Annotated in this window: 438 protein-coding genes, 4 tRNA genes, 1 other RNA gene and 2 pseudogenes (1 of these 445 only partly in view); 217 read left to right on the forward strand and 228 right to left on the reverse strand. The window is 58.2% G+C overall.

All coding sequences use genetic code 11. The annotated features are described in order from the left end of the window. Positions 1 to 30: the end of a hypothetical protein gene (locus tag NCN06_RS01270; protein WP_115094143.1), read on the forward strand. The gene continues 390 nt to the left of window position 1, outside the view; the window shows 30 of its 420 coding nt (coding positions 391–420); its start codon lies off the left edge, out of view; it ends in the stop codon at positions 28 to 30. A gap of 549 nt (positions 31 to 579) precedes the next feature. Further along, positions 580 to 744 (forward strand): hypothetical protein, encoded by a 165-nt coding sequence (locus NCN06_RS01275; RefSeq protein ID WP_226398580.1) that lies wholly within the window; start codon positions 580 to 582, stop codon positions 742 to 744. A 29-nt stretch (positions 745 to 773) separates the two neighbouring features. On the opposite strand, the gene NCN06_RS01280 is transcribed toward NCN06_RS01275, so the two are convergent. After that, positions 774 to 1,613 carry a GNAT family N-acetyltransferase gene (locus NCN06_RS01280; RefSeq protein ID WP_226398579.1) on the reverse strand — a complete coding sequence of 280 codons (840 nt, stop codon included), beginning with the start codon at positions 1,611 to 1,613 and terminating at the stop codon, positions 774 to 776. 97 nt (positions 1,614 to 1,710) lie between these two features. Beyond that, entirely contained in the window at positions 1,711 to 1,884 is a 174-nt protein-coding gene (locus NCN06_RS01285; RefSeq protein ID WP_226398578.1) for a DUF8647 family protein, read from the reverse strand. 465 nt (positions 1,885 to 2,349) lie between these two features. Here NCN06_RS01285 and NCN06_RS01290 point away from each other — a divergent pair, with 465 nt between their 5' ends. Further along, positions 2,350 to 2,742: a DoxX family protein gene (locus NCN06_RS01290; RefSeq protein WP_166017052.1), complete on the forward strand. Its 393-nt coding sequence runs from the start codon at positions 2,350 to 2,352 to the stop codon at positions 2,740 to 2,742. A 16-nt stretch (positions 2,743 to 2,758) separates the two neighbouring features. On the opposite strand, the gene NCN06_RS01295 is transcribed toward NCN06_RS01290, so the two are convergent. Continuing rightward, positions 2,759 to 4,480, reverse strand: a complete 1,722-nt coding sequence (locus NCN06_RS01295) for a gamma-glutamyltransferase family protein (protein WP_250398560.1) — start codon at positions 4,478 to 4,480, stop codon at positions 2,759 to 2,761. A 353-nt stretch (positions 4,481 to 4,833) separates the two neighbouring features. On the opposite strand from NCN06_RS01295, the gene NCN06_RS01300 reads away from it, so the two are divergent. Beyond that, complete coding sequence (locus tag NCN06_RS01300) at positions 4,834 to 5,220, forward strand: hypothetical protein (protein WP_250398561.1); 387 nt, start codon at positions 4,834 to 4,836, stop codon at positions 5,218 to 5,220. Here NCN06_RS01300 and NCN06_RS01305 read toward each other — a convergent pair. Continuing rightward, the gene (locus tag NCN06_RS01305; RefSeq protein WP_502988819.1) at positions 5,180 to 5,488 is read right to left on the reverse strand and encodes a DUF1651 domain-containing protein; all 309 of its coding nucleotides are present in this window, start codon (positions 5,486 to 5,488) and stop codon (positions 5,180 to 5,182) included. The two genes, NCN06_RS01300 and NCN06_RS01305, sit on opposite strands and share 41 nt — an antisense overlap. Before the next feature lie 438 nt (positions 5,489 to 5,926). Between NCN06_RS01305 and NCN06_RS01310 the strand changes: the two genes are divergently transcribed. Next, positions 5,927 to 6,214, forward strand: a complete 288-nt coding sequence (locus NCN06_RS01310; RefSeq protein ID WP_250398562.1) for a hypothetical protein — start codon at positions 5,927 to 5,929, stop codon at positions 6,212 to 6,214. Further along, complete coding sequence (locus NCN06_RS01315) at positions 6,207 to 6,461, forward strand: hypothetical protein (protein WP_250398563.1); 255 nt, start codon at positions 6,207 to 6,209, stop codon at positions 6,459 to 6,461. The genes NCN06_RS01310 and NCN06_RS01315 overlap by 8 nt, the downstream gene beginning before the upstream one ends. 196 nt (positions 6,462 to 6,657) lie before the next feature. Here NCN06_RS01315 and frp read toward each other — a convergent pair whose 3' ends face one another. Both frp and NCN06_RS01325 read right to left on the reverse strand, forming a co-directional pair. Then, on the reverse strand, positions 6,658 to 6,978 hold the full coding sequence (frp, locus tag NCN06_RS01320) for a fluorescence recovery protein (RefSeq protein WP_250398564.1): 321 nt from the start codon (positions 6,976 to 6,978) through the stop codon (positions 6,658 to 6,660). Positions 6,979 to 7,038: 60 nt separating this feature from the next. Then, positions 7,039 to 7,626, reverse strand: coding sequence for a fatty acid desaturase (locus NCN06_RS01325; protein WP_250398669.1), 588 nt, complete (start codon positions 7,624 to 7,626; stop codon positions 7,039 to 7,041). Here NCN06_RS01325 and NCN06_RS01330 point away from each other — a divergent pair. Next, positions 7,549 to 7,710 (forward strand): hypothetical protein, encoded by a 162-nt coding sequence (locus NCN06_RS01330; RefSeq protein WP_250398678.1) that lies wholly within the window; start codon positions 7,549 to 7,551, stop codon positions 7,708 to 7,710. The two genes, NCN06_RS01325 and NCN06_RS01330, sit on opposite strands and share 78 nt — an antisense overlap. Positions 7,711 to 7,759: 49 nt before the next feature. Here NCN06_RS01330 and NCN06_RS01335 read toward each other — a convergent pair whose 3' ends face one another. The 4 genes from NCN06_RS01335 to NCN06_RS01350 form a co-directional block, all read right to left on the reverse strand. Next, positions 7,760 to 8,716, reverse strand: coding sequence for an orange carotenoid-binding protein (locus NCN06_RS01335; protein WP_250398565.1), 957 nt, complete (start codon positions 8,714 to 8,716; stop codon positions 7,760 to 7,762). Between the two features lie 267 nt (positions 8,717 to 8,983). After that, positions 8,984 to 9,139 carry a hypothetical protein gene (locus tag NCN06_RS01340; RefSeq protein ID WP_166017047.1) on the reverse strand — a complete coding sequence of 52 codons (156 nt, stop codon included), beginning with the start codon at positions 9,137 to 9,139 and terminating at the stop codon, positions 8,984 to 8,986. A 141-nt stretch (positions 9,140 to 9,280) separates the two neighbouring features. Continuing rightward, on the reverse strand, positions 9,281 to 9,457 hold the full coding sequence (locus tag NCN06_RS01345) for a hypothetical protein (protein WP_166017046.1): 177 nt from the start codon (positions 9,455 to 9,457) through the stop codon (positions 9,281 to 9,283). 40 nt (positions 9,458 to 9,497) lie between these two features. After that, a complete protein-coding gene (locus NCN06_RS01350) occupies positions 9,498 to 9,674 on the reverse strand; it encodes a hypothetical protein (protein ID WP_166017045.1) in 177 nt (58 codons plus the stop codon). A gap of 197 nt (positions 9,675 to 9,871) precedes the next feature. Between NCN06_RS01350 and NCN06_RS01355 the strand changes: the two genes are divergently transcribed. Beyond that, complete coding sequence (locus tag NCN06_RS01355) at positions 9,872 to 10,042, forward strand: hypothetical protein (RefSeq protein WP_250398566.1); 171 nt, start codon at positions 9,872 to 9,874, stop codon at positions 10,040 to 10,042. A gap of 318 nt (positions 10,043 to 10,360) precedes the next feature. Here the strand turns inward: NCN06_RS01355 and NCN06_RS01360 are convergent, their stop codons facing one another. The 3 genes from NCN06_RS01360 to NCN06_RS01370 form a co-directional block, all read right to left on the reverse strand. Further along, the gene (locus NCN06_RS01360) at positions 10,361 to 10,588 is read right to left on the reverse strand and encodes a hypothetical protein (protein WP_250398567.1); all 228 of its coding nucleotides are present in this window, start codon (positions 10,586 to 10,588) and stop codon (positions 10,361 to 10,363) included. A gap of 137 nt (positions 10,589 to 10,725) precedes the next feature. Then, entirely contained in the window at positions 10,726 to 11,094 is a 369-nt protein-coding gene (locus NCN06_RS01365) for a hypothetical protein (RefSeq protein ID WP_226398568.1), read from the reverse strand. Next, positions 11,078 to 11,560 (reverse strand): hypothetical protein, encoded by a 483-nt coding sequence (locus NCN06_RS01370; RefSeq protein WP_226398567.1) that lies wholly within the window; start codon positions 11,558 to 11,560, stop codon positions 11,078 to 11,080. The genes NCN06_RS01365 and NCN06_RS01370 overlap by 17 nt, the downstream gene beginning before the upstream one ends. Before the next feature lie 97 nt (positions 11,561 to 11,657). Between NCN06_RS01370 and NCN06_RS01375 the strand changes: the two genes are divergently transcribed. Next, positions 11,658 to 11,843 (forward strand): hypothetical protein, encoded by a 186-nt coding sequence (locus NCN06_RS01375; RefSeq protein WP_206339137.1) that lies wholly within the window; start codon positions 11,658 to 11,660, stop codon positions 11,841 to 11,843. Here the strand turns inward: NCN06_RS01375 and NCN06_RS01380 are convergent. Further along, positions 11,837 to 12,556, reverse strand: a complete 720-nt coding sequence (locus tag NCN06_RS01380) for a class I SAM-dependent methyltransferase (protein ID WP_250398568.1) — start codon at positions 12,554 to 12,556, stop codon at positions 11,837 to 11,839. The two genes, NCN06_RS01375 and NCN06_RS01380, sit on opposite strands and share 7 nt — an antisense overlap. A gap of 46 nt (positions 12,557 to 12,602) precedes the next feature. Further along, entirely contained in the window at positions 12,603 to 12,806 is a 204-nt protein-coding gene (locus NCN06_RS01385; RefSeq protein ID WP_250398569.1) for a hypothetical protein, read from the reverse strand. An 8-nt stretch (positions 12,807 to 12,814) separates the two neighbouring features. Between NCN06_RS01385 and NCN06_RS01390 the strand changes: the two genes are divergently transcribed. The 7 genes from NCN06_RS01390 to NCN06_RS01420 all read left to right on the forward strand — a co-directional run bounded on the left by NCN06_RS01390 (position 12,815) and on the right by NCN06_RS01420 (position 16,922). Further along, the gene (locus NCN06_RS01390; RefSeq protein WP_115094134.1) at positions 12,815 to 13,000 is read left to right on the forward strand and encodes a hypothetical protein; all 186 of its coding nucleotides are present in this window, start codon (positions 12,815 to 12,817) and stop codon (positions 12,998 to 13,000) included. A 25-nt stretch (positions 13,001 to 13,025) separates the two neighbouring features. Then, positions 13,026 to 13,736 (forward strand): response regulator transcription factor, encoded by a 711-nt coding sequence (locus tag NCN06_RS01395; protein ID WP_166017031.1) that lies wholly within the window; start codon positions 13,026 to 13,028, stop codon positions 13,734 to 13,736. A 106-nt stretch (positions 13,737 to 13,842) separates the two neighbouring features. Continuing rightward, positions 13,843 to 14,076, forward strand: coding sequence for a hypothetical protein (locus tag NCN06_RS01400; RefSeq protein ID WP_226398563.1), 234 nt, complete (start codon positions 13,843 to 13,845; stop codon positions 14,074 to 14,076). A 197-nt stretch (positions 14,077 to 14,273) separates the two neighbouring features. Then, the gene (locus NCN06_RS01405; RefSeq protein ID WP_226398562.1) at positions 14,274 to 15,146 is read left to right on the forward strand and encodes a phycobilisome rod-core linker polypeptide; all 873 of its coding nucleotides are present in this window, start codon (positions 14,274 to 14,276) and stop codon (positions 15,144 to 15,146) included. 610 nt (positions 15,147 to 15,756) lie between these two features. After that, on the forward strand, positions 15,757 to 16,365 hold the full coding sequence (locus tag NCN06_RS01410) for a hypothetical protein (protein ID WP_250398570.1): 609 nt from the start codon (positions 15,757 to 15,759) through the stop codon (positions 16,363 to 16,365). Between the two features lie 12 nt (positions 16,366 to 16,377). Further along, a complete protein-coding gene (locus NCN06_RS01415; protein WP_166017027.1) occupies positions 16,378 to 16,602 on the forward strand; it encodes a hypothetical protein in 225 nt (74 codons plus the stop codon). Between the two features lie 65 nt (positions 16,603 to 16,667). Continuing rightward, positions 16,668 to 16,922 carry a PM-15 family protein gene (locus NCN06_RS01420; protein WP_250398571.1) on the forward strand — a complete coding sequence of 85 codons (255 nt, stop codon included), beginning with the start codon at positions 16,668 to 16,670 and terminating at the stop codon, positions 16,920 to 16,922. Here NCN06_RS01420 and NCN06_RS01425 read toward each other — a convergent pair. Further along, positions 16,904 to 18,142 (reverse strand): cytochrome P450, encoded by a 1,239-nt coding sequence (locus NCN06_RS01425; protein ID WP_250398572.1) that lies wholly within the window; start codon positions 18,140 to 18,142, stop codon positions 16,904 to 16,906. The genes NCN06_RS01420 and NCN06_RS01425 overlap by 19 nt on opposite strands. An 82-nt stretch (positions 18,143 to 18,224) precedes the next feature. On the opposite strand from NCN06_RS01425, the gene NCN06_RS01430 reads away from it, so the two are divergent. Further along, positions 18,225 to 18,482, forward strand: coding sequence for a hypothetical protein (locus tag NCN06_RS01430; protein WP_250398573.1), 258 nt, complete (start codon positions 18,225 to 18,227; stop codon positions 18,480 to 18,482). A gap of 19 nt (positions 18,483 to 18,501) precedes the next feature. Here the strand turns inward: NCN06_RS01430 and NCN06_RS01435 are convergent, their stop codons facing one another. Next, positions 18,502 to 18,957, reverse strand: a complete 456-nt coding sequence (locus NCN06_RS01435; RefSeq protein ID WP_250398574.1) for a lipocalin-like domain-containing protein — start codon at positions 18,955 to 18,957, stop codon at positions 18,502 to 18,504. 510 nt (positions 18,958 to 19,467) lie between these two features. Here NCN06_RS01435 and NCN06_RS01440 point away from each other — a divergent pair. The 5 genes from NCN06_RS01440 to NCN06_RS01460 all read left to right on the forward strand — a co-directional run bounded on the left by NCN06_RS01440 (position 19,468) and on the right by NCN06_RS01460 (position 20,845). Next, positions 19,468 to 19,833, forward strand: coding sequence for an AbrB family transcriptional regulator (locus NCN06_RS01440; RefSeq protein WP_115021855.1), 366 nt, complete (start codon positions 19,468 to 19,470; stop codon positions 19,831 to 19,833). A gap of 76 nt (positions 19,834 to 19,909) precedes the next feature. Next, positions 19,910 to 20,101 carry a hypothetical protein gene (locus tag NCN06_RS01445; protein WP_115021857.1) on the forward strand — a complete coding sequence of 64 codons (192 nt, stop codon included), beginning with the start codon at positions 19,910 to 19,912 and terminating at the stop codon, positions 20,099 to 20,101. A 79-nt stretch (positions 20,102 to 20,180) separates the two neighbouring features. Next, positions 20,181 to 20,348, forward strand: a complete 168-nt coding sequence (locus tag NCN06_RS01450; RefSeq protein ID WP_170951187.1) for a hypothetical protein — start codon at positions 20,181 to 20,183, stop codon at positions 20,346 to 20,348. A gap of 29 nt (positions 20,349 to 20,377) precedes the next feature. Next, positions 20,378 to 20,617, forward strand: coding sequence for a hypothetical protein (locus tag NCN06_RS01455; RefSeq protein WP_166017023.1), 240 nt, complete (start codon positions 20,378 to 20,380; stop codon positions 20,615 to 20,617). A 78-nt stretch (positions 20,618 to 20,695) separates the two neighbouring features. Further along, positions 20,696 to 20,845: a hypothetical protein gene (locus NCN06_RS01460; protein ID WP_166017022.1), complete on the forward strand. Its 150-nt coding sequence runs from the start codon at positions 20,696 to 20,698 to the stop codon at positions 20,843 to 20,845. Between the two features lie 57 nt (positions 20,846 to 20,902). Here the strand turns inward: NCN06_RS01460 and NCN06_RS01465 are convergent, their stop codons facing one another. Both NCN06_RS01465 and NCN06_RS01470 read right to left on the reverse strand, forming a co-directional pair. Then, positions 20,903 to 21,346 carry a tellurite resistance TerB family protein gene (locus NCN06_RS01465; protein WP_250398575.1) on the reverse strand — a complete coding sequence of 148 codons (444 nt, stop codon included), beginning with the start codon at positions 21,344 to 21,346 and terminating at the stop codon, positions 20,903 to 20,905. Positions 21,347 to 21,456: 110 nt separating this feature from the next. Next, positions 21,457 to 21,618, reverse strand: a complete 162-nt coding sequence (locus NCN06_RS01470) for a hypothetical protein (RefSeq protein ID WP_170951186.1) — start codon at positions 21,616 to 21,618, stop codon at positions 21,457 to 21,459. A gap of 106 nt (positions 21,619 to 21,724) precedes the next feature. Here NCN06_RS01470 and NCN06_RS01475 point away from each other — a divergent pair, with 106 nt between their 5' ends. The 3 genes from NCN06_RS01475 to NCN06_RS01485 all read left to right on the forward strand — a co-directional run bounded on the left by NCN06_RS01475 (position 21,725) and on the right by NCN06_RS01485 (position 22,300). Beyond that, positions 21,725 to 21,877 (forward strand): hypothetical protein, encoded by a 153-nt coding sequence (locus NCN06_RS01475; RefSeq protein ID WP_226407441.1) that lies wholly within the window; start codon positions 21,725 to 21,727, stop codon positions 21,875 to 21,877. An 81-nt stretch (positions 21,878 to 21,958) separates the two neighbouring features. Beyond that, positions 21,959 to 22,120, forward strand: coding sequence for a hypothetical protein (locus NCN06_RS01480; protein WP_166017019.1), 162 nt, complete (start codon positions 21,959 to 21,961; stop codon positions 22,118 to 22,120). Positions 22,121 to 22,123: 3 nt separating this feature from the next. Further along, entirely contained in the window at positions 22,124 to 22,300 is a 177-nt protein-coding gene (locus NCN06_RS01485) for a hypothetical protein (protein WP_170951184.1), read from the forward strand. A gap of 27 nt (positions 22,301 to 22,327) precedes the next feature. Here NCN06_RS01485 and NCN06_RS01490 read toward each other — a convergent pair whose 3' ends face one another. After that, the gene (locus NCN06_RS01490; RefSeq protein ID WP_250398576.1) at positions 22,328 to 22,474 is read right to left on the reverse strand and encodes a hypothetical protein; all 147 of its coding nucleotides are present in this window, start codon (positions 22,472 to 22,474) and stop codon (positions 22,328 to 22,330) included. A 107-nt stretch (positions 22,475 to 22,581) separates the two neighbouring features. Here NCN06_RS01490 and NCN06_RS01495 point away from each other — a divergent pair, with 107 nt between their 5' ends. Then, entirely contained in the window at positions 22,582 to 24,255 is a 1,674-nt protein-coding gene (locus NCN06_RS01495) for a protein adenylyltransferase SelO family protein (RefSeq protein WP_250398577.1), read from the forward strand. Next, a complete protein-coding gene (locus NCN06_RS01500; protein WP_250398578.1) occupies positions 24,252 to 24,779 on the forward strand; it encodes a DUF924 family protein in 528 nt (175 codons plus the stop codon). Before NCN06_RS01495 ends, NCN06_RS01500 begins: the two co-directional genes overlap by 4 nt. Before the next feature lie 246 nt (positions 24,780 to 25,025). Here the strand turns inward: NCN06_RS01500 and NCN06_RS01505 are convergent, their stop codons facing one another. After that, positions 25,026 to 25,196 (reverse strand): hypothetical protein, encoded by a 171-nt coding sequence (locus tag NCN06_RS01505; RefSeq protein ID WP_166017014.1) that lies wholly within the window; start codon positions 25,194 to 25,196, stop codon positions 25,026 to 25,028. A gap of 141 nt (positions 25,197 to 25,337) precedes the next feature. On the opposite strand from NCN06_RS01505, the gene NCN06_RS01510 reads away from it, so the two are divergent. From NCN06_RS01510 to NCN06_RS01520, 3 genes are all read left to right on the forward strand, one after another. Then, a complete protein-coding gene (locus NCN06_RS01510) occupies positions 25,338 to 25,655 on the forward strand; it encodes a DUF3303 domain-containing protein (protein ID WP_115022096.1) in 318 nt (105 codons plus the stop codon). Between the two features lie 30 nt (positions 25,656 to 25,685). Then, complete coding sequence (locus tag NCN06_RS01515) at positions 25,686 to 26,879, forward strand: glycosyltransferase family 2 protein (RefSeq protein WP_250398579.1); 1,194 nt, start codon at positions 25,686 to 25,688, stop codon at positions 26,877 to 26,879. 441 nt (positions 26,880 to 27,320) lie between these two features. Further along, positions 27,321 to 27,566 carry an RNA recognition motif domain-containing protein gene (locus tag NCN06_RS01520; protein WP_115022097.1) on the forward strand — a complete coding sequence of 82 codons (246 nt, stop codon included), beginning with the start codon at positions 27,321 to 27,323 and terminating at the stop codon, positions 27,564 to 27,566. A 96-nt stretch (positions 27,567 to 27,662) separates the two neighbouring features. Here NCN06_RS01520 and NCN06_RS01525 read toward each other — a convergent pair whose 3' ends face one another. Then, on the reverse strand, positions 27,663 to 27,920 hold the full coding sequence (locus NCN06_RS01525; protein WP_250398580.1) for a hypothetical protein: 258 nt from the start codon (positions 27,918 to 27,920) through the stop codon (positions 27,663 to 27,665). Positions 27,921 to 28,031: 111 nt separating this feature from the next. Between NCN06_RS01525 and NCN06_RS01530 the strand changes: the two genes are divergently transcribed. After that, positions 28,032 to 28,202: a hypothetical protein gene (locus NCN06_RS01530; RefSeq protein WP_170951181.1), complete on the forward strand. Its 171-nt coding sequence runs from the start codon at positions 28,032 to 28,034 to the stop codon at positions 28,200 to 28,202. A gap of 221 nt (positions 28,203 to 28,423) precedes the next feature. On the opposite strand, the gene sodC is transcribed toward NCN06_RS01530, so the two are convergent. Then, positions 28,424 to 28,960, reverse strand: a complete 537-nt coding sequence (gene sodC / locus NCN06_RS01535) for a superoxide dismutase [Cu-Zn] SodC (RefSeq protein WP_250398581.1) — start codon at positions 28,958 to 28,960, stop codon at positions 28,424 to 28,426. An 85-nt stretch (positions 28,961 to 29,045) separates the two neighbouring features. Here sodC and NCN06_RS01540 point away from each other — a divergent pair, with 85 nt between their 5' ends. Next, positions 29,046 to 29,282, forward strand: a complete 237-nt coding sequence (locus NCN06_RS01540; protein WP_115021878.1) for a hypothetical protein — start codon at positions 29,046 to 29,048, stop codon at positions 29,280 to 29,282. 128 nt (positions 29,283 to 29,410) lie between these two features. Here NCN06_RS01540 and NCN06_RS12850 read toward each other — a convergent pair whose 3' ends face one another. Next, positions 29,411 to 29,581: a DUF8642 family protein gene (locus tag NCN06_RS12850; RefSeq protein ID WP_502988820.1), complete on the reverse strand. Its 171-nt coding sequence runs from the start codon at positions 29,579 to 29,581 to the stop codon at positions 29,411 to 29,413. A 166-nt stretch (positions 29,582 to 29,747) separates the two neighbouring features. On the opposite strand from NCN06_RS12850, the gene NCN06_RS01545 reads away from it, so the two are divergent. Beyond that, positions 29,748 to 30,101, forward strand: a complete 354-nt coding sequence (locus NCN06_RS01545; protein ID WP_115021880.1) for a hypothetical protein — start codon at positions 29,748 to 29,750, stop codon at positions 30,099 to 30,101. On the opposite strand, the gene NCN06_RS01550 is transcribed toward NCN06_RS01545, so the two are convergent. Further along, a complete protein-coding gene (locus NCN06_RS01550; protein ID WP_115021881.1) occupies positions 30,102 to 30,512 on the reverse strand; it encodes a YccF domain-containing protein in 411 nt (136 codons plus the stop codon). 65 nt (positions 30,513 to 30,577) lie between these two features. On the opposite strand from NCN06_RS01550, the gene NCN06_RS01555 reads away from it, so the two are divergent. Continuing rightward, a complete protein-coding gene (locus NCN06_RS01555) occupies positions 30,578 to 31,438 on the forward strand; it encodes an SDR family oxidoreductase (RefSeq protein WP_226398548.1) in 861 nt (286 codons plus the stop codon). 313 nt (positions 31,439 to 31,751) lie between these two features. Then, complete coding sequence (locus NCN06_RS01560) at positions 31,752 to 32,045, forward strand: hypothetical protein (RefSeq protein WP_115021885.1); 294 nt, start codon at positions 31,752 to 31,754, stop codon at positions 32,043 to 32,045. Here NCN06_RS01560 and NCN06_RS01565 read toward each other — a convergent pair. After that, on the reverse strand, positions 32,030 to 32,395 hold the full coding sequence (locus NCN06_RS01565; RefSeq protein ID WP_226422509.1) for a hypothetical protein: 366 nt from the start codon (positions 32,393 to 32,395) through the stop codon (positions 32,030 to 32,032). The genes NCN06_RS01560 and NCN06_RS01565 overlap by 16 nt on opposite strands. A 4-nt stretch (positions 32,396 to 32,399) precedes the next feature. Then, positions 32,400 to 32,786, reverse strand: a complete 387-nt coding sequence (locus tag NCN06_RS01570; protein ID WP_226422510.1) for a DCC1-like thiol-disulfide oxidoreductase family protein — start codon at positions 32,784 to 32,786, stop codon at positions 32,400 to 32,402. Between NCN06_RS01570 and NCN06_RS01575 the strand changes: the two genes are divergently transcribed. Then, the gene (locus NCN06_RS01575) at positions 32,786 to 33,154 is read left to right on the forward strand and encodes a DUF8671 domain-containing protein (RefSeq protein WP_226398545.1); all 369 of its coding nucleotides are present in this window, start codon (positions 32,786 to 32,788) and stop codon (positions 33,152 to 33,154) included. The two genes, NCN06_RS01570 and NCN06_RS01575, sit on opposite strands and share 1 nt — an antisense overlap. Positions 33,155 to 33,166: 12 nt before the next feature. Here NCN06_RS01575 and NCN06_RS12855 read toward each other — a convergent pair whose 3' ends face one another. Then, on the reverse strand, positions 33,167 to 33,511 hold the full coding sequence (locus tag NCN06_RS12855; RefSeq protein ID WP_502988821.1) for a DUF8622 domain-containing protein: 345 nt from the start codon (positions 33,509 to 33,511) through the stop codon (positions 33,167 to 33,169). A gap of 131 nt (positions 33,512 to 33,642) precedes the next feature. Next, positions 33,643 to 33,930: a hypothetical protein gene (locus NCN06_RS01580; protein WP_226422511.1), complete on the reverse strand. Its 288-nt coding sequence runs from the start codon at positions 33,928 to 33,930 to the stop codon at positions 33,643 to 33,645. Between the two features lie 98 nt (positions 33,931 to 34,028). Between NCN06_RS01580 and NCN06_RS01585 the strand changes: the two genes are divergently transcribed. Both NCN06_RS01585 and NCN06_RS01590 read left to right on the forward strand, forming a co-directional pair. Next, positions 34,029 to 34,220: a hypothetical protein gene (locus NCN06_RS01585; RefSeq protein ID WP_226398543.1), complete on the forward strand. Its 192-nt coding sequence runs from the start codon at positions 34,029 to 34,031 to the stop codon at positions 34,218 to 34,220. Next, positions 34,217 to 34,432: a hypothetical protein gene (locus NCN06_RS01590; RefSeq protein WP_136987689.1), complete on the forward strand. Its 216-nt coding sequence runs from the start codon at positions 34,217 to 34,219 to the stop codon at positions 34,430 to 34,432. Before NCN06_RS01585 ends, NCN06_RS01590 begins: the two co-directional genes overlap by 4 nt. 16 nt (positions 34,433 to 34,448) lie before the next feature. Here NCN06_RS01590 and NCN06_RS01595 read toward each other — a convergent pair whose 3' ends face one another. Next, the gene (locus NCN06_RS01595) at positions 34,449 to 35,834 is read right to left on the reverse strand and encodes a serine hydrolase domain-containing protein (RefSeq protein ID WP_226422512.1); all 1,386 of its coding nucleotides are present in this window, start codon (positions 35,832 to 35,834) and stop codon (positions 34,449 to 34,451) included. Between the two features lie 63 nt (positions 35,835 to 35,897). Then, on the reverse strand, positions 35,898 to 36,140 hold the full coding sequence (locus NCN06_RS01600; RefSeq protein WP_170951180.1) for a hypothetical protein: 243 nt from the start codon (positions 36,138 to 36,140) through the stop codon (positions 35,898 to 35,900). Between the two features lie 169 nt (positions 36,141 to 36,309). Here NCN06_RS01600 and NCN06_RS01605 point away from each other — a divergent pair, with 169 nt between their 5' ends. Continuing rightward, entirely contained in the window at positions 36,310 to 36,900 is a 591-nt protein-coding gene (locus tag NCN06_RS01605) for a nucleoside/nucleotide kinase family protein (protein ID WP_250398582.1), read from the forward strand. Positions 36,901 to 37,201: 301 nt separating this feature from the next. Here the strand turns inward: NCN06_RS01605 and NCN06_RS01610 are convergent, their stop codons facing one another. The 8 genes from NCN06_RS01610 to NCN06_RS01645 all read right to left on the reverse strand — a co-directional run bounded on the left by NCN06_RS01610 (position 37,202) and on the right by NCN06_RS01645 (position 40,562). Then, positions 37,202 to 37,429, reverse strand: a complete 228-nt coding sequence (locus NCN06_RS01610; protein ID WP_226398596.1) for a hypothetical protein — start codon at positions 37,427 to 37,429, stop codon at positions 37,202 to 37,204. Positions 37,430 to 37,918: 489 nt separating this feature from the next. Continuing rightward, positions 37,919 to 38,086 carry a DUF4278 domain-containing protein gene (locus NCN06_RS01615; protein WP_115022107.1) on the reverse strand — a complete coding sequence of 56 codons (168 nt, stop codon included), beginning with the start codon at positions 38,084 to 38,086 and terminating at the stop codon, positions 37,919 to 37,921. A 182-nt stretch (positions 38,087 to 38,268) separates the two neighbouring features. Further along, entirely contained in the window at positions 38,269 to 38,415 is a 147-nt protein-coding gene (locus NCN06_RS01620; protein ID WP_166017001.1) for a hypothetical protein, read from the reverse strand. A 54-nt stretch (positions 38,416 to 38,469) separates the two neighbouring features. Next, complete coding sequence (locus NCN06_RS01625; RefSeq protein WP_226398540.1) at positions 38,470 to 38,739, reverse strand: hypothetical protein; 270 nt, start codon at positions 38,737 to 38,739, stop codon at positions 38,470 to 38,472. 327 nt (positions 38,740 to 39,066) lie between these two features. Next, positions 39,067 to 39,315, reverse strand: coding sequence for a DUF1651 domain-containing protein (locus tag NCN06_RS01630; protein WP_250398583.1), 249 nt, complete (start codon positions 39,313 to 39,315; stop codon positions 39,067 to 39,069). 252 nt (positions 39,316 to 39,567) lie between these two features. After that, complete coding sequence (locus tag NCN06_RS01635; RefSeq protein ID WP_115021901.1) at positions 39,568 to 39,768, reverse strand: hypothetical protein; 201 nt, start codon at positions 39,766 to 39,768, stop codon at positions 39,568 to 39,570. A 222-nt stretch (positions 39,769 to 39,990) separates the two neighbouring features. Continuing rightward, positions 39,991 to 40,251: a DUF8643 family protein gene (locus NCN06_RS01640; RefSeq protein ID WP_166016998.1), complete on the reverse strand. Its 261-nt coding sequence runs from the start codon at positions 40,249 to 40,251 to the stop codon at positions 39,991 to 39,993. Positions 40,252 to 40,328: 77 nt separating this feature from the next. Next, positions 40,329 to 40,562, reverse strand: a complete 234-nt coding sequence (locus tag NCN06_RS01645) for a DUF3104 domain-containing protein (protein WP_226422515.1) — start codon at positions 40,560 to 40,562, stop codon at positions 40,329 to 40,331. A 178-nt stretch (positions 40,563 to 40,740) separates the two neighbouring features. On the opposite strand from NCN06_RS01645, the gene NCN06_RS01650 reads away from it, so the two are divergent. Continuing rightward, on the forward strand, positions 40,741 to 41,025 hold the full coding sequence (locus NCN06_RS01650; RefSeq protein WP_226422516.1) for a 2Fe-2S iron-sulfur cluster-binding protein: 285 nt from the start codon (positions 40,741 to 40,743) through the stop codon (positions 41,023 to 41,025). Here the strand turns inward: NCN06_RS01650 and nth are convergent, their stop codons facing one another. Next, the gene (nth, locus tag NCN06_RS01655) at positions 41,026 to 41,679 is read right to left on the reverse strand and encodes an endonuclease III (RefSeq protein ID WP_226422517.1); all 654 of its coding nucleotides are present in this window, start codon (positions 41,677 to 41,679) and stop codon (positions 41,026 to 41,028) included. It abuts the gene before it with no gap. Positions 41,680 to 41,878: 199 nt separating this feature from the next. On the opposite strand from nth, the gene NCN06_RS01660 reads away from it, so the two are divergent. Together NCN06_RS01660 and NCN06_RS01665 are read left to right on the forward strand one after the other, a co-directional pair. Continuing rightward, entirely contained in the window at positions 41,879 to 42,769 is an 891-nt protein-coding gene (locus tag NCN06_RS01660) for a metal ABC transporter substrate-binding protein (protein ID WP_250398670.1), read from the forward strand. Further along, on the forward strand, positions 42,769 to 43,524 hold the full coding sequence (locus NCN06_RS01665) for a metal ABC transporter ATP-binding protein (RefSeq protein WP_115021912.1): 756 nt from the start codon (positions 42,769 to 42,771) through the stop codon (positions 43,522 to 43,524). Before NCN06_RS01660 ends, NCN06_RS01665 begins: the two co-directional genes overlap by 1 nt. A gap of 45 nt (positions 43,525 to 43,569) precedes the next feature. Here the strand turns inward: NCN06_RS01665 and NCN06_RS01670 are convergent, their stop codons facing one another. Continuing rightward, complete coding sequence (locus NCN06_RS01670; protein ID WP_226422518.1) at positions 43,570 to 44,907, reverse strand: lysophospholipid acyltransferase family protein; 1,338 nt, start codon at positions 44,905 to 44,907, stop codon at positions 43,570 to 43,572. Positions 44,908 to 44,939: 32 nt separating this feature from the next. Here NCN06_RS01670 and NCN06_RS01675 point away from each other — a divergent pair, with 32 nt between their 5' ends. Then, the gene (locus NCN06_RS01675; protein ID WP_250398584.1) at positions 44,940 to 45,764 is read left to right on the forward strand and encodes a metal ABC transporter permease; all 825 of its coding nucleotides are present in this window, start codon (positions 44,940 to 44,942) and stop codon (positions 45,762 to 45,764) included. Between the two features lie 8 nt (positions 45,765 to 45,772). Here the strand turns inward: NCN06_RS01675 and NCN06_RS01680 are convergent, their stop codons facing one another. Genes NCN06_RS01680 through NCN06_RS01700 form a run of 5 tightly spaced genes read right to left on the reverse strand, consistent with a single transcriptional unit; the run spans position 45,773 to position 47,889 of the window. Then, positions 45,773 to 45,961 carry a hypothetical protein gene (locus tag NCN06_RS01680; protein ID WP_226422689.1) on the reverse strand — a complete coding sequence of 63 codons (189 nt, stop codon included), beginning with the start codon at positions 45,959 to 45,961 and terminating at the stop codon, positions 45,773 to 45,775. Next, positions 45,942 to 46,142 carry a DUF8635 family protein gene (locus NCN06_RS01685; protein WP_115021918.1) on the reverse strand — a complete coding sequence of 67 codons (201 nt, stop codon included), beginning with the start codon at positions 46,140 to 46,142 and terminating at the stop codon, positions 45,942 to 45,944. Before NCN06_RS01685 ends, NCN06_RS01680 begins: the two co-directional genes overlap by 20 nt. Positions 46,143 to 46,197: 55 nt before the next feature. Then, positions 46,198 to 46,986 (reverse strand): ABC transporter ATP-binding protein, encoded by a 789-nt coding sequence (locus NCN06_RS01690; RefSeq protein WP_226422519.1) that lies wholly within the window; start codon positions 46,984 to 46,986, stop codon positions 46,198 to 46,200. Continuing rightward, positions 46,976 to 47,407, reverse strand: coding sequence for an NUDIX hydrolase (locus tag NCN06_RS01695; RefSeq protein WP_226422520.1), 432 nt, complete (start codon positions 47,405 to 47,407; stop codon positions 46,976 to 46,978). The genes NCN06_RS01690 and NCN06_RS01695 overlap by 11 nt, the downstream gene beginning before the upstream one ends. After that, positions 47,404 to 47,889 carry a hypothetical protein gene (locus NCN06_RS01700; protein WP_226422521.1) on the reverse strand — a complete coding sequence of 162 codons (486 nt, stop codon included), beginning with the start codon at positions 47,887 to 47,889 and terminating at the stop codon, positions 47,404 to 47,406. Before NCN06_RS01700 ends, NCN06_RS01695 begins: the two co-directional genes overlap by 4 nt. Before the next feature lie 50 nt (positions 47,890 to 47,939). Between NCN06_RS01700 and NCN06_RS01705 the strand changes: the two genes are divergently transcribed. Then, positions 47,940 to 48,131 (forward strand): hypothetical protein, encoded by a 192-nt coding sequence (locus NCN06_RS01705; protein WP_226422522.1) that lies wholly within the window; start codon positions 47,940 to 47,942, stop codon positions 48,129 to 48,131. On the opposite strand, the gene NCN06_RS01710 is transcribed toward NCN06_RS01705, so the two are convergent. After that, positions 48,115 to 48,300, reverse strand: coding sequence for a DUF8647 family protein (locus NCN06_RS01710; RefSeq protein WP_114989374.1), 186 nt, complete (start codon positions 48,298 to 48,300; stop codon positions 48,115 to 48,117). The genes NCN06_RS01705 and NCN06_RS01710 overlap by 17 nt on opposite strands. 146 nt (positions 48,301 to 48,446) lie before the next feature. On the opposite strand from NCN06_RS01710, the gene NCN06_RS01715 reads away from it, so the two are divergent. The 6 genes from NCN06_RS01715 (at position 48,447) to NCN06_RS01740 (ending at position 51,108) form a co-directional block, all read left to right on the forward strand. Then, positions 48,447 to 48,860, forward strand: a complete 414-nt coding sequence (locus NCN06_RS01715) for a hypothetical protein (protein ID WP_226422523.1) — start codon at positions 48,447 to 48,449, stop codon at positions 48,858 to 48,860. Next, on the forward strand, positions 48,857 to 49,078 hold the full coding sequence (locus NCN06_RS01720) for a chlorophyll a/b-binding protein (RefSeq protein ID WP_115021942.1): 222 nt from the start codon (positions 48,857 to 48,859) through the stop codon (positions 49,076 to 49,078). The genes NCN06_RS01715 and NCN06_RS01720 overlap by 4 nt, the downstream gene beginning before the upstream one ends. 3 nt (positions 49,079 to 49,081) lie before the next feature. After that, positions 49,082 to 49,738 (forward strand): methyltransferase domain-containing protein, encoded by a 657-nt coding sequence (locus tag NCN06_RS01725; protein ID WP_226422524.1) that lies wholly within the window; start codon positions 49,082 to 49,084, stop codon positions 49,736 to 49,738. Between the two features lie 77 nt (positions 49,739 to 49,815). After that, positions 49,816 to 49,998 carry a hypothetical protein gene (locus NCN06_RS01730; RefSeq protein WP_226422525.1) on the forward strand — a complete coding sequence of 61 codons (183 nt, stop codon included), beginning with the start codon at positions 49,816 to 49,818 and terminating at the stop codon, positions 49,996 to 49,998. 16 nt (positions 49,999 to 50,014) lie between these two features. Beyond that, complete coding sequence (locus tag NCN06_RS01735) at positions 50,015 to 50,722, forward strand: esterase/lipase family protein (protein ID WP_250398585.1); 708 nt, start codon at positions 50,015 to 50,017, stop codon at positions 50,720 to 50,722. A gap of 170 nt (positions 50,723 to 50,892) precedes the next feature. After that, entirely contained in the window at positions 50,893 to 51,108 is a 216-nt protein-coding gene (locus tag NCN06_RS01740) for a hypothetical protein (protein WP_350223173.1), read from the forward strand. Between the two features lie 6 nt (positions 51,109 to 51,114). Here the strand turns inward: NCN06_RS01740 and NCN06_RS12760 are convergent, their stop codons facing one another. After that, positions 51,115 to 51,237: a hypothetical protein gene (locus NCN06_RS12760; protein WP_255613912.1), complete on the reverse strand. Its 123-nt coding sequence runs from the start codon at positions 51,235 to 51,237 to the stop codon at positions 51,115 to 51,117. A 208-nt stretch (positions 51,238 to 51,445) separates the two neighbouring features. Here NCN06_RS12760 and NCN06_RS01745 point away from each other — a divergent pair, with 208 nt between their 5' ends. Both NCN06_RS01745 and NCN06_RS01750 read left to right on the forward strand, forming a co-directional pair. Then, positions 51,446 to 51,709: a hypothetical protein gene (locus NCN06_RS01745; protein ID WP_226422526.1), complete on the forward strand. Its 264-nt coding sequence runs from the start codon at positions 51,446 to 51,448 to the stop codon at positions 51,707 to 51,709. Between the two features lie 163 nt (positions 51,710 to 51,872). Continuing rightward, positions 51,873 to 52,022 carry a hypothetical protein gene (locus NCN06_RS01750; protein ID WP_226398526.1) on the forward strand — a complete coding sequence of 50 codons (150 nt, stop codon included), beginning with the start codon at positions 51,873 to 51,875 and terminating at the stop codon, positions 52,020 to 52,022. Between the two features lies 1 nt (position 52,023). Here NCN06_RS01750 and NCN06_RS01755 read toward each other — a convergent pair whose 3' ends face one another. The 6 genes from NCN06_RS01755 to NCN06_RS01780 form a co-directional block, all read right to left on the reverse strand. Then, positions 52,024 to 52,278 (reverse strand): hypothetical protein, encoded by a 255-nt coding sequence (locus tag NCN06_RS01755; protein WP_115021947.1) that lies wholly within the window; start codon positions 52,276 to 52,278, stop codon positions 52,024 to 52,026. An 18-nt stretch (positions 52,279 to 52,296) separates the two neighbouring features. Beyond that, a complete protein-coding gene (locus tag NCN06_RS01760; protein ID WP_136987693.1) occupies positions 52,297 to 52,611 on the reverse strand; it encodes a hypothetical protein in 315 nt (104 codons plus the stop codon). A gap of 374 nt (positions 52,612 to 52,985) precedes the next feature. Beyond that, the gene (locus NCN06_RS01765) at positions 52,986 to 53,534 is read right to left on the reverse strand and encodes a DUF1543 domain-containing protein (protein ID WP_226422528.1); all 549 of its coding nucleotides are present in this window, start codon (positions 53,532 to 53,534) and stop codon (positions 52,986 to 52,988) included. Next, positions 53,534 to 53,926, reverse strand: a complete 393-nt coding sequence (locus NCN06_RS01770) for a hypothetical protein (protein ID WP_226422529.1) — start codon at positions 53,924 to 53,926, stop codon at positions 53,534 to 53,536. The genes NCN06_RS01765 and NCN06_RS01770 overlap by 1 nt, the downstream gene beginning before the upstream one ends. A gap of 40 nt (positions 53,927 to 53,966) precedes the next feature. Next, positions 53,967 to 54,167: a hypothetical protein gene (locus NCN06_RS01775; protein ID WP_226422530.1), complete on the reverse strand. Its 201-nt coding sequence runs from the start codon at positions 54,165 to 54,167 to the stop codon at positions 53,967 to 53,969. 404 nt (positions 54,168 to 54,571) lie between these two features. Then, positions 54,572 to 54,772: a hypothetical protein gene (locus NCN06_RS01780; protein ID WP_115021953.1), complete on the reverse strand. Its 201-nt coding sequence runs from the start codon at positions 54,770 to 54,772 to the stop codon at positions 54,572 to 54,574. A 596-nt stretch (positions 54,773 to 55,368) separates the two neighbouring features. On the opposite strand from NCN06_RS01780, the gene NCN06_RS01785 reads away from it, so the two are divergent. Continuing rightward, positions 55,369 to 55,551, forward strand: coding sequence for a hypothetical protein (locus NCN06_RS01785; RefSeq protein ID WP_226398522.1), 183 nt, complete (start codon positions 55,369 to 55,371; stop codon positions 55,549 to 55,551). A 409-nt stretch (positions 55,552 to 55,960) separates the two neighbouring features. On the opposite strand, the gene NCN06_RS01790 is transcribed toward NCN06_RS01785, so the two are convergent. The 3 genes from NCN06_RS01790 to NCN06_RS01800 form a co-directional block, all read right to left on the reverse strand. Beyond that, the gene (locus tag NCN06_RS01790; protein ID WP_226398521.1) at positions 55,961 to 56,173 is read right to left on the reverse strand and encodes a hypothetical protein; all 213 of its coding nucleotides are present in this window, start codon (positions 56,171 to 56,173) and stop codon (positions 55,961 to 55,963) included. A 609-nt stretch (positions 56,174 to 56,782) separates the two neighbouring features. Beyond that, the gene (locus NCN06_RS01795; RefSeq protein ID WP_250398586.1) at positions 56,783 to 59,260 is read right to left on the reverse strand and encodes a ligase-associated DNA damage response DEXH box helicase; all 2,478 of its coding nucleotides are present in this window, start codon (positions 59,258 to 59,260) and stop codon (positions 56,783 to 56,785) included. Then, positions 59,260 to 60,915: an ATP-dependent DNA ligase gene (locus NCN06_RS01800; protein WP_226398519.1), complete on the reverse strand. Its 1,656-nt coding sequence runs from the start codon at positions 60,913 to 60,915 to the stop codon at positions 59,260 to 59,262. Before NCN06_RS01800 ends, NCN06_RS01795 begins: the two co-directional genes overlap by 1 nt. A gap of 119 nt (positions 60,916 to 61,034) precedes the next feature. Here NCN06_RS01800 and NCN06_RS01805 point away from each other — a divergent pair, with 119 nt between their 5' ends. Next, positions 61,035 to 61,295 (forward strand): hypothetical protein, encoded by a 261-nt coding sequence (locus NCN06_RS01805; protein ID WP_226398518.1) that lies wholly within the window; start codon positions 61,035 to 61,037, stop codon positions 61,293 to 61,295. Here the strand turns inward: NCN06_RS01805 and NCN06_RS01810 are convergent. Next, entirely contained in the window at positions 61,292 to 62,278 is a 987-nt protein-coding gene (locus NCN06_RS01810) for a ligase-associated DNA damage response exonuclease (RefSeq protein ID WP_226398517.1), read from the reverse strand. The two genes, NCN06_RS01805 and NCN06_RS01810, sit on opposite strands and share 4 nt — an antisense overlap. A gap of 67 nt (positions 62,279 to 62,345) precedes the next feature. Between NCN06_RS01810 and NCN06_RS01815 the strand changes: the two genes are divergently transcribed. Then, positions 62,346 to 62,579 (forward strand): hypothetical protein, encoded by a 234-nt coding sequence (locus NCN06_RS01815; RefSeq protein ID WP_226398516.1) that lies wholly within the window; start codon positions 62,346 to 62,348, stop codon positions 62,577 to 62,579. On the opposite strand, the gene NCN06_RS01820 is transcribed toward NCN06_RS01815, so the two are convergent. Genes NCN06_RS01820 through nadA form a run of 3 tightly spaced genes read right to left on the reverse strand, consistent with a single transcriptional unit; the run spans position 62,580 to position 64,275 of the window. Continuing rightward, on the reverse strand, positions 62,580 to 63,002 hold the full coding sequence (locus NCN06_RS01820) for a YbbN family protein (RefSeq protein ID WP_226398515.1): 423 nt from the start codon (positions 63,000 to 63,002) through the stop codon (positions 62,580 to 62,582). It abuts the gene before it with no gap. A 38-nt stretch (positions 63,003 to 63,040) separates the two neighbouring features. Further along, positions 63,041 to 63,346 (reverse strand): hypothetical protein, encoded by a 306-nt coding sequence (locus tag NCN06_RS01825; RefSeq protein WP_226398514.1) that lies wholly within the window; start codon positions 63,344 to 63,346, stop codon positions 63,041 to 63,043. After that, positions 63,343 to 64,275 carry a quinolinate synthase NadA gene (gene nadA, locus NCN06_RS01830; RefSeq protein ID WP_250398587.1) on the reverse strand — a complete coding sequence of 311 codons (933 nt, stop codon included), beginning with the start codon at positions 64,273 to 64,275 and terminating at the stop codon, positions 63,343 to 63,345. Before nadA ends, NCN06_RS01825 begins: the two co-directional genes overlap by 4 nt. Positions 64,276 to 64,388: 113 nt before the next feature. On the opposite strand from nadA, the gene NCN06_RS01835 reads away from it, so the two are divergent. From NCN06_RS01835 to NCN06_RS01845, 3 genes are all read left to right on the forward strand, one after another. Then, positions 64,389 to 65,177: a TIGR04168 family protein gene (locus NCN06_RS01835; RefSeq protein ID WP_370629828.1), complete on the forward strand. Its 789-nt coding sequence runs from the start codon at positions 64,389 to 64,391 to the stop codon at positions 65,175 to 65,177. Then, positions 65,171 to 66,268 carry a hypothetical protein gene (locus NCN06_RS01840; RefSeq protein ID WP_250398588.1) on the forward strand — a complete coding sequence of 366 codons (1,098 nt, stop codon included), beginning with the start codon at positions 65,171 to 65,173 and terminating at the stop codon, positions 66,266 to 66,268. The genes NCN06_RS01835 and NCN06_RS01840 overlap by 7 nt, the downstream gene beginning before the upstream one ends. A gap of 194 nt (positions 66,269 to 66,462) precedes the next feature. Continuing rightward, positions 66,463 to 67,179, forward strand: a complete 717-nt coding sequence (locus NCN06_RS01845; protein WP_250398589.1) for a glycoside hydrolase family 24 protein — start codon at positions 66,463 to 66,465, stop codon at positions 67,177 to 67,179. A gap of 16 nt (positions 67,180 to 67,195) precedes the next feature. On the opposite strand, the gene NCN06_RS01850 is transcribed toward NCN06_RS01845, so the two are convergent. Next, on the reverse strand, positions 67,196 to 68,005 hold the full coding sequence (locus NCN06_RS01850) for a TPM domain-containing protein (RefSeq protein ID WP_115021980.1): 810 nt from the start codon (positions 68,003 to 68,005) through the stop codon (positions 67,196 to 67,198). Between NCN06_RS01850 and NCN06_RS01855 the strand changes: the two genes are divergently transcribed. After that, entirely contained in the window at positions 68,004 to 69,236 is a 1,233-nt protein-coding gene (locus NCN06_RS01855; protein ID WP_250398590.1) for a class I SAM-dependent methyltransferase, read from the forward strand. The two genes, NCN06_RS01850 and NCN06_RS01855, sit on opposite strands and share 2 nt — an antisense overlap. Here NCN06_RS01855 and aroB read toward each other — a convergent pair. After that, positions 69,190 to 70,305 (reverse strand): 3-dehydroquinate synthase, encoded by a 1,116-nt coding sequence (aroB, locus tag NCN06_RS01860; RefSeq protein WP_250398591.1) that lies wholly within the window; start codon positions 70,303 to 70,305, stop codon positions 69,190 to 69,192. The genes NCN06_RS01855 and aroB overlap by 47 nt on opposite strands. 61 nt (positions 70,306 to 70,366) lie before the next feature. On the opposite strand from aroB, the gene NCN06_RS01865 reads away from it, so the two are divergent. The 5 genes from NCN06_RS01865 to NCN06_RS01885 all read left to right on the forward strand — a co-directional run bounded on the left by NCN06_RS01865 (position 70,367) and on the right by NCN06_RS01885 (position 75,826). Continuing rightward, on the forward strand, positions 70,367 to 71,239 hold the full coding sequence (locus NCN06_RS01865; protein ID WP_250398671.1) for a carbohydrate ABC transporter permease: 873 nt from the start codon (positions 70,367 to 70,369) through the stop codon (positions 71,237 to 71,239). A 52-nt stretch (positions 71,240 to 71,291) separates the two neighbouring features. Continuing rightward, positions 71,292 to 72,452 carry a 5-(carboxyamino)imidazole ribonucleotide synthase gene (locus NCN06_RS01870; RefSeq protein WP_250398592.1) on the forward strand — a complete coding sequence of 387 codons (1,161 nt, stop codon included), beginning with the start codon at positions 71,292 to 71,294 and terminating at the stop codon, positions 72,450 to 72,452. 7 nt (positions 72,453 to 72,459) lie between these two features. Beyond that, a non-coding RNA gene (ssrS, locus tag NCN06_RS01875) (6S RNA) lies at positions 72,460 to 72,643 on the forward strand. A gap of 861 nt (positions 72,644 to 73,504) precedes the next feature. After that, a complete protein-coding gene (locus tag NCN06_RS01880) occupies positions 73,505 to 74,947 on the forward strand; it encodes a hypothetical protein (RefSeq protein WP_250398593.1) in 1,443 nt (480 codons plus the stop codon). 228 nt (positions 74,948 to 75,175) lie between these two features. Beyond that, positions 75,176 to 75,826 (forward strand): hypothetical protein, encoded by a 651-nt coding sequence (locus tag NCN06_RS01885; RefSeq protein WP_250398594.1) that lies wholly within the window; start codon positions 75,176 to 75,178, stop codon positions 75,824 to 75,826. 737 nt (positions 75,827 to 76,563) lie between these two features. On the opposite strand, the gene NCN06_RS01890 is transcribed toward NCN06_RS01885, so the two are convergent. Next, entirely contained in the window at positions 76,564 to 78,036 is a 1,473-nt protein-coding gene (locus NCN06_RS01890; RefSeq protein ID WP_250398595.1) for a sensor histidine kinase, read from the reverse strand. After that, entirely contained in the window at positions 78,033 to 78,929 is an 897-nt protein-coding gene (locus NCN06_RS01895) for a PhnD/SsuA/transferrin family substrate-binding protein (RefSeq protein WP_250398596.1), read from the reverse strand. Before NCN06_RS01895 ends, NCN06_RS01890 begins: the two co-directional genes overlap by 4 nt. 150 nt (positions 78,930 to 79,079) lie before the next feature. Here NCN06_RS01895 and NCN06_RS01900 point away from each other — a divergent pair, with 150 nt between their 5' ends. Further along, positions 79,080 to 79,772, forward strand: coding sequence for a response regulator transcription factor (locus NCN06_RS01900; RefSeq protein ID WP_226397582.1), 693 nt, complete (start codon positions 79,080 to 79,082; stop codon positions 79,770 to 79,772). 1,040 nt (positions 79,773 to 80,812) lie between these two features. Here NCN06_RS01900 and NCN06_RS01905 read toward each other — a convergent pair. Continuing rightward, complete coding sequence (locus NCN06_RS01905) at positions 80,813 to 81,025, reverse strand: hypothetical protein (RefSeq protein ID WP_250398597.1); 213 nt, start codon at positions 81,023 to 81,025, stop codon at positions 80,813 to 80,815. A 127-nt stretch (positions 81,026 to 81,152) separates the two neighbouring features. Between NCN06_RS01905 and NCN06_RS01910 the strand changes: the two genes are divergently transcribed. Both NCN06_RS01910 and NCN06_RS01915 read left to right on the forward strand, forming a co-directional pair. Continuing rightward, the gene (locus tag NCN06_RS01910) at positions 81,153 to 81,305 is read left to right on the forward strand and encodes a hypothetical protein (protein ID WP_250398598.1); all 153 of its coding nucleotides are present in this window, start codon (positions 81,153 to 81,155) and stop codon (positions 81,303 to 81,305) included. 93 nt (positions 81,306 to 81,398) lie between these two features. Continuing rightward, positions 81,399 to 81,659, forward strand: coding sequence for a hypothetical protein (locus NCN06_RS01915; protein ID WP_250398599.1), 261 nt, complete (start codon positions 81,399 to 81,401; stop codon positions 81,657 to 81,659). Here the strand turns inward: NCN06_RS01915 and NCN06_RS01920 are convergent. Further along, a complete protein-coding gene (locus tag NCN06_RS01920) occupies positions 81,647 to 81,922 on the reverse strand; it encodes a DUF2103 domain-containing protein (protein WP_250398600.1) in 276 nt (91 codons plus the stop codon). The genes NCN06_RS01915 and NCN06_RS01920 overlap by 13 nt on opposite strands. 74 nt (positions 81,923 to 81,996) lie before the next feature. Between NCN06_RS01920 and NCN06_RS01925 the strand changes: the two genes are divergently transcribed. Next, positions 81,997 to 82,224, forward strand: coding sequence for a hypothetical protein (locus NCN06_RS01925; protein WP_115021992.1), 228 nt, complete (start codon positions 81,997 to 81,999; stop codon positions 82,222 to 82,224). 1 nt (position 82,225) lies between these two features. Here the strand turns inward: NCN06_RS01925 and clpS are convergent, their stop codons facing one another. Then, positions 82,226 to 82,522, reverse strand: coding sequence for an ATP-dependent Clp protease adapter ClpS (gene clpS / locus NCN06_RS01930; RefSeq protein ID WP_115094018.1), 297 nt, complete (start codon positions 82,520 to 82,522; stop codon positions 82,226 to 82,228). A 72-nt stretch (positions 82,523 to 82,594) separates the two neighbouring features. Between clpS and petN the strand changes: the two genes are divergently transcribed. Together petN and NCN06_RS01940 are read left to right on the forward strand one after the other, a co-directional pair. After that, the gene (petN, locus tag NCN06_RS01935; protein WP_011364412.1) at positions 82,595 to 82,696 is read left to right on the forward strand and encodes a cytochrome b6-f complex subunit PetN; all 102 of its coding nucleotides are present in this window, start codon (positions 82,595 to 82,597) and stop codon (positions 82,694 to 82,696) included. Positions 82,697 to 82,805: 109 nt separating this feature from the next. After that, positions 82,806 to 84,161 (forward strand): hypothetical protein, encoded by a 1,356-nt coding sequence (locus tag NCN06_RS01940; protein WP_250398601.1) that lies wholly within the window; start codon positions 82,806 to 82,808, stop codon positions 84,159 to 84,161. On the opposite strand, the gene psb29 is transcribed toward NCN06_RS01940, so the two are convergent. Further along, positions 84,143 to 84,790: a photosystem II biogenesis protein Psp29 gene (psb29, locus tag NCN06_RS01945; RefSeq protein ID WP_250398672.1), complete on the reverse strand. Its 648-nt coding sequence runs from the start codon at positions 84,788 to 84,790 to the stop codon at positions 84,143 to 84,145. The genes NCN06_RS01940 and psb29 overlap by 19 nt on opposite strands. A gap of 18 nt (positions 84,791 to 84,808) precedes the next feature. On the opposite strand from psb29, the gene clpP reads away from it, so the two are divergent. Both clpP and NCN06_RS01955 read left to right on the forward strand, forming a co-directional pair. Further along, positions 84,809 to 85,465 (forward strand): ATP-dependent Clp endopeptidase proteolytic subunit ClpP, encoded by a 657-nt coding sequence (gene clpP, locus NCN06_RS01950; RefSeq protein WP_255617924.1) that lies wholly within the window; start codon positions 84,809 to 84,811, stop codon positions 85,463 to 85,465. Further along, positions 85,462 to 85,632: a DUF2256 domain-containing protein gene (locus NCN06_RS01955; RefSeq protein ID WP_284499920.1), complete on the forward strand. Its 171-nt coding sequence runs from the start codon at positions 85,462 to 85,464 to the stop codon at positions 85,630 to 85,632. Before clpP ends, NCN06_RS01955 begins: the two co-directional genes overlap by 4 nt. A 52-nt stretch (positions 85,633 to 85,684) precedes the next feature. On the opposite strand, the gene ftsH (NCN06_RS01960) is transcribed toward NCN06_RS01955, so the two are convergent. Genes ftsH (NCN06_RS01960) through pyk form a run of 3 tightly spaced genes read right to left on the reverse strand, consistent with a single transcriptional unit; the run spans position 85,685 to position 90,358 of the window. Next, entirely contained in the window at positions 85,685 to 87,604 is a 1,920-nt protein-coding gene (gene ftsH, locus NCN06_RS01960) for an ATP-dependent zinc metalloprotease FtsH (RefSeq protein ID WP_115094014.1), read from the reverse strand. A 59-nt stretch (positions 87,605 to 87,663) separates the two neighbouring features. After that, positions 87,664 to 88,893: an ABC transporter permease gene (locus NCN06_RS01965; RefSeq protein WP_115022005.1), complete on the reverse strand. Its 1,230-nt coding sequence runs from the start codon at positions 88,891 to 88,893 to the stop codon at positions 87,664 to 87,666. A 13-nt stretch (positions 88,894 to 88,906) separates the two neighbouring features. Then, a complete protein-coding gene (gene pyk, locus NCN06_RS01970) occupies positions 88,907 to 90,358 on the reverse strand; it encodes a pyruvate kinase (protein ID WP_250398602.1) in 1,452 nt (483 codons plus the stop codon). A gap of 56 nt (positions 90,359 to 90,414) precedes the next feature. Here pyk and NCN06_RS01975 point away from each other — a divergent pair, with 56 nt between their 5' ends. Then, entirely contained in the window at positions 90,415 to 90,744 is a 330-nt protein-coding gene (locus NCN06_RS01975; RefSeq protein ID WP_115022009.1) for a nucleoside triphosphate pyrophosphohydrolase family protein, read from the forward strand. An 8-nt stretch (positions 90,745 to 90,752) separates the two neighbouring features. Beyond that, complete coding sequence (locus NCN06_RS01980) at positions 90,753 to 91,238, forward strand: hypothetical protein (RefSeq protein ID WP_226397588.1); 486 nt, start codon at positions 90,753 to 90,755, stop codon at positions 91,236 to 91,238. Here NCN06_RS01980 and NCN06_RS01985 read toward each other — a convergent pair. The 3 genes from NCN06_RS01985 to ilvA are packed head-to-tail and all read right to left on the reverse strand — an operon-like array spanning position 91,227 to position 93,614. Continuing rightward, the gene (locus NCN06_RS01985; protein WP_115022017.1) at positions 91,227 to 91,523 is read right to left on the reverse strand and encodes a YggT family protein; all 297 of its coding nucleotides are present in this window, start codon (positions 91,521 to 91,523) and stop codon (positions 91,227 to 91,229) included. The genes NCN06_RS01980 and NCN06_RS01985 overlap by 12 nt on opposite strands. A gap of 24 nt (positions 91,524 to 91,547) precedes the next feature. Further along, the gene (gene scpB, locus NCN06_RS01990) at positions 91,548 to 92,045 is read right to left on the reverse strand and encodes an SMC-Scp complex subunit ScpB (protein WP_226397589.1); all 498 of its coding nucleotides are present in this window, start codon (positions 92,043 to 92,045) and stop codon (positions 91,548 to 91,550) included. A gap of 39 nt (positions 92,046 to 92,084) precedes the next feature. Continuing rightward, positions 92,085 to 93,614, reverse strand: coding sequence for a threonine ammonia-lyase, biosynthetic (ilvA, locus tag NCN06_RS01995; RefSeq protein WP_226397590.1), 1,530 nt, complete (start codon positions 93,612 to 93,614; stop codon positions 92,085 to 92,087). Positions 93,615 to 93,694: 80 nt separating this feature from the next. On the opposite strand from ilvA, the gene dxs reads away from it, so the two are divergent. Next, entirely contained in the window at positions 93,695 to 95,626 is a 1,932-nt protein-coding gene (gene dxs, locus NCN06_RS02000) for a 1-deoxy-D-xylulose-5-phosphate synthase (RefSeq protein WP_226397591.1), read from the forward strand. Positions 95,627 to 95,639: 13 nt separating this feature from the next. Continuing rightward, on the forward strand, positions 95,640 to 96,827 hold the full coding sequence (locus NCN06_RS02005; protein ID WP_250398673.1) for an NAD(P)/FAD-dependent oxidoreductase: 1,188 nt from the start codon (positions 95,640 to 95,642) through the stop codon (positions 96,825 to 96,827). 52 nt (positions 96,828 to 96,879) lie between these two features. Here the strand turns inward: NCN06_RS02005 and psaK are convergent, their stop codons facing one another. The 3 genes from psaK to NCN06_RS02020 all read right to left on the reverse strand — a co-directional run bounded on the left by psaK (position 96,880) and on the right by NCN06_RS02020 (position 97,779). Next, complete coding sequence (psaK, locus tag NCN06_RS02010) at positions 96,880 to 97,137, reverse strand: photosystem I reaction center subunit PsaK (RefSeq protein WP_115022027.1); 258 nt, start codon at positions 97,135 to 97,137, stop codon at positions 96,880 to 96,882. Positions 97,138 to 97,205: 68 nt separating this feature from the next. After that, on the reverse strand, positions 97,206 to 97,493 hold the full coding sequence (locus tag NCN06_RS02015; protein ID WP_226407259.1) for a DUF3593 domain-containing protein: 288 nt from the start codon (positions 97,491 to 97,493) through the stop codon (positions 97,206 to 97,208). Then, a complete protein-coding gene (locus tag NCN06_RS02020) occupies positions 97,483 to 97,779 on the reverse strand; it encodes a DUF2499 domain-containing protein (protein ID WP_115022031.1) in 297 nt (98 codons plus the stop codon). Before NCN06_RS02020 ends, NCN06_RS02015 begins: the two co-directional genes overlap by 11 nt. 54 nt (positions 97,780 to 97,833) lie before the next feature. Between NCN06_RS02020 and csaB the strand changes: the two genes are divergently transcribed. Beyond that, a complete protein-coding gene (gene csaB, locus NCN06_RS02025; protein ID WP_226397763.1) occupies positions 97,834 to 98,940 on the forward strand; it encodes a polysaccharide pyruvyl transferase CsaB in 1,107 nt (368 codons plus the stop codon). On the opposite strand, the gene NCN06_RS02030 is transcribed toward csaB, so the two are convergent. The 12 genes from NCN06_RS02030 to NCN06_RS02085 form a co-directional block, all read right to left on the reverse strand. Beyond that, the gene (locus tag NCN06_RS02030) at positions 98,873 to 99,850 is read right to left on the reverse strand and encodes an ABC transporter ATP-binding protein (RefSeq protein WP_250398603.1); all 978 of its coding nucleotides are present in this window, start codon (positions 99,848 to 99,850) and stop codon (positions 98,873 to 98,875) included. The genes csaB and NCN06_RS02030 overlap by 68 nt on opposite strands. Next, positions 99,847 to 100,662 (reverse strand): carbohydrate ABC transporter permease, encoded by an 816-nt coding sequence (locus tag NCN06_RS02035; RefSeq protein WP_115094001.1) that lies wholly within the window; start codon positions 100,660 to 100,662, stop codon positions 99,847 to 99,849. The genes NCN06_RS02030 and NCN06_RS02035 overlap by 4 nt, the downstream gene beginning before the upstream one ends. Beyond that, a complete protein-coding gene (locus NCN06_RS02040; RefSeq protein WP_226397595.1) occupies positions 100,659 to 101,525 on the reverse strand; it encodes a carbohydrate ABC transporter permease in 867 nt (288 codons plus the stop codon). The genes NCN06_RS02035 and NCN06_RS02040 overlap by 4 nt, the downstream gene beginning before the upstream one ends. Further along, positions 101,522 to 102,787, reverse strand: a complete 1,266-nt coding sequence (locus NCN06_RS02045; protein WP_250398604.1) for an ABC transporter substrate-binding protein — start codon at positions 102,785 to 102,787, stop codon at positions 101,522 to 101,524. Before NCN06_RS02045 ends, NCN06_RS02040 begins: the two co-directional genes overlap by 4 nt. Next, positions 102,784 to 104,274: a glucosylglycerol-phosphate synthase gene (gene ggpS / locus NCN06_RS02050; protein WP_250398605.1), complete on the reverse strand. Its 1,491-nt coding sequence runs from the start codon at positions 104,272 to 104,274 to the stop codon at positions 102,784 to 102,786. Before ggpS ends, NCN06_RS02045 begins: the two co-directional genes overlap by 4 nt. 52 nt (positions 104,275 to 104,326) lie before the next feature. Next, positions 104,327 to 104,887, reverse strand: a complete 561-nt coding sequence (locus NCN06_RS02055; protein WP_226397598.1) for a peroxiredoxin — start codon at positions 104,885 to 104,887, stop codon at positions 104,327 to 104,329. 12 nt (positions 104,888 to 104,899) lie between these two features. Continuing rightward, complete coding sequence (gene rpmB / locus NCN06_RS02060; protein ID WP_006850205.1) at positions 104,900 to 105,136, reverse strand: 50S ribosomal protein L28; 237 nt, start codon at positions 105,134 to 105,136, stop codon at positions 104,900 to 104,902. A 79-nt stretch (positions 105,137 to 105,215) separates the two neighbouring features. After that, positions 105,216 to 107,120, reverse strand: a complete 1,905-nt coding sequence (gene htpG, locus NCN06_RS02065) for a molecular chaperone HtpG (RefSeq protein ID WP_226422548.1) — start codon at positions 107,118 to 107,120, stop codon at positions 105,216 to 105,218. A 100-nt stretch (positions 107,121 to 107,220) separates the two neighbouring features. After that, entirely contained in the window at positions 107,221 to 107,445 is a 225-nt protein-coding gene (locus NCN06_RS02070) for a ferredoxin family protein (RefSeq protein ID WP_115022046.1), read from the reverse strand. Between the two features lie 25 nt (positions 107,446 to 107,470). Continuing rightward, positions 107,471 to 108,649 (reverse strand): ATP phosphoribosyltransferase regulatory subunit, encoded by a 1,179-nt coding sequence (locus NCN06_RS02075; RefSeq protein ID WP_226397601.1) that lies wholly within the window; start codon positions 108,647 to 108,649, stop codon positions 107,471 to 107,473. A 22-nt stretch (positions 108,650 to 108,671) separates the two neighbouring features. Further along, positions 108,672 to 109,559 carry an inositol monophosphatase family protein gene (locus NCN06_RS02080; protein WP_250398606.1) on the reverse strand — a complete coding sequence of 296 codons (888 nt, stop codon included), beginning with the start codon at positions 109,557 to 109,559 and terminating at the stop codon, positions 108,672 to 108,674. Between the two features lie 2 nt (positions 109,560 to 109,561). After that, entirely contained in the window at positions 109,562 to 109,930 is a 369-nt protein-coding gene (locus NCN06_RS02085; RefSeq protein WP_115022051.1) for a 2Fe-2S iron-sulfur cluster-binding protein, read from the reverse strand. A 53-nt stretch (positions 109,931 to 109,983) separates the two neighbouring features. Here NCN06_RS02085 and NCN06_RS02090 point away from each other — a divergent pair. Next, positions 109,984 to 110,070 (forward strand) — tRNA-Ser (locus NCN06_RS02090). Between the two features lie 135 nt (positions 110,071 to 110,205). Here NCN06_RS02090 and pstB read toward each other — a convergent pair. Genes pstB through pstC form a run of 3 tightly spaced genes read right to left on the reverse strand, consistent with a single transcriptional unit; the run spans position 110,206 to position 112,915 of the window. Beyond that, positions 110,206 to 111,027 (reverse strand): phosphate ABC transporter ATP-binding protein PstB, encoded by an 822-nt coding sequence (gene pstB, locus NCN06_RS02095; RefSeq protein WP_250398607.1) that lies wholly within the window; start codon positions 111,025 to 111,027, stop codon positions 110,206 to 110,208. 21 nt (positions 111,028 to 111,048) lie between these two features. Further along, entirely contained in the window at positions 111,049 to 111,966 is a 918-nt protein-coding gene (gene pstA, locus NCN06_RS02100) for a phosphate ABC transporter permease PstA (protein WP_250398608.1), read from the reverse strand. A gap of 1 nt (position 111,967) precedes the next feature. Continuing rightward, a complete protein-coding gene (pstC, locus tag NCN06_RS02105; RefSeq protein ID WP_250398609.1) occupies positions 111,968 to 112,915 on the reverse strand; it encodes a phosphate ABC transporter permease subunit PstC in 948 nt (315 codons plus the stop codon). Between the two features lie 153 nt (positions 112,916 to 113,068). On the opposite strand from pstC, the gene dnaK reads away from it, so the two are divergent. Genes dnaK through murQ form a run of 4 tightly spaced genes read left to right on the forward strand, consistent with a single transcriptional unit; the run spans position 113,069 to position 117,434 of the window. Continuing rightward, positions 113,069 to 115,060: a molecular chaperone DnaK gene (dnaK, locus tag NCN06_RS02110; protein ID WP_250398610.1), complete on the forward strand. Its 1,992-nt coding sequence runs from the start codon at positions 113,069 to 113,071 to the stop codon at positions 115,058 to 115,060. Next, positions 115,044 to 115,976 carry a DnaJ domain-containing protein gene (locus NCN06_RS02115; RefSeq protein ID WP_250398611.1) on the forward strand — a complete coding sequence of 311 codons (933 nt, stop codon included), beginning with the start codon at positions 115,044 to 115,046 and terminating at the stop codon, positions 115,974 to 115,976. Before dnaK ends, NCN06_RS02115 begins: the two co-directional genes overlap by 17 nt. A gap of 42 nt (positions 115,977 to 116,018) precedes the next feature. After that, a complete protein-coding gene (locus tag NCN06_RS02120; RefSeq protein ID WP_226397604.1) occupies positions 116,019 to 116,477 on the forward strand; it encodes a DUF3110 domain-containing protein in 459 nt (152 codons plus the stop codon). Positions 116,478 to 116,480: 3 nt separating this feature from the next. After that, a complete protein-coding gene (gene murQ / locus NCN06_RS02125; RefSeq protein WP_226397605.1) occupies positions 116,481 to 117,434 on the forward strand; it encodes an N-acetylmuramic acid 6-phosphate etherase in 954 nt (317 codons plus the stop codon). On the opposite strand, the gene mtnP is transcribed toward murQ, so the two are convergent. Next, a complete protein-coding gene (mtnP, locus tag NCN06_RS02130; RefSeq protein ID WP_250398612.1) occupies positions 117,427 to 118,335 on the reverse strand; it encodes an S-methyl-5'-thioadenosine phosphorylase in 909 nt (302 codons plus the stop codon). The two genes, murQ and mtnP, sit on opposite strands and share 8 nt — an antisense overlap. A gap of 40 nt (positions 118,336 to 118,375) precedes the next feature. Here mtnP and NCN06_RS02135 point away from each other — a divergent pair, with 40 nt between their 5' ends. Next, positions 118,376 to 118,819 (forward strand): peptidylprolyl isomerase, encoded by a 444-nt coding sequence (locus NCN06_RS02135; RefSeq protein WP_250398613.1) that lies wholly within the window; start codon positions 118,376 to 118,378, stop codon positions 118,817 to 118,819. Here the strand turns inward: NCN06_RS02135 and ribBA are convergent, their stop codons facing one another. Next, positions 118,820 to 120,415 carry a bifunctional 3,4-dihydroxy-2-butanone-4-phosphate synthase/GTP cyclohydrolase II gene (gene ribBA / locus NCN06_RS02140; protein WP_350223177.1) on the reverse strand — a complete coding sequence of 532 codons (1,596 nt, stop codon included), beginning with the start codon at positions 120,413 to 120,415 and terminating at the stop codon, positions 118,820 to 118,822. 137 nt (positions 120,416 to 120,552) lie between these two features. Between ribBA and argC the strand changes: the two genes are divergently transcribed. After that, complete coding sequence (argC, locus tag NCN06_RS02145) at positions 120,553 to 121,626, forward strand: N-acetyl-gamma-glutamyl-phosphate reductase (RefSeq protein ID WP_226397766.1); 1,074 nt, start codon at positions 120,553 to 120,555, stop codon at positions 121,624 to 121,626. Here argC and purN read toward each other — a convergent pair. After that, entirely contained in the window at positions 121,617 to 122,177 is a 561-nt protein-coding gene (gene purN / locus NCN06_RS02150) for a phosphoribosylglycinamide formyltransferase (protein ID WP_250398675.1), read from the reverse strand. The genes argC and purN overlap by 10 nt on opposite strands. A 72-nt stretch (positions 122,178 to 122,249) precedes the next feature. Between purN and NCN06_RS02155 the strand changes: the two genes are divergently transcribed. The 4 genes from NCN06_RS02155 to NCN06_RS02170 are packed head-to-tail and all read left to right on the forward strand — an operon-like array spanning position 122,250 to position 125,483. Further along, positions 122,250 to 122,600, forward strand: a complete 351-nt coding sequence (locus NCN06_RS02155; RefSeq protein WP_226407235.1) for a DUF1257 domain-containing protein — start codon at positions 122,250 to 122,252, stop codon at positions 122,598 to 122,600. A 1-nt stretch (position 122,601) separates the two neighbouring features. Next, positions 122,602 to 124,299, forward strand: coding sequence for a M61 family metallopeptidase (locus tag NCN06_RS02160; protein ID WP_226397610.1), 1,698 nt, complete (start codon positions 122,602 to 122,604; stop codon positions 124,297 to 124,299). Next, a complete protein-coding gene (locus tag NCN06_RS02165; protein WP_226397611.1) occupies positions 124,281 to 125,207 on the forward strand; it encodes an N-acetylmuramoyl-L-alanine amidase in 927 nt (308 codons plus the stop codon). Before NCN06_RS02160 ends, NCN06_RS02165 begins: the two co-directional genes overlap by 19 nt. A gap of 36 nt (positions 125,208 to 125,243) precedes the next feature. Then, positions 125,244 to 125,483 carry a TIGR03643 family protein gene (locus tag NCN06_RS02170; protein WP_226397612.1) on the forward strand — a complete coding sequence of 80 codons (240 nt, stop codon included), beginning with the start codon at positions 125,244 to 125,246 and terminating at the stop codon, positions 125,481 to 125,483. A gap of 477 nt (positions 125,484 to 125,960) precedes the next feature. Here the strand turns inward: NCN06_RS02170 and NCN06_RS02175 are convergent, their stop codons facing one another. Then, positions 125,961 to 126,731 (reverse strand): helicase DnaB, encoded by a 771-nt coding sequence (locus tag NCN06_RS02175; RefSeq protein WP_226397613.1) that lies wholly within the window; start codon positions 126,729 to 126,731, stop codon positions 125,961 to 125,963. Between the two features lie 115 nt (positions 126,732 to 126,846). On the opposite strand from NCN06_RS02175, the gene NCN06_RS02180 reads away from it, so the two are divergent. Continuing rightward, positions 126,847 to 128,445 carry a glucose-6-phosphate isomerase gene (locus NCN06_RS02180; protein WP_226397614.1) on the forward strand — a complete coding sequence of 533 codons (1,599 nt, stop codon included), beginning with the start codon at positions 126,847 to 126,849 and terminating at the stop codon, positions 128,443 to 128,445. Between the two features lie 12 nt (positions 128,446 to 128,457). On the opposite strand, the gene leuS is transcribed toward NCN06_RS02180, so the two are convergent. Continuing rightward, positions 128,458 to 131,067 carry a leucine--tRNA ligase gene (gene leuS, locus NCN06_RS02185; RefSeq protein WP_226397615.1) on the reverse strand — a complete coding sequence of 870 codons (2,610 nt, stop codon included), beginning with the start codon at positions 131,065 to 131,067 and terminating at the stop codon, positions 128,458 to 128,460. 46 nt (positions 131,068 to 131,113) lie between these two features. Next, entirely contained in the window at positions 131,114 to 131,335 is a 222-nt protein-coding gene (locus NCN06_RS02190) for an Hfq-related RNA-binding protein (RefSeq protein WP_115022083.1), read from the reverse strand. A 27-nt stretch (positions 131,336 to 131,362) separates the two neighbouring features. Here NCN06_RS02190 and dapF point away from each other — a divergent pair, with 27 nt between their 5' ends. From dapF to dacB, 5 genes are all read left to right on the forward strand, one after another. After that, a complete protein-coding gene (gene dapF / locus NCN06_RS02195) occupies positions 131,363 to 132,445 on the forward strand; it encodes a diaminopimelate epimerase (protein ID WP_226397616.1) in 1,083 nt (360 codons plus the stop codon). Next, complete coding sequence (locus tag NCN06_RS02200) at positions 132,432 to 133,604, forward strand: cysteine desulfurase family protein (protein WP_250398614.1); 1,173 nt, start codon at positions 132,432 to 132,434, stop codon at positions 133,602 to 133,604. The genes dapF and NCN06_RS02200 overlap by 14 nt, the downstream gene beginning before the upstream one ends. 12 nt (positions 133,605 to 133,616) lie before the next feature. After that, positions 133,617 to 134,333, forward strand: a complete 717-nt coding sequence (locus tag NCN06_RS02205; RefSeq protein WP_226397618.1) for a DUF1995 family protein — start codon at positions 133,617 to 133,619, stop codon at positions 134,331 to 134,333. A 62-nt stretch (positions 134,334 to 134,395) separates the two neighbouring features. Then, a complete protein-coding gene (locus NCN06_RS02210) occupies positions 134,396 to 134,902 on the forward strand; it encodes a DUF4330 domain-containing protein (protein ID WP_250398615.1) in 507 nt (168 codons plus the stop codon). Next, positions 134,902 to 136,206 (forward strand): D-alanyl-D-alanine carboxypeptidase/D-alanyl-D-alanine endopeptidase, encoded by a 1,305-nt coding sequence (gene dacB, locus NCN06_RS02215; RefSeq protein ID WP_226397619.1) that lies wholly within the window; start codon positions 134,902 to 134,904, stop codon positions 136,204 to 136,206. The genes NCN06_RS02210 and dacB overlap by 1 nt, the downstream gene beginning before the upstream one ends. Here the strand turns inward: dacB and NCN06_RS02220 are convergent. Then, positions 136,151 to 137,257 (reverse strand): coiled-coil domain-containing protein, encoded by a 1,107-nt coding sequence (locus NCN06_RS02220; RefSeq protein WP_115023051.1) that lies wholly within the window; start codon positions 137,255 to 137,257, stop codon positions 136,151 to 136,153. The genes dacB and NCN06_RS02220 overlap by 56 nt on opposite strands. A gap of 1 nt (position 137,258) precedes the next feature. Beyond that, positions 137,259 to 137,750 carry a pantetheine-phosphate adenylyltransferase gene (gene coaD, locus NCN06_RS02225; RefSeq protein ID WP_226397620.1) on the reverse strand — a complete coding sequence of 164 codons (492 nt, stop codon included), beginning with the start codon at positions 137,748 to 137,750 and terminating at the stop codon, positions 137,259 to 137,261. A 69-nt stretch (positions 137,751 to 137,819) separates the two neighbouring features. Here coaD and NCN06_RS02230 point away from each other — a divergent pair, with 69 nt between their 5' ends. The 7 genes from NCN06_RS02230 to NCN06_RS02260 are packed head-to-tail and all read left to right on the forward strand — an operon-like array spanning position 137,820 to position 143,916. Further along, positions 137,820 to 138,302 (forward strand): flavin reductase family protein, encoded by a 483-nt coding sequence (locus NCN06_RS02230; RefSeq protein WP_226397767.1) that lies wholly within the window; start codon positions 137,820 to 137,822, stop codon positions 138,300 to 138,302. 9 nt (positions 138,303 to 138,311) lie between these two features. Further along, positions 138,312 to 140,303: an excinuclease ABC subunit UvrC gene (gene uvrC, locus NCN06_RS02235; RefSeq protein WP_226397621.1), complete on the forward strand. Its 1,992-nt coding sequence runs from the start codon at positions 138,312 to 138,314 to the stop codon at positions 140,301 to 140,303. Continuing rightward, entirely contained in the window at positions 140,300 to 140,587 is a 288-nt protein-coding gene (locus NCN06_RS02240) for a hypothetical protein (RefSeq protein WP_115023056.1), read from the forward strand. The genes uvrC and NCN06_RS02240 overlap by 4 nt, the downstream gene beginning before the upstream one ends. A gap of 2 nt (positions 140,588 to 140,589) precedes the next feature. Then, on the forward strand, positions 140,590 to 142,077 hold the full coding sequence (locus tag NCN06_RS02245) for a cryptochrome/photolyase family protein (RefSeq protein ID WP_250398616.1): 1,488 nt from the start codon (positions 140,590 to 140,592) through the stop codon (positions 142,075 to 142,077). 35 nt (positions 142,078 to 142,112) lie between these two features. Then, entirely contained in the window at positions 142,113 to 142,685 is a 573-nt protein-coding gene (gene hemJ, locus NCN06_RS02250) for a protoporphyrinogen oxidase HemJ (protein WP_166016555.1), read from the forward strand. Between the two features lies 1 nt (position 142,686). Then, positions 142,687 to 143,334, forward strand: a complete 648-nt coding sequence (locus NCN06_RS02255; protein WP_166016554.1) for a PHP domain-containing protein — start codon at positions 142,687 to 142,689, stop codon at positions 143,332 to 143,334. Positions 143,335 to 143,361: 27 nt separating this feature from the next. Then, positions 143,362 to 143,916 carry a hypothetical protein gene (locus tag NCN06_RS02260; protein WP_226397623.1) on the forward strand — a complete coding sequence of 185 codons (555 nt, stop codon included), beginning with the start codon at positions 143,362 to 143,364 and terminating at the stop codon, positions 143,914 to 143,916. On the opposite strand, the gene cobN is transcribed toward NCN06_RS02260, so the two are convergent. Next, positions 143,906 to 147,634, reverse strand: coding sequence for a cobaltochelatase subunit CobN (gene cobN / locus NCN06_RS02265; RefSeq protein WP_226397624.1), 3,729 nt, complete (start codon positions 147,632 to 147,634; stop codon positions 143,906 to 143,908). The two genes, NCN06_RS02260 and cobN, sit on opposite strands and share 11 nt — an antisense overlap. Before the next feature lie 65 nt (positions 147,635 to 147,699). Here cobN and NCN06_RS02270 point away from each other — a divergent pair, with 65 nt between their 5' ends. The 3 genes from NCN06_RS02270 to NCN06_RS02280 are packed head-to-tail and all read left to right on the forward strand — an operon-like array spanning position 147,700 to position 152,612. Then, complete coding sequence (locus NCN06_RS02270) at positions 147,700 to 148,614, forward strand: branched-chain amino acid transaminase (protein WP_115023068.1); 915 nt, start codon at positions 147,700 to 147,702, stop codon at positions 148,612 to 148,614. Between the two features lie 52 nt (positions 148,615 to 148,666). Next, complete coding sequence (gene metH, locus NCN06_RS02275) at positions 148,667 to 152,293, forward strand: methionine synthase (RefSeq protein WP_250398617.1); 3,627 nt, start codon at positions 148,667 to 148,669, stop codon at positions 152,291 to 152,293. 46 nt (positions 152,294 to 152,339) lie between these two features. Continuing rightward, positions 152,340 to 152,612, forward strand: a complete 273-nt coding sequence (locus NCN06_RS02280; RefSeq protein WP_115023072.1) for a small RNA NsiR4-regulated ssr1528 family protein — start codon at positions 152,340 to 152,342, stop codon at positions 152,610 to 152,612. Between the two features lie 34 nt (positions 152,613 to 152,646). Here the strand turns inward: NCN06_RS02280 and NCN06_RS02285 are convergent, their stop codons facing one another. Continuing rightward, positions 152,647 to 152,877, reverse strand: a complete 231-nt coding sequence (locus NCN06_RS02285) for a DUF8667 family protein (RefSeq protein WP_115023074.1) — start codon at positions 152,875 to 152,877, stop codon at positions 152,647 to 152,649. Between the two features lie 111 nt (positions 152,878 to 152,988). Between NCN06_RS02285 and NCN06_RS02290 the strand changes: the two genes are divergently transcribed. Continuing rightward, positions 152,989 to 153,384: a DUF2237 family protein gene (locus NCN06_RS02290; protein WP_250398618.1), complete on the forward strand. Its 396-nt coding sequence runs from the start codon at positions 152,989 to 152,991 to the stop codon at positions 153,382 to 153,384. Here NCN06_RS02290 and NCN06_RS02295 read toward each other — a convergent pair. Then, entirely contained in the window at positions 153,366 to 154,094 is a 729-nt protein-coding gene (locus NCN06_RS02295) for an SDR family oxidoreductase (RefSeq protein ID WP_250398619.1), read from the reverse strand. The two genes, NCN06_RS02290 and NCN06_RS02295, sit on opposite strands and share 19 nt — an antisense overlap. Before the next feature lie 76 nt (positions 154,095 to 154,170). Between NCN06_RS02295 and NCN06_RS02300 the strand changes: the two genes are divergently transcribed. After that, positions 154,171 to 155,088, forward strand: coding sequence for a SpoIID/LytB domain-containing protein (locus NCN06_RS02300; protein WP_250398620.1), 918 nt, complete (start codon positions 154,171 to 154,173; stop codon positions 155,086 to 155,088). After that, positions 155,078 to 155,920 carry a DUF4922 domain-containing protein gene (locus tag NCN06_RS02305; protein ID WP_250398621.1) on the forward strand — a complete coding sequence of 281 codons (843 nt, stop codon included), beginning with the start codon at positions 155,078 to 155,080 and terminating at the stop codon, positions 155,918 to 155,920. Before NCN06_RS02300 ends, NCN06_RS02305 begins: the two co-directional genes overlap by 11 nt. Before the next feature lie 20 nt (positions 155,921 to 155,940). Here the strand turns inward: NCN06_RS02305 and NCN06_RS02310 are convergent, their stop codons facing one another. Further along, positions 155,941 to 156,414 (reverse strand): hypothetical protein, encoded by a 474-nt coding sequence (locus tag NCN06_RS02310; RefSeq protein ID WP_250398622.1) that lies wholly within the window; start codon positions 156,412 to 156,414, stop codon positions 155,941 to 155,943. A 37-nt stretch (positions 156,415 to 156,451) separates the two neighbouring features. Here NCN06_RS02310 and NCN06_RS02315 point away from each other — a divergent pair, with 37 nt between their 5' ends. Then, complete coding sequence (locus NCN06_RS02315) at positions 156,452 to 157,210, forward strand: sigma-70 family RNA polymerase sigma factor (protein ID WP_250398623.1); 759 nt, start codon at positions 156,452 to 156,454, stop codon at positions 157,208 to 157,210. On the opposite strand, the gene NCN06_RS02320 is transcribed toward NCN06_RS02315, so the two are convergent. Then, entirely contained in the window at positions 157,195 to 157,380 is a 186-nt protein-coding gene (locus NCN06_RS02320) for a hypothetical protein (protein ID WP_250398624.1), read from the reverse strand. The two genes, NCN06_RS02315 and NCN06_RS02320, sit on opposite strands and share 16 nt — an antisense overlap. 155 nt (positions 157,381 to 157,535) lie before the next feature. Here NCN06_RS02320 and NCN06_RS02325 point away from each other — a divergent pair, with 155 nt between their 5' ends. Continuing rightward, on the forward strand, positions 157,536 to 159,080 hold the full coding sequence (locus NCN06_RS02325) for a DUF3370 domain-containing protein (protein ID WP_226397631.1): 1,545 nt from the start codon (positions 157,536 to 157,538) through the stop codon (positions 159,078 to 159,080). Between the two features lie 78 nt (positions 159,081 to 159,158). Beyond that, on the forward strand, positions 159,159 to 160,106 hold the full coding sequence (locus tag NCN06_RS02330) for a molecular chaperone DnaJ (RefSeq protein ID WP_170952104.1): 948 nt from the start codon (positions 159,159 to 159,161) through the stop codon (positions 160,104 to 160,106). A 63-nt stretch (positions 160,107 to 160,169) separates the two neighbouring features. On the opposite strand, the gene NCN06_RS02335 is transcribed toward NCN06_RS02330, so the two are convergent. Both NCN06_RS02335 and NCN06_RS02340 read right to left on the reverse strand, forming a co-directional pair. Next, positions 160,170 to 160,703 carry a YqhA family protein gene (locus tag NCN06_RS02335; RefSeq protein ID WP_226397632.1) on the reverse strand — a complete coding sequence of 178 codons (534 nt, stop codon included), beginning with the start codon at positions 160,701 to 160,703 and terminating at the stop codon, positions 160,170 to 160,172. A gap of 533 nt (positions 160,704 to 161,236) precedes the next feature. Continuing rightward, on the reverse strand, positions 161,237 to 161,731 hold the full coding sequence (locus NCN06_RS02340) for an allophycocyanin subunit alpha-B (RefSeq protein WP_115023095.1): 495 nt from the start codon (positions 161,729 to 161,731) through the stop codon (positions 161,237 to 161,239). Between the two features lie 100 nt (positions 161,732 to 161,831). Between NCN06_RS02340 and rlmD the strand changes: the two genes are divergently transcribed. Next, positions 161,832 to 163,229: a 23S rRNA (uracil(1939)-C(5))-methyltransferase RlmD gene (gene rlmD / locus NCN06_RS02345; protein ID WP_226422566.1), complete on the forward strand. Its 1,398-nt coding sequence runs from the start codon at positions 161,832 to 161,834 to the stop codon at positions 163,227 to 163,229. Here rlmD and pheT read toward each other — a convergent pair. Continuing rightward, on the reverse strand, positions 163,219 to 165,642 hold the full coding sequence (pheT, locus tag NCN06_RS02350; protein WP_226397634.1) for a phenylalanine--tRNA ligase subunit beta: 2,424 nt from the start codon (positions 165,640 to 165,642) through the stop codon (positions 163,219 to 163,221). The two genes, rlmD and pheT, sit on opposite strands and share 11 nt — an antisense overlap. Before the next feature lie 126 nt (positions 165,643 to 165,768). Between pheT and rpmG the strand changes: the two genes are divergently transcribed. Genes rpmG through NCN06_RS02365 form a run of 3 tightly spaced genes read left to right on the forward strand, consistent with a single transcriptional unit; the run spans position 165,769 to position 168,264 of the window. Beyond that, positions 165,769 to 165,963 carry a 50S ribosomal protein L33 gene (gene rpmG / locus NCN06_RS02355; RefSeq protein WP_006851071.1) on the forward strand — a complete coding sequence of 65 codons (195 nt, stop codon included), beginning with the start codon at positions 165,769 to 165,771 and terminating at the stop codon, positions 165,961 to 165,963. A gap of 38 nt (positions 165,964 to 166,001) precedes the next feature. After that, the gene (rpsR, locus tag NCN06_RS02360; protein ID WP_006041316.1) at positions 166,002 to 166,223 is read left to right on the forward strand and encodes a 30S ribosomal protein S18; all 222 of its coding nucleotides are present in this window, start codon (positions 166,002 to 166,004) and stop codon (positions 166,221 to 166,223) included. A 10-nt stretch (positions 166,224 to 166,233) separates the two neighbouring features. Further along, positions 166,234 to 168,264 (forward strand): ribonuclease catalytic domain-containing protein, encoded by a 2,031-nt coding sequence (locus NCN06_RS02365; protein ID WP_226397635.1) that lies wholly within the window; start codon positions 166,234 to 166,236, stop codon positions 168,262 to 168,264. Here the strand turns inward: NCN06_RS02365 and NCN06_RS02370 are convergent. Beyond that, positions 168,261 to 170,039 (reverse strand): FAD-dependent oxidoreductase, encoded by a 1,779-nt coding sequence (locus NCN06_RS02370; protein WP_226397636.1) that lies wholly within the window; start codon positions 170,037 to 170,039, stop codon positions 168,261 to 168,263. The two genes, NCN06_RS02365 and NCN06_RS02370, sit on opposite strands and share 4 nt — an antisense overlap. An 86-nt stretch (positions 170,040 to 170,125) precedes the next feature. On the opposite strand from NCN06_RS02370, the gene metG reads away from it, so the two are divergent. Further along, the gene (gene metG / locus NCN06_RS02375; RefSeq protein WP_226397637.1) at positions 170,126 to 171,670 is read left to right on the forward strand and encodes a methionine--tRNA ligase; all 1,545 of its coding nucleotides are present in this window, start codon (positions 170,126 to 170,128) and stop codon (positions 171,668 to 171,670) included. A gap of 8 nt (positions 171,671 to 171,678) precedes the next feature. Next, positions 171,679 to 172,848 (forward strand): LPS export ABC transporter periplasmic protein LptC, encoded by a 1,170-nt coding sequence (gene lptC, locus NCN06_RS02380; protein WP_226397638.1) that lies wholly within the window; start codon positions 171,679 to 171,681, stop codon positions 172,846 to 172,848. Here the strand turns inward: lptC and NCN06_RS02385 are convergent. Beyond that, positions 172,793 to 173,443, reverse strand: a complete 651-nt coding sequence (locus NCN06_RS02385; protein ID WP_226397639.1) for a cofactor assembly of complex C subunit B — start codon at positions 173,441 to 173,443, stop codon at positions 172,793 to 172,795. The genes lptC and NCN06_RS02385 overlap by 56 nt on opposite strands. Before the next feature lie 62 nt (positions 173,444 to 173,505). Here NCN06_RS02385 and NCN06_RS02390 point away from each other — a divergent pair, with 62 nt between their 5' ends. From NCN06_RS02390 to NCN06_RS02415, 6 genes are all read left to right on the forward strand, one after another. After that, on the forward strand, positions 173,506 to 173,913 hold the full coding sequence (locus tag NCN06_RS02390; protein WP_226397640.1) for a tellurite resistance TerB family protein: 408 nt from the start codon (positions 173,506 to 173,508) through the stop codon (positions 173,911 to 173,913). A 33-nt stretch (positions 173,914 to 173,946) separates the two neighbouring features. Then, positions 173,947 to 174,618 (forward strand): photosystem II repair protein Psb32, encoded by a 672-nt coding sequence (gene psb32, locus NCN06_RS02395; protein ID WP_226397641.1) that lies wholly within the window; start codon positions 173,947 to 173,949, stop codon positions 174,616 to 174,618. A 13-nt stretch (positions 174,619 to 174,631) separates the two neighbouring features. Then, entirely contained in the window at positions 174,632 to 175,780 is a 1,149-nt protein-coding gene (gene pxcA, locus NCN06_RS02400; RefSeq protein ID WP_226422574.1) for a proton extrusion protein PcxA, read from the forward strand. A 22-nt stretch (positions 175,781 to 175,802) separates the two neighbouring features. Beyond that, positions 175,803 to 176,351, forward strand: coding sequence for a bifunctional adenosylcobinamide kinase/adenosylcobinamide-phosphate guanylyltransferase (gene cobU / locus NCN06_RS02405; RefSeq protein ID WP_226397643.1), 549 nt, complete (start codon positions 175,803 to 175,805; stop codon positions 176,349 to 176,351). Beyond that, positions 176,348 to 176,839, forward strand: coding sequence for a tRNA (cytidine(34)-2'-O)-methyltransferase (locus tag NCN06_RS02410; RefSeq protein ID WP_250398625.1), 492 nt, complete (start codon positions 176,348 to 176,350; stop codon positions 176,837 to 176,839). The genes cobU and NCN06_RS02410 overlap by 4 nt, the downstream gene beginning before the upstream one ends. Positions 176,840 to 176,911: 72 nt before the next feature. Next, the gene (locus NCN06_RS02415; protein ID WP_226397644.1) at positions 176,912 to 177,961 is read left to right on the forward strand and encodes a M23 family metallopeptidase; all 1,050 of its coding nucleotides are present in this window, start codon (positions 176,912 to 176,914) and stop codon (positions 177,959 to 177,961) included. A 62-nt stretch (positions 177,962 to 178,023) separates the two neighbouring features. On the opposite strand, the gene NCN06_RS02420 is transcribed toward NCN06_RS02415, so the two are convergent. Together NCN06_RS02420 and NCN06_RS02425 are read right to left on the reverse strand one after the other, a co-directional pair. Further along, positions 178,024 to 178,097: transfer RNA gene (locus NCN06_RS02420), tRNA-Met, on the reverse strand. 46 nt (positions 178,098 to 178,143) lie between these two features. Then, positions 178,144 to 178,446: a hypothetical protein gene (locus NCN06_RS02425; RefSeq protein WP_226397645.1), complete on the reverse strand. Its 303-nt coding sequence runs from the start codon at positions 178,444 to 178,446 to the stop codon at positions 178,144 to 178,146. A 121-nt stretch (positions 178,447 to 178,567) separates the two neighbouring features. Between NCN06_RS02425 and NCN06_RS02430 the strand changes: the two genes are divergently transcribed. After that, on the forward strand, positions 178,568 to 179,170 hold the full coding sequence (locus NCN06_RS02430) for a peroxiredoxin (RefSeq protein WP_226397646.1): 603 nt from the start codon (positions 178,568 to 178,570) through the stop codon (positions 179,168 to 179,170). A 45-nt stretch (positions 179,171 to 179,215) separates the two neighbouring features. Here NCN06_RS02430 and NCN06_RS02435 read toward each other — a convergent pair whose 3' ends face one another. Together NCN06_RS02435 and ftsH (NCN06_RS02440) are read right to left on the reverse strand one after the other, a co-directional pair. Beyond that, the gene (locus NCN06_RS02435; RefSeq protein WP_250398626.1) at positions 179,216 to 181,963 is read right to left on the reverse strand and encodes a UPF0182 family protein; all 2,748 of its coding nucleotides are present in this window, start codon (positions 181,961 to 181,963) and stop codon (positions 179,216 to 179,218) included. After that, the gene (gene ftsH, locus NCN06_RS02440; RefSeq protein WP_226397648.1) at positions 181,960 to 183,759 is read right to left on the reverse strand and encodes an ATP-dependent zinc metalloprotease FtsH; all 1,800 of its coding nucleotides are present in this window, start codon (positions 183,757 to 183,759) and stop codon (positions 181,960 to 181,962) included. Before ftsH (NCN06_RS02440) ends, NCN06_RS02435 begins: the two co-directional genes overlap by 4 nt. Before the next feature lie 87 nt (positions 183,760 to 183,846). Between ftsH (NCN06_RS02440) and rpmF the strand changes: the two genes are divergently transcribed. Continuing rightward, positions 183,847 to 184,023, forward strand: coding sequence for a 50S ribosomal protein L32 (rpmF, locus tag NCN06_RS02445; RefSeq protein ID WP_006851068.1), 177 nt, complete (start codon positions 183,847 to 183,849; stop codon positions 184,021 to 184,023). On the opposite strand, the gene NCN06_RS02450 is transcribed toward rpmF, so the two are convergent. Genes NCN06_RS02450 through NCN06_RS02460 form a run of 3 tightly spaced genes read right to left on the reverse strand, consistent with a single transcriptional unit; the run spans position 183,987 to position 186,041 of the window. Further along, positions 183,987 to 184,943, reverse strand: a complete 957-nt coding sequence (locus NCN06_RS02450) for a phosphoribulokinase (RefSeq protein ID WP_250398627.1) — start codon at positions 184,941 to 184,943, stop codon at positions 183,987 to 183,989. The two genes, rpmF and NCN06_RS02450, sit on opposite strands and share 37 nt — an antisense overlap. Before the next feature lie 10 nt (positions 184,944 to 184,953). Then, positions 184,954 to 185,265 (reverse strand): DUF565 domain-containing protein, encoded by a 312-nt coding sequence (locus NCN06_RS02455; RefSeq protein WP_226397650.1) that lies wholly within the window; start codon positions 185,263 to 185,265, stop codon positions 184,954 to 184,956. Then, positions 185,262 to 186,041, reverse strand: a complete 780-nt coding sequence (locus NCN06_RS02460; protein ID WP_250398628.1) for an HAD-IA family hydrolase — start codon at positions 186,039 to 186,041, stop codon at positions 185,262 to 185,264. Before NCN06_RS02460 ends, NCN06_RS02455 begins: the two co-directional genes overlap by 4 nt. 32 nt (positions 186,042 to 186,073) lie before the next feature. Here NCN06_RS02460 and recJ point away from each other — a divergent pair, with 32 nt between their 5' ends. Next, positions 186,074 to 187,972 carry a single-stranded-DNA-specific exonuclease RecJ gene (recJ, locus tag NCN06_RS02465; RefSeq protein ID WP_250398629.1) on the forward strand — a complete coding sequence of 633 codons (1,899 nt, stop codon included), beginning with the start codon at positions 186,074 to 186,076 and terminating at the stop codon, positions 187,970 to 187,972. A gap of 10 nt (positions 187,973 to 187,982) precedes the next feature. Here recJ and psb30 read toward each other — a convergent pair whose 3' ends face one another. Continuing rightward, positions 187,983 to 188,090, reverse strand: coding sequence for a photosystem II reaction center protein Ycf12/Psb30 (psb30, locus tag NCN06_RS02470; RefSeq protein ID WP_115023138.1), 108 nt, complete (start codon positions 188,088 to 188,090; stop codon positions 187,983 to 187,985). 108 nt (positions 188,091 to 188,198) lie between these two features. Between psb30 and NCN06_RS02475 the strand changes: the two genes are divergently transcribed. The 11 genes from NCN06_RS02475 to fmt all read left to right on the forward strand — a co-directional run bounded on the left by NCN06_RS02475 (position 188,199) and on the right by fmt (position 198,169). Next, positions 188,199 to 188,573: a YkgJ family cysteine cluster protein gene (locus NCN06_RS02475; protein ID WP_226397653.1), complete on the forward strand. Its 375-nt coding sequence runs from the start codon at positions 188,199 to 188,201 to the stop codon at positions 188,571 to 188,573. After that, positions 188,563 to 188,895 (forward strand): TMEM165/GDT1 family protein, encoded by a 333-nt coding sequence (locus NCN06_RS02480; RefSeq protein ID WP_226397654.1) that lies wholly within the window; start codon positions 188,563 to 188,565, stop codon positions 188,893 to 188,895. Before NCN06_RS02475 ends, NCN06_RS02480 begins: the two co-directional genes overlap by 11 nt. A 2-nt stretch (positions 188,896 to 188,897) precedes the next feature. Next, positions 188,898 to 189,215 (forward strand): TMEM165/GDT1 family protein, encoded by a 318-nt coding sequence (locus tag NCN06_RS02485; protein ID WP_226397655.1) that lies wholly within the window; start codon positions 188,898 to 188,900, stop codon positions 189,213 to 189,215. A 100-nt stretch (positions 189,216 to 189,315) separates the two neighbouring features. Then, a complete protein-coding gene (locus NCN06_RS02490) occupies positions 189,316 to 191,637 on the forward strand; it encodes an RNB domain-containing ribonuclease (RefSeq protein ID WP_250398630.1) in 2,322 nt (773 codons plus the stop codon). Between the two features lie 3 nt (positions 191,638 to 191,640). Next, positions 191,641 to 192,249 (forward strand): flavin prenyltransferase UbiX, encoded by a 609-nt coding sequence (locus NCN06_RS02495; RefSeq protein ID WP_226397657.1) that lies wholly within the window; start codon positions 191,641 to 191,643, stop codon positions 192,247 to 192,249. Beyond that, positions 192,246 to 192,719 (forward strand): hypothetical protein, encoded by a 474-nt coding sequence (locus NCN06_RS02500; protein ID WP_226407097.1) that lies wholly within the window; start codon positions 192,246 to 192,248, stop codon positions 192,717 to 192,719. The genes NCN06_RS02495 and NCN06_RS02500 overlap by 4 nt, the downstream gene beginning before the upstream one ends. Before the next feature lie 45 nt (positions 192,720 to 192,764). Further along, positions 192,765 to 193,202, forward strand: coding sequence for a DUF2996 domain-containing protein (locus NCN06_RS02505; protein WP_115093862.1), 438 nt, complete (start codon positions 192,765 to 192,767; stop codon positions 193,200 to 193,202). Between the two features lie 66 nt (positions 193,203 to 193,268). Continuing rightward, positions 193,269 to 194,339: a magnesium-protoporphyrin IX monomethyl ester (oxidative) cyclase gene (acsF, locus tag NCN06_RS02510; RefSeq protein ID WP_226397659.1), complete on the forward strand. Its 1,071-nt coding sequence runs from the start codon at positions 193,269 to 193,271 to the stop codon at positions 194,337 to 194,339. 31 nt (positions 194,340 to 194,370) lie between these two features. After that, positions 194,371 to 195,780: a TldD/PmbA family protein gene (locus NCN06_RS02515; protein WP_226397660.1), complete on the forward strand. Its 1,410-nt coding sequence runs from the start codon at positions 194,371 to 194,373 to the stop codon at positions 195,778 to 195,780. Positions 195,781 to 195,782: 2 nt separating this feature from the next. Further along, positions 195,783 to 197,150, forward strand: a complete 1,368-nt coding sequence (locus NCN06_RS02520; protein WP_226397661.1) for a TldD/PmbA family protein — start codon at positions 195,783 to 195,785, stop codon at positions 197,148 to 197,150. A 2-nt stretch (positions 197,151 to 197,152) separates the two neighbouring features. Continuing rightward, entirely contained in the window at positions 197,153 to 198,169 is a 1,017-nt protein-coding gene (fmt, locus tag NCN06_RS02525; RefSeq protein ID WP_226397662.1) for a methionyl-tRNA formyltransferase, read from the forward strand. A gap of 1 nt (position 198,170) precedes the next feature. Here the strand turns inward: fmt and NCN06_RS02530 are convergent, their stop codons facing one another. Genes NCN06_RS02530 through NCN06_RS02540 form a run of 3 tightly spaced genes read right to left on the reverse strand, consistent with a single transcriptional unit; the run spans position 198,171 to position 199,890 of the window. After that, the gene (locus NCN06_RS02530; protein WP_226397663.1) at positions 198,171 to 198,821 is read right to left on the reverse strand and encodes a hypothetical protein; all 651 of its coding nucleotides are present in this window, start codon (positions 198,819 to 198,821) and stop codon (positions 198,171 to 198,173) included. 3 nt (positions 198,822 to 198,824) lie between these two features. Next, the gene (locus tag NCN06_RS02535) at positions 198,825 to 199,163 is read right to left on the reverse strand and encodes a DUF6464 family protein (RefSeq protein WP_115023158.1); all 339 of its coding nucleotides are present in this window, start codon (positions 199,161 to 199,163) and stop codon (positions 198,825 to 198,827) included. Next, a complete protein-coding gene (locus NCN06_RS02540) occupies positions 199,153 to 199,890 on the reverse strand; it encodes a DUF475 domain-containing protein (RefSeq protein ID WP_226397664.1) in 738 nt (245 codons plus the stop codon). Before NCN06_RS02540 ends, NCN06_RS02535 begins: the two co-directional genes overlap by 11 nt. 38 nt (positions 199,891 to 199,928) lie before the next feature. Between NCN06_RS02540 and NCN06_RS02545 the strand changes: the two genes are divergently transcribed. Then, complete coding sequence (locus NCN06_RS02545) at positions 199,929 to 200,684, forward strand: hypothetical protein (RefSeq protein ID WP_226397665.1); 756 nt, start codon at positions 199,929 to 199,931, stop codon at positions 200,682 to 200,684. Positions 200,685 to 203,336: 2,652 nt separating this feature from the next. Here NCN06_RS02545 and NCN06_RS02550 read toward each other — a convergent pair. Beyond that, the gene (locus NCN06_RS02550; RefSeq protein ID WP_226397666.1) at positions 203,337 to 203,501 is read right to left on the reverse strand and encodes a hypothetical protein; all 165 of its coding nucleotides are present in this window, start codon (positions 203,499 to 203,501) and stop codon (positions 203,337 to 203,339) included. A 111-nt stretch (positions 203,502 to 203,612) separates the two neighbouring features. Between NCN06_RS02550 and NCN06_RS02555 the strand changes: the two genes are divergently transcribed. Then, the gene (locus NCN06_RS02555) at positions 203,613 to 203,801 is read left to right on the forward strand and encodes a hypothetical protein (protein WP_226397667.1); all 189 of its coding nucleotides are present in this window, start codon (positions 203,613 to 203,615) and stop codon (positions 203,799 to 203,801) included. Positions 203,802 to 203,881: 80 nt separating this feature from the next. On the opposite strand, the gene NCN06_RS02560 is transcribed toward NCN06_RS02555, so the two are convergent. Together NCN06_RS02560 and NCN06_RS02565 are read right to left on the reverse strand one after the other, a co-directional pair. Continuing rightward, positions 203,882 to 204,109, reverse strand: coding sequence for a hypothetical protein (locus NCN06_RS02560; protein ID WP_226397668.1), 228 nt, complete (start codon positions 204,107 to 204,109; stop codon positions 203,882 to 203,884). A 272-nt stretch (positions 204,110 to 204,381) separates the two neighbouring features. Further along, positions 204,382 to 204,681 (reverse strand): hypothetical protein, encoded by a 300-nt coding sequence (locus tag NCN06_RS02565; RefSeq protein WP_226397669.1) that lies wholly within the window; start codon positions 204,679 to 204,681, stop codon positions 204,382 to 204,384. A 231-nt stretch (positions 204,682 to 204,912) separates the two neighbouring features. On the opposite strand from NCN06_RS02565, the gene NCN06_RS02570 reads away from it, so the two are divergent. Then, positions 204,913 to 205,419: a hypothetical protein gene (locus NCN06_RS02570; protein WP_226397670.1), complete on the forward strand. Its 507-nt coding sequence runs from the start codon at positions 204,913 to 204,915 to the stop codon at positions 205,417 to 205,419. A 92-nt stretch (positions 205,420 to 205,511) separates the two neighbouring features. Here NCN06_RS02570 and NCN06_RS12765 read toward each other — a convergent pair whose 3' ends face one another. Further along, positions 205,512 to 205,646 carry a hypothetical protein gene (locus NCN06_RS12765; RefSeq protein ID WP_255613917.1) on the reverse strand — a complete coding sequence of 45 codons (135 nt, stop codon included), beginning with the start codon at positions 205,644 to 205,646 and terminating at the stop codon, positions 205,512 to 205,514. A 1,030-nt stretch (positions 205,647 to 206,676) separates the two neighbouring features. Then, the gene (locus NCN06_RS02575; RefSeq protein ID WP_226422593.1) at positions 206,677 to 206,928 is read right to left on the reverse strand and encodes a hypothetical protein; all 252 of its coding nucleotides are present in this window, start codon (positions 206,926 to 206,928) and stop codon (positions 206,677 to 206,679) included. 402 nt (positions 206,929 to 207,330) lie between these two features. On the opposite strand from NCN06_RS02575, the gene mfd reads away from it, so the two are divergent. Together mfd and NCN06_RS02585 are read left to right on the forward strand one after the other, a co-directional pair. Then, complete coding sequence (mfd, locus tag NCN06_RS02580; RefSeq protein ID WP_226397672.1) at positions 207,331 to 210,909, forward strand: transcription-repair coupling factor; 3,579 nt, start codon at positions 207,331 to 207,333, stop codon at positions 210,907 to 210,909. Between the two features lie 79 nt (positions 210,910 to 210,988). Beyond that, complete coding sequence (locus tag NCN06_RS02585; protein WP_006849887.1) at positions 210,989 to 211,156, forward strand: hypothetical protein; 168 nt, start codon at positions 210,989 to 210,991, stop codon at positions 211,154 to 211,156. Position 211,157: 1 nt separating this feature from the next. Here NCN06_RS02585 and NCN06_RS02590 read toward each other — a convergent pair whose 3' ends face one another. From NCN06_RS02590 to NCN06_RS02605, 4 genes are read right to left on the reverse strand one after another with little or no spacing between them, the layout of a single operon-like run. Continuing rightward, entirely contained in the window at positions 211,158 to 212,507 is a 1,350-nt protein-coding gene (locus NCN06_RS02590) for a S41 family peptidase (protein WP_226397673.1), read from the reverse strand. Between the two features lie 34 nt (positions 212,508 to 212,541). After that, on the reverse strand, positions 212,542 to 213,738 hold the full coding sequence (gene ispG / locus NCN06_RS02595; protein WP_166016502.1) for a (E)-4-hydroxy-3-methylbut-2-enyl-diphosphate synthase: 1,197 nt from the start codon (positions 213,736 to 213,738) through the stop codon (positions 212,542 to 212,544). Beyond that, on the reverse strand, positions 213,735 to 214,322 hold the full coding sequence (locus NCN06_RS02600) for a uracil-DNA glycosylase (RefSeq protein WP_226397674.1): 588 nt from the start codon (positions 214,320 to 214,322) through the stop codon (positions 213,735 to 213,737). The genes ispG and NCN06_RS02600 overlap by 4 nt, the downstream gene beginning before the upstream one ends. Next, positions 214,319 to 214,711 carry a VOC family protein gene (locus NCN06_RS02605; protein ID WP_250398631.1) on the reverse strand — a complete coding sequence of 131 codons (393 nt, stop codon included), beginning with the start codon at positions 214,709 to 214,711 and terminating at the stop codon, positions 214,319 to 214,321. The genes NCN06_RS02600 and NCN06_RS02605 overlap by 4 nt, the downstream gene beginning before the upstream one ends. A gap of 95 nt (positions 214,712 to 214,806) precedes the next feature. Between NCN06_RS02605 and NCN06_RS02610 the strand changes: the two genes are divergently transcribed. The 6 genes from NCN06_RS02610 to NCN06_RS02635 are packed head-to-tail and all read left to right on the forward strand — an operon-like array spanning position 214,807 to position 220,047. Then, positions 214,807 to 215,985, forward strand: coding sequence for a pyridoxal phosphate-dependent aminotransferase (locus tag NCN06_RS02610; RefSeq protein ID WP_226397676.1), 1,179 nt, complete (start codon positions 214,807 to 214,809; stop codon positions 215,983 to 215,985). Positions 215,986 to 216,012: 27 nt separating this feature from the next. Further along, positions 216,013 to 216,936: a putative selenate ABC transporter substrate-binding protein gene (locus NCN06_RS02615; protein ID WP_226422598.1), complete on the forward strand. Its 924-nt coding sequence runs from the start codon at positions 216,013 to 216,015 to the stop codon at positions 216,934 to 216,936. Next, positions 216,933 to 217,637 (forward strand): phosphonate ABC transporter ATP-binding protein, encoded by a 705-nt coding sequence (locus tag NCN06_RS02620; RefSeq protein ID WP_226397678.1) that lies wholly within the window; start codon positions 216,933 to 216,935, stop codon positions 217,635 to 217,637. The genes NCN06_RS02615 and NCN06_RS02620 overlap by 4 nt, the downstream gene beginning before the upstream one ends. Then, positions 217,616 to 219,142 carry a PhnE/PtxC family ABC transporter permease gene (locus NCN06_RS02625; RefSeq protein ID WP_226422599.1) on the forward strand — a complete coding sequence of 509 codons (1,527 nt, stop codon included), beginning with the start codon at positions 217,616 to 217,618 and terminating at the stop codon, positions 219,140 to 219,142. Before NCN06_RS02620 ends, NCN06_RS02625 begins: the two co-directional genes overlap by 22 nt. Continuing rightward, positions 219,139 to 219,825: a GDSL-type esterase/lipase family protein gene (locus NCN06_RS02630; protein ID WP_250398632.1), complete on the forward strand. Its 687-nt coding sequence runs from the start codon at positions 219,139 to 219,141 to the stop codon at positions 219,823 to 219,825. Before NCN06_RS02625 ends, NCN06_RS02630 begins: the two co-directional genes overlap by 4 nt. Before the next feature lie 54 nt (positions 219,826 to 219,879). Further along, a complete protein-coding gene (locus tag NCN06_RS02635; RefSeq protein WP_170952109.1) occupies positions 219,880 to 220,047 on the forward strand; it encodes a DUF8633 family putative protein in 168 nt (55 codons plus the stop codon). A 3-nt stretch (positions 220,048 to 220,050) separates the two neighbouring features. Here NCN06_RS02635 and NCN06_RS02640 read toward each other — a convergent pair whose 3' ends face one another. Then, positions 220,051 to 220,299 carry a PCP reductase family protein gene (locus tag NCN06_RS02640; RefSeq protein ID WP_350223174.1) on the reverse strand — a complete coding sequence of 83 codons (249 nt, stop codon included), beginning with the start codon at positions 220,297 to 220,299 and terminating at the stop codon, positions 220,051 to 220,053. Positions 220,300 to 220,328: 29 nt separating this feature from the next. On the opposite strand from NCN06_RS02640, the gene NCN06_RS02645 reads away from it, so the two are divergent. Next, on the forward strand, positions 220,329 to 221,054 hold the full coding sequence (locus NCN06_RS02645; protein WP_226397681.1) for a sigma-70 family RNA polymerase sigma factor: 726 nt from the start codon (positions 220,329 to 220,331) through the stop codon (positions 221,052 to 221,054). Here NCN06_RS02645 and NCN06_RS02650 read toward each other — a convergent pair whose 3' ends face one another. Next, on the reverse strand, positions 221,055 to 221,774 hold the full coding sequence (locus tag NCN06_RS02650; RefSeq protein ID WP_226397682.1) for a TIGR00297 family protein: 720 nt from the start codon (positions 221,772 to 221,774) through the stop codon (positions 221,055 to 221,057). A gap of 86 nt (positions 221,775 to 221,860) precedes the next feature. On the opposite strand from NCN06_RS02650, the gene NCN06_RS02655 reads away from it, so the two are divergent. Further along, positions 221,861 to 222,301, forward strand: coding sequence for a hypothetical protein (locus NCN06_RS02655; protein ID WP_226397683.1), 441 nt, complete (start codon positions 221,861 to 221,863; stop codon positions 222,299 to 222,301). On the opposite strand, the gene NCN06_RS02660 is transcribed toward NCN06_RS02655, so the two are convergent. Together NCN06_RS02660 and NCN06_RS02665 are read right to left on the reverse strand one after the other, a co-directional pair. After that, a complete protein-coding gene (locus tag NCN06_RS02660) occupies positions 222,291 to 223,022 on the reverse strand; it encodes a 16S rRNA (uracil(1498)-N(3))-methyltransferase (protein ID WP_226397684.1) in 732 nt (243 codons plus the stop codon). The two genes, NCN06_RS02655 and NCN06_RS02660, sit on opposite strands and share 11 nt — an antisense overlap. After that, complete coding sequence (locus NCN06_RS02665) at positions 223,015 to 223,464, reverse strand: DUF3531 family protein (RefSeq protein ID WP_115023212.1); 450 nt, start codon at positions 223,462 to 223,464, stop codon at positions 223,015 to 223,017. The genes NCN06_RS02660 and NCN06_RS02665 overlap by 8 nt, the downstream gene beginning before the upstream one ends. A gap of 41 nt (positions 223,465 to 223,505) precedes the next feature. On the opposite strand from NCN06_RS02665, the gene NCN06_RS02670 reads away from it, so the two are divergent. Then, on the forward strand, positions 223,506 to 224,144 hold the full coding sequence (locus tag NCN06_RS02670) for an ABC transporter ATP-binding protein (protein ID WP_250398633.1): 639 nt from the start codon (positions 223,506 to 223,508) through the stop codon (positions 224,142 to 224,144). 14 nt (positions 224,145 to 224,158) lie between these two features. After that, positions 224,159 to 225,076, forward strand: coding sequence for an Hsp33 family molecular chaperone HslO (hslO, locus tag NCN06_RS02675; RefSeq protein WP_226397686.1), 918 nt, complete (start codon positions 224,159 to 224,161; stop codon positions 225,074 to 225,076). A gap of 3 nt (positions 225,077 to 225,079) precedes the next feature. Here hslO and NCN06_RS02680 read toward each other — a convergent pair whose 3' ends face one another. The 4 genes from NCN06_RS02680 to NCN06_RS02695 all read right to left on the reverse strand — a co-directional run bounded on the left by NCN06_RS02680 (position 225,080) and on the right by NCN06_RS02695 (position 228,456). Then, positions 225,080 to 225,775 carry a CPP1-like family protein gene (locus NCN06_RS02680; RefSeq protein ID WP_226397687.1) on the reverse strand — a complete coding sequence of 232 codons (696 nt, stop codon included), beginning with the start codon at positions 225,773 to 225,775 and terminating at the stop codon, positions 225,080 to 225,082. 41 nt (positions 225,776 to 225,816) lie between these two features. Then, on the reverse strand, positions 225,817 to 226,038 hold the full coding sequence (locus tag NCN06_RS02685) for a hypothetical protein (RefSeq protein ID WP_226397688.1): 222 nt from the start codon (positions 226,036 to 226,038) through the stop codon (positions 225,817 to 225,819). An 84-nt stretch (positions 226,039 to 226,122) separates the two neighbouring features. Further along, positions 226,123 to 227,769, reverse strand: a complete 1,647-nt coding sequence (locus NCN06_RS02690; protein WP_226397689.1) for a peptide chain release factor 3 — start codon at positions 227,767 to 227,769, stop codon at positions 226,123 to 226,125. A 6-nt stretch (positions 227,770 to 227,775) separates the two neighbouring features. Then, the gene (locus tag NCN06_RS02695) at positions 227,776 to 228,456 is read right to left on the reverse strand and encodes a class I SAM-dependent methyltransferase (protein WP_226397769.1); all 681 of its coding nucleotides are present in this window, start codon (positions 228,454 to 228,456) and stop codon (positions 227,776 to 227,778) included. A gap of 118 nt (positions 228,457 to 228,574) precedes the next feature. On the opposite strand from NCN06_RS02695, the gene nrdJ reads away from it, so the two are divergent. The 4 genes from nrdJ (at position 228,575) to NCN06_RS02715 (ending at position 231,933) form a co-directional block, all read left to right on the forward strand. After that, complete coding sequence (nrdJ, locus tag NCN06_RS02700) at positions 228,575 to 230,905, forward strand: ribonucleoside-triphosphate reductase, adenosylcobalamin-dependent (protein WP_226397690.1); 2,331 nt, start codon at positions 228,575 to 228,577, stop codon at positions 230,903 to 230,905. Positions 230,906 to 230,963: 58 nt separating this feature from the next. Next, positions 230,964 to 231,050, forward strand: a tRNA-Ser gene (locus NCN06_RS02705). Between the two features lie 209 nt (positions 231,051 to 231,259). Then, positions 231,260 to 231,556, forward strand: a complete 297-nt coding sequence (locus NCN06_RS02710; protein ID WP_226397691.1) for a DUF3104 domain-containing protein — start codon at positions 231,260 to 231,262, stop codon at positions 231,554 to 231,556. Positions 231,557 to 231,693: 137 nt separating this feature from the next. After that, a complete protein-coding gene (locus NCN06_RS02715) occupies positions 231,694 to 231,933 on the forward strand; it encodes a hypothetical protein (RefSeq protein WP_226397692.1) in 240 nt (79 codons plus the stop codon). A gap of 768 nt (positions 231,934 to 232,701) precedes the next feature. Here the strand turns inward: NCN06_RS02715 and NCN06_RS02720 are convergent. Continuing rightward, positions 232,702 to 232,956, reverse strand: a complete 255-nt coding sequence (locus tag NCN06_RS02720; protein WP_250398634.1) for a hypothetical protein — start codon at positions 232,954 to 232,956, stop codon at positions 232,702 to 232,704. A gap of 884 nt (positions 232,957 to 233,840) precedes the next feature. On the opposite strand from NCN06_RS02720, the gene NCN06_RS02725 reads away from it, so the two are divergent. Both NCN06_RS02725 and NCN06_RS02730 read left to right on the forward strand, forming a co-directional pair. Beyond that, positions 233,841 to 234,077: a hypothetical protein gene (locus tag NCN06_RS02725; RefSeq protein ID WP_115023229.1), complete on the forward strand. Its 237-nt coding sequence runs from the start codon at positions 233,841 to 233,843 to the stop codon at positions 234,075 to 234,077. Between the two features lie 17 nt (positions 234,078 to 234,094). Beyond that, entirely contained in the window at positions 234,095 to 234,496 is a 402-nt protein-coding gene (locus NCN06_RS02730; RefSeq protein ID WP_250398635.1) for a hypothetical protein, read from the forward strand. Here NCN06_RS02730 and NCN06_RS02735 read toward each other — a convergent pair. The 4 genes from NCN06_RS02735 to NCN06_RS02750 all read right to left on the reverse strand — a co-directional run bounded on the left by NCN06_RS02735 (position 234,480) and on the right by NCN06_RS02750 (position 236,551). Further along, positions 234,480 to 234,947: an HIT family protein gene (locus tag NCN06_RS02735; protein WP_250398636.1), complete on the reverse strand. Its 468-nt coding sequence runs from the start codon at positions 234,945 to 234,947 to the stop codon at positions 234,480 to 234,482. The two genes, NCN06_RS02730 and NCN06_RS02735, sit on opposite strands and share 17 nt — an antisense overlap. 11 nt (positions 234,948 to 234,958) lie before the next feature. Then, positions 234,959 to 235,246 carry a hypothetical protein gene (locus NCN06_RS02740; protein WP_115023232.1) on the reverse strand — a complete coding sequence of 96 codons (288 nt, stop codon included), beginning with the start codon at positions 235,244 to 235,246 and terminating at the stop codon, positions 234,959 to 234,961. A 67-nt stretch (positions 235,247 to 235,313) separates the two neighbouring features. Then, positions 235,314 to 236,009 (reverse strand): SDR family NAD(P)-dependent oxidoreductase, encoded by a 696-nt coding sequence (locus tag NCN06_RS02745; RefSeq protein ID WP_226397695.1) that lies wholly within the window; start codon positions 236,007 to 236,009, stop codon positions 235,314 to 235,316. Further along, positions 236,009 to 236,551: an LOG family protein gene (locus NCN06_RS02750; protein WP_226397696.1), complete on the reverse strand. Its 543-nt coding sequence runs from the start codon at positions 236,549 to 236,551 to the stop codon at positions 236,009 to 236,011. Before NCN06_RS02750 ends, NCN06_RS02745 begins: the two co-directional genes overlap by 1 nt. Here NCN06_RS02750 and NCN06_RS02755 point away from each other — a divergent pair. Both NCN06_RS02755 and NCN06_RS02760 read left to right on the forward strand, forming a co-directional pair. Beyond that, positions 236,546 to 237,451: an SdiA-regulated domain-containing protein gene (locus NCN06_RS02755; RefSeq protein WP_226397697.1), complete on the forward strand. Its 906-nt coding sequence runs from the start codon at positions 236,546 to 236,548 to the stop codon at positions 237,449 to 237,451. The two genes, NCN06_RS02750 and NCN06_RS02755, sit on opposite strands and share 6 nt — an antisense overlap. Continuing rightward, positions 237,438 to 238,385, forward strand: a complete 948-nt coding sequence (locus tag NCN06_RS02760) for an SDR family NAD(P)-dependent oxidoreductase (RefSeq protein WP_226397698.1) — start codon at positions 237,438 to 237,440, stop codon at positions 238,383 to 238,385. The genes NCN06_RS02755 and NCN06_RS02760 overlap by 14 nt, the downstream gene beginning before the upstream one ends. Before the next feature lie 169 nt (positions 238,386 to 238,554). On the opposite strand, the gene NCN06_RS02765 is transcribed toward NCN06_RS02760, so the two are convergent. From NCN06_RS02765 to NCN06_RS02775, 3 genes are all read right to left on the reverse strand, one after another. After that, positions 238,555 to 239,016, reverse strand: coding sequence for a hypothetical protein (locus NCN06_RS02765; RefSeq protein ID WP_250398637.1), 462 nt, complete (start codon positions 239,014 to 239,016; stop codon positions 238,555 to 238,557). Positions 239,017 to 239,227: 211 nt separating this feature from the next. Beyond that, positions 239,228 to 239,857 carry a hypothetical protein gene (locus NCN06_RS02770; RefSeq protein ID WP_250398638.1) on the reverse strand — a complete coding sequence of 210 codons (630 nt, stop codon included), beginning with the start codon at positions 239,855 to 239,857 and terminating at the stop codon, positions 239,228 to 239,230. A 141-nt stretch (positions 239,858 to 239,998) separates the two neighbouring features. Next, positions 239,999 to 240,424 carry a DUF389 domain-containing protein gene (locus NCN06_RS02775; protein ID WP_250398639.1) on the reverse strand — a complete coding sequence of 142 codons (426 nt, stop codon included), beginning with the start codon at positions 240,422 to 240,424 and terminating at the stop codon, positions 239,999 to 240,001. Positions 240,425 to 240,568: 144 nt separating this feature from the next. On the opposite strand from NCN06_RS02775, the gene NCN06_RS02780 reads away from it, so the two are divergent. After that, positions 240,569 to 241,435 (forward strand): EamA family transporter, encoded by an 867-nt coding sequence (locus NCN06_RS02780; protein ID WP_250398640.1) that lies wholly within the window; start codon positions 240,569 to 240,571, stop codon positions 241,433 to 241,435. On the opposite strand, the gene NCN06_RS02785 is transcribed toward NCN06_RS02780, so the two are convergent. Further along, complete coding sequence (locus NCN06_RS02785; RefSeq protein WP_226397703.1) at positions 241,372 to 242,520, reverse strand: GTP-binding protein; 1,149 nt, start codon at positions 242,518 to 242,520, stop codon at positions 241,372 to 241,374. The two genes, NCN06_RS02780 and NCN06_RS02785, sit on opposite strands and share 64 nt — an antisense overlap. A gap of 6 nt (positions 242,521 to 242,526) precedes the next feature. Then, the gene (locus NCN06_RS02790; RefSeq protein WP_115023243.1) at positions 242,527 to 243,036 is read right to left on the reverse strand and encodes a pentapeptide repeat-containing protein; all 510 of its coding nucleotides are present in this window, start codon (positions 243,034 to 243,036) and stop codon (positions 242,527 to 242,529) included. A 55-nt stretch (positions 243,037 to 243,091) separates the two neighbouring features. On the opposite strand from NCN06_RS02790, the gene NCN06_RS02795 reads away from it, so the two are divergent. Genes NCN06_RS02795 through ilvD form a run of 3 tightly spaced genes read left to right on the forward strand, consistent with a single transcriptional unit; the run spans position 243,092 to position 245,730 of the window. Next, positions 243,092 to 243,697, forward strand: coding sequence for a uracil phosphoribosyltransferase (locus tag NCN06_RS02795; RefSeq protein ID WP_226397704.1), 606 nt, complete (start codon positions 243,092 to 243,094; stop codon positions 243,695 to 243,697). A gap of 36 nt (positions 243,698 to 243,733) precedes the next feature. Next, complete coding sequence (locus NCN06_RS02800) at positions 243,734 to 244,012, forward strand: hypothetical protein (protein WP_226397705.1); 279 nt, start codon at positions 243,734 to 243,736, stop codon at positions 244,010 to 244,012. A 44-nt stretch (positions 244,013 to 244,056) separates the two neighbouring features. After that, positions 244,057 to 245,730, forward strand: a complete 1,674-nt coding sequence (ilvD, locus tag NCN06_RS02805) for a dihydroxy-acid dehydratase (RefSeq protein ID WP_226397706.1) — start codon at positions 244,057 to 244,059, stop codon at positions 245,728 to 245,730. A 1-nt stretch (position 245,731) separates the two neighbouring features. Here ilvD and NCN06_RS02810 read toward each other — a convergent pair whose 3' ends face one another. The 7 genes from NCN06_RS02810 to glpX form a co-directional block, all read right to left on the reverse strand. Next, positions 245,732 to 246,100, reverse strand: a complete 369-nt coding sequence (locus NCN06_RS02810) for a DUF8659 family protein (RefSeq protein ID WP_226397707.1) — start codon at positions 246,098 to 246,100, stop codon at positions 245,732 to 245,734. A 4-nt stretch (positions 246,101 to 246,104) separates the two neighbouring features. Beyond that, positions 246,105 to 246,665 (reverse strand): CIA30 family protein, encoded by a 561-nt coding sequence (locus NCN06_RS02815; protein ID WP_226397708.1) that lies wholly within the window; start codon positions 246,663 to 246,665, stop codon positions 246,105 to 246,107. After that, positions 246,646 to 247,359, reverse strand: a complete 714-nt coding sequence (pgl, locus tag NCN06_RS02820) for a 6-phosphogluconolactonase (protein ID WP_226397709.1) — start codon at positions 247,357 to 247,359, stop codon at positions 246,646 to 246,648. The genes NCN06_RS02815 and pgl overlap by 20 nt, the downstream gene beginning before the upstream one ends. 10 nt (positions 247,360 to 247,369) lie before the next feature. Then, positions 247,370 to 248,788 (reverse strand): NADP-dependent phosphogluconate dehydrogenase, encoded by a 1,419-nt coding sequence (gnd, locus tag NCN06_RS02825; RefSeq protein WP_186572065.1) that lies wholly within the window; start codon positions 248,786 to 248,788, stop codon positions 247,370 to 247,372. A gap of 138 nt (positions 248,789 to 248,926) precedes the next feature. Beyond that, positions 248,927 to 250,222, reverse strand: coding sequence for a glucose-1-phosphate adenylyltransferase (locus tag NCN06_RS02830; RefSeq protein ID WP_226397710.1), 1,296 nt, complete (start codon positions 250,220 to 250,222; stop codon positions 248,927 to 248,929). A 121-nt stretch (positions 250,223 to 250,343) separates the two neighbouring features. After that, positions 250,344 to 251,642, reverse strand: a complete 1,299-nt coding sequence (locus tag NCN06_RS02835; RefSeq protein WP_226397711.1) for a glutamyl-tRNA reductase — start codon at positions 251,640 to 251,642, stop codon at positions 250,344 to 250,346. 31 nt (positions 251,643 to 251,673) lie between these two features. After that, positions 251,674 to 252,678, reverse strand: a complete 1,005-nt coding sequence (gene glpX / locus NCN06_RS02840) for a class II fructose-bisphosphatase (protein ID WP_115023262.1) — start codon at positions 252,676 to 252,678, stop codon at positions 251,674 to 251,676. Positions 252,679 to 252,828: 150 nt separating this feature from the next. On the opposite strand from glpX, the gene rpe reads away from it, so the two are divergent. After that, entirely contained in the window at positions 252,829 to 253,512 is a 684-nt protein-coding gene (gene rpe, locus NCN06_RS02845) for a ribulose-phosphate 3-epimerase (RefSeq protein WP_115023263.1), read from the forward strand. A gap of 2,315 nt (positions 253,513 to 255,827) precedes the next feature. Here rpe and NCN06_RS02850 read toward each other — a convergent pair. The 9 genes from NCN06_RS02850 to NCN06_RS02890 all read right to left on the reverse strand — a co-directional run bounded on the left by NCN06_RS02850 (position 255,828) and on the right by NCN06_RS02890 (position 265,652). Next, positions 255,828 to 256,073, reverse strand: a complete 246-nt coding sequence (locus NCN06_RS02850; RefSeq protein ID WP_226397712.1) for a hypothetical protein — start codon at positions 256,071 to 256,073, stop codon at positions 255,828 to 255,830. Positions 256,074 to 256,763: 690 nt separating this feature from the next. Then, positions 256,764 to 257,684: a c-type cytochrome biogenesis protein CcsB gene (gene ccsB, locus NCN06_RS02855; RefSeq protein WP_226397713.1), complete on the reverse strand. Its 921-nt coding sequence runs from the start codon at positions 257,682 to 257,684 to the stop codon at positions 256,764 to 256,766. Between the two features lie 37 nt (positions 257,685 to 257,721). After that, the gene (locus NCN06_RS02860) at positions 257,722 to 258,852 is read right to left on the reverse strand and encodes an LptF/LptG family permease (RefSeq protein ID WP_255617186.1); all 1,131 of its coding nucleotides are present in this window, start codon (positions 258,850 to 258,852) and stop codon (positions 257,722 to 257,724) included. 29 nt (positions 258,853 to 258,881) lie between these two features. Continuing rightward, positions 258,882 to 259,610 (reverse strand): LPS export ABC transporter ATP-binding protein, encoded by a 729-nt coding sequence (gene lptB, locus NCN06_RS02865; protein ID WP_226397772.1) that lies wholly within the window; start codon positions 259,608 to 259,610, stop codon positions 258,882 to 258,884. Beyond that, complete coding sequence (locus NCN06_RS02870; RefSeq protein WP_226397773.1) at positions 259,607 to 260,044, reverse strand: LptA/OstA family protein; 438 nt, start codon at positions 260,042 to 260,044, stop codon at positions 259,607 to 259,609. Before NCN06_RS02870 ends, lptB begins: the two co-directional genes overlap by 4 nt. Before the next feature lie 51 nt (positions 260,045 to 260,095). Continuing rightward, positions 260,096 to 260,452, reverse strand: a complete 357-nt coding sequence (locus NCN06_RS02875; RefSeq protein ID WP_115023270.1) for a DUF309 domain-containing protein — start codon at positions 260,450 to 260,452, stop codon at positions 260,096 to 260,098. Further along, positions 260,452 to 262,260 (reverse strand): translational GTPase TypA, encoded by a 1,809-nt coding sequence (gene typA / locus NCN06_RS02880; protein WP_115023272.1) that lies wholly within the window; start codon positions 262,258 to 262,260, stop codon positions 260,452 to 260,454. Before typA ends, NCN06_RS02875 begins: the two co-directional genes overlap by 1 nt. A gap of 57 nt (positions 262,261 to 262,317) precedes the next feature. Continuing rightward, on the reverse strand, positions 262,318 to 264,849 hold the full coding sequence (locus NCN06_RS02885; protein ID WP_226397714.1) for a peptidase U32 family protein: 2,532 nt from the start codon (positions 264,847 to 264,849) through the stop codon (positions 262,318 to 262,320). Beyond that, positions 264,846 to 265,652: a M15 family metallopeptidase gene (locus NCN06_RS02890; RefSeq protein ID WP_226397715.1), complete on the reverse strand. Its 807-nt coding sequence runs from the start codon at positions 265,650 to 265,652 to the stop codon at positions 264,846 to 264,848. The genes NCN06_RS02885 and NCN06_RS02890 overlap by 4 nt, the downstream gene beginning before the upstream one ends. 54 nt (positions 265,653 to 265,706) lie before the next feature. Between NCN06_RS02890 and chlP the strand changes: the two genes are divergently transcribed. Continuing rightward, complete coding sequence (chlP, locus tag NCN06_RS02895; RefSeq protein ID WP_115023276.1) at positions 265,707 to 267,089, forward strand: geranylgeranyl reductase; 1,383 nt, start codon at positions 265,707 to 265,709, stop codon at positions 267,087 to 267,089. A gap of 35 nt (positions 267,090 to 267,124) precedes the next feature. Here the strand turns inward: chlP and NCN06_RS02900 are convergent, their stop codons facing one another. Continuing rightward, the gene (locus NCN06_RS02900) at positions 267,125 to 267,352 is read right to left on the reverse strand and encodes a hypothetical protein (RefSeq protein WP_226397716.1); all 228 of its coding nucleotides are present in this window, start codon (positions 267,350 to 267,352) and stop codon (positions 267,125 to 267,127) included. Positions 267,353 to 267,403: 51 nt separating this feature from the next. Then, positions 267,404 to 269,569: a glycine--tRNA ligase subunit beta gene (gene glyS, locus NCN06_RS02905; protein WP_250398641.1), complete on the reverse strand. Its 2,166-nt coding sequence runs from the start codon at positions 269,567 to 269,569 to the stop codon at positions 267,404 to 267,406. A gap of 88 nt (positions 269,570 to 269,657) precedes the next feature. Here glyS and NCN06_RS02910 point away from each other — a divergent pair, with 88 nt between their 5' ends. Beyond that, complete coding sequence (locus tag NCN06_RS02910; RefSeq protein WP_226397718.1) at positions 269,658 to 271,400, forward strand: NADPH-dependent assimilatory sulfite reductase hemoprotein subunit; 1,743 nt, start codon at positions 269,658 to 269,660, stop codon at positions 271,398 to 271,400. On the opposite strand, the gene NCN06_RS02915 is transcribed toward NCN06_RS02910, so the two are convergent. The 11 genes from NCN06_RS02915 to NCN06_RS02965 all read right to left on the reverse strand — a co-directional run bounded on the left by NCN06_RS02915 (position 271,364) and on the right by NCN06_RS02965 (position 281,980). Next, complete coding sequence (locus NCN06_RS02915) at positions 271,364 to 272,065, reverse strand: M15 family metallopeptidase (RefSeq protein WP_226397719.1); 702 nt, start codon at positions 272,063 to 272,065, stop codon at positions 271,364 to 271,366. The two genes, NCN06_RS02910 and NCN06_RS02915, sit on opposite strands and share 37 nt — an antisense overlap. 22 nt (positions 272,066 to 272,087) lie before the next feature. Then, on the reverse strand, positions 272,088 to 274,541 hold the full coding sequence (gene recG, locus NCN06_RS02920; RefSeq protein ID WP_250398677.1) for an ATP-dependent DNA helicase RecG: 2,454 nt from the start codon (positions 274,539 to 274,541) through the stop codon (positions 272,088 to 272,090). Positions 274,542 to 274,573: 32 nt separating this feature from the next. Continuing rightward, complete coding sequence (locus NCN06_RS02925) at positions 274,574 to 275,695, reverse strand: hypothetical protein (protein WP_226397720.1); 1,122 nt, start codon at positions 275,693 to 275,695, stop codon at positions 274,574 to 274,576. Between the two features lie 5 nt (positions 275,696 to 275,700). Beyond that, positions 275,701 to 276,360, reverse strand: coding sequence for a translation elongation factor Ts (tsf, locus tag NCN06_RS02930; protein WP_166018271.1), 660 nt, complete (start codon positions 276,358 to 276,360; stop codon positions 275,701 to 275,703). 78 nt (positions 276,361 to 276,438) lie between these two features. Next, a complete protein-coding gene (gene rpsB, locus NCN06_RS02935; protein ID WP_115023287.1) occupies positions 276,439 to 277,155 on the reverse strand; it encodes a 30S ribosomal protein S2 in 717 nt (238 codons plus the stop codon). Positions 277,156 to 277,285: 130 nt separating this feature from the next. Further along, positions 277,286 to 278,218, reverse strand: a complete 933-nt coding sequence (locus tag NCN06_RS02940) for a glycosyltransferase family 2 protein (protein ID WP_166018269.1) — start codon at positions 278,216 to 278,218, stop codon at positions 277,286 to 277,288. Positions 278,219 to 278,305: 87 nt separating this feature from the next. Then, positions 278,306 to 278,461 carry an Asl3888 family RNA-binding protein gene (locus NCN06_RS02945; protein WP_006850288.1) on the reverse strand — a complete coding sequence of 52 codons (156 nt, stop codon included), beginning with the start codon at positions 278,459 to 278,461 and terminating at the stop codon, positions 278,306 to 278,308. 33 nt (positions 278,462 to 278,494) lie between these two features. Next, positions 278,495 to 279,175 (reverse strand): DevA family ABC transporter ATP-binding protein, encoded by a 681-nt coding sequence (locus NCN06_RS02950; protein ID WP_250398642.1) that lies wholly within the window; start codon positions 279,173 to 279,175, stop codon positions 278,495 to 278,497. Further along, the gene (gene devC / locus NCN06_RS02955; protein WP_226397722.1) at positions 279,175 to 280,344 is read right to left on the reverse strand and encodes an ABC transporter permease DevC; all 1,170 of its coding nucleotides are present in this window, start codon (positions 280,342 to 280,344) and stop codon (positions 279,175 to 279,177) included. Before devC ends, NCN06_RS02950 begins: the two co-directional genes overlap by 1 nt. Further along, positions 280,341 to 281,237 carry an HlyD family efflux transporter periplasmic adaptor subunit gene (locus tag NCN06_RS02960; protein ID WP_250398643.1) on the reverse strand — a complete coding sequence of 299 codons (897 nt, stop codon included), beginning with the start codon at positions 281,235 to 281,237 and terminating at the stop codon, positions 280,341 to 280,343. Before NCN06_RS02960 ends, devC begins: the two co-directional genes overlap by 4 nt. After that, positions 281,237 to 281,980: a phycocyanobilin:ferredoxin oxidoreductase gene (locus NCN06_RS02965; protein WP_250398644.1), complete on the reverse strand. Its 744-nt coding sequence runs from the start codon at positions 281,978 to 281,980 to the stop codon at positions 281,237 to 281,239. Before NCN06_RS02965 ends, NCN06_RS02960 begins: the two co-directional genes overlap by 1 nt. 18 nt (positions 281,981 to 281,998) lie before the next feature. Here NCN06_RS02965 and NCN06_RS02970 point away from each other — a divergent pair, with 18 nt between their 5' ends. Both NCN06_RS02970 and NCN06_RS02975 read left to right on the forward strand, forming a co-directional pair. Next, complete coding sequence (locus NCN06_RS02970) at positions 281,999 to 283,282, forward strand: M16 family metallopeptidase (protein WP_226397725.1); 1,284 nt, start codon at positions 281,999 to 282,001, stop codon at positions 283,280 to 283,282. Beyond that, positions 283,279 to 284,535: a M16 family metallopeptidase gene (locus tag NCN06_RS02975; protein ID WP_226397726.1), complete on the forward strand. Its 1,257-nt coding sequence runs from the start codon at positions 283,279 to 283,281 to the stop codon at positions 284,533 to 284,535. The genes NCN06_RS02970 and NCN06_RS02975 overlap by 4 nt, the downstream gene beginning before the upstream one ends. Here the strand turns inward: NCN06_RS02975 and NCN06_RS02980 are convergent. Further along, positions 284,532 to 284,759, reverse strand: coding sequence for an NAD(P)H dehydrogenase assembly family protein (locus NCN06_RS02980; RefSeq protein ID WP_166018254.1), 228 nt, complete (start codon positions 284,757 to 284,759; stop codon positions 284,532 to 284,534). The genes NCN06_RS02975 and NCN06_RS02980 overlap by 4 nt on opposite strands. A 56-nt stretch (positions 284,760 to 284,815) precedes the next feature. Between NCN06_RS02980 and NCN06_RS02985 the strand changes: the two genes are divergently transcribed. The 3 genes from NCN06_RS02985 to NCN06_RS02995 are packed head-to-tail and all read left to right on the forward strand — an operon-like array spanning position 284,816 to position 287,482. Further along, positions 284,816 to 285,385, forward strand: coding sequence for a biotin transporter BioY (locus tag NCN06_RS02985; RefSeq protein ID WP_115093777.1), 570 nt, complete (start codon positions 284,816 to 284,818; stop codon positions 285,383 to 285,385). Beyond that, complete coding sequence (gene lspA / locus NCN06_RS02990; RefSeq protein ID WP_226397727.1) at positions 285,382 to 285,858, forward strand: signal peptidase II; 477 nt, start codon at positions 285,382 to 285,384, stop codon at positions 285,856 to 285,858. The genes NCN06_RS02985 and lspA overlap by 4 nt, the downstream gene beginning before the upstream one ends. A 34-nt stretch (positions 285,859 to 285,892) precedes the next feature. After that, positions 285,893 to 287,482 carry a YcjF family protein gene (locus tag NCN06_RS02995; RefSeq protein ID WP_226397728.1) on the forward strand — a complete coding sequence of 530 codons (1,590 nt, stop codon included), beginning with the start codon at positions 285,893 to 285,895 and terminating at the stop codon, positions 287,480 to 287,482. Positions 287,483 to 287,610: 128 nt separating this feature from the next. Here NCN06_RS02995 and NCN06_RS03000 read toward each other — a convergent pair whose 3' ends face one another. Continuing rightward, positions 287,611 to 289,014, reverse strand: a complete 1,404-nt coding sequence (locus NCN06_RS03000; RefSeq protein WP_226397729.1) for a pyridoxal phosphate-dependent decarboxylase family protein — start codon at positions 289,012 to 289,014, stop codon at positions 287,611 to 287,613. A gap of 40 nt (positions 289,015 to 289,054) precedes the next feature. On the opposite strand from NCN06_RS03000, the gene NCN06_RS03005 reads away from it, so the two are divergent. Next, on the forward strand, positions 289,055 to 289,558 hold the full coding sequence (locus NCN06_RS03005; RefSeq protein ID WP_226397775.1) for a nucleoside deaminase: 504 nt from the start codon (positions 289,055 to 289,057) through the stop codon (positions 289,556 to 289,558). Here NCN06_RS03005 and NCN06_RS03010 read toward each other — a convergent pair. Then, the gene (locus NCN06_RS03010) at positions 289,530 to 290,726 is read right to left on the reverse strand and encodes a pyridoxal-phosphate-dependent aminotransferase family protein (protein WP_226397730.1); all 1,197 of its coding nucleotides are present in this window, start codon (positions 290,724 to 290,726) and stop codon (positions 289,530 to 289,532) included. The genes NCN06_RS03005 and NCN06_RS03010 overlap by 29 nt on opposite strands. Before the next feature lie 96 nt (positions 290,727 to 290,822). Continuing rightward, positions 290,823 to 291,347 carry an allophycocyanin subunit beta gene (locus NCN06_RS03015; protein ID WP_115023308.1) on the reverse strand — a complete coding sequence of 175 codons (525 nt, stop codon included), beginning with the start codon at positions 291,345 to 291,347 and terminating at the stop codon, positions 290,823 to 290,825. A gap of 206 nt (positions 291,348 to 291,553) precedes the next feature. On the opposite strand from NCN06_RS03015, the gene glnA reads away from it, so the two are divergent. The 3 genes from glnA (at position 291,554) to NCN06_RS03030 (ending at position 294,533) form a co-directional block, all read left to right on the forward strand. Continuing rightward, entirely contained in the window at positions 291,554 to 292,975 is a 1,422-nt protein-coding gene (glnA, locus tag NCN06_RS03020; protein ID WP_006849711.1) for a type I glutamate--ammonia ligase, read from the forward strand. A gap of 116 nt (positions 292,976 to 293,091) precedes the next feature. Then, a complete protein-coding gene (locus tag NCN06_RS03025) occupies positions 293,092 to 294,165 on the forward strand; it encodes a class I SAM-dependent methyltransferase (RefSeq protein ID WP_226397776.1) in 1,074 nt (357 codons plus the stop codon). Between the two features lie 77 nt (positions 294,166 to 294,242). Further along, entirely contained in the window at positions 294,243 to 294,533 is a 291-nt protein-coding gene (locus NCN06_RS03030; RefSeq protein WP_226397731.1) for a copper-binding protein, read from the forward strand. Between the two features lie 29 nt (positions 294,534 to 294,562). Here the strand turns inward: NCN06_RS03030 and NCN06_RS03035 are convergent, their stop codons facing one another. Continuing rightward, a complete protein-coding gene (locus NCN06_RS03035; RefSeq protein WP_226397732.1) occupies positions 294,563 to 294,832 on the reverse strand; it encodes a hypothetical protein in 270 nt (89 codons plus the stop codon). A gap of 49 nt (positions 294,833 to 294,881) precedes the next feature. On the opposite strand from NCN06_RS03035, the gene NCN06_RS03040 reads away from it, so the two are divergent. Further along, positions 294,882 to 295,136, forward strand: a complete 255-nt coding sequence (locus NCN06_RS03040) for a DUF6439 family protein (RefSeq protein ID WP_226397733.1) — start codon at positions 294,882 to 294,884, stop codon at positions 295,134 to 295,136. On the opposite strand, the gene NCN06_RS03045 is transcribed toward NCN06_RS03040, so the two are convergent. Both NCN06_RS03045 and NCN06_RS03050 read right to left on the reverse strand, forming a co-directional pair. Further along, the gene (locus NCN06_RS03045) at positions 295,096 to 295,533 is read right to left on the reverse strand and encodes an ATP-binding protein (RefSeq protein ID WP_250398645.1); all 438 of its coding nucleotides are present in this window, start codon (positions 295,531 to 295,533) and stop codon (positions 295,096 to 295,098) included. The genes NCN06_RS03040 and NCN06_RS03045 overlap by 41 nt on opposite strands. Before the next feature lie 53 nt (positions 295,534 to 295,586). Beyond that, positions 295,587 to 296,306, reverse strand: coding sequence for a GUN4 domain-containing protein (locus tag NCN06_RS03050; protein WP_226397735.1), 720 nt, complete (start codon positions 296,304 to 296,306; stop codon positions 295,587 to 295,589). 39 nt (positions 296,307 to 296,345) lie between these two features. Here NCN06_RS03050 and mnmH point away from each other — a divergent pair, with 39 nt between their 5' ends. Genes mnmH through NCN06_RS03070 form a run of 4 tightly spaced genes read left to right on the forward strand, consistent with a single transcriptional unit; the run spans position 296,346 to position 299,865 of the window. Beyond that, positions 296,346 to 297,389, forward strand: a complete 1,044-nt coding sequence (gene mnmH / locus NCN06_RS03055; RefSeq protein ID WP_226397777.1) for a tRNA 2-selenouridine(34) synthase MnmH — start codon at positions 296,346 to 296,348, stop codon at positions 297,387 to 297,389. A gap of 30 nt (positions 297,390 to 297,419) precedes the next feature. Beyond that, complete coding sequence (gene psb28 / locus NCN06_RS03060) at positions 297,420 to 297,803, forward strand: photosystem II reaction center protein Psb28 (RefSeq protein ID WP_226397736.1); 384 nt, start codon at positions 297,420 to 297,422, stop codon at positions 297,801 to 297,803. Further along, positions 297,800 to 298,879: an AI-2E family transporter gene (locus NCN06_RS03065; RefSeq protein WP_226397737.1), complete on the forward strand. Its 1,080-nt coding sequence runs from the start codon at positions 297,800 to 297,802 to the stop codon at positions 298,877 to 298,879. The genes psb28 and NCN06_RS03065 overlap by 4 nt, the downstream gene beginning before the upstream one ends. Further along, a complete protein-coding gene (locus NCN06_RS03070) occupies positions 298,876 to 299,865 on the forward strand; it encodes an AI-2E family transporter (RefSeq protein ID WP_226397738.1) in 990 nt (329 codons plus the stop codon). Before NCN06_RS03065 ends, NCN06_RS03070 begins: the two co-directional genes overlap by 4 nt. A gap of 187 nt (positions 299,866 to 300,052) precedes the next feature. Here the strand turns inward: NCN06_RS03070 and NCN06_RS03075 are convergent, their stop codons facing one another. After that, the gene (locus NCN06_RS03075; RefSeq protein ID WP_115023327.1) at positions 300,053 to 300,232 is read right to left on the reverse strand and encodes a hypothetical protein; all 180 of its coding nucleotides are present in this window, start codon (positions 300,230 to 300,232) and stop codon (positions 300,053 to 300,055) included. A gap of 176 nt (positions 300,233 to 300,408) precedes the next feature. On the opposite strand from NCN06_RS03075, the gene NCN06_RS03080 reads away from it, so the two are divergent. Next, positions 300,409 to 300,579, forward strand: coding sequence for a hypothetical protein (locus NCN06_RS03080; RefSeq protein ID WP_226406894.1), 171 nt, complete (start codon positions 300,409 to 300,411; stop codon positions 300,577 to 300,579). On the opposite strand, the gene NCN06_RS03085 is transcribed toward NCN06_RS03080, so the two are convergent. The 8 genes from NCN06_RS03085 to NCN06_RS03120 form a co-directional block, all read right to left on the reverse strand. Continuing rightward, the gene (locus tag NCN06_RS03085; RefSeq protein ID WP_115023330.1) at positions 300,576 to 300,791 is read right to left on the reverse strand and encodes a hypothetical protein; all 216 of its coding nucleotides are present in this window, start codon (positions 300,789 to 300,791) and stop codon (positions 300,576 to 300,578) included. The genes NCN06_RS03080 and NCN06_RS03085 overlap by 4 nt on opposite strands. Beyond that, on the reverse strand, positions 300,784 to 301,773 hold the full coding sequence (gene secF / locus NCN06_RS03090; RefSeq protein ID WP_226397740.1) for a protein translocase subunit SecF: 990 nt from the start codon (positions 301,771 to 301,773) through the stop codon (positions 300,784 to 300,786). The genes NCN06_RS03085 and secF overlap by 8 nt, the downstream gene beginning before the upstream one ends. A gap of 3 nt (positions 301,774 to 301,776) precedes the next feature. Further along, positions 301,777 to 303,258, reverse strand: a complete 1,482-nt coding sequence (gene secD, locus NCN06_RS03095) for a protein translocase subunit SecD (protein ID WP_226397741.1) — start codon at positions 303,256 to 303,258, stop codon at positions 301,777 to 301,779. Positions 303,259 to 303,263: 5 nt separating this feature from the next. After that, positions 303,264 to 304,247 (reverse strand): pyruvate dehydrogenase complex E1 component subunit beta, encoded by a 984-nt coding sequence (locus NCN06_RS03100; protein WP_226397742.1) that lies wholly within the window; start codon positions 304,245 to 304,247, stop codon positions 303,264 to 303,266. A 182-nt stretch (positions 304,248 to 304,429) separates the two neighbouring features. Beyond that, a complete protein-coding gene (locus tag NCN06_RS03105) occupies positions 304,430 to 304,747 on the reverse strand; it encodes a DUF3082 domain-containing protein (RefSeq protein WP_115023336.1) in 318 nt (105 codons plus the stop codon). Continuing rightward, positions 304,744 to 305,667: a 4-(cytidine 5'-diphospho)-2-C-methyl-D-erythritol kinase gene (ispE, locus tag NCN06_RS03110; protein WP_226397743.1), complete on the reverse strand. Its 924-nt coding sequence runs from the start codon at positions 305,665 to 305,667 to the stop codon at positions 304,744 to 304,746. The genes NCN06_RS03105 and ispE overlap by 4 nt, the downstream gene beginning before the upstream one ends. 9 nt (positions 305,668 to 305,676) lie before the next feature. Next, positions 305,677 to 306,501, reverse strand: coding sequence for a 16S rRNA (adenine(1518)-N(6)/adenine(1519)-N(6))-dimethyltransferase RsmA (rsmA, locus tag NCN06_RS03115; protein ID WP_226397744.1), 825 nt, complete (start codon positions 306,499 to 306,501; stop codon positions 305,677 to 305,679). Between the two features lie 14 nt (positions 306,502 to 306,515). Further along, complete coding sequence (locus tag NCN06_RS03120; RefSeq protein ID WP_115023341.1) at positions 306,516 to 306,884, reverse strand: YraN family protein; 369 nt, start codon at positions 306,882 to 306,884, stop codon at positions 306,516 to 306,518. Positions 306,885 to 306,956: 72 nt separating this feature from the next. Between NCN06_RS03120 and NCN06_RS03125 the strand changes: the two genes are divergently transcribed. The 5 genes from NCN06_RS03125 to NCN06_RS03145 are packed head-to-tail and all read left to right on the forward strand — an operon-like array spanning position 306,957 to position 309,778. Beyond that, on the forward strand, positions 306,957 to 307,442 hold the full coding sequence (locus tag NCN06_RS03125; RefSeq protein WP_226397745.1) for a pentapeptide repeat-containing protein: 486 nt from the start codon (positions 306,957 to 306,959) through the stop codon (positions 307,440 to 307,442). A gap of 3 nt (positions 307,443 to 307,445) precedes the next feature. Continuing rightward, positions 307,446 to 307,871 (forward strand): hypothetical protein, encoded by a 426-nt coding sequence (locus NCN06_RS03130; protein WP_226397746.1) that lies wholly within the window; start codon positions 307,446 to 307,448, stop codon positions 307,869 to 307,871. After that, positions 307,868 to 308,302, forward strand: a complete 435-nt coding sequence (locus tag NCN06_RS03135; protein ID WP_115023345.1) for a 23S rRNA (pseudouridine(1915)-N(3))-methyltransferase RlmH — start codon at positions 307,868 to 307,870, stop codon at positions 308,300 to 308,302. The genes NCN06_RS03130 and NCN06_RS03135 overlap by 4 nt, the downstream gene beginning before the upstream one ends. Positions 308,303 to 308,338: 36 nt before the next feature. Continuing rightward, entirely contained in the window at positions 308,339 to 309,175 is an 837-nt protein-coding gene (locus NCN06_RS03140) for a hypothetical protein (RefSeq protein ID WP_226397747.1), read from the forward strand. Between the two features lie 3 nt (positions 309,176 to 309,178). Continuing rightward, the gene (locus tag NCN06_RS03145) at positions 309,179 to 309,778 is read left to right on the forward strand and encodes a 2OG-Fe(II) oxygenase (RefSeq protein WP_115023348.1); all 600 of its coding nucleotides are present in this window, start codon (positions 309,179 to 309,181) and stop codon (positions 309,776 to 309,778) included. Here the strand turns inward: NCN06_RS03145 and NCN06_RS03150 are convergent. Beyond that, on the reverse strand, positions 309,747 to 310,136 hold the full coding sequence (locus NCN06_RS03150; protein WP_250398646.1) for a DUF8680 family protein: 390 nt from the start codon (positions 310,134 to 310,136) through the stop codon (positions 309,747 to 309,749). The genes NCN06_RS03145 and NCN06_RS03150 overlap by 32 nt on opposite strands. A gap of 88 nt (positions 310,137 to 310,224) precedes the next feature. On the opposite strand from NCN06_RS03150, the gene NCN06_RS03155 reads away from it, so the two are divergent. Together NCN06_RS03155 and NCN06_RS03160 are read left to right on the forward strand one after the other, a co-directional pair. Then, positions 310,225 to 310,656 (forward strand): LexA family protein, encoded by a 432-nt coding sequence (locus tag NCN06_RS03155; protein WP_115023352.1) that lies wholly within the window; start codon positions 310,225 to 310,227, stop codon positions 310,654 to 310,656. 12 nt (positions 310,657 to 310,668) lie between these two features. Beyond that, positions 310,669 to 311,943, forward strand: coding sequence for a Y-family DNA polymerase (locus NCN06_RS03160; RefSeq protein WP_226397749.1), 1,275 nt, complete (start codon positions 310,669 to 310,671; stop codon positions 311,941 to 311,943). A 9-nt stretch (positions 311,944 to 311,952) separates the two neighbouring features. Here the strand turns inward: NCN06_RS03160 and NCN06_RS03165 are convergent, their stop codons facing one another. The 4 genes from NCN06_RS03165 to dnaG all read right to left on the reverse strand — a co-directional run bounded on the left by NCN06_RS03165 (position 311,953) and on the right by dnaG (position 315,063). Beyond that, positions 311,953 to 312,327, reverse strand: coding sequence for a hypothetical protein (locus NCN06_RS03165; protein WP_226397750.1), 375 nt, complete (start codon positions 312,325 to 312,327; stop codon positions 311,953 to 311,955). 3 nt (positions 312,328 to 312,330) lie between these two features. After that, positions 312,331 to 312,627 (reverse strand): hypothetical protein, encoded by a 297-nt coding sequence (locus tag NCN06_RS03170; RefSeq protein WP_250398647.1) that lies wholly within the window; start codon positions 312,625 to 312,627, stop codon positions 312,331 to 312,333. After that, complete coding sequence (locus tag NCN06_RS03175; protein ID WP_115023358.1) at positions 312,627 to 312,884, reverse strand: hypothetical protein; 258 nt, start codon at positions 312,882 to 312,884, stop codon at positions 312,627 to 312,629. The genes NCN06_RS03170 and NCN06_RS03175 overlap by 1 nt, the downstream gene beginning before the upstream one ends. Before the next feature lie 88 nt (positions 312,885 to 312,972). Further along, positions 312,973 to 315,063: a DNA primase gene (gene dnaG / locus NCN06_RS03180; RefSeq protein WP_226397751.1), complete on the reverse strand. Its 2,091-nt coding sequence runs from the start codon at positions 315,061 to 315,063 to the stop codon at positions 312,973 to 312,975. Between the two features lie 53 nt (positions 315,064 to 315,116). Between dnaG and NCN06_RS03185 the strand changes: the two genes are divergently transcribed. Then, entirely contained in the window at positions 315,117 to 316,007 is an 891-nt protein-coding gene (locus NCN06_RS03185; protein ID WP_115023362.1) for a DMT family transporter, read from the forward strand. Positions 316,008 to 316,025: 18 nt separating this feature from the next. Here the strand turns inward: NCN06_RS03185 and NCN06_RS03190 are convergent, their stop codons facing one another. Further along, positions 316,026 to 316,487 carry a hypothetical protein gene (locus NCN06_RS03190; RefSeq protein ID WP_226397752.1) on the reverse strand — a complete coding sequence of 154 codons (462 nt, stop codon included), beginning with the start codon at positions 316,485 to 316,487 and terminating at the stop codon, positions 316,026 to 316,028. 22 nt (positions 316,488 to 316,509) lie between these two features. On the opposite strand from NCN06_RS03190, the gene ruvA reads away from it, so the two are divergent. From ruvA to NCN06_RS03205, 3 genes are read left to right on the forward strand one after another with little or no spacing between them, the layout of a single operon-like run. Continuing rightward, positions 316,510 to 317,154: a Holliday junction branch migration protein RuvA gene (ruvA, locus tag NCN06_RS03195; protein WP_226397778.1), complete on the forward strand. Its 645-nt coding sequence runs from the start codon at positions 316,510 to 316,512 to the stop codon at positions 317,152 to 317,154. A gap of 56 nt (positions 317,155 to 317,210) precedes the next feature. Continuing rightward, a complete protein-coding gene (gene rpsO / locus NCN06_RS03200) occupies positions 317,211 to 317,480 on the forward strand; it encodes a 30S ribosomal protein S15 (protein WP_006851408.1) in 270 nt (89 codons plus the stop codon). Positions 317,481 to 317,492: 12 nt separating this feature from the next. After that, the gene (locus tag NCN06_RS03205; RefSeq protein ID WP_226397753.1) at positions 317,493 to 317,906 is read left to right on the forward strand and encodes a PAM68 family protein; all 414 of its coding nucleotides are present in this window, start codon (positions 317,493 to 317,495) and stop codon (positions 317,904 to 317,906) included. 29 nt (positions 317,907 to 317,935) lie between these two features. Here NCN06_RS03205 and NCN06_RS03210 read toward each other — a convergent pair whose 3' ends face one another. The 8 genes from NCN06_RS03210 to trpD form a co-directional block, all read right to left on the reverse strand. Continuing rightward, positions 317,936 to 321,454 (reverse strand): DNA polymerase III subunit alpha, encoded by a 3,519-nt coding sequence (locus tag NCN06_RS03210; RefSeq protein ID WP_226397754.1) that lies wholly within the window; start codon positions 321,452 to 321,454, stop codon positions 317,936 to 317,938. A 70-nt stretch (positions 321,455 to 321,524) separates the two neighbouring features. After that, on the reverse strand, positions 321,525 to 323,000 hold the full coding sequence (gatA, locus tag NCN06_RS03215) for an Asp-tRNA(Asn)/Glu-tRNA(Gln) amidotransferase subunit GatA (RefSeq protein ID WP_226397755.1): 1,476 nt from the start codon (positions 322,998 to 323,000) through the stop codon (positions 321,525 to 321,527). 28 nt (positions 323,001 to 323,028) lie between these two features. Further along, positions 323,029 to 323,274 (reverse strand): DUF1816 domain-containing protein, encoded by a 246-nt coding sequence (locus NCN06_RS03220; RefSeq protein ID WP_226397756.1) that lies wholly within the window; start codon positions 323,272 to 323,274, stop codon positions 323,029 to 323,031. A 59-nt stretch (positions 323,275 to 323,333) separates the two neighbouring features. Then, complete coding sequence (gene rlmB, locus NCN06_RS03225; protein ID WP_370631243.1) at positions 323,334 to 324,758, reverse strand: 23S rRNA (guanosine(2251)-2'-O)-methyltransferase RlmB; 1,425 nt, start codon at positions 324,756 to 324,758, stop codon at positions 323,334 to 323,336. A gap of 175 nt (positions 324,759 to 324,933) precedes the next feature. Beyond that, entirely contained in the window at positions 324,934 to 325,344 is a 411-nt protein-coding gene (locus NCN06_RS03230; protein WP_115023373.1) for a Mini-ribonuclease 3, read from the reverse strand. Further along, a complete protein-coding gene (locus NCN06_RS03235; protein ID WP_115023375.1) occupies positions 325,341 to 325,730 on the reverse strand; it encodes an STAS domain-containing protein in 390 nt (129 codons plus the stop codon). Before NCN06_RS03235 ends, NCN06_RS03230 begins: the two co-directional genes overlap by 4 nt. A 42-nt stretch (positions 325,731 to 325,772) precedes the next feature. Then, positions 325,773 to 326,933, reverse strand: coding sequence for a glutamine-hydrolyzing carbamoyl-phosphate synthase small subunit (carA, locus tag NCN06_RS03240; protein ID WP_226397758.1), 1,161 nt, complete (start codon positions 326,931 to 326,933; stop codon positions 325,773 to 325,775). Between the two features lie 7 nt (positions 326,934 to 326,940). Next, positions 326,941 to 327,987 carry an anthranilate phosphoribosyltransferase gene (gene trpD / locus NCN06_RS03245; protein ID WP_226397759.1) on the reverse strand — a complete coding sequence of 349 codons (1,047 nt, stop codon included), beginning with the start codon at positions 327,985 to 327,987 and terminating at the stop codon, positions 326,941 to 326,943. 150 nt (positions 327,988 to 328,137) lie between these two features. Between trpD and NCN06_RS03250 the strand changes: the two genes are divergently transcribed. Next, entirely contained in the window at positions 328,138 to 329,901 is a 1,764-nt protein-coding gene (locus NCN06_RS03250; protein WP_226397779.1) for an ABC transporter ATP-binding protein, read from the forward strand. A 68-nt stretch (positions 329,902 to 329,969) separates the two neighbouring features. Continuing rightward, the gene (locus NCN06_RS03255; protein ID WP_115093736.1) at positions 329,970 to 330,233 is read left to right on the forward strand and encodes a hypothetical protein; all 264 of its coding nucleotides are present in this window, start codon (positions 329,970 to 329,972) and stop codon (positions 330,231 to 330,233) included. 230 nt (positions 330,234 to 330,463) lie between these two features. Here the strand turns inward: NCN06_RS03255 and NCN06_RS03260 are convergent, their stop codons facing one another. After that, entirely contained in the window at positions 330,464 to 330,661 is a 198-nt protein-coding gene (locus NCN06_RS03260) for a hypothetical protein (RefSeq protein WP_226397760.1), read from the reverse strand. 48 nt (positions 330,662 to 330,709) lie between these two features. Between NCN06_RS03260 and msrA the strand changes: the two genes are divergently transcribed. Further along, the gene (msrA, locus tag NCN06_RS03265) at positions 330,710 to 331,426 is read left to right on the forward strand and encodes a peptide-methionine (S)-S-oxide reductase MsrA (protein ID WP_226397761.1); all 717 of its coding nucleotides are present in this window, start codon (positions 330,710 to 330,712) and stop codon (positions 331,424 to 331,426) included. A gap of 105 nt (positions 331,427 to 331,531) precedes the next feature. Continuing rightward, a complete protein-coding gene (locus tag NCN06_RS03270) occupies positions 331,532 to 331,855 on the forward strand; it encodes a recombinase family protein (RefSeq protein ID WP_166018172.1) in 324 nt (107 codons plus the stop codon). A gap of 38 nt (positions 331,856 to 331,893) precedes the next feature. Here the strand turns inward: NCN06_RS03270 and NCN06_RS03275 are convergent, their stop codons facing one another. After that, complete coding sequence (locus NCN06_RS03275; RefSeq protein WP_226423742.1) at positions 331,894 to 332,898, reverse strand: carbamoyl-phosphate synthase; 1,005 nt, start codon at positions 332,896 to 332,898, stop codon at positions 331,894 to 331,896. Positions 332,899 to 333,493: 595 nt separating this feature from the next. Between NCN06_RS03275 and NCN06_RS03280 the strand changes: the two are divergent. From NCN06_RS03280 to NCN06_RS03295, 4 genes and pseudogenes are all read left to right on the forward strand, one after another. After that, positions 333,494 to 333,679: pseudogene (locus tag NCN06_RS03280) on the forward strand (peptide-methionine (S)-S-oxide reductase MsrA); the annotation flags it as partial. A gap of 84 nt (positions 333,680 to 333,763) precedes the next feature. After that, positions 333,764 to 333,928: a hypothetical protein gene (locus NCN06_RS03285; protein ID WP_226406843.1), complete on the forward strand. Its 165-nt coding sequence runs from the start codon at positions 333,764 to 333,766 to the stop codon at positions 333,926 to 333,928. A 67-nt stretch (positions 333,929 to 333,995) separates the two neighbouring features. After that, entirely contained in the window at positions 333,996 to 334,331 is a 336-nt protein-coding gene (locus NCN06_RS03290; protein WP_226398974.1) for a hypothetical protein, read from the forward strand. Positions 334,332 to 334,345: 14 nt separating this feature from the next. After that, a tRNA-Pro gene (locus NCN06_RS03295) sits at positions 334,346 to 334,419 on the forward strand. A 78-nt stretch (positions 334,420 to 334,497) separates the two neighbouring features. Here the strand turns inward: NCN06_RS03295 and ptrA are convergent. The 5 genes from ptrA to NCN06_RS03320 all read right to left on the reverse strand — a co-directional run bounded on the left by ptrA (position 334,498) and on the right by NCN06_RS03320 (position 338,725). After that, on the reverse strand, positions 334,498 to 335,133 hold the full coding sequence (ptrA, locus tag NCN06_RS03300) for a Crp/Fnr family transcriptional regulator PtrA (RefSeq protein ID WP_226398953.1): 636 nt from the start codon (positions 335,131 to 335,133) through the stop codon (positions 334,498 to 334,500). Positions 335,134 to 335,311: 178 nt separating this feature from the next. Further along, complete coding sequence (gene pstS, locus NCN06_RS03305) at positions 335,312 to 336,286, reverse strand: phosphate ABC transporter substrate-binding protein PstS (protein ID WP_226398954.1); 975 nt, start codon at positions 336,284 to 336,286, stop codon at positions 335,312 to 335,314. Between the two features lie 179 nt (positions 336,287 to 336,465). Next, positions 336,466 to 337,470, reverse strand: coding sequence for a phosphate ABC transporter substrate-binding protein PstS (pstS, locus tag NCN06_RS03310; protein WP_250398648.1), 1,005 nt, complete (start codon positions 337,468 to 337,470; stop codon positions 336,466 to 336,468). Positions 337,471 to 337,493: 23 nt separating this feature from the next. Continuing rightward, positions 337,494 to 337,781 carry a hypothetical protein gene (locus NCN06_RS03315; protein ID WP_226398956.1) on the reverse strand — a complete coding sequence of 96 codons (288 nt, stop codon included), beginning with the start codon at positions 337,779 to 337,781 and terminating at the stop codon, positions 337,494 to 337,496. 80 nt (positions 337,782 to 337,861) lie between these two features. Beyond that, positions 337,862 to 338,725 (reverse strand): 3'-5' exonuclease, encoded by an 864-nt coding sequence (locus NCN06_RS03320; RefSeq protein ID WP_226398957.1) that lies wholly within the window; start codon positions 338,723 to 338,725, stop codon positions 337,862 to 337,864. Positions 338,726 to 338,810: 85 nt separating this feature from the next. On the opposite strand from NCN06_RS03320, the gene NCN06_RS03325 reads away from it, so the two are divergent. Together NCN06_RS03325 and NCN06_RS03330 are read left to right on the forward strand one after the other, a co-directional pair. Further along, a complete protein-coding gene (locus NCN06_RS03325) occupies positions 338,811 to 339,266 on the forward strand; it encodes a peroxiredoxin (RefSeq protein ID WP_226398958.1) in 456 nt (151 codons plus the stop codon). Positions 339,267 to 339,268: 2 nt separating this feature from the next. Continuing rightward, positions 339,269 to 339,994, forward strand: a complete 726-nt coding sequence (locus NCN06_RS03330; protein WP_226398959.1) for a DUF1350 family protein — start codon at positions 339,269 to 339,271, stop codon at positions 339,992 to 339,994. 21 nt (positions 339,995 to 340,015) lie between these two features. Here NCN06_RS03330 and acs read toward each other — a convergent pair whose 3' ends face one another. Continuing rightward, positions 340,016 to 341,989: an acetate--CoA ligase gene (gene acs, locus NCN06_RS03335; RefSeq protein WP_250398649.1), complete on the reverse strand. Its 1,974-nt coding sequence runs from the start codon at positions 341,987 to 341,989 to the stop codon at positions 340,016 to 340,018. Between the two features lie 141 nt (positions 341,990 to 342,130). Between acs and NCN06_RS03340 the strand changes: the two genes are divergently transcribed. Further along, a complete protein-coding gene (locus NCN06_RS03340; RefSeq protein WP_226398961.1) occupies positions 342,131 to 342,793 on the forward strand; it encodes an HAD family hydrolase in 663 nt (220 codons plus the stop codon). Here NCN06_RS03340 and sds read toward each other — a convergent pair. From sds to NCN06_RS03365, 5 genes are read right to left on the reverse strand one after another with little or no spacing between them, the layout of a single operon-like run. After that, positions 342,777 to 343,748, reverse strand: a complete 972-nt coding sequence (gene sds / locus NCN06_RS03345; RefSeq protein ID WP_226398962.1) for a solanesyl diphosphate synthase — start codon at positions 343,746 to 343,748, stop codon at positions 342,777 to 342,779. The two genes, NCN06_RS03340 and sds, sit on opposite strands and share 17 nt — an antisense overlap. Positions 343,749 to 343,785: 37 nt before the next feature. Beyond that, a complete protein-coding gene (murI, locus tag NCN06_RS03350; RefSeq protein WP_226398963.1) occupies positions 343,786 to 344,583 on the reverse strand; it encodes a glutamate racemase in 798 nt (265 codons plus the stop codon). Then, positions 344,580 to 345,674, reverse strand: a complete 1,095-nt coding sequence (locus NCN06_RS03355) for an N-acetylmuramoyl-L-alanine amidase (protein ID WP_166018149.1) — start codon at positions 345,672 to 345,674, stop codon at positions 344,580 to 344,582. Before NCN06_RS03355 ends, murI begins: the two co-directional genes overlap by 4 nt. Before the next feature lie 5 nt (positions 345,675 to 345,679). Next, the gene (locus tag NCN06_RS03360) at positions 345,680 to 346,501 is read right to left on the reverse strand and encodes a carbon-nitrogen hydrolase family protein (protein ID WP_115023402.1); all 822 of its coding nucleotides are present in this window, start codon (positions 346,499 to 346,501) and stop codon (positions 345,680 to 345,682) included. Positions 346,502 to 346,535: 34 nt separating this feature from the next. After that, complete coding sequence (locus NCN06_RS03365) at positions 346,536 to 347,267, reverse strand: 2-phosphosulfolactate phosphatase family protein (RefSeq protein ID WP_115023404.1); 732 nt, start codon at positions 347,265 to 347,267, stop codon at positions 346,536 to 346,538. Between the two features lie 63 nt (positions 347,268 to 347,330). Between NCN06_RS03365 and NCN06_RS03370 the strand changes: the two genes are divergently transcribed. Genes NCN06_RS03370 through glmU form a run of 4 tightly spaced genes read left to right on the forward strand, consistent with a single transcriptional unit; the run spans position 347,331 to position 352,530 of the window. Beyond that, positions 347,331 to 348,893, forward strand: a complete 1,563-nt coding sequence (locus tag NCN06_RS03370; protein ID WP_115023405.1) for a UbiD family decarboxylase — start codon at positions 347,331 to 347,333, stop codon at positions 348,891 to 348,893. A 24-nt stretch (positions 348,894 to 348,917) separates the two neighbouring features. Then, positions 348,918 to 350,243: a 3-phosphoshikimate 1-carboxyvinyltransferase gene (gene aroA, locus NCN06_RS03375; protein WP_226398964.1), complete on the forward strand. Its 1,326-nt coding sequence runs from the start codon at positions 348,918 to 348,920 to the stop codon at positions 350,241 to 350,243. Further along, positions 350,224 to 351,141 carry a tRNA (5-methylaminomethyl-2-thiouridine)(34)-methyltransferase MnmD gene (locus NCN06_RS03380; RefSeq protein WP_250398650.1) on the forward strand — a complete coding sequence of 306 codons (918 nt, stop codon included), beginning with the start codon at positions 350,224 to 350,226 and terminating at the stop codon, positions 351,139 to 351,141. Before aroA ends, NCN06_RS03380 begins: the two co-directional genes overlap by 20 nt. 36 nt (positions 351,142 to 351,177) lie before the next feature. Further along, positions 351,178 to 352,530, forward strand: a complete 1,353-nt coding sequence (gene glmU, locus NCN06_RS03385) for a bifunctional UDP-N-acetylglucosamine diphosphorylase/glucosamine-1-phosphate N-acetyltransferase GlmU (RefSeq protein WP_226398966.1) — start codon at positions 351,178 to 351,180, stop codon at positions 352,528 to 352,530. Between the two features lie 10 nt (positions 352,531 to 352,540). Here the strand turns inward: glmU and NCN06_RS03390 are convergent, their stop codons facing one another. Genes NCN06_RS03390 through menD form a run of 6 tightly spaced genes read right to left on the reverse strand, consistent with a single transcriptional unit; the run spans position 352,541 to position 359,374 of the window. Continuing rightward, positions 352,541 to 353,905 (reverse strand): UDP-N-acetylmuramoyl-tripeptide--D-alanyl-D-alanine ligase, encoded by a 1,365-nt coding sequence (locus tag NCN06_RS03390; RefSeq protein ID WP_250398651.1) that lies wholly within the window; start codon positions 353,903 to 353,905, stop codon positions 352,541 to 352,543. Beyond that, complete coding sequence (locus NCN06_RS03395) at positions 353,902 to 354,669, reverse strand: hypothetical protein (RefSeq protein WP_250398652.1); 768 nt, start codon at positions 354,667 to 354,669, stop codon at positions 353,902 to 353,904. The genes NCN06_RS03390 and NCN06_RS03395 overlap by 4 nt, the downstream gene beginning before the upstream one ends. 2 nt (positions 354,670 to 354,671) lie before the next feature. Then, positions 354,672 to 356,207, reverse strand: coding sequence for a glycogen synthase GlgA (gene glgA, locus NCN06_RS03400; protein WP_166018130.1), 1,536 nt, complete (start codon positions 356,205 to 356,207; stop codon positions 354,672 to 354,674). A gap of 55 nt (positions 356,208 to 356,262) precedes the next feature. After that, positions 356,263 to 356,808 (reverse strand): L,D-transpeptidase, encoded by a 546-nt coding sequence (locus tag NCN06_RS03405; RefSeq protein WP_226398969.1) that lies wholly within the window; start codon positions 356,806 to 356,808, stop codon positions 356,263 to 356,265. A 5-nt stretch (positions 356,809 to 356,813) separates the two neighbouring features. Further along, entirely contained in the window at positions 356,814 to 357,683 is an 870-nt protein-coding gene (menB, locus tag NCN06_RS03410; protein WP_250398653.1) for a 1,4-dihydroxy-2-naphthoyl-CoA synthase, read from the reverse strand. 5 nt (positions 357,684 to 357,688) lie between these two features. Beyond that, positions 357,689 to 359,374 carry a 2-succinyl-5-enolpyruvyl-6-hydroxy-3-cyclohexene-1-carboxylic-acid synthase gene (gene menD, locus NCN06_RS03415; protein WP_226398971.1) on the reverse strand — a complete coding sequence of 562 codons (1,686 nt, stop codon included), beginning with the start codon at positions 359,372 to 359,374 and terminating at the stop codon, positions 357,689 to 357,691. Positions 359,375 to 359,431: 57 nt separating this feature from the next. On the opposite strand from menD, the gene lepB reads away from it, so the two are divergent. Together lepB and NCN06_RS03425 are read left to right on the forward strand one after the other, a co-directional pair. Then, a complete protein-coding gene (gene lepB / locus NCN06_RS03420) occupies positions 359,432 to 360,022 on the forward strand; it encodes a signal peptidase I (RefSeq protein WP_226398972.1) in 591 nt (196 codons plus the stop codon). Between the two features lie 48 nt (positions 360,023 to 360,070). Further along, complete coding sequence (locus NCN06_RS03425; RefSeq protein ID WP_115023423.1) at positions 360,071 to 360,424, forward strand: DUF760 domain-containing protein; 354 nt, start codon at positions 360,071 to 360,073, stop codon at positions 360,422 to 360,424. Here NCN06_RS03425 and NCN06_RS03430 read toward each other — a convergent pair. Then, on the reverse strand, positions 360,414 to 361,610 hold the full coding sequence (locus NCN06_RS03430) for a DUF4336 domain-containing protein (protein WP_250398654.1): 1,197 nt from the start codon (positions 361,608 to 361,610) through the stop codon (positions 360,414 to 360,416). The two genes, NCN06_RS03425 and NCN06_RS03430, sit on opposite strands and share 11 nt — an antisense overlap. Positions 361,611 to 361,724: 114 nt before the next feature. On the opposite strand from NCN06_RS03430, the gene NCN06_RS03435 reads away from it, so the two are divergent. The 8 genes and pseudogenes from NCN06_RS03435 to NCN06_RS03470 form a co-directional block, all read left to right on the forward strand. Beyond that, positions 361,725 to 362,948, forward strand: a complete 1,224-nt coding sequence (locus NCN06_RS03435) for a hypothetical protein (protein ID WP_250398655.1) — start codon at positions 361,725 to 361,727, stop codon at positions 362,946 to 362,948. 108 nt (positions 362,949 to 363,056) lie between these two features. Further along, entirely contained in the window at positions 363,057 to 363,758 is a 702-nt protein-coding gene (locus NCN06_RS03440; RefSeq protein WP_250398656.1) for a BrxA family protein, read from the forward strand. Continuing rightward, a complete protein-coding gene (locus tag NCN06_RS03445) occupies positions 363,755 to 364,369 on the forward strand; it encodes a DUF1788 domain-containing protein (RefSeq protein ID WP_250398657.1) in 615 nt (204 codons plus the stop codon). The genes NCN06_RS03440 and NCN06_RS03445 overlap by 4 nt, the downstream gene beginning before the upstream one ends. Then, positions 364,366 to 367,857 (forward strand): BREX system P-loop protein BrxC, encoded by a 3,492-nt coding sequence (gene brxC, locus NCN06_RS03450; protein ID WP_250398658.1) that lies wholly within the window; start codon positions 364,366 to 364,368, stop codon positions 367,855 to 367,857. The genes NCN06_RS03445 and brxC overlap by 4 nt, the downstream gene beginning before the upstream one ends. Before the next feature lie 48 nt (positions 367,858 to 367,905). Next, positions 367,906 to 371,463, forward strand: a complete 3,558-nt coding sequence (pglX, locus tag NCN06_RS03455; RefSeq protein ID WP_250398659.1) for a BREX-1 system adenine-specific DNA-methyltransferase PglX — start codon at positions 367,906 to 367,908, stop codon at positions 371,461 to 371,463. Between the two features lie 9 nt (positions 371,464 to 371,472). Next, positions 371,473 to 374,022 (forward strand): BREX-1 system phosphatase PglZ type A, encoded by a 2,550-nt coding sequence (pglZ, locus tag NCN06_RS03460; protein ID WP_250398660.1) that lies wholly within the window; start codon positions 371,473 to 371,475, stop codon positions 374,020 to 374,022. A gap of 3 nt (positions 374,023 to 374,025) precedes the next feature. Continuing rightward, positions 374,026 to 376,158, forward strand: a complete 2,133-nt coding sequence (gene brxL, locus NCN06_RS03465; RefSeq protein WP_250398661.1) for a BREX system Lon protease-like protein BrxL — start codon at positions 374,026 to 374,028, stop codon at positions 376,156 to 376,158. Between the two features lie 1,289 nt (positions 376,159 to 377,447). Next, a pseudogene (locus NCN06_RS03470) lies at positions 377,448 to 377,563 on the forward strand (photosystem II q(b) protein); the annotation flags it as partial.

Raw genomic sequence — 377,563 nt, forward strand, 5'->3', positions numbered from 1 at the left:
CGGCAGGCGGATCAAAAGCGGAAGGCCTGACTCAAGCAAGCTTCGCAACAGCAGACCCCCGACCCCTTTGACGGAGGGGGCCGGGGGTCTGGTTCTGAACGGTGTCGTTCAGGCTTGAAGTGGCCGTCCCGTTCCGATGAACGGGCGGCCTAGATCGCTCGCTTGTGCATGACGCACTCCATCAGGTTTTCGGCTGAAGGAAAGTCGAAGCGTCTGGCTCGTGGCACCTGGGGCCATGTTCCAAGGGGTCGGGTGAAGGGGGCTCCTTAGGGCACCTGACACGGTGCAGATGGAGTGCCGATCGGCCTGGCCTTTCGCACAAGGCTCGTCGAAGGGCGCACCCGACAAGAGGTGTGAAAAACTGTTGGAGCAGGGGCCTGAAAGTCAGTTTGCTTCTGACGTCTGCTCGGTTGGACCGTCGTCACGCATGGACGCCTCCGATCTCGATGGACACATTCTTGGGGGTGGGTCGAGTCCCGGCAATCAGCACGAACACGCATTGCCTTTCAGGGCTGAATCGGCTGAAAGTGGGAAGGCCGTGGCCGTGATCTGATTAACCTGAGCCGCCGACCGCGGTTGATGACCATTCCCTTCGGCACGCCTGAGTTTTCGGATGGTCTGCTGAACAAGTCGGTCTCATCCACACGACTGCGTGCCTGGTTGAACACACGTCTTCGCCAGCTCGCCATGGGGCAACGCATCCAGGATGCGCGGGCGTTGCGTAGCGAATTCCTTGTGGAGTGATCAGTGCCGCTCAGGTCTGTTCAGGCAGATCAACCCAGCTCGAGGCAGGCCAGGCCATAAACGTTGCGATCGTGGCCTTTCGGCATCACGCCTTTGTACATGCGCACCGTTGATCCCATGGGCTTGAAACCCTTCGCCGTTGTAAGGGTTTTGGCGGAGTGGTTGTGCCCGGGGGTGTCGATCAAAACGACTCCCTTATGGCGGTCCATGGCGTTGTTTAGCAATAGCGATGCCATCCCAGCGTCTTCTGCAAGCCATGGCCCCACCCGCCAACCGTCGCCAATCGGGAGGAGGCAGGGTCGAATGCGTACATAGCCATGGCATTCACCCTTTGTATCCATGGCCACGAACACCTCCCCGGCCTTGTGGCGAAGCCACAGTTCAAGGAAATGGGGGCGCGGGCTGATTTCGTGGCGTTCGTCGTAACGCTGGATGGCCTCGAGTGAGATGTCGCGCAATGACACGACGTTGATGTCGCTGCGATGGAGAAGGGTTGTGTTCGGGTTGTTCGATTGATCGCTCAGGCACAACATCTGCCGGCGAGTGGTGACGCAATCCTTCTGAAAACCGGCTTTTTCATAGAAGCCAACCATCTGCACCGCTGCTTCTAGACCGATGCACTCCACGCTGTTGAGGGTCTGCAGGGCATGTCGCCAGAGGCGATGGCCAATGCCCTGGCCGCGATGGTCCTGCTTCACAACAAACAGGCCGATGAAGGCGTAGCCGGGGTTGTAGGTCACCGCGGCGATGCATCCCAACGGCTGGTTGTTTTGCCAAGCCAACCAGATCCCCTGGCGATCGGTGTTGGCATAGATCTCGATATCGCCCACACCAGGAGCGAAACCCTGTTCACGGGCCAGACCTGTCACAAAGTCAAGGTCGGATGACGTGAATGGTTTGATCTCCAACATCGACAGTCAGGCGAGGGGGCAGCAACCTGAGTGTTCGAACAATTTTCAGGCGCCGTCAGGCGGCCCGGAGAATTGAATCCACACTGGTTGGATAACGGCGCACGTACGCATTGGTTTCCATGGCGACGATGCGCGCCTCTTGGCGATCAGCTGCCTGGAGTTGCAGCGTGTGTTGGCTGCCGTCGTTTGTTTTGTAGCGAACGAGAAAACGTTGAGGATTGGCTGTCATCGGTCTGAGACCTTCCGTCCGATCCGCAGTGTTGCTGGCCGTAGCGCACAGGCAAGAGCGTGAAATGGTCTGTGGTTTCCCTCAACGATGAGATGTCCCATCGGTTGCGCGTGAGCCAGGTCGAGCTTCATGGCTTTGCCGTGAATGCACCCGTCTTACTGCCTCTGCAACCGGATCTCCATCCCCCTGTCAGGGGATACGTCGACCTGTAGGTCGCCGATCCTGTCGTGATGGGCTCTTGGCCGTCTGTTTCGGCTTGGGGAAGGGGAGATCCGAACCGTTGCGGGCGGTTCTCCTCTCCCTGTGTTGCAACCTCCTGAGCGACGCTTGACCCGGACAGATGTTCATGAGGGGACCAACCCCTGAGGCTCGACCCTCAGGGGTTTTTTATGGCTGTTCAGAGTGAACAGTTGCTCCCTAGGGTGATGCTCATGACTCACGTGCCCCTGCGGGCTTTTGCTGACCATGACTGCTTCGAAGCTGTTCGACTTTCTCGGCCGGGTGCTGATGGCGGCCGTGTTTGTGAATGCATTGCCGGGGAAGTTCAGCAACTTCGCTGAAACGGCAGGCTTCATTGCCTCCAAGGGCATTCCTGAGCCGCTGGCATCGGTTCTGCTGGTGGCGGCAATTGTGGTGTTGATCGCCGGATCGATTCTGCTGGTGTTCGGTAGCAATACGGTGCTGGGGGCTTCCCTGCTGCTGCTGTTCCTGGTGCCCACCACGCTGATCTTTCACACCTTCCCGGTGGACAGTGGTTTCGCGATGAACCTGGCCTTGATCGGAGCGTTGATCTTGGCCATCACCCGTGCCTGGGGCAATGGAGTGCCCAGCTTCACGAACATCCGCTCCAAGGGTTGATCGCCCGTTGGCTGGGTCATGGCAGGGCCAGGGCCGTTCCCTCACGGCGCGGGTCTGCCACCCCTTGCCAAGCACCATCGATTTTCTGCACCAGGGCGGTGCCGCTGCCAATGGGCTGACGACGTAGTGGCCCTTTTGTTGTCAGCTGCTCCAGCGGGAACGGCCAGGCGAGCGGGGGATCATTTTCCAGCACCAGCGTCTCGCCCCGCCTGGAGAGATGGGGCAGGGCCACCGCTCGCGTTGGCGGCTCGTTCCAGACCATTGATGCCACCAACACCCGGCTGAGTAGATGCGGAATGCTCCGACCGCCAGGGCTGCCGAGGGCCAGCACCGGTTGACCATGACGGAACACCAGGGTGGGCGCCATCGACGACATCGGCCGCCGTCCTGGCAGGCGACGGTTCGCTACCGGTTTGCCGCCAAGGCTGGGTCTGAAGGCGAAGTCGGTGAGCTGATTGTTCATCACCATGCCGGCCACCAGGTGCCGACTCCCAAAGATTGTCTCCACTGAGGAGGTGTAGGAGGCAATATTGCCTCCGGCATCCACGATCGTGATCTGGGTGGTCCCCTGCTCCTGCCCCTGACCAGGCCGACCGAAGGGGTAGCGATCCGTCCCCGGTGGCAGCCCTGGAGTGGGTTGCGTTGCCTCGGCGATCTGCATGGCCTTGGCTCGCTTTGCGATGTACCCCGGATCGAGCAAGCCAACGGTGGGAACCGCTCCATCGCGCGGGTCACGCACCCAATAAAGGCGGTCGGCATCGGCCCAGGCTTGGGCTCGGCCCAGCTGCCTCCAGATTTCAGGCTCTGCTGCGCTGGACCCTGGAAGATCGCTGCTCTGGCTCAGCAGGGCGAGGGTCTGCAGCAGCGCCAACCCACCACTGCTGGGGGGCGGCATCGTGCAGATCTGATGTTGAAGCTGTTGGCGGCAGAGGGGGGCGCGATCCAGCACGGCATAGCTGTTCAGATCGACTGGGCTCCAGCCACGGAAATCTGGTTCGCTGGCCTGTAGGGCATTGATCCCGTCGAGGATTCGCTGCGCTAACGGCCCTTGATAGAAGGCCGGCCCACCGTCACGGGCCAGCAGCCTCAGGGTCTGGGATAGGGCGGTGTTGCGGAACGGTTGATCCGCCGGCGGGGGCTGGCCACCGGGCAGGTACAGCGCCTGAAAACCGGGGCTGTGGGCCACACCGAAACGCTGGGCAAGACGAATGGAGCGCCGCAGCCGGGGGCTCGGTTGAAAGCCAACGCTGGCCAGGCGGATCGCCGGTTGGAAGGTGTGGGCCCAGGCCAGACGACCGTGGTTTTGGTGCGCCTCCCAAAGCAGGGCAATGGTGCCAGGAATGCCGATGGCGTTGGCTTTGGCGGTGGCCTCTCGCCAGGGGAGGGGACTACCCGAGGGGTTGAGCAGGTCGTCGGGCTGGCTGCGCTCGGGGGCCACTTCACGGCCATCCAACACTTCCAAGCTGCGTTGCTTTGCATCCCAGTGGAGGAGGAATCCGCCGCCTGCGAGGCCGGAGCTCTGGGGCTCCACCACGGCCAGCACCGCTTGCGCGGTGACCAGGGCATCGACGGCGGTGCCGCCCTCCCTGAGAATTCTCAGCGCAGCTTCACTGGCCAGGGGATTGGCGGTGACCACCACGGCTGATCCGCTGGCGCTGGAGATGCCCTTGCTGGCGGGGTCGGCCGATTCCGGATCATCGCGGCTGATCGGTGCCGCTGTTATCGGGGGGCAGATCAAGAGCGTCAGAGCCAGCAGAAAGGCCCTGATCCGAGGGAGCCCGCTCCTGCTTGTGGCAATGAAAACTTCACTGCAAAGGTTTTTGGAGGAAAAAGTGATCAGATTCCCTCACTCACCCCCCTTGGATTTCAATCCAAGGGCTAAACCTGTCTAGGAAGAGATGTATCCGCAGGCCCACCTACGGGATACATCGCAATCCTGTGGGACAACTTACCGAAAAAAAGGTTCCTAAAGAGCCCACTCCTCAGGAACAACTCGTGCATGCAGGAAGAACTTAATGCTACTCAATCTCTCTTAACAATGAGTAAATTTGCTCAGCATGAGCGGGCTGGGTCTTTGCGCGGTATTGCTGATTGCTGTTTCCTCTGGCAGCTCGTTTCAACTGGGCAAAAAGAAACCCCCGTCCAAGCGGGGGCTGCATTCCTATGGCGTTGTCGGGCTGGGATTGGTCAAAGACCAAGGAATTTTGCAGGAATGCCATCCAAGCTGCTGTTTCCCATCATTTGGAAGATGACGTTGATCAGCATCCCTCCAATGTGGATGGCTCCTACCAGTGCCAAGCCTCTCCAGAGCTTCTCAAATGCTGCTGGGGGCTGATTGTTAACCCACGTGCCGGATCCGTTGGTCATCAATTCATTGTGACTTTTGCAACCTTGGCGGAAGCTGTTGTTTTGGTCCAGTATTTGTCATTGACATTCATCAGCGCACGGGGGGAGAGCAGCGCCGCCAGCCTGTCTTGAGCATCGTGTTCCACGCTTCGATGGCGTTGTGGCGGAGCATCCGCCGCCGGGTCTGTGGCATCGGTGGCCGAGGCGGAACCCAGCAGTAGGTGTGCACCGCAACCCACTGGGAATGGACGGTGGCTGAGTCGGGTTTGAACTGCACCACCTTTTGCTGCTCAGGGCTCACCAGCCAGCCTTCACCGCCTGGCTTTTCCGTTGGTTCGTGGGTGGCGCGGTATCGAGGCAAGCGGGTGGGGCGAAGGCAAAGAGAAGACAGCTCTGCCAAGCGCGTGCTGCCGGAGCGGTGCCCCGACGTGATGATGGCAAGCCTGATCGTGACTGGTGGGCCAAATCGAGCGCGAACCGTTGGGATTGCCAGGGAATGAACAGAGTGTCCTGGATGGCGATGGCAATCTCAGTTGAGGAACATCGATTCACACCTTTGTGATGCTCCAAAAATAGAAGCTCTTCTCAGTCAAAAACACACATCAGAGAAGCTTCCGGAGGACTGGATTGCGACCAATGTCCCACTCAGGCAAGAGAGTTTTGCGCTGTCCTGTACTTAAAGGACAGGCAATGAAGATCTTTTTGGTTCTCAACGAAAAAACATAAAGTTTTGCTATCGACTTGTAAGTAAGTGTGAGAAGCTTGAATTATTGGCCTGATAAATTAATGCTACTTCATGCCCTGATCGATTATATTTGAGCAAATCAGTTTGGTAATAATGGATAGCAGTCGGGTTGAAGATTTTTCCCAAAAAATAGCCTCGGACTTCGCGCAAGCCTGCAGGAATGATGAGAAAAGTGAGGATTGTTTTGGAACTGCGTACAGCTACGGTCGAGACAATGAGACTCGTTTGACCCATGAAATCATTCGCCTCCAGCGAGAAAGTGGCCTGTCGAGAAGAGAAATTATTGAGTCAATCAGGGATCTTGCAAGTCGTATGAATGCACTTTCTTATGTTTTTCTAGTGGCGGCTGACGTTGCCGAAAAAGCGCTCGACGATGATTGATCCTGGCGGTTTGCATGATCCAAGCCAGCCAAGTGACGACGCTCCGGGCTATGCCCCGCGAGGAGACTTTCTGATGGGCCTCGCCGAAGAAGCGATCAAGGAGACCAGGAGACGAAAAGTTGAGAAGGAAATTGCCGTACTTGCATTGGCACTGAAGGATTACAAAGATAAAATTTCCACTCGACGCTACGAGCAACTTATGAATCGTCTTTCCGAACTGAAGAGCCAGCTCAACAGCAATCCTTAAATTCAATACACAGTTTCAGTCGACCTCAGAGGAATGGCTTGAGTGCTGGGTTAATCAGGCTTGCGACGATATCTCTGGCTTGGCGCTGATGGCGCCTGTTCTTTTAGCCGTACTCATGTGGGGGAGTTTCGGCGAAGACTTCTAAAAACTCTCTGATCCATTCAGGAGCAAGAATTATGAAAATATATGCAGTTTTTCAGAACATCGACATGGCTTTGATCTTGCTCAATTTGAGTTGATTGAGTCCGTTTAGATCGTCATATTTAATCAAATCTTGCTTGATCATGTCGGCCAATGTGAAAAGAATATTGCTGAAATCAAATTCCATTCGACCCTCGTATTGGTAGCGCTCGGTGCTTAAAAAGTCGTGCAGGCTCCAGATCGATTCAGGTGTGTCGAGTTTCGCGCTTTGATCCTTGAGCGTTTCAATCAAGATCACCACGGACCGTTGTTTGCCCAGGGCGAAGGCATGCCGCGCTACCGCTTCTTCTTCAGAGGTCCAATCGGTCGCAGACATGTGGTGGGTGAGGTGGGATGGCGTCGAGCGTCTGGATCGGGCCAGACCTCAGTGAACAAATCAACCCGTCCTCAGTTCCGGCAAAAGGAACCACGGGGCTTTCGGGTTGCTGTGGTGCTCGCGATGATAACCAAAATGGTAACAAGCGAGAAGTGATACAAAAGGATGAAGATTCAAGCTTTTAATTGAAACTTCATGGCTCTTCTGTCGGTGTTCTTTGCGATGGGGCAAGTAGGTGCCAACAAAGAAAAGCTGTCCGGTGCTGATGAGCAAGGGAAGCAGATATGTGACGGAAACTGTGATGAATGGAGGGTTGTGATTGGCTTGGGTTGCCAGCACAAGAACCATTAAAACGAGGATCAGTCGGCTGAGTTGTGCCGGATTGAGGTAATTCCGCAAAAAGCGCGTCAGCCAGGCCACAACGGATCGGTTGTTGGCTGGGCAGAAGTCTGGGTCGGCGTCTGATTCCGGCATCAGGTGATGCCGGCGGTGATTTGATCTGCAGACGTCGTAATTCAGACCCGCGTACAACCACAAACAAACCCGGCCAATCCTCTGATTGATCAGGCCATGCCCCGGTGCCAAGCTGTTGTGCATGGCGTCGTGGGCAAGGATGAACAGGCCGGTGTGCAGGAAGCTGCGACACAGAATCCAGCTGATGATCAGCAGGGGATGCAGCTGATTCAGCTCAATACGCAGACCAATGATCAGCGTGATCAGCCAGGAGACTGAGATCAGTGCTCCTAGTTGTAGGCCTCGCTGAGCAGAGGACTTCAGGCCGTCATTTGGCACCAAGTTTCAGCAGTTCAGCGGGTGAGGCGAGAAGGTCGATCGCAACGAAGTAGATCTTGTCGTTGTCGTCGAGCAGGAAGCGCCAGGCGACATTCATGCCCACTTCGCGGCCAAACCAGGGGGTTTGCACCTTGCCGGTGACTTTGATCTGGTTGAAACCACCTTCAGTCGGTTCACCGAAGCCGCCTTGGGGCATCAGCTTCAGGTTCTGACAATCTCGCTTGAAGAATTTCAGGATCGCTTCACGGCCCACAATCGGACGCTGGAAGGGGGGCTGGAGAGCGCCGTCGTCGAGGAACAGATCAATGAGCTCATCGAAATCGTTGGCGTTCAACAGCTGCATGTAGCTGAGGATCGTCTGGTTGAGAACGCCAGGAATGAAGATCTCTTCGCGCTCATCCACCGGTGTGGGGGCGACGATCGGCTCCGTAACGATCTTTGTGTCGTCAATGTTGGGATCAAATCCCATGTCGACAACGAAGTTGCGCAGCAGGGTGATCTGCTGGCCTTGCTCGACCTTCTTCACCGCTTCCAGCACCGAATTGGCGTTGGCCGAAAGCTTGTAGCCCTGGGGAATGGGGGCGACTTTGCCCTGGCGCATGAATTCGCCCAGCTCGTACCAGAAGCAGAGCTTTACGTTCACCGACCAGTAGGCATAGGTATTGGAGATCGGGCTGTTGATCTTGCCCGCGAGGTCGCACATGACCTTTGTCTGTTCGTCGAAACTCATGGCCAAGATCTGGTCAAGGGTCGGACGAGCCAACTGCATGCGTGCAGCGCCGGGGGCGGCGATGGTGATGGTCTGACCCATCTCGAGGTAGGCGAACCAGATCAGTGCCAGCTGGTCTTCTGCGGAAAGCAGTTGGAAGCGGGCTGTGATGGCCGGAACGGCATCAGCAGTAAGGGTGTCCGGGAAGATCTGACGAGCCTTATCGAGCGTGAACATCCAGGACGTAAGAAGGTGTTTACGGACTGTAACACTATGTTTCTTTGTGTAAATATGCGCTCCGCTTGGTCTCCTGTTCGTTAGTGAACAATTGGCCTGGCAGGGTTTTGTTCCGAATCAGGGTCGCTGATCAGGAGTCGAGTATTCGTCGTCCAGTCCGTGAGGGCTAACGCTTTTTGGTAGGGCGCTGAAACAAGAGCGGGCCTGCCGGTTCCGTTGGCTTCGGGGTGTTGATCGGCTCTTATCTGATTGCGTTGAGGCGCAGGTTTATGAATGCTGGCGCAGTTTCTTGAGTTGATCGTCGATCTGAAAGCGCAACTGCCTCAGATTTTCAACATTGATCTCGTTTTCGCCCGCACTCCAGTGCTGCGGGTTGGCGACACGAATCTCGAGTTCACGTAGGCGGGAGCGATCGGTTTGCATGTCGAGCTCCGCGGGCGGATTCAGTCTGTTGCCATTGCGCCGTGTTCAACATGAGTTTTTTTACCGCTTCGTAGAAAAGAAGTGACTGCAGTCCAGGCCGGTTCAACATCGACTGGATGAACAGCTTCAGCTGGGAAAGGCTTAATTGGAATCAGACTCGAACAGGTGATCCATTAAGGCTGCATAGAGTTTGGTCTTCATGTCCAACAGGAGGGCTTGTTCGTTGGCATCACCCCCAGGCCAGCTGACGTAGGCCTCAGCAATCGCCTTGTGCAAAAGGCGCAGAGCATCTCTTTCCACCGCGATCGTTGTGATCATTTGGTTGCCCTCCATTTGCTTTGAACGAAACAAGCTGTCTTCAGAGATCTCTCGGTTGGCGCATGATCCAGTCCGAGGCGGCTTGCTGTTGTTTCCAGGCCACCAAAAGGTCTTTCGCAATGCTGCGGAGGGCCTGAAGATCCTTTGAGTTGTCGATCTCCCGTGAAAATTTCTCGATTTCAAATTTCTGGCCCAGAGTCAACGCAATCGGTTCCATTGGCTTGTGGCTTTGCGACCGGAAAGTAACCCAGAACTTTTGGTGCTGCAAATTGAAACCGTAGTGTTTGCAACCGATTAGAGAGAACTATGATCAGCTCAATACATTGCCACCGTTACAGAACATTTCTGAATGCGGCTAATCAATCGGATCGCAAAGGCTTATGGCCTTAGAAAGCATTTGCAGCTCTGGATCTGATGCATTTTTCCTGGGAAAAACATCTTGAATTATCCCGGAATGTAGCTGTTGCTTCAGACGAAAATCTGGGTATGGCTCTGGCACTTATGGGTGTTGCTCTGACCATGCTGGCCAAGGATCTCCTGGCCCATGAACTGAATGGCTCAGCGCTGCCGTCATCCAGGTCTTGAGCCATAAGGCCAAGTCGTTGGCTCAAAGAAAGTCCATCTCATCTTCGTTGTTCTCGTCTTCCCGGGATTGGATCCACAGCGCCGATAGCGGAAAGATGAAGCAACTAGCAATCAGAAATTCCATTTGAACCTGGCTTTGCTGCACTAACGATCAAGCAAAACTGGATGGTGATCTGTATCAACTGATCTCGTTTTTTCTGATTTTGGTCGTCGATTGATCCGTTTTGTCTTGTTGAGTGATTGTGCTTAGTCAGCCCAGGCTGATCAAGGCCACACCTGCAATCAACAGCAGAACAGACAGCACCAACAAGCTTCCATTCATCGGTTGCTTGTTCTTTTGATCGATTCCATCCCCAGGCGTGCTGCCTGGCGGCCCAGATCAATCGCTGCTTTGGCGCTGCTTTTGATCAAATCCTTGGCCGAGCTTCGTACCCGTCGCGGGCTGCGCTGCATGGCGTCGGGCCAGGATCCTTCTGGCCATCGCGGCACGCGACGGGTGACTCGGTCACCGAGTTGAAGCAGGGATCGACGCAGCCGGCTGGCCACAGCTTTGAAGCAACAGCATCAATCTGCTGGCTCTATTGCAAGGGTGTTGTGCCAATTGACACGAAGGCGGGTTGGCATCTGCATGGGAAACCCCCAACACAGGGGCGGGGCTTAGCCGTATCTGGAGGTAATGGACATCACTTCATCCCTAGAACCGTTTTCAACATGGCCACCAGTTGCTTCTTGCTGAAGCTCTCCAAGGGTGGCGGTGGTGCTTGAACGCCCTTGGCCTCCAGGGCTTGGCATAGCTCCGCCTTCTTCAGCTTGGAATAGCCCTTGATGCCATTGGTTTTGCAGATGCGCTTGAGGCTCGCCACTGTTTGTTGGTGAAAGCTGCCTTCTCCGAGCAACGCTTTGGCATCCACCTGTCCTGGAAGCGACGCCGACGTTGGCTGCTCTGCATCAGAAACACGGCGCAACTTTTGATCGAGGTCGCGCAGCGCCCGAGCATCTGATTCGGCAACGGTCTTGAGGGTGGCCCGTAGGGCGTCAGCGATCCGTCCCATCGGCTCCTTCCGTGAGTGTTGCTTGCATGGCTTGCTGTTTATCGACCATCGCCGTCAGTTGCTGTTTGGTCGACGTCCAGCGGTTGATGAACCGAATCACTGCTTTGATCAACCTGCCAATGAAGGCACCCCCTTGATAACTTCGGCGGCCGAGTTGATAGGCGCCGAATTCATTCACCAGAGAATCGCCTGCATCCTCCAGTTCGCCCACCACATTGGTCACGATTTCGAGCATTTCATAGGCCTCTTGGCGGACGCTGGCTTCGCGTTCGGCAATTGCTCGCAGCTTGCTTTCCAGTTCCCGCATCGCCGCACGGTTCTGATCGGCTTTGCTTCGGAAGACGCCGCGGCTGATCATCACCGACTTGTAGCTGTTCCTTAGCTCGCAATAGGTCTGGTTCAGGTCGTCTCGATCCAGAGCAACCGGATCAACTGGGAAATGGCCTGTTGGCAAGAGTTCTGGCATCGATGCTTTGCAACACCACAACCTTCTTTCGATTGCTCTGGCATCACCTCCCGCATCTCAGGGATGGTTTGGTTGGGGTGTCTCCCTCAACTGAGGGATGGAAGAAGCATTGGCTTCGGTAAACCTGAAGAAGGCCTTCGCGGCTTTCGTTGCCCGGATTGAGGCCTTGCTGGATACCCCGAATCTGTTGGTCAGACCCCACATGGGCTGGAGTTCCCGCCGGGCCCGCAGCCGTTTGGTGCAGACCCTGGCGAGGCATCTGAAGGCCTACGTCTCCTACTGAGTGGCTTCAGCCTGACCCTCAGCTCGGCATAGCCAGAGGCGGATGAACAATCCCTGATAGAGCTGCAGAGGTGAACGCCAACCGGCTTGCTCCAGCACAGCCGCGACCCGGCTGGCATCAAGGGAGAACACCACCTTGTTGCGGCTGTCCCTGATTTTTTCAAGCCGGTCTTCAGGAACGCCCCGGTCGACAAGCCGTTGCCACGCCACATTGAACACTTCGCGTTGGCTCTCGCCCTCCTCCGCTTCGCTGTAGGCACTCAGCAACAACACGCCGCCATCAGCCGTGCACTGCGTCAGTTCGCGCAACATCGCGTTCTGCTCGTCATGGGGCAGCAGGTGAAGCACGTTGTGGCACACCACCAGATCAAACCGGGCGCCGTTCAGTTCGCCCTCGAGCGCCGCGTTCAGGGTGCAGGGCAGCAACCGGCAGCGGCTGCTGCCGGGGTGATCCGAAAGGGTTTTGCGGCATTGCTCCAGCATCAGCTCACTGGGCTCGAGCACCGTCAGCTCAGCATCAGAGCAGGCGTTGAGAAGGTTTGGAAGTTCATCGCCGGGGCCGGGACCCACCACCAGCACCTGCTGCGCATCGCTTGCTGTGGCCTTGATCGCTGCTCTGGCGATCTCGTGCAGAACGTCGTGGCCGGGAATGGAGTCTTGAATGCTCTTGCGATAGGTGCGGCCGTACTCGCCATCGAAATCAAGGGAGGGCATGGGCCACCGCGATGGATCTTTCCCAATGATGGTTGCTTTGTGCGATTCAGCCCTGGAGGTTGCCGATGCCGTTGTGCACCCCATCCCCTCCCAACCTGACTGCAGTCTTGTCAGCCAGCGCCCTCGTGTCTGCCAGCAACGGTGCCTGCTGGAGCCATCCCTCGTCTGAGGGATGGTCTCGCCCCGATGACTCCCCCAACTGAGGGATGTGATTCTTCTGCTGTTGGGGCTCAATAAAGAAGCGCGCCATTGCTTCCTATGCCCCCGGTTTACGACTTGATCCTTCAGCGCAAGGGCGAGCTGCAGACCGAAACGGTGCAGGTGGCCGATGCCGCCCAAGCCTGGCGATTGGGGCGTGAGCGCTATCCCCACTGCATTCGTGGCGTTGTTCGTCGGGATAGCTGCCGTGATGGCTCTGCAGCTGAGCCATCCAAACGCCGCTAAAAGGAGGGCATCTGAAGGTCTTGGAATGGAGCTGCGGCTTGAGTCGCGTGCGTTGCATGAAGCCATCGAAGCGACGGCGCAGTTCTTTCAGAACCAGCGGGTGGTGGTCTGCTGCGGTGACCGTCTAACCCTCACCTGTCTCTGCCTGGCGGAGCCGATTCGCCGTGCCGTGGTGGGCGCCGCCACCACCGAGGAGGAGGGCTTCGAGTTGGTGCTGCGCACCCGGCCGAGCCTGCTGATCTGCAGTGCGGATCTCGAAACCGGCTACGGCATGAACCTGCTGCGGCGGGTGAAGGCGGAGCTGCCCACCTGTCAGCTCCTGATCGTGCTGGTGCGCGAAACCCAGGCCGTGGTGCAGGAGGCGATGGAGGCCTATGCCGACGCCGTGATCTTCAAATCAAGCCTTGGCACAGGAAAGGGTGATTTCGTTCAAGCCCTTCACACCCTCGCCGAAGGAGGCGTGTATTTCCCCGAGGAGATTCGTAGCCTTGGCGCGGCCCAGGCGCCGAACCCGAATCTGCCCGCGTTGATTGAAGACCTCACCGAGCGTGAGCTGGAGGTGGTGGCGGGGGTGGCCCGAGGTCTCACCAACCAGGGGGTTGGCAGCAGCCTCGGCATCTCGGTGGAAACGGTGAAGACCCATGTGATGAATGCCAAAGACAAACTTGGTGCTGCTGATCGCACTCAGTTGGCGGTGATGGCACTGCTTTATGGCTTGATCGATCCCCTCGGCTGATTCACTTGCTTCACTCACTTCGGCAAGCCTGTTCGGTGATCACGGTCGCCATCCCGCTTCGGTCGCCGCCGCTTGATCCATAGGGTCACTGCGTTGCTTTTTTGTGATGTCCGAGGAAACCACCAACCCGCAGTCTTGCAACGGCAAGAAGCGGGCGATGCTCGCCTATGGCGTGATTCAGATCTCCGCCACCGTTGTTTCAGCCGTGTCGTTGGCGGCCATTGCCTTCGGTTTGTGTGCCGTGAAGCAGGAAAGCCGTTTGTTCAATGGCTGCGTTGAGGCTGTCGTGGCAGATGGCAGGTCTCAGTCCGAAGCTGTTCGTTACTGCAACGGCGGTTGAGATTCAATCTCAACCGTTGTCTGCGGTTGATCAAGAGCCCTTGGCGACGCTGCGTTTTGAGCGAGACCAGGCCTTCGTTGTGGGGTGAGTCAGCCAACGCCATTTGGGCGAGCAACCCAGCTTTTAACTATTACTAAGTTCATCTCCAACAATTAAGAGATCGCCATATCTTTGATCTGATTTCACTGTTTCCTCGGATGCCAGCCCTGAAGTACAAGCGGGATTTCACCCACGAACAGCGGGTGTCCTTCGCCTTTGCGAACTCCGTGGACGCAACCAAAAGTGCCAGCTCCAACAAACGCAAGGCGGCATCCACACCTGCTGAGTACAAGCAAAACCAATGCGCCGCCATGGGCATTGGCATGGGCCCTCGGATCCATGAGGAGTGCCCCTTCTCGGCGATCAACCACTCCTATGCCTCAACGGGCAGCCAGGCTCTGGAAGCTGCCATCAACGCGGGTTACAAGCAGGTGTTCGGCAACATCGGCATCTCCTCCAACCAGCGTCTCGTCTCACTGGAGGCCTTCCTCTGTGATGGCCGCATCAATGTGCAGGGCTTCATGGCCGGCCTGGTCAAATCTGAGCTCTACAAGCAGAAGTTTTTCCACGCCGTGTCTCCCATGCGCGGCATCGAGCTCACCACCAAGCACCTGCTGGGGCGTCCTCCCATCGATCAGAAGGAAGTGAGTGCTGGCATTCAGCTGATCGCTGAAGAGGGATTCGACGCTTTCGTCGACAGCCTCGTCCGCTCCGAGGAGTATCTCGAAACCTTCGGAACTGACACGGTTCCCTACCTGCGTGGTTTCAAGTCGGAAGCACGGGCTTCCTGCTCCACCTTTGTTGGCATGGCCGAAATCACTCCGGCAAATGCCAGCTCTGAAAACGCCATGTACACCGGTCCTTCTCTGGTGAAGCGCTTCAGCATGGATCTCGGTTCCTTTGCCGCTGCTGCCGTCTACTCAGACGACAGCGATCGTGGTGGCTTCTCCTACACGAATGCAGTCAGCAACCCCCGCAACGCTGCTTACCGTCGGATGTATGGCGGCAAGTTCAACTACGGCCGCTTCTGATTCATTGCTGCTTGCAGCACTGAGCTGAGAAACAAGAAGGGCAGGAGAGCTAACTCTCTTGCCCTTTTTTAATGGCGGCGCGGCTGATCTGCTGGCGTGGCCCTCAACCCCCTTGGGCCGCCCCTGGGTATGAATACTCATTGAAAATGATCCACGCTTCCGTAAGATCTCGTCGCTCTTGAATCGTTTGATGCATTACTTCGGGCTCTTGGTGCACGAGAGTGGCCAGGTGACTGCTCTCTTTGAAACTCAATTGCTCGAAGTTGCGGTGACTAAGTTTTTTCAACAATGCCTGCAGAATGGCTATGCGCCTGTTGATGTTCATCTGCGATTAATCAAGTATTCGTCGCCAAAATTTCCATTTGAGACCTGTCTTGATAAAAGTCTTTTGGTATCTGGATATAACTTGCAAGTAGAAAATTATCAGTAGAGGATCTGTTTTTGCTGCGATGGGATGCGTTCGCCATCGGAGTTAGTGATGTTTGGCTGTTGCTTGATTCTTGAGTTGATCTCTTGGCCAGGCTTGCTTTCGGCAGTCGCTCCCTTTCTTGTTTCCGTCAGCGCGTGAAGCGGAGATGAGATCTTGGTTAGTGCCCCTGACTGATGCTCCTTGGCCAGCCCAGCCGACGCCGACGCCAACCTCAAGCGGGCTCTTGAGCAGCTCAGCGGCAATGAGGCTGCGGTAGCCGAGGCCATCAATGAAGTGCGGGTCGAGCACGCCCGAAGTGAACCGCCGCTCACTGGGCCTGCCCTGCTTGAGCGCATTGATCAGTTGGCAGCCCAGCGGACTCTCGACAGTCAGGACGCTGCGATCCTCTGTCATTGGCCCGATGCCGCTTCCATCGGCCAGGCCTGGTTCGAGCTCAAGCATCCCGGCAGAAGTGTTCCCAGCCCGATGCTCGTGCTCGATGCCTATCTCGTCGGTGCTCCGCCGTTCCTCAGCAAGGCCCAGCGTGATCAGGTGGGTGACTGGTACCGCAGCAAGGTGAGTGCCAATCCTGAGTACACCGATGCCGTCACCGGGGCAGCCAAGGCTTTTGTGCTGATCGGCGATCTCAATGCCAGTGCCGCCGGCATGGCCTGGCAAACGATCATTCCCGATCTGCTTGAGCAGGGTCATGATCTGGAATTCAATGTCACCAAGGAACAGGTGACAGCTGCAGCGGCCCGCTGGATTGTTGCAGTGGCTGATACTTTCGCGGCACCATCGCTGGATTAACGCGAGCGATTGATGGGTCTTCAGCTGGTTTCTGCCGACTTCCTCCACGAGGACGGCATCACCTATCGGATCCGCCGCGACAGCCTCGAGCAGGACTTCACCATTGAGGAGAAGAGCGATGGTTCCTGGGTCGACTGCGGCCTCGATCAGGCGGTGAAGGATGTGAACTTCGCTGAGTTCAAGCGCCTCGGTCTCCTGATCAAGAAGGTGATGGATGCCGACCAGTGGCTGGCTTGAGCTGATCGGAGTCGCGACTCCTGGCCGGGCGCGCCAGGATGTAACGAATTCGTTACACGACTCTCATGACTGTCGGAGAAATTTTCCTCGAGAGCCTTTCCACCGGGGTGATCACCGAGCATGAGGTGACCTGGCTGACCTCGCACCAGAGCAGTTTTGACCGTCCGGAAGAAGCTGCTGCGATTCGGCTGGGTCGCCTGATGGATCAAGGAGAGATCAACCTCGGTTGCCGTCTGCCGGAACCGATGCTGCGCCACCAGGAGGTGTTGGTGGATTGGATCGAACCTCTGGGCCGCCGTCGTCACCGCGCAGCCGCCTGAACCAGCAGGCCGTCCTTCGGGCTGGGGCTGGGAATCAGCTGCAGCGCCAGGTCTTGATCTGGCTGCAGCTGCAGCTCCACCGCCTGGAGCACGCCAACCGCCATTAGGCGGATCTCCAGTTCCGCGAGGGCCTTGCCAAGGCAGACCCGCTCGCCGCCGCCGAAGGGCAACAACGTTTGCCCGAAGGATCCATCCAGGTGCCGTTGCGGCCGGAATGCCGCAAGGTCGGCGTCGTCGTTGTCGGATGCCGGGCTCAGCACCACCTGAACCACGCTGCCCTGCGGAATGGCGACCCCCGCCAGGCTGATCGGCGCCAGGCTGCGCCGGAAGAACCCTCCCACCGGAGGCGTCAGCCGCATCACTTCCAACACCGTGGCATCCAGCCGCGGCGACGTCACGCTTTCAGCCAGTCCCTCCCGTAACCAGGTCTCGATCTCCGGGTTCAGCAGCAGCGCTCGAAACAGGCAGCTCAGTGACGATGCGGTGGTTTCGTAGCCGGCGAACAGCAGCAGCAGCAGTTGCTCGGCCAAGTCGTCATCGTCCAGGGGGATGCCGGCTTCATCCAGTCCGCCACTTAGGAGATCAAGGCCCCCTGCCTTGCTGTCCCGTTGCAGCTCAGCCTTGATCCGCCGCAACAGACGCTGACGTGCGGCCATGGCTTTGGCGAAGGGTGTTCCCGGGATCGCCAGCGGAATCGAGAACAGGGCCCGAGTCCAGATCTCGAAGTCGGCGAACAGGGCATCGCGGCTAGCGCCATCCAGCCCCAGCACCGTGGTGGCAATCACCGCAAAGGCGAAGCGGCGCATCCGTGCCGCCAGCGGCAAAGGTTTCTCGGCGGTGACCAGCTCCTGGCATAGCTCCTCCACCAACTGCTGAATCGATGGGGTGTAGCGCGCCAGAGCAGCGCTGGAGAACAGTTGCCCCACCACCCGCCGGCGCGCTTTGTGGCCTGTGCCATTGCGGTTGGCCAGCGACTTGCTGCCCAGCAGTTGCTGCACACTGTCGGGCCACCAACCCTCCAGGGCATCGCCCTGGCCCAGCAAGTCGCCGATGGCCCGTTCACCACGGATGAACACCATGCGCTGGGCCAGCAGCTTGGTTTCGAACACATCGCCGTAGGCCTGGAACCGCCGTTGGGCGAAGTCGGCTTGAGTGAAGAACGCCAGGGTTTCCCCAAGTCCGCTCATGGCGCCCGTGCTGGGGAGGGGAGTGGTGGTCATTGCAGCTGGGGGGCAGGAGCTGTTCTAGGGCTGACAGTGCTTCAGGTGCTGGCTACCTCCAAGGGTGTGCTGTGCGTTCTCCGTGGATTTCAAGTTCCTGGTCATGGTGCTGGTCTCCCATCTGATCAGCGCAGGACTGTCCAAGACCGTTGCCGCCCAGAAGGCACGCAACAGCAACCGCTGGTTGGTGGCTGGCCTGTTGTTCGGGCCGTTGGGTCTGATCGCCGCTGTCGGGATGCCGGATCGTCATCAGATTGTCTATCTCCGTTATCTGGCCGAACAGCAGGGATACCAACCTCGTCATGCCTGTGGTGGGCAGAAGGGTGACACGGAGACTTGAACAGCTGTGATTTAGGGCTTCAGCGGCAGCGTTGAAAGCGAACGATGCTGCGGGTCAGCCCTTTTTCGGGCCAGTTGGGCATCACCCTCCAGGGGGTGCGCACCGTGAGCAGATCACCGTCGATTGTGAAAAATCGGGTCTGTTCGGTGCCAACCCACTCGGGGTTCCAGGCCACATCCACCTGGGTGATCCAGCGATCACCCTCCAGGCGATAAAGACCGGTGTAGGCAATCATGTTGCTCAGTAGAGATGAGCGCTCCTCGGCGCTGGCGCCTGGTTGCCGTCCTTCGGCCGAGAGCATGAAGGAGAGACGTCCTTCCGGTGTGAAGATCACATATCCGCTGGGGTGATCGCCCATTGGCGCAAAGGTGTTGCCATTGGATTGTTCTTCGACGCGGTAGCTCAACAGCTGCCAGGCGCCATGAACTGTGGGTGGAGTGATGGTTTGGGCGGGTTGAATCTCACTGACGCTCACAACTGAACCTGTTCCTGACGAGCAACCTATCGATCGCCATCCAGCTTCCACAGCTTGGATCTCGGGATTCCTGTGAAATTGAAGCCATTGAATGCCGATCCAGTAACAACAACCACGAAACTGCTCGGGTTTTGATGGCGTCGTCCTGCGGTGCGCGTCGATGGCTGACTGGTGCCAGCTGACGTGGAGGTTCGTGTTGACCAACCAACCGACGCCCCCCTGATCAGGACCTGATTGGAACTGAAAGTCGGTGTCTGTCATCTCGTTCAATCTTCGATGCCATCTGTTGGCATCTGATGGCTGTGTCAAACCATCCACCGATAGCGATCGAGTTTGTCGCTTGATTCTTGCTCGCAATCCGTTGCATCGATCGGCTTCATCGATCGGGTGTATCGATCGAGCCTGCGGTGTTGAAAGACTTCCGAGCAAATCAACTGAAATCAGCTTTTTTATCCCCTTGTGATCTTGCAAATATGGGGTCTAATACGTAGGTCTCGTTCTCACAGTCCCATGCTTACCGGAGCTGAATTGCTCAACCGCGTCAAGGAACTTGGCGATTGCGCCAAAACAGATCTGGCCAAAGGTTGTGGCTATGTCGTCACCAAGAAAGACGGCTCTGAACAGGTGAAATTCACGGCGTTCTACGAGGCTCTGCTGGAAGCCAAGGGCCTCTCCTTTTCCACCGGTGGATCTGGTGTTGGTAAGGGTGGTCGCAAGCTGTCTTACAAAGCTGTGGTTCAGGGCAATGGCAATCTGCTGATTGGTAAGGCCTACACCGCCATTCTTGAACTGCAGCCTGGCGATGAATACGAAATCAAACTGGGACGTAAGCAGATCCGCCTGATTCCCGTGGGTGGTTCTGAAGAAGAGGATTGATTTCCTTTCTGGTTCAGCAGAAACAACATTTCTCCCTGTGGCCCCTTTAGGTTCCACGGGGAATTTTTTTGCTCCAATGCCCTACCAACCCACCAAGGAGCATTTGGACCATCACATTCCAGACACCTTCAAGAGCATCAACAACATGATGCGGCAGCTGAAGCAAGACATCGGCATGGATGACCGTTACATCGCTCTGATGCTTGACGCTTTGTCGCGGGAATATTCAGCCAAGCAGCCAATTGGTGATGGTTTCGGCTTTCGCTGAACGTTGAAGGGCTGTTGCAATCAACCTCTTCCAATCAACCTGTTGCTACCAACCGGTGGAATGGCGCCTCAGTTCACCGATGAAACGACTCCTGCTCGTCCACAACCTGGTGCATGGTCAGAGCGTTGTGCACGAACTGGACGATAAGGATTTCGCCGTGGAATTGGTGGAGGGCGATCCCGAAGTCGATGAGCAGGGGGAGATGGACGTGGAAAGTCGTTTTTTCATCCGGGTCGACACCGAATGATTCCGGTGAGCAGCTCAGCACAGAAGTGATTGGTTGCACTTGATCAGCGCTATCTCGAAGACATCAGTTGGTGGATCGTGATGTCGACGCGCTACGTGCTTCGGACGGGAGAAATCATTCTCTCCAATCGCAACCCTGAGGGGCTTGATGTCTACTGCTACCGAACGGGCTACAACCACCACACCTGTCTATTGCTCTCCGAGCAATCCGAGGCGGACTTCCTACTCCGCTATGGATCGGAGGAGTTGAACGTGGCCTACCCAGGTTGACTGCTGCCTTGGCCCTTCCCCCAGGCCCTTGACGCTGCTCAGATCGTGGCCTGAATGGGTTGGCATCAAGGCAATTCCATGGATGACGTCAGGCTGCAACTGCTGCTTCAGGAAGCTGAGGACCATCTCCGTTCCCGCAGCTGCCGTCAACGCTATGAGCGCGCCGTCGTTCGTCTGCCAGACAGCCGCCGGGGCATCTGGTTCGGTGATGACAAGCGAGCTGCCTGATCCTCTGTATCGGTGCTGAGCGGCTGCACATCCCGCTTGATCTTGGGGCGATCGCCCTCAGCTGACGGCTGACGGTCTTGCGGCTGGTGCCTTGCAGGCCGACTCCAGGGGGGCGTGTAGCAACTCAAAGACCGAATCGATGCGTTCAGCTTCCACTTGCGAGATGGAGAGCATCAAGGCCAACAGATCAAGCCGGCGCCGCTCCTCGGCTGAATAGGGCCCGTCGGAGCGCATTAGTTCCGAGGCCATGGCGTAAGCCGTGAGGGCCTGATCGGCCGTGAGCACCTTGGCTGCCTCCACCATCAGAGCTTTGGTGCCCCGCTCCAGCCGCATGGCTAGCACCGCATCCATCAGCAACACCAGCTCGTTGTCACTCATCCGGCAGTAGGGCTCGCGGTAGTCGAGGGCGTGCCGGAATGCCCTTGCTCCGGCGCGGCTGAGGGTGTCGTCCCACGACACCGCTGTGAGGCCAACGGCCGCAAAGGCTGTGACGACATTCATCGGGGATGACGCAGGTGTTGCCCAACTGTCAACGCAATCCCCGGTTCGTGATTGTCTAAAGCGCCACAGAGCGACCCAGATGAGTCGTTTGGCCTACCTGAGGGATGGCCTTACTCCGGAAGACGCTCCACGGCCACATGCATGAACCGTTTCACCATGGCGATCGGCCAGCCTTCCCGCTGCAGCTCCTCAGCGATCTGATCAATCTGATACACGATTTCCTCGGCGACGAGCTCTTCCAGCAGATGGTTGGAGTGTTGCGTGGTGGTCATGGCTCGATTGCACTGCTTCGGGGCTAACCCATCCAGGCCACGTTTTGCCACTTCGATTCTGTGGCGTCCGGTTGCAGGCTGGTGCTGCTGTTGCCAACTTGAGGGGATGAAACATCCCTCCCTGCTCCGACGCATCGGCACCTACCTGCTCGGTCTGGTGGATGAGTATTGGGCGATGCGTCGTCCATGGCAGTACGGCGCCAAGCAGCCCCAATGCGGATTGCAGTGCGATGGCGACCACTGCGAACGGATCGACTGAGCCACTGAAAAAAATGCGCCTTTACACGGGTTGCCGTTGCTCTGTGTCCTCACAACAGTGAGGTCAGCACCTGGAGATTGGATGGAGTTCAAAAGCCGCATTTTTGCCACCTCGCGAGGCTCCACCATCGATGCCATCGGTGAAGGGCGTTATCTGGTCTGCAATCCGGCTTACTGCTTCATGGTGCATGGCCTGCGTCAGGCCCATGAAGCCGTTCAACGCCAGGAGAAGTCCGCGCTTTGAGCCATGGCTGAGTACCGAATTCACTGCAAGCACTGTGGCTACGAGGGGAAGGACAACTCCCGTTGGATCCCTTTCGTACAAGTGGAGCGTCGGGGGCAGGATTGCCCCCACTGCGGTCGCCCGACTCTGCTTGAGCCTTGGTGCACCTTGCGGGCTGAAACATCCATGCCTGACTACTGATTTCGCCTTTGCGACGCAGCTGCCGGGTTAAAAGTTTTGCCAGCTGCTGGTGAGCCACTGGGGAGCCAGGCTCCACCAGATGGCGGTCGCCACGAAGATGGCGGCCAGGCCGATCAGGCTGGTGATCAGTTCCTCTTGCCTGCTGTCGGAGCGCAGTTTCTTTGCTTTGCCCATCATTCCCTCGTGCTCTTCCTTCGGTTTAGAACCTCTGCTCACAGTTGGCTATCGGTCAAAACACCCGGCCGCTGCCCTGGCGATGATGGAGTCAGCTTCAAGGCCCGATGAGCACCGCCACGTTTGCTGAGTTCGCCGAGCGGGCCGACTATTCCCTGTTGGAAGCCCTCACCCCTGATCCGGAGGCGACAGCGGATGGGCAGGACCACCGCCCACGCCAGGTTCTCTCCGGCCATTACGTGCCGGTGACCCCCACCCCGATTCCCGATCCTGAATACCTGGCGCACAGCCGATCGTTGTTCGGCGAGCTTGGTCTCAGTGATGACCTGGCCCAGGACAGCCAATTCCGACGGATGTTCTCCGGCGATCTCCGTGTGGCCACCGGTCCAATGCGGCCCTGGGGCTGGGCCACCGGCTATGCCCTGTCGATCTACGGCACGGAATACACCCAGCAGTGCCCCTTTGGAAATGGCAACGGCTACGGCGATGGCCGAGCCATGTCGGTGTTTGAGGGGGTGTTTGAAGGCCGCCGTTGGGAGATGCAGCTCAAAGGGGGTGGTCCGACGCCCTATTGCCGTGGTGCTGATGGTCGAGCGGTGCTCCGCTCCAGTGTTCGTGAGTTTCTGGCGCAGGAGTTCATGCACGCCCTTGGTGTGCCCACCTCCCGTTCGTTGACTCTCTACGTCTCCCATGCCGAGACGGTTCGTCGCCCCTGGTATTCCGAGAACTCACGCTCCATGGACCCGGACGTGATGGTCGACAACCCCGCGGCCATTAGCACCCGGGTGGCGCCATCGTTTCTGCGGGTGGGTCAGCTGGAGTTGTTCGCCCGCCGTGCCCGCAGTGATGCCCATCCCAAGGCGCACCAGGAGCTGCACCTGATCGTGGCGCACCTGATCGAACGAAATTATCGCCAGGAGATCGATCCCCGCCTGCCCTTCAGCGATCAGGTTGTGCTGTTGGCCCAGTTGTTCCGTGATCGCCTCACGGCCTTGGTCGCCAACTGGATCCGCGTTGGCTACTGCCAGGGCAACTTCAACAGCGACAACTGCGCCGCCGGTGGCTTCACCCTCGATTACGGGCCATTCGGATTCTGTGAGCTGTTCGATCCGCGCTTTCAGCCCTGGACCGGTGGCGGAGCTCATTTCTGCTTTTTCAACCAGCCGGTTGCCGCTGAGGCCAACTACCGCATGTTCTGGAAATCCCTGCGCACGCTGATGGAGGGCCAGGCGGAGGCCCAGGCCCAACTCGATCAGTTGCTGGAGGGTTTCCCTGTTGCCATGCAGGACGCCATGCAACGGATGTGGAGCAGCAAACTCGGCTTGTCCTGCACCGCTGAAACACTGGTGCAGGAGTTACTGCAGCTCCTGGTGCAGTCGAGCGCCGATTATTCAATGTTCTTCCGCCGCTTGTCGGATCTGCCCGATCAGATCGATCCGCTGCGGGACTGTTTCTATCTGCCCCTCTCGGCGACCCTCGAATCCCAGTGGCAGGACTGGTTGCAACGCTGGCGTGCCCAGTGGCCCCATGGCGTCGATCCGGCCCTGATCTCCGCGGGCATGCGGCGGGTCAATCCGGCGATCACCTGGCGTGAGTGGCTGATCGCTCCGGCTTACCAACAGGCAGCCGAAGGCAACACCTCTCTGATGGCTGAACTGCAGCAGCTGTTCAGTGCCCCCTACGACACCCCTTCCCCCGACCTGGCGGCCCGCTACGACCGCTTGAAGCCCCGGGAGTTCTTCAGCGCTGGAGGGGTGTCCCACTACAGCTGTTCGTCTTGACCGCTGACGACGTTCTGCACTTCTGGTTCCAGCAGTGCCGTCCCTGGCAGTGGTTTCGTCGCCGCGACAGCTTCGATGCCCTCGTGTCGGATCGTTTCGGTGCTTTGGTTGAGCGTGCCCTTGCCGGTGATCTTCAGGAGTGGGCCGATCGGCCCCCCAGTGCTCTGGCTCTGGTGTTGTTGCTGGATCAATTCAGCCGTCAGATCTGGCGCGGGGAGGCCAGGGCTTTTTCAGGAGATCAACAGGCGTTGGCTGTTGCCCTGATGGGCCTCCAACAAGGATGGGTTGCGGCTGAACCGCAGCGACCGCGACGTCAGTTTTGGCTGATGCCTTTGCTGCACAGCGAAGAGGAAGGCGTGGTGGCGAAGGCCATTCCCTTGCTGGAGCAATGGGCGGATGCCGCCACAGCCGATGTGGCCCGCCGCAATTTGATGCAGCTGCATCGTTTCAGTCGTTATCCCCAGCGGAATGCTGCCCTCGGACGCAGCAGTTCACGGGCAGAAGTCTTGTTTCTGGAAGGATGATCCCGTTGCGCGTGTGTCTCGCTCTATCTCCGCAATCCGTTCTCAGCAAGCGATGGTCTCAACGTAAATGGTATCTCGTTAAGCTCGATTTTTCAGGAATTTATGGCAGTTTCAAACGGTAGATCAACGAGTCAAATCTTGATCCAGTCTCTCGATGAGCAAAATGATAAAGGAGTTGAGGTGAATGTAAACCAACGCAATTATTTCTCCTCCTGATGACAGCTCAGCTTTGTTGTAGAGCTCTGCTTACTTCTGTTCCCCTTCATCAGCCATCAATCGAAGCGCCGCATTCATGACGGCAACTTTTACCTCCCGTCGCTCCAATCCTTGACGTTCGAAGTGACGGACGATGCGCGACAGGTCCCACCAGACAGCGACTTCGACTTCATCCATTTCATTGGCGACGTGGAGAGCCATGACTGCGCTAAGACCTATTTCAGCTGTAGCCCGCTGCCAGCTCTTCGCGAAGCTCCTCCTGAATGACTGCTGAATTCAGTTGCGATTTAGCGTTGATGGCTGCATTCCGTGGCTACGAATCAGTTGGATGCACCCTTCACCTTGCAGCACTATCTGATTGTCTGGACGTTCCCGACTGTGGAGGGGGCTTGGGAGTCATCTCCAGGCTTTGCTGAGTACATCAATGCTGGAGCCCCTGGAGATGTCTTTGATGGCTTCGCACTCAAATATCGCGTCTGCGAGCCGATCAGCGGTAGTGGGGTGGCAATTGCCGTTGCCAGTGATATCGGCAAGGTCTGGGCGCACCTCGGCCCTTGGATCAAGGATTTCGGTATTCAGTTCGATGTCACCGCCGTGGTTTCGGATGCCGAATTTGCTGCCATGTGGCCGATGGTGGAAGCTGCAGCATCCGTCGACTGAGACGGCTCTCCTTCACACCGTTGTCTGGCCGTGACGCTCGCCTTGCTTGAGCCTGTGCTGCTCCTCGTTACGGCCACAGCAGCTTCAGCGGGATTGTTGATCCTTCAGTTGGGTCTGCGACGGGTGTTTGCTGTCGCACCGCGATTAAAGCCGGCCCAGGAGGCTCCCGCCCCAGACACGTCTCTGACGGTGGTCATCCCCGCCTTCAACGAAGCCCATAACATCGCTGACTGCCTGGGCAGCGTGCTGGCCAGTGCGCCCCCTTGCCGGGATTGGTCGGTGGTGGTGGTGGACGACGAGTCAACAGATGCGACCGTCGAGAACGCCATCCGGGCCGGTTCCACCGCTTCACGGTTCCGCCTGATCAAGGCGGGCCCCCGACCTGCCGACGAGCGCTGGGTCGGCAAGAACTGGGCCTGTAGCAAGGCCGTCGAGCAGGTCTCCAGCGATTGGCTCTTGTTTATTGATGCAGACGTTCGACTGAAGCCGGATGCTCTTCAGCGGTCCCTGGCGCAAGCTGTTGATGAGCATGCCGATCTGCTGAGCCTGGCCCCTCGACTGAGCTGCGGATGCCTGGCGGAGTGGATGGTGCAGCCGATCATGGCCAGCCTGCTGGGCCTTGGCTTCCCCATCCTTGAAACCAACGATCCGCAATCGCCGGTGGCGTTTGCGGCAGGTCCGTTCATGTTGTTTAAGGCATCCACCTACGAGTGCATCGGCGGTCACCGGGCTCTCGCGGGCGAAGTGGTGGAGGATCTCGCCCTCGCCCGGGCCATCAAGGCCGGCGGCTATCGACTTAGCTATTTGCTGGGTCTTGATGCGGTCGACCTTCGGATGTATGCCGACCTCGCTGCCCTCTGGGAGGGGTGGACCAAGAATTGGTTCATCGGGTTGGACAGGGATCCAGGCAAAGCCATCGGTGCCGCCTTGGTGGTGGTCCTGATGTTCACAGCCCCGTGGCTGTTGTTGCTGACATCGCTTGTTCTGCTTTGGCTTCAGCCCGTGCTGTCGGTCGCTTGGTTGTGGCTCATGGCTTTGGCGGGTCTAGCCATCGTTCAGCAGCTGCTGCTGCGGCTCTGGACGCGCAGCACCTTTGATGTGCCCATGAGGTACTGGTACCTGATGGGTGTGGGTGGTTTGCTGGTGGGTGCGATCGGTCCTGTTTCGATCTGGCGCACACGCACTGGTCGTGGCTGGACCTGGAAAGGACGCGCTCTCGGTTAGGGGAGTTTGGTCCGATCAGACCATCACGAGTGGCGAGCCTGTTTGCGTGCATCTTCAGCCCGACGCCGCAGCGCTGCATGTCGGAATGCCGTTTCCAGCTTGGTCAATCTGGGCTGTTTGTCTTTTAAAGCAGCCTCTCCGCGTGCCTTGGCTGCGTTGATGAAATCGTCTGATTTTGTGCCGCTGAGTCCAGTCATCTCAAGGCCCTAACTGCCTTAAGCCTGCTTTCGTTAAGGCTCAACTTGGCTCGAATAAAAGGCCTTCTATGGAATTCACGCTTGAACGATGCTTTCTGGTCTCTCTGGACCACGCCATTGCGCTGACCCATCCAGAGCGCCTTTTGGGCCCCGCTGAGCCGATGCTGTTCGATGCGAAAAAGGAACGTTCAACGCCTTCGGTTCGCTGTGTGCGAAGGTAATCAGTGTTGAGCCAGTCTTTTTTTTGACGATCTTTATTGGAAATCTCTCCTGGGACGCTGAGCGGGAGGATTTGGTACACCTGTTCGGCCAGTACGGCGAAGTGAGCAAATGCTCCTTACCGCTGGACCGGGAGACAGGCCGCAAGCGTGGTTTCGCTTTTGTGGATCTCAGCAATGAAGCCGATGAGCAATCGGCGATTGATGATCTTCAGAACGTCGAGTGGATGGGGCGTGCCATCTCGGTTCGTAAGGCCGAACCTCGCCGCTGATCCTCAGGATCAATCAACGGGTGGTGGGGCGGTGATTGATCACCGCCCCACCACTCTTTCGTTCGCCAAGGCGTTCTTTTGATGAGATTGCTTGGCTCAACTTCCGAAGCCTCGCTCGGTCGATGAGGGTGATCCCTCCTTTTGTGCTGCGCCTGTGTTGATCTGTTGGTTTTGAGAGGCCTGGTTGAACCGGCTATCGATCCAACGCGAGAGCACATAAATCCCAATGAACATCGGGATATAGATCTGGTAGGCACTCTGCTGCTCAAGCTGCAGCTGATTGACGACGGTGACGGCGGCTGTGCTGAGCACGATGTAAATCCCGACGCGGCGAAATAGGGGGGACTTGAACAACGATTTGGAAAGCCGGGGTCTTCATCATGCTCACTCCGTTGAAATCCCTCAGCTGGGGGATGTGCCAAACGAGCTCTGGCACCTGAATGGAGAGGCCATGCAACGAATCCGATGCCACCCGCCTATGACCTGATCATTGAGCGTGGAGGCTCGATTCTGGTGGAGACCATTGAGGCTTGCAATGAGGATGCTGCCTGGCGCGTTGGTCTGATGTTGCACATTGATTCCCTCATGGCCGTGGTCTGTCGGAACGAAGACGATGCCCAATCAACGCAGGCTTAAGATTCTCGTAAGAGTTGGACCAGTGCTGTGATCGGTTTGATCGCCTCAGGTTTGTTCCTCATGTTTCCATCGATCCCCGGGGCAGATCTCTCCCTGTTCCGTCAGCTGAACAGTGAGCTCGGAGCCCTCTGTCAGGAACCTCCCGTTCAGGCGCTCAGGGTTTGTCGCCTGCACTCGAGGTTGGTGAACCGTTAATCGGGCGGGGCTAGCGCTCTGATCGTTTAGCGATCGTCTTGCACCACGCCACAGGCAACCCGTGCTCCACCTCCGCCGAGGGGTGGTTCGTCTCTGTAGGTGTCGCCACCAGCGTGAACAATCAGTGCCTTGCCCCGGAGATCGGCTGTGCTGAGCCGCGGTGCAACAACGCTCGTGTTTGTGTTGCCGTCGTCATCCACGATCAACTTGCTCAGGTCGCCTCGGTGGCCGTTGCCGAAGGGGCCGAGGTGCTGGCCTGATCCGTCAGGATCCCAATGCCCACCCGCGGCAAGGCCGGCAACTGCGGTGCCATTCTCGGTTTCGCTTGCATCACAGCTGCCAACGCTGTGGAGGTGAAAGCCATGCTCCCCTGGTGTCAGCCCCGACAGATCGGGATAGATCACCAGGCCTTGATCGGTGTCCTGCGCTGTGATGCTGCCGATTGACTCGCCAGTGCCGTTGCCATCAATGCGTTGCAGTGTCACCTCCAAGGCTCCGCACCAGCCGGGTGTGATGGTGATCAGGCTGATGAGTACAAGGAGCTGAGCGAGCAGGCGACGCATCACAGAACAGCATGTTCTTGAATTGTGCACCCCAGTCGGTGCCTTCTGCGGCGAAGATGGTGCATCGTTCGGTTGATGCTTGGTAATGCGGTGGGAATACACCCAGTTGCGCTTCGTACCCCGTGGTAAGACATGGACCGGCGAAATTGAGGAGCTCTGGCTGGATGATCGCCAGCTGATTTCCAGAAACCATCCGCAGCGTGATGTCAGTCTGGTGGGATTGATGAATGAGTTGGGTGAGCAGGGTTGGGAGCTTGTGACCTATGCCCAACCCTTCACCGGATACCACGGTGGTTGCTACACCTTTAAGCGTCAGAAGTAACCAGATCGTTCAGAGCACGCTGGCATTGATGTGTTGAGCCATCCCCATAAAACCAATGACGAGAAGGGCGACAGCAATTGTTGAAACCAGGGATGCAACGCCGATTTGTCTTTGATGATTCAAGGTTCTCATGACTCATCCTCACTTTTTAGATGTACAAGAATGCATTGTTCGTAGCAGCTGCCATCGTCAAGATTGCAGAGGGTTAGGCATTCAAAATAGGCATTGACTTGGGATTCAGTTACACAGGCTTGAGCTGCGTTTGGTGATTCAAGAGTTCTACTTAGCATGTCTTTCATCGGTTCGCTAGGCGACACTATGCTGATTTTTCTTTTAAGGCAATTATTTTATTTCGGCGGGTAAATACCTAGATAAGATTACCTATAACCATGTTGATGGATTTGTTGGCACGCCTTGAATCCAAAGTCGATGTGATTGCCAGTCCAGCCTGTTTAAGGTGATTGGATGAATAACCGGAATCCCACTGAGCGGCTTGAGGACGAGCTTGATCGTGCCAAGGCTCTTGGGCGCTGGCTCAGTGAAGATGAGCAGGCTGAGCTTGATCGTGCCGCTGACGCCGTGGCCACGCGAGTGGAAACAAGGAAACGGCGTGATCGAAAGCTGGTGATTTTGACGGGCGTCTGTCTGTTGATTCCGCCCCTCTGGCCTTTGGCTTTGGGGCTGACCTTGTTTCTTCTTTATCCAGACACCATGGCCAGGATCGGACTGGCCGCTGGTATCGCTTTCCTGGTTGGCGGACTGTTGCTGGCTGGCGTGCTGGGTTTAGCCATGGTCTGGCTTGTTCAATTGTTGTTCTGATCAGTCCAAGCCCTTGGATTTCACAACTGTCATGCCGACGGGGGCCAGAGCAATCAACGCCAGTTTGATGTGCTGAATGCCGAAGGGAATGCCGATGATCGTGACGAAGCAGGCCAATGCACTGCTGAGGTGACCCAGGGCCAACCACCACCCAGCCACAAGGAACCAAATCACGTTTCCGATCAGGCCGAGGGGCCCCGTTCCTAGGTCGTCTCTACCCCTGAGATCACGGCGGTTGACCGCTTCTGAACCGAAGGGCCACAGAGAGAAAAGCCCCATCACCCAGCACGACCGTGCCCAGGGCAGCCCCACGATGGTGATGGCGCAGATCAATGCTGCAACCCACCAGGCCAGAGCCATGGGTAGGCCGCCGAGAACAACCCAGAGAAGGTTGAGGGCCATAGAAATCATGTCTCCATTGTCACGGCAAAGCTGATCTCCGTTCGTTAAATTCTGTAAAAGGTGTTTGACCAGGCATGCCCGGCAGTTTCGGAATTATCGGTTGTGGATACGTCGGATCTGCTGTCGCCGTCCATCTAGGACGTCAGGGTCATGAGGTCGTTGGAACCACCACCAACCCCGGACGGTTGGCTGAACTTTGCGATGTGGTCGACCATCCCCGCATCTACAACGCTTGCGACTCCATGGCCGATGCCAGCTTTCTGGATCGTCTTGATGGTGTTCTGATCGCTATGGCCCCAACCACCTCCACTTTTGAGGAGGATCAATACGAAAAGGTCTATGGCCAGGCTGTTCCAGCCCTCGTTGAATCCCTGCGTCAGCGCCAAGGTCGCAGGCCGCTGCATGTCTCGTATCTGAGCAGTGCAGGCGTTTATGGGGATCAGTCAGGTGCCGTTTGCAATGAGCTGACGCCCTTGGATTGTTCCAACAGTGCCAACGCTCTTCTTGCCAGTGCCGAGACAGCTGTTCTCGCCTTGAACGATGCTTCAACCCAGGCCTGTGTTCTCCGGCTTGGTGGCATTTATGGTCCTGGGAAGGACATCCCGTCCTACATCCGCAGTGCTGCGGGCCAGTCGGTTCGTAAAAACGGCAATCACATCAATGCCTGGGTCCATCTGCAGGACATCATCCGGGGCGTTGACTTCGCTTTCGGGAAACGGCTTCAAGGGATTTACAACCTTGTGGATGATCTCCAGTTCACCCGTCGTCAGCTTTCCAATGCACTGTGTGACGACCAAGGCCTCCCCCCCGTGATCTGGGACAACCACGACCGCCCGGGCGCTCGCATCTTCAATGCCCGTGTCAGCAACGCACGTCTGCGTGAAATCGGTTTCCAGCCCAGCATTTCGTCCATGCTTGAGCCAGTGGCGGCCTGAAACTCATCGAGAATTAGCGATTCCGCTTGAGCGGCGCGACTGTATTGATCTTTTGAGACGTGTTGATCTTTGACGACCGACTGTGCGTGTTTGTGTAAAGCGAGATTGCGAGATCCACGGTCGGCTCGTTGCATTGTTTAGACCTTGCTCATTCAAGTTGATGTGTTGTGAAAGAAGACTCATTTTGTATCCAATTCGCTTCGTCTCTGGCACTCATGCTGCTTGAGCTCAATGCAGAATTGCTTGATCTTGCAGAACAAGAGTCCTGCATCATTGCTGAGTCTTCCGTTGTTGAACTTGAGAACGTCTGCTGATGTTGAGCCGCATCCGTGCCGTCTTTGCTGAGGCACAAGTGGAAGGTTTGGATCAGCTCTATGACGTGATCAATGCGGCCCGCGACCTTGCGCCCGATTCAGATTTCCAAGCCTGTTATGACCTTGTGATGGCGTCAGGTGGTCCGGAAGTGGAGGCATGGATCAACTTCACAGTGATCACGGCCACACAGTTCGACATCGATGATCAACCGGATCCTGAGCAGTTTCTTTCTGTTCTTGAGGAATGTTGTGATGCCCGGCGTCTAAAAGAGCTGTCTCAGCCTTCGGAGTAGCGCAGTGCTTTGAGACCCATCACCAAATGGGTTCGGAAGCTACCAAGAGCCATCACTTGCTTTGGCGTCCTCGTATCGCTGACGGCATCCCCCTGGCCTTCAATCCAACGCAGTAATTCTTGGGTTTGATCAGCCCAGGCTGTGAGGGCTGCCCGAAGCAGTTCGTCATCGCTGAGCTTTCCCTCAGGGAGGACGGATGTGTCCATCGCCGCTCTCAGCAAGGCACTGAGTTGCTGATGGCTTAACGCGTCAGGAACGAAGGGATCAGAGTCGATGCTTAAGAAAACCTTTAGACGGTCCTTTGACGGTAGGTCAGCGGTGTCGATGGCGATACCCGTTTTTTGACCCATTCCTTCAGTTATGGAGCCCTTGATCCGGGTCAGCGCTCAGCCCGCGTGTCGCCAGAGCGATGCGCCGGGCGGCCAAAAGGGCCGGGTAGGCCAGTGCTGAGCGTTGCCCATCGCAGAACAGCGTTGACAGCAACCTCAGCAAAGGATCACTGGGCTTCATGCGACGGCTGAGTTCCGCAATGGCTTCACTTCCATGCCAACGATGCTCACCTTCGATCAGAACGGCGCCGTCCCTGAGAGGCAGCCCGAGGGCGTTGAGCTCATGGCGGATGCTGTGATCAGCGCGCCCGTCAACAATCCGCAGGTTTGGAATGCCAGCCTTGAGTTCACTGCGTAAGGCGAATTGCCGACAGAATGGGCATCCGCCGTCGTAGATGAGGGTTAACAGCATTGCTGAATTCTGTCGCGAAGGGCCTTGGTCTGGCGATGCTTCTGGCCTGTTGGTTGTTGGTTTCCCCCCAGCCGTCGTGGGCCGATTGGATGTGTGACGGGGATCGCCTCAGCGTCGAGATCACCCGGGGAGCCGTTGATGTCACCGGTTTGGCGGATGGCATTCCCAATTCCGCTGCGGGAACCCTCCCTGGGGATGGTGTTCTGGTGCGCTGGGGGGATCTTGTTTTGCAGCTTCCGCGCACCAACAATGCTGGAGCCCCCAGTTACACCGATGGCCGTTGGTGGTGGCGTGTGGTTGACGCTTCTGAGCCGGAATTCTTTGAACGTCGCGGCACGGTGATTCACCATCAGTGCGAGCCGGTCTGAGCGTGAACTCAGTTAGTCCCTTCGACGTTTGCGCCGGTTCGACTTGCGTGTTCCTCCATAGCGGTAACCAGCCTGTTTTTGAAATTTCGGCCAGCAGGTTTCGCACACCAAGATCCAGCTCGTCTGGAGAGACGTGGTGACGCGGAAATGCACGTGTCCTGGCCGTCTGCAGTCGTCACAACAAAAGTGTTGGTTTTTCCACAATTTGATAGGTGATTGTTGCGTCTGATCACCGTCTCGTTGGATCTGCTGAGGATTCTGCTCTTGGTTCACAGCACAGAGCGGTTGGCTTCGCATCGATGGGGTTCCAGGATTTCTGACAATGCAAACCTGGCAAATGGACTGCCAGCACAGCATTCTCAAGACCTGATCAGAGGATTCTGTCTGTGCTCGCAAGGCACTGCGAGCTGTTTTCCACGCCGATTCCCGAAACCATTGGTCTGGTCGGGATTGTTTGCAGAGTCCTTGTGGAAAAGCTGTGTATAACCCTACGAATCGCTCGGCGCATGGGCGTTGATGGAGGCTTTCAGGGCTGCCGTTTCATGGACGCTGAGGTGAGCCTCGACAGCCTCTGGGTTGTTGTTCAGGTAGTGGATCCATTCGTCGTAACACTGCTTCTGTCGCTGATCGGTAATGGAATCAGCGTCTGCAAGAAAGGTGGCGATTGTCTCCCGTTCTTTGTCTGCCCTGGTGCTGAACAGCACCGCCTCGATTTTGGAAAGCCGCGCTTCGATGCGGCTCAGACGGTTGTCGAGGGAGGCATCCTCTTGCGTCATGTCCCTGAGGAACGGATGGAGCCGTGATTGTTGCGGAGAGCCCCAGGGTTGACGCAATAGTACATGCGCACTAAAACAGATGTACTGCTCTGTTGCTCATGTCTGCGAGTTCCCCCTACGCCACATTTCGCGCTGATGAGTGGATGCGTCACTCCTTGATCCGTCCGCGCAAGGCGTTCCCGACAGCGGCGTCAGGCATGTCGCAACCTCGTGCAAGGTCCTCCACTTCTGTTCGCTGCTGCGATGCCGTCCAGGGAGAGCTGTTTCTCTTCCCCGTTGTGATGTGTTGAACGAAGGTCTCTGCGACAAACGTTTGCAGGAGTCGCTCTTTGTCTCCTGTTCTGCCAGTGTGCTCTTTGGTTTTTGTTGCCAGACCATGCTGTTGTTCGCCTCTCAGACGGCTCAAGGCGGTCCCACTGTCATCCTTCCGGCCTTGCTGATCACCGGTCTCCTCGTCGCAGCATCACAAGCTTTCGTACCCAAGGGCGGCGATCAGGACTGAGCATTGGCGTTTCCACTCAGCGAAGGGCTGAGAGAACGTCAGCTCCAAAGTCATTGGCATCAAATCCTGGCTTTTTAGGGGTTTGACCTAGGCGCACGACGACAGCTTGCTGAGATGGGGCTATCAAGAGCAGCTGTCCCTGATAGCCCTCCGCTGAAAAGCTGTCATTGGGAAGATCATGTCGAGATTTGCGCCGACTGAGCCACCAGTGCGCTCCGTACCCCTTCTTGGATCCTCGTGTTGCTGTTCGGGCGTGCCTGACCCAGTTCTGGGGTAAGAGCTGCTCACCGTTCCAGTTCCCGTCATCCAAGTAGAGCTGTCCAAACCGCGCCCAATCTCGTGCGCTGGCCCAGACCAGCGACGAGCCAACCAGGGTTCCACTGTTGTCGGTTTCGAGAACCGCCGTCGTCATGCCGAGGGGGCGGAACAACTGTTTTGAGGGAAAGCTCCAATAACGCTGATCGTCGTCGATGGCGTGTCTCAGGATCCGGCTGAGAATGTTTGTTGTTCCGGATGAATACCTCCACTTTCTGCCGGGTGTCTTTGCTAGCCGCTTGCTGGCGGCGAACTGTGCCATGTCTGCTTCCTGGGTCAGCATCCGCACCAGATCCGAGTTCAGCGCTCCCGTCGATTCCTCGAAGGCCAGCCCGCTGTTCATTCTCAGCAGCTGATCCAGGGTGATGTCTTGTCGAGGGTCCTGCGGGTCGCTCCACTCGGGCACGGTCGGTGGGCGTTTGAGATCCAGATGTCCCTCTCGGATGGCCAGTCCGATCAGGGCATGGGTGATGCTTTTGCTCATCGACCAGCCGATCAGCGGCATCTCGGGAGGGATCCCGCTGGCGTAGCGCTCAGCGATCACCCATCCGTTCTGCACCACCACCACAGCTCGCGTTCGTTTTGGAGTGAGTGGATCGTCTTCGCGAAATGCGCGATTCAGAGCCTTGCTCAGCGCCTTGCTGTCGATCGCCGGTGGCTCGGGACTGGCCGTGGAAACGAGGGGCCACGGCTCACCGGTTGCGGTGGGATCCTTTGAAACAGGAGCTGCTTGGCTTGGTGGCTGGGGGATGGGCCTGCCGTTGATCCGTTGGCTGCAGCCATGTCCATCGTTTTGAACCGCTTCAGCGCGAACCAATCCGAACAGGGCACTGGCTTCAACGCGTCCACCGGCCTGGTCGATCTTGGTTTGAATCAGCCCCTTGCTGGCAGCCAGGTCTTCGCTGAGCATCCGATCCGGATCCATCCCAGCCATCAACACGCCACTACACAGCTGTTTCGCGCTGAAGCTTGTTCCGGCTCTCGCAAAGATGATCAGGTGCCGCAGGGGTGGTTCCAGGCCAGCCGCTGTGCTGAAGGCCACTGCCGCAGCGGAGATCAGCACATAGCGCCAATGGTTTTTCGTCACCCAGAACCGCCATGAAAAAAGCGGGGGATCTCCCCCGCTTCAATCATGGGTCGAAAGTTGGCATCAGTACACGTCGTAGCTGACGCCGCGGTAGCGCAGTTCGCGCCCACCGCTTGGGTGTTGCTGTGGATCGATCGGTTGGTAGGTCACGCCGCGATAGCGCAGCACCTTGGCTTTGACTCCCACTGGCGTGTGCACCCGGTCGATATGGCCCTGATGGCGAAAGGCCCTAGCCATCTGTGTTCTGGCCGTCTCGATGGCCTGATTGCGCACAGTCCGTGCCTTGATCAGTTGAAGTGTGTTCATCTCTCTCTTGCCCGGTGTCCACGCCCCCGTTGCCTGGCGTGAATCTGACTGCGGCCTGCCGAAGAGGCTCAACGTGAATTCACTATAGGCCTGTTCTGTAACAACGGCTACCGTTCTGACGTTGCTTCGCGGGATTCGTTGCCAGGATGGTGGTGGATTTGGACTTCGTTTGTCCGCAGCAGTTCCCCTGTTTTGCATTTGCGGTCCATCCGCGGCTGGTAAGACAACCTTTGCTGCACATCTTTCGGAGCAGCTGCGAGCTAGGGGGCGACATCCACTTCTGATCGCCTGCGATGACTACTACCGCAGTGGGTGGTCCCCCGTCTCTCGCTATGGGTTCGACACGGTTGATGCCATCGATGCTGATCAGCTTCGACTGCAGGTGAGCGCTGTTCGCTATCGACAGCTTGACTCCCTGCGCAGTTATGACATGCGCACCCGCAAGGTTGGCTCCAGGCCGTTGAACCAGCCCTACGACCTGATTCTTGTTGAAGGCTCCTACGGACCGCAACTGCTTCTGGAGTCTGTGCCGATTTCGCTTGTTGTGTACATCGAGACCCCAGTTGTGCAGAGGCTGATCAGGCGGCTTTGGCGTGATTTACGTGATCGCCATCGGCCAGTGATTTATGTGATTCGCCAGATGCTGCGGGAGATGCTCCCGGCTGAGCGGCGCTTCATCTATCCCTTGAAACGCCGTGCCGACGTCATTATTCAAGGTATGAACAAGGGTTTGGAGGATGTTCTGGAGAGAATTGAATGATCGTTCTTCACCCATCAACCTGAGAGAGCACCTGATCTGCAGGGTCAGTTTCAATCAACTTCTTTTTTGAAGTTGCCTGATGCAGGTGAAGGGCAGCGGCCCCCTCACTGTTCAGCTCATGCTCTGTGCAGCCCCGGTGTTTAGGGAGGATGGTTCGGGCCTGAAGTGCAATTTCACTGTTCCTGATGTGCCGGCACCCTGCATCTCTGAGCAGAAGCAAAAGATTCTCTCGAATCTGACCAAACCCCATCGCCGTGGAGCATTCAGTGGTTTTGGCTTACGGGGGGGATTTGCAGAGTGGTCACTCTGGGTTTTCTTTCTTTTTGACCAAATCCATTCCATTCACTTCGGCGACCACCTGATTGGCCCAACTCGCATGGACCACGCGATATGTCCCCAATGTTGCCATTGACTTGGTGCGAGCGTTGACAAAAGCCTTGAACTCAGTCTTAAAGCAAATTTCACGCCTCCATTGACAGTCATTGTCTTGGCGTTCAATGCAATACATGCTGAGAAACTCGTTCAGCACATACAAGCCATGCAATGTTCAAACACCGTAAATATGCGGAGTGGCTTCGGGATCGTTTCTTTGATTCCACACAGTGGCGTTTGTTAGAAGTCGGTTTTGCTTCCGGTCTCTTCAGCTCTGCGAACGTGTGACTTCACTTCTGGTACCAGAAACTATAGAAGTTGCAGGGAATTTGTTCATGTCTGAATAGTGCTCGCCAGGGCACTACAGACTCGGAACTTTCGCCCCATCATCGCGGAGTCAGGTCGCGAAGCGGGCCTGAAAGTCGGGCAGAGCGATGTCCGACGAGCTCTGTGATTTGACCTCGACTTCGTCTGGGGTCAAGTCCGTTCTCTCTTAAGAAATATGGTCGTGTCTGGGAAGTCCCGGGTCGGCCTATCAATCTATTTTTGTGGTCGAATCGCTCCGGTGGTGCATCACCGTCGGCCATTCAAAATTGCAAAAAGAAACCCCTGCCAAAGGCAGGGGCAAGGTCTCAGAGATTTCGAACTACTTGGTGTAAGAAACGCCTCGGTAGGTGAGAGTGGGGTGGTTGTCGTGAACGATTTCCTGCCGGCAAGTGTTGTAGTGCTCGCGGCGGTAGGTGAGTTCCACGCAGGCCTTGGGAGCAGATGCCGCTCCTGCGTAGGTGTGACCTCGATAGAGAAGTGCAGTCATGGATGTTCCTCGAAGAAATCCAAGTCCCCGTTCCGTGGCTTGGAGTGTCTGCGCCCCACAGGAGCGGGGTGAACGTTTGTAGCTGTTGCTACAGAAATTATTGGCGTCTCCTTGACGGCTGTCAAGACCTGCTGGCAAAAAGAAACCCCCGCCACAGGCAGGGGCCCCAGTTTCAGGAGACCTTATTTGTGAATCTGCCCTCGCGTGGGCTCTGCAGACTTGTCTCTTGAGCAACCGTCAGCATTGGCGACGTTGGCAAAAGCCGCCATGACCATCACGGCGATAACGATGGTGCCACCGATAAAAGCAAGGTTCGGGGAGCGCTTCATCTGGGGTGTGGCTTAGAGCCCGCGAACCCTATCCACCTTGTTGCCCTTATCGCTTTAAGGCCTGAGTCGCCCGACGCCATATCCAGTCAACAGACCAACGGCTGCTCCAACGGAACCAGCCGTTAGTTGCATTCTTTCGTCTGTGCTGAGCCGGCCTGCAAACACCAATGCTGCTGAGACGACGAACAGCAACAGAGCGGTGACAAGAACTGCATCCAGTGATTTGTTGCCTGGTTTCGCAGGGGGATGTCCTCCTGGAGGGTTGGTCGCATCAAGTTCCCTCTCGATGCGGTTGATTTCCTTTTCCGGCGAGGTCGGATCCATGCGCAAATTTTGTCAGGGATCAGAAGTGGCGAAACGCTTGAGGTAACTGCTCAGCGTGCCAAAAAGAAACCCCCGCCGAAGGCAGGGGTTTCGAAACGCTTCTCGGGAGTGTGACCTTGTTTCCACCCCGTGAGGCGTTTTTCCTCACACAACAACGATGCCAACTGGAAGCGTGTAGTGGGATCGCTAATGGACACCCTCAAGGTTGGCCCCAAGTGGATCTAGGTGATATCTACTTCGAGGCTGTTGCGTTTTGGAGGAGAGGGCCTGGGACTTCCCTTTGGTGCATGTGGAGTGTGGTTGTCGCTCTGATTTGATGAGATCGAATCAGAGCTCAAACGCGTCGGCCCAGGCCGGCGATGCGAGCCGTTTCCATCCCTGGGTCTGCAATGACGCCCAGAGCTGTTCTGCCTCTGCCTTCCGAAGGTGGCGGCGCTCCTTCAGCAGCGGTGGGCCCTCCGGCATCCGTCGACCTCTGTCGATGAACACCTTTGGCTCGTTGATCCATGCCTTCTGATCACGGTGGAAGCGCCAGATCCAATAGCCGTCGCTGTCGATCAACCAGCCTTCCCCCATCACCGTTTTGCCAGTACGTCAGTACTAATCGTGCTGGGAAGTGGTTGTCAAGTGCTCGAATGTCTCAAGGAAAGTTCAAAAAAGGGGGGGGGAGCCCCTGAGTTCACCCCTTCGGTGATGCATAGAACAACCACTTTGGTGAAGCGCTGTTGGTGATCGCGGTGCGCTGAGGGAAGTTGAACGATCGCGGGTTCCAGTGCCCGAAGCTCCCTTTCTTTTCTCAGCCTTCAGTTCAAGCGGTTCGTCCGTAATTCATGGACTTGCTTCCAGGGCCAGTGCGCTGGCCATTCTTTTTTCTTCAGCCGAAAGAAAATCAGCCCACATCCCGACCAGGAAGCTCAGGGTGGTTAGAGCACGCACCTGCTCTTTCGAGCCAGGTGCGGTGTATTTGAAGTCCATAAACATTCGATCGGCCGTTTGTTGCTGTTCCTTGCACCGGGCATCGATGGACATCGTCAGATCCGGGACTGGGACTTTTTGATGACTGGTAGGTCTGTTGGCTGGGCCAGGACGTAAATGACAGCTGCCGAGAGGACGGCTGTTACGACAACAACTGCGGCAATGGCGGACGTGTAATCAGTCACAGGAGCTCAGGCGGCTTATGTAACGACTTTAGGAGTTTTGTAACGGATTGTGAATGAGTGTTTTTGCTCCCTGGCTTTAGGCCTCTGCTGCCTAGCTTTTCGAAGATTCCTGCTGGTGGATGGCCATCATCGTGCCGTCCAGCTCCCCGACATCCCGCAAGCCTTCGGCGCTGAACCAAGGTGCGTTCTCCCAGCTAAACCCTTCTCCGAAGGTGTTGTCTGGCGCCGTGATGTACCAGTGGCAATTCACGTCCGGGGTGTCGACAGAGCATTGGGACCAATCTGGTTGCCATTGCGGCACCTGGACCCACATCACGGCTGCAAAAACCAGTGAGAACAAGGCTTTCAGCATGAGGCATCTGAGACGGGGTTGAGACCCTAGGCGAATTCGCGCGACGGACTCGATCCCGTTGAGGCTCTCGGCCTTGCTCAGCTGTCCGGAACGATGTGGGTGACTAAGTCGGCGCAGACCCAGCGGATCGCCCCTGAATCCACGTCAGCCACCTGGAACAAGGTCGGAATCCTTGGATCCCTGGCGCCGCCGTCGACGTGAATCACGTCGGCCATCCACCAGTCGTCGGAGTCGGTGCTGCCGCAGATCACGGTCATTCCTGCTCTGACGGATAGAAAGATTGGCTCCTGGGCTGCGGAGCTGTGGCGCATGGAAGAGATTGAGCCCTCAGCAGGCACTGTTCTTTACTGGTTTGTTTGTACTATCACGATAGTGCTGATGTCTGGGTTGAGGCAACACGTCGTGGAGCGTCTCGAATTGAACTGGGGCGCTGTCTTTTTGGCACGGATCGTCTGATCCAGCTATCAAGCCTTTAGGACCTTCAGAGTCATGGCCACTTACAACATCAGCATCGAGGGTGGAACAAGCTTTTCGTGCCCTGATGACGTCTATATCCTCGATGCGGCTGAAGAAGCCGGTGTCGATCTGCCCTATTCCTGCCGTGCCGGAGCCTGTTCCACCTGCGCCGGACGCCTGGTGAGTGGCTCGGTTGATCAGACCGATCAGAGTTTTCTGGATGATGACCAGATCGGCCAAGGGTTTGCCTTGCTTTGCGTGAGCTATCCCACCGCTGATTGTGTGATCAAGGCCAACGCCGAAGAGCATCTGTCTTGATCAAGGTTTGCGGGTGATCACTGGACGGCGTCGCTTCGGATAGAGCTCACAGCACATCGAGCAGACAGTTCCGTCGCAGCCCCGTGCTGTACAGAACTCGCGCCCCCAGAAGATGATCTGAAGGTGTAAGCGGTTCCAGTGCTCTTTCGGAAAGAGGCGCTTGAGATCCTGTTCTGTGCGAGTCACATTGCTTCCGTCGCTTAAGCCCCATCGCTGGGCCAGCCGGTGTATGTGGGTGTCGACGGGGAATGCGGGTACGCCAAAGGCTTGGGCCATCACCACACTGGCTGTCTTATGTCCCACACCAGGTAATGCCTCAAGCTCCTCAAAACTCCGGGGGACATCGCCGTCATAGGCCGTGACCAGAATCTGCGCGAGACGACGCACATTTTTGGCCTTGGTCTTGGCCAGCCCGAGCTGACGGATGAAACCGAGGATCTGTGCCTCTTCAAGTGCCGCCATGGCTGCTGGGGTGGGGCCCGCGGCAAAAAGCGCCGGTGTGACCTCATTCACTTTCTTGTCGGTGCACTGTGCACTCAGCAGCACAGCAATCAGCAGCGTGAATGGATCGCTGTGATCCAGGGGAATCGGTGTTTCCGGGTACTGCTCGTTGAGGCGTCGCAAGATCACCTCCACTCGCTCGGGCCTGCGCAAGGTTTCACCGTGGTTTCTGTGATCCTGGCGCGTTTTTCTGCCTGCAGCGTTCCCTTTGGCGATTGCATCGCTTCGTTGCAGCGTTTTACGGCCACTGCACCAGCTGCTTTAGGACCGGCCAATGCGATTCTTGAGCAAGCCAGGTCAGTCTTCGTTGAAGCTGTTCGACTTGAAGCGTTCGGTGGTGTTGCTGCTGGTGATGGTGAGCGTTCTGCTTGCGTCCTGCCGCAACCAAGAACAGGAGCGCGCAACCGATTCGCGGCCGCAGGTGCTCACCACCTTCACGGTGCTGGCCGATCTGGCCAGGAATGTGGCTGGTGATCGGTTGCAGGTGGCCTCAATCGTCAAGCCTGGCGCTGAAATTCACGGCTACCAACCCACCCCCAGTGATATCGAGCGAGCCAGCAACGCAGATCTGATTGTGGAGAACGGACTGGGCCTGGAGTTGTGGGCCCGGCGCTTCACCGCCGCAGCTGGGGATGTGCCCACGATCACACTCTCGGACGGCATGAATCCTCTGCTCATTGCAGAAGATGCCTATGCGGGGAAACCCAATCCCCATGCCTGGATGTCACCCCAGCGCGCCATGCTTTATGTGGATCATCTGCAGCGGGCTTTTACACAACTCGATCCAGCGGGTGCCGAGGTCTACGCCGCCAATGCAACCGCTTACAAAGCCAAGCTTCAGGCTCTTGATGACGAATTGCGGACGGTGATTGCTGCGCTTCCTTTACAACAACGTTTGCTGGTGAGTTGCGAAGGGGCCTTCACGTATCTGGCAGCGGACTATGGGCTTGAGGAGGCGTATCTCTGGCCGGTGAATGCTGAAAGCCAGATCACCCCAAAACGCATGGCACGGTTGATCAACACCGTGCGAGAGCGACAGGTTCCGACCATCTTTTGTGAAAGCACCGTGAGCGATAAAGCCCAACGGGAAGTGGCTGCTGCTGCAGGTGCCCGATTCGGCGGCACCTTCTATGTGGATTCACTCTCATCCCCGGACGGGCCCGCGCCCACTTTGTTGGACCTGCAACGGCACAATGTGGGTCTGATTCGCAAGGGCCTGGACCTGTCCGAGAGCAACCGCTGATGCGTATCGAGGCCGACCAGCTGTGTGTTGACTACAACGGCACTGTTGCCCTGTACGACGCCAGCCTGCATCTCCCCGCGGGTTGCATCTGTGGTCTGGTGGGGATGAATGGTGCGGGGAAGTCGACGTTCTTCAAGGCTCTGACTGGGTTTGTGCGTCCCTCGCGTGGCCGGATTCGGATCAACGGCAGCAGTGTCGCTGACGCTCAGCGCCATCAATCGGTGGCTTACGTCCCCCAGAGTGAGGGTGTGGATGCCCAGTTCCCCGTGTCGGTTTGGGACGTGGTGATGATGGGCCGTTACGGCTCGATGAATCTGCTGCGGATTCCCCGCAGCTCGGATCGCGTGGCCGTACGGGATGCCCTGACTCGGGTCGATCTGCTCGATCTGGCGGAGCGTCCTCTCGGCACCCTTTCGGGTGGACAGCGCAAGCGCACGTTTCTGGCGCGTGCGATCGCCCAGCGCGCTGATGTGCTGCTGCTGGACGAGCCGTTCAATGGGGTTGATGTTCGAACTGAGCAGCTGATGGCTCAGCTGTTTCTTCAGTTCCGGGATGAAGGCCGCACGATTTTGATCTCCACCCATGACCTGGGCCACGTCCGTGATTTTTGCGACCTGGTCGTTTTGATCAATAAGACCGTCCTCGCCTATGGGGAAACCTCGGAAGTGTTCACTCCTGAGAACCTCGCCTTGACCTTCGGGGGAGTGCCGCCGGATCTGCTCACCGGAAACAGCTCCCCCGAAGAGGCGTTCTGATTGACGACCTCGCGTTTTAATCGCTGGTGAGCACGGCGAGCACTTTCAGCGAGCAGTGTCGGGCATGACCTCGATGAGAGCCTGCTCCAGGTCCTGCATGAACAGCTGCATGGACTCGCGTCGGTTCCTGAGGTACCCGTTCAGTCTTGGTCTGACCGGTAAGGCTCGCCCAAGACGAAGTTCCACGCGCTGTGGTCCGAGGCTCGGCTGCCCTTTCCAAGGCTTGTCTTCGATCCAGCCAATCGCCTCTTCCACCAGAAGCAACATTTCAGCAAAGCGGTCAAAGTCGGAGCGATCGCTGATGTAGTGACCACTCACGCTGGTGAAATGCTCCACCAGTCGCATGCGTGTGAGTTGGAGATCGGCTTCCCGAGCCTCCCAGTCCGCCAGACTTCGCTCCAGGGGAGGGAGCTGATCAACACCGTCCCTGTAGATCCGATCCCATGCGGCTTGTTCGATCCGTCGGCAACGCTCCTGCAGATTGCCAACGGCACGCAAGCCGAAATGGGCTTCGGCTTTGGCCAGGCCATGCAGGCGATAGCCCCCAATCCGTTCGCTGAAAGACTTTTCTGGATCTGGCTTCAGCCGCTCAAGCTGCTCAAGGGCTTTGAGCAGATTCATACCGATCTGAATCAGCCGTTCTCGTCGGTTTGTCTCGGGATTCCCTTGGTAGGTGGCGGCGGTGGGAATGCCCAGGTGGCGTTCCAGGGCATTCAACCGAGCATCGAGGGCCCCCCAGTTGTGCTTCCTCCAGCTGTACTGAATCCCCACAGGCAACACCTCCAGTTGCCTTGAGTCGCCTGCTTTCTCCAGATCCTCAGCAGCCCAGAAGGCCAGTTGGGCGACCCCCGGTTCCAAGGGAGCCATCTCACCGGAGAGATTGTTCGTCGCTCCTTCCGGTGCCACCACCAGGGGGTAGCGCCCCTGAACGAGAGCCGCACGCGCCTGGGCGAGGGCCGGGCGGTCCAACCGGCCGCGATGGATCGCGATGCCGCCACTACGTTGCAGCAGCCAACCGATCACCGGGCCAGCCCAGATCGGAATGCCGCGGTCGTAGAGAAACCGCAGCTGGATGGGGCGTGCCAGTTGCAGATGGTGCTGCCGTGCCGCTCTGGGTGCACGGTTCCAGAACAGATCCGCCAGCACCAGCGGATCGCGTGTACTGGGGTGGCGGAACGCAATCAGCAGATTGCAGGCTCCCGACTGCTGTGCTGCAAAGGCTCTTGCCAGACCCTCTGACGCATCGCTACTGCTGATTTCCAGCCCTTGACTGCGGAAGAGCAAGGGCAGCACCCAGCTGACCACGTCCTGAACGATCCGGCTGGCGCGGGTGGGCAGCCGGCGCAAAGCAGGACGAGCGTTCTGGGTGGAGGCGCGGGGCATCGAACCGGCTGCAGCGCGCCCATACTGATCCGATGGAGCTCTTGCTGGAACCCCTCAGTCACGCCTTCATGGTCAAGGCGCTAATGATCAGTGCCCTGGTTGGGGGCGTTTGTGGGCTGTTGTCCTGCTTCATGACTCTGAAGGGATGGGCGCTGATGGGCGATGCCGTCTCCCATGCCGTCCTTCCCGGCGTTGTGGTTGCCTACGCCCTTGGCCTGCCCTTTTCCCTGGGGGCGTTCGTCTTCGGTGTCGGTTCTGTTGCTGCCATTGGCTTTGTTAAGCAAAAGTCGCGGGTGAAGGAAGACACCGTCATCGGCCTTGTTTTCACCGGTTTCTTCGCCCTGGGTCTGGTGCTCATTTCGAAGACCCGCAGCAACATCGATCTCACCCACATCCTTTTTGGCAATGTCTTGGGCATCTCGGCCGGGGATGTGCGCCAGACCCTTGTGATTTCCGCTCTAGTTCTGGGGTTATTGCTGCTGTTCCGGCGGGATCTCATGCTCTTCTGCTTTGACCCCACCCATGCGCGATCCATTGGGATCAATACCGGACTCCTGCACTACATGCTGTTGGGGCTTCTTTCCCTGGCCGCTGTCGCCGGCTTACAGACCGTAGGCATCATCTTGGTGGTGGCCATGCTGGTGACCCCCGGTGCCACGGCTTACCTGCTCACCGATCGCTTTGACCGGATGACGCTTCTGGCTGTGAGCAGCAGCATTCTCTCCAGCGTTCTGGGGGTGTTCATCAGCTACTGGACCGACAGTTCCACCGCCGGTTGCATCGTGCTGGTGCAGACCGCACAGTTCATTCTTGTCTTCCTCCTGGCCCCTGGGCAGGGGGTGCTCCGGCGTCTCTGATCTGTTGATCAGTGGTCGTCGTCGTCCCAGTCGTAGATGTCGTTGAAACGCTGGACGCCGGCTTCACGGAAGTGAAACTCCTCCATGGCAGGCCCCTGCCTGGAGGTCGCTTCCGTTGAACCAGCCTGGTCCCACGGCTCGCGGTAATCCTGATCGTCCTGCATCGTGCGGGACGATTCAGGAGGCTTCGGCGTCATCCCATTTGGCTTTGCCATCCAGCAGTTCGATTAGCTCCTGCAGCCTGCCCATGGTGACGCGCACATCGGCACCGTCGGGAAGGACACCATCGGCCACCACGTTGTAGTGGTCACGGCACTGGTTGCGCAGCTCCTGGAGGCGTTTTTTGGTGATGGTCTTTTTCTGTTCTGCCGTTGCCATGGCGGGTGCAGGTACTGGCACTCATCCCTAGCAGAGCAGGGGGCTGCTTTTGGGGCTACCCGGGAAGGACCTGGCGAAACCCATTGGCTTCGGCCACGTTCAGTGGGGTCTTGAACAGCTCACTCAACGCGGTCGGCCGCAGCATTTCACGGGGACTGCCATCGCCCACGATGGTTCCCTGGGTCAGAAACAGCACGCGTTGCATCTCCGGAACGATGGTGTCCACCCGGTGGGTGACTTGAACCACGGTGGTTCCCGCTTTGATCAAGCCTTGGAAAATCGCCAGCAGTTGATGACAGGCCCTTAGATCAAGGGCGCGGCTGGGCTCATCCAGCACAAGCACCTCCGGTTGGTGGACCAGGGCTCGAGCGATCAGAAGGCGGCGCCGCTGTCCGTCCGACAGTTCTCCGTAACAGCGTTCACGGATGCCGTTGAGCTGCAATTGATCGAGCAGAGCACGCGCTTGCTCCCATTGCTCAGGGTTTGGCTGCTGATCACGACCGAGCCGCGTTGAACCGAAGAAACTGCTCACCACAACCTCATCAACAGCTGTCTTTGGATGAAGCCGCTGTTCCAGCTCGCTCGACACCACACCCAGGCGGCTGCGCAGCGACCAGAGGTTCACCGTTTCACTGCCGAACAGACGCAGATGGGAGTCTGGTCGAACGATCGGGTAGAGGCTGCGGTCAATCAGTTTCACCAGACTGCTCTTGCCCGCACCATTGGGGCCCAGCACCGTTGTCGATTGCCGCAGCGTCAGTTGCAGATTGAGGTTGTGCAAGACCGGGCGACCGCCCAGCCAGGCCTCGATGTTGCGGAGATCCAGCCAGGTTTCAGTGGTCATGGCCCTCCTGAAGCAGCCGTTCAATCACGATCGATAGGCGTGGCGCGACGGGCCGCAGCTCCTGCTGCCGCTCACTCCAAATGGATTCACTCAGCAGTTCGCTTAGGGAGACCAGCTTCATCTCCTGACCCTCCTTCAACTGCAGCTTGTTCAACGGCACGCTGAGGGAGCCGCGGAACACATGGGCCACCCGGTTGCCGCTGTCATCGCTGAACCAGGGCTCGAGCGCCACGCTGGGGGACCAGTGGATCTCCTCTTGAAGTTCCCGATGCACGGCGTCGATGGCTGTTTCGCCCGGCTCGAGGTGGCCGCCAAATAGCCCCCAGTGACCTGGATAGATGATCGAGTCGATATCGTCACGCAGCTGGAGCAGCCATCGACCCTCCCGCTGGAGCATGGCCAGGGCGACGGCGGGCTTCATGGGGAGTCCTGTTTGAGGCGCGACCACTGAGCCAGTCCCCCACCCCGGCCACGCGCCGTCAGCGTTCCCTGCTGTTCGTTCAGCTCGATCAGCGCAAAGAAGGGCAGACGTTGCGGTGGCGGTGGCGGCAGGCTTCGCCGATGCAGCACCTGACCAGACCAGGACAGCTCCAATGACGCGAAGCTAAACACCAGCAGTGGCCTTGAACCTTTCAGATGGGCACTGCCACTGAACTGCAACTTAAAACCGGCCAAACAGACCTGATTGATGATCGTTAGGTCTTGATCGCAGCGTTTGAGAATCAGGCTGGCCTGCAGCCAACGCAGCAGTGTTGCGGTGCCAGGAGCCGGCGCATCGCCGCTGCGACTCCAGGTCTGCTGCAGCATCCAGCAGCCTGGTAAATCTTCGATCTGAATGTCGCTGCCCCCACGGCGAATCTCGCGCTCCCGGGCTAGGAGGGCTGCGGCAGGCTTACCAGGCATGGCTGAGATCATGGGGCTCTGCAATCTCCCCATTTTTTCGGAGCCGACCCATGGAGCGCGACAAGCGCCGGACACCTCCCATAACGGACCTGCTTCTGCGGGGTCTACGCATCGGCTCCAGCACCATCGCCCTTGTCGAACTGCTCCGCAGCGATTGGATTGGAGGTGGTCTAGCCAGCCTGGCCTGGCTGGTCTTCGTTCAGGTGGAGCGGCGCCGTGCCCCCCTCAAGCCTCCGTCCTGAGAATCGAATCAATGCAGTTCGGATGTTGACGGATGTAAGCGTTGAACTCCATGGCCAGCAGGCGCGCCTCAAAGGCGTCGGTGGCGTAAAAGCACGATTCCAGCTTTTCTCCGTTGGAAGTCTTGTGGCGCACTGTGTAAGCAGCCCGTCCCTGAGCAATGCTGGCCATGGATGAATCGAGCAACGGTTTCAAGCTGGCACTCCTGCCATGTGGAATTCCATAACCATTCATTCATGTTTGCGTTTCAACGCTTCGTAAAGCTGTTTGAAGCATTCGCCAGTCGTTCCGATCCCTCTGTCCGCATGGTTTTGCCCATGGTCTCTTCCTCTCTGGCGTTCAGAATCGCTCTGGCGTTTCTGCTGTCCTTGGGGACCGTTCCGGCGCTGGCCGATTGGCAACCTGTGGAGGAACCGGCGGTCTGGCAGTCGCGTCGGAGCCGCTTGCTGCCAGGTAACGGTTGGATCTTCATGGAAGCGCTGGAGACCCCATCTCTCAAAGCGGCTGAATACATTCGCTCTCCCCAAGCCGTGGACGGTGCTGTCGAGGTGGAGGCGGGATTGTTGATCCAGCGTGGAGGACAAGACCGGTGGACCCACCGAGTTCTGCCGATGCGTGCCAACTGCGCCAGCGGTCAGCTTGAGCAACGCGATTCCGACGGTGCGTGGACTGTCTACCCCGGTCGCGACGGAACTGTGGTTAAGGTCCGCTGGATTTGTGCGTTGCGATGAGTCGGCCTGCTTTTCATTATGAAAAATATGAGCGCTTCGGCGAGTCGCTGACTACAGCACGTCCCTGGAACCGTTCCGCTCTGACCGATGTGGAACGCCTTAACGGCCGTGTGGCCATGCTTGGTTTCGTCGCTGCGGTGGTGCTTGAAAAGCTGACCGGATTGGGAATCTCAGGTCAGCTCGGTGCTGCTTTGCATTGGTACCTGCAGTTGGGTTGATCGATGGCGGTTGTTTCTGTTCTTGAGGACTCCCAACGGTTCAAGTTGGATTCCTCGGATGACGCGATCTTCTATAGCGAGCCCCGCTTTGTTCATCATCTGGATGCCGGTTTTCGGGCTCGACTGACGACCCTCTATCGCGAGCGCATTCCCCCCTGCGCTCAGGTGTTGGATCTGATGAGCAGTTGGGTGAGCCATCTCCCGGAGGATGTCAGTTACGACAAGGTCATCGGCCATGGCCTCAATGGAGATGAACTGAAAGCCAATCCCCGTTTGGATCAGCACTGGGTTCAGAACCTGAACCAGGACCAGACCCTTCCGGTGGAGGCTGATTCGATCGATGCCACCCTCATCGTTGCCGGTTGGCAGTACCTGCAGCAGCCGGAGCCGATCGCTGCTGAGCTGATGAGGATCACCCGCCCCCGTGGTCAGGTGATCGTCGCGTTTTCCAATCGGATGTTCTTCACTAAGGCTCCACAGGTTTGGACCGATGGTGATGACGGCGATCACCTGCGTTACATCGCTGATGTGCTGATGGCACAGGGCTGGCCCCAGCCGGAAATAATTGCCGAAGACACCCGAGCCGAAGGCATGATGGGTTTGTTCGGTGGCAAGGGTGATCCCTTTTTCGCTGTCGTGGCTCAGAAGCCTCTCCACTAATCCCTTCACTTTTCTCGGAATTGAGTGATGGACGTTGGCCTGAATTGCGGCAGCTTGAGGCGAGAACCACAATCTCCATGAGCTTCACCCTTCCGGGTCTTCTCCCCTGGCGGTTCAGGATCGTTTTGATCGGTCAGCAGATTGTTCTTGAGGCTTCTGCAGAGGGTCAACAACTGAGCACGTTTCTTGAACCTGGTGGAAGCCGCATCCGGTGTGGGTACGACCTCATCAATGCCCCGCAATGTGCGTTGATCAAGTGATCAGCACGATCTGATCTTGTCCGGCACGTCTCGCCTGTCCCAGCCCGTTGTTATTTTCGGCGGCTTTCTGATTACCGATGAGGCGTATCGCCCCCTCGCCGATTGGATTCATCAAGCCACCGGCGTTCCAGTGCGCATCGTGCCTGCATCCAGGTGGGATTGGCTGGCAACGAGCTGGGGCTTCGGCTGGTGTCGCCTGTTGGACCGTGTCGATGCCTGTGTGCGCGAGCTTCAGAGCCAGTCTCCGACCGAGCGCGTCACCTTGATCGGTCACAGTTCCGGTGGGGTGATGTTGCGGCCGTATTTGGTCGATCAGACCTTTCTGGGACGCTGCTTCAACGGCGCACCCCGGTGCAACCGCCTGATCACCCTGGGCAGTCCCCATCAGGCTATGCGTGCCACACCGCTAAGGGCGCAGGTGGATCGTGCGTTCCCCGGTTGCCCTGAAGCTGATCAGGTGGATTACGTGGCTGTTGCGGGTCGGCTTGATCCTCTGGGATCAAATGCATCAACCTTTTCAACCCGCACCTCTGCCCGTAGCTATCGCCAGATCATGGGCGACCCGGATTTGGAGGGCGATGGCCTGGTTCCGGTTCAATCGGCTCTGCTGCGGGATGCCCGTTGGATCGAGCTTTCCGATACGGCCCATGGAGGCTTGTTTGGTCAAAGTTGGTATGGCTCGCCGGATCGAATCGACCATTGGTGGTCGCAGCTGGGTGATTGAGCTCCCCGCGGCCTTTTCGCGGCGTCACGCGATCGGGCATTGTGGCGTGCTTCGGGGATCAAGTTGTGCAGGAATTGAAAGGCTTTGGGGGACAGGCCAGCACGTCCAAGCGGAAATCAAGCAAGAAGCGCAAGCCAGGAACGTCGAACCATCGACGTGACCAATGCCCAATGGGGCGCGATCCCGGTCTGGAAGCCATTCAGGCCCGACAGTGCCTTGCCTTGCCGTTGACCGGTCGCTTGACCCTTTCACAGGTGAAGCGGGCCCACAAACTCCTGGCCGTTCAACATCACCCAGACAAAGGGGGGGATCCCGCGCTGATGACGCGTTTCAACACAGCCCGCGATGTGTTGCTTCAGCCAGAGATGGAGCTGCTTGCTGCGTGAGGCCGGTCAGTTGCTACTGCTTCGGCCGAGAACCAACCAGGTGATCAGCATGAGACCACTCAGGCTTACAACGGTGTAAATCCAATCGGCGTACGGCGTCCAGAACAGTCCCGCAACGGGGGCTGTCATCTGTCCCAGACCAGCAGGAGCACGACAAATAACGCACCGAAGACGAGGAAGGGGGTGAGCAGAGTCAGCAGAGACTGTGTTTCGATCGTTCAAGCTGCAGCAAGCGGATCATCCGGCCGTCTGTTTTGATCTGTCAAATCTCTGTCATTCAGTGAGATTCAGGCCAGAGCTCGAGGCCAACCAACGTTCAACGCGATGGAGAAGTGGGATGAACAATCGTCAGCGTCAACTTCTGGTTGTTTTCCTGGCTTCGATGGGTTTTGGTTTGTTGGGTGGCCTGGCTTATCGCGTCACGTCGCAAATGATTAGGCCGGGCAAGATTGATCTGAATCGGGCGTCGCCTGATCAACAGATCAGGCCCGCGGTGAAGGGTGCGCCGTTCCCTGCGGAAAACAGCCGCCCCAAAGGATCCGACTGTGTCGTCCCTCCTGGTGGTGGTCCGCCGGTCACGAAGGAATTCCAGCCCTGTTGATTCCAGCCCTGTTGAATCCATCCTTGCTGCAGGATCTCTGGACAATCTTCAAAAGAAAAAATAAAAAAGTGCCTCCTGGATGCTCGGAATTGTTTCAGTTGTTCTCTCTGATACCGAAATCAATGCGTCTTGCAGAGAATGTTCCCTCTCTTGTTAACCACGTATGAACAGCGACCAGCGACTCAGCTACTTGCACCTGATGAACAAAGCCGCTGAATCTGAAGACAGGCAGAGCTACTTCTACTATCTCAAGCTTGCTGAGGAAGCACTGCAGCGCCAGGACCCTGAAGCTCTCTGGAAGCCTGCAAGCTGATTCATCGAATGATGTTGGCCTTGAAAAACCCGAATCCAAGCCCAAATGATGATGATTTATCGCGATGCAGTGTGACCGCAACATCGAAATTGAGCAGATCGGAGTTTTCGATGTCCTCACGCTTCAGGTGATGAGCATTGTCGGCTTCGAATCGATCGATGATTGAATCGCGATTGGTCTCCAGATAATCCACGACCTGTTTCAGCACATGGTCGCGCCAAGCCTCGCTGGCTTTGTTGCTGACTCGCTCAGACATGGGGGGATTGGAACCTGTCTACAGATTGAACCCAAGCCCGACGTTGACGCGAGTGCCGTAGTTGTATGGACGAACAGGAGCAAGCCAGGGCGCTGGAGCAACGACGACTCTTCGGCGTAAGGGTTCATAGACCGGGGCGTAAGTGCGGTAGTAGGGGCGATAGGTCTGTTTAACCGCCTTGGTGTAGCCCTTCCTGTACCCCTTGTTGTAAGCCTTCTGCTTTTTATGGGAGTGGTGATGGTGATTGTCATGGGCCTGCGCTGCGGGGCTCATGCTGATTCCCATGACGACAACGAGGAGCGCTGCGGTGCTGAGACGTCGTTCGAGCGACACGGTCAATCCATTGACTAAGCCGACCCTATCCAGCCTGAATTGGAAAACCGTTTCAGCATCCCGTTCAAATATGACTGAATGCTCCTCGGGGCTTCCCGATGCTTATTCCGTGTCCGTGCGTTGCTCCAGCACAAAGCGCAAAGCCCACAGTCCGGCATAGGAGCCGGTCAGGAGGAGGAGGATCAGAATCAACACGTCGCATCCTCATTGGAGGATTGTTTTAGCTGAACTGCGTTTGTTCTGTGGATGTAGCAGTTCAATCCACTCCCACCTAGTTCGAATGTCATCGGAGGCAACCTCGGTTCTCCTTTGCTGGGTTGGTTCAAAGCTCCGATTCAGGGCTCAATCTTGTTGTTGTTTAAAGGCTCATTTGTTCATATCTTCCAGTAGCCATACCAGTCGGGATGTGGTGGTGCTTCTTCGATATTTGGGTCAGCTGTCAGTTTCAAATGCCACTGACCATTGCCTTGAATCGGCAGCAGATCATCCAGTGCGCTGTCCATCTGAACACCGTGCAGATCATCCTTGTGAACCTGTTCCAGACCCCTTAGCCAATGCTGGCGAGCCCGCGCTTTTGCGGATGCGGATGAATGCGCCACGATCACTCCGAACGAGTGCTGTTCCGCCATGGACGTGGGGTTATAGGCCCCAAGGTTGATGAACCACAGACGCTGTGCTTGATCAGCAGTGGATGAATCCTGAGCCTGCTCAACAACCTCTACGCAGTGTCCATCGACGTGGTCGATGCAGCGATAGCTGTCGATGTGCAAGCCACGGCGGAGACCGATCCATTCCTGACGCAGGGTCGGCAGCGTGGCCTCGATGGTCTCACCCACCACCCAGCGCACATCGTGTTGCTCGATATGGCACCCCTTGCAACGCCCGCCCAACACCACCAGAAACAGTTTCTTTCCGGTGGTCATCACTTCGCTGTTGACGTTGCTGTTGACGTTGTTTCTGCATGGGCGACGACGGCGCGGCAGTGGGTGATGAATTCCTCGGCGTTCATCGTGCCCTTGGCCTCTTTGGTCTGGTGGCTGAGGATCTCAAATTGGGCGATAGTTTCGTTGCCAACTGGGCAGACCGTCGGACACCGGTTGCCTTCCAGACGTTCACCGTCCAAGGGCAGTCCGTCGTAGGGATCCCTTCCGTCACAACGGTGAAATGCTGCATGGATGGCATCAATAGCCTCCTTCACCTGATAGGTCGCTCCCCGTTTCTTGGCGCGCTTGGTGATTGTTACCGCTGTGCGGTTCAGCAGCCGCTTGTAGGTGTCTGCGTCGATGTTGAGCCAGGTGGGTGGTGAAACAGTCATCGGATGGCTCCTCATGCCAGCCCTCAGCCGTTCCTGGTGCTCAGACCTTTTCAAGCCAGCCCATAAACAACCGCTTGATCTCCTCTTCGTTCGTTACCCGCTCACTCAGAGAGGCGGTCACAGCGCCTGGATATTCACGCTGAACAATCTGTTCAGCCTCATAGGCATCTCTTGCTTCCACAGGCTTGAACCCAGCTCCAACGCCCACTGGAGAGCAATAAAAGACGGGGAAACGACTCATCAGCTCGGTGGTTGAAACCTCCAACCGATAGCAACGATCTTGCGATGGGAGTCTCAGCCAATAACAAAGGAGCAGGCCCCTCAGCTCGCCCCTCCACGACGCATGAGAGGGACCACTGCCAACGCTTTGCACCGCCCACGCTTGGGTTCCCTCACCTGCATCACCCTTGTCCAGGGTTTTTTCTTAAGTCCTGAGCATCAACTCCTTCAGATCAATAGGTTGAGTGCACTCTGCTAAGAAGCTTTGGCTTTTGACTCTGGAGATAAGACAGACAGGTTCATTGCAGCAGCCAAGTCACGTGCGGAAGCTGCGCTGAATGAGTCTGCACCAAAACTCACGGCCCTCGAGAAAGGCATGCTCGAGTCCATGCGACAGGGAGGTAGGCCCGTAAGGCACCGCTGATCTCAGCGCATCAGTAGCCAAACGGCCAAACCTCCTAAACCAAACCCTTTGAAGAACTGAGCCCAAGTCAGGCCGTAGGTGTCGAGTGAGAAGGTTCTCATCATCAGGTTCAGAACCTCTTTGTGCTTCCGGATCAGAAGCGAGCTGTTTGCAGTGTTCAGCTGCGGAACTTGCTTGAGTTTGATCTCCCCGAGCTTTTGCACCTTTGGTGATCCGGTTCGACGCGGACTTTAGGGACCTTCTTCAAGCTTCACTGCCTCACCCCAGGCCGGATCCTTCAAGCGCTTGCCGCCTTGGCCCTGAGATAAGGCGCTAGGTACGCCACCTCCACAATCGGACAAATAGCCCCAGGAGGCAATGAGCACGACAGCTGATTGCCTGATGCTCCACCAGTGACGAGAGTATGTGCATCGAGATCGGAGGAGCCCATGACGGCCGACACTCCACCTGAGCAAACCGCAGAAGCAGCCTGACTTTTTTGGCCCCTGCTCCAACTTTTCAACCCAAACGTGAGCACTTCGTCTGTGACGACACTGTTGGTCGTCTGATCAGTCGACACTCCTCTGCACCGTGCGTAGGTGCCCCGTAGGAGTTCCGCTTCACACCTGGTTCAAATGGCCCCAGGGTTGCTACAAGCCAGACGCTTCGACCTTCTTTTTTCAGTTCACTGTCGTTCGACTGAGCATCTCGCTTCACGGAACCAGCATCACTGATTAGGTCGACTGCAATGCATAAACGAGCGAGCTAGGCCGTCTTTCCATCGGGGAGGGCGGCCTTCCTCTTTGTGCTTGATGATGGCTTGGAGTTTTCTGCTCAGGGAGTGATGGAACAACAGAACAAGGACAAGGACTATTGGATTGACGAGATCGCTTTTCTCGAGTCGCGTTTAAACGGCAGCCAAGGTGACATCGATAACGATGATCGTGCTGCTTGCGAGGAAGCCTTAAAAGCTGCAAGGGAAAAGCTGGCCTCTTTTCGTTAGGTCAGCTCCCCTGTGCCCCATGGCCATGAATGCCTGTGAAGTTCATCAATCTGGCGACCCTCCTGTGATCAGCACGAGTTGCTTCAAACGATTTTTCAAAGCATCAGGTGAGGGCTCACTGACCTCGTGATTCATCACCGCTCCTTAGGCACAACATGAGTGGACACTTCATTTGAACCTCCCCCTCCAGGGAGGTTTTTTCTTAGGGACGAACAATGAAGCTGATGCTGCTGCTTGTACTGGGAACGATCGCTCTAGGCACAGCCCTGGGAATGTCGTACCCGGTGATGTGATCGAGACATGGGTGACGGAAGCGAGCCATAGGAGTGTTCAACCCATTCCTGTCCTGGTGGGCTTGCCTCTCAACCCTTCATCACATCAAGGGTTCAAGCATGAACAAACAAATGCGCTATGCCCTTTTTTCTTCAGGAAGGGAGGCGTCCCTCTTTGGCGTTGCGCTGTCGTTAAGGGCTCGTTCCAAGTGATCGACATGACGTTCTAGGGCGACGACTTTCTTCTCCAGCTCTTGCTCGCGGATATGTTCAGCATCATCAAGGTGCTGACGGCCCCCGTTCATCATTTCCGTATAGGTCAGGGCTCTGGGCTTCGTTGGTTCAGTCATCAGTTCTGTAGTGCCAGGGCTCGCTCTTCCAATGCATTGGGCTGCAGCTTGATCATGCTGATGGGTTGAGCCTCACGGCGTAGGCAGCCGTAATCGTTTGCAGCTCATCGTTATTCCACATGCCGGTTATTCCACATCCCGTTCACTTGTACGCAAAATGCCTGCCCTTGGTCACCCTTCGATCAAGCCGCTGAGTGGTCTGCGGTTTCTTGGAAAGCTTTCTCCTGCAGTTGTTGGACTGCACAGATGGCTTCGTGAGCAGGCCACCCATGGCGTTTCATCAGCTCCTCAACCAGGTAGTCAGGCGAGTTTGAGATTCGTGCATTTAATTCAGCCACTGCCCTGTTATCACGCGCTAAAGCAGAGAGCCGAAGTGATCGGAGTTGTCGAGCATTCGGCTGTTTCATCCCTACACTCTGCACGTTGGTGGCTCGATGCCTTGGGGTGCCTCGACCTCTGATGTTGCCACAGGCGCTCAGAACAGCTGCAGTGACTTCGTTCTGCCCGCTTCCAGGTGCTGCGATCCATCGATACAGCCCTTCACTGCAACTGCAGAAGCAGTCTTCAAAGCACCGATTCAGACACCCCTAGCGCATTGCTCGTTGATCACTATCCCTCCTTGCGGAGTGCCTCATCTCGCATCCGCTGAACCCGCTCCAAAACGGATTCATTGCTCATCCTGTTGTTGAGGCGTTCCACAAGCAGTGGAAATGCCAGCGGGCTGGGCCTCGGGGTTTCAACGTGCAGCCATTCCTGGCTCGCAGCACGCTCCAAGGCTGCCTCCAGTCGAGAGATCTCTAACTGGTCGTTGAGCACCTCCTGTTGTGCCTGCAGCAGCAACCTGTTTTGTGGTTCATGGCGGGTGAACACATCGAAGAGCAGTGACGCACTGATTTGAAGCTGCCCCGTGCTCTTGCTTGATCCGGGGAATCCTCGGTTCATCAGGCCAGCGATCTGGGCAATGGCTCGGAAGCGTCGCCGTTGCAGCTCGGAAAGATTCAGGGCGTTTTTCAGATCGTGCTCCAGCTTTTGTCGATCGAGTAGCAGATCGATGTGGTCTTCCAGCAACTCCGCCATGGGGTAGCTCTTCGGTGCCAACAGTTCAAAGCCGTAGTCGTTGACCGACACCGTGATGGTGCCGCGTTCCAGACGGGTCAGCCGCGAAGCCCAGAGAAAGCCGATGCCTTCATGCACGAACCGACCTTCAAAGGGGTATGCGAAGAGATGCGTTCCCTCCCGGGTGCGACAGGTTTCGATCAATAGTTGTCCAACCGTTGGGAGCACGGAGAGGTCCTGTTGCCGTCCAAACAGTGGCTTTAAAGCCTGTAGTTCAGCGGTGTCGAGATCCCCGCTGCTGGCGCGGTCCACCTCCAGCCGCAGGTGATGGGTGAGCAGATCGGAGAGCGCCATCTGCCCCCCAGCCCAGGCGGGAACCGTGCGCGTTTTCTTCGTACTCACCTTCACGTAGGCGGTCATGTCCCGCAGGCGAACAAATTCCAGCTGGCGTCCGGAGAAGAAGAACACATCTTTCGGTTTCAGCTGGCTGATGAAGGTCTCCTCCACATGGCCGAGCACGGCACCACGCACAAACCGCACCGTGATCGCCGGTGCAGCCGTGATCGTTCCGACGTTGAGACGGTGCAGGCGTGCGATGGCACTTTCTCGAACCCGGTATCGCTGGCTGCTCTCCTCCCACTCAAGCTTGCGGTACCGGGGATAGGCCCCGAGGCACTCCCCGCCCTGCTCCAGAAACAACATGCACCAGTCCCAGTCGTGTTGGCTCAGATCGGCGTAGGCCGCACAGCTCCGCACGGCTTGCAAGGTCTGATCGGGATTGAAGCCAGGGCCGCAGGCCAACCCTGTGAGGTGCTGCAGCAGCACATCCAGAGGAGCTGTGGGAGGTTTGCGTTGTTCCACTAGACCTTCCGCGAGTCCTCGACGCACAGCACTGAGCTCGAGCAGTTCCAGGGCATTGGTGGGCATGAACAGCACCTGGGATGTTCCGCCGGGCAAGTGGGCTGATCGCCCCGCCCGCTGCAGCAGTCGCGCCAGATTCTTGGGGCTTCCGATCTGCACCACCTGTTCGACGGGTTGGAAGTCCACCCCCAGATCAAGAGAGCTGGTGCACACCACCCAACGGATGCTGCCGGCTTTCACGGCGGCCTCGATGGCTTCACGTTCGCTGCGATCGATGGCGCTGTGGTGAAGGGCCAACCCCTCCTCCATTTCCGGACAGGCAAAGCGCAGACACTGGTGCCAACGTTCTGACTGATTGCGGGTGTTGGTGAACAGCAAGGTGCTGATCCCGGGATTGAGGCGGGCCACCAGCTCTTCGTACATCCGCAACCCGAGGTGCCCGGCCCAGGGGAAGCCATCGATCGTTTCCGGGAGGATGCTCTGAATCTCCGTACCGCGGGCCGGGGCTCCTCCGATCAGCTGCGGTTCAGCTGTCGTTCCCAGAGCGTGGCGAGCAGCCTGATCGATGTTGCCGATGGTGGCACTGATCGCCCAGGTCTGGAGCTGAGGGCGGTGCTGCCGCAACCAGCTCAGATTTAGCTCCGTCTGGCTGCCCCTTTTGCTGCCCATTAATTCGTGCCATTCGTCGAGGATCACCGTCTGGAGCTGACCGAAAAGCTCTTCAGCTTTGGCATTACTGAGCAGGAGAGCCAGGGATTCCGGTGTTGTGACCAGAATCTGTGGTGGTGCCTTGAGTTGTTTGGTGCGTTCGCTGCTGCTGCTGTCGCCGTTGCGGATGCCCACCCGAATCGGCCAACCCATCGCCTCGATCGGTTCGCGGATCGCCAGAGACAAGTCGCGGCTTAAGGCGCGCAAGGGCGTGATGTACAGCAGACGTATTCCCTTCAATGGCTGGTCGTCCGCCAACATCCGCGCGATGGGTCCCATGACGGCGGCGAAGGTTTTGCCGGACCCTGTGGGCACTTGAATCAATCCATTCCGCCCCGCCAGATAGGCGCTCCAGGTCTCTTGCTGGAACGGGAGAGGGGTCCAGTTTTTGTGGGCGAACCAGGCCTTGATTGGGCTCAACCGTGGGTCGCTGGCGTTTGGCTTGCTCTCGGAACGTGCCATCAGCGGTTCTGGATCAAAGCCATCGCGGTTTGCAGCGAATCCGCTTCCTCTGCGGGTTTGTCGCGGCGCCAGCGCAGGATTCGCGGGAACCGCACAGCGATTCCCGATTTGTGGCGTTTTGACGGGTGGATGCCCTCAAAGCCGATTTCAAACACCAATTCTGTTTTGAGCGATCGCGCCGGGCCGAAGCGTTGCACTGTGTTCCGACGGATCCACCGGTCGAGCTCAAGGATTTCGGCATCGTTCAGGCCGGAATAGGCCTTGGCGAAGGTCACCAGCTGCGGCTCAGCCGTGTTGGTCCAGAGGCCGAAGGTGTAATCGGTGAACAGATTGGCCCGACGTCCACTCCCTGCCTGGGCATAGATGAGCACCGCGTCGAGCGTCATCGGCTCGAGTTTGTGTTTCCACCAATGGCCGCGTTTTCGTCCGCTCAGATAAGGCGCCTCCACGTGTTTGAGCATCAGCCCTTCGGCGTTGTGCTGACGGGCCTGGTTGCGTTGTTGATCCAGCTCCTCCCAGGTGTCGATCGACCAGGACCGGCTCTGCTGCAACCGCCACGATTCGGGATGCTCGATGTTGCCGAGCAAGTCAGCCAGCTGATTCTGGCGCTGCCTCAATGCCTGCTGGCGAATGTCGATGCCCTGATGTTCCAGTAGGTCGTAGGCGATGAATCGCATCGGACATTCCCTTTTCAACCCCGCTCCAACGGTTTTGCGGCCGAGACGTCGTTGCAGCTGATCGAAGCCAAGCGGTGTTGCCTCGTTCTGCTGCCAGCAGATCAGTTCACCGTCCAGAACGCTTCCGGAGGGCAAGGCCTGGGCGACATCCACTAGTTCAGGGAAGCTGTCGTTAACCAACTCTTCCCCACGACTCCAGAGATAGATCCCTGCCCCGCGATGAATCAGTTGACCGCGGATTCCATCCCATTTCCACTCCAGTTTCCAATCGTTCACCGATGTCTCCCGAAGCCGTTCGGGCTCCAGGGGACTGGCGAGATAAAAGGGGTATGGCGTGCCACTGGAGCGGTGCTCATCCGGCGTCGCTGTTGCGGTGAGTTGAACGAATCGTTCAGCGGAGGGCTCAAACCCGCCCATCAGCCGTTGCACTACCAGTGTTTCTTCGAGATCAAACGCCTCGGCAATGGCGCGGCTGATCAGTCCCGTCGACACGCCGACACGGAACCCCCCTGTGAGCAACTTATTGACGATGAAGTGCTGGTCGAGCGGGATCCTGTGCCAGAGCCAAATCACCGCATTGGCCTGATCGTCGTCGCTTCTGGTGCTGATGGCCGGCAGCAGGGTTTCCATCCACCAGCTGAGGGGCATGTCCCCCTCACCGCTTGGAAGGCCTGGATCCGTGGCTTCAATGCGCTCTTGCACGGCGGGCCAGAGCAGGCTGATGGTTTCAGCTGAGTCGCCCACTTGGCCGTAGCAGTCGTCGATCAGCCAATCCGGAAGACCGCCGCGGTCGCGCAGGATGTCGCGGAGGCGGCGACCGGTGATCAAGCGGCGGCGGCGTTTGCCCAACAGGAGCGTTAACGCCCAAGCCGCTTCCCCTGGATCGACCTCCTGAAAGTGATCCACCAGCGCCTGCACCTTGGCCTTGGTGCCCGTGACCTGATCCAGCTGATTGAACAAGTCCTGAAAGGCACGCATGCGCGCTTGAACGGGGTGCGTCAACAGTCCCGCCATCCTGACAAGACATTTTGTGAGCAGAGATGGAAATCCGGTGGAGACCTGTGTTGATCTGAGCGACAGCTTTTTGGATCAGCCGGATGGCACTCCTCTGGGACAACCTGGCGCAACAACTCAGCAACGTGCGCGCTAGCGCCTCAGCGACGGCCGTCGTGACCCCCGTGCCCGGCTCTGGCACTTCGGATGATCCTTCCGATCGCAGGCGTCGGATGCAGAAGGCGCTTGAGGCGATCAAAGACAGCGGCAACGCAATGATGATCGAGTCGCTCAATGCCGCCATCGAAGGCCGTGAAGCGAACCTGAACCTTCCCGAGCTGCCTGACGGCATCGCCAAGTTCTAATCGGACTCGCCTTCGAACAAGGTCTCCAGCGGTTCCGCATCCACACCCTCCACCTCTCGCAGGTAACGGGCCAGAACGTCGCTCTGCCCATGGGTGACGTAAACCTTGCGGGCGCCGCTGTCGCGAACGGTCTGGAGCAATCCGGGCCAGTCGGCATGGTCACTGAGCACGAACCCTCGCTCGTAACCCCGGCGTCTCCGGGCTCCGCGCACGGCCATCCAACCGGAGGCAAAGGCGGTTTGGGGTGACTTGAAGCGGCGCATCCAGCTGGAGCGATGGGCCGATGGCGGCGCCAGGATCAATCGCCCATGGAGAGGATCCTTGCGGGGCAGTTCACTGACGGGACGACTGGGGGTCATCGGAACCCCCGCCTCGCGGTAGTGACGGGTCACGGTCTCCACGGCGCCGTGCAGCAGCACTTCCTCCTCCACGCCAATGGCCTTGAGTTCGGCCAGCAAGCGTTGGGCCTTGCCGAAGGCGTAGCAGAACAGCAGTGATGGCCTGCTGCGATCACTGGTCCACCAGGCATGGATGGCCTGGGCCACCTGGGCACCGCTCTGCCAGCGATAGATCGGCATCCCGAAGGTGGCTTCGGTGATCAGCACATCGCAGCGCACCGGTTCAAAGGGATCGCAGCTGGGGTCGTCATCGCGCTTGTAATCACCGCTGACCAGCCACACTTCACCCTCGGATTCCAGGCGGATCTGCGCTGAGCCGAGCACGTGTCCGGCACTGTGAAACGACACCTTGCACTGGCCGAGCCAGAGTTCTTCGCCGAAGGCCACCGGGTGAAGCGTGATGTCTTGTCCGAGCCTCTGGCGAAGAACCCCTTCACTGGACGCCACAGCCCAGTACTCCCCGCATCCGGGCCTTGCATGATCGGCATGGGCGTGGGTGATCAGAGCCCTGGGGACTGGGCGCCATGGGTCGACCCATGCCTTCGCTGCTCGGCAGTACAACCCTTCAGGCGTGCGTTCGATCAAGCTCCGCTGCTGATCGCTGCAGACAGTCTGAAAGCCCCGTAGCTTTACCGCGTTTTCTTGCACTGCGATGAAGCTCTTCGTTGCCGCTCTGTTCGCCTCAGCCCTGGCTGTTCCCAGTTCCGCCCTGGCCCAAAAGAAGATTCCAAAAGCGCAAGGTCACAATCAATGCCCCCTGGGTTACGTCAACACCTTGGGCACCACCTGTGTGTCACCGATCTATTACGAGATGATGCCCACCAACGGTGAAGCCTGCCCTTCCGGATGGATGAATGTTGGCGCTGGTTATTGCCGTAAGAAGTAATCAATTCTGTTGGAGTGGTTTCAGACCACTCCAGCGTTCGAGGGTGTTGATCGACTGAACACCCTCGAGCCGCGTTGATTCAGGTCGTGTCCAGGTAGGGATCGATTGAATTCCGGCATCCCGGCATTGGCTCACCTGCTTTGGATACTTGTCGGGCAGACCGCACTCCACGTAATTCAGTCGTCCTCCGGCATGTTTGCCGAAGAGTTTCATCTGCTCCTTGCAGGCTGGGCACCAATGCGCCCCAAAAAACTTGGCGCCAACCGTATTGAGGTGGTCGGCCAATTTAATTGTTTGTGGTGTGGATTCCGTAGCGGGTTGAGGGATTGGTTGATTCCAGGGTTGTGCAACCACCTTCAGGCTCGAACCCCCCGCGACGAGAGCCAGACCGGCCAAGACGTCGATGCCCCATACACGGCTCACAGGACGCTCCTCAAAACAATGTTTTAGGGCTCGAAAATCTATTCCAATCCCATGGATTGGACGTCGCAAGCAGTGTCAACCTCTCGGGCAAGCTGCTTGAGATCACCGTCGATGTAGCTGACTCCAGTCCGAGGTCCGCCCGATCGGAGTTTCAACTGCTTGCCTGTGGCGATGGAGTAGGTCGCCTTGAGTTGATCCACATTTTTTGTGCCTCGTGCCCATTCCTCACAGAGGAACGCCTTTCTCTCTTGCTCGCTCATGGTTGAGCAGGCTGCGAGGAGCACCGCCATGCCCAGTCCACACCATTGCTGAAAATCTTTGATGGTCGCCTGATCCGGTTTCACCGGCTCATCTCAAGCATGCGCTGCATGGGTTTCAGGGCCTTCAGGCGCACGGTTTCATCCATGTCGATTGCAGGCGTCAGGGTCTCCAGGCAGGCCTTCAGTTTCTCAAGGGTGTTGAGCCGCATGTAAGGGCAGGCATTGCAGCTGCAGCCATCCAGCCCAGGGACGTCGAGCAGCGTCTTCTCGGGCACCCGTTGCTGCATCTGATGCAGGATCCCCGGTTCCGTCAGAACGATGAAACTGTCTGAGGCACTTTGTTCTGTGTAGTTCAAGAGTTTGCTGGTGGAGCCAATGAAGTCCGCCAGGTCCAGCAGGTTCTGCTGGCATTCGGGATGGGCGATGACTTCAGCCGAGGGATGTTCGTGCTTGAGCGCAAGCACGGCTTCTTCGCTGAATGTTTCGTGGACGATGCAGCGTCCCGGCCAGAGGGTCAGCTCGCGACCGCTCTGTTGCTGCACCCAGCGCCCCAGGTTTTGATCTGGTGCGAACAGAACCGGCTGATCCGTTGGTAGTTGATTGACCAGATCCACGGCATTGCTGCTGGTGCAGATCAGATCGCTCTGCGCTTTCACTGCTGCCGTGCAGTTGATGTAACTCACCACGAAGTGATCGGGGTGATTCGAACGAAACCGGGCGAAGTCGTCTGCTGGGCAGTCATCCGCCAGGGAGCAACCAGCATCCAAATCCGGCAGAACCACCGTTTTTTCTGGGCTGAGAATCTTGGCGGTCTCTGCCATGAAATGCACACCGCAGAACACGATCACATCTGCGTTGGTGCTGGCAGCTTGTCGTGATAGTTCCAGTGAGTCGCCAACGAAATCGGCGATGTCTTGAATCTCCGGTTCCTGGTAGTAATGCGCCAGGATCACGGCATTGCGGTCTTCGCGAAGCCGGTTGATCGCCGCAACAAGGGCGGTGTCAGCGCTCATCAGGACCGGTTCGGGGCAGGATGAACACAGCCTAGGCATCCGCTCTGACGCACCTGCGACTTGCCATTGCTGGTGATCTGCATGGCGCCTGGGGCGATGCGGATGAGCAGCTTCTGCAGATCCTCAAGCCCGATGCTGTTCTCTTCGTTGGTGATCTCTCCGATGGCGACCTGCGTCTGACGCGCAGGATCACGCGTCTTCCGTTTCCCGTGGCCGTGATCCTGGGGAATCACGATCGTGGGCGGGATCGCAGTGGCGGCATCCTTGAGCAGCAACTAGCTGTACTCGGTGATCTTCACTGTGCTTGGCGGGCCATCCAATGGCCGGAGCTCCCCTTGACGATTGTCGGTGCACGTCCCTGTAGTGCTGGAGGTGGTTTTCATCTCTCAAATGCCGTGGAGGCGGTTTACGGACCGGTGTCGCTTGAGGCGTCCGCCGATCGGATCGTTCAGGCCGCGGCAGGTGTCCCCGCCGATCAGCCCTTGATCGTGATGGCCCATTGCGGTCCCACGGGACTGGGCTCGGATGCAGCCAGTCCGTGTGGTCGGGATTGGAAAACGCCAGCTGTTGACTGGGGTGATCAGGATCTTGCCCTCGCCTTGGATCGCATGGCGCGGAATCGACCTGCAGATCTGGTGATTTTCGGCCACATGCACCATGCCCTCAAACGGGGCTCCGGGCTCCGGCAGAACCTGCTGCGCCACCGCCACGGAACGGCACTGATCAATGCTGCCTGCGTGCCGCGCTCCGGGCTTGATGGGCATGATCGGCCGCTTATGCATCTTTCCTGGGCTGAATTCCAGGGCTCCCAACTGACTCAGCTGGCCCATCGTTGGTACACCTCAGACGCTGAGTTGATCCATCAGGAGCAGTTGCCGATGGATGCTCCCTCTTCGTGCTGATCTACACCTGCAGCAGCAGCCATGGCTTTGGCCACGCGGCTCGGGATGCGGCAGTGCTGCAGGTGCTTCGACGCCTGCGGCCTGAGTGGACTCTGGTCATGAGCTCGGGTCTCCCACCCCCTGTGCTGAAGCGTCTGCTGGGGGATTCGTCCATTCAGCAACGTTCCTGTCATTGGGATGTGGGCATGGTGCAAGCGGATGCTCTCGGTGTGAATCGTGCGGCCACGCTCACCGCCTTGGATCTGCTCGAGCAGAGGTTGCCGGCCTTGATTGAGGCCGAAGCCAGCTGGTTGGCGGCACAGGAGCAGCCAGTGCTCATTTTCGGCGACATTCCCCCGGCCGCAGCCGCTTTGGCGCAGCGGGTGAGGGCCCCCCTTGTCTGGATGAGCAATTTTGGATGGGATGACATCTATGCACCCTTGGGCCCTGCGTTCCAACGGGCTGCTGAAGCAGCAGCAGAGGCCTATCGCTGCGGTGATCTGCTGCTTCGTTGTCCGTTTGATCTACCCATGAACTGGGGCCTGCCTGAACGGAGGCTCGGGTTGGTCTGCGGTACGCCGCAAGCGATCCCGGCGGATCTGGAGGCTTGCTTCGATGCTCTCCACGTTCCAGTGGTTCTCGTTGGGTTCGGTGGCATCGGTCTGTCCCTTCGCAGTGATCTGTTTCAGCTTTGGCCCAACCACCATTTCTTACTTCCGGCCTCAGCCACGGCCTCGCAACAGCCTGAGCTGGCTGAACTCCCCAATCTCACGGTTCTGCCGGAGGGGGTGCGTCCTGTCGATGTGCTCGGCCGCTGTGCCCGTTCTCTGGGGAAGCCAGGATTCAGCAGCTTTTGTGAGGCGATGGCCCAGGGTGTTGGGCTTCACGTGGTTGCGCGCAGCGGATTTGCTGAAGCGTCTGTGCTGATGGATGGCCTGCAACGGCACGGTCAGCACCGATTCCTCAGCCGGCTGGAGCTGGACGCAGGGGCATGGCAGTTGGACCAGCCTTTGTTGGCGCCCACGGGGGCACCTCTTTCTGCATTAGGGGCTCAAGAAGCCGCTTTGGCACTGGTGAGCTGGGTTGAAAGCATTTTTAATTTTCAGCGTTAAAACAATCTTTTTCGCGCCAATTCGCGCCCACGCTGATGGCTTATCCAATTGTTTGACTGGCATATATACCTATTGCTTTGAACCTTTGGTTCGACAAAGTCACCGCGAGTGGAAATTTTTTCCGCCTGAGCACCTCATCCGCTTCTGATGTGCTTCTCGTCCTCTTTTGAGGGCATGCTCTTTGAACGCTTTTTATGGCTATCTCTGCATTCATCGGTCGTCAGACGCTTTCAGCGGCCGTGATCGTCGGAGTTCTGCCTGCCGTTTGTTCCGTTCTGCCCGCGCAAGCCAGCTTGCTGCCCCCTGCCTCGCGGGCGCAGTTGGTTCACACCCCCGAAGTCCAGCCCAGCCTGGCAATCCCCTACGTGATTACGCCCGAACGTCGGGCAATGCTCAACACGATTCGCTTCGCTGAAGGCACCTGGAAAGGTGGTCTGGATGTTGGCTATCGGGTGATGTTCGGTGGTGGCTTGATGCCCTCTCTCGACCGTCATCCCAATCGCGTGATCTACAGCTCCCGCTACGCCAGTGCGGCTGCCGGGGCCTACCAGTTCATGCCGTTCACCTGGAATCTGGTCCAACGCAGCATCGGTGTACGGGGGTTTGGTCCTGAGGCTCAAGATCAGGGAGCTTTGTTTTTGATTCAGCGCCGTAAAGCACTTGTTCTGACCGACAGCGGCGTCCTCAGCCCAATCCTCGCTGCCAAGCTGGCTCCTGAGTGGGCGTCATTTCCCACCCTTGCTGGTCGGAGCTACTACGGCCAGCCCGTCAAAAAATATGCGCGGCTGCGCTCGTTTTACGACGTGAATCTTGCTGAGCTCCGACGCCTCCGCGATCTGAAGCGTCAGGCTCTCGTTGCCCCTCCTGCGATCTGCACCGGGTCGCGCATCGCTTGCGCAACCCAGCTCTGAGGGGCATCAATTCTCCTCAACCTTCTGTATCGCTCTGTAGGCGACGCCCCACTGTCACCTGGGCGATCAGATAGGCAGCAATGCCGCCTCCGAGGAAGCCAACGGTGTTTCTCAGAATGGGCAAATACTCAGATGTTCGCGTGATCACGGGCGCGATGCCGAAGACGCCAAACAACATCACCCAAAGTGGTGACAGCAAAAGCATCCAGCCCCAGGCAATCGTTTCATCGTCCTTGCGGGGGTAGGCCGCAAAGCCTGCAATTAAGCCTCCAAAAACCGATGTGGTTAGCGTCCACAGCCACTGTTCTTGCGGAAGTCCTGGCACGACCTGACAGCCGCCCCGGTCAAGACAGATCTCCACAGCATTGAGAGCATCGAGCACAGCTCCGTCTTCACCGTGCTCCTTGACGTAGTACTGGTTGCCGTAACGGGTCTGCAGTTCGACCCAGTAGGTGCGCGGCATCATCGCGAAATAGGCATCGCCGACGTTGAAGTTCAGCAGATTCCCCCCCCGTGGGTCTGCCACCAGCAGCAGGCTGCTTTCATCCAGCCCCCAGAACTCGCGAATGGCTAGTCCTGGCGTGCGTTCGTACTGCGTCAACACTCGCATTTTCCAGCCTGTGCGCTCTTCCACATCACCAAGGGATGCCTCCAACTGGGCCCTTTGGGTATCACTGAAAACCTTGGCGAGGTCGATCACCGGGGTGGGGTGATCTGGCAGCAGCTCGGGGTTGTCGTAGGCATCAGCGGGAGTCACCAGAACACCCAGGCTGACCAGAGCCACCACGACGAAGCTCCACAGATGTTGGATGCGATGTGTTCCCATGGAACTGCTGCAGCGACCGGCATTCTCTCCAATGAAACCGATGGCTGCGGCCTGTCCCGACTGGTTGGCAACGCATCTGCAACAGGCGGGGGGTGCCGTTCCGTTTTCACGGTTCATGGATCTGGCTCTCAACGAGCAAGAGCATGGCTACTACGGAGCAGGCCGTGCCCGCATCGGAACCCAGGGTGATTTCGTTACGTCTCCATCCCTGGGCAGCGACTTCGCTGCCCTGCTGGCGCCCCAACTCCTGACCTGGCTCGCTTCCCTGTCCAGAACGGATTCTGATCAGCGCCTTTCGATTGTTGAAATCGGGCCTGGGGAAGGCCATCTTGCCCTTGATCTAATCGCCCAACTTTGCTGTTCCGACTCAGCGCTACTGCCTCATATCGAGATGGTGTTGGTGGAGGTCAACCCCGGCATGCGTCAGCGACAGCAGGCCCGGCTTCAGCAGGTGGATGGTTTGTCGGTGCGGTGGTGCTCCCTTGAGCAGCTGCGGAGTGATCCGGTGCGTGGGGTGGTGATCGCCCATGAGTTGCTGGATGCCCTCCCGGTAGAGCGATTGGTGTGGCGTGATGGATCACTCCAACAGGAGTGGGTTGAACTTGATCAAACCCATGGGCTGCGGACGACCCATCGGCCCCTGCCAGTTGCATTGCAGGACGAGATCAAGCGTGTGTGCATCAATCGCGGCATCCAGCTGCCTCCCCCCGATGCAGAGGAGGGTTGGACCACGGAGTGGAACAGTGCACTCCCCGATTGGTTCGCCACGGTGGGCGCCGCTTTGGATGCAGGAGTGCTCCTCGTGATTGATTACGCCCTGGAAGCCCATCGCTACTACACGGCTCGGCGCTCGGAGGGCACCCTCATGGCTGTTCGAGCCCAAGCGGCGGGCCTGTCGCCGTTGCATCAGCCCGGCGAGCAGGATCTGACGGCACATCTCTGCATCGATGTTGTTGCTGAGGCCGCCAAGCGCAGCGGCTGGTTGGAGGGTGATCAGGCCAAGCAGGGTGAGGCACTCCTTGCACTGGGACTCGCGGAGCGTCTCCATGACCTTCAACAGCTGCCTGGCCAACGTTTGGCGGAAGCCTTGCAGCGCCGTGAAACCCTGCTTCGGCTGGTGGACCCTTCGGGTCTTGGTGCCTTCCGCTGGCTCACCTATCTCTGGGGATTGCCCGAGGGGGGCTTCAGCCTTGCAGCTGCTCCAGGCAACTCAGAATCTCCTCGCGACTGACGTCATCGCGAATTTCGACGGAACCGATCCCTGTTGGGAGCACGAAGCGCAATCGACCATCGCGCACCTTTTTGTCGCCCTGCAAGCTGTTCAGTACGGCTTCTGCGGAGAGATCGGGCCAGGCGGTGGGTAGTCCGCTGCTGTCGATCAGCCGGCGTTGCCGATCCGCGTCATTGCGACTCCAGCTTCCCCGCAGCACGGCGAGTTCGCCCACGGCCACCATGCCGATGGCGACTGCCTCGCCATGCAGCCAGGTGCCATAGCCGCAGAGGGTCTCCACCACGTGGCCGAAGGTATGGCCGTAATTCAGGATTGCTCGCAAACCTCCTTCTCGTTCATCAGCCTCCACTACTCGTGCCTTCGCAGCAGCGGATCGACTCAGGATTGAGCTCAAGCGCTCGGCTCCAAGCCCAGAGGGCGTGCTCGGGTCATTGCAGGCCTCCAGCTCATCAAACAGTTCCGTATCTCCGAGAATTCCGTATTTGATGACCTCCGCCATGCCGGCACGGAATTCCCGTTCGGGAAGGGTGTTCAGGGTCGATGGATCGATCAGCACCAGGCGCGGCTGGTGAAAGGCGCCGATGAGGTTCTTGCCGCGTGGATGGTTGACGCCGGTCTTGCCACCGATGGATGCATCCACCATCGCCAGCAGGGTGGTTGGAACCTGCACAACCTGAATGCCCCGCAGCCAGGTGGCTGCCGCAAAACCAGTCATGTCTCCCACAACGCCACCGCCCAGGGCCACCATCAACGAGCTGCGTTCGAGCTTGGCGCCGTAAGCGGCATCGTGAATTGATGCCACCGTTGCTGGGGTTTTCTGGTGTTCGCCGGCGTCGATCACCAGAAGTTCAGTGCTGAAGCCTGCATCCTTGAGGCTTGTCAGGCACACGTCGCCATAGGGGGTGGCGACATCCGGGTTGCTGACCACCAGCACACGCCGACCGGGTTGGACCCCCGCGTCCAGCATCTGCTGGCCGAGGCTGGCCAGGCTGCCGGCACCGATCACAACGTCGTAGGGATTGCGCTCCAGCGCAACGCGGATGTGATGCAACGGGGTGATTGTGGTCATGAAACCGTTGGAACCCACCTACTCTCGCAACAGTGTCGCTGGTTCAGTGCGCGAGAGAGCAGTGCGCAACTCCCTTTCGGCCTGGGCATTTCTCCTGCCGGCGGTGATCCTGATCAGCCTGTCGGTGCTGCTGCCGGCGTTGATGGCTCTGGTGATGAGTTTCACCGCAACGGGTCTGGATGTCAGTGAACCGCTGCGATTCGTGGGCCTGGCCAACCTGCAGCGGTTGGTGTCGGATCCCATGGCGCGTCAGGTGCTGGTCACCACATTTGTGTACCTGATCGGTGTGGTGCCCCCCATTGTTCTGGGGGCATTGGCGCTAGCTGTTCTGGTCAACCAGGGTTTGCCAGGACGTTCCTTGTTGCGGGGTGCCTTTTACACCCCCGTGCTGGTGTCAATCGTGGTTGCTGCAATCGCCTTTCGCTGGCTTTATGCCGAGAACGGTCTGATCAACGGATGGTTGAGCGTGCTGCTCGGCGATGCCTTTAGCCCGATCGGTTTTCTCACAACCCCGCAGCTAGCGCTTCCAGCGGTGATGTTGGTGACTCTCTGGAAGGGTCTCGGCTACTACATGGTCATCTTTCTGGCGGGTCTCCAGGGCATCCCCAAGGAGCTCTACGAGGCAGCTGAGTTGGATGGCAGCGAGGGCTGGAGAAAGCATCTCGACATCACCTTGCCCTTGATGGGCCCCTACGTGACCCTGGTTGCTGTCGTGTCGTCGATTGCTGCCACGAAGGTTTTTGAGGAGGTGTTTCTGATGACCCAGGGAGGTCCGGCCGATGCCACGCGAACCATCGTGTATTACGTCTACGACCAGGCCTTTGCTGAATTGGAGATCAGCTACGCCTGCACCTTGGGCTTGGCCCTGTTCCTAGTGGTCCTTCTGTTCACGATGATTCGTCTGGCCTTTGCCGGCGATCGTCCGTTGATTTGACGCTGTCATCGGCCCCGCTAGGTGGCAAGCTGCGGGAGACGGCTCGGACACGATGATCGGTGTTGTGGGAGGTGGTCAGCTGGCACGGATGCTTGTGCAGGCCGCCACGCAACGAGAGGTTCCGATCGCGGTGCAAACCTCCAATGCAGCGGATCCTGCCGCCGGCTTGGCGGCGCGTCATGTTGAGGCGGATCCCCGGGACGTGGCTGGAACCCGTGAACTGGTGGTGGGTTGTGACGGTGTCACCTTCGAGAACGAGTGGGTCAATATCGACGCCCTTCTTCCGCTTGAGCAGCAGGGGGTTCGCTTCCGCCCGTCGTTGGCCGCTCTGTCGCCACTTGTCGACAAACTCTCGCAGCGTCAGCTGCTCGACGACCTGGCGATTCCCAGTTCACCCTGGTGTCCGCTCAGTTTGATTTCTCCGGCCCAACCTGCTCTGCCCCAGGGTTGGACCTTTCCTGTGATGGCGAAGGCGTCCCGTGGGGGATATGACGGCAAGGGCACGGTGGTGCTGCGCGATATCGAAGCCCTTGCGCAGTTGTTGCGGGCCGTCACAGCAGACGACTGGCTCCTGGAATCGTGGGTGGATTACGAGCTGGAGCTGGCTCTCGTCGTCAGCCGAGATCAAAAAGGAAGGATCCGCCACTTCCCACTGGTGCAAACCCACCAGCATCAACAAGTCTGTGACTGGGTTCTGGCACCTGCGCCGGTGGACCCGTCGGTGGCGGCTTTGGCCTACAACGTTGCGGCATCGCTGATGACGAAGCTCAGTTACGTCGGCGTGCTGGCTTTGGAATTCTTTTACGGGCCAGCTGGTCTGCAAGTGAATGAAATTGCCCCTCGCACCCACAATTCAGGCCATTTCTCCATCGAGGCTTGCACCAGCAGTCAGTTTGATCAGCAGCTCTGCATTGCTGCCGGCCTCCCCGTGCCGGAGCCAGAGCTGAGCAGCTGCGGTGCCTTGATGGTCAACCTGCTGGGCCTGGATCCAGCCCGCCATGCCCCTTTGGATCAGCGGCTTCAGGCGCTTGAGGCCATACAGGGTCTTCATCTGCACTGGTACGGCAAGTCGCCGGAGACACCGGGTCGCAAGTTGGGGCATGTGACGCTGCTTCTCGAGGGCGACACGGTTCTGAAGCGGCGCGATGAAGCCGACTCAGCACTGGCGGCCATTCGCAGGATCTGGCCTCTCCAGAGCGAGAGTCCCGATTAGTGTTGTGGATGAACTGCTGTGTTGGTGACGGCCTTTCTTTAGTGCTCTGATCTGACTCTCTTTCGACTTGGGGAGACTGTCGTGACGGTGACGTAGACCGGCCCTGCAGCCGGAAACGAAGCCCCACTTTGTCGCCCCTTCTGGTTCTTCCAGGTCGATCACTGGGGCTCGCACGGCATGGTGGTTCACCCCAATGATTCCAAGGGTTCTCGGCCTCTCTAGATCTGCTGAAATCCCATACACAAAGATTAGTTCAGCTGATCTCAAGGCTGTATTTGAGGGTTTTTAAGCAGTGGCCTGTGCCCTTCAGGCTGTTGGGTAAACACTCAACTCCAATACTGAGAAGAGAGCCCATAGAAGTGCAGGAGATCCACTCTCCAACGAAGCCACCCCCAGGGATTTGACACTGAAGGCGTACCCCATGGGGGGCAGTTTCATCCTGCTGCCAAGCCGTAGGGGCTTCATGTTGATTTGAGTGGCTTATCTACCAACGCAAGCTCAGGTCAAAGAAATAGCAGCTAGGCGAGCACCTAAAGAAGCGGTGCAAGCTTTGGGCACCTGTAGCGGGCTGAAGCCGCCAAAACTCTCAGCTCGGCTTCAGATCAGATTTAAGGATCGCTCTTCTACAGGCGGTGCAGCGAGGATTACGACCCAGGCGTAGAAGTCCGCCTGGGGTTTTTATGGCCTGACAGGAAAGGGGAACACTCAAGGCAGTCATGTCTGGTCCATGCCTCGCGACAGGCGCGTTTCTTTGTTCCTGGTGGGAGAACTGTGGCAGCAATACGAGCTAACGCCCCCTCAAGTTCAGAGGATGTCTGACTGGTGGAGAGCACACCTTGGGGAGTCTGTGGTGGTGGAGTCGCTGCTGGGTTGGCAACTGGGCGTAAGCATCTAGTCCTTGTGGTCTTTCACCAGAAGTTCACCAGAACCTGTCCTGTTCCCCACCAAAGCCTTGCACTGGGGCTCACCAGAAGGGCTGTGACCTTGGAGGAGTCGAGGGGGTGACACCCCAAAACTCAAACCACTTAGCCCTTTTCATCATGTTTGCTCAAATGTTTGCCGCTGTTGTTTCGGTTGTAGATGTCACAGTCACAACTGTTACTTCCACCGTTCAGGTGATTGCGGGTCAGAAAACGGCAGCAGAAGCTGTTAATGCAGTAGTTGAAACAGTTACTGAGTCACCGGTCGTAAAAAGTGTCACCGGTCTTGTCGACGTCGCGAGCGGAGAGAAAACGTGGGAAGACTACGGAACTGATCTTGTTGAATCGGCCAAGAACACCTCTATTGGCCGCGTTGTGGAAGGTGTCGTTGATATCGCTAACGGAAAGGATGTCGGCGATGCGCTTCTGGATGCAGCCAAGAAAACCAGTATCGGTGAGGCGATCGACACCACCGCCAAGGTGATTTCCGGTGAAACCTCGATTGAGGAAGGTGTCAAGACCGTTGCTGGAGCCGATAGCCCGATCGCTACTGCAGTCACAGCGGGTTCTGCTGTGGCATCCGGCGAGGCTTCATTGGTTGATGGCACTACCGCCGTTGTTCAGGCGGTGGTGGCTCAGACCGATCCGAAGGCAGCCCGAGAAATTGGTGTCGTGAAAGAGCAGCTTGAGAACGAGCCTGAAGTCGTCTCGGATGCCATCGATAACGCCATCAATAGCAAGACGTTCGGTGCTTTTACAGCCACCCGCGAACTGATTGACAGCACTGGGCTGACGAATATGAAGGATCGCCAAGGTGCTGCGATCCGCAGCTTCCAGAGAGGCGATATCGGCGAGGGCATTCAACATTCCCTGGCTGCAGCGCCGATTGGGAACCTGGTTGCGAATGGTGTGGATCAAGCCAATGGCAACGACGCCGGTGTCTTTGGTCATCAAGCCTCTTTGGGTGCACCCAGCGGTGATGCACTTACTGGGGTGACGGATGCCGTGCTTGATGCGCGAACAAGTGGTTACTACTCGAAGGTGCGTGATGTCAGCGACAGCATGGGAATCACGGACATCAAGGATCAGCTCACAGGCGGCTTTGATGCTCTGATGGAGGGCAATCTGGACACAGCGACTGAGAAGCTGTTCTTGCGTTCCGCGGTGGTACCTAATGTGCTGGCCCGGATGACCGAGAAGGGATCGGCTTACTGGGAGGAACTTTCTCTTCCGAGTTCACAGTCGGTCGTCGCTCTGACGGAGGCAGCGATGGGGTCTTTGCCTGACATGGGAAGTGGTCAGCGTGTGCGCAAAGACGCTGAGGCGTTCATTGAAGACATCTACGCCGGAGAATTCAGTCAGGCAGCCAACCGTGCCCGGTCGCTCAGCATTAACGCCGAACAGGCAGGAATCTGTCTTGGTGGAGATACAACCTCTTATATCGAGGCGCTGGAGCTCTTTGCATCCGGGGGCACCGAATTCGAGAACATTGTGGATGTGACGGTGGATCAGTATCTGCAGACAACAAGGTCTGGTCAGGATGATTGGTCGGTTCAAGAAACCACTTTGGTCTGAGACATGAGGGAGTGAACATTCCTCGAGATGGTGCCGACAACCCCGCCCCGAGCGGGGTTTTTGATTGCTCTAGATCAAGGTGGTGACTGATTTATTAGCCGTTCACTAGAACCTCACCAGAACCTCTTGAGGTCTGCACCAGAGCTGTGGAGTGGAGGTCACCAGATTGGGTGTGACCTTGGAGGAGTCGAGGGGGCAACACCCCCGAACATTCACTCCCCTAAAGCCATGACCGCTTCTATCCAAGCCGATGCAACTACGTTCCCCTGGGAACAGTGGTCAATGCTTCCCAGAGAAGAAAGAGAGGCTGAAATGTTGGAAGCATTGAAGCGAAACACTCAGGACAACGAAGTGCGTGATTTGAATAATATTGGCTTTGATGAAGCAGGGGAAGATACAAAAGTATCAGATTATCTCAAATTAACTGGCTTGGGTTATTCAATAGGTGGCGTAATGCTTATCGGCGCGGGTGTTACAGCTCATGTTGGTGCCGCCTTTGTAGTTGCCGGAGGCGTTGTTAACTTAACTGGTCAAGTCCTAGGGGCTTTTGGATTGGATGAAGCAGAGCCTGGAGCTAATGACTTTACTTCAGGGCAAGAACTTGATTCATTGACTGGATTGCAAATGTCAACGACCGCCGCCATCTATCAAGACGTTGTGGATGTAGGCGATGAAGCTGTTGGTTTTAATGCGTACCATATCTATACGATGGGCGAAGCCTTTGGTTGGTGGGATGTCAGCTCCAGCGACATGGCAATCGTGGAGGGGAATCAATTTGACGACACGTTTAAGTCACTCTCTGCTTCAGATCTCCCGGAAGATCAGAAATCAGATGCGATCGCCGATCTGCTACCAATAGCCACTGATCATCTGGCTTAGGTCGTTTTAAAGGCTGGATCACTTTGATCCCTAGATGATGAGCCCCGTCGAAAGGCGGGGTTTTTGTATTGCTTGTGCAGAGATGGGAACACTTCAGCCATTCACCTCTGACCCTTCACCCGCGATATCCGAATTTCATTGTTCCTTCTTAGGGATGGGGGCAAACCACCATCAACGACTAGAGCGCACAGCGGTTCCGTCCATGGAATCGAGGTTCGGCTATACAGCCTCTTGATCACACTCTTCGGGATCGTCGCCTGACGTACTGAAACGGAATCACGCGCTTGGGTTTCAGCTGATGCCTGCAGCGTTTTCAAACATTGATGCAGACTTGGTCATGCAATCAAAGACCCGTATCGGTACGACTGATTCAATCGGTTCTTCGTCTTTTGGAGGATCCGCAGTCACTGGGAGGTAGCTGACGGGCTCGACAGGCTTCCTGGATCACTTCCAGTCGTTCGAAGGGAGTTTCGGCACCGCGACGATTCAGAAGCTCATAGACAGCTGGGCTGATGAGACGTTCCTGCAGAAGTTGTTGATTCGTTTGAGCAGATGCTTGCATCCAATGCAGAGACGAGATGGCTAGCGAGAAGCACAGAACCTGGAGAGGAATGTTCATCATGCACTCAAGCTAGGCCTGCCAATCGAGCTATGCCCCATTCATCTGTTGCAAAATAAATGAATCGATATTGTCTTGGCTGATATCTTCTGGTCGTGTTGAAGTTAGGTGATACCACTCACATCTCAGCACGCTGCAAAGTCAGAATAAAGCGGCTTCCAATTCCGATTTGCGACTCCACTCGAACATTTCCCCCCATCCCGTCGATCAGCATTTTTACGATTGAGAGGCCGAGCCCAGAACTGCTGTCGCCACGGCGCAAGGTCACTCCTTCGGCACGTTGAAAACGTTCAAAGATAATTTCACGCTGGTCATCAGGAATTCCTTGGCCATGGTCAATGACAGCAACGACAACACATTCCTCCTCCTGATTGATATCAAGTTCGATGCAGCTATTTGGCTTTGAGTATTTGATGGCATTGCCAATCAAGTTTTGGAGGCACTGCGCCAGGCGGTCAGGGTCTCCAATGGCCCAGATGTGTGATTCTTCTGCATGATTATGTAGGGTGAAGTTATTGGTTGGATGAGTGATCTGTGCAAGATGAAAGGTTTCATGAAGGCTCTTCAAGCAGTTAAATGGTTCCCGTAGAAGCCTGAGTTGGTTGTTGTCAGCACGGCTGAGGTCCAGTAGGTCGCTCAACATCCTATTGAGTCGTAAAACCTCTTGATTGGCGAGAACTAATGCATCTCTCGACTGCATACGTAGATCATTATCTCGATTGAGTACCGACTGTATAAACCCTGAGATTACTGTCATCGGTGTGCGAAACTCATGCGATATGGTTGATGCAAATTGCTTTTGATTTGCTGAGGATCGACGCAACCTCCCTACCATTGCATTGAACTCTTCAAGAAGAGGTTGAAATTCACGGGGGCGATTACGACTGCTCAGATCAGCGCGTTCCAGGTGATTCAGCTCAATGCCTGACAGCTCAGACTGAATTCTGCGTACGGGTCGGAAAATCAATCTCAAGCTCACAAGTAAAGCCAATGCAAGAAGCAGCATCAGCACTAGCTCCGAGACGAGCTTGATCTGTACCAGCGTGCGTACCAAGGGCATCGAGTACACCGGACGCATGTACACGTAGAAGCCCGTTTCTGGTCCGCCCGGCAGCTTTACCGCTTTGACTGCGAGAGGAGCATCATTTTCAGAAGCATTAATCTTGAAGCCATTGGCCGAGTCGATGGCTTGCTGCGCATACTCAGATAATTCACTGGTTTTGTAGAACCGATCCGCATCGCGAGTGGCCTGTAGGCCGGCTTTGCCGATGATGAGTCCCACTTTTCCATTTTCAAAATTTAGACCGTCAAGCCAGTTTTGATAGTCCGCGAGTGAACAACACGCGTACGCCTGTTCCACGGATAACTGATCCAAGCGATCAGAGATCACGTTGTACGACGAGACGATCTGACGAGAGAGTGTATCTTCAAGGAACTCATGAAAAAAATGACGGCGCAACTGCGCTGTTACGACCGAACTGCCCAAGGCTTGCACCAGAATTAGCAACAGACTGATACCAAACAATCGCCTGGCAATCGACCACGATCTCGTATGCCGTCGGTTCTCTGTTTGTAACACCTGTCGCGTCATGATGCTTCGCAGGTTGGTAGCCCTCCTGAACGAGAAAGCAGGGTTTCGATACGCTGATTCGTTGCCTCTGGAAACTGCGAAGTTGGCAGTTCGAACCCAGGAAGCATGTAGGCATCAAGAACTGCACGGCCATCATCTGCCGTGCGATCAAGTTCCAGAAATGCTTGCTGAACTTTCTGCAAATTACTCTGTTGCTTCTTATTCATCGGCTTATTTACACCAATCAGATAGTCATTGCGGTCCAAGGGGCCAGTCCAAACGATCGCAAGCTCATCTCTTAATGGCTCTGGAATGAACTGATCGTTCTTGTCGGTATGGCTGGGAATAAAGACGAAGTCCACCATGCCATTTGCCACTTGGGCCGGTAAATGGCGTTGTACTGGTTCATGCAGACATTCATCAATGTCTGCAGACTTCACTCCCTCTCTCTGCATCGCTAGCAAAGGCTGAAGGAACGCTGATCCTGAAAAGCGACTCCCAAAACCCACACGGCTACCGGTAACTGAAGCTAAGCCAGGTTCTTCATCTGTCTCCAACTCCTCCAGCCAGCGTCGATGACCCAACATCACCAATCGATACGACGGTTTTTGAACCACCAGAGGAACCGCATTGGGTAATGCTTTGAGTAAGCGGTAGCCGCCGTAAATTCCAACCAGAATTAGATCGGCTTCCCCTCGTTCGACTAGTGCATAGCTATGGGCATAGTTGATAGCTGGTACATATCGAACCTTCAGTCCCGTTGCGTTTTTGAGATACGTCGTCACATGATTCATGCGACGGGTCATCTGTGCCTGAGATTCCCAGGGAGCTTCAGTGATGTGGAGATCAGCCGAATCCGGCTCAAGACTTGACGTCAGCCGACGAGTCTGTTGTTCGCAGGCGGTGAGCAGCAACAGCGTGCCAGCAAGCAATCCACATGGCCAGGAGCGAGTCCGGGGGGTCACGCCTTCTGCCTTCTCGCGAGTTCCAAACTAGGCATCAAGCTCAGTCATGGCCGCAGACTCTCGCTTTGCCTACAGTTTTTTGAGGAGGCCAGTGGCGACATGACGGGAGCCGACGTCAACATCCTGATTGCCGACGATGAGGCCAACATTCTCATGTTGCTCGAAATGGAGCTTCAAGCAGAGGGTTACGGCACTGTTTGCTGTGGTGATGGTGGGAAGGCGTTGGCGAAGATCCGCGAGGATCAACCCTCTCTTGCGTTGCTGGATTGGAATATGCCCGTCATCAGCGGGTTGGATGTCTGCCGACGACTGCGAGATACCGGCAACCACTTGCCCGTGATCATGATTACAGCTCGCGATGAGATGGATGATCGAATCGCAGCTCTGGAAGCTGGAGCGGATGACTTCATTGCCAAACCTTTCAATATTCGTGAAGTTCTGGCCCGAGTGAAAGCATTGCTGCGGCGCAGCATTGTTGTAAGTCCAGATCATCTGACTTTTAATGAATTGGAACTGAATGGCCCCGAGCGACGATGCCATTACTCAGGGGTGGAGTTAAACCTGACTGTTAGAGAGTTTGACCTATTGGAGTGCTTTATTCGGAATCCACGTCAAGCCATGAGTCGTTCTCAACTCATTCATAATGTGTGGGGTGATGATTATTTCGGAGACGAGAATGTGGTTGATGTCTATGTTCGTTATTTGCGTAAAAAGCTCGAAAGTATCACAGATAAGCGTATTATCCAAACGGTTCGCGGCATCGGTTTTGCTCTTAGGCTGGAAGATTCATAAGCGAGTTATTCGTTGTTGGTTTCGAATGGATGGTCTCAAGCGCTGAGCTCAGCATGCTCTATATGTCATGGTCGTGCGTCGGGCCTGATCTTTATTCGATCATCTACGAGTCATCCGGGAGTGCCGTTTTCGTCATCAGAAAATTCTTGGCCTTGAACGAGTGAGGGGCGTCACCCAGCGAAAGGCAAAGACTGATGGAACGCGGCATCAAGCAAATTTCTTTCAGCTATTGCATCACCGCGATCATGGTGGTGTCGTCGGGGCTTCCTGGCAGGGTTTGCGAACGGCAAACACGGCACGCTGCGGTACCGCTCATGGAATAGAGGAACTGCTATGTACCTTCTCTTGATCACACCCTTTGTGATCGCCGTGGACGTTTCCAAAGTTTTACCCTCCCTGCCGAGTTATTTGCGTGGGGTGTGCCCGATTGCTGTCTTCGTCCCATTGGGCCCCGAGTGCTGGTGACGCTTGCCTTACAAATAAGGGTTCGCTGATGTTGTCGCTCTCCATCATCCGATTAAAACTCACCCCTCACCCCTTTATGAATGGTGGTTTTCTTTCAGTGCCCGGATGGGGATGGCCACCTCTGAAATCGAGTCAAACAAAGGCTCGCATGGCATGGTGGTTCAGCCTCTTAACCCTCTTCACCCTCTGCCTGGCGTGAGGAATTTCTCGAAAAATTGTGAGAAATGGCTCTTATGTATTTCATTAATAGCTTGAATGCGCTTGCTTGCGAAAGCTATTTTTTGTAATGCTGTCTTTGGTGAATAAGTTTTTGGGCTTCTAACTGATTGTCTTGTTTGTTTTGTTGTCTGACTTTGGGTGAGGAGGGATGTTCTTGTTAGTGGGGTAATCCTCTCATCATCCAAGACTCTGCAAGAAAGAACAAAAGGAAGAATGTGCCGATGCAAATGACCAGGGTCTTGCCGTTCACTCTGTAATCGTTAGCTCTTGTAGAGTCTAAATTCTTTGCGTCGAGGCTGCACGAAACGATGTTCGAGCGAAGCTGTAATGGTTGATTCAATCAAGCTTTTCGTGATCTAGCCTTCAGAGTGATTGAAATCTTGGAGTGCATATTGGGCAAGACATTTGTTTTTTTCAGTATCAGTGAGCGAGATGGTGGTCACATTCTGATGCCAGTTTCGACGGTTGATCAGTTCGTTGAATTCGGTGAGCGCATCTTCAAGATCGTCGAAGACTCCTATGCTCTCGGTGCTTTGTGGTCCTTGCCTGACTGCAATTTCAAGGGGCATGGGAAAACTTTGGAGCTTTCGAAGGCTACCTGTGAGGCGATGTGTAGTCGATGATGCTTACTGCTATGTGAACATGGCTTGTCAATCACTTGGCCGTCTTTAAGGTCTGGATGGTTGCAGTGCTGTGATGCGCGATCCTCGGCTCGATGAGTTGATTCAAATGGAAACTTGGGATTGGTGGAAGGCTCAGGTTTTTTATCTGCGGGAAAAGAAGGATTATGCAAGTGCCGAAGCCTTGTTTTTAGAATTCAAGTTAACGTCCCTGGAATCAAAAGCTTGAGGCTGGATTGATCTTCTCAGGATTATGAAAGTTAAGATCTAGTCTCTTTTTATCCAAATTCTCTTGATTAATTAGGTCTTCACTTTCACCTGAATGTCAACTATCCATGCTTTTGCCGCTGTGTTCATGGTGACAGCCGGAATGTCGTGCTTCGACCTTTCCAGCAGCCCCAGGGTGAGCGCCGTCACCTTTCTGACTGATGACGCTGAAATTGCATGCCGAGCGATTCTTCCCCAGTGCTTCAAGCGATCCGACTGGGCTGCGCTCTGCGCTGGTGATCCCGACTTTGCGGAGGGCCATCCAGAGTCCTGTCGAGCTGCAGGCTTCGAGCAAGAACCAACTCAGGGGCGGTGATGCAATACAGCCCTCTCCAGGTCAGGTCGACTCATGGATGTCACGACAAAAACCTCTTGGGCTGAGCTTCCTTTGCGCGCGACCAGCTTGTACCCCCCATGGATTTGCGTCGACACCCGTAGCTGAAGATCGGGACTTCTCCCACGGACCCTGCAGATCACAGCAGGGGTAATCGTTTGAATATTCGTCTCCTGAGCCAGCGCCTTCAGCCATGGGATCAATCCCTGCACATAGGTGCTGTGGGTGATGACAACCCGTGCCAAAGCTGAATGAAAACCTGAGAACTGGTGAAAGTTAGCCACTTTGGCTATGCCAGAGAGAGCGCTCCGGAGCTGTGATGCTGAAATCAGTTGACGCTCTTCGCCTCGTGATTCGCGGCCCACTGGAAGATGCATGCGGCCCTCAGGCCCGCATGCTCACAGCAGAGGTGCACGGAACGGAAGTACGGGGTCTGGCCCTCTGCCCTGGCCGTGTGGTTCGTTTTGTGATGGATGAACGGTTACAGCGTCTGCAGATTGATGATCGACTCCGGTTGACCAAGGCGAGCCGCAAACCAGCTGCCTAGATCAGCAGCGTTCTATTGGGGCCATGGTGAGTCCCTCGGCCTGCAGCTGCTGGTGGTAGAGCTCGGCTTGCTCTAGGGGTCCACACCAAACCTCAGCTGAACCCTGTCGATCAATCTTGTTCGCAAGGTTCCAGGCATTGTCCTCACTCATGCCAGGAATGATCTTGCGCAGGCAATCCACCACATGCTGAAAGGTGTTGACATCGTCGTTCAACACGATGACGCGAGCTTGGGGATAGCGCTGGGTCGTCTCCTGGCGCTCCATCACTGCAGAGGAACCGGGGCTGGAGCTGGTCATGACAGTTGCCTCCGGCAGTACGAAATCATGCTTGACCCTAGGTAGGATCTCAACAATCAAGCGGTCAAGCGCATGTTGTTCACTCTGGGTTGGGCTTCCCTGGCCGCCATGTTCAGTTTCTCTATCGCCATGGTCGTCTGGGGACGCAACGGTGACGGAACCCTGAACTTCTGATCGAATCTGTGCTTCAAGACGCACCACTTCTTAGCCAGACCCTGGCGGTCACGGCAGCAGTGCTTCTTGGCTTTGTCAGCGTTGCGGTGATCTATCTCTCAACGATCGAATGGAGAGACCGCCGACGCCGCAAGGGTCCAACCAAATCATCATCCTGATTGGTTCCATCCGAAGGCAGCTGGTTGCCTTTCCGTGCACGGCTCTACTGCTGGGGCTGATTCTTGTTGTTCCTAGCCTGCTGCTAAGCGCGTCCAACCTCACGCCCACTCTGAATCGCCGAGGAACAGCAGAGCTGTTCGAGATCACAAGAAGTGCTCGGCTTGTTCAGAGTTTTGAAGCTGATTCAACGTCTCCTGTACCCCTGATCTGGCAGAAGCGGCTTTCTCCTGATGCTGCTCTTGATCGTTGGAAACGCCACGGACGTGCTGTTTGGTGGCTGATCTGGCTGGATGACGGTGAACCCGTTCTTGCTCTCCCGAGCTCATCAGATCCGTCTTCTCTGGATCTTCTTTTTGCTGATGAGCTGCATCGCATCAGCTTTGATCAACTCCCCCCGCTTGAGTCACGTACACCGTCGCCACTGGAGCAGAACTGCCTGAAGCGTCTCACCAGCGCAACGGCTGTTCAGTGGCAACCCTCAGGGTTGGCGTCGATCAGTGGGCCCCTGTTCCCCTCCTTGGCAAGTGCGTCTCACGGCTGCCTGCGTGTTGTGCTTCGGGGAGATCGGCTCATGGCTGAGGGGCCTGTCGCCTCTAGACCTTTTGTCTCCCTAAAGGATGGACAGGCTCGAGGTCGAACCAAGCGTGTTCGGTTCGATTCCTCCTTGAGTTATCTCCAACTGAACAGCGTTGCTTTGCAGCCACTGCTCGGATCCTTCCTGAACAACCCTTTGATCGCTGAGCAGCTGACCAGCCGTTATGGACTCCCTCAGGAGCTTCGTGATGTTCTGCTTGCTGCTCCTGTCGTTCTGCGCGTGGATGGCCTCGACGATGGTCGCTTTCGCGCCTCCGTTCAAGCCAGGTTGATGGTTCCTGCTGATCAAATCGGCCAACTTAAGGCCAGCCTTGATGCTGTTTCAACAGCATTGTTGCGGCGGGGATTCCAACGTGAGCAACGCCCACTGCTGATGCCCAAGGGGCCAAGCTCCAACCGTTTTGCCGATGTCTGGCGTGATCCCCAGGGTGATCCCAGCGGTGGATGGTCGATTGGTTCTGAGATGCAGGGACGGGTTGAGGTGCTGCTTGCCCTTGGCGAAGCACCGAATCTTGATCAGGGCCCTCTGAAACGCCATGGTCAACAACGTCTTCGTCTCCGAGGCCGACCCAATGAATTGGTTCGGCTGGGCTGGCTTGGTCCGGGCTGGCCCAGTGTGATTCGCAACGCATCTCAGCTGGAACTTGAGATGACAGCACTGCCTAAAGAGCGACAGCCCGGATGGCTGCGGCTTCAGCTGTCACTGCCCTGAGCCTGTTCCGCTAAACGGCGCTCCTTTTTCCGCTTTTCGGCCGCAATGGTTTCTTGCACCAGGTCAACCGCCTGGTCCATCCGTTCCCTGTTTGAGCCAAACAGCGACAGATCTTTCTCGACACGATCTGCGGGTAAGCCGAGGCTTTCGGCGAGTTCCTTGCACTGTTTGCCCAGGGCCTGACTGTCAGGGCTGCTGCCATCCACTCCGGCAGCCTCAAGCAGGCGCATCAGGCCTACTGCCATCAATCGCGAATAGTGGCCGCCATCGGAGAGACGTTTGGAGGACAGCCAGGCCTTGATGCTGTCTAGATCTTTGCCTTTGGCCTCATCAATCAGCATTGTGCTGGTCTTCCGCAGGCCTGCAGCGTCAAAGCCATTGCTGCTACAGAGGGCGGTGAACAACCCTTCTGTCTGGGCTTCCGGCCGATATCCCTTCGTAAAAGTGTCGAACACGGTGCAGAGTCCGACGCTGAAGAGCTCATTGGCTTCAAAGCGACTCTGATGGCTCAGCAGGTGTAGCTCCACCAGCAACTCGTCAGCGAGCCGGCGATACAGCGGCGCGATGACGTGGGGAAAGGACTGATGAAACGACCGTTTGCTGTCCGCGATGGTCTGACTTTCGGCCAACGTGCAGTCCATGAATGAATGGCCGGAACCCTAGCGCCGCAGACATCGCCGTTAGGATTGTCCGACCCTGCTCAAGCTCAAATGATCCCGATTGTGATTGAGGAGTCCGGCCGGGGGGAAAGGGCCTTTGACATTTATTCCCGACTTCTGCGCGAGCGGATCATCTTCCTTGGTGAAGCAGTCACGAGTGACTCTGCCAATCGGATCGTTGCTCAGATGTTGTTCCTCGAAGCTGAGGATCCTGAAAAAGATATCTACCTCTATATCAACTCACCTGGAGGCTCGGTTTACGACGGCCTCGGCATCTTCGACACCATGCAGCACATCAAGCCGGATGTGCACACCGTTTGTGTAGGCCTTGCCGCCAGCATGGGTGCCTTTCTTCTCTGTGCCGGCACCAAGGGCAAGCGCAGCAGCCTTCAGCATTCCCGAATCATGATTCACCAGCCCTTGGGTGGTGCACAGGGACAGGCGAGTGACATTCGGATCCAGGCTGATGAAATTCTCTTCCTCAAGGATCGACTCAATCAGGAGCTTGCTGATCGCACAGGTCAACCGCTGGACCGTATTCAGCACGACACGGACCGTGATTTCTTCATGTCCCCTACCGAAGCGGTGAACTACGGCTTGATTGATTCGGTGATCGACAAGCGCCCCGTTCAGGCTGTCGCTTGAAGCGGGGTGGATCCAAAAACGGAGGTTTAAAAAACAACCGTACCAGCAAGATTTGCCCGGTATGCGCCCGACCATTTGAGTGGCGTAAGGCCTGGAGAAATTGTTGGGATGACGTTGTCTACTGTTCCGATCGTTGTCGTCGACGCAAGAACAAATCGAACCCATAAAAAAAGCCCCCGCCTGAGTAAGGCGGGGGCTTTTGGTTGTTGGATCTTGGACTCAGTCCAGGGTGACGACGGTGCGGTCTTTTTCAGGAACAGCGGTGAATTCAGCGACAACAGCCTTGAACTCATCACCATTCATGGTTTCCTTCTCAATCAGCAATTCCACCAGGCGGTCAATAGCTTCACGATTGGAAGCCACGATTTCCACGGTTTCGTCATAACAGCGCTTCACCATGTCGCGCACCTGGATGTCGATTTGCTGGGAAATCGACTCGGAGATTTCGCTACGGGACATCAAATCCCTGCCTAGAAAGACTTCCTGACCACCACCCTCAAGGGCAACAGGTCCAAGATCACTCATGCCTAGCCGGGTCACCATGTTCCTGGCCATCGAAGCCACCTGCTGGATGTCGCCACCGGCTCCAGTGGTGACTTCTTGGTGACCGAAAACAACGTCTTCGGCTGCCCGACCGCCAAGAGCACCCATGATCCTCGCCTTGAGCTGTGCACGGGTGACAAGGGTTTGCTCCTCATCCGGCGAGAACCAGGTGAGACCTTGGGCTTGACCACGAGGAACCAGGGTTACCTTCTGAACAGGGTCGTGATCCTTAACCAGCGTTCCGATCAGGGCGTGACCAACCTCGTGGTAAGCGATCAGACGCTTGCTGCGACCGTCGGTAAGGGGACGTCCTTCCATGCCGGCGATGATGCGGTCGACTGCGTCGTCGATCTCACTCAGACCGATGGAGTCCTTCCTTCGGCGGGCGGTGAGGATGGCTGCCTCGTTCATCAGGTTGGCCAGGTCCGCACCGGTGAAACCTGGAGTGCGTCGGGCAATGCTTTCTAGAGAGAGCTCTGCGTCAAGCTTTTTGTTGCGGCAGTGAACATCGAGGATGGCAAGACGACCTTTGATGTCAGGAGCATCAACAGTGACCTGGCGATCAAAACGACCGGGTCGCATTAACGCTGAATCGAGTACGTCGGGACGGTTGGTCGCCGCAATGATGATGATTCCGCTATTTCCTTCAAAACCATCCATCTCCGTCAGGAGCTGGTTCAGCGTCTGCTCGCGCTCGTCGTTGCCTCCGCCGATTCCCGCACCGCGCTGACGGCCAACGGCATCGATTTCATCGATAAAGATCAAGCAAGGGCTGTTTTCTTTGGCCTTTTTGAACAAGTCGCGGACACGGCTGGCACCAACACCAACAAACATCTCAACAAACTCAGAGCCCGAAAGAGCAAAGAACGGAACTCCTGCTTCACCTGCAATGGCTTTGGCGAGAAGTGTTTTGCCTGTTCCAGGAGGGCCGACCAGCAGCAGGCCACGCGGGATCTGAGCACCCACGGAAGTAAATCGCTCGGGCTGCTTGAGGAAGGTGACGACCTCTTCGAGTTCCTGCTTGGCTTCTGTGACGCCTGCGACGTCGTCAAACATCACGCCAGTTTCGGCTTCCATCATGAACTTCGCCTTGCTCTTGCCAAATTGCATGGCTTGACCAGGGCCGCCAGGCATGTTGCTGTTGCGGCGGGCCAGAAAAATCAGCGCACCAATCAGCAAAAGTGGGAACAGGAGATTGCCCAGCACGCCAAGGGCAGGTGGTGCCGTGCGAGGGGGATGGATATCGAAGCTGATGCCTTCAGTTTTGAGTGTGTTGATCAGCTCCGGAGCAAGACCTGGGAGGTCAACGCGAAGTCTCTGAACTCTGTTGTCGAGGTCTGGATCGACAGCCTCCACGACTGCATTACGGCCCCCGTCATAGATATCAACGGCGGTCACACGACCTGCTTCGACGTAGTCGAGGAAGCGGCCATAGCTCATGCGGGCCACCGCTGCATTGCGTGGAGCAACAGTGGTGCCATTGCTGTCTTGGCTGAGGCTATTGATGCCTCCGTTGCTGACCACCTGCCAACCAATCAGCAAGACGACGCCGATCGGCAGAAGCCAGAGAGCAAGAAGGCGCCAGCGCTGATTCATGAGCTGAAAGAAATCATTAACTAGTGTAAAGGAGATGGACTGGATTTCGGGGGCCTTGTTTAGAGGCTTCTCAGGGCCACAATCGGGTCGAGCTTGGCGGCTCTACGGGCCGGAACGACGCCGAAGAACAGTCCGATCGATCCTGAGAGTCCCACCGTGACAACAACTGTTGTCGCGCCGATTGCGGCCGGGAGTGGAGTGAATGCAGCCACAAGGCTCACTGTTCCCAGACCAACCAAGGTGCCGATGGCGCCGCCCAGGCTGGCGAGCACCAGCGACTCCACAAGAAACTGCTGCAGCACATCGCTGCTGCGGGCTCCCAAGGCCTTGCGCAGACCGATCTCCTCGGTGCGCTCGCTCACGGAGACCAGCATGATGTTCATGATCCCGATGCCGCCCACCAGGAGAGAGATCCCTCCGATGGCAGCGAGCATCAGAGTGAGGCCTCCGGTGATGGTGCCGACGATGGTGAGGGCATCCTTCTGGGAACGCACCGCGAAATCGTCATCCCGAAGAATCCGGTGACGCTGCCTCAGCAGATTGGTGATCTGGAACTTGGCAGCGCCCGTGCTTTGTTCATCCCTTGCTTCAACACTGATGAAGGTGAGGCTGACGCCGTAAATGGGATCCCGACCGGTGATCCGGCTCACCATTGTTGAGAGAGGGATATAAGCATTTTCATCCTGGTTGCTCCCGAACACGGCTCCTTTCGGGGCCATCACACCGACAACCTTGAAGGCCTGATTGCCAATGCGAACCTGCTGACCGATCGCCGCACCGGTTGGAAACAGTTTTGTCCGCAGATCAGAGCCCAAAACCGCAACAGCCCGAGCGCCTGATTCGTCCTGGGAACTAATGAAACGTCCCTTCGCTACCTCAAAGCTGCGAACCGGCACAAACTCCGGTGTGACGCCGTAGATCGAACTTGTGGCACTGCGCGCCCCGGCCTGAACCACCTGGTTGCTGTTGATTTGGGGCGCCACCCGCTTGACGCTGGGGACTTGTTCCGCGATGGCTTCTGCGTCTTCAAGCACGAGGGTCTTCGGACGCGTTACTCCCTGGCGACGGGTGTTGTTGTTGCCCGGAACCACAAACAAGACGTTGGCGCCGAGATTGGTCAGCTGCTCTTCAGCCAGCCCCTGAGCACCACGTCCAACGCCCACCAGGGTGATCACCGAGGCGTTTCCGATCACGATGCCCACCATGGTGAGCAGGCTGCGAAGTCTGTTGCTCCGCAGGGTGGACAGGGCCATCCGCACCGTTTCAGTGGCGGGCATGCGCCGGTTCATGGTGTGTTGTCGTTCAGAGCAGTGTCGCCTCAGCTTCGTTGCTCACGATGCTCACTTTGACCAGATCAGTGGATCCAGAGACCCCTGCATGGGTGCCTGCGGACTGAATGACGAGATCTCCCTCCTTGAGCAGGTTCAGCTCCCTGGCTTTAACCATGGCCGCGTGAAAGGTCTGCGTGGTGCGTTCTCCCTGAGGGATGACAAGGGGGGTCACCCCCCACACCAGCTGAAGGCGACAGGCAACGGTGCGATCAGGTGTGATGGCCAGGATCGGCGCCGCCGGTCGGAACTTACTGACGTTGCGTGCCGTTGCGCCACTTTTGGTGAGTGGAACAATCGCCGATGCGTTGAGTTGGCTGGCGATTGTGCTGACCGCACCACTCAACGCGTTAGGAATTGTGCTGGGTAGGTGGCTGTCGATGGAGCGCTGGGGATAGTCCTTCTCGATCCGTTGGGCGATGGTGGCCATGGTCTGCACGGCTTCCACGGGGAAATCCCCCACAGCGGTCTCGTTGGACAGCATCACAGCGTCGGTGCCATCAAGGATGGCGTTCGCTACATCGCTAACTTCGGCACGGGTCGGCCGGGGGCTGGAGGCCATTGAATCCAGCATCTGGGTCGCCGTGATGATCGGAATGCCCAGGCTGTTGGCCTTGCGGATGAGTTCCTTCTGCAGCAAAGGAACTTCCTCCGCCGGCATCTCCACCCCCAGGTCACCACGGGCCACCATTACGCCGTCGCAGAGCGGAAGAATGGAATCGATCTGATCGATGGCCTCAAATTTCTCGATCTTTGCCACGACAGGGGTTTCATGACCGTGGTCACGGATCAGCCCGCGGATTTCCTCCATGTCGGAGGGGTTGCGAACGAAGCTGAGGGCAACCCAGTCCACCCCCTGACTGAGACCGAAAGCCAGATCAGTCTTGTCCTTGTCGGTCAGGGCACGGACGGAAAGCTGAACGTCAGGGAAGTTGACGCCCTTGTTGTTCGAAAGAACACCGCCAACGGTGACGGTGCAATGCAGGGTCTGCTCCGCTTTGTCGACGGCATCGACCTTCATCTCGACACGGCCGTCGTCGAGAAGAATCCTGCTCCCGGCGGTGACTTCGTCGGCCAGCTTGTCGTAGGTCACCGTTGCGATGGTTTTGTCGCAGCTCACCGGTCGTGAGGTGAGCGTGAACGGATCCCCGTTGGCCAGGGTGATCGGCCCCTCAGCGAATCGCCCCAGCCTGATTTTTGGACCCTGAAGGTCCTGGAGGATGCCGATGGTCTGCCCCAATTCTTCAGACACCTGACGAATGGTGACGATGCGTGCGGCGTGTTCGCTGTGGTCTCCGTGGGAGAAATTCAGCCTGAACGTCGTCGCGCCAGCCCTCACAAGTTCCTTGATGCGCTCTGGACTCTCAGTGGCTGGTCCGATGGTGGCCACGATCTTGGTCCGTCGGTTCAGGTCGAACTGGCCCATATCGTGGCTGAAAATCCTTGCGGAAACTACCATCCGGGCGTTTCCTAACGGGCCCCATGGAGATGAATTCCTATCAGGACGCCGCTCGAAAGACGGCTGCCTACCCGGATGTGGGCTGTAATCCGATCTATCCGACCCTCGGTTTGACGGGAGAAGCTGGCGAGGTTGCCGACAAGGTCAAGAAGGTGATTCGCGATCGTCAGGGTGTCTTTGATGTTGAGACCCGCGAAGCGATCAAGTTGGAACTGGGCGATGTGCTCTGGTACGTGGCTCAGCTGGCCAGCGAAATGGGTTATGACCTGAACGATGTGGCAGAAGCCAATCTTCAAAAACTGTCGAGCCGAGCTGCCCGTGGGCGCATCGGCGGCAGCGGTGACCAACGTTGATCTGCCCAATGTTTCGTCGTCTTTTTACGCTTCTTTTGAGCCTGCCGCTGCTGCTGGGACTGGCGCTGCCCTGTGATGCCGCTGAACTGCAACTCAGTGGGGTTCGCTTGGATCCCTGCGGTGAACAGGACCCTGGTAATCAGCCCGACTTGAGCCGTCCGGTGGGTGCCAGCTGCTATGTGCTGACCGGTGACGTTGAGAACAGCAGCCGGAACAGCGTTGTCGACACCGACGTTTACGCACGAATCCTGGACGCCAGTGGTGAACCTGTGCTTCCAAATAGAACCCGGGTGGGATCGATCGGCGACGTGAACCCCGGTCAATCCCAGTTTGCGTTGCGTATTTCGGTTCCTGCTGGAACGCCAGGACCGTTCGAGATTAAAAATGCCCGGGCGCGTGGTTTCAAGGCGCCAGTTCGAACCCGCGTCGATGTCGACGACGACGATCTGCTGCCGCTTGAACGGGGTATCAATCTGGATTCCTTACCAGGTTGATCCCGACATGTAAAAAGCACTGATGGACTGCCCCACCAGGCTCTGAAGCAGATTCAAGGCCAGGAACGCCAAGATGGCGGACAGATCGATTCCTCCCAGGGGCGGAATTAGTCCCCGGAAAGCGTTGAGGTAGGGATCGGTGATCGCACTGACGCTGCTCAGCACCGGGTTGCCCCAGTCGAGGTTGGGGAACCAGCTCAGCAGAACCCGAACGATCAAGACCAGGGAGTAAATCTGCAGGGTCTGGGACAGCACCTGCAGCAGGGTGACGGGAAGAGATTCCATGACGAGGGCTGATCTACTCCGACTTTATGCAGCTTCTGTCAGATCGGTTGCACCGAGATCAGGAAGCACTGAGAAGGTGCGATGGAATTTTTCGGTGAGGGTGATCCAGTAGGAGCGGCCTTCACTTTGACGGCGGCGTTCGATGAACTCCTGCGCCACCAGTTCCTTGATGTGGTCATAGGCACCCGATCCACGCAGATCCACGAGATCGGATTGGAGAATCCGCTTCTTCAGGGCAATGGTGGCGAGGGTTCGCAACGTTGCGGTGGAGAGATTCACCGGCAGCAGGTCTTTCACGAGATCGCCCATGCCCGGCCTCAGCTGCAGGCCGTAGCGACCGCTCTGCTCAACGATCTCCAGTGCACTGTCTCGCTGGGCGTAGGAGGCGGTGAGAGCTACGAGCGCTTCCTCCACGTCGCGACGCTCGGTTCCTGCCAGCTCAGCTAGTTCGCCGACACTGACGGGTCTGCCCTTCAGATAAAGAACGGCCTCGAGCCGTTTGGGCAGGGATGCAGACGTCATCACAACCCCTCAAGAGCACTCAAGTTACCGTCCTGAAACTCAGAGGAACAGTGCATAGGCAGGGTTGTTTGTTTCATCCCAGTGGCGATACCCCAGGGCACTGAGAAAGTCGGTCCACCCTTCCATCTCCTGTTTCGGCACCAGAACTCCCACCACGATTCGCCCTACGTCGGCACCGTGGTTCCTGTAGTGGAAGATGCTGATGCTCCATCCCGGGTGTAGGGCATCAACGAAGCTCATCAGGGCACCCGGTCGTTCGGGGAATTCGAAGCGATACAGCAGCTCTCGGCATTCCCCGGCGCAGGCGGTTCGCGCTGAAGACGGCAGCCGACCTCCCACCATGTGGCGCAAATGGACCTTGGCGAATTCGTTGTCGCTGAGATCAAGAGAGGGAAAGCCACCCTGCTCCAGTTGGTTCAGTAGAGATGACCGATCGTCCTCATCCTTCACCTGCACACCGATGAAGATCTGCGCCGTGGCGCCATCGGTCATGCGGTAACTGAATTCCGTGAGGCTGCGTTCCCGCAGTAGTTCGCAGAGGCGCCTGAGGCTGCCGGGTGATTCGGGAATCTCCACGGCCAACATCGCTTCCCGCTCTTCACCGAGCTCAGCCCGTTCGGCGATGAAGCGCAGGCGGTCGAAATTCATGTTGGCGCCGCAGGCCACCGCTACGAGATTGCGCCCTGCTTGGTTGCGATCTGCCACGTCCTGCTTGAGACCGGCAATCGCCAATGCGCCCGCAGGTTCCAGGATGGAGCGGGTGTCTTCGAAGACGTCTTTGATGGCGGCACAGATGGCGTCGGTGTCGACCCGGACCATCCGATCGACAAATTGTTGGGCCAACTCAAAGGTGTGTTCGCCCACTTTCCTCACGGCGACACCGTCGGCAAACAGGCCCACCTGCTCCAGCTCCACCCTCTGCCCCTGCTCCAAGGAGCGGGTCAGGGCATCGGCATCGATCGGTTCCACACCAATGACCTCGGTTTCAGGCCAGAGCCGTTTGACGTAGGCGGCGATTCCGGCGATCAGGCCACCTCCACCAACTGCCACGTAGATGGCGTTGGGTGGCTGCTCTGCCTGGCGCATGATCTCCATCCCGATCGTCCCCTGACCAGCGATCACCTCGGGATCGTCAAAGGGGTGGATAAAGGTGAGACCTTCGGCTTTGCAGCGCCGCTGTGCTTCTGCGGAACACTCGTCGTAGGTCTCGCCATGGAGCACGACTTCACCGCCCAGGGCGCGCACGGCGCGCACCTTGACCTCCGGCGTAGTGCTTGGCATCACAATCACCGCTCGACAGCCGAGTCGCTTGGCACTTAGCGCCACTCCTTGGGCATGGTTACCGGCACTGGATGCAATGACACCGCGCTTCAGCTCGTCTGCGCTCAGCTGTGCCATGCGGTTGTAAGCGCCGCGCAGTTTGAAGGAGAACACCGGCTGGAGATCCTCACGCTTCAACCAGACCGTGTTGTTCAGTCGGCGGCTCAGATTGGGGGCGTGATCCAGGGGGGTTTCACGCGCCACGTCGTAAACGCGTGCACGCAGGATCCGCTGCAGGTAGTCGGTCATCTCACCATTCTTCCAAGGGTTCGATCCAGACAGCATCCGGGCTGGTTCCCGTAGATTGCTCGTATTGGAACTGGCAGTGCATGCATCTCGGAGATCTCAAGCATCCGAATGAACTGCACGGACTCAGCCCGGCTCAGCTCGAGGATGTGGCACGGCAGATCCGTGAGAGGCATCTGCAGGTTGTGTCGACCAGTGGTGGACACCTTGGTCCTGGTCTGGGTGTTGTGGAGCTCACACTCGCTCTTTACCAGACCCTCGACCTCGATCATGACCGCGTGGTCTGGGATGTCGGTCATCAGGCATACCCCCACAAATTGATCACAGGGCGGTTCAACGATTTCGATTCCCTGCGCCAGCAGCGTGGGGTGGCTGGATACCTCAAGCGTTCGGAGAGTGGCTTCGATCACTTCGGAGCCGGTCACGCGAGCACCTCGATATCCGCTGCGCTGGGGATGGCGATGGCGCGGGACAACAAGGGTGAGTCGTACAAATGCGTTGCTGTCATCGGTGATGGTGCCCTGACAGGCGGCATGGCCCTGGAAGCCATCAATCACGCGGGGCACCTTCCCAATACCCCGCTCCTGGTGGTGCTGAATGACAACGACATGTCGATCTCCCCACCAGTGGGAGCCCTATCGAGTGTTCTGAACCGTGCGCGGCTCAGCCCACCGATGCAGTTCATCTCGGGAAGTGTCGAAGAGAGTGTTCGTCACCTTCCGTTCATGGGTGGAGAGCTTCCTGCGGAACTCAATCGCCTGAAGGGAAGCATGCGACGTCTCGCTGTTCCCAAGGTTGGTGCCGTGTTCGAGGAACTCGGTTTCACTTACATGGGTCCGATCGACGGCCACGACATCGGTGAGATGGTGCGCACTTTTCAGGCGGCCCACCGTGAGGGTGGTCCTGTTCTGGTGCATGTCGTCACGACTAAGGGCAAGGGCTATCCCTACGCCGAGGCTGATCAGGTCGGCTACCACGCGCAATCAGCTTTCGATCTCAATACCGGTAAGGCGATCCCCTCATCGAAACCCAAGCCCCCCAGCTACAGCAAGGTGTTTGGTCAAACCCTCGTCAAGCTGTGCGAGCAAAACAGCCGGGTGGTGGGAATCACTGCGGCGATGGCCACCGGTACCGGGCTCGATCTGCTGCAGAAGGCCATCCCCAATCAGTACGTGGACGTCGGCATTGCCGAGCAGCATGCCGTCACCCTTGCAGCGGGGATGGCATGTGAAGGGTTGCGTCCTGTCTGCGCGATCTACAGCACCTTCCTGCAGCGGGCCTACGACCAGTTGATCCACGACGTTGGAATTCAGAAGCTGCCGGTCACCTTCGTGCTGGATCGTGCGGGCATCGTCGGTGCCGATGGGCCGACGCACCAGGGTCAATACGACATCAGCTACATGCGTGCCATTCCCAATTTCACGGTGATGGCTCCGAAGGATGAGGCCGAGCTGCAGCAGATGCTGGTGACCTGCCTCAGTCACGACGGACCGACAGCCCTGCGCATTCCCCGGGGATCGGGTGAAGGCGTGCCCTTGATGGAAGAGGGTTGGGAATCCCTGCCAATCGGCCGTGGAGAACTGCTGCGGGAAGGTGACGACTTGATGATCGTTGCCTACGGCGCCATGGTGGCGCCGGCTCTTGCCACAGCCACTCTGCTTGAGGAAGCAGGTCTTTCGACCACGGTGATCAATGCCCGATTCCTGCGGCCGCTGGACCAGGCCCTCATTCATCCTCTGGCCCGACGCATCCCCCGTGTGGTCACCATGGAGGAGGGAGCCCTCCCCGGAGGATTTGGGGCCGCCGTTCTCGAGTCGTTGAGCGATCAGGACATCACTGTCTCAATGCTTCGGATCGGCATTCCCGATCAGCTGGTCGATCACGCCACTCCTCAACAGAGCAAGGAAGCTCTTGGCCTAACCCCTGCACAGATGGCTGAACGCATCCTTGAGCGCTTCAGCAAGGCCGCTGGTGATCTGCCATCCAGCGCTTCGATCAAGGCTCTGCAGGCCTGAAGAGGAAGGGTCTGTGTCGGTTCTAGTCGTTGGTGCGGGGCCTTCCGGTGCCCGCCTGGCGATTCAACTGGCGCGCAGGGGTGCTGAGGTCACCCTGGTGGATCGCTTGATGGATCCGGAACGCAATGCCTATTCCAGCGCAGCTCTTCCTATGGAGGCTGTTCGTCGGCTTGGCCTGCCGGATGAAACCATTGCCGCAAGCTGGCAGGGCTGGCAGCTGCACGATCCTTCCGGTCTTGTGCATCAGTGGTGGTCTGACGACGATCTGGGGGTGGTGCTCGACTTCGGCAGGCTCCGTTCCTTTCTCTGGTCGGAAGCGCGTCGCCATGGTGTGGAGTTGATTCAAGGCTGTCGGGCAGTTCTGAAAAGCCTCAGCGCAGAGAACGCCACCGTGCAGCTGCAGACGCGCGATGGTGTGGAGTCGTTGCGCTCAGTCCGGTGGCTGATTGACGCCACGGGTGCACGTCGCGATCTGCTTCAGCAGGCTGGTGTTAAGCCCAATCCAGCTGATCCGCTGCTGCAGGGGATCGGTGTCGAGTGGCTGCTTCAAGCCGATGATCGCCACGCCGCACCCTGGCGGGATCGGATCAGTTTTTTTCTGGGGACGCCCTGGATCAGCCACGGATACGGCTGGATCTTCCCTATGCAAGGACAACGGCTGAAGGTGGGTGTCTGTCAGCTCCCTCCGCCCCATCGTCAGAACCCCGGCAGCCTGGCGCAGCCCCTGCAGCGGTTGATTCATCGCTGCGGCTTGTCCGACTGTCTCGTTCTGGATCGCCATGGTGGGCCTGTTTCCAGCTCGATCTTCCGATCTGAAGCGCTGGGTGTCGATGCGCTGTTGGCGGTTGGAGATGCGGCAAGTACAGCCAATCTTCTCGGTGGAGAAGGCATCCGCCATGCGATGGACAATGCCGATCAACTGGCCGATCTGTTGATCGCTGATGGGATGCGCGGCGACTCAGCAACCATCCCCCAACGCTACAGACAGGAACTTGACGCCAAGCGGAGCTGGCGATGGTCGGTGTCAGGCCGTCTGGCGCGGCGCACCTGGTGGGGGCTCAACAATTGCTGGGCTGATCAACGACTCGAACGTCTGATCAATGGACTTTCTTCCACAGCACAAGCAACTGCTCTCTCTGAGCTGCTGTTTGAGTACAGATTCGAGCGTTACGGCTTACGCCTGCTGCCCTATCTGCTTTGAGCGATGTTGTTTCCGGGGAGGAGCCGTGGCTCCTTCCCGGAAAGGTGTTGCTTCAGAGCACACCGCGGGCTGCCAAGCCCTGGATCGCACCAATGCCGATGATGTGGCCAAGGCTGGTGGTACCGAGCATGGCTGCATGTCCCATTCCACCGAAGAAGGTGGAGTTGGGAAGTGCAGCGCCTTCGTTGGGGTGCTTAATCGTGGCCTTGCCGACCATGATGGCAACCACATTGCAGAGGATCATCACCAGGGCGACCTTGGGAGACCAGGACACTGTGGCGGGAGCGATCGCGAAAAGGTGGGTCAGCATTCGAGCCAATGAGCGACACCTCATCATCCGGGGCTTCCGCCCTCTTGCCTGAGTCTCTTAAGAGTTGTTCACCCTTTCTTGGGGGTCGGTAGCAGCAGTCCGATCACCAGAACGGTGTTGCCGAGCGTTAGGAAGGCTTCTGCACCACCGTGCAACCAGTCGATCTCCACCAGTTCCGCTGAGCAGCAGCGCAGAGCTGCGATGGCGGCAACAATCGTGACGGCGACGAACAGCAGTGTGAGTTGAAAGCCGCGTTCCGCCATCTGCGGAAGTGCCTTACTCCTCTGGAGCCAGAAGAGAAACAACAAATAAGGGATTAGCGAGACCGCAAACAAGGGTGCGGGATCAAAGTTCATTGACCACCCCGTCAGCCACCCGACGCCGTTGGAGCTGCCATGCCGCAAACGCCAGGGTGCTGTTCCCGATCACGGTGAATAGGGCCTGAAGGGTGACCAGGCCCCGCAGAGCGTCGCTGTTGTCAAACAAGTGCCATGTGCAGGCTGCCATCGCACTCACCAGGGCCGGAAGCATGGCCCAGGCCATGCCTGACAGTCCGCGTCGATGCATCAACACGATCGCCACACACCACTCGATCACTGAGGCGACGTGGATCCACCAGGTTCCGAGAGACAACGCGTGCATGGCCCGAATCCTAGGAATCCGTTGATAATGCTTGGAGTGAACAGGCTGCTGCCCGTGGTCCGCCCCGCTGCACCTGTCCTTCTGCTTTGTGGCTACTACGGAGAACACAATCTCGGGGACGATGCACTGCTTCAGGTGCTGGTGTCAGCGCTTCCCGAGTCGCAGCAGTTGTTGATCACAGTGCGTGATCCAGTTCCGGTCCTTGCCCTGGCACCGTCGGCCGTCACCGTGAATCGCCGCTCATTGGTGAGCTGCCTTCGTGCCGCTCTGCGCGCGGATGTGCTGGTTCTTGGGGGCGGCAGCCTGCTTCAGGACAGCACCAGCTTCAGCAGCCTTGTTTACTACCTGCTTCTGATGGCGGTCGCCCGTATCGGTGGTGCCGAGGTGGTTCTCTGGGGCCAGGGTCTGGGGCCATTGCAGCGTCGGATCAGTCGGATGCTGGTGCGCGCTGTGTTGCCGTTCTGCAAGGCGGCGAGTTGGCGCGATCAGCGCTCCTTTGAATTGGCTCGGCGCTGGGCGCGATCGTTACCGATGGTGCTGGCCGCAGATCCGGTCTGGCAGATGCCAGCGCGTCCATGGATCGGTGGCGACGCCATCGTTCTGAGCTGGCGTCCAACACCACTCCTGGATCACTCGGGCTGGCGTCGGTTGACGGATGCTTTGGATGCTCTCAGTGCCGAGTTGGCAGCCCCGGTGATCTGGTTGGCGTTCCATGAGCATCAGGATGCACCGTTGCTGCAGCAACTGAGCGATGCGGGGCTGCTGCCAAAGCGTCTGAAGGGGTGCAGCACAACCCTGGTGCCCCAGTCGCTGGAGGTTGTTTCTGATGTAGTCCAACGGGCACGCCTTGTTCTGCCCATGCGCCTGCATGCCTTGATCCTGGCCCGTCTTTCCAACAGTCCGATGGCTGCTCTCAGCTACGACCCGAAGGTTGAGGCCGCCGCTGCCATGGCGTCCGTGCCTTGCACCCCATTGACCTCCTTGCCTTCCGTGGATGCATTGCTGAATCTGTGGCGAGCTGAAGTGGATCGCCCGGCGGATCCCAATCAAACGGAAGACTTGCGATGCCAGGCATCGGCTCATAGCGACCTGCTCAAGCGGATGGCAGTCGACGACCGGAGATCGCATCGAAGCGATGCTCACAATCGCTCGACCAACTGATCCGCGGTTCATCCGCGATCGTCGTTTCTCCGGAGCAGACCATCCGTAGGTCGCCGCGATCGCAGCGGACCAGAAGCATCTGATTGGCACCGAACCATTCACGGCTGAGGATTGTGCACGGCCAGCCATCGGAATCGAGCCGCAGGTCGTCCGGTCGGACGCCGATGGTCACGCCGTTCTGAGCTGGCAACAGATTCATCTGCGGGCGGCCGATGAACTGGGCGACGTACGTGCTGGCCGGCTGCAGATAGAGCTCGCGAGGTGTTCCGATCTGTTCGATGCTTCCATTGCGCATCACGGCGATGCGATCCGCCAACGCCATTGCCTCCTGCTGGTCATGGGTGACGTAGACCACGGGTTGGTCACCACCGATCATCAGACGGCGCAACTGGGGACGCAGGTCCTCACGCAATTGCGCATCCAGATTGCTCATCGGCTCATCCAGCAGATAAACCAGTGGATCCCTCAGCAACGCTCTGGCTAGGGCGACCCGTTGGCGCTGTCCGCCGGAGAGTTGTGATGGCCGTTGCTGGGCATATTCGCTGAGTTGCAGCACCTCCAGAACGCTGCTGATCCGCGCATCGCGGCTGCTGGTGGTGCCACCTCGAATCCTCAAACCCAGTTCGAGGTTCTCCCACACGTTGAGATGCGGGAACAGGGCATAGCTTTGAAAGACCATCCCCACCCGGCGCCGTTCAGCGGGAACGTCAACCATCTCGGCATCATTAATGCGAATGGAGCCATGATCTGGTTGATCGAGCCCCGCGATTAGACGCAAAGCCGTGCTTTTCCCACAGCCACTGGCACCCAGCAGAGCGACGCATTCCCCATCCGCCACGTTGAGGTCGAGCTGCTTGAGAACCTGGCGTTCGCCGAAGCTCTTGCTGATGGCCCGTAGTTCCAGTGTCATCCCTTAATTGCTCCGTTGGTGAGTCCACTGACGATCTGCCGCTGGAACACCAGCACCAGCACCAGCAGAGGTATGGCACCGAGCACAGTCGCTGCTGCGTAGGTGCCGTAGGGGACCGAATAGGTGGATGATCCCGCAATCCGGGCCATCGCCACCGGCAATGTGAGCAGATCGCTGCGGCTTAGCCAGGTGAGGGCCACTGGATATTCGTTCCAGGCGAACAGGAACACCAGGATCGCTGTGCTGGCGGAGGCTGGTGCAATCAAGGGAAGCAGCACCCAGCGCAGCCTTTGCCAGAGAGACAAACCCTCAAGCTTCGCCGCGTCCTCGAGATCGTTGGGTAGGGCTTCGAAGGCAGCGGTGAGCAGGAGCAGGGCCAGGGGCATCGACAGAGCGCTATAGGGAATGGAAATGGCGATGAGGTTGTTGCCCAGCGAAAACGTGCGGGCCAGTTCGAGCAGTGCCAGAAACAGCAGCACATAGGGAAATAAGGCGGCTCCCACCACGGCGGTCCGGAGGCTTCCCCTCCATCGAATGGGGAGTTTGGCCAGTCCGTAGGCGGCTGGGATCGCCAGCACCAAGGTGAGCAGCGTTGTGAGGGAGGCCACCAGGCTGCTGTTGAACAGGTATCTCCAGAACGGCGGATCGGTGCTCAGCAGATCCCTGTAGTTGTTCAGCGTCCAGCGGTTCCAGAAGCTCAGTTGTTCGTTGACCAGGGCATCGGCCGTGGTGAATGAACTCACCAGTTGCCACAGCATCGGAGCGAGGGACCAGACCAGCAGCAGTGCAATCCAGATGGAACGTCGCGTCATCGATCCAGGGGCCTCAACACACCGAAGGTTTTCAGCACCAGCGTTCCCGCCAGGATCAGGGCTGTGAGCAACAGGAATCCTGCGAGCATCACCGTGGCGCTGTAACCGAAATCAAGGAAGCGCATGCCGTTGAGATAGGCATAAAGGGCGATGCTTTCTGTGCTGCCGGCAGGACCACCACCGGTCAACACCTGCACCAGATCAAACACCCCGAAGGCCTGGGCCAAGCGGAAGAGAAGGCTCAGCAGGATGTAGGGCAGGAGCAGCGGCAAGGTGACGCGGCGCAGGGCCTGCAGAGGGGTTCCGCCTTCCAGACGGAAGGCGCTGTAAAGGTCGTCGGGAATGCTTTGGAGCCCAGCCAAAAGGATCAGCGTGATGAAGGGTGTTGTCTTCCAGACATCGGCGAAAACCGTCACCAACCAGGTGATCGATGGGGTGGACAACAGATCCAGGGAGTCGAGTCCAAGCGTTCGGGCCAGCACCTCGATTGGGCCGTAAGGAGTGTTGAAGATCCAGCGCCAGCCAAGGGCCATCATTGTTGTGGGCAGTGCCCAGGGGAGCAGGGTCAGGGCTCGAACGGCGCCTCGGCCACGCCAGCTCTGATGAAGCAGGAGCGCGATGGCCAGTGCCAATAGCAATTCCATTCCCACGGAGATCAGGGCGAATCGCGCGGTCTGCCCCGCATCCAGCCAGAACCGCTGATCAACTGCCAGCCGTATCCAGTTGGCTCCGCCGTTGGCCACCGGTTCCAGTCCGGTGAGGACGGAATCAGCGTGGAAGCTCAGCCAGGCGTAACGAAGCATCGGCCAGCCGAAGACGACGGCGATCAGCAGTAGGGCTGGAACAGCCAGGAGAACCGTCATGGCGTCGCTCCCGCTGCACGAAGCAGGGTCTGGCTTCGCTGCTGACTGGTCGCCATCGCTTCATCAGCGGATCCAGTTTCGGTGAACAATCCGTTGAGTTCGCGCTGCACCACATCACTCAGTTGGGCGTAGAGGGGTGTTGGTGGACGCACAACCGCGTGGTTTAGCGCTACCTGCAGCTCTGGAAGCACAGGGGAACTCTTCAACATCTCCGGATCGCTGAACAAATTCGCTTGGGTGGGTGAGTAGCCGTTGTTGAGAAAGCGAGTTCGCTGGGAGGCTTCATTGGTGAGGTATCGAATGGCTTCCACCGCCGCCTCCTGATGGGGCGACTGACGCATCAAGCTCAACCCCCAGCTGCCCAGGGTCGCTCCGGGTCGTTCGCCCGGTTGCGCCACCATCAGGCTGATGCCCACGTTGCCTTTCACATTGCTGTCGTCCTTCTGCAGTTCAGCCCACGCATAGGGCCAGTTCCGCATCAGTGCGGCATCACCGGATTTGAAGGCTTGAAGCGACTCCGATTCGGCGTAATTGGTGACGGCATAGGGGCTGACCCCTGCGCTGATCAAATCGTTCAACCAGGCTGCAGCCCTTGTTGCCTCAGGCGTATCCAGCTGCATGGTGTTGGTGGTGGTGTCCATCCAATCGCCACCGAAGCCCTGCAGCACTTCTAGGAAGTCGCAGCTCAGCCCCTCGTACTGACGCCCCTGCCAGACAAAACCATTGGCAACGGCGTTGGTCTGGACCAGCTGTCCTGCAACGGACACCAACTCGTCTGGTGTTTTCGGTGGCTCTTTCATGAGATCCGTCCGCCAGTAGAGCAGTCCCACATCGGCCACCAAGGGCCAGCGGTAGAGATGGCCGTCGTAGTCGTTGCCCAGCCGTGCTCCCTCCACCAGCTGTTCCTGGTCGGCCTGATCAAACCAGGGATCCAGGGGTTCCAGCCATCCCGCGGCTGCATATTTCGGTAGCCAGGTGACATCCATCAACAGCGCGTCGAAGGGTGCATCCCCGAGCAGAAGGCTGCTGATTGCAAGATCTGAAATCGATTCCGTGTTCAACGGACCTCGGATCAAATTCAGATGAATCCGGCCGCGATGCTCGCGGTTGAAGGTTTTCACCAGCTCAGCGCTGGCGTCGGTGAAGGAGGAGGGCATGAGGATGCTCACCTCTTCCGCCCGGAAGGATGCTGACCCCATCAGGCAGCCGAGGGCCATGACAAGCGCTAAGGCCCCGCTCGCCAGCCAGCGGCGCAGCTTCACTGGGCTTTTGAGGGCGTCAGACCTGACATCTGTTCATCGGCCCAGTCACGAACGGTGTAGCTCTCCACGGCATCGGTCATGCGACTCATTCGATCGCGTTGTTCGTCTTCGTCCATTTCCAGCGCCGATTCGATTGCATCGTCCATGCGGCGATTCGAATAGGGGTTGGTCAGAACGGCGCCATCGAGGACAACCGAAGCGCCGGTGAATTCGGAAAGAACAAGAACACCGCCGCGGTTTCGCCGAGCAGCCGCATATTCCTTGGCTACCAGATTCAGTCCATCGCGCAGCGGTGTGATCCAGCAGACATCTGCTTGGCAGAACCAGGCAATCATTTCGTCGTAGGGGATCCGACGGGTTGAAAACCGGATCGGGACCCAATCAATTTGGCTGAAGCGTCCGTTGATCCGCCCCGCCATTTCTTCAATCGAGCGTTGCGTGTCTTCGTAGATTTTCATCCCACTGGCAGCGGCGACGCAGGCGAGCATCAGAACAACTTGCCCATGCAAATCCTTGCGTCGTTCCAGCAGGCGTTCGAAGGCCAGCAGCAACTCCTCATTGCCCTTCGTGTAATCAACACGACTCGCGGAAAGGATCAGTTTTCGTCCCTTTTTGGTGTCTTGAACGATCAATTCACCATGGCTTTCAACGGATGGGCTCCAGCACAACTCCTGAATTAGATCAGGAGATGTGCCCACCGGAGAGCTGAGTAACTGAATGGTGCGGCCTTTGTGCTCGAGATGACTGGTGACCGTGCCTTCGGAAAGGGCTGTTCCTACTCCAATGAATTTGCGATCCACTGAAACTTTTGGACCGCGCTTGGCTCCTACAAGTGTGCTGGCGGCACGGGCAAAGTTTTCGGTGTAGCGCGGGATATGGAAACCAACGACATCGCAACAGAGCAAACTTTCAAGAATTTGCTCACGCCAAGGCAGGATGGCGAAGACATCATTCCCTGGGAAGGGGGTGTGATGGAAAAAGGCAATCTTTAGGTCGGGACGTTCAGCTCGGATATAACCGGGAACCAGCCAGAGGTTGTAATCGTGAACCCATACCGTTGCACCCTCGGCAGCCTCGGCACATGCCGCAGAGGCGAATCGTTTGTTGACCTCTTCAAAGATCTTCCAGTTCGCATTATTAACGTTGAAGTATGTGGGAAATGTGTGCAGGATCGGCCAAAAGCATTCTTTTGACGTGATGTGATAGAAACTGGAGATCTGCTCGTCTTCTAGAGGGATTCGGCAGAGCGTGAAAGGAGACGGATTGTCCATTTCAATCCGTTCTGTGCCTTCATTCGACTGATCGTCGACGCGTCTCCAGGCAATCCAAGTACCTTTCTCGCAGCTCCGAAAGAGATTGCGAAGGGTAGGAATTATTCCGTTAGGGCTTTTCTGGTCGACCCAAATTCTTGATCCGTTGTTGTCTTTTGATTCGTCAAAAGGGGTGCGGTGGTAGAGGATTATGAATGAACTTTGACCCGCACCCATCTATTCGAACAACACTTCGTTCGTTCCACCATTCAGCAAAAGCTGTTTTTTGTCAAATGGTGGTTTTGTTCTGAAGTGTCGTCAAGGAATCCAGCACTTCCCTGGCGTGACCGTTTGGTCGAACTGCCACCCAGCGCTCACGTAGAACGCCATCGGGGTCGATCAGGAAGGAGTGGCGCAATGAATAGGGCGCCATCCAGGAGCCGTAGGCCTTGCTCACGGTTCCGTCAGGATCAGAGAGCAGGGGAAAACTCAGCCCTTCGCTTTCACAGAAGGATTCGTGCTCGTCGACACTGTCGGCGCTGATGCCGATGACCTCGGCACCGGCCTGAAGAAACTCCGCGTGCAGGCTTTCGAAGCCCCTGGCTTCGATGGTGCACCCACCGGTGAAGTCTCTTGGGTAGAAATAAACCGCCAACCAACGACCGCGCAGATCTCCGCTGCTCCAACGGTTACGGTCGGGTTCGGATTGGCTGGATCCGGGCAGATCGAAGTCGGGCACTGTGCTGCCCGTTTCCAAAACAACACCCCCGAGAGCCGAAGCCCGCGAGGGTGAAAGCGTTAGAGCTGCAAGGAAAAGGCCGGACTTGACTAGTAATTCCCGCCGATTCACCCGTTCAAAATCTCAGATCTTGGCCAGGTTAATGCCCAGAGACTTGGCGTAGGCGCCGAGGCCTTTCTTCTGGATGGTTTTGAGGGCGCGGGTGGTCACGCGCAGCTTCACCCAGCGGTTGCCTTCAGCCCACCAGAGGCGACGCTGCTGCAGGTTGGCCTGCTGCAGCTTCTTGGTGCGGATGTGGGAATGGCTCACGGCCATGCCGTTGTTGGCGCGAGTACCGGTGAGCTGACACACCCGTGACATGACGATGTCCTTCTACTGAGAGGTTGTTTGGAGCTGAATTAACAGTTCCAAACAACCAAGTTAGCAAAAGGTCTTCACCTCAAAGGCCTCTCTGCATCAGAGCACCCATCAATTCAGCACTGCGGGTCTGGAATCCGCCAAGTTCATTGGGCTCCAGACCGCCCACGCCTAGCCGAGCCATGTCATAAAGATGACGGGCCACATCCTGGGCGAGGCTTGCTGTGGGTGAGGCTTCCGCCGATCCCACCAGCACGCCACCGGCCCGCAGCTTGAGCATCCCTTCCACCAGGGGATGGCGCCGGTTCACCAGAAGTACGTGATGCTCAGGAAGGCCTGGCAGGCGCTGTTCCATTAAGGCGCCCATGTCGTTCAGCCTGCGCATCTGTTCAGGCAGAAGAATCATCGCCGGAGGTGCCCCTTCCGCTTTCAGGGCCTGTACCTGAACGGTCACCTTCTCATTGGCCAGGGATTCCTTGATCAGATCACGCAGTCGGTCTGATTCCGTTGTTCCATCTTGATCGGTGAGTTCCGCATCGTTGTCTTTCAGGCTCTCGTCCAGTTCCGAGTCGACGCGTTGGAAGGTGAGTTCCTCGTGGCGATGTTCGAGCCAGGGGATGAACTGAGTGTCGATCACCGTTTCCAGCTTCAGCACTTCCGCGCCTTGGGATGTCCAGAGATTGAGCGCACCAGCCTGGGAAACGTCATCGGTGCTGTAGAGCACGCGCTTGTTCTGATCTGCGGCCAGTCGGCTGAGGTATCCCTCCAGAGTGGTGAAAGCACGTCCATCGCAGGCGATCGGGTCAGCGTCGTCGCCTTCCCCGGCGGCAGCGGTGGTGGCAAACAGGATCAATTCGGCGACCTGCTCGGCGAACTTCTCGTCTTCCATGGCGCCGATCTTCACGAAGGGTGCCAGGGCATCCCACGCCTCGGCATAGGCCTTGGGGTCCTCCTTTTTCAATCCCCGCAGCCGATCTGACACCTTCTTGGCGACAAAATTTCCGATTGAGCGAACGCGTCGGTCGGTTTGCAGAGCACTGCGGCTCACATTGAGAGGAATGTCGGGTGAATCGATCACTCCCCGCAAGGGCAGCAGGTAGCGCGGCACAACTTCCTTGATCGAATCGCTGACGAACACCTGGTTGCAGTAGAGCTTGATTTCGCCCTTCTCCCAGTCGGCACGACCGGTCTGCTTGGGGAAAAAGAGAATTCCCTGAAGGTTGTAGGGGTAGTCGGTATTGAGGTGAACCCAGAGCAGGGGATCGCCTTGAAAGGGATAGAGATAGTGGTAGAGGTCGATGTAATCCTGATCACTGAGATCTCTGGCGCTCTTGCGCCAGGGGGCGTCCATCTTGTTGATGGTTTCACCCTCGAGCTGCACCGGCACTGCCATGAAGTCGCAGTAGGTGTTGATCAGAGTTCGGATCCGTGCCGGTTCCAGATATTCGAGCTCGTCCTCCATTAGGTGAAGGATCACGTCTGTGCCCGGCTGCTCTTTCTCGGCGGCGCTGAGGCTGAAGTTCGGGGAACCATCACAGCTCCAGCGCACAGCTTCAGCGTCGGGCCGAGCTGAACGGGTCAGCAGTTCAACCTTCTCGGCCACCATGAAGCTGGAATAGAAACCAAGGCCGAAGTGGCCGATGATGGCGTCGTTTTCCTGCTTGTATTTCTCCAGGAAATCCTCGGCACTGGAGAAGGCCACCTGGTTGATGTAGCGCTTCACCTCATCGGCCGTCATGCCGATGCCGTTATCACTGATGGTGACGGTCTTGGCCTCCTGATCCACCGTGATGCGAATGGCACCGTCATCCCCTTCGCTGCAATCGCCCGCCATGGCAGCCATGCGGCGCTTGCTGATGGCATCAACGCCATTGCTGACAAGTTCCCGGAGAAACACCTCGTGGCCGGAGTACACGGCCTTCTTGATGATCGGGAAAATGTTTTCGGTGTGGATCTGAATCTGACCCTGTTCCTCCAGCACCGCCATTCCTGTGTCCCGAAAAACCAGACACTAGAGACCGGTTTCACTCCGGCTCAACGGCCTGTTCAGGGGGTTCTCCGTACCTTCATGTGCCCCGCATGCCTGCTCAAGGCGTCTTCTGAAGGTCAGGACGCTCTTCCGCAACGATGGCGCCCTCAACCGGACAGACCTGCAGGCAGATGCCGCAATCGATGCAGGTGTCGAAATTGATCCAGTAAAAGTCTGTCCCTTTCTTGTTTTTTCCATTGCCTTGGTCAATGCAGGCCACAGGGCAGGCATCGACGCAGTCAGCGATGCCCTCGCAAACGTCGGTGACGATGGAATGAGCCATGGAGGACCTGCTGATCTGCCGGATCCTAAGGATCGACCCAATCGAGCTGTAGACCGCCCTGTGCCTTCGCCAGCTGTTCAGCCTTCTCCTTGGAATCCAACGGTTCCAAGGCCAACACAGCGGTGCGACCTTGCTGATGCCAGCCCCGCTGATGCTCCATGGCCGCTTCCAGGCTTGTGGCTGGTGAAAAGGCCACGAGTACATCGGTCTGTTGCTGGTCTGCTGTATCGAATTCCGAGATCAGTTCCCGGATCGGGTCGATCGCCAGGCTGAACCCAGCGCCATAGGCCTGGTGATCGGTCGCGCCGCAACGCTGCACCAGGTCGTCGTAACGGCCGCCACGGGCAATCACCACAGGAGAGCTGCGGCCATCACAGACCAGCTGGAACACCAAGCCGGTGTACAGCTCGAAATGGGGCTGGAATGTCGGGTCGAGCTGAATCGTTACCGACTGATCCTGAGCTGCTTTTGAGAGATGGGCGCAGAGGCGGCGAAGCTTGTCGAACACCGGCTGATCCCCGCCCATGCTGGCGAGCTGGGTCAGGACCTGGTCGGGGGTTCCGCGGCAGTCAAGGAGGGAAAGAAGCCTGGCCTTGGCGTCCTTGGTCAGCTCGAAATTCTCAATGGCCAGACGGTCGAAATCGATCAAGGCTGTACGGATCTGATCGCGCATCTCACCGTTGAACGGGCTGAGAATCAGATCCATCAGAGCGGTGTGGCCGAGCAACAGCCTTGGTTTCTGGCTGGGCTGCAGCTCCAGGGTCTGAATTGCTGCCATCAACAGGCTGAGCAGTTCCATCTCCGCTTCGCTGCCGCTAACCCCGAACAGTTCAACGCCGCTTTGCAGGTTCTCTTCAATCGATTGCCCCCCTTCATCGGCGGAACGGGTGCGGAACACCGTTCCGGAGGCCCAGAGACGCAACGGCCGTTGGCGATCGGCGAATCGTGTGCAAGCCGCTCTGGCGATGGATGCCGTCATCTCTGGCCGTAGCCCGAGAGGGTCATCTGCAACGAGACGAACGATGTCTGAACTGTCGATGGCACCCCCGGCCATCAACGTTGCCAGTCGCTCCACCCGCGGTGGCGACACCTCCTCATAGCCCCACAGACGGAAAACCGATGCAAGACGTTCCGTCAGCTGTCGATTGGTCTCCACCTGACGTGGATTCAGATCCTTTGCGCCAGCTGCAGGTTGCAGCGCCATCTCACGTCCTCGCGGCCACGACTCAGGATCCCATGGCCGTGACCTCCGGGGCACCGAAGGCGGCTCCAGGAAGCGGTTTCACCTGAGACAAGCCATCCCTGATTGCGTCATGCAAGCCAGGACCAGCCGCTACGACTCGGCCGCTGGTGAGATCAAAGGGTTGATTCCCATATCCCGTGACGGTTCCCCCCGCCAGATCCACCAAGGCCACGCCCGCAGCCAGGTCCCAGGGAGACAGGCCCCGTTCCCAGTAGCCGTCCTGGCGGCCAGCGGCCACGAACGCCAGATCAACCGCTGCAGCGCCGCCTCGACGAACGCCATGGGTGCGGTGGGTGAACCAGCAGAACTCGGCGTAGTTGTTGTCGAGACGGGTGTGGCGGTCATAGGCAAACCCGGTAACGAGGAGAGCATCCTCGAGACGATCACAGCTGCTCACCTGAAGTGCTGTGTCGTTGCAGAACGCTCCGATTCCCGGCGCTCCCCAGTAGGTCTCCTTGAGGAAGGGCACGGCGATGGCACCAAGGATGGGTTGTTGCCCCAGGGTGAGCCCGATCGAGGTAGCAAAGAAGGGATAACCGTGGGCGAAGTTGGTGGTCCCATCCAGGGGGTCAACACACCACCTCAGACCGTCTTGCTGTCCTGTTGCCCCGCTTTCTTCCGCCAGCACGGCGATCTCAGGGGTCTGGTCCGCCAGCATCTTCAAGACGATGTGTTCAGCTGCAACGTCGGCATTCGTCACCAGGTCGCCGATGCGCCCTTTACTTTCGATCGATGACAAGCGCCCGTAATGGCGCATGAGCTCCTGGCCACCGGCATCGGCCGCCGAGCGGGCCACGGTCAGATAACGCTCCAGATCGCTTGGGCTGAGTCCGCCATCGCGGGCGGCACGGCTGCAGATCGACTCCTGCATGGTCACTCCTCTTCGATGGGGATCCGGGTGGTGACGCGTCCTTTCCCAAAGTGGCGCCCGAATTGCAGCTCGTATACCTCGTCTTCGTCTTGGGTTTCTGCTTCGAGAGGGGCAACTGCCCGGGCCACACACAGCAGGCCGTAACCCTGGGACCTCAGCTCCTGAGAAAGACCCATGGCCTCGCGCTGGTCGAGGGTTCCGCTTTGCACCCGAACGGCACAGCTGGTGCAGCATCCGTTTCTGCAGGAGAAGGGAAGTGGGTCTCCTTGCTCTTCAAAGCTCTGCAGGATGTACTCACCCTCTGGGACGTCGTGGGTGATGGTGCGACCCTCCTGGCGCCAGTGAATGGTGATCCTGTGGCTGGGACGCATAAAGCTCTGCCGGCAGTGCCCTGCTACATTCTCACCTGCCCCATTTAGCCGGTGGAGAGCTGGCCGAGTGGTCGAAGGCGCAGCACTGGAAATGCTGTATAGGGGCAACTCTATCGAGGGTTCGAATCCCTCGCTCTCCGCTTCTCCGGTCCGCAAGGTCCGGATTTTTTTTGTCCATCTGAGGCGGCGCGTCAGACCCACGCATGGCCGTCAAACCTTGGCGAGGCTGGGGCTTGAGTGTTCCTGACAGCTGCGTCGTTGCTGAGGGGTCGGGATCAGCCGAACCGACCGGAGACGTAGTCCTGGGTGGCTTGCTGTTGGGGCGCGTTGAAGATCTTGTCTGTGTCGTTGAATTCCACGAGGTAGCCCACTTTTCCGGTTCCGCCCTCGACGGCTTCGGCGTTGAAGAAAGCCGTCATGTCGCTGACACGGACGGCCTGCTGCATGTTGTGGGTCACGATCACGATGGTGAAGCTCTTCTTGAGCTCATGCATCGTCTCTTCGATCTTCAACGTCGAGATTGGATCCAGGGCTGAACAGGGCTCATCCATCAAGATGACTTCTGGCTGGATGGCGATGGTTCGGGCGATACAAAGACGTTGTTGCTGTCCGCCAGAGAGTGAATAGCCGCTCTCATTCAGTTTGTCTTTGCATTCATCCCAAACTGCTGCCTGCCGTAGAGATTGCTCAACGAGTTCATCCATATTTCCCGTATATCCATTGATGCGTGCGCCAAAGGCAATGTTTTCGTAGATGCTTTTCGGGAATGGGTTGGGTTGCTGGAACACCATCCCGATACGACGTCGCACCTCTACAGGATCAACACTGGAACCGTACAAGTCGACCCCACCAAACAAAATGCTGCCCTTGAGGGAGCATGAATCGATCAGGTCATTCATGCGGTTCAAGGCTCGAAGAACCGTTGATTTTCCGCAGCCGGATGGACCGATGAAAGCCGTGACCTTACCGCGAGGAATGTTGCAAAAAACATTTTTTACGGCTTCAAAGTTGCCGTAGCTGATCGTGACGTTCTGCAGCGAAAGTGCTGTGTCTGCGCTCTTGATATCGGGATCTTGGGGTGGGCTGATAGTGGTCATTGATTTAAGTGGAAAATTGGTTTATTTGGCTGCAAATCGTGCCAGCCATCGAGATAAAAGATTGAGCGTCAAAATCATCATCACCAGTACGAACGATGCGGCCCAGGCCAATTCGTTGTGAAACTCATAGGGCATGATCGCAAAGTTGTAGATCATCACGGAGAGGGTTGCGATGGGAGCGAAGATGCCCTCGGGTGTGAGCACATCTGACCAGAACGGTGAGAAGAGTGCCGTGAAGATCAAAGGAGCCGTTTCCCCTGCAGCTCTTGCGATTCCAAGAACCACCCCTGTCGCGATCGGGGTTAAGGCGGCAGGGAGTGTGATTCGCACAACAGTGACAAATCTGGATGCCCCCACTCCCAAAGCACCACGACGCAGGTCATCAGGAACCAGCTTCAGACCTTCGTCGGTCGTTTTAATAACCGTGGGGAGCATCAACACAGCCAGGGCCATGCCCCCCGCAACGGCGCTGTAGGCGTTCCCGAAGAGAATTCGGCTGGTGACGATGGTTCCGTAGATGAACACGCCAGCAATGATCGATGGCACACCAGCCAACACATTGGTGCCGAATCGAATGAACTGAGCGAACCATCCTGAACGGGAGTATTCGGCAAGGAAGATCCCACCTCCGACGCCCACTGGAATGGCAATCAATCCAGCGATGCCTGTTACGACGAGGGTTCCAATAATCGCGTTAGCGATACCACCTTCCTCCAGTCCCGGTGGTGGTGGAAGTTCCGTCAGCAGGGCCAGACTGATCTTGCTGCCCCCTTGCACAAGCACGTAGCCCAAAACCAGGACAAGGGGCAGAACAGCGATAACCGCAAATAATCCCGCCAAGAAGGAGAGAAGGCCGCTGCGGATATTTCTGCGCAGAAACGGCTTGTAGCTCAGATCAGGAGCTGAGTCGGATCGGGTGTGGGTGAGAGTTTGTGTCATGTCAGTACTTCAGGCTCAAGCGCTTCACAATCCACTGGGCAAAAATATTCACGCACAACGTCAGGATGATCAGCACAAATGCTGCATACATCAGCGATGACACTTGGGAACCATCCGCTTCACCAAACTGGTTAGCAAGCATCGCTGCGATGGTGTTGCCCGGTGCCAAGAGCGAAAGGCTGAAATTGTTGGAATTGCCGATGATCATCGTGACGGCCATGGTCTCGCCCATGGCTCGGCCCAGTGCCAGCATCACGCCACCAATGATTCCAGAAATCGCTGCCGGAAGAATCACATTGATGATCGCTCCCCAACGTGTTGTCCCCACGCCATAGGCCGCTTGTCGGAGTTGTGTCGGTACCTGATTCAGACAATCACGGGAAATAGCCGTGATGATCGGAAGGATCATCACAACCAGGATCAACACTGCTGGGATGGTGCCTGGACCCATCGGCGGTGTGCTGAAGAGGGGGAACCAATTGAAGAGCTCATAGAGAAGCTCAAGCCCCGGACGGATGAATGGTTCCAACACAAAGATGGCCCACAGGCCGAGTACCACGGATGGGATTGCGGCGAGAAGTTCAACCATCAGGCCGATCACACTGCGAATCCGGCTGGGGATGATGTTTTCGGTGATGAAGATGGCTGTTCCAACCCCCAAGGGCACAGCGATCATCAAGGCCAGCAGTGATGTAATCAGGGTGCCGTAGATGGCTGCACCGGCGCCGTACTCGTCATCCACAGGGTTCCAATCCGAGGTGATCAGAAATTGCCAGCCGTAGCGGGCCATGGATTCCAAGCTTCCTTGGAAGACGACGATCAGGATGGAGAAAAGAACGATCGCCACCACCGAGGCCATGGCAATGGCCAGATTCTTGAAACTGACGTCCACCAATTTTTCGAACGGTGGACGTCTTCGGAACAGGTATCGCTTGTCCGGGTCGGACATTTACCCAAAGGCGCGCCAGTACAACGTATGTCCCGATCCTCTTGACATGATTAAGAACGCCTTAAGCGATGGGCTCTGTTCTGCCATTTATCGCGACTGGGGCTGGAGCAGGTTGGAAGCTGCCGTTAGCGTGGAGATCAAGCTTTAAGGGATATGGGGCGGATCGTCGGCATCGATCTGGGGACCACCAATTCGGTTGTCGCTGTGCTGGAGGCGGGTCGTCCCCATGTGATTGCCAATGCCGAGGGCGGACGAACCACCCCATCCGTAGTGGGTTACACCAAGGATCAGGAGCTGCTGGTGGGGCAGCTGGCCCGACGCCAACTCGTGCTCAGCCCCCGAAACACCTTTTCTAATTTGAAGCGGTTTGTTGGTCGTGACTGGGACGAGTTGGAGGACAGCAGCCTGTCCGTGCCCTACACAGTTCGTGCCAACGACCAGGGTCAGGTTCGCGTCCCCTGCCCGGTGACGGAGCGCGAGTATGCGCCCGAAGAAATTGTCGCCAGCATCATCCGCAAACTGGTCGACGATGCATCGACTTACCTAGGCGAGCCGGTTGAAGCGGCTGTTGTGACTGTTCCGGCCTATTTCAATGATGCGCAGCGTCAGGCCACCCGTGATGCCGGACGGTTGGCGGGCATTTCAGTGGAACGCATTCTTAATGAGCCCACCGCCGCTGCTCTTGCTTACGGATTTGATCGCAGTGCGGTCAAACGGGTGCTCGTGTTTGACCTGGGTGGAGGCACATTTGACGTGTCGCTGCTGCGCATCGCCAATGGCGTCTTTGACGTCAAGGCGACGAACGGAGACACCCAGCTCGGTGGCAACGATTTTGATCAACGCATCGTCAACTGGCTGGCCGATGCGTTTGCTGAGGAGCATGGCGTTGATCTGCGGCGGGATCGTCAGGCCCTTCAGCGATTGACGGAGGCTGCTGAAAAAGCGAAGCAGGAACTCTCCGGTGTGCTGAGCACCCCGATTTCGCTGCCGTTCATTGCTACCGGCAGTGATGGTCCGCTGCACATTGAAACTCGTCTGGACCGTGCCATGTTCGAGGGTCTCTGCCCGGATCTTCTCGACCGTTTGCTGAGTCCGGTCCAAGCGGCACTGCGCGACTCGGGTTGGTCTGCAAACGACATTGATGACGTTGTGCTGGTGGGGGGCGCCACCCGGATGCCCATGGTGCAGCAATTGGTTCGCACCCTTGTGCCCATCGATCCCTGCCAATCGGTGAATCCCGATGAGGTGGTGGCGATCGGTGCTGCCGTTCAGGCGGGGATCCTCACAGGGGAACTCAGGGACCTGTTGCTGAATGACGTCACACCTCTCTCGCTCGGACTGGAGACGATTGGCGGACTGATGAAGGTGCTGATCCCTCGCAACACTCCGATCCCGGTGCGCCAGTCCGATGTGTTCAGCACTTCGGAAGCCAATCAGTCGTCCGTTGAAATCCATGTCTGGCAAGGGGAGCGCCAGATGGCATCGGACAACAAATCTCTTGGTCGTTTCCGCCTCTCCGGCATTCCACCGGCTCCGAGGGGTGTGCCTCAGGTGCAAGTGGCGTTCGATATTGATGCCAATGGTCTGCTTCAGGTCAGTGCCACCGACCGCACCACGGGTCGCAAGCAGTCGGTTTCGATTCAGGGCGGTTCGAATCTCAACGAGGAGGATGTGACCGCTCTGTTGGCGGAAGCGGAGGCACGGGCCGATGAGGATCGGCGCAAACGCAATCAAATCGAGCGTCGCAACCGTGCCCAAACGTTGCTTGCTCAGGCAGAACGGCGTCTGCGGGACGCTTCGCTGGAGCTGGGGCCCTACGGCGCTGAACGGCAGCAACGGGCTGTTGAAATGGCCATACGCGATGTGCAGGACTGCCTCGCCAACGACGACCTCCAGGAGCTGGATCTGTGTGTAAGCGGTCTTGAGGAGGCTCTCTTCGGTCTGAACCGTCGTCTTTCGGCGGAACGTCAGGGCGATGGCAGTCCGCTTCAGGGGATTCGCAACACCCTCGGTTCCCTCAAGGATGAGTTGTTTGCCGATGATTGGGATGACGACCCCTGGGGTCCCCCCAGTCGTCCGGGTGAACGCGGTCGAGGCCTGAGCCGTCGTGACTCTGCACCTTGGGACGATGACATCTACCGCTGATCCTGATTATTGGTCTCTGCTGGGGGTTGATCCCGACTGCACGGATCAGCAGCTGAAACGTGCCTTTCGCCGCGAGGCGCGCCGTTGGCATCCGGATCTGAACAGCAATGATCCCGTTGCAGAGGATCGCTTCAAGCTGGTCAATGAGGCCTACGCGGTGCTCAGTGATCCCCGCCGCCGCGATGCTTGGCAACGGGGCGGTGGTACAGGTGCGGGTGTTGCCGATCCCTTCGCTCACGGGTTCCCCGATTTCGAGGACTATCTCGACGTGATTTTTGGCGGGGGGGCAGGGCGATCAACGGCTGAGTCCGACATGGAGCCGGATCCACCCTTCCGGGGTGATGACGTCAGAAGTGAAACCAGAAGAACTGAACCTCCGGTGTCGGCACCGCCGCCACCGCCGCCCGTGCGTGCTGTGGAGGATCTCGAATCGGTCGTTCATCTCACCGCTGATCAGGCTCTGCAGGGCACCCAGGTGGAACTGACGCTCGACGACGGCACGGTGATCGAGTTGAACACTCCTCCCTTCGCTGGTGATGGCTGGCGACTTCGGCTTGAGGGCGTCGCCCCGGGGGGGCGTGATCATTTCCTGCAGCTCCGGGTTGTGACCGATGAAGGGCTTCGGATCGATGGTCTTCGCGTGCTCTACAAGCTGCTGTTGTTTCCCCCAGATGCGGCTCTTGGCTGCGCTGTGGATGTGCCCACGCTGGATGGGCCCGTGACGCTGCAAGTTCCTCCCGGTTCATCGAGCGGACGCTTGTTGCGACTTCGTGGTCGTGGGCTGCAGCTGGAGAACGAACGGGGGGACCAACTGGTGGAGATTGTTGTGGTGATTCCTTCAGATCTGGGCGATGCGGAACGGGCTCTTTATCGCCGCCTTCAGGAACTGGCGAGCGAATCCGAGCAGGTTGGATGACGATGGGTGAGACTCCGGTCCGATTGATCTGACGTTTTCTCGATGCGCGTCCACGTCCTGCTCTTTGATGCCGGTACGGATAGTGAAGGCATCCATTCGCTTGAAATTGCCGGACGCACTGTGGTTCTTCTGTTTGAGAACCCCGACGATGCCGAGCGTTATGCCGGTCTTCTGGAGGCGCAGGACTTTCCGATTCCGACGGTGGAGGCCCTGGACCGAGAAGACGTGGATTTGTTTTGTCGTGAGGCCGGCTATGAGGCCCGCGTGATCGAGTCGGGTTTTGTGCCAAGCAATGACGAGGAGCGCCTGTTCATGGCGCCGCCGCAGAGCAACCGCGATGTGAGCAGCTGGAAGGACGACACCAACCCTGATAACCCAATCCCTGACAACGCCAACCCTGAACAACACGCCGCTGAACCTGCGCGCCAGGGACTGGAGACCGAGCCCGAGTCAAATCCTGAACTCGATGAACTGCGTCGGCGGTTGGAGGGGCTGCTCTGAACCATGGCTCTGTTTGACCCTGATCTCCAGCCCTCCAGCGACCGCGGCCATCTGCTGACCGAGCAGAGCAATCAGCGCAGTTCACGCTTGGATCAACTCGAGACCCTCGATCTCGTCGCCCTGTTTGCGGACGAGGATCGGCGTCCCCAAGAGGCTGTCGCCGCGGCCGCTCCTGACCTTGCTCAGGCCGTTGATGCCGTTTCTGAGCGACTTCGTGCCGGCGGTCGTCTCTTCTATCTCGGTGCTGGCACCTCAGGCCGGCTGGGGGTCTTGGATGCCGCGGAGTGTCCACCCACTTTTTGCAGTGATCCCGAGCAGGTGCAGGGGGTTCTCGCTGGTGGTTCAGCAGCGCTGTTGCGCAGTTCCGAAGGGCTCGAGGATGTTGAGGCTGCCGGTCGGGCTGACCTGGAGGAGCGGGGCTTTTGCTCCAAGGACTGTCTTGTGGGGATCGCCGCAGGTGGCACCACGCCATACGTTCGCGGCGGCCTGGCGTTTGCGACAAGCATTGGTGCTCTGGCGATTGCCATGGCCTGTGTTCCGACGGAGCAGGCTCCCCTTCCCTGCGATATCGACATTCGTCTGCTCACCGGCCCTGAGCTGCTGACTGGATCCACGCGGATGAAGGCCGGCACGGCCACAAAACTTGCCTTAAACACGCTGTCGACCGCGGTGATGGTGAAGCTCGGCAAGGTCTATGGGAATCGGATGGTGGATGTAGCCGCAAGCAACAGCAAGTTGGTGGACCGATCGCTGCGGATCCTGAGGGATCTGGCCGGTGTCGAGCGGGAGCGTGGACTGACGCTGCTGGAGGACGCCGGCGGATCGGTCAAACTCGCTTTGTTGATGGCTGCTGCTGACTTGTCTGTCGACCAGGCATGTGCGCTGCTTCAGCAGCATGACCAGCAGCTTCGCTCGGCACTGGCCTCCTGCGGAGCTCAGCTGACGGACCTCAGCTGATGGAGGCCTGATCGAACGATCCCCAGTAAGCAGAGGTGAACAGATCGAGCTTTGATCGGGTCTCGGCAGGCACCTGGTCCTTGGGCGTGATCAAGGCATTGGCGAGGGCTGTGTGGGCCGTCGAAGCAGGAGGCTTTTGCTTCAGCTGCTGCATCAAACCGCTCAGGATCGGTTCGGTGGCCGAGGCATTGGCCTGCAGGTTGCTAATCACCATCTCCACAGAGACCGCGTCATGGTCTTCATGCCAGCAGTCAAAGTCGGTGACCATGCTCAGGGAGGCATAGGCCAATTCGGCTTCCCGGGCCAGGCGGGCCTCGGTGTGATTGGTCATCCCGATGACTGAACAACCCCAGGAGCGGTAGAGCTTGCTTTCGGCTTGGGTGGAAAAGGCTGGGCCCTCCATGCAGAGATACGTTCCTCCGCGATGCAGCTTTTGACCTTTCGGCAAGCCCTTCTCGGCGGCATCGGCCAGTAGGGCACTTAACTGCGGGCAGAAAGGTTCGGCAAGGCTGACGTGAGCCACACAGCCGTTCCCGAAAAAACTGGATGGCCTTTGACGCGTGCGGTCAATGAACTGATCCGGTACGACCATGTCCCGCGGATGCAAATGGCCCTGGAGCGATCCAACCGCGGAGAGGGAGATCAACCAGCGCACCCCCAGCGAACGCATCGCCCAGATGTTGGCCCGGTAGGGCACTTCACTGGGCAGCAGCTGGTGATGCCGGCCATGGCGGGCCAGGAAGACGGTCTCGACCCCCTCAAGCTCTCCCAATCGCAGTTGATCGGATGGCGCCCCGAACGGTGTTGGTATCGCACGTTCTTCCACCTGGCTTAAGCCGGGAATCGAATACAGGCCGCTACCGCCGATGACGCCAACCCGGGCTCCCTCGAGATCTGCCATGCCACTACTCTCACTACACTCCAGTTTTGCTCGCGCGATCATGACTAAGGCCTTGATGGACACCGAAGCAGGCCTGATCGAGCTCGAGCTATTTGATGCCGATGCCCCGAACACTGTCTCCAACTTCGTGAAGCTGGTGAAAGACGGCTTTTACGACGGCCTGGCCTTTCACCGGGTGATCCCGGGTTTTATGGCCCAGGGAGGATGCCCCAACAGCCGTGAGGGCGCCCGCGGCATGGCTGGAACCGGAGGTCCCGGTTACCAAATCGATTGCGAGATCAACCCGCAGAAGCACCAGGCCGGAACCCTCGCCATGGCCCATGCCGGCCGCAACACTGGTGGTTCGCAGTTCTACATCTGCCATGAGGCCCAGTCCCACCTCGACGGTGTCCATACGGTGTTTGGCCACACCGGCAACATGGATGTGGTGTTGAAGCTCTCCAACGGCTCCAAGATCAACAAAGTGACGATCCAGGAGGGCTGATCAGCGCCGCGTCCAGTGCAGGAGTGACGGGCCGTTTTCGATCAGTCCGTCACTGCTCATGTCGATCAGCTCATTGAGCTGATGCTCCACCCGCTCAAGATTCTGGGGCGGGTGGAGTGCCATCCGCTCGGTTGGAACCCGCATAAGTCCCACCCGTTCGGTAGCCGCCAGGGCCGCCAGGCTTTGCAGCAGGGGGCTGGCATCTCCACCATCTGGGGACAGTTTCCAGACGAATTGCGGACGGTCCCAGAGCGCCAACAGACGTGGCTCATGCAGGGCCTCGAGGTTGAAGCCATGGCGATGCGCGATTCCCTCCACTTCCAAGCGAATGGTGGGCCAGCTTTCCGGGCCAACGTTCACCGCCAGCGCCAGAACCACACAAGGACTCTCAGATTCGAAGAGATGTCCGAGCTTCTCCCGCTTGGCCGCTAGGTAGTCGGCGTTATGAATGCCTGGGTCCATCACCAGCGGCACCCGCTCTTCCACCTGAAGGCCATAGCCACCAAGTCCGGCAATCTTGCGCGGGTTGTTTGTGAGCAGGCGCAGCCGATGGATGCCCAGGTCAGAGAGAATCTGGGCGCCGACGCCGTAGTTGCGGAGATCCGCTGGGAAGCCGAGGCGTTCATTGGCTTCAACGGTGTCTAAACCTGCTTCCTGAAGGCTGTAGGCCTTCAGTTTGTTAATCAGGCCGATGCCACGACCTTCCTGCCGCAGGTAGACGACTACACCCTCCCCTTCCGCTTCGATCTGGCGCAATGCCGCCTCCAGCTGGGGCCGGCAGTCACAACGCAGCGAGCCAAAGGCATCACCGGTGAGGCATTCGGAATGCATGCGCACCAGTACGGGCTCATGCAGGGCATTCGGCTCGCCCTTGATCAGAGCAACATGCTCGGAACCATCCAGTTCGTTGCGATAACCCACCGCCTGGAAGGTCCCGAAACGGCTCGGCATCTGTGCCTGGGCCAGTCGGCGGACAAACCGCTCGTTCTCCAGCCGGTAACGGATCAGATCCGCAATGCTGATCAGCTTCAGTCCCCACCGATCGGCGTAGCTGCGCAGCTCCGGCAGCCGGGCCATCGAGCCATCGCTGTTTTGGATTTCGCAGATCACCCCCGCAGGGCTGAGGCCTGCCAGCTGTGACAGATCGACGGCGGCTTCAGTGTGGCCAGCGCGCTTCAGTACGCCACCAGGGCGGGCGCGTAAGGGAAAGATGTGCCCGGGTCTGCGCAGTTCAGCCGGCCGCGTGGCCGGATTAAGCGCCACCTGAATTGTGGCGGCGCGGTCTTCGGCGGAGATTCCAGTGGTCACCCCATGCTCAATTCCGGCATCGATGCTCACCGTGAAGGCCGTTTCGTTGGCGTCGGTGTTGCGATCCACCATCAGCGGCAGATCGAGTTCATCCAGCCGTTGTCCCTCCATGGCGAGACAGATCAGGCCCCGCGCCTCGGTGGCCATGAAGTTGATCGCTTCTGGAGTTGCGAACTGGGCAGCGCAGATCAAATCACCTTCGTTCTCCCGCTGTTCGTCGTCCACCACGACAATGCACTCACCATTTCGGATCGCCGCGAGGGCATCGCTGATGGCATCAAACGCGATGGGATCGTTCGCGGGGTCAAGGGAACTGGGGTTCAGGAGCCTGGTCGCCGGTTGATGACCTCATTATTGATCTCTGTACGATCAGCCGTTGGTTGGTTGATTCAATGGCAGGCAACAAAGCGTCGGCGGTTGAAGCGATGGCAACGTTGAAGGGCGGACGGGTTGCTGTCATTGGCGCCTCCGGCTATGGCGGCCTTCAGACCATCCGCCTGCTGCAGGGACACCCGGGTCTTTCCGTCAGTTTTCTCGGCGGTGAACGCAGTGCCGGCCAACGCTGGAGTTCTGTTTGTGCCTTCCTGCCCCTGCCGGATGACCCGATGGTGGAATCGGCAGACCCCGACCGGATTGCGGCCTGCTCCGACTTCGCCGTTCTGAGTCTTCCCAACGGCCTGGCATGCCAATTGGCGCCACAACTGTTGGAGCGTGGTGTGCGGGTTGTGGATCTTTCCGCCGACTTCCGCTACCGCTCCCTCGACCAGTGGCTTCAGGTGTATGCCAAGGAGGCCGGGTCTCTCAATCGAAAGGATGCCGAGCTCTGCAGCAATGCTGTCTATGGCCTGCCTGAATGGAACGGCCCTGCGATCGCCGAGGCGAAGTTGGTGGCGGCTCCCGGATGTTTCCCCACCGCGAGTTTGCTGCCCCTGCTCCCTTTTCTCAAGCAAGGTCTGATTGAGACGAACGGCATCGTGATTGATGCCAAGACCGGCACCTCCGGTGGTGGACGGGTGCCAAAGGAAGCGATGTTGCTGGCGGAAGCCTCGGAATCCATTGCGCCCTACGGCGTGATCGGTCATCGCCACACCTCAGAGATCGAACAGATGGCGACGGAGGTGGCTGGGCAGGAGGTGCGTCTTCAGTTCACGCCGCACCTCGTGCCGATGGTTCGAGGTCTGCTTTCAACGGTGTATGCCCGACTGCGCGACCCCGGCCTCACCGCTGAGGATTGCACCACCGTTCTGGACGCCATCTACAGGCACCATCCCTGCGTTGAGGTGCTCCCAGTGGGCACCTACCCCGCTACCAAATGGGCGCGGCACACGAATCGCGCCCTGCTGTCAGTTCAGGTGGACACCCGCACGGGCCAGTTGGTGTTGATGAGTGCGATCGACAACCTGATCAAGGGCCAGGCGGGGCAGGGCGTGCAATGCCTGAACCTCATGGCCGGCCTCGCGCCTGAGACGGGTCTGCCTCTGCAATCGTTCTATCCCTGACGCCAGGTTGGCTTCAGGCCAGCGAGGGCAGCCGGCAAGAGCAGGTGTTCCTGTTCTTGGATCCGTTTGGCAAGCGTGGCGTGGTCATCACCATCGAGAACGGGGACGGCGGCCTGGGCCAAGATCGGGCCGGCATCCAGCTCCTCGGTGACGATGTGAACCGTGCAGCCGGTGAGCTTCACTCCGGCTTCTAAGGCCTGACCCACCGCGTCCATGCCGCGGAAGCTGGGCAGCAGCGATGGGTGGATGTTGATCAAGCGTTCTGAAAATCCGCTGATTAAGACATCGGTGACGATCCGCATCCAACCCGCCATCACCACCAGCTCCACCTGGTCGGCGCGGAACAGGCGCACCAGTTCGGCGTCCAGCTCGCGTCGGTTCTTGAGCAGACGATGGTCGAGCACCGACACAGGAACCCCGAGACGTTCGGCGCGTTGCTGTGCTCCACAGCCTGGATTGTTAACCACGAGCCGTTGAATTCGTGCATTGACTTTCCCCGCCTGGATTGCTTGGGCCAAGGCCTCGAAGTTGCTGCCGTTTCCGGATGCCATCACCCCCAGCTGCAAGGGGGCCTGGTCAGCTCGAATGTTGTGGCTAGGGTCAGTCAAAGCGGGGTCCGGTCCATGTCCCATCTCTCCATCCTGCCGACTGTCTTTACCGATCTCGAGCGACTTGTGCGGGCCCTGCGTGATGAGGGCTTCAGTGTTGAGCGAACGACCGAATTGCAGGGTTTTGCTGACGATTCCCACACCGTTGATGTGCTTGCTGTTCATGGAGATGCCATGCCCCTCGGCTGGACCCAGCGTGAGGACGGCACGATCGTGATGCATGGCGACATTCAACGGATCAGCCGCCAGCCTGGGCTTGAACAGCGGTTGCAGCGGGTGACGCGTCGCTATGCCCTGCTTCATGCCATGGACCAGGTGCGTTTCGGTGCGATGGGATCGGCCGACCTGATCGTGCAGTCCCTCTGACGTGCCAGATCCGGTTCAGATCAGGCTCGATCTGAGCCATCCCGAAACGCAGACCATCGGTGTGTCCATCCAATGGACACCCCAGACGAGGCGCCAGACCTTTCAGCTGCCGGTGTGGACCCCGGGGTCCTACACGGTGCGCGATCACGCTCAGCACCTCCACAGCCTGGAGCTGCTCGCCAACAGCGAAGAGCTCGCGGTGCGTCGTTTGGCACCCCACCAGTGGCTGTGTGATCTTCCTGATCTGAGCCCGCTCACGCTCAACTATCAGCTTGAAGCATGGGATCTGACCGTCCGCACTGGGTTGCTGGACCCTGATTTTGCCTCGCTCTGCCTCGCCGCTGTGGCGATGGATATCGATGGCTTCCGCTGGTCGCCCCACCGCGTTGCGGTGAAGGCTCCGGAGCACTGGAGTGTGCATCTGCCGCTTGAAACCAGTCCTGAGGGGTGGATCGCTGCGGATTTCGATGCCCTCGTCGACAGCCCGCTCCATGCCGGTCCCTTTCAGGCGGAACCCTTCACGGTGCAGGCCTGCAGCCATGAGTTGCTGTTAATCGGCACTCCGCCCATGGGTTGGCCGCCGAACTTCCTCAGCGACATCGAGCGCGTTTGCAGCGCAACCTGTCGATTGATGGGAACTCCTCCTCCGGCTGGGGATCGCTATCAGTTGGTTCTTCAACTGCTCGACCAGGGCTATGGCGGCCTCGAGCACGATCACAGTGCCGTGTTGCAGTTCAGTTGGTCAGCCTTGGCCAAGCCCAAGGGCTACCGGCAGCTGTTGCAGTTGATCGGCCACGAATACCTGCACCAATGGAACGTGCGCCGGCTGCGACCTGTTGAGCTTCGTCCCTACGACTACGGACAGGCGGTGATCACTGAGGGCCTTTGGTTTGCCGAGGGGATCACCAGTTACTACGACCTGAGCCTGCCCCTGCTGGCGGGGCGTTCGGATCGACCGACCCTGCTCAAGGATCTGGGGGAGGAGCTCTCCAGCGTGTTGATGTCACCTGGTTGCTCCGTTCAATCGCTGGCAGCCAGTGCCCGTGAGGCTTGGATCAAGCTGTACAAGGCCACGCCAGCGTCGCGGGATACCCAGATCAGCTACTACCGATTGGGTGCCGCGGTGGCCTTCTGCCTGGATGTGCGTCTACGGCAGCGTGGTCAATCCATGGCGGCCATCCTGCGGGAACTGTGGTTGAGGCTTGGCCGTCAGGCTCGCGGTTACAGCCGCCACGACATCAAAGCCGCCTTGGCCCAATGGGATGCCGACCTGGCGGCCGATCTGGATCAATGGCTTGATCAACCTGAGGCTCTTCCCTTGATCGATTGCGTGGAGGCTCTTGGGCTGCGGATGGATCCAGTTCCGCTCAAGCATCCCGACCATGGACTCACGCTCAAGGATGGAGACGGTGCCGCCTTAATTCAGCGGGTGCGGCGCCAGAGTCCCGGCCAACGGGCTGGGCTTGTGGTGGGCGATGAGTTGCTTGCGATCAATGGCTATCGGGTGCGTCGCGGCAGCGATCTCCCGTCTCTGTTGGAGCAGCAGGACTGCGTGAGCGTCACCTACGCGCGACGCAGTCTCTTGAAGGAGACCCAGTTGTTTCCTGACAAAGGTGTGGACCATTGGTCGTTGGATTGGGATCCTGGGTGCACAACGGAACAACGGCAATTGCGGGATCGATGGTTCGAGATCGTTTAAGTCGTTATTGGAGCGGTCTTCGGAGTCGCGTTCAGGAGCATCGTGGTCTCTCGATTACTGCAGCAGCAGCAGGGTCGTTGGCGCTGGGCCTGGTGGGCTGGGTGTTGGTGGATCAAGGTGGGCTGTCTCATGCAGGGGTTCGCCCGTCCCTGATGGAGCTGCTCGACCAGGTGGGGAGGGAACGCGGTCGCCAATTGGAAGAGAACCCCTCCTCCTCGGTGCCTTTACCGCCGAAGTCGCGCTCGTGGCGCTCTCCATTGGCTCGCCAATGCTCTGATGTCGATACCGCGCTGCGGTCCCGTCTGAACCAGCTCGATGCCCGGTCGAGCTCCTGGCGTGCATTCGTGAAGATCGATCCCTCCAATTTCGGTGAGCGCTACGACCAAGACGCGTTCGGTCGTCGGATTGATGCCACTCCCAGGGTGGTGGTGCTGCACGAGACGGTGTATTCACTCGGTTCCGCCTTGAACACCTTCATGACTCCCCACCCGCGGGATGAGGATCAGGTGAGCTATCACACGCTTGTGGGGCAGGACGGGCGTGTTCTGGATCTGGTGGACCCGTTAAGTCGCGCCTATGGCGCCGGTTTTTCAGCTTTTCTGGGTGAGTGGGCGATCACCAATAAGAAGCTCAAGGGCTCTGTGAACAACTTCGCGTTGCACCTAAGCCTGGAAACACCGCCGTCGGGGGCGAACGCCAATGGCACCCATGCCGGCTACACGACCCAGCAATACGACGCGTTGGCTTTGGTGTTGTCGGGTTGGATCCGTTCTTTCAATCTCCCTCCAGCGGCGATCACGACCCATCGCCATGTGGATCTGGGCGGAGAACGGGGTGATCCGCGCAGTTTTGACTGGTCGAAACTTCAGGTGCGGCTGGCGGCTCTTGGCGACCTCTGCGTGACCTGAAGCGTCGTTAGCTTCTTGCTTGCTGTTAGCGCCGCGTTGACAACACTCCCCAGCGAGGACCTCGATCGGGTCATTGAAATGGCCTGGGAAGATCGCACCCCCTTCGAGGCGATTGAATATCAATTCGGACTCTCCGAGCCGCAGGTGATTGCTGTGATGCGGCAACACATGAAATCGTCGTCGTTCAAGCTCTGGCGCAAGCGGGTGAGCGGCCGCCAAACCAAACATGCCGCCACCAGCCGATCAGAGCGTTTTCGGGCCAGTTGTCACAAGTAATCAGCACTGCCTCATTTCACCGCAGGACGCCTCGCAGGATCCCCTCGACAAGGTCAGCCGGGATGACGCCCGGCGAGAAGTTTGAGCCTGAGTTACGGAGGTTCGGGCCTGAGAACAGCGCTGTAGCCACCGGCCGCATCACTCCCGCAAGAGGGACCCGGTCAGATCTGGATTGGGGAGGAATCGTAAAGGCCCTCACGCAGCCATAGAAATCCCTGGCTTCTTTGCACTGGTCAGCCACCTCGGGGGCTACCTGAGCGATTGCTGCTGTTGGGAGAAGCAAGCCAAAAGCAAGTGGTAAGAACAGTTTTTTCATCGATCTGCCGTACTGGATCGATGAAAAAACAGAAACGGGGCTTTCACATCCCCCAAATGGGTGATGGTCGTCGCATCTTTTTCTCCCCTTACTTAGGGATTGGCGGACTCAGGGATTGGATTGGGGCTCATCCACAGCCAAGTTCTTCCCGTGAATGGCCTCTAAACCGTGATGTCGGGGTTGGGTTGGCGGCCGCCGTAAATCAACCCGTGCAGCTCAGCATCTTGCATGTAGCCCAGCACGCGAGAGGGGTAATCCAGCTTTCCGTTGTGGAGATAAGTGAGGGTGGCGATCGCCTTGGCATCCAGATACGAGCGACTCGCTTGCAGCATCAAGCTCTCCGGCAGGCCAAGGGCCAGCTTCAGCCGTTGGAACTTCGCTGCCAAAAAAGTGATGTTCATCTCGGGGTCCAGCAGCTGTTTGCGGGCCCAGGTGATCTCCTCCTGCGTCGGATTCGCAGGCAGTCGCTTTTGATGGATGAGTTCCGAAACTCCGATCTGGGCCGGTCCATGGGTCTTCACCAGACCGGAATGGGCGATGAACGGGAGGCTCTCCCCCGGTTTGGAATGCTGGATCTCGTCGAACAGCACCGCTGTGATCAGCATCGGGTTGACACGATGCGTCTTCGATTCGCGCAGGATGACCGGTTTCAGCTCGCGCAGGCGATCCAACGTTTGCGAGCGCAGCGGTTTGAGCTGATCCACGCTGTTGGTGAACAGCTGGGCAAGCTGTGTCTGGGGGCCATGCACACCGAAGCGCCGTTGCAGCAGCTTCAGTTCTTCCGGTGAAAAGTCTGTTGGCTCGAGTCTGTCCCCGACAACCACAGGCACCTGATTCTCGCGATCAGTGACGGGTTGTACCCACTGTCCGATCAAGCAAAAGCTTGCTGCTGTCGCCAGAAGCGCAGTCGTTAATCGCAGTGACTCAGCCATGGGGGCTGGAAAACCGGTCAGTGGAAGGTGACATGAAACTAACTGTGGTGTCCTTTTGCGTGGGCATCCCGTCAGATCCTGGATACGTTCAGCAAGACTGCATCGCCCGCCCGGCATGAGCTTCCCGGATTTCAGCGCTTCCGACGCTCAGATTCAATGGCAGCGTTTCTGTGATCTCAGCTGGTACCACGATGATCTTGGGGTCTGGTTGGACATCAGCCGAATGCACGTCAACGCCGCAGACCTGCAGCAGTTGCAGCCGCGGATGGACAAGGCCTTCACCGCGATGCAGGAGTTGGAAGCCGGAGCGATCGCCAATCCGGATGAACAGCGTCAGGTGGGTCACTACTGGCTGCGCACTCCCGAACTTGCTCCAAGCTCAGAGCTGCAGAAGCACATCTCCCGGGAAATCGAGTTGATCGCCGCCTTCGGGCGCGATGTGATCAACGGAACGATCAAGGCCCCCAACGGTGAAGCCTTCACCGATGTGCTCTGGATCGGCATTGGCGGCAGCGGTCTGGGTCCGGCATTGATGATTCGAGCTCTGCAGAACCCCGGTCAGGGACTTCCCTTCCACTTCTTCGACAACGTTGACCCCAATGGGATGAGCAACGTCCTGGCGGGTCTTGATGGTCGCTTGGATCGCACGCTGGTGGTGACTGTGAGTAAGTCGGGAGGAACCCCCGAACCGCATATCGGCTTGGAGCAGGCCCGCCATCGGCTTGAAGCGGATGGAGGCCAGTGGGCTGGTCAGGCTGTCGCTGTGACGATGCTGAACAGCAAGTTGGATCAGCAAGCTCAGTCCGAGGCTTGGCTCAAACGATTCGACATGTTCGATTGGGTCGGTGGCCGCACCAGCATCACCAGTGCCGTTGGCCTGCTGCCTGGGGCCCTGATCGGTTGCGACACCCGCGACTTTCTCGCTGGTGCCTCTCAGATGGATGCCGCCACCCGCGAGGCGGATCTGCGTCGGAATCCGGCTGCCTTGATGGCGGCCTCCTGGTTTGTCGCCGGCGGCGGTCGGGGTCAGCGCGACATGGTCGTTCTGCCTTATCGCGATCGCCTGGAGGTGTTCAGCCGTTACCTCCAGCAGCTGGTGATGGAATCCCTGGGCAAGCGCCTCGATCGCAACGGTGAGGTGGTGCACCAGGGCATTGCTGTTTACGGCAACAAGGGCTCCACCGATCAGCACGCCTACGTGCAACAACTTCGTGATGGTGTCGACAACTTCTTCGCCACCTTCATCGAGGTTCTGGAGGATGTCAGCGACATCCCCGTGATTGGTGGCGAATGCCCCGGCGACTTCCTTGACGGATTCCTACAGGGCACCCGCTCAGCCCTCACTGAGGGTGGGCGCCAGAGCATGACGATCAGCATGCGGTGTTTTGATGCCCGGCGCCTTGGTTCCTTGATTGCCTTGTTCGAGCGCGCCGTTGGCCTGTACGGCGAACTCGTCAACATCAATGCCTACCACCAGCCCGGCGTTGAGGCAGGCAAAAAAGCAGCGGCGGCGATTCTCGACCTGCAAGGCCGTGTGGAAGCGATCTTGGCCGACGGTGTGGCCCGTTCCGCCGACGAGATCCGCCTGGTCCTAGGGGATGGCACCGATGAATCCATTTTCTGGATCCTGCGTCATCTCACCAGCAACAAGCGGGGTTTCAATGCTCAGGGGGACTGGGGCAAACCAGCTTCCATGCGGTTCAGCAAGAGTTGATTGCGCCTGGTATCAGGGCACCAGGTTCACCAGTTTCCCGGGAACCACAATCACCCGCCGGGGTGCGGCGCCCTCCAACCATTTTTCGGCAACTTCACTGGCTAGGGCGAGCCGTTCTAACTCTTGCTTGTCGGCAGAAGCGGGAACCTGAATCTTGCCCCGCACCTTGCCCTTCACCTGGATCACCAGTTCAACACTGTCTTGAATAAGAGCCGACGGATCGAGGGCTGGCCAGGTTTGGCGATGAACACTTCCGATTCCACCGAGGCGGCTCCAGAACTCTTCTGCTAAGTGCGGTGCAAAGGGGGCTAAGAGGCGAACCAGGCCGGAGAGGGCCTCCTGCAACACAGAATCACTCAGGGCGTCGACGCCTGTTGCGCTGATGGCATTGGAGAGCTTCATCAGCTCGGAGATCGCCGTATTCAGCTGAATCTCATCGCTGAGATCTTCGCTGACGGCTTCGATGGCGAGATGCAGGGCACGACGCACGGCGCTGTCGGCTTCATGAAGCGAATCCGACCGTTGCATCGGCTCCATGGAATCGATGCGTGCGGCACCCGCCTCAACAAGCCTCCACAGCCGTTGCAGGAAACGGAACTGACCTTCCACATCGGCGTCATCCCACTCCAGATCCTTCTCTGGAGGTGCCTTGAACAGGATGAACATGCGGGCCGTATCAGCGCCGTAGCGATCGATTACGGCTGCAGGGTCGACGCCGTTGTATTTCGACTTCGACATTTTCTCGAACAACACCTCCAACTTGTCGTTGGTGTTGGGGTCGCGGGGATCCTCTGGATCCGCCACATCCGCAGGAGCGATGTACTTGCCGGTTGTCGCATTTCTGTAGGTGATTGCCTGAACCATCCCTTGGGTAAGGAGGCGTTCAAAGGGCTCATTGATGTCAATCAGGCCGCGATCCTTGAGCGCCTTAGTGAAGAAACGGGCATAGAGCAGGTGCAGGATCGCGTGCTCGATCCCACCCACGTACTGCTTCACCGGCAACCAGCGGTTCACCGCCTCCTTGGTGAAGGGCTTTTCGGTGTTGTGGGGATCCGCAAAACGGAGGAAATACCAGGAGGAACACATGAAGGTGTCCATGGTGTCGGTCTCGCGCTTGGCGGGCTTGCCACAGTTGGGGCAGGGCACGTTGACCCAATCGCTCTGCTGACTCAGGGGCGAGCCACCCTTCCCAGAAAGATCAATGCCCCGGGGCAGTTCCACCGGTAGCTCGTCTCGGGGCACAGGAACAGAACCGCAGTCATCGCAGTGAATAACAGGAATCGGACAGCCCCAGTAGCGCTGGCGGGAGATCAGCCAGTCGCGTAATCGATAGGTGACCTTGCTGCGGGCCCAACCCTGTTCCGCTCCATGGCTGGTGATGGACGTCTTGGCCTCGGCTGATGCTGTGCCATCGAAGGATCCTGAATTGATCAGTGTTCCGGGATCCGTCCAAGCCTGCCCAGCGGCGATCGCCTCCGCAGCCCCCTCGGCATCGATCACCTGCTGAATCGGCAGATCATTCGATTGGGCAAAGGCGATGTCACGTTGGTCGTGGGCCGGCACGCCCATGACGGCCCCGGTGCCGTATTCGGCGAGCACGTAGTCGGCGATCCAGACCGGAAGAACAGCTCCCGTCAGGGGGTTGACGACACGACTGCCGATGGGCACACCCCGCTTGGGTCGGTCATCGCTGGTGCGTTCGATCGTGCTGAGCCGAGCCACTTCTTTTTTGAAGGCTTCGACCGTCGCCGTCTGCTCAGCGCTTGTCAGGTCGTCGACTTGCTCGTTTTCCGGAGCCAGCACCACGTAGCTCGCCCCGGCGAGGGTGTCGGGCCGGGTGGTGAACACGGTGATCGTCTGGTCCTGGGCCCCTTCAACGCAGAAGGTGATTTCCGCGCCTTCGGAGCGGCCAATCCAGTTGGCCTGCATGGTGCGTACCCGTTCCGGCCAGCCCTGGAGCGCGTCAAGGCCGTTAAGAAGCGGTTCGGCGTAGTCGGTGATGCGTAGGAACCATTGGTTCAGCTGGCGTTGTTCCACCAGGGCCCCGGAGCGCCAGGAGCGGCCGTCGCCATCCACCTGCTCATTGGCCAGAACGGTCTGATCGACGGGGTCCCAGTTGACGGTGGCATTTTTGCGATAGGCCAGGCCCCCTTCGAGCAGCTCAAGAAACAGCCATTGGGTCCAGCGGTAGTAGTCGCTGTGGCAGGTCGCCTGTTCGCGGCTCCAGTCAATCGATAAGCCAAGACGATCCAGTTGCGCCCGCATCTGATCAATGTTGCGGTCGGTCCAGTCCCCAGGATCGACATTCCTCTCGATCGCGGCATTTTCCGCGGGGAGTCCGAAGGCATCCCAGCCCATGGGATGCAATACAGAGTGTCCGCGCATGCGCTGAACACGGGCGATCACATCGGTGATGACGTAATTCCGCACATGGCCCATGTGCAAGCTTCCCGATGGGTACGGGAACATCGACAGGGCAAAGAAGCCAGGTTTGTCACTGTTCTCGTCGGTGGCATCCACCTCATCGGTTTTCCAGCTGTCCTGCCAGCGCTGTTCAAGCGCTACGGGGTCGTAACGATCGTTCTGCGTACTGGCGTCGACGGCAGGGTTGGCAGCGTTCACGGAACCAGCGCTCGGCAAGGTTGCGATCGTGCCACATGCCTGGTGTTCAGCCGAGGGAGCGGATCACAGTGATCTGGCGTCGATTGATCAGCACGGGCCGGCTGGCTGCCATGCGTTCAATGGCCAGAAATTCAGGGTCTTGCCAGATCAGACGCCCCTCGATGGGCTCCTGACCAACCAGCCCGATGCTGAGCGGCAGCTGTTCACGAATCCAGCTCTGCAGCAGCCGAACCCCCGGAAGACTTGGATCAAGTGGAGCTGTCTCCATAGGATTCAGGGGCGATACCGGCCACGCATGCTGCAGTTCAGCAAATATCAGGGACTTGGCAACGACTTCCTGATTGTGGAAGGCCGTCAGGGACAACTGCCCGATGCCATCAGTGATCCCAATCCCGCCTGGGTGCGCCATATCTGCGATCGGCGTTTCGGTATTGGCGCGGATGGCCTGATCCTGGCGCTTCCACCTCAGGCCGAGGGTGAACTGCGCATGCGGATCATCAATGCCGATGGAAGTGAGGCCGAGATGTGCGGCAACGGCATTCGTTGCCTGGCGCGTTATCTAGCCGATACCGATGGAGATGCGCCAGGACGAAGTTGGGACATCGAAACCCTCGCGGGAATGATTCGCCCTGAACTCATGGCGGACCGCCAGTTGCGGGTGGATATGGGGCCTCCGTTCCTCACGCCGGAAGGCATCCCCACAACACTGATGCCGGAGGACGGTCTGCCCCAGGGGGTGCTGCTGTTAGAGGGAGAACAGCTAAGGGTGGCGGCCGTTGGCATGGGCAATCCCCATGTGGTGGTGCCCGTCGACGACCTCACCAGCATTCCCTTTGATGCCTGGGGGGCTGCCCTGGAGGTGCATCCGGCCTTCCCGGCCAAGACCAACGTTCATTTCCTCCAGGTTCACAGCCGTGAGCGTCTGGAGATCCGGGTCTGGGAGCGGGGTGCAGGTCCGACCCTGGCCTGCGGCACCGGAGCCTGCGCCACCCTCGTGGCGGCATTGTTGTTGGGCCTCGCCGATGACTGTGCCGAGGTTCTACTTCCCGGCGGTCCGCTGATGATCGAATGGCGTGATCGCACCGGATCCGTGCTGATGACGGGACCCGCCGAAGCTGTGTTTGACGGGGTGCTGACGCCAGAGTTGGTTCCTGGTCCGTCTGCCGTGGCTCCCCAGGTCAGTCCCGTTAACCAGGTCAACACCAATTCCTCACCCGCCAAAGAGGTGACGCCTGCAGCGAGTCCAGAGGACGAAGCGGCCGCCCTGGAGCAGGTGCAGAACTTTCTGAACTCCACCTCTCTCGATTCGATGCTCAATCTCGCCAGTGAGTCACTGGAGCAACGCACCAAGGCGCGGTTCGAGCGTGACACGCCCTGAGCTGTATCTCGATGCTGCCGCCACGACACCGCCGCTGCCGGAGGTGATCGCAGTCATGCAGCAGCTCCAGCAGTCGGCCTGGGCAAACCCCAGCAGTCTCCATGGAGCAGGGCTGGCAGCTGCGGAGGCCCTCGAACGGGCCCGCTGGCGTATGGCTGAGCGTTTTGGTGTCGGCGCGGATCAGTTGATCGTCACCTCGGGGGCGACAGAGTCCGTCCATCTCGCCCTTCTTGGCAGTGCCGCGGGTCTTGTTCCAGGCCGTGTGGTGATCTCTGCAGTGGAGCATCCAGCGGTGATCGCTGCGGCTTACCAACTCGAGGCCCAGGGGTGGAGCGTTGCTGAATGGCCTGTCGATGGGCAGGGGGTGGTGCGACTGGACCAACTCGATCAGCTGTTGTCTGCTCCGACGCGGTTGGTGTCCCTTACCGCTGCCCAGGGTGAGGTGGGTGCGCTTCAACCTCTGATCGAGGTTGCCCAGGCCTGCCGCGAGCGCGGCATCGTGATCCACAGCGATGCCACCCAACTCGTACCGCAGGGCTGTTTCCCGTTCGAGCGGCTCGGGGTCGACTTGCTGACCCTCTCCGCCCACAAGTTCCGTGGTCCCCGCGGCGTGGGCCTGTTGATTCGCGCCCCAGGTGTTGCCCTCTCAACGCTCCAGGGCGGTGGTGGACAGGAGCATGGCCTGCGCTCCGGTACTGAACCCGTCGCTCTTGTCAGCGGTATGGCAGAAGCTCTGAAGGTGCTTCCAAGCTTTGACCCCGTTACGCATCCCGTACCCCCTGGCAGCGCAGTGCAGATCCGCCGCCAACGCGATCAACTGCTTGAGCGCCTACTGGAGCTTCCCCAGCTCCGGCTTTGCGGCCCCCCGCTGTCAGGCCGTCTGCCGCACCACATTGCGCTGCTGGTGAAGTCGACCGATGGCATGCCTCTGCCGGGTCGCGACCTCGTGCGGCGGCTTGCAGCGGCGGGAGTGGCCTGCAGCAGTGGCAGCGCCTGCAGCAGTGGAAGCAGCTCAGACAGTGTCGTTCTCACGGCCATGGGGATTCCCGAGCCTGAACGGCAGTCAGGGCTGCGCCTGACCCTTGGCCCATGGCTCTCTGATCAGGACCTCGACGCTGTTCCAGGCCGTTTTGAATCCGTATTGAGGGCTTTTCCCTGACATGCTTTGGCGATGACTCAATCCGACGCCCCCTGTCTCAACCTCCCCGCGGATCTGCTTGCAGCCGAGGAGGCCATGTTGCAAGCCGCCCTGGCAGCGGTGGGTTCTGGCGACGGCCAACGCTGGGCAGCAAGCCTGCGGTTTGAGGGGTTGCGACTGCTGCCGGTGGCGGTGCGTCTGGCCCGTGCACTCATCGCTACCGGTCAACAGCTGGTGATGGTCTGGCCCGACGCCGGCGCTGCAGCCCTGGCGCGGCGTGATGCGGAGGATCTCAAAGACGTGATCCTCGACTTCAATCAGCTGAAACGCTCGGACAGCACAACTCCCGATACGCGCCTGCTCCTCGCGGTGAATCCTTCGCCCGCTGATTACGAGGAGTTCCAGGCCTTGTGCGAAAACCATGCCGGAGTGATCCTGATGCTGAATGGACGTCTTGAAGACGCCGCTGTCGGGATCGGAAGCGTGGCCCGGGAGCGCCGCAAGGGTTTCGTGGCCAGTTGGCAACAGGCCTATTGGCTCCAGCCGTTGGATGGAGGAGCGTTGATGCGCTGCTTCCCCGATGACTGGCGTCTCTATCGTCAGGATCCCGATGGTTACCGGCAATTGGAGGTGCTTCCCGAACGTCCGGACCCTGACACCACCGCAGCTCTGCTGGCTGGGGAAGATCCTGACAGCATCAAGCAACAGCTCTCCGGTGTTGATCGCTTCCTTGATGGTCTTCGCAATTGAGATGCGGTTGGCTTGATCCAGGATCAGACACTCTTTAAGGTTCGTGCCCAAGCTCCCCTTCGATGGTGCTCAACAGGCTGCGATCCTTTTCTCCCATCGATGCAGTGGCAGCTGTTGTCGCCCTGGCATCTCTGGGTGGAGTGATCTGGTCCCCCAAGCTCTCTAATGCAGTCGCGAAAGCGACTGGTGCCGTGAAGCCTGTGCAGGTCAGCGTGGATGTGCGTCATCTGTACAGCGCCAATCCTGAGCAACTGCTGAATTCAGCCCGGGAAGAAGCGGCGCTCAACATCGTGATACGGAACCAACCAGCTGGCCGTGTGACTTTGGTTTCGGTGGATGACCTCACCAATTCCCTGACGGCAGTTCAGCCCGATGGTTCGGTGGTTGTTGCTGATGCCCCCAGCACCGCCCTCCCCCGACACGCTCGTTTTGTGATGGAGGCCAATGCGGAGATCAAACCTTCAGGTGTTGTGATCGGCGGGACCAAGCTCAAGGTGGGTGTCCCCGTTGAGCTTGAAGGACGTCTCTACCGCTTAAACGGTGTCGTCAGTGGAGTGACGCCTCTGTGATGCGCTCTGCTCTATTCACGCTGCTTTTGCTGGCGCCCCAGTTGCCTCTGAGGGCAGCAACTCCGTTGCTGGCACCACCACCGGTGGTTCAACGCCAAGGCCAGGCGTTGCTCACCGGTGGAGCGCTTTGTCCCGCATTGCAATCGGCCCTGGAAACCGCTGTAGGTCCGGAAAAGCGGGTGTGGAGCGTCAGCGTTGTGGATCAACGCGGCCAGTTGCTGGCTGATCTGAACGGGGGGGTTCCCCGTGTTCCAGCATCCAATCAAAAACTGGTCAGCACGGCCTTTGCTCTGGATCGCCTCGGTCCCGACTTCAGGCTGAAAACGCAGTTGTTGCGTCATGCCGATGGGACGCTTGAAATTGTTGGGGAAGGGGATCCCGACCTCAGCATTGCGGAGATCCAGAAGTTCGCCATGGTGGCGCTCGGCCAGGGCGGCTCTCGCACCCCGACCAGCCTTTCAACAGTGCCTGTGCAGTTGATGGTGCGAGAGGAACCGCGGCAGCGCTGGTGGCCCGCCGACTGGGACCCGGCGGATCGCTCCTATGCCTATGGCGCTCCGATCACCCGCCTCGCTCTCACCAGCAATGCACTGCATATGGCGGTGATGGATCCAGCGGCACGGTTGCAGCGGATTCTGAATTCCACCATCCGTCAGCAGGGGGGGCAGATCCGTCTTCAGATGGTTGACCAGCAGACCCGAGAAGCGGTAACTGCGCGGAGTGATGAAGCGAGTGTGGTGCTGCACAGCGAGGATTCAGCGCCGATGCATGCTCTGCTCAGCCTTGCCAACACGGAGAGCCATAACTTCACCGCCGAGGTACTGATGCGCGAAGCCGCAGACGCTTGGGACGTGAATCGTGCGGCCCTGACTACCACCCGTTGGATGCAGGCGCAGGGACTTCCCATGACGGGTCTGCGGGTGAGGGATGGAAGTGGACTCTCCAGGGGCAACCGTCTCACCAGTCGTTCACTCTCCGTTCTGCTGTGGCGCATGGCGCAACATCCCCTAGGGGCCTACTACCAGGCGTCGATGGCGATCGCCGGGCAGAGGGGAACGCTGCGCAACTACTTCCGGGGTACGTCGCTCCAAGGGCGTTTTTGGGGCAAAACAGGAACCCTGACCGGTGTTCGCTCGATTTCGGGAATTCTTGAAACCGCTGATGGGCCCCGATACGTGAGCATGATCTCCAACGGGGCCTATGCACCCAACAGCGTGATGGTTCAAATCCTTCTGGCAAGCCAGCGGGTCAGCCGTTGCCCCTCATGGAACGCAGGCGGGACGCTGCACGGTGTGCGCGACTAATCGGCACGGTCTTGGAATCCTCGCCACCGTTGGCCGCAGGGGTGGCTGAACGGATTGTCTGAATCTTGGATAGCTCCTGACGGCCGGCCATAACCACCTGGGCCATTTCTTTCAAACGCACTTCCAGCTCACCCAGCGTCTGTTCCGCGTAACGGTTAGCGCCATCCTGAACACCGGCAGCCTCCTGACGGCTGCGCTGGATCAGCGATTCGCACTGCTGCTGGGTCTGCTGGCGGAACTGAAGCGCATCGTTGTGGATCCGCTCGGCTTCGTCGCGGCCTTCCTTCTGAAGGCGAAGGGCTTCACGGCGGATGGTTTCAAGGTCCTGCAGTGCTTGTTGGCGGGTGTTCTCGTGTTGCTCAAGGTGTTGACGCTTGAGCTCGGCAATCTCTTTCTCCATCGACTGAAGCTGAAGCTGGGCCTGCTGGCGGTTCGCTTCATGCTGATCTGCGTGTTGCCGCTTGAGCTCAACAGCGTTTTTCTCAATCTGCTGGATTTGTTTCTGGGCCTGTTGGCGGCTCGCTTCGTGTTGTTCGGCGTGCTGACGCTTCAGTTCAATCGCCTCTTGATCCAGCTGCTGGCGACGCTCCAGGGCCTCCTGCTCCAGCTGCTGACGGCGGGCAGAGAACTGTTGCTCCATCTGTGCCAGCTTGCTTTGCATCTCCTGTTCGAGCTTGGCGCCCTGCTGACGCGTCGTTTGAAGCAGTTGCTCACACTGCTGGCGGGTCTGATCACGCATCTCATTCACCTGCCGCTCCGCTTCCTGGCGGATGGCGGCATTGTTCACCAGCTGTTCCCGTTGGCGCTGGGCCTGATCAACGATCTCCTCTGCGCTCTTGCGGGCGGTGTTGATGAACTCGTCGCGCCGATCAATCAGCTTGGCGGCACGCTCAAGATCTGTTGGCAGTCCTTCCCGTACGGCATCGAGAAGCTCCACGGCATCTGTTTCATTCACCAGACGTCCGCCGGTGAAAGGGAGTCGACTGCCTTCCAGAACAACTTCCTCCAACTGGTCGAGTTGATCGAGAACGGTGAACCGGACGTCGTTCATCTCAGCTGGTTGGGAAAGCCGAATTAAAGAGCCTGTTGAGGTCCTTCGCCACCTCTGGCGGCACCATGTGGTCGATGGATCCGCCAAAGCGGGCCACTTCCTTCACCACGGAGCTGCTGAGGAAGCTGTGCCGAGCAGTCGTGGCCATGAACACGGTCTCCAGATCCTCCGCTAACGACCGGTTGGTGTGGGCGATCTGTAGCTCATATTCGAAGTCACTCATCGCTCGCAGGCCCCGCAGGATTAAGTCGGCGCGATGGGTGACAGCGCAGTTCACCGTGAGGCCATCGAAACTGATCACCTCAACGCCAGACAAATGGCGCGTCGATGTGCGGATCTGTTCGATTCGTTCTTCGATCGTGAAGGCAGGTCGCTTGCTCGGATTGCTCAGCACGGCAACGACCACTTCTCCAAAGAGACTTACCGCCCGCTCAATCACGTCCATATGACCGTTGGTGAGGGGGTCGAAACTGCCTGGGTAAAGCGCCCGCATCGGGAATCAGCGATGGGCGGATCCTATGCAGCGGATTGCTGTTTAGATTTCGTCCATCGCACCCGTGCCATGAGCCTCGACGCTGACGCCAAAAAGGTCTTGCTCCGCAAGATCCCGCATGGACTCTTCATCTGCGGCGTTCGCAACGGCGATGAGGTCAATGGTTTCACCGCTAGCTGGGTGACCCAGGGATCCTTCGAACCACCTCTGGTGGTGATGGGCGTTCGAGCCGACAGCAGCAGTCACGCCATCATCGAAGCCACCGGCAAGTTCTCCCTGAATGTGCTGCGGGCCGACCAAAAAGATCTGGCTGCCGTTTTCTTCAAGCCCCAAAAGGCGCTTGGTGGTCGTTTTGAGGCGGCACCTTTTGAAGAGGGAGAACTCGGCTTGCCTCTCCTCACCGATGCCGTCGGTGGTGTGGAGTGCGAACTCGTGGGGGCGATCAAGCACGGTGACCACACGGTCTTTGTTGGAGAAGTGAAAACAGCGCGTCTAATCGCTGATGGTGATGCGCTGAATCTGGCCAGCACCGGCTGGAATTACGGCGGCTGAGCTGACGAGGTGGATCCAGTTCCAGCTCCCGGTTCACCGCTGCTGACGCAGCCTGAACGTCTTGAATACCGCCTGAAGGAGATTCCCGCTGAACCGGGTTGCTATCTGATGCGGGACGGCGACGACCGGATCCTCTACGTCGGTAAGTCGAAGTCCTTGCGCAGTCGGGTGCGCAGTTATTTCCGCAGTCGGCACGATCTGTCGCCACGGATCCGCCTGATGACGCGCCAGGTCTGCGAGATCGAGTTCATCGTGACCGACAGCGAGGCGGAAGCCCTCGTTCTTGAATCCAACCTGATCAAGAACCATCAGCCGCACTTCAACGTGCTGCTGAAGGACGACAAGAAATACCCCTACCTCTGCATCACCTGGAGTGAGGCCTATCCAAGGATTTTCATCACCCGTCGCCGTCGTTTCCGCAGCCCCCTGGATCGCTTCTATGGGCCCTATGTCGATGTTGGGCTGTTGCGTCGCACGCTGTTCCTGGTGAAACGCGTCTTCCCGCTGCGGCAGCGGCCACGACCGATGTATCCCGACCGCACCTGCCTCAACTACAACATCGGACGCTGTCCGGGGGTTTGTCAGGAAAAAATCAGCTCCGAGGACTACCACCGCACTATCCGCAAGGTGGCAATGGTGTTTCAGGGCCGCAGCGATGAGTTGCAGCAGCTGCTTCAGGAGCAGATGGGGCGTTACGCCGAGCGGATGGATTACGAATCGGCAGCCCGCGTGCGTGATCAACTTCAGGGTCTGGATCAGCTCACCGCAGACCAAAAGATGAGCCTGCCGGACTCTTCCGTGAGCCGTGATGTTCTTGCCCTTGCGTTTGATGAGCGGCTGGCGGCCGTCCAGCTGTTTCAGATGCGGGCCGGGAAGCTGGTGGGACGTCTCGGCTACACCGCCGATGCGTCTGGTTTGGAGCCTGGCCTGATCCTGCAGCGCGTGATTGAAGAGCACTACAGCCAGGTGGATTCCGTTGAGGTTCCGCCCGAACTTTTGGTTCAACACGCTTTGCCCCAGCAGACGCTGATGGAGGACTGGTTGTCGGAACAACGGGAACGTCGGGTGCAGATCCACTGCCCGCAGCGCCAGCAAAAGGCCGACCTGATCGAACTGGTTCAGCGCAATGCTGAGTTTGAGTTGCTCCGCGCCAAGCAGGGGCAGGAGAAGCAGTCTTTGGCGACGGAGGATCTGGCGCAGCTGCTGGAGTTACCGACCCCGCCGCGGCGGATTGAGGGGTATGACATCAGCCACATCCAGGGCAGCGATGCCGTGGCCTCGCAGGTGGTGTTCATTGATGGACTGCCCGCCAAGCAGCACTACCGCAAATACAAAATCCGCAGCAGCAGCATCCGAGCTGGCCACAGCGACGACTTCATGGCGATGGCGGAAATCATGCGTCGCCGTTTTCGACGTTGGGCTCGGGCAAAAGCTGAGGGCGTGGATGTGGGGGCGCTGCGACACAAAGGCGGCAGTGCGCTGCAAACCGACGGCCTTAACGACTGGCCCGATGTGGTGATGATCGATGGGGGCAAGGGCCAGCTTTCCGCCGTGATGGAGGCCCTGCGCGAACTGGATCTACATGAGGATCTGAACGTCTGCTCGCTCGCCAAACAGCGCGAAGAGGTTTTTCTCCCGGGTGAAAGCCAACCGCTGGAGAGTGAACCTGACCAGCTCGGTGTTGTGCTTCTGCGCCGGTTGCGGGACGAAGCTCATCGTTTTGCCGTCACCTTCCATCGCCAGCAGCGGGGAGAACGGATGAAGCGGTCTCGCCTGTCTGACATCCCAGGGGTTGGGCCGAAGCGGGTGAAGGATCTTCTGGCCCATTTCCATTCGATCGATGCCATCCAGTTGGCGTCGATCGAGACCCTCTCCAAAGCGCCTGGGGTGGGCCCCGCGCTGGCCCGCGATATCCATGACTTCTTCCACCCTTCCGAGGACGGGGACGGCGGTGATGACGGGGCTGCTTTAGAAGAACAGCCTCAGGAACTCTCCGCATGATCCGTCATCTCTGCATGGCCCTGGCAGGAGTGCTTTTATTCGCCACCCCGGTTTGGGCCTCTCCCGGCCTCTGCACAGGGCCTGTGTGTGCCGACGGCATCACCCGCAGTGCCAAGAATCATTGGCAGTTGGTGCTGCGTCTCAACGACCAGCAGGGCCATCACGAAAAGGTGGTGATGAATTGCCGGGCCGGCCAGCTGAGCCCCATGTCCGGTCCTGTGGACCGGGCCTATGCCACCGCCCTGGGTCGTCGTGCCTGCCGTCTTGCGGGTGAGGACAGCTGACGGTGGACCTCAGCCTTGTTTTTCCCCATCAGCTGTTTGAGCACCACCCTGCGATTCGTCCAGGACGTCCCGTTGCCCTGATCGAGGATCCGCTCTTCTTTGGTTCCGACCCCACCTGGCCGATGCAAGTGCATCGGCAGCGTCTTCTCCTTCATCGAGCATCGATGACGGCCTACGCCGAGATGCTTCAAGCCAAGGGCCTCACCGTTCTGCGCGTTCTGCAGGGGCAGGTGGGTGACACCGCTGAGATCCTGGCTGATCTAGTGGCCCAGGGATACCGCTCTTTTTATCTGGCAGATCCGGTGGACGACGTCCTCTCGAAACGCATCTCAGCCTTTGCATCGCGGCATCAATGCGGCCTAGAGATCGTCCCCACACCGATGCTGCTCACCCCAGCTGCAGTGATCAATGAACACTTCGCTGCTGGCAAAAAGCCCTTGATGGGTCGCTTCTACGAGATGCAGCGCAAGCGACTGGATCTGTTGATCGAACCTGAGGGTGGCCCCGTTGGCGGGCGTTGGAGTTTTGATGCCGATAACCGCAAGAAGCTGCCCAAAGGCATGGTTGTTCCTGATCCACCAGTGGAGCGCTCGACGGCAGCCGTTGACCAAGCGCGGCAGCAGCTGATCGAGGAGGGTGTGGCTGGTATCGGCAGCTGGGATTCGTTTCATTACCCCGTGACCCATTCCGAAGCTGCCCGCTGGCTGGATGGGTTTCTCGACCAACGGTTGCGAGAGTTCGGGGCCTATGAAGATGCGATCAGCACCCAGCACCGGGTGATGTGGCACAGCGTGCTCACACCGATGCTGAACATCGGTCTGCTCACGCCACAACAGGTGCTGGATCGCACGCTGGAGCGAGCTGCGAGCGGCGATGTTCCCTTGAATTCACTTGAAGGATTTCTGCGTCAGATCGTCGGCTGGCGGGAGTTCATGGCCGCGATTTACCTGCGCCATGGAGTGGAGATGCGAAAGGGCAATTTCTGGGGTTTCGAAGACCGACCGATTCCCTCTGCCTTCTACACCGCATCAACGGGCCTGCCCCCGATTGATGACGCCATCCGTCATGCGCTCGAGACCGGCTACTGCCACCACATCGAACGCTTGATGCTCCTGGGCAACGTGATGCTCCTCTGCGGATTCCATCCAACCCGGATCTACACCTGGTTCATGGAGCTTTTCGTCGATGCCTACGACTGGGTGATGGTGCCCAACGTTTATGGAATGAGTCAGTTCGCCGATGGTGGGCTGTTCACGACCAAGCCCTATCTGTCGGGTTCGAATTACGTGCGCAAGATGTCGGACTACCGCAAGGGGGAGTGGTGCGACACCTGGGATGGATTGTTCTGGACCTTCATCCACCGCCATCAGGACTTCTTCCGTCGCCAATATCGGCTGGCGATGATGGCCCGAAACCTGGATCGCATGGGCCCTGATGCTCTCTTGGCCCATCAGCGCCGGGCCAGCGATTTTCTTGACGGGCTCACCTGAACCCTGCGTAAGGTCGCTTCAGATCGGCTGTGTTGATGACGTTCTCGCCCGAGGCCTACCTCTGGTTCAAGACCCTGCACATCGTTGGGGTTGTGGTGTGGTTTGCGGGCCTCTTTTACCTGGTGCGCCTGTTCATCTACCACGTCGAAACCGAGGAGCTGGCGCCGGAACTGCAACAGCCGTTCCGGGATCAGTACACCTTGATGGAGAAACGTCTCGCCAACATCATCACCACGCCCGGCATGGTTGTGGCTGTCTCGATGGCCATCGGCCTGCTGTTGGCTCAACCGTCTTGGCTTCAGCAGGGCTGGATGCACGCCAAACTTGCTTTTGTGGCAGCCCTGCTGGCCTATCACGTGTTTTGTTATCGGCTTATGGGCCAACTGCACGCGGGCACCTGCGCCTGGTCGGGCAAGCAGCTTCGGGCTCTGAATGAGCTGCCCACCCTGCTGCTGGTGATCGTGGTGATGCTGGTGGTGTTCAAGACGCAATTCCCCACAAGCGCGGCGACCTGGTTCATCGTTGCCCTGGTGGTGTTCATGGCCGCGTCGATCCAGTTCTATGCCCGCTGGCGGCGTCTGCGGGCTGAAGCCTCTGCCAAAGCCTGAGATGACCCACCCCCTCAAGGCCGTCCTCGAGCAGGTGGGACCGTCGAGCTGCCCCACCACGCACAACTTTCACTGCCACACCGTCTGCAGTGACGGAAGCCTCGAACCTCTCGAGCTCATCCAACAGGCCACCGAGCTGGGGCTCCAGCACCTGGCGGTGACGGATCACCACAGCTCCCAGGCCCACAGGGAGATCCGTGCCTGGTTAGATCAGCAACGCGGCGCCGGTGCTGTGTGTCCCATGGTCTGGAGCGGGATGGAAATCAGTGCTTTGCTGAAGGGATGCCTTGTACATGTGCTGGCCCTCGGCTTTGAGCTGCACCACCCAGCACTTCAGCCTTACAACCGCGGTGATGCCGTCGTTGGAGAACCGTTGCGTGCCGAGGCGGTGGTCAAGGCCATTCATGCCGCCGGCGGATTGGCGATCCTTGCTCATCCCGCCCGGTATCGCCTTGACCATGACGTTCTGATCAACGAGGCGGCTCGGCTGGGTTTCGATGGGGGTGAGGCCTGGTACGACTACGACATGCAAACGACCTGGTCTGCCAGCCCGTTGATCTGCGACTCCATCGATCGTCAGCTCGGCAACCTTGGCCTTTTGCGTACGTGTGGCACTGATACCCATGGAATTGACCTTCGTGGCCGCTAAGTTCGGTCCATCTCAGTTCCGGTCGACATGGGCTTCTTGGATCGTCTGCTGAAAAAGGATTCCGCAGAGTCCGACTCCTCGATTGAGCCTCGCAAGCCAGCGAAGGAGAAGCCGGCGGAGTTCTTCCTCGATGCAGATTCCTCATCCTCACTGGGGGATGTGAACTACATGCGGGAGTCGAAAACGATTCGCCGCACCTTCCCCGGCACGGCTGCCAGCCCCGGAACGAAGGAACAGATCATGGAGGTGGCTGCCGAAACCGAGAAGCTTGAGATGCGCAGCGAAGGCCTTGGCGGGGTCGTCAAGAAGGAAGAATCCGTCAACATCACAGCCGGCATTCCCAAGCCGGTGAAGAAAACCTTTGCTGAACAGGTGAGCACGAAGGAGATGAGCCAGCGCCTCAAGGGCACGGCTATCACCGGGGTTAATACCCCTGCTGCGGCTGATGCAGCTCCTGTTGGTCGCAAGGAAGAGCTGAAGGCCCCGGCGGAACCGACGGCCAAGGTTGGCTCCGCGGCACCATCGTCCAAGCCTGGATCAATCGATCCCTTCCGTCAGATGGTCCGCGATCTCAACAAATAGGGCTGCCCCGTTCAATCTTGGCTTCGCTGCTGTTCACCAGCCGTTGCAGCAGCTGCAACTGTTCAGCAGTTGCGGTACCCCAGAGGCCTCGATTCGAGGCTTCCAAAAGTCGTTCCGCCATATCCCTAAGCACCCAGGGATTGCTGGTGCTTAGGAACTCCTGGATCCTGGGCTGGTTCAACCACTGGTCACAGAGTGCTCCGTAACACCAATCGGGTACACGATCGGTGGAGGCGTCATAGGCGAACAGGTAATCAAGACTGGCCCCCATCTCGAAGGCCCCCTTGTAGCCGTGTTGCATCATTCCCTCGATCCAGCGGGGATTGAGCATCCGGCTGCGCATCACCTTGTCGATTTCTTTCTCGAGATGGTGCATCCGAGGCCGTTCATGGCGTGAGTGATCCCCAAACCACAGCTGCGGACGCGCCCCGGACACCTCTTCCACGGCTGCACTCAGCCCACCCTGGAACTGGTAATAGTCGTCTGAATCGAGCAGATCATGCTCGCGGTTGTCCTGGTTGTGCAGAACCACCTGCACCCTGCCCAGTGCCTGCTCGAGTCCGGAGCGATCAAGGCTGGGAGCGTCGGAGCCGTCATAGGACCACTGACTCCAGCTGAGGAAAGCCTGCGCGAGGTCTGAGCGTGACTCCCAGCTGCCACTGTCGATCAGGGCCTGAAGACCGGCTCCATAGGCACCTGGGGCTGATCCATAGATGCGGCCCTGGGGTCCCCCTTCACGGGTCAGACCCGCCAGAGGATTGACTGAGTCCGGTTCATCGAGCACTGCGACCATCGACTGGGCTTGATGCACCCAGCCCACCAACTGGGGAAAGGCATCGCGGAACAGTCCAGAGATGCGCAGCACCACATCCACCCGCGGGCGACCCAGCAATCGAGCCGGAATGACCTCGAGATCCACCAACCGACGGGTGGGGCCATCCCAGACCGGCCGAACACCGATCAGGGCCAGCAGTTGGGCGATGTCTTCTCCGCCATTGCGCATCGTGGCAGTTCCCCAGACCGATAAAGCCATATGGCGCAATGGCTCCCCTTGCTCCAGCAGATGAAGGTCCAGCAGCTGCTCCGCTGACCGACGCCCGAGATCCCAGGCCGCTTCCGTGGGCAAACCCCGTAGGTCGACCGAATAAAAATTTCGGCCCGTGGGAAGCACATCGGGACGTCCACGACTCGGAGCTCCTGAGGGTCCCGCTGCTATGCGGTGGCCTTGAATGCCCCGCAAGAAGGCCGATTTTTCGGCGCCGGCACAACCGTTCAAGCGGGGCCAGAGCTCGTTGCGGAGGTTGAACAGGCAGCGATCATCCGGGTCCCAGTTCTTGAAGGGTTCGGCCAGCCCGTCGCTTCGTTCTCCGTGGACAACCTGTCGAATCAACAGAAGCGCCTGCTGCTCAAGCCAGTCACAGCCATCTCCGACCCGACGACAATCCGAGCCGCCCAGCCTGCTTAGCCGGTTCTGGTCGGTCTCAGACAGCCGCTCACCTTCATCCTGTTGCCAGGGGTCGAACGCCAGGCTCGCTTGCTGGGCCATGGCCTGCAGCAACCCTGGCTGCCCTTGCCGGGGCGGGCGGGCGAGTGCGATCAGCAGTTCATCGGCTGCGGCGGCAGAAGGAGCGACGCCGAACCGATGCAGCCCGGTGCGGATCTGCGATTCCTTGAGTTCGCAGAGATAGGTCTCTGCCTGATCCAGGCAGGTCTCCAGGAGTTCCGGTTGACGTCGAAGCTCCTCCCCGCTGGGAATTCCAGGCCAGTTGAGGGTCAGCAAGGTGGCATGAACCGACTGTTCCAGCACCCGCGCCCGTTCACCCCCGAGCTGACGAACCTCCACCAGTTCATCGAGAAGCCCTTCTAAGCGCTGCAATGGTCCATGCAGCCCAGCACGGCCGAGAGGAGGTGTGAGGTGGTCCAGAACGACGGCGTGACCACGTCGTTTGGCCTGGGAGCCTTCTCCGGGGTCGTTGACGATGAAGGGATAGAGGTGGGGGATGGGACCCAGGGCCAGATCGGGGCCGCAGCTCTCGCTCAGTCCCACCGATTTGCCCGGCAACCATTCGGCACTGCCGTGTTTTCCCACATGCAACATCACCTGGGTCTGATGCACCTGGCGTAGCCAGAGGTATTGGGCCAGATAACGGTGCGGTGGTGGAAGATCTGGTGAATGAAGATCAGCGATCTGATCAGCGTCGTAACCACGATCCGGTTGGATCAACACCAGCACGTGGCCGAAGCGCAGCCCGTGAATCGCAAAACCCTTGCTTCCGTCCAGATCGCAGGCGCTCTCCGGCGGTCCCCATCGGGATTCGATCAAGCGTCGTGCCGGCTCAGGAATTGTGCTCCACCAGTCCAAATAGATGGCAAGGGGAAGATGATCCAGCGGCGGTCGGTTCTGCCCCTCCGGTGCATTGGTACGTCCGGCCAGCAGCTGTTGCATCAAGGCATCGCCCGTGCTTGGCAAAGACTCCGTCCCGAGGCCATAGCCCGCTTCCGCCAGCCAGGTGAGCATCCGCCACGTGCTGTCAGGAGTGTCGAGACCGACGCCATTGGCAACACGGCCATCCCGGACGGGATAGTTGGCCAGAACCATGGCGATACGACGGTCAGCGCATGGCGTCTGGCGCAGCTCGATCCAGCGGCGGCTGTGCTCTGCAAGCCATCCAATCCCCCTTGAATCGGGCTCTAGGCAGGGAATGGCTGTGGCTAGAGGTCCGGTGGCCTTCCGGTGGTCACGAAAAGCGCACGGGCGCGTGGTGATCCGCGCATCCAGTTCCGGCATCACAACCTGCAGCGAAAGATCCATCGGATTGAGCCCTTGGCTGCTCTCCAGCCACTGGGCACGGCTGCGGCTGCTGCTGAGCAGCTGCAACACCGGTCGATCCAGGCGATCCCAGAGCGGACTGCCCAAGCCGGCTTGTTCCGCCTGGACCGAGGCAAAAGACGTGCCTGCAATGACGAGCTCTGCCCGTTGCTGCAGGAGCAGGTCATGCACTCCGGCCTGGACTGCGGGGTCTCGCAAGCTGCTGACCCAGAGCAGACAGGGTCGCAGTCCCTGCCTCCGCAGGGCGTCATTCAAGGCATCCGCCAGGGCGAGATCACCTGCTTGAAACTGGGCTCTGTAGAGCACCACTCCCACCGTGGCACCGGATTCATCCCGCCAGTCCCAGGGCATGGGGTCAGGGCATGGCACCACCGCAATGCTCTTTGGGGACGGTGGGCTGCCGTCAAGCAGGGCCTCGAGGCATCGCAGCAGTTGGCCCATGTTCTCGATACCTCCCTCCCGCAGTAGTGCCGACAGCTGATCAGCTAGTTCAGGGCTGCAGGAGCCAAGTCCATGGAGTTCGTTGGTTTGGTCGGCGGTTCCAGCCAGGACGATCAATTCCCGTTGCGGTGCATCACTGCACCATCGCTGCAGCTGCTCGAACCCGTAGCTCCAGTGCCCACGGCTTCCCAGCAGTCGAACCACAATCAACCGAGCCGCCTGGGCAGTGGTATTGAGGTAGTGGTCCAGCTGAGCTGGGTGTTCGAGACAACTCAGGGGCAACGCGCGGATCCGCTCGTTCCAGGCCGGGGTGAGTGGAAGGCAGGCGTCGAGGCAACTGATATCTGTGCCGGCGCTGGTCAAGAACAGCACATCTGCGCCTGGCTGCTCGACGAGCACCACGTCTTCGGGTGGGTCCAGACCCGGACAGGTGGCAAGACGATGCATGGCTCCATTCTCCGTCTCGTGGTGCCCGGTGGTGAGAAGATTCAGCGATCGGATTCATCAAGGTGATGCATCAGTTCCTGCCCTATGCCTGGTTCCAGGGCCAGTGCGTTCCCTTCGAGGAGGCCAGGATCTCCATCGCCACCCACGCCCTGCACTACGGCACCGGAGCGTTCGGCGGGATGCGGGCCATTCCCGATCCGCAGAACAGCGACACGATGCTGTTGTTTCGCGCTGATCGGCATGCACGCCGCTTGAGCCAGAGCGCCAGGTTGCTGCTGACTGATCTGAGTGAGGAGACAATCCTCTCCGCACTCACCGCAATGCTGAGGGCCAACAAGCCTGACCAGCCGATCTATCTGAGGCCCTTCGTTTACACCAGTGATCTGGGCATCGCTCCGCGACTGCACAACATTGAGACCGATTTCCTGATCTACGGACTCCCCCTGGGGGATTACCTCTCCCCGGAAGGGGTGAGCTGCAGGATCAGCAGCTGGACCCGCCAGGAGGATCGCTCGCTGCCGTTGCGCGGCAAAATCTCCGGCGCTTACATCACCAGTTCGCTAGCCAAGACGGAGGCCGTACAGAGCGGTTTCGACGAGGCCCTGCTGCTGAACAGCCGCGGCAAGATCAGCGAAGCCAGCGGCATGAATCTTTTCCTGGTGCGCGATGGCCAACTGATTACGCCTGGGGTCGATCAGGACATCCTCGAGGGGATCACCCGCGCCAGCGTGATTGAGCTGGCGAAAGCGATGGAGATCCCTGTGATCGAGCGGCCGGTCGACAAAACCGAGTTGTTCATCGCCGATGAAGTGTTTCTGTCAGGCACGGCCGCCAAGGTGACGCCGATTCGGCAGATCGAATCCACGGTTCTGAACGCCGAGCGTCCCGTGATGAATGCTTTGAAGACCAAGCTTGTGGCCATCACCGAAGGTCGGGACCCCGCCTATGAGCACTGGGTGACCCGTATTCCGATCGCCTGAAGTTCGTCCTGAGCTTTTCCTAAGATTAGGTGTCTTCCCGGGAGTGAACGGAATGGTGGTGGCGCATGCAACCCGGCAACTCACCACCTCCCGCTTCCTGGACCATCTACACGGTCCCGACAGGCCTGTTCTGGTGTTCGACGGTGCAACAGGCACCAGCCTTCAGGACCTAGGTCTCACGGCTGACGATTTCGGTGGGCCAGACCTGGAGGGTTGCAATGAAAACCTCGCCGTCACCAAACCGGACGCGGTCAAGGCTGTGCACCGCAAGTTCCTGGAGGTGGGCTGCGATGTCATCGAGACCGACACCTTTGGTGCGGCATCCATCGTTCTGGCGGAGTACGGCCTTGAGGACAAGGCCTTTGAGCTGAACAAACGGGCGGCGGAGCTGGCCCGGGAGATCGCCGATGAATTCAGCACCTCTGACAAACCCCGATTTGTGGCTGGGTCCATGGGACCAACCACCAAGCTGCCCACCCTGGGCCACATCGACTTCGACACGATGCGGGCCTCGTTCCGCGAGCAAGCCGAGGGCCTGATTGCCGGCAACGTCGACCTGTTCATTGTTGAGACGTGTCAAGACGTGCTGCAGATCAAGGCAGCTCTGCAGGGCATTGAAGAGGCATTTGAGGCCACCGGTGAGCGGCGGGCGCTGATGGTGTCGGTGACCATGGAAACCACTGGGACCATGCTCGTCGGCACGGACATCGCAGCGGTGGTGTCGATCCTGGAGCCCTTCCCAATCGACATCCTCGGTCTGAACTGCGCCACCGGGCCCGAGCAGATGAAGGAGCACATTCGCTACCTCTCGGAGCATTCCCCCTTCACCGTCAGCTGTATTCCCAATGCTGGTCTTCCGGAAAACATTGGTGGTGTGGCTCATTACCGCCTGACCCCGGTGGAGTTGAAGATGCAGTTGATGCACTTCGTTGAAGATCTCGGGGTGCAGGTGATCGGTGGCTGCTGCGGCACCACTCCCGCCCACATCGGCAGCCTGGCAGAACTTGCTCAGGAGCTCAAGCCAGCGGAACGCCCCTCCCGCTGGAACTGCGCCACGGCTGAGGACGTTCGCCCCAGCCTCAACTATGAACCGGCCGCATCATCGATTTACGGCGTCACGCCGTATTACCAGGACAACTCTTTTCTGATCATTGGCGAACGGCTCAATGCCAGCGGCAGCCGCAAGGTGCGTGAACTGCTGGCGGAGGAGGACTGGGACGGTTTGGTGTCGGTGGCCCGCGGCCAGGTGAAGGAGAACGCCCACGTGCTCGATGTCAACGTCGACTATGTCGGTCGCGATGGCGAACGGGACATGCATGCGCTGGTGAGTCGTCTGGTCACCAACGTCAACCTTCCCCTGATGCTCGACTCCACTGAGTGGCAGAAGATGGAGGCTGGCCTGAAGGTGGCTGGTGGTAAATGCATCCTCAATTCCACCAACTACGAAGACGGCGATGAGCGCTTCTTCAAGGTGCTTGAACTGGCCCGGCGCTACGGCGCTGCCGTGGTCGTCGGCACGATCGATGAAGACGGAATGGCCAGAACGGCTGAGAAGAAGTTCGCGATCGCCCAACGGGCCTATCGCGACGCCCTTGAATTCGGCATCCCGGCCCACGAGATCTTCTACGACCCTCTGGCGCTGCCCATCTCCACTGGCATTGAGGAAGATCGCCTGAATGGCCGGGCGACCGTCGATTCCATTCGAATGATCCGGGAGAACCTCCCAGGCGTTCACGTGGTGCTGGGGGTCAGCAATGTGAGTTTCGGCCTGTCACCGGCGGCACGGATCACCCTCAACTCGGTGTTCTTGCACGACTGCTGCCAAGCCGGCATGGATGCGGCCATCGTCAGCCCCGCCAAGATTCTTCCGCTGATCAAGATCAGCGAAGACCACCAGAAAGTCTGTCGTGATCTGATCAACGACAACCGGCGCTTTGACGACGGCATCTGCGTTTACGACCCGCTCACCGAGCTCACCACGCTGTTTGAGGGCGTCAGCACCAAAGAAGCCCGGGCGTCAGGCCCCTCATTGGCGGATCTTCCAATCGAGGAACGGCTGAAGCAACACATCATTGATGGGGAACGCATCGGCTTGGAACCGTCTCTCAATGAGGCGCTGCAGACCTATCCCCCCCTGCAGATCATCAACACCTTCCTGCTTGATGGCATGAAGGTGGTGGGTGAGCTGTTTGGCAGTGGCCAGATGCAGCTTCCCTTCGTGCTGCAAAGCGCCGAGACGATGAAATCCGCAGTGGCTCATCTGGAGCCGTACATGGAACAGATTGAAGGGGAGAGCACCAGCAAGGGCAAGTTTCTGATCGCCACGGTGAAAGGCGATGTGCACGACATCGGCAAGAACCTTGTCGACATCATCCTCACCAACAACGGCTATGAGGTGATCAACCTGGGGATCAAGCAGAGCTGTGAAGCCATCGTTGAAGCCCAGCGCGAGCACCAGGCCGATTGCATTGCTATGAGCGGACTGCTGGTGAAGTCCACGGCCTTCATGAAGGACAACCTCCAGGCCTTCAATGATGCAGAAATCGATGTTCCTGTGATCCTTGGCGGTGCGGCGCTGACGCCACGCTTTGTTCAGAAGGATTGCCGCGAGGTTTACGACGGCAAGGTGATCTACGGACGAGATGCCTTCGCTGATCTGCGCTTTATGGACGCGTTGATGGATGCCAAGCGGAACGACAACTGGACCAACTCCAAGGGATTCCTGGCAGACGCACCTCAGGGCGTTGGCTTGGATGAAGAATCAAAACTCTCTGAGGAGGCTGTCGAGCCTTCCGCCTCCGCTACGGATGCTCCAGCAGCGGATTTGCCTCCCGTCACCTCAGATCGATCTGAGGCTGTCCCCGCTGAAGCCGCACCGAAGCCGCCCTTCCTGGGGTCTGCTGTGATCACCGAAGACGACATCGACATTGCCGAGGTCTTTGACTACCTCGACCGCAATGCCCTGTTCGCCGGTCAGTGGATGCTACGCAAAACGAAGGAGCAGAGCCGGGACGATTACGAGGCGATGCTGGCTGAGAAGGCGGAGCCGGTGTTGCAGGAGTGGATGCAGCGCTGCATCGACGAGTCACTCTTGACCCCGCGGGCGGTTTACGGCTACTTCCCTGTGGGGCGCGATGGGAACAGCCTCAGGGTGTTCGATGCCGATGGCACAAGGGAACTAGGCCGATTTGATCTGCCCCGTCAACGGTCCGGCAACCGCTACTGCATCGCCGATTTCTTCAATGATCTGGATTCTGATGGACGCCCCACCGACGTGCTGCCCATGCAGGCCGTGACCATGGGACAGAAGGCGTCTGTCGTGGCGCAAGACTTGTTCAAGGGCGATCGCTACAGCGACTACCTGTACTTCCATGGTCTTGCCGTTCAGATGGCTGAGGCGATGGCGGAGTGGGTGCACGCGCGGATGCGTGCGGAACTCGGCTTTGCTGATCCCGACGGCATGGTGCTGCGGGATGTTCTGGCTCAGCGTTATCGCGGAAGTCGCTATTCCTTCGGATATCCCGCCTGCCCCAATGTGGCCGATTCCAGGCAGCAGTTGGCGTGGCTCGATGCCGAACGGATCGGCCTCACGATGGACGCCAGCGACCAGCTCGAACCGGAGCAGAGCACCACAGCACTCGTAGCTCTTCATTCGCAAGCTCGGTACTTCAGCGCCTGAGCCAAGCAGGACGTCCCATAACCTGAGGCGCCCTGTTCTGTTCACCATGGCCATTGCCGGACCTGATGGTGTTGATGCCGCCATCAAGGCGGGTGTTGATCTGGATGGAAGTCCAATTCCCGAAGCAATGCTCGCTCTCTACAACCAGGTGATGGATCTTGAGAGTCAGCGTGCTCGTAGTGGTGTTGTTAAGTCGATGCGCAACCGGGTGGTCAAGACCGGAGCCAAGCATTTCGACCAGGAGACTCTGAATCAGAGGCTGCAGGAGGCCGGATGGGAGGGTCTGAAGGACAAAGAGATCGCCTTCTTCTACGGATGATTCCGGACTGATGGAGAGACTGCCTCTGCCTGACTCAGTCCTGGCAGAGCTTCTCCATCGTGTCGATCACCTCCTGCTGAAACGACTCCAGGGCGCTGGACTCACTCAGATCAAGGCCTTCCCCTGCGGCGTTCTGGGCCAGGTCCTGGAAATGAAAAGCTCCCTCTCCATTGGCAAGGAACTCGATCGGTGAGCTTTCGCCGCTCTCGCGAAATGCATCGCAGAGCGCCAGAAACGCAGCGTCTTCAGTGAACTCCCAATCCATCGAGTGGACATGACTGAATGACCTTTAACCCGCTCCCCTAGGGGTTCGTCAACCGTCTGGAGTCAAAATGTGCCAGTCCTTGGGCAGACTCCCCTTCTCTCCAGCAGTCAGATGTCCAGCAATAGCCCCGAATTTTCACCGGCCAGCAACGTTCTCGGGGAACCGCTTCAGAGTTGCAGTTGCGAGCCGATAACGGGCTGGTATCGCAATGGTCTCTGCCAAACCGATCCAACGGATCACGGCCAGCACAGCATCTGCTGTGTGATGACCGAACAGTTTCTCCGTTACAGCAAGGCCCAGGGCAATGACCTGATGACCCCAGTGCCAGCGTTTCAATTCCCCGGGTTGAAACCTGGGGATCACTGGTGTGTTTGTGCACCGCGATGGAAACAGGCCTATGAAGACGGCGTTGCGCCCCTAGTCCGGTTAGAGGCGACAGAAGACACAGCTCTGAACGTGGTCAGCCTCGAGCAGCTGAAGCAACACGCTCACCAGTCGATCGACTGACCATCCCAAGCGAGAAAGCTTCCTGACTTGGCTGGGGTCTGTTGAAGCAGCACCTCCACCAACTGCCGGGCAGCTCGCTCGGGTGTGAACAACATCTCTGGGGCGACAAAGCTCTGGAACGGACGAGACAACGCTGTGTCCGTTGTGCCCGGATGCAACAGGCTGACTGTGGCCTGGGGCCAGCGGCGGGACCATTCAATGCTCAGAGAGCGCAGAAGCTGGTTCTGCGCCGCTTTAGCAGCCCTATAGCCGTACCAGCCGCCACTGCGGTTATCACCAATGCTGCCCACCCGGGCACTCAGGCTGGCGAAATGGAATGGTTGATCCCGCTCCAGTAGAGGTTCAATCGCTTTGGCCAGGAGGATCGGAGCAATGGCATTGATTCCGAATTGCTGCTCCAACTGGAAGCGGTCGACCTGTTGAAGACGTTTTTCTGGATGAAGCTCAGGTCCGTGCAGACGGCCGGCGCAGTTGAAGACCAACCTCAGGGGCAGCGTCTGTGTACGCAGCGTTGCGGCCAGACCGTCCAGATCGCTGTCGTTCTCGATGTCCAAACGCAGCGAGCAGGCTGATGGCCCATGACGTCCAGCCGTCAGAACCTTGAGGCCAGGACAGGACCGCCTCAGTTCCGCCGCGACCGCCGAACCGATGCCACCAGGACCGACCACCAAGGCCAGGCCAACCCAATCGGTCGAGGACGCTTCGACCATGTGATCTTGCTGCGGAGTGGAGACCGTCTAACGGAAATCGGGCATCATCGGCTGCAAGCTCCGTCGAGCACCTTTGGTGGCGAATCGAAGTCGTTACTGGCCCCCTGCAGCGCTCGGAGCTCTGTTCATGGCCGCCTTGGTGGGCTGGCTTGCACGACCTCTCCCTCAGCAAGCCAACCAGAAGCCTCTCAGCCTGCTTGAGCTGCTCGAGGATGAATCAATCGATGCTGGCGCAGCCCCATCCAGAACGGCGGCCGTTCAAACACCTAAAAACGTCGTTCCCAAGGTGCCACTGGGGGCTGAAGCCGTTCCACTAGATATCCGAGTTGGTCTGGTCAGCCAGACGCCGGTCACAGCTTTCTGGCCGGGTCGCAACGTCCTGTGTCGCAACCATGCGGGCTCCGTGGTCCCTGTCCAGCAGTTGGGCAGCACAATCGCTTCATCCACCCAACAGGAGATTCACTGCTCCGGAGGGCACGTTCAGATCAATCATCAGCGCTATCTGGGGGATGTTTCTCTGCTCAAAAGCCAACGTGATTGGCTCGCCGTGATTTCCCTTGATTTGGAAACCTATGTGGCCTCGGTCGTTGGTGCAGAAATGCCCAGCCAGTGGCACCAAGAGGCCTTGAAGGCACAAGCTGTGGCAGCACGCTCCTATGCCCTGGCGCATCTTGCAAGACCAGCAACAACGGCATATCACTTGGGCGACACGACACGCTGGCAGGTGTACTCGGGTGAGACAAGCACCACCCAGGCCAGTCGATCAGCTACTTGGGAGACCCGAGGGATCATCCTCAGTTACGCCGGTGGCATTGTGGAAAGCCTGTATGCATCTAACGAGCAAGTCAGTGCTGAAGCCCATGGCCATCTCGGCGCAAGCATGAGTCAAACCGGGGCCCAGCAACTCGCCCGTCAAGGACTCTCCTTCAATGCAATTCTTGGCAGGTACTACACAGGAGCCTCACTGGCACGGTTGAAACGGCATGACCAGTGAACTGCTCCGACAAGCGAATGGCGTTGCGGCTGAGGCCAAAGCATCCGGAGCTTTGGTTCCGCTCAAGACCTCGCTAACGCACCTGATGGGAGAGGGAGGCACCAGCTTTGAGCTGCGCCATCTCCTTAGCGCAACACCAAAACACTTGCGAGCCGCAGGCCCCAAGCCAAATCCTTTCCTCCCCTGGGATCAACGGCTGGAGGTGGAACGGATCGGCGATTCGCACGTGGTGATTCTGAACAAATATCCGGTTCAGTCCGCCCACATGCTGCTGATAACTCAGACCTGGCAACCCCAAACCGGTTGGTTGTCCCTTGACGATTGGCGTGCCCTCGCCTTGGTCGATGCAACAACCACTGGATTGTGGTTTTTCAATAGCGGTCCCAATGCTGGCGCCAGTCAGCCGCATCGCCATCTGCAGTTGTTACCTCGAGCAGCAGGGGAACCGATTTGCGCAAGGCAAGATTGGTTCCGACGTTGTGCTGCAGATCCAACGGCCCTGGCGGGTGACCCTCTGTTCCGGAGCAGCCGTGTTGCACCGCTCACTTCACCTCTGACAGGTGAAACGCTCCACCGGATCTATCTTTCGCTTGCTGGAGAACTCGGGCTGGGATCCCCGTCAAACGACAGCTGTCCAAGGGGTGCCTATAACCTTCTGCTGTCACGCCAATGGATGGCCATTGTTCGGCGTCAAACAGAAGGCATTCGTGGTTTCAGCGTCAATGCCCTTGGTTTTGCTGGGTCCTTGCTGAGTACCGCTGAATCCGATCGTGAATGGATTCAGCGATCAGGGCCAGAAGCCCTGCTTCGCGCTGTTGTTGAAGCGGTCTGAAGTAAGTGAGTCAAAGAGGCTCAGGCCTTGGCCTTTGCTTTCTCCAACTGGCTGATGATCACGTCGCGATAGTCGGAAGCCAAGTCGTGAAATCCCTGTTCAATCAAACCGGCGATGACGTCGATGGCTTCGTCTTCGCACTCGGGAATCAGCACCACCCCACGATTACGACCGAGGATCATCTTCTGAATGATCGATTGCATTTTGCGTGGTTTTCCTGAGGGGTCGGCGAGAACCTCCTCGGCAGGTATAAACCGAGAACGGTGTTGATTTTTGGAATTGATCTGTGCGATGAAAAGATACTGATTTCCGTTGATTTCTACCAATCCTCTGAATTCAGAGAGCTTGTCGCTGGCATCAACACAACAGAAATTGTTGTTCTTTGATGGTGATTCGCCATCAAAGCCACGAATTCTCGAGATCGTCGCGTCGGCGTCGAAGGATTCTTGACCCAGGCGGGTCACCAGCAATTCACAGATGGCGCGCTGATTCAAGACCACAAAGAAATGATCTCCATTAGACCCGTTCTCAGTGCCCCGCTTTGTAGCGAGAGGAACAGGTCTCAAGGAGTCCCGAATGGAGTTTGTGCCGTGGTGGCACGGATGCAAAGGCTTACCCCGCTCTGCCAAGGCTGGAGATGAGATCGACTCGCATCCTTTGAACAAGAAATGCCTCCAGCGTCGGAACCGTCAGATTCAGGACAACTTGCATCTGGTCCATCCCATTGCGCGCCATTACGCCCTGCAAACAGGCATCGAGCAAGATGATCTCCTGCAGGTGGGCTGTCTCGGACTGATCAAGGCTTCAAACCGGTTTGAAACCAAGCGAGGAACGACATTCCCCAGCTTCGCTAAACCGCATATCCGGGGAGCCATTCTTCACTTTCTACGGGACAAGGTTGGTGTAATCCGCCTTCCAAGAGCCGTTGAGGAACGGGCCATGAGAATGCTGCGAAGCCCTGAAGGCTGCTTAAACGCTGCTGATGCTCTGGTCGTTCACCAGTACCGCAGCAAGCATCACTGGGTTGAGTTCAACGATGACCTGGTCGACGACACCCCGCAGGGGATCGAATTGGTCGCACGTTCAGAAGCGTGGCAGCGGGTTCGAGCAATGTTCCTGAGGATTGGAACAGATGAACAACGTGTCCTTCAGATGGTTGTGATCGATGGAATGAGCCTTAGGCAGACAGCGCGACAACTCGGGATTTCAGCGATGACAGTTCAACGACGCGTCAAACGCGGCCTGAGAAGCCTCGCGAGCCAATTGAACGACGATCAATCCGGGGTTTGAGTGTCGCGGTCCATTTGTTCCTGGAGTGTCTTGATGGCGGCGTTCAGGGCCGAAAGTTGCCGTTCAGCACTATCCCTCCAAAAACGCAGCATCGACAGCTTCCGCTCCTGATGGTGCCGGCGCAAGGTTGCGTGATCAGTGGTGCCGCTGCAACAGAAAGGAGGAAGCATGTCAGCAAAAGCAATCCCTTAGATCCTGACGGATTTTCAGACGTGATGCGACTCCTCAATCACTTGGCTCTCGCAGGAGGTGGACCTACGGTGTGGATTCAAAACATCTGCACTGTGGTGTCGACGCCCAAGCGAACACCACAACACCACGCTTCATGAGTCTCAGACGAGTCCCAATATTGGTCTTGCTCTGCGTCTCGTTTGCGGGACTTGAGTTTGGTTCTCAGAGAAGGGGCGAGGCATACGTCGCCTTGATGGCTGGTCAGCGTGCACGCCCCTTAAACGGGACGTTTAACAACGTCCCGGTTCTGCATTCAAACCAGCCGGAGATTGTCACTGGTCCAGGGATTCTGGTGAACACAGCGCCCGGATCGGCCATCGCTGCTGAGTCCAACCAGCCGCTTCGCAACGCCGCTTACTCCTTCAACGGTGAGTTCGGCGTTCACATGCATCACAAGTACTACCCCCAGGACCTGTCAAAGCTTGGTGGACGTCGATCCAGGGGCTTGATGACCCTGGCTCTGATTGCAACGAATCCTGGATCGAAGCCAATCACGCTTCAATTCGACCGTGGTTCCGTCAAAAACAGTTTTGAGGCGCCGTATCACCCAAATCGCCTGATGGGGGTGAAGCCCCTGGGGAAGCGTCCCTGGAATACAGGACCGGGTGATGCCACTGCCGTTCAACTACTTCGCGGTGAATTAGACCGCAAACTGCCCGATCGTCTTGAGATACCCGCTGGAGGACGACGGGTCGTGGTATGTACCGTGCTGCCTGCCCGTGGCATCGCCAACGGTCTGTTGAGGGGACGCAGCAATGGTCCTTTCACCATGGCTGTCGTCGCTGCTGAGCAATCAGCACAGGATTCCGATCTCTTTGCGGTGCTGCAGTCAGGTCGCTTGGCGCCTGGACGGATTTATCTCAACCGTATTCGTGAAATCCAGCTGGGCAGGGTCTTCTCGCGCGTGGCTGGAGTGGCTCTCGGCGATGCCTACAAGGCCCAGATCCACCATGATCTCGGTCAGGGGGCACTCCATGTTCCCCTTACCAGTACGAAGCGGCATCACTTCGGCACGCGCGACATTCAGGTCAATCCATTAACAACGCGGATGGTGGATTCCGCTTTGAACAACGTTGGCACCTACGGCGTTCGTTACGACGTGACACTCAACCTTTCAGGTGCGGGCCCCCATCAACTGGTGCTCAGTCACCCGGTTGTTTCCGGAAAGAAAACGTTCACTGCCTTCCGTGGATCGCTGCAGATTGTTCAGGATCAGACGCTTCAGGAGGTCCACGTCGGCATGCGCTCAGGCGAGAGCCTGGCCCTGGCAGATCTCAACCTCGCTCCTGGAACAACAAAGGCTGTCAAGGTGAGTTTGGTCTACCCAGCTGATGCCACACCTGGCCACCTGCTGAGTGTTGTTCCTGTACAGCAACTGGCGATGCTTCACCGGCGCCAGCAGCAACAGCGTGACGCCCAGGTCAAACTCGCTGAAACCAAATCTCGCAAGGTGGGTCCCAAAACCGCACCGCCACAACCCCCGCTTACGCCTGTTGTTGTGAAGCCAGCTCCCATGCAGCAGAAACGCAACACCGCACCCCTTCCTTCGACGCCTGCGATCGTGCCTGCCACCAGTCCTCGTTACAGCGAGGTGATCCAATCGCAGCAGCAGTGGTTGCTTCAGCTGCAGGGTCGATAACCTTCGCTGAGCAGGACTGAACTTTTGAGCGGCGAGGACTCAAAACGTCAACGGATCTCTGTCGAGATGTCAGAGCCCATGGTCGAGTTGATTGACCAGCTCAAGGGTGAATACGGAGCACGCTCTCGGGGGCGTGTGCTCGAAATGCTTTTGCAGGATCTGCTCGATCCAGGCGATGGCAGCACAGGCCCTGAGGAAACATCCGTCAAGGACGAGGGTGAACCAGAGGCGACAACCAGCACTGATGAGATAACGAGTCTGGTATTGATTGGCTCCGGGAGTCTTCTCCACAATGCAGAACCGAGCCAACCTCCCGATTCCAGCGCACCTTCCGCCAACGTTTCTTCGGGCATTGATCTTCCAGGTTTCGTGAGCAAGCGAACCGGTCAGCTCAAAGCGACACTCCGGTCGCCGCAGCAACGAGATTCCGCTCAGAACGATCCCTTGGTTTCGACGGTTGATCCTTCTGATTTACGAGATGCCAGTGCTGCGGCTGAAGATCACTGGAGATCTCTGTATGGACAACCACCGGGCCCCACAGTGATCGAAGCCTCCATGACATGGCTAGCCCGCGACGTCTGGTCCAGCACTGACGCCAGTGATGGCCGGCCGTTCACCTGGTCTGCGGCCAATGCTGCTGTTGAGACGCTTTGTGCTGGCTGGGAGTCCCGTGACCCTTCCCTAGGCCGGGTGATGGCCGTTGCAGGTGCGCTTGAGGATCCATTCGCCACCTCATCCCTGGCGGAACGCATGCCGACGTTGATCCGCCGGTTTGTCAATCGTTTTCGTCGCAGCCGTCAGGTCACCTCCTTCGAAACTCTTGAGTCCACGATGACGGTCCACGGAGCGCTCAAGCTCTTAGGCCTGTCCACGCGAGCGGGCACAGCGGTGACCTTGAGCTCCATTCGGGATGCCTATAAACAGCGGGCCCTGGAAGAACATCCCGATGCAGGCGGATCAACCGATGCGATGCGTCGACTCAATGAGGCCTACCGACTGCTGCGCGAGCTGTACCGCAATCGCTAGCGCAATCGTCCAAGGCGAGACGCAAGCCTGGATCCTCAATGAGTCGCGTCTGAGACCTTTGCGCTACTCCTTTTCTTCCGCCCCATGGCTCCGAACAATCAACCAGGCACTGAGAGCCAGCATCACCACCGATCCACTGAGTGCCAGTAGATCGGTGGCATTTTTCACCTCAAAACCAATTGTCTTTTTGAACGCTGCGACAATCAGGCCGACAACAATCACGTTGGAGAGATTGTTTTTAAGGCTTTGCAGGCTGTTCACCGAAAGGATGTTGGTGTGTTGTTCAGAGCCTCCTTCAAGGCGTGGATCAAGGTCTGAAATCACCAATTCATAGATGCCATAGCCAAAGATGAGCAAGGCAATGCCGATGACGAAATAATCAACACCGCCCACCATCTGAGCGATGGTTTTGGCAGCGAAGCTTTTTGTGCTGAAGGGCATTCGCATGATCACGAGAAAAGCGTTAAAGACTTCAATCGCACCAATAACGAAGCAGCCGACGCTGCCGAGAAGGCTCAGCACGACGGGAACAATGCTGATCAGACGAAATTTCCAGATGAGCCGCTCAAACCGCCTTTCAATCCAACGGGCGACCATGGGAAATTCGCAGCAGCCTCCACGGCTAGCACAGAACACAAAACGAACTCACTTGTCTCACGCGTGACTCATTGCCAGTCTCGCCTCATGTCTTATGCGCGAGGCTTGCTAATTAATAAGATCCCAAAAAGCTGTTTTTTTATTGGATCATCCCTGAGATGGATTGCAAACCATTCCAGCGAACAATAGTTCCTTTGTCGTTCGTCCATGTCCAGTCCAGCTCTTGTGCGCAAGTCGCTAGAAGCATTGATTGCAGCCGTTTTGAGGCTCGCGTACCTGCTGTAGACACAGGTACGCGAGTTTTTTATCCTGAATTTCGAGTTTTGGGGCCTATTCATGTGTCTCTCGATTCCCGTACTGGAATTATTACAAGACTCGTGCTGCGGCTTGATCAAGACAACTGAGACCGCTCTGCTGACTTATTGATCTCAGCCACGTCTCGTGGTGAGTCTTGTGCTTTGTCTTAAAAGAGATCGCTGGGCATTAAAAAACCGGGCTTAAACGCCCGGTTTTAAGTGATGAGGATCCTTGGATTAGGTTGACGTTTGCATCCCTTGAATCAGGTAGTCGAAATAAGGCGACGTGAGCTTCACCTGCTGTTCCGACAAAAGTGCCAGGGAGGCGTCCTTCATGCACTTGATGGCTTCCACCATGCCTGGCATCGGAACACCCAGGCTGTTGTACATCTCGCGTGCGCCCACCAAGCCGATCTCCTGGATCATTTCGGTGCTACCCGCAAGGACTCCGTAGGTGACCAAGCGCAGGTACCAGCTGTAGTCACGCAGGCACTGGGCGCGCTGACGTTGACCGTAGGCATTGCCGCCGGGGGCGACGTACTCCGGCTTACGACCAAACAACTGCTTGGCAGATTCGTCGACGATCTTCTTTTCGTTCTCGGTCAGAACCTTGACCACGGACACGCGCATGGCGCCTTGGTCAAGGAAATCCACCATCGTGCGGAGTTCGCCACTGGTGGGATACCGCAGATCGTCATCGGCCTGGAGGATGAGATCCCGGACAACGCTCATGGAACTGGGCAGGCTTCGTGGAGTTTAGTGGTCTCGACCCGTTCACCCGACCCAACTCCGCCCGGGTGTTACGCCATTGCAATGGCAGGGAACCTTGAGCATGACCTACGCCGACAGCTCGAACAGCAGTGAACCGCGGCCGGGGCTCACCATCGAGGTGGAATCTGTTGACCTCGACCGTGACGGAAAAGGACTGGCCCGTTGGAACAACTGGGTGATTGTCGTGCCTGATCTCCTGCCAGGGGAGCGTGCCACGGTTCAACTCCAGCAACGCCAACGTTCCCGCTGGCTGAGCCGACGCGTTGAGCTGATCTCCGTCTCCGAGGTTCGGCGCCGTCCCCCTTGCATCCTTGCTGACGACTGTGGTGGCTGCACACTGCAACGTCTCGATGATCCAGCTCAGACCCGTTGGAAAGAGCAGCAGATCCAGCAGACCATGCAGCGGATTGGAGGAATCAACCTTGCACCCGCGGCTCCCTTGGTTGATGCCGACCGTTGCTTCGGCTATCGCAACCGAGCCCTGATTCCTTTGAAGCGAGACCAGAACGGACGCCTGAAAGCTGGATACTTCCGTCCCAGGTCCCACAAGATTGTCAATCTGAATCACTGTCCGGTGCTTGATCCACGTCTGGATGCACTGTTGGAACCCATTAAAAAAGACCTTGATGCAGGGGGTTGGCCGGCCGACCATGACCTCATCGATGCCCAAGGTTTGCGTCATCTCGGCCTTCGTTTGGCCAGCGCCACTGGCGATGTGTTGATCACTCTGATCAGCAGCCATGGCCAACTTCCTGGACTCCAGGACCTTGCCCAGACTTGGGTTCAGCGATGGCCTGAGGTGAAGGGTGTCTGCCTGAACCTTCAACCGAAGGCCAACAATCTCGTTCTCGGTCGAACGACCCACTGCCTCGCCGGTTCGTCGACCATCGAGGAACAGTTCTGCGGCATCAAGCTTTCCCTGAGCAGCACCACCTTTGTTCAGGTGAACACATCACAAGCGGAACGCATTGTTCAGCGGCTGACTGACTGGCTGTCGTTTCAATGTGATGGCGGAACCGTGGTCGATGCCTACTGCGGTGTCGGAACCATTGCTCTACCCCTGGCAAAGGCTGGCTTTCATGTTCAGGGTTTGGAATTGAATCCCGACTCTGTGGAGCAGGCTCGGCTGAACGCCATGCACAACGGCCTTTCCTCACGCTGTGAATTTCATCCAGGTGATGTGGCGGATTTGCTCACCTCTCAGCTTGAGAACTGCCAAGCCCTCGTTCTGGATCCACCCCGACGGGGCCTCGATCGCCGCGTGGTAGCCAGCATTCTTGAGCAACCTCCCGCAGTGCTGGCTTACCTCAGTTGTGATCCCGCCACCCAGGCAAGGGATCTCAAAGAACTTCTTGCACCATCAGGCCCCTACGAGCTGGAAACTCTTCAGCCCGTTGATTTCTTCCCCCAAACAACTCACCTTGAGTCGTTGGCGCTGATGAAGCGAATCAGCTCCTGAGCTCGGCCTGAAACTGCTTGCTTAAAGCAGCCCGCACCTTGTCGTGCACCGGCTGGATTTTGTCGTCAGTCAAGGTTTCGTTCTTGCCGCGATAGCGCAGACGAAAGGCCTGGCTGACCTTGTTATCACCGAGTTGCGCACCTTCAAACCGATCCACCAACTCCACCTGCTCCAGCAGAGGCTTGCCCGCTTTGCGGATGGCTTGAATCAGGTCCGCAGCTGCACTGGAACGATCGACGACGACGGCAAGATCCCGCTCACTGAAGGGCACGGTTGGGTATGCCTTGAAGGACGGGGTCCAGCGGTTGCTGCGGGTGGCGGCATCCAACAGACGCGTCAGATCAAGTTCAAACAGATATGTCGCTTCGGGAAGATCCAGCTCCTCAGCCAGGGCAGGGTGGAGTTGACCGAAACAGCCGAGGGGACGACCCTCCAGGACCAGGGTGGCGGCCCGGCCGGGATGCAGTCGTGGATCGTCAGATAAGCGACGATCAGACAGCTCAAGTTGCAGGGTTTCCATCACCCGGGTCAGAACACCACGGGCCTGGAAATAGTCCGGTGCCTGTGGCTTCCCACTGGTTCTCCAGATGGAGAGACGGCGATCTCCGCAAATCACGCCACCGAGTACAGCTGTTTGGTTCACCGCTTCAGCTGATCCGCTGTAGGTGTTGCCGATCTCGAAGACGGAACACCCGCGCTGGGATGCCTTCAGGTTGCGCACGCAGATCTGAAGATGTTCCTCCCAGAGATTGGTGCGCAGATGGCTGGTATCGGCCAACAAAGGGTTACTGATGGCTATGCGCTGTTCTTGCTCTGAACTCGGAACAAGCGACAGGGTGGTCACTTCCTGAAGGCCCGTCGCACAGAACAGCTGCCGTAAGCGCCGTTCCGCCTGCTGGCGCGGTGTCAGTACACCTGGTTCCAGCGGATCAGGCAGATGAGTTCCGAAACGGTCGAAGCCGACCAGACGCGCCACTTCTTCAATCAGATCCACTTCACGCTGCAGGTCTTGGCGTCTTGAGGGTGGCGCTATGACCTGCCACCCCTCGTCAAGGGCTGAGAGTTGACAGCCCAGGGCTGTCAAACAGGTCTCGATGCTGCGGTCGTCCAGATCTTCAGCGCCGTCCGGCCCGACGAGAGGGCCAAGCAGTTGATGCAGTGCATTGCGCCGCAACATCACTGGTGCGGGTTCAGCGGGACCATCCCCACCAACCCAGCGACCCGTCTCGGTGCAGGCGAACTCCTCCTTTAACAATGCAGAGGCCCGAGCTGAACAAGCCAGGGTCATCTCTACGGGCAAGCCTTTTTCGTAACGGCTGCTGGCATCCGTGCGCAACCCGAGGGCCCGGGCCGAATGGCGAACCCGCGGTGGTGCAAACAGGGCGGATTCCAGCCAGATCTTCCGTGTCTGGGCGGTCACGCCACTCTCGAGACTCCCTATCACCCCCGCGACGGCCACAGGACGGTCATGACAGGTGACGACCTGAACGCGGCTGTCGAGGCTGCGCTTCTGATCATCCAGACCCACAAAGTTTTCCCCATCACGAGCGGGACGGACAGCAAAACTCTGGGCATCCACCGGTTGCCCTGTTAGTTGTTCCAGCGCATCGGCATCAAAGGCGTGGAGGGGCTGCCCCTGCTCCAGCATCACCAGATTGGTGACGTCGACCACCGCATTCACGCTGTTCACACCACCGCGCTCAAGCCGCTGCTGCAACCAGGTCGGTGACTGCTTGGAGCCATCCACGCCCTCGATCCTGGTGATCGAGTAAAAACAGCCATCCATGTCCGTGGTCAGCGGTGTGGTGCTGGGATCAAGATCCAGCTGGGGCAGGCTCAAGCTCCCACCGGTCAGGGCCGCCACCTCGCGAGCAATACCCACCATGGACAGGCCGTCGGGGCGATTGGCGGTGATCGCCAGCTCCAAGACGGTGTCATCAAGGCCCAGCAGTGGCGCCACTGGTGCACCCGTCGCAGGCAGCGTTGCCTGGAGCTCATCAAGGATGGCAATGCCGTTGGATTGCTCCGTCAGGCCCAGTTCCGTCAGGGAGCAGATCATCCCGTTGCTGGCAACTCCGCGGAGTTCTCCGGCCTTGATCGTCAAGCCAACGGCCGGGAGGGTCGCTCCGACCATGGCGACTGGAACATGAATGCCGGCGCGAACGTTGCTGGCACCACAGACGATCTGGATCGGCTCCTGGGCACCGACATCGACGCTGCAGACGCTGAGCTTGTCGGCATTGGGGTGTTTGTCCCGTTCGAGCACATGGCCGACCACCACGCCCTGGGCGCGCGCGCTGAGGTCATCAACGTCGTCCACCTCAAAGCCCGCCATGGAGAGACGCTCCGACAGATCGTCCACGGATTCATTCACCTGGACCAGCTGTTTCAGCCAGGAGATGGATACCCGCATCGGATCAAAGCCAGACAGCGCGCGATCTTAGGAAGTCCCCCTTGGAGTGCTGCTCAGTGCCTGTCGGGTCAGGGGGTAAGCTCGATGTTTGTCAATTCGCTTCGCACCTGCGGCGCAACGTCCTTTATGGCCAAGAACAAGGGCGTCCGGATCGTGATCACTCTCGAGTGCACCGAATGCCGGTCCAATCCCGCCAAGCGTTCACCCGGCGTGTCTCGCTACACGACGGAAAAGAACCGCCGGAACACCACCGAACGGCTGGAGATCAAAAAGTTCTGTCCCCACTGCAACAAGTCCACGCTCCACAAGGAGATCAAGTGACCTTGCAGGTCCGTCTTTCCTCCATCCGTTCCTGAGTCATGTCCAGCTCCTTTTTCAAGAAGCGTCTCTCGCCGATCAAGCCCGGTGATCCCATCGATTACAAAGATGTGGATCTTCTCAAGAAGTTCATCACCGAGCGGGGCAAGATCCTTCCCCGTCGCCTCACCGGTTTGACCGCTAAACAGCAGCGCGATCTCACCAACGCCGTCAAGCGTGCACGCATCGTTGCCCTTCTGCCGTTCGTGAACCCCGAAGGTTGAACCTCGGGCGTTGAGCAACTCCATCCAACCCGGAGACACCGTCGCGGTTGTTCTCAAGGGTTCCCCACTCATCGGCCGTCTTCTGTCCATCAAGGGCAGCAAGGCGGTTGTTTCTTTTGGCGGTCAACGTCGGGATCAGGGCCTCCCCCTGCGAGACCTAATTGCTATCGATCCGGATCATCTTTTCGATAACAGCGTTCTGCCCGCCCCCGAGCAGGTGCAGGACAGCGCCCCATCAGCCCGGGCTGTTGTTGAGGCCTGGCAGCTGCTTGAAACAGATCAACCAGGCGGAATGGCTCGACTCAGCCTCTGCGAACTGGGAGAGCTTGTACTGACACCCCTCAACCTCGAAGGTTTGGCAGCACTGTGGAGCTGGGTGCAGGGGTCCCAGCAGTTGTTCCGCTGGCGTCGAGACCGCTTACTCCAACCGCTGACCCTCGAGGAGCGTGCCAGCCAGCGGCGCCAGCGCCGTTCTGAGCGCCAAGCGCAAAGGAAGGAAGAACGGCAGCTCGAGTTGCTGCAGGCGGAGCGAGGCCTCAGCGACGATGAACGCCTCGAACTGGGCCAGGTTTGGGATGAGCGCTTCAGCCATTGGATTCATTTGCTGAAAGACAATCCCGCGTCAGTCAGCTCAGACCCCGAGCTTCAGCAATGGTCTACCCCGTTGTCGATCGGGTCGGACGCCGCCGATCTGCGGCACTGGTTGATCGTGCGTGGATTGCTCGATCCCAATCAACCGATCGCCCTGAGAGGCAGTGTCTGGTCCCGCAGCTTTCCCCACGACCTGGAGGCGGAAGCGGAACGTCTCGTTGCGCTCTCTGATGAGGATCAACCGGGGGATGAGCAACGCATCGACCTCACTCACCTGGCGACCTACAGCCTTGACGATGCGGGCACCCGTGAAATTGATGATGCGCTGTCACTCGAGCGGCGTGATGGATGCGATTGGATCTGGATCCATATCGCTGATCCCAGTCGTCTCATTGGTGCCGACTCTCCACTCGATCTGGAGGCCCGACGACGGGCCACCAGTCTCTACCTCGCCGATGGGGTCATGCCGATGCTGCCCCTCGTGTTGGCAGCTGGCCCCCTCAGCCTTCGTGCCGGTCAGCGTTGCGCAGCACTGAGTGTCGCCGTCAGGCTTGGGGACGATGGTGTGGTGGTAGAGCACCGCATTGCGCGCAGCTGGATTCGACCCCGCTACGGACTGACCTATGCCGACGGTGATGAGCTCATTGATTTGGCCCCCCCTGGCGATGAGGCTCTCTCGGATCTGTCTCGACTGTTGCTGCAGCGAATGCGCTGGCGTCGCTCCAACGGGGCTGTGATGTTTGACCGGCCGGAAGGACGCTTTCGCCGCTGCGATGAATCGCTGACACTGCAGGTGATTGACCCGTCCCCCTCCCGCTTGATGGTGAGTGAAGCGATGCTTCTGATGGGGGCAGTTGTGGCCAGCTTTGGGCAACAGCACGATCTCCCGCTTCCGTACCGCAGTCAACCTGCAGCGGAGTTGCCCTCCAGCGATGAACTCGATCGGATTCCAGAGGGTCCAGCACGCGATGCGGCGATCAAGCGTTGCTTGAGTCGCGGCGTACAGGGCACGCGACCGATGCCCCATTTCAGCCTCGGATTGGCCGCCTATGTGCAGGCGACATCACCGATCCGTCGTTACGCAGATCTCGTGACCCACCGGCAGATTCTTGCGCAGCTCTCTGCTGTTCAACCGATGGGGGAGGAGCGTCTTGGTGAACTGATCGACGATCTCGACGACCCTCTGCGCCAATCCATTCAGATCAGTCGAGAGGATCAACGCCACTGGCAGCAGGTGTGGTTCGCCGAGCGTCAAAGCACCGTTTGGTCAGCACAATTCCTGCGTTGGTTGCGCCCCCAGGATCGATTGGCCCTGGTTCATGTCAGCGACCTTGCGATGGATCTGGTGGGATGTGTCGCCTCAACAGACCCAGCGCCAGGCGACACACTGGAGCTCAGGGTGGGTTGTGCTGATCCCGTGCGTGGGGAGTTGCAGCTTCTAATCGGTTAATCCAGAACTCCGGTGATCCGGACCCAGGGTCCCCATGGATTTTTGATCCCGCGCAGGTTCAGCCTCTGACCTGAGTGATCAGTGGAGGCAAGCCAGTGATGAATTGCTGGTTCCAGGGTGATGAGAGGCCAGCTTTCATCAGTGCTCTTCAACTCGTATCCCTCTGCGGCATTGCCAGTGAGCACGCCGTTAAGGGCGATCTCATGCCGCTGGTTCGGCGCTTGATTCAACCCTGGCTCTTTCAGATCTCTTGATGGCCGGCCTGCCAATTCGGCCCATGCATTCAGTTGATCCGGCTGAGCCAAGCCCTGCTTCTGGGCCTCCGCCCAGTGCTGATGCCAGTGGGGCCAGTCCCAGATCGGGAGCACTGCAGCCGGGGCTTGTGGCTCTTCAATCAGGGCTGACTGGATCTCATCGACCGCCAGATCGCCAATGGCACATCCCTGTCGAACGGCCAGGGCCGCTGCAAGACCAGCCACCTGGCCCAGATTCAGAATCAACGGCTGCAACCGGGTTGCCCCGTTGGCCATGTGGCTGACGCTGACTCCTTTCTCCGCCATCACCAGGTTGGCAACGGAATCACAGATCAGGGCATCGAATGGGATGCAGAACGGGGTACCGCTCCAACGCCCTCCCCAGCGCACACTTTTCGGAGCCAGTGGCCAGTCTTCACCGGGATAGTGATGGTCATTGGCGTAGGTCCCCACAGCGATGCTGGTGCAGCGTCCCTTGGCATCGATCGGGATCGGTCCACGAAGGGCGCCCGTGGAGATCGGCAACAGGTCGCGTTCCGTCACCGTTGTTCTGCCGATCAAGCGCCGACTTTCACGCCAGTAGGGCATCAAAGCCAGGCTGGGGTCTTCTCCAGGAAAGGCGTTGCCGGGGCCAATCCAACCGCCGCTGCATTCTGACAGCGCAGCGAGAAAATCCTTGCTGTGACGCTGCATCTCATGGGCCAGATCTTCGCGTTCCTGGGTATTGGCACTGATGGCCCGACCGAGTCCGTTGTGCCAGTCATTGCCCTTCAGGGGCCAGTTCACCATGACCAGGCCGCCCGGCAGACGGCCATAGGTGACAGTTTTTTCAAGGCCAAAATTGGCAGTGCTGCGCTGAAAGGGGGCCCGTGGAATTGCATTGAGGTGCTGCTGAGCGAGCTCCCCATGCAATTGCCCCATCACCACCCACGTCGGTGACTGAACCGGTTGGCGTTGGAAGAACGTCTCGTTCTCAAGCCTTGATTGCTCAGGTGCGCTGGGTTCATCCCAGAGCTCCTTGGCTTCCCAACCCCAACGGAAAGGGGCCGAAGTCTGGGCCAGCAGATCACCAAGGTCACTGCCATCAATAAAGACCTCCGCTGCAACCGTCTCGACGCCATCCGCTTTGAGGATCTGAACTGAGTGGATGTGGCCTTGACGGCAGTGGACTTGCTCCAGCTTGCAGTTGGCCCGCCACTCAAGCTTCGGCTCAGCCGCTACCCAACCTTGCAGGATCTGTTCCGCTGTCTGCGGTCGGTATCCGAAACAGCTCACCCAATTGTGGTCCAGGCCCGTCGGTTCCTCCAGTTCCAGCTGTCGAAGAAAAGCGCCCCACAGTCCGGTCTGCCAGCAACTCAACTCATGGCCATCCGGAGCACAGACTCCAGCCGAGCTCACCATTCCTCCCAGCCATGGCCCTGGGGTTAGCAACGTCGTTACAGCCCCTGATCTCGCGCTTTGCAGAGCGGCTGCGACACCCCCGCAGCCGCCGCCCCAAACCACCACGTCGCGGTGCGTCATGGAAACGGGCTTTTGGAGTGGATCGCGATGGGCATGATCGTTAGAGTCTGGCGTCGCTGCGGTGCAGCGGAGTTCAAGTTTTTCTGATGCCTTACACCCTTACGACTCCGCTCTATTACGTCAACGATCGGCCCCATCTGGGCAGTACCTATACGACCTTGGCCTGCGATGCACTGGCGCGGTTCGAGCGCCTATGCCTGCAGGAGGTGACCTTCGTCACCGGCGTTGACGAGCATGGGCAAAAGATTCAACGCACTGCTGAACGACAGCAGCTCAGTCCTCAGGACCACTGCGACCGCGTCAGCAGCCGCTACCGCGACCTTTGGAAGCAGTGGGGGATTTCAGAGGATCGCTTCGTGCGTACCACCAACCCGCGCCACTTGAAGTTGGTCGAGCAGTTCTACGAACGGGTCAAGGCATCAGGCGACATCGTTGTCGGCAATCAGACCGGCTGGTACTGCGTCGATTGCGAGGAATACAAGGATGATCCTGCTGAGGCGGAGTCCCCGTCATGTGCGATCCACCGCAAGCCTCTGGAATGGCGCGATGAGGAGAACCTTTTCTTCCGGCTTTCCCGTTACCAGTCCGCCATTGAAGAGTTAGTGGCTCGGGACGACTTCATCGCTCCCGCCAGCAGACGTCAGGAGGTTCGAAATTTTGTCGCCCAGGGTCTGCGTGACTTCTCCATTTCCCGAGTGAATGTGTCCTGGGGGCTGCCCGTGCCCGATCATCCCGGCCACACCTTCTACGTCTGGTTTGATGCACTTCTTGGCTATCTGACCGCACTTCTCGATGACGGAGAACCGGTGTCTCTCGATCGACTCGGCTCCTGCGGTTGGCCCGCTTCCGTCCACGTGATTGGCAAGGACATTCTCCGCTTTCATGCCGTCTTCTGGCCTGCCATGTGCATGTCTGCGGGTCTGCCGGTACCGCAAAAGGTTTTCGGTCATGGCTTTCTCACCCGCGAGGGGCAAAAGATGGGGAAATCCCTCGGCAACGTGCTGGATCCAGAATTGCTGCTGGAGCGATGCGGCACCGATGCCGTTCGCTGGTACCTGTTGCGCGATATCCAATTCGGGGACGACGGTGATTTCCAACAGCAGCGCTTCGTCGATTTGGTCAACAACGATCTGGCCAACACCATCGGCAATCTTCTGAACCGCACGTCATCGATGGCGCGTAAGTGGTTTGACGACAGCGTTCCCCCTGCCGGGGCTGCCACTGACCCTGACCATCCCCTGGCTCAGAAGGCCTCTGTAACCGTCAGCACGGTGATGGACGCCATGCCGAATCTCGCCTTCAAGACCGCGGCCGAGTCGATTCTTCAATTGGCGATTGCAGCGAACGGCCATCTGAATGACACCGCTCCCTGGAGCCGAATGAAAGAACCCGGCCAAGAGGCCAGCGTGGGCGAAGATCTTTTCGCTGTGTTGGAGACCACTCGCATCGTCGGTCTTCTGCTCGCTCCGCTGCTGCCAGACCTCAGTCAGCGCATCCTGGCCCAGCTGGGGCAGTGTCTTGATTCCGATAACTGGTCGAATCAGCTGATATGGGGCAGGCTGAGCAGCGGTTCCGACCTGCCCAAACCAACCCCGGTGATGCAGCGGTTGGAACTGGATGAACCGCTTTGAGGGAAAGCATGCATTGCCTGTCTCGCTGTGGTCTGACAGCAGCCCTCGTAGCCACCTCTCTTCTGGCCGCCTGCAGTTCCAGCCGGCATCCCACGATAGAACCCACGCCTTCGTTCGTCTTTCGATCTCTGGATTTGAGTCAGCGAGCCGACAATGGAGATCGAGACTGGGATTTGACCAGCCCAGAGGCGCGCTACGACCTGAGCAGTCGAACCATTCGCGCGCGGCGCCCCCAGGGGATCTTGTATCGCGACGATCAACCGCACTACCGGATCACCGCTGATCTGGCCACGGTGTTGAGGGATGGTGAACTCGTCATTCTTGAAGGTTCGGTTCATCTCCGTCAGTTGAACCAACGGGGGCTAACGATCAAGGGGGACAACTTGATTTGGACGCCCACTCAGTCGCGGATGGTGATCAATCAAAGGCCGATGGCGAGTGATGGCCAGACGCAAATCCGTTCCCGTGAACTGGCCTTTCAACAGGACACGGAACTCTTGGTCTTCGACGGTCCAACGGAGCTGAAACGTCGAGACGAGGCAAGCGATGACAGCACCCCCACAGACGACAATCCTGCTTCAACAGTGGTTCGTGGTGGCAGCGGCACCTGGAATTTGCGGAGCGGTCTGATGCAGGCTCCTGGCCAGGTTGAGGCTGTTCGACGCGATGGCCGGAAGCTCAGTGCTTCAGGGTTAAGTGGCAACACCCGCGAGGGATTTCTCGATCTGCAGGAGCCGGTCACGCTTCTTCTCGAGAACGACCGTGGCACCATCACCGCCGGCCGAACGCGCTGGTTGTTCTCTGCGCAGCAGCTCCAGTCCGTGCAACCGGTACAGGCTGAATTGCAGAACAGCTCAGTTCAAGGCAAGGGTTTCAGGCTTGATGAACGCAGCGGCACGGTGATCATCCCCAGCGACTGTCGTCTGCAGCAGAAGCAGGAAACCCTCACAGCTCGCCGTTGCAGTTGGAACTGGAACAGTGAACGGGTCGTGGCTGATGGAGATGTGGTGTTGCGCCGAAAGAAACCGGAGCAGACCACGCGGGCCTCAAGGATGGAAGCCACGATCACTGACGATGGCGAGATCCGTTTCGGCCAACCGGGTCAGCGTGTTGAATCAACGATCAAGCTGAATCCCAAGACCGATGCGAAACGTCCTCGGTCTCCAGTGTCGTTCTGAGTCGCTGGGCCCATCCCTCCAGCCAACGCTCATCTGAGCGGCTGAAACAACGGGGCGACCAGCCCCCCACAATCACCACCCCCTGCTGTCCCATGGGGCACACGAGAATTGCTGGAAGCGACTGCAGCATCCCGTCAAATTCGGCCCGACCGGGAAAGAGTGTGGTGTTCACGAGAGAGATGGTCTGTTCACGGTCCATGGCTCGCTTGGTGATGGCTCCTGGTTGGAAGGGGTCCTGACTGATCAGGCCCCTTCGCAACACAACCTGCTGACGCCAAAGCACCAGAACCGAAGCAGCTGGAGTCGCTGTCAGAAGCATGTGACTTCCCCAGGCCAGCTCCTGTTTCTGAACATCGTTGAGCTGCTCGAACAACACCAGTCCCTGCTCTCCCTTCAACGACACCTTCTCAGCTGATTTCGGGTTGGCCCTTGTCCAGAGAACGGCTACCAACATCAGTCCCACCGATGCCATACCTGCCAGAACCTCTGCCCTTTGGAGGTCTGGTGTGACCGTTCCCGCTAACCCCGCATTTGTCACGGTCAGACCCAGCAACAAGAGCGCACAGATCAGAACGACACGGGCGGGGACTGGCATCAACGATGGGGGCTGTCAGAACGCAATCATCCTGCTCAAATACGGACACGTGTGTCCCTGCCATGACGACTCAAGAGGCCTTTGCCGCCATAGCGCTAGCCGCTGTTGCCTGTGATGGAAGACTCGGGAGGGATGAAGCACACGCCCTCCGCTGTCAACTGGAGTACCGATCCCTTTACAGCGACAGTTCTGAAGCTGCGATGGGGCAATTGTTTGATCGGTTGCTGCTGCTGCTGAGGGACCAGGGAGTTGATGGTCTGATTGCATCCGCCCTGCCCCAGCTCAACGCAAGACAGCAGCAGTCTGCCCTTGCCGTGGCGGCTCATCTTGTCCATGCCGATCGCAAGGTCACTCCGGAGGAGACCGAATTCCTGGATCAACTCACCTCTCAAATGTCTCTGCCCGTCAACGAGGCCCGCATGGTCGTTCAAGCAATTGAGGCCCTCAACCGCGACATGCTGGACAGCTAACGGCAGACTGAGGAAGTTGTAACGCTTGATGGGATGTCCCTTTCCGCCCGACGCCTGTTGGCCAGCCTGCTCAGTTTCGGGATCTGTCTGCTTCTCTTGGCCCCTGCCAGCTTCGCGATAGCTCCTGCTGCCTTAGGCGGAAACCTGCCGGAGACACTGGTGATCGACGAAGCGGATGTGCTCAGCCGTGCCAGTCGTGGCGAATTGGAGGCGAAGTTACGCAGTTTTGATGATCAACGGGTGGATGCCCGTCTGATCACCCTGCGTCGCCTGGATTACGGCATCAGTTTGAACAACTTTGGTGAGGAACTTCTCGAAAGCTGGAGTTCTCCGACTGGCAATCCTCTCTTGTTGATGTTGATCGAAACTCAGAACAAGAAATCCGCCGTGGTTGCGGATCAGGAGCTGGAAGCTCAGCTTCCCGCCAGCCTTCTTTCCAGTACCGCCCGCACAACGATGACTGTGCCCCTGCGGGAAGGAGACCGCTACCGCCAGGCTTCCGTGGATGGTCTGACGCGTCTTTCGACAGTTCTCTCAGGTGGAGAAGACCCGGGCCCCCCGCAGCAAATTGAACGCGTCACCCTGCCCACCAACATCCCAACCAAGGCGGAAACCGAAGAGAGCGATGCCACCAAATGGGTCATCATCCTTCTGGTGCTTGGAACCATCATTCCGATGGCGACCTGGTGGGTGTTCTCGCGCTGATTGAACGATTGAGATGAGCCGCCGTAACTGGATCAATTTATTCAGCTCCAATCAATCCGTTGAATTCTCCAGTGATCTTGAGCGTGGTTATGAGGCGGCACTGCTCATTCAGAGCCTGGAACTGGAGTATTACGGAGACCGGCAGATCCGCCCTGACCTCAAGCTTTCCGTACCGCGAGCTGTTCAGGCCACGATTCTGCGCCGGTTTAAAACTGCCCTGGCCATTTGCCGCAATTCAGCGGTCAATCTTTCTGAACAACGGGCGCAACTTGATTCTCAGGAGCTACGGCAACTCCAGCTGATTGAAACCGTTGTCAGCCGCTATGGACCCCGACGTTCGAGTGGCTCACCCTCTATTAGTCGTTCACCGGACGCGCTGCCCCGTTCACTTCTGGGTGTCTTTGACAGTATTCGACTGCAGTTGGATCCCTCAACTGAGGACAACGTTGTTGCAGGCTATCGACGCCGTCGTGACAGCACGCTGATCTCCCTGCGTGTTCTGCTCTTGCTGATTCTGGTTCCCTTGCTGGTTCAGCAGATCGCCGGCACGTATCTGATCTCACCTGCGGTGAATCACTTTTCACCTGAACTTCCGTTCCTCAGTTACCCCAAGCCGCAGCTCGAGGAAAAGGCGGCTGAGAAGCTTCGCCTCTACAAACAGGAGCTGGAATTTGATGCGTTTTTAAAAGGTGTGCCGCCTTTGGATGATGTCCAGTTGCGCGACCAGCTCACCGAGAAGGCGACGGAGCTCAAACATGATGCTGATGAGGAGAGTCTGAAGGCGATCAAAAACGTCTTTGCTGATCTCGCAGGTCTGATCGCTTTTGCGGTTGTGTGCTTGATCAGTCGCGACGAACTGCGGGTTCTGCGAGGATTTGTTGATGAGGCTGTATACGGCCTGAGTGATTCCGCCAAGGCCTTCGCCATTATTTTGTTCACCGACATCTTTGTGGGTTATCACAGCCCTGAAGGCTGGTCTGTCTTGCTGGATGGAATCGCAGAGCATTTCGGCCTTCCATCCAGCCAGAGTTTCGTCAATCTCTTCATTGCGACCTTCCCTGTCGTGTTAGCGACGATCTTTAAGTATTGGATTTTCAGGTATCTCAACCGCGTCTCTCCGTCGTCCGTTGCGACCTTGAAAGGTATGAATGGCAGTGGTTGATCCAACGGCCCCTAACGAGCCCATGGTTTCAAGTATCAACAACGGTTTGATTCTGGTCAGCGGACCAGCGCGCAGTGGCAAGAGTCGGTGGGCAGAGCATCTGCTGCACAACCACCCTGATGTGACGTACATCGCGACGGCAGCTGCCCGACCAGAAGACCTTGAGTGGCAGAAACGTCTTGATGCTCACCGACAGCGTCGTCCTGAGCACTGGGCTGTTGCTGAATCCGGTGCTGAGCTGGTGGAGGTCATTGAGACCCTGTCGTCAGGTCAGTCCGTGCTGATCGATGCCCTTGGTGGTTTTGTCGCACATCATTTGGAGCTCGATGCATCCGCCTGGAATCTGTTGTGTGAACGACTGATTGCTGCCGTCACGTCATCGCGCTGCACTTTTGTGCTCGTGATTGAAGAGACAGGATGGGGTGTTGTTCCTCCAACACGTATTGGTGGGCTGTTTCGAGACCGTTTGGGAGCTCTCGCTCAACAGTTGGATCGTGTTGCCGATGCTGCCTGGCTTGTTCTCCAGGGACGGGCTCTTGACCTTCATGCCCTTGGACGTGTGGTGCCATGACTGAGATGGAGCCACTGCGTATTGCACTGTTCGAGCCACAGATCCCACCAAACACGGGGAATATTGCGCGTACCTCTGCTGCCTTCAGAGTGCCGCTGACGCTGATCGAACCCCTTGGTTTCAAGGTCGATGATCGCAGCGTTCGCCGCGCCGGTCTCGATTACTGGCCGCACGTACAACTCTCCATCGCCTCAGATTTTCCGGCATTCCAGTCACAACTTCTCCCGGAGCAGAGGTTGATTGGCTGTAGTCGTCGCGGTGGTGCATCACTCTCCTCATTTGAATTCAAACGGGGTGATGTTCTGCTGTTTGGACGTGAAGACACCGGTCTGCCGGACCCGGTTCGCGAGGCCTGCGACACCATTCTGACGATTCCGATGCCCGGTGTCGCCGATGACGCTGGCCAGGGTGGCGTGCGCAGCCTCAATCTTTCTGTGGCCTGTGCACTGGTGACCTACGTGGCTGGTCAGCAGTTGAGGTTGTGGTGATCACACCACTGCTCCAATCCCCCTTGCGCTGTGATGTTCGGCTCGTTACCTTCAACGCGTCTGTTGGGTTTCATGCGCGCACTGCTTGCCGTAGCAACTGCTGTAACCCCTGTTATGACGCTGGGAGTGTGGAGCTCTCTGCCCGGAATTGCTGATAACGCCACCTTCAATCTCGCTGAATTACCCCCACTCCCAGTTGTTGAGTCTCCAGAGCCCGTTTCTCTCGCCAGCACAACAGACACCACAGCGCAGCTTTGGTTCAAAGTTCTCTCGTCGACCCCACTGAACAGATTCGCTGATTTGCTTCGGCTGGACGCACAGAAACTTGCGACGTTGAACAGCGTTTCTCCGGATCATGTTTTCGAGCCAACCAGTTGGCTTGCTCTTCCTGATTCAGCTCGGGTGGTTGCTGTGACACTGTCGTCTCTCGATCGAGCCAGTGAACGCAAAACGCTTCCTGTCTCGGCCCCACCTCCAGTCAGCACTATCGCGAAAATTCAGCAGGGTGATTCACTCGCTGCATTTCTCAAGCGTCATGGCGTGACCCAAGCGCAGTTGAAGACCTTTAATCCCGGTGTTCAGCTCAATGCCTTGACGGTCGGTCGAGAACTTCAGATTTCTAACGCATCCTCAGGTCAGTCTGTTCTCGCTGTTCGCCCGCTCCGTAGCGGCGGCGCCGCCTGGCCTCAGCAAACTCCATTGTCGACAGCTGACCAGCCTGACAGCCTGAAGCCGCCGATTGTTGGTTACCAGTGGCCGACAAAGGGTGTGTTCACCTCCGGTTATGGATGGCGTTGGGGTCGGATGCACAAAGGGATTGACATCGCCAACAACACAGGAACTCCGGTTATCGCTGCACGGGATGGCATTGTCTCGTTCTCCGGCTGGAGCGGTGCCTATGGCTATTTGGTTGAAATCGCCCATAGCGATGGTGAATCCACCCGTTATGCCCATAACAGTCGCCTTCTTGTCAAAAAAGGCCAGGTTGTTCCCCGTGGCGCGCGTATTTCTCTCATGGGAAGTACCGGTCGAAGCACAGGGCCCCACCTTCACTTTGAAATCCGTCGTGCCGGTGGTGCAGCCCTCAATCCTCTAGTCAAGCTGCCTGCCCGTAAGGCTTGACCAGATAACGCTCCACTCGGAAATAACAAGCATCTGGCTTGTCCCCAGTGTTGTCGAATAAATGTCAGAGGGGAGACTTGAACTCCCGACCTCAGGGTTATGAATCCTGTGCTCTAACCAGCTGAGCTACTCTGACGCAGGCCCTTCAGGCCAGTCGCCATCATACATCTCGGGGTTGTGGCTCAGCGCATGTCGATGGCATTGAGTCGATCGCGAAATGACTTGGGCTGATCATCCAGGTTCGCTAGAGCATCCACCTGGACCGTCGGTGCTGGTGCCGTTGCTGGCTCGACGTTTCGCGCTGGCGCCGAACGACGGGTTGAACCGCGATTGACACCCATACTTCTGAGCCGACCTGATCGTTGGTCACGATCCAAGGGCTTTTTGCGCAGATCTCCCTTCAGCTGGTTCAGCAGACGAAAATGTCCTGTAGCGCTGAACTTTCGAAGCAGTGAAGGGTCCCAGCTCGTGTGTTGATCAGTCATCGTCTGAGTTTATGGCGACGGACGGCCATAGCCGTGATAAGTTGAAAAGTGAAACTGGAAGTCGAATCGACTACGTGTTAAGTCGGTTGCGGCCTTCAGGTCATTCATTCTCCCTCCAATCATGACCGACAACGGTTGCCTGCGTGTTGGCCAGCAGGCCCCTGATTTCACAGCTACCGCTGTGGTGGACCAGGAGTTCAAGGAAATCACGCTGTCCCAGTACCGGGGCAAGTACGTGGTGCTGTTCTTCTACCCTCTGGATTTCACCTTCGTTTGCCCGACTGAAATCACGGCCTTCAGTGACCGTTATTCCGATTTCTCCAGCAAGAACACCGAAGTACTCGGCGTTTCCGTCGACAGCCAGTTCAGCCACCTGGCTTGGATTCAGACAGCACGCAATCAGGGTGGCCTGGGCGACATCAACTATCCCCTCGTCGCTGACCTGAAGAAGGACATCTCGACGGCATACAACGTCCTCGATGACGCTGAGGGTGTCGCCTTGCGCGGGCTGTTCATCATCGATCCTGATGGCGTCATCATGCACGCCACAATCAACAACCTGCCCGTGGGCCGTAACGTTGATGAAACCCTGCGGGTTCTGCAGGCCTTCCAGTACGTGCAGTCCAACCCTGACGAGGTCTGCCCTGCTAACTGGACTCCTGGCGAAAAGACCATGAAGCCCGATCCCAAAGGCTCGAAAGAGTATTTCTCGGCAATCGGCTGATTTCTCTTCGGCACGCCATTTGGCATGCATCGTTTGCCCCGCCCCTCAAACGGGTGGGGCTTTTTTCATGAGTTGCTCTAAGGCAAGGGACAAGCTTTGATCCATGGCGATTGAGCGACCATCACTGACGACGATTCGTGCCAGCGAGGGCAAGCCCACCTTGCTGGTGCGCAGATAAACCGGTTCGACGTAGAGAAGACCGTCGCCAACGGGTAGAACCAGAAGATTGCCTTGTACGAGTTCGAGATCGCCCTGGTCCCAGAGTCCAAACACCTTGCTGACTTCGGGATCTTGATGAATCAGAGCCTGAACTTGTTCGGGGCCAAGAATGTTCTTGTCCTTAGGGAAATCAATGAGAAGCAATTCTCCGTAGTGATCGCCATCATTTCGGGCTGCCAACCAGGCCGTTAAATTCGGCCGAGCCAATGGGGTTAATGGTTGCAGCAGGAGGAATTCTGAATTGTCATTCCCCTGAACTTGTGCAGTAATGTGATAAGGCTGCACGTCAACTTTGCGGCCACCATAAATTTCACTTGGCACTTGCCAGACATCATCACCGCTATAAAAAATTCTTGGGTCTTCAACGTGATATCGCTTAAGCTGATTGACCTGAACATTGAAGAAATCCTCAGGCACTCTGAGATGATCGCGAACAAACCTTGGCATTGAATTCATTGATTCAAACAAGACCGGGAATGTTTGATTCCAAGCGCTGATAATCGGATCATCGGGTTCTGAAATATAAAAGCAAACACTGCCGTTGTAGGCATCAACGATGGCTTTAACCGAGTTTCTCAAATACCGTTCCGGATTATTTGCTCCTACCGCCGAGCTATAGGCCAGAGTTGAACTGTGGGTATAACCTTCGACTACCCAATATTGATGTTGTTGGCGTTGTTCAGCTTGCGATTTGGTCGTGCTTGTTGGGTCTGCTGCAGGTCCTGGAATCGAGATCAGATAGGGATCACCACGAAAATCAATGAACGGAGCGATCGCGGCAACACGATTTCGAACTTCACGTCGAATCAGAATCTTTGAATCAGTGGTGATCGCCTTGGTTGTCAGTAAACGTGGCTCATTGAGGTAAACAGCCGCTGCACACCGTTGTAGCCAGGATCCAATGGGTATCCCACCGGAACCCTGATAGTGGGTATCAACATTGAGATCTCCTTCGGGGTAGTCGAATTCCGCGATCTGCGTGGGCGCGACTGCATAAGGAGAAGGAAGCATTCCGTAATACAGCGCAGCATCGCCGACAGGTATCGCCTCTCTGACCTCCGATTGTTCAATTCCTAGTGCTTCATTCCCCTCAATCCTTGTTTCTGTGCCGAGGTCACTGATGAAATACGAAGGCAAGCCATCGTTGCTGCGCTCGTTCACGGGGCTAACCGTGAATCCATAGCCATGAGTAAAAATAAAATGGCGGTTCTGCCAGGTTCTTGATCGGCGTGGCAGAGCTGACTGATCCAATTCACGGGCCGAAAGGATCACCTGTTGCGCCGTATCGCTGTCTTGATTGAGCGGATAACGGTCAACGGCCGCATTCGAAAAGCGGTAATAAACACGCAGTTGTTGTAGTTGTCGATTGGCTTCCAACAGGGGAGCGCTGTCCCACAGGCGCACATTGTCCAGGGTGCTTTCGCCTTGCTCCAGATCAGCGCTGCTTAGCTTCGTTTTTGGTTCGTAGACACGCCGTTTGATCCGATCCAGCTGAAATCCCCGCTGTGTCGCCTGAATGGCATTGGCCAGGTAAGGAGCCTGCAAATCCAGTTCCTGCGGCCGCACCACGAGCCAGCGCGTGAGCGGTGTAGCGATCATCTCGATTGCCACGAGCGACGCCAAACTCAAGACCAGGCCCTGACGAAGCCGTCTCCGACAAGGAAACAGCAGCGCGAGTGCGATCAGAACCAGTAGCAGTGTGACGCCAGAGCGCAACGGGAGGGTGAGGTGATGCTGCAGCCAACCAGCACCAGCCACCAATCCGTGTTGTGTCCAAAGCAGCTGATGCCTCGATAACCACACCAGCCCTGCCGCTCCCAGCAGAAGAACAGCCGAGGGCAGCTTGAGCAACTGAATCTGTCGGGCTGAAAAAACTGGGCTGGCCCAGTCAGAGATGGCTTTCGAGCGGGCCAGACATCGCCAGAGCTCAAAGCTGAGGGTGAAAGCGGTGCTTAGGACTAACAGCTCCAGGCCTAGATCCACTCCAGCGAAGCGACCCAGTCCGAAACTGATATCGGCCCCAAGGAGTGGATCACGCAAGGAGCTGTTGGGAATCGAGAGGGATAGTGACCAGATCCCCCACGATCGGGCGACGACCAAGACAAAAGAGCCCGCAATGATTCGTGCCAGCCAGGGACTCCAGCGAGGCCAGGCCATCGCTAGGGCAATCAGCCCGCCCTGGATCAGCATCACAAAAGTCGTAATCCGGTTGTGTGGAACCAGAAACTGGTGCCATTCGCCCAGTTGGAACGGATGATGGGTGGACAACTCCGCCAGATCGAGCACCAGCATTGAGCTGATCAGCAGAACACCGCCACAGAGAAAAAGTGCTGTTGCGTAGGACCAGCCGGTCAAACACGCTCCCTGGGATGACACAACGCTCTGACGCCTGAACTGTCTCGACCAGGTGCGTGCAGCCAGCAGCGGCAGCAGCGCAAATCCCGCGAAGAGAAGCTGCAGTAGCCAGCGTTTGAGAAGGACGTTGGTCCAGCCGAACTGCTCAAACCAGAGCCACTCGATCTGCATCCGGGCTGCGACAACAACCAGCGGCAGCAGAAGGAGGAGGCGTCTCATTGGAGTCCGGCGATCTCGCGGAAACGATCACCGTTGATCGTTTCCTCCGCAATCAAAACTTCAACCAGGTGGTCCATCAACTCACGACGCTGCTCCAACAGAGCAATCGCCTGAGCCAAGGCATTCTTGGCGAGCTGACGGATCTGAGCATCAATGGCCTGGCCAGTGGATTCGGCATAGCCAGGCCGTTGGTTGAACCAGTCGCGACCGAGGAAGACCTCCGCTCCCGGACCCTCCAGCGCCATCGGTCCGAGATTGGAAAAGCCGAAGCGTGTCACCATCTCGCGGGCCAGTTGAGCCACCATCTGGAGATCTCCACTAGCCCCCTGGGTGATCTCGAGGGAGCCGAAGACCACTTGCTCCGCTGCTCGTCCACCGAGTGCCACAACCAGATCCGCCAGGCACGACGCGCGGGTGATCAAACCGGAATCGAGCACCTCTTCGTCTGGCATGAAGCGGGTGTATCCACCGGCTCCGCCCCGAGGAAGAATCGTGACCTTATCCACCGCATTGGCGGCCGGCAGAAGGGTCGCCACAAGGGCGTGGCCCACCTCGTGGTAAGCGATGAGGCGTTTTTTTGCGGTGTCCTGCAAGGGGCGGTTGCTCAGCCCCATGGTGATGCGTTCCAAGGCACCTTCCAGCTGAAACTGGCCGATGCGGAGCATGTTCTGACGTGCCGTGAGGATGGCTGCCTCATTCAGAAGATTGGCAAGATCAGCACCAGAGAATCCGGGGGTCCGGCTCGCCCAATCCGACAAAGAGACGGAGTCATCGAGGGGTCGTGTTCTGGCGTGCACAGCAAGAATCGCCTCACGTCCACGCCGATCAGGTAGGCCCACATCAATGCGTCGATCGAATCGTCCTGGCCTCAGGAGAGCGGCATCAAGCACATCGGCGCGGTTCGTGGCCGCAAGAAGGATCACGCCGGAGTTCTCCTCGAATCCATCCATCTCCGTCAGGAGTTGGTTGAGGGTCTGCTCACGTTCATCGTTACCCCCGCCGATTCCAGCCCCACGCTGACGACCGACGGCATCGATCTCATCAATGAAGACGATGCAGGGGGATTTTTCCTTGGCTTGCCGGAACAGATCGCGAACTCTGCTCGCGCCGACACCAACGAAAAGTTCCACAAATTCGGACGCTGCCATGGAGAAGAAGGGCACTTCCGCTTCTCCTGCAATCGCCTTGGCTAGAAGGGTTTTCCCAGTCCCAGGTGGGCCTACCAGCAGCACGCCTCGGGGAATCTTGGCGCCAAGTCGAATGAACGCCTCAGGCTGCTTGAGAAAGGTGACGACCTCCTCCAGTTCGAGCCGTGCATCGTTGATTCCGGCGACATCCTCAAAACGAAGCTGCAGATCTTCCTGTGGTTTCAACCGAGGCTGACTGCGCCCAAAACCCAGGGCACGATTCGCCATCTGTGCTGAACGTTTCAGCAAAAACGACAAACCGACTACCACCAGGAGCACCAGAAACAGGGTTCCCACCAGTTCTCGACCTGCTTGTTCGCGTCGCACATCCACGACCGTCAGGGATGTGCCAGAGCTCTCAGCAGCGCGCAGGATCTGATTGTCGTTCGCGAAGACGGGAACAGTGATTCGTCGCCCGTCGTTGTATTGGACCCTGACCTCCCTCTGGCCCGGCACGAGATCCAACTGCTTGATCTGTTTTGCGTCGATATCCCGCAGCAGGGTGGAATAACTGACAGTGTCTTGTTTCTTCCAGAACCCCTGAATCGAGGAAGGTTGAACCTTCTGAGGGGCAGCGGAACCACTAGAGCTGTTCGAACCTGGTGCCACGTCAACGCTGCGCTTTGTTGAGCCTAGCGATTTGACGCAAGGGGGTTCCAAACGAGACAATCTCAGTTTGGAAATACACCAGGCGAAATGGCCGTCCCGAAGAAGAAAACATCCAAGGCCAAGCGCAACCAGCGCAGCGCCACCTGGAAGGCCAAGGCAGCTGTTGCCGCCCAGCGTGCAATGTCCATCGGCAAGTCTGTGTTGAGTGGCCGTGCCCAGGGCTTTGTCTACCCGGTAAGTGAGTCAGAAGACGGCGAATCCTGAATCGCACTGGGGAGGTGGATTCGCCGCAAGGTTCGATCCGGATCCACCTCCACAACAACATCTGCAAGCATGTCTTGAAAACTGCTCGATGGCAGCGAGCAGAGGATCATGCGGATGAAGCGATCCAATTCCGAGGCTGAGAGGGATGCTCCCTTTTGCACCTGCAGGGTTGCTTCCTGTTGTCGTTTCCACAGCAACGGAGCGTTGAAATCCGTCGCTCGCAATTGCCAGAGTTGATCGAAGCCATCCCAAATGGCTTCGTACTTGGCGAGCACCGGCTGCAGCTTCTGGCGCCACTCAAGCTCCTGTGGACTCAAGGGGGCGTCGAGATGAGGCTCATCTGAGGAGAGGCCAACGGTTGATCTGCAGCCGACAAACCAACCCTCAAGAATCAAAAAGTCGGCGTCACAGCGTCGCCAACCGTTGCGATCTCCACGACCATTTCTCTTCGCTTTGTCAAAGCAAGGCATCAACACGTCTTGGCCCTGTCGCCATTGCAGAAGGCAATCCTGCAGAAGGTTCAGATCATGGCTGCCCGGAAGTGCGCGAGGCACACCCCAGGGGTTGCCGTGCATGGCTGCATCAAGCCGATCGGCCTCGAAATAAAAATCATCCAGCGACACCACCTGAATCGAGAGACCTAGAGCCCTTGCGGCGGCTTCAATCCATTGCCCGAGTGTGGTCTTCCCACATCCAGGCAGAGCACTGAGTCCGAGCAGACGACGTTCTCCCTGGCATTGCTCCGCCAGGCTCAGAACGGGCAGACCAACAGACCACAACCAATCCGGCGCCGCTTTCGGGTGCCATTGATCGAGGGACACCTGGTAGCGCTTGCTTCTCCTCTGTTCTGCACCCCAGGCGTCGGCATCTCCCAGCTCAAGGTGCTGGAGCAACCGTTGCTGGTCGTCGCTCGGAATCAAACGTTGGCCCTCAGGATCCAACTTTGAAGGCCTCCAAAACAACGGCATAAACAAAACCGAGCCGCAGGTTGTCGAGCCAGGGGAGTCGACGGCGCCAGAGCACCAGCAGTTCACAGGCAATTAGGGCATAGAGGGCTGTGAACGTTCTGACCCCTACGGCATTCGCCAAATGCACTGTGAGATTGCTGCCGATAAAAAAGCCAAGCAGAAGAATCAACAACGACGCACTACGTCGCCACCAGGGACCAGACCAATTGCGTCGAAGGACTGCTCCCCAACTGTTCTGCAGGCCCGCCAGGCGTGTGCGCTGGATTGAGCTCATCGATCAGGCACCGACAGCAGAGTCTCCAAATACTTCAGCGTCACTGTTCCGTCCTGGCAAGTGGGACCCGAACGTACGGTCGCCGGCCCCCCCGGTTCCCCAAGGTGATCCAGCACGGCAGCTGCATTTTTACTGGCATCACACAGGGCAGACGCATCCCAGGGGGAGGGGGTGAGCAGACAACACAAACCAGCTGCAGTTGCAGCAGACAAACCCGCCGCTGAATCCTCCACAGCGAGACTTGCCGCGCCATCGGCGCCACTGCGGTTGAGGGCCAGCAGGTAGCCATCCGGTGCAGGTTTGCCTGCTGAAACGTCGTCGGATGTCACGACGCCATCGAAGTGAGGGATGTCGTTCTGAATCTGCTCGAGAAGGGCCATCACGGAGGCGGATCCGCTTGAAGTCACAATCCACTGCTGCACCCCGGCGCGGTTCAGCTCCTTCAGCAGTCTCCTGACACCCGGGCGCAACTTCACATGGCCCTGACGGACGCGCTCCAGGTAATGCAGCCTTTTGCGATCACGCACTTGATCCAATTGATCCTGGCTGAGCATCACCCCACGGTCTTCAGCGTGGACCTTCAGCCTGCGTAGCCCTCCAGGAATTGCCAGAAGCGTGTTGTAAAGCTCTTCATCCCAATGAAACGGAAGATTCAGCTCCTCGAAAGTCTTGTTAAAGGCTGGCCGATGACCCTCCATTTCCGTGTCGGCCAAGGTTCCATCCACATCCCAAAAAACCGCTGAAAGCCTGTTCACCTTGATGACCAGCAACGGCACAATGCTGGGACATCACCGCCTGTTGCGTTCCCTTGCCGGCTGTCCCCCTCCACTGGTCCTGGTCCCTTCCGGCTGTAGTGGAACCATCGCCATTGCTGGGGCTTGATTTACCGCTGGCGTTGCGGTGTGTTCTGCGTCGCAGGGGCTTCACGTCACGATCCGAGGCGGAAACGTTCCTCTCACCTAGTGATCTGCCGCCCACCAGCGATCACTTCCCTGATCTCGACCAAGCCTGTGCGCGCTTGGTTAAGGCTTGCCGTGCCAGTGAACGCGTGGCCATCTGTGGCGATTACGACGCCGATGGAATGACCAGCACAGCTCTCCTTTTGAGAGCTTTGGGCCCGCTTGGCGCCGATCCAGAGCCAGCGATTCCGTCACGGATGGATGAGGGATACGGCCTCAACCCAGCCATGGTTCAGCGGCTCTATGACGACGGAGTGCGACTTTTGGTCACCGTCGATAACGGTGTTGCCGCAGGGGAAGCACTCGATCTCGCCGCCAGCTTGAACATGCAGGTGATCGTGACTGATCACCACACCATCCCGGCGAAACGGCCGCCCATGGCCGCCCTGATTCACCCAGCGACTACACCGGACGGCTCTCCTTATCGGGGTCTGGCTGGGGTTGGACTGGCTTATGTGCTTGCCCATGCCGTGGCCGAAGCCCTGAACAAACCTGAGGCCATCCGCGTGGCTCGGGATCTGTTCTGCATTGGAACTGTGGCCGATATGGCCCCCTTGGTAGGCGCCAACCGCAGCTGGTTGCTGGAGGGACTGAATCATCTGCATCGTTCCGAGTGCAGGGGATTACAAGCGCTGCAACGTCTAGCTGGTCTCGGGGAACGTCCGCTAACGGCCGAAGACATCGGCTTTCAACTTGCACCACGTATCAATGCCGTTGGTCGCTTAGGAGAACCGAAGCTCGTTGTGGATCTACTCACAGCCGAAGACTCTGATTCGGCCATGGCGCTGGCGCGACGTTGTGATGATTTCAACCGCCAGCGGCGCGATCTGTGCGATGCGATTGAAGCGGAGGCCGTGGCCCTCGTGGAAGCGGAGACAAGTGATGCTCTCCCGTCATTTCTTCTATTGGCGCAAAGCCACTGGCATCACGGGGTGATTGGCATTGTTGCTGCGCGTCTGATGGAGCGATATCACCGACCCACCGCTCTCCTTGCCGGCGATGGTGATGGCTGTTTACGGGCTTCGGTGCGTGGGCCCGTCGGATTTGCTGTGGATGAGGCCCTCTCCAGTTGCAGTGATCTGTTGTCCCGTTTTGGAGGCCATCCAGCCGCCGGAGGGTTCACCGTGAAAGCGGAGCATGTGCATGCCCTGCATGAACGCCTCTGCGAACAGGCGGATGGTTGGCTGATGACCCAGGCCCTCGGCCGACCCGTGCAACCCGATGCTCTGCTGCATTTAAACGACGTGAACTGGGAGCTCTGGCGGCATTTGCAATCCTTGGCTCCCTTTGGGATCGGTCATCCGAAACCGTTGTTCTGGTCACGGGGCGTCACCGTTGAGGAGCGCCGTGACCTCAAAGGAGGACACCTAGCCCTCAGGCTCCGCCAGGGAGACAGCGAGCGCCGAGCCATTGCCTGGCGATGGGATCCATCGGCGGTCGTACCCGAATCCTGTGACGTGGCTTACAGCATTTCGATCAACCGTTGGCAGGGCGAACAGCGTCTTCAACTGGAGCTCAAAGCAATTCGAGCCCATACGGAGCTAGTGCTGATCGACCGCGGGACCCGTCAGTACACAGCTTGCTGGACCGAAATGTCAGGTCTCACGCTCACCAATGGTGATGGGAAAACCTTGCAGGCAAAGATTGAACAAGAAAAATCCCTCACCAGTGACGACGACCTGGCGAGGGATACACGTGTCGTTCAGTTGATGGAAGAAGCCTGTCTTGGATTGGGGCTTCGTCCCTAAGCAGAGGCGATCAGAGCGCGCCGCGGCGGTAGAAGAGGATGAAGATGACAGCGGGGCCGGCAATGGTGATCAACGCCAGGGCGGCAAAGTTGGCGATCAGGTGAATGTCAAAGCCCATGACGATGCAGCGCTGTCCGAAATCTTTTCACCTCCCAGGCTACGGGGCTCTGTCCCGAGATCGACGAATTCGTTCCTCTCTCTGTGATGGCTTGTCACAGCCTCAGCGATGACCAGAGAGAAGCTTCAGTGGACCTGCATCAAGCACTGCGGTGCCTGTTGTCGACTCGCTCCAGAGGAACGTGCTGATGCTCTAGCGGCTTTGAGCGAAGATCAACAGCGCACCTATCTGGCCATGGTGGGGGCAGATGGCTGGTGCATCAATTACGACACGGGCAGGCAGCGCTGCAGGATCTACGACGAGCGTCCTGATTTCTGCCGCGTCAGCGAGCTGGGGCGGTTGTTTCACGTTCCAGATGATGCACTCGACGGCTTCGCCATTGCCTGTTGCAACCAGCAGATCCGCAGCACCTATGGCGGCCGCAGTGGCGTGATGCGTAGGTTCAACCGCGCGCAGATAGCGGGAGGTCCTGTTGACCAGTGAGCAAACAAGCAGCGAGTCGCGGAGCTTCGCTGCCGTGCTGTTCAGCACCTTCACAACCGTTTTTGTGGCTGAACTGGGTGACAAGACGCAGCTGGCGACGCTGCTGCTCTCCGCCCAGTCCGGCTCACCGGTGTTGGTGTTCATCGGTGCCGCGCTGGCTTTGATTGCGTCCAGCCTTGTGGGGGTCCTCGTGGGTCAATGGTTGGCCAAAACGCTTCCTCCTGAGCGACTGGAGCTGATGGCTGGAGTGTTGATGGTGGCCCTTGGCATCTGGCTGGGCCTGCAAGCCGCCCGATCTTTATGGCTTAGTGCTGCGAGTTGACGATGGATTTTCCCCTTCTGATTTCCACCTTCTTGACCGTGTTCTTGGCCGAACTCGGTGACAAGACCCAACTCGCCACCGTCGCCATCAGCGGCACTTCAAATCGCCCCCTGGCGGTGTTTCTTGGATCATCATCAGCGCTTGTTCTCGCGAGCTTTCTTGGAGCCTTTGCAGGAGGATCCGTCGCCACAGTGATTCCCAGCGACCTACTCCAGTTGGTTGCTTCCATCGGTTTTCTCGTGATTGGTGGTCGCTTGCTGCTGCCTCTGTTCAGCGATGCTGAAAACTCCTCAGACGGGGATCAGACTTCAGAGCCTTAAAGTGAAGTTTGAAGGGTTGACTCAGCACGGCCAGCTGTTCGGCGTCGGCCACCCCTTCCTTCTCTCCCGGCCCTGATGGTCGGTTCCTGCGTACGCCACGATGAAATTCACGGTTGCCGATCTACTGGATCAGCTCTCCACAGAGCATCCTTCTGAACAAGACCAGCTGGCCAAGATCCTGAAGCTCAATAAGACGGATCAAGCGTCACTGGAGCTTGCAATCGCATCGCTTGTGAAGCTCGGGGTCGTTGAACGATCTAACGAGGGTGGACTCAAGCGCCCACTTGAAAATGATCTGATTGATGCCCGACTGAGGTGCAGTAGCAAAGGGTTCTGCTTCGCCATTCGTGATGACGGCGGTGAGGACATCTACATCCGGGATCATCAGCTCAACCATGCTTGGAATGGTGATCGCGTGTTGGTGCATGTAACGCGCGAGGGCGGACGACGACGCTCTCCTGAAGGCGGCGTTCAGTGCATCCTTGAGCGTGCAACCCGCTCTCTGCTGGCCCAGGTGGAGCAACAGGGCCAGCAGTTACTGGCATCCCCCCTTGATGACAGGGTGCTGGCTGGCATCGAACTGCCACCAGAGGATTCCGAGCATCTACCTGGAGACGAGATCTCAAGCGTTGTCGAAGTGCACATTGACCGCTATCCCGTGGCCCAAAACGCTGCTGCCGGTCGTGTCGTGCGCTCCCTCCCGCTCAATGGCGGCCCTGCAGCGGATCGTGACCTCTTATTGACCAAGGCTGGGCTTCAAGATCGTCCGGCGGCACCCCGTAGTTCTGGCAAAACTCCTGCGGCGAAGGGCCGTGTCGATCTGACCGGACAACCCTGCCTCCTTCTCAAAGGCTGGAAGCAGGAGGATGCACCGGGCTTGCCGGCAGTGCATGTTGAAGCCAAGGATGGCGGATGCCGTCTCTGGATCCACGTGCCCAGCGTGGGCGAGCGAATCGGATTAGGCAGCAGCCTCGATGTTTGTCTGCGAGATCGCGGTGAAGCGCTTTGCCTCGGTGAGGTCTGGCACCCCCTGCTAACACCTGCGCTTCACAAAGCGACGAGCTTCTCCACCGGCACAGATGTCGAGGCCATCAGCGTGCGACTGGACATCGGAGCCAATGGTGAACTCTGCGACTGGGAGTTCATGCTCAGCACGGTTCGCCCCACAGCCGAAGTGAGCGCTGATCAATTGATCGCTCTGGCGGAACGCAAACCAAAGGCTCGAAGCATTCCGGCGGCACTTAAGCCCATCAAAGATCAGTTGGCTCAACTGGAGACCTTGCGGTTCTGCAGCACTCTCCTGTTGGACTACGAGCGCAGCCTCGGGGCTGTGCAACTGGACCTTCGCCCACCCCAGCTGGAGGCGCTTGGTGATCTACGCAGTGCGGATCCATCCGGTCTGCGTCATCGCTGGGTTGACGCCTTCAACCCGGAGGATCCCCATGCATTCCTCCAACCTCTGCTGAGGTGTGCCGATCGTGCCTGGACTGCACACCGGATTGATCTCCAATTGCCTGGGATCAGCATTCAGGCTGAGGAACCCGATGGCAACGTCTTGACCGATGTTGCCAAGACGGCCATCGCCTTGGACCTCCCCCTTGAACTCGATGACGAGGGTTGTCCGTCAGCGTCTGAGCTGATCCAGGTGTTCAAAGACAGCAGCCAACGACGGGTGCTTGAACAACAGCTCAGTCACGCGCTCCCTCCACTCAATTTTGCGGCGTCCACGGAGACGTCTAATGCAGAGCAGGAGCCTTCCTCAGCAGAGGGAGGTGATCCAGCCAGCCATGACGCATCACTCACCCCTTGGACCTGTGCCACACAGCATTACGGACACCTTGTCAATCAACAGATGCTCGTTGCACTGTTGACGGACGCCAAAGATCGTCCGACCGTGCGTCACAAGACGCGTTTGAAGCTTGGTAGCAAGGGAGCAGTCGCTGATCTGACTTGGCCCTTGTTCACGGCATCCCAGGACGACAAATTGAATGGGTTGGTCAACGACCGCACGGTGCAGCGGCTCAATTCGTGTCGCCGGCAGGTGCTGGAGCTTGAAAAAGATCTGCTGTCGATGATCCAGGCCCGATCAGCACAACCGCTGATCGGCGAGCAGGTGGAAGGCCGTATCAGTGGTGTTCAGAGTTATGGCTTCTTCGTTGAAGTGGGCGAGAGTCGGGTTGAGGGCCTGGTTCATGTGAGCTCCCTCAACGATGACTGGTACGAATACAGATCACGACAGAATCGTTTGGTCGGTCGCAAGAACCGTCAGACCTATCAACTCGGCGATCAGGTTCAGGTGCGTGTGATCAATGTTGATGTTCTTCGCAACCAGATCGATCTCGAGGTCATCAGTCAGGGCGATGAAGTCTCCAGCGAGCTTGAACCGTCTGAGCCGCTGCCTGTTTCCCTCAGCGAGCGCTGAGTGATGCATCCCTACGTTCTGGCCGTCACCGGTGCGTCGGCACAACCCCTTGCCGAGCGCGCTCTGCAGTTGCTTCTACAGCGAGGGCGCTCTGTCCATCTCGTTCTCAGCCACGGCGCCCATGAGGTCTTCCGTGCCGAACAGGGGCTGTCCATTCCCGTGGATCCCCTGAAGCAAAGCGAGTTCTGGAGAGACAGGCTTGGGGTGGAAAGCGGAGATTTGAGATGCCATCGCTGGAATGATCAAGCTGCCTGCATCGCGAGTGGCAGCTACCGGACACGGGCGATGGTGATCGTTCCTTGCAGCATGGGAACCGTTGGACGCATCCACGCCGGAATTGCCGCTGATCTGATCGAGCGCTGTGCGGATGTTCACCTCAAGGAGCGCCGTCCACTGGTGATCGCTCCACGGGAGATGCCCTTCAACCTGATTCACCTCCGCAACCTCACTGGTCTGGCGGAAGCAGGAGCAACCATTGCCGCTCCCATTCCGGCTTGGTACACCCGACCAGAGTCGTTGAACGAGATGGTGGATTTTCTTGTGGTGCGCCTATTCGATGGGCTGGAAGATGATCTTGCTCCGTTGAATCGCTGGAGCGGTCCACTGGAATGAGCACGTTTCAGCGGCTACTGCTGATCCCCTGCCTGGCTCCTCTACTGGCGTTGCTCGCCTTTTCTGCGACCAATGTCGGAGACAAGACTCGGCTTCGCTTGCTGGTTTGGACGACCCCAGCCATGCCCCTGGGTGCGTGGACAGCGCTCGCCGCCGGTGGTGGCGCTGCAGGTGCAGCACTCACAGCGTTCCTGTTGTTGCCAGCGCAACGTCCTCTCAGTCGAAAGCGCTATTCCCCTGTTCAACCCAACGTCCAAGAGACGGAATCAGCCGTCAACGATTCGGCCCGCAGAACCACTACAAACCCCGGCCCTGAAAGGGATGTGCGCGAACCGGCCCCCACGGTTTCTGTGGCTTATCGCGTGATTCAGCGCCCTTCGTCTGAGCCCCGGCATCCACAAGCCTCCGCCGTACCACCTCCCTCACAGCAGTACAGCGACTGGGGGGATGATCCTGAAGCGAACTGGTAAGCAACGCACCAGGCTGCTTACAGTTGCCGCAGTAACCCTGGATCGGTGAGCGAAACCCCTGTCGAGAAGGAGCCTTCAGGTCAAGAGACCCCTGCCAAGCCTGCGGCGAAAGCAAAGCCTCCGAAACCGGAGGACAAACCCTTCCCAGAGTTCATCGACTCTCTGTTTGTGCCGGCCGTCGCTAAACAACTGGCTGATCACAACATCACAGCAGAACGACTGGAGCGCGTGGATGGTCAGCGTCCCGTGGTTGGAGGGGATTGCCCAATGGTCATCGGCGAACTCCCTGGTGGACGCCGCTTCTGGCTCTGCTTCTCCAAGGCAGATATCAACAGCACAAAGGTGATTGCCTTGGCTGACCCCGGCAGTGACCCCACCCTGTTGGAAAGCTTCCTGATCGACGAAAAGCGGATGTCTCTGCCCCTTTTGGTCTCCCGCCTGTTGCAGCGCCTCAACGGCCAAAAGTGGTTGGGAGGTAACTAACCGGTCGTTTTGAGCTCGGGGGTCGTCCTGACACGCCTACATTGGCAAGATCGTGAAACGCAACTGATGGTCCCTCCCACCACCGTGGCCGAAGGCAGCGCTGTAGCCATCAAGGATCCTGTCAAGGACACAATCCTCACCCCACGCTTCTACACCACCGATTTTGAGGCGATGGCGGCGATGGATCTTCAGCCGAACGAGGCTGAACTAGAAGCCATCTGCGAAGAATTCAGGAAGGATTACAACCGTCATCACTTTGTTCGCAACGAGGAATTTGAGGGAGCCGCAGACAAGCTCGACCCGGAGACCCGCAAGGTCTTCATCGAATTCCTGGAGCAAAGCTGCACGTCTGAATTTTCAGGATTCCTTCTTTATAAGGAACTGAGTCGTCGGATTAAGGCCAAAAATCCTCTTCTTGCTGAGTGTTTTGCTCACATGGCTCGTGATGAAGCTCGTCATGCAGGCTTCCTCAACAAGTCAATGAGCGACTTCGGTATGCAACTTGACCTTGGTTTTCTCACCGCCAACAAGGATTACACCTTTTTCAAGCCAAAGTTCATTTTTTACGCGACATATCTCTCTGAAAAAATCGGCTACTGGCGCTACATCGCCATTTTTAGGCATCTCGAAAAGAATCCCGACAGCAAGATTTTCCCGATCTTTAACTTCTTCGAGAACTGGTGTCAGGACGAAAACCGCCACGGCGATTTCTTCGATGCTCTGATGAAGGCACAACCCGATACGGTCCGCGGTCCGATCGCCAAACTTTGGTGTCGCTTCTTCCTTCTGGCGGTATTCGCAACCATGTACGTGCGTGACGTTGCCCGCAAGGAGTTCTACGAGGCCCTTGGCCTTGATGCGCGCACCTACGACAAAATGGTGATTGAGAAAACCAACGAGACATCTGCTCGCGTCTTCCCCGTCGTCCTCGACGTCAAGAACGAAAAGTTCTGGACTCGCCTTGAGCGCCTTGTTGCCAACAACAATGCCTTGGAGCAGGCCGACGCCAGCGATTCCATTGCTCCCGTCAAGTTGCTGCGGAAGCTGCCGCTCTGGATCGGTAACGGTGCCGAAATGGCAAAGCTATTTCTGATGCCAGCGATCGACAGCGAGCGTTTTCAACCAGCCGTGCGCTGAGGGTATTCCCCAGCCAAATTCAGGAGTTTCCTTGACCAACGCCTTTTCCAATCAGTGGCGCGGACTTATGGAGTCCCTCTTGCATCGCGGCAGTGCTGCAGGAGCCGATCTGGTGGAAGTATTCCTCGAGCGAACAGATCACATCGGTTTGCTCGCTGAACAGGATCGGATCACCAGTGTCAATCCATCCTTTGCTCGTGGGGCAGGGCTGCGGGTGTTCCGTGAAGGACGCGATGGCTTTGTCAGCACCAATGACCTCAGCGAAGCGGGACTAAAGCGTGCTCTTGACCAGGCCCTGGCCATGCTGGGACTTGAGCCCCAAGACCTCAGCAGGTCCGCAGGTTTTGAAGGATTGAAGGCCCTGACGGACCACGGCTTGGCGAAGGCGGATTGGCTTGATCGCTGCCCTTCCCTGGATCAAGCCAGCCAATGCCTGCTGCAGGGAACTGCTCATCTCGAGCGCTTGGGCCAGCACCTACAGGTTCGCCGCGGCAGTTACGCCCGCGATTGGCAGGAAGTGCTGGTCGCTGCATCAGACGGAACCTTCGCGAGAGACATTCGATTGCATCAGTCATCGGGCTTATCAGTCCTGGCTGCCGACGGAGATCACCGATCCAGCATTGGCCGCCGCTACGGCAGTTCCGATCGGCCAGACGACCTGCGTGACTGGGATTCCGAAGCCAGTGCAGCAGAGGTCTGCAACAGCGCCGGCACGATGTTGCGTGCCGATTACGTGGATGCTGGACAAATGCCAGCTGTGCTGGCTAATCGCTTCGGCGGTGTGATCTTCCACGAGGCCTGTGGACACCTTCTCGAAACAACTCAGATCGAACGCGGCACAACCCCATTCGCTGACCGTGTGGGTGAACTCATTGCTCACCCGGCCGTCACCGCAATCGACGAAGGCTTGAGTGGTGGATCCTTCGGTTCTTTGTCCATGGACGATGAGGGCATGGAACCTGAGCGCACTGTCTTGATCAAAGACGGTGTGCTGCAGCGCTTCATCAGTGACCGTGCTGGTGAACTGCGCACCGGCCACAAACGCACGGGTAGCGGTCGACGTCAGAGCCATGCGTTTGCAGCTGCCAGCCGGATGCGAAACACCTTTATCGATGCTGGATCCCATTCGCCTGAACAACTGATTGAATCCGTGGATAGGGGTCTTTATTGCAAGGCCATGGGAGGCGGGAGCGTTGGTCCGACTGGCCAGTTCAACTTCTCCGTTGAAGAGGGCTATCTGATTGAGAACGGCAAACTCACCAAACCCGTCAAAGGAGCAACGCTGATTGGTGATGCCAAAGAGGTCATGCCACGGATTTCGATGTGTGCCAATGACCTTGAACTGGCTGCAGGGTTCTGTGGTTCCGTAAGCGGCAGTGTGTTTGTCACCGTCGGACAACCCCACATCAAGGTTGACTCGATCACAGTTGGGGGCCGCTGAGGATGACCAGCAACAACAGCCTCAACGCCACACATCTACGAGATCGACTCCAGACTCTCGCCTCGCGAGAAGGGATTCGCTGTTGGGACCTCGGTGCTGCATGCAGCGACGATTGCTCTGTTCAGGTTGACCGGGGTGAAGCTAAGCAACTCAAAGCATCACAGCGGAGTTCCATCACAGTTCGCGTCTGGAACAGCGATGGCCTGGTCGGCATCACCAGCACCACCGACCTCTCTGATGGAGGGCTAGAGCAAGCTCTGGTCGGGGCTCATGCGGCCAGTCGTTTTGGCAACCCCGACGAAATTCCTCAGTTTTCACCTCTGGCCACGGCACCACTGCCAGAACTGGATCGACCACTGCAACCCCGCCAGGGAATCCTCCCTCTGCTGGACACGCTTCGGGACGCAGAAGCAGACCTCTTGAGCCGCCACCGGGCCATTGAAACTGTGCCTTACAACGGCCTGGCGGAATCTCTATCCCAGAGCCTCTATCTGAACAGTGATGGGGCTCTGCGCCAGATGGAGCGCACCCAAGCCAGCCTCTATCTTTTTGCCCGAGCCGAAGAGGCCGGCCGCAAGCCGCGAAGTGGAGGAGCCGTTCGTCTTGGGCTCGGCAGCAGCGAACTCGATGTTCAAGGCTGCATCAGCGAAGCGGTTGAGCGAACAATCAGTCATCTCGACTATCGGCCTATCGACACCGGCAGTTACCGGGTCTGCTTTACACCGGAGGCTTTTCTTTCCCTGCTTGGTGCCTTTAGCAGCATGTTCAATGCTCGTTCGGTGCTCGACGGTGTGAGCCTGAGCCAGCGTGATTCGATCGGTTCCAACGTGGCAGTTCCGTTCTTGAATCTGCACGATGACGGACTTCATCCTGGCCATATCAGTGCCGCCGCCTTCGATGGCGAAGGTACGCCAACCCGTCGTCTTTCCTTGATTGAAGGAGGAACACTGAAGAACTTCCTCCACTCTGAAGCCACGGCACGAGCATTCGGCGTTGAGCCCACCGGCCACGCGGGCCTCGGAGCCAAGGTCTCGGTAGGTCCGGACTGGTTCGTGGTCGGCTCCGATCCAGAGGTGATGAGCGGCAGCAGCCTGAATCACCGCACAGAATCCGGGCCATTCGTTTTGATCGAAGATCTTTCTGCACTGCATGCCGGTGTCAAGGCCACCCAGGGATCCTTCTCTCTGCCGTTTGATGGTTGGTTGGTCAAGAACGGCGAAAGGGTTTCGGTTGAAGCTGCAACGGTTGCTGGTGACATCCGCACTGTTCTCAACGGTATTGCCCACCTTGAATCTGAAGCCGAATTGACCCACCGCGGCGTGAGCCCTCACGTTTGGGTGGATGGTTTGTCCATCACCGGCGAAGCCTGACGTTGAGGATTCTGTTCTGGGGAACACCGGCCTATGCGGTGCCCACCCTTGATGCCTTGCATAAGGCTGGTCACACGATTGTGGGAGTCGTGACACAGCCGGATCGGCGGCGTGGTCGCGGGAAGCAACTGGTTCCATCACCGGTGAAAGCGAGGGCTGAACAGCTGTCACTTCCGGTGTTCACACCGGTACGGATCCGACGGGATGAAGATTGCAAGGAGGAACTTGCTGCTCTCGGAGCCGATGCCTCAGTGGTGGTCGCCTTCGGACAAATTCTCCCCAAGGATGTTTTGCAGCAACCTCCCCTGGGTTGCTGGAACGGTCACGGATCACTTCTGCCCCGCTGGCGGGGTGCTGGTCCAATTCAATGGGCCCTGCTTGAGGGTGACGAGGAAACAGGTGTGGGGATCATGGCCATGGAAGAAGGACTCGACACCGGACCTGTACTCCTCGAGCAGAGGATTCCGATCCACCTGCTGGATACCTCCATCGATCTGGCTGAACGGCTGAGTTCCCTCACTGCAGAGTTGATGGTGCAGGCCATGCCATTGATTGAAGCGGCAGGTCCAGGAAGAGAGCAAGAGAGATTGGCAAGGCTGAAGGTGCGTGCTCAGGCAGAGGAGTCGAGCTATGCACGCATGCTGGAGAAGCAGGATTTCAGGTTGGATTGGTCAGCCCCTGCTCTAAGCATTCACCGCAAAGTGATGGGGCTCTATCCCGGAGCCTTCACCCATTGGCAAGGCAAACGGCTGAAAGTGTTGCGCTGTGAACCGTTGATCGAACGGTTGAAGGATCAACTCAGCACAAACAGCCGCCAACTTGTGGGCCAATGGCCCACCGGTGGACATGTACCAGGGACAATCCTGGCGGTGCTTGAGGATCAGGGCCTGGTGGTCAGCAGTTCCGGCTGTCCTCTTTTGATTCGCGAAGCTCAGCTTGAAGGTAAGGCACGCAGTACAGCGCCAGTTTTATTGCAGCAACTCAAGGCCACCAGAGGAGATCGCTTCGACGTGGATTGATTCAGGATTCCGTGTACAACGAACGCGCTTGAGTCCAGACCTGATCAAGATCCTGTTCGGAAAGTTGAAGGGCTTCGGGGAAAATACTGGAAAGCCATTGCTGCCGTTTCACAAGGCTGTCGGCCTCAAAGAATGTTTGCTGAGACGCAAGAACTCTAAATTTGAGAAATTCAAGCAACCGTGCACGAAGCCGAATCGTGTTCACGAGTTTGATACGTCTGCGTTCATCGTGAAGATGAATTGTGCAGCCTTCATTCACGCCAGTCAATCGAGGTGCGATCAGCTCCAATGTTGTTGGAGGTTGCCAGTGGCGTTGTTTTGTTTCGGGATGGGGGTAATAAATCCATCCCCCGACAACCTCAGCTTCTCGTGCCTTGATTTGCACACTCCAGAACGAGAACGTTTCAGGAGGATGGAGCTCTGTCCACCGAACTTTCTCGAACAGGTGATCTGGATTCGAAAGTGAAACTTCTAGGGGTGAAAAGTCAACATTCAACGTGCCGAAGTAACAGTTAGTTAGGTCGAGACCCAATGCCATGAATACAGGAGTTTGCATTCGAATCGTTCCATCCGGATAAGGAGATTCGTTGCTTGTTCCGGAAGCGACACCATGACCAGCGCAGAGACGCCCAGTGAGCCATTCAGCGTTCATTGGTCAACGAAGTTCATGATGACTGCAGCTTTCACAGGGTCCCTCGGGCCACACAGCACAGCGCAACAAAGGGCTGCGGGCATTGAAACGACAGTTTGGGTCGCCGATGACCCAGCCGTGTCGCCAGGGCGTTGCATCAGCAGGCCGAGACTGAGGTTTGACCATTAAGGCTACTGACGCCATGACATAGCGCCCGTTGCGTAGGGCGTAGCGGTGGCGACGTTGCATCACTAGGAATGATTCATCCTTGACGACGAGCCATCGTCCAGGGTGTGGTGGGTCTGCAAGATCAACGCGGTTGATTAAATAATCACCACTGACGTGGCGAAGCTCAACAAGCATGGCTTTCGTCTTGATCGAGATCACTGGTTCGAATTGACATTCCCCAAGCAAACAAAACCAACACAACCAGAAGCGTTAACCAATCGGGTTGATTCAAGTCTGGAACGATGACGTGAACGATCAACCTAAAGGCAACGAAAGCAACGGCAAGGAAACCAGCTGTTTCAAGGCGCGGGTACAGGTCAAGCCAGCGAATGAATAGGGCGGACGTGAAGCGCAAAGCCACGATCCCGATAAAGGCTCCTGCACTGATCAGCAGGATTTGATCACTGATTGCCACCGCTGCGGCGACACTGTCGATGGAGAAGGCAAGATCAGTGAAGGCCAGAAGCAGAACGGTCTTGAGAAAGGGACGTTCACTGCGATCAGATCCATTGGCATCCGAAGCAGAGGCCGAATCGTCCGACCGGCTTTTGAAGTGATCCACCACAAGCCAAACGAGATACGCAGCGGCGAAGAGCTGAACCCACGTATTTTGCAAAACCCATTGGGCGACAACGATCAGGGCGATTCGCAACACCAGAGCCATGCCAATACCCAGGTTGAGCGCCAGTCGCTCTTGCTCTGGCTGACGACTGCTACGGGCAATGGCAGCAAGAGCGACGGCATTGTCAGCCGAAAGGATCAGCTCCAGGAGCACCAGCACAGGGAGTAGAGCAAAAATCTCTCCCCATTGGTCGGCACCTTCAAAGAAATCCGAAAGCGAGGGGAGCGAAGTGATGTCCATGGCGGCAGCCTAGAAAGTGCAAGCGCTGTTCCATTGCGATGCAGATCCGGGCCGAGCTGTGTCACGTCGATACCCTCCGATGCATCGTGAGGGTTGAGGCATCAACTGACGGGGCTGTTTTGGGCAGCGCCCTTGGCGAAGCAGCCACGGCTGAAGAAGCTGAGGAAAGGGCGTTACAACGTCTCAACACCAGGCTTCAGATCAGTCCTCCACAACGGCTGGAACAGGTTGCTGTCAGTCCCCAAGACAACTCAAGCTCAAAGGCAGCAGACCATCTCGCGGTAGAGGATGTTGCAGTAGAGCGGCCACGGAAGATTGAGGCGCAAGAGCCTGTTGCTCCTGCTCCCTCTGCCGCTCCACAGATTTCCAACACCCAAGATCCACCTTCGGAAACACCGACGGATCCTGACGATTGGAGCGACGAGCTCACCGCCATCGACCTCGAAATCAGACGCATCGGTTGGACGCGAGAGCAAGAGCAGGCGTACCTCACGCGAGCATTTGGCCTTGGCAGCCGCCACAAACTCACGCGCTACGCCGATTTGGTGGCCTATTTGCGACAGCTCAAGTTGATTCAAGCTAACGATGATGCCTCCACCGCCCCGGCGCCAATCCGCCGTGGAGACTTGCTGAACCAGGGAGATTCGATGTTGAAGCAGCTTGGCTGGAACTCAGATCAGGCCCGTGCATTTCTTCAACAACATCTCGGCTCGACAAGTCGACAACAGCTCAGTGATGAACAGCTGCTTCAATTCAACATGCTCTTGGAGGAGCAGACACTCAAGTCATCGTAATTACCGAGTTGTCAGCCTTCGACTGCTACCTATGACTGACTTTTGAGGGTCTTCTGCTCCACCGGTGTTGGGCATGGGTAGAACGTTGCTATGAACTCCACGCTGTTGATGTGGATCACCCGGCTTAGCCCTAACTGCTTGGAACGCTGTGGGTGAAAAGATCGGCGCGGATGTCCATCATTCCTGCTTTCACAGACAAGAATTGGATACTAATTTTTGCTGTGGAAAATGAAGCCTGACAACGAAATTATCGGCCGACGCCACGAAGACATTAGTTCGTACGCACTGGCAGCAGCGAAGCGGTCTAGGCAGCCGATGAGCTCAAAAGAAGCAACCGCCCAATCCACACGGGAAATTAGACGGTTCAACACTTCTCGTCGGGCCTCGCTCTACCCGGCTTTCAGGACAACGTGCTCCTGACCATCAAATAATGACTGGCAAGAGTCATTTTTAGAGAACATTGGCGAGGAGTATGCGTAATCCGCATGAACAGGCTGACCAATGAATGAAAGCAAAGTTCAAACAACGTTTTGATTAAAGATTAAATTCTCCTAAGCCGCTTTGATGAAACTCCCCAATTTCTTCGCACGCATAGACATCTGATATTGCACTCTGTTTGAGAAGCAGAAAAAAGCCGCCAAGTCACAGGCTTTACTTAAAGCATACGATTAACACATAGCGACGCAATAGATGCACTTATTGATTAGGAGGTGTAGCGACAGCGACTTACAGGGACCGACAGGCTGCTGGGGAAACCGACGCTCAGCGCATCGAAACAATTGACTCATCAGCCTCCGAGATCACACAGAAGCACGCTTATGAACCACGATTGGTTCGTCCCTGTGTCGCCGACGTGAAGCAGACGGTAATGACCGCTAGCCAACACGCAACGTGGACCTCGACGATCTACTCCAGCAACGTCGATGACGTCCTCCGTCATCCGTTGTGGGTGTCGTTATCTGCGGAGTGAACGCCATACCTATCTGCACTGATCGACAGTGACTGGGGCGATGATCTTCATCACGAACGGTCCGATCGACGGGTCAAGCGTTGGTCTGCTGGCATCGCACAGGTGTTCACTCAGCTAGAAGCTGGATCAGGCTTGGTTTGGTCACTGGCAAGAGAGTTAGACCTGAGCAGGGTGGGAACAATTGATTCCAGCCTCATGCTTGGACGACGTTCAGCATTCGTGGCCGCCTCGGCAGCCGTTCAAGCTGTTTCAATCGGAGCTCAGCCTGCCCATGCCGCTCAAAATTGCGGTTCGGGGGGGGGCATTGGATTCAGACAGGACCAGCTCTTGGCGCTGGCTATTGCAACCAACAGCACAAGCATGATCACTACGTGTGTGCCATTGGTTATCACTTCGCAGGGAATGGTCGCTGCGTAAGGAATGGGACCTGGTGGACAGGCCGCAGACCCGTCGAATGGGGCCCCTACTACGAACCTCGGAACAAGTCAGGGAGTGTCTCCTTCCAGGGGCCGCACGGAGGAGAGATCCAGTTGACGTGGTAAAGAAGCGGCAGCATTGGCACGCCTATACCAACTAGGCCTATCAGAAATCTCGGAACAAGCCGACATTTTGTGGATCTCGGGAAAGTGCTCACTGCGGCACTACACCCACGCACTTTTCGGCCCATCATCGAGTCGTCGGGTCGCTAGATGGACCCGAAAGCCGGGCAGAGCGATGCCCGACGAGAGCAGCGATTTGGCCTCGGCTTCGACCGAGGTCAAGTCCATTCTTCCTTAAGAAATTTGGTGGTGTATCGCAAGACACTGCCTGGGCGATCAAGCTACTCAAGTGGCCGAATCGCTCCGGTGATGCATCACCGTCGGCCACACAACATGCACTGTTTCTCGGCCAAAGCCGCATCAAATTCGAAAGCTGAACTCTCAGCCATCGCTCACGAAATACATGCAGAGCGGTTTTAAAACTAAGAGGTTTCAACCACCCCAGACCCAGGCCAACGCTCAAAGCCTGGGTTTTTTATTGCGTCTTCACAGCCAATCAACGCAAAACTAACTGTAAAACAGGTTGAAGGCCTAGCTCTGCTTGTCGGCAACCCGCTGCGCTGCAACGCTTTGTAGTAGCGCTAAAGCGCGCGAGCAAGCCATTGCTTGTCTTAATAGAGCCTCGGCGATTCAGCGAAACAACTGCTCAAGCCGTCACTAAGTCAGTCCTCTACTGAGATTTATGTAAAACGACATGCTTCTGGACAAGCACACTCTTGGATCACTCAAATACCATGGCTTCTTCAACTAAAAATAAGCAATTGGACTCAGGAAGGTTCCAATTCACTGACTTAAAACAGGTTTGCGGCAGGGACAGATACGGCGTCCATGCCGATTGCGGCAGAGTGAATCGTCTAAAACTCTGCGCATTCCGGCCATTTCCCCTGCTTCGTTCCTGAAGGGGGAGATGGCCCGTGTCTGTGGCTTCTGTCTGTGGCCCCTGTCAGTGGCCTACAACACAGAGCTTGAATTCATACCATAAATATGAAGCTTATCTTTGACGAACTCAAGAGGTATTTCTGATCCACAAGAGAGACTCAATAAAAACATGCAAAGTTTGCATGTTGAATAGCTTTACTTGATTCGATATTACATGTCAGGAATACGACTGAAGACAGGAAAAACTTGTCGGTACATGCAATCTCAGCCCAATTTTCCTTCAGCAATATCGATCGTTGCGGAGAACTGCTGGTAATAAAGATTCAGCAGCATGGCAGCGACTCCTTTGATCTCATCAAGATCGGAAGCTGATTCAATTGCCGCAGCAAATTTCTGCTTTTCAAATTGCTGGTGAAGCGGAAGCGTCAAGGCGGATCGACAACCAAGACAAACCTACATCAAAGCGCCCCATTACGACGGCATCAGTTGATACGTCAAGCACTTGACTCCTTCTGTAACATATAAAAAAGCTTGAGTCCTATGGATCATGCGATTGCGCACTTCTCCTATGACCTCACCGCATTGCGATTGGAATACAAAACCACATGTGATGCCCTGACGTACTGGCGTGGCGGTGACCCTGCAGAACAGCAGTTCCTTTTGGAAAAAAAGCAAGAAGTTTTTCGTGCTTTGGCAGAAGCCAGCTTCAGTGATCAGATCTGGCACTGAAGAAGTTTTATCGCAAGCAGTGTCTTTAGGATGTAGTTACCGAGGAAGCTCCTCGCAACAAAGCTGTTGGAAAGAAGATGTCAACTGCGGAAGCTAAACTCAAGCTTGGTCTTGGGTTTTTGATACTTAATAACGTTCATAACCTGAAGACCGGTATTTTCAGACTTTCTTTCTTCAGCAAGAGCCTTGAGAATCATAGACCCGCAAGACTGCCAGTCTTCATTCACTTCAATCAACTCTTTAGCCCGAAGATAGAACTCGGCAGCCTTCTCGAGGTGCTTGGATTTCTGGTCAATCGTTTTTGGCACTGTCGACTCTGTAATGGTCTTTACAACGTGTGGTCTTATTATACCTCATGCGTTGACTAAAACAAATCCCGTTCAGCACCTCGCAAGCAACTCATCAGCAGAGAATATTTAAAGTGGTTCGTTCATTGCTTTGTCTCTACTTAAGATCGAAGCATAAGAGCACATATGCCTTAAATCTTCGTGGCTAGTGATCAGGACTGTTTTAACCATTTTCTGTTGACTGATTGAATCTGATTCAGGACATGAAGATGGGCGCTTAAGCCTAGGAGACATTATCGACGAGTTGTCTTATACAGAGCGCGATGAACGAGGGGAAAAGCGTAAGGCATTTGTTTAATTTCTTGCTTGATTTTCGAAAAACATGCAGCAGAACCATCTGAGTAATCCTGCTCGATAACACTATCTTTTGCTTGCTCTAACGAAAAGCCTTCACGCAATTTTACCTCTAGATTGTAAGCTGCTTCATAACTTTGGCAGGGTCCAGCATGGACCAGTGATTGATCACTGAACAACATCAGTGATAAAACAATAACATTCGAGAAGGTGAGTCTGAATCCAACTGAAGCACGCATATTGGAATACAATCGAAGGAGCTGATAATCAGTGATGTCAGGCTATTGCGAGGCTGCAATGAAGCTGATCACAATCTTTTCGTTGTGATCAGTGCCAAGAGCTGTATCAGCAGTCACTTTTGGAAGTAGTTTGTCAATTCATGTTCGGCCCTAAGTCTTCATTCAGGATCTCAATGTTTTCAATCGTTACCTTATTCATGTTTCAAGGAGTACTTGACGATACAGTAAATCATGGAAGACCACGACCATCTTGTCCGGCAGTTGATCAGTGCGCTTCGGGACGATATGTCCGAAGCAGGGCGCGAACTCAAGAATCGAAGTGCTTGGGATCTGCAGTGCCCTATCGTCATCATCGACGCCCGTACCAAACCGCATCGAATCGTCCGAACATCTGTTCGGGGCATTACTGGTGCGATAGCCACAAGCAACGTCATCGACGATCCATTGATGCGCTCATTTCTTGAGCGGTTCCGTGAGGTTGGTGCAGATGAAGCTCTTGATGAGTTTATGCATGGTTCAGAAGCAGAACGGTTCGCTGATCTTTGGGACATTTACAACGATGAAACACAACAACAGGGCTTAGCGGTTTGGTCCCACAGTGACGCCGCAAAATTTGTGCTCAAGTCGAAATCCTGCTTTGACGAGGGCCAATTGGCCTGCATTGCGATCACAAAGGCTCATGATCGTGATGCCCATGACGTTCTGACCTTCTCAGTCGACGCTTGCTGGTTGTCTTGAGCTAAATCGAACCTCTGGACTCAAGCCAGAGCTCCGAAGCTTCGTCCAGCGCTGCCTCGCGGTTTCTCAGACGACCAGAGGGCTCCTGCAAGTCAGGAGCGGATCAGTTGGAATACAACCAACAGTGCAGAAGCTCCCAGAACCCAATAGAGCCAGCTCAGCTGGGGAATCGTGATTGCGAACACAAGCCCGACCACAAAAAAGATCAGAAAACGGCCGAGGGTCATGAATGCACCATTACTTCCGTATTGAACCGAAAACCAGGCGCTAGGCCAGCTTCTCTGATTTGGATCTCGGAGGTGGTTGGGGATTGAACATGATGGGTATGGATGACGCGACGAGTACTGCTCCCACAGTCAGCAGCACAAACAAAGGGATCGGACGTACCAGTGGTTGACGCTGTAAAGGAGTCGCGCAGCTGGAACAAAACGGAATAACCCCCTTCGGAGGGTGCAGCACAAGCGCTGGACCACAACAGCAAGACGGGCAGCGATAGCGCGGCATCGACCGGTGGAACGTAGCTGATCGCATCTTATTGATTGAATAGGGAGTACTTGCCATAAACTTTGTAGTTGCAGCAAAATCACTAAATTGTGAAACTAGTGAGTGCCGACTGGGTTGGTATTCAGCTAGATGGCGACGACCTAGTCAACCAATTAATTCTGATCGGCCATGGATGATCTGTGCTCTTGTGCCTAAGCCTGCGCCATTGGTGGTGATTGAGTGTCATCCGTCGGACCGATCAAGACACAATAGCCAAGGCGACATTGAGAACTGCTAGCCCTACCAGGAACACGCCTGCCAACAGGGAGGCTTCGGGAAAGTACTTAGCGATAACAAAGCCAACCCCAAGGAACACTGACGAGAGCAGGACGGCTGTGAGGTCAGTCGCCATGAACAGGTGCTAGTCGGGCAATTCAGCCTGACAAAACTTCTCCTCAACCGTGACGCTTTCAGGCCACCCACCCATTAACCAGATCAGATCCGTCACCTCATCGGCATTGATCCATCGCATGATGCCGGTGGCGACGTCAGCACTTGAAGGAGAGAATTCTCCTTCGGTTCACCTGCGCCACCCTCCCAAAGCGAAGTTGCCCCATCCTCTCGTCCCCACCCTTGTTACTCCGTTCTTCTGCATAGACCACAAAGTGACCTGATCAGACATGAAGGAACGGAGCAGTACAGCTTTTAACAGGAGCGCCGTACCCGACAGGCATCCCTCATCGGCGGCCCAGTACGGCTGGCTTTATAGATCAACTACATGGCGCGAAAACTGCTTCCTGGCTCAAGGTCCCACGTCCAACCAGCGAGTGCTTCAATCTGTTGGTCGTCCGATTTAATCAACAGCTCAGTAAACTCTTCCATGATTAGATTTAGATCCTCGACATTATTATCAATGTCTTTAGCTGCCAATAAGTACTTTGAAACCAAAAGCTTTCGAAAAGTATTGATGTCAACCTCAGGGTGAGCACTCGTGACGCGAGTGATGCGGTCAGTGTGCTTGGTCATTGTTGTAGGTATACCGATTAAAAACTAGATTTGAACAGGCCGCTGCATGTAGCTTTCGTTGCTTTTACGGGGATCATTAGACGCACTCAAAGCATCTTTTGAGATTATTGAAGAGTTCCCATTAAAAAGAAATCAAGAGCTTCAGGGTGATATTTGAGTTTTAATTTCAAGCCTCAAATCGCTAGAAGACTGATCTCGCCTCTGTGCTTCTAAGCCTGAACTCATTGCAAATAATCAGTAGGGCTGACAGGAGGCTCTCGTTTAGAGACGAGACGAGGGGAACGGGAATGCACCTAACGGTTCGCTTGCTGGGTTGTTGTAGGGACAGCTGGTTGGCTTTCAGCTCGAACCTCACTTGACACCTGTGGATTGCGAAAATCGGTGATTGCCGAAATCTCCTCCATGCCGCTGCGTTCTCTGGTGACCAAGTTGCGGGAAACTGCACTCACCGGTGAGCTCGATGAGCGCTCCAGCCGCGCCGATCGTCTGTTGATGCGCGGAGCAGGCCGTTGCAGCCGTGCACTGGTCTCCAGTGCACTCGCCCAACGTCGAGGCACGCCTCTACTGGTGGTGGTCCCGACGCTGGAGGAAGCAGGGCGTTGGACGGCACTGCTGGAGTTGATGGGCTGGAACCAGGCAAGCCTGTATCCCACCAGCGAAGGTTCTCCCTACGAACCCTTTGATCCCACAAGCGAAATCATCTGGGGACAACTCCAAGTTCTCAGTGATCTGTTGGGTGATCCCGATGCATCGTCATGGGCAATCGTGGCAACGGAACGCTGTCTCCAGCCGCATCTCCCACCTCCAGATGCGTTGAAGAGCACGACTCGCACGCTTCGTAAGGGCGATGAAGTCGATCTGGAAGAGCTGGGCGAAACGTTGGCCCAGCTCGGCTACGAGAGAGTCACAACAATCGAGCAGGAAGGAAGCTGGAGCCGTCGGGGCGACATTGTCGATATCTTTCCGGTGAGCAGTGAGCTGCCTGTTCGGCTTGAGTTTTTCGGCGAAGAACTCGACAAGCTGCGTGAATTTGACCCAGCAAGCCAACGGTCACTTGATTCAGTCGATGCTCTTCGACTGACTCCAACGGGGTTCGGACCACTTGTAGCCGATCAGCTGCGCACGTTGATGCCTGATGGATTGGAGCGACTCCTCGGGGATCAAGCCACAGAACAACTTCTTGACGGTGGCACGCCGGAAGGCATGCGTCGGCTGATGGGCCTGGCTTGGGAGCAACCAGCCTCCCTGCTCGACTACATCCCCGACACCACAACAATCGTCATTGATGAACGTCGCCATGGAGTAGCCCACGGCCAGCAGTGGCTTGCCCACGTTGAAGAGCATCACCTTGAAATGGCTGCTGAGGCAGGTCTCGATCAATCCGAGTGCGAACAGATCTGGCCTGCAGTTCTGCATCGCAACATCGACGCCGCCTATGGGTTGACCGAGGTCTTCCATGGCTTCGACATGGCAGAACTGCTGGAGGTCGACCAGCACCCCAACAGCTTCGATCTGGCCAGCCGACCTGTCCCGGCCTATCCCAACCAATTCGGGAAGCTCGGAGAACTGATCAAGGGATTTCAGACCGAACGCACAGCTGTGTGGTTGATCTCCGCTCAGCCAAGTCGAGCTGTTGCCTTGCTGGAAGAGCACGACTGCATCAGTCGGTTTGTTCCAAACGCGGGAGATACCAACGCCATCTCGCGACTGATTGAGCAGAACACACCCGTTGCTTTGAAAGTGAGGGGGACTGCAGAACTGGAGGGGCTGCAACTGCCGGCTTGGCGGATTGCACTGGTGACAGACCGTGAATTCTTCGGGCAGCAAAGTCTGAGTTCGAGTGGGTACGTCCGTCGTCGACGCAAGGCGGCCAGCCGCACCGTCGACCCCAACAAGATGCGACCCGGGGATTTTGTTGTGCACCGGAACCATGGAATTGGACGGTTCAAAGCTCTGGAAAAACTTGCGATGTCCGGTGACATTCGCGACTACCTCGTGGTTCAGTACGCCGACGGAATTCTCCGCGTCGCAGCCGATCAACTGGGGAGCCTTGGTCGATATCGCGCCACAAGTGAAACGCCGCCTCAGCTCAACCGCATGGGTGGCAGTGCCTGGAACAAAGCCAAGGAACGGGCGAAGAAGGCGGTTCGCAAGGTTGCCCTTGACCTGGTGAAGCTGTACGCGGAACGACAGCAAGCAGCTGGTTTTGCGTTCCCAACAGATGGCCCCTGGCAAGTGGAGATGGAGGACTCATTTCCCTACGAACCAACGCCAGATCAGCTGAAAGCCACATCCGACGTGAAACGGGACATGGAGAAAGAGGAGCCGATGGACCGGCTTGTGTGTGGTGATGTTGGCTTCGGCAAGACGGAAGTCGCTATCCGCGCAATCTTCAAGGCAATCACCGCCGGGAAGCAGGTGGCAATGCTGGCACCGACAACGGTGTTAGCCCAACAGCATTGGCGGACGTTGTCGGAACGCTTTGCGCCCTATCCGATCAAGGTGGCGCTGTTGAATCGCTTCCGCACAGCATCGGAGCGAAAAAACATTCTGGACGGACTCAAGCAAGGAACCATCGATGCGGTGGTGGGAACGCATCAGTTGTTGAGCAAAGGAGCCGCCTTCCAACAACTAGGCCTACTTGTGGTGGACGAAGAACAGCGTTTCGGGGTCAACCAGAAGGAAAAAATCAAAGTGTTGCGGAAGGACGTGGACGTTCTCACGTTGTCGGCAACGCCAATCCCCAGAACGCTGTACATGAGTCTTTCGGGGGTTCGGGAGATGAGCCTGATCACGACGCCACCACCATTGCGTCGCCCGATCAAAACGCACTTGGCCTCACTCGATCCTGAAGCCGTACGTAGCGCCATCCGCCAGGAATTGGATCGAGGGGGACAGGTGTTTTACGTGGTTCCCCGTGTGGAAGGAATCGAAGAGGTGGCCGCTGGCCTAAGAGACATGCTGCCGGGCCTGAAACTGCTGGTGGCCCATGGCCAGATGGCCGAAGGCGAGCTGGAAAGCGCCATGGTGGCTTTCAATGCCGGCGAAGCCGATGTGATGCTTTGCACCACCATTGTTGAAAGTGGCCTGGATATCCCTCGCGTCAACACAATCCTGATTGAGGACGCACACCGTTTTGGCTTGGCCCAGCTGTATCAACTGCGGGGCCGCGTTGGTCGCAGTGGAATTCAGGCCCACGCTTGGCTGTTTTATCCCGGAAACGCCTCGCTGAGCGATAACGCCCGTCAACGACTGCGCGCCATCCAAGAGTTTGCCCAGCTAGGCAGTGGCTATCAGCTCGCCATGAGGGATATGGAGATCCGTGGGGTGGGCAATCTGCTCGGTGTGCAGCAAAGCGGCCAGATGGAAACCATCGGCTTTGATCTCTACATGGAAATGCTGCAGGAATCGCTGGCCGAAATTCAGGGGCAGGACATTCCAAGTGTTGATGACACCCAGGTGGATCTTCCGGTGACCGCCTTCGTACCTGCCGACTGGATCACCGACCCCGACGAGAAAATCGCTGCCTACCGAGCTGCTGCTGATTGCCTAACGGCCGAAGCTCTCGTGGAACTTGCCGCGGGTTGGGCCGATCGCTATGGGGCACTGCCCGCTGCAGTTGTATCTCTTCTCCAGTTGATGGAACTCAAGCTTCTGGCGAAGCGCTGCGGCTTCTCGAGGATCAAACCGGAAAAACCCAACGTGCTGTTCGAGACCCCCATGGAAGAACCGGCATTCCGCTTGCTACGCCAGGGATTACCCCAGCACCTGCACGGCCGTTTGGTTTATCAGGCCGGCAGTGGCATCCAACACAAAGTGATGGCCCGTGGTCTCGGAGTGCTGCCCATGGAGAAGCAACTCGAACAGCTGATGGAGTGGCTTCGATTGATGGCGGCCCAGATTCCCGATGCCGATGGCAAAACCGAGGCGCAGCGCCAAGAGGAGCTGAGTGCCAAGAACGCGGAAGTGGTTGAGGTCTGAGGCCTCAAGTCAATTCTGAGAAAAACGTTACCAACCACGCAATTCTTCGTTACAATGGCTGCAACGAAAACCGTTGGACATGGGTGAATTCGTCGAAATCGGTGCCGGTGGCGTCTCTCTGGAACTGATCAGCGGCGTTTTCTGTGCCACTGCACTCGGTGTCTATGCACTGTTCCAACCTGGAGCGTCCGACGATGACGACTCCAACGGTGGTGGCGGTGGTGGCTTAATGCAGCCAATCTCCTGATTTACGGCAAGGCGTAACTCAGATTGGCTTTGCCTGGCTGGAATGTAGTGCCAGCCTTCATTGCTTTGATTTGCTTCAGCAGGGTGCCTTCTGCAGTTCTGTATTGGCTGTCCCTCTGAGTTCCTAAATCATCAATCGAGAAATTTTTGACTTCTTTTTCAGACATCGCTGCAGCGATATCAGGCTGGATCCCGTTCTTATGAATATCCGTTCCTTTGGGCGTTAGATATTTCGCGATTGTGACCGTCAGGCCCGATCCGTCCGCCAGGCCACGCACGGCTTGGACAAGACCTTTGCCGAAGGTTGTCTGACCAACGAGCTGAGCGCGGGAATTGTCTTGAAGTGCGCCGGAAAGAATTTCACTGGCACTGGCAGATCCCTGATCGATCAGCACCACAAGGGGCTTGTCGGTGATCGCGCTGCCCGTCGCACGCCTGACATCGCGAATTCCTTCACGAGTGCGGGTGCTGACGATGGTGCCCTCGTTCAACCATTGCCGTGCAATATCGACGCTGGCCTCAAGCAATCCGCCAGGGTTGCTGCGCAGATCAAGCACATAGCCCTCTGCTCCCTGAGACTCAAGATCCTTGATGGCCTCTCGCATCTCACGAGATGCGTTTGCATTGAACTGCTTAAGCCTGATGTAGCCCACCTTGCGGCCGTTAGGGGCCGTGTTGAGCGTGGACTTCACGGCATGAATCTCGATGCGCGCCCGTTTCAGCGGCACATTCAGAACCTGACCCTGGCGCCTGAGTCCCAACACCACATCGGTCCCCTCTGGGCCACGGATCAACTTGACAGCGTCTTCGGTGGTCATGCCCTTCGTGGAGGCACCGTCAATCGAAACGATGACATCCTTGGGCTGAACCCCGGCACGGGATGCAGGCGTTCCCTCAATTGGAGAAACAACGATTAACTCCTTGGTGACCTTGTCGAGACTGAGCTGGATGCCAACACCCAACAGCTCTCCCGAAGTGTCAATCTGCATTTCCTTGAACTCCTTCGGATCAAGAAAACGCGTGTAGGGATCATCGAGGCTCGCCAACATGCCACGAATTGCCTCGTAGGAATCAGCACTGCCTCCATAGGACTTGCTCAACAGATCGCTGCGCAGTTGACGCCAAGTCGTCTCGTCGTAGGAGCCCGTGGAATCCAAATAATCGCGATAGACGATCTGCCAGACCTGATCAATCACCTCCTTGGGGCTGTCACGAATCGACCCGCCGGAAGCCGATGGCAGGGAGAACCCCGGAGAGCTGATGCCAATGGCTGTGGCAACTCCTCCGACACCGAGCATCAGGAGCAGTGGAGTCGACCGAACAAAGGAACGCAGGCGCTGACTCCGGACCATGTCCCCTCAGGGCTGAGTGTTCACCCTAACGAGATCAGGCAGGCTCGACCCAGCGACCGTCCTCTTTGATCAACTGGATCAGAGCCTCAACGCCATCAGCTTCCGGAACCTTGCCGATTTCTTCGCGACCGCGATAAAGAGCGATGGTTCCGGGCCCTTTGCCGACATAGCCATAGTCCGCATCAGCCATTTCTCCAGGGCCGTTGACGATGCATCCCATCACGGCGATATCAAGACCCTGCAGATGCTGGGTCGCATCCCTCACTTTGTGCAACACCTCCTCCAGATTGAACAAGGTGCGACCACAACTGGGGCAGGCCACGTACTCGACCATGGTTTTGCGCAGTCCCAGGGACTGGAGGATCGAGTAACAGACAGGAATTTCCTTTTCTGGTGATTCCGTGAGCGAGACCCGCAAGGTGTCGCCGAGACCATCCGCCAACAAAGTGGCGATCCCCGCCGTGCTCTTGATCCTTCCGTAATCTCCATCTCCGGCTTCCGTTACACCCAGATGCAATGGGTAATTGAAGCCTTCCTTGTCCATGGTGTCTGCCATCAGCCGATAGGCCGCAAGCATCACTGGAGCTCGCGAGGCCTTCATCGAAATCACGATGTTGTGGAAATCAAGCTCATGGCAGATCCGAACGAATTCCATCGCTGATTCGACCATTCCCTCAGGGGTGTCCCCGTAGGTGAAGAGCATCCGCTCGGCAAGCGAGCCGTGATTGACCCCAATTCTCAGGGCTTTGTTCTGATCCCGCAGCAGGGTGACTAGGGGTTCAAAGGTCTCGCGGATGCGCGCACCAATGGCCTCGAACTCTTCCTTGGTGAACTCCTGCCGGTCTGGATCGGGTTTATCGAAAACAAAAAGACCTGGATTAATTCGAACCTTGTCGACATGCTTGGCGACTTCCAGGGCGATCTTGATGCCGTTGTGGTGAACATCGGCCACAAGGGGAACCGTGCAACCCTGCGCCCTCAGCGAAGCCCGGATCTTGGCCATGGCTTTGGCATGACCAATGGAAGGGGTGGTCACCCGAACGATTTCGCAGCCGGCCTCTACAAGTCGCAAGATCCCGGCAACCGACCCCTCAATATCGAGAGTGTCCTCATTGATCATCGACTGCACCACGATCGGGTGCTCACTTCCCACAGGCACATCCCCCACCATCACGGTGCGGGTTACACGGCGGTGGATCTTGGTGTCGTAACGCCGATCCAGGGCAGTCATGGAGCTGAGTTGGAAGCAGTCCAAGGCTCGCACAGGCGATGACGAACCGCGGCGAGATCCTGTCGGGTCAGATCTAGGGGAGCACCTGCAGCTTTAGAGGGATTCCGCAGAAGATACGAAGGGTGAAAAATCGGCATCACAGCCCGTCCATTCCAGCTCTGCCACTGGCCGCGTAACTGGGTCATGCCTCCTTTGATCCCGAGGATTGCTTCCACAGCGGTTGCTCCGGTGAGCACAATCACTTTGGGGTTCATGGCCTCAAGTTGAAGATTCAGCCACGGACGGCAGGCGGCCAGCTCTGCTTTCTTCGGTCGCCGGTTATTCGGCGGTCTGCACTTGATGGCATTGCAGATGTACAAATCACGGGAGGGGTCAAGGTCCACCTCCCGTAGCAATTGATCAAGCGCACGTCCGGAGCGACCTACAAAAGGGATGCCCTGGTCATCTTCCTGAGCTCCTGGGGCTTCACCAATCAGCATCAGATCAGCGTTTGGATTGCCGCGACTGATGACGACTGTCTGGCGCGTGCTGGCCAGTTCACAGGCCGTGCAGAGGTGGCAATCCTCCAGGCTTGAACCGGTCATGACATCGAATCAGCAGAGGCCAAGGGAGCCAGCAGCAACAGTGGATTGCCCTCAGGATCCTTGATCCAGGCCTCGGCACCAAAGGCTTCGACCCGCGCTTCCTCCAGAAGTGATCCACCACGCTCAAGGGCCGTGCTGAGAAGACTTTGAAGCTCCGGCAGCGGATCTAGCGATGGATCCAAACGTAAACAAGGAGCCAACGCACGCCCACGCGTGGGAAAAGAGCGCTTGCGCGAGGGCCTGTAGATCTCAAGCCGGGTTCCATTGCCAAACTCAACGACGCAGTGGTGGTCTGCCATCCCAGGAATCAACCTGGCCTGGAACAAGTCGCTGTAAAAGCGGCCAAGGTTGCCGGTGTCATCAGCGGCCAGAACCCAACTGATCTGCATCGCGTTCATTTGTGCGGTGACATCAAGGTTGTCTGCGACACCATTTGAGGCAGGATGATGTCGTTTTAAACGCGCCGCGGGGAGGTGCGTTACTGATGCCACGCCCGCCAGAACTTTCCGATCGGGCCGTGGCCCTGAAACCGTCCTTGACGCTGGAGATCAGTGCCAAGGCCAAAGCGCTCCGCGACAGCGGCAAAGACATCTGCAGCCTTAGTGCAGGAGAACCGGACTTCAACACACCCCCATTCATTGTTGAAGCAGCACAGCGGGCACTCGCATCAGGCTTCACCCGGTACGGCCCCGCATCGGGCGATCCAGATCTACGTGCCGCGCTCGCACACAAACTGACTGTTGAAAACGAGATTCCAACCCAACCTGAGCAGGTTCTGATTACCAACGGCGGGAAGCAGGCGATCTACAACCTGTTCCAGGTTCTGCTCAATCCCGGCGATGAGGTGCTGCTCTCTGCTCCTTACTGGCTGAGCTACCCGGAGATGGCTGCCCTGGCTGGTGCCAGCACAACCATCATCCCCACGAAAGCTGATGAGGGATTCCACCTGGATCTCGACTTGCTGGAGCAGCAAATCACCACTCGCAGCCGTCTTCTGGTGATCAATTCACCCGGAAACCCCAGCGGTCAGGTCATGCCACGGGCCGAGCTCGAGGCTCTCGCCGAACTTGTGGCCCGTCACCCCCAGCTGATGGTGATGAGCGATGAGATTTATGAATATCTCCTGGCTGACGGCCAACAGCACTGCAGCTTTGCTGCGATTGCCGAGGAGATCCGCGATCGTTGTTTCACCGTGAATGGTTTTGCCAAAGGCTGGGCCATGACGGGCTGGCGCCTGGGATACCTCGCCGGTGATGCAGCCGTCATCAAGGCCGCCTCAGCACTTCAGAGCCAGAGCACCAGCAATGTGTGCAGCTTTGCCCAACGGGGTGCCTTGGCTGCGATTGAGGGATCCAGGGACTGCGTTCGAGAGATGGCGATCAGTTACAACCATCGGCGCACGTTGCTCACAGAAGGACTACTAGCGCTGGATGGCATCACATTGACTCCTCCGCAGGGTGCCTTTTATGCCTTCCCGCGCCTGCCCGACGGGGCACCAGATTCCATGGAGTTTTGTCGCCAAGCCCTCGAACAGGAAGGCCTGGCTGTCGTCCCAGGCCTCGCCTTCGGCGACGACCGTTGCATCCGTCTGTCGTGTGCCGTATCGGATGAGACGATCAACGATGGTCTGAAGCGTCTGAAGCGACTGCTCAGTGCCATCTGACCCACTCTGATCCTCTACGACCTCTGTATGTCTGTACGAGAACAGCGGGCCGTGATCGCCACCAGCCTGATCACTGGCCTGGCCATCGCGGCCAGTTTGATCAGCTGTAGTGCTCCTGAAAAAGACGCCAAACAGGCCGTCTTGCAGATCGGAGCCATCCCAGACCAGAACCCGGAGAAACTGAATCGCCTCTACGGCGCGCTCTCAGAGGAACTCAGCGAAAAGCTGGAGGTTCCCGTTCGTTATGCACCGGTCAGTAATTACGCAGCGGCGGTCAGCGCCTTCCGCACCGGCAGCCTTGATCTGGTGTGGTTCGGCGGACTCACCGGCGTGCAAGCAAGGCTTCAGACGCCTGGCGCTCGCGTGCTGGCACAACGGGATATAGATGCCGAATTCACCAGCGTGTTCATCGCCAATGGCGCAAGTGGTTTACGCCCCTTTACCAGTGCAGACCAACTGGTTGAGCTGAAAGGACGCCGCCTGGCTTTCGGTTCACAGAGTTCCACCTCAGGCCGCCTGATGCCCCAGTACTTCATGGGGGAAAACGGCGTAAAACCTGACGATCTCGCGGGAGGAGCTCCCGGCTTTAGTGGTAGCCACGACGCCACGATCGCCGTGGTGCAGAGCGGTGCCTATGAGGTGGGTGCCTTGAATGAGCAGGTCTGGCGCAGCAATGTGAAGGACGGTCGTGTTGACCCAGACAAGGTGAAGGTGATCTGGAGGACACCGCCCTACGTGGATTACCACTGGGTTGTGCGCCCCGATCTTGATGCTCGCTTTGGCGATGGCTTCACCGACAACCTGCAATCCACGTTGTTGGAGCTATCGGCAGAGACAGAAAATGGTGCCGCGATTCTGGAGTTGTTCGGTGCTGAACGCTTTATCCCTGCTGAGGACGGCGACTACGTGATGATCGAAACTGTGGGTCGGCAGCTCGGCAAGATCCGTTGACGGCTCTGCTTGAGCTGACCCAAGCCTGTCTGGGTCAACGGCTCCAAACGATCACATTGACGCTTCGCGCGGATGAGCGGGTGGTTTTGCTCGGTGCCAGTGGCGCCGGCAAAACCACTCTCTTGAAGCTCTGCAACGGGGCCTTGAGACCCGATGCTGGATCGGTGCACTGGTGTGGGCAACCCCATCAACACCTGTCGCGGCGGCAACAGCGGCGCATCGGCACGCTCTGGCAGGACCTTCGCCTGGTGGAGGAACTGAGTGTCATCCAGAACATCAACAGTGGAGCCCTCGGACGCCATGGTCTGCTCTGGGCTCTTCGAAACTTGATGGGTCCCCTCGAACAGGACTGCTGTCTCGAGGTGATGAACCAGGTCAATCTGGATGCCTCACTCTTAAATCAGCCCGTTCGAGAGCTTTCGGGAGGTCAGCGCCAACGGGTAGCCCTGGCCCGCTTGCTGCGTCAGCTGCCTGAAATGGTTTTGGCTGACGAGCCCCTTTCGGCTCTCGATCCCACCCTTGCGGACGATGTCCTCAACACTCTTCTGCTTTTACCGGCGTGCCTGATCAGCCTGCATCGCCCCGATCTAATTCATCGATTTGATCGGGTTTTGGGGCTTCGTCATGGTGCCTTGGTGATCGATGCGGCCCCGGAGACGATTCATCGTGATCAGATGGAATGGCTGTACGCATCACACTGAAACCGGCGTTGCCGCTGATCCCACTGCTACCTGGCCTGAGCCTGCTTGGCATCGTGGCTGTGCTGTTCAGGGACGGTCATGGCGGAGGGCTGCCTCTTCTGCAGGAGTTCGCGGCTGCAGCGGTGCATCCGTCACTCGATCCCGTTGTGTTGGGAAGCTTGCTGAACGGACTTCAAATCACCCTGGTCATCGCGTTGCTGTCGTGGGGAATCAGCAGTGTTCTCGGCGTGGGACTCGGTCTCCTCTGCTCCATCACCGTTTCGGAGATTGTGACGGGTGTGAGCTGGCCAGCAGTGCTTCTGCGTCGCTGCCTGGCCCCCCTGCGAGCTGTTCATGAACTGATTTGGGGGCTGTTGTTGCTCCAGGTGTTCGGGCTGAATGGCTGGGTTGCTGTCTGCGCTATCGCCATTCCCTACACGGTGCTGATGGCGCGTGTGATTGCTGATCAGGTGGACTGTCATGTCTCCCCTGCCCTCCCCGTGCTCAAGGGCAGCGGCGCCGCACCATGGGCCGTCATCTTCACGGGGCTTTTTCCTCCCCTGGCGCAGCCGCTTTGCAACCACGTTGGCCACCGACTCGACTGCGCGCTTCGCTCAGCACTCATTCTTGGCGTGTTCGGCCTCGGTGGCTTGGGTACGGACCTCAGCCTCAGCCTGCGCTCGCTCCAGTTTCAGGAGATGTGGAGTGGCCTGTGGTTGCTGGCCATCGCCATGGTGATTCTCGATCGTTGCCTTCGAATGCTGCGTGGCTGGTCGCGGATGCTGATCATTCCAGTGCTGAGCCCTTTGATCGCCATCGCCTGGGGCACACACCTGGATCTGCAGCTGTCATGGCCTGTCGGCCAGTGGTCTGTGCTCTTCGCCAACGTGATGGATGGGTCGCAAGGCCTGAGTGCTGCCCTTGAGATCTCTTGGCCCGCGGTGATTGCATCAACGTTATGGATCACTCTGATCGCCGGTTGCATTGCCACGGGCTTGCCTCCTCTGCTGCTTCTGGCTTGGCCTGGTCAGACCAACCTCCGGATCCAGGAGTTGCTGTGGGGAGCGTTGCGACTACTCCCGGCCCCGCTCACAGCACTGCTGTTGCTGATGTTGGCCAAACCGAGTCTGGCCCTTGCAGGGCTGGCCCTTGGGCTTCACCACAGCGGTGTGATGGGACGGGTGTTGATGGACGACATTCGAAACACAGGGTTGCGTTCCGCCCAGACGCTGAAGTCCTGCGGCGCTTCCCCACGGGTTAGCTGGCTCTATGGACCGCTGGCTGATGTCAGCCGCCCCTACCTCACTTATGCGATTTATCGAATCGATGTAATCCTGCGCGACACCGCAATCATCGGACTCGTCGGGGGAGCCGGCCTTGGCTGGCAACTGATGGAAGCCCTCAGTTCCTTTCACTGGTGGTTGGTGTTTTGGATCGTGCTGACATCTGCTGTGCTCACGCTGCTGGGTGAGAGCCTGGGCGAACGTCTTCAGGGGAGCTGGAACAGCCGAGCCATGGCGTTATGAGCAGTTCAAACGAAGCCCCCCGTCAGTTGATCGTGTTGGGGGACAGTGGGGTGCATGGATGGGGGGACCGAGAGGAGGGCGGCTGGTGCCAGAGGCTTCGCATGCGCTGGATTAATCTGCCTGCTGCTCCAGTCGTCTATCCACTGGGCGTACGCGGAGACGGCTTGGAACGCGTCGCGTCCCGTTGGCGGAGCGAGTGGTCCTGTCGCGGAGAACTGCGCCGACAGACACCTGGCGGGTTACTACTCAGTGTTGGGCTCAATGACACGGCCAGAGTTGGTCGGATCGACGGCAGACCGCAGCTAGAGGTAGATGCCTATGCCTTCGGCATCAGCCAGCTCCTCGGTGAAATGAAGCGGGAGATTCAGGTCTTTGTTCTGGGCCTCACCGCAGTGGATGAGCACGTCATGCCTTTTGCCGGCTGCCTCTGGTACACCAATCGGCAGATCGCAGCGACAGAAGCAGCCTTGGCGGAACAATGTCGCGAGGCGGATGTTCCCTTCCTGCCCGTGCATCAGGAGATGCAGGAGGAGCCCAACTGGTTGACCTGGATGGAACCCGATGGGATTCATCTCAACGCCGAAGGACACCGCTGGCTGGACCAGCGCCTGGATCAGTGGGCGCCGTTACGCCAATGGGCCGGACTCACTCCGCATAACACATCAACACCTATCAGCATGTAAACGACCCCCACGAGAACGACTAATGTGTGGGCCTCCTGACATTGGTGATCAGACTTGGGACCTGACCGCTCTGCAGAACGCGCTTCCGGCAATCACCCTGCCCAGCGCAAAACCACACTCAAGTGGGACGACAACGGTGAACTGACTGCCGTTGATATGGCACGGATTATTGACAGGCTCACCCAGCCAGAGCTTCGACGTTGCGATCTGGACCCGACCTGAAACTCAGCTTGGCGCCATCGCCTGCTTTGCGGACTGGTAGAAGCTCAGATCAATGTCAGAGCGTCCTTCTGAATTCGCCATCGCCTCAACGCGTTTGCGTACAGAAGGACGCACGAAGAAAGGAACATCTTTTTTAAGGGCTGCCAGGGCATCTGGTTGCCAGTCCATCCGACCAAAACCGTTGCACCCATGATCCGGCACGAACGTGCCGAATTGCGGCACCAAAGGGGCGACCGGTTGAAAGCGAAGCATTGAACCGTTGGATCAGTTGCACTGATCCCTTGATTTCACAACGTCACCTGCGGCAGGAATCCCGCCGCGTGCTGCCCCCCTGCATTGCGCGGCGCAATCAACAGGTGCTTGAACACCTCGGTCTGGCCCACTGTGCGGCCCGTCGCCAACAGAAACGCGGGCCTGAGGAATTTGACGACCTCATTCAGGAGTCGCGGTTTGGGTTGATTCGAGGTCTTGATCTGTTTGATCCACAACGGGGCATCCGACCCAGCAGCTATCTCCTTTCCCGAGCCACAGGTCAGATCCTTCATTACCGCCGCGATCGTGCCCGAACCATTCGGATTCCCTGGAGGTTGCGGGATCTGTACGCCGCAGGGAAGAAGATTCAACGTGAACGCGAACAGAACCAGGAACCTGCCCTCAGTGATCAGGCTCTTGCCGCAGAACTGTCTGTACGCCCTGAACGGTGGGCCGCTGCCGTTCAGAGCCATGGGGCTAGTCAGGTCTTCGACCTGAGTGCCAGCCATATGGAACCAACACAACCTTGCGAGGACGATGAGCAACTGAGCTGGTTGAAAAGCGTTCTGCACCAAGTGGACGGCATGCCGGGCAAGGTGTTGCAGGCCCACTTGATCGAACGCAAGAGCATCAAAGACCTGTCTGAAGCCTTGAACTGCAGCCGTGTCTCCTTGCGGATTCATCTGAAAGTGGGACTGAAGCTCCTGAGGCAATGGGCCCAGCGCGATGGTCTGATGCCCATCCAGACAAGCTGATCAAAGCGCCATCAGCAACATGGCCAGGAGAGCGGCCAGCAGGGTCTGGAGAGCATTGACCAGCTCATTGCTCAACCAGGCCACGCGATCCTGCACCAGGGCGCCAAGCAGGCTTTCGGCAAGGGTGGCCAGCAGACCAACCACCATCACCAGCCCAGCCAAGGGCCAAGAGGGAAGCAGCTGAAGCGCCAGCATCACGAGGGTCATCACAATGCTGCCGACGGCACTCGCCAGCGTTCCCTCAAGGCTGATGGCCCCCTCCGTTCCCGGCGGAACCGGGCGCAGGCTAGTGATTAAAACCGTGGTGCGACCGAAGCGTTTGCCGATCTCGCTGCCAAAGGTATCGGCGAGCTTGGCGGCAAAACTTGCGGCAAAACCAACCATCAGCAGTGCGCGGGGCTCGACACCGGCGCCGATGAGCAACGCCAGCAACGCTCCAACCGCTGCCGAACCCCAGACATTTTCTGGGCCCCGCTGACCACCGCGGGCTTCGGCGAGGCCGCGGCTCTGCTTGTTCTGAAAACCGATCTTGGTGACCAGAGTTCCCAGGCTGAGGTATGCCACAACGGCAAGCCAGCCCGACCAACCAAGACAACCCCAAAGGATCGTGCCTAGCGCTGCCGCATGAACCCAGCCACTACGGGTGAGCAAGGGTGTTCGCTGCGCCAAAGCAATCAAGACCGTGTTCACCACCAGGGCCTGAATCCAGAGTCCAGACATCACACCGTGTTGCAGTGCCCTAAGCATCTCCTGCCTTCGGGCTTAGCAGAGGGAGAATCGGTTTCGTTCGTTCTCTGGTCGACCGGATGGTGTTCAACAGAAACAAGGGCTTTTTCCTCACCCTGGATGACGCCGCCGCTCCGGCCACCCTTGAGGTGCCTCAGAAAGAGGCTTCCCAGGAGAAGCAAGCAACACCTGAGCCCTCGGTAGCCACCACCAAGCTGGAGGCTCCCAAGCCCACAGCCACTGCTCCTGCGGCTGCTCCCAAGGCTGCTCCTGTTGCCAAGGCTGCTCCTGTTGCTGAACCCAAGGGTGAAGACCGTCCGCAGTCCTCATCTGGGATGACCACTGCGGAAGCCATCGCAGCGGAACTCGCCGCAGCGGACGCATCACGTCCTGCCGTTACTTACACAACCTTCGCTCCCAGCAACCTCGCCCCAGGTGGCGGATTGCGCCAGCGCAGCCGTCGTCCCGGAGCCGCTCTGAAATCCTTCCGAGGAATTGCCCAGGATCTGTTCAAGAGCTGATCAGCCCATCGCGCCAACGCACCAGTTCCACCGCACCCGCAACCGCCGCTGTGGAACTTCGCAGGATCGACGATCCCAGCTGGATGGGATGAACGCTTGCTTCGGTAAGCAATCTTTTCTCGGCGGTCGTCCAACCTCCTTCCGGACCGATCACCAACCAGGTGAGTTGAAGGGGGTCGCCCTTTTGGACCAACCATTGATTCAACGCCGGAGGTTCTATCTCACGGGTCACACCCACCAGACGCTGGCCTTGGTCATCTCCCATCCATTGGGATAACTCCTCCACAGCAAGCAGCTGTGGCATCCACAACCGCTCGCACTGTTCCACAGCTTCACGAACGATGGAGGCCCAGCGCTCCGGTCGATGTTCGGCCTGGGGAACACAGCGCTCACAACGGATTGGCTGAATGCGATCAATGCCGAGCTCGCAAGCCATCCGGATCACCTCATCCATCCCCCGCCGCATCAGGGCCACGGCCAAACCAAGCTGAGGTTGAGGCGGCGCCTCAATGTGTACCGCGGTCGGGTCGATCTCAAGCAGGTTGGATTCCAGCAGTGTTGCGACTGATAGACGACCGCAACCATCGGTGACATCCACCCGTCCACCACAGCGCAAACGCAACACCCGCCTGAGGTAATGCTGCTCTTCAGTGTTGAGCAGCACTGGGCCACCGGCCATCAAACGATCCGGCGTCAGGAGCAGCCTGCGGCGTTCAGCCACCAGCAGGGAAAACGCTGTCGGGATGCTCTTCCACGGGCCAATTTTCGTTGATCCCGCCAACGACAAGCTCCTCGAGCTGCACCACGTCGGAATCCAACTGGCGTAGCGCATTGATCAGCACGTCAATCGCGACACCATCCGAGGTCCCGAGATCTACCCAGCAACGTCCCCATTCCTGCTGGTATTCCAGCTGCCCCATGTTGTGCATCAGGGCCGGCATCGCCGACTCAGCAGCAGCATCGTCATAGGTCATCCAACTCAGATCAGCCCCTGCGTCATGGACCTGAAGGTTCTCGGCATTGAAGCCACCGAGACGTCCGATGACATACCAGCTATCGAACACACCATCGACATAATTCCGCTCCCCTTGACTGGGTGGTTCCGAGAATCGAATCCACAACCAGCAATTAAAGGGATCGACTTCACGAAAACGAATGTCCATGGGGCCATTGCGACAGCTGCATCATCGTTCAAGCTGATCAAATGCTCGAGCTCTCAGGCATCACCTATGCACCCGCGACGGCTGGCGCTCGCATCCTGGACGGTGTCAGTTTTCAGACGCAAAAGGGACGACCGCTTCTGATCGCTGGAGCCAGTGGATCTGGCAAAACCTCGCTGTTGGAGATCATCAGCGGACTGGCGTCGCCAACATCCGGCAGCATCCACTGGAATGGCAGTTCCATGAAACGCCGGCAGCTTCGCTGGCTTTGCGGCATCGTCTTCCAGTTTCCGGAACGCCATTTCCTCGGCCTGAGCGTCACTCAGGAACTGCGTCTAGGGCATCGCCGACTCGGCCATGAGCAGGAAAACAACGTGCTAGCACGCGTCGGACTCAGCCAAATCGGAACCACGACGGCTCCGGAACGACTGAGCGGCGGTCAACAACGGCGGCTCGCCCTTGCCGTTCAAATGCTCCGAGGAGCTGAAGTTTTGCTGCTGGACGAACCCACCGCAGGCTTGGATTGGTCGGTCCGTAGCGACGTGCTCGATTTACTCGCCAACCTGGCCCATGAGCAAGTGCTGATCGTGGTCACCCACGAACCTGAGCTCTTCCAGGACTGGGACTGCCAGCGACTGCGCTTGCAGGGCGGTCGGCTCGAACCGATGACTACATTGCCCTGAGCTTCCGAGAGGACATGGCCGACCGGCTGGTACGCGCAACAGCCGCTGAAGGCGGTATCCGGTTGGTCGCGGTCTCAACAACAAACATCCTGCGGGAGGCAAGGGAGCGCCATGGGCTGTCGTTCCTCACCAGCGTGATGCTCGGACGAGCCATGACTGCTGGCCTGATGCTGGCCAGTTCGATGAAGGTTCGCCACGCACGGGTGAATCTTCGTTTTGGCTCAGACGGACCGATCAAAGGCTTGATGGTGGATGCCGGTCGCAATGGAACTGTTCGCGGCTACGTCGGAGAGCCTGCTCTTGAACTCGATCCCATCAAGGACGAGACAGGCCATTTCAGCTTCAACTTCAAGGAGGCTGCTGGCACCGGCTATCTCCATGTCATGCGTGACGACGGGAAGGGTGAACCCTTCAACAGCACGGTTGAGCTGGTGAGTGGTGGCATTGGCGAGGATGTTGCCTCCTATCTGCTGCACTCCGAACAAACCCCTTCCGCCGTGTTTGTGGGGGAACAGATCAACAGCCAAGGCATCCATGCCAGTGGTGGGCTCCTGGTTCAGATCCTTCCCAAAGCTGCCGAAGAGCCGGCGTTGGTTGAGCTGATTGAACAGCGTTGCCGCGAAATTTCAGGGTTCAGTCAGCGGCTTGCCGAAAGTGGCGACCAGCTTGAGGACCTTCTTCGGGATGTTTTTCCCGACCTTGATCCCAAGCCCCTCGACGACGCCGAAGCAAGTCAGGAACTTCGTTTCTTTTGCCCCTGCAGCCGTGAACGCAGCAAGGCTGCTCTACTGCTGCTCGGCAGACAGGAGCTCTCTGATATGCGTGACAAGGATGGAGGCGCCGAGCTGACCTGCCATTTCTGCAGCAACCGCTATGACGTCAGTGCTGCGGAACTGCAGGAGTTGATTGATGCGTTGCCGGAAGCCGCCTGAGGCTTAAGCCAGAAAAAGAGCAGCAGCCCATAGCAAGAGACCAGCCGGCAGTGCTTGGATCTGAAGAGGACTAAGCGCCAGCTGCTCGAAAGCGGTGGGAGACAGCGCCAGATTCAGCAATGAGCCTGCAGCCAAACCAATGCTCAGCACGAGCAATGTCCATCCCAGGGATGCCAGCGGGCGACGACCACGGCGGATCTGACTGAGGAACACACCGATCGTGGCCAGAGCAAGGACAAGCTGAATGCTGGCGGCAGAGATCACCAGAAGAACGACGGCGATGATCCCGGCGATGATTCGCACTGAACGCCCTTGCCCCTCCACCAGGGCCCAGTCCGGCTTGAGGCCGGAGAGAGATTGGGAGGGATCCGGCAACTTGTTGCGGAGGTTCGCAAAGACATTGGTCATCGGAACCTGGGCAGGCAGCGAAGGCAGCGATCCTGCGGACGCCTCCCGCTCAGATGCTGTCGCTGCTGCTGCGCTGACTTGCCCCTGCTGACGGTCACGGAGACGGGCCATCAAAACAGCGTCATAAGCCGCTTCGATTTTTGCCCTGGCCTGATCATCTCCTGAGACTTCGGCCAGACATCGAACCTTGGCTGCTTGAACCTGTTCGAAACCAGCATCACGACTCAGGCCGAGACGAACGAAAGGATCATCCGAGCTTGCGTCGGGACCAGATTCACCAAGGGCTGCCATCGCGTCGATCCGGTTCTTCAGATGAGCGTATCGGGGACCGTTCAGAACAGGGGCGCACCGTGACGAAAACCTTCGCTTCGCTCTAGCCGGCTGCGGCAACTGAGGGCATCCACGCGGTTCAACCAGGAACGACGCTTGATCAACGGCATTTGTGGAGGCAGGTGGTACCCCTCGAGCATTTCCACTGATTCCTCATCGCCGCGAAAACACACGTATTCCGTGCCACCGTCAGCGTTGTTCTTCAGCAGCCAGAACGTACTCACGAGAGTTGTCGTCGAAGCACGATTCTGGCGAGCGGGACGCGCAGGTGTGGGTGAGGCGACCCACTGCGGACAACGACGCAACGGTCAAAGACTGATCGGCTCCACTCCACTCACCACAGGGGCAACACTGCTTAGTTCAAGATCGGGATGATCCTCCTTGAGTTGGTTGAGATTCCACTCGTTCTTGAACAGCAGAACAGGACGATTCCAAGCATCGCGGACGGCTTTGCAATTGAAAATCCGACCCACCTTGTCGAGTTCGGTCCATCCGCCGTTGATCCAACGCGCGACCTGGAAACCCATTGGCTCCAGACGAGTTTCCACGCCGTATTCATTTTCGAGCCGGTGCTGAACAACCTCGAGTTGAAGTTGTCCGACAGCGGCCAAAATCGGATCCCGCTTGCTCTCATCCGTGTCGTAGAGGATCTGCACCGCCCCCTCTTCCCGAAGCTCGTTCACCCCTTTACGGAAATTTTTGAATGCCGAAGGGTTGGGGTTCCGCAGCCAGCTAAAAATCTCCGGACTGAAACAGGGAATGCCCTCATATTCGACTTTTGACCCCACATAAAGTGTGTCTCCAATGGAAAACATGCCCGGATTGTTGAGACCGATCACGTCTCCCGGATAGGCATCCTCGACAACGGCTCGGTCTTGACCAAAGAGCTTTTGGGGTCGTGAAAGGCGAATGGCCTTGCCCGTGCGGGCATGCTTCACCGTCATGTCCTTTTCGAAACGACCACTGCAGACCCGGACGAAGGCCACACGGTCGCGATGCCTGGGGTCCATGTTGGCCTGGAGCTTGAACACGAAGCCGCTGAAACCCTCCCGCAGCGGATCCACCAGGCCGTCGCTGCTGGATCGGGCGATGGGTCGTTGCGCCATCTCGAGAAAGGCATCGAGGAAAGGGCGAACCCCAAAGTTGGTCATGGCTGAGCCAAAGAACACCGGAGTGAGCTCACCGGCATGAACCATCTCGATATCAAGCTCGGCTCCAGCCACATCCAGCAATTCCATCTCTTCAATGGCTAGGTCCAGGAGCTCGGCTTCCACCAGCTCCCGCAGTTCTGGATCCTCCAAAGAAAGGCGTTGCTCGCTGGCCTGTTTACCCCGCTCAGCGCGAGTAAACAGAACCACTTCACGGCTGCGACGGTCGATCACACCGCGAAATTGCTCCCCACTGCCGATGGGCCAGTTCACGGCCCAGGGTGTCAGACCTAACTCCGACTCAATCTCATCGAGCAGGGTGAGCGGTTCCCGACCCGGTCGGTCCATCTTGTTGATGAAGGTGAAAATCGGGATCTGACGCATGCGGCAGACCTCGAACAACTTCCGGGTCTGAGGCTCGAGACCTTTGGCGGCGTCCTCAAGCATCACGGCATTATCTGCCGCAGCCAGGGTGCGATAAGTGTCTTCAGAAAAATCTTGGTGACCTGGGGTATCCAGGAGATTGATGGTGGTGGCGTCGTAATCGAACTGAAGCACCGTTGAGGTGATGGAGATCCCGCGTTGTTTCTCCAGTTCCATCCAGTCGGAGGTCACCTTGCGCTGTTCACCCCGCGCTTTCACGGCACCGGCCTGCTGAATGGCACCGCCATAGAGCAGCAATTTCTCGGTGAGTGTCGTTTTTCCCGCGTCAGGGTGGGAAATGATTGCAAAGTTGCGACGGCGATCCACCGCCGAGGCCAGAACTTCGGTCAGATCGCCGTCGGTGGTCACTTGACTGCCGCTCATCGGATTTCAGGAGTCCACTAAGCCTGACACCACCAGATAACGGTCGTCCTCCGCGGCAACCGCCAACTGGTCGAGACCCACCGTGCGGAGCTCCGCGGTGACCTCCTGAGGCTCGAAGGCCGCTGCTAGAGAGGCGGCGAAGTCGTGCTGCAACACCCGTGGAGCAGACGGAAGGTGCTTCAACAACAGTTGCTGGACCTCAGCAGACGACGCCGGCCGCCGAAGATCTCGATGAAAAACTCGACAACCAGGAGCAGCCAAACCTCGGGTGACCTTCCAAAGAAGGTCGGGTTGATGCAAGTGATGCAAGAGGCTGTTGCTGACAACCAAATCAGCCTTCCCCAGAAGAGTTCCTTGCAGAACCTCCTGGAGGGTCAGACAAAGGAACGAAATTTCCAGGCTTTGCCGCTGCGCCCGTTGGCGGGCCAAGACCAACATGGCTTCTGCACCATCAATGCCAATGATTCGTGCATGGGGAAAGAGTTCGGCAAGCCGAAGCGTGATGTTGCCCGGTCCGCAACCCAGATCAACCACCAGCGGCTCAGGCGGCAAAGGTGATGTGCGATCGATGAGCTGCTGGACCCCCTCAACAGTGGTGCGATCGCCTGAACTGAAGTCAGCGGCGGCATAGGCCTGAACCTGCGCATCACCATTCATCAACTCAGGCTCTAAGCACCGCTGCATCATTTGCTGCTGATTCAGAGGCCAGTTTGAACGGGACACTGTTGATGGTGGTGAAGAGACCTTGCCGCCACCATTGGTGGCGTTAGGGTTTCGCTACTTGTCCTTTGATCCAGCACCGCACGTGACTCTCACCCCAAACCGTGTGGAGACCTCTGCGGGACCTGTCGCCGGGTTCGGCGACTTCCCCGCAACGGCACCAGCTGCCAACCCGGTCTTCTACCGCACATACAGTCGGAAAACCCCTGGTGGCCGTGAGAGCTGGAGTCAGGTCGGCAGCAGAAACCTCGAAGGTCTCCGTCAGTTGGGCAACCTCAATACCGAGGAAGTTGCCCTCTTGGCACGCATGCAAGCCGAGAAGAAAGCTCTTCCCTCAGGCCGCTGGCTGTGGATCGGTGGAACCCGGTGGATCGAACAGCCCGAGAACTTCTCCGGCTCATACAACTGCACCTCCACCAACCTCGTCGACTGGAAGGCCTTCAGTCTGATGATGGACCTGGCGATGATGGGCTGCGGTACGGGCGCCATCATTGAGCCGCACCTGATCGATCGGCTTCCTGTGGTGCGCAACACCCTTGAAGTCCTCAGCGTCAGCGACATCGGCATTACACCAGCAGCCGAGCGTCAGGATGCCTGCAGCCACAGCATTGATGGCAACAAGGTGAGCATCAAGGTGGGCGACACCCGCCGCGGCTGGGTGGACAGTTATCAGCTCATGTTGGAGCTCAGCAGCGATGAACGCTTCAACGGCGATCCGATTCAGATCGTTGTAGACCTCAGCGATGTGCGCCCCGTCGGGGAAACCCTGAAAGGTTTCGGCGGCATGGCCAATCCTGTGAAGTTGAAGGATCTCTACGGTCGTGTGGCCCGACTGCTCAACAAGGCCAAAGGACGCCGCCTGACTTCGGTGGAGTGCTGCTTACTCATCGACGAAGCCGCTGTCACGATCGTTGCCGGCAACATTCGTCGCAGTGCTGGCATGCGTCAGTTCGCTGCCGATGACTTGGCCGCGGCTTCCTCCAAGGACAACCTCTGGCAGCAAGACGAGGACGGCAACTGGCGGATCGATCCCGAGCGTGATGCGCTCCGAATGGCCAATCACACCCGCGTTTATCACACACGACCCACCAAAGAGGTGGTGCACGCGGCGGTGACCAAGCAGTTCCAATCGGGGGAAGGCGCCATCCAGTTCGCCCCCGAAGCCATTGCACGCTCCAATGCCGATCTGCTCAGCACCCCTGAACTGCGCAGTGAGTTCATCGAGATTTACTGCGACCAAGGTCGCGAAGAGGCCGGTCGTTGGCTGGCCGACAACCATGGCCCCATCGGAACCGAGGAGCTGGAGCACCGCCTCAGCCGTTATGGGCTGAACCCCTGTGGCGAAATCCTCGGTGCCGACTTCCACTGCAACCTCGCCGAGGTGCATCTCAACCAGATCGACCCCAGCGATGAGGAAGGGCAGGCCGACGCCTTCCGCGCTGGAGCCCTGTCGGTGGCCTGTCTGCTCAACCATCGCTTCGAGGTTGAGCGTTATCGCCAGAGCCGTGAGTGGGACCCGATCGTGGGTGTCAGCTTCACGGGTCTGTTCGACTTCTTTGTACATGCCTTCGGATCTGAATGGCTGCGCTGGTGGGAAGCCGGACGCCCTGAGACCGAGGAAGGCCTTCGCTTCAAGGAGCAGGAAGCCGCATACCTGAGCCGCTGGAAAGAGATCGTTAATCAAACGGTGTGGGACTACTGCGACCGCCAGGGCCTACGGCGTCCCAACCGCTGCACCACCGTTCAGCCTGCAGGCACGAAGAGCCTGCTCACCGGAGCAGCCCCTGGCTGGCATCCCCCCAAGGCTCAGCGTTTCATCCGTCGGATCACCTTCCGTAAGGACGATCCTGTGGCCATGGCGTGCATGGACTACGGCTACACCGTCGTGCCGTCACAGTCCGACAAGGACGAGGACGGTCGTTTGCTGAACGATCCCTTTGATCCCCGCTGCACCGAATGGTTGGTGGAGATCCCGACCGAGGTTAGCTGGGCGAATCTGCCTGGAGCTGATGCCGTGGACATCAATGGCTTTAGTGCCATGGCTCAATTCGATTTCTACATGCAGGTGCAACGGCATTACACCGCTCACAACACCTCAGCCACGATCGAATTCAGGGAGCACGAAATTGAACCCTTGGCCGAGGCTCTGCATCAGGCGATGGAGAACGGAGAGGGCTACATCTCTGCGGCACTCCTGGCCCGATTCGATGCCAATGCCACTTTCCCCCGCTTGCCTTTTGAGCCAATCGATTTGGCCACATATGAGGAGCTGCAATCCGCTGTAGTGAAGCGTCGTGTCAGCATTGATTTCTTCGAGGCGCTACAGCGTTACGACCAGGGCGAGCTAACCGAAGCGGGCCCTGCCGGTTGTGATTCAGACAAGTGCCTGCTCCCACTGGCCAAGCCTGAGAGCTGACACCTCATCACGTCCCGATAGAGTTGTTAGGTGTCTTCCGAGGCACCTGACACCCTCTGGAGAGGTGGTCGAGTGGTTTATGGCTCTGGTCTTGAAAACCAGCGTGTCTTCACGGGCACCGTGGGTTCGAATCCCACCCTCTCCGCTTTCAACTACAAAGCACCCAGCGAGTGCTGGAAAGCATTTGGCGGACATCCGCAACATTCCATTAATCGCCAGAACGAACGACCTCTGCTCAGCATCCATGCCCACCGGGACGACTTCACGGATCTAAGGAATTTGGACGCTTAGCCGCTATTGCCACCAGACAGCTCCCTAGCTATCAGTACACCTGTACTGCACGCCAGGTAAGAGATGTCCGTTGATCACAGCATCCTCACCGTCAAAGCTGACGCCCCATACCTGTTTGTCCGCCCTGGACACTTCGTGATCGTTGGTGGTGACCACATCGAACAGGGTGATTGGTGGATGGGCCAGGTGATTTTTTGCGAGGGAAGCGCTCGTCACCCCAAGATCCCGTCCCTGTTCCAGGTGGCTGATGTCGATACAGGAGCGATCAAGTGGATTAATGCCGACGAGGTGACGGATGTGATTTGGTCAATGGATGGATGGCCTACCAGCACCCCCATTTACGAAAAGCACAAGGGATGAGGTCACGAGAAACGTGCCTTCTCCGAACAGCTGGAGGCTGATTGCAAGGGGGGAGACATTGCCGAACATCCACACACTGGTGACGGATCACTGATTGGCATCACCAGCAATTCAGGAGATCTTGCAGACTCCTGCTGATGCATGGGTTTGTTGTGCTGGGTGAATCGCGTCTCAGTGCAGCGGAATGGCGGTTCGCCCTCACGTCATTTACGGCCAAGGTGGCGGTCTTCTGGTTGATTGAGCTGGCGTTCTGTGAATGGGATCCGCAAAGGCGAGTTTGCGATCTGGTGGAGAAGGGCTTCGTCCCCTGCCTAATCACGTATGCGGTGATGGATTTTCTGGTGATTCCGACACTCCGGCGACGCTGGCACCGTTGATGGAAGTGCTGGGCAGTCCAGCGCTATCAGCACTCCGTTGAACATTCGATCAGGGCGTCAGTAACGCACTCCCTTCCACCACAACAGGCATTGCATTGACGGCCTCAACAGACAACCAAGCTCCAGGAGCTTGATAGATCGAAAATACTGTTGAAGTATCAAAGAAATGTTTGTGGTCGACGGCGATGCACCACCGGAGCGATTCGACCACGTTCATACCTTGATAGGCATGGAGACAATATGGAGTTCAGCACCAAATCTCTTAACAAAGAACGGACTTGACCCCAGTCGAAGCAAGGGTCAAATCTCAGCTCTCGTCGGACATCGCTCTGCCCGGCTTCCAAGCCCCTTTAGCAGCTTTGGCACGACCACTATGAGCCGAAAAGTGCGGGATTTCGTCGAAGCCAGCGACAATTTTTCGACATTCACAAATTCCGTTCGAGTCTCGGAATGATTCCCCTCTAGATGGCCTAGCCATGGTCGGCTAAATAGGACGCCTAGACGCTCGTCAGACTCAATCCGTCAGCAGACGAGGCTTCGCTGACGGGCCAAAGCAGCACGGAAAATCTCTGCGGAACCAAATCGCAGGCCATACAGCGTTCAGGCTTTGGCACTTAGTAGAAAGTATGTATGCCGAATGATGGACCGGAACCGGTTCTTGCAATCGATCAGGAGTGGGCTTGAGCATGGGAGTGAAGCCAACGATTGCGAAATTCCGGCCGAGCTAAACATCTATCGTGGCTGGAGACTTGAGTGGGCTTGGCCTGCTTAGGACGGACGGTCGATGCTGCTTCCGTCGAAGTCGAAGATGTAAGCCGACTCCTCCGTCACCAGTTGGCGTATTTCCTGACGGGGGATGTAAAGCAATTCTGTCTCGCCGGCCTTGCAGGCTTCTGCATGTCGGCAGTAGTAACAGGCATAACCAGCACAGGGTTTCTCGACCCTGGGGTCTTGATCGACGCAATGCTCTTCCATCAAAGAGCGCACAAGACGACAACAGAAATGTTGCTTCTGGATTTCCATCAACGTGAAATCCCTCAGCACATCTTGCATGCTGCGGTTTACCGAGGCGCAATACGCTTTCAGCAAAGTGTGCTCTGACTCGGCCATTTTGACGTTGACCACCTTGTCAGCCTGAATTGCAGCCGCACCCATAGCGTCTCCAAGACTATCAATAGATTATAACGACACCGCAAGGGTGTTGAATTTTCTTTTAAAAATAGATCCAACTAACCACAATCAGAGATCGCTCATCAGACTCAAAACGTCTGAGACAGTTGGCTTCGAATTCAACGATCGACAACAGAAAGTTTGCTGCGGCGAGCCTAAGCCAAGGTAGTGAGTCTGAAAGGGTGAACAACACTTTTCCACGATCAACAAAACAACTGGTTAATAGCACAGTTCACACTATTCATGACAGGAGCATGAACCCTAGAGCAAGGCTTCAACCATTGTCAGTTAGAATCAATCACAGCAGTAATAACTGGGTCAACGAACACAACAATCGCGTACTTCCAGCAACGTATTGCTACGGCAACAGTGACAACCACGAAGTTCCTGTCAACCATTCAACCACTCTGTTGCTCAGGTAATTCGAACAAACTAAGCGGGACGCTGATCATCAATATTGGAAACAATCATGTCTCTGAACAATTCATCTGTTCACCCTTTTGACATCCACCCCAGCAAGAGCTCATTGAATTAATGCCCTGATAGAACCAGAGATGCACAGGGGTGGGGCCGGCCCTGCCCAACGACGCAACAGCGCAGAGACGCTCTTGGCCGTAAAGGCAGAACAAAGCGCAGAGCCTCCATCGAGCAACCCAAAAGCAACCCTGCAGCTACTCAAGAGTTGCTTGTGGGTAACTTGGCAGGTACTCTTGAGTTGCTTCGACAGCACACGGGTCATGATCAAAACCTCCACCCGCGAAACCCAGGTCAAGCTCACGGTCTCGGTTCCACCGAGCCTTCATGTTCTGCTACGCAGCTGGGCCCTGTGCGAAGGCCGAGAACTCACCAGTGTTGTGCTTCAGTGCGTTGAGCACTCAGTGCGCCAACTCAAGAGCAATGGCTCTATTCCCAGCGCAGCCATCCGTGCTTACGAAGGTGCCTGTGATGAACGCTTGGCTGTGGGAGGTCTTTGATCGTGCAGATCGAACGGATGGAACAAGCTCTCCAGGCGCCGGTCATGGAAGCAGTGATTGCCCTAAGCGAACGGGTGCAAACTCTTCAGGACAATCCCGAGGGGCGCATCTACACCGCGTATCGCGCCATTGATCAAACTCTCACCATTGGCTATTGCGACAACATCGAAGCGATTGATCAACAGATCCGCGATCGCGATTTTGTCGTCCTCGCTAGTCGTCGGGGAACCCGTCGTGAGCAGCGGTTGCTTCTGCTTACGCTCAAAGAAATCGGGATCACTGGCAGCTATAGCGATAACTGCTTTAAAGCCTCACCCCACACCTTGATTCATCTCAAACACCTCGGCTGGCCTCTTGGCCGCTTGAAGCACAGCATCAACAACAGCAAAACCCGCAAGCGGTTCAACTCTGAGCGGTGATTAAGGAACGACTGCGTTGAACTAACGAGGCCACAGCAGCTGGATCTGATGCAGCTCGATCACCTGAATCCATGGCTCGATAAAGGTCTGCAACGGCCCAGGCCTTGGACGCCGGTTCATCGAGGTGTCGAGGGATGAGATGCAGATGAAGGTGTTGGGCACCTTCACCGAAGGCGATCGCATACACGCGCTCGCACCCGGTGATCTGCTTCACAAGATGACTGGCATCTCTTACTGCGCGTCCCCAGTCTGAGGCCTCCGCCTCAGAGAAATCCACAGGTCCAGAACAGTGGCGTAGTGAATCAAGCAAGAGCCAGCCGGGGAGTGGGGCTGGGTCAGGGTGATGGCGCAGCACCCAGAGCTCAGACCGCCGAATCTCATAACGCTGTCGGGCTGCAGGGTCGGCATGCAGCTGACAAATGGCACAGCTTTCCACGGAGATGGTGTTCAACGGTGCAGGGTTCAACGGCGCACGGCTCCACGGCCGTTGCCGATCAAGCCGAAGTCAATGATGAGTCCGATCAAAACCACCAACAGTCCACTGAAGGAGGAGACTCCTCCAAACGACGCCTCAGCCCAGCAATACCCAAGAGTTGTTGTGGGAAGAAACAACAGGCCAAGAACGGGAAGTACTGGATTGGGAACACTGGTGCCAGTGAATGGCTGCAGAACGAAGCTGCTGTTGATCAACCACATCAACACCAAGACAAGGCGTGGGGCAAGCAAGCCAATCGCCGCAAGAAGACACATCGCGGTAAAGACGCTGCGTCATCCATAGCGCCGTCACCGGAGCAGGAAAGCCTCGTCACCAGAAGATTCAGGTTTCGAAGGAACAATTCATCGCTAACTCGAAGGGAACCGAAGCATCCGGCAGCGACAGCAGGGTGCTGGAAAGCATCGCCAGGTCACCGGGTTGGGTCATTTCTGCCGGTTGTACCGCCGTCACCGCACGAGCCATGTCGGTGTTGACCCAACTGGGACAGATGGCGGTCACGCGAATCCCCTGGTCCCAGCCTTCATTGCGCATGCTCTGACAAAGCGCCATCAAGGCGTATTTACTGACGGGGTATCCCGCCATTCGACCCTTGACGCGCTTGCCACTCATCGACACCAGAACCTGAATCCGCCCATGGCCACAGGACGCCAAGAATGGCCAGCTCGCGCGAGTCAACCACCAAGGCCCCATCACATTGACGGACCAGAGTTCATCCAGGTCGCGCTCTTCGCCATTGGCAAACAGCAGCGGGGTGCGACGCAAAATCCCAGCACAGTGGATCAGGGTGTCGATCTGTCCCCACTGGTGAATGGTGGACTCCACCCAGGCTTCAGCACTCGCGGGATCCCTGGCGTCGTAGGGGTGATGTGCAACACGGTCGACATCAAGTTCGGTTCCCCTGAGTGAATCTGGATCTCGCAAGCCGAGGCTGAGACGATGGCCGTCGTCAATGAGCCGCTTCGCAATGGACCGACCGATGCCCCGACTGGCTCCGGTGAGCAAGACAGTGCGTTGCATCAGGTCACGTTCAAGAGTCGATTGAGAAGAGATTGTGGCGTCGATGCATCCACAAGGAGAGCTCGATTTTGCATCGACATGAATCCTGTCGAGACGCTGTCATCCAGAAACCTGAGCAAGGTGTCGAAGTAGCCATTGACGTTGAGAATGCCGATCGGTTTGGCATGAAAACGAAGCTGAGCCCATGTCAGTGCCTCAAACAACTCCTCCAGCGTTCCTAGACCACCAGGCATTGCAATTACCGCATCAGCCAACTCAATCATCCGCGCTTTGCGCTCATGCATCGAGCCCACAACATCAAGACGGGTCAAGCCGGTGTGAACGACCTCATCGAGCATCAATGGCTCAGGGATCACCCCGATCACCTCACCCCCAGAAGCTAGAGCGGCATCAGCAACAGCACCCATCAAACCAATCCGGGCGCCGCCATAAACCAGGGAGATCTGCTCAGAGGCAAGCAAGGCGCCCAACTCATTCGCGGCAGCCTTGAACAAGAGAGACTCGCCGCTCCGAGAGCCGCAATACACAGCGATCCGATGCATGACGCCCTTGCCGTGATCAGTCCATCTTCTCCTGCAGTGGCTGGCAGAAACGACATCAGTGCAGACAATCGCTACCAATGGCACCTTGTGACCATGACCTCGTCTCGCCTTGAACTGCTGAGCCGTCACCGGATTCGTGACCCAGGGCTTGGCCTCAATGAACCCTCCGGGCTGACATTGAACCGTGATGGATCAGCGCTCTACACCGTCAGTGATGACACCAAGGCGATTTTTAGCCTTGACCTCAAGGGAAGGGTGTCGGTCGCCGACTCTTTCTTCATCGGACTCGACGACCTAGAGGGGATTGCTATCTGCCGCGACGAACGTGAACTGCTCGTGGTGCAGGAGGCGACAAATTCACTTGTGGTGGTGGATCTCTACACCCGGCGTGAACGCTCCCGACGCCCCCTGTCAGCCATGAACAACTACGACACCATCGCTGACTATTTCCCAGATTCTCCAGACAACAATGGATTGGAGGGAATCACCGTGAACAGCAGCAACGACCACGTGTTTGTGGTCAAGGAGCAACGACCAGGTCTGTTGATCGAACTCGACCCCGCTCTCATAACCATTCTTTCAACGAGGGTGCTGCAAGCAGGCCAGGGGTTCACTCACCCCAGGCTCAAGTCCGACAAAATTGATTTTTCCGGGCTGAGTTACGACAGCAGGAATGACACGATCTGGATTGCCAGCGACAAAGGTCAGTGCCTGTTCCAATACGACTGGACACGTGATGTTGTTCTTCAGCGCCTTGATCTCACCATCAACACTGGAGCCAAGGAAAGGCAGATCCGCAAACCCGAGGGCATTGCCTTCGATCCGCAACGGAACAGGATGTATGTGTTGAGCGATCGTGACGCTGATCTCTACGTGTTCAAAGTCCATGACGACAGCTGAGCAGCGCAGAGTCCTGATCACTGGTGCAAGCAGCGGGATCGGGCTTGAAGCAGCAAAGATCCTGCTGGCCCGTGGAGATGAGCTGACCATCCTTTGTCGTAATGCAGAACGGGCCGGTCAAACCCAAGCAGCGTTGTCTGGATCTGTTCAGACCTGTGTTGCAGATCTGGCAGACCTTGGGTCCGTCGCGAAGGCGATCGACCACGTCCGTCAGAGCCACACAACATTTGATGCGATGGTGCTCAATGCGGGGTTGCAATACGCCGGACATCGTTCACCCCGTTGGAGTCAACAAGGCATTGAACTCACCTTTGCGGTGAACCATTTGGCCCATCAACTCCTGGTTGAAAGATTGAAGGAGCACGCCCGAGCCATCGTCATCACCGCCTCTGAGGTGCACAACCCATCCACTGGAGGTGGGCGGGTTGGCCAACCTGCGGGACTCGGCACGATGGAGGGCATTCACCAGGGGCCAGGGGCGGCCATGGTGGACGGCATAAGCCCTTTCAATGCTGATAAGGCCTACAAGGACAGCAAGCTCTGCAATCTGCTGATGGCCCAGGAGATTCATCGCCAAAGTCCTGGAGTGCCTGTGGTGGCATGGAGTCCAGGACTAGTGATTCCTCGGACATCAGACGGTTTTTTCAGGAGTAGTCGCCAAGCCAATCCTCTCGGACAAGCCTTGTTCGGGTTGATCGCCAGAGATCTTTTGAAGTTGACGGAACGTGTTGAACAGGCCGGAGGTCTTTTGGTGCGACTCATCGACGAAGAGCTCAACCAGCCTGGATTCACCTACTGGAGCAACGGGCTGCTGGGGCCCGGACGACATCAATTCAGCCCAACTGAACCTTCCGAAGAAGCATCCGACAGCAACAAAGCGACGACTCTCTGGACGCTGTCGTCCAAACTGATCAAGGCGACGCTTTCAACATAAAACTGTTGTTCAGCCCCATAGAAAGACACACAGACAACAGAAGTACGGCCATCATTTAACTGAAACTTTTCAGCGATCAACTCAGATCCCAAAAGGATCCATCCAGTAGATGTCAATACTTTTTAAGGAGACAAAATCCTACAACCACAAAACAGCTGCATCCACATAATCATAAATCTATCCCCTGATTATTAAAATCAAGCATCACACTTATATTGAAATTCAGATCGCCTAACCCAAAAGGCTTGACTCGGTTCAACATATTTTGATAAACATAATTCATCAATGATTGAGCCAAATAATCTTCAGATACATTCAACACCAGGTCGAGTCTTGCCTTGATATCGACAACACTGATATTGCTATACATAAAACGAACCTTTGACCAAAATCTCCGGCTGCTCTGAGCAATCGCAACGCGTTTAAGTGACCCAGCTTTGAAGCTACCAAATTCAGCATCCATCACCTGCCGCACACTCAAATCATGCAATACAGATGACAACGACAGACTCAGCAATCCCAACAAATCCAGCCAGGCCAAGAGATTGCGCCAACACGTGCGAAATGAGCCGTATCGCTCAAGCAAAAACACCACAAGGCTGGTGACGGTAATGCCGATCAGGCTTGCCATAAAGAGCAGAAATGAGCCCTACGCGATCTGATTGGTCAAGCCGGCCACCATTCCGCGACCAAAAACATCCACCATTTCCGAGCAAAAGCGACAGGGGTTCGGCGACTTCGCCAAAAAATACCCCGCCATTTCAGACGAGGTGAGGTGTTCGCGGACTGGTCGGCAGATGGATGGCGACAACATCAACACCACCTAATTTTTCCCGTGAGAATCAACAATCGTCAAAGCGTTTTTTGTTCTGTGCTGCCATACCAGGATTAGCTTCAGCCCATTCCTTCATTGCAGGATTATTCTCGAGATACTTAGACCAGCAATTTGAATTCGAACTGGGTGCTAAATCAGTAGTTTTGCTGTTGAGACCTGATTCCTGAAGCTGAGCGTCACCCTCTAGAGTGCCAGTAGAGAGTGTACTCGCACTTGATTCTGCTGCCATGATTTCTTTGGCAGTCCTGGTCTGACCCATGCCTAATTGAGTCACCTGCTGCATTTCATTGATAAAGCGTTTTGCAGGCTTATCATTCTTAAATTGCAGCGAGAGAGAAGCTTTTTTCCCATCAGCGTCATACCCATTTACAACAAAATTGAAGTCATGCTTTTTCGCAAGAAAACCCAGTAATCCAATCGGGCCAAATAAAATCGTTGTTGCCACACCAGTTCCGACCTGGGTACTGGTGTCACCACCACCACCCCAGTTAGTAACGCGGTTTGTCGGAATCGAACCATACGGCGAGCTAATTACGTCAGGCCCCACTACAACTGTGCATTTCGTGCCGGCACAAAGCGCCTGATACGAACCGGCAAGACCGAGCGCAGGAGCGCTGACAATTGCCGTGATCGCCACTAAGGAAGAAACTCGAAACATTGATTTGAAAGATGAGCCATGTCGATTACCTAGGAATACATCACCGTCACAATGCACTCCAATTCCATTTTAACCGTAGAAATACCTAGCAAGGGATTCATCAAAGAACAACCGAAGAAGTTAAACACTGCAGCTCGGGCAACCACAGCAATAAAAATTGGCTTCGTTTGACGCAAGGGGCGCCGAATGTGAGGCCAATGCCACTGACGCAGAGGGGGAGGGAACAAGGGCAACAGCAATCTCCACTCCAGCAATGGAATTCGACAGTTGTTTGCGCGTCATCGCGAACGACCCGGCAGCAGCAGCCATAGCGATCCCAAGATCGATCAGGTTCATAGAGGTGCGTCCGGTGATTTCCGACTGCACATGGCTGATGCCGAGCCCGCAACTGATCAACGATGCGGTTCCAACAACCGCAATCACCCCAAAGCTGATCGTGACGGCAAAACGTCGGATCAATTTCCCGTCACTGACGGCTAAACCAAAAGCCAAGCGAAGGCTTGGATGATGCGATCCGTGCTTCGTAAGGCTCAGTACGCGGAACACGACTTTCAAGATGAACCGCCCAATGCCCCGACAAGCTCTCAAGCAAGTGCCCCAGCGCCTTTCGCCTCTCAAGAACTCACGTTCCTGAATAGTGCACAGAGTTCAGAACGACACAGCAGACTTCACGACGATCACCATCACGAGATGACGGGAGTGCTGGCGGCCCTCGGAGCAGCCATGGCCTGGACCGGAGCCAGTGCTCTTTGGCGTTCGCTATCGGGTCGGGTGACGGCGATCCGGCTCAATGCTTTGAAAAACGGCCTGGCCAGCCTGGTGTTTCTGCCGGTACTGCTCATGCTTCCGCGGGGTACCGAGGCAGAAGCGGTATTGCTGCTGCTGATCAGCGGTTTGATCGGAATTGCTGCAGGAGACAGCTTTTACCTCGGTGCTTTACGACGACTCGGCACCCGTCGAACCCTCACCGTCGAGGCAAGCGGTCCGGTGCTGGCAAGCATCGCTGGAGTGCTTGTGATGGGGGACAGCTTGAGTTCGAGGAACTGGCTTGGCGCCATCCTGGTGTCGGGCGCGGTTGTGCTGATCGCGTTACAGGCCAAGGGAGCAAGCCATCGACAAGAGGGTGAAATAGGCACCGAACTGAGCAGCGGTCTGATGTTCGCCCTCGTCGCTGTGATCTGTGGTCTGAGCGGAGCCTTTCTTGCCCGTTATGTCTTGATCAGCTCAGAACTGACGCCACTGCAGACAGCAGCCATTCGCTTGCTGGGCGGATGGCTTGGTCTGATCCCCGTGATGAAGGGGGCCTGGAGAAGATCAGCAATGACACGGCAGGAGCAGTGGAAGCTTGTGGTCGCCACCCTGATCGGCACCAACGGGGGCATCCTGTTGCAACAGGTCGTGTTGCAAACCATGCCCGTTGGACCAGGCGTCACGCTGATGGCTACGGCTCCGGTGATGGCTCTTTTTCTTGGCCGAATGGAAGGTGATCCGATTCAGCTCCCCGGAGCTGCTGCTGCAGTGCTGGCCTTGGCCGGTGTGGCCTGCACAAGCCTCTGAAGAGCGGTTTCCACGACCGAAGCCGCAGTGTTGTTCAACGCCAGCACCACAAGATCAGCACCGCAGCCAACCTCAGGACGCCAGGCATGGCTGGGGGCAGCTTCAAACCAGCTGTTCAGCCGTGGGCCCACCATCTGAACTTGAAGCGGAAGCGCTTTGCCCTGCAACCAGACGCGCCCTTTTAGACGAAGCACCTGCTGATCACGAACGAGGTTGGGCAGCAGCTGCTCGAAAGCCTGCCGATCCAGGGCCCCTTCCACGCGAACGTTGCTACCGACCATCTCGACGTGGGTGTGGTCGTGATGATCGTGATCATGGTCGTGATCGTGATCGTGATCGTGATCGTGGTCGTGATCGTGGTGGTCGTGATGCTCGTGCTCATGGCTCTGATGCGTGGCCTGGTGCTCCAGTCCCAGCACAACAGCCGTCTCCACCTGTCCCTGAGAGACCGGAAGCAGAGCAGTTCCCGGTCGGACTTTGTTCCTAATTCCCTCCTTCACATCAGCCATCGCCGAAGCGTCCAGACGATCGGCACGACTGATCAAGACCAGGTCAGCGGCCTGGAGTTGATCCTCAAACAACTCGTCGATGGCTGTGAGGTGATCGAGGCTGGGATCCTCGGCGCGCTGACGCTCAAGCGCATCGGCGTCAGCCACAGGGCTGCCCTGCGCAAGGGCCTCGCCATCCACCAGCGTCACCACACCATTCACATGAACACGGCTGCGAATGGCGGGCCAGTCCAAGGCCTGAAGCAAGGGACGTGGCAAGGCCAAGCCGCTGGTTTCAACAACAATCCCATCCAGCTGATCCGCCCGTTCAAGCAACGTCTCCATCGTCGGGAGGAAATCGTCCTGAACCGTGCAGCAGAGGCAGCCGTTGTTCAGCTCCACCAGGCGGCCGGCGACATCCTCCTCGGGGCAAAAGCCACAACTGCGGATCAGATCACCATCAAGGCCCACACTGCCAAATTCATTCACCATCACCGCCAAACGCTGGCCGCCGCGGGTGAGCAGACGGCGCAACACGGTGGTCTTACCAGCCCCAAGGAAGCCAGTGATCACGGTCACCGGCAGACGTTTTGGCATGGGAATTTAAGGGCGACAGCCCAGGCTCTCACGGGTTGACACCCCGCTGATCGGGTTGGAGCCATCAGCCCTTGCGCAAAGGGCCCGCTGCTGAGGCAGATCGATCACGGCGTTGGTGAAATCAGCACCATCAATCTGCGCGTCGGTAAAACGGCTCTGCATCATCATCGCGTTGGTGAAATTGGCACCACGCAGATCGGCGCCTTCGAAGTGACTGGCAAAGCCGACGACATCGGAGAGGTTGGCGTCACGCAGATCGGCGCCCTGAAGTTGAGAGGTGTTGATCACAGCTCCCCGCAAATCTGTGCCGCTCAGATTCACCTCCCGCAGATCGGCCTTAAGGAACTCTTTCTCCTTGAGATCGAGGCCGTGCATGTCGGAGCTGATCTCCTGAACTGCAAACTGTCCGCGGAGTTCCGGAGCTGTGATGGCCTCGGCCGACTCAGGCCAGAAGATGGTGCTGAGACCCAGCAGGATCACTGCCAGCAGCGAGGCCGTACGTCGAAGGGCGCCCATGAGACCGGTAATTTGAGCAATCACGTTATGGCAAACACCAGCGGAGCGAGTCGTTATGGCCATGAGCCTGCGGGTGGTGGTTCCACCCCATCCCCTAATCGGTCATTGGCTGACGATGCTGCGGCACAGGGAAACCCCTCCAGCCCTTTATGCCACTGGACTGCACGAACTGGGCCGCTGGCTCACCTACGAAGCCCTGCGGGACTGGTTACCCCATCGTCGCGACACGGTGCCCGGGATGGACGGAGACACCGAAGGAACCATCGTTGAGGCTTCTGTGCCCCTGATCGCCATCCCAGTTCTTCCTGGTGGCCTCGAGCTGTGGCAAGGAGGACGATCCGTACTACCTGATGCATCCCTTTGTTTAGGGACATGCCCGCAGGAGATTGAGGCGAACGCTGGGGTGATTCTGTTTATTGATCAGATCCGCGATGGCCAGGCCACACTCCAGCTCCTTCAGGAGCTGCAAAACAAGGGTGTTGATGGGCGACGTCTGCGTTTAATCACCGCGCTGTGTGCCAGTCCGGGGCTGAAGCTATTGGGAGAAACCGTTCCCGACCTGACGCTGCACACTGCTTGCATCGACGAAGGTCTGGGTGAACAAGGCGAGATTCGTCCGGGAATCGGTGACCCTGTGCGACGGCTCAACCTCAGACATTGAGAGCGTGACTAACCTTCAGTCAGGTTGATTGCACCCATGGCCCAGCAGCACGACACGGGCTCAGGCACCCTGGCAACGCTGGTCACCGGAGCAGTGCTCGGTGCCGCTGGTCTGGCCTGGTGGCTCTTGAATGAAGCCGACAGGCGTAGGCGCTATGGAGTGCAGAAGTCGATGTTGCATGCGCCGCGAATGCAAGACGGCTCTGAAGTGCTGGACAGCTCATCCAACGGTCACCTCGAGGAACGGGTGGAAAAACTGAACGCTGAGATCGCCCGCGTTCGCGCCCAACTTGAAGGTCTCGGTAGCGAAGGATGAGCGCTCGGTAGGTTGGCTTAATCGCCACTGGTCCGCTCCGTTCCATGCTTCGCTCTGACGCCGTCACCAAGGGGATTCAGCGGTCTCCCAACCGGGCCATGCTGCGGGCCGTCGGTTTTGGAGACAGTGATTTTGGCAAGCCGATCCTGGGCATTGCCAACGGCTACAGCACCATCACTCCATGCAATGTGGGGCTGAATGACCTGTCTAAGAGGGCTGAGGAAGCAGCCCGACAGGCCGGAGGCATGCCTCAGATGTTTGGAACCATCACGGTGAGTGATGGCATATCCATGGGCACCGAAGGGATGAAGTACTCCCTGGTGAGTCGGGAGGTGATCGCCGATGCGATCGAAACTGCCTGCAATGGCCAGAGCATGGACGGCGTGCTGGCTGTTGGCGGCTGCGACAAGAACATGCCCGGCGCGATGCTGGCCATGGCACGGATGAACATTCCGTCGGTGTTCGTCTACGGCGGCACGATCAAGCCCGGCAAGCTTGGCGGCTGTGATCTCACGGTGGTGAGCGCTTTTGAAGCTGTCGGACAGTTGACCAGCGGCAAAATCGATGAAGCGCAGCTCACCGCGGTTGAGAAAAATGCCTGCCCGGGTGCTGGCAGTTGCGGTGGGATGTTCACCGCCAACACGATGAGTGCCGCCATCGAAACAATGGGTCTCAGCCTCCCCTACAGCTCGACGATGGCTGCGGAGGACGAGGAAAAAGCCGACAGTGCAGCGCGCTCCGCTGAGGTGCTGGTCGAGGCGGTGAAAGCCAATATCCGCCCCCTCGATCTGCTCACCAAAGAAGCGTTTGAGAACGCCATCAGCGTGATCATGGCGGTAGGTGGCTCCACCAATGCGGTGCTCCACCTGCTAGCCATTGCCCGCACAGCCGGTGTCGACCTGAGCATCGACGACTTCGAGCGAATCCGTCAGCGGGTGCCGGTGATCTGCGATCTCAAGCCCAGCGGTCGCTACGTAACCGTAGATCTGCACAATGCCGGCGGTATCCCCCAGGTGATGAAGCTTTTGCTCGATGCCGGATTGCTCCACGGGGACTGCCGCACAGTCGAAGGAAAAAGCCTGAAGGAGCTTCTGGCGGACGTTCCAGGAGAACCACCCACCGGGCAAGACGTGATCCGTCCACTCAGCGACCCCATGTACGCCAAGGGACATCTGGCGATCCTCAAGGGCAACCTGGCGACAGAAGGCAGCGTGGCCAAGATCAGTGGTGTGAAAACGCCTGTGCTCACTGGACCGGCCCGGGTGTTCGAAAGCGAGGAAAAATGCCTGGCTGCCATCCTCGACAAGCAGATCAAAGCCGGTGACGTGGTCGTCGTCCGCTACGAGGGTCCCGTCGGTGGACCTGGCATGCGGGAGATGCTGGCTCCCACCTCAGCGATCGTGGGACAAGGCCTTGGGGACAAGGTCGCTCTGATCACCGATGGGCGCTTCAGCGGTGGCACCTACGGTCTCGTTGTGGGCCATGTCGCTCCGGAAGCCGCCGTCGGAGGAACCATCGGCCTGGTTCAGGAAGGCGACAGCATCACCGTCGATGCCGACCAACTGCTGCTTCAACTGAACGTGGATGAGGCCGAACTGGAGCGTCGTCGTGCGGGGTGGACCAAACCGCAACCGCGCTATCGCAACGGAATTCTCGGCAAATATGCACGGCTCGTCTCCAGCTCGAGCCGAGGCGCAACAACCGATCACGACGACTGAGTCAAGCGGCCGGTTGTACCAGAGCCCGTAAGCGCCGACCCAATGCCTCCAGAGGACCGGCATCCTGCGGCGCCGAGCAACGTTGGCCCGAGGCCCCATCCATCCAAACCGGATGTCGCCCGTGCCAGAGCATTGGGCGTTCGGGTTGATCCCACCAGCTGAGCATCAGATTGATCTCATCACCACTCCGATAAATCTCCAGCTCAAGATCCCGATCGGGATGGCGCTGGCCATCGCCATCCCGGCTTTCAATCCGAACATGAAGGTCGTCGAGTTGCTCAGGAGCTGAGGGGTCAATCAAGACCACTGCATGGCTCCATGGCTTGAGACAAACGTCGGCCGCCTTGGCGATCAACACCAGAAGGTCCATCGGTTCAGGGCAAGGCGCGGATGGATCGAATCAGCATTCGTATGGAGCCGGGGCGAAAGCCTGGATTGAGATCGCCCGCATCGCCGAACTTGGAGTGCAGCACCTGAATGCGCGTGATGCCACTGGGATCGAAGCGCAACGGCAAACCAACTGGCTTGGCACGCACCGTGGGCCTGAGCTCAGTAAAAGGCACCACCACGCGGGTCACCCCATCGGGATCAGTTATTGCATCAACCACCCAGCGCAGACCACCAGGAATCAATTCAGTGAGTCCCATGGCCCCATCCCGGCAACCGATGGCAATCTTCAGCGTTCGACCCTCCCCCTCCACATCCAGCTGCAGAGCGGAGAAAGGAGAAAGGTCGAGCGGGGGTTGGAGGCGGGGCGAGCGACAGCTGACAAAACCGCCACCGGTTTCCACCAAATCTCCCTCCAGAACGAGTCCTTCTGGGGAAACATGACAACCCGCACGGGATCGGCCGCCCATGATGGTGTCATTGAGGCTGGCCCAGTCAGCAAAATCGCTGCCCTGGAAAAGAATCTGTTCAGAGGCCGGCGGCTGCATCCTGATCAGCAAGGATGAGCACATCACTAGCAGGCTGAACCAAGCGTGCGGGAGTGCGCTCGGCGGACTCAGAAGGATCCAGCAGGCGCCGCAAGGCTTCTTGCTTGCCGGCCCCACTCACCAGAAAAATCACTTGTCGGGCGGCACTGAGCACAGGAGCCGTCAAGGTGATCCGATCCAACCCCTTGCCACGACCAATGGTTGTCCAGCGATCCACAACCGTTGGAGCATCCGTACCGGGAAAAAGGGAGGCGGTGTGACCGTCGTCGCCCAGCCCAAGCAGCATCACATCAAACACGGGAGGGACACCCGAACAAAGCCGGGAGACCTGTTCAGCAAAGGCGTGAGCGCTGGCCTCCGGGCTCTCAAGTTCCACCGTGGGCACAGGGTGGAAGGAGGAAGAAGCTCCAGGCCCAGGGGCGAGCAGGGTGCGCCGCAACATGCCCGCGTTGCTGGATTCATCCTCAGCAGCAACCCAACGCTCGTCACCCAGCACCACATCCACCCGATCCCAGGGCAGCCTCTCCTGACCAAGCAGTGAATAGGCACTGGCAGGGGTACTGCCACCAGAGAGTGCGATCTGGCATCGGTCTCTTTGATCCAAGGCAAGATCGATCTGGGCAGCGATTGTTTCGGCAGCCCGGCGGGCAAGGTCCTGAGGATCCCTCGCCCGCTCGACGCGGTAGTTCGTCATGGCTGACCGCTCAGCTGAGCCATTCGGTGTGGAACGTTCCCTCCTTGTCGACCCGTTGATAGGTGTGGGACCCGAAACAGTCGCGCATCGCCTGAACCAGGTTCTGGGGAAGGCGACCTGAGCGGTAGCTGTTGATGTAGTCGAGGGTGCTGCTGAAGCAGGGAACCGGAATGCCAGCTTCGGCAGCACCGGCAACCACCTTGGCCAGGCCGGGGAGACGGCGGTTGATCTGCTCGGCGAACCAAGGATCCACCATAAGGTTGGGCAGTTGGGGATCAGCGTCAAAGGCATCCTGAATCCGCTTGAGCAGGCGCGCGCGAATGATGCAGCCGCCTTTCCAGATCTGAGCGATGGAAGGCATGTGGAGCTCATAGTCGAGATCCTGGGACGCAATGCGTAGCAGTTCCATGCCCTGGGCATAACTGGCGATGCAGCTCAACACCGTGGCATCCATCAACGGAGACATGGCATCGTCAGGTGTCCCCAGATCAAAGTCCTTGATTGCGGGACCCTTGAGGATGGATTCAGCCGCCATCCGTTGGGGCCTCATGGAGCTCATCACACGAGCATTGAGCGATGCATAGATGGTGGGAACCGAGGCACCCATCTGCAGTGCAGTCACCACAGTCCAGAGGCCCGTACCCTTCTGGCCAGCCTGATCCGTGATCTTCTCGACCAGATCGGTTCCATCTTCAGGATCCTTGGTGCGCAGACACACCTCCGTGATCTCCACCAGGTAGGACGACAACTCCTCAGTGGCATTCCACTGACCGAGAACATCAGCCATCTGCACACCGGTCATTCCCTTGACCCGCTTCATCAGGTCGTAGCCCTCGGCCAGGATCTGCTCGATGCCGTACTCGATGCCGTTGTGGACCGTCTTGACCAGATGACCTGATCCACCGGGGCCGATATAGGTGACACAGGGGCCATCCTCGACCTGTGCCGCCATCTTGTTCACGAGGCTCTCGATGGCCTCATAAGAGGCTTTCGTCCCCCCGGGCATCATGCTTGGCCCCTCCAAGGCGCCTTTTGCACCACCGGAGACACCCATGCCGATGAAGCCAAAACTCTTACTTTCGAGCTGCTTCACCCGGCGTTCGGTGTCGTGATAATCGGAGTTACCGCCATCAATCAGCAGATCTCCTTCTTCCAGATAGGGAGAAAGCTGATCCACCACAGCATCAACTGCGGGGCCCGCCTTCACCATCATCAAAATCCGGCGGGGGCGTTCAAGTTTGCCGACGAAGTCTTCCAGATCCGTGGCGCCCTGGATGTTCTTCTCCCTGCCGCGCCCATTCAGGAAGTCTTCAGTCTTCGCATAGGTGCGGTTGTAGACAACGCTGGAGAAGCCATTGCGCTCCGCATTGAGGACGAGGTTTTCACCCATCACGCCGAGACCGATGAGGCCGAAGTGAGACTTGGACATGGTCTGGAGGACCACTGACAACTGTGCTCAGTGTGTTGAGGCCGGACCGCTTCGACCGCAAATCACACAAGTTATGTCAGGAATGGGCCATCAGATTTCGGAGCAGACGGCCTTCCTGACCAGAGATCAAATCAACGTTCAGATCACCGTGCCGTCGGGAATGGTTGCGTTTTTCTGAACAACCACGATTCCATTACGGATATAGAAACCCTGATCCGAGCGATCAGCTTCTTCGACGTTGTCCTTGTTGATGATCGAGACACCCGAACCAATGCGAGTGTTCTTATCGAGGATGGCTCGTTTCACAGTGGTGCCCTTACCGACACCAAGGGGGATGCCACCGCGTTCCTTGAGAACTGCACGCTCATCGCTCGATTCGAAGAAATCAGAGCCCATCACCAGCGTGTCCTGAAGAACGACGTCACTTTCGATCCGGCTGCGTACGCCAAGAACACAGTGGTGGATGCTGCAGGACTTCAAAATCGAGCCTTCTCCAACGATCGAATTGATGATCTGAGCGTCAACAAGTTTGCTGGGAGGCAAATACCGGGGACGGGTGTAAATCGGGAATTTTTCGTCGTAGAAGCTGAAAGGGGGTGTGGGCTGTTGGGTCAACGCAAGGTTGGCTTCGTAGAAAGCACCGATCGTCCCAATGTCTTCCCAATAGTCGTCGAACACATAGCTCTGAAGGTTGTCGCCCCTTGCAAGGGCCTCGGGAATGATCTCTTTGCCGAAATCCTTGTGGCCGGGATGCTTATCAAGCAGATCAAACAGGGTCTCACGGCTAAAGACGTAAATGCCCATCGAGGCCAGATAGGGCCTCTCCTTGGCAGAATCTGCACTCAAGCCAAAGCGAGAGGTGTCAACAGCCATCTCCAGCAGTGAATCACCCTTGGGCTTTTCGCGGAACTCCTTGATAGTGCCGTTTTCATCCGTACGCATGAGGCCGAAGGCCTCAGCCTGTTTGGGATCAACAGGGAGGGCGGCAACGGTGAGCTCAGCACCAGTGCGGCGGTGATGCTCGATGAAAAGGCTGTAATCCATCCGGTACAGCTGGTCACCGGAAAGGATCAAATACTCATCAACATCCCACTCCTGAAAAAGCCATTGGTATTTTCGAACTGCATCTGCAGTGCCCTCAAACCAAGTAGGGCTATCGGGGGTCTGCTGGGCGGCGAGAACCTCAACGAATCCTCCACCGAATGAATTACTGAGGTTGTACGTCTGGCTCAGATGGCGGTTGAGCGATGCGCTATTGAACTGCGTCATCACGTACATCTTGTTGATGTCGGAATTGATGCAGTTGCTGATAGGGATATCAATCAGACGATATTTACCAGCCAGAGGGACAGCCGGCTTGGCACGCATTTTGGTGAGTGGATACAGGCGCGTACCAGCACCTCCGCCCAGAATGATGGCCAAAACCCGCTTCATGCCGTTATCCCAAATCGGCGTTGCCGCAAGAACTTACCGGAGTTTTTGGCTTAAGAACCGTCTTGGAGAAGAATCAGTCGAGATTACTGGGATTCAGTTCGCGACTGAACGGCTCGACAGGTCAAGAGGCCTCCAAATTGAACAGTCTTTCCACGATCCGAAGAGCCTGTTGACGATCCTGCCGTGTCTGCGGAGCCCGCAGCTGAGTGACTGGGGTATGGAGGATCTTATTGATGATCCCCTTGCTCAAGGCCTCAACAACCTTACGCTCTCGGGCTGAAAAATCAGGACCCATCCTGCTAAGGGCCTTCTGCAGTTCCTCCGAACGGATCGATTCCATGGAGGAACGCAGCTGGTTGATCGTCGGCACTGCCTCAAGGCTGTCCCACCATTCCAGGAACTGCTGCGCTTCCTGCTGAAGCAACTGCTCTGCCTCTCGAGCGATGGCTTGGCGAGCTTCCTGATTGCGGGCGACGACCTCCTGAAGATCATCCACATCGTGGGATTCAACGCCGTCAACCTCGGCAGCATCAGCAGCGATGTTGCGGGGCACCCCGATATCGATCAGGCGAAGCTTGCTGCGACGGTTCAGTGGATCCAGCCGGGACGCATCAATGATCGGGTCATCCGCAGCGGTACTGGTAAACACCAGGGAACAGGTGCTCAGATACTGATCCAGATCGGAGAGCGGCCTGCACTGAACCGGAAGATCAGGGAAATCGGCAGACAGCTGTTCGGCACGGGCAACAGTGCGGTTCAGCAGCACCACCCCTGAAGCACCCTTGGCCTGCAAGTGCTGAAGCAGCAGACGGCTCATGCGCCCTGCACCAACTACAGCGATCTGCTCACTTTCCAGGGTGACCAGTTGATCAAGACCACGGGACTGCCCAAGCTTCAGCTGGGCAAGCTCAACGGCCGCTGAACTGATTGAAACGGCTCCCGTTCCAAGATTGGTCTCACTGCGGACCCGCTTGCCTGTAGTGACAGCCTGGGTCAGCAAGCGATTCAGGATCGGGCCCAGTGATTTGTGCTCTTGCCCGAGCCGCATCATCTTCTTGACTTGGGAGAGGATCTGTCCTTCCCCCAGCACAAGACTGTCGAGACCTGCTGCCACCCGCATCAGGTGGTCGACAGCGTCTTCGTGGTGAAAGCTGAACAGGTGAGGGGTCAGTTCACCTGTCTCAAGGCCGGAATGACTGCTGAGGAAGTCGCTGACAGCAGACACGCCGAGGTCGGGGTTCCGAACCAGGGTGTAAATCTCAAGACGGTTGCAGGTGCTGAGGATCGAAGCCTCGAGCACCTGCTCATTACCGCGTAGCGATTGGAGCGACGTCTCCATGGTCTGCTCAGGGATGCTGAGCCTTTCCCGGATTTCCACCGGTGCCGTGCGATGACTGAGGCCGACGACGGCAATATGCATGGAGACGTTCCTCTCAACCAGTTAGTGACGATCAGCTCAGAGCAATGCTCTGGGCACCGTCTTTGATGTGCACGGTGTTGGTGAAGCGGCAGGTGTTGTCCAGGTTGCTAATCACCAGGCTGCTGGTGCGGGTGCAGTCCGTTTCGAACTTAACTCCATTGAAGAGCAGACCATCAGTGATGCCGCTTCCTGCGAAACAAACATGCTCACCGCAGGCCAGTTCCTCAGCTTCGTAGACCTTGTCTGGATCGGTGATGCCCATCTCAGTCAGACGCGCCAGGTTGCCCTCTTTGGTCATGTCAGCCCATTCGGAAGTTTGAGCCACAGCCGGGTCGTAAACCAGCTGGCCCTGGAAATGGCCACCGAGAGCGCGCATGGCAGCAGCAGAGATCACACCCTCCGGTGCTGCACCAATGCCCATCAGGCAGTGGGTACCAGTGCCGGCAAAGCCACAGGCGATCGCAGCCTGAACGTCACCATCAGAGATGGGTTGGATCCGTGCACCGGTGGCGCGGATCTCAGCGATCAGATCCTTGTGACGAGCACGATCCATCACAACGATGGTCAGTTCGTCAGGGGCAAGCCCCAGGCATTCGCTGAGGATCTTGATGTTTTCAGTGGCCGACTTGCGGATATCCACCTTGCCCTTGGCTGCCGGGGGCGCAGCCAGCTTCTTCATATAGAAGTCGGGAGCATTGAACAGACCGCCACGGTCGGATGCCGCAAGAACGGCCATTGAGCCACGCTGGTTGTAGGCACAAAGATTGGTGCCTTCGCAAGGGTCAACGGCGAAATCGACGCCAGGACCATTGCCAGTACCGACCTCTTCTCCGATGTAAAGCATGGGAGCTTCGTCGCGTTCGCCCTCACCGATAACGATGCGACCTTGCATTTGAATTTGATTCATGCGCTTGCGCATGGCATCAACAGCCAATGCATCCGCTTCATCCTTCAGACCTTTGCCGGAGAGCGTGGCGGAAGCGATGGCGGCTTGCTCGACGATCTCGAGAATTTCCTGAATGAGGGTCTGATCCACGGGACTCCGGATGGGGTGGTACGGGTTGGCGAGATCTCCTGGACGGGCAGTTTGCCGCCGCCGCAGTGGATCTCGACGTCTGAGCGCGGCTCACTGTATCAGTGGTTGCAGGAGTCCCTAAAATCACTCGGCATTTCGCGCTCCACATCCATGAGCACCAAGCCCCTGGTGATCTCGCCGTCGATCCTGTCGGCTGACTTCGCACGCCTCGGCGAAGAAGTGAAAGCCGTGGACGAAGCAGGTGCGGATTGGATCCATGTGGATGTGATGGACGGGCGCTTTGTCCCAAACATCACCATTGGCCCCCTGATCGTCGAAGCGCTTCGTCCCGTCACCCAGAAGCCGCTGGATGTTCACCTCATGATTGTTGAACCGGAGAAGTACGTCCCCGACTTCGCCAAGGCCGGTGCAGACATCATTTCGGTGCAGGTTGAAGCATGTCCGCACCTGCATCGCAACCTCGCTCAGATCAAAGACCTGGGCAAAAAAGCAGGCGCGGTGCTCAATCCCTCGACTTCCCTCGACACCCTCGAGTACTGCCTTGAGCTTTGCGATCTGGTGTTGATCATGAGTGTCAACCCCGGTTTCGGCGGCCAAAGCTTCATCGAAAGCCAGGTACAGAAAATTCGCGACCTGCGCCGCATGTGCGATGAAAAAGGTCTTGATCCCTGGATCGAAGTGGATGGCGGCATCAAGGGTGCCAATGCCTGGAAAGTCATTGAAGCTGGCGCCAACGCAATTGTTTCCGGCTCAGGGGTGTTCAACCAACCTGATTACGCTGAAGCCATCAAAGGCATCCGGAACAGCAGCAGCAAAGAAGCTGTTCTCGCCTGATCCTCAGGTCGTTCGCGTCAATAGCACCAAGCCCGGCATCCATTGCCGGGCTTTTTTGTGGCTGATAGACACCATGAGCTCAAGCGAGGGCTCAGCTGGGATGGTGGCTTGACGCCATAGAGAACAAGGCCCAGTGGTGGCTTGAGGCCCCAAAAAGATTCAACGATCGAGGGATCCACAGTTTCATCATCTCCAAAGATTTGGAGCCACAGTGCCGCAAAAGAGACTCCGATAATTGTTTTATGAACGTTGAAGTCAAGCTGGTTGCAGCATTCCTAGCCCTCAATGCTGGTGTGATTGCACTAGCTGTTGCTGGATATGCCAAGGGAGGTATGAACATCAGTGTCGTGCTTCAACACTTGAGCTCATAAGCCAGATGAAAAAAGGCAGTGGCCCACCACTGCCTTCTTGTTGATAACACCGGTCTACAAACAACGTCCAGCTCTCCGGCGTCTCCACTTGAGTTGGAATACTGATGATTCAACCAATCGCCTGAACGATGGTGAAACTGTCGAAGTCGGAGGCGTCCAATGCGTGACGACGGTCCAACTCAGCAGAATTTAGAAGCTGCCTGACTGGCCTAAAAAGCCACACACCCAGACGCTTCGTTCAGCTTCAAAGAACGCCAACAAGGTTCAGGCCATCCCTGCTGGCAGGGTTGGCCTTCCTTTTTGAACATTTTACGTGTGCATAGCTTGTGAAATCAATGGCAGAGTGGCAGCACATTGAACAAAGTATTTGTCTTGCCTCTAAAGATTGTGTGATAGTAAGAAGAAGGCACCAGAAGGAAGTGGACGTCGGGTCACCCGAACAACTCGAGGACGGCAATTACCACAATCAGTGATATTGAACACAAAACAGAAATCGATATTATGAAAGCATGAAATAACGCGATGACCCACAGGTCACGGCGCGAGATTCACACATAACCAAGGAGAAGACAATGAGCAGACGAGGAATCCATCCACTTCTAAGGGGTCTTGATCGGCCTCAACGGATCGCACCCTCCAGACATCCCGTCCAGCTATCTGGTTTGGAGTCGGCACAGCGGAAACGTTATCTTCGATCAGAAGCGGAGGAAGCAGAGAAATCCACCACAACTCTCAGACATTGCTCATCTAATTGAGGTGAAATCGCTCTAATGAAGCGCAAGCCAATCCAGGAGACATCTCATCTCTGCTGGATTGATGCCTAGCTCGATGAGTCCAACACCTTAAGGCTGACGACGGCTTCACCATCTTCATCAAGTTCCAATGCATCAGCAGCTCCATAGGCAAGGTCGATAACCGTGCCCTTCTTGAAGGGTTAACGGTCGTTGATCACGACAATCACACTTTCATCGGTGTCTTCTCGCGTCACTTTGACCTTTGTTCCCAAAGGCAACTGGAAGTGGGCTGACAAGAAGGGTGTGGGGGAGAGTCCACGTGGGCCTCGATCCCCCTCAGAGGTGGGGAGAGTCCGTTAGGCCTCGATCCCCTTGTGGCGGCCGCTTTCGCTGCCAGACCCACAAGTCCACCATGGTGAACATCGGCAGGAGCTAGCCCACACCACAGGTTTTCTTCAGACTGACGACATGCAAGGTTGATCGCGCCTGTCGCAGACAGCAATCCACCGTTCTGGAGGTAACAGGTATGCCATCTATCTCACCCCCTAGAAAAAATATCGTTAGCAATCGTGTCTTTTTGACGCAGGCTTACTTGAAAGAGATGTTGGCCGTTTTGGAGAAGCCATGAATATCTCCCTTGAGAGCAATTAAGTAACTCAAAGTTGGTATCAAGCGGATAACACCATGCACCGCAGTGGGTTTACAAAACTCATCAGAGAAATACACCTTCCGCAACGTTGAGCCTTCCCATTGCCTTTAGGTTTCTACTGTTGGCATTCGCCGGAGCAACCGTCGTCTCTGTGGCTAACTCAAGAAAAGACTTCGCCCTTCTCGCAGGCACGTTCCTCGTTGGCCTTGGTGCCCTAGAAGCAGTGATGCATGTCTATGGCGGCTGACTGAGGGATAAAAGGAGCCGGGGTCCGCACGCATCGGGAGTGGATTGCCCACTCTCAACTCGACAACAGACATTGACTATTCCGTTACGGAACAGACTTTTTTTAGAGAAGAGCGGAATTAACCCCAGTTAGCACTGAGCCCAAATCACATCCTCGTTAAACATCGCTCTGGAGGGGATCCGAATTGAATAAGCACCCGTTAATCACCATGATGAGAGCGAGTGCCTGTGTGCATCGTGACGGTCAAAAAAGCTCATCGACATCAAAATCCACTGCGACATCTAGCATTACTGGTGGCGGGATCTGAGGCGTGTTCAGGCCCTTTCAGATAGCTCACCTGCCATGACGCGGTTCAGGATGACCTGCTTGATCATGGCGCGGTCTCGTTCCACGTAGATCCTCGCCATGTGATCTGGATTCGACTTGGAGCGCAGGTTGTCCAGAGATTTCTCAAGTTTGCCAAGAACCTCTTCAACGTGAGCGCCGGGGTTGTCTCCAAAGCTGTCGTAGTTGGCCAAGGCTTTGTCGAGTTTTTTGATCAAGCGCGTGGCGGCAGTCATTGATGGCAAAAAAATTCTCGATAATTGTGGTCGTAGAAAGCTCTGTTCAACAACTTCGTCAGGCCCTCCACATCTTCCATAAAGCAGTGGTGTGTCATTGATTGCACCCTCGTCCTCGTATCCCCCATCAGATTCCTCCTTTCCATGGGGTCTATCCCTCTAGCTCTCGCTACGGGAGCAGATCCACAGGAGAAATGGGAGAAGAAGGGGGATCAACAAACTAATCACACGGGGGAACGAAAGACACCAAGAGGCTTGTCCTCATCAGGAAGGCGAAAGCCAATGGAAGTCATATCGCGCTGGAATACTTCTCCCCATTGCCATCACAAACAACAACGCTGTCAAAATAGGGCAAGCCGGATAATCCTCATCAAAGAATCACTTGATCATTGAACGCGGAACTGACAGGACTTTTTTAAGAAGATAACGACCACTACAGCAAAACAACGAGGATAATATTCGCCCCGGAAAACGCCTGCAAATCATCAATGTCCAAGAACAACATTACTCACGCAGATCACACATCGCCAAAAGCTCACGCCAAGGCGAATCGTATTTAGACATTTCTTGACCATGAAAACACATGAATGAGCCAGAACATGAGGAAGTAATATTTTCGAAATAAGTATCCCTTAGGTTGAAATCTCTTTAGGAAAAAACAATCCATGTCAAACACCATCATTGGCATGACTACGCGCCAAAGAACCAGCCATAACTATGCAAACCAATGCCTAGAAGATTGACGCCGATGTAGCAAACAGCAATCACCACCAGTCCCACCACAGCCACAAAAGCAGGACGCCGGCCCTGCCAGCCGCGGCTCAGACGCGTGTGCAGATAAGCCGCATAGACCAACCAGCAGATCAAGGCCCAGGTCTCCTTCGGATCCCAGCTCCAGTAACTTCCCCAGGCTTCGTTCGCCCAAACCGCGCCACTGACAATGCCCACGGTGAGCATCAGAAAGCCAACCGTGATGGTGCGGTAGCTGAGACTGTCGAGTTGCTCATTGGTGCTCAGCTGAACAGATTGCAGCTGAACAGAGCCACCATTCCCTATCGAGGCCGCCTGCCGAAAGCCACCACTGCCGATCGAACTGCTGCGCAGCTCCAAAGCCTGGTCGCGATCCGTGATCAGCACCGCAAGGGACAGAAGCGATCCCACTAGCAAGGCGGCGTAACTCACCATGATCACGCTCACATGCATCACCAGCCAGCTCGAGCGCAGGGCAGGCACCAGAGGTGCCGCTGACTGCAATTGATCCGGTAAAGCAAAACTGGCAAAGGCAATGCAGCCAAGCCCCATCGGTGTGGCCGCTGCCGCAACGATCGGTGAAGGCCAGGCCCGTTCCACCAGCAGCTGGGTGAGTGTGCAAGCCCAGGCCAGAAAGCAGAGCGATTCGTAGAGGTTGCTGATGGGAAAGTGCCCGGATTGCCACCAGCGCAGAATCAACTGGGCCGTGAACAGAAGGTTGGCCATGGCAACCAGCAGGCGCACCAGGCCGGCACGAGACTGGCTCGACACCGCCCAGAAAGCCAAAGGCATGGCCACCAGCAGCAATACAAAGCCGACAAAACCAAGGCTGGTCACCAGCTCAAAAGGCGTGTTCAGCACACCATTTCACGAAGAAATGCCATTCTGACTCGGCAGATCAACGACTGGCCTGTTTCAGCATCAGACCACCCGCACCCAGAAACAAAACCACAGGAAGCCATGCCGCCAGGAGGGGGGGAAGGGTGCCCTTCACTCCAAGCGAACTGAAGCTGAAGCCGATCACGTAATAAACGGCGATGATCCCAAGCGTGAGCACGAACGAAAAGCTGCGGCTGCTGCGGTAACTGGGCTGAGCACCGAGGGTGGCTCCAAACAGGCCGAACACCAAACAAGCCATTGGAACCGTGAACTTCTCCTGGATCCGAACACGGATCTTGCGAGCTTCTTTGATGCTTCCGGCCTCCTCATACACCCTCTGAGCCTGCAAGGCTTCGCCCACGGTCATGTTCACGGCATCTTGCTCAATCCCAGCCAGACGTACGGGTCCGGAGCCAAGGGGATAGACATAACGATCAAAATCGGCCTTGGTCGAACTGCCATTGGCCGCCAAGGTCAGAATCTGCCCATCGAGGAAATCCCAGCTGGCCTGATCCTCATTCCAGATAGCTCTGTCCGCACGCAACATCTGCGTGAAACCAGATCGAGAGAAATCCAGAACCGTCACATCCACCATTTCGCCGTCTTGAAACTTGCGGGAATAAAACAGTTGGTTCAGGCCCTTGCCGTCTTCCTCACCCTGGGAATCGATGCGGCTGCCGAAACGTGGATAAATGATGTCGCGACCTGTCTCACTAGCGAGTGAGCGCCCCAAGGCCCGCTTCAAGGTGACCTCTGCATAGCGTTGGCTTCGGGGAACCACCACGTCGTTGAGAACGAAGGTGAACAGGGTCATCACCATCGAAAGAACGAGGGCCGCACTGATCATCCGCACCGTGGTGACACCGAGGCTGCGCAGGGCGGTGAGTTCACTGTTCGCCGAAAGGCGGGTGAATACAAACAGCGATGCCATCAGGGTTCCGATCGGAACGGAGAAGGCCAGCCAACGCGGGATGCTGAACAGCAGAACCTGCACCGCGATCATGATCGGCAGGTTCTTATCGACCATCTGCCGCACCAGCTCAAACATCACCCCGCCGGTAAGCAGCAGAAGGGTGAACAGCGCGATAAAGAACAGCAGAGGGCCCAGGAGTTCCTGGAGCAACCAGCGGTCAAGAAGAGCCAGCCGCATCCAGGTGGCCCGTTTAAAACGTTCCAAAATCACAGCTGGAATCCCTCCCCGAGGTAGTAACGCCGCACCTGGGGATCGGCTGCGACCTCATCGGAGCGTCCTGCAGCCAACACCGCTCCATCGTTAAGGATGTAGGCACGATCGGTGGTGGCCAGCGTTTCGCGCACGTTGTGATCGGTGATCAGGATGCCCATGCCCCGTGACCGCAATCCCTCAATCAGCAGTTGAAGGTCGGCGACAGCCAGGGGATCGACACCAGCGAAGGGTTCATCCAGGAGGAGATAAAGCGGTCCATTGACACCGGAGGCCAGCGCTCGGGCAACCTCACATCGACGACGTTCCCCTCCGGAGAGTTGGAAGCCACGGCGGTTCATGAACGCCGTGAGATGGAAGTCTTCAATCAGCTGCTGGCGCCGGTCCCGCCGTCGTTCAGGGCTGAGATCGGTCTGCTCAAGGGCAATATCCAGATTTTCGCGCACGGTGAGATTGCGAAAGACACTGGCTTCCTGGGGCAGATAGCCCACACCGAGACGGGCCCGTTGCGGCATGGGAAGGTCTGTGACACGCCGACCATCAATAACCACCTCACCCTGATCAGGGCAGAGCAGACCAATCACCAGGTTGAAGGTGGTGGTTTTTCCGGCTCCGTTGGGGCCGAGCAACCCGACCACCTCGCCAGGAGACAGAGCCAGATCCAGATCCTTCACCAGCTGACGCCCCCCCAATGTGATGGAGACGTTTGACAGTTCCAGGGTCATGGCGCCACCGGTGTGGTCGCGGGAGCGCCGTCCAGCACAGGCTGGCTGGGCTGAAGTGTCCATTGACTGAACACCTGCTGGCCAGGAAGGGGATTGGCAATCGCCCTTCCTTCCTCCAACAGGTAGGTGAACCGATCGGCACGGAGAAGATTGCCGTCGGTCTGGATCACGTCGACATCACCACTCAGCACAATCCGATCTTCTTCAGTGAAGTACTGCGCCTGACGGCTTGTGGCCACCAGGCCCCGGTCGGCATGAACCAAGCGAACGTTGCCACTGGCAGTGATCACACCCGTGCTGTTGTCTGCCGATTGCAGGTCGGATTCGATCGTGATCACACCGGCTTCAGCAGCTTGCTGGGACTGCGCAGGGAACAGAGGGCAAAGTGCAGCCAGAAGAGGCAGAAAGAGAAGAAGGCCCCCGGTACGGAGCATCGCCTTGGCTGCCACGCAATCAATCCACAGTTGGTTGAGGTTACCGGCGCTTCAGCTCTGCAACCGCAAAACAGGGACAGTGCATGACTCGGGATCCCCATCCAGCTGAAGTGCTTCAAGACGTTGCTGCGCCGCACCGCACAACGCCTCAAGATCAAGACCCAGATCCGGTGTACCTGGACGTTTCAGCCGTCCAAGCGCTTCGCCGTAGAGGATCGTTGCACCTCGCCGGTTGCCCCGTTGCAGATGCAACTGCGCGACAGCAACCTGCAGGATTCCCTGCAGGCTGCGCCGCTCTGGATCAGCCGTTTCATGCCACAGCTCCTCAAACACATCGTGGGCGGCGTACCACTCACCTGCGTTGAAGAGCTCCAGGGCCTGATGAAAGCGGGGATCCGCTTGGGGCATCAGCGCTTGGCCTTCGCCGGCTTCTTGCCAGGAAGCTTGCGCAGACGAATCGACTCCGGCGTCACTTCGAGCATCTCATCAGGTCCGATGTATTCCAGGGCCCGTTCCAGGGTCATCTGAACCGGCGCTTGCAGCGTGTCCAGTTCCTCCGCACCGGCGGAGCGCATGTTGGTGAGCTGCTTGGTCTTGCAGACGTTGATCTCAAGATCCTGGGGTCGGTTGTATTCACCGATGATCATTCCTTTGTAGACCTTGGTTCCCGGGCTGATGAAGAACTGGCCACGATCCTCGGCATTCTTCAGCGCATAGAAGGTTGCCGTTCCTTCTTCGAAGGCGATCAAAACACCGTTCCGACGGGTGTCGAAGTCACCCATCATCGGGCGGTATTCATAGAAGGAATGGCTCATGATTCCTTCGCCGCGGGTGGCCCGGATGAATTCACCGCGGAAACCAATCAGACCTCGGGATGGAACGATGAATTCCAGCTGGGTGCGGCCGTCAGCACTGGTTTCCATGTTCTGCATTTCGCCCTTGCGGGTGCCCAGTTTTTCGATGCAGCTTCCAACCGCTGGTTCAGGAACATCCATCACCAGGGTTTCAACGGGCTCGCATGGGGTGCCATCGATGGTGCGGTAAATCACCTGAGGCTGAGACACCTGGAACTCATAGCCCTCACGACGCATGGTCTCGATCAGGATGCCGAGGTGGAGCTCGCCGCGACCACTCACGGAGAAACGGTCCGGTGAATCGGTGTCTTCGACACGCAGGGCCACATTGGTGAGCAACTCACGCTGCAAGCGGTCACGCACCTGACGACTGGTGACGAACTTGCCTTCCTTACCTGCAAACGGGGAATCGTTGACGACGAAGGTCATCTGCAAGGTGGGCTCATCCACCTTGATCAGCGGCAGAGCCGTGGGTTCATCCGGGCAGGCGATCGTTTCGCCGATATTGACGTCGTCAAAACCAGCCACGGCCACCAGGTCTCCGGCGAACGCCTCTTCGATCTCGATGCGTTGAAGGCCTTCGAAGCCCAGCAGCTTGCTGATGCGACCCTTCTTAACGGAGCCGTCGTCCTTAATCAGAGCAGCATTCTGGCCCTGTTTGATTTTTCCGTTGTGAACGCGACCAATGATGATCCGGCCTAGGAAGTCGGAATAATCAAGGGTGGTGATTTGAAGCTGGAGGGGCTTCTCGGGGTCACCAACCGGCGGCGGAACGTGGCGAAGGATGGCATCGAACAGCGGACGCATGTTGTCGCTGTCGGTCTTCATGTCGGGCTTGGCGAAGCCTCCGAGACCACTGCCGAACAGATAGGGGAAATCACACTGATCGTCGTCGGCCCCCAGTTCGATGAATAAATCGAGAACCTTGTCGACGGCAGTCTCGGGATCCACACGGGCACGGTCGATCTTGTTGACGAACACGATCGGACGGAGCCCTTGCTCAAGGGCCTTCTTCAGCACGAAGCGGGTCTGGGGCATCGGCCCTTCATTGGCGTCCACGATCAGCAGACAGCCGTCCACCATGCCCAGCACGCGCTCCACTTCGCCACCGAAGTCGGCGTGCCCCGGGGTGTCAACGATGTTGATCCGCGTGTCGTTGTAAGTGACCGCAGTGTTCTTCGACAGGATCGTGATGCCCCGTTCACGCTCCAGATCGTTGGAGTCCAATACACAGGTGGGCACCGCTTCGTTGTCGCGGAAAATCCCTGACTGCGCCAACAGCGAGTCGACCAGAGTCGTCTTGCCGTGGTCAACGTGGGCGATGATCGCGATGTTGCGGATCGCCTTGTTGTTGGCGCTCATGCGGGCTGACCGTAAGAATTTGTGAAGAACGCCAAAGGCGCAGTGCGACAGGTTATCTCAACGTGAGAATCGACTGGTGCGCTCAGGACCCCTGATCCGTAGACTGCCTCGGGTGACCCCGAGCTGGTGGTGGATCCGCTCCTGAGACCACACGTCCTGGGTGGCCATTCGACCCGCCATAGCCTCGGCATAGAGGCTGATCCGACGGCGTGTGGCGGCAGCATCCTCATCGAGGAGTTCAAGCCGAATCCTGCGCACGCCTGCCCGCAGCAGCGACGGAAGCGCTTCCACCCCGGATTGCGCAGTCCCATTGAAGAGCGTGTTGCGACAGCCCAAATCGGCACGCAGGGGATGGTCAACGCCACTGCGATCCCTCAGCGTTACGTGGTGCTTCTCGCAGGGACGACCGCAGTCGGTGTGGTCTTTTCCGTCGGACAAAAAGGCACAGAACAGGCAATGCTCCATGTGGAACAGAGGCATGTGCTGATGCAGGGTGACCTCCAGCAAAGCTGGTTCAACAGCAGCCGCCAAATCCAGCAACTGCTGAAGGTTGAGGTCGTAACTCGCGGTAATGCGCTGCAGCTTCCAATGGTCGCGATACCAGTGAAAACTCAGAGGATTGGCAGTGTTGAGGGAAAAGTCGCCGATGCAGGGGGCCAAAGGGGTCAACACCTCCAGCTGATCGGCATTGCGCACGAGAAAACCGTCAGGGCGAGCGCGAATGAGTGGCTCAAGGCTCCAGCGTTCGTCGGGTCGTGTGATCCGTGCCCCGGCCAGCCAGAGTCCATCCGGCCAGCAGCCTCGCCCCATTGCCACCGCTTCCCGTAGCTCTCGGGGCTGCTCAAGGTCCGCAACCACCGACTGGACCGGCAGGCCCTCGTCGGAGAGATTCACCAGTGTCTGCAACTGCTCAAGACTGCGCACCAGAACAACAAGACCCGGCGCCGTCTCGCTCTGCGGGGCGAGAGATTGGGGACACATTCTGGCCAGCAGCTGCTTGGCATCCGCCCGTTCGGAAGCAGCCGGGATAGAAGCTGAGCCTGTTGTGTCGTCCAGCGAGGCCTCCAAAAGCTCAAGCAAAGCCCTGCGCATGCGGTTCAGCTCAGCCACAGGCAGGAAAAGATCTCCCTGCAGCTGGATTTCCAGAGACTGAAGCGACCAGCCTGTACCCCCCAGCCGTCCCAGTTGCTCCTGGAGCCGTTCACGATCGAGGGGGCGCTGGGAGGCTTGCTGCAGCGGCATCATGCTGATGAGCTTGAGATCCAAGCCCTGCGGGGCCAGCAATTGCAGTTCGAGCGGTGCATCCAGCCGACCGGACACCCGCAGTGCCAGATCCCGAGACCGGGCCTCCACCGTTCGGCGCGCAGCACGCTGCCAACGGGACTGCCAGTCGGGGTCGCTGGTGAGCCACACCGACGCTCCAGGGCTCAAGCCAGAGAGATCCGCACGATCCGGACCCAGCCGCAGCTTCCAGCGTTCGGCGCCCATCCGCTCACACACCATGATCCGGCCACCGATTTCCCGTGGTGGTTGCAAGGGATCAGACGAATGTTGTTCCAACACGATCCCCTGACCAGGATGCAACTGCTCTCGACTGCGCAGGTGCAACCAACCGCCCCGCTCAACCCGAAGCAGCTGCCCCAGCAGCGGACCACGCTTTTTGCTCCAGCGGCCATGCACAAGGCGACGGTGGTTCACCCCCTCCAGCCAACCGGTGGAGAGCCCCCTGGAAAACGCCAGCTCCAGCTGGCGTTGAACCTGCAGGGCCGAGACGGGGATCTGATCCAAGCGTTGCCGATAGGCATCGGTTACGGCAGCCACATAGGCCGCATCCTTTAACCGCCCCTCGATCTTCAGACTGGCCACGCCGATCCGCTGCAACTCCGGCAGGAGCTCCCAGGCAGCAAGATCCTGGGGTGACAGCAGATAGCGCTGATCTTCGAGAGCGCGGGGCTCACCATCCACCACCATTTCGTAGGGAAGACGGCAAGCCTGAGCACATTCGCCTCGGTTAGCACTGCGCTGGCCGAGGGATTCACTCGTCAGACACTGCCCGGAATAGGCGACGCAAAGGGCGCCATGCACGAAAACCTCCAACGGCATCACGAGGTTCCGCTGGGCCAGTTGCGCCTGCAGGCGCTCGAGATCACGAAGGGCAAGTTCACGGGCCAGCACAACCCGCTGACAACCAAGCGCTGCAGCCTGGGCAATCCCCGCTGAGCTCGTAATCGACATTTGGGTGGAGCCATGCACGCAGAGATTCGGCACAAGGCGCTGAGCCAACCGACAGAGCCCAACGTCCTGGACGATCACCGCATCAACAGCCGCCTCGTCGGCAGCAATCAGCAACTGTGCCGCTGCCGCGAGTTCATCACTGAACACCAGCACGTTGAAGGTGAGGAAGCCCTTCACATCGCGCTGATGCAGCCATTGCATCAGCTCAGGGAGGTCATCAAGTCTGAAATTTTCCGCCCGCTGCCGAGCATTGAAGGCATCAACACCGAAGTACACCGCATCAGCGCCGGAGGCGACGGCCGCCTGCATCGCAGCCCAGTCGCCGGCTGGAGACAGCAGCTCAGGGACGGTCAAGGATCGCGCCTGGAGAAGCGACGGGCCGCCTCAAAGAGACGCAATGCATCCGCATTGCCCTCATAGCGCCAATGCCAGGGTTCGTACATCACACCCTGCTGATTTCCCTGAGGGAAAGACAGAACAAAGTGATATCGAGCGGCATGGTCCTGGAGCCAGCGAAAAGCGTTGGTGTCTTGAAAGCTCTGGGAGAGGTTGGTTTCAGGAACCCGGCCATCACCAAGATCAACGGCATAACCAGTGCTGTGCTCGGAGTAGCCCGGTGGAGCCGATACCTGGGCACGTTCCTCTGCAGTCTGATTACGTTCCGAGGCCACATCAAAAAAAATGGACTCCTGCAGGGCCAACGAGCGAAACCCGCTGAGCAAGCGGAGATCGACACCGTCGGCCGCAGCGGAACGCATCATCGTGTCGAGGGCATCGGCTGCCTCCAAATTCAGTTCAATCCCCGGTTGAAACACGATGAGTTGATCAGGTTGCGCTTCGCGATAAGGGAAGTGCCCCAACAGGCGTCCATCCGCATCGGGACGTTCACGAAAGCCTGAAATCTCGAGGGTCTGCGTGGGTTGCCGTCGAGACAACAGGGTGGGAGCGACCAGCACCGCTACCAGGGTTCCAGCGCAGATAAGTACGAGTCCGAAAAGCAGACCAGCAGCGCCATTTCCCTTTCGTTGACGCGGCGGTCGTGTCCGACGGGCGACCGGAATATCCTCCCGCTCGGTGCGTCGCGCAGAGGAGGCCCGAACCAAAGCGCTGATGCGTGTTGTTTCGATCGTAAAGGCACTGGCCAGTTCGACCCACAAAGGTCGTTGTGACAGTGATAGCTTCAAAAAACAATCCAGCGGAGACGGGCTGAGATGTTGCGAGTTGCGGTGATCGGCGGTGGCCCCAGCGGCTCCTGTGCTGCAGAGATTTTGGCCAAGGCAGGAATTCAGACCTGGCTGTTTGAGCGCAAACTCGATAACGCCAAACCCTGTGGAGGTGCCATTCCTCTCTGCATGGTTGAGGAGTTCGAGCTTCCGGACGAGATCATCGACCGCAAAGTGCGCAACATGAAGATGATTTCCCCTTCCAACAGGGAAGTGGACATCAAACTTGATCCCCTCGGCTACGACGACAACGCCTACATCGGCATGTGCCGTCGGGAAGTCTTCGACGCCTTCCTCCGCAACAGAGCCGCTGATCTAGGAACGACCCTGATCAATGGTCTGGTGCAGAAGATCGACACCGGTACCGACCGTCAGGGGCCATACACCATTCATTACGCCGACTACAGCGGCGGCGGCCCCACTGGAGAGCAGAAAACCCTCGGTGTCGATCTAATCATTGGTGCTGATGGCGCCAACTCACGGGTGGCGAAAGCCATGGATGCCGGTGATTACAACGTGGCCATTGCCTTCCAGGAGCGGATCAAGCTTCCGGCCGAGGAGATGACCTACTACGAGGATCTCGCGGAGATGTACGTCGGCACCGATGTGTCACCTGATTTCTATGCCTGGGTGTTCCCCAAGTACGACCACGTTGCTGTGGGAACCGGAACCATGCAACAGAACCAGAGCCTGATCAAGGGTCTGCAGAAGGGCATCCGTGAACGGGCCAACAAGCGCCTGTTCCAGGGCGAAGTGATCAAGGTGGAAGCCCATCCCATCCCTGAGCACCCTCGTCCGCGACGGGTTGTAGGCCGAATGGCGCTAGTGGGCGATGCAGCTGGTTACGTCACCAAGAGTTCAGGAGAAGGGATTTATTTCGCTGCCAAGAGCGGCCGGATGTGCGCTGAAGCGATCGTGGAAATCTCCAACAGCGGTGCTTCCATCCCAACGGAAAAACAAATCAAGTCGACCTACATCAAGCGCTGGGACCGGAAGTACGGCGCCACCTATGCGGTTCTCGACATCCTTCAGCGCATTTTCTACCGCAACGACGCCGCCAGGGAGGCCTTCGTCGAGATGTGCGACGACAAGGACGTACAGAAGCTGACCTTCGACAGCTATTTGTACAAGCGGGTGGTGATGATGAATCCCTGGCAGCAGATCAAGCTCACCCTTCGCACTGTCGGCAGCTTGATCCGGGGCGAGGCCCTGGCTCCGTCGAAGTACAACCCTGTTCCCTCAGCAGTTGGTCGTTCAGACGGCGATTTTCTTGCCGAGGAAGCTTCACAGCAGATCAAGGCTCAGGCCACTGAGTCGAAAGGATCCAACTCCAAGGAAACGGAGTCGAAAGAAAAGGCCGGCGTCTCCTGAGGAAGGCCGGCCCCAAACAACCCTGAAGTTGCTGGTTAGTTGCGCGACTCGATCGCTTTGCCAGCAGCATCTTTGATCCTTTCAATCCCCTGCTCAATGTTTTTGGCGGGGGATGTTTCTTTCTTGGTCGTCGACCAGACGTTGACGGCGTAGATGGCTGCTGCCGCCACGATGATGGCCGCGATCACAGTTCCAAGGCCGTTACCTCCTTGGCGGATCACGACAGGCTGCTGCTGGGTGGTGTTGGTCTCTTGTTCAGGCATTCCAAAGGAATGGACTGGCTCCTACTTAGCCACTGGGGCCGGAGCTGCCATTCATTTGGATTGAATCGATTCAAATTCAGCCAACACAGAAGCCTGATTGCGCAGAACGGCCAGCAGGTTGAGGCGGTTGAGCCGCAAGTCGGGGTCTTCGACCATCACCATCACGCTGGTATCACCATCGAAGAAGGCCTGAAGAATCGGGGTTGCGGCCACCAGCGCATCGGCTAGAGCTTGATACGACCGCTGCTGAGCCAAAGGTTGCAGCTGCTCCAGTGCGGCGAACAGATCCTGCTCACTGGCCGACTCGAAGCGTTCAGCCTGAACCACATCGCCAGCAACAAGCTGATCCCGTGCCAGTTCACCCTTTTCGGCCAGCTTGGCGGCCCGTTGAACAACCGCTTGCACGGCATCCAACTGGCCGCTATCCCGGAGAACACGCAACAGCTGAAGCCGCTGTTTCACGTCGAGAGGATCACTGAGCAAACGCTGGTTGGAAACGGCGTCTCCAGCAACAGCCTGCACCAGATCCGGAGCAAAGCCGTCGTCTTCCAGCTGGGAGACGATTCTCTGACGCATGAGCTGGCAAAGATCGTTGTGCAGCTGACTGGAGTCGACCGCAAAGGCCGGGAACAGGGCAGCCCACTCCGCCACTGCATTGGTCAAGAAGGCCATGAGGTCCAGGCGCCAACCCATCCCCCAGAGAATCTGCAAAACACCGTTTCCAGCACGGCGCAGGGCATACGGATCTGAGGATCCCGTCGGGCGCTCGCCTTTGGCAAAGATGCTGAGCAGCAGCTCCAGCCGTTCCGCCACGGCCACCACAGCCCCCGCAGGCGTTGCTGGCAGGTCATCACCGGCACCTCGGGGCAGATAGTGCTCCACCACAGCAAGGGCGACCTCGCGGGGCTCGCCCTCCTCCAGGAGGTACTTACCACCCATCAGGCCCTGGAGTTCCGGGAACTCGCCCACCATCTGACTCACCAGGTCGTTCTTGCAGAAATGAGCTGCTCGCTGGGCCGCATCCGTAACGGCTTGATTAAGACCGAGTTGCTTCAACAGCAAGCCAGTGAGCCGCTCGATCCGCTCGGAGCGGTCGAGAAGACTGCCCAGCCCTTCAGCGAAGGTGACTCGATCAAGGGCTTCACGCCGAGATGCGCTGGACTGACGTCGGTCAACGTCCAGGAAAAATTCGGCATCCGCAAGACGCGCTCCGAGAACGCGCTCATTGCCGCGGACAATCAGGGAGGCTGCCGGAGCCAAGCCGTTGCCCACCAGCAGGAACTGAGGACGAAGCACCGCATCAGCGGTCAGTCGGAGCGGGTCAGCCTCCAGGCCAGGCACTTGCAGCGGCACATAACGCTGATGGGCCTGCATCACCGTGCTGATCACTTCGGGAGGGAGCTGCAGGAAACGCTCAGCGATGGTTCCCTCGAGGACCCTTGGATCCTCGACAAGGTCGACGAGTTCCTCGAACAGGGACTCTGGACAGTCGGGAGTTCCGTTAGCGGCTTGAGCCGACTGATCAAGACTGGTACGGATCCGTTTGGCTCGCTCCGTGCGGTCAACAACAACACCTGCAGCGTCGAGGGTCTCAGCGAACACATCCGCCGATGCGATGGAGAGCGGCTCGTCACCATGAAGCCGGTGGGCACGGCTGAAGCGATCGCTGCGGACCTCAGGGTCAGCGCCATCCAGCACCACAGGAATGACCTTGGAGCCCTGAAGGGCGAGCAGCCAGCGGATGGGGCGACTGAAGCGCTGGGCTCCCGTTCCCCAGCGCATGAAGCGCCGCCCTTGGAGGGCATCGATCCATTGGGGGATCAGAGCCTGAAGGAGATCAGCACTGGCTTGACCAGGGGTCAATACCGTTGCAAAGACGCAGGGGCCCTTTGGCGTCTCTCGCTGTTCCAGCGCTGAGGGATCGACACCGCAACGCTTGGCGAAACCGATCGCCGCAGGACCGGGAATGCCGTCCTTGAAGGCTTGAGCAACGGGGGGACCTTTGCGGTCTTCCTGAAGATCAGGTTGTCCGTCTTCCAGATCGGCGACGGAGACCACCAGACGCCGGGGGGTGCCGAACACCGACACAGCCCCGTGCCCAAGCCTTGCCTCACGCAAGTCGCGACTGACCCGCTGCTCAAGCTGGGTCAGCGCTTGCTTGACGAAATCAGCGGGAAGCTCCTCGGTGCCGATTTCCAGAAGAAAGGTTGCCGTCACGCCAAGGTCAGAGCCGGAGGCGACTGTATTGGAAGCCGTTTCGCTACGTTCAAATCAAGAAGTCCTTTTCGGGGTGGGGGAAAGCTCCTTGACAGTGGCGGAAACCGGATCTCAATCCCTGTCTAAGGCGGAGCAGCGCAAGCTGGACAGTGACCATCTGCGCGACCCACTGCTGAGCGAGCTCAGCAACGATGAGGTTCGCTTCACAGAAGATGCCGTTCAACTGCTGAAGTTCCACGGCAGCTACCAGCAGCATCACCGCGAACTGCGCAAAACCGACAAGGTCCGCAGCTGGCAGATGATGCTGCGGCTGCGCAGCCCAGGGGGACGCATCCCCGCCAGGCTCTTTCTGGCCCTGGATGAACTCTCCAATCGTCTGGGTGATGGAACCCTGCGGGCAACCACCCGCCAGGCCTTCCAGATGCATGGCATCCCCAAGGCTGATCTGAAAGAGGTGATCGGCACCATCGTTCGCAACTTGGGCTCGACCTTGGCGGCCTGCGGAGATATCAACCGCAATGTGATGGCGCCTCCGGCTCCCTTTGAGAAGGGCGGGTATCCCGTTGCGCGCCGCCTGGCAGATGAGATTGCGGATCTACTCAGCCCTGAGGCTGCTGAGGGTGCTTATCTCGATCTCTGGGTGGATGGTGACCTGAGTTATCGCTTCAAGCCCAGCCGCGCCGTTCGGAAGGCCAGGAAGCGCCAGAGCGAAGACGGTGTGTTTTCAGGCAGCTCTGAGGAGCCTCTGTACGGGGACACCTATCTCCCCCGGAAGTTCAAGGTGGCCGTCACCGTGCCGGGGGACAACTCCGTGGATCTGCTCACCCAGGACATCGGTCTGGTGGCCTTTACCGATCCTTCAGGCGAGCTTCGGGGCTGCAACGTCTATGTCGGCGGTGGTATGGGTCGCACCCACAACAAGGAGGAGACCTTCGCCCGCACCGCAGACCCCCTTGGCTACGTCGAAGCCGCTGACGTTCTCGATGTGGTTCAGGCGATCCTGGCGTTGCAACGGGACCATGGTGACCGGGAAGTGCGTAAGCACGCCCGCATGAAGTACCTGATTCATGACAAGGGCATTGAATGGTTCCGCGAAACCCTTTGCGCTACCTACTTCAAGGGAGCACTCAAAGGTCTGCGCAATGAGCCAAAGGCCAAACTGCTCGACTACCTCGGCTGGCATCGGCAGAAGGCAGGGATGTGGTTCGTGGGGCTGCCCCTGCTATGCGGTCGCCTGAACGGTGATCTGAAAGCGGGACTGCGGCAACTCGTTGAGACCTACCAGCTGGAGATTCGTCTCACAGCCAATCAAGACCTGCTCCTTTGCAACATCGGTACCTCCCAGCGCGCCAGCATTCGCACGCAGCTTGAGGCGATGGGCTTTGAGGTGCCTGAAGCACCAGCCCGCCTCGCCAGACATGCCATCGCCTGCCCAGCACTCCCCACCTGCGGCCTGGCGATCACCGAATCGGAGCGCATCCTTCCAGATGTTCTTGATCGCCTGGATGCCCAGCTGCGGCGGCTCGAGATCGAGAAGTCGCTCCTCGTGCGCATGACCGGCTGCCCCAATGGCTGTGCTCGGCCTTACATGGCGGAGCTGGGATTGGTGGGCAACGGAGTCAACCAGTACCAGCTATGGCTCGGTGGGACCCCCAACCTCCAACGTTTGGCGCGTCCATACATGGAGAAACTACCCCTCGACGATCTTGAAAAGACCCTCGAACCGTTGCTGCTGAGCTGGAAGGCCGCCGGTGGTCGACGCAGCTTCGGGGATCACATCGAAAAGCTGGGGGATCAGGAGGTGAGCGCACTGTTAGCGGCCTCGGCATAGACCGCTACAGCAGCACCCTTGCGCCAGGCCCAGAGCTGATCACCGAACGAGTAGTGCCACCACTCGTTCGGGTGCTGGGCGAAGCCGGAAGCATCCATGACATCGGCCAGAAGCTGCCGACGTTGATGCCAGCAGCGGGCATCGGGTTCCTCCTCTCCGGCGTAATGCTCGGGCTCTGAAATCGCACCAATGGCATCGATCTCTCCACCCATCTCCAGCAGGATTCCCTCACGGCTACTGAGGGTGAGATCAACAGCGGCACCGGTGCTGTGGGGTGGCGGTGTGGCTGGATCGCGGCTGGGGGCGGCCCAGAACCGCCCCACATCGGCAACCACCCGGTCGAAGGCGTCCCCCGACATCAGTTCAACCCCGCGTTCGCGGCAGAGGTCGGCAATGCTGTGCTCCACCATGAAGGCCTGCACTGCGATCGGGCGCCACGCATCGAAAATGCTCAGGCGAAGGCTGGGGTCGTGAGCGCTCAGACGCTGCTGCGCCTTCAGCAGACGCTGAACCACCCCTTGGCGCAATTGGAAGGGATTCCCTGAGGCCCCATAGGGTGCACCGAGCGCCATGTAGGGATGGGGTTCCATCCGCAAGAACTCCCGAGGGAGGTCTTGCAGCGGCTCACCGCACTCCTCGATCGGGATAGGGCTCCAGGGGCGCATCGAATCGTTGAGAGGGGATGGGTCAGTTCAGGGGGGTGCCGCCGCTGAGGCGACGCTGCTGCTCATCCAGGGTCTTGCGCAGCAGCGGGAGCTGTTCAAGGTCTGGATCGTGTTTCAGCAGCTCCTGAGCCGCCGTTCGTGCATCCTCCAGAACAGCACCATCATCGGCAAGGCTGGCCAAGGCCAGATCGGGCAGGCCCGACTGACGGGTCCCCAACACCTGTCCAGGACCGCGCAGACGCAGATCCATCTCAGCGATCTCAAAACCGTCGGTGGAGCGCACCAGCACATCCAGACGCTGGCGTGCCAAGGGATTGGAACTGCCGTTGATCAGCAGGCAGTGGGAGGCGGCGGCGCCCCGACCGACGCGACCCCGCAATTGATGCAACTGCGCCAGTCCAAAGCGCTCGGCATGGTCGATCACCATCACGCTGGCCTCAGGTACATCCACGCCCACCTCCACCACCGTGGTCGACACCAACACCTGGGTTTTACCGGTGGCGAACCCGTTCAACACCGCCTGCTTATCGACACTGGAAAGACGACCATGCAGGAGGCCGACAGCCAAGTCAGGGAAAACCTCCGAGGCCAACTCGGCATGAACTTCAACAGCCGAACGAAGCTCGAGTTTCTCCGACTCATCCACCAGCGGCAGGACCACATAGGCCCTCTGGCCAAGCTGCACCTCCTCACGGATCAGCTCATAGGCCTTCTCGCGCTTACCGGCCGTGAGCATGCTAGTGCGAATCGGTGTGCGACCTGGAGGTAATTCATCGATCTGGCTGACATCCAGATCCCCATGCATCGACAACGCCAGGGTGCGTGGGATCGGCGTCGCTGTCATGGTGAGCAAGTGGGGCTGCAACCCCTTATTGAGCAGACGATCCCGTTGGTGAACGCCGAAGCGGTGTTGTTCATCAACCACCACAAGCCCCAGGCGATTGAAAACGACCGGATCCTCAAGAAGGGCATGGGTCCCCACAAGAACCTTCAGAGAACCATTGGCCAAGTCATCCAACAGCTGACGGCGGCGTGGTCGTGGTGTGGATCCCGTCAACAAGGCGACGCTGACGTGAAGCTGAGGCAACCACTGGCAGAGATTGCGGTAATGCTGCTCGGCCAGCACCTCCGTGGGGGCCATCAGGGCCCCCTGCCAACCAGAGGCGATGGTGCTGAGCAACGCCGCAATGGCGACCACCGTCTTTCCCGAACCGACATCCCCCTGCACCAGTCGGGCCATGGGTTCGGTGCGACCGAGATCGGCTTCAATTTCCTGAAACACGCGTTGCTGGGCTGCGGTGAAGCGGAAGGGAAGAAGGTCCACGAACTCCCCCACAAGCCCATCGGCACTGGTCTGAAGATCGAGATCAGGCCCCGTCCGAGAGCGCAGCAGCTGACGTCGTCGTAACAGGCCCAACTGCAAGAGCAGAAACTCATCGAACACCAGCCGGCGGCGGCCCCGATCGAGGCTTTCACGATCCTTCGGCGCATGCAGCGCTTGCAAGGCTTCCGCCAATGTCGCCAGCTCGAATCGCCGTTGCAGCTCTGCAGGAAGGGGATCGGGCCAGGTGGCCGCGAGGGGCAAGACCTGATCAATCAAGCTGCGGAAACGGTCAGCACCAACCCCTTCGGTGAGGGGGTACACCGGCAGAAGACGACCGATGCTGGGGGACTTCACAGGAGAAGAGGGGCTGTCCAACACCTCAATCAACGGATCCTGGAAGGTGATGCCGTAGGGGCCGTCCTTGACCAGACCACTAACGGCCACGGTGGCACCAACGGGGTAAAGGCGCTGCTGACCTTTGAGGTACGCCGGAGAACTGAAGCGTTTGCCAGCCAGGAAGCGACTCACCTTCAGGCGACCTGTCGGATCCTGTAGCTGGAGCTCAATGATGGCGAGATTGGTGTTCCTTGGGCTGACAAATCCATTGCAGCGGCGGATCGTGGCAACAATCGTGGCGGTCTCCCCCGACACCAGCGCCTCAATACGCCGCATCGCCGAGTAGTCGACATGATCACGGGGGTAATAGCGCAGCAGGTCGCGCACCAGAAGCAGGCCGATCGATGCCAGCCGTGCGGCGAATTTCGGACCCACACCACGGATTTGCGTGATCGGACTATCGAGCTGCAACGGTGACGCAGGCGGTTGAGCGCCCTCTCCAGCCTTGGAGGACGACTGAACCTTCAGCCTTGGCGGTGCCATCGGGGCCGAGGGTTCCAGGCGATGGCGCAGCTCATACAGCCACTGGCGAGCATCGGTAACCAGACGCCGGCGGGCAGGATCAGCCAACTCCGGATACTCGGCGAAACCAGCGCTGAGCCTGGTCATCCGATCGGTTACGGCCTGAGGGAAGGGCAGTGCCGGCGGGGCTGCAAGCTGCTGCTGCAGAAAGTCGTGAAAACGCTGCTGGCGACCCTGCAAGTTCCGAAAGCCTCGGTCGGCCTCCAACCCCAGCGAACGCTGGATGGGAAGCATCCATGCCAACAACAGCGACAGTTGCTCGCCGGTCAGTCCCCGCTCAGCTGCTGCGTTGAATCGGATGGGGTCTGCCAATGGGTACGGGCCTCACGATCGAGGGAGCGACGCTGCCAGTGGCGTTGCTGCCGAACCATTGTGAGCAGAGCATGGTGGTGAGTGCGCAAACGCTTGCGGCACTGACGCAGTCGTGGGCTGTCGAACTCCAGATCGTTGCTGCGCAGGAGCACACAAAGAACATCCATGCCCTGGTCGAGATCACCGACGGCCAGAGGCAGCCGCAAACGCAACACATTTGTGGCCGTTGGCTGTGTTTCCACCTGACCCTTGAGGACGGCATCGAGAAGGCTGATGGGCAGAAGCGTCTGGGCCAGCCCTGAGCGCAGCATCTGCACATTCACAGCGTGGGACAGGTTGCGAAGCCGTCGCTCAAGTGCCTGATCCATGGCCTGGATCCAATGCAACAGCGCATCCGGCTCACGGGGAAGGAAGTGGTCGTCGCCTTCAACAGACTGATCAAATGCGCCACTGGCCTCGACGGGCATTTGTGCCTGCTGCATCGCATCACCGGCCAGCTCGAACAGCGAGCGGAGCACGTCAAGATCCCCTGAAGGTTGGCTGTCTGGTTGTTCAGGGAGAGGTTCAACAACGGGACCTGAACCTGGATCTCTCTGGGGGGAATCGAGGGGGGACGCCAGGCTCAACTGAATCGAGCCACTGGGTTCGTCCTGCTGCGGAGAAGACGATGGCGACTCGGACGCAGCGTCTCTGTTCAACGGCTGACGGCCGAGGTTCTGAAGCATGGTTCGGCTGGCATGGGCCTGCTGCCGTCGCTGCTCTTGCTGCATCTGCTGAACAAGCTGCATCAGCTGCTCCACCGTGAGCAGGACGCTGCAGCGCTCAATCAGATTGTTGACCGACGCATGGAAGTTCTGGCGGGTCGAGTCTGGAAGCCGACTAAATCGGGAAGGATCAACCTCGCCGAGAAGATTAAACAGAGCCTGACGGGTGGCTCCTGGAAGCAGCTCACGCAGCACCTGCAGATAGAGAGCCTGCTCCCGGTAGAGGGCGATGGCCCGCAGCCGGCACAACCGTTCAAGGCGCGCCAGCTGATCTGACGGGTCGTAAGCAGGCCTGACGTCCGGGTCGGACAATGGAATCAGCCGGCGCTCTGCATGGACGCCACTTCAGCGGCGAAATCGTTCTCCGCCACCTCGATGCCCTCACCAAGGGTGTAGCGGGTGAAGCGACGAACCTTCACGTTCTCGCCGATCTTGCCGGCAGCCTGCTTGACGAGATCAGCAACGGTGATTGAGCTGTCTTTGATGAAGGGTTGCTCCATCAGAGCGAGTTCCTTGAGGCGCTTGCCAATCCGACCTTCAACGATCTTTTCCTTCATCTGTTCAGGCTTTCCGTCGAGGTCGTCTCGGCCCATCTCAATCGCCTTCTCGCGCTCACGGATCTCGTCGGGGATCTCGTCGGTGGTGACGTATTCCACGTTGGGGCATGCCGCAACTTGCATTGACACATCCCGAAGAAGTTCCTGGAACATGTCGCCACGAGCCACGAAGTCGGTTTCGCAGTTGACTTCGATCAACACACCCACCCGGGCGCCGGTGTGGATGTAACTGCCGATCGCACCCTCGGCAGCGGTGCGTCCTGATTTCTTTTCAGCGCTGGCGATGCCTTTCTGGCGAAGCCATTCAACGGCTTTATTGGTGTCCCCATCCGTTGCGGCCAGGGCCTTTTTGCAGTCCATCATTCCCGCGCCGGTCTTGTCGCGGAGTTCTTTGACAAGCTTGGCGGATACGGCAGCCATCGGTCGGAAGGGAAGAAAAGGGTGGATGCGCCGTTCTCCGTTGACGGAGAACGGCGAGGTCGAGAAGGGAAAGAGTGATCAGGCGTCGGCGTCGCCGCCACGCTGATCGTTGGAACCGTGGCGACCTTCATTGATCGCGTCGGCCAAACGACCCAGGACAAGCTGAACGGAACGGACAGCGTCGTCGTTGCAGGGAATCGGAACCTCGCAGAGGTCCGGATCGCAGTTGGTGTCGAGCATTGACACCAGGGGAATGTCGAGCTTGCGGGCTTCAAGCACCGCATTGGACTCACGGCGTTGGTCCACCAGAACCACGACGTCGGGGAGACGGCGCATGTTCTTCAGACCGCCCAGGTACTTCTGGAGACGCTCAAGTTCGCGACGAAGCACCGCACCCTCTTTCTTGGGGCGCATGGCAATGGCGCCACTGGATTCCATCCGCTCCAAATCCTTGAGACGGTCGATCCGGGCCTTCATCGTGGTCCAGTTGGTGAGCATTCCGCCCAACCAGCGCTGGTTCACATAGGAGGCTCCGCAGCGGGCAGCTTCGAGAGCAACCACTTCAGAAGCTTGCTTCTTGGTGCCAACAAAAAGGAAGCGCTTGCCGCTGCGAGCAGCGGAACGGGTCCACTTGTAGGCGTTGTTCATGCAGACAGCGGTCTGCACAAGATCAATGATGTGAACACCATTGCGCGCGCAATAGATGTAGCGCGACATCTTGGGGTTCCAACGACGGGTCTGGTGCCCAAAGTGGGCACCAGCCTCCATCATCTCGGCGAGGGTGACGACAGCCATGGTTTGTGGGTTTCGGGTTCGCCTCCACCTGCCAGGGACCTGAACAACCAGCAGATGCTGGTGTCACGGTGCACCCGAAACGGGCAGGTGTGCGGAGTGAAAGGACCTATAGAAGGTATCAAAACGTTGATCAACGCAGTCCAGCTGCTTTGGCTTCGCGGAACAGGGCACGCACACCGATGCGATTCAGAGGCAGACGAAGCAGCTCCATTGCAGTCCCCGGGTAGCCATGACGAATTAACCAGCGGAGCAGGGGGCGAAGGCTGGACGGATTAATCAGCCCCCCGAAAGTCAGAAGCTCCCAGAGGATCCGATGGAACCAGGTGAACTGGATGATCAGGCGCACCCGCCGGGTTGGATGTTTGCGGAAGAACACCAGCCCCATGCGGGCCCGTTCTCCCTCCACTTCCACAAGGCGGGGGATTTGATCGAGGCTCAGAGCAGGGTGCCAGTGATAGCCGACAGCGGCAGGACACTTCACCAACTCAACCCCCATCCGCCGCAGGCGCTCACCAAGTTCCAGATCCTCCCAGCCGTAGAGGCGGAAACCTGTGTCGAACAGGCCTGAGCGCTCCAACACCGCCCGATCGATGGCCACGTTCCCCGTAGCGAAATAGGCCCAAGACAAGTCCCTCAACTTGTGACGTTCGGAGCGGGGCGCCTCGAAGTTGGCCGTGTTGATCACAGCGCCATAGGTGAAACAAAGGCGATCACCCCGTTTCTGCCAGCACTGCCTCAGGGCTAGTGCGTGGGTCGCCAGAAAGGTCTCTGTGACCACCAGGTCACTGTCGATAAAAACAATGACGTCACCACGGGCATGATCGACGCCCCGGTTTCGCCCTTCCGCAGGACCACCATGCTCCTGCTCAATCAGACGCACATGGGGGAAACGATCCGACTGGTGCCGCAGCCACGACGGCGTTCCATCGGTGGAGCCGTCGTCGACCACGACAACCTCGTAATCATCCAGAGCACCGTCGAGCTGCTGATCTTCCAGTGCCGAGAGGCATTTCTCGAGAATCGGGCGTCGGTTGTAGGTCGGAATAACGACGCTGACGAACATCGCGACAGCCGATGCAGAAGGAACCCACCCTACGAACAACAAAAAAGGGGCCCGAAGGCCCCTTTTTTCTGAACATTGCTTGGCAGATCAGTCCGCCGCGCCACCATTGTTGGCGGTTCCGGTCACGCCATTGCCAGCGCCTTCACCACGGCCATCGTTCCGCATCTTGCGCTTCTTGAACTTGCGGGCGTAGGCGCGGTTCCGCTCCTGCTTCTCTTTCTTCAGGTTTCTGCGCTTGGCCATGCGGAACTGCGGGCTCTTGAATCAACGTTGAGTCTACTCAACAGTATTCAGCAGACGCCCATCCTCCATCTGGAGCACGCGATCGGCGACATCAACGATGCGTGGATCATGGGTCACCATCAGCACCGCACAGGACTGTTCGCGCGCAAGTCGGCGCAGCAGCTCCACCACCTCCCTGCCGGTGCGGCTGTCAAGGGCGGCTGTGGGCTCGTCCGCCAGGAGCAGCCTGGGATTAGCCGCAAGGGCACGGGCAATGGCGACCCGTTGCTTTTGTCCTCCAGACAAGTCATGGGGGACTTTGGCCATGTGGTCCTCAAGGCCTACGGAGCGGAGCCACTGACGGGCCTCATCCCGACGGGCCCTGTAACTGAGATCAGGCAGAAGATCAGCTCCCATCTGCACATTCTGTTCAGCCGTGAGGCAGCGCAGGAGGTTGTGCCCCTGAAAAATCATTCCAATGCGTCGGCGCACCTGCTGGCGACGACGACGGCCGGCTCCATCCAGGGAGTGCCCAAGCACAGACACCTGGCCCTGCTGAACCGTCCGCAAGGCGCCGATCAAGGTGAGCAGCGTTGTCTTGCCACAGCCGGAGGGTCCGGTCAGCAAAACCACTTCGCCCGGCTCGATGCTGAAGCTGATGTTCTGAAGAACCTCGCGGCGCATCTCCCCTTGACCGAAGGCATGGGAGAGGTTGTCGACAAGAACAGCGGGCATCAGAAGATCTCCGCAGGATCTGCATCAATGAGACGACGCATGGCCAGGAACGACGACAACATGCACATCACCAGGATCATCACCAAAACGGTGAGCGCCCGCGAGAGATCCATGCCGACGGGCAGCTTGGTGGCGTCACGAACGAACCAGTACAGACCCTGACCGGCCATGTAGGCGGGGACGTACCCCATCACCGCCAGATAGAAGCCCTCACGGACCACCACTCCCAACAAATGACTGAGGCGATAACCCATCGCCATCAAGGTGGCGTACTCAGGCAGGTGATCACTCACATCGGTGTACAGCACCTGGTAGACGATCACGCAGCCCACAACGAACCCCATGGCAGCGCCGAGGGTGAAGATGAAACCAATGGAGGTGCTGCTCTTCCAGTAGTTCTGCTCGAAGTCGATGAAGCCCTGCTTGGTTAACACCAAAACATCCTTGGGCAGCCGCTGGCTTAATCGGGACACCACCTGCTCAGGATCCGCTCCTGGCTTCAACCGCACCAGACCCACTTCGATCGCCCCAGGCGGCTTCTGAGGCATCAGATCGAGAAACGTCTCGGTGCTCGTAAGCAGATTGCCGTCGGCACCGAAGCTGGTGCCCAGGCTCACCAGACCTGCCACCCGGACGCGGTTGCCAGCGATTTCAGTTTCCACCACCCGGCCATCGCGATACCAATCGGCAATGGGTCCGAATTCGGGGCGTGACAGCTGATCAAACAGGATCCGTCCTTTCTGCTTGAGAGCGTCAGTTTTCTCAGCCAGGGAGGGGTCGACGAAGAAGGGGTCATCGGGATTGAAGCCCAAGGCCAGGATCGACCGGTTGCGCCGCGTTTCGGGGTTGCGCCAGAGCATCAGCCCCCAGTGCACCGGGGTCACCCCCTCGACATCGGGATCAGCCAGGGTCTGAACCAGCCGCCGCCTGGGAAAGGCCTCCATGCTCACGGAGCTGGCGGAGCGGGGACTGATCAGAACGACATCGGCATCGAACAGCCGGTGCGCCGTGACGCTGGCGTCAAAGAGGCCATCACGGAATCCGAGCTGCATGAACATCAGAATTCCCGCAAAACTGATGCCGGCAAGTGCCACCAGCAAGCGAACGGGCTGGCGCGTCAACAACAGCCAGGAGAGGGGAATCCGACGCCCCCGCCAGAACCGGTTCATGGATCGAAGCGGGCAATCACCTTCAAGCCAGCCAAACGGCTGACTTTGGCTGCATCTTCAGGGTTGAGCACCACATCAACGACCACAACGCGGGCGTCGGCATCGCCGGTGGGATCGGTGGAGAGAACAGACCGTTGTTCCACCTGCGGGCTGATGCGCAGCACGCGCCCGACAAGTTCACCGCGGAAGCCACCGTTCTCACTGGTCAGGCGAACGGACTGGTCGGGGCTAATCCGAGCGATATCGGATTCGTAAACCTCGATGCTGGCCTGCATCGCCTGGTTGGCCCCCACGTCCATCACTCCCTCCACGCCAGGGCGCTCGCCTTCACGGGCGTGCAACTTGAGCACGACACCATCAATGGGAGAAATCAGCTGGCTCAGCTCGAGATCGGCCATGAACCCCTTGCGTTCAGCCAGGGCCTGATCCCGCTGACCCTGGAGGCGCACCAGCTCCTCCCGCTTGTTGTCCACCAAAGACAATTCAGCAGCTCCCCAGTCCGCGGCTTGCGTGAAACGCTCAACCTCAATGGCCTGAAGACGGATCTCCTGGTCCAGGCTTCTCAGCTCAGCGTCAACACGCTCAAGGTCTGCCAGGAGGCCATCACGGTGATCAAACGCCGCCAAAACTTGGCCTCGCTTGATCGCATCTCCCTCGTTCACCTGAAGTGAGGCAACCCTAGGGGTCCCCGCCATTCCCGCATTGGGAGCCGCCAAATTGCGAATGTCCCCCGCAGGCTCAAGTTGCCCCAAAGCAGCAACGGCTTGCGGACGAACCGATCGTTCAGCAGGCGGGGCAACAGGTGTTGGGGCCGGCGTTGGTCGAAGCAACCAGCCCCCCACTGCAGCGATGACCAAACTTCCAGCCACAACAGACCAGCGCTTGGGACTCATCACGGTTCGGGTGGATTGTCGAAGAGCAGCAAATCGATGTAGCGATCGGCCCAAGCCGAATCGAAGGCCTTCTCGAGAACGCGTCGGGTCTTGTCGTTGCGTTTCTGCTGAAGGCAATAGTTCAGCTGGCCCTCATATCGGCGAACTGTAGTGAGAGATGTCGACGGTTCGGGAGTCGCTTCGATCACGCTTGTTGCCATCACCTGCAGGTAGTGGCTCACCAGGTCATGAAAGGCCGTCTCCTCTTCCACACCATCCGGGCGAATGAAGCAGACCTTGCTGGAGAAGATGGCTGATCCCCACGCCGGTAGGTCCCGGACCTGCCGAAACGCAGGCCAGGGCTTGGCCTGGAGACGATTCAGCAACTGATCCGGTAGGGCACCTGAGGTGGGAGAAAGATCGACGATCGCGGCGGAGATGCCAGCCGGGCCGGCCACGATGTCAGCCCCGAAAATCGGCAGGTCGTAGCAGGGATCCGGGAACCAAACGCTGTGGAGGATTTGAAGACCGTTCCCGAGCCGCGCGACCTCCAGATGCAATTTGCGAAGGCCGACACAGCGAAAGAGTTCATTCCCGATCGTCAGCCCTTCGCCATCGAGCTTCCCCTTGATGAAGCGCAAATCATCATCACAGGGAAAGATCTCCAATCCAGGTAATCCTTGCCAGGCACTGCGAATCGACGCTGCCAAGGCGTGCACAAGAGGATGCTGTCCTGGCGGTTGCGCCAGCGGCTTGGGCTGCATCGAAGAAGCAGGCACAGAATGGAACTTTGCCACGCAGTTCTGAACATTCCGTTCTCCGGCCCATCACTGGACCATTGGACTCTCCCCAACGGAGTGCGCTGCGTGACGGCAGACATGCCGGATGCACCCTTGACCTGTCTCGATCTTTGGTGCCGCGCAGGCAGTGCCAGTGAGCATCCAGGGGAAGAGGGAATGGCCCATTTCCTTGAGCACATGGTTTTTAAAGGAAGTGAGCGGCTAGCCGCAGGGGCCTTCGATGAGGCGATCGAGGCCCTGGGTGGCAGCAGCAATGCAGCCACGGGGTTTGACGACGTCCACTTTCACGTGCTGACACCACCGGATCGGGCCCGCGAAGCGTTGGATCTGCTGCTGGAACTTGTTCTGCAGCCGAGCCTCGATCCAGGCGGGTTCAGTACAGAACGGGGGGTGGTTCTGGAGGAGATCGCGCAATACGCCGATCAGCCGAATGAGCAGGTGCTGCAACTGCTGCTCAGCAAAGGCTGTGACCAACACCCATATGGCCGCCCCATTCTTGGAACCCCCCGCAGTCTGGAGGCCATGACCCCCGGCGCTATGGAGGCGTTTCACAAACGGCAGTACCGCGGTTCCAACTGCTGCCTGGCGGTGGCCGGCCCCGCATCCACTGAGCTGCGCTCCGCTATTGGCTCCTCGGCTCTGGCCGGACTCCGAAATGCCCCTGGCCCCTCAGCCCGGTCAGCCCCTCTGAGCGTGCACCCCGGACGCCAGAGCGTCGCAGTGGATCGCCTGGAATCAGCTCGCCTGCTGATGCTCTGGGAAGCCCCCAAGGCCCAGGATCAGGGCGGCGTGATGGCGGCGGATCTCGCTACGACATTGCTGGGGGAGGGACGACGCAGTCGTCTCGTCAACCGCCTGAGAGAGGAGCTTCAGGTCGTTGAAAGTGTGTCGATGGACCTCTCGGTTCTGGAGCAGGGGAGCCTGATCACCCTGGAAGTGATCTGCCCAGATGAGCATCTGGACGCTGTTGAAGAGGAGGTCAACCGTGAGTTGCGCACCATGGCGCGCGAGCTTGTCACCGATCAGGAACTGAAGCGGGGTCAACAGCTGGTGAGCAATGGGCTCCGATACGCGTTGGAATCGACGGGTCAGGTCTCAGGACTCTGTGCCAGTCAGACCCTCTGGAACCGTCAGCAGGACCTGCTGCACCCCCTTGCCTTCCTCCCAACGTGGACAGCGGAGCGGCTGCGCTCGGAGCTGTTTCCCAGGCTTCAACCCGAACAGGCCTTCGTCCTGACGGCCCAAGCCAAGTCGGAGCACGCATGAGCAACCCCGAACTTCTGGTCGAACCGGTCGCAACCCCGGGGATATTGGCCGCAAAACTGCTGCTCCCTTTCGGCAGCGCAGAGGACCCTGCTGGGGCTCGGGGAGCCCATGACCTGCTGGCGTCCCTGCTCAGCCGAGGCTGCGGAAATCACAACAACCTTGAGCTGGCTGACCTGGTGGAGGGATGCGGCGCCGGTCTGCGCTGTGATGCCCAGGAAGACGCCCTCATCCTGAGCCTGCGCTGCACGGTGGAAGATGCCGAGCATCTTTTGCCCCTACTGGCGCAAATGGTGCGAGCCCCCCACCTTGAGCCCGATCAGGTGGCCCTAGAACGTTCGCTCACGATTCAGGCCCTACAGCGGCAAAGGGAGGACCCCTTCCATTGCGCCACGACCGGCTGGAGGCAACTGACCTACGGCAGCGGTGGTTATGGCCATGACCCTATGGGCATCACCGAGGAGCTAATCGACCTGGATCGGAAGGTGCTGCTTCCCCTCGCCGAACGGCTGCCAGAGGCCTCCAGTGTTCTCGCCCTTGCGGGCAGCGTCCCGCAAAATCTTGTCGATCAACTCCATTCGCTTGAGGACTTCCGCAACTGGCCCAAGGGCAGAGCCAAGGATTCCGCCAGCCGACTCCCCTACGCCGAAGGAGTAGGCACCGCAACAATCCACCTTGAACCGATGGACACCGAACAAGTGGTGCTGATGCTGGGTCAGGCAACGTTGGGGCATGGCCAACCGGATGAGCTGGCCTTACGGCTGTTGCAGTGCCATCTAGGGGTTGGAATGTCGAGCGTGCTGTTCCAGCGCCTGCGTGAAGACCATGGCGTGGCCTACGACGTGGCAGCCCACTTCCCTGCCTTGGCCGGCCCCGCACCCTTTGTGCTGATGGCGTCAAGCGTGGAGGAACGAGCCAACCTCGCCCTGGACTTGCTGCTGACGATCTGGGATGAGTTGCGCGAGCAACCCCTCAGCGAGGCAGAGCTTGAGCTCGCAAGAGCGAAGTACATCGGCCAGCTCGCCCAAGGACTGCAGACCTGCTCCCAAAGGGCTGAGCGGCGCGTTCAGCTGAAGGCGCAGGGCCTCCCCGAAGATCATGACCAGAGATGTGTTGATGCCCTTTCCCAACTGACACCGTCTGATGTTCGCGATGCAGCAGCGCGCTGGCTCGGTGAACCACGGCTCAGCCTGTGCGGAACCTCCGGAGCACTGGAGCAGCTCGCACGACGCTGGCAGCGCCGTGTTGCTGGTTAGTCCGCCTTAGCGGCATCCACGGGATCCAGCCGGTCGAGCGCAATCAGGAACGTGCCCCGACGGAAGCGGACGGCCACCGTGTCCATCGGATGGAGCGCAACCACCTCACCCACTTCACCGGCCGCCACCAGATCCGGGGGACGCAACATCGGCATCGGATCAGCGGATTTCAGGAAAGGAAGCTGCTGCTTCAGGAGCAGGCGATCACCAATCGATACCGTCATCTGAACTGGGCAGGATCTGCATTGTCGAGCAGGATGGGCCGAGTTGACGGATTGATGTGAGGGCTCTCGCCTCCTGGTGTGGTGCCCTGGCGGGTCTGCTGGCCATCCTCATTGGTGGTCTTGTACCGGCAGCGATGTATCTGCCTGTGCCGGAACCAATTGTTCTGCCCCTGCCCGTGACCTGGCAGGTGCCAGCCCTCCTCCTCTGCGCCATGGTGAGCGGCCCGCGCGCCGGTGTGATGGCCGCCGTTGGGTATCTGACCCTGGGACTGTTCAGCCTGCCGGTGTTCCATGGCGGTGGCGGGCTGAGCTACGTGCTGGAACCAGGTTTCGGCTATCTGGCGGGTTTTGTTCCGGCGGCCTGGCTCACCGGTCGCCTGGCGCAGCAGGACGGCATGAACGACCTGCCCAGACAGTCGCTGTCCGCCCTTGCAGGGCTCCTGGTTCTTCAGATCTGCGGTCTCCTCAATCTCGCCATCGGGGCCATTTTGGGTCGATGGACGCTTGGATTTCTCGAGCTCCTGATGCAGTTTTCCATCGGCCCATTGCCTGCACAGATGCTGCTCTGCATCGGTGCAGGACTGCTCTCGGTTGTGTTACGTCGGCTGTTGATCATTGAGTCATGAACAGAACCCTGCCGCGTCAATCCACCCTGCTCATTGCTCTTGTCATCGTTGTGGTGGACCAGGTCAGCAAGGGTGTGGCCTCCAGCGTTTTGCAGGATGGCCACACCCTTCCCCTGCTACCGCACCTGATCTCCCTGCAGTTGGTGCACAACACTGGAGCCGCCTTCAGCGTGCTGCGGGGATCAACTGCCCTCCTTGGACTTCTCAGCTTGGGGGTCGGCATCGGGCTGATTCTCTGGATCTGGCGACAACGGGTCCTGCCGTTTTGGCAAGCACTTGCTTCAGCAGCGCTTCTTGGCGGCACCCTGGGCAACGGGCTCGATCGCTGGCGCCTGGGTTACGTGGTCGATTTTCTGGCACTCGAACCGATCGACTTCCCGATCTTCAACGGAGCCGATGTCGCCATCAATCTCGCTGTGCTCTGCTTCGGCATCGATCTCTGGACCCGTCGTGGTGACACCAGCCGTGGCTGACCCAAACTTGCCCTGAGGCTGGTGTGACGCAGGCATGAAACCTCAAACCAGGTTGCTCATCGGTCTTGCAGTTGCCTTTGTGGCACTTGTGGTGATCGGTGTAGCCGTTCAAACCATCCGCAGCCTGCTGTGGGATCTGAGTTACTTCCTGCCTCCCTGGCTGCTTACGCCGGTTCTGCTGCTGGGTCTTGTGCTGGTGGTGGCTGTTGTGATGCAGGTGGGCTGGCCCATGTGGAAACGCTGGAAGTCACGCCCCCCTCAACATCCGCGGCAGCCAGCCGCCGCTCCTCAGAACCGCCGGGACGCCGCAAACACAAGCCTGGGCCATGTCGATCGCTTGATCGAACGCATCCAGGACGACATCAGCCGCCGGAGTCTGCAAAACGAACGCGATCGCGTCGCAGACGAACTGAAGCGAGGGGATCTGGTGGTTGTTGTGTTCGGCACCGGATCCAGCGGCAAGACATCGCTCATCCGTGCGCTGCTCAATGAAATGGTCGGCGATGTGGGTGCCCCCATGGGCGTCACAAAAACCAGCCGTGCCTACCGATTGCGTTTGAAAGGGTTAGAGCGTGGTCTGCAACTTGTCGACACCCCAGGGATCCTTGAAGCGGGAGAGCAAGGCCTCAGCCGCGAGGAGACGGCCCGTCGTCGGGCGGTACGCGCCGACCTGTTGATTGTGGTGGTGGACGGTGATCTCCGAGCCTCGGAATTCGCCGTTGTGCAATCCCTTGCTGGCCTCGGCAAGCGGCTGCTCTTGGTGCTGAACAAGCGGGATTTACGAGGTGTGGATGAGGAAAAACGGCTCCTGCAGGTGCTTCGATCCCGTTGCCAGGGACATCTCAACACTGCCGATGTGGTGGCCTGCAGTGCATCTCCTCAATCGATTCCTCAACCCGGTCGTCGGCCCCTACAGCCGATGCCTGACGTCAGCGATCTGCTGCAACGCCTCGCCGGCGTGCTTCATGCCGAGGGTGAGGAATTGATTGCCGACAACATCCTTCTCCAGTGTCGGTCCCTCGACAGCCGCGGTCGTGACCTGTTGAACGACCAGCGCTCCCGGGAAGCCAAACGCTGCATCGACCGTTACAGCTGGATGGGCGCTGGGATCGTCGCTGCCAATCCACTGCCAGGAGTGGATCTGTTGAGTACCGCAGCAGTGAATGCCCAGATGATTCTTGAAATGGCGAAGATCTACGGGGTTGAGATGTCCCGGGATCGTGCCAAAGACTTGGCCATGTCCCTAGGTCAAACCCTGGGCAAGTTGGGCATCGTCAAAGGGGCCATGTCCTTGCTGGGCACCAGCCTCAGCCTGAGTTTGCCCACCCTGATTCTTGGTCAGGTGCTCCAGGGGGTGGTCACCGCATGGCTCACCCGAATTGCCGGCAGCAGCTTCATCCGTTACTTCGAACAAGACCAAGACTGGGGCGACGGCGGGATGCAGACCGTCGTGCAACAGGCCTTTGAACTCAATCGGCGGGAACTCTCGCTGCAGCGCTTTCTGGCCAGTGCAATGCGGCAAGTGGTGGAACCGCTTCAGCAGTCGGCAGCGGGGCGCCTTCCGCCCCGGCCAGAGCCTCAGCAGGAGGGGGGAGCATCGGCCCCCGGGCATCCAGCACCGTGATCAGCAGCAGATAGATCACACCAATCGCCACTGAAATCGCACCGGTGACGATCGCAACCCAGCGTGAACCCTGCTTCTGTTCCGGCATGGGACCCCCTCAAACGAGGGCGATTGTGGACGATCAGGCTTCAGGCCAGCGATGCATTCAGCCGATCGGACAAGTCGCTGAGATGCTGAGCTGTGGTGTGCGGGTTACCCAAGACCGCTTTAAGACAGAAACGGTCGCCATAGAAGGGTCTCGAGAGCATGTAGCCGTGAGAGAGAAGCATCTGGCGGGTCTCTTCACTCCAACAAGCGGCAGCGTCAATTCCCCCCTCCCTGGCCTGGAACGCCAGAAGGTGAAGGTCACCCGACAACAGCGTCAGCTTGTTGGGATCCAACATGGAGGCAAAGGCCTTTCGCCGTTGCAAGGCACCGCTGAGGGTCGCTTCAATCCCAGCCTCACCCAGCTGACGCAGGCCAAGCCAGAGCTTGAGGATCTCCGCGGGCCGGGTTCCCTGCAAGCCGATCTCCCCACCGTGATCCACCCCATTGGGCGCCTGCATGTAGGGCAATCCTGTTGAAAAGGCCTGGCGGAGGTGGGTGCGATCCCTCAGCAACAGCAGCGATGAAGCTTTGGTGATGCCAAGCAGTTTCTGAGGATTCAGAGTGATCGAATCCGCCAACTCCATGCCGCGCATCAGAGATGCGTGGCTGGTGCTCAGGGCGAACACACCGCCGATGGCTGCATCCACATGCAACCACACCCCTGCATCACGACAGAGTGCTGCCAGATCCGAGAGGGGATCAATGGCACCACGCACGGTTGTCCCAGCGGTGGCCACCACCGCCAGACAAGGGCGGCCCTGGGCTTGCAGTGTTGTCAAACGCTCGCCCAAAGCGTCAAGACAGAGGCCGCCGTCGGGGGCCACCGGAAGCATCTGGAGTGCATCCTCCGACAAACCCATCACCCTTGCCGCCTTGTTGATCGAGACGTGGGCGTCTTGGCTGCAAAGGAGCACGGGATCCCGCTGCATCGAGCCCAAAGCGGCCCGAGCCGAGACCAGTGCCATGAGATTGCTCAGGGTTCCACCACTCGCCAGAACGCCTCCGGATCCTTCCGGCAAGCCAATCCTGTGGCAGAACCAGCGGCAGAGATCATGTTCCAGGCCAGTCAGCCCAGGAGAGAGTTCCTCTGCCAGGAGATTGTTGTTCAAACCCGCGCAAACCATCTCCGCCGCAATGGAGGCGGTGAGAGGGGGCGGATCAAGATGAGCCAAGGCACCGGGATGAGACGGCTGGTAGGCCCCATCCATCACTTGCTGCAGATCACTCAGGAGTGATTCGACACCAGCTCCTTCCAGCCCGGGAGCCACCTCAGGCAAAGGGCGCATCAAGGGCACCGGGCCCGTTCGTTCAGCCGAGCCGATCCAACGGCAGAGCAGATCTGAACTGCGGTGCAAGAAGTCATTCAGTACCGGGTCTGCAGCCGAGGGGATGGCGAACGGAGCGAGCCGATCCGATTGGTGCTGAGACTCGGAACAGGCTTGCAACGGAGACCCGTGAACTTCAGTGATCTTCGCGTCTCGTGGGATGGTGCTCAAAGGACAGCGTGTAACGGCGGTGGATCAGCGGGATGACTTGACTCGCTGGATGGACGTTCTGCTCCAGCGGGCCGAGGCCACTGGCGCGGAAGGAGAGGTACCAGTTGCCGCGGTGATCCTGGATGGAAACGGGAAGGCCATCGGACATGGACGCAACAGACGCCAGAACCATATGGACCCCCTTGGGCATGCCGAACTGGTGGCGTTAAGGCAGGCAGCGGTGGTGCAGGGCGATTGGAGATTCAACGACTGCACCTTGATCGTGACCCTCGAGCCCTGCCCCATGTGTGCGGGAGCCTTGGTGCAGGCCCGAATGGGAGCAGTGGTGTATGCCGCATCGGACCCTAAACGCGGTGGTTTGGGGGGAAGCCTTGACCTCTCCACCCATGCCAGTGCGCACCATCACATGGAGGTGGTGCGCGGTGTGCGCGAGGCTGAGGCGAGAGGGCAGCTGGAGCGCTGGTTCAGGCAGCGGCGGCTTCAGAACCGCTGAAGCGGGGTAGCTCTGTCTCAAACAGGTTGAGGAGACGGTTCACATTTTCTGGGTTGGAGTTGTATCCCATCAGCCCGATTCGCCAGATTTTTCCAGCAAGCGTGCCGAGACCACCGCCCACCTCGATGCCGTGGTTGTTCAGCAGATGCTGACTGAAGGCCTTTCCATCCACACCTTCAGGGATGCGAACAGTGGTGAGCGTCGGCAGTCGACGGTCGGCCGGAACATGCATAGAAAGCCCGAGACTTTCGAGGCCGCTCCAGAGCAATTCCGCATTGCTGCGGTGTCGAGCCCAGGCCTGATCTAGACCTTCCTCGGCCAACAGACGTAAGGCTTCGCGCATGCCGAAATTCATATTGACCGGCGCCGTGTGGTGGTAGACACGATCACTGCCCCAGTACTGATTAAGCAGGGACACATCGAGATACCAATTGGGAACCTTGCCCTGACGGGCTGACATCTTGGCCTCGGCGCGAGGGCCCATCGTGAAGGGTCCAAGGCCCGGAGGGCAGCTCAATCCCTTCTGGCTGCAGCTGTAAGCGAGATCAACCTTCCACTCATCGATATAAAGCGGAACTCCCCCCAAGGACGTGACGGTATCGAGCAGCAGCAAGCAGTCGTGCTTGCGGCAGAGGTCGCCAATGCCGTCCATGGGTTGGCAGACACCGGTGGAGGTTTCGGCATGAACCATCGCCAGGATCGCGGGCTTGTGCTCGATCAGGGCCGCTTCGAGTTCATCGAGAGAAAACCACTCTCCCCAGGGCTTCTCAATGGTTTTGACATCAGCGCGGTAACGCCCAGCCATATCTGCCAGACGGAGGCCGAAATATCCCTTCACCGCAATAAGAACGGTGTCTCCAGGTTCCACGGTGTTGGCCAGGGTTGCCTCCATGGCGGCACTCCCAGTACCACTCATCGGAAGCGTGAGGCGGTTGTCCGTCTGCCAGGCGTAGCGCAGAAGTTCCTGCACCTCACCCATCAGCTCGACGTAAAGGGGATCAAGGTGACCGATGGGAGTTCGCGACAGCGCCTTCAGAACCGTCGGGTGCGCGTTCGAGGGGCCTGGTCCCAGCAGCAGTCGATCTGGAGTGCTGATCGGTGCAAAAGCTTTGCGATGACGTTCGTCAACAGGAAGAAGAGAGTTGGTCGTCGCCAAAGCCCTGATCATTGGTTCGTGGTGATGAGCCTACGCAGTCATGCCCCTCAGAAGAGATGAGAGCTGCACGATTGCAATCTGTTCAAATCTTGCGCTGAACTTTTGCGTTCAACGTTGGCGCACATTGGTTTCAGCAAGGCCTTTGGCCAGGTGATCGAACGGCTGCAGAACAGTGGCGAGCTGCTCGGATGCCGCACCGTTCGCCAAAAGCATCTCGGCCACGACTTCCCCGAGCAAAACAATGCTGCGAACAGTGGGGCCCGTAGGAACACCAAGGCTCTTGTAGGTGTCGTCCAGCCCGTTGAGAACACGCTCATTGAGAATCGTGCTGTCGCCGGCAACCAGGGCATAGCTGGCGTAGCGCAGGAAGTAATCCATGTCCCGCAGACAGGCAGCGAGCCGACGGGTCGTGTAGGCGTTTCCGCCAGGAAGGAGCAGGTCGGGCTCATCCCGGAACAGCCGCTGGCTGGCCTCACGCACAATTTCGGCGGCGGAACCGTTGATCAGCTCAACAGCCTGAATCCGCAGCGTGGATTCATCCAAATACGCATTGATGCTGTCGATCGCTGGACGATCGAAATAACGACCCAGTTGGTCGTAGCGACCGATCAGACCGCTGATTGCATCGCGCATTTACCTGAATCTCCAGAGGATCCCCCGCGGACGCTAACACCGTTGAAGCGGGCAAATCCTTTGGCAGGCCTGCATTTCGGCCAAGTTGACAGAAACGGTTACGCAGTTGACTCCAGGCAGCTGGAACGTACCTCTTGATACAAAATGGTGACTTGTGGCTCTATACGGTCACACCACTGCACAATTCAGTCGAGCAGTCCTTTCTTATGTCGAAATCCCCCCAGGACGTCCTGCGCCAGATCAAGGACGAAGGCATCGAACTGATCGACCTCAAATTCACCGATCTGCACGGCAAGTGGCAGCACCTAACGGTCTGTACCGATCTGCTGGAGGAAGAATCCTTCACTGAGGGCCTGGCCTTTGACGGTTCCTCCATCCGTGGATGGAAGGGCATCCAAGCCTCCGACATGGCCATGGTTCCCGACGCCAACACGGCCTGGGTTGATCCGTTTTATCGGCACAAAACCCTGAGCATGATCTGCTCGATTCAGGAGCCGCGCACCGGTCAGCCCTATGAGCGCTGTCCCCGCGCCCTGGCCCAGCGTGCTTTGAATCACCTCGCCAGCACAGGACTGGCCGACATGGCCTTCTTCGGTCCTGAGCCTGAATTCTTCCTCTTCGACGACGTCCGCTACAACTCGGCCGAAGGTGGCTCCTTCTACAGCGTCGACACGATCGAGGCGGGTTGGAACACGGGTCGCATCGAGGAAGGCGGCAACCTCGCCTACAAAATTCAGGTGAAAGAGGGGTACTTTCCCGTTGCTCCGAACGACACAGCCCAGGACATCCGCTCCGAGATGCTTCTGCTGATGGGGCAACTGGGTATCCCCACCGAGAAGCACCACCACGAAGTTGCCGGCGCAGGCCAGCACGAGCTCGGCATGAAATTCGCTGAGCTCATCCAGGCAGCCGACAACGTCATGACGTACAAGTACGTCGTGCGCAACGTGGCCAAGAAGTACGGCAAGACAGCCACCTTCATGCCCAAGCCGGTGTTCAACGACAACGGCACAGGCATGCATGTGCACCAGAGCCTCTGGAAAGGTGGTCAGCCACTGTTCTTCGGCGAAGGCACCTACGCGAACCTGTCGCAGACCGCCCGCTGGTACATCGGCGGCATCCTCAAGCACGCTCCGGCCTTCCTGGCCTTCACCAACCCCACCACCAACAGCTACAAGCGTCTGGTGCCCGGCTTCGAAGCTCCAGTGAACCTGGTGTACTCGGAGGGCAACCGTTCCGCCGCTGTGAGAATTCCTCTCACCGGCCCAAGCCCCAAAGCCAAGCGCCTCGAATTCCGTTCCGGTGATGCCCTAGCCAATCCATATCTGGCCTTCAGCGCCATGATGATGGCTGGCCTGGATGGCATCAAGAACCAGATCGATCCCGGCGACGGCGAAGATCGCGATTTGTTCGAACTTCCTGCTGAAGAGCTTTCGAAGATCGCAACGGTCCCGGCTTCCCTCAATGGTGCCTTGGAAGCTCTGAATGCCGATCGTGGCTTTCTCACCGCTGGCGGAGTGTTCAGCGACGACTTCATCGACAACTGGATTGACCTCAAATACGAAGAGGTTCAGCAGCTGCGTCAGCGTCCTCACCCCCACGAATTCACCATGTACTACGACGCCTGATCAGCACTCGTTGAGACCCACGACCCGCCTCGCAGGAGGCGGGTTTTTTTTGTGGACTGCTTGGCACGCGGTTGCGCGTCACATCCGCTGGAATAGGGCCGTTGTCTGAATCCGCGATGGCGTCAACGCCCCTGAGCAAGCTTGCGTACCAAACGCTTCAGCAAGGCAAAAGCATCGCGGGCCTGGCTCACAAAGAGCTGAGCACCAAGCTGATGGAATGGGTGGCTCCCGATGCCGTTCCCAAAACCGAAGCAGTACCCGCCGAGGTGCTCGGAGAACTGCGCCTGGATATGAACAAGCTCCAGGAACAGGATTGGCAGGAGGCTCAATGGGGGATCTATCCGGAGCAACTGCTCTTCGATGCGCCCTGGCTCGACTGGGTCAGCCGTTATCCACAGGTGTGGATGGATCTCCCCTCCACCTGGGATCGACGCCGTGAGCGCAACGTTCGCGATCTGCCACGGGACACCGAAACAGCGCTTTACCCCGACTACTACCTTCAAAATTTTCATCATCAAACCGATGGATATCTGAGTGATCACTCCGCCGGTCTCTACGACTTACAGGTTGAGATCCTTTTCAACGGCACAGCCGATGCCATGCGTCGACGGGTCCTGGCTCCGCTCAAACGCGGCTTAAAGCATTTCGCTGACCGGGCTCCGGGCTCCCTGAAGATCCTTGATGTGGCCACCGGCACCGGTCGGACGCTGCACCAAATCCGAGCTGCTGTTCCTCACGCGCAACTCATCGGGACCGATCTCTCCGAGTCGTACCTCCGTCAGGCCAATCGCTGGTTGAATGCCGGGGACGCCTCGCTGGTTCAGCTGATCCGTGCCAATGGGGAATCACTCCCCTTGGCGGATGGCTCGGTTCAAGCCGTGACCTGTGTGTTCCTGCTGCATGAACTGCCAGCAGAAGCCCGCCAAAACGTTATCAACGAGGCTTGGAGGGTGCTCGAGCCAGGCGGTGTTTTCGTTCTTGCCGACTCTGTGCAGATGGCAGATTCAGCCAAATTTGCCGCAGTGATGGAGAACTTCCGGCGTGTCTTCCATGAGCCTTACTACCGGGATTACATCGGTGATGACATCGACAAACGCCTAACAGCTGCAGGCTTCGAGGGAATCACAGCTGAATCCCACTTCATGACACGGGTCTGGTCAGCACGCAAACCCACCAATGAAGAGACCTGATAAGCGGATTCCCTGACAGCGTCCCTTGCACGAACGTCTGCGAGCCATAGGGTAAATGCGATTACGAAGGGAACTTCATGACCAATCCCTTCCGGCTGCGTTGGCTTCAGGGCTGGACGTTTCAGGTCGTGCTGATGGAAGGTCACGTGCAAGTCGAAGCCCTTGGTTTCGGCATATGCCTGCGCACAGCGTTGCTGCCTGGGGAGAGCCCCCAAGCCGCGGCAGATCGTCTTGTTCTCTCTGAGGATCGCCGGCGGCGGGCCCTGCACAATGCATGGCTTCGCGGTCAGCACATGCCACAACCTTCGGGGGTCCCTTCCATCGAGGATGAAGCTCCCGCATCCAATTCTCTGGTGGTGGTTGCATAGGCCCATCGCCAACGGGTGGCCTGATCGGTTTAGAGCTGGGCCAGCAGCCAGGCCAGAGTGAAGCCCGCTCCAGCAAAGCGGAGTGCCTTCCAGAAACGCTGACCCGATTCCGTTGGTACATCCCACCCTGCAAGCGGCTGGCTGATCAGGTTTGTGGCAAGTTTGCGGCGCTGGATCCAGCGTCGAGCGGCAACACCCGACCCAATATGGGACTGCCTTTGCCCTTGCAGCAGCAAGCGTGAACCATGGTGCAACCAACGCAGTTCACTGCGACCTCGTTTGCCTTTGCGCTCTTCCAAGGCATTGAACCCACGTGCTCCGAAACTAGAGCGATCTACTGATCAAGGGATGACACCGCCCCCCGCCCCATGGCCCGACTCCGCCAAAGGAAAGGCAGAGGAGCTCCATCAGCTGCTCCGCATTAGCGATCGCGACTGGCATCAACTGAAAAGCAACCGCAAGCGTCGTGGTGCCGAGTTGTTGGCGGCAGCGTTGGTGCAATTACTCCGCCAGGGAGACCACACGGATGTCGAGCAACTAACCCAGCAAGCGCTTGGCTGGATTAAGGGAGAACTGAAGGATCCGGGCTGTCCCCATCACTGACCGGGCGCCGGCAGGCCAGTTGCAGTCGGTTTCCCCTCCGACTCCAGCGGACATCGTCGAAACATTGATGAATGAGGAACAGCCCGCGGCCACTGGCAGCATCTAGCGCCGTCGGCAGGGTCGCTCTGCGGGACTGCTGCGGCAAGCCGCAGCCTTCATCCTGAACCTGCCAGACCAACCAGTTGGGCGTCAGGATCCGACGAACGCGAAGCATCTTGGCTGGATTTTCATCATTGCCGTGGCGGACGGCATTCACCAGAGCCTCATGTAAACCCAACTCGATGCGCTGACTGGTGAACACACAGCCCACCGGCTCGGTGAGCAGCTCCAGCAGAGGGGCCAGCTGCAACGTGGACGGCAGTGTGAACTCAGCCCAGCGAAACCTCTTGGACGGCACAGTGGAGCACGTTGACGTCGGTCTTTTGAACTTACCGTTGTTAGATCTCCCCGTCAGGATCTGCGGGCCACAAGCGCTGGATGATTCAGAACTGAATCCATCAAACGAACCCCCCTCAGCTGATTGATCAACGGCATGTGGCCCTCGGGAGCCTCAATCGACCAAGTGAATGCACCGGGATACCGGGTCCATACCCCATCGCGTTTCCAGCCAATGCGGGGCCACAGGCGTTCGTAACGGCCATCGAGGGCGTCCAGTAGCTGGGACTGGACCGTAAAGCCAAAGCGGCCTTGGGAATAAACCGTCCAGAGCCTATCGAGACTGACCAGATCAATGCCCGACATCGGAGCCACTTCAGTGAAGTAGACGTAGCCCCGCTTCACAGCAGCATCCCCGGCCAAATCGCGCAGACACTGGCTAGTGATGCGATCCGCTTCCTCAAAGTTTTGGTTGAGCAGCTCCTGCTGCAACGGGCCGTAATTCAGGCCAACTGCCGATTCCGCTGCCAGCCAGCCGGCATCTGGGGATTTGATCAGAGCGGCAATGGACTCAGGCTGGTGGCGCTGCAGGACCTGCAGAATCCAGCCTGCAGCCCAGTCATCACCGGCAGGATCGAAGCCAGAAAGAAGATCTGGCCCGACGGCAGCAAGGTCCTCAGATCGTGCTTCGACCTGCTTGATCAGAGGGCGTCGTTGGCGAGGTGTTCCCTTCGCGAAACGATCCAGCAGCTGGTCAACGCTGAGTTTGGTGGCGGGTGTGGAACCGGAGAGCATGAGTCGCAACCGGCCCCAACTGGCTCGGTGTTGGCCACTATGTCAGGCATGGGCGAGACAAGTTCAATCGAGATCCAGCAGCTTCGCGAGCTGAAAGGTCCGCTGGTGGACGTGCGCAGCCCCAGCGAATTTGCGAAGGGGCACTGGCCCGGGGCCATCAACCTGCCTTTGTTCAACGATGAGGAGCGGGCCGAAGTCGGCATCGCCTACAAGCAGCAAGGACGGAGACCAGCGATTCATCTGGGTCTTGAACTCACCGGACCCAAGCTCAGCAGCTTGGCCCGTGAGCTGGAGACCCTTCGCGAGCTGGGCAATCCACGGATCTACTGCTGGCGGGGAGGAATGCGCTCGGCCAGCATGGCCTGGCTCGCGCAGCAGATCGAACTCAAGCCAACACTTCTGCAAGGGGGTTACAAGAGCTACCGGCGCTGGGCCCAGAGCCGATTTGAACAGAGATGGCCCCTGCGCGTCATGGGGGGGCGAACGGGAACTGGAAAAACTGATTTGCTGTTGGCCATGGCGGCCTGCGGAGTAGCCGTTGTTGATCTGGAAGGGCTGGCCCACCACCGCGGCAGCAGTTTCGGCGGCCTGGGCCTGCCGGATCAACCCAGTACCGAGCACTACGAGAACAAATTGGCTGAAGCGTTGGATCAGCACCAACGCCAGCAGGCAACGGCGATTTGGTTGGAAGCCGAAAGCATCCAAGTAGGGAGCTGCCGCATTCCCAAACCTTTCTTCGATCAGATGCAGCAGGCCCCGGTGCTGGAGATTCAGCGCGACCTGAACGAACGGGTCGAACAGCTGGTGCAGGTGTACGGCCATCAAGGGGCGTCAGCTCTCGCTGAGGCGACCCAGCGGATCAGTCGACGACTCGGCCCGCAGCGCACCAAGGAAGCCCTCGAGGCGATTGACAGGGAAGACTGGGCCAGCGCCTGCCGCGCCACACTCGACTATTACGACCGTTGTTACGACCACGAATTGGCGCGATCCCCCAAACGCGACAACATCGACCTATCGGGCCTCAGTGCTGATCAAGCCGCGCAGACGCTGATGAAGCACGGGTTTGTTGAAATCCCCGATTAAGATCTCTGCTACCGATGGTTCCAGAACGACGTGAGCGAAGCAGCGATTCAGTTCTTTCGGGGAGTCAATGAGCCGGTGGTTCCCGATATTCGTCTGACGCGCAGCCGCGACGGTCGTACTGGTCAAGCAACCTTCCGTTTCGAGAAGCCTGCTGCAATTGCTCCAGAAACGATGGGCGACATCACTGGAATGTGGATGGTCGATGAAGAAGGTGAGATGGTCACCCGAGAAGTGAACGGCAAGTTTGTGAACGGCACAGCAAGTGCTCTTGAAGCCGTTTACTCCTGGAAATCCGAAGAGGATTTCGAGCGATTCATGCGCTTTGCCCAGCGCTACGCCGAGGCCAACGGCTTGGGTTATTCACAAAATCAGGATTCCAATCAGACTGACGCTGCCGACGATCAACAAGCTTGAGACTGCCCCACTGGCTGTCGTTAACAGCCTTGATCGCAGCGATCACCTTGCTGTGGTCCCTGCGTGAGCTGGTGCTGCTGCTCTTTGCTGCAGTCGTTCTGGCCATGGCCCTTTGCACACTTGTGGGCATCCTTCGAGAAAGGAGGCCGATGCAACGGCCTCTGGCCTTGATTCTCTGCATCGCCGGGTTGCTCTTGCTCGTTGCAGGGGCTGCGGGTGTTGTGGTGCCCCCATTCCTCGAGGAATTTGCCCTGCTGCTGCAGAAGCTGCCCGAAGCGGGTCAGACCCTCGTTCGGATGGGAGTCGACTGGATCGACACCATCAGCGAAGCCATCTATGGCGCGGATGCATTCCCCGACATCGATGAACTGGAATTGAGTGGTCCGCGACAGCTTGTGCCCGATGGTTCATCACTGGCAGCAGGCGTGGGCAGCGGATTGCTAGGCCTGCTCGGTGTTGCGGGAAACCTCGGCAACGGGGTGCTGCGTCTGTTGTTCGTGCTGGCAGTCGCTTTGATGATCAGCATTCAACCCCAGGCCTATCGAAGTGTGGGGCTTCAGCTGATTCCCTCCTTTTATCGACGCCGTGGACGGCGAATCCTTGATCAGTGCGGTGCCGCTTTGAGTAGCTGGATGGTCGGCGTGCTGATCAGCTCACTGGCGGTCTTTGTGCTGTGCAGCATCGCGCTGACACTCTTGGGCGTGAAACTCGTTCTGGCCAATGCACTGCTGGCAGGACTGTTGAACGTGATCCCCAATGTGGGACCAACAATGAGCACCATCTTCCCGATGGCAGTCGCCCTGCTGGATGCCCCCTGGAAGGCAGCGGCGGTATTGGGGGTCTATGTGGTGATCCAAAACATCGAGAGTTACGTGATCACGCCTTCGGTGATGCACCACCAAGTGAAGCTGCTGCCTGGGTTGACCCTGGCCGCGCAGTTTTTGTTCACGCTGCTGTTCGGACCTCTCGGCCTGCTGATGGCTCTGCCTCTAGCGGTGGTGCTGCAGGTGATCATCCGAGAAGTCCTGATCCACGATGTTTTGGATCGCTGGAAACGTCTGGAGCCCGCAGGATGACAGCCGGCACGTTTCTTGTTGCTCTCACCCTGGTGGTGCTGGTGCTGCTGCTCTGGCACCTGCGCTGGGTGCTCCTGGTGCTGTTCGGCGCCGTGGTGGTTGCGGTGGCACTGGATGTGCTGATTGTTCAGGTTCAGAAGCGAACACGGCTGAAACGACCACAAGCCCTAGCTGCCGTGCTTGGGATTTTGCTGTTCGCAGGGGGGCTATTGGGACAGCTGCTGGTCCCGGAACTCATCAGCCAGTTCCAGCAATTGGGTCGTGATCTGCCGCAGTTGTTCAGCAAGGTGTCTGATCTGCTGAGCAGCGAGCCACGCCTGGCGCAGCTGAATGAAGCGCTGGGTGAGGGCCTCAACTTGAAAGGGCTTCAACCATTGCTGGGCTTTGCAGGCGGTGCGGCGAATTCGCTGATTCAGCTGTTCCTGATGGCCCTGCTCGCGATCTTGTTGGCCCTGGATCCAAGTTCCCATCGGCGCATGGTCGTCGCCGTGACGCCCCGCCCCGCCCGACAGCAGATGGAACTGTTGCTGGATGAATGCCGTCAGGCGCTGGGGGGTTGGCTCAGCGGCATGACCCTTTCCGCCACCAGCGTGTTTTTGCTCACCTGGGGTGGACTGTTGCTGCTCAAAGCACCCCTTGCTCTATTGAGCGCCCTGGTCTGCGGCCTGCTCACCTTCGTACCCACCATCGGCCCCACGGCGGCAACCCTTCTACCGACGGGATTAGCACTGCTGCAATCGCCGCAATTGATGGTCTCGGTGCTCGTTTTCCGGCTGGTGCTGCAGAACCTCGAGGCATTTCTGCTCACGCCATTGCTGCTGCGCAAAACCGTGAATCTGCTTCCCACCGTCGCCCTGACAGCCCAGCTCAGCCTTGGCGCCCTGCTGGGGCTACCAGGCGTGCTGCTCGCCCTTCCGCTGGTGGTGGTGATTCAGGTGCTGATGCAGCGCGTGGTGGTACAGCAGATCATGGATCGCTGGGCCTAAGAGCAGAATCCACCAATGTATCCAGATGAACACCTTGTAGCAAGGGTCACACCTGAGACCAGTGCTGACTAAGTACTTTTACGGTGTCGTGAGAGCGACGCGTCGAGCATTGGGGCTCTTGGGAGAGGGTCCCAATTTTTTTGAACATGCACCAAGGGCAAGCGCATTAGGTCGAGCTTTCAATCTCCTAGAGCAGCTGACGTTTCTTCTTCTCACTTGAATCGCGTTCCCGTTCAACCGCTTGCCAATAGGCCGCAGACACCGCAACCTCTTGGCCGCGTTCAATTTTGTTCAGCCGTGATTTCAGAGCCTCAACCTCGGCGCGCAACCCGAACACCTCTTCATTGAGACCAGGATTCAATTCCATGAGACCTGAGCAACCAGTTGAGTCGTAGCTCAGGCGCAACAAGCAATGACGTTCAGATTGATACCAACACCACCCCTTCCAGGCCAACGATCCAATAGCGTGTCCAACAGGTCTTGAGACGAAAGGGCTTGGACGTCATCTTCAATTTCTCTCGTTATGAGGAACTGAGGCAGGCCGTGAAGCAGCTGGTTCGAGAGAACCTCGATCCGGAATTACTGCACGAAGAAGCGCACGACCTGTTCGAATCGTGGTGGTCCTCGACCCACAGCAAGGGGCGATGGAACACTGATGTGAAGCAACGCACCTGGGATTCAATCTGGCGTGAATTCGGCAATGGCTCCAGCTAGCCGAAACGACGCCACAGGGACGGTGAACCCAGCAGCACCACCACAGCCAACTGGTGATGTCGAATCGCATAGCCCAAGCCTGTGAGTGTGAACTGATCACTCAGGAGCTGCACTTCGGTGCGCAGATCGCCCAGGGCCAAGAGGATCAGAAGAATCGGAAACCACCGAGCAGGATGGCGTCGTCGTTGAGATTCGCCACTGCGATCAGTCACGGGAACGGTCCCAGAGCGTGAGCAGCGAGGGTGCCAGGGCGATGCTCGACCAGGAGCCCACCACAACCCCCAAGGCCAGAGCGATCGCAAACCAGTAGAGCGTTGCTCCACCAAAGAACACCAGGGCCAACAGAGGAAGCAGGGTGGTTCCGCTTGTATAGAGGGTGCGGGTCAATGTGGCCGACACCGCTTGATCCACCTGTAAAGAGAGAGGCAGATCAGCTGCATCCTTGCTTCGTTCACGGATGCGATCAAACACAACCACCGTGTCGTTCACCGAATATCCAGCAATCGTGAGCAGCGAGACGGCGAAGAGGCTGTCGACCTCCAGTTGCAGCACAACGCCAAGCCAAGCGAACACACCACAAACGATGGCGACGTCATGGGCAAGGGCCACCAGGGCCAGGAAGGCGTAGCGGCGGTCGTAGCGGAAGCTGATGTAGGCCGCGATGCCACTGAAGGCGACCAGCAGAGAAATCAGGCTGCTGCGCAACAGTTGCCGACCCAAGCTGGGACCAATGGTGTCGACCGATTGACCACCAGAGAGGAACGGACCCGCGACCGGTTCAACCGCCTGGATCACCGCTTGGCCCTGGGCAGCCGACAGGGTTGGCAGCCGCAACAAGAGTGACTGACCGCCATCCAACAGCTGAACCCGGGGCGCCCCCAGGTTGGGGAGAGGTTGCCCCTCCTCCACTGGCAGGTCCAGGCTGCGAATCACATCGGAGACCGCAATCGCCTTGAGCTCACCGCAGGAGTCATCACAACGGCGCTCCAACTGAATCTGCGTGCCGCCGGTGAAGTCCAGGCCCGGACGCAGGGGGGCCCGAATGGCGGGATCCAGCCAGCTGAGCAGCAACCCCAGCAGGCTCACAAACACCACAAGGCCAGAGATCAGCCACACCCTGCGCCGCATGCTGCTGAGGGACCAGCGCAGATTGCGGACCTCGCCCGCTGTTGCCGATGACGAAGGTTCAGTCATGGTTCAGGCGGAAGGAGAAGGAAGCTGCCGGGCGGGCAGGAAATTACTGGCACGACGAAGACCGGCGTAACCCATCAGGAAACGCAACAAGGTGCGGGTGCAGGTGAGGGCTGTGAACAGGCTCAGCAAGACGCCGATGCCCAAAGTTGCCGCGAAGCCCTTGACCAGTCCCGTGCCAAGGAAAAAGAGAGCTGCACAGCTGATCAACGTGGTCAGGTGACCATCAACGATTGATGAAAAGGCCTCCGAGAAACCAGTATCAATCGAGCGAATCAGGGTGTTGCCACGCCGCAGTTCATCTTTGATGCGCTCAAAGATCAGAACGTTGGCGTCCACAGCCATACCAATCGAAAGGATGAATCCAGCGATTCCCGGCAGGGTGAGCGTGACGGGGATCAAGGCATACACCGCCAAGTTGAACAGTGCATACAGGCTGAGAGCCATTACAGCCACAGCCCCAGGCAGGCGATAGGCCACCACCATGAACACTGCCACCAGGGCCAGGCCCGAGAGGGCGGCCACCAGGCTGCGGCGGATGTTCTCAGCCCCCAGAGTGGGGCCGATGGTGCGAACCTCGATTACCTCAACGGGGAGGGGCAAAGAGCCGCCCCGCAGCTTCACCTCCAGTTCGCGCGCCGTTTCCGCACTGAAATTGCCGCTGATGGTGGCTGCACCACCTGAGATGCCAGCGCTCTTGAACTGGGGACCAACACTGGCGGCACTGATCAGCTGATCATCCAAGATGATCGCCAGCAATCGGTCGGTGCCCGCAATCGACTTGGTGAGATCAGCGAAAGCCTCAGCGCCCTCCCCATCGAAGTTGAGGGTCACTTCCCAGCTGGTTGGATTGTTCTGTAGCGGTTGACGACCGGCAGTCACAAGCTGCTTACCCGTCAGTGCGGCCGGCTCAAGCATTGTGAGCAAGTCGGCATCGACCTTCTCGAGCAAGTCCCGAAGCTGCTCTTCCTCCGAAGTGGCCTCGCCCTCGAGCCCAAGAGTCTTCTGGGTTGTCTTGAGCTGATCCAGATCCAGCGGCGCCGGCGTTTCACCGCGGCGGATCTGATCCTCACGGAGCTTGAGAATGGCTTCCACCTGGGAACGGAGCTGCCTCAGCCCACGGAATTCAGCTTCGGTATCGGGCTTCTGAGCACGAAACTCCAGCAGAGCCGTGTCGCCAAGAACCCTCGCAGCCGCAGTGGGGTCCTGTTCGCCAGGGAGCTGCAACACCAGCTGCGACTCACCCACCGTCTGGAGAGTCGACTCGGCCACACCGAGACCGTTGACCCGGCGATCGAGCACGGCTTTCACCGCTTCCATTTCCTCGGAGCCCACACGGGTGATCTCTCCGGCTGGCTTCACCTCAACAGTGAGCTGACTGCCGCCCCGCAGATCGAGACCCAGTTCCAGCGGAGTGCGAACTAAAAACATCCCGGCTGCGATCGCCAGGGCAAGAACAAGGGCAAACCAACCCTGAAAACGCGCCATCAACGTCAGATGTCCTTGTTGACCAACGCCTGAGCCGCCTCAAAAATCTGATGCGGCTGAATGATCGTGAGATTCTCCAAGGATCCGTTGTAGGGGGTTGGAATGTCCTGACTGGATAGACGCATCGGACGGGCATCCAGATCGTCGAAGCACTGCTCAGTGATCAAAGCGATCAGCTCGGCACCGATACCGCCGGTCTTCATGCATTCCTCCACGACAATCACCTTGTGGGTCTTGCGAATGGAGCGGCTGATCGTCTCCATATCAAAGGGCTTGAGACTGATCAGATCGATCAGTTCAACGCTGACGCCGTCGGCTTCCAATTGCTCCACCGCTTTTAGGCAGTGGTGACGCATCCGGGAATAGGTGAGGATCGTGACGTCCTTACCTTCTTGCACCAGATCAGCCTGATCAAGGGCACAGGTGTAGTCGCCTTCGGGGAGCTCCTCGGTGAGGTTGTAGAGCAGAACATGCTCGAAGAAGAGCACGGGATTGTTGTCCCGAATCGCGGCCTTCATCAGGCCTTTGGCATTGGTGGGCGTGCTGCAGGCAACGATCTTGATGCCGGGCACGGCATGGAAATAGGCCTCAAGCCGCTGGCTGTGCTCAGCCCCAAGCTGACGACCCACGCCACCCGGCCCGCGCACCACCGTGGGAATGGTGAAGTTGCCGCCACTGGTGTAGCGGAGCATCCCCATGTTGTTGGAAATCTGGTTGAAGGCCAGGAGCAGGAAGCCCATGTTCATCCCTTCAACGATCGGGCGAAGACCGGTCATCGCCGCACCCACCGCCATACCGGTGAATCCGTTCTCGGCAATCGGCGTGTCCAGCACCCTGAGATCGCCGTATTTCTCCGCCAGATCCTTGGTGACCTTGTAACTGCCGCCGTAATGGCCGACGTCTTCACCCATCACACAGACGTGGGGGTCTCTGCCCATCTCCTCGTCGATGGCTTCCCGGAGGGCGTTGAAGAGAAGTGTTCCTGCCACGGCGTCCCTTTGATCCCGGCCAATCCGGGTGGTGACGCCAAGCTATCTCAGTCAGCGCAGGGTCAACCGCCGGCAGCAAAGGTGAACAGCAACAAAACTGAGAGAAGCATGGCTGGAGACAGCAGCAGCGCCAGCTGACCGAGGTCGTGGGGCGTCATCCAAACCCTGGCAATGGGCGGAGGCTAGGCAGGGTTCTGATCGCGAGCCGTAAAGAGACTGCGAAGAAACACCAGGGTCAGACCGAGAGCCACAAACCCGGTGCTGAACGTGGCCAGAAAGGACAAGCCCACCAGCAAGGTCTTCAGCGTGACGGCAATGTTTTGGGCAATCGGCGAGCTGTAGTGAGGTGGGTGAACAGCGAAGTACACCACCATCCGCCGGCTCCAACCCAGAGCAAGCCAAGCCAAGAATCCAGCTGTGAGCGCCCCAGAAAGAAAACTCAGCGGACCTTTGCGGGGATCCCGTGGCTCGGGGCTCTCTGTGGTCTTGGCATCAGTCATGACTCGATCCTCACGCCATCTCGGCGAAAGGCGCAAGACCACGCCGTTAATCCGGCACTTTCCAGCTGGGGAGCGAGATCGCCCTGGACCTGTTGACATGACTCCAGATCACGGAACAGCGCAAAGCAACTGGGACCTGATCCGCTCATCGCCACCGCCAGGCTGTGGGGAACGCTCTTCAACAGTTGAAGCGCCGAGCGCACAGCAGCTGTTTCGGGCGCCACCACCTCCTGCAGATCGTTGCGCAAAGACGGTGGACGATCGCTGCGCAAGGGGTTCAGCCAATCGTCCTGACGTAGGGCCTGCCGGCGGCGTTCAAACGCAGCCTCATCAGCGAGGTAGCGGGATTGGTTTAGCTCGCGGCAACGTTTGTAGGCCCATGGCGTTGAAACGCTCGCCCTGGGGTCTTTGACCAACAACACTGCCAGGGGTTCATTGGTCGGCGGCACCGCCTCCAGCTGCTCCCCTCGGCCGAAACAGAGCTGACACCCTCCGGCGACACAGAAGGGCATATCAGAGCCGAGCTCAGCCGCCATCCGCTCCAAATCAGCGGGGCTATGGCCCAATCCCCAAAGGGCATTCAGACCCACCAGCGCCGCGGCGCCGTCGCTGGAACCTCCAGCCAGGCCAGCACCAATGGGGATGCGTTTCTCCAGATGAATCGACGCCCCCAATTCACTGAAGCCGGAACGATCCCGCAGCAGGTGAGCCGCACGGAGGATCAAGTTGTCGTCGCCAACACTGAGGCTGGCGTCATCGCAACTGAGGCTGACCCGCGCATCGGCGGTGTTCTCAAAGCTGAGACGATCCGCCAATTCGATGCTCTGCATCACCATGGCCAGCTCATGGAAACCGTCCGACCGCAGCCCCAGGACCTCCAGGTGCAGATTGACTTTTGCCGGGGCCGTCACCGTAATCATGGTGGTCGTTCAGTCGCCCCGATTCAAACCCCTGGCCAGGGCAACCCAGATGTCCGGAGCTAGTTCCTGGGGGCGCTGCTGAAGGCTGAAGCCAGCGGAGGCAGCCAAAGCCTGCAAGCGGTCGGGATCGGCCACGCCCGCCAGGGTGTTGCGCAGCATCTTGCGCCGCGCCAGAAATGCCTGCTTCAGCAGGGATTCCACCTGAGCAGCCAAGGCCGGCTCCACCCGCTCGGACGGCGGCAAAGGCTCCAGGCAGATCACTTCCGACTGCACCTTCGGAGGGGGCTGAAAACAGCGCGGCGGCACTGGACACACCGAACCACAGCGGGCAAGCAACTGCATTCGCACACTTAGGGCGCTGAAACTGCTGTGGCCCGGACGGGCACGGATCCGCTCCGCCACTTCCTTCTGCACCAGCAACACAAGCCGTTGGTACGGCGGATCCACAGGGCGATCCAACCGCCCCACCAGCCGCTCAAGCAGAGGCCCTGTGATGTTGTAAGGGATGTTGGCCACCACTTTGTCGGCGATGTGACCGTCACTCAATTCGAGGGGCGCCTCGAGAACATCCCCCTGATGGAGGCTGAACCCAGGGTGATCAGCGAAACGATCCTGCAGACCGGCCACCAGATCGCGATCAAGCTCGATCGCATGCACTGCCCCCACATCCGCAGCCAGAAGACGCTCGGTTAAAGCCCCCCGACCAGGCCCCACCTCCAGCACGCGATCGGTCGGCTGAAGATCGGCAGCCTCAACAATCCGCTGCAGAACGGAGTCGTCACGCAACCAGTGCTGGCCGAAGCGTTTGCGGGCGTGATGTCCGGAGAAACCCATGGATCAACTGTGCATCAGCACAGCCGCTCCACATCCATCCAGCAGATCGTTTCTTGGGATGGCATCAACGGCACAAGGGCCAGCTTGATCCGGAGCAGCTTCTCGGCGCAGGTTGGATGCGCAGCTCTCCAGCAACTGATCGCACGCGCCATGCGGCGTCGTTTGGCGGGATGAAACGCATCCAGGCCGCGGCGGTCCCAATGACCGATGCGACGCCCTTTTACCTCCACCACCAACAGCTGCTGATGCTGTTCCAGCACCAGATCCAGTTCCCCCCAGCGGCAGCGCCAGTTGCGATCGAGCAACCGCCATCCCTTCGCTTCAAGCTGTTGCAAGGCCTGCTGTTCCGCCCAGCGACCGCTGCATTGAGACTCCACCGGCATGAACCATCACTTTCTTGTTCAAACCATTCCCCCCAGGAACGGTTCTAGGGTTCAGCAGTGATTGTTCCGCTCATGCGCAGACGCTTCGCGGCCCTTCTGGTCTCTTTTTTGGTCTTAACCGCTCAGTGGCTGGTGGTCGCTCCGGTCCATGCGGCCATGGATGTCGCCAAACAGGTCTTGATCGGTGCCGACTACTCCGACAAAGATCTGCGTGGGGCCACCTTCAACCTGAGCAACCTGCGCGAAGCCAATCTCTCTGGATCGGATCTACGCGGGGCAAGCCTGTACGGCGCGAAGCTGCAGGACGCCGACCTCAGCGGCACAGATCTGCGAGAAGCCACGCTGGATTCCGCCGTGATGACGGGAACCAACCTCTCGGATGCCGTACTGGAAGGAGCCTTCGCCTTCAACACTCGCTTCAAGGATGTGGTGATCACAGGAGCTGACTTCACCGATGTCCCCATGCGCGGTGACCAACTCAAAAGCCTTTGTGCAGTGGCCGACGGCGTTAATTCAGTCACTGGCCGAAGCACCCGCGAAAGTCTCGGTTGCGCTTGAACCATGAGCTTTGATCCCCGCAGTCTGGAGCGCCTGCGTGAGTTGGGGCGCCAGCTCCCCGAACGTTTGCCAGAACCCAAGCCCCCGGCGGCAGCCAAAGCAAGCCAAGCGCGCCACCGCGTCGAAACGGAAAAGGATCCCGAGGAACTTTTCCGGGAACTGATGAAGGCCAGCCAGGACGGCACGGTTCCTGAGCACCTCATGGCCCGCCTCAAACAGTTGGAAGCCCAACGCAAGCCGTCGGGGCAGTCTTCGTCCTTGAACAGCAGCAGCGAGGTTCCAAGCCTTGCCGCGCCGATGCGCAGCCAGGCTGGACCGGGAAAAAACACCAAACCGAAACGGCCGAAGGTTGACCCGGGAAGCGAAGAGGAGAGCCTCTATGTGGCCTTCGGTCAGCTGCTTCTCGAGGACGAAGGAGATGACGTTTGAACCCGGCTCGTTGCCGGATTCTTGCGGTGGGCAAAGTGCGTCGCGGTTGGATTCAGGAGGGCATTGAGCTTTACCTCAAACGCCTGCCGGGATTGACCATCAGCGAGCTTCGGGACAGCACCCCGGATAAAGAGGCAGATGCGATCCGAGCGGCCCTAAGGCCAGACGAAACCCTGATCGCTCTCATGGAGCAGGGCGAGACCCTGGCGTCGGTTCCCTTCGCGCGACGACTCGAACAGTTCGGTTACGAGCGGCTGGTCTTTGTGATTGGTGGAGCCGATGGTCTGACCCCTGAGCTCAAGGCACAGGCCCACTGGCGCCTGAGCCTCTCTCCAATGACTTTCCCCCATGAACTAGCGCGACTGATGCTTGTGGAACAACTGTTCCGGGCCCAGGCGATTGTTCAAGGCAGCCCTTATCACCGCGCCTAAGATTTCTCTGTCGCTGCATCTCTTTCTCTCTCCACCATGCGTCTGGCTCTGCTCTCCCCGATCCATGGCCAGTCAATTGATCACATTGCCCGACAACTGGAGAACTACAGGGTGTTTCTTACACCCTTTGAGTTGCGTCATTACTTCCACGTTTCTTTGGAGAGTCATCCAGACCTCCAATCCGACCTCACCGCCCTCGCCGAACGGGAGGGTCACAGCATCCACTTCACAAAACGAAGGCAGCCCACCTGGCGGCCCTGCACCGTTTATGCCCTGTGCGAACTAATCAAGACCGTCCTGTCCGACCACCACTGTCCTGACAAGGTCCTTATTCACACCGATACTGACCTTCTTGTCTCCAGCCAGGCGAAGAATCAACTCTCCAACCACCGTATCGGCTGCGGCAACAAGCCATTTCGGATTGACAGAAAAACCAGTTGGAGATGGAGATCAAAAGCTAAATCTGATCCTCACCTCAAACAATTTGTCAGGGAAATGTTGGACGACGACCCTTCAAAGCTTCGGGTTGGGCGGGTTTGTGGTACCTACATGCCCTGGTCGACCTTCAAAACTTTCGGGGTGCTCTTCAATAACTATTTCAACAACAACTACTTCAAGAGAAGGCCCAAACGCCACTGGCCCGTAACTGAAATCGCTATACCCAGCATTCTTCATCTTTTAGAGGGCCCAAAAGCCAACTTTCAACCTCCTTTGATCGAAGTACCAGAGGGCAAAAAAGTGTCCTGCAAAAAAATCGATCGGTTGCTCCAAAGCGATCACAGCTTTGGACTCAAAAAAATTGCCCGGGATACAGACAGCGAAGCGTTCCAGTACGTGATGCGCCTGCAAAAACAAGCCTCGCAACACGCCTAAACCATGCTGCACGTGGTCGACAACCTGCTGCAACCCGAGGAGCTGCAACACCTGCGGGATCTTTGCGACATCCATGGCCGGCTCATGGAGCAGCATTCCGGCGATGCTCAGTTCAGCTGGCGACCCGAGAGCGGTGCCCCCCGCTCCATCCACGCGCCCGCCCAGCAAGCCATCGTCGATCGCTATCTCGACGAGGTTCTTCTCCCCCTAGCCACACCGTTCGCACCCCAGCGGGCCGGGATCGAGTGGTGGTGCAATACCAACAACGACCTCGATTGGCACATCGACAAGGACGAACTGGAAGGCCAACACAGCGGCCGCTATGTACTGCCGTTGCTGTCCACAGTGTTTTATCCCCACGTCAGCTGTGCTGGAGGTGAACTTCTGGTCGCCGACAACCCCCCGATCAGCAACGGCTATCAGGGTCCCCTGCCAACGTTCCGGTCTGTGATCTCGATCCCTCCTGTGGTGAACCGTTTGGTGCTCTTCTCACCCGGAATCCTGCATCGCATCAACCCATTCGAAGGCGAGCGCTACTCCGTGGCCGTGAACATCTGGGCTCAACCGCCCCTCACCACAACTGCTGCAGAGCCACCGGCTTGAATTTCTCAATCGATACGGTCCAGGCCCGCGGAGAAAAGGTCTGCAGCGCCGCTTTGAATGCAGCCGTATCACCCGTGTTCAGCCAGGCCGCCTTAAGCCTGGGCACATCCTCCGGCAGCCGCTCCATCGGCAGCTCCACCAGCAGCAGACTGTCTGCTCCAGCAGCACGCTGCAGAGAGCCCTGATCGCTGCGCTGGAAGACCCGCAGCAGCAGCTCCAGCACCAAGACATGGCCCAACTCTTCCGGAGCCTCACCCTGCGGAGCCACCTCTTTCTGAGAGCGTCCCCCCAGAGGCAACGCCCGCTGCCCCTGCTGATCGATCAACGCCATGGCTACGAGATAAGGAGAGTCAGCCAATACCAGAACCCGAAGACCACCATCCTCACCGGACCCTCCCCATACCGATAAGTACATGTGTACTATTTAGCCAGCTGTTGCTGTTGCCGTGGAGCTCCAACACAGTCCGCTGCCCCTGCAACCAAGGCGAACTCGGCTCACCCTGCCCCTAGCCAATGAATGCGTTGCCGCTGGGTTCCCATCCCCCGCCGATGACTACATCGATGTGGGGATCGACCTCAATGAACAACTCATCCGGCATCCCACCAGCACCTTTTTCCTGCATGTCAGCGGCAACTCCATGACCGACGCCGGCATCCACGACGGTGATCTCCTGGTGGTCGATCGCAGCCTCGAACCGCGACCGGGGAAGGTGGTCGTGGCTGTGCTTGACGGTGGCTTCACCCTCAAGCGCCTGGTGCGCCATCGCGGCAGGTTGCGCCTGGAAGCCGCCCATCCGGACTATCCCCCGCTGGAGCTTCATCGCTGCGGCGAGGTTCAGATCTGGGGCGTCGCCATTCATGTGATCCATCCGCTCTGAGGCGACATCGCCATGTCTCAGGCCACGGCCCTGATCGATGGAAACAATTTCTATGCCTCCTGCGAGCAGAGCCTGGACCCGGCCCTGATCGGCCGGCCCGTGGTGGTGCTGTCCAATAACGACGGCTGCATCGTGGCGCGCAGCGCCGAAGCCCGTGCCCTGGGGATCCGCATGGGGACGCCGTACTTCAAGGCGCGTCGAGAGCTTGAACGGCACAACGTGGTGGTGCGCAGTTCGAACTACGCCCTTTATGCCGATATGAGCCAGCGGATGATGAGCCTGCTGGAGGCCCACTGTGAAGAGCTGGAGGTGTATTCGATCGACGAAGCCTTCGGGCGGATTCGTCGTCCCAGCAATGGTGATTTACAAGGTTGGGCCCGGCAGCTGCGGGCACGGGCCCGACAGAACCTCGGCATCCCAATCGCCATCGGCCTGGGGGCCAGCAAAGGACAGGCCAAGCTGGCCAATCGCCTGGCCAAACAGACCCCGAACCGTGCCGGGACGTTCGACCTCGGCCAGTGCGATAACCCTGATCATTGGCTGGAAACGATTGCGATCGAGGATGTCTGGGGGATCGGTCGTCAATTGGCCCATTGGTGTCGACTGCGGGGCATCAGCAACGCAAGACGCCTGCGGGACATGCCGAGCGGTGAGCTACGCGCCAAATGCGGCGTGGTGGGTCTGCGTCTGCAACGCGAACTGCGCGGCCATGCCTGCCTACCGCTGGAGCTTGCACCGGCACCGAAGCAGGAAACCTGCGTGAGCCGCAGTTTCAGCCGACCCATCACCAGCGAGGCTGAGCTGCACCAGGCGATCACGACCTATGTGGTGCGCGCCGCCGAGAAATTGCGCAAGCAACGGCAGCGGGCGGCAGCCCTCACCATCTACACCCGCACAAGCCCGTTCGCTCCCGGCTTTTACAGCCAAGCGGCCAGCACGCAACTGGATCTACCGAGCAATGACACGTCCGTGCTGCTGCAAGCAGCGCACCCCTTGGTGGCACGAATCTTTCGCCCCCACCGTCAACTGGCCAAGGCCGGCGTGCTGATGCAGCACCTGCAGAGCCATGAGATCCTCCAGACCCATCTGATGGTGCCGATGAGTGAAGAGCAGCAGCAGAAACGGGAATGCCTGATGCAGACCATCGACCAGATCAATCGGCGTTACGGGCGTGGAACCCTGCAATGGGCAGGCTGCGGACTGCAGCCGAGCTGGTTGATGCGACGGGAGCAACTCAGCCGAGCCGCCACCACCCGTCTGCAGGATCTACCCGTGGTGAGGGCCTGAGCCCATCGATCACGGCTCACCCAGAAAACGGCAGGCAGGGAGGCTGATCGCCACCTGATCCACACCGTCGAGGAAAGCTTCAGCGTCGACCGCCCGCGTGCGCACAAAACTGGTTCGAATCTCTTCCAGCTGGGCGATGGCGTCGTCACGACTCAGGCCTGTGGAGGTGTGAGCAAGACTGCAAAGGGATGTCGCGACACCACGACCGAAGCCGCGTGAACTGGCCTGGCGCCGCACCGCCGACAGCAGCATGGGCACCACGAGACCACCCAGCACGAGAACAAACACAATCACGCCCCAGAGGCGACCGCCACGCACCCAGTAAGGAACCAGATAAAGACCGCTATTGGCAGGAGAGGGTGGCTCAGAGGGAGGAGGGTTCATCACTCAGGCCTCCTGCAGCAACTGAATGACCTGTTCACGTGTGCTGAGCAGCAACACCATCCGCTCACCATGGGCATTGAGGCCAGTCTGCTCCCGCACCAGATCGGTGCTAGCCAGCGCCAATCCTCCGGTTTCGGTGAACAACACCGGCAACGTGCCGTGGTGTCCCCGCATGCCCTGTAAATCCAACGCCTGACGCACGGCCCGCTGCGCTTTGTCAGAGCCCAAGCGCTCCACGAAGGCCGGCCAGAGGTGGTTCACCGGAGCGAGAGCCGCGAAATCAAGATGCGTATCAGACATCAAGACGGCAACAACGCGAGGGCTTCACTGATCATCTGCGGGGTGACAGCGATGCGCTCAAGCGGATCGGCATTGTCGAGGTAGGCGTCAAACGAAGCGAACCGCTCGATCACCGGATCAGCTCCCTCGGCGGCACAAGCTTCGACCCAATCGCCCTCCTCCGGCTTCACCGCGATGTAGGCCTGCAGCGCTTCCTCGAGATCACCGCCGTCGCCGACGCCATCGCCATGCCAGATCGCTTCGAAGAATTCAGACATCTCAACGCGACGGACAGGTCTTGATGCAGTTTGCCGAGAACATTGGCAACCTCACCACACATCGAAGCCAAGAACCATGGCCCATGGCTCAGGCGGCGGGAGGAACCGCATCCCCTGAGGTCTCCGCAGCAGGGGAATCGACCGCAACGGTGTAGCTCGCGCAACGCTGCTGATCCAGATGGCCGATGTGCTTTCTCTCGGTGTAATAAAGCTCCTGGTAACGCAGCGCATCACGGTTGAGGTCATCGAACAAGGCCTGAATCCGTAGCTCCATGTCCACGTTGCTCTCGTCTGACGAGGCTTCCTGATCAATCAATACGGCGATACAGGCCTCCAGGGTCTGCAGGCGCTGACCACCCCAGGCCTCCAGCAGATGCCGGCAGCGCTTCAGGCTTTTCTGGCGCTCCAGCAGAGCAGCGATGCCTCGCAACTGCTCCAACGGCTCCGCCAAAGCAACAAGCTGCAATTCACCGGGCTCCAGGAGAGGCGTCAGGCGGGAGACCAGCGCACTGCTCTCCAGCAACAGCTGATCGGTGAGCAGGCGTGGCAGATCCATCACATCAAGACCCTCGCCGTCGTCGTCGCATCGGCTGATCGCCTCCAACCGCCCCTCACCCAGGTTGGTCTCCTCTAGATCCGTAATGGCCGCCCAGAGATGGCGGTGATGGGGGATGGCGAAATCCTCCAATTCCCGCGTGCGCAGTTCCTGGCGAATCGTGGCCCGATGCCGAGGGCAATGCAGATACAAACGCAGCAGGTCTGCCTCGCAACGCTCCCGCTGACCGGATTCACCCGGCTGCTCATGGCGACTGGAGCGCCCATGCCAACGCTGGCCCTTCACCTGCTGGCGCAGATCGTCCTCGAGCTGAAGCGCCAGCCGTCCCTGCCCACCACTGAGCCGCTCCGCCACCCGTTGGAGGTAGTGGGTTCGGACAGCGGACTGGGGCAGTTTGCCCAGCAGCCCCACCAGGGCCGTCACCGCCTGCTGAAACTGGTCAGCCCGGCTGAGGTCTCTCGCCTCAAGAACCTGCTCAATTTGCCAGTCGAGCCAGAGGGGGGCCTGATCCAGCAGAGCGCGGTAATCGCCGGCCCCGTTCTGTTTGAGGTATTCATCAGGGTCCTTACCGGACGGGAGGTGCAGAACCCGCAGCTCCAGCTGGCCCTGCATGGCCAGCTGCTCCACCTCGCCAATGGCCCGATTGGCCGCACGGACACCGGCGCCATCGGCATCAAAATTCAGAACGATCCGCTTGCTGTCGCTGACGCGGCACAACTGGGTGATCTGCTGACTGCTCAGAGCCGTGCCAAGGGAGGCCACGGCGTTGGTGATGCCGGCGGCATGCAGTGCAATCACATCGAAGTAGCCCTCCACCACCACAGCCCTGTCGTCCTTACGGATGGCATTGGAGGCTTTGTCGAGGCCAAACAGATGCTTTCCCTTCTCAAACACCTCGGTCTCGGGAGAGTTGAGGTACTTCGGTTCGCTGCCATCAAGACTGCGCCCCCCGAAGCCGATCACCCGACCCTGACGGTCATGGATCGGAACCATGACCCGATGGCGGAAGCGGTCATAAAAGCCATTGCCGCCCTTGCGGGGCACCACCAGACCAGCGGCCTCAAGGAGCTCGGGAGCCAGCCCCTCCACCTGTTGAAGATGCTTCAGAAGGCCATCCCACTCATCCGGCGCATAGCCGAGCTGAAATGACTCCTGGGTGGCGGGGCTGAGACCTCTGGCGTCGCTGAGGTATTTGAGGGCCTCTGCGCCCGTGGGAGCCAGCAACTGGCTGCGAAACCAGCCGGCGGCCAGAGCCAGGGCCCGTTGCAGCTTGTCCCTACGGGAGAGCTGCTGCCGCAGCCGCTCCTGCTGCGGACCATCCACCGTCTCGATCGGGAGCTGGTAACGCCGCGCCAGATCCAGCACGACATCACTGAAGCTCTGGCGTTGGAACTCCATCAGGAACTTGATGGAGTTGCCCCCGGCACCGCAGGAGAAGCAGTAGTAGAACTGCTTTGCGGGAGACACCGTCATCGACGGTTTGCTGTCGTCATGGAACGGACAGATCCCGACGAATTCCCGTCCCTTCTTCTTGAGCACCACGTGCTCGCCCACCACATCAACGATGTCGGCCCGTTCCTTGACGGCCTCGATCGTTCTTGGGTGCAGGCGGGCATTCACCATCAGTTCATTCTGCGAAGTCGCAGGGTTCCGTGCACCCCGTCATCAGAACACCCATGGCCGAAACGCAGAACGAACAAGCCTGGTGGAACCGGGAATCGGTGCGGGGCAGTCGGGCTCTGATCCTCAGCTCTCTGGCCTTCAGTCTGATGACGGTCTGCGTCAAGCAGCTGAACAGTCGTCTTCCGGTGGTGGAAATCGTGCTGAGCCGAGCGCTGATCAGCATCGTTCTAACCGTAGTTGGGCTACGCCTCGCCGGGGTTTCTCCCTGGGGCCATCGACGCGGGCTGTTGGTGGCCCGTGGGCTGCTGGGCAGCCTGGCCCTGCTGTGTTTCTTCGAGGCGATTGATCAGCTGCCACTCGCCTCGGCAACGGTGCTGCAGTACACGTACCCCACATTCACGGCCCTAGCGGCGCTGCTGCTGCTTGGCGAACCGCTCCGACGACGCATCAGTGGGGCGGTTCTGCTGGGCTGGATCGGCGTCACGCTGGTGGTGCAACCGCAGTGGCTGACGGGAACAGCACAGCCGGCTCAGCTCATCCCTGCCCTGATCGGCATTGCTGGCGCTCTGATGACCGCCCTGGCCTACGTCAGTGTGCGGCGGCTGTCGGAAACCGAACACCCGCTGGTGATCATCCTGTATTTCCCGATGATCTCGGTTCCCTTAACCCTGCCCTGGGTGCTGCATCAGGGGGTGTGGCCCAACGGCATCGAGTGGTTCTGGCTCCTGGGAGTCGGCGTGATGACTCAGCTTGGCCAGATTTGGGTCACCGAAGGCCTGCGCTGTCTGCCCGCCGCACGAGCGACGTCGATCAACTACGTGCAAGTGGTCTTCGCCGCTGGCTGGGGCTGGCTCTGGTTTGCTGAATCGGTGAATGCCTGGCAGGTGGGTGGGGGAATGCTTGTGCTGTCCGCCACCCTGATCAGCCTGTCGGCCCGGAGTTAGCTCGACTCGAAGTAGACCTCAGGCCTTGTCCAATCCCAAGGGATAGGTGAGCCAGGCCTGACGGTCATCCGTTCCACCCTTGGGGCGGACCAGGCGCCAGCTCTGCCCGCGGGAGCCCCGTTGCAGAAACAGCTCAAACGGGCTGTCCACCTGAACGCGGTCACCGGGCAGCTGCCAATCGAACCGACCCGAAACCCTCAAGCCCTGCTCATCGCCCAGGGCGAAGCTTTCCTGGTCTTCGACCCGCACACGACTAACGCTGGGGGCAATGGGCATCGGGGTGAGGTCCAGGGAGCTGGCGATAGCCGTCTGGGTGAGCTGAATCTGCAGGGCCAGCGCTTCATTCAATAGAGCGCGTGGCGGTTGGGATCCACTGCAGGCCGTGAGGGAAACCACGATCGACAAAACGCAAAGCGCCTGAAGAAACCTTTGCAAGACACGCTTCAAACCAGACACAGGCAATGACAGCTGCGGCAACATGACGCGGTTGGAACCTCTCCCCATGATCGGCTGGCTGCAAGGACGACCGATGGAGTTCTGGACTCAAGGCAACCGTAGCGGCGTTCTGTTGCTTTGCGGTGGTGTCGGGTATGAGGTGCATCTGACGGAGCGGCATCAGCAGAACCTCTCTGCTGACAGCGATCTGAACCTGTGGATTCATCAGGTGCAGCGGGAGGACGGCAGCAGCCTCTATGGCTTTCCTCTCCGTCAGGAGCGGGATCTGTTCAGGCTGCTGATCAGCGTCAGCGGTGTCGGTCCCCAGGCCGGTCTTGCCCTGATGCAGGAATGCAGGCCCCAAGAACTGGTGGAAGCGATCAGCAGCGGTGATCTGCGCCGACTTTGCAAGGCGCAGGGCATCGGCAAACGCACAGCAGAGCGCCTTGCGGTGGAACTCAGGGCCTCCATCGCGGCATTCGCGGGCGTTGATCCAGCTCCCTCCCTGGCTGAAGGAATCAGCTCAGAGCAGATGCCAGAGAGCGGGGCCGACGTCGAAGCAACTCTGGCAATGCTTGGTTACGACGATCTCGAAATCCGTCGCGCCATCCGTGCCATCGCCGAGGGTGCAGATGGCCCCCCTCCTGCCGGAGGCGACCAGGACGCTTGGCTGCGGGTCTGCCTCCAATGGCTAAGTCGCGAATCGGCCTGATCCGTCCCTCGCAAAGGTAAGCTGGTTGTTTGCACTGACAGGGCCGCCCCCCCCGCATGTCGCTTGATACCACCGAGAAGCAGCAGCTGATCAACACCCACCAGACCCACGGCACCGACACCGGTTCGGCCGAGGTCCAGGTGGCCATGCTGAGTGAGCGGATCAACCGTCTCAGCAGCCACCTGCAGAACAACATCCACGACTTCTCCTCGCGTCAGGGGCTGCTCAAGATGATTGGCCGTCGCAAGCGTCTGCTGAGCTACATGCGCAGCAAGAGCGAACAACGCTACGCCGATACGATCGCCAAACTGGGCATCCGCGGCTAATCGAACTGCCCCATGGCTGAGCAACGCAATGCCCTTCCCTTCGAGCCCAAAGGGTCTGGGAAGGGAAGCAAGCCTGCCTCTGGGGCTCCCAGACAGGAAGCCATTCCTCGGTATGTGGCCGATCGGATGGCGCGTCGTGTCGCTGTGTTCACAGGACTCCCGTCTCTCGCAGGGATGGGAGTTTTTGTTGGCAGCTACGTCGTCGTCACCCGTGGCATCGCCGATATCGCTCCGGGGCTCACACTCGCAGGCTCCGGCTTGTTTTTCCTCCTAGGGCTGGTGGGACTCAGCGTTGGCGTGTTGACAGCCAGCTGGGATCCCGAACCGGGTTCCCTTTTGGGCTTTGAGAATTTCAAACCGAATGTTCAACGGATGCGTGAGTCGATCCGGGCCCAGAAGCAACAGCAGCGGGAATCAGAGCCCTGAACAGTGCTCTTCTGATGACCTAATCAACATCAAGTGAGAACCAGACGGTCGCTGCTGCGGGCTTCAAAGGCTTGGTTGCGCAACGATTCGATCGCTGCATCGACATTTTTTACGCAGAACTGAGGGCCAAGTCGCACGTAGCGAACGGTCTCGCCATGACGCACCTCGGCGACCACAGGCACTTTGACGCCCAACTCATCCCGTTCGGGACGATGTTGGTTCAGGCATTCCCGCAACTTGTGCTGAATGGCGATGTCACTGGCCTGATCAGAAGGGAGCTGAACCAGAAGCAGATTGAGCTCATCAACGGCGCGGCAGTCGTCAATGATCAGCTGCACACGCTCGTCACGCCGATCCACCCCAGCCCACACCAGCAAGCGAGCTTCGGCCATCAGATGATCCGCGAGGCGGGCGTAGCTCTTGGGGAAAACAACGGCTTCGCAGCTTCCGGTGAGATCCTCGAGCTGAAGAATCGCCATGCGGTCGCCCTTACGGGTGGTGACCTGACGCATCTCCGCCACCATCGCGATAGCACTCACCTTTGTTTTATCCGGCTGCTCCTCAAGGGATCCCAGGCCGATGGGCGCCAGCAGTTTCGAGGAGGGCGTGAGCTGTTTGAGGGGGTGATCTGACAAGTAAAAGCCCACCAAATCTTTTTCAAGGCGCAGCTTTTCTGTCGGGGGGTAATCCGGCACCGGTGCAGCTTTGGGGGCATGGCTGAGATCAGCCGGGCCAGCGTCATCGGATGCAGGGGCCATCAAATCGAAGAGATTGCCCTGACCGCTGTCACGGTCCTTGGCCCGTGAGGAGGCCCAGTCGAGGAGCAGGTCCAGATCGGCCATCAGCTGGGCACGATTGGCCTGCGGATCCATGGCATCCAGGGCGCCGCAGTGAATCAACGATTCCAGGCCACGACGATTGAGCACCGAGGAGGGGATCCGATCACACAGATCGGCCAGGGAGTGGAAGGGCCCATCGCTATCGCGGGCGGCGATCAACTGCCGAATCGCTCCGTCACCAAGGTTGCGAACAGCGGAGAGACCGAACAGGATCCGATCGCCGTTGGGGGTGAAATCGGTCAGGGAGGCGTTCACATCCGGAGGCATCACCTCAATCCCCATTGCATTGCAATTGGAGATGTAGCGCTGCACCTTGTCGGCGGCTCCGGCATTCACCGTGAGCAGGGCCGCCATGTAGGCCACCGGATAGTGCGCCTTTAGATAGGCCGTCTGATACGTGACGGCGCCGTAGGCCGTGGAATGGCTCTTGTTGAAGCAATATTCAGCGAAGAGAACCATCTGATCGAACAGTTCGTCGGCGACCTTTTCATCAACGCCACGCTCACCAGCTCCTTTGACGAAGATGCCGCGATGCTTCTGCATCTCTGAAACTTTTTTCTTGCCCATCGCTCGTCTCAGCAGATCGGCCTGACCCAGGGAATAACCAGCCAGATCCTGCGCAATACGCATGATCTGCTCCTGATACACCATGATCCCGTAGGTCTCCGACAGGATCGGCTCCAAGATCGCGTGGGCAAAATCAATCGCCTCGCGCCCGTGCTTGCGGTTGATGAATTTGGGAATCAATCCAGCATCGAGGGGGCCCGGTCTGTAGAGAGCGAGGATTGAGGAAATGTCTTCCAGAGAAGACGGCTTGAGATCGCGCACGATCTGCCGCATGCCACTGGATTCCAGCTGGAAGATCCCCTCAAGGTCACCGCGAGCGAGAAGAGCAAAGGTCTCTTCATCCTCCGGCGGGAGCTTGTCGGGATCGACGCGGGTTCCACTGCTGACCTCCACCAGCTCGAGCGTCTTTTCGATCATCGTGAGGTTCTTCAACCCCAGGAAATCCATCTTCAACAGACCCATGGATTCCACGTCTTCCATGAAGTACTGCGTGATCACCTGACCATCGTTGTTGCGCTGCAACGGCACAAGCTCATCCAGAGGGTCAGCGGCAATGACCACCCCGGCTGCATGCACACCAAAGGTTTTATTGGTGCCCTCAATCCGCATCGCCATGTCCACCCAACGCTTCACCGTTGGATCCGACTCGTACTTCTCGCGGAACTCGGGATTGGGTGATTCCTCACCGATCATCGCCTTGAGCTTGGCGGGCTTGCCGCGAACCACCGGGATCAATTTCGCCAGACGGTCGGCATCGCCATAGGGAATATCAAGCACCCGGGCCACATCCTTCAGAACCGCCTTGGAGGTCATCCGGTTGAAGGTGATGATCTGGGCCACCTTGTCTTCGCCGTAGCGCTCGGTGACGTAGTCGATCACCTCACCACGGCGTTCAATGCAGAAGTCGGTGTCGATATCAGGCATCGACTTGCGTTCCGGGTTGAGGAAACGCTCGAACAGGAGGCAGTTGGTGATCGGATCAATGTTGGTGATCCCAAGGCAGTAGGCGACAAGCGAGCCTGCAGCAGAGCCCCGGCCAGGGCCCACAGGAATGCTCTGTTCCCGGGCAAAGCGGATGTAATCCCAGACCACCAGGAAGTAGGTGGGGAATCCCATCTGCTCCATGATCTTGAGCTCGTGGCTCATGCGCTCGGCGTAGTCGTCGGGCAGAGGAGCATCGACACCGAGCTCGAGGCGATCCCGCAGCCCTTGCTCCGTCACCTCCCTCAGGTAGCTGACAGGGGTATGCCCTTCGGGAATCGGGAAGCGGGGCATTTGGTAGCGCCCGAGGATGTCGTAGGGCTCCACCTTGTCGGCCACCTTGACGGTGTTGACAATCGCCTCCTGGACCACCTCAGGCTCCAGATGGTCACCGAAGAGACACCCCATCTCCTCTTCGGTCTTGATGTATTCGGTTCCCGTGTAGCGCAGTCGCTTCTCATCGGTGATCAACTTTCCGGTGAGCACACAGAGAAGAGCGTCGTGGGCTTCGACGTCCTGCTTGCTCAGGTAATGGGCATCGTTGGTCGCAACAATCTGGATGCCGAGTTCCTTGGCGATTTTGACGATCTCGACGTTGACGATCCGATCTTCCGGAGATCCATGGTCCTGGATCTCGAGGTAGTAGTCATCGCCAAAAACCTCCTGGTACCAGGCCGCCACCTTGCGTGCCACATCAGGACGACCACGCAAAATCGCCTGGGCAATCTCGCCACCGAGGCAGGCCGTGGCGATGATCAGCCCCTCGCTGTGTTGCTTCAGCAGCTCCTTGTCGATGCAGGCACGGGAAAAAATGCCGCGTCCCCGCATCCCCCGCAGATGGCTGATGCTGGTGAGCTTGACCAGGTTGCGGTAGCCCGTGACGTTTTTGGCAAGCACCACGAGGTGGTACCGCTTCTCTTTCTTGGGTTGCGGATCATCAATGGACCCGTTGATCACGTACATCTCGTTGCCGATGATCGGCTTGAGATCGGTGCCCTGACAAAGCTTCAGAAGCTCGATGGCGCCATACATCACGCCGTGATCGGTCAGGGCGATCGCTGGCATGCCCAGTTGCTTCGCCCGCTCCACCATGGCCGGCAACTGCGACGCCCCGTCGAGAAGGCTGTAATCGCTGTGGTTGTGGAGAGGGACGAATGCCATAGGGTCAGACTAGGACCCAACGCAAGATCCAGCGTTCACGGAGAACGAAACACCCCACATGTGGCGGAGCTCAGGGAACCAGAGCGGCTTCAGGGCGTGAAGCGAACACCTGCGCTGCCTGCTCGTACTGGTGCGCCACCTGGAGCAGACGCGGTTCGTCCAAGACATTGCCGATCAACTGCATCCCAATCGGCAAACCCGCCGCACTGAATCCGCAGGGAACACTGATGGCAGGCAACCCGGCCAGGTTCACCGGAATCGTCAGCAAGTCGGCGAGGTACATCGCCAGAGGGTCATCAGCATGGGCGCCAGCCTTGAACGCGGTGGACGGTGCGGTTGGCGTGAGCAGCACATCAACACTCTGGAACGCAGCATCAAAATCACGCCGGATCAGGGTGCGCACCTGCTGGGCCTTTTTGTAATAAGCGTCGACGTATCCGGCGGAAAGGGCATAGGTGCCAATCAAGATCCGCCGCTGCACCTCCGCACCAAACCCCTCAGCACGGCTTCGTGCTGTCATCGCGGCAAGGCTCTCGGCGTCGTCGGCACGAAAGCCATATTTGACCCCGTCGTAACGGGCCAAATTGGCAGAGGCCTCCGACGGAGCAATCACGTAATAGGTGGCGATGCCGTCGTTGAACCTGGGGCAGCTCACCTCCACCAGCTCAGCGCCAAGAGCCTCCAGCTGAGCAGCAGAGGCCTGCACAGAAGCCTTGACCTCAGCATCGAGGCCTTCGGCATCGAAGCACTCCTTGATCACACCAACCTTGAGACCCTTGATGGGCTTGTTCAGGCCGGCACTGAAGTCCGGCACAGCCGCATCAAGGCAAGTGGAATCACGGGGGTCGGGCCCTGCGATCACCTGAAGCAGCTCGGCCACATCAGCCACACTTCCTGCAAAGGGACCCACCTGATCCAAGGAACTGGCAAAAGCCACCAGACCCCAACGACTGACGCGGCCGTAGGTGGGTTTAAGACCCACAACGCCACAAAACGACGCAGGCTGACGGATGGAGCCTCCGGTGTCGGAACCCAGAGAAGCAACGCAACTTCCTGAAGCGACGGCCGCAGCACTGCCACCGGAGCTTCCGCCCGGTACGTGGGCTGTGTTCCAAGGATTTTGAGTCGCACCAAAGGCCGAGGTTTCCGTGGAGCCGCCCATGGCGAACTCATCCAGATTCGTCTTACCCACCAGCACACCTCCGGCTTGCCAAAGCCTTTCGGTCACTGTTGATTCGTAGGGAGGCACAAACTGTTCCAGCATGCGGCTGGAACAGGTGGTGCGGACCCCTTTGGTGCAAAGGTTGTCTTTGATCGCCAAGGGAAGACCGGCAAGCTGGCCAAGGCTTTCACCGGCGGCGCGAGCTTCATCAATTCTGGAAGCCTTAGCACGGGCCTTCTCGGCCGTGACCTCAACGAAAGCATTGAGCGACGGCTCAGAGCTTTCAAGCCGCTTGAGGTGTTGATCAACGAGCTCGCGGGAGGAAACCTCACCGCTCTGCAGCTGCTGACGCCACGCGCTGATCGTCATGTCCCTGCGATCCATTGCAGGGAGGACGCTATCAGCCGCAGGATCAACCCTCAGCCGTGATGGTGAGGGGCTCGGAGCGACGGGTCCGCAACAGGGAGTGGCTGATCGACTGAGGTTGCTCCGACTTGACGTCGTCAAGGAAGGAGTCGAGGTCGTTTTCCAGTCCTTTTCGGGTGACAAACGGACCGAACCAGTAGGTCACATCGGGACCAGATGTCTGAATCCGAGCCCACCAGGCGACCCCAAGGCCATTGGCAAGGCTGCGCAGCGGCCGGATCAGGGGACTCATGGGGGGGTAGAACGACCTCAAGGCATTGTGCCTCTTTAACCGACAAAACCGAGCTGTTTTCAGGGAGATAGCTGGATATTCTGATCGAACTCCGGCGCAGCAGCTTGTTGAGACGGATTGAGATCCAGATCAATCCGCTGGTCAGGAACCTTTTCCACGGGTTGTTCAGGCGGTTCAGACGCCTCAGTGGACGTCTCTACCCCAGCGAGTTGGGGCCGTCGAATCGGGGGTGACGGCGCCTGGCCGTGAATGTCCTTCATCCAGTTGCGTCGCGCCACTTCATAAACGCAAAGTGCCGTAGCAACGGATGCATTCAGGCTTGGGGTAATGCCCCGCAACGGAATACGGACCAACTGATCACAGTGACGCCGGGTCAAAAGCGACAAGCCCTGGTCCTCTGACCCGGTGACCAGCACCAATGGGCCGCTGAGATCAACATCCGTGAGGGTCACGTCCCCTTCTGCCGCAAGGCCCACCACCCTGTATCCCGCATCCTTGAGCTTTTCCAACGACCGGTTGAGGTTGACCACACGCGCGACCGGAAGGTGTTCAAGGGCGCCGGCTGCCACTTTGGCGGCCGAACCGGTTAAACCAGCACTCCGACGCTGGGGAATCACCACCCCATGGGCTCCCATCGCCTCGGCGGAACGCACGACAGCACCGAGATTGTGGGGGTCCGTGACACTATCCAAAGCCACCAATAAGGGGGGTTCCCCAAGATCCGAACAGCCATCGATGAGGGTTTCGAGATCGAGGGTTTCAGCCGCTGCCGTCTGAAGGGCGATGCCCTGGTGAACGGAACCACCTGTGATCTGTCCAAGCCGAGCCCAGGTCACCTCTTCCACCAAGACCCCAGACGCCTTGGCATCGCGCAAGAGCTGGAGAAATTTGGCCGCACTGCGCATCTCCGGGGTGCACCAAATGCGATGAATGGGTCGTCCTGCCTCCAGCGCGGCTTGGGTGGCATGGCGCCCCCAAATCAGATCATCTGCCGGAGGTGTGGCCGCTGCGGCCTCCGGTGCTGCATCCTGTCGCTGGGAACGGCCATTGTCGTAGCGCGATCGGGGGCGCTGGGACGGCTGGCGCCGTTCATCCCCGGAGCGGCGACGGTCGCCGTAACGATCATTCCGATCTCGAAATCGTCCGGGCCCTGAACGGTCGTTCTGAGGTTCCGTACGAAAAGCATTCTGATCCCGGTCGAAGGAACGGGATCGATCCCCGAATCGCTCTCTGGGGCGATCATCAGATCGATTGCCGGGTCGATCTCCGAATCGCTCTCTGGGGCGATCACCGGATCGATTGCCGGGTCGATCTCCGAATCGCTCTCTGGGGCGATCATCAGATCGATTACCGGGTCGATCTCCACCCCGAGGACGCTCCCAGCCCTCATCCCTCGGCGCTCGTCGGTCGCGAAAACTGCTGCCATCTCGACCAGGTTTGGCGTAAGGCGAACGACCGCCGTCGGAACGACGATTGCTGGGCATGGGCCGACCGTTGCCAGAGCGCCCCACCGAGGAGCGGCCAGCGGATGGACGTCCACTGGGAGGCCTGCCTCCTGGAGGTCGTCCACTTCCACTCCCTCCTGGCCCCGAACGACCATCGCGGGATGGGCCGCTGGAGCGGCGTTCAAAGCGAGGGCTCATGGTGTGCGAGGCAACGTTATGGGTTGGATCCGGCTTGCTCCAGGTGATCGAAGAGCTCAGCAAGCCGGGCTGGATTGTTCAGAAACAGCCAGCCAACCATTGTCTCAAACCCCGTGGCCCGTCCATACACAGCGGCCTCGGCTCGGCGCGGACCACGGCCTGCACTGTTGCGCCCCCGACGGACCAGATCGAGTTCCTGGGAATCCAGGAGTTGACGGTCTTCCAGCCAAGTCAACAAGCGGGATTGGGCATCGGCGCGAACATCGGCCACAACAGCACGATGCAAATGATCGGAACGGCCGGGTCTGGCTCCATGGCGGAGCCGTTGATGGAGCTCCCAGACGGCATCTCCGATCCAAGCCAGCTGCAATGGGCCCAATTGATCGTTCAGACCACTGGGTGACTGATTGCGAATCCAGTCGCTCAAGCGGCCAATTGGTTCAGAGCTGTCGGAAGATCCTCCACCAGATGGAGGAACTCTTCGAGCCGCACCAACTTGATCGTCTGCATCACACGGGTGTTTCCCACAAGGAGAAACGACCGTTTGGCATCCGTGCATTGTTTGGCCAACTGCACCAGGGCACCAAGGCCTGATGAGTCGAGAAAATCGATCTTGCTTAGATCGAGAACAGCTGGAAGCTTGTTGGCTTTCAAAACATCGGCCACGTACTCCATGAACTGCTTCTCGGAGTACGCATCCAATTGGCCGGTGAAGTGAAACACCAAACAGCCATCCTTCTGTTCAAATCCGCCCCGTAGAGAGACGGTCAGTCGCTGCAGTTCGCTGATGGGATCAAGCCCCCCAGGCATCATCGGCACGAAGTGTAGTGATGCTGAGCTTGGGCAACCACCTCATCAACGGCGATCGGCCATGAGCGTCACAAAGCGGGCGAAATGATGATCCGCGTCATGCGGTCCAGGACTGGCTTCCGGGTGGTATTGCACACCAAAAACGGGCTTGTGACGGTGAGCAATGGCCGCCACGGTGCGGTCGTTCAGATTGAAATGGGTGACATCAATGGCGTCGGTATCCAGAGATTCGGCAGAGAGGGCAAACCCGTGGTTCTGACTTGTGATTTCAACCTGCCCCGTGGTGCCACAGGGATGATTCAAACCACGATGGCCATAGGACAGCTTGAAGGTCTTGCCGCCGAGTGCCAGGCCGAGAATCTGATGGCCCAAACAGATCCCAAACAGCGGTAGATCGGCCTCCTCCAAGAGAGTCTTGGCCAGGGCAATCCCATGGCTCACCGCCGCAGGGTCTCCAGGACCGTTGGAGAGAAAGACACCATCCGGGCGATGGGAACGAACCGTGGCCAGATCGGTGTCTGCAGGGAGAACAGTGACGTCACAGCCATGGGCGACCAGGCGATCGAGAATGGCTCGTTTAATTCCAAAATCAACCGCGACGACGCGGAAGGGGGCGTCGCTTCGACGCTGCAGGCGCTGATCGAAGCCAACACTGCAGGGTTGATTCCACTGGTAGGGCTCACGGGTGGTGACGCGATCTGCCAGGTTCAGTCCTTCCATCGAAGGCGCCTGCTTCAAGAGCTCAAACAACTGCGCAGGTGTCTGGCCGTCACTGCTGATCACACCATTCATGGCACCGACCTCGCGCAGATGACGCACCAGCGCACGGGTGTCTACACCGCTGATACCCACCAGTTGATGGCTCTGCATCCAGGTATCGAGAGTCTGTTCACAACGCCAGTTGCTGGGCGACGGCGCCAGCTGGCGTGCGATCACACCAAGGGCGTGGGGACGATCGGCTTCCTGATCGTCGGCATTCACCCCGGTATTGCCGAGTTCGGGATAGGTGAAGCTCACCAGTTGTCCGGCATAGGAGGGATCCGTCAGCACCTCCTGATATCCGGTCATCCCGGTGTTGAACACCACTTCACCGATGGTTGTACCGCGATGGCCAAAGCCGACACCGGTCAGAACCGTGCCATCGGCAAGGACGAGATAGGCCTTGTCTGATGGGGAGTCGGGCATCGGAGGGCCGCCGAAGGGCATCAGTCACTCATTCTCCATCTCCATCGGACAGTGCATCCCGTAGAGCGACAAGCTTCTCCCAGGCCTTGCCCTCTCGTAGAACCGTCATGGCCTGTGCAGCAGCAGCCGTCAGATCCGTTTGCAATCCAGCGGCCCAAAGCACCAATGCCGTGTTGAAGGCAACCACCTCCGCTTGAGCGAGCGATCCATGCCCTTGCAGAACATCTCGCAGGATCTGCTGATTCACCGAGCAGTCACCACCACGCAGCAAATCGAGGCCGGCACCCGTCAGGCCCAGATCTTCAGGGCAGACCTCCTTGCTGCTGATGCCCCCCGATTCGATCAAACGCAAGGCGTTGGGGCCAGCCAAGGAAGCCTCATCGAGACCGCCAGCGCCGTGAACCACAACGGCACGGGTCAATCCCAACTGCTGGAGGGCACCTGCCATGGGATCGAGAAGCTCCGGACGGGCCACACCAAGAACCTGGGCCTTGGGCTGCAGTGGGTTGACCAGTGGACCCAGCAGGTTGAACACAGTGCGAACGCCCAGACGGCGTCGTAATGGAGCCAGATTCACCAAGGCGGGATGCCAGGCCGGAGCAAACAAAAAGGTGACACCGGTTCCAGGCAGAGCCTCCACCACTTTGTTTAAGGGTGCCTTGAGGTTGAGACCGAGCCCTTCAAGAACATCGGCTGAGCCCACCTTGCCGCTGGCGCTGCGGTTGCCGTGCTTCGCCACATTCACTCCACAGGCGGCGGCGGTGAAGGCGACAGCAGTTGAGATATTGAACGTATCTGCACCGTCACCACCGGTGCCGCAGGTGTCGACCATCGCCAAATTGGGTCGGGCGCAGGGAAGTGGGCATGCTTCCCTCAAAACAGCTGCCATGGCCGCAAGCTCATCGGCCACCATTCCCTTGGCTCTCAGACCAGCGAGGAACGCCCCTGTTTGAACGGGCTCTAGCTCCTCGGCCAGCCAGGCATGCATCAGGGCGGTGGCCTCATCGGAGCTGAGGTGGTTGCCCTGCAGCAGGTGGTCCAAGCGAACCGACCAAGAGCGCGTGTCTGAGGACATGGAAGAGAAGCTGGCAGTAAAAAACCCGGGTGCGAGGCACTCCGGGCCAGGTGATGGGGACGTCTCCACTATCCCTCAGATGAGTGGCGGACGACCAGCCGTTCAAGACGGATGCCTAGGTTGGCGGCCCAACGGGACCCACGAGCTCGCATGGCTGCCCTACGTCTCGACTTGATCGGCCGCTACTTGCGACCCCATCGACGCACCGTCCTGCTGGGAGCCATTGCACTGGTTTTGGTCAACATCCTGCGGGTGACGATCCCGATGGAGGTCCGCAGCGTCGTGGATGAGCTGCAAGAGGGATTCAGTTACGCCGGGGTCCTGCGCCAAGCGGGATGGGTCGTGCTTCTTGCGAGCACCATGGGGGTCATTCGACTGGTCTCGCGCCAACTCGTCTTCGGCGTGGGCCGGCAGGTGGAAGTGGAGCTGCGTCAGCGCTTGTTCGAGCACATGCTTCGCCAGGAACCCGATTGGATTCAGAGCAAGGGCAGTGGAGAGGTGATCAGTCGCGCCACCAGCGATGTGGAAAACATCCGGCGCCTGCTCGGATTCGCGATTCTCAGCCTGACCAACACGCTGCTGGCCTATGCGCTCACGCTGCCAGCAATGTTGGCAATCGATCCATGGCTAACCCTGGCCGCCGTCGGTCTTTATCCCGTGATGCTCAGCACGGTGAGGCTGTTCGGCGGGCGCATGATGCGTCAACAACGTGCACAGCAGGAAGAACTATCGGCGCTCAGCAATCTGATTCAGGAGGATCTGTCGGGCATCGGGGCCATCAAGATCTACGGCCAAGAGGCTTCGGAACAGGATGCCTTCGCGACGCGCAACCGCCGTTATCGCGATAGCGCCATTCGTCTGGCGAGAACACGGAGCACCTTGTTCCCTCTGCTTGAGGGGATTTCGTCCATCTCTCTCCTGTTGCTGCTGGCCATCGGCAGCGGTCAGCTCGAATCCGGTCGATTGAGCATTGGTGGCCTGGTCGCCCTCATTCTTTATGTGGAGCAACTTGTATTCCCGACTGCACTGCTGGGATTCACCCTCAACACCTTTCAGACCGGACAGGTCAGCCTCGAGCGGGTGGAAGAGTTGCTCCGACGCGAACCGAAGATCAAAGATCCAGAGCAACCCACCGATCGACCTCATCCGACGAACCAACGCAGGGGTCGCTTTGAAGCCCGTGACCTGACCGTTCAATACGAGGGTGCTGAGCACAACACGCTCAACGGCCTGAGTTTCTGCATCGAACCGGGAGAGTTGGTCGCCGTTGTTGGTCCGGTGGGATGCGGCAAGACCACCCTGGCTCGCTCCTTCGGGCGCATGGTCCCTCTCGAGCCCGGGAAGCTGTTCCTGGATGGGGTGGATGTCACCCAGATGCCCCTGCAGGAGTTACGCCGTGATGTGGCGATTGTTCCCCAAGAGGGCTTTCTTTTCACCAGCACCCTGGCGGACAACCTCCGGTATGGCGACCCTGCAGCCACAGATCAACGGGTTGAACGGGCAGCAGGCCAGGCCCGTCTCGCTGATGACATCAAGGGATTTCCAGATGGCTTCGAAACGATCGTTGGGGAACGCGGCATCACGCTGAGTGGTGGTCAGCGTCAACGCACAGCGCTCGGACGTGCCTTGCTGATGTCGGCCCCGGTGTTGGTTCTCGATGACGCCTTGGCGAGTGTCGATAACAACACCGCAGCAGCCATTCTCGATTCGATCCGGGCGCAGGACGATCGGACCATCGTGATGATCAGCCATCAACTTTCTGCAGCCGCTGCCTGTGATCGCATCCTCGTAATGGAGAGCGGGCGCATCGTGCAGCAGGGACACCACAGCGCGTTGATTCAGCAACCAGGGGTCTACAAGCGACTTTGGGAGCGTCAGCAGGCGGCGCAACAGCTGGATGCGATGGCTTCCTGAAGAATCTCCGAGCTGTTTCTGACAATCGCCGTGTCCATGGCTTAGCTGTGGTGACGGCAACTTCTTCCATGAACAGCGGATCCCCCTTCGCGGTGCGCTGCACGCTCACCTTTGGTGACATCTACGGGCAGGTGCTGGCTTGGATGGCAGTGATTTTTGTGAGTTTGGCCTCTGGTCTCGCGCTCATGGGGTCATCGCGCCCGGTGTTTGCGCTTGTAGGTGTGGGACTCATCCTGGTTCTCAGCCTGCCTTTTCTTCTTTTTGCATTTGTCACAACGCTGCTGAACCATATTCAACTGGAACCACAAACACCAAAAGCTTCAGAGAGCTGAAAGCGAAAGCCTCAATTCAATCCACAAACACCGACACTGCTTCGCTAATGAACGAGCAATGAGAAGACGATAAATCACGATTTTCAGATTATTTTGATGCCTTCAACAACAGTCCCCTGAAGACATTTTTAAGTGAGCAATCCCGAACAGCCTTCCGTTGATCTGCCGACAAACTAATAACAAATTCATCCATTCGTCAAAGATGCCACGGTCCGCCGACATTCTCCACATCACATTTTGAGCACATCAAAAAACGTGTGATCAATGACATCAATCTGATAACCAGTTCTAAGCAGACACAATCTGATTTCAAACGGATTCAAATTCACCGCCCGCTCGTTTCTCTCAAACCAAGCTGGTTCTTGCCGGAGGGTTTTCATCTCTATCAGGGCATCCAGCCACGACGAATCTTTGATGTGCCGAAGCATCACTCCGTTGAATCAGCTGCCTAAGCTCGGATGATCGACAGAATCAACATGCTGCCCTCTTGGTTGTCTCCCCGCGGCGGCGCTGAAGCATCTGAACCAGCAATGCACGCTGTTCTGGGGACACCGCTCAATGCCCCATTGATGGCGGACCAAGAGGAGGCGATCTTTGCGTGCGGATGCTTTTGGGGAGCTGAAAAAGGGTTTTGGAGGCTGCCGGGAGTCGTGACCACTGCCGTGGGCTACGCGGGCGGTCAAACGGAACAACCGACCTACAACCAGGTCTGCTCCGGCAGAACAGGGCACACAGAAGTGGTCCGTGTGGTTTGGAGTCGCCCCGCTCTGGACTTCAGCGACCTGCTGAAGCTGTTCTGGGAATGCCACGACCCCACCCAGGGCAATCGACAAGGCAACGACACCGGCACCCAATACCGATCAGCCATTTACACCTTCAACCCGCTGCATCTTCAACAGGCCCAGGCCAGCCGAGACGCGTATCAAGTCGCCCTTTCCGCCAAGGGCTATGGCGCCATCACCACCGAAATCCTGGCGGATCAAACCTTTTACTTCGCCGAGGAGTATCACCAGCAATACCTCGCCAAACCGGGAAGCCGCCCCTACTGCTCCGCGATGCCAACCCAGACGCTGCTCGGCGACTTTGAAGGCTCAAATTACAAACTCCCGAAGCAGGTTTGGGACAAGTACGACTGGTCCATCAGTCACTGCGTGCTCCGATCTGACAACGCCCCCATCCAGCTCGCCAGCTGAAGCAGGGCTGCGGATCGGCTACGGCCGGGGCAGTACCGACGACGCCGACCAACAGACATCCCTCGACCGGCAGGAACAACTCCTCCGGTCACAGGGTGTGATCTTTTGCTGATCGAAACCGGCAGCGCTACCTCAGCCGACCGCCCGAAATATCAACAGCTGCTGTCGCTGATCGAAGGCGGCACCGTGGCCACCGTCATCGCTGCAAGGGACGACCGGCTCAACCGCAACATCGGGGTGCAGCGCTACCCGTTCCTGCTGTGCCGCAGCCGGAGCACCACCATCGACCTGTTGGAAGACGGCGCATGGGCCAGCGTTGCCCATGACGATCTTGCCCTGGAGGAGATCAGCAGCCGGTTGAAGCGCAGCTACCGCTCGGCAGAAGAGGCAGGGCTCAGCATCATCTTGCAAAACAGGGAACTTCAGTAAAATAACTGCTTCAATTATTTGCTTGTATTAGTATTGATTTAGCCTATACGCGGTGCATTGAATGCACGATTGAAGTTCTCGTCGTCTTTCTTTTTGCAGCCTGAGCCGCGAAATAAATTAGTGAACCAGTTGTCATGGACTCTGACGTCACGATTCCCTGGTGTTGCCGACATTGCGTAAATGGTTCCTGGCATATCTGTGGCTTTATTGTGATTATTCGATCCGAAGCGGTATTTAATGTCTGCAGAAACTCTTGCGTCAAAAGAATTGTCGTATGAGGCATTGACGCCGGCGACAAAGCCATTGGCGATTCTGTAAGAAATGCGTGCTCTAATTCCAACATTGTCTACCTCGTCTCTTGCTTTGCACTTGTTGTAATCACCTTTTTGATAATATCCACCGAGACTAGCTTTTAAGCTGGGAGTGATCATGTATCCGGCGTCAAGTCCATAAGCTTGCAATGCGCCTCCATTGTAATGCCAGTTCAATTCTTTTGTTGTTTCGCCAAGTGGAATTAATCCATATGCATTAAGGCTCCATTGATTGGAGACAGCTTCCAAGTTGAATGCAGCTTGCTGGTAAAAAGCATGTCCGTCTTCCACTGGAATTCCAGAGTCGGCATAGCTGGTATTCATCGGGCGGCTGTCGTAACCAGCATTGAGCCCATACATCCAAGAACGGTCACCATTCAGCCATCGGTAGCCAAGGCGAGTTGATGTGCTGATTGTGTGCCCGTCGACAGTTGTATCAACAATGCTTGAGTAATTGTGTCTATCAGCAAAATTGACGTTGGCGAGTGCATCAAGGAACCAAATGCTGTTCTCTCCAATCGACAACGGAAGGAAGCCGCCGATGCCTGCTTGATTGGGGGTGCCAGCACCTTGCAGCGCGCCTTGGAAGCCAAGACTGGGCTTGACCATATCCTTGAGGCTGATGCTCATCACATCACCAAGGTCTTCTGCAGTGCCGTCCTGCGCCTTGGTTGAAAGGGGCGCAATGGCGATGGCTGAAGCTACAAGACCGATGGACAGGCGGCGAAGCATCGGAAAGGTTCGATTCCGCGAATGATGCCGCGGTTTGTATCGGTCGTCACGCAGTGATGTCACCCAGCCTCAGGCGCCCAGACCATCTTTTAGAAGTTTGTGTGGTCGACAGAGCTGCAGCTCCGGAGCGATTCGACCACGAACGAAGGCTGATATGCAAAGAGTGCATACTCCAGGCTCGACCATATTTTTTAAGGGCGAGCGGACTTGCCCCCTGCCGAAACAGAGGTCAAATCGCAGCTCTCGTCGGTCATCGCTCTGACCGGCTTTCGGGTCCGATTGGCTACCCGACAGAGACATGATGGTCCAAAAAGAACGAGATCTAGGTTGCCTAGGAGACGTTTTTTAGAGCCCCACAAATACGCTGCAACATCTTGTTTTTTTGGTAGCGGGCTTCCCCCTTGCCTGTACCTCAACCCGCCTCAGGTGCCCAGCCCATCTCCTTTTGCCAGGTCAGCGCCCAAAGCTTGCAGCGCTTCTTCAGGTGTTGGCCCTGTTGAAGTTGCTTAATTGCAGAGCAGTGTTCAAAGTGGCGCTCATCAATGACAGCCGGTTCGGGCAAAGGGGATTGAACCCTTCATTCGGATACTCCCATTACTGGCAGCAATACCTCGCCAAACCGGGAAGCCGCCCCTACTGCTCCGCAATGCCAACCCAGACGCTGCTCGGCGACTTTGAAGGCTCAAATTACAAACTCCCGAAGCAGGTTTGGGACAAGTACGACTGGTCCATCAGTCACTGCGTGCTCCGATCGGACAACAGTCCGATCGCGCTGGCCTGAGGAGATCCGGCTCCCGCATGGCCACGAACACGCTGCGAAAAAACAGTCGTTTCGGCCAGGATGTTCAAGAACCCAATTAATGGCATGCCCGAGCCCTTGTCTGATCGGCAGGTGATCCTGGCCATCGCGGTAACGCTGATTTTGGTTCTCGGCCTAATCCTCGGCAGTGTCTCCCTCAACCGAGAGCAGCAAGCTCCATTTCTCTGGCGGGAGACGCCTCAACCCAAAGTGACACCATTGGCAATCTGACCACCTGCCCAGAAGCAGGTTGCCTCCTAGTGCGATCGTGGACGAAGAGGGACCCCTCCGATCTGCAGTGAGTGAGCGGCCTGATCCATCCGAGCAGCGACAACTGCATCCTCTGCCCAGAGGGCTGGTTGAGCTCTACGGCTTGATTGCCGTTCTTGTTGTGCTGATCCCTGAGTGGTTGGCGGATGGAACTCTGAATCTTGGCCAAGCCAAAGGTCCTGCGGCACTCCCCATGCGGTCCAGGGCTTGGCGCACCCTTCCGGAACTCCGTTTGGCCGCGATGAGCTTGGCCGAGCTCCGTAAGGCCGCCTCAGAACTGCGTCTGTATCACTACGGATCAGCAACACGAGCCAAGCTCACCACGCGGTTGCTTCGACGACTCAGACGCCGGGATGCACTGTGATAACTTAAATCTGACGGGGCGTGGCGCAGCTTGGTAGCGCACCACTTTGGGGTAGTGGGGGTCGTGGGTTCAAATCCCGCCGCTCCGATTTCAACCGTTTTTTTCCCCACCTGAAACCCAACGTTTCAGGCTCTGAGCCGGCAAACATGCCGGCTCTTTTTTGTGTTCAGTGACGGCCAGTGCGGGTCATCACGAGATGCCTGGACGAATCAATCTGAAGCCAACCCTCATCACGTAACTGACCCAACACACGGGTGACAGTCACCCGCGTCGTGCTGAGTGCACTGGCGATCTCCTGATGGGTGAGGCGGAGATTCAGCCGCAAACCATCATCACAGGGCTCACCAAAGTCCCTAGCAAGCAGCTCGACAAACCCCCGGACCCGCTCTTCAACGCGGCGCAAGCCCAGCAAAGCCAACATCGATTCCGCCTGGCGGTAACGGGCCGTCATGGCCTTCGCCAAGGCGAGAGCCAACTGCGGTGACTGCTCCACTTCAGCCAGATTGCAGCAGAGCAGATCGCAATCCGTCAGCGCAACAGCGTCATAGGCCTCCACATTGGTGAAAGCAGCACCAAAGGGTTCATTGGGCCCAACAAGGCCAAGCACCAATTCATCCCCATGAACTGAAACGGCACCCAGTTTCACCATGCCGCGCACCACAAACCAAACGCTGTTTTTCAGGAGTGGAATCAAGCTCCCTGATGTGACATGAACGACATTATTTTTTTGATAGCTGCCTTCAAGAAACGCCTTGAAGCCCAGAGCTGTTGAAGACAGATCAGAGGACGGAGTAGCAAGCATTTGGAATTCCATGAATCCACGAAAACTGTATTGAGGACAACATCGATTCCCAACAAAGAGGTGGGAGAGGTTTGGTTAAGAGGTCTCTAACGTTGATTCAAAATGCGGATTTTCATAAAAAAAGGGCCCCGAAGGGCCCTTTGAAATTTGGTTTTTAAAAAACCGACTCAAGCCAAGATCACTGACCAATCTTTTTGACTGCGGCCTTTGATTTGGCCAGGATGTCCCCCTTCAGAGGAACGAAGCCAAGCGAAGGAGCTTTGCTCTGAGCCTTGCTGCTCAACATGTAGTTGAAGGCTTCCTGCACCACTTTGGCGTTTTTGCCGTTGCCGGTTTTGTAGGCCAACACCCAGGTCAGCGTTGCAATGGGGTAAGCGCCCTTAGCGGTGGGGTTGGGATTCTTGCCAGCCAGATCCTTGTCGAGGCTGATGCCGTTCAGGGCACGGGCGCCAGCAGCAACGGAGGGCTTGAGGAACTCACCCGCCTTGTTCTGGAGAGCAGCGGCCTTGACGTTGCCCTTGATGTAGGACTGATTCACATAACCGATGGCACCCACGCGGTTCTGAATCACACCGGCAACACCGGAATTACCTTTGGCGCCGACACCAGCAGGCCACTTGACGGACTTACCAGTACCCAGGGTCCAGGTCTTGGAGAAAGCCTCCATGGAGTTGGTGAAGGCCTTGGTGGTGCCGGAGCCGTCAGAACGATGCACCCAGGTGAGAGTGCCAGCTTGGCAGCCCAGCTCTTTCCAGTTCTTAACCATGCCCATGGCGACCTTGACGGCCTGCTCCTGGGTGAGTTTCAGGTTGCAGCCGGGCTTGTTGTAGCCGAAGGCGATGGTGCCACCCACCATGGGGATCTGAACAACACCACGGCCGACCTTGGCCATATCCTTCTTCTTCATCGGATCATCCGATGCGCCGAAGTTCACGGTCTGGTCGATGAAGGCTTTACGTCCGGAACCGGAACCGACAGCCTGATAGTTGACCTGAGGGCCACCAGACTTGGCCAGGTCGGCGAACCAACGCTGATAGATCTTGGCGGGGAAGGAAGCACCAGCGCCGTTCAGCTTGGGAGCTGCCGAAGCGGAGATGCCTGCTCCCAGAACAAGCAGGGAAGAGGCAAGAAGGGCTTTTTGTGCGATGCGCATCACAACCGAAAGAGAAACGAGGCTGTTGCAATCCAGGCTTAATCGCAGCAAGGACGACCTGTCGTTATGCGCCCATTAACGCTGGTTAAGGTTCCCCTAAAAGCTCTTTAAGTCATTAGAAAACCCTGGTTGGGATAGCCCAAACCGGGGCATGAATCCAGCAAATCAATGGTTTGCATTCAGGGCTGAATGCCCTCCACCGCACTGTGAGATTTTTCGAGGATGCTTCCCCGGAGAGGGACAAAGCCCAAGGCCGATGCACGCTCCTGGCTGGTGTAACTAAGCATGTAGTTGAAGGTCTCACGCACAGCGTCAGCCTTCGCGCCATTGCCTGTGGCGTAGGCCAAAACCCAGGTGAGAGTCGCGATGGGGTAGGCACCAGCGGCCTCGGGGTTGGGATTGCTGCCAGCCAGATGCTCATCGAGCTCAATGCCGTTGAGGGCTATGGCACCCGCTTCTACGGAGGGCTTGAGAAATTCACCGGACTTGTTCTGCACCGCAGCAGCCTGCACATTTCCCTTGATGTACGACTGATTCACATAGCCGATCGCGCCGACCCGGTTGTCGATCACCCCGGCCACCCCAGAATTGCCCTTAGCACCCACGCCCACCGGCCATTTCACCGATTTACCGCTGCCGAGGGTCCAATCCGGTGAAAAGGTCTGCATCGAATTGGTGAAGGCCTTGGTGGTGCCGGATCCATCGGATCGATGCACCCAGGTGATCGTGCCCGCGTCACAACCAAGCTCTTTCCAATCACTGATGCGGCCGATTGCCACCCCCACAGCCTGCTGCTGGGTGAGCTGAAGCTCGCAACCCGGCTTGTTGTATCCGAAGGCGATGGTTCCCCCCACCATGGGGATCTGGACCACCCCTCGGCTCACCTGATTGCGGTCGGCTTCTTTGATCGGGTCGTCTGACGCAGCGAAATCAACTGTTTCATCGATGAAGGCTTTGCGACCGGAACCGGAACCCACCGCCTGGTAGTTCACCTTGAGGCCGCCTGAGCCGGCCAGATCGGCAAACCAGCTCTGGTACACCTTGGCGGGGAAGGAGGCTCCGGCTGCATTGAGGCTGGACACACTGGAGCTGCCACCACAGGCGGTAAGACCGACAGCAAGGACGCTCAGGCTTGAGACAGCCAGGGAACGATGTGCCAAAACCTTCGTTGTGATTTTGACCATCCTCCCGCGTCGTGGATCCAACCTCAGAGCGTCGGAACAACGGTGATCGGAGGAAAGGTGATCGGAACAACGGTGAGACGGGTTGCCACCGCGTAGCAACGCAGCCAGCGGTTCACACGTCTGCGATGGATCGCGGGAACCTCGCCGATCAATTGACTGAGTTCATCAGCGCCCATGCGTCGCAGGGCCCGTACATCCACATGCCACAGCGCTTCCGCTTCACGAATCAAGCGCGCCCAGGTGCGCACCTGCTGCCATTGGCGCAAGCGAGAGCGAATGGGGCGTTGATGGGGATGCAGAAATGCCGTCATGTGTTCAGAGTGCTGCCTCAAGCAGCACTGTCTGCAAAATCACCCAGAGCCTTTCGGAGTGCTGAAGCAAAAGCGCAGTCTCAGGCGCTGAGGCGATCAGCCTCCAGCTCCACGGGGGCGACAGGAAACTCCAGCGCTGCAATCTCGCGATCACTCAACCGACGGGTCCAAGCACCCTTGATCGGATCGTTCCAGCGGAAGCCGGCCGCTTTGGCCAGATGGCGTTCATCGAACGACACCCGAGCGCGCATCAATTGGCGGGGTTCCAAGCCCCGCTCCAAGAGCTGCTCCAGGTCATCGCAACGCGCGAAGACCTCTGCGATGTAGATGCAATCGCTCAGGGCACGATGAGCTGCCCAGACCGGGACGCCATAGGCCAAGGCAAGGTCACGCACCGATGGCCGTGAGCGCAGCTGACGCTCAGCCGGCCAGCGAATGTCCTCCATGGTGCAGAGCCATGGCGTGGTGGTGGCCGGCACAGAACCAAGACCGAACCACTGGCGATCGAAGGCTGCGTTGTGAGCTACCAGCAGATCAGCCGCGCTGAGCAGATGCTCGAACCACACCAGCGCCTGTTGCCAGGGTTGTGGGCGGCGGGTGACGGCGGCGGGAATCCGGTTAATCGCCTCCGCAGCATTGGATTCAACCGGCAGGAGGAAGGATTGCTGGGCCAGCACCGAGCGACTCGGTACATCGAAAAGAATGCAGCCCACCTCAAGACACTTGTCTTGAAGCGGATCCAAGCCTGAGGTTTCGGTGTCAATGATCAGAAGGGTGGAGGGGGAGCCCTCGACCGAATCCTTAGTCCGATCGCCAGTGGCGGCGGGCACAACGTCTGGCGGAACCACAGAAGGTGAATCCGAAGCTGAGACCTGAGAATCTGTCGGCGTTGGAGCGGCTTGGGGCTGTGAAAAGCCTGCAAGAAAGTTGAGCTGCTCAGGCATGGCGCGATGTCTGCTCCCACCCCTGATTCTCCCGCCCCGGGCAATGAGCCTGCTGCCTAGGGTTCACACTCTTCACTTTGATCGGATGGCCCTCGGGATCGGCGACCGTCTTCCCTCCTTCAGCCTGGAGGATCAGAACGGTGACCTTCGAACTCCCGCCTCGGTGCAGGGCCGTTGGCTGGTGCTGTTCTTCTATCCCAAGGACGACACACCGGGATGCACCGCCGAGGCATGCAGCTTCCGCGACAACACGGAGAGCTTTGCTGCACTCGATGCGGAGGTCTGGGGCATCAGCGGTGATGACGCCGTCAGCCATCGCCGTTTTGCCACCCGCCACAACCTGACGTTCCCGTTGCTGTGCGACCGCAACAACGCCCTGCGACGCGAAATGGGAGTTCCTAAAGCCCTGGGCCTTTTGCCCGGTCGTGTCACCTACATCGTTGATGGCGAGGGGGTGATCAGACACACCTTCAGCAACCTGCTTGATGGCCCGGCCCATGTACGGGAAGCACAGCAAGTGCTGAATCAGCTGCGCGGCTGAGCATGGTCAACTGGCGTCAGCTGGGTCCGATCTGGCAGCTGCGGCCTGCCGAACCAACGGGGCTGATCGAATTCATCGGCGGCAGCTATCTGGCAGCGACACCGCAGCTGAGCTATCGGAGGTTGCTGGAAGACCTTGTGGCCGATGGCCTCGCTGTGCATGCCTGGGCCTACGTGCCTGGATTTGATCATCAGCGGCAGGCCCGCGATGCCTGGAGCGCCTTCCGCTCGGCGCGACGCCAACTGGAGGAGCGATGCGGAGCCCTGGCAAGTCCACTTCGCCTCGGCCACAGCCTGGGTTGCAAGCTTCATCTGCTGGCCCCCGATGGGGGACGCGGCAGCAGAGCACTGATCGCCCTGAGCTTCAACAACTTCAACGCCGACCGTTCGATTCCGCTGCTCGGCGAACTCGCGCCACGGCTAGGGGTGGACACTGAATTCAGTCCCAGTCCAGCCGAAACACTTCGCTTGATCGCCCGCCACTATCAGCAGGAGCGAAATCTGGTGGTGCGATTCGGGCGTGATGAGCTGGATCAAAGTGGCGACCTGATTCAGGCGCTGAAACAACGACCTTCGGATTCCAGCTCAACCCTTGAGCTTCCCGGGGATCACCTCACCCCGGCCAGTGCTGGGCTGCGACGCAGCTTTCTCGGGGACTGGGCGGATGACCCCAAACGGGTGGCGGTCATCCGACAATTGAGCAGAACCATCTGCAGCTGGAGCAGCTGAGCCTCTGCGGCCCCGAGGCAATCAGGCCCTGAGTCGATCCAGAACGGAGCGGTCTTCCAGGGTGCTGGTGTCGCCACTGACCTCCTGACCGGCCGCCAGGGCACGCAAGATCCGGCGCATGATCTTGCCACTGCGGGTCTTGGGCAGGGCATCACTGCAACGGATCTCATCCGGCCGCGCGATCGGACCAATTTCCGTTCCGACATGGGCCCGCAACTCCTTCACCAGGGCGTCATCGCCGTCACGGCCAGCCTCGAGGGTGACAAAGGCGACGATTCCTTCGCCCTTGAGGTCATCGGGTCGTCCCACCACTGCCGCCTCTGCCACAGCGGGGTGACTGACCAGAGCCGATTCGATCTCCATCGTGCCAAGGCGGTGGCCCGAGACATTGATCACGTCATCGACGCGTCCCATGACCCAGAAGTAACCATCTGCATCCCGGCGAGCGCCATCCCCAGCGAAATAGAGATAAGAGCCATCGGCAGGACGGATGTGCTCCCAGTAACTCTCGCGGAAGCGTTGGGGGTTGCCGTGCACGGTGCGCATCATCCCGGGCCATGGGGCACGCACCGCCAGATAGCCGCCTTCATCGGCACCACAACTGTTGCCTTCCGCGTCGATGATGTCGGCCTGAATACCCGGCAGAGGCAGGGTGGCGGAGCCTGGCTTGGTGGGGGTTGCTCCCGGCAGAGGGCTGATCATCACTCCACCGGTTTCGGTCTGCCACCAGGTGTCGACGATCGGACAGCGATTGCCTCCGATCACATCGCGATACCACATCCATGCCTCCGGATTGATCGGTTCGCCGACCGTGCCCAAGAGGCGGAGGCTGCTCATGTCGAACTGATCAGGAACGGATCGACCGTTCTTCATGAAAGCCCGGATCGCTGTAGGAGCCGTATAGAAGATCGTGATCCCATGCTTCTGAATCAACTCCCAGAAGGCGCCGGGCTTGGAGGGGCGCGGTGCGCCTTCGTACATCACCGTCGTTGCACCGTTCGATAAGGGGCCGTAAACGATGTAGCTGTGGCCGGTGATCCAGCCCACATCGGCGGTACACCAGAAGACATCCTCATCACGGATGTCGAAGATCCACTGGAAGGTGAGGTGGGCCCAAAGGTTGTAGCCGGCGGTGGTGTGCACAACACCCTTGGGTTTACCCGTGGAGCCGGAGGTATAGAGAACAAAGAGGCGATCCTCGCTGGCCATGGGCTCAGCGGCGCAGTCGGCACTCTGGCCCTCCACCAGGTCATGCCACCACTGATCGCGACCGGCGACCATCTGCACGTCCTGCTTGGTGCGCTGCACAACGAGCACTCCGGTCACAGAGGGGCAGGCACCATCGGCAAGAGCCGCATCCACCGCGGGTTTAAGCGACACCGGTTTGTCCTTGCGGAAGCCGCCATCGGCGGTGATCACCGCTTTCACCTCACCATCGTTGATACGGTCCCTGAGGGCTTCAGCCGAAAAGCCACCGAACACCACTGAATGGGGTGCGCCAATGCGAGCGCAGGCCAGCATTGCGATCGCCGCCTCAGGCACCATCGGCATGTACAGCGCCACGAGATCGCCTTTGCCGATCCCCATGGCCTTCAGACCGTTCGCGGCTTTACAGACCTCAGCGTGCAATTCCCGATAGGTGAACCGGCGTACATCGCCCGGCTCCCCTTCCCAAATCAGCGCTGTTTTCTGTGCCGTTGGCCCGTCGAGATGTCGATCCAGGCAGTTGTAGGAGAGGTTGGTGGTTCCTCCCTCAAACCAGCGGGCAAAGGGGGGATTGGACCAATCGAGCACGGTGTGGAAGGGCTCGAACCAGTGGAGTTCACGGCGGGCGGCATCGCCCCAGAACGCATCAGGATCGTCTTGAGCCGCATCGGCCATCGCCCGATAGGCAACCAAACTGCCGATGCGGGCTCTAGCGGAGGTGTCTGCTGGCGGCTCAAACACCCGCTGCTCCTGCAGGACGCTTTCGATGGTGGTGTTGGAGTCGGTCACAGCAGACTGCGCGGTGCATCTCCTCGAAGGCTAAGGAGCAAGACCCCGCTTGATCCATGTCCCGTATCAATCCGTCGGACGATGCAGCGGAAGATGGAGCGGACGATGCGAAAAGATTGAGCTGGGCATCGCCGTTCCGGGATGAAATTTCCACCTGCCGCTTGCCTGTTCGATCTGGACGGGCTTCTGCTCGACACCGAACCGCTGCATGGCCGGGGCTGGTCGGAAGCCGCGGCCCATTTCGGCACACGGCTGAGTGAGGCTCAATTGATGCAATTGAAGGGCCGTCGCCGACTCGACTGCGCAGCCCAGGTGAATGCATGGCTGGCCAAACCGGTGGGCGTGGAGGCCCTCTTGGCTGTGCAGCAGCCAATCGTTCGTGCCCTTCTGCCCGATGCCTCCGCGTTGCCCTCAGCGCAGGAGCTGGTGGCGCTCTGCCACAGCCGAGGAATTCCCATGGCTCTGGTCACCAGCAGCAGCCGCGTCGCCGTTGAATTCAAAGCAAGCCCTCACCCCTGGCTCGAGCAAATCCGGGAACGGGTTTATGGCGATGACCCTGACCTTGCAGCGGGCAAACCCGACCCCGCACCCTTCCTGCTTGCAGCACAGCGGCTGGGGCTCAACCCACAGAACTGCTGGGCCCTTGAGGATTCACAGGCCGGAAGCCAGTCGGCTCACCGTGCCGGATGTCAGGTCTGGCTGGTGAATGCATCCGGTTCAAGTGATCCTGACTTCACCACCAACCCCTGTGAGATCAACAGTCTTGCCGTTGTTTTAAAGCTGTTGATCAGTACAGACGGCTGAGAACAAAGTCCGGCAATTCCATCAAGGCTCTCTGGGAGGGAGACTCCGGCAGCCAAGCGATCGATTCACGGGATTCGCGAGCAAACGTTTCGGCAAGATCTCGGGTGCGTTCAATCGCTTTAGACGCCCGCACCATCTCAAGCGCTTGGTCAAGGTCACCGGGCTCTGAAAACTGGCGATCGATCAGCGGTTGCAGCGATGGATGTTCCTCAAGGGCGTAAAAGGTGGGAGCGGTGAGATAGCCACTGGCGAGATCACTTGCCGCTGGCTTTCCGAGCTGCTGGTCGCTTCCAGTGAAATCAAGGATGTCGTCAACAACTTGGAACGCCAGACCAAGCTGGCGACCAAATTGATAAAGGTTGTCGAGCTGTAACGAAGAGCAGCCGCTGAGAACGCCTGCAGCGCGGCAACTATTGGCAATCAACGATGCCGTCTTGCAGTAACTCTTTTCGAGGTAGGTCTCAAAAGTCTGGGCTGTGTCGAAGCGGTACAGGCCCTGTTTGATCTCACCATCCGCAAGATCCATGATCACGCGGCTGAGCAGCTTCACCACTTCGAGGTCATCGAGGTTGGCCAGGTGCCAGCTGGCCTGCGCGAAGAGAAAGTCTCCGGCGAGAACAGCGACGCGGGCGTCAAAGCGGCTGTGGACGGTGTCCACGCCACGCCGTGTCGATGCTTCGTCCACCACATCGTCGTGAACGAGCGAAGCGGTATGGATCATCTCTGTGATCTCAGCCAACCGTCGGTGGCGGGGTGAAAGCTCACCCTTGTCGGACAGAGCCCTGGACAGCAGCAGGACAATCCCCGGTCGCAAACGTTTACCGCCGGCGCTGAAGAGGTGCTCCGCTGCGGCCTGAAGAATGGGATGACCTGCCCCAATCAGGCTGCGCAGGTCTCCGAGCAGGGTTTCAAGGTCGTTCTCCACCGGTTGGAGTAGCTCGGTGACGGTGCTCATGACTCCCCTCGGCGCCGCGATCCTAGTGGCCCCATGCTCAGTCCTGCAGCAGCTGGAGGCTGACGGCAGGCCGCTGCCCCAGCCAGGGGGTGGCGCGCATCGCGAAGCCATCGGGGTCAGCAGTGACACAGAACCGGCAGCTCTCCAATGAAAACGGGCTTTGGATCTGCGAGATCCGGTCTGGTGGCCCTAGGAGCGCGTCCAATTGACGGGCCACTCCCATCGCCGGATCAATGATCTGGACAGACTCCGGAAGCATCTGCCGCAACAGAGGCACCATCAACGGGTAATGGGTGCACCCCAACACGATCGACTCGACGGAGGCCGCGAGCAAAGGTTCGAGATAAGCCTGCGCCGCTCGGCGCAGGTCTCCAGAGTTCATATCGCCAGCTTCGATCAGTGGAACAAACGCAGGACAGGCCTGCTCAATCACGACCGACCCGGGGTGAAGCGCTTCGATGCTGGCCCGATAAGCCGAGGAGGCAACGGTGGCCGGCGTGGCCAGCACACCAACCCGGCGGGTTTCCACCATCGCAGCGGCTGCACCAATCAGACCGATGACCGGAGCCCCGGCCTGGCCCTCAGCCACATCCCTCGCCAAGGCGTTGGTGGTGTTGCAGGCCATCACCACCGTGGTCACCTGCTGGTCACTCAGCCAACCCACCACTTCAGCAGCAATGCGACGGATGTCATCCGGTTGACGATTGCCGTAGGGCACCCGCGCCGTGTCACCGAGGTAGACGCAGGGAACCGGCCCATGACGTTCAAGCACGCGCCGGAGAACCGTCAGGCCACCGAGTCCACTGTCGAAGAATCCCAACAGTTGAGGCGTCATCGCACCTCCTGCTTGAGGTAATTGAGAATGCCGGCCGCCAGTGCCAAGGCCAACCGGCGGCGATGGTCAGCGTTCGCAAGACGCGGCGCATCAATCGCTCCAGTGACAAATCCCATCTCCACGAGGGCAGAGGGCATGGTGGTGCGACGGATCACGAAGAATCGACCTCGCCTGACACCACGATTCGGTGTGCCGGGAGACACATCCATCATCTGCTGCTGCAGATAGGACGCCAGGCGTCCAGATCGGGGGTCCGAGAAGAAAAAGGTCTCAATCCCATTCACATCCGGACGGTTCATGCTCAGCGCATTGGCATGGATGCTCACAAAGGCGGTTGCCCCTGTTCGATTCGCCAGGGACACCCGCGGCGGAAGGTCCACATCCACTTCACGCGTACGGGTCATCCGAACATCCACGCCGCGCGCCCGGAGCAGGTCTGCAACCTGCAGCGACACATCAAGAACCACGTTGGTCTCGCGCAAGCCACCAATTCCGATCGCCCCAGGATCTGGACCACCGTGACCAGGGTCGATCACGATGCGATAGCGATTACGGGCGACCGTCGGCAGCCCCGAAGGATCGACCGGCGTCCGGGTGGGACGGAATCCACTCGGCGGGAGCCAGGCCGTAGCGCGACCCGTCAAATCGCCTTCGCCAAAGTCATCGAGCCCACGGGTGGGGAGACCGGTGAAGACCAGTTCCCAGCGATCCGGAGCGGTTCCACGCAAACGCAAATCGTTGGGGTTGAGATCCACATCTGGACGGAATTCCACGACCAGACGGGTGGCACCGACGCGGGGCTTCCCCAGCCGAATTTCTCGGACGGCGCCCCGACCAGCCAACCGACGCGGGAACTTCAACTCCCCAGGAATATCAATCCAGACCCGGGTTCCACGACCATCGCTGGCAGCCTGAAAAAAGGCTTCCAACCGAGCGTTCCGGCTCGTGCGCAGCTTGAGCACCCCCTCTTCGGTGAAGGCCCAGGCCGCCAGGGCACTGGCAGCTCTGGCGGGCAAGCCCTGGGTGAAAGCAGTGCACTGCAAGGCCGCGGCCAGAAGCCAGGCCAGTCGTCGGGACGACGCTGGAGGCATGGTGCTCAGAACAGGGCGGGCTGACGATGCCGAAGGCTCGGCATCTGGCCCCGAACATGACCGAGGTGATTGGTGTTGACCGGAGCAATGGCTGCTCCAGCCTGAACACCCGCATCGGCAAGGACCGTGCCCCAGGGATCAATCACCAGAGCGTGTCCGTGGCTCTGTCGGCGACCGTGGTGGACCCCCGTCTGCGCTGGGGCAAGCACATAAGCCGTGTTCTCGATGGCCCTGGCCTGAAGAAGAACCTGCCAGTGGTCTTTTCCGGTGAACGCGGTGAATGCTGCAGGAATCATCAACAGATCTGCGCCGGCGCCGACGAGGTGGCGATAGAGCTCAGGAAACCGCACGTCGTAGCAAATGGACAGCCCCACCTTGCACAGACCAGGAATGTCGACAACAGGAGGTAAATCACGCCCCGGGTTCACCGTTGCCGACTCGCGGTAGGTGTTGCCGTCCGGCAGGTCGACATCAAACAAATGAATCTTGTCGTAACGGCCCAGGAGCATGCCGTCACGGTCGACGAGCTCTGAGCGGTTCAGCGTGCGTGATCCATCACCCACAGGCACAGGAAAGCCCCCACCAAGAAGCGCCACCTGATACCTGCGCGCCATGGTCACCAAAAAGCGACTGCACTGTTCAGCCAGCGTTGGGGCCAGTGCCAGGCGCCTGCTGTCCTCCCCCATAAAGGCGAAATTCTCGGGGAGACCAATCAGTTCGGCACCACGGCGTGCAGCCAGATCGATCTGCTCCTCAGCAGCATTGAAATTGAGCTCCGGATCCTGACTGCTCGTTAGCTGAACAGCAGCCGCCAGGAAGTCGCTCACATGAACTGATCAGATCATCGAATTTTACTGAGAGTCAGGCCGCCCGAAGCACCCCGGGTTCGACCTGTGTCGGAACGACACTGAGCTGATCAAGACCAGCACAGCAGCGGAAGTCATCATCGTGATCCCCCAGGCCAATCAAACGCTGGCCATGGGTCGCCGTGCGAAGGCACGCTTCTGGATCGGATTGCCACTGACGCCAGAGGGAAACGGCAGAGGTGAGTTCATCGTTGGCGGCGTTGCTCCCCGTGGGATCCAGCTCAAGCAACCGATGGGCCAACGCTCCAGCAGCGAGTGAATCTTCTAAGGAATAAGCACCCTCCCAACCGCTGCCAACAATTGCTAAGTGGCTGGGTTGTTTCGCCAGCAGACGCTGCGCAACGGCTTCGCGATTCGGCAGCGCCGCCGTCAAAAGCAGGGGGACTTCTCGCACACGATCCAAGGCACGCGTGCCATTGGTGGTACTCATAAACAGACGCTTGCCAGCCACCCGCTCCGGCACGACCGCAACGGGCGAATTGCCAAGGTCAAATCCCTCCAGCATCTTCCCCCCGCGCTCACCAAGCAGAAGACGCGAGTCAGCGGGCCACGCGGCTGATTCCGCCCGGAGGTCGTCGAGGCTGGCGAAGGCCTGCACGGCCTCGGCACCGTTATGCAATGCCCAGGCAATGGTGGTGGTGGCCCTCAACACATCAATCACCACCGCCGCATCAGGGCGAAGGTCCTGCGGCATTTCTGCCGGCACATGGAAGTAGGAGATCTGCATGGCCACGCTGAACACCGGCGTGCGACACAGTACCGAGACCGCTTGCGCCAAGACCGTCATCCCATGGCCATGTTCCAATCCGGTCCGGCCACCAGAGACCTGCGGGGCTTCCTGAAGCTCCTTGAGGACCGTGGTCAGTTGCGACGGATCACGGCACCTGTAGATCCCGACCTCGAGCTGGCAGCCATTGCCGACCGGGTCCTGAGCCAGGGAGGTCCGGCCTTGCTGTTCGAGAACGTGATCGGCTCCTCGATGCCGGTGGCCGTCAACACCCTCGGCACCGTGGAACGGGTGGTCTGGAGCATGGGTCTCGAACGGGCTGAACAACTGGAGGAGCTGGGTTCACGTCTCGCTTTGCTTCAACAACCCAGACCACCCAAAGGCCTCCAGGAGACCAAACAATTTGCCCGCGTCTTCTGGGATCTGGTCAAGGCCAAACCCGACCGCGACCTCACACCCCCCTGCCGGCAGCAGGTGTTTCGCGGCGATGAGGTCAATCTCGACAACATTCCCCTGATCCGCCCCTGGCCAGGTGATGCAGGGGGTGTGATCACCCTTGGCCTGGTGATCACCAAGGATCCCGAAACCGGGGTCCCCAACGTGGGCGTCTATCGACTTCAAAAACAGTCGTTGAACACGATGACCGTGCACTGGCTGAGTGTGCGTGGAGGAGCACGCCACCTGCGCAAAGCCGCAGCCATGGGCAAGAAACTTGAGGTAGCGGTGGCCATCGGAGTGCACCCGTTGCTGGTGATGGCCGCTGCAACGCCAATTCCCGTGCAGCTGAGTGAATGGCTGTTTGCGGGGATCTACGCCGGTGAGGGCGTTCGTCTGGCTCCCTGCAAAACAATCGACCTGCAGGTGCCCAGCCACAGCGAAGTGGTGCTGGAAGGAACGATCACTCCTGGCGAAGTGCTGCCGGATGGGCCCTTCGGAGATCACATGGGGTTCTATGGCGGTGTGGAGGACTCACCTCTGGTGCGCTTCCACTGCATGACCCAACGCCGTGATCCGGTGTTTCTCACCACCTTCAGCGGCCGCCCTCCGAAGGAAGAAGCGATGTTGGCTATCGCGCTGAACCGGATCTACACACCGATCCTGCGGCAGCAGATTCCGGAAATCACCGACTTCTTCCTGCCGATGGAAGCGCTCAGCTACAAGCTGGCGGTGATCTCGATCGACAAGGCTTATCCGGGGCAGGCCAAGCGTGCTGCCATGGCGTTCTGGAGTGCCCTGCCGCAATTCACTTACACCAAATTCGTGGTGGTGGTGGACAGCCACATCAACGTGCGCGATCCACGCCAGGTGGTCTGGGCCATCGCGGCCCAGGTGGATCCCCAACGTGACCTCTTCACCCTGGAGAACACGCCCTTCGACACGCTGGACTTCGCCAGCGAACAACTGGGCCTGGGAGGACGACTGGCCATCGATGCCACCACCAAGGTCGGACCCGAAAAGAACCACGACTGGGGCGAACCTCTGAGCCGTCCGGCAGATCTGGAACAACGGGTCAGCGACCGCTGGTCTGAGCTGGGTCTGGATGACCTCGGCGACGACGACCCCGATCCCAGCCTGTTCGGCTATGCCCTCGACCGACTGATTCAGGGCCTGAAGACCGGCCAATAGGATCAGCCCAACGACGTTGCGACCTTGAGCGGCACAGGCCAATCCGATGACCCCCGTGAGCTCAAGGCCGGAGGAAGCCTCAAGGGACGCGTGAAAGTCCCCGGCGATAAATCGATCTCGCATCGATCCCTGCTGTTTGGCGCCATCGCCGAGGGCACCACAACGATCGATGGTCTGCTCCCAGCAGAAGACCCCCTGAGTACAGCCGCCTGCCTGCGGGCGATGGGCGTCACCATCAGCCCCATCACCGACGGCGGCATCGTCACCGTTGAGGGCGTGGGCCTGGATGGATTGCAGGAGCCCGCAGAAGTACTCGACTGCGGTAATTCCGGCACCACCATGCGACTGATGTTGGGTCTGTTGGCGGGCCGCGACGGTCGACATTTCGTGCTGGATGGCGACGCATCCCTGCGCCGCCGCCCGATGCGTCGTGTGGGCCAGCCGTTGGCCTCGATGGGTGCTGATGTGCGCGGCCGTGATGGGGGCAACCTGGCCCCTCTTGCGGTGCAGGGGCGACGCCTCAAAGGAACCGTGATCGGTACGCCGGTGGCCAGTGCTCAAGTCAAGTCGGCCCTGCTCCTAGCCGCCCTCACGGCGGAGAGCCCGACCACCGTCATCGAACCGGCGCAGTCCCGCGATCACAGCGAACGGATGCTGAACGCCTTCGGCGCTGATCTGACGGTGGGCGGCGAAATGGGTCGGCACATCAGCGTGCGTCCCGGCGCCACCCTGCATGGCCAGAACGTGGTTGTGCCCGGGGACATCAGCTCAGCAGCCTTCTGGCTTGTCGCTGGAGCCCTCATTCCAGGAGCCGATCTCACCATCGAGAATGTGGGGCTCAACCCAACACGTACCGGAATCCTGGAGGTGTTGGAGCAGATGGGTGCACAGATCGACGTGCTCAACCCCCGCGATGTGGCGGGCGAACCTGTCGGCGACCTGAGGGTGACCCACGGACCCTTGAAACCGTTCCACTTCGGCGAGGAAATCATGCCCCGCCTCGTGGATGAGGTGCCCATCCTCAGTGTCGCCGCCTGTTTCTGCGACGGCGAAAGTCGGATCAGTGGGGCGTCTGAACTGCGGGTCAAAGAAACCGATCGTTTGGCGGTGATGGCCCGCCAGCTGAAGGCCATGGGGGCCGACATTGATGAACACGAGGACGGCATGACCATCCGCGGCGGGCGACCACTCAAGGGAGCCGTGCTGGACAGCGAAACCGATCACCGGGTGGCGATGAGCCTTGGCGTCGCAGCGATGCTGGCCGATGGGAACTCCAGCCTGGCGAGAAGCGAAGCGGCAGCCGTGTCTTATCCCTCGTTCTGGGACGAGCTTGAGCGGCTCCGCTGCTGACCTCGGCGCTCTCCGCGTCTACCCGACAGCGGATGGAAGCTTCAGCCTGCACAGTGATCATTTTGGAGAGGCTTTTCACAACTCCGCGGGAGCTCTGAATGAGGCCCGAGCCAAGTTCGTCCAGCCTGCGGAGCTGCAGCGCTTCCGCAACGGCCATGCCCTAAAAATCCTGGATGTCTGCCTGGGCCTTGGGTACAACACGGCCGCCGTGTTGGAGGCCCTGCCGACGGCAGAACCCGTCGTTCAATGGTGGGGACTGGAACTGGACCGACGGCCCTTGGAACAGGCCCTCGACCAGGCGAGCTTCCACTCCCTTTGGCCAGCTCCTGTGCTTGCCAAGCTTGAAGCGATCCGCGACCACGGCGGCTGGCAGGAGAACAACAGCCGCGGGATTCAGCTCTGGGGGGATGCCCGAGCGACGCTCCAGGAGATTCCTAAGCCCGTTCGCTTTGATCTGGTGCTGTTGGACGCCTTCTCCCCCCAGCGCTGCCCTGAGCTGTGGAGCGAGGAATTCCTGGGAGCCCTGGCGCGACGCCTGGAGCCACAGGGGCGGCTGCTGACCTACAGCCGGTCCGCCGCGGTGCGGGCCAGCCTGAAGCGAGCAGGCTTGCGTTTGTTTTCACTACTGCCAGCCCCGGGCGAGCGAGCGGGCTGGAGCAGCGGCACGCTGGCCACGCCACCGGACTCCGCCTGTCCGCAGGATGGACCCGGTTGGCGCCCTCTTTCCGCCATGGAGTGGGAACACCTGCAGACGCGGGCAGCAGTGCCGTTCCGTGATCCCCAGGGCAATGCCACGGCTGATGCCATCCTTCAGCGCCGCCGTGAAGAGCAGCAGCATTGCGGCTATGAGCCCACCAATGCCTGGCAAAGACGGTGGCGCAGGGACAGTGCCTCTTGAGCCCGGTAGATTCCGGCCGTCTTCCCCCCGCTCCACATGCTCGCCGTAGCCGTTCTGGCCGCTGGAAAAGGCACCCGCATGAAGAGCGCACTCCCGAAAGTGCTCCAACCCCTGGCGGGAGCCACCCTGGTGGAACGGGTACTCGCCAGTGCCCGCAACCTGCAACCGGAACGGCGGCTGCTGATCGTGGGACATCAAGCCGAACGGGTGGAGCAGCAGCTGGCCCCGCTGGAAGGCCTGGAATTTGTCCTGCAGCAGCCCCAGAACGGCACGGGCCATGCCGTTCAGCAACTGATTCCTTCGCTACAGGGCTTTGAAGGCGAACTGCTCGTGCTCAATGGCGATGTACCGCTGCTGAGGAGCGAAACGGTGGACGCGCTGGTGCAGCAGCATCGGGTCAGTGGTGCTGATGTCACCCTGCTGACAGCACGGCTCGCTGATCCCACCGGTTACGGACGTGTGTTCGCCGATCCCGACGGCAGGGTGAGCGGAATCATTGAGCATCGCGATTGCACGAACGAGCAACGCAGCAACAACCTCACCAACGCCGGCATCTACTGCTTCAACTGGAGGGCTCTGGCCGACGTTCTGCCGAAGCTCAGCACCGACAACGATCAAGGGGAGCTTTACCTCACCGACACGGTGGCAATGCTGGCGAAGGCCATGCACCTGGAAGTGGCTGACGCCGATGAAGTAAATGGCATCAACAACCGGCGGCAACTGGCCCAGTGCGAGGCCCTGCTGCAGCAGCGGCTGCGCCACCACTGGATGGACGAAGGCGTCACCTTCATTGATCCCGAAAGTTGCACCCTGAGTGAAGGCTGCAGCTTTGGCCAGGACGTGGTGATCGAACCGCAGACTCACTTCCGCGGTGACTGCGTGATTGGCGACAACTGCCGGATTGGCCCCAGCAGCCTGGTGGAGAACGCGTCTCTTGGGGCCAACGTCAACGTGGTGCACTCGGTGGTACGGGAGGCCAACGTGGGCAACGATGTCGTCATCGGCCCCTTTGCCCACCTCAGGCCGGCCGCGGACGTCGGCGATGGCTGCCGAATCGGCAACTTCGTCGAGGTGAAGAAAAGCCAGCTAGGTGCTGGCACCAAGGTGAACCACCTCAGCTACATCGGTGACGCCAATCTCGGGGACAACGTCAACGTGGGCGCCGGCACGATCACCGCCAACTACGACGGGGTAAACAAGCACCGCACCGTGATCGGCAGCAACAGCAAAACGGGTGCCAATTCCGTGCTGGTGGCCCCCGTCAACGTCGGGGAACAAGCCACCATCGGCGCCGGATCAACGATCACCAAGGATGTGGCCGATGGAGCACTGGCGATCGGACGCGCCCGCCAGATGACCAAGGAGGGCTGGGCCAAACGAAAGGTTTAGTACAGCTCTCTTACAGCCGTGGCAACAGCGGAATCAACCGCTCTAGGGCAACGCCTCGGCTGGCCTTCAGCAGCAGCACATCTCCGGAGGTCAGCCAGGCCGAGAGGGGAGCTGCTGCTGCTTCCGGGCTAGACACCAGCTGAAGATTGGGCAGCGATGCCGCCACCTCAACCATCGCCGCCCCCTCCGCACCAGCATCCACAAGCACTAGGCCGTCCAACCCAAGCTGAACGGCACGGGCCGCGACCTCACGATGCAACTCGAGGCTGCGTTCCCCAAGTTCCAACATGGTTCCCAGCACGGCAAAACGACGCCCCGGTTGAGCAGCCAACAGGTCAAGGGCCGCTAGAACCGCCTCGGGCGAAGCGTTGTAGGTCTCATCCAGGAGAGTCAACCCACCCTGTTGCAGGCGGCGGTTGCGCCCGCCAGGCACCATCACCTGCATCCCCGTTAACGCCTTGGGGGATACACCCAGCTGATCGGCTACAGCCATGGCCAGCAGCAGATTTCGGGCGTTGTGGCGCCCCTCAAGCTGTAGTGGGAGACGATCACCATCGATCAGCAACTGATTCCCATCAATGGCACCGATCAGATCGGCATCAGCCAGATCAGCATCGACCTGGGGATCGTCGACAAGGCGCACCCGCAACACGCGGCCTGACCAAACCGCTGCCAGGGCTCTCTCCAGCAGAGGATCACCGGCGGGAATCACCACGGTTCCCTTCGGATGAAGCCCAGCGGTGATTTCACACTTTGCGGCCGCAATCGCCTCGCGACTGCCGAGACGACCAATGTGGGCCGTTCCGATGTTGGTAATCACCGCTAGATCGGGCTCCGTGCAACCGGAGAGACGTTCAATCTCCCCAGGCCCTCGCATGCCCATCTCAATCACCAGGGCACGGTGATCAACATCGGCCTTCAACACCGTGAGTGGCACACCCACGTCGTTGTTGTTGTTGCCTTCACTGGCCTGAATCGGCCCCAGCGGTGCCAATGCCGCCCGTATCAATTCCCGCGTTGTGGTTTTGCCCGCCGAGCCTGTGACAGCCACCAGGGGTTGAGCCAGGAAGCGGCGATGCAGCAAGGCCAACTGCTGATAGGCCAGGAGTGTGTCGTCGACCCGCCAATGCAGCAGATTCGGCGGCAGCGGCTGAGCCCAGCTGCGGTTCACAACAGCTGCCTGACCCTCCCGTTCAGGGAGTTGATCGAGGAAGTGATGGCCATCAAAACGCTCACCAACCAGGGGGACAAAGAAATCACCCACCTGGAGCTGACGGCTGTCGGTACAGACTCGTCCCAAGGCGGTATCGGGTTCAAACGTGCCGCCCTCAGGTGTTCCCCAGGCATCGATCAGCTGACGCAGCGTCAGGGTCATGCCACCAACCCGAGATCAAAGAGGATCATGCCGCCCCCAACCCGAGCCGACCGCCCCAGCAGTTCGCCCTGTTCACTGAGCAACTGAAGACTGGAGTAGTCCAGATCGAGGGCGGATTGCAGCCAGCTGGAGGCGAGGGTCTGACGCTGGTCGACCGCCATCTGCTCCCACACGTCGACGGACAACTCCAACAGCAAGCGATCCTGCTCCGGAACGGGCTTGGCAGAACGAAGGAGTCCCTCGGGAACAGCTGTGTCCTGAAACAAGTCAAAGAGGGGATCAAAACGGAGTTGGGGCTGGGAAGGCTCCTCTTGTTCCAAAGCCAGCGCGGATTGCAACGGCGCAGGCACGGGTGACGGTTCCTCCGCCATGGGCTGTGGTGCTGGAATCAACTCAAGATCGGGCACCGCAAGGGGAGACTCCCGTGGCCTCTCGACCGGCTCCTGACGTGGATCGGTGCTGGCATGGGTCTGCCACCAACGCAGGCCCGCTACGGGAAACAACAACAGCAACACCAGCAGCAAGGGCCAAAAGCTGGGGGCCAGATCCCGAGGCCAGAAGCCTGGGACCGACAGGTCACCTTCTCGGTTGCGGCGCCAGAGCTCCTGGAACCGCAGCCGCAGATCGGCAGCCATGGCCTGCAGATTGCGTCCGAACTCCCGCCAAGGGCTGACGTAGGGAGCCGGAAGGTTGCCTGACAGCTCCCCGCTCTGGGGCTCAGATCGGGCCTCAGATTGGGAGTCAGATCGGGCGGGCTCGCTCAAACTCAACTGGATCGACGACCGAAGAGACGGTTCAGGGGATTACGACCAGCGGAGGGCATCCCAGAGGGAGCGATGGCCTCTTCAGGCTGGTCTTCAGAACGGGATGGATCTGCGGATTGCCCCTGAGAGAACTGTTCCACAAGGGCAGCATCCGGTGTGGGCTCTTTGATTCCACAGACGTCCTTGTACATGAGGTCGTAATCGACAGCGGAACGATCCCAGCTGTAGTCCTCATTCATGCCGCGTTTCTGCAGCTCGACCCAGCTATCGCGATGGCGGAAGGCCTCCCAGGCCCGCACCAAGGCCGTGTAGAAATCAATCGCTTCAAAACGATCGAAGCAGAATCCAGTGCCGCTCTCGGCAGCGGGGATGTGAGGCGGAACCGTATCGACAAGACCACCAACCTTGCGGACCACGGGGACCGACCCGTAGCGCATGGCATAAAGCTGGCTGATGCCACAGGGTTCAAAACGGCTGGGCATCAGGAAGGCATCACTGCCGGCGTAAATCAACCGCGACAGATCATCGTCATAGGTAAGGAAGACGGCGCATCTGCCTGGGTGACGCGAAGCGAGTTGCCAGAGACCGGATTCCAGCCCGCGATCACCGGTCCCCAGTACAACAATCTGCGTGTCGGTGTAGGCCAACAGTCGATCAGCAACCTGCAGCAGAAGATCGACTCCCTTCTGGTCGACGAGACGACTGACCATGCCGAGAACAAAGGCGTCCTGCCTCACCTCGAGCCCCATCCGCTCCTGGAGCACTTGCTTGCACACCGCCTTGCCGGACAGATCATCGGCACTGAAATTCGCCGGCAATGATCTGTCGGTCGCAGGATTCCAGGCATCGAGATCGATGCCGTTCAGGATGCCGCGCAGTTTGCCCGAAATGAAGTTGAGCAGACCATCCAACTTTTCGCCGTACTCCGCCGTGCGGATTTCCTGGGCGTAGGTGGGAGACACCGCATTGACGCGTTCGGCGTAAAGGAGAGCCGCCGCCATCGTGTGGTCCCCTTGCATGTACCAAGGGCACCAGGTCATCCGATCGAGTTTCCAGCGCCAGGGGCCCTGGTACTTGAGGTTGTGGATCGTGAACACCGTGCTGATTTCCGGGTCCTGATGCATCCACACCGGGATCATCCCGGTGTGCCAGTCATGGCAGTGCAGCACCTGGGGTTTCCAGACATTCCAGGAAAATTCAGCAGCGGCGCTGGCGAAAAAGGTGAAGCGCCAGTCCTCGTCGTCACCGCCGTAGACGCGCTCAGGGTCGAACACCGGGTGACCCACCAAGTAGATGGTCATCCCATTGGTGGGGTGCTTTGTTTCGTAGACGGCAAACTCAGTGCCCATCGTCTGAGCCCGCCAGATCGGATCCGCCGGCACGTTCAGGCGATTCCAAAGCTTGGCGTAGCCCGGCATGATCAGGCGCACGTCATGGCCGAGCTTGGCCAATGCCGGTGGGAGGGACCCGACCACATCGCCCATCCCTCCGACCTTGATCATCGGGGCGCATTCCGCTGCAGCGAAAAGGATGCGCATGTCTGAGATCGGCGTTGGCGCGGCGACTTTAAGGGGAATTTACGAATCTGTTACGTCAGGGGAGCACTGTCACCTGAGTTCCAAGCGACACCTGGCGATACAGGGCACTCACATCCTCGTTGTAAAGCCGCACACAGCCATGGGAAACGGCCCGTCCCACCGTCCAACGGTGGGGGGTGCCATGGAACCCCGTGGTGGTGCATCCCTTGATAGTGATCCAGGCCTCTCCGTCATGGGCATCACGGCCCATGCAGTCACGATGGAAGGCGATCCAGTGGCTCCCCAAAGGATTGTCTGGCCCCTGCTCCTCAACGCGCTTACCAGTGACCGGATGGACCCACACCGGATTTGGGATCTTCTGCAGCACTTCAAAACGGCCAGAGGGGGTCTCCCAACCAGGCATGCCGATGGCCACAGGGAAGGCGTTGCGCAAGTTGCCGTTATCGAGCAAGAACACACGGCGACGGCTGCGCAGCATCACGACATGGCGATTGGATTGCCCACGCAAATCCTGAGGCAGTGACGCCAGGCCAGCCGGGACTGAATCCATGGCGGCCGCCTGAAGCAGAGGCAGCGGATCCGGCAGAGGAAGAGGCAACATGCCCGTCAAGGTAACCAGCCTATTTCTGAAAAATCCGGCGGCCTCTTCTCAAGAAAGGCATTGCGACCTTCCAACGCTTCTTCCGTTCTGTAGAAGAGATGGGTGGCATTGCCGGCCAACTCCTGCAGCCCGGCGAGGCCATCGGTTTCGGCATTGAAGGCGGCCTTGAGGCAACGTATGGCCGTGGGGCTGTGCTGCAGCACCTCCCGGGCCCAACGCACCCCCTCCGCCTCCAGCTGATCCAACGGCACCACGGCATTAACAAGCCCCATCTCCAGAGCCTCCTTGGCGCCATAGCGTCGGCAGAGAAACCAGATTTCACGGGCCTTGCGCTGACCAACCACCCGCGCCAGGTAGCCCGCACCAAAGCCGCCGTCGAAACTGCCGACCTTGGGTCCGGTCTGGCCAAACACGGCGTTATCGGCGGCCAAGCTGAGGTCGCAGAGCAAATGCAGCACCTGGCCACCGCCCATGGCGTAGCCAGCCACCAGAGCGATCACCACCTTGGGCAGGCTCCGGATGATGCGCTGCAAATCCAGCACGTTCAGGCGCGGCAGGCCGTCCTCGCCGACATAGCCGCCGTCGCCGCGAACACTTTGATCACCACCGGAGCAGAAGGCATAACCACCATCAGGGGCCGGGCCAACGCCGGTGAACAGCACCACACCAATGTCACGGTCATCCCGGATGCGCGTGAAGGCATCACAGAGCTCCATCACCGTCTGCGGGCGGAAGGCATTCCTCTTGGCAGGGCGATTGATGGCCACACGAGCCAGGCCGTCTGCGCAACGGTCCACCAGGATGTCCTCGTAGGTGCCCCAGGGTGTCCATCGCGCCGATGGAACACCAGGGAGCACCTGACGGAAGTCACTCATCGGGTTCAGTGCACGCTGCCTTCATTCTGAGCAGCGATGCGCAGCTGCTGACGCAAGGCGGCATCACGACCACGGTCGGTGCACAGCCGCAACAACACCGGTCGCTGCAACGACAACCCCCAGGCCAAGGCCTCCTGGAGGTCATCCAGACAGGCCACCTGGCGCCCGGGGACGCCATGGGCTGCCGCCAAGGCCAGGGGATCCACCTGCTGGGGCATGGCGAAGAGTGATTCGAAGCCCGGTGTGGCAATGGGCAGCTGCTGAAAAATGCCACCACCGCCGTTATCGATCAGCAGCACCAGCAGTGGAGGTGGGGCTGCTGCAGAGGAGGCATGCAACCAGCCGTTGCTGTCATGCAGGAGCGCAAGATCACCGGTTACCAGAGCCAGCGGGCCAAGATTCACCGCCAGGCCCATGGCAAGGGACAAGGTGCCATCAATGCCGGAAGCTCCGCGGAAACTGAAGCAACGGTGGCTGCTGCTGGCAGGGCCGCTCCAGGTCAACCAGTCACGCACCGGTGAGCTGGCGGCCAACATCACCGGCAACTGACCTGGCAGCAGCTGGGGAAGCCAGTAGGCAAGGGCGGGTTCGTTGACCGCGCCGCTCAAGGGCAGCTGGGCCTCGATCCACGGCGAGAGATCGTTTCTCCCCGCCGATGGCTTCGGCGTTGCGTCCGGGTCTGGGTGTTGGGGCATCCAGGCAGCCATGCCTCCAGACCACTGGCTGGCGCACCGCAGCGGATCAAGAGGCCTTGGATCTCCTTCCGTGATCAACAGCTGAGGGCCCTGATGGCGCTGAAGCCAGGCCTCCAGCCGCCGGCTGGCGGGCATCGGCCCAAGCCGCAGCACCTGAGCGTTCTCAGGCAAGGCCAGCTCATCCAACTGCAGCTCCCAATGCTCGATGCGGTTGGGGCACTCGGCGGCAAGGGCGGCGAGGGGATCCGCCAGCACAGGCCAGCCGCTGACGTTCAACCAGCGACTCACAGCTTGTTGGTAGGGCGCCAAAGCAGGTGAAAGTCCACGCCAAGCCCCGGCAATCACTACCCCAGGGCGCTCAGGATCAAGGCGAGGCGGAGGCGCAATCTCGGGCGAAGGCTCAGGGCAAGCCGTGGATAAACAGGCACCCGAGACGAGCTGTTGTTGCTGCTCGAGAGTGGTGTGCAGCGGCTCCTCGAAGGGCAGGTTGAGCTGCACAGGGCCCGGTGGGCCACTGCCTGCCCCCTGGGCCTGCTGCCAAGCCTGAACCGCCAGGGCGTTGAGGGCTTCGTTGGCCTGCATATGAACACCATCTGCCGCTCCACTGCCGAACCAGCGGCAGGCCGCGAGGAGGAAAGATTCCTGATTAACGGTCTGGTTGGCGCCGCAGTTTTTGAGCCGGACGGGGCGATCCGCCGTGAGCAGCAGCAAAGGCTGACAGGAACGGTCCGCCTCCACCGCAGCGGGCAGCAGGTTGGCCACCGCGGTGCCGGAGGTGGTGACAACAGCCACGGCACGGCCGCCGGCGGTCGCCATGCCGAGAGCCAGAAACGCGGCCGACCGCTCATCGATGGCCGTGACCAACTGCAGCTTCGCCTGGGACGCCAACACTCCCGCCGCTGTTGCCAGGGGGCCGGACCGGCTGCCAGGGCAGAGCACCAACTGCTTCAGCCCCTGGAGGCACAACGCCTCAAGCAAGGTGAGAGCGGCCTGCAAATTGGTGCGGGCGGTGGACAGTGCAGCAGGCCAGGCTGGTGTGATCTTCGGTCAACGATGACCCAACCCACGACACCAGCTCCAGGAGAAGACAGCAAGGGCTTCTGGCGCAATTTGATTCTCTGGGCCCTGCTGGCGCTGCTGCTGCGCTGGTTGGTGGTGGAACCGCGCTGGATTCCCTCCGGCTCGATGCTGCCCACCCTGCAATTGCAGGACCGCATCCTGGTGGAGAAAGTAAGGCCACGCCTCGCTCGCAGCCGCCACGGCCATCTGCACCGGGGCGATGTGGTGGTGTTTGCTCCGCCGGAGCGGCTCGTGGCCGCTGGCTATGACGCATCAGCAGCGCTGATTAAACGGGTGGTGGGCCTGCCTGGCGATCAGCTGGAAGTACGCGACGGGACCTTGATTCGCAATGGATCACCGCTGGTGGAGCCCTGGCTGAGGGAAGCGATCGATTACGACATGGCTCCGATCACCGTGCCGGCGGATCAACTGTGGGTCATGGGTGACAACCGCAATGCCAGCCTTGATTCCCATCTCTGGGGATCACTCCCAGAAACCAATGTGCTGGGCACGGCGGTTTGGCGGTATTGGCCGCTGCAGAGGTTCGGTCCGATACGGATCCCCGACACCAACGCTGGCGGTTGAGACCGAGGGCTTGCGTTAGTGTCAGGGCCGTGATGTACATCACAGAGAATGTTTAACCCCGAGTTTCTGACAACTGACAGCAGTGACGGTCAAGCGGGGAACAGCCTGATCCAGTACCTGCAGGAGCAATCGCCAGACACTTTGCAGCGGGTCGCCAAATCAGCAAGCAACGATATTCAAGACATCATTCGCCATAACGTTCAGGGGCTGCTGGGAATGCTCCCTGGCGAGCACTTTGAGGTGAAGGTGACAGCCAACCGCGACAACCTCGCCAACATGTTGGCCTCAGCGATGATGACTGGGTATTTCCTGCGCCAAATGGAACAGCGCAAGGAGCTGGAAGAAACGCTGTTCGCTGATGAACAGATGGCGATCGAGCCGGAAGACGAGCTCAAGCTTTGATCACGGGTTGATCAGGCACGATGCCCAGATCCAGCAAACGCTGATCAATGGATCCAAGAAATTCCCAGTTCTCTGAACTGGGGGCCCAGTCCCGCTGTTGCAATGACGTGAGCAGTTGTTCAACGGTTTCGGGCGTGAATGTGACTGGCGCGCTGTAGTGGGCCGGCACCAGCCAGCGCAACTCAGCCAGGTCACCCAGCTCGTGCAACCAACGCAGAAGTGCGGCCTGTGCCCTAGGCAACACCAACCGCTCGAGCACCGGGGCCACCTGCAGCCTTGGGGCTTCGCTGCCCATCAAGCCATCGGCTGCAGCCTGCCAACCCGGCAGCCAGCGGAAGGGATAGAGACCGAAGTGGGCCCGCAGAGAGCGAAGCCCGGGCTTGAAGGCATCCCGGAGCAGCTCCGGCAGACCTGGAACTTCCAGCGGTTCCGGTCTCAAATAGGAGGCAAAGAGAACTAATCGGGCCCAGCCACGGCGGCGGGCCTCTGCCGAATCGGTGAGCGGCTCATCTCCGCGTTCACGGGCATGGAACAACAGCGGCGTTGGGTCGAGATCGAACAAGGCCGGGGGTTCGGCACTGATCCCCACCAGGGCATCGGTCACCAAAAGAGCCCCTGACGGGCGATGGAAGCAGGAGACTTCCTGGAAGCGACCGACGCCAAGGTCGAGCGGTCCGAGGGTCAACCATTCACAAACATCGCCATGGGGGAGACCATCGTCGAACAACACCTTGGTGCGGCCTGCCGGAACGCCCAGCCAGGCCAGGGGCAACTGCACCGGAAAGCTCCACTGGCCCGGACACACCCACACCTCCGCATCAGGGAAGGCGCGTGCCAAGGGGCCTAGGGGAAGCTTGTGCTCCAAACCAGACGCGGTGGGCAGCACGATCGAGCGCACCGGACCGTGCTGTTGTTCAAGGCCGGCGATGGCTTGGCGGACCTCTCCGGTGGGCGGCAAGGGGTTCACCAACATCAAGCCACCGGGCACCTTGGCCACGGTGAGCCGCACGGGCACCGCAACGTAATACACGCCTTGAAGCTGCTCAAGGCTCCAGAGCTGGCCTGGGATCAGCCCCCTGAACACCGTGCGACGGCGGCCATAGGGGTAGAGGGGCAGCAGCGGCCACCACGGCCAGACCTGATCGTCTCGCGAGACGCCCTCAGTTGCACTCAGATCTCCTGCCATGACTAGATTTTGCTGTCTCGTGGTCTCAAGTTGTGCAACTGGGCACAACCTTGTGAAAGTGGCTTTAGGGACAAATCAGGGATAGACTAGGCGTGCAAGCCACTCTGTCCCTGTATGACAGCAGCCACTGGGCTTCGCCGCAACAGCGCGAGGCTGAAGGGCCTAGCCAAGTATCTCCGCAGCAAGCACTCTGACCGCTTCGGTCTGTCACTGCGACGCAAGACGAGGCCCAGTGGAGAAGAGTTGATCTATCTGACCTTCAACACCAGGCCTGACGGAAGCGGTGACCAGAAGTGGCTGAAGTTGAACGCGTCATACCAAGACGGGGACGTCGTGATCTCAACTGCCGTCGACACGGCACTCGCAGAGTTCGACAACAACCTCAAAAGGAATGCGGGTGGCCCCGTAGGCAGCTCGCTGGGGGTTTACCAACGACAAGCCTTAGGTCGTATCGAAAACTCAGGGAATTCTGAAAAACACGCTGCGCGACGAGTGAAATGGCTGAAGTCCTGCGTTCAGTGGCTTTCAGAGAACAACGGAAGGGCCACCAGCAGAGATGACCTTCTGCGTTGGATCCAGAGCTGGCCAGCCGAAGCGCGGAGCCGCCGCGATGCAATCTCCGCAGCTTGCCTGTTGTTCGACATCGCTACGGATGGGAAACGACTCAATCCCGGCAGAGAAAACGGATATCAAGAACCTGCTGCAGGGCAGGGAAAACCAGTTGACCCCGCCGAAATACAGCGAATCATCCTGGGGCTTTGGGATCGCTCTCAAACCTCAGAGCTTGCTCAGGCATGCGCCTGGATCACCACATGGGTGGCCTTAACGGGTGCCAGAGGGGCCATGGTGATGGCCTCGGAATTGTTGTGGAAAGAACCTGGTCAGGTTGAAGTTGCTGTAGGTAGCTACGTGCGCTGTCGCGACAGCAAACGAGGCAGAAACCGACCAGCGAATCTTTGTCCGTCCTGGCGGGGCTTAATGGAGAGCGTCGGCGTTGAACGACTGCAACGGCCACCTGTCCGCCTCCGCCAAGCCGCAAGTCCCTGGGATGAAAAGCCCACTCAGGATCAGCAACGGAGAACAGAACACGAACTTGGAGCCGTTCATGGCTGGCTCTGGAGAGAGCTGTCTGACGAGAAAGGCCTCAAGGCAGACCGAGAAATTATTGGACTGCGCACACTGCGACATAACGCTGCACGACGCCTCCTGGAGGTGAAGCAATTGGACCTGCTTCAGATCGCCGGCCTGCTCTCTACATCCGAAGAGATGTTGAGGCGCACCTATGCCGACCATCACCGATTCCGGTCACACGAAATCATTCGCGAAGTCTTCGGGTGAAAACCCAACAATTCAAATTTGATCCAAAGCTCTCCCTCAACCGAGGGATGCGAAAAAGAACAGCTCAGAACAACACTGTGAAAAGGCCCTGCGTCAGAGCAACAAAGCGTGTTTCACCTCAGACCACCACTGCCAAACTGGGCACTACTGGTGGATTGGAGGGCAATGGCGAAGGCGGTGCGTGAGGCAGGGAGGTATTGCTTGAGCTTCACCGCCGCCGGCCTCAAGCCAGAGCTCGCCGCGGTGATGGCTCGCACCCATGCTGAAACAGGCAATTGGAAAGAAACGCGTGCCCTTGTGCTGGAACGCAATGCACTGCAAACCCGCTCGCTGGCCAGCGCCAAACGGCTTGAAACCGAATTGCGACAGCGCCTCCAACTGCTCAGTGATGAGCAACTCAAGCTTTTGGCTGAGGGATCCAGCGATGACCGATTAGCTATGGCGTGGCTGGCTGTGCTGAAGCGCATCCAACTCACCGTGGAGCTGACACGCGATCTCTTGCTGGACAAACTGGAAGGAGGTGATGCCCTGCTCAGACGATCTGACATGACTGGCTTCTATGAGGCCTCCGAGCAGCAGCATCCAGAACTTCAGGCCCTGTCAGTGAGCTCCCAGCAAAAGGTGCGCTCCACTGTTCTATCGATGCTGCGGGAAGCGGGATTGCTGGAGGGCAAAACCAGCCGCTCTGGCCAACTCGGCACGGTGCAACGCCCAAGCCTCAGCCCACAAGCTCTCGCTTTAATTGGCGATGACCCCGATCTGCGGGCCGGGTTTCTGCTGAAGCCGAAGCAGCGGAGGGCAAGGCGATGAGCAGCAGCATCAAAGGCCTCGATCAACGCCTGCAAGACATCCTGCAGCGGCCCGAATTCCTGGAGATGCGCGGCGTCGCCAAGGAAGTGCCGATCTTCATCCAGACCTACAGCCCCGCCGATGACGATGAGCTGCGGCGTGTTGTGGATGGCACAGAGCAGGTGCTGCGCCAACAGGGCATCCGGGTGAAACACGTGGATCTGTTTGAGCTGGTGTTGGAGTTACTCGACGCGAAGGGGTATCTGGATGTGGTGTTGGAGGAAGAGCCTGAGTGGAGCAAAAGCGATCTGTTCGACACCCTTCAAAACGTCGCTGAACCCACCAGCGCCCTGGTGCCGAAGCTGATGGAGGCCCTCGGCGACGACAGCCAAGTGAGCCTGATCACCGGATCAGGCCGGGTCTATCCCTTCCTGCGCACCCACACCATCCTTGAGGCCCTGCAACCGGCGATGGTGCGCCACCCGGTGGTGATCTTCTTCCCCGGCGAATACAAACAAGACGCCGATGGCGGTTCGTACCTGCGGCTGTTTGGCACCAGCACCGCCAGCAAGATCGAAAACCCCCATTACCGCGCCACCAACCTCGACTACTTCGGCAGCACCGAATCATGACCGCCACCACCATCCAAGAGCTGTTCGAAAAACCGGTTGATCGGCCGATTGATGGCGTGATCAAGGCCGACGACGAACGCCATCTGCAGATCGAACTGGATGAATACGTCGTCACCCGCGAAGTGGCGAAGGGGCTGAATGTGTTCACAGAGGCCTACCTGCACAACCCCACCGCCAATGGTGTGTGGATTTCAGGCTTCTTTGGCTCTGGCAAGTCGCACCTGCTGAAGATGCTGTCGCTGATGCTCGACAGCGAGAAGCAGGTTGAAGACCAACGGCCTGCGGAAATCCTGCTGCCAAAGGTCGACGACGAGATCCTGCGCGCCGATCTGAAGAAAGCCACCGCGATTCCATCGCGCAGCCTGCTGTTCAACATCGATCAGAAGTACGACGGCATCGGTGGCACCCACGAAGCACCCGTGCTGGAGGTGTTCATGAAGGTGCTGAATGAGCTGCAGGGCTATTACGGCAACCAGGGCTATGTGGCGCAGCTCGAGCACGACATGGCCACCCGGGGCGAGTTCGAGCCGTTCCAGCAGACCTACGCCCGAGTCAACAACCGTCAGTGGAGTGACGACCGCGATGCCGTCGCCACGGTGACCAAGCGCAAATTCGCCAAGGCCTATGCCGAGCACTTCGGCGGCAGCGACGACGACGCGATCCGGGTCATCAACGACGCCAAAGAGAACTACCGCCTTTCAATCGAAGGCTTTGCCGATCGGGTGCGGGAGTATCTCGATCAGCAGGAACCCGGCTTCCGGCTCAACTTTTTTGTGGATGAGGCCGGCCAATTCATCGGTCAGGAACGCAGCCGCCTGCTCAACCTGCAGACCGTGGTGGAGAGTCTGGCCACCGCCACCAATGGCAGGGCCACGGTGTTCATCACCTCCCAGGCCGATCTGGAAGGGGTGCTCGGACAGGTGAAGTTTGAGCAGGCTGATGACCTCAGCAAGATCCAGGGCCGCTTCAAAACCAAGCTGTCGCTCGCTAGCGCCGATGTGCAGGAGGTGATCCAACGGCGGCTGCTGGCCAAAACCCCCGAGGAACCCGAGCAACTGATTGAGATCTACGAGCGGGAACAGGAGAACTTCAAAACCCTGTTCCGCTTCAGCGACGACTCACGCCAACTGAAGGGCTGGAGTGATTGCCAAACCTTCTGCGGTCTCTACCCCTTCCATCCCTACCAACTGGCTCTCTTCCAGGAATCGATCCAAAGCCTGGCGTCCCATAGCATTTTTGAAGGCCGCAACATGGCCGTGGGTGAACGCTCGATGCTCTCGGTGTTCCAAGACGTGGCCAAGGCGATCAAGGAACTTCCTGTCGGGCGGCTGGCCAGCTTTGATCAGCTCTACGACGGCATCAGCGGGGTAATCCGCGCCGACAAAAAGCAAACGATGGCGACCGCCCAGAACCAGGTCTCCGATCTGGAGCTGCGCATCCTCAAAGCTCTGTTCCTGCTCAAGTGGGTGCCGCAGTTCAAGAGCACGGCGCGCAACATCGCCATCCTGCTGATCAATCAGCCCAACTTCGACATCCGCAGCCATGAGCAGGGAATCAAAGATGCGCTGATCAACCTCGAACGCCAGAGCTATCTGCAACGCAACGGCGAGGTTTACGAGTTCCTCACCGACAAGGAAAAAGATGTGGAACAGGAGATCAAGCGGGAGGAGGTGGGTTACTCCCAGGTGCTCAAGCAGCTTCATGGGATCGTCTTTGACGACGTGCTTGGCTCGACGGGCAAGGTGCGCTTTGAAGACAACAACAACGACTACGCCATCGCCCACAAAATTGATGACGGTTTGGTGTCACGTAAAGATGCCGCTATTGCCATCAATCTGATTACTCCTGAGCACGGCAATTACGGCAACGACGCAGTACTGGTCGGCAACAACATGGGCGGGGTGGAACTGATGGCGATCCTGCCCGATCAAGACAGTTTGCTCAATCAACTGCGCAGCTATCTCAAAACCGATCTCTATATCAAAAAGAACAGCGGAAGCGACGATGATCTGCTGGAATCAATCCTTGCTGCACGTGGGCGGCAGAACACAGATCGGCGCAATGCACTTGAAGGGATCGTCAAGGAGCAATTACGCATTGCCCAATTGATTGTGAACGGGCAAACCCTCTCCGTTGGCGAGGGAGAACCCAAAACACGCTTTGGCAAGGCCTACCAAGAGCTGATCCGTTCGGCTTATCCGAACCTGAAGATGATCCGCGGGGTCTTCAACGAAAGCAGCATCAGCAAGGTGATTGAAGACCAAGACGATCTGCTCGAGGGCTCAGCGATCCAGCTTTCAGAAGCGGAAGACGCAGTTCTCACCGAGGTGTTCCGCAACCAAAACAGTGGTGAACGGCTCAGCGCCGATACGTTGGTGCGCAAGTTTGAAGGGCGCCCCTACGGCTGGAGCCAGTGGGCCACGCTCACCTTCATCGCTCGCCTGTACCGACTGAACAAGTTGGAACTGCGGGAGAAGGAACTGCTCAGCGATCGGGAAGTGATCGAAGCGCTGTGCAACAGCCGCAAGCTGGGCGGCGTAACGATCCGCAAGCAGGAGGCCTACGACCCCAGCCAGATCAATGCTCTCAGGAAATTCCACCGTGAGCTTTTCGGAAGTGAAAGCAGCGGCACTGAGGCTCGCAGCACCTGCGAGGCCTTCCGCTGCGCAATGAAAGATGAACTACAAGATCTCAACACCATGGCGGCGCAGGCAGAGATCTATCCCTTCCTTGATGCCGTGAAGCCGTGGGCCACGAAGGCCAAAGCGATGGCCGAAAAGGAGAACAGTTATCTGCTTACCCAGCTCGACGACTTCAAAGACGACTGGCTGGACGCGGAAGAAGACCTACTTACGCCGCTGAAGCAATTCCTCAACGGCAACCAGAAGAAGATGTACGACGCAGTGAGAGCCTTTGCGGCGAAGTACAGCGATGAATTCAGCAGCTTGCCGGCCGAGCAGCTGCAACCGATCACCGAGTTGCTTGAAAGTTCAACGCCCTATGCCGGTGGCCTGATCCCCAAGGCCAACAACGCGCTAACCGCCCTGGAGCAAAAGCTGCAGGAGCAGCTGAAACAGGCCCGCGAAGACGCTGAAGTTTCACTGGAGCAGCAGGAAAACCAACTCAAGGCGGGAAAAGACTTTCAAGCGCTCACACCTGAGCAGCAGGGGCAGGTGTTGCAAGCCTGCGCAGCCGCCAAGGCCGACCTGCAGAACGCATCAAAACCGAGTGCGGTGACGTTGCGCTTGAACCGCTACCGAGACACCGACAAGCCACAGCAGTTGGCAACCATTGCCCGACTCACAGCGCCAAGCGCTGGTAATGGAGGCGATGACAAACCAGCGATCAAGGTGGTGCCAGCTTCCAGCCTGCAGCCCAACTGCAACCTCAGCCAGATCACCAACAGCGCTGATCTGGAGCAATGGCTCAGTGCCTTGAAGCAGGCCGCAGAAGCGGAGCTCATTCAAGGCCATCGCATCAGCCTTTAAGCCTCAAGCCGTTCATTCCATATCTCCACACCTAATTCGATCTCTGCCATGGCCGTTAACACCGCTGCTCTGAAAACCTTCGCTCCGGCCATGCGCCGGCAGCTGATGGAAGCGGTGGGCCGCAAGTTGGATCTGCTGCTCAACAGCCAAACGCCAGACACGCTCAGCACCTACGCCAAGCAGATTGCTGAACTGCGAGACGAGCAAGAGAAGAGCCGCGAACAACTGCTCGAGCGGGTGGCCTACACCTGGTTCAACCGGCTTTGCGCACTGCGCTATTTGGATGCCAAGGGATGGCACCCCTTTGGTTGCAAGGTGTTGATGCCTGCTGATGGCAGTGAAACCCAGCCGGAACTGCTGAAGCTGATGCGTTCCGGCAGCTTTCCCGCAGATCTTCAGGCCTTCACCAACGAGCAACGCCTGAATCAACTGCTGGACGGCCAGATCCCGACTGCTATCCCCGGTGGTGAAGCCCAAGGGGAGGTGTACCGGGAACTGGTGCTAGCGGCCTGCCGCAGTTATCACCACCTGCTGCCTGATCTGTTTGAAGGATTGGATGATGCATCAGAACTCCTGCTTCCGGATGATCTGCTGACGGAAGGATCAATTGCTGGAAGCTTCCGCAGCGCGATCTCCGATTCCGATTGCGACGACGTCGAAATCATCGGCTGGCTCTATCAGTTCTATATCTCCGAAAAGAAAGACGAGGTTATCGGCAAGGTTGTTAAGTCAGAAGACATTCCTGCAGCAACCCAGCTCTTCACGCCCAATTGGATTGTGAAGTACATGGTGCAGAACACCATTGGTGCTCAATGGTTAGCCACTTATCCCGATAGCCCACTGCGCGAGCAGATGGAGTTCTACATCGAGCCTGCAGAGCAGACCGATGAGGTGAAAGCAAAACTAGCTGAAACCACACCAACCAGCCTGAATCCAGAAGAGCTCACCCTGATGGATCCGGCCTGTGGATCTGGGCACATACTGGTAGAAGCCTATGAGATCTTCAAAGCCATTTATTTGGAGCAGGGTTATCAGCAGCGAGAGATAGCAAAGCTTATTTTAGAAAAGAATCTTTTTGGAATTGATATTGATGATCGAGCCGCTCAGTTAACGACATTTGCCCTTCTAATGAAAGGCAGGTGTGATGACCGGCGGCTGCTAGAACGTGGTCCTAAGACCAATGTAATAGCACTGCAAGAAAATAATGATTTTGACGCAGAAGGATTAATTCGAGCCACAAATCTCTCTAGCCATGGAGTCACACTTAACGACATCAGGGATCTAGGAAATATCTTCAAATATGCAAAAACGCATGGTTCATTGCTTCTTATTCCAGATCAAGTGAGTCACAAGCTACCAGTCATCAAACAGTTAGCCGAAGCTGCAAAAAAAGAAATGGTCGCTTCCGCAGAACTAATGAAATTAAAAATATTTATCCGTCAAGCTGAGATGTTAGTCGCCAAGCACGACGCAGTCGTGGCAAATCCTCCTTACATGGGGAGTAAATTTTACAATTCCGAACTTAAGCATTTCGTAAAAACTTCTTACGAGAAGGGAAAGGCTGACCTCTGCAGTGCATTTACATTGCGAAATATACGGCAAACAAAGAGTGGAGGCCGAGTCGGAATGATAACAATCCCGAGTTGGATGTTCCTTTCATCTTTTGAGCAATTTCGAAGAAGTATTTATCAAGATGCTCCCATCTCCAGTCTTGTTCATAACGGACGTGGTGTTTGGGGATCTGATTTTGGCAGTTGCGCATATGTTCTTAGGCGATCATCACCCCAGGAACTCAGTGGGAGGTTTCTTCGGTTGTTCGACCAGCAGGGCAGCGTTGCGAGCAATGAAGAGCTAAAAATACGTTTTCATGTCAATAAAAGATTTCTCATCCCAAATAACGAATTTAAAAGAATTCCAGGAGCTCCAGTTTCTTACTGGGCCAGTGATCGGCTAAGAAATGCGTTTCAGAGCATGCCGAGTCTAAGCGAACTATTTGAGCCTGTCGTTGGCCTACAAACTAGTGATAATGAACGATTTCTCCGAAGATGGTTTGAGGTGGATCGCTGCAAATCCAAGCTAAATAATACAGAACAAAACAACAACGAAGATGCAAGTCAAAAGTGGTTTGCATATCAAAAGGGTGGAGATTTCCGAAAATGGTTTGGAAATTATGACTTCGTTGTCAACTGGGAGCACAATGGGCATGAAATAAAAAACTTCCGAGGAGCCAACGGCAAGCTGCTCTCGAGACCTCAAAATGAAGGATACTATTTTCGTGAAGGACTTACCTGGACCGCAGTATCATCTTCCTATTTTTCTGTTCGTTACTGCCCTGCCGGATCAATTGGAAGCAACGCAGGAATGATGGTTTATGGCGATTCAGTTCAGCTGAAGTCACTGCTAAGTCTGATGAACTCTAGCCTGACATCGTATATCGTCTCATGCATTTCACAAACACTCAATTTCGATCAGGGAATTATTTCAAAAATTCCACTGAAGTTCTTGCCTGTAGATGAAATAGCAAGCCATTTAATAACCAAATCTTTGACTGACTGGGATGCTTATGAGCGCTCATGGAATTTCAAATCTCTACCGTTCCTTTCTAGCTCTCTTGAAAAACAGAGGTCACTTCAAAGCTGCTATGAAAGTTGGCTCGCCCGCAACAAGAGTGATATTACCGAGATGCAGCAATTAGAGCAGAAAAACAATTGCCTTCTAATTGAAGCTTATGGCTTGACTGAAGAACTTGACATAGATGTACCAATCGAACAAATCACTCTTACAGTAAATCCTGCCTATCGATACGGAGGCGATGGTACAAAAAAAGAAAAATGGGATCGCTTCCAGTCGGATTCGATGTCAGAACTTCTTTCATATGCCACCGGCTGCATGATGGGCCGCTACAGCTTGGATCATCCAGGTTTAATCCTTGCCGATTCACGCAGCAATCAAGACGAGCAACTCGCTGCTTACGAAGCCAAAATTGGCAAGTCAATCAGCGAGATTCAGTTCAAACCCGATGCCGATGCCATCATCCCAGTGCTGGATGGAGAGTGGTTTGAAGACGACATCGTTGCTCGTACCCGTGAGTTCCTGAAAGTCACCTTTCCTGAGAGCAGCGTTGCCGAAAATCTTCGATTCATTGAAGACTCGATCGGCAAAGACATCCGCAAGTACTTCTGCAAAGACTTCTACAAAGATCACCTGCAAACCTACAAAAAACGGCCGATCTACTGGATGGTGCAAAGCCCCAAAGCTGGCTTCGCTTGCCTGATCTATCTGCACCGCTACACGCCAGACACCTTGCTCCAGGTGCTCAACAACTACTTCAGGCCCTACCTGCAAAAGCTGGAAGCCAGACAAGAGCAATTGGAGCGGGATCAAAACAACGAAGCTTTGCCCAAACGCGAGCAAACGGCTGCCCGCAAAGAAGCCGAAAAGATCACCAAGGTGCTCAAGGAATGCCAGGCCTGGGAGCAAGACGCCCTCTTACCCCTCGCTCAGCAGCGCATCGAACTGGATCTCGACGATGGCGTGAAGGTGAACTACCTCAAGCTTCAAGAGGTGCTGGCCAGGATTCCGGGCCTGGCTGCCAAGGGGGATTGAGGAATCGCCATGACCCGCACACCGCTTTCTATCAACCGCATCCACGACAGCCTCGATACGGCTCTGGCGCGCAAGCGCGTGGTGTTTTGGTTCGACCCAGAGGCGGAATGGGCCAGCGAATACGAAAGCTATGCGCCTGTAGGGGTCGAGAAGCGACAGGTCAACGGCAACGAGTTCACGCTGAAGGTGGAGATCAGCCGCGCTGATCTGGATCAGCGCTTCTTGCTTTATGTCCCAGCGGCCAAGCCAGCAGAGTCCGACAACTGGCTCCTCGATCTGCTGTTGGCAGGTCATGAGTTCAAAGCCGACCGTGCCTCCCTCGATCTAGAAGACGCTGGCCTCACCCTCGAGTTCAAAGACCTCGCCCAGCAACACAAGGCGTTCTTCCGCTCACCGGTGCGCACCACCAAGCTCAAGCAGCTGCTGCGCCCCAACGACGATGAACGGGCCGTGCGGCTCAAGATGCTGGCGATCTTGGCCAAGCAAGACGCCTCCATTGATCTGCTGCTGCTGCATGCCTTCACCCAGATCGATCCCACCGATCCCGATGCCGAGGATCCGATTGAAGCGCTCTACGGCAAGCATCAACTCCCCGAACACTTCTGGGCCGCAGTCGCCAGCAAGTTTGGCTACATCAATCCCCAACCCAACCTGCGTGATTTCGCCGTTGCCCTGTTCAGCAGCGCTAGCTGCGTTCCCCCTGAAGGCGATCTCCAAAGCCACGCCCGTGTGTTCCTCAGCAGTTGGAAAGACAGCGTCAAAAGCCGCTCCGCCTTTGAGCAGTGGAGCAACCACCTCGCGGATCAACTGAACGTTGAAACGTTCTTGCTGGATCCCCCCCAGGGCTTTGATCCAGGCGATGACGACAGCTACCAGCTGATCGAACAGTTCTGCATTCGCCGCCTGCTCGAACGCTTCCACGCCACAGCAACCGATGGCGAGCTGCAAGAGACGATCCGCCAACGCAGCAGCTCCTGTTGGTTCGAACAGCACGAGCACGGCTATCGCGCCATCGAGCAGGCCTTGCAGTTCCGCAGCCTGCTGGCCCAGGCCGATCTGCAGGTGCCCAGCCTTGATGAAGGGCTCAAGCGTTACTGCAACAACTGGTGGAAGCTCGATCAGGCCTACCGCCGTTTCACCTTTCACGAGCGCAGCTACAGCCAACCCGGACTGATGAAGTCATTGCGCAACTGGATGGAGAAGCAGTACGTCAACAACGTGCTGCTGCCCCTCACCAACCACTGGAGTGAGCGGGTTAGTGAGATGAGCAGCTGGAGTTGCAAGGCCCTGGAGCCTCAACAGCAATTCCACATGCGCTACGTGCATTCCCCACTCACCTCAAGGGGGATCAAGCGCCTGTTTGTGGTGATCTCCGATGCCCTGCGCTACGAGGCCGCTCGCGATTTTGCTGATCGACTCAAAGCCCAATCCGGCAAGGGCTGGCAAGCGGACGTTGATGCCGTACTCGGTGTGCTCCCTTCCTACACCCAACTGGGCATGGCATCGCTGCTGCCCGGTAACAAGCGCGCCATCAACACCGCCGATAGCAATGCTCCAGTGTCGGTGGATAGCTGCAGTGCCAGCGGCACCGACAACCGAGACAAGATCCTCAAGGCCTACGCCAAGGGGCGTGGCATGGCGATCCAAGCCGAAGACTTCCTCAAGCTCGCCACCAGCACTGACGGCGCCGAGCTCACCAGGAACCACGACTTAATCGTGATCTATCACAACCGCATTGATCGCATTGGCGACAAGCGCGAAAGCGAAGCCGACACCTGCAAGGCCGTGGAAGACGCTTTCGACGACCTTGAGCTGATCCTGCGCAAAATCAGCAGCCTCAAAGGCAACAGAGCCGTGATCACGGCCGACCACGGTTTCTTGTTTCAGCAGGAGCCGGTGGATGCCAACGACCGTTCCGCTTTACCTGACGCGGAGGAACTCACGATCAAGAAAAAGCGCTTTGCCATTGGCTCGGGCATTGAACCTGCGTCTGGCCAGAAGGTCTTCACAGCAGAGCAGCTGAATCTGGAGGGCGATTGGCAGGCGGTGTTCCCCCTGGGCTTGGATCGCTTCCCCCGCTCCGGCGCCGGCAACCGTTTTGTGCACGGCGGCACCTCCCTGCAAGAAGTAGTGGTTCCCGTGATCACGCTCAAAAAAGAGCGCAAGGACGAAAGCCGCGAGGTGAAGGCCGAGCTGTTGCGGGTGCCCGAGAAGATCACCACAGCCCGGCTCAAGTTCAGCCTGTTCCAAGACGAGCCCTGCGAAGCCAAGCGCTTCCTTCCCATCACCCTGCGCATCAGTGTTGTTCCCAAGGCCAACGAGAAGGAGCTGCTTTGTGAACCAGTCACGCTGAGGTTGGATTCAACCGCAGTAGAACCTCGAGAAAGGGAGCATCTGATCGACTTAAAGCTCTCCAGTGCCGCTGGGGGTTACAACAACCAGGTGCTCGAGCTCAGAATTGACCGGGTGATGGAGGGTGTGCAAACGCCTGTTCGCCTCGAAACTAGGGAAGTGAAGCTGCTCCAGCCCTTCGGCAACGACTTCGACGACTTCGGATAAGCCATGAGTATCAGCACCCCTGCCGCCCATACCCCCCTGGATCAAAAGATCCTTGAGCACTTCCCTGGTTTGGTGGTTCGCAAAGACCTCACCACCGAGCTCAAGCAAAACGCGGTGGTGCCCACCTACGTGCTCGAGTACTTGCTCGGCCAGCACTGCGCCACTGACGACCCCGATCAGATCAAAGACGGCCTCGAATCTGTACGCCGAATCCTGGCCAAGCACTACGTGCACCGAAACCAGGCGGAACTGATCAAATCCACGATCAAAGATCGAGGTAGCCACAAGGTGATCGACAAGCTCACCGTTTCGTTCAACGAGAAGGCGGGCTTCCACGAGGTGGAGTTCACCAACCTCGGAATCAAGAAGGTTCCGATCGACGACTCTTACGTCAAACGCTTTCCCAAGTTGCTGGTGGGTGGCATCTGGGCCATTACCGATGTGGAGTACGAACTCCCGGTGGATCCCAAAGCCAGCCCCTGGCAGATCGCTGGCCTCAAGCCGATCCAAGTGGCCGGTGTCGACCACGACGACTTCCTCAAAGCGCGAGCTCAGTTCACCACCGATGAGTGGATGGACGTGCTGATGCAGAGCGTCGGCTTCAATCCCGAGCCGTTTACGAGACGCGGAAAGCTGCTCACCTTGATTCGCCTAATCCCCTTCTGCGAACGCAACTACAACCTGATGGAGCTCGGCCCCAAAGGCACGGGTAAGTCGCACGTCTACGCCGAGTTCTCACCCCACGGGATGTTGATCTCAGGCTCTGAGGTCACGGCACCGAAGCTGTTTGTCAGCAACGCCAACGGAAAGATCGGCCTCGTGGGCTATTGGGACTGCATCTGCTTCGACGAGTTCGCCGGTAAAGACAAAAAGGTCGACAAGACGTTGGTCGACATCATGAAGAACTACATGGCCAACCGCACCTTCTCGCGGGGCATCGAGCAGCTCTCAGCTGAGGCCTCCATGGTGTTCATGGGCAACACCCAGAAGTCGGTGGCCTACATGCTCAAGAACTCCCACTTCTACGAACCGCTCCCCGACAAGTACATCGATTCGGCCTTCCTTGATCGCATTCATGCCTTCAATCCGGGTTGGGAGGTGCAGCCGGTGCGCCATGAGCTGTTCTGCACGGGCTACGGCTTCGTGGTCGACTACATCGCTGAGGTGCTGAAGCACCTGCGCACCGAAGATTTCACTGGCCTCTACAAGCAGCACTTTGAGATCAGCTCAGAGGTTTCCACGCGTGATCAAACGGGCTTTGAGAAGACCTTCTCTGGCCTAATGAAGATCATTCATCCCGATGGCAAAGCCACACCCGATGAAATCGGCGAACTGCTGGAGTTCGCCATGGAATGCCGGCTGCGTGTGCGCGAGCAAATCCTGCGCATCGATGCCACCTTCAAACCCAACGACTTTGACTACAAGCCCCTGGCGGGTGGTGCAGCTGTTCGCGTACAAACACCAGAAGAAAAGCAATATCCGCAGTTCGCGAACCTCCGGCCTGGGCTTGTGGATGCTGCCGGCGGCTCTGATTCAGCAGTCGACGAACAAGCAGCAACGCCAACTGAGCCAATAGACGTAACGCGAATAGCAGCTGAGCCATCCGCTGCCTCTTTTTCAGCAGGGACAGTACTGAAAGAACATCACCTCGTGGTGCCGGAAAACAGCAAAGGCTGGAGCTATCGCCGGATCTTTGGCGACTACGTCCGGGGTTGCAGCGGCATCATCATCAAAGACCCCTACATCCGTGCCTTCCATCAGATTCGCAACCTGGTGGAATTCCTGCGCATGGTGAATGAACTCACGCCCCAGGGCGATGAGGTCACTGTGCATTTGGTGACTGGAGCTGATAGTGATGCCCCTGAGAAGTTTGAAAAGCAGATGCAGAACCTCAACCAGGTCAAAGACTCCTTCGCCGAAACGGCTACACCGTTCAGCTTCGAATTCGATGCCAGCCCTAACTTCCACGCCCGCAGCATCACCACCAATCACGGCTGGAAAGTCAGCCTCGACCGAGGCCTCGACATCTTCCAATGGTTTGAAAGCTCAGCCTTGAATGCTGCCACCAACTTGCAAGAAGCAAGGCTCACAAAGGGTTGCGAGGTGAGTTTTATACGGGTCGAGAAAGAGATCTAAATGGCTGCTCGTTAGAAGTGGCTGTGTAAGCCACTCCAGAAGCGCTCTGCTACAGAGACGCCATAGAACTAATCACAAAAATGTCCCTATAGCCTCTGGCTAAAGCCTTTCAAGAGCAATAAGGACGGCATCACGATCCCATACAAAATCACCGCGGGGAGAAAGAGGATTGATTTTCCGTCGATGCCGTCCATCCCTCAACACACCGTTTTGCACAAGACGACCAAGAGTATTTCTATGCACACCAAGATAAGAAGCAAGATCTCGAGTACGAAGCCAGCACCTATCAGGAATAGACACAAATACGAACCAGTTAAACCATTCTAGCAAACATTTTCAGACTGATGAATTCAACATCACTCCAGCCCATAGAAGTCCTTATTTGCCAACGTGCATACAGAGATATACAGAAAACAAATCCCTTATACATACATAGAAAAATAAATTAAAAAAAACCACATTCTGGGTCTCGACCTACTACGCGGGGAGAGACCCATGATGATTTTTGTCCCACTAGAGAAGAACCCAGTGAGGGACACGCATTTCAAGTGGGACAACCAAGTGGGACAACTAGTGGGACAACTAGTGGGACAGCCCTTAAAGCACCCGAAAATGAGTCATCTGCCTCACCCCCTGATGAACTGAAACGGACAGGGTTGGATAGGTGCACCCATCCCAAGTGGGACAAGCAAAACAGTGTCCCACTAGAAAACCCAGTCATAGAAGGGGATGTTCCAAGTGGGACAAGTACGGAGGAGAATAGGAAAACCGACTTCTGAGCAAAAAGATGGGTACACCTATTGAATAATTCAGAGTCCTTTAGATGTTCTCCGGGTTTTATTTGCACCTGAAAGAACCAATTTGCACAACTTTCAAAGGACAACTCAGGGACAAGCCCCTCGAACCTGTTCCTGCGGCTGGAACACGAGCGGCAGCAGCGGCCAGAAACCCCAGCGCTGATCAGCAGGATTCACACCAGCTCCAGCCACCACACTCCCCATTAATGCAGTGATTCTGCAGAGGAATGGATCAGGTCATTGATCAGGCCGATCACTTCATCCCACATCGCTGTGCCCATCACCCAAAGCAGTCGGGTGCGCACAACACGCAGATTCTCTGCTCAACGCAGACCGCTGAACAACTAATAAGTCGGAGCTATCGGAGAGATCAGGACCGCTCAGGCTGAGCGTCGTGTCAGCGCCGCAAACTTCCGTTACATTTGCCGCGTCGGGTTTTCCGACCTTTCTTATCCGCCACCGGGATTCGTCCCACCGGCTTTTTCCGTTCTCATGACCACCACCCTCCAGCAGCGCTCCGGCGCTTCCAGCTGGCAGGCCTTCTGTGAGTGGGTCACCTCCACCAACAACCGTCTGTATGTCGGTTGGTTCGGTGTGCTGATGATCCC

It is taken from the genome of Synechococcus sp. MU1648, assembly GCF_023630615.1.
Taxonomy (GTDB): domain Bacteria; phylum Cyanobacteriota; class Cyanobacteriia; order PCC-6307; family Cyanobiaceae; genus Parasynechococcus.

Bases quoted from the DNA above. Each gene is read 5' to 3' on its own strand.
- NCN06_RS02570 (WP_226397670.1), top strand. From the start codon at position 204,913: ATGGAAGACCACGACCATCTTGTCCGGCAGTTGATCAGTGCGCTTCGG.
- NCN06_RS01795 (WP_250398586.1), bottom strand. From the start codon at position 59,260: ATGGCACGTTCCGAGAGCAAGCCAAACGCCAGCGACCCACGGTTGAGC.
- NCN06_RS02320 (WP_250398624.1), bottom strand. From the start codon at position 157,380: ATGCTTCCTCCTTTCTGTTGCAGCGGCACCACTGATCACGCAACCTTG.
- NCN06_RS03190 (WP_226397752.1), bottom strand. From the start codon at position 316,487: ATGTTGCCGCAGCTGTCATTGCCTGTGTCTGGTTTGAAGCGTGTCTTG.
- NCN06_RS02945 (WP_006850288.1), bottom strand. From the start codon at position 278,461: ATGGCCAAGCGCAGAAACCTGAAGAAAGAGAAGCAGGAGCGGAACCGC.
- NCN06_RS02600 (WP_226397674.1), bottom strand. From the start codon at position 214,322: ATGACCGGTTCAAGCCTGGAGGATTGCCACCTCTGCACGGCCTGTGAA.
- NCN06_RS03220 (WP_226397756.1), bottom strand. From the start codon at position 323,274: ATGAGTCCCCTGATCCGGCCGCTGCGCAGCCTTGCCAATGGCCTTGGG.
- NCN06_RS01485 (WP_170951184.1), top strand. From the start codon at position 22,124: ATGGCTGAGTACCGAATTCACTGCAAGCACTGTGGCTACGAGGGGAAG.
- lepB (WP_226398972.1), top strand. From the start codon at position 359,432: ATGACCCAACCCACGACACCAGCTCCAGGAGAAGACAGCAAGGGCTTC.
- coaD (WP_226397620.1), bottom strand. From the start codon at position 137,750: ATGCGGGCGCTTTACCCAGGCAGTTTCGACCCCCTCACCAACGGTCAT.
- NCN06_RS03255 (WP_115093736.1), top strand. From the start codon at position 329,970: ATGAACAGCGGATCCCCCTTCGCGGTGCGCTGCACGCTCACCTTTGGT.
- NCN06_RS02960 (WP_250398643.1), bottom strand. From the start codon at position 281,237: ATGAGTCCCAAGCGCTGGTCTGTTGTGGCTGGAAGTTTGGTCATCGCT.
- NCN06_RS03070 (WP_226397738.1), top strand. From the start codon at position 298,876: ATGACAGCCGGCACGTTTCTTGTTGCTCTCACCCTGGTGGTGCTGGTG.
- NCN06_RS01900 (WP_226397582.1), top strand. From the start codon at position 79,080: ATGACGGGAGCCGACGTCAACATCCTGATTGCCGACGATGAGGCCAAC.
- NCN06_RS02270 (WP_115023068.1), top strand. From the start codon at position 147,700: ATGCATCAGTTCCTGCCCTATGCCTGGTTCCAGGGCCAGTGCGTTCCC.
- dapF (WP_226397616.1), top strand. From the start codon at position 131,363: ATGCTGCAGTTCAGCAAATATCAGGGACTTGGCAACGACTTCCTGATT.
- hemJ (WP_166016555.1), top strand. From the start codon at position 142,113: ATGACGTTCTCGCCCGAGGCCTACCTCTGGTTCAAGACCCTGCACATC.
- NCN06_RS02415 (WP_226397644.1), top strand. From the start codon at position 176,912: ATGCGCGCACTGCTTGCCGTAGCAACTGCTGTAACCCCTGTTATGACG.
- ruvA (WP_226397778.1), top strand. From the start codon at position 316,510: ATGATCGGCTGGCTGCAAGGACGACCGATGGAGTTCTGGACTCAAGGC.
- NCN06_RS02330 (WP_170952104.1), top strand. From the start codon at position 159,159: ATGGTCGAGTTGATTGACCAGCTCAAGGGTGAATACGGAGCACGCTCT.
- secF (WP_226397740.1), bottom strand. From the start codon at position 301,773: ATGACTGAACCTTCGTCATCGGCAACAGCGGGCGAGGTCCGCAATCTG.
- rpmB (WP_006850205.1), bottom strand. From the start codon at position 105,136: ATGTCACGGGTGTGTCAGCTCACCGGTACTCGCGCCAACAACGGCATG.
- NCN06_RS02875 (WP_115023270.1), bottom strand. From the start codon at position 260,452: ATGCCCCAAGCGGATCCCCGCTTTCATCAGGCCCTGGAGCTCTTCAAC.
- NCN06_RS02625 (WP_226422599.1), top strand. From the start codon at position 217,616: ATGGCTGTACGCATCACACTGAAACCGGCGTTGCCGCTGATCCCACTG.
- NCN06_RS01530 (WP_170951181.1), top strand. From the start codon at position 28,032: ATGCCACCCGCCTATGACCTGATCATTGAGCGTGGAGGCTCGATTCTG.
- NCN06_RS01540 (WP_115021878.1), top strand. From the start codon at position 29,046: ATGCGGTGGGAATACACCCAGTTGCGCTTCGTACCCCGTGGTAAGACA.
- NCN06_RS01755 (WP_115021947.1), bottom strand. From the start codon at position 52,278: ATGTCTGAGCGAGTCAGCAACAAAGCCAGCGAGGCTTGGCGCGACCAT.
- rpsB (WP_115023287.1), bottom strand. From the start codon at position 277,155: ATGGCTGTCGTCACCCTCGCCGAGATGATGGAGGCTGGTGCCCACTTT.
- glnA (WP_006849711.1), top strand. From the start codon at position 291,554: ATGTCGAAATCCCCCCAGGACGTCCTGCGCCAGATCAAGGACGAAGGC.
- mtnP (WP_250398612.1), bottom strand. From the start codon at position 118,335: ATGGCAGATCTCGAGGGAGCCCGGGTTGGCGTCATCGGCGGTAGCGGC.
- NCN06_RS12765 (WP_255613917.1), bottom strand. From the start codon at position 205,646: ATGACCCTCGGCCGTTTTCTGATCTTTTTTGTGGTCGGGCTTGTGTTC.
- NCN06_RS03425 (WP_115023423.1), top strand. From the start codon at position 360,071: ATGTTTAACCCCGAGTTTCTGACAACTGACAGCAGTGACGGTCAAGCG.
- NCN06_RS03250 (WP_226397779.1), top strand. From the start codon at position 328,138: ATGGCTGCCCTACGTCTCGACTTGATCGGCCGCTACTTGCGACCCCAT.
- psaK (WP_115022027.1), bottom strand. From the start codon at position 97,137: ATGCTGACCCACCTTTTCGCGATCGCTCCCGCCACAGTGTCCTGGTCT.
- NCN06_RS02860 (WP_255617186.1), bottom strand. From the start codon at position 258,852: ATGCGGCTGGCTCTTCTTGACCGCTGGTTGCTCCAGGAACTCCTGGGC.
- NCN06_RS01335 (WP_250398565.1), bottom strand. From the start codon at position 8,716: ATGTTCACGCTCGATAAGGCTCGTCAGATCTTCCCGGACACCCTTACT.
- NCN06_RS02565 (WP_226397669.1), bottom strand. From the start codon at position 204,681: ATGCGTGCTTCAGTTGGATTCAGACTCACCTTCTCGAATGTTATTGTT.
- NCN06_RS01645 (WP_226422515.1), bottom strand. From the start codon at position 40,562: ATGCGCCACAGCTCCGCAGCCCAGGAGCCAATCTTTCTATCCGTCAGA.
- ispE (WP_226397743.1), bottom strand. From the start codon at position 305,667: ATGATTACGGTGACGGCCCCGGCAAAAGTCAATCTGCACCTGGAGGTC.
- acsF (WP_226397659.1), top strand. From the start codon at position 193,269: ATGGTCCCTCCCACCACCGTGGCCGAAGGCAGCGCTGTAGCCATCAAG.
- cobU (WP_226397643.1), top strand. From the start codon at position 175,803: ATGGTTTCAAGTATCAACAACGGTTTGATTCTGGTCAGCGGACCAGCG.
- petN (WP_011364412.1), top strand. From the start codon at position 82,595: ATGTTGTTCACTCTGGGTTGGGCTTCCCTGGCCGCCATGTTCAGTTTC.
- NCN06_RS03235 (WP_115023375.1), bottom strand. From the start codon at position 325,730: ATGATGCCTGGGGGGCTTGATCCCATCAGCGAACTGCAGCGACTGACC.
- NCN06_RS01660 (WP_250398670.1), top strand. From the start codon at position 41,879: ATGGTGAGCGTTCTGCTTGCGTCCTGCCGCAACCAAGAACAGGAGCGC.
- NCN06_RS02655 (WP_226397683.1), top strand. From the start codon at position 221,861: ATGGTGTTCAACAGAAACAAGGGCTTTTTCCTCACCCTGGATGACGCC.
- ilvA (WP_226397590.1), bottom strand. From the start codon at position 93,614: ATGACCGACTACCTGCAGCGGATCCTGCGTGCACGCGTTTACGACGTG.
- NCN06_RS01465 (WP_250398575.1), bottom strand. From the start codon at position 21,346: ATGAATGTCGTCACAGCCTTTGCGGCCGTTGGCCTCACAGCGGTGTCG.
- NCN06_RS02575 (WP_226422593.1), bottom strand. From the start codon at position 206,928: ATGACCAAGCACACTGACCGCATCACTCGCGTCACGAGTGCTCACCCT.
- NCN06_RS01980 (WP_226397588.1), top strand. From the start codon at position 90,753: ATGTTTCGTCGTCTTTTTACGCTTCTTTTGAGCCTGCCGCTGCTGCTG.
- NCN06_RS01615 (WP_115022107.1), bottom strand. From the start codon at position 38,086: ATGACTGCACTTCTCTATCGAGGTCACACCTACGCAGGAGCGGCATCT.
- NCN06_RS02335 (WP_226397632.1), bottom strand. From the start codon at position 160,703: ATGGTCGCCCGTTGGATTGAAAGGCGGTTTGAGCGGCTCATCTGGAAA.
- NCN06_RS02430 (WP_226397646.1), top strand. From the start codon at position 178,568: ATGACCGACAACGGTTGCCTGCGTGTTGGCCAGCAGGCCCCTGATTTC.
- pgl (WP_226397709.1), bottom strand. From the start codon at position 247,359: ATGACGAACTACCGCGTCGAGCGGGCGAGGGATCCTCAGGACCTTGCC.
- gnd (WP_186572065.1), bottom strand. From the start codon at position 248,788: ATGTCCAAGTCTCACTTCGGCCTCATCGGTCTCGGCGTGATGGGTGAA.
- NCN06_RS01765 (WP_226422528.1), bottom strand. From the start codon at position 53,534: ATGACCACCGGAAAGAAACTGTTTCTGGTGGTGTTGGGCGGGCGTTGC.
- NCN06_RS02455 (WP_226397650.1), bottom strand. From the start codon at position 185,265: ATGAGCTCAATCCAGCGCACACGCCTGGCGGGCCTGCAGAACAGTTGG.
- NCN06_RS01475 (WP_226407441.1), top strand. From the start codon at position 21,725: ATGAAACATCCCTCCCTGCTCCGACGCATCGGCACCTACCTGCTCGGT.
- NCN06_RS01915 (WP_250398599.1), top strand. From the start codon at position 81,399: ATGTCAACTATCCATGCTTTTGCCGCTGTGTTCATGGTGACAGCCGGA.
- NCN06_RS01745 (WP_226422526.1), top strand. From the start codon at position 51,446: ATGAACAATCGTCAGCGTCAACTTCTGGTTGTTTTCCTGGCTTCGATG.
- NCN06_RS03010 (WP_226397730.1), bottom strand. From the start codon at position 290,726: ATGATCAGGGCTTTGGCGACGACCAACTCTCTTCTTCCTGTTGACGAA.
- NCN06_RS01665 (WP_115021912.1), top strand. From the start codon at position 42,769: ATGCGTATCGAGGCCGACCAGCTGTGTGTTGACTACAACGGCACTGTT.
- NCN06_RS01380 (WP_250398568.1), bottom strand. From the start codon at position 12,556: ATGCCCTCCCTTGATTTCGATGGCGAGTACGGCCGCACCTATCGCAAG.
- brxL (WP_250398661.1), top strand. From the start codon at position 374,026: ATGAGTATCAGCACCCCTGCCGCCCATACCCCCCTGGATCAAAAGATC.
- NCN06_RS02530 (WP_226397663.1), bottom strand. From the start codon at position 198,821: ATGAACGCTGAATGGCTCACTGGGCGTCTCTGCGCTGGTCATGGTGTC.
- NCN06_RS02115 (WP_250398611.1), top strand. From the start codon at position 115,044: ATGACATCTACCGCTGATCCTGATTATTGGTCTCTGCTGGGGGTTGAT.
- NCN06_RS02075 (WP_226397601.1), bottom strand. From the start codon at position 108,649: ATGGCGCTGCAACCTGCAGCTGGCGCAAAGGATCTGAATCCACGTCAG.
- NCN06_RS02070 (WP_115022046.1), bottom strand. From the start codon at position 107,445: ATGGCTCATTCCATCGTCACCGACGTTTGCGAGGGCATCGCTGACTGC.
- htpG (WP_226422548.1), bottom strand. From the start codon at position 107,120: ATGGCGGTGCTGGAGGAACAGGGTCAGATTCAGATCCACACCGAAAAC.
- mfd (WP_226397672.1), top strand. From the start codon at position 207,331: ATGCCGCTGCGTTCTCTGGTGACCAAGTTGCGGGAAACTGCACTCACC.
- NCN06_RS01715 (WP_226422523.1), top strand. From the start codon at position 48,447: ATGGTCTCTTCCTCTCTGGCGTTCAGAATCGCTCTGGCGTTTCTGCTG.
- pstS (WP_226398954.1), bottom strand. From the start codon at position 336,286: ATGCGCATCGCACAAAAAGCCCTTCTTGCCTCTTCCCTGCTTGTTCTG.
- NCN06_RS01495 (WP_250398577.1), top strand. From the start codon at position 22,582: ATGAGCACCGCCACGTTTGCTGAGTTCGCCGAGCGGGCCGACTATTCC.
- NCN06_RS01370 (WP_226398567.1), bottom strand. From the start codon at position 11,560: ATGCCAGAACTCTTGCCAACAGGCCATTTCCCAGTTGATCCGGTTGCT.
- NCN06_RS03170 (WP_250398647.1), bottom strand. From the start codon at position 312,627: ATGTCTGATACGCATCTTGATTTCGCGGCTCTCGCTCCGGTGAACCAC.
- secD (WP_226397741.1), bottom strand. From the start codon at position 303,258: ATGGCGCGTTTTCAGGGTTGGTTTGCCCTTGTTCTTGCCCTGGCGATC.
- NCN06_RS02175 (WP_226397613.1), bottom strand. From the start codon at position 126,731: ATGGCTGAGTCACTGCGATTAACGACTGCGCTTCTGGCGACAGCAGCA.
- NCN06_RS03370 (WP_115023405.1), top strand. From the start codon at position 347,331: ATGGCCATGTTCCAATCCGGTCCGGCCACCAGAGACCTGCGGGGCTTC.
- glgA (WP_166018130.1), bottom strand. From the start codon at position 356,207: ATGCGCATCCTTTTCGCTGCAGCGGAATGCGCCCCGATGATCAAGGTC.
- NCN06_RS03120 (WP_115023341.1), bottom strand. From the start codon at position 306,884: ATGCCGGTGGAGTCTCAATGCAGCGGTCGCTGGGCGGAACAGCAGGCC.
- NCN06_RS01695 (WP_226422520.1), bottom strand. From the start codon at position 47,407: ATGAAGCCCGCCGTCGCCCTGGCCATGCTCCAGCGGGAGGGTCGATGG.
- lptC (WP_226397638.1), top strand. From the start codon at position 171,679: ATGCATTGCCTGTCTCGCTGTGGTCTGACAGCAGCCCTCGTAGCCACC.
- NCN06_RS01750 (WP_226398526.1), top strand. From the start codon at position 51,873: ATGAACAGCGACCAGCGACTCAGCTACTTGCACCTGATGAACAAAGCC.
- NCN06_RS03025 (WP_226397776.1), top strand. From the start codon at position 293,092: ATGGCGTCAACGCCCCTGAGCAAGCTTGCGTACCAAACGCTTCAGCAA.
- NCN06_RS02830 (WP_226397710.1), bottom strand. From the start codon at position 250,222: ATGAAGCGGGTTTTGGCCATCATTCTGGGCGGAGGTGCTGGTACGCGC.
- NCN06_RS02970 (WP_226397725.1), top strand. From the start codon at position 281,999: ATGGAACTTTGCCACGCAGTTCTGAACATTCCGTTCTCCGGCCCATCA.
- NCN06_RS01470 (WP_170951186.1), bottom strand. From the start codon at position 21,618: ATGACCACCACGCAACACTCCAACCATCTGCTGGAAGAGCTCGTCGCC.
- NCN06_RS03430 (WP_250398654.1), bottom strand. From the start codon at position 361,610: ATGGCAGGAGATCTGAGTGCAACTGAGGGCGTCTCGCGAGACGATCAG.
- NCN06_RS01620 (WP_166017001.1), bottom strand. From the start codon at position 38,415: ATGAAGCGCTCCCCGAACCTTGCTTTTATCGGTGGCACCATCGTTATC.
- NCN06_RS01450 (WP_170951187.1), top strand. From the start codon at position 20,181: ATGAAACGACTCCTGCTCGTCCACAACCTGGTGCATGGTCAGAGCGTT.
- NCN06_RS01680 (WP_226422689.1), bottom strand. From the start codon at position 45,961: ATGACGCCGAAGCCTCCTGAATCGTCCCGCACGATGCAGGACGATCAG.
- NCN06_RS02255 (WP_166016554.1), top strand. From the start codon at position 142,687: ATGACCCACCCCCTCAAGGCCGTCCTCGAGCAGGTGGGACCGTCGAGC.
- NCN06_RS03330 (WP_226398959.1), top strand. From the start codon at position 339,269: ATGGTCAACTGGCGTCAGCTGGGTCCGATCTGGCAGCTGCGGCCTGCC.
- NCN06_RS02230 (WP_226397767.1), top strand. From the start codon at position 137,820: ATGAGCCTCGACGCTGACGCCAAAAAGGTCTTGCTCCGCAAGATCCCG.
- NCN06_RS01460 (WP_166017022.1), top strand. From the start codon at position 20,696: ATGGATGACGTCAGGCTGCAACTGCTGCTTCAGGAAGCTGAGGACCAT.
- NCN06_RS03315 (WP_226398956.1), bottom strand. From the start codon at position 337,781: ATGACGGCATTTCTGCATCCCCATCAACGCCCCATTCGCTCTCGCTTG.
- NCN06_RS01635 (WP_115021901.1), bottom strand. From the start codon at position 39,768: ATGTCCATCGATGCCCGGTGCAAGGAACAGCAACAAACGGCCGATCGA.
- NCN06_RS02940 (WP_166018269.1), bottom strand. From the start codon at position 278,218: ATGTTCGTCAGCGTCGTTATTCCGACCTACAACCGACGCCCGATTCTC.
- NCN06_RS03355 (WP_166018149.1), bottom strand. From the start codon at position 345,674: ATGCCTCCAGCGTCGTCCCGACGACTGGCCTGGCTTCTGGCCGCGGCC.
- NCN06_RS01685 (WP_115021918.1), bottom strand. From the start codon at position 46,142: ATGGCAACGGCAGAACAGAAAAAGACCATCACCAAAAAACGCCTCCAG.
- NCN06_RS02535 (WP_115023158.1), bottom strand. From the start codon at position 199,163: ATGCTTGTTGAGCTTCGCCACGTCAGTGGTGATTATTTAATCAACCGC.
- NCN06_RS02800 (WP_226397705.1), top strand. From the start codon at position 243,734: ATGGCCCAGCAGCACGACACGGGCTCAGGCACCCTGGCAACGCTGGTC.
- NCN06_RS02495 (WP_226397657.1), top strand. From the start codon at position 191,641: ATGCATCCCTACGTTCTGGCCGTCACCGGTGCGTCGGCACAACCCCTT.
- sds (WP_226398962.1), bottom strand. From the start codon at position 343,748: ATGAGCACCGTCACCGAGCTACTCCAACCGGTGGAGAACGACCTTGAA.
- NCN06_RS02030 (WP_250398603.1), bottom strand. From the start codon at position 99,850: ATGACACTGGAACTACGGGCCATCAGCAAGAGCTTCGGCGAACGCCAG.
- pxcA (WP_226422574.1), top strand. From the start codon at position 174,632: ATGAGCCGCCGTAACTGGATCAATTTATTCAGCTCCAATCAATCCGTT.
- NCN06_RS02650 (WP_226397682.1), bottom strand. From the start codon at position 221,774: ATGTCTGGACTCTGGATTCAGGCCCTGGTGGTGAACACGGTCTTGATT.
- NCN06_RS01770 (WP_226422529.1), bottom strand. From the start codon at position 53,926: ATGACTGTTTCACCACCCACCTGGCTCAACATCGACGCAGACACCTAC.
- murI (WP_226398963.1), bottom strand. From the start codon at position 344,583: ATGACGCCTCAACTGTTGGGATTCTTCGACAGTGGACTCGGTGGCCTG.
- NCN06_RS02680 (WP_226397687.1), bottom strand. From the start codon at position 225,775: ATGGCAGCCCTTGGTGAATCTGGTCCCGACGCAAGCTCGGATGATCCT.
- NCN06_RS01390 (WP_115094134.1), top strand. From the start codon at position 12,815: ATGCCCCCGGTTTACGACTTGATCCTTCAGCGCAAGGGCGAGCTGCAG.
- NCN06_RS02785 (WP_226397703.1), bottom strand. From the start codon at position 242,520: ATGCCAAAACGTCTGCCGGTGACCGTGATCACTGGCTTCCTTGGGGCT.
- recG (WP_250398677.1), bottom strand. From the start codon at position 274,541: ATGCTTCCCATCCAGCGTTCGCTGGGGTTGGAGGCCGACCGAGGCTTT.
- NCN06_RS01600 (WP_170951180.1), bottom strand. From the start codon at position 36,140: ATGAACACACTTCAACTGATCAAGGCACGGACTGTGCGCAATCAGGCC.
- NCN06_RS01725 (WP_226422524.1), top strand. From the start codon at position 49,082: ATGGCGGTTGTTTCTGTTCTTGAGGACTCCCAACGGTTCAAGTTGGAT.
- chlP (WP_115023276.1), top strand. From the start codon at position 265,707: ATGTTGCGAGTTGCGGTGATCGGCGGTGGCCCCAGCGGCTCCTGTGCT.
- NCN06_RS01775 (WP_226422530.1), bottom strand. From the start codon at position 54,167: ATGAGTCGTTTCCCCGTCTTTTATTGCTCTCCAGTGGGCGTTGGAGCT.
- NCN06_RS02690 (WP_226397689.1), bottom strand. From the start codon at position 227,769: ATGAGCGGCAGTCAAGTGACCACCGACGGCGATCTGACCGAAGTTCTG.
- NCN06_RS03340 (WP_226398961.1), top strand. From the start codon at position 342,131: ATGAAATTTCCACCTGCCGCTTGCCTGTTCGATCTGGACGGGCTTCTG.
- metG (WP_226397637.1), top strand. From the start codon at position 170,126: ATGCCTTACACCCTTACGACTCCGCTCTATTACGTCAACGATCGGCCC.
- NCN06_RS02485 (WP_226397655.1), top strand. From the start codon at position 188,898: ATGGATTTTCCCCTTCTGATTTCCACCTTCTTGACCGTGTTCTTGGCC.
- NCN06_RS01550 (WP_115021881.1), bottom strand. From the start codon at position 30,512: ATGATTTCTATGGCCCTCAACCTTCTCTGGGTTGTTCTCGGCGGCCTA.
- NCN06_RS02325 (WP_226397631.1), top strand. From the start codon at position 157,536: ATGAGTCTCAGACGAGTCCCAATATTGGTCTTGCTCTGCGTCTCGTTT.
- NCN06_RS01910 (WP_250398598.1), top strand. From the start codon at position 81,153: ATGCGCGATCCTCGGCTCGATGAGTTGATTCAAATGGAAACTTGGGAT.
- NCN06_RS02305 (WP_250398621.1), top strand. From the start codon at position 155,078: ATGACCAGTGAACTGCTCCGACAAGCGAATGGCGTTGCGGCTGAGGCC.
- NCN06_RS03175 (WP_115023358.1), bottom strand. From the start codon at position 312,884: ATGTCTGAATTCTTCGAAGCGATCTGGCATGGCGATGGCGTCGGCGAC.
- NCN06_RS01375 (WP_206339137.1), top strand. From the start codon at position 11,658: ATGGAAGAAGCATTGGCTTCGGTAAACCTGAAGAAGGCCTTCGCGGCT.
- NCN06_RS01440 (WP_115021855.1), top strand. From the start codon at position 19,468: ATGCTTACCGGAGCTGAATTGCTCAACCGCGTCAAGGAACTTGGCGAT.
- rpsR (WP_006041316.1), top strand. From the start codon at position 166,002: ATGTCCAGCTCCTTTTTCAAGAAGCGTCTCTCGCCGATCAAGCCCGGT.
- NCN06_RS02390 (WP_226397640.1), top strand. From the start codon at position 173,506: ATGACGACTCAAGAGGCCTTTGCCGCCATAGCGCTAGCCGCTGTTGCC.
- NCN06_RS02205 (WP_226397618.1), top strand. From the start codon at position 133,617: ATGACTCAATCCGACGCCCCCTGTCTCAACCTCCCCGCGGATCTGCTT.
- NCN06_RS03030 (WP_226397731.1), top strand. From the start codon at position 294,243: ATGACCAATCCCTTCCGGCTGCGTTGGCTTCAGGGCTGGACGTTTCAG.
- aroB (WP_250398591.1), bottom strand. From the start codon at position 70,305: ATGACCACAATCACCCCGTTGCATCACATCCGCGTTGCGCTGGAGCGC.
- NCN06_RS03140 (WP_226397747.1), top strand. From the start codon at position 308,339: ATGCGTCTGGCTCTGCTCTCCCCGATCCATGGCCAGTCAATTGATCAC.
- NCN06_RS02085 (WP_115022051.1), bottom strand. From the start codon at position 109,930: ATGCGTCCCAGCCACAGGATCACCATTCACTGGCGCCAGGAGGGTCGC.
- NCN06_RS01880 (WP_250398593.1), top strand. From the start codon at position 73,505: ATGTTTGCCGCTGTTGTTTCGGTTGTAGATGTCACAGTCACAACTGTT.
- NCN06_RS03165 (WP_226397750.1), bottom strand. From the start codon at position 312,327: ATGAACCCTCCTCCCTCTGAGCCACCCTCTCCTGCCAATAGCGGTCTT.
- NCN06_RS01420 (WP_250398571.1), top strand. From the start codon at position 16,668: ATGACTGTCGGAGAAATTTTCCTCGAGAGCCTTTCCACCGGGGTGATC.
- NCN06_RS01585 (WP_226398543.1), top strand. From the start codon at position 34,029: ATGTCTGCGAGTTCCCCCTACGCCACATTTCGCGCTGATGAGTGGATG.
- NCN06_RS02410 (WP_250398625.1), top strand. From the start codon at position 176,348: ATGACTGAGATGGAGCCACTGCGTATTGCACTGTTCGAGCCACAGATC.
- NCN06_RS02020 (WP_115022031.1), bottom strand. From the start codon at position 97,779: ATGCACGCGTTGTCTCTCGGAACCTGGTGGATCCACGTCGCCTCAGTG.
- pyk (WP_250398602.1), bottom strand. From the start codon at position 90,358: ATGGGCCAGTTCGACCTGAACCGACGGACCAAGATCGTGGCCACCATC.
- NCN06_RS02370 (WP_226397636.1), bottom strand. From the start codon at position 170,039: ATGACGCACCGCGACGTGGTGGTTTGGGGCGGCGGCTGCGGGGGTGTC.
- rpe (WP_115023263.1), top strand. From the start codon at position 252,829: ATGAGCACCAAGCCCCTGGTGATCTCGCCGTCGATCCTGTCGGCTGAC.
- tsf (WP_166018271.1), bottom strand. From the start codon at position 276,360: ATGGCTGCCGTATCCGCCAAGCTTGTCAAAGAACTCCGCGACAAGACC.
- NCN06_RS03390 (WP_250398651.1), bottom strand. From the start codon at position 353,905: ATGACCCTGACGCTGCGTCAGCTGATCGATGCCTGGGGAACACCTGAG.
- NCN06_RS01625 (WP_226398540.1), bottom strand. From the start codon at position 38,739: ATGGATCCGACCTCGCCGGAAAAGGAAATCAACCGCATCGAGAGGGAA.
- devC (WP_226397722.1), bottom strand. From the start codon at position 280,344: ATGAACCGGTTCTGGCGGGGGCGTCGGATTCCCCTCTCCTGGCTGTTG.
- NCN06_RS02585 (WP_006849887.1), top strand. From the start codon at position 210,989: ATGGGTGAATTCGTCGAAATCGGTGCCGGTGGCGTCTCTCTGGAACTG.
- NCN06_RS03005 (WP_226397775.1), top strand. From the start codon at position 289,055: ATGGTGCTCAAAGGACAGCGTGTAACGGCGGTGGATCAGCGGGATGAC.
- pstA (WP_250398608.1), bottom strand. From the start codon at position 111,966: ATGACACAAACTCTCACCCACACCCGATCCGACTCAGCTCCTGATCTG.
- NCN06_RS12760 (WP_255613912.1), bottom strand. From the start codon at position 51,237: ATGACAGCCCCCGTTGCGGGACTGTTCTGGACGCCGTACGCCGATTGG.
- pheT (WP_226397634.1), bottom strand. From the start codon at position 165,642: ATGCGGGTATCCATCTCCTGGCTGAAACAGCTGGTCCAGGTGAATGAA.
- NCN06_RS02755 (WP_226397697.1), top strand. From the start codon at position 236,546: ATGCATGACGCCCTTGCCGTGATCAGTCCATCTTCTCCTGCAGTGGCT.
- pstC (WP_250398609.1), bottom strand. From the start codon at position 112,915: ATGTCCGACCCGGACAAGCGATACCTGTTCCGAAGACGTCCACCGTTC.
- NCN06_RS01395 (WP_166017031.1), top strand. From the start codon at position 13,026: ATGGAGCTGCGGCTTGAGTCGCGTGCGTTGCATGAAGCCATCGAAGCG.
- NCN06_RS02720 (WP_250398634.1), bottom strand. From the start codon at position 232,956: ATGGAAATCCAGAAGCAACATTTCTGTTGTCGTCTTGTGCGCTCTTTG.
- NCN06_RS02950 (WP_250398642.1), bottom strand. From the start codon at position 279,175: ATGCCCGCTGTTCTTGTCGACAACCTCTCCCATGCCTTCGGTCAAGGG.
- NCN06_RS02640 (WP_350223174.1), bottom strand. From the start codon at position 220,299: ATGCTTCGCTTTCAACCGGTCGCCCCTTTGGTGCCGCAATTCGGCACG.
- NCN06_RS01640 (WP_166016998.1), bottom strand. From the start codon at position 40,251: ATGCTGAAAGCCTTGTTCTCACTGGTTTTTGCAGCCGTGATGTGGGTC.
- NCN06_RS02280 (WP_115023072.1), top strand. From the start codon at position 152,340: ATGGCCATTGCCGGACCTGATGGTGTTGATGCCGCCATCAAGGCGGGT.
- NCN06_RS02295 (WP_250398619.1), bottom strand. From the start codon at position 154,094: ATGGTCGAAGCGTCCTCGACCGATTGGGTTGGCCTGGCCTTGGTGGTC.
- NCN06_RS01425 (WP_250398572.1), bottom strand. From the start codon at position 18,142: ATGACCACCACTCCCCTCCCCAGCACGGGCGCCATGAGCGGACTTGGG.
- dacB (WP_226397619.1), top strand. From the start codon at position 134,902: ATGCGCTCTGCTCTATTCACGCTGCTTTTGCTGGCGCCCCAGTTGCCT.
- NCN06_RS12855 (WP_502988821.1), bottom strand. From the start codon at position 33,511: ATGCTGTGCTGGCAGTCCATTTGCCAGGTTTGCATTGTCAGAAATCCT.
- NCN06_RS03275 (WP_226423742.1), bottom strand. From the start codon at position 332,898: ATGCTTCGCCGCCTGTCCATCGGTCTTGTAGCTTCAGCCATCGCCATT.
- scpB (WP_226397589.1), bottom strand. From the start codon at position 92,045: ATGACGTCTGCATCCCTGCCCAAACGGCTCGAGGCCGTTCTTTATCTG.
- argC (WP_226397766.1), top strand. From the start codon at position 120,553: ATGGCAACGTTGAAGGGCGGACGGGTTGCTGTCATTGGCGCCTCCGGC.
- NCN06_RS01505 (WP_166017014.1), bottom strand. From the start codon at position 25,196: ATGGCTCTCCACGTCGCCAATGAAATGGATGAAGTCGAAGTCGCTGTC.
- menB (WP_250398653.1), bottom strand. From the start codon at position 357,683: ATGAGTGACTTCCGTCAGGTGCTCCCTGGTGTTCCATCGGCGCGATGG.
- NCN06_RS02850 (WP_226397712.1), bottom strand. From the start codon at position 256,073: ATGACTGCCGCCACGCGCTTGATCAAAAAACTCGACAAAGCCTTGGCC.
- glmU (WP_226398966.1), top strand. From the start codon at position 351,178: ATGCTCGCCGTAGCCGTTCTGGCCGCTGGAAAAGGCACCCGCATGAAG.
- NCN06_RS01850 (WP_115021980.1), bottom strand. From the start codon at position 68,005: ATGGGAACACATCGCATCCAACATCTGTGGAGCTTCGTCGTGGTGGCT.
- clpP (WP_255617924.1), top strand. From the start codon at position 84,809: ATGGCCGGAACCCTAGCGCCGCAGACATCGCCGTTAGGATTGTCCGAC.
- NCN06_RS02740 (WP_115023232.1), bottom strand. From the start codon at position 235,246: ATGTGTCTTCTTGCGGCGATTGGCTTGCTTGCCCCACGCCTTGTCTTG.
- NCN06_RS02710 (WP_226397691.1), top strand. From the start codon at position 231,260: ATGTCCGTTGATCACAGCATCCTCACCGTCAAAGCTGACGCCCCATAC.
- NCN06_RS02285 (WP_115023074.1), bottom strand. From the start codon at position 152,877: ATGGATTGGGAGTTCACTGAAGACGCTGCGTTTCTGGCGCTCTGCGAT.
- sodC (WP_250398581.1), bottom strand. From the start codon at position 28,960: ATGCGTCGCCTGCTCGCTCAGCTCCTTGTACTCATCAGCCTGATCACC.
- NCN06_RS02035 (WP_115094001.1), bottom strand. From the start codon at position 100,662: ATGACGCGACGTTCCATCTGGATTGCACTGCTGCTGGTCTGGTCCCTC.
- psb32 (WP_226397641.1), top strand. From the start codon at position 173,947: ATGTCCCTTTCCGCCCGACGCCTGTTGGCCAGCCTGCTCAGTTTCGGG.
- NCN06_RS02545 (WP_226397665.1), top strand. From the start codon at position 199,929: ATGCAGATCCGGGCCGAGCTGTGTCACGTCGATACCCTCCGATGCATC.
- NCN06_RS01285 (WP_226398578.1), bottom strand. From the start codon at position 1,884: ATGACAGCCAATCCTCAACGTTTTCTCGTTCGCTACAAAACAAACGAC.
- NCN06_RS02220 (WP_115023051.1), bottom strand. From the start codon at position 137,257: ATGAACGACGTCCGGTTCACCGTTCTCGATCAACTCGACCAGTTGGAG.
- typA (WP_115023272.1), bottom strand. From the start codon at position 262,260: ATGAGCGCCAACAACAAGGCGATCCGCAACATCGCGATCATCGCCCAC.
- clpS (WP_115094018.1), bottom strand. From the start codon at position 82,522: ATGACCAGCTCCAGCCCCGGTTCCTCTGCAGTGATGGAGCGCCAGGAG.
- NCN06_RS02725 (WP_115023229.1), top strand. From the start codon at position 233,841: ATGATCAAAACCTCCACCCGCGAAACCCAGGTCAAGCTCACGGTCTCG.
- NCN06_RS02165 (WP_226397611.1), top strand. From the start codon at position 124,281: ATGGTTCGAGATCGTTTAAGTCGTTATTGGAGCGGTCTTCGGAGTCGC.
- NCN06_RS02155 (WP_226407235.1), top strand. From the start codon at position 122,250: ATGTCCCATCTCTCCATCCTGCCGACTGTCTTTACCGATCTCGAGCGA.
- lspA (WP_226397727.1), top strand. From the start codon at position 285,382: ATGAACAGAACCCTGCCGCGTCAATCCACCCTGCTCATTGCTCTTGTC.
- NCN06_RS01730 (WP_226422525.1), top strand. From the start codon at position 49,816: ATGAGCTTCACCCTTCCGGGTCTTCTCCCCTGGCGGTTCAGGATCGTT.
- carA (WP_226397758.1), bottom strand. From the start codon at position 326,933: ATGCCCTTCGGCGGCCCTCCGATGCCCGACTCCCCATCAGACAAGGCC.
- NCN06_RS01415 (WP_166017027.1), top strand. From the start codon at position 16,378: ATGGGTCTTCAGCTGGTTTCTGCCGACTTCCTCCACGAGGACGGCATC.
- NCN06_RS03205 (WP_226397753.1), top strand. From the start codon at position 317,493: ATGGCTGAGCAACGCAATGCCCTTCCCTTCGAGCCCAAAGGGTCTGGG.
- psb30 (WP_115023138.1), bottom strand. From the start codon at position 188,090: ATGGGCTTTGACATTCACCTGATCGCCAACTTTGCCGCCCTGGCGTTG.
- NCN06_RS01885 (WP_250398594.1), top strand. From the start codon at position 75,176: ATGACCGCTTCTATCCAAGCCGATGCAACTACGTTCCCCTGGGAACAG.
- nadA (WP_250398587.1), bottom strand. From the start codon at position 64,275: ATGAGCGCTGACACCGCCCTTGTTGCGGCGATCAACCGGCTTCGCGAA.
- NCN06_RS02900 (WP_226397716.1), bottom strand. From the start codon at position 267,352: ATGCCTGAACAAGAGACCAACACCACCCAGCAGCAGCCTGTCGTGATC.
- NCN06_RS01700 (WP_226422521.1), bottom strand. From the start codon at position 47,889: ATGCCTGGTAAGCCTGCCGCAGCCCTCCTAGCCCGGGAGCGCGAGATT.
- NCN06_RS01675 (WP_250398584.1), top strand. From the start codon at position 44,940: ATGGAGCTCTTGCTGGAACCCCTCAGTCACGCCTTCATGGTCAAGGCG.
- NCN06_RS02180 (WP_226397614.1), top strand. From the start codon at position 126,847: ATGAGCTTCCCGGATTTCAGCGCTTCCGACGCTCAGATTCAATGGCAG.
- NCN06_RS02790 (WP_115023243.1), bottom strand. From the start codon at position 243,036: ATGGGCGCCCTTCGACGTACGGCCTCGCTGCTGGCAGTGATCCTGCTG.
- metH (WP_250398617.1), top strand. From the start codon at position 148,667: ATGGTGGTGGCGCATGCAACCCGGCAACTCACCACCTCCCGCTTCCTG.
- NCN06_RS02555 (WP_226397667.1), top strand. From the start codon at position 203,613: ATGGATCATGCGATTGCGCACTTCTCCTATGACCTCACCGCATTGCGA.
- NCN06_RS03145 (WP_115023348.1), top strand. From the start codon at position 309,179: ATGCTGCACGTGGTCGACAACCTGCTGCAACCCGAGGAGCTGCAACAC.
- NCN06_RS01340 (WP_166017047.1), bottom strand. From the start codon at position 9,139: ATGCAAACCGATCGCTCCCGCCTACGTGAACTCGAGATTCGTGTCGCC.
- NCN06_RS02540 (WP_226397664.1), bottom strand. From the start codon at position 199,890: ATGGACATCACTTCGCTCCCCTCGCTTTCGGATTTCTTTGAAGGTGCC.
- pglX (WP_250398659.1), top strand. From the start codon at position 367,906: ATGGCCGTTAACACCGCTGCTCTGAAAACCTTCGCTCCGGCCATGCGC.
- NCN06_RS01630 (WP_250398583.1), bottom strand. From the start codon at position 39,315: ATGGGGGAAGGCTGGTTGATCGACAGCGACGGCTATTGGATCTGGCGC.
- NCN06_RS03105 (WP_115023336.1), bottom strand. From the start codon at position 304,747: ATGACTGATGCCAAGACCACAGAGAGCCCCGAGCCACGGGATCCCCGC.
- NCN06_RS01310 (WP_250398562.1), top strand. From the start codon at position 5,927: ATGGATAGCAGTCGGGTTGAAGATTTTTCCCAAAAAATAGCCTCGGAC.
- NCN06_RS02605 (WP_250398631.1), bottom strand. From the start codon at position 214,711: ATGCAGATCAGTTGGGTTCTGGCCGCTGATGACACCGGCAACCTTGGC.
- rpmG (WP_006851071.1), top strand. From the start codon at position 165,769: ATGGCCAAGAACAAGGGCGTCCGGATCGTGATCACTCTCGAGTGCACC.
- trpD (WP_226397759.1), bottom strand. From the start codon at position 327,987: ATGTCCTCAGACACGCGCTCTTGGTCGGTTCGCTTGGACCACCTGCTG.
- brxC (WP_250398658.1), top strand. From the start codon at position 364,366: ATGACCGCCACCACCATCCAAGAGCTGTTCGAAAAACCGGTTGATCGG.
- NCN06_RS03040 (WP_226397733.1), top strand. From the start codon at position 294,882: ATGACACCGCCCCCCGCCCCATGGCCCGACTCCGCCAAAGGAAAGGCA.
- NCN06_RS02240 (WP_115023056.1), top strand. From the start codon at position 140,300: ATGATCCGTCATCTCTGCATGGCCCTGGCAGGAGTGCTTTTATTCGCC.
- cobN (WP_226397624.1), bottom strand. From the start codon at position 147,634: ATGCATCGTCTTGCCACCTGTCCGGGTCTGGACCCACCCGAAGACGTG.
- lptB (WP_226397772.1), bottom strand. From the start codon at position 259,610: ATGACCCTGGAACTGTCAAACGTCTCCATCACATTGGGGGGGCGTCAG.
- NCN06_RS01690 (WP_226422519.1), bottom strand. From the start codon at position 46,986: ATGACCACTGAAACCTGGCTGGATCTCCGCAACATCGAGGCCTGGCTG.
- NCN06_RS01565 (WP_226422509.1), bottom strand. From the start codon at position 32,395: ATGGGTCAAAAAACGGGTATCGCCATCGACACCGCTGACCTACCGTCA.
- NCN06_RS01350 (WP_166017045.1), bottom strand. From the start codon at position 9,674: ATGGAACCGATTGCGTTGACTCTGGGCCAGAAATTTGAAATCGAGAAA.
- NCN06_RS01290 (WP_166017052.1), top strand. From the start codon at position 2,350: ATGACTGCTTCGAAGCTGTTCGACTTTCTCGGCCGGGTGCTGATGGCG.
- NCN06_RS02760 (WP_226397698.1), top strand. From the start codon at position 237,438: ATGACGACAGCTGAGCAGCGCAGAGTCCTGATCACTGGTGCAAGCAGC.
- NCN06_RS01580 (WP_226422511.1), bottom strand. From the start codon at position 33,930: ATGACGCAAGAGGATGCCTCCCTCGACAACCGTCTGAGCCGCATCGAA.
- NCN06_RS02500 (WP_226407097.1), top strand. From the start codon at position 192,246: ATGAGCACGTTTCAGCGGCTACTGCTGATCCCCTGCCTGGCTCCTCTA.
- NCN06_RS01870 (WP_250398592.1), top strand. From the start codon at position 71,292: ATGATCGGTGTTGTGGGAGGTGGTCAGCTGGCACGGATGCTTGTGCAG.
- NCN06_RS02040 (WP_226397595.1), bottom strand. From the start codon at position 101,525: ATGACGGTTCTCCTGGCTGTTCCAGCCCTACTGCTGATCGCCGTCGTC.
- NCN06_RS02615 (WP_226422598.1), top strand. From the start codon at position 216,013: ATGTCTGTACGAGAACAGCGGGCCGTGATCGCCACCAGCCTGATCACT.
- ispG (WP_166016502.1), bottom strand. From the start codon at position 213,738: ATGACTGCCCTGGATCGGCGTTACGACACCAAGATCCACCGCCGTGTA.
- NCN06_RS01545 (WP_115021880.1), top strand. From the start codon at position 29,748: ATGAATAACCGGAATCCCACTGAGCGGCTTGAGGACGAGCTTGATCGT.
- NCN06_RS02715 (WP_226397692.1), top strand. From the start codon at position 231,694: ATGCATGGGTTTGTTGTGCTGGGTGAATCGCGTCTCAGTGCAGCGGAA.
- mnmH (WP_226397777.1), top strand. From the start codon at position 296,346: ATGTCAGGCATGGGCGAGACAAGTTCAATCGAGATCCAGCAGCTTCGC.
- NCN06_RS01710 (WP_114989374.1), bottom strand. From the start codon at position 48,300: ATGGCCAGCATTGCTCAGGGACGGGCTGCTTACACAGTGCGCCACAAG.
- NCN06_RS01905 (WP_250398597.1), bottom strand. From the start codon at position 81,025: ATGCCCCTTGAAATTGCAGTCAGGCAAGGACCACAAAGCACCGAGAGC.
- NCN06_RS01890 (WP_250398595.1), bottom strand. From the start codon at position 78,036: ATGACGCGACAGGTGTTACAAACAGAGAACCGACGGCATACGAGATCG.
- NCN06_RS01815 (WP_226398516.1), top strand. From the start codon at position 62,346: ATGAAGCTCTTCGTTGCCGCTCTGTTCGCCTCAGCCCTGGCTGTTCCC.
- NCN06_RS01330 (WP_250398678.1), top strand. From the start codon at position 7,549: ATGCCCCGGTGCCAAGCTGTTGTGCATGGCGTCGTGGGCAAGGATGAA.
- gatA (WP_226397755.1), bottom strand. From the start codon at position 323,000: ATGGATCGCAGGGACATGACGATCAGCGCGTGGCGTCAGCAGCTGCAG.
- pstB (WP_250398607.1), bottom strand. From the start codon at position 111,027: ATGACCACTATCAGCCCACCCCAAGATCCCGATATCAAGAGCGCAGAC.
- NCN06_RS02475 (WP_226397653.1), top strand. From the start codon at position 188,199: ATGACCAGAGAGAAGCTTCAGTGGACCTGCATCAAGCACTGCGGTGCC.
- NCN06_RS03435 (WP_250398655.1), top strand. From the start codon at position 361,725: ATGACAGCAGCCACTGGGCTTCGCCGCAACAGCGCGAGGCTGAAGGGC.
- NCN06_RS01490 (WP_250398576.1), bottom strand. From the start codon at position 22,474: ATGGGCAAAGCAAAGAAACTGCGCTCCGACAGCAGGCAAGAGGAACTG.
- NCN06_RS01845 (WP_250398589.1), top strand. From the start codon at position 66,463: ATGGCTATCTCTGCATTCATCGGTCGTCAGACGCTTTCAGCGGCCGTG.
- ftsH (WP_115094014.1), bottom strand. From the start codon at position 87,604: ATGAATCAGCGCTGGCGCCTTCTTGCTCTCTGGCTTCTGCCGATCGGC.
- NCN06_RS01965 (WP_115022005.1), bottom strand. From the start codon at position 88,893: ATGAACCGGCGCATGCCCGCCACTGAAACGGTGCGGATGGCCCTGTCC.
- NCN06_RS01570 (WP_226422510.1), bottom strand. From the start codon at position 32,786: ATGCTGTTAACCCTCATCTACGACGGCGGATGCCCATTCTGTCGGCAA.
- NCN06_RS02815 (WP_226397708.1), bottom strand. From the start codon at position 246,665: ATGCAGCCGCCGGCCTCTGAACAGATTCTTTTCCAGGGCAGCGATTTT.
- NCN06_RS01855 (WP_250398590.1), top strand. From the start codon at position 68,004: ATGGAACTGCTGCAGCGACCGGCATTCTCTCCAATGAAACCGATGGCT.
- NCN06_RS01800 (WP_226398519.1), bottom strand. From the start codon at position 60,915: ATGCGTGCCTTTCAGGACTTGTTCAATCAGCTGGATCAGGTCACGGGC.
- purN (WP_250398675.1), bottom strand. From the start codon at position 122,177: ATGGCATCCGGAAACGGCAGCAACTTCGAGGCCTTGGCCCAAGCAATC.
- NCN06_RS01365 (WP_226398568.1), bottom strand. From the start codon at position 11,094: ATGGGACGGATCGCTGACGCCCTACGGGCCACCCTCAAGACCGTTGCC.
- NCN06_RS03185 (WP_115023362.1), top strand. From the start codon at position 315,117: ATGGCCGAAACGCAGAACGAACAAGCCTGGTGGAACCGGGAATCGGTG.
- NCN06_RS03405 (WP_226398969.1), bottom strand. From the start codon at position 356,808: ATGTTGCCTCTTCCTCTGCCGGATCCGCTGCCTCTGCTTCAGGCGGCC.
- hslO (WP_226397686.1), top strand. From the start codon at position 224,159: ATGGCCGACCGGCTGGTACGCGCAACAGCCGCTGAAGGCGGTATCCGG.
- NCN06_RS02590 (WP_226397673.1), bottom strand. From the start codon at position 212,507: ATGGTCCGGAGTCAGCGCCTGCGTTCCTTTGTTCGGTCGACTCCACTG.
- NCN06_RS03365 (WP_115023404.1), bottom strand. From the start codon at position 347,267: ATGCAGATCTCCTACTTCCATGTGCCGGCAGAAATGCCGCAGGACCTT.
- NCN06_RS01405 (WP_226398562.1), top strand. From the start codon at position 14,274: ATGCCAGCCCTGAAGTACAAGCGGGATTTCACCCACGAACAGCGGGTG.
- NCN06_RS02190 (WP_115022083.1), bottom strand. From the start codon at position 131,335: ATGGAGACAGCTCCACTTGATCCAAGTCTTCCGGGGGTTCGGCTGCTG.
- dnaG (WP_226397751.1), bottom strand. From the start codon at position 315,063: ATGGTGAATGCCCGCCTGCACCCAAGAACGATCGAGGCCGTCAAGGAA.
- murQ (WP_226397605.1), top strand. From the start codon at position 116,481: ATGGCTCTGTTTGACCCTGATCTCCAGCCCTCCAGCGACCGCGGCCAT.
- NCN06_RS02385 (WP_226397639.1), bottom strand. From the start codon at position 173,443: ATGCCAGTCCCCGCCCGTGTCGTTCTGATCTGTGCGCTCTTGTTGCTG.
- NCN06_RS02975 (WP_226397726.1), top strand. From the start codon at position 283,279: ATGAGCAACCCCGAACTTCTGGTCGAACCGGTCGCAACCCCGGGGATA.
- NCN06_RS02210 (WP_250398615.1), top strand. From the start codon at position 134,396: ATGGTGCTCAACAGGCTGCGATCCTTTTCTCCCATCGATGCAGTGGCA.
- ptrA (WP_226398953.1), bottom strand. From the start codon at position 335,133: ATGCTTGCTACTCCGTCCTCTGATCTGTCTTCAACAGCTCTGGGCTTC.
- NCN06_RS01720 (WP_115021942.1), top strand. From the start codon at position 48,857: ATGAGTCGGCCTGCTTTTCATTATGAAAAATATGAGCGCTTCGGCGAG.
- NCN06_RS02810 (WP_226397707.1), bottom strand. From the start codon at position 246,100: ATGGACCTTCTGGTGTTGATCGCCAAGGCGGCCGACGTTTGTCTCAAG.
- NCN06_RS02750 (WP_226397696.1), bottom strand. From the start codon at position 236,551: ATGCATCGGATCGCTGTGTATTGCGGCTCTCGGAGCGGCGAGTCTCTC.
- NCN06_RS02080 (WP_250398606.1), bottom strand. From the start codon at position 109,559: ATGCAGGAGTCGATCTGCAGCCGTGCCGCCCGCGATGGCGGACTCAGC.
- NCN06_RS01385 (WP_250398569.1), bottom strand. From the start codon at position 12,806: ATGGCGCGCTTCTTTATTGAGCCCCAACAGCAGAAGAATCACATCCCT.
- NCN06_RS03015 (WP_115023308.1), bottom strand. From the start codon at position 291,347: ATGCGCGATGCAATCAGCGGTCTGATCGGTCGCTACGACCAACTGGGT.
- NCN06_RS03210 (WP_226397754.1), bottom strand. From the start codon at position 321,454: ATGGCATTCGTCCCTCTCCACAACCACAGCGATTACAGCCTTCTCGAC.
- NCN06_RS03325 (WP_226398958.1), top strand. From the start codon at position 338,811: ATGGCCCTCGGGATCGGCGACCGTCTTCCCTCCTTCAGCCTGGAGGAT.
- NCN06_RS03130 (WP_226397746.1), top strand. From the start codon at position 307,446: ATGAGCTTTGATCCCCGCAGTCTGGAGCGCCTGCGTGAGTTGGGGCGC.
- NCN06_RS01345 (WP_166017046.1), bottom strand. From the start codon at position 9,457: ATGATCACAACGATCGCGGTGGAAAGAGATGCTCTGCGCCTTTTGCAC.
- NCN06_RS02425 (WP_226397645.1), bottom strand. From the start codon at position 178,446: ATGACTGATCAACACACGAGCTGGGACCCTTCACTGCTTCGAAAGTTC.
- NCN06_RS01925 (WP_115021992.1), top strand. From the start codon at position 81,997: ATGCTGAAATCAGTTGACGCTCTTCGCCTCGTGATTCGCGGCCCACTG.
- dxs (WP_226397591.1), top strand. From the start codon at position 93,695: ATGCATCTCGGAGATCTCAAGCATCCGAATGAACTGCACGGACTCAGC.
- NCN06_RS01275 (WP_226398580.1), top strand. From the start codon at position 580: ATGACCATTCCCTTCGGCACGCCTGAGTTTTCGGATGGTCTGCTGAAC.
- NCN06_RS02260 (WP_226397623.1), top strand. From the start codon at position 143,362: ATGGGCTTCTTGGATCGTCTGCTGAAAAAGGATTCCGCAGAGTCCGAC.
- NCN06_RS02980 (WP_166018254.1), bottom strand. From the start codon at position 284,759: ATGACGGTATCGATTGGTGATCGCCTGCTCCTGAAGCAGCAGCTTCCT.
- NCN06_RS01650 (WP_226422516.1), top strand. From the start codon at position 40,741: ATGGCCACTTACAACATCAGCATCGAGGGTGGAACAAGCTTTTCGTGC.
- rsmA (WP_226397744.1), bottom strand. From the start codon at position 306,501: ATGGGTTTCTCCGGACATCACGCCCGCAAACGCTTCGGCCAGCACTGG.
- NCN06_RS02610 (WP_226397676.1), top strand. From the start codon at position 214,807: ATGCCACGCCCGCCAGAACTTTCCGATCGGGCCGTGGCCCTGAAACCG.
- NCN06_RS01740 (WP_350223173.1), top strand. From the start codon at position 50,893: ATGGGGCGCGATCCCGGTCTGGAAGCCATTCAGGCCCGACAGTGCCTT.
- NCN06_RS01560 (WP_115021885.1), top strand. From the start codon at position 31,752: ATGTTGAGCCGCATCCGTGCCGTCTTTGCTGAGGCACAAGTGGAAGGT.
- NCN06_RS02995 (WP_226397728.1), top strand. From the start codon at position 285,893: ATGAAACCTCAAACCAGGTTGCTCATCGGTCTTGCAGTTGCCTTTGTG.
- NCN06_RS02670 (WP_250398633.1), top strand. From the start codon at position 223,506: ATGCTCGAGCTCTCAGGCATCACCTATGCACCCGCGACGGCTGGCGCT.
- dnaK (WP_250398610.1), top strand. From the start codon at position 113,069: ATGGGGCGGATCGTCGGCATCGATCTGGGGACCACCAATTCGGTTGTC.
- NCN06_RS01985 (WP_115022017.1), bottom strand. From the start codon at position 91,523: ATGGAATCTCTTCCCGTCACCCTGCTGCAGGTGCTGTCCCAGACCCTG.
- NCN06_RS02780 (WP_250398640.1), top strand. From the start codon at position 240,569: ATGACGGGAGTGCTGGCGGCCCTCGGAGCAGCCATGGCCTGGACCGGA.
- msrA (WP_226397761.1), top strand. From the start codon at position 330,710: ATGCTGCCCTCTTGGTTGTCTCCCCGCGGCGGCGCTGAAGCATCTGAA.
- rlmD (WP_226422566.1), top strand. From the start codon at position 161,832: ATGACCTACGCCGACAGCTCGAACAGCAGTGAACCGCGGCCGGGGCTC.
- NCN06_RS02015 (WP_226407259.1), bottom strand. From the start codon at position 97,493: ATGAACTTTGATCCCGCACCCTTGTTTGCGGTCTCGCTAATCCCTTAT.
- NCN06_RS02435 (WP_250398626.1), bottom strand. From the start codon at position 181,963: ATGAGACGCCTCCTCCTTCTGCTGCCGCTGGTTGTTGTCGCAGCCCGG.
- NCN06_RS01445 (WP_115021857.1), top strand. From the start codon at position 19,910: ATGCCCTACCAACCCACCAAGGAGCATTTGGACCATCACATTCCAGAC.
- NCN06_RS02745 (WP_226397695.1), bottom strand. From the start codon at position 236,009: ATGCAACGCACTGTCTTGCTCACCGGAGCCAGTCGGGGCATCGGTCGG.
- NCN06_RS01400 (WP_226398563.1), top strand. From the start codon at position 13,843: ATGTCCGAGGAAACCACCAACCCGCAGTCTTGCAACGGCAAGAAGCGG.
- NCN06_RS03075 (WP_115023327.1), bottom strand. From the start codon at position 300,232: ATGGAATTGAATCCTGGTCTCAATGAAGAGGTGTTCGGGTTGCGCGCC.
- NCN06_RS02765 (WP_250398637.1), bottom strand. From the start codon at position 239,016: ATGGCAAGCCTGATCGGCATTACCGTCACCAGCCTTGTGGTGTTTTTG.
- NCN06_RS02135 (WP_250398613.1), top strand. From the start codon at position 118,376: ATGACTAAGGCCTTGATGGACACCGAAGCAGGCCTGATCGAGCTCGAG.
- NCN06_RS02870 (WP_226397773.1), bottom strand. From the start codon at position 260,044: ATGCTCCGTACCGGGGGCCTTCTTCTCTTTCTGCCTCTTCTGGCTGCA.
- NCN06_RS01790 (WP_226398521.1), bottom strand. From the start codon at position 56,173: ATGACTGAACCAACGAAGCCCAGAGCCCTGACCTATACGGAAATGATG.
- pglZ (WP_250398660.1), top strand. From the start codon at position 371,473: ATGACCCGCACACCGCTTTCTATCAACCGCATCCACGACAGCCTCGAT.
- NCN06_RS01555 (WP_226398548.1), top strand. From the start codon at position 30,578: ATGCCCGGCAGTTTCGGAATTATCGGTTGTGGATACGTCGGATCTGCT.
- ggpS (WP_250398605.1), bottom strand. From the start codon at position 104,274: ATGGGTGCGGGTCAAAGTTCATTCATAATCCTCTACCACCGCACCCCT.
- NCN06_RS01480 (WP_166017019.1), top strand. From the start codon at position 21,959: ATGGAGTTCAAAAGCCGCATTTTTGCCACCTCGCGAGGCTCCACCATC.
- NCN06_RS02695 (WP_226397769.1), bottom strand. From the start codon at position 228,456: ATGATGCAGCGGTGCTTAGAGCCTGAGTTGATGAATGGTGATGCGCAG.
- NCN06_RS01670 (WP_226422518.1), bottom strand. From the start codon at position 44,907: ATGCCCCGCGCCTCCACCCAGAACGCTCGTCCTGCTTTGCGCCGGCTG.
- NCN06_RS02520 (WP_226397661.1), top strand. From the start codon at position 195,783: ATGACCAGCAACAACAGCCTCAACGCCACACATCTACGAGATCGACTC.
- NCN06_RS03445 (WP_250398657.1), top strand. From the start codon at position 363,755: ATGAGCAGCAGCATCAAAGGCCTCGATCAACGCCTGCAAGACATCCTG.
- NCN06_RS03125 (WP_226397745.1), top strand. From the start codon at position 306,957: ATGCGCAGACGCTTCGCGGCCCTTCTGGTCTCTTTTTTGGTCTTAACC.
- NCN06_RS02835 (WP_226397711.1), bottom strand. From the start codon at position 251,642: ATGCATATTGCCGTCGTCGGCCTCAGTCATCGCACGGCACCGGTGGAA.
- rlmB (WP_370631243.1), bottom strand. From the start codon at position 324,758: ATGCCCAGCAATCGTCGTTCCGACGGCGGTCGTTCGCCTTACGCCAAA.
- NCN06_RS02665 (WP_115023212.1), bottom strand. From the start codon at position 223,464: ATGGACATTCGTTTTCGTGAAGTCGATCCCTTTAATTGCTGGTTGTGG.
- rpsO (WP_006851408.1), top strand. From the start codon at position 317,211: ATGTCGCTTGATACCACCGAGAAGCAGCAGCTGATCAACACCCACCAG.
- NCN06_RS03285 (WP_226406843.1), top strand. From the start codon at position 333,764: ATGCCCGAGCCCTTGTCTGATCGGCAGGTGATCCTGGCCATCGCGGTA.
- NCN06_RS01705 (WP_226422522.1), top strand. From the start codon at position 47,940: ATGGAGCGCGACAAGCGCCGGACACCTCCCATAACGGACCTGCTTCTG.
- NCN06_RS01315 (WP_250398563.1), top strand. From the start codon at position 6,207: ATGATTGATCCTGGCGGTTTGCATGATCCAAGCCAGCCAAGTGACGAC.
- NCN06_RS12850 (WP_502988820.1), bottom strand. From the start codon at position 29,581: ATGAAAGACATGCTAAGTAGAACTCTTGAATCACCAAACGCAGCTCAA.
- NCN06_RS02730 (WP_250398635.1), top strand. From the start codon at position 234,095: ATGGAACAAGCTCTCCAGGCGCCGGTCATGGAAGCAGTGATTGCCCTA.
- NCN06_RS02490 (WP_250398630.1), top strand. From the start codon at position 189,316: ATGAAATTCACGGTTGCCGATCTACTGGATCAGCTCTCCACAGAGCAT.
- NCN06_RS02630 (WP_250398632.1), top strand. From the start codon at position 219,139: ATGAGCAGTTCAAACGAAGCCCCCCGTCAGTTGATCGTGTTGGGGGAC.
- NCN06_RS01940 (WP_250398601.1), top strand. From the start codon at position 82,806: ATGGAGAGACCGCCGACGCCGCAAGGGTCCAACCAAATCATCATCCTG.
- NCN06_RS02915 (WP_226397719.1), bottom strand. From the start codon at position 272,065: ATGCGCCCCTGGAGCCCTATCCCGATCGAGGAGTGCGGTGAGCCGCTG.
- NCN06_RS01805 (WP_226398518.1), top strand. From the start codon at position 61,035: ATGGCACTCCTCTGGGACAACCTGGCGCAACAACTCAGCAACGTGCGC.
- ilvD (WP_226397706.1), top strand. From the start codon at position 244,057: ATGCTTCGCTCTGACGCCGTCACCAAGGGGATTCAGCGGTCTCCCAAC.
- NCN06_RS01355 (WP_250398566.1), top strand. From the start codon at position 9,872: ATGCATTTTTCCTGGGAAAAACATCTTGAATTATCCCGGAATGTAGCT.
- frp (WP_250398564.1), bottom strand. From the start codon at position 6,978: ATGTCTGCGACCGATTGGACCTCTGAAGAAGAAGCGGTAGCGCGGCAT.
- NCN06_RS03160 (WP_226397749.1), top strand. From the start codon at position 310,669: ATGTCTCAGGCCACGGCCCTGATCGATGGAAACAATTTCTATGCCTCC.
- NCN06_RS01975 (WP_115022009.1), top strand. From the start codon at position 90,415: ATGGAGATGAATTCCTATCAGGACGCCGCTCGAAAGACGGCTGCCTAC.
- NCN06_RS02120 (WP_226397604.1), top strand. From the start codon at position 116,019: ATGCGCGTCCACGTCCTGCTCTTTGATGCCGGTACGGATAGTGAAGGC.
- NCN06_RS02340 (WP_115023095.1), bottom strand. From the start codon at position 161,731: ATGAGCGTTGTCCGGGATCTCATCCTCCAGGCCGATGACGATCTGCGG.
- pstS (WP_250398648.1), bottom strand. From the start codon at position 337,470: ATGGTCAAAATCACAACGAAGGTTTTGGCACATCGTTCCCTGGCTGTC.
- NCN06_RS03050 (WP_226397735.1), bottom strand. From the start codon at position 296,306: ATGCTCTCCGGTTCCACACCCGCCACCAAACTCAGCGTTGACCAGCTG.
- NCN06_RS02965 (WP_250398644.1), bottom strand. From the start codon at position 281,980: ATGCAGCCCAAGCCGCTGGCGCAACCGCCAGGACAGCATCCTCTTGTG.
- NCN06_RS02290 (WP_250398618.1), top strand. From the start codon at position 152,989: ATGTCCAGCAATAGCCCCGAATTTTCACCGGCCAGCAACGTTCTCGGG.
- rpmF (WP_006851068.1), top strand. From the start codon at position 183,847: ATGGCCGTCCCGAAGAAGAAAACATCCAAGGCCAAGCGCAACCAGCGC.
- NCN06_RS03320 (WP_226398957.1), bottom strand. From the start codon at position 338,725: ATGCCTGAGCAGCTCAACTTTCTTGCAGGCTTTTCACAGCCCCAAGCC.
- NCN06_RS02795 (WP_226397704.1), top strand. From the start codon at position 243,092: ATGGCCATGAGCCTGCGGGTGGTGGTTCCACCCCATCCCCTAATCGGT.
- NCN06_RS03260 (WP_226397760.1), bottom strand. From the start codon at position 330,661: ATGCTTCGGCACATCAAAGATTCGTCGTGGCTGGATGCCCTGATAGAG.